This is a genomic window from Paenibacillus sp. FSL L8-0494, from assembly GCF_038003695.1.
In the GTDB taxonomy this organism is placed as follows: domain Bacteria; phylum Bacillota; class Bacilli; order Paenibacillales; family Paenibacillaceae; genus Paenibacillus_AQ; species Paenibacillus_AQ odorifer.
Genome location: NZ_JBBOPQ010000001.1, coordinates 2823078 through 3284450, shown reverse-complemented (window position 1 = coordinate 3284450; position 461373 = coordinate 2823078). Strand labels below are relative to the sequence as shown.

Annotated in this window: 492 protein-coding genes, 2 pseudogenes, 1 riboswitch and 1 other annotated feature (2 of these 496 running past the window's edge); of the genes and pseudogenes, 97 read left to right on the top strand and 397 right to left on the bottom strand. The window is 42.9% G+C overall.

The genetic code is table 11. The features are described 5' to 3' along the window. The 15 genes from NYE35_RS15075 to NYE35_RS15005 all read right to left on the bottom strand — a co-directional run. On the bottom strand, nucleotides 1–116 hold the 5' end (the start) of the coding sequence (locus NYE35_RS15075) for a GNAT family N-acetyltransferase (protein ID WP_076099317.1). Its footprint begins 400 nt before the window's first position; only the first 116 of its 516 coding nucleotides appear in the window; the start codon lies at nucleotides 114–116; its stop codon lies beyond the left edge, outside the window. Nucleotides 117–266: 150 nt separating this feature from the next. Next, nucleotides 267–923: a CatB-related O-acetyltransferase gene (locus tag NYE35_RS15070; RefSeq protein ID WP_038570785.1), complete on the bottom strand. Its 657-nt coding sequence runs from the start codon at nucleotides 921–923 to the stop codon at nucleotides 267–269. 184 nt (nucleotides 924–1107) lie between these two features. Further along, nucleotides 1108–1884, bottom strand: coding sequence for a DUF817 domain-containing protein (locus tag NYE35_RS15065; RefSeq protein WP_038570784.1), 777 nt, complete (start codon nucleotides 1882–1884; stop codon nucleotides 1108–1110). A gap of 2 nt (nucleotides 1885–1886) precedes the next feature. Further along, nucleotides 1887–2102 (bottom strand): helix-turn-helix domain-containing protein, encoded by a 216-nt coding sequence (locus tag NYE35_RS15060; protein ID WP_036678155.1) that lies wholly within the window; start codon nucleotides 2100–2102, stop codon nucleotides 1887–1889. A gap of 10 nt (nucleotides 2103–2112) precedes the next feature. Further along, complete coding sequence (locus tag NYE35_RS15055) at nucleotides 2113–2595, bottom strand: DUF2975 domain-containing protein (protein WP_076272502.1); 483 nt, start codon at nucleotides 2593–2595, stop codon at nucleotides 2113–2115. Nucleotides 2596–2803: 208 nt separating this feature from the next. Beyond that, nucleotides 2804–4003, bottom strand: coding sequence for a hypothetical protein (locus NYE35_RS15050; protein ID WP_341121504.1), 1200 nt, complete (start codon nucleotides 4001–4003; stop codon nucleotides 2804–2806). Nucleotides 4004–4027: 24 nt separating this feature from the next. After that, nucleotides 4028–4873, bottom strand: a complete 846-nt coding sequence (locus tag NYE35_RS15045) for a hypothetical protein (RefSeq protein ID WP_038570781.1) — start codon at nucleotides 4871–4873, stop codon at nucleotides 4028–4030. Continuing rightward, a complete protein-coding gene (locus NYE35_RS15040) occupies nucleotides 4870–5556 on the bottom strand; it encodes an ATP-binding cassette domain-containing protein (RefSeq protein WP_036678167.1) in 687 nt (228 codons plus the stop codon). Before NYE35_RS15040 ends, NYE35_RS15045 begins: the two co-directional genes overlap by 4 nt. Beyond that, nucleotides 5553–5969, bottom strand: coding sequence for a GntR family transcriptional regulator (locus NYE35_RS15035; protein ID WP_036678170.1), 417 nt, complete (start codon nucleotides 5967–5969; stop codon nucleotides 5553–5555). Before NYE35_RS15035 ends, NYE35_RS15040 begins: the two co-directional genes overlap by 4 nt. 139 nt (nucleotides 5970–6108) lie before the next feature. Further along, on the bottom strand, nucleotides 6109–7617 hold the full coding sequence (locus NYE35_RS15030; RefSeq protein ID WP_341121502.1) for a malate:quinone oxidoreductase: 1509 nt from the start codon (nucleotides 7615–7617) through the stop codon (nucleotides 6109–6111). A gap of 215 nt (nucleotides 7618–7832) precedes the next feature. Further along, the gene (locus NYE35_RS15025) at nucleotides 7833–8873 is read right to left on the bottom strand and encodes a hypothetical protein (protein WP_341121500.1); all 1041 of its coding nucleotides are present in this window, start codon (nucleotides 8871–8873) and stop codon (nucleotides 7833–7835) included. 237 nt (nucleotides 8874–9110) lie between these two features. After that, entirely contained in the window at nucleotides 9111–10112 is a 1002-nt protein-coding gene (locus NYE35_RS15020) for a Gfo/Idh/MocA family protein (protein ID WP_038570769.1), read from the bottom strand. 30 nt (nucleotides 10113–10142) lie between these two features. After that, nucleotides 10143–11231, bottom strand: coding sequence for a Gfo/Idh/MocA family protein (locus NYE35_RS15015; protein WP_036678180.1), 1089 nt, complete (start codon nucleotides 11229–11231; stop codon nucleotides 10143–10145). A gap of 30 nt (nucleotides 11232–11261) precedes the next feature. Then, complete coding sequence (locus NYE35_RS15010; RefSeq protein ID WP_341121499.1) at nucleotides 11262–12023, bottom strand: sugar phosphate isomerase/epimerase family protein; 762 nt, start codon at nucleotides 12021–12023, stop codon at nucleotides 11262–11264. Nucleotides 12024–12048: 25 nt separating this feature from the next. Then, entirely contained in the window at nucleotides 12049–13212 is a 1164-nt protein-coding gene (locus tag NYE35_RS15005) for a Gfo/Idh/MocA family protein (RefSeq protein WP_076272495.1), read from the bottom strand. Between the two features lie 154 nt (nucleotides 13213–13366). Here NYE35_RS15005 and NYE35_RS15000 point away from each other — a divergent pair, with 154 nt between their 5' ends. From NYE35_RS15000 to NYE35_RS14985, 4 genes are read left to right on the top strand one after another with little or no spacing between them, the layout of a single operon-like run. Then, nucleotides 13367–14203, top strand: a complete 837-nt coding sequence (locus NYE35_RS15000; RefSeq protein ID WP_341121497.1) for an AraC family transcriptional regulator — start codon at nucleotides 13367–13369, stop codon at nucleotides 14201–14203. Nucleotides 14204–14229: 26 nt separating this feature from the next. Continuing rightward, nucleotides 14230–14514 (top strand): GNAT family N-acetyltransferase, encoded by a 285-nt coding sequence (locus NYE35_RS14995; protein ID WP_076105606.1) that lies wholly within the window; start codon nucleotides 14230–14232, stop codon nucleotides 14512–14514. Between the two features lie 15 nt (nucleotides 14515–14529). Further along, nucleotides 14530–15384 (top strand): SDR family oxidoreductase, encoded by an 855-nt coding sequence (locus NYE35_RS14990; RefSeq protein ID WP_076099325.1) that lies wholly within the window; start codon nucleotides 14530–14532, stop codon nucleotides 15382–15384. A gap of 22 nt (nucleotides 15385–15406) precedes the next feature. After that, complete coding sequence (locus NYE35_RS14985; protein ID WP_036678189.1) at nucleotides 15407–16297, top strand: LysR family transcriptional regulator; 891 nt, start codon at nucleotides 15407–15409, stop codon at nucleotides 16295–16297. 24 nt (nucleotides 16298–16321) lie between these two features. On the opposite strand, the gene NYE35_RS14980 is transcribed toward NYE35_RS14985, so the two are convergent. The 9 genes from NYE35_RS14980 to NYE35_RS14940 form a co-directional block, all read right to left on the bottom strand. Further along, nucleotides 16322–17005 (bottom strand): ABC transporter ATP-binding protein, encoded by a 684-nt coding sequence (locus NYE35_RS14980; protein ID WP_036678191.1) that lies wholly within the window; start codon nucleotides 17003–17005, stop codon nucleotides 16322–16324. Continuing rightward, nucleotides 17002–18120, bottom strand: a complete 1119-nt coding sequence (locus tag NYE35_RS14975; protein ID WP_076272493.1) for an ABC transporter permease — start codon at nucleotides 18118–18120, stop codon at nucleotides 17002–17004. Before NYE35_RS14975 ends, NYE35_RS14980 begins: the two co-directional genes overlap by 4 nt. Before the next feature lie 69 nt (nucleotides 18121–18189). Further along, entirely contained in the window at nucleotides 18190–19566 is a 1377-nt protein-coding gene (locus NYE35_RS14970; protein WP_076272492.1) for a sensor histidine kinase, read from the bottom strand. Then, nucleotides 19563–20240: a response regulator transcription factor gene (locus NYE35_RS14965; RefSeq protein ID WP_036678199.1), complete on the bottom strand. Its 678-nt coding sequence runs from the start codon at nucleotides 20238–20240 to the stop codon at nucleotides 19563–19565. The genes NYE35_RS14970 and NYE35_RS14965 overlap by 4 nt, the downstream gene beginning before the upstream one ends. A 71-nt stretch (nucleotides 20241–20311) precedes the next feature. Then, nucleotides 20312–21118 (bottom strand): NAD(P)H-binding protein, encoded by an 807-nt coding sequence (locus tag NYE35_RS14960; RefSeq protein WP_076099327.1) that lies wholly within the window; start codon nucleotides 21116–21118, stop codon nucleotides 20312–20314. Between the two features lie 17 nt (nucleotides 21119–21135). Next, nucleotides 21136–21585 (bottom strand): MarR family winged helix-turn-helix transcriptional regulator, encoded by a 450-nt coding sequence (locus tag NYE35_RS14955; protein ID WP_076099328.1) that lies wholly within the window; start codon nucleotides 21583–21585, stop codon nucleotides 21136–21138. 144 nt (nucleotides 21586–21729) lie between these two features. Continuing rightward, complete coding sequence (locus tag NYE35_RS14950; RefSeq protein ID WP_076274429.1) at nucleotides 21730–22923, bottom strand: metallophosphoesterase; 1194 nt, start codon at nucleotides 22921–22923, stop codon at nucleotides 21730–21732. A 152-nt stretch (nucleotides 22924–23075) separates the two neighbouring features. After that, nucleotides 23076–23486: a bacteriohemerythrin gene (locus tag NYE35_RS14945; protein WP_051491008.1), complete on the bottom strand. Its 411-nt coding sequence runs from the start codon at nucleotides 23484–23486 to the stop codon at nucleotides 23076–23078. 150 nt (nucleotides 23487–23636) lie between these two features. After that, a complete protein-coding gene (locus NYE35_RS14940) occupies nucleotides 23637–24506 on the bottom strand; it encodes a cation diffusion facilitator family transporter (protein ID WP_036678210.1) in 870 nt (289 codons plus the stop codon). A 249-nt stretch (nucleotides 24507–24755) separates the two neighbouring features. On the opposite strand from NYE35_RS14940, the gene NYE35_RS14935 reads away from it, so the two are divergent. Beyond that, nucleotides 24756–26114: an outer membrane protein assembly factor BamB family protein gene (locus tag NYE35_RS14935; RefSeq protein ID WP_340890796.1), complete on the top strand. Its 1359-nt coding sequence runs from the start codon at nucleotides 24756–24758 to the stop codon at nucleotides 26112–26114. 37 nt (nucleotides 26115–26151) lie between these two features. Here the strand turns inward: NYE35_RS14935 and NYE35_RS14930 are convergent, their stop codons facing one another. Continuing rightward, nucleotides 26152–26655, bottom strand: a complete 504-nt coding sequence (locus tag NYE35_RS14930) for a ferritin (protein ID WP_036678216.1) — start codon at nucleotides 26653–26655, stop codon at nucleotides 26152–26154. A 127-nt stretch (nucleotides 26656–26782) separates the two neighbouring features. Here NYE35_RS14930 and nagZ point away from each other — a divergent pair, with 127 nt between their 5' ends. Then, on the top strand, nucleotides 26783–28081 hold the full coding sequence (gene nagZ, locus NYE35_RS14925; protein WP_052097014.1) for a beta-N-acetylhexosaminidase: 1299 nt from the start codon (nucleotides 26783–26785) through the stop codon (nucleotides 28079–28081). 19 nt (nucleotides 28082–28100) lie between these two features. On the opposite strand, the gene NYE35_RS14920 is transcribed toward nagZ, so the two are convergent. The 12 genes from NYE35_RS14920 to NYE35_RS14865 all read right to left on the bottom strand — a co-directional run bounded on the left by NYE35_RS14920 (nucleotide 28101) and on the right by NYE35_RS14865 (nucleotide 44455). Then, the gene (locus tag NYE35_RS14920) at nucleotides 28101–29189 is read right to left on the bottom strand and encodes an efflux RND transporter periplasmic adaptor subunit (protein ID WP_038570750.1); all 1089 of its coding nucleotides are present in this window, start codon (nucleotides 29187–29189) and stop codon (nucleotides 28101–28103) included. A 30-nt stretch (nucleotides 29190–29219) separates the two neighbouring features. Further along, nucleotides 29220–30608, bottom strand: a complete 1389-nt coding sequence (locus NYE35_RS14915; RefSeq protein WP_170914247.1) for an ABC transporter permease — start codon at nucleotides 30606–30608, stop codon at nucleotides 29220–29222. Beyond that, entirely contained in the window at nucleotides 30598–31317 is a 720-nt protein-coding gene (locus tag NYE35_RS14910; RefSeq protein ID WP_036678220.1) for an ABC transporter ATP-binding protein, read from the bottom strand. Before NYE35_RS14910 ends, NYE35_RS14915 begins: the two co-directional genes overlap by 11 nt. Before the next feature lie 39 nt (nucleotides 31318–31356). Continuing rightward, nucleotides 31357–33954, bottom strand: coding sequence for a hypothetical protein (locus NYE35_RS14905; RefSeq protein WP_341121491.1), 2598 nt, complete (start codon nucleotides 33952–33954; stop codon nucleotides 31357–31359). 132 nt (nucleotides 33955–34086) lie between these two features. Then, a complete protein-coding gene (locus NYE35_RS14900) occupies nucleotides 34087–35415 on the bottom strand; it encodes a hypothetical protein (RefSeq protein ID WP_341121489.1) in 1329 nt (442 codons plus the stop codon). Next, nucleotides 35412–36500, bottom strand: coding sequence for a DUF58 domain-containing protein (locus NYE35_RS14895; RefSeq protein ID WP_036678226.1), 1089 nt, complete (start codon nucleotides 36498–36500; stop codon nucleotides 35412–35414). Before NYE35_RS14895 ends, NYE35_RS14900 begins: the two co-directional genes overlap by 4 nt. Before the next feature lie 3 nt (nucleotides 36501–36503). After that, complete coding sequence (locus NYE35_RS14890; protein ID WP_036678228.1) at nucleotides 36504–37481, bottom strand: AAA family ATPase; 978 nt, start codon at nucleotides 37479–37481, stop codon at nucleotides 36504–36506. 133 nt (nucleotides 37482–37614) lie between these two features. Then, nucleotides 37615–38703 (bottom strand): GerAB/ArcD/ProY family transporter, encoded by a 1089-nt coding sequence (locus NYE35_RS14885; RefSeq protein WP_076296751.1) that lies wholly within the window; start codon nucleotides 38701–38703, stop codon nucleotides 37615–37617. A 21-nt stretch (nucleotides 38704–38724) separates the two neighbouring features. Continuing rightward, nucleotides 38725–39876, bottom strand: coding sequence for a Ger(x)C family spore germination protein (locus NYE35_RS14880; protein ID WP_036678233.1), 1152 nt, complete (start codon nucleotides 39874–39876; stop codon nucleotides 38725–38727). Continuing rightward, nucleotides 39873–41315 carry a spore germination protein gene (locus NYE35_RS14875; protein WP_411830555.1) on the bottom strand — a complete coding sequence of 481 codons (1443 nt, stop codon included), beginning with the start codon at nucleotides 41313–41315 and terminating at the stop codon, nucleotides 39873–39875. Before NYE35_RS14875 ends, NYE35_RS14880 begins: the two co-directional genes overlap by 4 nt. A gap of 142 nt (nucleotides 41316–41457) precedes the next feature. Then, a complete protein-coding gene (locus NYE35_RS14870) occupies nucleotides 41458–42723 on the bottom strand; it encodes a right-handed parallel beta-helix repeat-containing protein (protein WP_370510602.1) in 1266 nt (421 codons plus the stop codon). Nucleotides 42724–43594: 871 nt separating this feature from the next. Beyond that, the gene (locus tag NYE35_RS14865; protein ID WP_341121486.1) at nucleotides 43595–44455 is read right to left on the bottom strand and encodes a DUF421 domain-containing protein; all 861 of its coding nucleotides are present in this window, start codon (nucleotides 44453–44455) and stop codon (nucleotides 43595–43597) included. A gap of 208 nt (nucleotides 44456–44663) precedes the next feature. Between NYE35_RS14865 and NYE35_RS14860 the strand changes: the two genes are divergently transcribed. Further along, nucleotides 44664–44870, top strand: coding sequence for a DUF1657 domain-containing protein (locus NYE35_RS14860; protein ID WP_036678243.1), 207 nt, complete (start codon nucleotides 44664–44666; stop codon nucleotides 44868–44870). 37 nt (nucleotides 44871–44907) lie between these two features. On the opposite strand, the gene NYE35_RS14855 is transcribed toward NYE35_RS14860, so the two are convergent. From NYE35_RS14855 to NYE35_RS14815, 9 genes are all read right to left on the bottom strand, one after another. Next, the gene (locus NYE35_RS14855) at nucleotides 44908–46701 is read right to left on the bottom strand and encodes a sensor histidine kinase (protein WP_036678245.1); all 1794 of its coding nucleotides are present in this window, start codon (nucleotides 46699–46701) and stop codon (nucleotides 44908–44910) included. A gap of 16 nt (nucleotides 46702–46717) precedes the next feature. Next, nucleotides 46718–48298: a response regulator gene (locus NYE35_RS14850; RefSeq protein ID WP_341121483.1), complete on the bottom strand. Its 1581-nt coding sequence runs from the start codon at nucleotides 48296–48298 to the stop codon at nucleotides 46718–46720. Between the two features lie 172 nt (nucleotides 48299–48470). Further along, the gene (locus tag NYE35_RS14845) at nucleotides 48471–50156 is read right to left on the bottom strand and encodes an extracellular solute-binding protein (protein WP_341121481.1); all 1686 of its coding nucleotides are present in this window, start codon (nucleotides 50154–50156) and stop codon (nucleotides 48471–48473) included. 72 nt (nucleotides 50157–50228) lie between these two features. Continuing rightward, nucleotides 50229–51125 carry a carbohydrate ABC transporter permease gene (locus NYE35_RS14840; protein ID WP_036678249.1) on the bottom strand — a complete coding sequence of 299 codons (897 nt, stop codon included), beginning with the start codon at nucleotides 51123–51125 and terminating at the stop codon, nucleotides 50229–50231. 29 nt (nucleotides 51126–51154) lie between these two features. Next, nucleotides 51155–52123, bottom strand: a complete 969-nt coding sequence (locus tag NYE35_RS14835; RefSeq protein WP_076129315.1) for an ABC transporter permease — start codon at nucleotides 52121–52123, stop codon at nucleotides 51155–51157. A 244-nt stretch (nucleotides 52124–52367) separates the two neighbouring features. After that, nucleotides 52368–53588, bottom strand: a complete 1221-nt coding sequence (locus tag NYE35_RS14830) for an FAD-dependent oxidoreductase (protein ID WP_076105589.1) — start codon at nucleotides 53586–53588, stop codon at nucleotides 52368–52370. Between the two features lie 84 nt (nucleotides 53589–53672). Continuing rightward, nucleotides 53673–54233: a YeeE/YedE thiosulfate transporter family protein gene (locus NYE35_RS14825; RefSeq protein ID WP_232061338.1), complete on the bottom strand. Its 561-nt coding sequence runs from the start codon at nucleotides 54231–54233 to the stop codon at nucleotides 53673–53675. A 22-nt stretch (nucleotides 54234–54255) separates the two neighbouring features. After that, the gene (locus NYE35_RS14820) at nucleotides 54256–54483 is read right to left on the bottom strand and encodes a sulfurtransferase TusA family protein (RefSeq protein WP_036678256.1); all 228 of its coding nucleotides are present in this window, start codon (nucleotides 54481–54483) and stop codon (nucleotides 54256–54258) included. Between the two features lie 65 nt (nucleotides 54484–54548). Further along, a complete protein-coding gene (locus tag NYE35_RS14815) occupies nucleotides 54549–55238 on the bottom strand; it encodes a YeeE/YedE thiosulfate transporter family protein (RefSeq protein WP_036678259.1) in 690 nt (229 codons plus the stop codon). Between the two features lie 173 nt (nucleotides 55239–55411). On the opposite strand from NYE35_RS14815, the gene NYE35_RS14810 reads away from it, so the two are divergent. Beyond that, complete coding sequence (locus tag NYE35_RS14810; protein WP_036678261.1) at nucleotides 55412–56296, top strand: LysR family transcriptional regulator; 885 nt, start codon at nucleotides 55412–55414, stop codon at nucleotides 56294–56296. Nucleotides 56297–56298: 2 nt separating this feature from the next. On the opposite strand, the gene NYE35_RS14805 is transcribed toward NYE35_RS14810, so the two are convergent. From NYE35_RS14805 to NYE35_RS14770, 8 genes are all read right to left on the bottom strand, one after another. Then, the gene (locus NYE35_RS14805) at nucleotides 56299–56514 is read right to left on the bottom strand and encodes a sulfurtransferase TusA family protein (RefSeq protein ID WP_036678264.1); all 216 of its coding nucleotides are present in this window, start codon (nucleotides 56512–56514) and stop codon (nucleotides 56299–56301) included. A gap of 360 nt (nucleotides 56515–56874) precedes the next feature. Further along, nucleotides 56875–57606 carry a DUF5071 domain-containing protein gene (locus NYE35_RS14800; protein ID WP_076105586.1) on the bottom strand — a complete coding sequence of 244 codons (732 nt, stop codon included), beginning with the start codon at nucleotides 57604–57606 and terminating at the stop codon, nucleotides 56875–56877. A gap of 5 nt (nucleotides 57607–57611) precedes the next feature. Next, complete coding sequence (locus tag NYE35_RS14795) at nucleotides 57612–58091, bottom strand: hypothetical protein (RefSeq protein WP_179090023.1); 480 nt, start codon at nucleotides 58089–58091, stop codon at nucleotides 57612–57614. A 166-nt stretch (nucleotides 58092–58257) separates the two neighbouring features. Further along, nucleotides 58258–58773, bottom strand: a complete 516-nt coding sequence (locus tag NYE35_RS14790; protein ID WP_051491011.1) for a TlpA family protein disulfide reductase — start codon at nucleotides 58771–58773, stop codon at nucleotides 58258–58260. Nucleotides 58774–58909: 136 nt separating this feature from the next. Further along, nucleotides 58910–59437: a ClbS/DfsB family four-helix bundle protein gene (locus tag NYE35_RS14785; protein ID WP_341121476.1), complete on the bottom strand. Its 528-nt coding sequence runs from the start codon at nucleotides 59435–59437 to the stop codon at nucleotides 58910–58912. Nucleotides 59438–59464: 27 nt separating this feature from the next. Then, the gene (locus tag NYE35_RS14780; RefSeq protein ID WP_036678279.1) at nucleotides 59465–59971 is read right to left on the bottom strand and encodes a DUF2569 domain-containing protein; all 507 of its coding nucleotides are present in this window, start codon (nucleotides 59969–59971) and stop codon (nucleotides 59465–59467) included. Nucleotides 59972–60002: 31 nt separating this feature from the next. Next, a complete protein-coding gene (locus NYE35_RS14775; RefSeq protein WP_036678282.1) occupies nucleotides 60003–60575 on the bottom strand; it encodes a DJ-1/PfpI family protein in 573 nt (190 codons plus the stop codon). 17 nt (nucleotides 60576–60592) lie between these two features. After that, complete coding sequence (locus NYE35_RS14770) at nucleotides 60593–61459, bottom strand: S66 family peptidase (protein ID WP_076274421.1); 867 nt, start codon at nucleotides 61457–61459, stop codon at nucleotides 60593–60595. Nucleotides 61460–61629: 170 nt separating this feature from the next. Here NYE35_RS14770 and NYE35_RS14765 point away from each other — a divergent pair, with 170 nt between their 5' ends. Then, nucleotides 61630–62124 (top strand): hypothetical protein, encoded by a 495-nt coding sequence (locus NYE35_RS14765; protein WP_076105582.1) that lies wholly within the window; start codon nucleotides 61630–61632, stop codon nucleotides 62122–62124. A gap of 62 nt (nucleotides 62125–62186) precedes the next feature. Here the strand turns inward: NYE35_RS14765 and NYE35_RS14760 are convergent, their stop codons facing one another. From NYE35_RS14760 to NYE35_RS14750, 3 genes are read right to left on the bottom strand one after another with little or no spacing between them, the layout of a single operon-like run. Beyond that, a complete protein-coding gene (locus NYE35_RS14760) occupies nucleotides 62187–62660 on the bottom strand; it encodes a GNAT family N-acetyltransferase (protein WP_076105794.1) in 474 nt (157 codons plus the stop codon). Nucleotides 62661–62701: 41 nt separating this feature from the next. Next, nucleotides 62702–63733 carry a Gfo/Idh/MocA family protein gene (locus tag NYE35_RS14755; protein ID WP_341121473.1) on the bottom strand — a complete coding sequence of 344 codons (1032 nt, stop codon included), beginning with the start codon at nucleotides 63731–63733 and terminating at the stop codon, nucleotides 62702–62704. Nucleotides 63734–63751: 18 nt separating this feature from the next. Next, nucleotides 63752–64639, bottom strand: coding sequence for a sugar phosphate isomerase/epimerase family protein (locus NYE35_RS14750; RefSeq protein ID WP_038570709.1), 888 nt, complete (start codon nucleotides 64637–64639; stop codon nucleotides 63752–63754). Nucleotides 64640–64763: 124 nt separating this feature from the next. On the opposite strand from NYE35_RS14750, the gene NYE35_RS14745 reads away from it, so the two are divergent. Together NYE35_RS14745 and NYE35_RS14740 are read left to right on the top strand one after the other, a co-directional pair. Next, nucleotides 64764–65648, top strand: a complete 885-nt coding sequence (locus NYE35_RS14745; protein ID WP_076272479.1) for a helix-turn-helix domain-containing protein — start codon at nucleotides 64764–64766, stop codon at nucleotides 65646–65648. A gap of 28 nt (nucleotides 65649–65676) precedes the next feature. Further along, complete coding sequence (locus tag NYE35_RS14740; protein ID WP_341121471.1) at nucleotides 65677–66498, top strand: DUF2785 domain-containing protein; 822 nt, start codon at nucleotides 65677–65679, stop codon at nucleotides 66496–66498. Between the two features lie 90 nt (nucleotides 66499–66588). Here NYE35_RS14740 and NYE35_RS14735 read toward each other — a convergent pair whose 3' ends face one another. The 7 genes from NYE35_RS14735 to NYE35_RS14705 all read right to left on the bottom strand — a co-directional run bounded on the left by NYE35_RS14735 (nucleotide 66589) and on the right by NYE35_RS14705 (nucleotide 73713). After that, nucleotides 66589–67383 carry a hypothetical protein gene (locus tag NYE35_RS14735; RefSeq protein WP_076105577.1) on the bottom strand — a complete coding sequence of 265 codons (795 nt, stop codon included), beginning with the start codon at nucleotides 67381–67383 and terminating at the stop codon, nucleotides 66589–66591. A gap of 75 nt (nucleotides 67384–67458) precedes the next feature. Further along, entirely contained in the window at nucleotides 67459–68562 is a 1104-nt protein-coding gene (locus NYE35_RS14730; RefSeq protein WP_341121467.1) for a Gfo/Idh/MocA family protein, read from the bottom strand. A 20-nt stretch (nucleotides 68563–68582) separates the two neighbouring features. Further along, a complete protein-coding gene (locus tag NYE35_RS14725) occupies nucleotides 68583–69305 on the bottom strand; it encodes a ThuA domain-containing protein (RefSeq protein ID WP_076272475.1) in 723 nt (240 codons plus the stop codon). 25 nt (nucleotides 69306–69330) lie between these two features. Continuing rightward, nucleotides 69331–70491: a Gfo/Idh/MocA family protein gene (locus tag NYE35_RS14720; RefSeq protein WP_341121465.1), complete on the bottom strand. Its 1161-nt coding sequence runs from the start codon at nucleotides 70489–70491 to the stop codon at nucleotides 69331–69333. A gap of 10 nt (nucleotides 70492–70501) precedes the next feature. Beyond that, the gene (locus NYE35_RS14715; RefSeq protein WP_370510936.1) at nucleotides 70502–71503 is read right to left on the bottom strand and encodes a LacI family DNA-binding transcriptional regulator; all 1002 of its coding nucleotides are present in this window, start codon (nucleotides 71501–71503) and stop codon (nucleotides 70502–70504) included. 230 nt (nucleotides 71504–71733) lie between these two features. Continuing rightward, nucleotides 71734–72483, bottom strand: a complete 750-nt coding sequence (locus NYE35_RS14710) for a sulfite exporter TauE/SafE family protein (protein WP_076146140.1) — start codon at nucleotides 72481–72483, stop codon at nucleotides 71734–71736. Nucleotides 72484–72837: 354 nt separating this feature from the next. After that, complete coding sequence (locus NYE35_RS14705) at nucleotides 72838–73713, bottom strand: LysR family transcriptional regulator (RefSeq protein ID WP_076146146.1); 876 nt, start codon at nucleotides 73711–73713, stop codon at nucleotides 72838–72840. Nucleotides 73714–73841: 128 nt separating this feature from the next. On the opposite strand from NYE35_RS14705, the gene NYE35_RS14700 reads away from it, so the two are divergent. Then, nucleotides 73842–74735: a DMT family transporter gene (locus tag NYE35_RS14700; RefSeq protein WP_341121462.1), complete on the top strand. Its 894-nt coding sequence runs from the start codon at nucleotides 73842–73844 to the stop codon at nucleotides 74733–74735. 62 nt (nucleotides 74736–74797) lie between these two features. On the opposite strand, the gene NYE35_RS14695 is transcribed toward NYE35_RS14700, so the two are convergent. The 6 genes from NYE35_RS14695 to NYE35_RS14670 all read right to left on the bottom strand — a co-directional run bounded on the left by NYE35_RS14695 (nucleotide 74798) and on the right by NYE35_RS14670 (nucleotide 80823). Further along, nucleotides 74798–76297: a DHA2 family efflux MFS transporter permease subunit gene (locus NYE35_RS14695; protein ID WP_081389255.1), complete on the bottom strand. Its 1500-nt coding sequence runs from the start codon at nucleotides 76295–76297 to the stop codon at nucleotides 74798–74800. A 247-nt stretch (nucleotides 76298–76544) separates the two neighbouring features. Further along, nucleotides 76545–77285, bottom strand: a complete 741-nt coding sequence (locus NYE35_RS14690; protein WP_341121458.1) for a copper amine oxidase N-terminal domain-containing protein — start codon at nucleotides 77283–77285, stop codon at nucleotides 76545–76547. A gap of 133 nt (nucleotides 77286–77418) precedes the next feature. After that, on the bottom strand, nucleotides 77419–78183 hold the full coding sequence (locus tag NYE35_RS14685) for a M15 family metallopeptidase (RefSeq protein ID WP_341121455.1): 765 nt from the start codon (nucleotides 78181–78183) through the stop codon (nucleotides 77419–77421). A 14-nt stretch (nucleotides 78184–78197) separates the two neighbouring features. Further along, nucleotides 78198–79109: a hypothetical protein gene (locus NYE35_RS14680; protein WP_052097010.1), complete on the bottom strand. Its 912-nt coding sequence runs from the start codon at nucleotides 79107–79109 to the stop codon at nucleotides 78198–78200. A gap of 59 nt (nucleotides 79110–79168) precedes the next feature. After that, nucleotides 79169–80494: an FtsW/RodA/SpoVE family cell cycle protein gene (locus NYE35_RS14675; protein WP_076141696.1), complete on the bottom strand. Its 1326-nt coding sequence runs from the start codon at nucleotides 80492–80494 to the stop codon at nucleotides 79169–79171. Continuing rightward, nucleotides 80491–80823, bottom strand: coding sequence for a PadR family transcriptional regulator (locus tag NYE35_RS14670; RefSeq protein ID WP_036678319.1), 333 nt, complete (start codon nucleotides 80821–80823; stop codon nucleotides 80491–80493). The genes NYE35_RS14675 and NYE35_RS14670 overlap by 4 nt, the downstream gene beginning before the upstream one ends. A gap of 139 nt (nucleotides 80824–80962) precedes the next feature. Between NYE35_RS14670 and NYE35_RS14665 the strand changes: the two genes are divergently transcribed. Beyond that, nucleotides 80963–81253 carry a hypothetical protein gene (locus tag NYE35_RS14665; protein WP_341121449.1) on the top strand — a complete coding sequence of 97 codons (291 nt, stop codon included), beginning with the start codon at nucleotides 80963–80965 and terminating at the stop codon, nucleotides 81251–81253. Nucleotides 81254–81939: 686 nt separating this feature from the next. Then, on the top strand, nucleotides 81940–82233 hold the full coding sequence (locus NYE35_RS14660; RefSeq protein ID WP_341121447.1) for a hypothetical protein: 294 nt from the start codon (nucleotides 81940–81942) through the stop codon (nucleotides 82231–82233). A gap of 119 nt (nucleotides 82234–82352) precedes the next feature. On the opposite strand, the gene NYE35_RS14655 is transcribed toward NYE35_RS14660, so the two are convergent. The 3 genes from NYE35_RS14655 to NYE35_RS14645 form a co-directional block, all read right to left on the bottom strand. Further along, nucleotides 82353–83807, bottom strand: a complete 1455-nt coding sequence (locus NYE35_RS14655; protein ID WP_036685000.1) for a DHA2 family efflux MFS transporter permease subunit — start codon at nucleotides 83805–83807, stop codon at nucleotides 82353–82355. A 50-nt stretch (nucleotides 83808–83857) separates the two neighbouring features. Beyond that, the gene (locus NYE35_RS14650; RefSeq protein ID WP_076107125.1) at nucleotides 83858–84427 is read right to left on the bottom strand and encodes a TetR/AcrR family transcriptional regulator; all 570 of its coding nucleotides are present in this window, start codon (nucleotides 84425–84427) and stop codon (nucleotides 83858–83860) included. 889 nt (nucleotides 84428–85316) lie between these two features. Continuing rightward, nucleotides 85317–85448 carry a hypothetical protein gene (locus NYE35_RS14645; RefSeq protein ID WP_341121443.1) on the bottom strand — a complete coding sequence of 44 codons (132 nt, stop codon included), beginning with the start codon at nucleotides 85446–85448 and terminating at the stop codon, nucleotides 85317–85319. Between the two features lie 96 nt (nucleotides 85449–85544). On the opposite strand from NYE35_RS14645, the gene NYE35_RS14640 reads away from it, so the two are divergent. Next, complete coding sequence (locus tag NYE35_RS14640; RefSeq protein WP_036686729.1) at nucleotides 85545–85979, top strand: DUF4395 domain-containing protein; 435 nt, start codon at nucleotides 85545–85547, stop codon at nucleotides 85977–85979. An 11-nt stretch (nucleotides 85980–85990) separates the two neighbouring features. On the opposite strand, the gene NYE35_RS14635 is transcribed toward NYE35_RS14640, so the two are convergent. From NYE35_RS14635 to mraY, 14 genes are all read right to left on the bottom strand, one after another. Then, entirely contained in the window at nucleotides 85991–86524 is a 534-nt protein-coding gene (locus NYE35_RS14635; protein WP_341121441.1) for a hypothetical protein, read from the bottom strand. A 64-nt stretch (nucleotides 86525–86588) separates the two neighbouring features. Continuing rightward, nucleotides 86589–87008, bottom strand: coding sequence for an NUDIX hydrolase (locus NYE35_RS14630; protein WP_147614436.1), 420 nt, complete (start codon nucleotides 87006–87008; stop codon nucleotides 86589–86591). A 47-nt stretch (nucleotides 87009–87055) separates the two neighbouring features. Then, a complete protein-coding gene (locus tag NYE35_RS14625; protein WP_341121437.1) occupies nucleotides 87056–87931 on the bottom strand; it encodes a serine/threonine protein kinase in 876 nt (291 codons plus the stop codon). A 46-nt stretch (nucleotides 87932–87977) separates the two neighbouring features. Next, nucleotides 87978–88247 carry a PQ-loop domain-containing transporter gene (locus NYE35_RS14620; protein ID WP_036686720.1) on the bottom strand — a complete coding sequence of 90 codons (270 nt, stop codon included), beginning with the start codon at nucleotides 88245–88247 and terminating at the stop codon, nucleotides 87978–87980. 81 nt (nucleotides 88248–88328) lie between these two features. Continuing rightward, on the bottom strand, nucleotides 88329–89318 hold the full coding sequence (locus NYE35_RS14615; RefSeq protein ID WP_341121433.1) for an ROK family protein: 990 nt from the start codon (nucleotides 89316–89318) through the stop codon (nucleotides 88329–88331). Between the two features lie 36 nt (nucleotides 89319–89354). Next, nucleotides 89355–90854: a MocR-like pyridoxine biosynthesis transcription factor PdxR gene (gene pdxR, locus NYE35_RS14610; protein WP_341121431.1), complete on the bottom strand. Its 1500-nt coding sequence runs from the start codon at nucleotides 90852–90854 to the stop codon at nucleotides 89355–89357. Between the two features lie 31 nt (nucleotides 90855–90885). Next, a complete protein-coding gene (locus NYE35_RS14605; protein ID WP_036686713.1) occupies nucleotides 90886–91197 on the bottom strand; it encodes an AzlD domain-containing protein in 312 nt (103 codons plus the stop codon). After that, a complete protein-coding gene (locus NYE35_RS14600; RefSeq protein ID WP_038570649.1) occupies nucleotides 91194–91910 on the bottom strand; it encodes an AzlC family ABC transporter permease in 717 nt (238 codons plus the stop codon). Before NYE35_RS14600 ends, NYE35_RS14605 begins: the two co-directional genes overlap by 4 nt. A 148-nt stretch (nucleotides 91911–92058) precedes the next feature. Beyond that, the gene (locus NYE35_RS14595) at nucleotides 92059–93162 is read right to left on the bottom strand and encodes a PRK06851 family protein (RefSeq protein WP_076100927.1); all 1104 of its coding nucleotides are present in this window, start codon (nucleotides 93160–93162) and stop codon (nucleotides 92059–92061) included. Nucleotides 93163–93265: 103 nt separating this feature from the next. Beyond that, nucleotides 93266–93709 carry an NUDIX hydrolase gene (locus NYE35_RS14590; RefSeq protein WP_038574424.1) on the bottom strand — a complete coding sequence of 148 codons (444 nt, stop codon included), beginning with the start codon at nucleotides 93707–93709 and terminating at the stop codon, nucleotides 93266–93268. A gap of 67 nt (nucleotides 93710–93776) precedes the next feature. Then, entirely contained in the window at nucleotides 93777–94397 is a 621-nt protein-coding gene (locus NYE35_RS14585; RefSeq protein ID WP_076100928.1) for a thermonuclease family protein, read from the bottom strand. Between the two features lie 152 nt (nucleotides 94398–94549). After that, nucleotides 94550–95719, bottom strand: a complete 1170-nt coding sequence (locus NYE35_RS14580) for an MFS transporter (RefSeq protein WP_036686708.1) — start codon at nucleotides 95717–95719, stop codon at nucleotides 94550–94552. 81 nt (nucleotides 95720–95800) lie between these two features. Next, nucleotides 95801–96112 (bottom strand): ArsR/SmtB family transcription factor, encoded by a 312-nt coding sequence (locus tag NYE35_RS14575; protein WP_051491476.1) that lies wholly within the window; start codon nucleotides 96110–96112, stop codon nucleotides 95801–95803. A 106-nt stretch (nucleotides 96113–96218) separates the two neighbouring features. Then, nucleotides 96219–97172: a phospho-N-acetylmuramoyl-pentapeptide-transferase gene (gene mraY, locus NYE35_RS14570; RefSeq protein WP_076106509.1), complete on the bottom strand. Its 954-nt coding sequence runs from the start codon at nucleotides 97170–97172 to the stop codon at nucleotides 96219–96221. Between the two features lie 296 nt (nucleotides 97173–97468). Here mraY and NYE35_RS14565 point away from each other — a divergent pair, with 296 nt between their 5' ends. After that, nucleotides 97469–98089: a TetR/AcrR family transcriptional regulator gene (locus NYE35_RS14565; RefSeq protein ID WP_036686703.1), complete on the top strand. Its 621-nt coding sequence runs from the start codon at nucleotides 97469–97471 to the stop codon at nucleotides 98087–98089. A 47-nt stretch (nucleotides 98090–98136) separates the two neighbouring features. Further along, on the top strand, nucleotides 98137–100440 hold the full coding sequence (locus NYE35_RS14560; RefSeq protein ID WP_341121428.1) for an MMPL family transporter: 2304 nt from the start codon (nucleotides 98137–98139) through the stop codon (nucleotides 100438–100440). A gap of 101 nt (nucleotides 100441–100541) precedes the next feature. Here the strand turns inward: NYE35_RS14560 and NYE35_RS14555 are convergent, their stop codons facing one another. The 6 genes from NYE35_RS14555 to NYE35_RS14530 all read right to left on the bottom strand — a co-directional run bounded on the left by NYE35_RS14555 (nucleotide 100542) and on the right by NYE35_RS14530 (nucleotide 106037). Further along, entirely contained in the window at nucleotides 100542–101672 is a 1131-nt protein-coding gene (locus NYE35_RS14555; protein WP_341121426.1) for a GNAT family N-acetyltransferase, read from the bottom strand. Between the two features lie 36 nt (nucleotides 101673–101708). Further along, nucleotides 101709–102338, bottom strand: a complete 630-nt coding sequence (locus NYE35_RS14550; protein WP_076143969.1) for a hypothetical protein — start codon at nucleotides 102336–102338, stop codon at nucleotides 101709–101711. A 113-nt stretch (nucleotides 102339–102451) separates the two neighbouring features. Continuing rightward, a complete protein-coding gene (locus NYE35_RS14545; RefSeq protein ID WP_036686696.1) occupies nucleotides 102452–103237 on the bottom strand; it encodes an ABC transporter permease in 786 nt (261 codons plus the stop codon). Between the two features lie 6 nt (nucleotides 103238–103243). Next, entirely contained in the window at nucleotides 103244–103993 is a 750-nt protein-coding gene (locus tag NYE35_RS14540; RefSeq protein ID WP_051491475.1) for an ABC transporter permease, read from the bottom strand. 127 nt (nucleotides 103994–104120) lie between these two features. Continuing rightward, a complete protein-coding gene (locus NYE35_RS14535) occupies nucleotides 104121–105176 on the bottom strand; it encodes an ABC transporter ATP-binding protein (RefSeq protein ID WP_038570639.1) in 1056 nt (351 codons plus the stop codon). A gap of 78 nt (nucleotides 105177–105254) precedes the next feature. Next, complete coding sequence (locus NYE35_RS14530; RefSeq protein ID WP_036686690.1) at nucleotides 105255–106037, bottom strand: GTP cyclohydrolase II; 783 nt, start codon at nucleotides 106035–106037, stop codon at nucleotides 105255–105257. A gap of 194 nt (nucleotides 106038–106231) precedes the next feature. On the opposite strand from NYE35_RS14530, the gene NYE35_RS14525 reads away from it, so the two are divergent. Further along, nucleotides 106232–106558 (top strand): winged helix-turn-helix transcriptional regulator, encoded by a 327-nt coding sequence (locus NYE35_RS14525; RefSeq protein ID WP_036686688.1) that lies wholly within the window; start codon nucleotides 106232–106234, stop codon nucleotides 106556–106558. 77 nt (nucleotides 106559–106635) lie between these two features. Here the strand turns inward: NYE35_RS14525 and NYE35_RS14520 are convergent, their stop codons facing one another. The 12 genes from NYE35_RS14520 to NYE35_RS14465 form a co-directional block, all read right to left on the bottom strand. Then, nucleotides 106636–107520, bottom strand: a complete 885-nt coding sequence (locus NYE35_RS14520; RefSeq protein ID WP_341121422.1) for an ABC transporter permease — start codon at nucleotides 107518–107520, stop codon at nucleotides 106636–106638. Then, on the bottom strand, nucleotides 107517–108509 hold the full coding sequence (locus tag NYE35_RS14515; RefSeq protein ID WP_094902834.1) for an ABC transporter ATP-binding protein: 993 nt from the start codon (nucleotides 108507–108509) through the stop codon (nucleotides 107517–107519). Before NYE35_RS14515 ends, NYE35_RS14520 begins: the two co-directional genes overlap by 4 nt. Further along, a complete protein-coding gene (locus NYE35_RS14510; protein ID WP_341121419.1) occupies nucleotides 108509–109594 on the bottom strand; it encodes a DUF4179 domain-containing protein in 1086 nt (361 codons plus the stop codon). Before NYE35_RS14510 ends, NYE35_RS14515 begins: the two co-directional genes overlap by 1 nt. A 46-nt stretch (nucleotides 109595–109640) precedes the next feature. After that, nucleotides 109641–110159, bottom strand: coding sequence for a sigma-70 family RNA polymerase sigma factor (locus NYE35_RS14505; protein WP_036686680.1), 519 nt, complete (start codon nucleotides 110157–110159; stop codon nucleotides 109641–109643). Nucleotides 110160–110278: 119 nt separating this feature from the next. Then, the gene (locus NYE35_RS14500) at nucleotides 110279–110596 is read right to left on the bottom strand and encodes a hypothetical protein (RefSeq protein ID WP_036686678.1); all 318 of its coding nucleotides are present in this window, start codon (nucleotides 110594–110596) and stop codon (nucleotides 110279–110281) included. 143 nt (nucleotides 110597–110739) lie between these two features. Further along, on the bottom strand, nucleotides 110740–112194 hold the full coding sequence (gene nagE, locus NYE35_RS14495) for an N-acetylglucosamine-specific PTS transporter subunit IIBC (RefSeq protein WP_076135196.1): 1455 nt from the start codon (nucleotides 112192–112194) through the stop codon (nucleotides 110740–110742). 47 nt (nucleotides 112195–112241) lie between these two features. Further along, entirely contained in the window at nucleotides 112242–112748 is a 507-nt protein-coding gene (locus NYE35_RS14490) for a PTS sugar transporter subunit IIA (RefSeq protein ID WP_036686673.1), read from the bottom strand. A 22-nt stretch (nucleotides 112749–112770) separates the two neighbouring features. Then, nucleotides 112771–113643: a PRD domain-containing protein gene (locus tag NYE35_RS14485; protein WP_036686671.1), complete on the bottom strand. Its 873-nt coding sequence runs from the start codon at nucleotides 113641–113643 to the stop codon at nucleotides 112771–112773. A gap of 213 nt (nucleotides 113644–113856) precedes the next feature. Beyond that, on the bottom strand, nucleotides 113857–114240 hold the full coding sequence (locus NYE35_RS14480; protein WP_036686669.1) for a DivIVA domain-containing protein: 384 nt from the start codon (nucleotides 114238–114240) through the stop codon (nucleotides 113857–113859). A gap of 93 nt (nucleotides 114241–114333) precedes the next feature. Next, nucleotides 114334–114693 carry a helix-turn-helix transcriptional regulator gene (locus NYE35_RS14475; protein WP_036686667.1) on the bottom strand — a complete coding sequence of 120 codons (360 nt, stop codon included), beginning with the start codon at nucleotides 114691–114693 and terminating at the stop codon, nucleotides 114334–114336. 541 nt (nucleotides 114694–115234) lie between these two features. Further along, nucleotides 115235–115387 carry a hypothetical protein gene (locus tag NYE35_RS14470; RefSeq protein WP_178420436.1) on the bottom strand — a complete coding sequence of 51 codons (153 nt, stop codon included), beginning with the start codon at nucleotides 115385–115387 and terminating at the stop codon, nucleotides 115235–115237. A gap of 654 nt (nucleotides 115388–116041) precedes the next feature. Further along, nucleotides 116042–116611, bottom strand: coding sequence for a GNAT family N-acetyltransferase (locus tag NYE35_RS14465; RefSeq protein WP_076273400.1), 570 nt, complete (start codon nucleotides 116609–116611; stop codon nucleotides 116042–116044). Nucleotides 116612–116769: 158 nt separating this feature from the next. Between NYE35_RS14465 and NYE35_RS14460 the strand changes: the two genes are divergently transcribed. After that, a complete protein-coding gene (locus tag NYE35_RS14460; RefSeq protein ID WP_340960296.1) occupies nucleotides 116770–117660 on the top strand; it encodes a GNAT family N-acetyltransferase in 891 nt (296 codons plus the stop codon). A gap of 36 nt (nucleotides 117661–117696) precedes the next feature. On the opposite strand, the gene NYE35_RS14455 is transcribed toward NYE35_RS14460, so the two are convergent. The 5 genes from NYE35_RS14455 to aroC form a co-directional block, all read right to left on the bottom strand. Then, nucleotides 117697–118635: a GNAT family N-acetyltransferase gene (locus NYE35_RS14455; RefSeq protein ID WP_341121417.1), complete on the bottom strand. Its 939-nt coding sequence runs from the start codon at nucleotides 118633–118635 to the stop codon at nucleotides 117697–117699. 102 nt (nucleotides 118636–118737) lie between these two features. Continuing rightward, nucleotides 118738–121383: a LuxR C-terminal-related transcriptional regulator gene (locus NYE35_RS14450; RefSeq protein ID WP_341121414.1), complete on the bottom strand. Its 2646-nt coding sequence runs from the start codon at nucleotides 121381–121383 to the stop codon at nucleotides 118738–118740. Nucleotides 121384–121445: 62 nt separating this feature from the next. Then, nucleotides 121446–121640: a hypothetical protein gene (locus tag NYE35_RS14445; protein ID WP_036686658.1), complete on the bottom strand. Its 195-nt coding sequence runs from the start codon at nucleotides 121638–121640 to the stop codon at nucleotides 121446–121448. 35 nt (nucleotides 121641–121675) lie between these two features. Beyond that, nucleotides 121676–122533 carry an NAD-dependent epimerase/dehydratase family protein gene (locus NYE35_RS14440; RefSeq protein ID WP_038570616.1) on the bottom strand — a complete coding sequence of 286 codons (858 nt, stop codon included), beginning with the start codon at nucleotides 122531–122533 and terminating at the stop codon, nucleotides 121676–121678. A 160-nt stretch (nucleotides 122534–122693) separates the two neighbouring features. Next, nucleotides 122694–123749: a chorismate synthase gene (aroC, locus tag NYE35_RS14435; RefSeq protein ID WP_036686655.1), complete on the bottom strand. Its 1056-nt coding sequence runs from the start codon at nucleotides 123747–123749 to the stop codon at nucleotides 122694–122696. Nucleotides 123750–123862: 113 nt separating this feature from the next. Here aroC and NYE35_RS14430 point away from each other — a divergent pair, with 113 nt between their 5' ends. After that, nucleotides 123863–124753: a LysR family transcriptional regulator gene (locus NYE35_RS14430; protein WP_076101816.1), complete on the top strand. Its 891-nt coding sequence runs from the start codon at nucleotides 123863–123865 to the stop codon at nucleotides 124751–124753. 734 nt (nucleotides 124754–125487) lie between these two features. Here the strand turns inward: NYE35_RS14430 and NYE35_RS14425 are convergent. Both NYE35_RS14425 and hrpB read right to left on the bottom strand, forming a co-directional pair. After that, nucleotides 125488–126072 (bottom strand): general stress protein, encoded by a 585-nt coding sequence (locus NYE35_RS14425; protein ID WP_051491471.1) that lies wholly within the window; start codon nucleotides 126070–126072, stop codon nucleotides 125488–125490. Nucleotides 126073–126169: 97 nt separating this feature from the next. Further along, a complete protein-coding gene (gene hrpB, locus NYE35_RS14420) occupies nucleotides 126170–128662 on the bottom strand; it encodes an ATP-dependent helicase HrpB (RefSeq protein WP_341121411.1) in 2493 nt (830 codons plus the stop codon). Nucleotides 128663–128799: 137 nt separating this feature from the next. Here hrpB and NYE35_RS14415 point away from each other — a divergent pair, with 137 nt between their 5' ends. Continuing rightward, on the top strand, nucleotides 128800–129222 hold the full coding sequence (locus NYE35_RS14415; protein WP_036686651.1) for a GNAT family N-acetyltransferase: 423 nt from the start codon (nucleotides 128800–128802) through the stop codon (nucleotides 129220–129222). Nucleotides 129223–129360: 138 nt separating this feature from the next. Here the strand turns inward: NYE35_RS14415 and NYE35_RS14410 are convergent, their stop codons facing one another. Both NYE35_RS14410 and NYE35_RS14405 read right to left on the bottom strand, forming a co-directional pair. Then, complete coding sequence (locus tag NYE35_RS14410) at nucleotides 129361–129759, bottom strand: DnaJ family domain-containing protein (protein WP_038570613.1); 399 nt, start codon at nucleotides 129757–129759, stop codon at nucleotides 129361–129363. A 1161-nt stretch (nucleotides 129760–130920) separates the two neighbouring features. Continuing rightward, entirely contained in the window at nucleotides 130921–131064 is a 144-nt protein-coding gene (locus NYE35_RS14405) for a hypothetical protein (RefSeq protein WP_341121409.1), read from the bottom strand. Nucleotides 131065–131377: 313 nt separating this feature from the next. Here NYE35_RS14405 and NYE35_RS14400 point away from each other — a divergent pair, with 313 nt between their 5' ends. Further along, nucleotides 131378–131854 (top strand): SRPBCC family protein, encoded by a 477-nt coding sequence (locus tag NYE35_RS14400; RefSeq protein WP_038570612.1) that lies wholly within the window; start codon nucleotides 131378–131380, stop codon nucleotides 131852–131854. On the opposite strand, the gene NYE35_RS14395 is transcribed toward NYE35_RS14400, so the two are convergent. From NYE35_RS14395 to NYE35_RS14380, 4 genes are all read right to left on the bottom strand, one after another. Next, nucleotides 131846–132655 (bottom strand): SDR family oxidoreductase, encoded by an 810-nt coding sequence (locus NYE35_RS14395; protein WP_036686506.1) that lies wholly within the window; start codon nucleotides 132653–132655, stop codon nucleotides 131846–131848. The genes NYE35_RS14400 and NYE35_RS14395 overlap by 9 nt on opposite strands. Before the next feature lie 219 nt (nucleotides 132656–132874). Next, nucleotides 132875–133741: a transglutaminase family protein gene (locus NYE35_RS14390; protein ID WP_036686503.1), complete on the bottom strand. Its 867-nt coding sequence runs from the start codon at nucleotides 133739–133741 to the stop codon at nucleotides 132875–132877. Beyond that, entirely contained in the window at nucleotides 133738–134691 is a 954-nt protein-coding gene (locus NYE35_RS14385; RefSeq protein WP_036686637.1) for an alpha-E domain-containing protein, read from the bottom strand. The genes NYE35_RS14390 and NYE35_RS14385 overlap by 4 nt, the downstream gene beginning before the upstream one ends. Before the next feature lie 75 nt (nucleotides 134692–134766). Beyond that, the gene (locus NYE35_RS14380; protein ID WP_036686502.1) at nucleotides 134767–136230 is read right to left on the bottom strand and encodes a circularly permuted type 2 ATP-grasp protein; all 1464 of its coding nucleotides are present in this window, start codon (nucleotides 136228–136230) and stop codon (nucleotides 134767–134769) included. Between the two features lie 354 nt (nucleotides 136231–136584). Between NYE35_RS14380 and NYE35_RS14375 the strand changes: the two genes are divergently transcribed. After that, on the top strand, nucleotides 136585–137463 hold the full coding sequence (locus tag NYE35_RS14375; protein ID WP_076213221.1) for a DUF1835 domain-containing protein: 879 nt from the start codon (nucleotides 136585–136587) through the stop codon (nucleotides 137461–137463). Between the two features lie 125 nt (nucleotides 137464–137588). Here the strand turns inward: NYE35_RS14375 and ftsY are convergent, their stop codons facing one another. The 12 genes from ftsY to NYE35_RS14315 all read right to left on the bottom strand — a co-directional run bounded on the left by ftsY (nucleotide 137589) and on the right by NYE35_RS14315 (nucleotide 150440). After that, nucleotides 137589–138596, bottom strand: coding sequence for a signal recognition particle-docking protein FtsY (gene ftsY, locus NYE35_RS14370; protein WP_036686498.1), 1008 nt, complete (start codon nucleotides 138594–138596; stop codon nucleotides 137589–137591). 36 nt (nucleotides 138597–138632) lie between these two features. Next, nucleotides 138633–142202 (bottom strand): chromosome segregation protein SMC, encoded by a 3570-nt coding sequence (smc, locus tag NYE35_RS14365; protein ID WP_094901809.1) that lies wholly within the window; start codon nucleotides 142200–142202, stop codon nucleotides 138633–138635. Between the two features lie 275 nt (nucleotides 142203–142477). Further along, nucleotides 142478–143182: a ribonuclease III gene (gene rnc / locus NYE35_RS14360; protein ID WP_038570606.1), complete on the bottom strand. Its 705-nt coding sequence runs from the start codon at nucleotides 143180–143182 to the stop codon at nucleotides 142478–142480. A gap of 15 nt (nucleotides 143183–143197) precedes the next feature. Next, complete coding sequence (fabF, locus tag NYE35_RS14355; RefSeq protein WP_076101782.1) at nucleotides 143198–144433, bottom strand: beta-ketoacyl-ACP synthase II; 1236 nt, start codon at nucleotides 144431–144433, stop codon at nucleotides 143198–143200. A 218-nt stretch (nucleotides 144434–144651) separates the two neighbouring features. Then, complete coding sequence (locus NYE35_RS14350; RefSeq protein ID WP_036686493.1) at nucleotides 144652–144885, bottom strand: acyl carrier protein; 234 nt, start codon at nucleotides 144883–144885, stop codon at nucleotides 144652–144654. A gap of 125 nt (nucleotides 144886–145010) precedes the next feature. Then, nucleotides 145011–145760 (bottom strand): 3-oxoacyl-[acyl-carrier-protein] reductase, encoded by a 750-nt coding sequence (gene fabG, locus NYE35_RS14345; protein WP_036686492.1) that lies wholly within the window; start codon nucleotides 145758–145760, stop codon nucleotides 145011–145013. Between the two features lie 54 nt (nucleotides 145761–145814). Then, on the bottom strand, nucleotides 145815–146738 hold the full coding sequence (gene fabD, locus NYE35_RS14340) for an ACP S-malonyltransferase (RefSeq protein ID WP_036686490.1): 924 nt from the start codon (nucleotides 146736–146738) through the stop codon (nucleotides 145815–145817). Nucleotides 146739–146759: 21 nt separating this feature from the next. Next, complete coding sequence (locus NYE35_RS14335; RefSeq protein WP_139329841.1) at nucleotides 146760–147749, bottom strand: beta-ketoacyl-ACP synthase III; 990 nt, start codon at nucleotides 147747–147749, stop codon at nucleotides 146760–146762. 8 nt (nucleotides 147750–147757) lie between these two features. Continuing rightward, nucleotides 147758–148747 (bottom strand): phosphate acyltransferase PlsX, encoded by a 990-nt coding sequence (gene plsX / locus NYE35_RS14330; protein WP_038570599.1) that lies wholly within the window; start codon nucleotides 148745–148747, stop codon nucleotides 147758–147760. Beyond that, entirely contained in the window at nucleotides 148731–149327 is a 597-nt protein-coding gene (gene fapR, locus NYE35_RS14325) for a transcription factor FapR (RefSeq protein WP_036686484.1), read from the bottom strand. The genes plsX and fapR overlap by 17 nt, the downstream gene beginning before the upstream one ends. A gap of 357 nt (nucleotides 149328–149684) precedes the next feature. Beyond that, on the bottom strand, nucleotides 149685–149858 hold the full coding sequence (gene rpmF, locus NYE35_RS14320) for a 50S ribosomal protein L32 (protein ID WP_019911234.1): 174 nt from the start codon (nucleotides 149856–149858) through the stop codon (nucleotides 149685–149687). A gap of 69 nt (nucleotides 149859–149927) precedes the next feature. Next, a complete protein-coding gene (locus NYE35_RS14315) occupies nucleotides 149928–150440 on the bottom strand; it encodes a YceD family protein (protein ID WP_036686482.1) in 513 nt (170 codons plus the stop codon). A gap of 209 nt (nucleotides 150441–150649) precedes the next feature. Here NYE35_RS14315 and NYE35_RS14310 point away from each other — a divergent pair, with 209 nt between their 5' ends. Then, entirely contained in the window at nucleotides 150650–151888 is a 1239-nt protein-coding gene (locus NYE35_RS14310) for a nucleotidyltransferase (RefSeq protein WP_341121407.1), read from the top strand. On the opposite strand, the gene NYE35_RS14305 is transcribed toward NYE35_RS14310, so the two are convergent. Beyond that, nucleotides 151878–152915 carry a SepM family pheromone-processing serine protease gene (locus NYE35_RS14305; RefSeq protein ID WP_076273826.1) on the bottom strand — a complete coding sequence of 346 codons (1038 nt, stop codon included), beginning with the start codon at nucleotides 152913–152915 and terminating at the stop codon, nucleotides 151878–151880. The genes NYE35_RS14310 and NYE35_RS14305 overlap by 11 nt on opposite strands. Nucleotides 152916–153067: 152 nt before the next feature. Here NYE35_RS14305 and NYE35_RS14300 point away from each other — a divergent pair, with 152 nt between their 5' ends. Then, nucleotides 153068–154294, top strand: coding sequence for a nucleoside recognition domain-containing protein (locus NYE35_RS14300; protein ID WP_051491461.1), 1227 nt, complete (start codon nucleotides 153068–153070; stop codon nucleotides 154292–154294). Here the strand turns inward: NYE35_RS14300 and coaD are convergent. The 3 genes from coaD to NYE35_RS14285 all read right to left on the bottom strand — a co-directional run bounded on the left by coaD (nucleotide 154272) and on the right by NYE35_RS14285 (nucleotide 156027). Further along, the gene (gene coaD / locus NYE35_RS14295; protein ID WP_036686476.1) at nucleotides 154272–154784 is read right to left on the bottom strand and encodes a pantetheine-phosphate adenylyltransferase; all 513 of its coding nucleotides are present in this window, start codon (nucleotides 154782–154784) and stop codon (nucleotides 154272–154274) included. The two genes, NYE35_RS14300 and coaD, sit on opposite strands and share 23 nt — an antisense overlap. Continuing rightward, nucleotides 154768–155376, bottom strand: a complete 609-nt coding sequence (rsmD, locus tag NYE35_RS14290; protein ID WP_036686473.1) for a 16S rRNA (guanine(966)-N(2))-methyltransferase RsmD — start codon at nucleotides 155374–155376, stop codon at nucleotides 154768–154770. The genes coaD and rsmD overlap by 17 nt, the downstream gene beginning before the upstream one ends. 411 nt (nucleotides 155377–155787) lie before the next feature. Next, nucleotides 155788–156027 (bottom strand): hypothetical protein, encoded by a 240-nt coding sequence (locus NYE35_RS14285; protein ID WP_341121405.1) that lies wholly within the window; start codon nucleotides 156025–156027, stop codon nucleotides 155788–155790. A 240-nt stretch (nucleotides 156028–156267) separates the two neighbouring features. Between NYE35_RS14285 and NYE35_RS31430 the strand changes: the two genes are divergently transcribed. Next, nucleotides 156268–156501: a helix-turn-helix domain-containing protein gene (locus tag NYE35_RS31430; protein ID WP_076138641.1), complete on the top strand. Its 234-nt coding sequence runs from the start codon at nucleotides 156268–156270 to the stop codon at nucleotides 156499–156501. A 211-nt stretch (nucleotides 156502–156712) separates the two neighbouring features. On the opposite strand, the gene NYE35_RS14280 is transcribed toward NYE35_RS31430, so the two are convergent. From NYE35_RS14280 to NYE35_RS14260, 6 genes are all read right to left on the bottom strand, one after another. Next, nucleotides 156713–157111: a LytTR family transcriptional regulator DNA-binding domain-containing protein gene (locus tag NYE35_RS14280; RefSeq protein WP_076138651.1), complete on the bottom strand. Its 399-nt coding sequence runs from the start codon at nucleotides 157109–157111 to the stop codon at nucleotides 156713–156715. A 17-nt stretch (nucleotides 157112–157128) separates the two neighbouring features. Next, complete coding sequence (locus NYE35_RS14275) at nucleotides 157129–157272, bottom strand: cyclic lactone autoinducer peptide (protein ID WP_081389185.1); 144 nt, start codon at nucleotides 157270–157272, stop codon at nucleotides 157129–157131. Continuing rightward, complete coding sequence (locus NYE35_RS14270) at nucleotides 157269–157796, bottom strand: accessory gene regulator ArgB-like protein (protein WP_076208543.1); 528 nt, start codon at nucleotides 157794–157796, stop codon at nucleotides 157269–157271. Before NYE35_RS14270 ends, NYE35_RS14275 begins: the two co-directional genes overlap by 4 nt. Beyond that, entirely contained in the window at nucleotides 157793–158422 is a 630-nt protein-coding gene (locus NYE35_RS14265) for a hypothetical protein (protein ID WP_341121402.1), read from the bottom strand. The genes NYE35_RS14270 and NYE35_RS14265 overlap by 4 nt, the downstream gene beginning before the upstream one ends. Nucleotides 158423–158534: 112 nt before the next feature. Beyond that, entirely contained in the window at nucleotides 158535–158780 is a 246-nt protein-coding gene (locus tag NYE35_RS31425; RefSeq protein WP_076138644.1) for a DUF7667 family protein, read from the bottom strand. A gap of 345 nt (nucleotides 158781–159125) precedes the next feature. Continuing rightward, nucleotides 159126–159350, bottom strand: coding sequence for a hypothetical protein (locus NYE35_RS14260; protein WP_341121400.1), 225 nt, complete (start codon nucleotides 159348–159350; stop codon nucleotides 159126–159128). A 153-nt stretch (nucleotides 159351–159503) separates the two neighbouring features. Here NYE35_RS14260 and NYE35_RS14255 point away from each other — a divergent pair, with 153 nt between their 5' ends. The 3 genes from NYE35_RS14255 (at nucleotide 159504) to NYE35_RS14245 (ending at nucleotide 160675) form a co-directional block, all read left to right on the top strand. Next, entirely contained in the window at nucleotides 159504–159728 is a 225-nt protein-coding gene (locus tag NYE35_RS14255) for a helix-turn-helix domain-containing protein (RefSeq protein WP_076190027.1), read from the top strand. Nucleotides 159729–159859: 131 nt separating this feature from the next. Further along, nucleotides 159860–160042 (top strand): hypothetical protein, encoded by a 183-nt coding sequence (locus tag NYE35_RS14250; protein ID WP_341121397.1) that lies wholly within the window; start codon nucleotides 159860–159862, stop codon nucleotides 160040–160042. Between the two features lie 222 nt (nucleotides 160043–160264). Then, the gene (locus tag NYE35_RS14245; RefSeq protein WP_341121395.1) at nucleotides 160265–160675 is read left to right on the top strand and encodes a hypothetical protein; all 411 of its coding nucleotides are present in this window, start codon (nucleotides 160265–160267) and stop codon (nucleotides 160673–160675) included. 660 nt (nucleotides 160676–161335) lie between these two features. On the opposite strand, the gene NYE35_RS14240 is transcribed toward NYE35_RS14245, so the two are convergent. Continuing rightward, the gene (locus NYE35_RS14240; protein ID WP_341121393.1) at nucleotides 161336–162172 is read right to left on the bottom strand and encodes a hypothetical protein; all 837 of its coding nucleotides are present in this window, start codon (nucleotides 162170–162172) and stop codon (nucleotides 161336–161338) included. Between the two features lie 719 nt (nucleotides 162173–162891). Here NYE35_RS14240 and NYE35_RS14235 point away from each other — a divergent pair. Further along, entirely contained in the window at nucleotides 162892–163077 is a 186-nt protein-coding gene (locus NYE35_RS14235; protein WP_341121391.1) for a hypothetical protein, read from the top strand. Between the two features lie 175 nt (nucleotides 163078–163252). On the opposite strand, the gene NYE35_RS14230 is transcribed toward NYE35_RS14235, so the two are convergent. From NYE35_RS14230 to NYE35_RS13915, 64 genes are all read right to left on the bottom strand, one after another. Beyond that, a complete protein-coding gene (locus NYE35_RS14230) occupies nucleotides 163253–163471 on the bottom strand; it encodes a hypothetical protein (protein ID WP_341121389.1) in 219 nt (72 codons plus the stop codon). Nucleotides 163472–163511: 40 nt separating this feature from the next. After that, nucleotides 163512–164138, bottom strand: a complete 627-nt coding sequence (locus NYE35_RS14225) for a restriction endonuclease (protein ID WP_341121387.1) — start codon at nucleotides 164136–164138, stop codon at nucleotides 163512–163514. 216 nt (nucleotides 164139–164354) lie between these two features. Beyond that, nucleotides 164355–164705, bottom strand: a complete 351-nt coding sequence (locus tag NYE35_RS14220) for a hypothetical protein (RefSeq protein WP_341121384.1) — start codon at nucleotides 164703–164705, stop codon at nucleotides 164355–164357. Between the two features lie 116 nt (nucleotides 164706–164821). Continuing rightward, complete coding sequence (locus NYE35_RS14215) at nucleotides 164822–165211, bottom strand: hypothetical protein (RefSeq protein ID WP_341121382.1); 390 nt, start codon at nucleotides 165209–165211, stop codon at nucleotides 164822–164824. Between the two features lie 30 nt (nucleotides 165212–165241). Further along, nucleotides 165242–166321: a hypothetical protein gene (locus tag NYE35_RS14210; RefSeq protein WP_341121379.1), complete on the bottom strand. Its 1080-nt coding sequence runs from the start codon at nucleotides 166319–166321 to the stop codon at nucleotides 165242–165244. A 247-nt stretch (nucleotides 166322–166568) separates the two neighbouring features. Beyond that, on the bottom strand, nucleotides 166569–166991 hold the full coding sequence (locus NYE35_RS14205) for a hypothetical protein (protein ID WP_341121377.1): 423 nt from the start codon (nucleotides 166989–166991) through the stop codon (nucleotides 166569–166571). A 501-nt stretch (nucleotides 166992–167492) separates the two neighbouring features. Further along, complete coding sequence (locus tag NYE35_RS14200) at nucleotides 167493–167771, bottom strand: holin (protein ID WP_341121375.1); 279 nt, start codon at nucleotides 167769–167771, stop codon at nucleotides 167493–167495. Nucleotides 167772–167774: 3 nt separating this feature from the next. After that, nucleotides 167775–168635, bottom strand: a complete 861-nt coding sequence (locus NYE35_RS14195) for a M15 family metallopeptidase (protein WP_341121374.1) — start codon at nucleotides 168633–168635, stop codon at nucleotides 167775–167777. Further along, a complete protein-coding gene (locus NYE35_RS14190; protein WP_341121372.1) occupies nucleotides 168635–169093 on the bottom strand; it encodes a phage holin family protein in 459 nt (152 codons plus the stop codon). The genes NYE35_RS14195 and NYE35_RS14190 overlap by 1 nt, the downstream gene beginning before the upstream one ends. A 26-nt stretch (nucleotides 169094–169119) precedes the next feature. Next, nucleotides 169120–169323, bottom strand: a complete 204-nt coding sequence (locus NYE35_RS14185) for a hypothetical protein (protein ID WP_341121370.1) — start codon at nucleotides 169321–169323, stop codon at nucleotides 169120–169122. A gap of 94 nt (nucleotides 169324–169417) precedes the next feature. Next, complete coding sequence (locus tag NYE35_RS14180) at nucleotides 169418–169861, bottom strand: hypothetical protein (protein ID WP_076138789.1); 444 nt, start codon at nucleotides 169859–169861, stop codon at nucleotides 169418–169420. Continuing rightward, complete coding sequence (locus NYE35_RS14175; RefSeq protein ID WP_076138790.1) at nucleotides 169858–170436, bottom strand: hypothetical protein; 579 nt, start codon at nucleotides 170434–170436, stop codon at nucleotides 169858–169860. Before NYE35_RS14175 ends, NYE35_RS14180 begins: the two co-directional genes overlap by 4 nt. A gap of 73 nt (nucleotides 170437–170509) precedes the next feature. Next, entirely contained in the window at nucleotides 170510–172717 is a 2208-nt protein-coding gene (locus NYE35_RS14170; protein WP_341121367.1) for a phage tail protein, read from the bottom strand. Nucleotides 172718–172802: 85 nt separating this feature from the next. Next, a complete protein-coding gene (locus NYE35_RS14165) occupies nucleotides 172803–172910 on the bottom strand; it encodes a CD1375 family protein (protein WP_341121365.1) in 108 nt (35 codons plus the stop codon). A 1-nt stretch (nucleotide 172911) separates the two neighbouring features. Further along, nucleotides 172912–173505 (bottom strand): hypothetical protein, encoded by a 594-nt coding sequence (locus NYE35_RS14160; protein WP_341121364.1) that lies wholly within the window; start codon nucleotides 173503–173505, stop codon nucleotides 172912–172914. Between the two features lie 12 nt (nucleotides 173506–173517). Continuing rightward, the gene (locus NYE35_RS14155) at nucleotides 173518–176697 is read right to left on the bottom strand and encodes a hypothetical protein (RefSeq protein ID WP_341121362.1); all 3180 of its coding nucleotides are present in this window, start codon (nucleotides 176695–176697) and stop codon (nucleotides 173518–173520) included. Between the two features lie 16 nt (nucleotides 176698–176713). Continuing rightward, nucleotides 176714–177517 (bottom strand): phage tail domain-containing protein, encoded by an 804-nt coding sequence (locus NYE35_RS14150; protein ID WP_341121360.1) that lies wholly within the window; start codon nucleotides 177515–177517, stop codon nucleotides 176714–176716. Beyond that, entirely contained in the window at nucleotides 177518–182725 is a 5208-nt protein-coding gene (locus tag NYE35_RS14145; RefSeq protein WP_341121358.1) for a phage tail tape measure protein, read from the bottom strand. Nucleotides 182726–182822: 97 nt separating this feature from the next. Then, the gene (locus tag NYE35_RS14140; RefSeq protein WP_341121356.1) at nucleotides 182823–183170 is read right to left on the bottom strand and encodes a hypothetical protein; all 348 of its coding nucleotides are present in this window, start codon (nucleotides 183168–183170) and stop codon (nucleotides 182823–182825) included. Continuing rightward, the gene (locus tag NYE35_RS14135; RefSeq protein WP_341121353.1) at nucleotides 183100–183432 is read right to left on the bottom strand and encodes a hypothetical protein; all 333 of its coding nucleotides are present in this window, start codon (nucleotides 183430–183432) and stop codon (nucleotides 183100–183102) included. Before NYE35_RS14135 ends, NYE35_RS14140 begins: the two co-directional genes overlap by 71 nt. A gap of 70 nt (nucleotides 183433–183502) precedes the next feature. After that, nucleotides 183503–184285, bottom strand: a complete 783-nt coding sequence (locus NYE35_RS14130; protein WP_076138798.1) for a hypothetical protein — start codon at nucleotides 184283–184285, stop codon at nucleotides 183503–183505. 42 nt (nucleotides 184286–184327) lie between these two features. After that, complete coding sequence (locus NYE35_RS14125) at nucleotides 184328–184516, bottom strand: hypothetical protein (RefSeq protein WP_076138799.1); 189 nt, start codon at nucleotides 184514–184516, stop codon at nucleotides 184328–184330. Nucleotides 184517–184589: 73 nt separating this feature from the next. Then, nucleotides 184590–185024, bottom strand: coding sequence for a hypothetical protein (locus tag NYE35_RS14120; RefSeq protein ID WP_076138800.1), 435 nt, complete (start codon nucleotides 185022–185024; stop codon nucleotides 184590–184592). Continuing rightward, nucleotides 185021–185599 (bottom strand): hypothetical protein, encoded by a 579-nt coding sequence (locus NYE35_RS14115; RefSeq protein ID WP_076138801.1) that lies wholly within the window; start codon nucleotides 185597–185599, stop codon nucleotides 185021–185023. The genes NYE35_RS14120 and NYE35_RS14115 overlap by 4 nt, the downstream gene beginning before the upstream one ends. After that, nucleotides 185596–186165, bottom strand: coding sequence for a hypothetical protein (locus NYE35_RS14110; protein ID WP_076138802.1), 570 nt, complete (start codon nucleotides 186163–186165; stop codon nucleotides 185596–185598). The genes NYE35_RS14115 and NYE35_RS14110 overlap by 4 nt, the downstream gene beginning before the upstream one ends. Further along, entirely contained in the window at nucleotides 186165–186599 is a 435-nt protein-coding gene (locus tag NYE35_RS14105) for a hypothetical protein (RefSeq protein ID WP_076138803.1), read from the bottom strand. Before NYE35_RS14105 ends, NYE35_RS14110 begins: the two co-directional genes overlap by 1 nt. After that, on the bottom strand, nucleotides 186589–186978 hold the full coding sequence (locus NYE35_RS14100; RefSeq protein ID WP_341121350.1) for a hypothetical protein: 390 nt from the start codon (nucleotides 186976–186978) through the stop codon (nucleotides 186589–186591). Before NYE35_RS14100 ends, NYE35_RS14105 begins: the two co-directional genes overlap by 11 nt. Nucleotides 186979–186992: 14 nt before the next feature. Then, the gene (locus NYE35_RS14095) at nucleotides 186993–188006 is read right to left on the bottom strand and encodes a major capsid protein (RefSeq protein WP_341121348.1); all 1014 of its coding nucleotides are present in this window, start codon (nucleotides 188004–188006) and stop codon (nucleotides 186993–186995) included. Between the two features lie 15 nt (nucleotides 188007–188021). Further along, nucleotides 188022–188402 (bottom strand): head decoration protein, encoded by a 381-nt coding sequence (locus NYE35_RS14090; protein ID WP_076138806.1) that lies wholly within the window; start codon nucleotides 188400–188402, stop codon nucleotides 188022–188024. Nucleotide 188403: 1 nt separating this feature from the next. Continuing rightward, complete coding sequence (locus NYE35_RS14085; protein WP_076138807.1) at nucleotides 188404–189693, bottom strand: hypothetical protein; 1290 nt, start codon at nucleotides 189691–189693, stop codon at nucleotides 188404–188406. Between the two features lie 75 nt (nucleotides 189694–189768). Further along, nucleotides 189769–189981, bottom strand: coding sequence for a hypothetical protein (locus tag NYE35_RS14080; protein ID WP_341121345.1), 213 nt, complete (start codon nucleotides 189979–189981; stop codon nucleotides 189769–189771). Between the two features lie 5 nt (nucleotides 189982–189986). Continuing rightward, nucleotides 189987–191447: a hypothetical protein gene (locus NYE35_RS14075; protein WP_341121341.1), complete on the bottom strand. Its 1461-nt coding sequence runs from the start codon at nucleotides 191445–191447 to the stop codon at nucleotides 189987–189989. Between the two features lie 131 nt (nucleotides 191448–191578). Next, entirely contained in the window at nucleotides 191579–191782 is a 204-nt protein-coding gene (locus NYE35_RS14070) for a hypothetical protein (protein ID WP_341121339.1), read from the bottom strand. A 20-nt stretch (nucleotides 191783–191802) separates the two neighbouring features. Next, nucleotides 191803–192339 carry a hypothetical protein gene (locus tag NYE35_RS14065; protein WP_341121338.1) on the bottom strand — a complete coding sequence of 179 codons (537 nt, stop codon included), beginning with the start codon at nucleotides 192337–192339 and terminating at the stop codon, nucleotides 191803–191805. A 128-nt stretch (nucleotides 192340–192467) separates the two neighbouring features. After that, nucleotides 192468–193202: a hypothetical protein gene (locus NYE35_RS14060; RefSeq protein ID WP_341121336.1), complete on the bottom strand. Its 735-nt coding sequence runs from the start codon at nucleotides 193200–193202 to the stop codon at nucleotides 192468–192470. Nucleotides 193203–193277: 75 nt separating this feature from the next. Next, nucleotides 193278–195089, bottom strand: coding sequence for a DNA packaging protein (locus tag NYE35_RS14055; protein ID WP_341121334.1), 1812 nt, complete (start codon nucleotides 195087–195089; stop codon nucleotides 193278–193280). A gap of 2 nt (nucleotides 195090–195091) precedes the next feature. Continuing rightward, a complete protein-coding gene (locus NYE35_RS14050; protein ID WP_341121332.1) occupies nucleotides 195092–195766 on the bottom strand; it encodes a hypothetical protein in 675 nt (224 codons plus the stop codon). Between the two features lie 356 nt (nucleotides 195767–196122). Next, entirely contained in the window at nucleotides 196123–196320 is a 198-nt protein-coding gene (locus tag NYE35_RS14045) for a hypothetical protein (protein WP_341121330.1), read from the bottom strand. A 96-nt stretch (nucleotides 196321–196416) separates the two neighbouring features. Next, nucleotides 196417–196662: a sporulation protein Cse60 gene (locus tag NYE35_RS14040; protein ID WP_341121328.1), complete on the bottom strand. Its 246-nt coding sequence runs from the start codon at nucleotides 196660–196662 to the stop codon at nucleotides 196417–196419. A 621-nt stretch (nucleotides 196663–197283) separates the two neighbouring features. Beyond that, a complete protein-coding gene (locus NYE35_RS14035; protein WP_341121325.1) occupies nucleotides 197284–197565 on the bottom strand; it encodes a hypothetical protein in 282 nt (93 codons plus the stop codon). Nucleotides 197566–197577: 12 nt separating this feature from the next. Further along, the gene (locus tag NYE35_RS14030) at nucleotides 197578–198234 is read right to left on the bottom strand and encodes a hypothetical protein (RefSeq protein WP_341121323.1); all 657 of its coding nucleotides are present in this window, start codon (nucleotides 198232–198234) and stop codon (nucleotides 197578–197580) included. 24 nt (nucleotides 198235–198258) lie between these two features. Then, the gene (locus NYE35_RS14025) at nucleotides 198259–198414 is read right to left on the bottom strand and encodes a hypothetical protein (RefSeq protein WP_341121321.1); all 156 of its coding nucleotides are present in this window, start codon (nucleotides 198412–198414) and stop codon (nucleotides 198259–198261) included. Between the two features lie 6 nt (nucleotides 198415–198420). Next, complete coding sequence (locus NYE35_RS14020) at nucleotides 198421–198771, bottom strand: hypothetical protein (protein WP_341121318.1); 351 nt, start codon at nucleotides 198769–198771, stop codon at nucleotides 198421–198423. A 296-nt stretch (nucleotides 198772–199067) separates the two neighbouring features. After that, nucleotides 199068–199532: a hypothetical protein gene (locus tag NYE35_RS14015; protein WP_341121316.1), complete on the bottom strand. Its 465-nt coding sequence runs from the start codon at nucleotides 199530–199532 to the stop codon at nucleotides 199068–199070. A 15-nt stretch (nucleotides 199533–199547) separates the two neighbouring features. Further along, nucleotides 199548–199739 carry a hypothetical protein gene (locus NYE35_RS14010; protein WP_341121314.1) on the bottom strand — a complete coding sequence of 64 codons (192 nt, stop codon included), beginning with the start codon at nucleotides 199737–199739 and terminating at the stop codon, nucleotides 199548–199550. 45 nt (nucleotides 199740–199784) lie between these two features. After that, complete coding sequence (locus tag NYE35_RS14005) at nucleotides 199785–199925, bottom strand: hypothetical protein (RefSeq protein ID WP_341121313.1); 141 nt, start codon at nucleotides 199923–199925, stop codon at nucleotides 199785–199787. A 47-nt stretch (nucleotides 199926–199972) separates the two neighbouring features. Continuing rightward, nucleotides 199973–200350 (bottom strand): BC1872 family protein, encoded by a 378-nt coding sequence (locus tag NYE35_RS14000; protein WP_341121311.1) that lies wholly within the window; start codon nucleotides 200348–200350, stop codon nucleotides 199973–199975. Further along, entirely contained in the window at nucleotides 200347–200526 is a 180-nt protein-coding gene (locus tag NYE35_RS13995) for a DUF3797 domain-containing protein (RefSeq protein ID WP_076139102.1), read from the bottom strand. Before NYE35_RS13995 ends, NYE35_RS14000 begins: the two co-directional genes overlap by 4 nt. Beyond that, on the bottom strand, nucleotides 200523–200684 hold the full coding sequence (locus NYE35_RS13990; RefSeq protein ID WP_341121309.1) for a hypothetical protein: 162 nt from the start codon (nucleotides 200682–200684) through the stop codon (nucleotides 200523–200525). Before NYE35_RS13990 ends, NYE35_RS13995 begins: the two co-directional genes overlap by 4 nt. After that, nucleotides 200681–200890 (bottom strand): hypothetical protein, encoded by a 210-nt coding sequence (locus tag NYE35_RS13985; protein WP_076139103.1) that lies wholly within the window; start codon nucleotides 200888–200890, stop codon nucleotides 200681–200683. The genes NYE35_RS13990 and NYE35_RS13985 overlap by 4 nt, the downstream gene beginning before the upstream one ends. A gap of 3 nt (nucleotides 200891–200893) precedes the next feature. Then, a complete protein-coding gene (locus NYE35_RS13980) occupies nucleotides 200894–201280 on the bottom strand; it encodes a hypothetical protein (protein ID WP_341121306.1) in 387 nt (128 codons plus the stop codon). Continuing rightward, a complete protein-coding gene (locus NYE35_RS13975) occupies nucleotides 201277–201522 on the bottom strand; it encodes a hypothetical protein (protein ID WP_339317943.1) in 246 nt (81 codons plus the stop codon). Before NYE35_RS13975 ends, NYE35_RS13980 begins: the two co-directional genes overlap by 4 nt. Nucleotides 201523–201583: 61 nt before the next feature. Beyond that, nucleotides 201584–201814 carry a hypothetical protein gene (locus tag NYE35_RS13970; RefSeq protein ID WP_341121303.1) on the bottom strand — a complete coding sequence of 77 codons (231 nt, stop codon included), beginning with the start codon at nucleotides 201812–201814 and terminating at the stop codon, nucleotides 201584–201586. 298 nt (nucleotides 201815–202112) lie between these two features. Continuing rightward, nucleotides 202113–202499, bottom strand: a complete 387-nt coding sequence (locus NYE35_RS13965) for a hypothetical protein (RefSeq protein ID WP_076275501.1) — start codon at nucleotides 202497–202499, stop codon at nucleotides 202113–202115. Nucleotides 202500–202645: 146 nt separating this feature from the next. Continuing rightward, a complete protein-coding gene (locus NYE35_RS13960; protein WP_341121301.1) occupies nucleotides 202646–203503 on the bottom strand; it encodes a DNA cytosine methyltransferase in 858 nt (285 codons plus the stop codon). Continuing rightward, nucleotides 203490–203900, bottom strand: coding sequence for a hypothetical protein (locus NYE35_RS13955; RefSeq protein WP_341121297.1), 411 nt, complete (start codon nucleotides 203898–203900; stop codon nucleotides 203490–203492). Before NYE35_RS13955 ends, NYE35_RS13960 begins: the two co-directional genes overlap by 14 nt. Continuing rightward, complete coding sequence (locus NYE35_RS13950) at nucleotides 203897–204085, bottom strand: hypothetical protein (protein ID WP_341121295.1); 189 nt, start codon at nucleotides 204083–204085, stop codon at nucleotides 203897–203899. Before NYE35_RS13950 ends, NYE35_RS13955 begins: the two co-directional genes overlap by 4 nt. Beyond that, nucleotides 204082–204477 carry a hypothetical protein gene (locus NYE35_RS13945; RefSeq protein ID WP_341121293.1) on the bottom strand — a complete coding sequence of 132 codons (396 nt, stop codon included), beginning with the start codon at nucleotides 204475–204477 and terminating at the stop codon, nucleotides 204082–204084. Before NYE35_RS13945 ends, NYE35_RS13950 begins: the two co-directional genes overlap by 4 nt. Then, the gene (locus NYE35_RS13940) at nucleotides 204474–204908 is read right to left on the bottom strand and encodes an ASCH domain-containing protein (protein WP_341122465.1); all 435 of its coding nucleotides are present in this window, start codon (nucleotides 204906–204908) and stop codon (nucleotides 204474–204476) included. Before NYE35_RS13940 ends, NYE35_RS13945 begins: the two co-directional genes overlap by 4 nt. A gap of 194 nt (nucleotides 204909–205102) precedes the next feature. Continuing rightward, on the bottom strand, nucleotides 205103–206278 hold the full coding sequence (locus NYE35_RS13935; RefSeq protein WP_341121291.1) for a hypothetical protein: 1176 nt from the start codon (nucleotides 206276–206278) through the stop codon (nucleotides 205103–205105). 40 nt (nucleotides 206279–206318) lie between these two features. After that, nucleotides 206319–206585: a hypothetical protein gene (locus tag NYE35_RS13930; RefSeq protein WP_036684298.1), complete on the bottom strand. Its 267-nt coding sequence runs from the start codon at nucleotides 206583–206585 to the stop codon at nucleotides 206319–206321. 41 nt (nucleotides 206586–206626) lie between these two features. Continuing rightward, nucleotides 206627–206896, bottom strand: coding sequence for a hypothetical protein (locus NYE35_RS13925; protein ID WP_341121288.1), 270 nt, complete (start codon nucleotides 206894–206896; stop codon nucleotides 206627–206629). 11 nt (nucleotides 206897–206907) lie between these two features. Further along, nucleotides 206908–207588, bottom strand: coding sequence for an HNH endonuclease (locus NYE35_RS13920; protein WP_341121286.1), 681 nt, complete (start codon nucleotides 207586–207588; stop codon nucleotides 206908–206910). A 72-nt stretch (nucleotides 207589–207660) separates the two neighbouring features. After that, nucleotides 207661–207828: a hypothetical protein gene (locus NYE35_RS13915; protein WP_341121284.1), complete on the bottom strand. Its 168-nt coding sequence runs from the start codon at nucleotides 207826–207828 to the stop codon at nucleotides 207661–207663. Between the two features lie 166 nt (nucleotides 207829–207994). Here NYE35_RS13915 and NYE35_RS13910 point away from each other — a divergent pair, with 166 nt between their 5' ends. Further along, entirely contained in the window at nucleotides 207995–208150 is a 156-nt protein-coding gene (locus tag NYE35_RS13910; protein ID WP_076135737.1) for a ribbon-helix-helix domain-containing protein, read from the top strand. 21 nt (nucleotides 208151–208171) lie between these two features. Here the strand turns inward: NYE35_RS13910 and NYE35_RS13905 are convergent, their stop codons facing one another. The 20 genes from NYE35_RS13905 to NYE35_RS13810 all read right to left on the bottom strand — a co-directional run bounded on the left by NYE35_RS13905 (nucleotide 208172) and on the right by NYE35_RS13810 (nucleotide 223238). Further along, a complete protein-coding gene (locus NYE35_RS13905; RefSeq protein WP_341121281.1) occupies nucleotides 208172–208549 on the bottom strand; it encodes a hypothetical protein in 378 nt (125 codons plus the stop codon). Continuing rightward, nucleotides 208546–209118: a C-terminal helicase domain-containing protein gene (locus tag NYE35_RS13900; RefSeq protein WP_341121278.1), complete on the bottom strand. Its 573-nt coding sequence runs from the start codon at nucleotides 209116–209118 to the stop codon at nucleotides 208546–208548. Before NYE35_RS13900 ends, NYE35_RS13905 begins: the two co-directional genes overlap by 4 nt. Nucleotides 209119–209186: 68 nt before the next feature. Continuing rightward, nucleotides 209187–210311, bottom strand: a complete 1125-nt coding sequence (locus NYE35_RS13895) for an SNF2-related protein (protein WP_341121277.1) — start codon at nucleotides 210309–210311, stop codon at nucleotides 209187–209189. A gap of 11 nt (nucleotides 210312–210322) precedes the next feature. Further along, nucleotides 210323–210682, bottom strand: coding sequence for a hypothetical protein (locus NYE35_RS13890; protein WP_341121275.1), 360 nt, complete (start codon nucleotides 210680–210682; stop codon nucleotides 210323–210325). Between the two features lie 143 nt (nucleotides 210683–210825). Then, nucleotides 210826–211347: a DUF1064 domain-containing protein gene (locus NYE35_RS13885; protein WP_341121273.1), complete on the bottom strand. Its 522-nt coding sequence runs from the start codon at nucleotides 211345–211347 to the stop codon at nucleotides 210826–210828. Further along, complete coding sequence (locus tag NYE35_RS13880; RefSeq protein ID WP_341121271.1) at nucleotides 211344–212012, bottom strand: dUTP diphosphatase; 669 nt, start codon at nucleotides 212010–212012, stop codon at nucleotides 211344–211346. The genes NYE35_RS13885 and NYE35_RS13880 overlap by 4 nt, the downstream gene beginning before the upstream one ends. Before the next feature lie 3 nt (nucleotides 212013–212015). Then, entirely contained in the window at nucleotides 212016–213122 is a 1107-nt protein-coding gene (gene dnaN, locus NYE35_RS13875) for a DNA polymerase III subunit beta (RefSeq protein WP_076189962.1), read from the bottom strand. Further along, nucleotides 213119–213976 carry an ATP-binding protein gene (locus tag NYE35_RS13870; RefSeq protein WP_341122464.1) on the bottom strand — a complete coding sequence of 286 codons (858 nt, stop codon included), beginning with the start codon at nucleotides 213974–213976 and terminating at the stop codon, nucleotides 213119–213121. The genes dnaN and NYE35_RS13870 overlap by 4 nt, the downstream gene beginning before the upstream one ends. Before the next feature lie 129 nt (nucleotides 213977–214105). After that, nucleotides 214106–215167, bottom strand: coding sequence for a replication protein (locus NYE35_RS13865; protein ID WP_341121269.1), 1062 nt, complete (start codon nucleotides 215165–215167; stop codon nucleotides 214106–214108). Nucleotides 215168–215172: 5 nt separating this feature from the next. Then, a complete protein-coding gene (locus tag NYE35_RS13860; protein WP_339248107.1) occupies nucleotides 215173–215595 on the bottom strand; it encodes a hypothetical protein in 423 nt (140 codons plus the stop codon). A 16-nt stretch (nucleotides 215596–215611) separates the two neighbouring features. Beyond that, nucleotides 215612–216088: a single-stranded DNA-binding protein gene (gene ssb, locus NYE35_RS13855; RefSeq protein ID WP_341121267.1), complete on the bottom strand. Its 477-nt coding sequence runs from the start codon at nucleotides 216086–216088 to the stop codon at nucleotides 215612–215614. Between the two features lie 10 nt (nucleotides 216089–216098). Then, on the bottom strand, nucleotides 216099–217916 hold the full coding sequence (locus NYE35_RS13850) for an ATP-dependent helicase (RefSeq protein WP_341121266.1): 1818 nt from the start codon (nucleotides 217914–217916) through the stop codon (nucleotides 216099–216101). Beyond that, a complete protein-coding gene (locus tag NYE35_RS13845; RefSeq protein ID WP_341121264.1) occupies nucleotides 217909–218817 on the bottom strand; it encodes a hypothetical protein in 909 nt (302 codons plus the stop codon). Before NYE35_RS13845 ends, NYE35_RS13850 begins: the two co-directional genes overlap by 8 nt. 60 nt (nucleotides 218818–218877) lie before the next feature. Beyond that, entirely contained in the window at nucleotides 218878–220041 is a 1164-nt protein-coding gene (locus NYE35_RS13840; protein ID WP_341121262.1) for a hypothetical protein, read from the bottom strand. After that, nucleotides 220041–220901, bottom strand: coding sequence for a hypothetical protein (locus tag NYE35_RS13835; RefSeq protein ID WP_076135708.1), 861 nt, complete (start codon nucleotides 220899–220901; stop codon nucleotides 220041–220043). Before NYE35_RS13835 ends, NYE35_RS13840 begins: the two co-directional genes overlap by 1 nt. Nucleotides 220902–220975: 74 nt before the next feature. After that, nucleotides 220976–221182, bottom strand: a complete 207-nt coding sequence (locus NYE35_RS13830; RefSeq protein ID WP_076135707.1) for a hypothetical protein — start codon at nucleotides 221180–221182, stop codon at nucleotides 220976–220978. After that, nucleotides 221145–221387, bottom strand: a complete 243-nt coding sequence (locus tag NYE35_RS13825; protein WP_179088908.1) for a hypothetical protein — start codon at nucleotides 221385–221387, stop codon at nucleotides 221145–221147. The genes NYE35_RS13830 and NYE35_RS13825 overlap by 38 nt, the downstream gene beginning before the upstream one ends. An 87-nt stretch (nucleotides 221388–221474) precedes the next feature. Further along, nucleotides 221475–221708, bottom strand: coding sequence for a KTSC domain-containing protein (locus NYE35_RS13820; RefSeq protein WP_076135705.1), 234 nt, complete (start codon nucleotides 221706–221708; stop codon nucleotides 221475–221477). After that, nucleotides 221705–222121, bottom strand: coding sequence for an ORF6C domain-containing protein (locus tag NYE35_RS13815; protein ID WP_143766707.1), 417 nt, complete (start codon nucleotides 222119–222121; stop codon nucleotides 221705–221707). The genes NYE35_RS13820 and NYE35_RS13815 overlap by 4 nt, the downstream gene beginning before the upstream one ends. A gap of 1 nt (nucleotide 222122) precedes the next feature. Next, nucleotides 222123–223238, bottom strand: coding sequence for a ParB N-terminal domain-containing protein (locus NYE35_RS13810; RefSeq protein WP_076135701.1), 1116 nt, complete (start codon nucleotides 223236–223238; stop codon nucleotides 222123–222125). Nucleotides 223239–223329: 91 nt separating this feature from the next. Here NYE35_RS13810 and NYE35_RS13805 point away from each other — a divergent pair, with 91 nt between their 5' ends. Beyond that, the gene (locus NYE35_RS13805) at nucleotides 223330–223680 is read left to right on the top strand and encodes a hypothetical protein (RefSeq protein ID WP_076135699.1); all 351 of its coding nucleotides are present in this window, start codon (nucleotides 223330–223332) and stop codon (nucleotides 223678–223680) included. Here the strand turns inward: NYE35_RS13805 and NYE35_RS13800 are convergent. Together NYE35_RS13800 and NYE35_RS13795 are read right to left on the bottom strand one after the other, a co-directional pair. Then, complete coding sequence (locus tag NYE35_RS13800; RefSeq protein WP_076135696.1) at nucleotides 223677–223928, bottom strand: hypothetical protein; 252 nt, start codon at nucleotides 223926–223928, stop codon at nucleotides 223677–223679. The two genes, NYE35_RS13805 and NYE35_RS13800, sit on opposite strands and share 4 nt — an antisense overlap. 16 nt (nucleotides 223929–223944) lie before the next feature. Further along, nucleotides 223945–224151: a hypothetical protein gene (locus NYE35_RS13795; RefSeq protein WP_076135694.1), complete on the bottom strand. Its 207-nt coding sequence runs from the start codon at nucleotides 224149–224151 to the stop codon at nucleotides 223945–223947. A gap of 93 nt (nucleotides 224152–224244) precedes the next feature. On the opposite strand from NYE35_RS13795, the gene NYE35_RS13790 reads away from it, so the two are divergent. Beyond that, nucleotides 224245–224460, top strand: a complete 216-nt coding sequence (locus NYE35_RS13790) for a hypothetical protein (protein ID WP_076135692.1) — start codon at nucleotides 224245–224247, stop codon at nucleotides 224458–224460. On the opposite strand, the gene NYE35_RS13785 is transcribed toward NYE35_RS13790, so the two are convergent. Genes NYE35_RS13785 through NYE35_RS13775 form a run of 3 tightly spaced genes read right to left on the bottom strand, consistent with a single transcriptional unit; the run spans nucleotide 224432 to nucleotide 225588 of the window. Beyond that, nucleotides 224432–224962 (bottom strand): hypothetical protein, encoded by a 531-nt coding sequence (locus NYE35_RS13785; RefSeq protein ID WP_341121253.1) that lies wholly within the window; start codon nucleotides 224960–224962, stop codon nucleotides 224432–224434. The two genes, NYE35_RS13790 and NYE35_RS13785, sit on opposite strands and share 29 nt — an antisense overlap. Before the next feature lie 38 nt (nucleotides 224963–225000). Continuing rightward, nucleotides 225001–225327, bottom strand: coding sequence for a helix-turn-helix domain-containing protein (locus tag NYE35_RS13780; RefSeq protein ID WP_076135688.1), 327 nt, complete (start codon nucleotides 225325–225327; stop codon nucleotides 225001–225003). Between the two features lie 15 nt (nucleotides 225328–225342). Further along, nucleotides 225343–225588, bottom strand: coding sequence for a helix-turn-helix domain-containing protein (locus tag NYE35_RS13775; protein WP_256715129.1), 246 nt, complete (start codon nucleotides 225586–225588; stop codon nucleotides 225343–225345). 181 nt (nucleotides 225589–225769) lie between these two features. On the opposite strand from NYE35_RS13775, the gene NYE35_RS13770 reads away from it, so the two are divergent. Next, nucleotides 225770–226381, top strand: coding sequence for a LexA family protein (locus tag NYE35_RS13770; RefSeq protein WP_143766310.1), 612 nt, complete (start codon nucleotides 225770–225772; stop codon nucleotides 226379–226381). 38 nt (nucleotides 226382–226419) lie between these two features. Then, the gene (locus NYE35_RS13765) at nucleotides 226420–227610 is read left to right on the top strand and encodes a site-specific integrase (protein ID WP_076135684.1); all 1191 of its coding nucleotides are present in this window, start codon (nucleotides 226420–226422) and stop codon (nucleotides 227608–227610) included. Between the two features lie 245 nt (nucleotides 227611–227855). On the opposite strand, the gene NYE35_RS13760 is transcribed toward NYE35_RS13765, so the two are convergent. The 9 genes from NYE35_RS13760 to nirB form a co-directional block, all read right to left on the bottom strand. After that, nucleotides 227856–228812 (bottom strand): alpha/beta hydrolase, encoded by a 957-nt coding sequence (locus NYE35_RS13760; protein WP_036686471.1) that lies wholly within the window; start codon nucleotides 228810–228812, stop codon nucleotides 227856–227858. A gap of 229 nt (nucleotides 228813–229041) precedes the next feature. Continuing rightward, nucleotides 229042–229146, bottom strand: coding sequence for a sporulation protein YjcZ (locus tag NYE35_RS13755; protein ID WP_080742482.1), 105 nt, complete (start codon nucleotides 229144–229146; stop codon nucleotides 229042–229044). A 123-nt stretch (nucleotides 229147–229269) separates the two neighbouring features. Next, a complete protein-coding gene (locus NYE35_RS13750) occupies nucleotides 229270–229692 on the bottom strand; it encodes a hypothetical protein (RefSeq protein WP_036686469.1) in 423 nt (140 codons plus the stop codon). A gap of 112 nt (nucleotides 229693–229804) precedes the next feature. After that, nucleotides 229805–230089 carry a holin gene (locus NYE35_RS13745; protein ID WP_036686468.1) on the bottom strand — a complete coding sequence of 95 codons (285 nt, stop codon included), beginning with the start codon at nucleotides 230087–230089 and terminating at the stop codon, nucleotides 229805–229807. 20 nt (nucleotides 230090–230109) lie between these two features. After that, nucleotides 230110–230919, bottom strand: coding sequence for a glycoside hydrolase family 73 protein (locus NYE35_RS13740; protein WP_341121250.1), 810 nt, complete (start codon nucleotides 230917–230919; stop codon nucleotides 230110–230112). A 437-nt stretch (nucleotides 230920–231356) separates the two neighbouring features. Next, nucleotides 231357–232124 (bottom strand): uroporphyrinogen-III C-methyltransferase, encoded by a 768-nt coding sequence (gene cobA / locus NYE35_RS13735; RefSeq protein ID WP_076101773.1) that lies wholly within the window; start codon nucleotides 232122–232124, stop codon nucleotides 231357–231359. Beyond that, entirely contained in the window at nucleotides 232121–232996 is an 876-nt protein-coding gene (locus tag NYE35_RS13730; RefSeq protein ID WP_094901807.1) for a formate/nitrite transporter family protein, read from the bottom strand. Before NYE35_RS13730 ends, cobA begins: the two co-directional genes overlap by 4 nt. A 28-nt stretch (nucleotides 232997–233024) precedes the next feature. Further along, on the bottom strand, nucleotides 233025–233342 hold the full coding sequence (gene nirD, locus NYE35_RS13725) for a nitrite reductase small subunit NirD (RefSeq protein ID WP_170914222.1): 318 nt from the start codon (nucleotides 233340–233342) through the stop codon (nucleotides 233025–233027). A gap of 13 nt (nucleotides 233343–233355) precedes the next feature. Then, nucleotides 233356–235785, bottom strand: coding sequence for a nitrite reductase large subunit NirB (gene nirB, locus NYE35_RS13720; RefSeq protein ID WP_076213122.1), 2430 nt, complete (start codon nucleotides 235783–235785; stop codon nucleotides 233356–233358). A gap of 280 nt (nucleotides 235786–236065) precedes the next feature. Between nirB and NYE35_RS13715 the strand changes: the two genes are divergently transcribed. Both NYE35_RS13715 and NYE35_RS13710 read left to right on the top strand, forming a co-directional pair. Further along, the gene (locus NYE35_RS13715; RefSeq protein ID WP_036686455.1) at nucleotides 236066–236662 is read left to right on the top strand and encodes an ANTAR domain-containing response regulator; all 597 of its coding nucleotides are present in this window, start codon (nucleotides 236066–236068) and stop codon (nucleotides 236660–236662) included. Nucleotides 236663–236671: 9 nt separating this feature from the next. Further along, a complete protein-coding gene (locus NYE35_RS13710; RefSeq protein WP_341122463.1) occupies nucleotides 236672–237727 on the top strand; it encodes an anthranilate phosphoribosyltransferase in 1056 nt (351 codons plus the stop codon). Nucleotides 237728–238168: 441 nt separating this feature from the next. On the opposite strand, the gene NYE35_RS13705 is transcribed toward NYE35_RS13710, so the two are convergent. Continuing rightward, nucleotides 238169–238777, bottom strand: coding sequence for a pentapeptide repeat-containing protein (locus NYE35_RS13705; RefSeq protein WP_036686451.1), 609 nt, complete (start codon nucleotides 238775–238777; stop codon nucleotides 238169–238171). A 123-nt stretch (nucleotides 238778–238900) separates the two neighbouring features. Between NYE35_RS13705 and NYE35_RS13700 the strand changes: the two genes are divergently transcribed. Continuing rightward, nucleotides 238901–239281, top strand: coding sequence for a PilZ domain-containing protein (locus tag NYE35_RS13700; RefSeq protein WP_036686449.1), 381 nt, complete (start codon nucleotides 238901–238903; stop codon nucleotides 239279–239281). A gap of 110 nt (nucleotides 239282–239391) precedes the next feature. Here NYE35_RS13700 and NYE35_RS13695 read toward each other — a convergent pair whose 3' ends face one another. From NYE35_RS13695 to NYE35_RS13675, 5 genes are read right to left on the bottom strand one after another with little or no spacing between them, the layout of a single operon-like run. After that, a complete protein-coding gene (locus NYE35_RS13695) occupies nucleotides 239392–240120 on the bottom strand; it encodes a hypothetical protein (RefSeq protein ID WP_076104270.1) in 729 nt (242 codons plus the stop codon). Next, entirely contained in the window at nucleotides 240114–240815 is a 702-nt protein-coding gene (locus NYE35_RS13690) for an ABC transporter ATP-binding protein (protein ID WP_176462572.1), read from the bottom strand. The genes NYE35_RS13695 and NYE35_RS13690 overlap by 7 nt, the downstream gene beginning before the upstream one ends. A gap of 13 nt (nucleotides 240816–240828) precedes the next feature. Then, entirely contained in the window at nucleotides 240829–241203 is a 375-nt protein-coding gene (locus NYE35_RS13685) for a GntR family transcriptional regulator (RefSeq protein ID WP_036686443.1), read from the bottom strand. 2 nt (nucleotides 241204–241205) lie between these two features. Further along, nucleotides 241206–241952, bottom strand: coding sequence for an ABC transporter permease (locus NYE35_RS13680; RefSeq protein ID WP_094901802.1), 747 nt, complete (start codon nucleotides 241950–241952; stop codon nucleotides 241206–241208). Next, nucleotides 241945–242901 (bottom strand): ABC transporter ATP-binding protein, encoded by a 957-nt coding sequence (locus NYE35_RS13675; RefSeq protein WP_235219535.1) that lies wholly within the window; start codon nucleotides 242899–242901, stop codon nucleotides 241945–241947. Before NYE35_RS13675 ends, NYE35_RS13680 begins: the two co-directional genes overlap by 8 nt. 195 nt (nucleotides 242902–243096) lie before the next feature. Here NYE35_RS13675 and NYE35_RS13670 point away from each other — a divergent pair, with 195 nt between their 5' ends. The 3 genes from NYE35_RS13670 to NYE35_RS13660 all read left to right on the top strand — a co-directional run bounded on the left by NYE35_RS13670 (nucleotide 243097) and on the right by NYE35_RS13660 (nucleotide 244898). Further along, the gene (locus tag NYE35_RS13670; RefSeq protein ID WP_036686439.1) at nucleotides 243097–243468 is read left to right on the top strand and encodes a hypothetical protein; all 372 of its coding nucleotides are present in this window, start codon (nucleotides 243097–243099) and stop codon (nucleotides 243466–243468) included. A 101-nt stretch (nucleotides 243469–243569) separates the two neighbouring features. After that, entirely contained in the window at nucleotides 243570–244406 is an 837-nt protein-coding gene (locus NYE35_RS13665; protein ID WP_076104273.1) for a sulfurtransferase, read from the top strand. Between the two features lie 48 nt (nucleotides 244407–244454). After that, on the top strand, nucleotides 244455–244898 hold the full coding sequence (locus tag NYE35_RS13660; RefSeq protein ID WP_235219534.1) for a DoxX family protein: 444 nt from the start codon (nucleotides 244455–244457) through the stop codon (nucleotides 244896–244898). A gap of 269 nt (nucleotides 244899–245167) precedes the next feature. Here NYE35_RS13660 and NYE35_RS13655 read toward each other — a convergent pair whose 3' ends face one another. Next, complete coding sequence (locus NYE35_RS13655; protein WP_076104274.1) at nucleotides 245168–245860, bottom strand: Crp/Fnr family transcriptional regulator; 693 nt, start codon at nucleotides 245858–245860, stop codon at nucleotides 245168–245170. Between the two features lie 171 nt (nucleotides 245861–246031). On the opposite strand from NYE35_RS13655, the gene NYE35_RS13650 reads away from it, so the two are divergent. From NYE35_RS13650 to NYE35_RS13640, 3 genes are read left to right on the top strand one after another with little or no spacing between them, the layout of a single operon-like run. Next, nucleotides 246032–246370: a cupin domain-containing protein gene (locus tag NYE35_RS13650; protein ID WP_036686432.1), complete on the top strand. Its 339-nt coding sequence runs from the start codon at nucleotides 246032–246034 to the stop codon at nucleotides 246368–246370. A 16-nt stretch (nucleotides 246371–246386) separates the two neighbouring features. Further along, nucleotides 246387–246734 (top strand): cupin domain-containing protein, encoded by a 348-nt coding sequence (locus tag NYE35_RS13645; RefSeq protein WP_036686430.1) that lies wholly within the window; start codon nucleotides 246387–246389, stop codon nucleotides 246732–246734. A 13-nt stretch (nucleotides 246735–246747) separates the two neighbouring features. Continuing rightward, a complete protein-coding gene (locus NYE35_RS13640; RefSeq protein WP_076104276.1) occupies nucleotides 246748–247503 on the top strand; it encodes a class I SAM-dependent methyltransferase in 756 nt (251 codons plus the stop codon). Between the two features lie 375 nt (nucleotides 247504–247878). Here NYE35_RS13640 and NYE35_RS13635 read toward each other — a convergent pair whose 3' ends face one another. Further along, a complete protein-coding gene (locus tag NYE35_RS13635) occupies nucleotides 247879–248346 on the bottom strand; it encodes a hypothetical protein (protein WP_076104277.1) in 468 nt (155 codons plus the stop codon). Nucleotides 248347–248430: 84 nt separating this feature from the next. Here NYE35_RS13635 and NYE35_RS13630 point away from each other — a divergent pair, with 84 nt between their 5' ends. Beyond that, complete coding sequence (locus NYE35_RS13630; RefSeq protein WP_036686425.1) at nucleotides 248431–248811, top strand: hypothetical protein; 381 nt, start codon at nucleotides 248431–248433, stop codon at nucleotides 248809–248811. On the opposite strand, the gene NYE35_RS13625 is transcribed toward NYE35_RS13630, so the two are convergent. The 3 genes from NYE35_RS13625 to NYE35_RS13615 form a co-directional block, all read right to left on the bottom strand. Next, entirely contained in the window at nucleotides 248812–249270 is a 459-nt protein-coding gene (locus NYE35_RS13625) for a hypothetical protein (RefSeq protein WP_076101754.1), read from the bottom strand. It lies immediately after the preceding gene. A 208-nt stretch (nucleotides 249271–249478) separates the two neighbouring features. Continuing rightward, the gene (locus tag NYE35_RS13620; protein ID WP_036686420.1) at nucleotides 249479–249664 is read right to left on the bottom strand and encodes a hypothetical protein; all 186 of its coding nucleotides are present in this window, start codon (nucleotides 249662–249664) and stop codon (nucleotides 249479–249481) included. Nucleotides 249665–249921: 257 nt separating this feature from the next. Continuing rightward, nucleotides 249922–251877, bottom strand: coding sequence for an AraC family transcriptional regulator (locus NYE35_RS13615; protein WP_341121238.1), 1956 nt, complete (start codon nucleotides 251875–251877; stop codon nucleotides 249922–249924). Between the two features lie 375 nt (nucleotides 251878–252252). On the opposite strand from NYE35_RS13615, the gene NYE35_RS13610 reads away from it, so the two are divergent. After that, the gene (locus tag NYE35_RS13610; RefSeq protein ID WP_036686418.1) at nucleotides 252253–254316 is read left to right on the top strand and encodes a methyl-accepting chemotaxis protein; all 2064 of its coding nucleotides are present in this window, start codon (nucleotides 252253–252255) and stop codon (nucleotides 254314–254316) included. 166 nt (nucleotides 254317–254482) lie between these two features. Here the strand turns inward: NYE35_RS13610 and NYE35_RS13605 are convergent, their stop codons facing one another. Together NYE35_RS13605 and NYE35_RS13600 are read right to left on the bottom strand one after the other, a co-directional pair. After that, nucleotides 254483–256723, bottom strand: a complete 2241-nt coding sequence (locus NYE35_RS13605) for a M56 family metallopeptidase (RefSeq protein WP_341121236.1) — start codon at nucleotides 256721–256723, stop codon at nucleotides 254483–254485. Between the two features lie 5 nt (nucleotides 256724–256728). Beyond that, nucleotides 256729–257106: a BlaI/MecI/CopY family transcriptional regulator gene (locus tag NYE35_RS13600; protein WP_036686415.1), complete on the bottom strand. Its 378-nt coding sequence runs from the start codon at nucleotides 257104–257106 to the stop codon at nucleotides 256729–256731. Nucleotides 257107–257308: 202 nt separating this feature from the next. On the opposite strand from NYE35_RS13600, the gene NYE35_RS13595 reads away from it, so the two are divergent. From NYE35_RS13595 to NYE35_RS13575, 5 genes are all read left to right on the top strand, one after another. After that, nucleotides 257309–258799, top strand: coding sequence for a 4-hydroxyphenylacetate 3-hydroxylase family protein (locus tag NYE35_RS13595; protein WP_076104282.1), 1491 nt, complete (start codon nucleotides 257309–257311; stop codon nucleotides 258797–258799). A 212-nt stretch (nucleotides 258800–259011) separates the two neighbouring features. Continuing rightward, nucleotides 259012–259671: a response regulator transcription factor gene (locus NYE35_RS13590; RefSeq protein ID WP_036686413.1), complete on the top strand. Its 660-nt coding sequence runs from the start codon at nucleotides 259012–259014 to the stop codon at nucleotides 259669–259671. Between the two features lie 73 nt (nucleotides 259672–259744). Next, the gene (locus NYE35_RS13585; RefSeq protein ID WP_256715451.1) at nucleotides 259745–261046 is read left to right on the top strand and encodes a sensor histidine kinase; all 1302 of its coding nucleotides are present in this window, start codon (nucleotides 259745–259747) and stop codon (nucleotides 261044–261046) included. 60 nt (nucleotides 261047–261106) lie between these two features. Next, nucleotides 261107–261916 carry a hypothetical protein gene (locus NYE35_RS13580; RefSeq protein WP_076297743.1) on the top strand — a complete coding sequence of 270 codons (810 nt, stop codon included), beginning with the start codon at nucleotides 261107–261109 and terminating at the stop codon, nucleotides 261914–261916. Between the two features lie 80 nt (nucleotides 261917–261996). After that, entirely contained in the window at nucleotides 261997–262374 is a 378-nt protein-coding gene (locus tag NYE35_RS13575) for a PilZ domain-containing protein (RefSeq protein WP_036686410.1), read from the top strand. A gap of 134 nt (nucleotides 262375–262508) precedes the next feature. Here NYE35_RS13575 and mnhG read toward each other — a convergent pair whose 3' ends face one another. The 7 genes from mnhG to NYE35_RS13540 form a co-directional block, all read right to left on the bottom strand. Continuing rightward, a complete protein-coding gene (gene mnhG, locus NYE35_RS13570) occupies nucleotides 262509–262907 on the bottom strand; it encodes a monovalent cation/H(+) antiporter subunit G (protein WP_036686408.1) in 399 nt (132 codons plus the stop codon). After that, nucleotides 262882–263175 carry a Na(+)/H(+) antiporter subunit F1 gene (locus NYE35_RS13565; protein WP_036686407.1) on the bottom strand — a complete coding sequence of 98 codons (294 nt, stop codon included), beginning with the start codon at nucleotides 263173–263175 and terminating at the stop codon, nucleotides 262882–262884. Before NYE35_RS13565 ends, mnhG begins: the two co-directional genes overlap by 26 nt. Beyond that, nucleotides 263175–263648, bottom strand: coding sequence for a Na+/H+ antiporter subunit E (locus NYE35_RS13560; protein WP_076101747.1), 474 nt, complete (start codon nucleotides 263646–263648; stop codon nucleotides 263175–263177). Before NYE35_RS13560 ends, NYE35_RS13565 begins: the two co-directional genes overlap by 1 nt. Before the next feature lie 4 nt (nucleotides 263649–263652). Continuing rightward, the gene (locus NYE35_RS13555; RefSeq protein WP_076101745.1) at nucleotides 263653–265131 is read right to left on the bottom strand and encodes a Na+/H+ antiporter subunit D; all 1479 of its coding nucleotides are present in this window, start codon (nucleotides 265129–265131) and stop codon (nucleotides 263653–263655) included. After that, a complete protein-coding gene (locus tag NYE35_RS13550) occupies nucleotides 265128–265463 on the bottom strand; it encodes a Na(+)/H(+) antiporter subunit C (RefSeq protein WP_036686402.1) in 336 nt (111 codons plus the stop codon). The genes NYE35_RS13555 and NYE35_RS13550 overlap by 4 nt, the downstream gene beginning before the upstream one ends. Beyond that, the gene (locus NYE35_RS13545) at nucleotides 265463–268327 is read right to left on the bottom strand and encodes a Na+/H+ antiporter subunit A (protein WP_341122461.1); all 2865 of its coding nucleotides are present in this window, start codon (nucleotides 268325–268327) and stop codon (nucleotides 265463–265465) included. The genes NYE35_RS13550 and NYE35_RS13545 overlap by 1 nt, the downstream gene beginning before the upstream one ends. A 127-nt stretch (nucleotides 268328–268454) precedes the next feature. After that, on the bottom strand, nucleotides 268455–269093 hold the full coding sequence (locus NYE35_RS13540; protein WP_232061321.1) for a universal stress protein: 639 nt from the start codon (nucleotides 269091–269093) through the stop codon (nucleotides 268455–268457). A 348-nt stretch (nucleotides 269094–269441) separates the two neighbouring features. On the opposite strand from NYE35_RS13540, the gene NYE35_RS13535 reads away from it, so the two are divergent. Then, on the top strand, nucleotides 269442–269774 hold the full coding sequence (locus NYE35_RS13535; RefSeq protein ID WP_036686399.1) for an ArsR/SmtB family transcription factor: 333 nt from the start codon (nucleotides 269442–269444) through the stop codon (nucleotides 269772–269774). A 51-nt stretch (nucleotides 269775–269825) separates the two neighbouring features. Next, a complete protein-coding gene (locus tag NYE35_RS13530; RefSeq protein WP_038570543.1) occupies nucleotides 269826–270362 on the top strand; it encodes an SRPBCC domain-containing protein in 537 nt (178 codons plus the stop codon). An 82-nt stretch (nucleotides 270363–270444) separates the two neighbouring features. On the opposite strand, the gene NYE35_RS13525 is transcribed toward NYE35_RS13530, so the two are convergent. The 7 genes from NYE35_RS13525 to NYE35_RS13495 all read right to left on the bottom strand — a co-directional run bounded on the left by NYE35_RS13525 (nucleotide 270445) and on the right by NYE35_RS13495 (nucleotide 276141). Beyond that, entirely contained in the window at nucleotides 270445–271197 is a 753-nt protein-coding gene (locus NYE35_RS13525) for an alpha/beta hydrolase (RefSeq protein WP_341121232.1), read from the bottom strand. A gap of 11 nt (nucleotides 271198–271208) precedes the next feature. Continuing rightward, nucleotides 271209–272009, bottom strand: a complete 801-nt coding sequence (locus NYE35_RS13520) for an alpha/beta hydrolase (RefSeq protein WP_076297741.1) — start codon at nucleotides 272007–272009, stop codon at nucleotides 271209–271211. A 19-nt stretch (nucleotides 272010–272028) separates the two neighbouring features. Beyond that, on the bottom strand, nucleotides 272029–273033 hold the full coding sequence (locus NYE35_RS13515) for a FecCD family ABC transporter permease (protein ID WP_076104305.1): 1005 nt from the start codon (nucleotides 273031–273033) through the stop codon (nucleotides 272029–272031). 25 nt (nucleotides 273034–273058) lie between these two features. Beyond that, nucleotides 273059–274075: a FecCD family ABC transporter permease gene (locus NYE35_RS13510; RefSeq protein WP_076273844.1), complete on the bottom strand. Its 1017-nt coding sequence runs from the start codon at nucleotides 274073–274075 to the stop codon at nucleotides 273059–273061. Nucleotides 274076–274088: 13 nt separating this feature from the next. Further along, entirely contained in the window at nucleotides 274089–275105 is a 1017-nt protein-coding gene (locus tag NYE35_RS13505; protein WP_076213058.1) for an ABC transporter substrate-binding protein, read from the bottom strand. A gap of 217 nt (nucleotides 275106–275322) precedes the next feature. Beyond that, nucleotides 275323–275775, bottom strand: coding sequence for a hypothetical protein (locus NYE35_RS13500; RefSeq protein ID WP_051491456.1), 453 nt, complete (start codon nucleotides 275773–275775; stop codon nucleotides 275323–275325). 27 nt (nucleotides 275776–275802) lie between these two features. Beyond that, nucleotides 275803–276141, bottom strand: a complete 339-nt coding sequence (locus NYE35_RS13495) for a winged helix-turn-helix transcriptional regulator (protein ID WP_036686390.1) — start codon at nucleotides 276139–276141, stop codon at nucleotides 275803–275805. 165 nt (nucleotides 276142–276306) lie between these two features. Between NYE35_RS13495 and NYE35_RS13490 the strand changes: the two genes are divergently transcribed. Beyond that, nucleotides 276307–277035 (top strand): SDR family oxidoreductase, encoded by a 729-nt coding sequence (locus NYE35_RS13490; protein ID WP_341121229.1) that lies wholly within the window; start codon nucleotides 276307–276309, stop codon nucleotides 277033–277035. 172 nt (nucleotides 277036–277207) lie between these two features. Here NYE35_RS13490 and NYE35_RS13485 read toward each other — a convergent pair whose 3' ends face one another. The 7 genes from NYE35_RS13485 to NYE35_RS13455 all read right to left on the bottom strand — a co-directional run bounded on the left by NYE35_RS13485 (nucleotide 277208) and on the right by NYE35_RS13455 (nucleotide 286252). Beyond that, a complete protein-coding gene (locus NYE35_RS13485; RefSeq protein ID WP_341121227.1) occupies nucleotides 277208–278599 on the bottom strand; it encodes an alpha/beta hydrolase in 1392 nt (463 codons plus the stop codon). Between the two features lie 842 nt (nucleotides 278600–279441). Further along, entirely contained in the window at nucleotides 279442–280164 is a 723-nt protein-coding gene (locus NYE35_RS13480; RefSeq protein ID WP_051491455.1) for a sensor domain-containing protein, read from the bottom strand. Nucleotides 280165–280319: 155 nt separating this feature from the next. Beyond that, nucleotides 280320–281459, bottom strand: coding sequence for a toxic anion resistance protein (locus NYE35_RS13475; protein WP_038570533.1), 1140 nt, complete (start codon nucleotides 281457–281459; stop codon nucleotides 280320–280322). 24 nt (nucleotides 281460–281483) lie between these two features. After that, nucleotides 281484–283172, bottom strand: a complete 1689-nt coding sequence (locus NYE35_RS13470; protein ID WP_341121224.1) for a VWA domain-containing protein — start codon at nucleotides 283170–283172, stop codon at nucleotides 281484–281486. 13 nt (nucleotides 283173–283185) lie between these two features. After that, nucleotides 283186–283929, bottom strand: a complete 744-nt coding sequence (locus tag NYE35_RS13465) for a hypothetical protein (RefSeq protein ID WP_341121222.1) — start codon at nucleotides 283927–283929, stop codon at nucleotides 283186–283188. A gap of 151 nt (nucleotides 283930–284080) precedes the next feature. Further along, entirely contained in the window at nucleotides 284081–285322 is a 1242-nt protein-coding gene (locus NYE35_RS13460) for a molybdopterin-dependent oxidoreductase (protein WP_076273849.1), read from the bottom strand. A 51-nt stretch (nucleotides 285323–285373) separates the two neighbouring features. Beyond that, the gene (locus tag NYE35_RS13455; RefSeq protein WP_036686616.1) at nucleotides 285374–286252 is read right to left on the bottom strand and encodes a LysR family transcriptional regulator; all 879 of its coding nucleotides are present in this window, start codon (nucleotides 286250–286252) and stop codon (nucleotides 285374–285376) included. Between the two features lie 115 nt (nucleotides 286253–286367). On the opposite strand from NYE35_RS13455, the gene NYE35_RS13450 reads away from it, so the two are divergent. Continuing rightward, nucleotides 286368–287657: an adenylosuccinate synthase gene (locus NYE35_RS13450; RefSeq protein WP_076104291.1), complete on the top strand. Its 1290-nt coding sequence runs from the start codon at nucleotides 286368–286370 to the stop codon at nucleotides 287655–287657. 143 nt (nucleotides 287658–287800) lie between these two features. On the opposite strand, the gene NYE35_RS13445 is transcribed toward NYE35_RS13450, so the two are convergent. Continuing rightward, a complete protein-coding gene (locus NYE35_RS13445; RefSeq protein ID WP_036686376.1) occupies nucleotides 287801–287989 on the bottom strand; it encodes a hypothetical protein in 189 nt (62 codons plus the stop codon). Nucleotides 287990–288108: 119 nt separating this feature from the next. Next, complete coding sequence (locus NYE35_RS13440; RefSeq protein WP_036686374.1) at nucleotides 288109–289350, bottom strand: stalk domain-containing protein; 1242 nt, start codon at nucleotides 289348–289350, stop codon at nucleotides 288109–288111. Between the two features lie 167 nt (nucleotides 289351–289517). Between NYE35_RS13440 and NYE35_RS13435 the strand changes: the two genes are divergently transcribed. Together NYE35_RS13435 and thyX are read left to right on the top strand one after the other, a co-directional pair. Next, nucleotides 289518–290054 (top strand): GNAT family N-acetyltransferase, encoded by a 537-nt coding sequence (locus NYE35_RS13435; protein ID WP_326046582.1) that lies wholly within the window; start codon nucleotides 289518–289520, stop codon nucleotides 290052–290054. Further along, nucleotides 290051–290767 carry an FAD-dependent thymidylate synthase gene (gene thyX / locus NYE35_RS13430; RefSeq protein WP_326046584.1) on the top strand — a complete coding sequence of 239 codons (717 nt, stop codon included), beginning with the start codon at nucleotides 290051–290053 and terminating at the stop codon, nucleotides 290765–290767. The genes NYE35_RS13435 and thyX overlap by 4 nt, the downstream gene beginning before the upstream one ends. 55 nt (nucleotides 290768–290822) lie before the next feature. Here the strand turns inward: thyX and NYE35_RS13425 are convergent, their stop codons facing one another. The 11 genes from NYE35_RS13425 to NYE35_RS13375 all read right to left on the bottom strand — a co-directional run bounded on the left by NYE35_RS13425 (nucleotide 290823) and on the right by NYE35_RS13375 (nucleotide 301262). Continuing rightward, complete coding sequence (locus NYE35_RS13425; RefSeq protein WP_081383574.1) at nucleotides 290823–292229, bottom strand: GNAT family N-acetyltransferase; 1407 nt, start codon at nucleotides 292227–292229, stop codon at nucleotides 290823–290825. A gap of 103 nt (nucleotides 292230–292332) precedes the next feature. Further along, nucleotides 292333–293061 carry a DUF4163 domain-containing protein gene (locus NYE35_RS13420; RefSeq protein WP_341121218.1) on the bottom strand — a complete coding sequence of 243 codons (729 nt, stop codon included), beginning with the start codon at nucleotides 293059–293061 and terminating at the stop codon, nucleotides 292333–292335. Nucleotides 293062–293394: 333 nt separating this feature from the next. Then, nucleotides 293395–293922, bottom strand: coding sequence for a hypothetical protein (locus NYE35_RS13415; protein ID WP_341121216.1), 528 nt, complete (start codon nucleotides 293920–293922; stop codon nucleotides 293395–293397). Between the two features lie 11 nt (nucleotides 293923–293933). Further along, entirely contained in the window at nucleotides 293934–294392 is a 459-nt protein-coding gene (locus NYE35_RS13410; RefSeq protein WP_341121215.1) for an outer membrane protein assembly factor BamB family protein, read from the bottom strand. Beyond that, nucleotides 294337–294624 (bottom strand): hypothetical protein, encoded by a 288-nt coding sequence (locus tag NYE35_RS13405; protein ID WP_326046592.1) that lies wholly within the window; start codon nucleotides 294622–294624, stop codon nucleotides 294337–294339. Before NYE35_RS13405 ends, NYE35_RS13410 begins: the two co-directional genes overlap by 56 nt. Before the next feature lie 697 nt (nucleotides 294625–295321). Beyond that, nucleotides 295322–296305: an ROK family protein gene (locus NYE35_RS13400; protein ID WP_341121214.1), complete on the bottom strand. Its 984-nt coding sequence runs from the start codon at nucleotides 296303–296305 to the stop codon at nucleotides 295322–295324. Between the two features lie 16 nt (nucleotides 296306–296321). Then, nucleotides 296322–297008, bottom strand: a complete 687-nt coding sequence (locus NYE35_RS13395) for an N-acetylmannosamine-6-phosphate 2-epimerase (protein ID WP_341121213.1) — start codon at nucleotides 297006–297008, stop codon at nucleotides 296322–296324. Between the two features lie 8 nt (nucleotides 297009–297016). After that, nucleotides 297017–297934: a dihydrodipicolinate synthase family protein gene (locus NYE35_RS13390; protein ID WP_341121211.1), complete on the bottom strand. Its 918-nt coding sequence runs from the start codon at nucleotides 297932–297934 to the stop codon at nucleotides 297017–297019. 58 nt (nucleotides 297935–297992) lie between these two features. Continuing rightward, complete coding sequence (locus NYE35_RS13385) at nucleotides 297993–298880, bottom strand: carbohydrate ABC transporter permease (RefSeq protein WP_076273856.1); 888 nt, start codon at nucleotides 298878–298880, stop codon at nucleotides 297993–297995. Between the two features lie 12 nt (nucleotides 298881–298892). Then, nucleotides 298893–299789, bottom strand: coding sequence for a carbohydrate ABC transporter permease (locus tag NYE35_RS13380; protein WP_445321954.1), 897 nt, complete (start codon nucleotides 299787–299789; stop codon nucleotides 298893–298895). 81 nt (nucleotides 299790–299870) lie between these two features. Beyond that, on the bottom strand, nucleotides 299871–301262 hold the full coding sequence (locus NYE35_RS13375) for an ABC transporter substrate-binding protein (protein ID WP_076104299.1): 1392 nt from the start codon (nucleotides 301260–301262) through the stop codon (nucleotides 299871–299873). 262 nt (nucleotides 301263–301524) lie between these two features. Here NYE35_RS13375 and NYE35_RS13370 point away from each other — a divergent pair, with 262 nt between their 5' ends. Further along, the gene (locus NYE35_RS13370; protein WP_341121209.1) at nucleotides 301525–303153 is read left to right on the top strand and encodes a response regulator transcription factor; all 1629 of its coding nucleotides are present in this window, start codon (nucleotides 301525–301527) and stop codon (nucleotides 303151–303153) included. 5 nt (nucleotides 303154–303158) lie between these two features. Continuing rightward, nucleotides 303159–304964 carry a cache domain-containing sensor histidine kinase gene (locus NYE35_RS13365; protein WP_341121206.1) on the top strand — a complete coding sequence of 602 codons (1806 nt, stop codon included), beginning with the start codon at nucleotides 303159–303161 and terminating at the stop codon, nucleotides 304962–304964. Nucleotides 304965–304966: 2 nt separating this feature from the next. Here NYE35_RS13365 and NYE35_RS13360 read toward each other — a convergent pair whose 3' ends face one another. After that, the gene (locus NYE35_RS13360) at nucleotides 304967–306538 is read right to left on the bottom strand and encodes an ABC-F family ATP-binding cassette domain-containing protein (protein ID WP_038570486.1); all 1572 of its coding nucleotides are present in this window, start codon (nucleotides 306536–306538) and stop codon (nucleotides 304967–304969) included. 167 nt (nucleotides 306539–306705) lie between these two features. Here NYE35_RS13360 and NYE35_RS13355 point away from each other — a divergent pair, with 167 nt between their 5' ends. Continuing rightward, nucleotides 306706–308901: a pectate lyase family protein gene (locus NYE35_RS13355; RefSeq protein ID WP_341121204.1), complete on the top strand. Its 2196-nt coding sequence runs from the start codon at nucleotides 306706–306708 to the stop codon at nucleotides 308899–308901. Between the two features lie 745 nt (nucleotides 308902–309646). On the opposite strand, the gene NYE35_RS13350 is transcribed toward NYE35_RS13355, so the two are convergent. Together NYE35_RS13350 and NYE35_RS13345 are read right to left on the bottom strand one after the other, a co-directional pair. Beyond that, nucleotides 309647–310768, bottom strand: coding sequence for a DUF4179 domain-containing protein (locus tag NYE35_RS13350; protein WP_094902730.1), 1122 nt, complete (start codon nucleotides 310766–310768; stop codon nucleotides 309647–309649). After that, entirely contained in the window at nucleotides 310761–311297 is a 537-nt protein-coding gene (locus NYE35_RS13345) for a sigma-70 family RNA polymerase sigma factor (protein WP_094902732.1), read from the bottom strand. Before NYE35_RS13345 ends, NYE35_RS13350 begins: the two co-directional genes overlap by 8 nt. Before the next feature lie 224 nt (nucleotides 311298–311521). On the opposite strand from NYE35_RS13345, the gene NYE35_RS13340 reads away from it, so the two are divergent. After that, complete coding sequence (locus NYE35_RS13340; protein ID WP_036686351.1) at nucleotides 311522–311905, top strand: winged helix-turn-helix transcriptional regulator; 384 nt, start codon at nucleotides 311522–311524, stop codon at nucleotides 311903–311905. A 150-nt stretch (nucleotides 311906–312055) separates the two neighbouring features. On the opposite strand, the gene NYE35_RS13335 is transcribed toward NYE35_RS13340, so the two are convergent. Beyond that, nucleotides 312056–312481, bottom strand: a complete 426-nt coding sequence (locus NYE35_RS13335; protein WP_036686349.1) for a hypothetical protein — start codon at nucleotides 312479–312481, stop codon at nucleotides 312056–312058. Nucleotides 312482–312678: 197 nt separating this feature from the next. Further along, nucleotides 312679–312961, top strand: a binding site (T-box leader). Between the two features lie 102 nt (nucleotides 312962–313063). On the opposite strand from NYE35_RS13335, the gene trpS reads away from it, so the two are divergent. Continuing rightward, on the top strand, nucleotides 313064–314059 hold the full coding sequence (gene trpS, locus NYE35_RS13330) for a tryptophan--tRNA ligase (RefSeq protein ID WP_254924608.1): 996 nt from the start codon (nucleotides 313064–313066) through the stop codon (nucleotides 314057–314059). A gap of 69 nt (nucleotides 314060–314128) precedes the next feature. Here trpS and NYE35_RS13325 read toward each other — a convergent pair whose 3' ends face one another. The 3 genes from NYE35_RS13325 to NYE35_RS13315 form a co-directional block, all read right to left on the bottom strand. Then, nucleotides 314129–315361, bottom strand: a complete 1233-nt coding sequence (locus tag NYE35_RS13325) for an aminopeptidase (RefSeq protein WP_036686346.1) — start codon at nucleotides 315359–315361, stop codon at nucleotides 314129–314131. Nucleotides 315362–315465: 104 nt separating this feature from the next. Then, nucleotides 315466–315924 carry a hypothetical protein gene (locus NYE35_RS13320; RefSeq protein WP_339211833.1) on the bottom strand — a complete coding sequence of 153 codons (459 nt, stop codon included), beginning with the start codon at nucleotides 315922–315924 and terminating at the stop codon, nucleotides 315466–315468. 103 nt (nucleotides 315925–316027) lie between these two features. Continuing rightward, the gene (locus NYE35_RS13315) at nucleotides 316028–316375 is read right to left on the bottom strand and encodes a hypothetical protein (RefSeq protein WP_341121200.1); all 348 of its coding nucleotides are present in this window, start codon (nucleotides 316373–316375) and stop codon (nucleotides 316028–316030) included. A gap of 152 nt (nucleotides 316376–316527) precedes the next feature. Between NYE35_RS13315 and NYE35_RS13310 the strand changes: the two genes are divergently transcribed. Together NYE35_RS13310 and NYE35_RS13305 are read left to right on the top strand one after the other, a co-directional pair. Further along, nucleotides 316528–317664 carry a VanZ family protein gene (locus NYE35_RS13310; RefSeq protein ID WP_094902736.1) on the top strand — a complete coding sequence of 379 codons (1137 nt, stop codon included), beginning with the start codon at nucleotides 316528–316530 and terminating at the stop codon, nucleotides 317662–317664. A gap of 87 nt (nucleotides 317665–317751) precedes the next feature. Beyond that, nucleotides 317752–319191 carry a serine hydrolase domain-containing protein gene (locus tag NYE35_RS13305; protein ID WP_341121197.1) on the top strand — a complete coding sequence of 480 codons (1440 nt, stop codon included), beginning with the start codon at nucleotides 317752–317754 and terminating at the stop codon, nucleotides 319189–319191. 67 nt (nucleotides 319192–319258) lie between these two features. Here the strand turns inward: NYE35_RS13305 and NYE35_RS13300 are convergent, their stop codons facing one another. Beyond that, nucleotides 319259–320023 carry an exodeoxyribonuclease III gene (locus NYE35_RS13300; RefSeq protein WP_341122458.1) on the bottom strand — a complete coding sequence of 255 codons (765 nt, stop codon included), beginning with the start codon at nucleotides 320021–320023 and terminating at the stop codon, nucleotides 319259–319261. Between the two features lie 191 nt (nucleotides 320024–320214). On the opposite strand from NYE35_RS13300, the gene NYE35_RS13295 reads away from it, so the two are divergent. Then, complete coding sequence (locus tag NYE35_RS13295; RefSeq protein ID WP_076179028.1) at nucleotides 320215–321360, top strand: MFS transporter; 1146 nt, start codon at nucleotides 320215–320217, stop codon at nucleotides 321358–321360. 162 nt (nucleotides 321361–321522) lie between these two features. Continuing rightward, a complete protein-coding gene (locus NYE35_RS13290; protein WP_341121195.1) occupies nucleotides 321523–321810 on the top strand; it encodes a hypothetical protein in 288 nt (95 codons plus the stop codon). A gap of 60 nt (nucleotides 321811–321870) precedes the next feature. On the opposite strand, the gene NYE35_RS13285 is transcribed toward NYE35_RS13290, so the two are convergent. Further along, nucleotides 321871–322731, bottom strand: coding sequence for a helix-turn-helix transcriptional regulator (locus tag NYE35_RS13285; RefSeq protein ID WP_036686336.1), 861 nt, complete (start codon nucleotides 322729–322731; stop codon nucleotides 321871–321873). Between the two features lie 127 nt (nucleotides 322732–322858). Between NYE35_RS13285 and fabF (NYE35_RS13280) the strand changes: the two genes are divergently transcribed. Continuing rightward, nucleotides 322859–324097 (top strand): beta-ketoacyl-ACP synthase II, encoded by a 1239-nt coding sequence (fabF, locus tag NYE35_RS13280; RefSeq protein WP_341121193.1) that lies wholly within the window; start codon nucleotides 322859–322861, stop codon nucleotides 324095–324097. An 83-nt stretch (nucleotides 324098–324180) separates the two neighbouring features. On the opposite strand, the gene NYE35_RS13275 is transcribed toward fabF (NYE35_RS13280), so the two are convergent. The 4 genes from NYE35_RS13275 to NYE35_RS13260 all read right to left on the bottom strand — a co-directional run bounded on the left by NYE35_RS13275 (nucleotide 324181) and on the right by NYE35_RS13260 (nucleotide 328613). Beyond that, complete coding sequence (locus NYE35_RS13275) at nucleotides 324181–325647, bottom strand: family 43 glycosylhydrolase (protein ID WP_341121191.1); 1467 nt, start codon at nucleotides 325645–325647, stop codon at nucleotides 324181–324183. A gap of 189 nt (nucleotides 325648–325836) precedes the next feature. After that, nucleotides 325837–326904 carry an ABC transporter ATP-binding protein gene (locus NYE35_RS13270; protein WP_036686331.1) on the bottom strand — a complete coding sequence of 356 codons (1068 nt, stop codon included), beginning with the start codon at nucleotides 326902–326904 and terminating at the stop codon, nucleotides 325837–325839. A 139-nt stretch (nucleotides 326905–327043) separates the two neighbouring features. After that, nucleotides 327044–327583, bottom strand: coding sequence for an HXXEE domain-containing protein (locus tag NYE35_RS13265; protein ID WP_076179024.1), 540 nt, complete (start codon nucleotides 327581–327583; stop codon nucleotides 327044–327046). A gap of 67 nt (nucleotides 327584–327650) precedes the next feature. Further along, entirely contained in the window at nucleotides 327651–328613 is a 963-nt protein-coding gene (locus NYE35_RS13260; RefSeq protein ID WP_052096993.1) for a phosphotransferase family protein, read from the bottom strand. A gap of 178 nt (nucleotides 328614–328791) precedes the next feature. On the opposite strand from NYE35_RS13260, the gene fabV reads away from it, so the two are divergent. Next, a complete protein-coding gene (gene fabV, locus NYE35_RS13255; protein WP_036686328.1) occupies nucleotides 328792–329982 on the top strand; it encodes an enoyl-ACP reductase FabV in 1191 nt (396 codons plus the stop codon). A 19-nt stretch (nucleotides 329983–330001) separates the two neighbouring features. Here fabV and NYE35_RS13250 read toward each other — a convergent pair whose 3' ends face one another. The 6 genes from NYE35_RS13250 to NYE35_RS13225 form a co-directional block, all read right to left on the bottom strand. Continuing rightward, nucleotides 330002–330259, bottom strand: a complete 258-nt coding sequence (locus NYE35_RS13250) for a DUF2164 domain-containing protein (RefSeq protein WP_341121189.1) — start codon at nucleotides 330257–330259, stop codon at nucleotides 330002–330004. A gap of 72 nt (nucleotides 330260–330331) precedes the next feature. Next, on the bottom strand, nucleotides 330332–331321 hold the full coding sequence (locus NYE35_RS13245; protein WP_341121188.1) for a phosphotransferase family protein: 990 nt from the start codon (nucleotides 331319–331321) through the stop codon (nucleotides 330332–330334). Further along, the gene (locus NYE35_RS13240; RefSeq protein WP_076101695.1) at nucleotides 331309–332277 is read right to left on the bottom strand and encodes a sugar phosphate isomerase/epimerase family protein; all 969 of its coding nucleotides are present in this window, start codon (nucleotides 332275–332277) and stop codon (nucleotides 331309–331311) included. Before NYE35_RS13240 ends, NYE35_RS13245 begins: the two co-directional genes overlap by 13 nt. Before the next feature lie 34 nt (nucleotides 332278–332311). After that, entirely contained in the window at nucleotides 332312–333382 is a 1071-nt protein-coding gene (locus NYE35_RS13235) for a Gfo/Idh/MocA family protein (protein WP_038570443.1), read from the bottom strand. A gap of 22 nt (nucleotides 333383–333404) precedes the next feature. Beyond that, on the bottom strand, nucleotides 333405–334502 hold the full coding sequence (locus NYE35_RS13230; RefSeq protein ID WP_036686323.1) for a Gfo/Idh/MocA family protein: 1098 nt from the start codon (nucleotides 334500–334502) through the stop codon (nucleotides 333405–333407). Further along, on the bottom strand, nucleotides 334495–335262 hold the full coding sequence (locus tag NYE35_RS13225; protein ID WP_036686321.1) for a sugar phosphate isomerase/epimerase family protein: 768 nt from the start codon (nucleotides 335260–335262) through the stop codon (nucleotides 334495–334497). The genes NYE35_RS13230 and NYE35_RS13225 overlap by 8 nt, the downstream gene beginning before the upstream one ends. 277 nt (nucleotides 335263–335539) lie before the next feature. Between NYE35_RS13225 and NYE35_RS13220 the strand changes: the two genes are divergently transcribed. Next, nucleotides 335540–336358, top strand: coding sequence for an AraC family transcriptional regulator (locus NYE35_RS13220; RefSeq protein ID WP_341121186.1), 819 nt, complete (start codon nucleotides 335540–335542; stop codon nucleotides 336356–336358). 22 nt (nucleotides 336359–336380) lie between these two features. Here the strand turns inward: NYE35_RS13220 and NYE35_RS13215 are convergent, their stop codons facing one another. Together NYE35_RS13215 and NYE35_RS13210 are read right to left on the bottom strand one after the other, a co-directional pair. Further along, nucleotides 336381–337112 (bottom strand): class I SAM-dependent methyltransferase, encoded by a 732-nt coding sequence (locus NYE35_RS13215; protein ID WP_076275543.1) that lies wholly within the window; start codon nucleotides 337110–337112, stop codon nucleotides 336381–336383. A 61-nt stretch (nucleotides 337113–337173) separates the two neighbouring features. Then, nucleotides 337174–337380, bottom strand: coding sequence for a hypothetical protein (locus tag NYE35_RS13210; RefSeq protein WP_036686317.1), 207 nt, complete (start codon nucleotides 337378–337380; stop codon nucleotides 337174–337176). Between the two features lie 162 nt (nucleotides 337381–337542). Between NYE35_RS13210 and NYE35_RS13205 the strand changes: the two genes are divergently transcribed. Further along, a complete protein-coding gene (locus NYE35_RS13205) occupies nucleotides 337543–338223 on the top strand; it encodes a TIGR00266 family protein (RefSeq protein WP_036686316.1) in 681 nt (226 codons plus the stop codon). 73 nt (nucleotides 338224–338296) lie between these two features. Here NYE35_RS13205 and NYE35_RS13200 read toward each other — a convergent pair whose 3' ends face one another. Beyond that, nucleotides 338297–338776, bottom strand: coding sequence for a Fur family transcriptional regulator (locus tag NYE35_RS13200; RefSeq protein ID WP_036686314.1), 480 nt, complete (start codon nucleotides 338774–338776; stop codon nucleotides 338297–338299). A gap of 318 nt (nucleotides 338777–339094) precedes the next feature. On the opposite strand from NYE35_RS13200, the gene NYE35_RS13195 reads away from it, so the two are divergent. Then, complete coding sequence (locus tag NYE35_RS13195; RefSeq protein WP_038570438.1) at nucleotides 339095–339751, top strand: S-layer homology domain-containing protein; 657 nt, start codon at nucleotides 339095–339097, stop codon at nucleotides 339749–339751. 95 nt (nucleotides 339752–339846) lie between these two features. Here the strand turns inward: NYE35_RS13195 and NYE35_RS13190 are convergent, their stop codons facing one another. The 3 genes from NYE35_RS13190 to NYE35_RS13180 are packed head-to-tail and all read right to left on the bottom strand — an operon-like array spanning nucleotide 339847 to nucleotide 342171. After that, the gene (locus NYE35_RS13190; RefSeq protein WP_036686311.1) at nucleotides 339847–340599 is read right to left on the bottom strand and encodes an amino acid ABC transporter ATP-binding protein; all 753 of its coding nucleotides are present in this window, start codon (nucleotides 340597–340599) and stop codon (nucleotides 339847–339849) included. Between the two features lie 13 nt (nucleotides 340600–340612). Then, nucleotides 340613–341281: an amino acid ABC transporter permease gene (locus NYE35_RS13185; protein ID WP_036686309.1), complete on the bottom strand. Its 669-nt coding sequence runs from the start codon at nucleotides 341279–341281 to the stop codon at nucleotides 340613–340615. Between the two features lie 53 nt (nucleotides 341282–341334). Then, a complete protein-coding gene (locus tag NYE35_RS13180; RefSeq protein ID WP_038570435.1) occupies nucleotides 341335–342171 on the bottom strand; it encodes an amino acid ABC transporter substrate-binding protein in 837 nt (278 codons plus the stop codon). Nucleotides 342172–342393: 222 nt separating this feature from the next. Continuing rightward, a riboswitch (TPP riboswitch) is annotated at nucleotides 342394–342497 on the top strand. A 198-nt stretch (nucleotides 342498–342695) separates the two neighbouring features. Here NYE35_RS13180 and NYE35_RS13175 point away from each other — a divergent pair. From NYE35_RS13175 to thiE, 6 genes are read left to right on the top strand one after another with little or no spacing between them, the layout of a single operon-like run. Then, a complete protein-coding gene (locus NYE35_RS13175; protein WP_341121182.1) occupies nucleotides 342696–343391 on the top strand; it encodes an ABC transporter ATP-binding protein in 696 nt (231 codons plus the stop codon). Beyond that, entirely contained in the window at nucleotides 343372–344148 is a 777-nt protein-coding gene (locus NYE35_RS13170; RefSeq protein ID WP_341121181.1) for an ABC transporter permease, read from the top strand. The genes NYE35_RS13175 and NYE35_RS13170 overlap by 20 nt, the downstream gene beginning before the upstream one ends. After that, nucleotides 344145–345182, top strand: coding sequence for an ABC transporter substrate-binding protein (locus tag NYE35_RS13165; protein ID WP_341121179.1), 1038 nt, complete (start codon nucleotides 344145–344147; stop codon nucleotides 345180–345182). The genes NYE35_RS13170 and NYE35_RS13165 overlap by 4 nt, the downstream gene beginning before the upstream one ends. 41 nt (nucleotides 345183–345223) lie before the next feature. Further along, a complete protein-coding gene (thiM, locus tag NYE35_RS13160; protein WP_076183472.1) occupies nucleotides 345224–346018 on the top strand; it encodes a hydroxyethylthiazole kinase in 795 nt (264 codons plus the stop codon). Nucleotides 346019–346041: 23 nt separating this feature from the next. After that, nucleotides 346042–346872, top strand: coding sequence for a bifunctional hydroxymethylpyrimidine kinase/phosphomethylpyrimidine kinase (thiD, locus tag NYE35_RS13155; RefSeq protein WP_341121177.1), 831 nt, complete (start codon nucleotides 346042–346044; stop codon nucleotides 346870–346872). Then, nucleotides 346862–347518: a thiamine phosphate synthase gene (gene thiE / locus NYE35_RS13150; RefSeq protein WP_341122457.1), complete on the top strand. Its 657-nt coding sequence runs from the start codon at nucleotides 346862–346864 to the stop codon at nucleotides 347516–347518. Before thiD ends, thiE begins: the two co-directional genes overlap by 11 nt. Here thiE and NYE35_RS13145 read toward each other — a convergent pair. From NYE35_RS13145 to NYE35_RS13080, 14 genes are all read right to left on the bottom strand, one after another. Then, nucleotides 347499–348191: a pseudouridine synthase gene (locus tag NYE35_RS13145; RefSeq protein ID WP_076101683.1), complete on the bottom strand. Its 693-nt coding sequence runs from the start codon at nucleotides 348189–348191 to the stop codon at nucleotides 347499–347501. The genes thiE and NYE35_RS13145 overlap by 20 nt on opposite strands. Nucleotides 348192–348300: 109 nt before the next feature. Further along, nucleotides 348301–348483: a DUF3934 family protein gene (locus NYE35_RS13140; RefSeq protein WP_038570418.1), complete on the bottom strand. Its 183-nt coding sequence runs from the start codon at nucleotides 348481–348483 to the stop codon at nucleotides 348301–348303. A gap of 116 nt (nucleotides 348484–348599) precedes the next feature. Further along, a complete protein-coding gene (locus NYE35_RS13135) occupies nucleotides 348600–348998 on the bottom strand; it encodes a hypothetical protein (protein WP_341121174.1) in 399 nt (132 codons plus the stop codon). A gap of 121 nt (nucleotides 348999–349119) precedes the next feature. After that, entirely contained in the window at nucleotides 349120–350205 is a 1086-nt protein-coding gene (asd, locus tag NYE35_RS13130; protein ID WP_038570412.1) for an aspartate-semialdehyde dehydrogenase, read from the bottom strand. Between the two features lie 437 nt (nucleotides 350206–350642). Continuing rightward, nucleotides 350643–351245 carry a response regulator transcription factor gene (locus tag NYE35_RS13125; RefSeq protein ID WP_036686291.1) on the bottom strand — a complete coding sequence of 201 codons (603 nt, stop codon included), beginning with the start codon at nucleotides 351243–351245 and terminating at the stop codon, nucleotides 350643–350645. After that, nucleotides 351245–352381 (bottom strand): sensor histidine kinase, encoded by a 1137-nt coding sequence (locus tag NYE35_RS13120; protein ID WP_036686290.1) that lies wholly within the window; start codon nucleotides 352379–352381, stop codon nucleotides 351245–351247. The genes NYE35_RS13125 and NYE35_RS13120 overlap by 1 nt, the downstream gene beginning before the upstream one ends. Before the next feature lie 159 nt (nucleotides 352382–352540). Beyond that, nucleotides 352541–353605, bottom strand: a complete 1065-nt coding sequence (locus tag NYE35_RS13115; RefSeq protein WP_036686288.1) for a fatty acid desaturase — start codon at nucleotides 353603–353605, stop codon at nucleotides 352541–352543. Between the two features lie 142 nt (nucleotides 353606–353747). Then, a complete protein-coding gene (locus tag NYE35_RS13110; protein ID WP_341042668.1) occupies nucleotides 353748–354944 on the bottom strand; it encodes a hypothetical protein in 1197 nt (398 codons plus the stop codon). Nucleotides 354945–354958: 14 nt separating this feature from the next. Next, a complete protein-coding gene (locus NYE35_RS13105) occupies nucleotides 354959–356557 on the bottom strand; it encodes a response regulator (protein WP_036686284.1) in 1599 nt (532 codons plus the stop codon). A 17-nt stretch (nucleotides 356558–356574) separates the two neighbouring features. After that, nucleotides 356575–357894 (bottom strand): ABC transporter substrate-binding protein, encoded by a 1320-nt coding sequence (locus NYE35_RS13100; RefSeq protein WP_341121172.1) that lies wholly within the window; start codon nucleotides 357892–357894, stop codon nucleotides 356575–356577. A 62-nt stretch (nucleotides 357895–357956) separates the two neighbouring features. Beyond that, nucleotides 357957–359681 (bottom strand): cache domain-containing sensor histidine kinase, encoded by a 1725-nt coding sequence (locus NYE35_RS13095; protein ID WP_341121169.1) that lies wholly within the window; start codon nucleotides 359679–359681, stop codon nucleotides 357957–357959. Between the two features lie 83 nt (nucleotides 359682–359764). Then, a complete protein-coding gene (locus NYE35_RS13090; RefSeq protein WP_038570403.1) occupies nucleotides 359765–360628 on the bottom strand; it encodes a carbohydrate ABC transporter permease in 864 nt (287 codons plus the stop codon). Continuing rightward, nucleotides 360625–361578 (bottom strand): carbohydrate ABC transporter permease, encoded by a 954-nt coding sequence (locus NYE35_RS13085; RefSeq protein WP_036686279.1) that lies wholly within the window; start codon nucleotides 361576–361578, stop codon nucleotides 360625–360627. The genes NYE35_RS13090 and NYE35_RS13085 overlap by 4 nt, the downstream gene beginning before the upstream one ends. Before the next feature lie 103 nt (nucleotides 361579–361681). After that, nucleotides 361682–363040 carry an ABC transporter substrate-binding protein gene (locus NYE35_RS13080; RefSeq protein ID WP_036686277.1) on the bottom strand — a complete coding sequence of 453 codons (1359 nt, stop codon included), beginning with the start codon at nucleotides 363038–363040 and terminating at the stop codon, nucleotides 361682–361684. Between the two features lie 292 nt (nucleotides 363041–363332). On the opposite strand from NYE35_RS13080, the gene NYE35_RS13075 reads away from it, so the two are divergent. Next, on the top strand, nucleotides 363333–363545 hold the full coding sequence (locus tag NYE35_RS13075; protein ID WP_036686275.1) for a hypothetical protein: 213 nt from the start codon (nucleotides 363333–363335) through the stop codon (nucleotides 363543–363545). A gap of 78 nt (nucleotides 363546–363623) precedes the next feature. On the opposite strand, the gene NYE35_RS13070 is transcribed toward NYE35_RS13075, so the two are convergent. From NYE35_RS13070 to NYE35_RS13055, 4 genes are all read right to left on the bottom strand, one after another. Then, a complete protein-coding gene (locus NYE35_RS13070) occupies nucleotides 363624–363785 on the bottom strand; it encodes a hypothetical protein (protein WP_169744764.1) in 162 nt (53 codons plus the stop codon). Between the two features lie 144 nt (nucleotides 363786–363929). After that, nucleotides 363930–364823 (bottom strand): polysaccharide deacetylase family protein, encoded by an 894-nt coding sequence (locus NYE35_RS13065; RefSeq protein ID WP_076297714.1) that lies wholly within the window; start codon nucleotides 364821–364823, stop codon nucleotides 363930–363932. 141 nt (nucleotides 364824–364964) lie between these two features. Further along, nucleotides 364965–365558: an LOG family protein gene (locus tag NYE35_RS13060; RefSeq protein WP_036686273.1), complete on the bottom strand. Its 594-nt coding sequence runs from the start codon at nucleotides 365556–365558 to the stop codon at nucleotides 364965–364967. Nucleotides 365559–365647: 89 nt separating this feature from the next. Then, on the bottom strand, nucleotides 365648–367207 hold the full coding sequence (locus NYE35_RS13055) for a hypothetical protein (protein WP_076101678.1): 1560 nt from the start codon (nucleotides 367205–367207) through the stop codon (nucleotides 365648–365650). A 194-nt stretch (nucleotides 367208–367401) separates the two neighbouring features. Here NYE35_RS13055 and NYE35_RS13050 point away from each other — a divergent pair, with 194 nt between their 5' ends. Beyond that, entirely contained in the window at nucleotides 367402–368073 is a 672-nt protein-coding gene (locus tag NYE35_RS13050; RefSeq protein WP_038570388.1) for a tetratricopeptide repeat protein, read from the top strand. An 86-nt stretch (nucleotides 368074–368159) separates the two neighbouring features. Here NYE35_RS13050 and NYE35_RS13045 read toward each other — a convergent pair whose 3' ends face one another. The 5 genes from NYE35_RS13045 to rpiA form a co-directional block, all read right to left on the bottom strand. Continuing rightward, nucleotides 368160–371321: an MMPL family transporter gene (locus NYE35_RS13045; RefSeq protein ID WP_341121166.1), complete on the bottom strand. Its 3162-nt coding sequence runs from the start codon at nucleotides 371319–371321 to the stop codon at nucleotides 368160–368162. Next, entirely contained in the window at nucleotides 371318–371773 is a 456-nt protein-coding gene (locus tag NYE35_RS13040; protein WP_341121164.1) for a MarR family winged helix-turn-helix transcriptional regulator, read from the bottom strand. Before NYE35_RS13040 ends, NYE35_RS13045 begins: the two co-directional genes overlap by 4 nt. 171 nt (nucleotides 371774–371944) lie before the next feature. Then, a complete protein-coding gene (locus NYE35_RS13035) occupies nucleotides 371945–372385 on the bottom strand; it encodes a GNAT family N-acetyltransferase (protein WP_076273872.1) in 441 nt (146 codons plus the stop codon). 3 nt (nucleotides 372386–372388) lie between these two features. Then, entirely contained in the window at nucleotides 372389–372814 is a 426-nt protein-coding gene (locus NYE35_RS13030) for a VanZ family protein (RefSeq protein WP_081386763.1), read from the bottom strand. 47 nt (nucleotides 372815–372861) lie between these two features. Next, entirely contained in the window at nucleotides 372862–373542 is a 681-nt protein-coding gene (rpiA, locus tag NYE35_RS13025) for a ribose-5-phosphate isomerase RpiA (RefSeq protein ID WP_143761392.1), read from the bottom strand. Nucleotides 373543–373623: 81 nt separating this feature from the next. On the opposite strand from rpiA, the gene NYE35_RS13020 reads away from it, so the two are divergent. After that, on the top strand, nucleotides 373624–373821 hold the full coding sequence (locus NYE35_RS13020) for a hypothetical protein (protein ID WP_036686261.1): 198 nt from the start codon (nucleotides 373624–373626) through the stop codon (nucleotides 373819–373821). 137 nt (nucleotides 373822–373958) lie between these two features. On the opposite strand, the gene NYE35_RS13015 is transcribed toward NYE35_RS13020, so the two are convergent. Next, nucleotides 373959–374414 (bottom strand): hypothetical protein, encoded by a 456-nt coding sequence (locus tag NYE35_RS13015; protein WP_076101672.1) that lies wholly within the window; start codon nucleotides 374412–374414, stop codon nucleotides 373959–373961. A 231-nt stretch (nucleotides 374415–374645) separates the two neighbouring features. Here NYE35_RS13015 and fsa point away from each other — a divergent pair, with 231 nt between their 5' ends. After that, nucleotides 374646–375293, top strand: a complete 648-nt coding sequence (gene fsa / locus NYE35_RS13010; protein WP_036686257.1) for a fructose-6-phosphate aldolase — start codon at nucleotides 374646–374648, stop codon at nucleotides 375291–375293. Between the two features lie 56 nt (nucleotides 375294–375349). Here fsa and NYE35_RS13005 read toward each other — a convergent pair whose 3' ends face one another. From NYE35_RS13005 to NYE35_RS12995, 3 genes are all read right to left on the bottom strand, one after another. Further along, entirely contained in the window at nucleotides 375350–376663 is a 1314-nt protein-coding gene (locus NYE35_RS13005; RefSeq protein WP_081382640.1) for an MFS transporter, read from the bottom strand. 132 nt (nucleotides 376664–376795) lie between these two features. Next, nucleotides 376796–379147, bottom strand: a complete 2352-nt coding sequence (helD, locus tag NYE35_RS13000; RefSeq protein ID WP_038570373.1) for an RNA polymerase recycling motor HelD — start codon at nucleotides 379145–379147, stop codon at nucleotides 376796–376798. A 220-nt stretch (nucleotides 379148–379367) separates the two neighbouring features. Then, the gene (locus NYE35_RS12995) at nucleotides 379368–380411 is read right to left on the bottom strand and encodes an FUSC family protein (protein ID WP_038570371.1); all 1044 of its coding nucleotides are present in this window, start codon (nucleotides 380409–380411) and stop codon (nucleotides 379368–379370) included. A gap of 184 nt (nucleotides 380412–380595) precedes the next feature. Here NYE35_RS12995 and NYE35_RS12990 point away from each other — a divergent pair, with 184 nt between their 5' ends. Next, entirely contained in the window at nucleotides 380596–381099 is a 504-nt protein-coding gene (locus NYE35_RS12990; RefSeq protein ID WP_036686251.1) for a hypothetical protein, read from the top strand. 68 nt (nucleotides 381100–381167) lie between these two features. Here NYE35_RS12990 and NYE35_RS12985 read toward each other — a convergent pair whose 3' ends face one another. Then, a complete protein-coding gene (locus tag NYE35_RS12985; protein ID WP_341121162.1) occupies nucleotides 381168–381809 on the bottom strand; it encodes a phosphatase PAP2 family protein in 642 nt (213 codons plus the stop codon). Nucleotides 381810–381920: 111 nt separating this feature from the next. On the opposite strand from NYE35_RS12985, the gene hfq reads away from it, so the two are divergent. Next, nucleotides 381921–382142, top strand: coding sequence for an RNA chaperone Hfq (gene hfq / locus NYE35_RS12980; protein ID WP_036686247.1), 222 nt, complete (start codon nucleotides 381921–381923; stop codon nucleotides 382140–382142). Between the two features lie 136 nt (nucleotides 382143–382278). Here the strand turns inward: hfq and NYE35_RS12975 are convergent, their stop codons facing one another. After that, nucleotides 382279–383385 (bottom strand): lactonase family protein, encoded by a 1107-nt coding sequence (locus tag NYE35_RS12975; protein ID WP_038570362.1) that lies wholly within the window; start codon nucleotides 383383–383385, stop codon nucleotides 382279–382281. Nucleotides 383386–383591: 206 nt separating this feature from the next. On the opposite strand from NYE35_RS12975, the gene NYE35_RS12970 reads away from it, so the two are divergent. Then, a complete protein-coding gene (locus NYE35_RS12970) occupies nucleotides 383592–383927 on the top strand; it encodes a LytTR family transcriptional regulator DNA-binding domain-containing protein (RefSeq protein WP_036686243.1) in 336 nt (111 codons plus the stop codon). Nucleotides 383928–384112: 185 nt separating this feature from the next. After that, nucleotides 384113–385270, top strand: a complete 1158-nt coding sequence (locus tag NYE35_RS12965) for a peptidylprolyl isomerase (protein ID WP_038570359.1) — start codon at nucleotides 384113–384115, stop codon at nucleotides 385268–385270. Nucleotides 385271–385353: 83 nt separating this feature from the next. Here the strand turns inward: NYE35_RS12965 and NYE35_RS12960 are convergent, their stop codons facing one another. Then, a complete protein-coding gene (locus tag NYE35_RS12960) occupies nucleotides 385354–385548 on the bottom strand; it encodes a hypothetical protein (RefSeq protein WP_036686240.1) in 195 nt (64 codons plus the stop codon). A gap of 71 nt (nucleotides 385549–385619) precedes the next feature. After that, nucleotides 385620–386219 carry a nitroreductase family protein gene (locus NYE35_RS12955; RefSeq protein ID WP_038570356.1) on the bottom strand — a complete coding sequence of 200 codons (600 nt, stop codon included), beginning with the start codon at nucleotides 386217–386219 and terminating at the stop codon, nucleotides 385620–385622. Between the two features lie 272 nt (nucleotides 386220–386491). On the opposite strand from NYE35_RS12955, the gene NYE35_RS12950 reads away from it, so the two are divergent. Continuing rightward, nucleotides 386492–387889, top strand: a complete 1398-nt coding sequence (locus NYE35_RS12950; protein WP_341121160.1) for a metallophosphoesterase — start codon at nucleotides 386492–386494, stop codon at nucleotides 387887–387889. Between the two features lie 98 nt (nucleotides 387890–387987). On the opposite strand, the gene NYE35_RS12945 is transcribed toward NYE35_RS12950, so the two are convergent. After that, a complete protein-coding gene (locus tag NYE35_RS12945) occupies nucleotides 387988–389505 on the bottom strand; it encodes a copper amine oxidase N-terminal domain-containing protein (RefSeq protein WP_051491446.1) in 1518 nt (505 codons plus the stop codon). A 92-nt stretch (nucleotides 389506–389597) separates the two neighbouring features. Further along, complete coding sequence (locus NYE35_RS12940; protein ID WP_076101665.1) at nucleotides 389598–390266, bottom strand: TraX family protein; 669 nt, start codon at nucleotides 390264–390266, stop codon at nucleotides 389598–389600. A 472-nt stretch (nucleotides 390267–390738) separates the two neighbouring features. On the opposite strand from NYE35_RS12940, the gene thrS reads away from it, so the two are divergent. Further along, nucleotides 390739–392652 (top strand): threonine--tRNA ligase, encoded by a 1914-nt coding sequence (gene thrS, locus NYE35_RS12935; protein WP_038570353.1) that lies wholly within the window; start codon nucleotides 390739–390741, stop codon nucleotides 392650–392652. A gap of 80 nt (nucleotides 392653–392732) precedes the next feature. Here thrS and NYE35_RS12930 read toward each other — a convergent pair whose 3' ends face one another. From NYE35_RS12930 to NYE35_RS12875, 12 genes are all read right to left on the bottom strand, one after another. Continuing rightward, nucleotides 392733–393722 carry an aldose 1-epimerase gene (locus NYE35_RS12930; protein ID WP_036686233.1) on the bottom strand — a complete coding sequence of 330 codons (990 nt, stop codon included), beginning with the start codon at nucleotides 393720–393722 and terminating at the stop codon, nucleotides 392733–392735. Between the two features lie 84 nt (nucleotides 393723–393806). After that, nucleotides 393807–394523, bottom strand: coding sequence for an MgtC/SapB family protein (locus NYE35_RS12925; RefSeq protein ID WP_036686231.1), 717 nt, complete (start codon nucleotides 394521–394523; stop codon nucleotides 393807–393809). A 181-nt stretch (nucleotides 394524–394704) separates the two neighbouring features. After that, nucleotides 394705–395496 carry an SDR family oxidoreductase gene (locus tag NYE35_RS12920; RefSeq protein WP_076105002.1) on the bottom strand — a complete coding sequence of 264 codons (792 nt, stop codon included), beginning with the start codon at nucleotides 395494–395496 and terminating at the stop codon, nucleotides 394705–394707. A gap of 112 nt (nucleotides 395497–395608) precedes the next feature. Next, the gene (locus tag NYE35_RS12915) at nucleotides 395609–396721 is read right to left on the bottom strand and encodes a rhamnogalacturonan acetylesterase (RefSeq protein ID WP_076105001.1); all 1113 of its coding nucleotides are present in this window, start codon (nucleotides 396719–396721) and stop codon (nucleotides 395609–395611) included. 57 nt (nucleotides 396722–396778) lie between these two features. After that, the gene (locus NYE35_RS12910; protein WP_038570347.1) at nucleotides 396779–397618 is read right to left on the bottom strand and encodes a carbohydrate ABC transporter permease; all 840 of its coding nucleotides are present in this window, start codon (nucleotides 397616–397618) and stop codon (nucleotides 396779–396781) included. Between the two features lie 3 nt (nucleotides 397619–397621). Further along, nucleotides 397622–398542: a carbohydrate ABC transporter permease gene (locus NYE35_RS12905; RefSeq protein ID WP_076105030.1), complete on the bottom strand. Its 921-nt coding sequence runs from the start codon at nucleotides 398540–398542 to the stop codon at nucleotides 397622–397624. 143 nt (nucleotides 398543–398685) lie between these two features. Continuing rightward, nucleotides 398686–400023, bottom strand: coding sequence for an extracellular solute-binding protein (locus tag NYE35_RS12900; RefSeq protein WP_036686225.1), 1338 nt, complete (start codon nucleotides 400021–400023; stop codon nucleotides 398686–398688). Between the two features lie 121 nt (nucleotides 400024–400144). Beyond that, complete coding sequence (locus NYE35_RS12895) at nucleotides 400145–401713, bottom strand: response regulator transcription factor (RefSeq protein WP_341121157.1); 1569 nt, start codon at nucleotides 401711–401713, stop codon at nucleotides 400145–400147. Then, nucleotides 401706–403472, bottom strand: coding sequence for a sensor histidine kinase (locus NYE35_RS12890; RefSeq protein WP_038574396.1), 1767 nt, complete (start codon nucleotides 403470–403472; stop codon nucleotides 401706–401708). Before NYE35_RS12890 ends, NYE35_RS12895 begins: the two co-directional genes overlap by 8 nt. 223 nt (nucleotides 403473–403695) lie before the next feature. After that, the gene (locus NYE35_RS12885) at nucleotides 403696–404490 is read right to left on the bottom strand and encodes an ABC transporter ATP-binding protein (RefSeq protein ID WP_076101657.1); all 795 of its coding nucleotides are present in this window, start codon (nucleotides 404488–404490) and stop codon (nucleotides 403696–403698) included. After that, entirely contained in the window at nucleotides 404483–405406 is a 924-nt protein-coding gene (locus NYE35_RS12880) for an ABC transporter permease (protein WP_036686219.1), read from the bottom strand. Before NYE35_RS12880 ends, NYE35_RS12885 begins: the two co-directional genes overlap by 8 nt. 61 nt (nucleotides 405407–405467) lie before the next feature. After that, a complete protein-coding gene (locus tag NYE35_RS12875; protein ID WP_076101654.1) occupies nucleotides 405468–406538 on the bottom strand; it encodes an ABC transporter substrate-binding protein in 1071 nt (356 codons plus the stop codon). A gap of 324 nt (nucleotides 406539–406862) precedes the next feature. Between NYE35_RS12875 and NYE35_RS12870 the strand changes: the two genes are divergently transcribed. Next, entirely contained in the window at nucleotides 406863–407798 is a 936-nt protein-coding gene (locus NYE35_RS12870; RefSeq protein ID WP_076101653.1) for a C40 family peptidase, read from the top strand. Between the two features lie 90 nt (nucleotides 407799–407888). On the opposite strand, the gene NYE35_RS12865 is transcribed toward NYE35_RS12870, so the two are convergent. Together NYE35_RS12865 and NYE35_RS12860 are read right to left on the bottom strand one after the other, a co-directional pair. Continuing rightward, entirely contained in the window at nucleotides 407889–410585 is a 2697-nt protein-coding gene (locus NYE35_RS12865; protein ID WP_076101801.1) for a calcium-translocating P-type ATPase, SERCA-type, read from the bottom strand. Between the two features lie 125 nt (nucleotides 410586–410710). After that, nucleotides 410711–411124, bottom strand: coding sequence for a DUF2500 domain-containing protein (locus tag NYE35_RS12860; protein ID WP_249267720.1), 414 nt, complete (start codon nucleotides 411122–411124; stop codon nucleotides 410711–410713). 184 nt (nucleotides 411125–411308) lie between these two features. On the opposite strand from NYE35_RS12860, the gene NYE35_RS12855 reads away from it, so the two are divergent. The 3 genes and pseudogenes from NYE35_RS12855 to NYE35_RS12845 all read left to right on the top strand — a co-directional run bounded on the left by NYE35_RS12855 (nucleotide 411309) and on the right by NYE35_RS12845 (nucleotide 413382). Beyond that, a complete protein-coding gene (locus tag NYE35_RS12855; protein WP_038570328.1) occupies nucleotides 411309–411671 on the top strand; it encodes a hypothetical protein in 363 nt (120 codons plus the stop codon). 160 nt (nucleotides 411672–411831) lie between these two features. Next, nucleotides 411832–412395: pseudogene (locus NYE35_RS12850) on the top strand (cation/H(+) antiporter); the annotation flags it as partial. A gap of 126 nt (nucleotides 412396–412521) precedes the next feature. Further along, a complete protein-coding gene (locus NYE35_RS12845) occupies nucleotides 412522–413382 on the top strand; it encodes a YitT family protein (RefSeq protein WP_051491444.1) in 861 nt (286 codons plus the stop codon). A gap of 927 nt (nucleotides 413383–414309) precedes the next feature. Here NYE35_RS12845 and NYE35_RS12840 read toward each other — a convergent pair. From NYE35_RS12840 to NYE35_RS12820, 5 genes are all read right to left on the bottom strand, one after another. Beyond that, nucleotides 414310–414495: a hypothetical protein gene (locus NYE35_RS12840; protein WP_141118525.1), complete on the bottom strand. Its 186-nt coding sequence runs from the start codon at nucleotides 414493–414495 to the stop codon at nucleotides 414310–414312. A gap of 52 nt (nucleotides 414496–414547) precedes the next feature. Beyond that, nucleotides 414548–414835: a stage VI sporulation protein F gene (locus tag NYE35_RS12835; RefSeq protein WP_036686212.1), complete on the bottom strand. Its 288-nt coding sequence runs from the start codon at nucleotides 414833–414835 to the stop codon at nucleotides 414548–414550. Nucleotides 414836–414901: 66 nt separating this feature from the next. Continuing rightward, the gene (gene recG, locus NYE35_RS12830; protein ID WP_036686210.1) at nucleotides 414902–416953 is read right to left on the bottom strand and encodes an ATP-dependent DNA helicase RecG; all 2052 of its coding nucleotides are present in this window, start codon (nucleotides 416951–416953) and stop codon (nucleotides 414902–414904) included. Between the two features lie 9 nt (nucleotides 416954–416962). Further along, nucleotides 416963–417826 carry a DegV family protein gene (locus NYE35_RS12825; protein ID WP_036686209.1) on the bottom strand — a complete coding sequence of 288 codons (864 nt, stop codon included), beginning with the start codon at nucleotides 417824–417826 and terminating at the stop codon, nucleotides 416963–416965. 83 nt (nucleotides 417827–417909) lie between these two features. Continuing rightward, entirely contained in the window at nucleotides 417910–419697 is a 1788-nt protein-coding gene (locus NYE35_RS12820; protein WP_076212670.1) for a DAK2 domain-containing protein, read from the bottom strand. A gap of 190 nt (nucleotides 419698–419887) precedes the next feature. On the opposite strand from NYE35_RS12820, the gene rpmB reads away from it, so the two are divergent. Further along, nucleotides 419888–420076 carry a 50S ribosomal protein L28 gene (gene rpmB, locus NYE35_RS12815; RefSeq protein WP_036686205.1) on the top strand — a complete coding sequence of 63 codons (189 nt, stop codon included), beginning with the start codon at nucleotides 419888–419890 and terminating at the stop codon, nucleotides 420074–420076. A gap of 101 nt (nucleotides 420077–420177) precedes the next feature. Here rpmB and spoVM read toward each other — a convergent pair whose 3' ends face one another. From spoVM to NYE35_RS12735, 16 genes are all read right to left on the bottom strand, one after another. Then, complete coding sequence (spoVM, locus tag NYE35_RS12810; RefSeq protein ID WP_020431362.1) at nucleotides 420178–420258, bottom strand: stage V sporulation protein SpoVM; 81 nt, start codon at nucleotides 420256–420258, stop codon at nucleotides 420178–420180. A gap of 177 nt (nucleotides 420259–420435) precedes the next feature. After that, nucleotides 420436–421101 (bottom strand): ribulose-phosphate 3-epimerase, encoded by a 666-nt coding sequence (gene rpe / locus NYE35_RS12805; RefSeq protein WP_036686202.1) that lies wholly within the window; start codon nucleotides 421099–421101, stop codon nucleotides 420436–420438. Nucleotides 421102–421105: 4 nt separating this feature from the next. Then, nucleotides 421106–422011: a ribosome small subunit-dependent GTPase A gene (gene rsgA / locus NYE35_RS12800; protein ID WP_036686201.1), complete on the bottom strand. Its 906-nt coding sequence runs from the start codon at nucleotides 422009–422011 to the stop codon at nucleotides 421106–421108. Nucleotides 422012–422107: 96 nt separating this feature from the next. After that, entirely contained in the window at nucleotides 422108–424354 is a 2247-nt protein-coding gene (gene pknB, locus NYE35_RS12795; protein ID WP_341121155.1) for a Stk1 family PASTA domain-containing Ser/Thr kinase, read from the bottom strand. Continuing rightward, nucleotides 424354–425127, bottom strand: a complete 774-nt coding sequence (locus NYE35_RS12790; protein WP_076099575.1) for a Stp1/IreP family PP2C-type Ser/Thr phosphatase — start codon at nucleotides 425125–425127, stop codon at nucleotides 424354–424356. The genes pknB and NYE35_RS12790 overlap by 1 nt, the downstream gene beginning before the upstream one ends. Nucleotides 425128–425133: 6 nt before the next feature. After that, entirely contained in the window at nucleotides 425134–426174 is a 1041-nt protein-coding gene (gene rlmN / locus NYE35_RS12785) for a 23S rRNA (adenine(2503)-C(2))-methyltransferase RlmN (protein ID WP_036686196.1), read from the bottom strand. A gap of 151 nt (nucleotides 426175–426325) precedes the next feature. Further along, nucleotides 426326–427642 (bottom strand): 16S rRNA (cytosine(967)-C(5))-methyltransferase RsmB, encoded by a 1317-nt coding sequence (rsmB, locus tag NYE35_RS12780; RefSeq protein WP_445321970.1) that lies wholly within the window; start codon nucleotides 427640–427642, stop codon nucleotides 426326–426328. 152 nt (nucleotides 427643–427794) lie between these two features. After that, nucleotides 427795–428730 carry a methionyl-tRNA formyltransferase gene (fmt, locus tag NYE35_RS12775; RefSeq protein WP_076212679.1) on the bottom strand — a complete coding sequence of 312 codons (936 nt, stop codon included), beginning with the start codon at nucleotides 428728–428730 and terminating at the stop codon, nucleotides 427795–427797. A gap of 5 nt (nucleotides 428731–428735) precedes the next feature. After that, a complete protein-coding gene (def, locus tag NYE35_RS12770; RefSeq protein WP_036686193.1) occupies nucleotides 428736–429215 on the bottom strand; it encodes a peptide deformylase in 480 nt (159 codons plus the stop codon). Nucleotides 429216–429300: 85 nt separating this feature from the next. After that, a complete protein-coding gene (gene priA / locus NYE35_RS12765) occupies nucleotides 429301–431832 on the bottom strand; it encodes a primosomal protein N' (RefSeq protein WP_341121153.1) in 2532 nt (843 codons plus the stop codon). Then, entirely contained in the window at nucleotides 431832–433067 is a 1236-nt protein-coding gene (gene coaBC, locus NYE35_RS12760; RefSeq protein WP_076099572.1) for a bifunctional phosphopantothenoylcysteine decarboxylase/phosphopantothenate--cysteine ligase CoaBC, read from the bottom strand. Before coaBC ends, priA begins: the two co-directional genes overlap by 1 nt. 216 nt (nucleotides 433068–433283) lie before the next feature. Continuing rightward, on the bottom strand, nucleotides 433284–433484 hold the full coding sequence (rpoZ, locus tag NYE35_RS12755) for a DNA-directed RNA polymerase subunit omega (RefSeq protein WP_036686188.1): 201 nt from the start codon (nucleotides 433482–433484) through the stop codon (nucleotides 433284–433286). 52 nt (nucleotides 433485–433536) lie between these two features. Beyond that, nucleotides 433537–434106 carry a guanylate kinase gene (gmk, locus tag NYE35_RS12750; protein WP_036686186.1) on the bottom strand — a complete coding sequence of 190 codons (570 nt, stop codon included), beginning with the start codon at nucleotides 434104–434106 and terminating at the stop codon, nucleotides 433537–433539. Between the two features lie 19 nt (nucleotides 434107–434125). Further along, complete coding sequence (gene remA / locus NYE35_RS12745; protein WP_006209218.1) at nucleotides 434126–434386, bottom strand: extracellular matrix/biofilm regulator RemA; 261 nt, start codon at nucleotides 434384–434386, stop codon at nucleotides 434126–434128. Nucleotides 434387–434434: 48 nt separating this feature from the next. Beyond that, on the bottom strand, nucleotides 434435–435328 hold the full coding sequence (locus tag NYE35_RS12740) for a YicC/YloC family endoribonuclease (RefSeq protein WP_036686185.1): 894 nt from the start codon (nucleotides 435326–435328) through the stop codon (nucleotides 434435–434437). A gap of 38 nt (nucleotides 435329–435366) precedes the next feature. After that, nucleotides 435367–437235, bottom strand: coding sequence for a bifunctional homocysteine S-methyltransferase/methylenetetrahydrofolate reductase (locus NYE35_RS12735; protein WP_076099571.1), 1869 nt, complete (start codon nucleotides 437233–437235; stop codon nucleotides 435367–435369). 184 nt (nucleotides 437236–437419) lie between these two features. On the opposite strand from NYE35_RS12735, the gene NYE35_RS12730 reads away from it, so the two are divergent. Continuing rightward, a complete protein-coding gene (locus NYE35_RS12730; RefSeq protein WP_036686181.1) occupies nucleotides 437420–437677 on the top strand; it encodes a hypothetical protein in 258 nt (85 codons plus the stop codon). Here NYE35_RS12730 and NYE35_RS12725 read toward each other — a convergent pair. From NYE35_RS12725 to NYE35_RS12705, 5 genes are all read right to left on the bottom strand, one after another. Continuing rightward, nucleotides 437650–438750 (bottom strand): GerAB/ArcD/ProY family transporter, encoded by a 1101-nt coding sequence (locus tag NYE35_RS12725; RefSeq protein ID WP_036686178.1) that lies wholly within the window; start codon nucleotides 438748–438750, stop codon nucleotides 437650–437652. The genes NYE35_RS12730 and NYE35_RS12725 overlap by 28 nt on opposite strands. 23 nt (nucleotides 438751–438773) lie before the next feature. Further along, nucleotides 438774–440060 carry a Ger(x)C family spore germination protein gene (locus NYE35_RS12720; RefSeq protein WP_080742471.1) on the bottom strand — a complete coding sequence of 429 codons (1287 nt, stop codon included), beginning with the start codon at nucleotides 440058–440060 and terminating at the stop codon, nucleotides 438774–438776. Next, nucleotides 439978–441642: a spore germination protein gene (locus NYE35_RS12715; RefSeq protein ID WP_254924572.1), complete on the bottom strand. Its 1665-nt coding sequence runs from the start codon at nucleotides 441640–441642 to the stop codon at nucleotides 439978–439980. Before NYE35_RS12715 ends, NYE35_RS12720 begins: the two co-directional genes overlap by 83 nt. A gap of 146 nt (nucleotides 441643–441788) precedes the next feature. Continuing rightward, nucleotides 441789–442625 carry a diaminopimelate epimerase gene (dapF, locus tag NYE35_RS12710; protein ID WP_094902135.1) on the bottom strand — a complete coding sequence of 279 codons (837 nt, stop codon included), beginning with the start codon at nucleotides 442623–442625 and terminating at the stop codon, nucleotides 441789–441791. A 137-nt stretch (nucleotides 442626–442762) separates the two neighbouring features. Continuing rightward, nucleotides 442763–445582: a calcium-translocating P-type ATPase, SERCA-type gene (locus tag NYE35_RS12705; RefSeq protein WP_036686174.1), complete on the bottom strand. Its 2820-nt coding sequence runs from the start codon at nucleotides 445580–445582 to the stop codon at nucleotides 442763–442765. A gap of 290 nt (nucleotides 445583–445872) precedes the next feature. On the opposite strand from NYE35_RS12705, the gene NYE35_RS12700 reads away from it, so the two are divergent. After that, nucleotides 445873–447762, top strand: a complete 1890-nt coding sequence (locus NYE35_RS12700; protein WP_076274917.1) for an Rqc2 family fibronectin-binding protein — start codon at nucleotides 445873–445875, stop codon at nucleotides 447760–447762. Nucleotides 447763–447844: 82 nt separating this feature from the next. Here the strand turns inward: NYE35_RS12700 and NYE35_RS12695 are convergent, their stop codons facing one another. From NYE35_RS12695 to NYE35_RS12650, 10 genes and pseudogenes are all read right to left on the bottom strand, one after another. Next, nucleotides 447845–448732 (bottom strand): PHP domain-containing protein, encoded by an 888-nt coding sequence (locus NYE35_RS12695; RefSeq protein ID WP_076297752.1) that lies wholly within the window; start codon nucleotides 448730–448732, stop codon nucleotides 447845–447847. 72 nt (nucleotides 448733–448804) lie between these two features. Further along, nucleotides 448805–449257, bottom strand: a pseudogene (locus NYE35_RS12690) (GNAT family N-acetyltransferase); the annotation flags it as partial. A gap of 23 nt (nucleotides 449258–449280) precedes the next feature. Further along, nucleotides 449281–450180 (bottom strand): selenium metabolism-associated LysR family transcriptional regulator, encoded by a 900-nt coding sequence (locus NYE35_RS12685; RefSeq protein ID WP_038570298.1) that lies wholly within the window; start codon nucleotides 450178–450180, stop codon nucleotides 449281–449283. A 170-nt stretch (nucleotides 450181–450350) separates the two neighbouring features. Beyond that, nucleotides 450351–450788 (bottom strand): hypothetical protein, encoded by a 438-nt coding sequence (locus NYE35_RS12680; protein WP_036686574.1) that lies wholly within the window; start codon nucleotides 450786–450788, stop codon nucleotides 450351–450353. A gap of 162 nt (nucleotides 450789–450950) precedes the next feature. After that, entirely contained in the window at nucleotides 450951–451214 is a 264-nt protein-coding gene (locus NYE35_RS12675; protein WP_036686170.1) for a YlbG family protein, read from the bottom strand. 38 nt (nucleotides 451215–451252) lie between these two features. After that, on the bottom strand, nucleotides 451253–451690 hold the full coding sequence (locus NYE35_RS12670; RefSeq protein WP_036686168.1) for a YlbF family regulator: 438 nt from the start codon (nucleotides 451688–451690) through the stop codon (nucleotides 451253–451255). A 20-nt stretch (nucleotides 451691–451710) separates the two neighbouring features. Then, the gene (locus NYE35_RS12665; RefSeq protein ID WP_076212698.1) at nucleotides 451711–453636 is read right to left on the bottom strand and encodes a helicase-associated domain-containing protein; all 1926 of its coding nucleotides are present in this window, start codon (nucleotides 453634–453636) and stop codon (nucleotides 451711–451713) included. Further along, the gene (locus NYE35_RS12660) at nucleotides 453633–455345 is read right to left on the bottom strand and encodes a DNA repair helicase XPB (RefSeq protein WP_076104790.1); all 1713 of its coding nucleotides are present in this window, start codon (nucleotides 455343–455345) and stop codon (nucleotides 453633–453635) included. The genes NYE35_RS12665 and NYE35_RS12660 overlap by 4 nt, the downstream gene beginning before the upstream one ends. Before the next feature lie 119 nt (nucleotides 455346–455464). Then, nucleotides 455465–455896: a CBS domain-containing protein gene (locus NYE35_RS12655; protein ID WP_036686162.1), complete on the bottom strand. Its 432-nt coding sequence runs from the start codon at nucleotides 455894–455896 to the stop codon at nucleotides 455465–455467. 63 nt (nucleotides 455897–455959) lie between these two features. Continuing rightward, the gene (locus NYE35_RS12650; protein ID WP_341121145.1) at nucleotides 455960–457141 is read right to left on the bottom strand and encodes an amidohydrolase; all 1182 of its coding nucleotides are present in this window, start codon (nucleotides 457139–457141) and stop codon (nucleotides 455960–455962) included. A gap of 239 nt (nucleotides 457142–457380) precedes the next feature. Here NYE35_RS12650 and NYE35_RS12645 point away from each other — a divergent pair, with 239 nt between their 5' ends. Beyond that, nucleotides 457381–457728 carry a YugN family protein gene (locus tag NYE35_RS12645; RefSeq protein WP_036686159.1) on the top strand — a complete coding sequence of 116 codons (348 nt, stop codon included), beginning with the start codon at nucleotides 457381–457383 and terminating at the stop codon, nucleotides 457726–457728. Continuing rightward, on the top strand, nucleotides 457725–458966 hold the full coding sequence (gene ftsW / locus NYE35_RS12640) for a putative lipid II flippase FtsW (protein WP_080742469.1): 1242 nt from the start codon (nucleotides 457725–457727) through the stop codon (nucleotides 458964–458966). The genes NYE35_RS12645 and ftsW overlap by 4 nt, the downstream gene beginning before the upstream one ends. Nucleotides 458967–459054: 88 nt before the next feature. Here the strand turns inward: ftsW and NYE35_RS12635 are convergent, their stop codons facing one another. After that, on the bottom strand, nucleotides 459055–459420 hold the full coding sequence (locus NYE35_RS12635) for an Asp23/Gls24 family envelope stress response protein (protein WP_019911482.1): 366 nt from the start codon (nucleotides 459418–459420) through the stop codon (nucleotides 459055–459057). Nucleotides 459421–459574: 154 nt separating this feature from the next. Between NYE35_RS12635 and cax the strand changes: the two genes are divergently transcribed. Further along, a complete protein-coding gene (gene cax, locus NYE35_RS12630) occupies nucleotides 459575–460645 on the top strand; it encodes a calcium/proton exchanger (RefSeq protein ID WP_038570286.1) in 1071 nt (356 codons plus the stop codon). A gap of 87 nt (nucleotides 460646–460732) precedes the next feature. Here the strand turns inward: cax and NYE35_RS12625 are convergent, their stop codons facing one another. Both NYE35_RS12625 and NYE35_RS12620 read right to left on the bottom strand, forming a co-directional pair. Continuing rightward, nucleotides 460733–461029: a YlaN family protein gene (locus NYE35_RS12625; protein WP_036686156.1), complete on the bottom strand. Its 297-nt coding sequence runs from the start codon at nucleotides 461027–461029 to the stop codon at nucleotides 460733–460735. A gap of 202 nt (nucleotides 461030–461231) precedes the next feature. Further along, nucleotides 461232–461373, bottom strand: the 3' portion of a protein-coding gene (locus NYE35_RS12620) for an HPr family phosphocarrier protein (protein WP_036686154.1). It continues 104 nt past the right edge of the window; only the last 142 of its 246 coding nucleotides appear in the window; its start codon lies beyond the right edge, outside the window; it ends in the stop codon at nucleotides 461232–461234.

The window sequence follows — 461373 nt, the reverse complement described above, 5'->3', positions numbered from 1 at the left end:
TGCCAACAACGTTGGACATAATCAAGAGGTTGGCTTACGTCATGCTCAGATAACCCCGTATGTATAATAGCAATATCGTTTTGTGTCATTCGACGGATTTGTAAAGGTAAGGCCATAATATAATTTCCTCCTAACTTATTAAATGAGTCCATTCCTATATTAACATACTAATTAGGATTAATCTGGTAAAAAACAATTATTGTTAAACTACCCTGTCAGATAAAAGAACAGGCTGCAGAATATACCGGCAGCCTGTTCTGATTTTGTTATTTTTTTATTTCTTTAAGGTAAAAGTCATATAATTGATCAATAGATGAACTTGAAAAGATAGACGTGGCTTGTTCAATTTTCTCACGTTTCCAATCGAACCAGCACATTTCCTTTAACTTTTCGATTTCTTGATCTGTAAACCGTTGCTTGATCACTTTAGCAGGATTGCCGCCTACTATCGTATACGGTGGGACATCCTTTACAACAACTGATCCTGCCGCAACAATAGCACCTTCGCCTATTTTCACACCGGGCATAATCATTGCATTCATCCCAATCCAGGCATCACTTGCAATGATTGTATCCCCTTTGGATTCGTAAGAGTTTGCAATCTGATCTACAAAAGGATACACGGTGATCCATTCAGGATGATGATTGTGATTCCCACCCATGAGAATAATTACACCACTAGCAATACAAACATAATTTCCTATAATCAATTTATCTAAATGCCAACCATAATCTTCACTGGGATTAAACAACTTTCTTGATTGTTCATCACCCCAAAGGTATCTAACACACCCATCTTCAAAATCAAGATTATCGTAATAACCAGAGTAGTAAGAGTACTCTCCTACCTCAATCATTGGGTTGGTGACAATATCCTTTAAATACTTAATTTCAGACCAGTGGCTGAACTGATGTTGTTTCATTTTCTTTCCCTCGCTTCTAAGTAATGTAATTCATTTATACTTAGAAGCTTGATGCAGTAGCGACATTCTTAAACCTTTTCAAACGACGAACCATCGTCCTCATCCTTTTCCTAATTGATGCCGTCATTGTAACAAACGAATGATTTATTCGTCAAATCAACCGTATTGTCCGAACTCAGCTCAATTATGAATTTATCGGATTACGGCTAGCCTTAACATGTTTAAGCTGGGCAACTATAATGACGCTAATGATCACTAGAAGGAACCACGAACTGATCTTACTGAAACTAACCAGTTGCCACGTTTGATATTGATCAGGATATTTCCATGCATTAAAAAATGTAGCGATATTTTCAGCTAACCAGATAAAAAATCCTACAATAAAAAAGGCCAGTGTCAAGGGCATTCGATAGGTAACCGTCCGTACCCTATAAATGATCCATGTTTTCCAGAAGACAACAACCACAAGCGCTGTCAGCCACCAGCGAAAATCAGGAATGAAATGATGTGTGAAAAAATTTAAATAGATGGCTCCTCCCAACAATCCCGCTGAAGCAAGCCCCGGCCAACCGGTCATATCCATTTTCAATCTTCGCCATATCTGGCACATAAAGCTTGCGACACTTGCATACATAAATCCACTATAGAGGGGTACACCAAACACCTTCGTAAACCCTGGCTCAGGGTATGCCCATGAACCCATCTTTACCTTATAGATTTCCAGCAATAAACCAATAACGTGGAACACACAGATTACTTTTATTTCATCCAGTGTTTCTAATCCAGTACGGTACATGAGGTACTGCACTGTAAGCAGTATTAGAAGAATGGCATCATAACGGTAAAGAAAAGGCATTTCTATTATGTTAGAAAGAGCTAAAGTCCCAAAAATCGCAATAGGAAATATGCAACTCATCGCCTGATGATATCCAAAATGCAGCAATTGTGTTATTGACTTCATTCTTAACTTTCCTCATCATTTTTGTATTCTAATAGATCTCCAGGCTGACATTCCAAAGCCTTACAAATTGCCTCTAACGTTGATAATCGCACCGCTTTTGCTTTTCCATTTTTCAATATAGAAAGGTTAGCCATTGTTATTCCAACTCTCTCCGAAAGCTCAGTAACACTCATTTTTCTTTTAGCCAGCATCACGTCGATATTAATTATAATCGCCATTGTTTTCACCTCAGACAGTTAAGTCATTTTCTGATTTTATATCAATAGCTTCTTTTAAAAGCCTTTGTAGAACTGCAGCAAAAACGGCAATCACCATGGAGGCAAAAATGATAATCAAACCGATGACTATAATCCCGGGGGCATCATCTTTCTCCGCCATGAGGTAAAAGAGTGGCATACCAACTACATACAAGCAACTGATGATGATTGCACAATATTTTATTTTCTTTAAAACCTGTACAGACATTTCCGAGAAAGCATTGTTCTTGTCAATATAGCCTAACAGTTTAAAAGCTTGATACAGTGCAAAGTAAAAAGGTATCGCCGAGGCATACAAATCAATGGCAAGGAGATATTTCAATAAACTATAATCCGGATACAGTTCTGCTGCGAAACTCGCTATCTCCGGCACCACAAATATGCACAAAGCAAGCACCGGGATACCTATAAGAATAACCGCTGCCCTTAAAAAAAGTGTTGATCCTCTTTCCATAAAAAACACACCTCACAGATTTATTGTGAATTGAATTTATCACATTATTTATCGTATTACAATATATTTTAATCGAAATACAGTTATTATTGGCTGTTTTATAATTTTCGACTAAAAGGCCGAGCTAATTGACTATTAGAAGTCATTAGCTCGGCCTTGGTACCTTTTCATATCTCTTTATCTCTATTTTTCTATTCTACAAGTAATTCTAATACTGACCGAGATCGATAAAATTCAAATCCATGTTAGTTTCATCTTCAGCCTGATTTGCAGCCTCCGTTGATACTACTTTTCCTTCGTATTCAAGGTTACCGCTTGTCAAATTGAATACATATAGACGATTACCTTTGAAATTCTTATAACCCACAATATAGAGATAGTTTTGTTTAAAATCATAGGTAATGTTTTCACTTAAATCTATATTTGTATTCTTCAAAGTAGTCTCATATTCTTTACTCACGAGATCGTAAGAAATAACAGTAAATCCTATATTCTCCTTACCCGATACAGCTTTTTGCAGGAAATAAATTTTCTGTCCATACGCATTCATAATATTATTCAATAACATTTCATGCCCTTGGAACGCGAGCGGCGAGATTTGTCCTGTTGCAACATCTACTTGATATGCCTTTTTATGATTATCTTTACTAACCGTTAAAATCCATTGATCCGTGTGATCCAGATTTTGATTGGCTAACCTAACGAATTGATTATCCCCATTTGCTGCTTCAGATTTAGCTCCTGGTAACACGAGCGGCTCATTTATAATCTCCTTTGTTGTTAGATTAACACGGATAATCTGCGGTTCAGATACATAACCTTTGGCGCTGTGATTCAAAAACACCATTGCAACAAGCTCTTGATCAACAAGCTGTACATTTTGTACATACATATCTGAAACATCATGATCTACATTGATATCGGATGTGATTTCCAGCGTATTGTTCTTCTGCTTGTTAAGCACAGAAATACTGAGCTTAGCATTTTTCTTCGCTGAAGGATCATTGGATTGCTGCTTATCTACGGTCCAATTCACGTAAGCAAGCATATCCTGATTTTCATAAAACCCAGCTAAGTTCTTCTTTCCACGCATGAACTGACGATGCTGATCCCTCCATTTATCCAATTGTGTGTTCACTGGTCTTCGGTTTAAGCTTTGGCTGATCGTTAACTTTTCATCTGGATAATCTGTACCATTTGTAGTGATATTAGCTCGTTTGATGCCAAAAACACTATCCTTAGTCAGATAATTTCCGTATAAAGCTATATCTTCAACGAGAGAAGCATCCCCTTGAACCATCGTCAGCTTATAATTAGGTGGTGTCTCTTGTGAAGCCTGTACATAATACGTCCCGATTGTAACAACCGCGAACACTACAAGAACGGCGGTAACCATATATTTTCTCATTCCTTAACCTCCATTCCCCTTCAATTATACCGATATTTTCTTACGCAATAGATACAAGCTGTACCAAAGCGAACCTCCAGCAATAATCACTATTAATCCGAGACAAGCACCTAAGATTTCTCCGGGATAGAAGTAGCTATCGTATCTGCTATAACCCATAAGATAGGGTATTGAGGCTAATCCAGCTAGAACCGCTAAGTATAATACGATAAAGCCGATCCCTTTCAGTCTGTAGCTCCGCTCCATTAGAATCGCTGTGAACAAGACGATCAAGCCCGTAATGCCCAGTCCATAATATAGAACAAACTCAGAAAAGTAGGGCGGAACCAGTACTCTAAGCACAGTAGGATACTTCAAATAATCAAATACCGAGATGTTCCGATATAGTTCAGCAGGAAGAATCGACTGTGCTATCAAACGCTCCAGTGGCACAAGCACAATTTGCAGGGCAACAAGTCCAAATGCGAATAGCAAGATCGTAACCAGCTTGGCAAAATACAAATTCGCCCGATTGGATGGCAAGGTGAGCAGGCGATATACTATCGTATTTTTACCTCTCCAGTCACGGTACCAGATGAAGCAGCTATATATTAGTAACACTGTTATGCTCAAGAATATGGGTCCGAAATATAGAAGTCCATTATAGCGAGCATACATCATACTGTTTAGCTGAATATATCCAGTCACATTGTGATATTGCTCAAGCGTCCATTGATTCACTCTCATTGCCTCATTCGCAGAATCCAGCCAATGATTAGCACCGATGGTGACTGCTGCAAGCTGCAAGGCAACTGTCAGCACCATGAGTCCAATATATATTTTGGCAAATCGGTTCATTTCAAAATTCAATAGCTTCACAAAAGCTCTCATTTCATGTACACCTCTCTCATTACGTCCGTAATGGACTTACCTTCCTGCTCGCGAACTTCTTCACAGTAGAATTCACGCTCTACCTTCCCGTGCTGTAGCAAGACCGCTTTATCAATTAAATGCTCAATATCGTTAATTTCATGAGTTGTAATAATCACACCACGGTCCTCGATCAATTCACTCGTGAACACATCAGTAATTTGCTCGCGGCTGAACATATCAATCCCCGAGAACGGTTCGTCCATTAGGATGTAATCACAATCCAAGGCTAGTCCCAGCAACAAATTTACCTTCGCAGCCATCCCCTTCGACAATGAGGATACGCGATCCGAAGAGCTCAGTTGGAAGAACTTAAGCAATTCCTTTGCACGTTCAGCGTTCCAATTCCGATAAAAGTCAGCCATAAAGATCAAGCAATCAGCAATTCGCATATTGGAGGGCATCGTTAACGAATCTGGAATAAAAGTGATTTTCTCATACATCACAGGTGTTAGTGATACATTATCGATTAAGACTTCACCTTTGTATGGTGTCAGTCCCATGATGGACTTCAGCACCGTTGACTTCCCGGCACCATTGATTCCGATCAGGCAGGTAATCTCTCCTTTGGCAGCAGTGAAGCTAACGCCATTAAGTACCTTCTTGAATCCATAATTCTTCACCATCTGATTCACTTGGATCATCTTGTGTCACCATCCTCTGGAGATAACTTTCGCTCGGATGTATATTTTGTCTTTATGATATCTACCAGTTCTTCAACTGGAATTTGAATATTCTGAATGGAGCTGATGAATATATCCACTGCACTTTCGATTAATTCAGCTCGAATCGAGTTAAGTATTTGCTGATCCTGTGTAATTCGGCTCGGGGAATTCCCTTCTGTTACGATCAAACCCTGTTCCTCCATTTCCTTATATGCCTTCTGCGCCGTGTTCGCATTAATCTTCATTACTGATGCAAGTTCACGCCGTGAAGGAATTTTGTCTCCCGCTCCGATTTGCCCTGTGGCGATCTGTTCCTTGAAATGACGCACAACTTGAATATATACCGGCTCACGAATATTAAAGCTGACGCCTGATTTCTGTTCTTCTGTCATACAACCAACTCCATATACTAAGTGTGTGTACTAAGTGGTTCATACATCTTATTTATGTACTATACGTGTAATACACTTTTGTGTCAATAGTTCAGGTTTGAGCAGAAAAAAAAGCTGCCTTTCGGCAGCCCTTTTATTACTAAAACACCTTTTGATTAAAAACATGTTCTTTTCCACCTAAACCCAGTGCAGCTGCTGTTGTAGTGTGAATTTTCTGCAGAAGCACGGGATTATCCATTAGTGACAAGCCATAAGAAGGAATCATTTCTTTTATTTTGGGTTCCCATTCTTTTATATATTGAGGGAAACATTTGTTAAGCACTTCAAGCATCACGTGAACAGCCGTAGAAGCTCCAGGGGAAGCCCCTAACAGTGCTGCGACCGAACCATCAGCGGCACTAATAACCTCGGTACCAAATTGAAGTGTGCCTTTGCCAGCTTCTGTATCTTTGATAACTTGCACACGCTGACCAGCTACAACAAGATCCCAATCTTCAATTTTGGCATTGGGGATAAACTCTTTCAGTTCTTCCAGACGTTTTTCTTTCGATAACAGCACTTGTTCGATCAGGTATTTTGTTAATGACATGTTTTTAGCACCTGCCGACAGCATTGTTATGAGGTTATCCGGTTTCACAGAAGTTATTAAATCAAACATTGAGCCCGTTTTTAAGAATTTAGGTGAGAAGCCGGCAAATGGCCCAAATAACAGTGATTTTTTATTGTCGATAAATCTTGTGTCTAAGTGCGGTACGGACATTGGAGGGGCTCCAACTTTAGCTTTGCCGTATACTTTGGCATGATGCTGCGCAATAACTTCCGGATTATTACACACCATAAAAATACCGCTTACTGGGAATCCTCCAATATGTTTTCCTTCAGGAATACCGGATTTCTGCAGTAAGTGCAGGCTTCCTCCCCCGCCACCAATAAATACAAATTTCGCTGTATGTTGTTCAATGTTACCGCTGGCATTTCTGATTTTTAGATCCCATGAGCCAGCACTGTTACGCTTCATACTATTGACACTATGCTTGTAGTGGAGATCGACGTTTTTACTCTTTAAATGCTCAAATAAGATACGCGTTAAAGCACCAAAGTTAACATCCGTTCCAGAGTCAATTTTTGTAGCCGCAATGGATTCGTTCGCTGGACGATTTTGTATAATAAGCGGAATCCATTCCATCAGTTTTTTAAAGTCAGCAGAAAATTCCATACCTTGGAATAATGGATTTTTTGAGAGCGCTTCAAATCTTTTCTTTAAAAAAGCTATATCCTTCTCCCCTTGCACCAAACTCATATGAGGTAACGGCATAATAAAGTCCTGGGGATTATGTATCAGCTTACGATTTACAAGATAAGACCAAAACTGCATCGAAAGCTGAAACTGTTCATTAATCTGAATAGCTTTGCTAATATCTATAGATCCGTCTGGCTTTTCAACAGTATAATTAAGCTCACAGAGCGCCGCATGCCCGGTTCCTGCATTATTCCATTCATTAGAGCTTTCTTCCCCTGCTTTTTCAAGCTTTTCAAATACATTGATTTTCCATTCCGGTACTAATTCCTTCAAAAGTGTTCCTAAAGTCGCACTCATGATTCCGGCACCAATTAAAATGACGTCTGTATCAGTTGCACTTTTGCCCATTATTACCATCCTTATCCCCTGAATTTTGCAGAAAGGATGTGGGCGCTCCTTCTTAGGCGTCACACCTTTTCTGTATCAATTATAACCTTATCATGGTGTATTACAATTATTTATAAATTTAATATCTACTATTATATGAAAAAAATAAAATATTTAAAAGCTTGTAAAAAAGATAGAAATAAGTCCTCAAGATTTATGGAATAAAAAAAGCTGTATCATCCCCTGTTCTCATTGTAGACAATTCCGTTTTGATATCCCAACCCTACTATTGTTTTTTGAATTTCCTGATCTACTTTTCTTTTAAAAGTTGCAAACTCTAATGTAGTTAAGCCAATTGGAAGCTCTTGTTCTATAAATGAATCAAAATCGATCGCCGTTTTGAAAATACGAAGCTTGTGCAGAAAAGGTAATTGCTCCATTCCCGTCAAATGAGCCAATGTTTTACAATTCATAATCGTTAGCTCTTCCAATGCCTTCATCTGCTGATCAAAGTTAATCTCACGTAGCTGGATTTGATCTTCAATCACAAGCTTTTTTAACGCACGAAAAACCGAAATATTACTCAGATCATGAAAGCCACGGACTCTACAAATTTCCAGGCTCTCGATCTCATTCTCTTCGATGTCCTGAATATGTTCTCTGCCTCCAAGTAAAATGCGAAGTTCTTTCAATTTCTTTAGCCGATTAATAAAATGTAAGGGTTTGTTGCTGATGGAGTGCAGCGCGAGATAGGTAAGATCCTCCAGATCTCCAATAGCATTAAGGTTTTTAACCTTTCCTATTACATGCAACTGTTCTAGACGAGAGAATTCTTTTAAGTATTCCAGATTTAGCGTCTTTTTCTCCGAACTAATATTTAAAATGCTTAAAGACCGCAACGTATCTATACTCAGAATCTCCGAATTCTCAAGCTCATAAATACCCACGCTCAGACTATACAGGTTATTCAGCTTAGCCAATACGTTCGTGTTATGTGCCTGGCGAAGACAATTCAGCAGCAGCATTTTAACATTTGGAATCTGCAGGAGTGTCTCACAATCAAAGGATACAGAATAATGGCCATAAAAACGCACTCCAAAATTTTCATCAAAACGCGCGCAAAGCTCATTTACTTCATCCAGAATCGAGCCATAGGTCGATGGATCAGAGAACTGAACAATCACTTGGTTGCCGCTGTACAAGTCTTGCTGAATCTGAACTGGATCTAGTGAAATAGGATCATTGATCAGAATCCTTCTTTTCCATGTAACACTCATTCCTAACCCCTCCTACCTGCCGTTAATCATCATTTTATATTTATTGTAAATCTACGAATTACTTACCCAAGAACATAATTACATAAATCAACCCCATGGACAAGCTAAAAAGGTAGGTTATAGAATATTTAGAGTTCCGTTGATTTATGAGGATTGAGAATAAGTGATTCACATTAAAAATACAATAAGCTGTATCATTCGTAGAGTAATCTACTTTTGATACAGCTTATTTATTATTTATTCAGCCTTTTGCGATGAACTATAAATCCCCGCCACCAACTCCAGCGCTTTTATCCCTTCAGCACCATCCAACCAAAACTTTTGACCCCTGGCGACATGCTCATAGAAGTCCTCAATCAGTCTCTTATGCCCGGTACCCCAATAGGATTTACCTTCCGTAGCACTAAATCTAGGCTCACACAGCAAGGTTTCCTTTCCATCCTTCCAAAGATATAAATGATCTCTGCGGAGGTTGATAGTACCTTCTTCAAAAACTAGCTCCAGCTCCACTGGAGAATTCTCCAGATAGGTATTTGTACCATAAAAGAGCCCTCTGACATTACTAGTGAAATCGATGCAGGCATGGGCGGTATCTTCTACCTCTATGACCCCATTTAGCACATCCGTGGTAATACTGCCTTTCACCGATGCCACCTCTCCACCAAACCACTGAAGTAAATCCAGTGTATGAATGGTTTGGTTAATTAGCAGACCTCCACCTTCCGTAGACCAGCGTCCTCTCCAGTCACTATCGCTATAATAACTTTCGCTGCGGTGCCAGGTCACGATTCCTTTCATGCAGAGCAGCTTCCCATATATTCCTGAATCAATGACCTGCTTAATATATATGGAGGCATCATTATAACGGTTCTGAAACACCACACCAAGCTGACCTGTGCTTTGCTGTGCGGCTTCAAGTATTCGTCTGGCTGAAGGAAGATCTGCCGCCATAGGCTTTTCGGTAAGGACATGTTTTCCTGCTTGTAACAACTCCGTAGCCATTTCTGCATGTAAATAATGAGGCGTACAGAGATGTACAACATGAATACGGTCATCCTTTAAAATTTCTCTATAATCATTAGTAGCTTGGCAGTCATATTCTTTAGCCGCATGTAATGCTTTGTCAGCATCAATATCTGCAACTGCAAGTAGGCTCACACCATCGATGCCTGTTAATGTTTTTGCATGTAGAGGGAAAATGGCTCCGCATCCAATAATGGCTGCTCCAAGTTCTTTCATCTATATTACCCTCCGTTCATCATTCAATCGTTATCTGAGTATTGCCGGGGTTAGATTGATCGCTTGTTCTTGAGCCTTCAGACATAGCTCGGCAGCTTTGAACACATGGCTCTGTGTCATCGCCAGCTCTGTCCGATTCAGACAGTCAAGGATTAGCTCACCAAAGAAAGGAAAACCAACCTTCCCAGCTACATGCTCATAATGTTCCCCTTCCCCATTGACCCAGTACACATGATCCGGTGTATTTGAACGACCCATATCAGTATATTTACGCAGTTCAATATATCCTTCAGTACCCATAATCATCGTGCGCCCGTCTCCCCATGTGCCCAGCCCATCAGGCGTAAACCAATCCACGCGAAAATATTGTGTTGCCCCATTGTCACCTACAAGAGTAGCATCACCAAAATCCTCTAATTCGGGATAAGTCGGATGGTTGTAATTGGCCACTTTACTATGAATAACCGAAGCATCCTGACAATCTGCATAATACAAAAATTGTTCTATTTGATGACTGCCTATGTCACACAAAATCCCACCATATTTCTCCCTTTGGAAAAACCATTCCGGCCGGTTAGGAGCATTTAGACGATGTGGCCCTAATCCAATGACTTGCAGGACACGGCCGATAGCTCCTTGCTGAATCAGCCGCCCAGCATAGATAGCGCTTTCAACGTGAAGGCGTTCACTGTAGTAGACCATATATTTCTTATTAGTTGCTGCTGCCACTGCTCTAGCGGATTCAAGCTGTTCCAGGGTTGTAAAGGGTGCTTTATCCGTAAAATAGTCCTTCCCGTGAGCCATTACTCGATTGCCTAAAGGTCCGCGTTCAGATGGAATTGCTGCCGCTGCTATTAATCGCACTTCGGGATCTTCCAGAACTTCTTCCACAGATCCTGCAGCTTTGACACCGGGATATTTACTAATAAAATTTCTGACCTTTTCCTCATCCGGATCATATACCCATTTCAGCTCTGCCCCTGCTTCAACCAGTCCGTTACACATCCCGTAAATATGACCGTGATCTAGGGCAATAGCGGCAATGATGAATTCACCCGGCTTCACTACAGGTTTGGATTCATATGTTGGTGCATAGGTCATCCCATTTTTCCGATTCATAAAACCCCTCCTAATCAGTATTACTCCATTCTATAACGTATTAAGAAGATAACGCAGACTGATCTCCAAGCTTTCAAAAGGATCACGACGGCAAATATCCTGCTCCACTACGAACCAATCAACACCCGTTTCGCGACAAACATTGATAATTTCTTTATAGTTCATATTCCCTTCACCGATTTCAGCAAAGATCTGTTTTCTATTAACAATCGCCATATCTTTTAAATGCACTACCTGCATTCTGCCTGCAACTTTGCGTATCCAATCAGCCGGACTCCCTCCGCCTGCTTGAACCCAATATAAGTCCAACTCAAAACCAACGGCAGGATCAGACTCAGTGAGCAGAATTTCCATGCCAGTCATTCCATCAAAGCGTTCAAATTCAAAATCGTGATTATGATAAACAAATTGCAGATCATGTTGATCTTTTAAAGTAACTGCAATGTCCGACATCAGCTTTGCGAATTCACGGTAACCTTCTTGTCCCGTACGGAATTTTTCCGGTAAACTTCCTAGTCCAATATTTTTGCAGTTCCACAGCTTATGTTCAGCGGCTAAAGCATCCAAATCGTTCGTTAGGCGATCCCATGACACATGGGTTGCACATATTGCCAGACCTGATTCATCCGCATACTCTTTTACGAGTTTCGGATCGATCGGCCCGATGGCTGAAATCTGAATAGCTTCATAACCCATAGCAGATACCTTTTGAAAAGTGGATCTTAAATCCTCCGCAGTTTTAGTAAAATCACGTAATGTGTACATTTGAGCAGCAATGGTTGAACGATTCATAGGATCTTTCCTCTCTGATTAGAATTTAATGAGTTCCCTTAACATCAAAGGTTTGGGCGACTGTGGTTTCTTTGTTGAAGTTAGAATTCTCTACCTTTTCCATGAGCTTCTCATAAAATAAATCTTCATCAATCGGTAACTCCACCCAATCGTCGGTCCAAGCCGATAAATACATTCCATTAGATAACGTTAGACCGTGAATACCTTCCTCACCCGGAGCTAACAATTTCTCATCGTGTAGAATGGCATTCGTAAAGTTCCGCAAAATTCCTTTATGCTGTTCACCGCCACCTTCTTCTACAGGAATCTCACATTTCCAACACTCTGGGCTGCCGAATCCTCCCGTAAACTCTGCATTGAATTGCGGCTCCGGCGTGCGTAGACGCCAAAAGGTTAGCTTCCCGTCTTCCACTACGATTTTTCCATGATCACCAGTAATTTCGAAACGGTTAGTTCCCGGTGCTTCACCTGTTGTGGTGATAAAAAGCCCTGTCGCACCATTTTCATATTCCACATAAGCGGTTACATCATCTTCAACCTCAATATTGCGGTATTTACCAAAATGACAAAACGCTCTGATCCGCTTAGGCATCATACCTGTCGTCCACTGCCATAAATCTAGTTGATGAGGATCTTGATTCAGCAGCACCCCACCACCTTCGCCTGCCCATGTAGCCCGCCAACCACCGGAATTATAGTAACTTTGTGATCTGTACCAGTTGGTGATGATCCAATTTGTGCGGCGGATTTCGCCTAGTTCACCAGACTTTATGAGATCCCTAAGCTTTTGATATAAAGGATTCGTCCGCTGGTTATACATGATTCCGAATTTGCGATCAGACTTTGCTGCAGCTTCGTTCATCTGCTTAACAGCTTTGGTATAGACCCCAGCCGGTTTCTCTACCAATACATGATAACCATATTGAAAAGCCTCGATAGCTAAAGTTGGATGATCATAATGTGGAGTACAGATTAATACTGCATCTATGAGATGAGACTCATATAACTCTTGGGGTGTTGCAAATTTCTGTACACTTTCCGGTAAATGCTCTTCTGCCCATTTCAAACGTTCTTCCCTTACATCACATACAGCTGCAAGCTCAGCATCTTTAATAAGATTCAACAGACTTTGTGCATGTGCACTCCCCATATTCCCAATTCCAATAATGCCATACCGTACTTTATTCAATCAGATCACTTCCCTATTTGAGGTTATGTTATGAGAATATACTTAATTAATAGACATGAACATGATCGAAACTAAGCATTATTTGCATAATAATAAGATGATTTAGTTAAATAAATTCGTTATAATAAGGATAATCAAGTCATAGAGGAGCTAGATGATGAATAATCCAGGTAACCTTACCGGCAGATTCCTCCAGAATCTTACCGTAAAAGTGACCCATGCCCAACTTAGAAGCGGATATAGCGGGTGGAATCGTACGCTGGAAACCCCAACATTTAATCGGCTGTATTTTATTGACCGCGGTGAGGGAAAAGTTATCATTAACGGTGTTACTTATTATCCGAGAGCAGGTCAGCTAATGATCATGCCCGCAGGAAGCACTCAAACTACAGAAACGTCAATGAATGATCCCTATACACGCTATTTCTGCCATTTTGATGCTGATATTGGGGAGTGGCCCTTATTCCATTCGGCAAACAAACTGTTTATCTGTGATGCGCCCGACCCAGATTCCGTACGGGTTATTTTCACAGAAATGATCGAACAGTTTCAAAAAGAGGATGTATTGTCCATTCTGCGTACTCAGGCGAACGTCCTCAATCTAATTGCTACTTGCCTTGAATCGAACGAGAATATCAAAACAGACTTTATGCAAGAATTTATACATACGGGGGATCAAGGAAAGCTCGCCTATGTTCTTCAATATATCGATGAGCGGCTGGATAAACCCATAGAAATAGAAGAGTTAGCAGAAATTGTCCACTTACATCCGAACTATTTCATCCCCTACTTCAAGAAATTTATAGGGGTTCCCCCCATGCATTATGTGCAATTGAAAAGAATGGAGCATGCTAAAAGACAGCTTTCTTATAGCAATTTCAGCATTTCAGATATCGCGGAGCAAGTAAGTATGGAATTAGCCCATTTCTCTAAATATTTCAAAAAGACAATAGGAATCTCCCCTTCTGCCTATCGTAACAGCACTAAGTAAATTTATTAGGGAATGTCCGGATCTATGTGTTGGAACAATTAGGAGAACGACTACAAGAAATCGGAACCCATAGAGATCATGCTGTATATGTAGCTGAATCAGATCACCGATTGGTAGGATGGATACATGCGACCGTTCGAATTTTGCTTGAGTCTCCTTCATTTGTTGAAATCGGAGGTCTTGTTGTTGATCAGACTTGCCGCGGAGAAGGAATTGGCAGACAGCTTGTAGAAACCTGTGAACGATGGGCAATCCAAACAGGGATTAGTTCGTACTTGATAAGGAACTTTAATCACACTCAGGACTTTTAGGGAGGCTCAATGGTTATGCTAGAATTAACTTTGCATCCAACATTAGAAGGAAAAATCGCTGTGATTACCGGAGGAGCCGGTGTATTATGCCGGGTTATGGCGCTAGAGTTAGGTCGACAAGGAGCTAAAGTCGCGATTCTAAATCGTACCGCAGCTAAGGGAGATTTGGTTGCCGCTGAAATTACTGCCGCAGGCGGTCAAGCAATTTCACTCTCCTGTGATGTTACAGATCAACAGAGTGTTATGAAAGCCGCAGAAGCTGTTAAGAATCACTGGGGTCCTTGCGATCTATTAATTAACGGTGCTGGCGGAAATGATTCCTCAGCAAATACGACCCAAGAGATTTTCAAAAATGATGACCTGGAGAACCCGGACATATTCACTTTTTTTGATCTTAGTGTAGATGGATTTCGCAACGTGATGGACCTTAATCTGATTGGAACATTGATCCCAACCCAAGTTTTTGCCAAGCAGATGCTCGGCAGAACGGGCACATCTGTTATTAATATTTCATCCATGAGCGCACCTTCTCCAATGACCAAAGTACCTGCCTACAGCGCTGCCAAAGCAGGAATTAATAATCTCACCCAGTGGCTCTCCGTTCATTTCGCTGAGTCTGGTATACGTGTGAATGCCATTGCCCCTGGCTTTTTCCTTACTAAACAAAATGAGAAGCTGTTGGTTCGTGAAGATGGCGAGCTTACAGACCGTTCCCAAAAAATCATCTCTCATACTCCAATGCGCCGCTTTGGACAGCCGGAGGATCTGCTTGGCACACTACTCTGGTTAGCAGATGAAGCAATGTCCAGCTTTGTGACCGGAGTTACCGTCCCCGTTGACGGTGGATTTTTGGCTTATTCGGGAGTATAGACTAATCTAATGAGGGATTAAAATGATTGTAGATCCATTACGCGTATTCGTTACTGTAGCTGAACTGAGTCATTTTTCCAAAGCAGGAGAAGCGCTGAATTTATCTCAACCCGGTGTCAGTCTGCATATCCGGAATCTTGAGAATGAGCTCGGTGCTAAACTCCTGCATCGTTCTTCTAAACAGGTTAGATTAACAGAAGCCGGTAGTATTCTTTATAAACACGCCAAACAAATATTGGCTCATTTCGATGAAGCAAGTCAGGAAATCCATATGCTTCAGGACGAAGTCACTGGGAGTATACATATCGGCGCTAGTTTTACTATTGGTGAATATATTTTGCCGGCAAGACTTGCTGATTTTGCCAATCAATATCCGCAGGTCAAGCTGCAAGTGACGATAGGCAATACTGAGGAGATTATTGGAGGCGTTAAATCCAACGAACTGGACATAGGGTTTATTGAAGGCGAGGTCCATGAGAATGATCTCAACGTCACTCCTTATATGAAAGACGAGATGATTATGGTCGCCCCTGCTACCCACCCTCTGTCAAAAGCGATTTCTGTGGAGCAGAGCATGTTGCAGGATCAGGTTTGGGTGCTTCGCGAGCATGGCTCGGGCACACGAGCTTTCAGCGATCATTTCCTACAGGAGGAAGATATTTCTGTTAAAAGATCCTATGTCTTCAACAGCTCTCAAGGTGTTAAAGAAGCTGTGGCCTCCGGTCTCGGAATCGCCATGCTCTCCAGATGGATTGTACGGAAGGAACTGGAAAGTGGTGAGATCAAGGAGCTGCCAATCAGGCAACATCATCTGGAAAGGCAATTCTCGATCATCCGACATCAAGAATGTTCTTCTTCCTTAGCTACCGATGTCTTTATAAAAAAGCTACTTGTCTTTAGAAAAGACAAGTAGCTTTTTTTCTTCCACACTATGAAATTATACTTGATGTTCAACCAAATGCCCGTCTTCCAGATGCAGAACGCGGTCACACCATTCGAGCATCCGTTCATCATGAGTGACCATTACCGCTGCTTTCCCCTCACTCTTCACCTCATCAGCGATCATGCGTACAACTTCTCTTCCGCGTTTGAAGTCCAGACTGGCTGTCGGTTCATCTGCAAAGAGAATCGCTGGTTTATTCATCCATGCTCTAGCGATAGCTACACGCTGCTTCTCCCCACCGGATAGCTGCTCCGGATAGTGATTACGCCGTTTCCAGATATCCAATCGTTTCATCAAATCGGCAGCCCGTTCCTTCGCTTCCTTAGCACTCATTTTCCCCTGCTTAGCTACAAAAAGGAGTTGCTCCTCTACCTTCAAATAAGGCAATAGTTGAGCGCTTTGGAACATAAAGCCTATCTTCTCTAAACGGAGCTCTGTCAGCTCACTTTTACTTTTATCTGTAAGTGATTCTCCATCTATAAAAATCTCACCGCTAGTAGGTGTTAGAAGCGCACCAGCCGCTGAAAGGAATGTACTTTTCCCTGTACCCGAAGGTCCTAGGACGGCAACGAACTCCCCTTCATTCACGATTAGATTCAAATTGTTCAGCACAGACACCGTTGTATCGCCATCACCGTAGTTTTTGGTTACTTGCTTCATAATTAGTTTTGCACTCATGCTCCAGCCCTCCCAATAGCTTCTAATGCATCTACTTTTGCCACTTTAGCGACAGAAATTAGTGATCCTAAAAGAGACATCCCAACGAATAAACAGCTGGTTAAAAGAATGGTGGAAGGCTCCAGTTGGAATGGCATCGAATCTGGCAGGACCTTATTCATCCCAAAGGTAAGCAGTAAGCTAATGCAAAGACTTGATATAGCTAAAATCATGACCTGCCCTACCACGCTCCAAGCCAAGTAAGACATTTTGGTACCCATCGCCTTCAGAATACCAAACTGACTTGTTTTCTGAATCGTAATGACATAGAAGAATACCGCCAGAACAAACGCTGCGATCACAAACAGGAAAACAATCATCATTAGCAGTGAACCCTGCTCTGCCGAGTAGCCCGGAATATTGGATATAGCTACTTTTTGCGTAATGACCTCTACATCTTTTACATTCGTTGAAATCTTATCTACTTGATCAGCATTCGCATTCAGGGCAATCACATTAAACGGTACCGACGAAGAGGTTTCTTCTCCTTGGTTAACCCCCTGCTTCATAGCTTGCCAATCCTGATTGTTGATATAAACTACTGGGGTATGGCTGTATGAGCTATCCTCAACAAAACCTGCAACAGTAAATTCCATCCCGGTTGCCTGATCACGAATAATACTGCCAAGTTTGATTCCTGACTGTTCGAGGTCACGATCAACAAGGACTTTACCGTTTGTCTCATTAGTAATCTTGTCACCTTCAACTACTTTAGGGGCTAATAACCCATTCATATCTACTGCAAAAAAAGTAATATCTGCTTTAACGTCTGCATCATTAGCAGTGACAGTGCTCATCTGCATTGCAAGTGAAGACGCATTATTGTCTCCAACTACTGCACGTACATTCTGGAGCTCCGTATCTGTTAACTGAGAACGTCTAAAGGTCTGATCCGCATCACCTTGTACTACAAAATAATTCGCCGGCATGTTCTCTACTGCAGAGATATTTGCATACGCTAATCCTCTGGCTAGTCCCGTGACGAAAAGTACAAGAAAGGAAACCAATAACATGATAACCATAATTAATAGGTATCTGGCTTTAGAATGTCGCATTTCCCTTAAGGCTAAAAACATATTACCACTCCTTCTAATCTGTATAGTCACAGTTTAGAAGATGAAAATGAACGGAGTATGAATAATGAATTACAAAAGCGGAAGTGTAACTGTAAAGGTAGTCCCTTCACCCAAAGTACTGGTTACTTCAATGTTTCCGTTATGCGCTTCTACGATTTTTTGAGAAATCGCAAGTCCAAGTCCGCTGCTATGTGTTTCATGCGTTCGTGCTCGATCTACTTTATAGAAACGATCAAAGATTAACGGTAACTCCTCGGCTGAAATGCCTTCACCAGTATCCGACACAGAAACAATACAGTTCTGTTCCACTAGCTTCGCGGAAATCATAATGGAACCTTCAGCAGGTGTGTATTTTATGGCGTTGGAGAGCAGGTTCATCCATACCTGGAACAATAGATTTGAATCACCTAGAACGCTGATGTCAGCAAGATTCAAACGCACGGCCAGTTGTTTCTCCGTTAATCTCCATTCCATGATTTGTACGACCTGTCTTAGTTGTGCACGCAAGTCTGTCGACTTTTTCTGTATGGAATTAGGATCATAATCAAGTGAAGACAAGGTAAGCAGCTGTTTGCTAAGCAATGAAAGACGATGGCTTTCTTGGTCAATAATATTGAGATACTGTAACCGTTCATCCTCAGGTAAGGTAGAATCTTTTAAAGCTTGGGCAAATCCCTGAATAGATGTTAATGGCGACTCAATTTCATGCGATACATTAGCGACAAATTCCTGACGTGCCCGATTTGTTCGTTCCAGCTCCCGGCTCATAATCATAAAATGGGAAGCTAGCTGACCAATCTCATCACGCCGCCACGTATTCAATTTGATATCGTATCTGCCTTTTGAGATCCGTTTAGTGGCCGTCGTCAAACGTGTAATAGGTCTAACTACATGTAGTACGCTAATCATTACAAAGCCTAAGCTAAACAACACGGTGAACCCAATGATCACAGCGAAAAAGACGCGCAGCTCACCGAACTGTACTTCAGCATCCGGACGCATAAACAAAGCATACGTCTCATTGTTTACTTTTACAGGAACACCAATTGAATTACGCAGTTGATTATCAAAAAATCCGGTAATAAATGCACTGTCCGGGAAATCCGCGACCCCATGATAAATTTGCCCATTCAGAACCTTCTCTAGTTGCTGCTCATCCAAATCTTCTTTTCTAAAGGGCTTACCGTAGAATCTTGATTCCCCTTCAGCATCAGTTAAATAGATTTTATAACCCAGCTTGGCTATACTCCGCAAATAATCCTCCATCGTTTCCGGATGTGATTCTGCGAATTGTTGAACCTCGATAGCCATTCCGGTAAGTTTGGCATCGTTCTGAGATTTAATCTGGGCTTGATAGTAAATATTAGACACCAAAAATCCAAGAAGGCTACTCACCACAATTACTGAACAGAAGACAATACACATCCGGACATACAAGGATCTCATACGTTAACCATCTCCAATTTATAGCCAATACCTCGAACTGTTCGGATCACAAAATCTTCCTGATAATCTACGAAGCGCTGACGCAAACGTTTGATATGTACATCGACTGTTCGCTCATCACCTTCATAATCCATGCCCCATACCAGTTCAATTAACTCACTACGTGTATATAACCTGCCTGGATATTGCGCCAATTGAGCCAGAAGCTCAAACTCTTTTACCGGCAGCAGCAGAACCTCATCACCATCGGTTATTTCATAATTTTTGCGATCAATAACTAGAGAATTTAATCGAATCCGATCATCTGAAGCAATGGAATAGCGGCGGAATAAAGCTTTGATCCGAAATAGCAACTCTTCAGGCTCAAAAGGCTTTGTTACATAATCATCCGTCCCCCGCAAATAACCTTGCTCTTTATCACTCAGCTGCTGGCGTGCTGTCAATAAAATGATCGGAATATCATACGTTTCTCTAATATGCTGACATAGCTCTAACCCATCTACATGTGGCATCATTACATCTACGACCGCTAAATCCGCAATACTGTCCTGCAATTTATGTATCGCATCTCGGCCATCACTGGCCTCCATCACCTGATATCCTTCCCTTGTTAGTACATGTTTTAATAATGTTCGAATATTCACATCGTCATCTGCTACTAAAATCTTCTTCATCATTTACACTCCCTGAATAATGGATGAACTCATAGTAACAACTTTATAACGATAGAACAACTAAAGTCAGATCAAACAAAAGGCTTGATACTCTCTCTAAGTGTGGTAACCGGCCGCTCCATCAGTCTCTCCAGATCTTTTGATGTAGAAGCAGTGTCTATCTTCGCAAGAAACGAATATATCCAATGTTGAACGCTTGAATCCTCGCGAAACGTAATTCTTTTCCCTGATAACTCTGATAATACATCAACTAATTCGTTAAAGTCCCAAACGCTAGGTGCGGCTAGTTCGTAGATTTGGTTCTCATGTCCACTCGTTGTAAGAACTTTTGCCGTAGCTAAAGCGAGATCCTCACGAGTGACTGAGTTAAACTGCCAGTTCCCTGGATAAGTGGTTAGCTCGCCGCTTTCCATGGCTTCCTTCAACCCAAGCACACCCACAAAATCTATATACAAAGCGTTACGCAGAAACGTATAATCTATCCCTGATTCAAGAATCATCTGCTCAGTTAGTAAATGAACATGATAAGAAGGAATCGGACCTTTGGGGGGAAAGGCAAATCCAGTATAAAGCAGATGTTTCACATCGGCTTTTTTTGCTGCATGAATGACCTGAGCATGCTGATTTAATCTGATCTTATCATCGGTATGAGAGCTGGAGATTAGAAGTAATGTTGTGACCCCTGTAAAAGCTTCAATCAGCGAATCCAACTGGTCATAATCGCCAAAACGGACTTCGAACCCTTTTTCTAAATAATTAGCAGCTTTCTCTCGCTGACGAACACAAGCAATAACTTGACTAGCCGGAACATACTTCTCAAGGTTCTCCATAATTAAGCTGCCTAATTGGCCTGTGGCTCCTGTAACCATAATCGACATACATAACACCCTTTCTGTTATTCGAATGTACTCAGTTTTTGTAATAAAAAAATAAGTTGGTGCAGCTCCTGATCATTCAGATTCTGCATTCTCTCTGCGACAGCCTGACGATTCTCTGGAAGATGCTCTAAAAGTAATTGCTTGCCTTCACTTGTAATCGAAATGACGCTTTTTCTGCCATCCTTGGTATCATTCGAACGGGTTATTAATCCATCTCGTTCCAATGGTATTAACAGCATGCTTATATTAGCTTTGGTAACTCCAATAATTTGAGCCAATGTAGAAGGTAAAATCGCACCTCCTTGTTTAGAGATCTCCACCAAGATACGAATTCTTGCTCCGTTCAATCCTTTCGACTGCCAATATTTCTCAGAGACAGAAACCAAATTTGCAGTAGCTTCAACTAATGTAAAAAATGCTTTGGTATGCAATGGCTGATTCAGCACAACTTGTTGTAAATGATCCATATTCTATAATTCAGCTCCAATATAGTTAAGTCCTTAACTTTTTTTCAAACATACTACAATCCCCATGCGTTGTCAAAAAAAAGAAGCTGCCTCACCTAGCAGAATAAATCTGCTGATGAAACAGCCTCTAAATATAAACTCACCTTAGATTAACACCGTTTTTGTGGAAACAGGCTCTTCACTGTATTTTTTAGAACCCTCCAGCATAACCTCCAGCTTAATGATCTCCGACCGGCTTGCTAAACGAATTGGGGGTCCCCATGTTCCATAACCTGACGACACGACTACATGCAAATTGTCCTTACGAAGATATCCCCAGTCCAGCTCGAACAAACGTTTAGTGATCCAGTGATTTGGAGCAATCTGTCCTCGGTGTGTATGACCAGAGAGTAGAACGTCTACCCCAGCTTGAGCGGCTACGTCGAAGCCTGTAGGCTGATGATCCATCATAATCACAGGACGTGTAAGATCAAGTCCTTCGAGCAAGGAGCTTACACTTTGTCTGCCACCGGCTTCCATCGCCTCGGCTGTCTTATCTTTTCGGCCTACAATATAGGTTCCTGCGACTTCTTCAACCTCATCTTGCAGGACCTTGATCCCAATACTACTCATCAAATCGGTATATTCCTTAATTGATCCACCATAATATTCGTGATTGCCCAGTACTGCGTAGACACCATAACGAGCTTTTAACTGTTTAATCTGTTCACTCATACTATTGCGGATAAAAGGTTCAATGCTGTCATCCAAGACATCTCCAGCCAGCAAAATCACATCGGGTTGCATAGCGTTCATTTGTGACACCATTTTTTTGAGATGACGATTGCCCACGATATTCCCTAAGTGCAGGTCTGAAGCAACCGCGATCGTTAATGGCGTACTGGTGCCAATGGATTTATCAATAGGAATGGAATGTGTGCGGATCACGGTACTCCAGGCGTTGATTGAACCCCAGATCAGAAAAACTGCCAATAATATCAGAATTGTCCCGCCCGCTTCTGCGATGTAATAGGTACGATCGATTCCCGACCATCCCAGTATCACGTATAATAGGTCTGCCAAAGGTAACGTAATGATAGCAAATTCCATACAGGCTAGATAATACGATCCAATCACTTTAAAGAATCTGGCGATCGGTTTAACCGATTTTGGCCATGGAATCATTCCAATGACATACGCAAAAGCGATGAGCATAAATAATGTCCAGAATACTGCTGACGAAACACCTGAAAACCATTCATGAATAAGTAACCAGCCGTGATAGCCAATGTAGAAATTAACAAGACCCAGAATGAGCAGCATAGCAAATCCTGAAGCTAACATTCGTAATGTTTTCATCGTTTCTCTCCCCTTTACCTTACTACTTCTCTACTTCTTATCTCAAATCATAACACAAACCGTTAACCCAGTATAAACTGCAATGCGGTGTTCGGAAAACATCGGAACTAAAAAAAGAAAATGCCCATCGGCATCTTCTTTGGAGGTTTATCTTATATCGCTTTATCACGTGTGGCCATACATTGACCAATCAGCTTATCGCATTTATTGATGTGATTTATCAGCCAGTCTGTTAACGTTCGATTAAGCTTGATGGTTGAGAGTACGGATACTCCCTTTGTTTTGACCGTTTCTTCCAATTCGAGAACTGCCTTCACGAAATCAGCATGCGTCTGACGATGTTCAGCTAGTTCAGGGAAGTTGATCTCCTCCATCAGCTGCTCTTCATTACTGAAATGTTCAATCGTGTATTCTTTCAAGAATTTCAGCGTTTCCTCAATCTTTTCTTTTCCTTGCTGATTACTGCATGCTTCAAAGAACTCGTTCAATTTCGCTAACAACTGTCTGTGCTGGCAGTCAATTTTTTCTACACCGATATCATATGAATCTTTCCAAGCGATCATGAAATCACCATTCCGTTTCTTGAAAATTACATTTCAATTTTATTTTCCACCTTTCTCCACAAAAGAACTATTAACAACATCACAGGCGTCTATATTCAACCTTTAGCTGTACATATAGCACCTACTGATTTGGTACCTATTTAATAATCTCTACTTCATCACGGGTTCGATATGTACAAGTACATTGGAAACTTGGTGCCGGTCTTTTAACTGTTCTTCAATTTCTTCCGTAATATCATGGCTCTGCACCACACTTAGCTGAGAATCCACTAGTACAGTTGTGTCTACTAATACGTTATTCCCATGGATACGGGCTTTGATATCTTTTATGGATTGTACGCCATCAATTTCTGCCACAGTTTCTTTCATCTGTTCAAGCTCTTCCGCATCAAATCCGTCCGTTAGATCATGCGTAGCCTTGCTAAAGATATCCCATGCCGTCTTACAGATGATTAGTCCGACAATGATAGCTGTAAGCGGGTCAAGCCAAGGAACGCCTAAGGAGGAAGCCACAATTCCGATAAAAGCGCCCACGCTAACTATAGCATCTGATCGATTATCCAGTGCTACTGCCCGCATTGCGTTACTGTTAATGGCGCGAGCCAGCCTAATATTATACATATAGACAGCCATCATAACTACAGCACAACCCACTGCCGTCCACGCCGCTATAAGATCAGGACTTTCCAGTGCTGGTTGAATAAACTTGTTCACAGCTTGATACAAAACTTGAAGCCCTACCGCAATCATAATGAATGAAGCAATTAATGAAGCCACGGTCTCCGCTCTAAAATGCCCGTAGCTGTGGTTCGAATCCGGCGGTCTTCTGGAAATCTTCAGGCCAATTAGTACCGCGATAGAAGCAATAATATCGGTACTGTTATTCAATCCATCTGCAAGCAACGCTTGAGATCCTGAGACTGTACCTATGAACAGCTTGATAGCTGATAAAAAGATATAAGCAACGATGCTTAGCCAAGCTCCTTTTTCGCCTTGTTTAATGTCGTTATAAGTTTCCAAAAAAAGAACCCCCAAAGAATAGTATTGTTCTATACTACACTTTGAGATTCGGGTGGGTCTAGAGAAACAGTGTTGCTACGGGGCGTAATAGTTCCCTCTGTCAAATAGAGTTGCAAGGTCGTAACTGTTTTGCGGAACGTAACATAGTTTGCCCCCGTTCAACTTTGCTTCCATTCTTCTGGAATAGTAACTTTTTGCTATTTTTATTGTCTAATTATAGTAATGACAAATTTAAAGGAGCGTGGAGTGATGATTCAGTCTTTGCCGAAGAAAATTGTTACATGTTTAGCTATAGGGAGTATTTTAATTCCAATAACAAACAGTGGATCAACGTCAGTCATTTCCGCAGAAAAAGCAGTTGTAAGCCTAAGTAACACTTATTACAGTGAAGTCACAGCCCCGATCCTAAAACCTGTTTGGTCAGCACAACTCGCCATTTTAAAAAAAGACAGAATCACCGGACAGGACATTACAGCACTCGCGGAAAACGGGAAGATCTTTGCGTTGCAGCGCAATGAAAAATTAACCGCAATGAATGCGGCAACAGGCAAAAAATTATGGGAGTTCGGAAGTGGATTAGCGCCGCTATTCACATACAATAATGGATTTATCTACGGTCTGACCCAAAGCGGCTCCCTATATGCCGTTAGTGAGGCAGGTAAAAAAGCATGGTCGGCTTCCATAACACTCCCCAAAGCTACAAATATACAGCGTTTAGGATCTACTATTTATGTTACACAAGAGGAACAATTAGCAGCAGTTGACGCCGTAACCGGAAAGATCAAATGGAAGGCTGTAGAAAAAAGTAATAACTTTACAGGCTTATCAGATCTCATGGAAACAGATGGGGTCGTTATTCGCAGCTATCTGTCTCAAGGGGCCTTAACAACTGCTGGACTAGCCGCCTATGACAGTCTGACAGGAAAAAAACTATGGGACCAGACCCGGCAATGGATGCCGTTAGCAGTGAAGGATGGACTTCTCTACTCCATTACGAATACATTTATGATGGATGATGACCCGGTAAATCGTAAAGTCAAAGTATCCGTGTTCAACATAAAGACGGGAGAATTAAAAGGAGAACGTTTATATAAATGGACAGATACCGAGAATAAGGATGGTGTGTACACTTATAATGGGATGAATGGAAACGCGTTTTTGGATGGAAAAGACTTTTATATCTTTCAGGGTAGTAAGTTTGTGAAATATGATTTCTGGAATTATTCTGCAGAGGGTAAACCGGTGCAAACCTGGACCTCGATGGTTAAAGAAAAAGACTCTCCACTGAACCAAGTTTATCAACAAAGAATGTTATTTCAAAATCAAGATAAAGGTACTTTATCCGCACTTAAGCTAGGAACTGGACAGCTTGTCGACCTCAATATTGGAGAGAATCCAGTGGTACAGACGGATCTGTTCGGAAACGTGGTTTATAGTGGACAATCTGATGGCCTATTTCACGCTTATGACATGTTAACTCTGAAGCCTATTTTCACTGTGAACACAGGCTCTCGTAACTTTGCCCCTTCCCTTAAAACTGGAGGGATGCTGATGATTCGAACGGATAATAAGCTGCTCGCGATTAAACTTCCTGCATCTATAAAATAAAAAAGCCTGATTTCTCAGGCTTTTGGGCTTCAATAACTTATTCAGCCGGAGCTGTAAAAGTACGTGCAGCAAACTCGGCATCCAGCATGTAGAAGGCGTTGCTATCTTTATCAATTCGTTTCAGTTTACTGATGATGTTGCTAAAGAGTGCTTCTTCTTCTACTTGCTCGTCTATAAACCATTTCAAGAAATAAATCGTCGCATGTTCACGCTCATCCAGAGCAAGATCAGCCAAATGATAGAACCGTTTAGTGTTCTGTTGTTCATGCGCGAAGGCATGTTCAAAAGCATCTAACATCGAGTTATATTCGTTCTTCGGCTCTGGTAGTGCTTCTAGCGTAGCACGGTTATCCCGATCGTTAAGGAACTTATAAATCTTCATGGCATGGAACCGTTCTTCTTCGGCTTGAATTAGAAAAAAGTTTGCAAATCCATCCAGACTTTCGCCGGAACAATAAGCAGCCATCGCTAGATAAACATGAGCGGAATAAAACTCGAAATTCATCTGTTCATTAAGTGCTTGTACTAATCCATCTTTCATTGGACCGTCACCTCATTATTCAAATTTAATATGTAAATATTTAAGTTTATCTTATCACCGTGCTTCTAAGTCAGCAAGGATTCCTCTCCCAATATCTAATTTAGCTAACGAAAGGACGACTATTCAGATGATTAGATTGACCCGTCACAGCCTAAAGCCTAAGATTTCCGGTACACTCTTCATTATTGCAGCTATGGTGTCACTGTTCCTCATAGCTGGCTGTTCCAATAGCAGCAATAATTCACAATCTGAAGCTACCGCTACACCGACCTCCCAATCCACACCTTCACCAACCGCTAGCTTGGCTCCCACCCCCTCAGCAATCAGCGATCCAATTGCTCTTCAGGTTGCTGGGATGACTTTGGAAGAAAAAATCGGACAAATGCTCCTAGTTGGAATTGATGGAACTGTCCTTGATGAGCAAGCTAAAAAGATGATTACCGAAGACAAAATCGGTGGAATCATCCTCTATAAGGACAATATTAAAAGCCTGAAAGGGATGATCAGTCTTATCAATTCTATGAAAAAGAGTAACACTGGCAACCCCGCCCCACTATTCATGAGTGTGGATCAAGAGGGTGGAAAAGTCAGCCGGATGCCTAAAGAATATGCTACATTCCCTTCTAACGGAACAGTGGGTGCAAGTAATGACGCTGCTGCTGCCGAGAAAATGGGAAAGCTGCTCGCAAGAGAAGTACGTTCAGCCGGATTTAATATGAACTTTGCTCCCGTTCTCGATATCAATAGCAATCCAGATAATCCAGTCATCGGAGATCGTTCGTTCGGTAATGCTGCTGGCCAAGTCATTCAACTAGGGATTGCCGAAATGAAGGGAATTGAGAGTGAAGGCGTCGTTCCTGTTGTCAAACATTTCCCAGGACACGGAGATACCTCTGTCGACTCCCATCTGGCTCTGCCGATTGTGAATAAAACAGCCGGTCAGCTAGCCGAATTAGAATGGCTCCCCTTCCAAGCAGCCATTAAAGAGGGGACGGACGCCGTAATGGTCGCTCATATTTTGTTTCCAAAATTAGATCCAGACAAACCCGCATCCTTATCGCGTACCATTATTGGTGAACAGCTTCGAGATGAAATGGGCTACCAAGGAATCGTAATTACAGATGATCTAACCATGGGAGCCATCATGAAGAACTACGATCTGGCTGCTGCAGCTGTAGATACTGTGAATGCAGGTAGTGATATTCTCCTTGTCGCTCATGGCTATGATAATGAAAAACGGGTCATGGACTCCCTCCTGCAAAACGTAAAAAACGGTAAGATTCAAGAAACACGGATTGATGAAAGCGTCTATCGGATCTTAGCCTTAAAAGCCAAATATAACCTTTCCGATGAGCAAATCCCGGTTCCTGATCTTACCGATCTTAATAAAGATATTAACGTTTGGCGTCAAACGATTGAGAAGTAAATCTAAGCGTTAGTCATTTTTACTGAAGAACAACAACATCTCCAACCTTCAACCCAGAGAGAACCTCTGTTTTGTCCGTTGTTTCCAGACCCACTTCGATATCTTTTCGTTCATATTGCCCGTCCCCTTTATCCAGCATAACGTAGGAGAGGTCTCCTTCATGCATTACAGCTATGCTGGATACAACGGTGGCATTTTCTTTGCGAACTGTTTCAATTTCTCCGTTTAAGCTTAAGCCACCGATCAAATGCTCGTCAGGCTGCAGCGTGATCACCACTTCGAATTGAGGAACTGAACTGGTAGTGGCATTCTGACCTGAAGCAGTCTTTGCAAATTTCGCTACCTTCGTAACTTCTCCAGATAACTTCAAATCTTTTATAGCTGTCATTTTTACGTCGACCTTCATGCCTGTCTTTATACGGAAGACGTCTTGTTCACCTACAAGAGCAATGAATTCAAGCTTGTTCATATCTACTATTTTTCCGATATATTGATTATCTGTCACTGTTTGCGGAATTTCACTTGCACTGTCAAATAAGAAAATGCCGGTTGCCGGAGCATAATAAAGTGCTGTTTTAAGTTTGGCTTTTTTCTCTGTTAATTCGCGTGCCTGTATTTCGGCATTGACCTGATTAAGCTCGTCCCCTAGCCGTGTTGCTTCTTGGGCTGTGAGTGCTTTAATCCGTTCTGCTTCAGTCGCACCAAGGGCTGCATTCTCCTCGTCTTGCTGGCTCACAAATTCATTCAGCTCTGCTTCCAGCTTTGCTTTTCGGATAGTCGCCTCTTGTGTAGCAATCTCATTCTTTAAGGCTTCCTGATCGAGAGTAAACAGTAAATCGCCTTTTTTGACTTGTCCACCGTTCTCAACCTTCCACTTTGTCACCTTTGAAGCATATGGAGCATAAACAAGCGTTTCTTTCTCATAATTAGAATTTCCTTTAACCTGTATGGAATTGGTAATGGTCTCCTGTGTGACCTCAAAAGTTATTGCTTGTGGGGGTTCAACAGGCTCTAACTGCGCTTCAGGCTTATACATCTTATTGTATAGAAAATAACCTGCTGCAATTATAATCAGTACCAATACAATCCACTTGATTCTCCTCTTCATCACTTTGGCTTCCTTTCAACTTAAAAATAGCTAATCCCGTTTAATCGCCGTGAGTGCATTCGTTCTGGATGCACTGATCGCCGGATAAATACCTGATAATACCCCTGTCATTACCGCAAATGCGATCCCTACCGGGAGAGTCATCAGAGGAATATAAATCACCAAAGGCTCGCCTCCACCCATTCCTGAAGAGGTACCGATGAGCTTATTAATTCCTAATACAATCAAGTATGAAAAGACTATACCAAGCAATCCGCCCAACATCCCGAGCAATGCCGCTTCTGTAATGAACATATTGCGGATCTGGCCCATATTGGCGCCCAGCACTTTCATGATACCGATCTGCCGCCGTCGTTGATGAGTGGACATAGTCATCGCAACGATAATGGAGATCGAAGCAATAATTAGAATAAATACACCTACACCGAGAGCCGCTTTCTTGACCATGCTGAAGGTATCAGCGAGTGCCTCTTTTTGATACAAATTCGTGCTTGTCGTTAGTGTAAGTTTCTGAATAAGCTTCTCTAGTTCCACGATATTCTCAGTGCTGTCTACCTTTACAATCGCTGAGTTATAGACACCCTTTTGCCCAGCGGTTCCACTCGATAGCTTCATTTGTTCTACAAGCCGCTCGCCAGTCTCTAGTGACACATAGATCTTCTTGTCGTACATAGCCATATTCTCGTTCGTTCCACTCGGGTTGTCGAGGATCCCCACCACTTGAATCGGTGAGCTAACTAACATCCCTCCGGTTTGAGAGGCGGGATCAAAAGATTGTAATTGAACCTGTTGCTTGTACATATCTGTTGGAAGCATACTTAAGCTGTTGTACTGTTCCATCAACTTATTGTTATATGGATCTGTACTCAGTTGTTCAAAAAGCCGCTGCCGAGTTTCGTTATCAATCAGTCCAACGGTTGCACCATAGTTCAGTACAGCCATTCCCACTAAATCAGAAGCCCCGCCTTGTTTGAATTTCTTATCATATTTCGTTAACAGGCGTAGATCGGTTCCAATAAGCTGTACATCTGTTATTTTATTATCGATAGTCAACATCTGTATGTACCCTAGCTCTTGAAAGGGAGCTGCTGCAGTTACATGCCGCAAGCCTTTAATAATCTCCAGCTTTTGCGCCGTCAGCCTGCCGGGATCAAGCTTTTCATTGGCCGCAGACGATCCGCTGCCACCGCTGCCTCCTCCTTGGGAGGGTATACCTCCGTTGGGCGACACCGTAATTTCATCCATTTTGAAATTGCGGTTGATTTCCCGCTCCGTGTAGCTCTGTGCGGAGTCTCCTATACTTAATGCAACTATGATTGCAGCACATCCAATGGATATGCCAGCCATACAAAGACCTGTGACAACTTTCCGCCGTTTGACCTGTTCCCAAGCCAAGCGGGAAATATCACTAATCCTCAATGAGTATACCCCCTTCGAGTTCAGTATCCGAAGAAGTTTGGTTTTCAGTAATCATATATCCGTCACGAAGCGTGAATATCCGCTGCATTTGCTCCGCGACTTTTAGCTCGTGAGTTACAACTATGAAGGTGGTCTTCATCTTCTTGTTCAGGTTAAGCAGGATATTGATAATTTCTTCTTCTGTCTTCGAATCTAGGTTTCCGGTTGGTTCATCTGCAAAAATAACAGACGGTTCCGTAATTAAGGAGCGCGCAATACTGACACGCTGCTGCTGTCCGCCAGACAGCTGGGAAGGGAACAAGTCGGCTTTATCAGGAATGCCGACCCCTTCCAACAATTCTAAAGCTTTTTGTTTACGTATAGAGGGTGCAACGGATTGAAAAACCAGCGGCAGCTCTACATTTTCACGGACTGTCATGCTAGTAATCAGCTCATACGCTTGAAAGATAAACCCGATATTTTTTCTGCGAAATTCCGATAGCTTATTCTCACTCATCTTCACGATATCTTGATCGGCTATATAAATATGGCCTTCAGTAGGTTTCATTAGTCCTGCCATCAGATTCAGCATCGTTGACTTACCGGAACCCGAGCTCCCCAGCAGTGCTACCATCTCCCCCTCTTTCACAGAAAAGTCAATTTGATGAAGCACTGCTGTAGTTTCATTACCGTTTTTATAAGAATGCGTTACATTTTCCACTCGCAACATTGGAGCTGCTCCTCTTCGTACAATAATAGATATGAAATGCTATTTCTCAGTTACAACTGCTCTATCAATCTTGATGTTATAAGCTTGACTAGCCAGCTCGATCCGTTCGCCTTGGAATTCATCGTACAGCGTGATCCGGTAGGTACCTCCTGACAAATTCTTATACATATTATTGCTAAAGCTTGCTGTATACGAGTTGTTGGTCCCTTCAAGAATATCAGTACCGATGTTCAAGCTTCGTTCCTGAGAAAGACCATATGGGTCCGTCATTTTCAGGACCAGTTTATGCGTGAAGGTACCCATATCATAGCTGCTATCACGAAGAAGATTGTAATTCATAACTATATTTATAGAGTCACTGCCTTGTAATGAGCGCCCTTCTGAACTTAGAACGGACATGGTATACGGATAAATTGCCACCTTCGTCAAGTTTTTCTCTGGTGGAGTGGTAACCGGATTTAATGACAGTGAAGCCATATTAATAAATCCAGTGGATTCCTGACCCGGTTCCGTCAGCTTATTCCCAGTAATCCCTGGCCCTAGGAACAGGCTAACATCAGAAGTATTAACGGCCTTCGGAACCTTCGCCCAGAAGGTGATTAATTGCTTACCGCCCGGAGTAGCAGAAGTATCCGGTTGATTGGCTGTTGCTTCGAATAGCTGACCGTCTCCCGTTTTGTAATAAGCTTGGAGGCGAGCCATTTTGCTTTGTCTTTTCTCTTCACTGCTCAAAAGGAGCTCTGTGTATACGAGATTGGAGTTAAGTCCTTCATAAATAATGGTTTTGTTCTCTTGCACTTTAGCGTTCTTACCTTTACCAGAGATAACATAACTTCCTCCAGTTTCAATAGAAGCTACAGCGTTCATCATGCTGTTAGTAGTAACTGATAGGAACGAGCTCTTCTCTTCTTTTACCATAGAATAAAGATTTAATTTTAGTTTATCGAACTCTTGTGTATAAGGAATTTTGGCAAACACATAGATTTCAGCGTTTTTACCTGGTCCAATCGTTGAAGTTTCCTTATCCATAAACAGTTCCGTTGAAGATGACATGTCCTCATTGTCTACCTGAACAGCTCCCTTTAATTCCGGCAGAGACAAGGCAACCGATTGGGTATTCGTAATATTTAATCTGGCAACTACGATATCGTCGTCTTTCCATGGAAAACGCTGTAAGGAAACTAAACTGTAAGTAAACGTCCCATATTCATTTGTTGCTCTATATTCGAGCCCTTTCTGTATCTCTGGACGCAAGGTATAGGAGATTGTAAAGTAAGCAACCGGAACAGTTAGTTTAGCTGTGTTGCCCGTAACGACATTGGTTCCACCAGTGCTTCCAGTTCCTGCTCCGTCTCCGGTAGTTCCCGTCTCACTATTATCTGGAGCAGAAACAGCCTCAATCATCTGCAATTGCAGTGAATTCTGTTCTACTTCAAGGGGGACTTGTGCGGTAAGAGGGATGATTTTTTCCTCCAGAGGTTTTATGGTTAATCCGCTCAAGCCCTTAGAATTGATCGGAAAGGTTGTCCCAGTTGAGGATTTGACGGCAAGCTCATAAGAAGGTAACGTAACGGCTGTCTTCCCTGTATTCTTCACTCGCAGCTGAAAAGTCCAGAATCCCTTATTGTTCTCTGCGTATACGGTTGCGTTATTTAATTGTGTTTCAATCGTATTGTTATTGATGGTAATTTTCTTGATTACACCTTTGCCAACTACCAAATTTGGTGTTGTAGCCGCAGGCAGCTTGTACGAAGATTTGGCAATCTCCAGCTTCAGCGCCTCATCCTTTTGGGTGAATTGCAGTTTCATATTATCCGTCTTCATATACGAAGGAATTTCTGTAAGATAATAAATGGTCTTTTTCTCTTGTGGCTGAATTTTATAACTAAGCTGAGAACGGTCAAGGGCTAATTCATACGAGCTTCCCCCTGCCGAGACCAAATATGCTGCGTAACCAGGATCACTTAATACTTTGCTGCCTTTATTGGTCAAGCTTATGCCCACCTTGGCATAAACCTTTCCGCTGTATTTGTAGAGCTCCAAGGATTCGCTTTTAGCAACAACCGGAATGTCATTCATTGTAGTGCTTACAGTTTTACCGTTTACAGCGGTTGGCGAATAGTTGGCGGGTATATTAAAAGTTCCTACTTGCTTGAGATACCCCTTGGTTTTGGAATCCCAAACGTACATTGGAATCTTGATACCTTTTAACGAATTTACCTGGCCGACATTAACATAATATGTAACGCGCAAGCTTTCATTAGAACCCACTTTTTTCTTAGTAGAATCAGCACTTAGTGGATTCCCTGGAATGACAGAGCCGCCAGAGGTCATAACTCTCGAAAAATAATACAGTAGGCTAGCACTTTTGTTGCTGCCATTCGAATAGTTAATTGTATAAGTTAAAATATTGCCTCCAGGCTGTGACCAAATATTCACATCTTCCAGTGTAGCTTTGATATTAGCTCCTAAAGAAACGGAACCCAGATTACTAGGAGCTGTTACAGTTGCAGCAGCTACCGCAGATTTTGGCTGAACAGAACTAACTGCTGCAGCCGAAGCGGTATGCCCTGTCAACTGGCTTATGACAAAGGTGCTTAAGAGTAAAACAACATATGTACTGCTATGCTTTCTCATTGACTTCCCTCCACGAGTATTTTACTAGAATTATTATAGTGGTTAGCGCAGTTCCAATTGTATCCATGTTGTAACTCTTACAGGTCTTTTGTAACCTATTTGTTCCAATTTGCATGTATTCTGAAAATGATTCTATAATTTCAGTTGATTTTTCAAAGCTGTAATATCAGAAGCGGCAGGCTGGTCTTCTCCGTATCTAACTTTTTCATATACTTCAATCAATTGGTCTGCTGCTAAAGAATCTGCATCACCCTTACGTTTATGCTTGCTACGATCTCCCCATAGCAAAACATCCCTTTTTGTTTCCTGCGGCGTAAGATAACTTTTCATTTCATAACCGTTTTCGCGCTTTATATTAAGCCACCGCCGATAAAGCCATCGGACACGTTCCTGCTCGCCATTCATCTGATCCCAGCGATCCTTACGATGTTTTGAAGGAAGATGGGAGCTCCAGAAATCCTTTAACCCTCGAACGGTTTGTTCCCAAGTAAAGACGCTTTTCTCCTCGTCAAGATATGCTGTATTATTCTTAGGGGTATGTTCCCTACGTAACATCGATAACACTGCATCTATGGCTTTCCGCCATTTTTCTCCTGCATTTCTGTACAACCAGCGAAGTGCATAATAGGCTACAAATCCCAATAATACCGCCGCCAAAATATAAAACCCGTATTCTAGTATAATAGCTAGCCAGCCACGCTTTTGCTCGCCAACAGGTGGTAACATCGGCGTTGCTGGCGGCAATTCTGCTGGCGGAGGCTCTGGTTCTTTTGTGCCAGAAAATAACTGATTAATAAAATTGAAAAATGAGCGTAAGAGTCTCCATACCAGTGTTCCTATAGTTTTGCCGACACCTGCTGCTAGTACAGCTGCAATAACTCCAATCACAATGACATATATACGATTATTCCGTTGTATCCCTTTGGGCAGCGTTTCATTCTCTTCAGTAAGTGCGCTGTATCGTATATAGCTGCTATTAGAAATAAGTAAAGTCAGTATTAAATACAGACTGCCACACCAGGTCAATAACGGCACACTTGGCTCCAATTCAGGAACTCTATGAAACGCTATAGTAGCTACAAAATAGATTATTATACCTATCCAAAACATTCTGAATCTATTATTTCTAGAGTCTACCGTCATCCCTAAAAATGTACATATAAATCCAGCCACACCTAAGGGAAGGCTTTCGATGGATAAACTCCCTGAAACCGCACCTAATAATACCCCGAGGATTAAGGCGGCAAGCAATTGCTTCCATCTTACATTGCAAAAATTGCGCAAAAGAATGCCCGCTAAAGCTAGTATAGGCAGCGCAATCAACCATATTTGTTCATCTTGTTGGGGCAACAAATAAATCTGAAATAGAACCCAAACCGGTAGAAATAGCAACAATTCAATAACAGACCACAACCAGAGTTTGACTGTTTCCCTTACATAGCCAGACAACGTAAGCTTCATGCGCTCTCTCTCCCTTGTTCCGGAATATCCAGCCATTCCACACCATTGCCTTGCTGCATTAGGAGATCCGTCGCCTTTTGCAATTCTGCTCCTCTATGGCAGCTTATGATTAGAAAGTCTGTGTCACTAATTCCACTCTCAACCTGCAATTCCAATAGTCGACTCATAGGAAGTGTTCTATCCAGCTTCAGCCTTGCCAGCAGCTCTAACATATCTTCGAGCTGAGCCATCGGCTCTGCTTCAATTGGATCTCTTTCGCCAGCATCGTCCAATCTGCCATTACAGATTAATCCGGTCTCAATTCCATGCTGCATTGCGTATTCAGCTATAGTCGCTGCATATCTTATTCCTTGCTCGATTCGTTCCACATCAGTCACCGTTCTCCACATGGAATCACTGTCCTCTATATTCAGACAGATGACGAGTCGGGAGTCAGCAGTATAATCTTTTTTATGAACCTGCATAACACCAGTACGTGCTGTAGCCTTCCAGTTTACCAATCCCATAGAATCTCCTGAGCTATACTCACGAATGCCAGCAGTCAGAAAAGGGTCTTCAACGATCCATCTTTTCACAGGAAGCTCACCCAGCCAGCTATGAATGGGCAATGGAAGCTCGTCTAGATTCAGCAGAACGGGATAGATCAATAACTCTAACTCGAGTGGATACGTTTTGTTTTTTCGAGTCAAACCAAATGGATCTCCCGTTGTCATTGTCACGGATTCCAAACGATATAAACCACGACGCTCACATGTCACCTGATGCCGTCTTTTAATATGACGATAAGATTTTAAATAGAATAAACTAATATGATTCTGAGAGATTTCTCCTGTACTAATCCCAAGATTATCCTGACTTCCAAATTCCAGACCTCTCGCAATACTAGACTCCAATCGGAGCCACGGCAAAGGAAGAAGTTTCGCATTAACGATCTCCTCGATCATCTCAATACGTTCTCCTTCATAAGCAGTCTTGCGTGAAAAATAGCGAGAATAACTAAGCGCTTTCAGGCCATTCCGTTTATAAATGTCAGCAAGAAGTAACACCAACGCCACAGTAATGAAAATGAACCAAGGCAAAGCCATAGGTCATTCCACCTTTCCGCCTCTTAAGGACGTCACGGGTTCAGCAGGCACCTCAACTTCACGTAGCACTTGCAATACAATATCCGCGGCTTGTCCCTCTCTTGAGCCTAATCCCCGATGAAGCAGCAGACGATGTGCAAGCACGGAAACAGCTACGGCTTTGATATCATCCGGTGTTACATAAGATCTGCCTTGAATAAGTGCATATCCCTGAGCTGATCTAAGCAACGCGCCACTAGCACGTGGACTCGCCCCCAGTTTTACTGCCGTAGATTTGCGGGTAGCTTCCGTTATCCGTACGATATAACCTAATAAATCATCACTGATACTTACCGATGCGGCTAAACGCTGTGCGGCTTGAATATCTTGTGCCGTTGCTACAGGAAAAGACTCTTCGAGCGGATTATTCTCACGAAAACGCTGTAAAATATGTATCCCTTCATCGAAGGTAGGATAACCCGTAGTAATCCGCATCAAAAATCGATCTAACTGAGCCTCAGGCAGTGGGAAGGTCCCTTGGTTGTCTATCGGATTCTGAGTAGCAATGACAAGAAATGGTGCTTCTAATCCGTGCGTTACGCCATCGATAGTAATTTGCCGTTCCTCCATACACTCTAATAGGCTGGATTGAGTTCTAGGTGTTGCACGATTAATTTCGTCAGCCAGCAGTATATTAGCAAATACCGGACCCGGTCTGAACTGAAACTCTCCCGTCTTCTGATTGTAATAGTTGATCCCGCTTAAATCAGAAGGCAATAAATCCGGTGTAAATTGAATGCGCTTAAATGAACAATCTAATGATTTGGCAAGAACCTTTGCGAGCAAGGTTTTACCCGTTCCTGGTACATCTTCCAGCAGAACATGTCCATTCGCAAGTAATGCGGTCAGCAGCAGGTCTACTCCATCCTCTTTTCCTACAATGACTTTGGCAAGATTGGCCCTAATAGATTTGATAAGTTCAGTAACTTCTTGAAGATTCATGTGAATGCACCATCCAATCTGAGGATAATTATGTAATAAGTGCTTTAATCATAACAGAAAGCGTACCCAATTTATAATTCACACAAAAAAGGCACTGTCCATAATTAGACAGCCCCCGTCATCCTTTCGATTTTCATTTCACAGTCTTATGCCGATATCGAATGAAAGCTACAATCCCATAAAAGATAGGTATGCTTTCTACGATTAGCCAAATGATCACAATTGCAAAGCTTTTATAGTGTTCGTAATATCTGCCGACGTTTCGTGAATATAAGTATGCTATTGTCACTGAAGTCAGTGTTAAAAGAGGAACGTAAATTTTTTTACCATTAGTATTGAACAAACTCGATAGACATTTTGAAGCTATGTAGATAAGGAAAGAGCTGTGAATAAACATAGATGACGACCATATTCCAATCAAAAGCGGGTCAGTATTCCCTAATAAATTCTCTTCTTTCGAACTACGCACCATCTCAAGAAAAGGATATTGGAGCTGCTGACCAAGATGTGGACCAAAACTCAGCATCGTCAATATCCATCCAATTAAGACAGTGATTGATACATAGAGCTGTGCAAATACCAATCTTTTTAACATCTTTGCTTCAATTTTTAAATCAGGTGCAACGAACAAGAGAACAATCCATTCTCCAAACCATGACATGACCACAATAGAGTCTTTCATGGCGATTCCAGGATCATGATAATGAATAAAAGCTGGTAACATATTAAAATCCGCGTTCGAAAGGAACAAATTAAATAAAATGATCGTGGTTATTAGAAAAATAATAAATAATCCGTCGGCCATATATGTAATCGTTACAAAACCTAGACTTGCTGTGTACATAATCACCAAACCAATTACAAGCTGAATAAACAGCGGCGGAGTTCCTCTTAAATAATTTGAACCAAAGAATAGTACAAAGTTCTCTATATCGTAAGAAACATAATAAACACACCAGCATAGTAGGACCAGTAGCATAAATTTATGTGGCCATTTGCCAATGATCTCTTTTCCAAAGTGAACCCAAGCTTGATTAGGTCGCAGCTTACCAACATAGATTGTAAACCATAATAAAATCAAGCCTAATAAAGAGCCAACTATTAATGCAATCCAGCCTTGATAGGAGGAACTAGCAATAATAGTTGGAATCAAAAAAATGGTGGTTTGTGAGCTGAAAAAAATAGTGATAAACCGGAACAGCTGCCACTTTGTTGTACGCATAACTTTTCATTCCTCAGTTCTTTATTTTGCTGTTCCAAAATCTACAATGCGAAAGTCCGTTGCCACCTTAATATCTGCCTCGTGAGTGTAGTAATTATCCCAACGTTCTCTTACTTCCTTCCAAAGTTTCGGATCATTCCATTCCAGTAACATGCCGAGTTGTAGAACATCCGCACCTGCTTCTTGGGATAAACGTATAGCTTCGGTCAGATTAGCAGTAATTTTATCGCTTAGTTTCTCTGTAATGATATTACTGATCTCTTCTAGATTTCTTTTCTTAGGGTCCCTTAAATAAATCACACTAGCTTTTCCTTTTAATTTCACTGTGAACACTGGGCCTTTATCCGTTAGTTTTACTTTCTTTGAAGCTTTGGTGCTAACAAATACAACACTTGCCGCACTTTCTCCTCCATCCCAGGTAACAGAATAAACCGACAGCTTAAGCTTGCCTGCGGCCCATGCCAATGCCCTACCTTCTTTAAGCTTTAGTATTCCCTTCATTTTCTCATTCTGAAACAACATGGCCCCTTGAATGCCTGCCCAATATTGTGGTTTACCTTCTTTTGTAGTTTCCTCTTTTTTACCAAATGAAAGATTATTTATAGCAAACCCAACTCCAGATGCCTCGGCGAACAAGCAGTCCTTGATTGTAGTTGAAAACATATATTTTTCTGTTCCAAAGCTCATTAGTACATCAGAAGGCAATTGTTCGTAGATAGGTGTTAATGTATTCATCTCTTTGGCACTGCCGGGACTCGCCATGACATAGGTTCCAAGGGGAAGGGCTGGCTCTCGTCTAATCCATAACAGAAGTTCACCGATTCCTTGTTCTGCATAAGCTTTCCCTAAGACGATTATTTTTAATTGGGAAAGACTAAGCTGACGTGTTAGGTCTTTTTGGACTAGTAACATGGCATCTGCTATCGTATCTGCGGTCTTGGAAACTGTAGAATAACTATTTCCATCGCCGCCACCACTAGCGGGTTGGCTTGATGAGTTAAGACGATTGGGCAAAGGAGAGTTAATCGTAATTTCAACGGTGCCTGCTTCTTTGCCTACATCTATAAACAAGCCGTATACAAAGGTTAATTCGTCCAGTTCCACCTTGGACGACCAGCAGCCTGTTACATTTAGGAGTAGAAGTATAACAACTCCAATTTTTAGAGTTCTCATTTTTGTTTCTGTCTCCTTAGATTCCTGTTGCTATAAATGTTGCTTCGTTTCTTCATATAGTTAGAGGGAAAACGAGATAATGTGTCCTTCCAGTCTTGTAACACCAAAGGAGCAACGGGTTGTAAATACGGTGAACCTAACGGCCTAAGATTAGCCAGATGCCCGTAAATCAAAAAGGCTGTAATATATACCCCGAGTAATCCCATCGTCCCCCCCATAATCAATAAAGGGAAACGAAGTAAACGAAAAGTCAAACCCAGCTCATAATGGGGAATGATGTAGGTGGCAATTCCGGTAATAGAAACCACAATGACCATTGGAGCAGATACAATTCCTGCTTGTACCGCAGCTTGACCGATGACTATACCCCCAATAATAGAAACGGTCTGGCCCACAGGCTTTGGTATTCGGGTTCCAGCTTCTCTAAGGGCCTCGAAGGTAAGCTCCATGATTAAAGCCTCAGTCAAGGCTGAGAAAGGAATATTCTCTCTGGCAGATGCTATCGTAATTAACAGGTTTGAGGGAATGATCTGAGGATGAAAGGTTGTAATCGCAACATAAAGCGATGGAAGAATCATGGATATGATGGAGAACACAAATCGAACGATTCGAATCCAGCTTGCTGCATAGAAGCTTTGATAATAATCCTCAGAGGATTGTAGCATTGTAAAAAAAGATGTAGGTGCAATCATTGCAGTGGGTGTGCCATCCTGTAATATTCCAATCCGGCCTTCCATTAAAGAAGCTGCCACCGAGTCGGGGCGTTCTGTATATTGAAATACCGGAAATGGTGTCAAGTTCCCCTTCCGCAATTGTTCCGATATATAACTAATGCCCAATATTCCGTCAATTTCTATTTCATTTATTTGCTTTTCAATTTCAGCAAGAACTTCTTTTTTATAAAGACCTTCAATGTATACAACATACACATCGGTTTTTGTATATTTACCAATCGTATAATGAATAGTCTTTAGATCCGGATGTTTAATTTTGTGTCGGAGCAGGGACAGATTCGTTTCAATATCTTCAATAAATGCCTCTTGAGGTCCAATCACCACAAGTTCATTTTGTGATTCCGTGACCGATCTTTTCTGATATTGCGTGATCTCAAAATAATAAACATAAGGAAGCTCTTCAAAACAAAGCACTACTTTTCCAGCGACGATCAGATCTACAGCCTTGTTTAAGTCAAACTCCTTAAGATACGGGATTGGAAAAACAGCTCCTCGATCCAGTCGTTCTAAAAAATCAGACCATTTGTGCTCTGAATTTGCTTCATTTCTTAGCGGCAATGCAATATCCTTATGAAGACTCAGGGAATTCACAATGAATGGGATATAGATCAAGTGGCAGGAATGCCCGTGAAGGCGAATGGATTGAAAAACTGCATCACTAGATCCCTCTAGTTGTTCTTTAATTGTTTCAATAATTCCAGACATCTGCGGCATACCTCCAAGATTGTGACTTGTTAATCTGGCTTAGTTTGCCAATGAAATGGAAGGTTTATTCTTATATCAGAGCAAAAAGGCATGAGTCCGGTATAGTACCGAACTCATGCCCATCAAACCCCTAGATTTCAAATCAAGGAAATGTAGCACCAATATTAGTTCCGCTAGGTGTTCCAGATCCGATTAGGTCGCTACCCCCAGTTAATTTGAGGAAACTGCCCAGACTAAAAGATCCATCAGCATTTCGCACCACTGAAGGCGTAAGACTTACAAAATCAGCGGCACTGGCTACCAAACCCTTGGCATTGGTACTTGCATTACTCTTCCACCACACATTAGTACTTAGAATATCGGTGCCACTTGTTTTATCGCTCGATCCTCCTGCAAAAGACAAGTTGTTCGTAAATTGGTGAGTACCGGTATCAAAAGCAAAGTTACTCTGTCCGTTACTCCAAGAAGTATTATTTGTTAACTGGATGGAACCTGGATTACTGTTGTAAGTGAATCCGTGTTTTTTATTTTGAAATGCGATGCTATTCAGTACAATGTGGTTTACTGCAATCTTTTCACCACCTAGTTTGAATCCATTCCCATCGCTGTTTGCCGTTGAATTTCCATCTGAGGTCTGTCCGTTCTTATAGGAGATACTATTCTTGATCGTCACCACTCCGATGGGGCCTGTTTCTGATTTACTGTAAAGATCCCAGCCGTCATCTGTATTCCATGCAGCTATACATTTATCAAATACGTTACCAGGACCTATAGTCAGCTTAGCAGCAAAACCATCAGCGTCTTCTCCATTATCTGGATCATAATTATCATGAGAGTATACTCCAATGATTTGATTATAGCTCGGCCATTGACTCATGCTGGTCAGAGATGAAGCATAACGGCTGATTTGCAGTCCCGAATCCCGATTATGATGGGTTTCAACATTCTCAATAATGTTATAGTTCCCGCCAATAAAGAGCCCATTGTCTCCTGAGCCTCTTATCTCTAATCCTTTTACCTTCCAGTAGTTTCCGTATATCTGCAAACCACGTTGAGCTGGGTCAAATGGCTGGGCGTAAAAATCCAGTATAGGCTTCTCAGTCCCATATGCAGCGATGTTCTTTCGTAAGTTAGAGCTTCCGCTATTATCTTGTCCAACAATTATTGTTGAAGAATACGTGTAAACCCCTCCACGCATATAGATGGTTTCCCCGGGGGCTACCTTCGTAATCGCTGAGGCCAGTGTGGTTGGACTACCAATTGTTCCTGCGTTGCTGTCCAGACCATTAGGGGCTACATAAATCGAGCCTGCAATTGGTGTTGCAGTTGGAGTGGCGGTTGGAGCTACTGTCGCAGTGGGGGTTGCGCTTGCTGTTGGAGTAGCCGTAGGAGCTACCGTTGGTGCAATTGTTGGTGCTACGGTAGGCGTAGATGTCGGAGTGCCCGTTGTGATATCGGAGACATTGATATTGTCGAACTTCGCTGCTGTCTTATAAGCTACAAGTCCAATACCTCCTGCCGTCAAATTGTTATCGTGTGCATTTAACTGCAAAACATCATTTACATACATTTTAAGCGAATCTCCACTAAGCTCCAGCCTAACTGTATAGGCAGTTCCAGTGGTTATAGGAAAATCAGTTTTACTAGCCAGTGTTGAACTTGAACCATTCACCTTTTTTCGTATTTCAAGCGTCCCACCATTACTGTTAGATAGAGATGCAGCATAATAGTTATTTCCGTCAACATAGCGCCCGCACACATAAGTTCGATTAGTTCCATTGAAATTATCAATCTTCACATCGGCTTGAACACTGTAATCTGTCCACGTGTTGCTACCGGAGAACGAACGTCCTTCGTTTTGACTGGATTGATAATACATATGATTGCCACTCTCTTCAACTACAGACCAAGTTCCTGTTGTACTCGTCCAATTGTCGGCATTTCCATTCTCAAAATCATTGCTAAAAATATTTGCTGCCTGTGCGGTAGGGTTACTCCATACCAAATTACCTAGAACCAGCGAAGTTGTAAGCGTAACCATAATTACGAATGAAAATTGTCCTTTTAGTTTCACGTGAACATCTTCCTCCTTGTTTTTGTGATTTAAATAAAAAGCGAGGACATTCCTCCAATCCTGTGTCATCTATAACTCCAGCCTAATCTCAACTATAATTAATATTTTGAAGTTGTACAGCTACTTTGTGCCCATATTATTACATTTATTTAAATTAATATAAAAAACACCCTCGATCTCACTCGAGAGTGCCTTATCTATACCCTTAGTTTTGAATTAACGGTTTCAAAACCTTCAGTGAAGCTTGCAATTGCTCCGAACATTGTTCATACATTTTTTTAGCTTTTTCGTTATCTGTTGATAAACTGAACATCTCTAAATCAGCTTCACACTTTTTCAGCAAAGCATATAATTGTGGCTTATCCTGCGGCTGTGGGACTTTAAAGTTATCGGCATACAAATCGACTGTCAGCTCACCATAAGAATCAACTTGTCCAAGAAACACATTTTCAACAGTCAGACCCATTTTTTCAAGGGCACCATCAAGCCAGCTTCGCGTTAGATTTAGAGTATCTAATGGTTTGTCGAGCACTTTACCATCCATAATGACAACTTGTGACTCTTTCTCTGGAGCAACCTTTATACCCAATTGCTTAGGGGTTAGCGGCTGATTTTCACTCTTAAGTAAAACATTTATGGCTCCATCAGATTCCATAATCGCAAATTCCACTTCCGATATATTGAAAACGTCTTTTTTGCGTAACTCCTCCAGCAGTTCATCTGTGGTTAAACGTTCTTTTTTCATGTGATCTTCGAGAATTTTTCCGTCCTTAATTAGTACGGTAGACCTGAAATCAATAAAGTCTCTTGCTTTTTTACTCTTCATCTGAAGGTATTCGATCCCTAAAGAACAAGCTACCCATACAATCAGTGCAATGAGCCCTAAATGCCATAACTTATCCGTATCCAAAGAAATGTAAGCGGCTAAGCTGCCGACAGTTATCCCCGTAATATACTCGAAGAACGAGAGCTGCGATACTTGTCTCTTTCCCAGTAATTTTGTTAAAAAGAAAAGTACAACCACAGCAAAGAGCGTTCGAACTATAACCTCCAACCACTCAGGCATTACAAATACCCTCCTTTTTGAATCAAAGCTTGTTTACTAACACTCATTATTTGTCAATAAAGCCGCATTCACTCCGGAATTTCACTACTTATTTATGGAAAATCCTCTATTACTACAAACATGAATTTTTTTCCTGCATAACGATAGATGCATTTGAGGACAATAGCAATCGTCATGCTAATAATCCAACACAGAGGAGAGAAACTCAATGACAGTAGCCTCACAAGTAAAAACATGTTTATCTTCTTTAAAAGGTGCTCAAGCCAGTCTTGAACAATTTGCACTAGAAACACAAAACGAGAGTGCAAAAACCTTGTTCACAAACGCAGCTGAGCAAACACAACAAATCGTAACTCAAGTAGAGAACCGGGTAACCGAATTAGAGTCCGAAGAGCCTCAATATAAAGGGTTCTAATTAAAGCTAAAGGGGTCTTAGGCTAGAAAAACTAGCTTTAAGACCCCTTTTCATCATGTACAATATTCGAACGAATGCCACGCTTGCCCTTATTAGCCGGAATAAGTATCTGAACAGAAGTGCCAATTCCGACACGACTAAAAATGGTTACGCCATACTCAGATCCATATTGCAGTTTAATCCGCTGATCCACATTACGAACCCCATAACCTGTATTCGTATGGCCCTTTGGATCAAAAATTTGATCAATACGTTCCTGTCTCATGCCGATTCCATCATCAATGATGCGGAACAGAATATCATTGCCCTCTTTACGCCCAACAATGCGTAAATGAATGTGGTCACCACACCAGGCGTGCTTCAGCACGTTCTCGATAAATGGTTGTAGAATCAGTTTTATGGTCTCATAAGGCCAGATTTCTGTATCAAAATCAAACATAACTTCCAGACGATCACCGTATTTAATTTTCTGAATTTCTAAATAAGCGTTTGCTTGTTCAATTTCAGTGGGGACCGGAATCATGGTACGTCCTTCATTAAGCGTCAGGCGATAAAACTTCGCTAATTCCAGCACCATCTGCTGCAGCTTTTCATTTTGACCAAACTTGGCTAATTGAATAATAGATGACAACGTATTATATAGGAAATGAGGATTGATTTGTGATTGTAGAATTTCAAGCTCTGCTTCCTTCTTCTGGAGCTGCGTCAAATATACTTCTTTAATCAACATATCGATATTCTCGCCCATATCATTTAACGCGGTTGCAATCTGAGAGAATTCATCCTTGCCTCGATAGGAAATACGCTTGTGAAGATCACCTTCCCGATAGGCATTCAGCACGTACACGAACTTATTAATCCGAATTGAAAAATATCGGGATATAAATATGCCGACAAAACTAAAGACAACACAACAGATGAGACACATTAAAATAATAAACAGTCGTACCTTCACTGCATCCTGTTCAAGTATCGTAATTGGAACTAGCGCGTTTAATTGCCAAGCTTGGTTAGAAACCGTAACTGTTTCACTAATCGTCAGGTAATCCTTATTAAGTTCGGCTTCATTGGTATAGTGCTCTGGTAGTTCTCCCGATTGGTACATCGTTCTTCCGAACTCGTTTTTTAAAATTAGAATACTTCCTTTTCCTATCTTCGTATAATTCACACTATTAAACAGATCTGGAATGCCTACATTAATCCGCAAGAAGCCAATCTCCTTAGGCACGAGAGGGTCGTATGTATCTATTAATCTACGGAGCAACGAGATCCGATTATTTTCTACATCGCGCTCGATCTGCCACCATTTCATAGTCTCCGCGTATTTCTCGGTTGGAAAATCATAATACCAGGATTTCCCTTCAATCCGTTTCATATGGTAAAGATGATAGAAGCTACTATTATCCAGATAGCCCTCAAGTGAATTCGAATAGATCTCAGGAATGGATTCATTCTTTAAAAATAGCGACATCCCAATCCTCATACCCGTTGATTGAATAGCTACGTCCAGCTTTGGAAGTACCTTCATAGACATCCTATCATAATTTTCCCAGCCTTCTTCATAACTTCGCAAATTCCGATAGAAATCATAATCACTATATAATTGCGTTGATATCCGAATAACTTCCCCCATTTTATAATCAATATTATCGCGAATCTGCAACAACGTACCTTTAATATTCGAACTTGTATGCTCGCGTAATGAATCATTGTACATAGAGTGAGAGACAAAACCGATCACGGATACAGGGATAATAATGAAAAAAATATAGGTCAGCATTAATTTATACCCTATCGGCACATACTTATGTTTTCTTCTTGGTTGTTTCATGCAACATCATCCCCCATCACTTCTCCCGCTTACGATACTCCATAGGTGTCATACCATAGGCTTCTTTGAACTGTCTGCTGAAGTAAGGAAGATAACGGTAACCTACCTGGCTCGCGATTTCATAGATTTTATACTTCGGATCTTTCAAAAGCTTGCCTGCTTGTTCCATTCGCAGCTGAATGAGTACTTCGCTGAACGTTTTCCCAGTTTCCTCTTTAAATAGATATCCCAAATAGTTGGGTGAGAAAGAGAACTGCTGTGCAATATCCTTTAACGTAAAATTCTCGCTCATCTTATCCTTCATCATTTGCATAATTTCTCTAATCAGTTTATTGTTCACTGACTCTGTTTTGCTTCGTAGGTACTCGGATATTTCAAACGTTTTGAGTACAAGCCAAGAGCGTATATCACTGATCGTATCGAATTGAAGCAAAATATCTAAACTATGTAACTCCATACCTAAGATTTCAAATAAATCCTCGCTAACCTCCTTCAACTGCTGATCCAGCTTCCATATAATATACATGGCTAGATTATGAATCGTAAATTTAGATCTTAGACTACTCACGGATCTGAACAGCTTATCGATCTCATCATAAATAAGGACTAACTCATATTCTTTCATCGCTTTAAAAAGCGTATCCATACGGGTATCCAACGTACGGGCATCAATCATTCCAGGTTCGCTGCTAACCGTTTCATACATAATAAGTTTGCCTTTGCCAAGAAACATCTTTCCGTCAACGGCTTCCATAGCTTGCCGATAGGAGGTGTGGACCTGTTCCATAGCAAATGTAGGCTTCCCTACACCTACGGTCATAGTGACAGGAAATTTTGTACGAATCGAGTCATAAATTTCTTCAATAAACCTCTCCATCTCCTGTTCGTTAATCAACAACGCGATTCGATAAGACGATACCTTATAGCAATGAGGCATCCCGTGCTTCTGAGCAATTGTATTCACTTCATATAGAAAGTCCTTGGACATTAGATGTTTAGTTAGATTATCCTGTTCTTGAAACCAGTTGAAATAGTCCAGCTCCAAGACCGCCACACGTATAGGCCATTCCAGCTTATCCAGACCGTAGGATTTCATAAGCTTCAACATTCCAGCTTGAGTATCCCCCTCCCATTCCCCTTCAAACAAGCGGATCAACAAATCATTTTTGGCCATAGGAATCATATGCTGATAAGCTTCTTCAACGTCACGCCGTTTACTTTCATCATCTAAATCCTGCTTAACTTTCTGAAGTGCAGCAATAAGTTCCTTGTCATCCATTGGTTTAAGGACATAGCTATACGCTTTTAGCGAAAGCGCCTGTTTCACATAACTGAAATCCTGGTAACCGCTTACAAAAATCACACGTATATCGTTTTTTTTCTCTATGGCAATCCGAGCCAGCTCTAGACCCGACATATTCGGCATATTCACATCACTAACAATAATATCAATAACATGCTGTTCTAAAATATCGCATGCGGTAAACGCGTTATTCGCTGCCTCCACGACCTGCATACCCAGTTCATTCCAAGGAATGAATTGTCTCATGCCTTCAAGATCAAGCATCTCATCGTCTACTAATAATACGTTGTACATCAACACAATCCTCCTTTGAAATGTTTTTAAACCAACCTGCTGAATTCTACTAACCAATCTTTTTCAGTATACCATTCATTCTCTTACCTAACAGCTTATAAAGCAATGAGCACTAGAAATGGGACGTAAAAACGAAGGCTCGCTAAATAGCAAACCTTCGTATTACAAATTATTATTTACCTAAAGCTTTCTTATTTTCTGTCCATACTTTTGTTACATAATCGAGGAATTTCTCATAGCCAACCTTGATAGAATCTTCATGTGCTTTATCAAGAATTGCTAATGCTTCTGCATCAGTCTTCGCATACATAGATTTTGCTCTTGCTGTTAACCAGATATCTCTGACACTTTGTCTAATAATACCTTCTTCACTGTCTGGAGCCGGATCCCAATTCAGGAACTCCGTAAAGTCACCTTGTGAAGCCCAAGTAACTTCCATCTGCCAACGGTTACTAAAATCAATCTTGTCAGCTGGAAGGGTTTGCAACATCATTTTCTTTGTATTATCCAAGAAAACTGTATTACCTACCCATACCAAGTCACCGGCTTTTCCGCTAATTTCGGACAGAGCTTCTGGCTCATTCAGATACTTATCTTTATTAAATTTAGGAGTAAGTCCATCTGCTTCAAATCCATCCCAATAACCATCTGGTCCTGGAGGACCCCAGTTAAGAACCATAGAACCTTCTGGTCCTGTCATCCAGTCAAGCATAGCGAATACAGCCTCTGGATTTTCAGCGTTTTTAGTGATTGTAGCAACGTTCCAACCTAACTGATTGTACGTTCCTGGAGTAATCTTACTTTGATCCAAACCAGCTTTGTAAATCGGTTTAATAAACATATAACCAGCTTCTGGATCCGTCTTCTTCATCTCTTCATCAGCAGTGGCGAGCAATTTCATTGGATCAAAAGTCGCAATAACAGCAAACTTGCCATTCATCGCTTTCTCTCTAATTTGATCTTCTGTTTGTGTATTCGCATCCTGCGTCATTAGCTTCTCACGCATTAATTTAGCAGCAAATACAACAGACTCACGGAATCCTTCATCCTTGTATATCGAACCCATTTTGTCGCCATCAGGTACGGCGTATATTCTAGTATACGACAGATTATTCTCTTTGAAAGAGGAAAATAACTGGTCAATTCCGTTACCATCTCTCGCTAAGCCTGTCTCGAACGGAATAACGTCAGGGAACTTCGCCTTAACAGCATTTAAATATGCATACAAATCATCTGTCGTTTCTAGCTTAGGAGAACCAAGCTCTTTGTAAATCTTCTTATTAATAGCATAACCGGCATTTCCGTTTGGTTGAGTTGTATAATAATTCGGCAGCTGATAAATCTTCCCATCAGGGGAACGAAGTAATTCCAAATGTCCAGCTGTTAGGTATTTCTTAAAGTTTGGATATTTATCAATATATTCATCTAAAGGAACTAGCATATCCGCTTGGCGAAGACGTTCTACGTCAGCACCTTTCTCGGTCCACACAATATCCGGCAGCTCGTTACCAACGATCATCGTTTGCAGCTTTTGAGCGTTATTACCACCAGAGCTAATTCCTGTGACATTAATCTTCAGATTATCTAAAATCCATTTAGAAGCAGCATCTTTGCCCCATTTCGGCATTTGATACCAGCCGTAATTTCCGTAGAATGAGACTTCAAGCGGTTCTTTCCCTAATTCATACAAATCAGCCGCAGGAGCTTCAGTTGCTGTGTTGACCGCTGTTCCTCCTTCTTTCTCTGGTTCAGCAGTTGCCGCTGGAGCGCTTGAATTGTTGCCACTACAACCCGCCACCAAAGTCGTTAATAGCAAGGTAGACATCATACCGAGAAGCATCTTTCTCTTAGTCTTCAATGTATTTTCCCCTTTCAATTTGTAATCTATGTTCAAAGCAATACGCTCTAAACCCAATCTCATTCTATCATCCTACTCTTTCAATGATCCGACCAAGACCCCTTTAACGAAGAATCTTTGTAGGAATGGATACACACATACAATCGGAATGGTTGCAACCATGATCGTAGCCATCGTTAATGACTTCGAGGTTATTTTCTTAGCCGAGTTAATATGAGCAATGGAGCTTGCATCTACATTTGACAGCTGTTCTGAAGCAATATTAGAGAACAATATCTGTCTTAAAATGGTCTGAATCGGCATTAACTCCTCTTTCGTAATGTAAATACTCGCTACGAACCACTCATTCCAGTGATTTACTGCTGTGAACAAAGATAATGTTGCTATAACTGGTCCCGACAAAGGAAGTACGATGCGGACAAAAGTCCCCCAATATCCGCAACCGTCAATCTTTGCTGACTCCTCTAAACCTTGTGGAAGACCTTGAAAGAAGGTCCGGAATATGATCATATTCCATACGCTGACCAGTGCAGGAATAATAAACACCCAAAATGAGTTGAAGAGACCTAAACTTCTGATAAGCATGTATGACGGAATCAGTCCCCCACCGAAATACATAGTAATGATACACATAATCATGTAGTATTTGCGACCCATCAGTTCACGCTTCGACATTCCATAAGCGAATATCGAAGTGGCCAGTATCGCTGTTACTGTACCGATTACCGTCCGCAATGTAGCAATGACGAATCCACCCATTAGACGAGAATCTTCAAAAACGATCTTATAATTCTCAAGCGTGAACTCACGGACCCAGAAAGTAACTCCACCTTTCGAAGTATCCATCCCCTCATTAAAGGAAATAACAAGTGAGTTCCAAAATGGATAAAAGGCGGAAAATGCCAGTAAGGTCAAAAATACATATATGAATCCTATAAATATTCGATCTCCTATATTAATACGTTTCATAGTTTGGTCCCCCTATATTGAGTAATTCATTACCACAAGCTGTTCCCTGCTCTTCTGGCAATGAAGTTGGCAAAGGTAAGTAATGTCACGCTGATCACGGCCTTGAACAATCCGATAGCAGTCGCATAGGAGTACCTGAAATTGTCTATACCGACACGTACAACATATACATCAACTGAATCTGACACTTCTCGTAGTGCTGGATTAGAAGCTAGGATCAAAATATCTTCGAATCCTGCATTCACCAGATTTCCGATTGCCAAAATCATAAAGATGATTACAACTGGCATAATTGAAGGCAACGTAATCAAATATATCTGTTTAAACCGACTTGCACCATCCATCGAAGCCGCTTCATATAAATGCGGGTCAATACCAGCAATGGCAGCTAAATAGACGATTGAAGCAAATCCAATTTCTTTCCATACATTGGTTGTAACTAGAATGCCCCAGAAATATTCTGTCATGGAAAGGAAGTTGATCGGTTCATCAATAAATTTCAATTTCTCAAGCAGCATATTTATACTGCCGTTATCTACAGATAACATCGAGGTAACCATTGAGCCGATAACTACCCAAGATAAGAAGTGAGGCAAATATGTAACGGTCTGAATAACCCGTTTAAAGAACATCTTACGAACTTCGTTCAGCATTAACGCCAAAATAATCGGTGCAGGAAATCCAAAACAAAACTTCAGTAAGCTGATGATGATTGTATTTTTCATAACCACTTCAAATTCAGGAGCATTAAAGAAGTAAATAAAGTGCTTTAAGCCAACCCAGTCACTGCTAATAAAGCTATTCCCTAACTTGTAATCCTGGAATGCAATTAGAATCCCGTACATGGGGATATAGGCAAAAATAAAAACTAGAACAAGTGCTGGTAATACCATAAGCTGTAGATCTATTTGCTTAAAAAAGCGTCTGATCCCGCTAGTTCGTTGCTTGTTGAGATTCGGTCCGGATCTCTTGTCTGGTGCGACGCTTGCGTTCGCCATAGGTGAATCCTCCTTGTGATGATTTTGAAGATATGTACAGATAATTGATGTCCTTTCTCCCTCCGCTATAGTTGCCACATTTATAAAATAATCATAAGGTTTAAGCGCTTTCAAAAATATATGACAAAACAACTATTATTGATACTTTGACACTCTCTTGCATTAGCTCGTCTCATATTCCTTAAGCTTGAATAAAAAAAGACACATACAGAGATAACATCTGCATGTGTCTTTGACTTTCTCCTTAATTAGCAAGAGTACTCAGTATTTCTTCATTTATCTTTTCAGTAATTACTTTTTGGACCTTCCCATTATCCAGATAAACAATAGAAGGAACTGAATCTATTCCTAGCTTGGCGGCAAGTCCGGGTGACTTATATACATCTACCTTTGTGACCCTGACATCCGAATGGGATTGCTCAAATCCTTCAATTAGAGGCAATAACTCCCGACAGGAAGGATCTGTGGCATTCCATAAATAAACAACAGATGCTTTGCCTTGATTCAGAATTTGATGCTCATACACCTCACATTCAGATATATACTTCTCTGCACCATACCCTGCAATGGCACCATCGCCAACAGCGGTAGCAACTTGTTTTAGAAACTTATCGCACACATCTCCTGCTGCAAAGACCCCAGGGATATTCGTTTCCATTTTCTCATTAATAAGTATATATCCATTACGATTCAAATCTACTACCCCTGATAAAACTTCTGTGTTCGGGGTGTATCCAATAAATAAGAAACATGAATCGACCTTTACGTTTTGCAGTTCATTAGATTTTAAATTTTTCAGGACGACGGAATTTAAACGTTCCTCACCTTCGAAAGAATTTACCACCGTATTCCACATGAATTCCATTTTAGGGTTTTCTAGTGCCTGCGTTTTGGCAATTTCATTGCAATCCATTTTCCCATGATCATGCATGACAGATACGATCACTTTATCAGCAAACTTAGTCAGAAACATCCCTTCCTCAATAGCTGCATCACCACTGCCAACGACCATAACTGTTTTCCCCGTATTTGCCGCAGCGTCACAGGTTGCACAGAAGGAAATCCCTTTATCATATAAGAACATATCTTCATTAGCTGCACCTGTAATTCTTGGTTTTCCTCCACTGGCTATGATAATGACTTTACACTCATATCGTACCCGAAAGGTCTCCACTACTTTAATGTCTTCTGCTACCGAGACAGATTTGACATCTGTCATTTTGAAATCAACACCAAATTTTTTGGCTTGTTTATGAAATAATCCCATAAGGTCTGTTCCGGTCGTTCCTTCAGGAAAACCAGGATAATTTTCTATTTCATTAGTATAAGTCGCAAGACCGCCTACCAGCGATTTTTCCAAAAGGAGTGTCTTCAATTTTGCTCGTCCACAATAGATCCCTGCTGTTAATCCAGCAGCCCCGCCACCGATAATGACGACATCATACTGTTCTGTCTTCTTTTCCATTTCAATTGTCCCTCCTGTGTAGATTTTGATTTCAATAAAATAGGCTGACTCTCGTCAGCACTATAAGCTCAGCCTATTTCACTTTTACATAAAGAATTTGGCTAATAATTTACTGCCTATAAATGCACCAACCAGCAGGAACAATCCAAAAATCCAGCCTGAAAGCGATAAAGAAGCTATAGCCGTAAATAATGCACCTATATTACATCCATTAGCCAGTCTAGCTCCGTACCCCATGAGCAACCCACCAAGTACAGCCGCCACTACCTGCTTTTTGGACTTAATTTTCTTAAGCTTGAACTCGGAAGCAAACAATGTCGCTGCTAATGCACCTAAGATAATCCCTACATTTCGAATGGACCCACCATCATTTAAAAATCCGGAAGATAATGTTTTTTGAGCTTTCTCCGTACTAAAGTAAGCCCAGTTATCTACATTTCCTCCTACCAGTCGATACGCCCAAGCTCCCCAGTCCGCGAAGGCGCTGGTTACTCCCCATCCTTTTGAGAAAACAGCCAGATGTGCTGTAGCGAACACAGCCAGAAGTACAGCTCCAGTTACATAAGTAAACGGTTCTTTGAGCAATTGCTTGTAAAAGCGGTTAGACGATATCTTCAACCAGAATTCGTTCACCGTTTCATTCACCGTCCTTTCCTACTCAGCGATCCTATTTTACCTTCTCAATAACAACTTCCCACTCGCCATCATCGACCTCTTCGATTTCCACATTATGTCCCTGTTTTCTCGCCCATTCTGGTACGTTTTTCATTGCGCAACTATGATCAATAGCAACAACTAAAACGTCTCCAACATTTAGTTCAGTCATCTTCTTTTCTGTTCTCATTAACGGTACCGGACAAGCTTCTCCCATGCAATCAAGTGTAAATTCAGCCATCTTAAAAACCACCTTTATATTTTTTTGAAATACCAATAGTGAAAATATTCACGTAATAACTTATACTAATCTGCGCTTCCCATCTTTTTCTCTTGCCATTTAACTGCAGCGATGTACAACAGAAGAATGATCAGGAACTGAACAACTAGTGCTCCAAGCCAACCAAAGACGTCTGGTAAAAATACTGTTGGTGCATCCTTTATAACGTTAGCTCTCCACCAACCCATATCATGTGATCCCCAAAGTGAACCAATGATAAAAAATACAAGCGACAGCATCTGCATTGTGAACCCTTCACCTACACGCATCAATGTACCCGAAGCGCAACCACCTGCAATAACCATGCCAATTCCAAATAATACAGCGCCAATTATCAAAGCAAAACTGATTTGACCCACATTGTCCATCCCAGGAATCGGTTTACCTTCCAGGAACGCTGGATACTTAATGGCTGTAAATCCGATCGTAGCGAGAGAAAATGCTATCAGTACAGCTCTTGTTACCGATGTGCTGCCTGTAATACATGGATCTCTAAGTGATGCAGTAAAGCAGAATCGTGATCTTTGCAAAATAACGCCAAACGAAATACCGAAAAGCAGGTAGACAACCATTTTATCGTGGGAATGGTCTAGGAAAAAACCAAACCCAATAATGAGAACTGTAACCAGCAACGCGATGGGCAACTGACTCTTTTTAGGTTTTCTAGGAGCTCTGGTTCGGGTTGATTTCGTTTCGGGACTTACGGTTTGCCCCATATTCTAACACCTCCATCGTTTTATGTAATTGACTATGTGAAAATAGTAACATACTTATTCGAGCTGTGGTTATCTGCTTTCTTTATGCTGTATAAGTGTTACTAATGGCACAGATGGAGCGTAATCAAGTATGCTATAGTGTGCACTAACAGCGGGCAACAGGAGGAATAAGTATGAATATGGAAACGCTTAAATTATTTTTAGATATTGCTTCGTTAAAAAGTATATCTAAAGCCGCTCAGAAATCTCATATCACCCAATCCGCACTTAGTCAGCAGTTGAAATCCTGGGAGAATACCCTGGGTTCTGAGCTTTTTGTGAGAAGTAATAAAGGGGCCAGCCTTACAGAAGCAGGGATTATAGCGGAGAAGTATGCGGAGCAAATCTGTAAATTATATGATGATATGGTCACAGAAATCAATCATTTACAGCCAACACAACATGAGCTGTCTATTTATGCGATTCCAGAAGTCTGTAATTATGCCCTGCCCTGTACCTTATATGAGGTAAAAAAACATTTTCCCAATTGCCATATCACTCTAAACGAAGGGGCATCGTCACTAGTAGAGGAACGTTTACTTCTTGAAGAAGGTGATGTTGGCTTTATTTCCGGGCCTTCCCCGAAATCTGAATTATGCTCCAATATGGTGTTTTCTGATCAAGTTATGTTAGTGGCAAGCAGTACGACTGTATGTCCTGATAAAATCACACTGAATGAGCTCCCTAAATATCCTTTAATCTGGTCCTCACAGCTTCATTGTGTGCAAAGGGCTTTGAACAACATATCTGCAGGGGAGCTTAAATTAAATATACTGTTTAATCTGGACTCCATTGAGGCGGTAAAGCTTGCTGCCATTAGAGGACATGGTGTCGCCTTTCTCCCTTATATGTCCATAAAAAAAGAGTTGTATAGTAAACAACTCAAGATCATTCATATTGATCAGTTCCAGGTAAATAACGATGTCTACATGGTAAAAAAACACAATCAGCGTTGTGACAATGATACGAAACAATTAATTCGTTATATAGAAAAGACATTGATTGATACATTATGTTGAACTTATAGCTCAATCGTAATCTCCCATACCCCATTAATGACTTCTTGAATGGAACATTTTAGATTTGAACCACGACAGTAATCCGTGATAGAAACTTTCGCGCAGCTATGATCAGTAACCAGCATCACTTTTTCGCCATTTTGAATGGCTTTTTGATGTTTTTTTAACATCATTACTGGTACTGGGCAGATTTCTCCCAGACAATCAATTTCAATCATGAGGTTACCTCCATTCCATAGATCATTAAAGTTCTAATAATGACCCAGCATTATTTTCTTCACAAAAGGAGTTGATCTAACCTCTTCTAACTGGGTATCACTAAGACTCCGTACACTCCAAGTGAGTATATTTTATCATTTCCCTAAATCTACCTCCCCCACAAACACCGCAGTTCCATCCATTCTATCAGAATCTAGTCGGTACACTTCTACATTTACTTTCCCATCTCTACCGAATCTAATACTACACCAGCTGGATTTCCTTTGTTCGGATAGGGCGAAAAAGCATCATAATGAAGCACTTTGATGTTGTTCACTGGTACGTCTCCTTTCAATTTATTTCAGTAAAGCTTGATAACTTCATGAAGTGAGAAACTCAGCTGTAAAAATTTCTATTTCTCTTAAAACTTCTTGGCGGTTAGATATCGCATTACATATATAAAACCGGTCTTTATTGTGCTCATGAAACTGTTTAATTAAATTAGGCTGCTGATTTAAGAATTCTTTATGAAGAGCTTCGCAATCAATTTCAGGATGAGTATCATGAAGTTCCTTGAGTTCAAATACAAGGACATCTTTTTTTCGCTGGATTATTTCATAGACCACATCTTTTGCGTATATACCGTGAGTTAATAAGATTCTTAATGCCGATAGGTCATTGGCTTTTTCCTGTGAAATCTTAATTAATTCTGCTTGTATCTGTAGGACTTGTACCGTATTCCAATGATTAATTAATACTTCAAAAATCCAGTACACCCATTCTTGATCATCGCTGTATTGATTTAGTACATCTTTAACATATGGAATCATCGGATCACCTATTTCAAGTAAAAAATCAGCTATTTCCCGCGCACCTGGCCAATTTAAATCTTGTATCCATTCAAGCAAACCCGGCAATATGCTTTTCACACGTGGATATCCTAAACGTATGACTGTTTCAGCCGCTCCATCCCAATAGTCTTTTGATATAGGTTGTACTAATAAATGCAAAGCTTCATCCTTTATATATTGTAGCTTATGAATTGCTTCTTCCTTTTCCTCTTCGCGTGTGTGCCATGATAATTTTTTGATTAGACTAGATGTTTCTTCCACTAGATTCACCCTTTGAACTTGAATTTTTCACCACGCCGTTCTAGCGACAACACTGCTTTCCTCCGCTTCATTATCCAAATAATTAATAAGACAATAACCGATGTTCCCAATAAGAAATACATCCAAATCGTTTTTTCAACCAATTCATCATTGGGATAATGGCCTTTATTATAAGCTTTTACAAAGATACCCTCTTGGGTCTTAATAGCAATAAAATCTTTTGGATCGGTATTGATAATTGAATAGTAGGGCGTACCTTTAGGATAAATATTCGAGAAATTCCCCCTGTACGTTCCTTCCTCATCGGAATATTTAGTTACATGCCCTATCTTCTTATCGATTTCTTCCGAGGGGATGAGTTCATCATCTGATATTTCGTAGATGTCACCTGAATAAACAACAAACGAACCGGCCCAATCCGCGGAGACCGCATGTAATGACGATAAAGCAATTATAGCTAGAATTACAATAATGAATTTCTTCATCTCAACCTCCTAGCTTGGATTCGATTGGTCTTTTAAATCTTCGAAGAACTCAGTAACTCTCTCCCTCGATTGTTCGAAATCGTTCAAAAGTATCGTTGTTGTGAGAAGCAAAAATGAAAGAAATGCGAAGATGATTATGGGTTTCTTTGATTTCATATATCTCACACTAATCATAGTTTTTAATGAAAATCTTAAACGAGCTCTCAATTGCGTCAAAATCAGTCGAGCCAATAATTTGATCCATAACCTTGCCATCAGAGTTTATAAAAAACAACGCAGGAAAAGCTTGTTCACCAAATTGTTTATGGAGATCACCTGTTTCATCTAGGAGAACGGGATACTTAATGTTGTAATTCGCCACGTATTGTTCTACATCAGAAAGATCATCTTGATAAAGCAAATTGATTCCGTATATGTTCACTCTATTTTTATATTTCTCATACAATGAGACAATCTTAGGAGCATCGTCATTACAATATGGACACCATGAGGTGAAAAATACGAATACAGTGGGTTTCTTCGAGAAGTCCACTTGTATTTTGTTTCCATTCGCCAACTCTTTTAGTTCAATGTTCTCAGGACTTTTAATGGGTTTTGCAGAGTTGTTTACCACGACAAATATAATCGAGCTTAATGCAATCAAAAATATAAATGTACTTACAATAATAGATATTTTCTTCAAAAATAATCCGTCCTTTACTAATCTATTCACCTACCGCTATACATTCTCTTCCACTAATCTTATATCCTTCATACTGATCATTGAACAGCCTAAAACAGCCCCTGCTTCAGAGATTTCTCTTAGGCGGGGGCTTGATTTATAATACCTTAGTTACATTAAGCTTTTTCCATTTGCGAATCTTAGAACGAAAAGTCTTAAACGGTGCTACTGAATTAATATGAATCCATTTGACCATAGGCCATCTTGGATTGTTTCCTGTCCATTTCCGCACGCCTTGCGTAAAAAGTTCTTCATCACTTAAAGAATCAATCCAGTTCTGCCACTGATGTTCTGTCTCTTGAAATAAAGATCTTAACTCGTCTAATGAGTAGGCAGCATATGTATGATAAAACGATTGATATAATCCGCCAAGTTGATTCCATTTATAATCCGGTGAAGGTGTAATAACGGTTAACCCTGCTTTTTCATCCTTATCCCATTTCATAACAAGATTCAACCAGCCCAATTGATAAGCAATGATTTCTGCTGGGGTTCGATCAACCCCTTCCATACGATTGTCTCTTTGGGAGTTCTCAATGCCATCAAATTCTTGATCAAGAGACTGATAGGCAATATGAATCGCATCTTTCAATTCTTCTTTTGATAGATAATCGGTTGACATCATACCCCTCCTTTAAATCACTTTATTAAATTACTTTACAAATGTATTATGTACTCGCTCTGATTTCAATAAATATGCAGTCCAAATTGCACAAGTAAACGCTGACCTAATGATCCTTTTGAGTGAATCTCCATTTCCAAGTTCTCTGGCAAGAGGAATTTGATAAAGAAGTACAACATCAATGATTCCTACTACAGGGATTGCAATATAGAAAATAATCAATAACCGTGGTAAAAATGCTTTTTTTCTGTAGAAATTAATTAGAATATATACACTAAACGCTAATATAGCTATATTGAAAGTGGTTTCAAAAACAATTATAAATCCCCACAAGGGATGATAGAAATCCGAACCTTTAGAAGTAAAAGCAGTCCAGATATCGGCATCAAATGCTGTAAAAGAATCCTGAAAAAGCTGCATCAACTGAATGATAATCGTCCCATAAAGACCGATTTGTACAAGAATCAACCATCCCCCAAGTCCTGATATCCCTAATGGTTTATAATCATTTTTCTTTTCGTTTAAATTAGTTTCCACGTCAACTCTCCCTGTTTATCATCTATCACTGCTATTTATCCATAATATCCCTAAACAATTGTTCTTTTTCTTCATCTAGATCCTGATAAATCCCTAAATAATCAAAGATTTCAAATGAAAAATCAACAAAAGCACGGCCTTTAGCAGTAATGATATGTTCATCTCTAACTACTCTCTTATCAACATAATTGTCTCTTGGAAATGGATCCTCTACATTAAGTTTACTGATTCTTTCTACTGAACACGAAGTAGTGAATTTACAATGGTCTAAAATGCCCGCTCGTCCTAAATACTGTGGTCCATGACATATGGCTGCCAGCATCTTCTCTTCTCGATCAAGATGGTTTATCAGATCAGTTAAATCCTGTTTTTGATTTACAATCGGACCTCCGGGAATAATTAGCCCTTCAATATCATTAAGCTTAACTGCTTCTTTGAGGACCAAATCAGGTTGATAAGTCAGACCAGATTCGCTAACTACAGATTCATAACTGTATCCTACGGATAACACTTCTTTTTTTCCAACATTTCTAATCTTATGTAGTGCCAAGGTAATCTCAAAATCCGCAAAATCATCAGATATGAAGCAAAGAATTTTGCCCATCGCACACTCCACCTTTTTTACAAAGTGATTTTATCGCCCACAACAATAAACTTACTGTTACTGCCATGCCCAATCTCAGCTGTCTTTATGATAGGAATGGAGGTGGAATGGCTAATTTCCTTCACATACGCTTCTACTATCGGAAATTCATTAAAGTTCTCTAGTTCTGAAAATGACCCTAGAATCAATCCAGCACAAGCATCAAAATATTTCAATTGCTGGAGCTGAGCAAAAAAGGAGACTATTTTGTTAGCTCTGCCACTTAAACTCTCCAACAATAAAATTTTGTCCGAAGGATCCGGAAAATAGCTTGTCCCTGCCAGCTTCAAAAAGCAGCGAATATTCCCCCCGATTACTATCCCGCTCATCTGGTTACCACGAACCCAATGATACCGGAAATCGTAAAGATCGTTTTGCCCCTCGAAGAATGTTCGATAAAAAGCCCTCTGCTGCTCTGCCCCATCAGAAGACACTAAATTCATCAACTGATAATGATAGGATTTCGAATTATTTTGCGTAAATAAAGCGTTCAAAATAACTGACAAATCACTCATTCCAAAAAAGGGTTTGGGGTTCATACGGATACTTTCGTAGTCTATGTACTCTAAGATTTGGTTGGCAGAATCCCCACCTGAAATATCGAATATCGCGCTAATTTCAGTATTTTTAAATAGTTGATTCAGCTCCGCTGCCCTTTCCTTTGGATTTCCACTGAAATAACCATCTTTTCTAAACAAAGTATTAGCCACCACTACATGGAGTCCAAATGAATGCAAAACTTTTTTTAATTCCTCTACTTTAGGTAGGTTCTCTACTCTCACACCATCTGAACAAGCAATCAGTCCGACTTTATTCCCGTGTGTGAATTTTAAGGATGTGTTCATTTTAATAATCCTTTCGATTCTACTTTTTAGTTTAATCACCGCAAATTTACGATCATATTTACACCATACCATATTTAGGGAGTTGAATCATTTTCTTCTTGAAATTATGAAACCACAACATGGTAATATAAGTATAATAATGCAAGATTAAATACATTGGGGGTGTACTAATGCGTAAATCACCGTTGATATTGAGTATGATATTATTATCTCTTGCGTTAATTATCGGATGTAGTTCAGAGGTAGATGATGCCACTAAAGCCGCAGAGAAATATAAAAATGTAGAATATACCGTCAAGGCTTCTGAGGATTTAATGTCTGATGAATCCATTCTTGCGCGAAATGAAGAGATGAAACCGTATTTTACAGAATACTTTACTGAAAAGGCTATAGCGAGCCGAATTACAACTATCCCAATTAAAATCGCTGATAAACAAAAGCTTTCTTTAAAACCGGAAAACCTAAAATTTAACCTTTCCGAACAAAAAAAAGATATTATCGAGTTAAAATATACGGTGGATCTTGTCCTATTGGATAAGGATGACAAAGAAAGTAAACGTGTGCCTTTGGAAGGTATATTGACTCTCTTTGATGTGGACGGTAAATGGTTAGTGCAAGGGGATCGATTTGATACTGTAGCATTAATGAACTTGATTGATGGGTGAATTTGAATATCCTTCTTATCACAAAAAGCAGACTGCTCTAATGAGCAACCTGCTTTTTTGAATTACATTATTTTTTTACTCATCCTATAATTGACCAACAGAACACCTTTTCGTTCTACACTTTGTTTCGCAATAAGCTGGTATCCCCGTCGTTCAAAAAAAGGATTAGCAGTGATGCTTGCTTCGGCATCCATTTCATAAAGACCCAGTTCTTTCGCTTTCAATTCAAGCTTACTCACCAATGCAGAGGCTATACCTAGTCCTTGGTAATCTTTGTGAACATATAATCGATCCAAATGTCCCTCTGCTGTCATATCAGAAAAGCCCACAATAATATTATCAATTTCGGCTACATAAGTGATATTTTGACGCAAAGAAGCTCTCCAAGTATTATGCTTAAGTACCTCTTCCTCTTTAGGTGCCCAAGCATCTAGCTGTTCCTGTGAATAGTCTTGTTTGTTTACGGAATGAACTGTTTCGTAGAACAATGAGACAATTTGACTAATATCCGATTCTCGGTAAGCTCTAATATCCATTTTGATCTCCTTGCTGGCGATTGTAGTAACAGAAGTCAATCTCAGAACTCCACTAGATCGATTTTCCGGCCAGATTCAGCACTTTCCAGCGCTCCGAACACCATTGCCATACTATACCGATTATCTCTACAATTCGTCTCTGCAGGACGTTGCTCTGCCAACGACAAGAACATCTCATCCAAACACCCGTGATGGAATGTTTTATTCATCTCAACATTATCTCCATTTATACGCTTTACGTCACGAATGAACTTATCGCTCTGATCTCCTGCAGTAACTACCTCAGCATATGGCAGCTCATGACCATCCCAGATTGCTGTTCCTTTCTCCCCGTTAACCCGCCAAGAAGCTTCCCATGACGTGGATGCACCTTCTGCACACCAAGATCCCTGATAGGTAAATATTGAACCGTCGGACATCTCGAAAATGCACACTGCCGACGCATTCCCCTCATACCATGAACCGGGAGGATTAAACTCCTGACAGTATACGGACACAGGGTTCGCGCCACTAATAAACCGGGCCTGGTCGAAGGTATGAATTGCCATATCCAACAGCAGCGGACTTTTCATAACATCACGGAATCCCCCGAAATGAGCCCCAAGGAAAAAGCTTGCACCGATAAATCCTGTTCTTCCGATGGTTCCTGATTCTATGATTTTTCTTAAAGAACGAATTCGAGGATCATAACGGCGGTTCTGCATCACAGCATGAGCATTTCCAGTCCGTTCCGAGATCTCAACAATCTTATTACATTCCTCCGTAGTCTCAGCTAACGGTTTCTCACTAAACACATTACACCCAAGTTCCAATGCAGTACTAGAAATATTGAAATGACTTCCGGGAACGGTAACGTCAAAGACGAGATTTGCTGCGGTCTCCTGAATTGCCTGCTTAATATCCGTAAACGTCAGACATGAAATCCCATGCTTCGCAGCCATCGCCTCAGCCGACTCCAACCTTATATCTACTAGAGCAACGATCTTAGTATCTGGACGCAATAAAGCGTATTCAATCCATGCGTTAGCCATTCCTCCGCAACCTGCAACCGCTACATGGTACTGTGCTGTCATATTTCTCCCCCTGACTTATTAAAGCGGATTAGGCACAAAGCTGCCCCCGCGGCATTGTTTTAAATAATTCAAGGCATGTACTTGACCCATCATTTCCAGCTCATCCCGATAGACAGGATCATGCCAACCTTCAATATCAATGGTACCTTTATAACCAGCCTGACGCAAAATGGAAATAACATCCGTCCAGTTCGTATCACCAAAACCCGGAGTACGGTGCCATACATAAGGTTTTGGGCCGTGGATTCCATATTCTTTTACAATATCCCAAGCGATGGTGGCATCCTTGCCGTGTACATGGAAGATCTTATCTGTCCATTTGCGCAGCTGTGGAATCGGATCAATCAGCTGCACCATCTGATGGCAGGGCTCCCATTCAAGTCCCATATTGTCAGCAGGTACAGCGTTAAACATCTTTTCCCAGGCTATTGGATGATGAGCGATATTCCAGTCCCCTGAAGTCCAATTGCCATCCATGGAACAGTTCTCGAAGGCAATTCGTACCCCGCGATCTGCTGCTCTTTTTGTCAGCTCACCAAATACCTCGGTAAACTTCGGAATCGATTCATCAATGGACACTCCTGGTAGTCGTCCCGTGAACCCTGATACCATATCAGTACCAAATACATGAGCATGATCAATAAGCCGTTCCCAGCTCGCTAATGCATCGGAATTGTCACCAGTATTCGTCAAAGGATTGCCAAAGATGCCAACCGATGAAATCACAAAATCATGTTTTGCCGCAAGTTCTTGCACACGCTTACCAGTTTCCACAAGATCTGTTTCACCTGTAGTCTGCCAGAAGGTTAAGCTAAAAGATTCGAAGCCATGACCTACGATTTGCGGAATCACTCTAACAGCATCTCCGCCACCAACTAATGTGCCTATACGCATTGTATCCTTCATCTTGTGTACCACTCCAATATTGGTTTATAGTAAGTTCTATAACCCGAGTATATACTGCATTTAAGCTTAAAACTCTTATTATATTGTGTTTATATAGTCGTATATTGTGGGAGTTGAATAAATATTGAGCTATCCTAATGATCTTAAAGAATACCCTCAATTAGAAGGAAGCACCTATCCGTTTCGATTGTTTTTTAATGAATGCAGACATGCGAAAATCGGCCAGAACATCCTTTTTCTACACTGGCATGAGCATTTCGAAATCATTATCATGCAAGCAGGCAACGCCATTTTCCACATTGACAGCAAGCCCTACGAACTGCATCCCGGAGAGGTTTTGTTTGTTCCTTCTGGAGGTTTGCACGTTGGATATAGTCTGCGGGATGATCATGTCCGATTTATATCCGTCGTATTTCATAGTTCTTTATTTAAAGATTGGAAGCAAGATCCTCAACATGAGCAGTTCGTAGCTCCCTATTTGGAAAATCGATATCAGCTACCAGTTAAACCAGCAGCACTTGTTCCAACCTGTTCTACTTATTACTCTCTTCTAGACACTATCGTGGATGAAGTGCATCAGAAAGGTCCTGCATTTCAGCTAATCATCAAAAATCAACTTCATCTGCTTTTTGTATTGCTCTCCCGTACCTTTTTGCCTGAGCGGGTTTCTGGCAGAACAAATGAACGTCATTCCTTCAATCGTGAGCGTTTTAAGCCACTGCTGGAGTATATGGAGAACCACTTTGATGAGAAAATGACTATTGAAAGCGCCGCGAGATCCGTTAATCTAAATCCATACCATTTCTGCAAAACCTTTAAGAAGCTCACCGGCCGAACCTTCATCGATTATGTTAATCTTTGCCGCGTAAATGAAGCAGAACGACTGCTGCTGGAGACAGATTTTACTGTAACGGAGATTGCTGGACGAGTGGGCTGCGACAATCCTAATTATTTTACCAAGCTGTTTAAGCAATATAAAGGAACTACACCATCCGGTATTAGAAAATAATTCACACTGGAAAATAGGAGCATGTAAAATGAATTTAAAAGAAACGCTGATATGCATAAAAGAAAATGATTACCAAGCACCTCCCGATACAATCCAGTTGGTACAAGAAATGATAAATAACATTGGTTCTTTAGATGCCCAACTACGGGATGAGCTAATTTATACAACCTTATCACATTGGATCCCAGGTAATGCTCTAACTACAAACGAACTGGAGCAACTTATACCCGTTATCTTGGATAAAAACCATTTGCATTTTAAGCTTGGCGAAACCAATGCAGACTCTGTCTTTACCAGATCTTTCTCTATGCTAGTCATCCCACTCCTCTTCATGAGGCATAAAGAATCACCATTTCTCTCAAGAGAGCAAATTCATCAGATAAAGGAGAAGGTATTTTGCAGTGTGCAAAATGAGCGCGATTACCGGGGGTATGACGAAGAAAAAGGCTGGGCTCATGCCATAGCCCATGCAGCAGATACTTTAGATGAATTGGCTCAATGTTCCGAACTGGATAAAAATGACCTTATAACTATCCTCGATTTGGTTCACGAAAAGATGACCATAACAGATCGAATATACTCCGATGGGGAAGATGAGCGAATGGTAAGACCCATAATTAGTGTTTTAGATAGAAAAATGCTTAGTCAGACTTATGTAGAGCAATGGATTCGAAGTTTTGGTGATGTGGAGAAAAATCCAGAATTTCTTCCTGCTTTTAAACAAAAAAATAATATAAAGAATTTCTTGAAAAGTTTATATTTTCGAGTTAAATATTACAAAGTAGATGCCAATCTCTGTCCAACAATCGAGCATACATTATATAAAGTAGAACAAGTATACTATTCCTAATTAAGAAAAAGTGAGGGTTAGAGCACCCTCACTTTCCATCTACTGTTCAAATGAATGGAGCACTTGCTACCTGTTGACGGGTCTATTAGATTATTCAGTAACTGCTAGCTCCATTCTCCGCACACTCGCAAGCGCGGGAAAAGATTCCAGCACCATCCCTGTATTCCATAACTTAACCTGCTGTCCAACCTGCAAATCCTTAAAGCTGATGGTCTCTCCAGCTTCATTAAACATTTCAGATTTCGCATTGATTGTGAACCAGTAAGATGGATCTTCGTTTCCAGGTTCAAGGATTAGTATCCGCTTTGCCTGTTTAGTGTCGATCTCAACGATTGTACCCACTACATGTGGATCACCTATTTCTGAAATATCATAGGTCAACATCTCTGGATCGATCCACTTTTCAATTTCAAGCTTGGCTGCTTCCGCATCATCAGACGGAATGGTAATAGTTACTTTATTACCAATCGTATCTACACCAGAGCCGTAGAGATTCAGCTTCTGGTAGAGTTCTTGTTCATGCAACAATTCTTGAGCAGCTAATAACTCTTGCATTGTATATTTCACATCATGAAGCTCATAAGTACCTGCAGTGAAAGCCTGAGCAAAGCTCTGCTCAATCTCCGAGTTCAAACCTACAATATTAATATGAACCTTGTTATCTTGCAGATAAATATCTCCGTTAGGAATCTTCTGAGCAGATAAGAAAGTCTTAACCTCGCCTGGATCATCCATTGCAGGGTTCTTAGAAGCTAGAATTTGTGGTTCTGAACTAATTACAGGAGTAGGAACCGGCTCCTTATTCGCTTGTTGAGCCTCTGAACAGCCACTGATTAACAAAATAACAACGGGAATCCATATCCAACCAATAATTATCTTACGCATCCTATTAACACCTCCACTCTTCATCTTCTCAAACGAAGACCGGAAGTGATAGGTTGCAGATTCAGGAAGAATTCTCTAATCCAAAGTGTAAGGAGCAAGACCGATTGGAAGTGCCGCAGGACGAGTGCAGGTGCTTTCCATTTCGTAGAATGAATGAGCATCAGAAGAATCATGGAAAGCCCACATTGCTTCTAATACGTGATAAGCCAGTTCTCCACTGGCACGATGCCCTCTACCCGTTCGAATGGCGTAAGCCATATCTGCTGGTCCAATCCCGCGGGTATTCTGATCATACCCTGACAACAACGGCTGTTCCGTCCACTCATTCTCACCCATAAGCCGGAGTTTCACGGGACCCCCAAAGTTATTCGGGTCTGGAACTTGAATCGTTCCTAGCGTTCCGTAGATTTCTATATGCGGCAGGTTGCTCCCGCCAAAGATATCAAAGCTTGTAATCAACGTTGCAATGGCACCATTTTCAAATAGCAAGGTTCCGGCTACGTGAGTTGGAATTTGAACAGGAATTTTATTCCCAAATTTCTTCTCGCTTGTAATCGTACGTTCTTCCAGCGCTTTCCCAGTCATTCCGCTAACCGTATGAATAGGACCCAGCAGCTGCACCAAAGCCGTCAAATAGTAAGGACCCATATCGAACATTGGACCTCCACCAGCGGCATAATAAAATTCCGGATCTGGATGCCAATGCTCATGTCCACGGCCCAGCATAAACGAAGTAGCTGCAACAGGTTCGCCAATTACTCCTTCATCTATCAGCTTCAAAACCGTTTGAATTCCCGCTCCGAAGAACGTCTCCGGTGCACTGCCCACAAGTACTCCCTTTTCCCGCGCCGCAGTCAGAACTTTGCGTCCTTCTTCTCTCGTCACAGCTAGAGGTTTCTCAACGTATACATGTTTACCCGCTTCAATAGCTTTCAGGCATACTTCCGCATGAACAGCTGGTATCGTTAAGTTGATTACGATTTCTATCTCTGGATCATTCAGTAATTGTTCTGTGGTATAGACGTTTGGAATATTGTATTTATCCGCTTGTTCTTGTGCTCTCACCAAATCTAAATCCGCACATGCAACTAGATCAAGGATCTCGAACTTTTGACAGTTCTCCATATAGATACTACTGATTTTACCGCATCCAATAATACCAACTTTGACTTTATCCATTCGCTGATCGCTCCCAGAATTTATTGACTGTCTGCCATTCCACTATAGCTATTACTAACCCCCGAAACATTGGATAATGCTTGCGCTTTACCTTCAGCTGCCCATATTAATCCTCTGCGCATCATTTCACGCACTTGCGGCTGATCTACAATGTCCGCATGATGCCCGAGTGAATTATAATAAACTCTGCCCAAGCCCCAACGTTTTGTCCAAGCTACTGGCATATCAACAGCCTTATTATACGAATGAGGCCCTTCAACTACTGGAAAACGAGTCGTAGCAAGAACTTCAACAGCTGGATCTACATGCAGATAATATTGCTCTGAGCAAATGCTGAAATCTTCTAATCCTTCTACCAGAGGACTTGAGCTTTGACAAATCTCTACGGTATAGTTAACGCCGTCATTACCAGGATGAGCTACCCATTGTCCACCCGTCATAAACTGCCAATCTACATTATTACGAAAAGAATCACACATCCCGCCATGGCAACCGGCAAGACCTGTTCCATGTTGTACAGCTGCGGAGACATTATTCACAAGTTCCTGCTCGATTGTGCCCATTGTCCATACCGGCACGATCAAATCTAGTCCAAGAAGCTTATCTGCATCAGCAAAAGCCTCCAGTGTATTCGATACTTCAACTTCAAACTGTTCCTCTTGCAACATTTTAGCGATTATATCAGCTACCTGCTCAGGCTCATGACCATCCCAACCGCCCCATACAATCAATGCTTTTCTCATCTTCAGCACTCCTTCTAAGGTTAGATTACATTTCGGATAAATCGACCCAACGGCGTTCATCAATAGAGCGTTCTACAGCCTCTAACACCGCTTGGCATTTCACTCCATCATTGAAGTTTGGTTCTGGCTGACGACCTTCTTCAATTGCGTTAGAAAGCTCCAGCATTTCGTGAATAAACGTATGTTCAAAACCAATCGTATGACCAGGCGGCCACCAAGCCTCTGCATACTCATGAGCAGGATCGGTCGCCAGCACACGACGAAAACCTTGTACATCCTCGGCATCCGAGGTCAAAAAAACTTCTAATTCATTCATACGTTCGAAGTCGAATTTCACACTACCAAGACTCCCATTGATCTCAAAAGAATTGGTAGAGCGATGACCCGCTGCGAATCTTGTAGCTTCAAAGCTGCCCAGAGCACCATTATCAAAACGGGCTAAAAACAAGGTGGCATCGTCGACGGTAACCTTACCCTTGGGTGCATCTTTATCTCCTTTAGCGCTTAAACCAGTCATTTCAGCGGCAAGCGGACGCTCTTTTATGAAGGTCTCGCTCATACCGATTACTTCCTTCATATCGCCTACTAAGAAATGAGCCAAATCTATAAGATGCGCCCCCAAATCTCCATGCGAACCTGAACCGGCGATATCCTTCTGCAGTCTCCATACTAAAGGGAAATCCGGATCTATTATCCAATCTTGTAGAAACCAAGCCCGAAAATGATAAATCTTTCCCAGACGCCCACTCTCTATGAGCTTCTTAGCCAGTCGAACTGCCGGAGAAAAGCGATAATTAAAACCAACCATATGTGTAACTCCCGCGTCTTCAGCAGCTTGCAGCATTTCACGGGAATCTGCCAAGGTCAGCGCAAGTGGTTTTTCACAAAAAATATGTTTACCTGCTTTGGCTGCTGCCAAAGCTATCTCCTTGTGCGCGTTGCTGGGAGCATTAATATCTATAAGATCAATATCCTCTCGAGCGATCAGATCCTTCCAATCCGTAACACAATCCGCCCAGCCTAACTGCGATGCAGCTTCTTCAAGCGCTTCACTATTACGTCCACAGATTACAGACATTTCCGGTTTAAGCGCTTTCGGGAAAAACATAGGCAAACTGCGATAAGCATTACTGTGGGCTTTACCCATAAATTTATAACCGATCATTCCAATGCGAAGCTGTTTCATCTTATTCCTCCTAAGTGTTGATAGATTTAGATGAAGCTCGTATAACTAGTTCTGTCGGTAATTTGATCTGTACGGCTGGTGCGGGTATTTCTGCCAGATTGTTTCCCAGCAATTCAATGATTTGGGCTGCGGCAAGTTCACCTAGTTCGTAAAAGGGAACCCGCACACTGCTTAATGCAGGTGTGGTAAGCTCCGCAGCTTCCGAATCATCATAACCCACAATAGCTGGCAGGCGATCCCTTGGTATTCCTAGCTCCTGCAGCCCTTGCTGCAAACCAATGGCCATCCGATCATTGGCGACCATAATCGCATCAATCTCATCCAGCAGAGGCAACATTTCTTTGGCAGCTATAATCCCGCTTTTCCGGCTGAAGTTACCTTCGAACAAAAGTGAAGAATCTACAGAAAGATTCACCTCTGCCAAAGCGCGGGCATACCCCGTTAGACGATCTCGGCTGTTGGAATAAGATTCAGGCCCATTTAGAAAAGCAATCCTCGTAAAACCTTGTTCCAGTAAGTGTTTAGCCGCTTGCCAGCTTCCTTCGACATGATCGGCATCCACCTCGTGAAAAGCTTCCCCTGCAAAATGCTGATTAATCAGACAAAAAGGATGGTTTTCTTCCTTCAAACGGCGGAGTGAGGCTAGCTCACCTGGCTCTTCTTTAGCGCCAAGCACAATGCAAGCATCGATCTTCCGCATCTTAAACAACCCGCTATAATCCATTGGCTCTTCGGCATTCCGAAACAGCATTAACAGATCATAACCCTCTTCTCGCGCCTTGCTCCCTATTCCACTTAATATTTCCGAAAAATAATAAGTGGAGAACAAGCGGGCTTTCGGCAAATAAGGCATCACTACACCCAAGTTCCCGCTCCGTCTACGTGCAAAGCTCTGAGCGAGTGAACTAGGGGTATAGCCTAGCTTCAGAGCAGCTGCCAACACACGTTCCTTCGTTTCTTCCTTAATCGGACCAACGTTATTTAACACGCGAGATACTGTGGCTTCTGACACACCTGCAAGCTCGGCAACCTCTTTACGGCTGGCGATATAAATTCCTCCTTCTCATAGGTTATGAACAGTGACATTTAGCCTCGTTCAATACACTATTCGAAAACGCATTCATTTAATGTACGCGCGTACATTTTCTCATGAACAAGGCTCTTCGTCAACCCTAAGATTGGATAAATTTAAAAGACGTTCATATACACTAAGGAGAAGAACGTCTTTCTATTTCTTTTCAACTATCCGCGAGGTACTAGCAATAGGACACCAAGTAAAATGATAATCAGAAATAAGTAACTCTCAAATTTCTTAGCAGGAATACGTTTATTCACATATACACCGAGCACTGTAGCTAAGATAATTGCTGGAATAGAATATCCATAAAGAACAAGAGCATCCGTAGTCCACAATCCCCCGATAGCATGACCAGTTACAACAAGTACACCAGAAATAAGAAAATGAGCTTGCAACGTACCCCGAAAGCGATCAGGATTCCACTGTCGTAAAGTACCATAGATCACGACCGGGACACCATTAAAGTTATAAGCACCGCCAAGTACACCCGAAGCGAATCCGAAGGGATACACCCAGCCTTTTGCCTTAAGCAAGGGATGATCGATCGTCTTAACTATTCTCTTCTTAATCACTGAATAAACTCCATAAACAATCAAAAATATACCAAGTCCAGTCATAATTACACTTGCAGGTGCTAAATAAAGCATAACTAGTCCTACAGGAATTCCTATCACTGTTGAGAGTGCTAATCGAATCAGAATAGGTCGTTCTATATGCCGCCACCCACTCACAACTGTAAGTGAGGCAACCGTGAGGCCTGCCAATCCAATCAAAGAAACTGAGGTATGTATAGGAATCGGGAGCAGTGCAAGCAGTGGCATGCTCACAATCGCTTCACCAAAACCAAACATGGTTCTCATCAAGGCACCTATAAATACTGCTAATACGACTAGTGTAATAATTGTAACGGACAATCGTTTATCCCCCTCCTAATCTCATCCATCCGTAATTGTGTATAAAATCATCACATAGACAGATCATCTGGAATACATTTCTTTTTCCCACTCTTCTAATTATAACATATCATTCGCTAAAAAACAGATATCGATAGAGAACAAACGCGCATTTTAACATCCCTAAAATCCATCACATTGCCGTTATAACTACACAATAATGGAGATATACATATAATTAACGAAAACCCCTTAAAATCGATTACAGAGGCCCGTATGTATTACCCTTTTTCTAAAAAACAACTAAGTATCTAAAAAAAACTGATTCCCCTAACGTTGAAGAGGTATCAGTTTCTTATTTTTTGACGTGTTTATTTAGGCGTTATCTTTCAGCCACACTTGCACATGCTTTAGAAATTTTTTGGTGACGGGAGAAGCGTATTTCATAGAGTGGACAGCAATTCCTAACGATCTGAAACTTCGTTCCTCTAATTCTAACATGGCTACATTATAATTTTGCCGGGTTAAGACAAGCTCTGGCAAAATACTAATCCCAAGCCCCTTCTCCACCATAGACATAATGGCATAGTCATCACCCGCAGAGAATTTAACATTTGGTTTAATCCCCGCCTTATCCAGCACACGTCTAACATCATAATCCGAACCTGCTTTCGGGATAATGAAATCCTCCTTAGCAATTTGCGATAAGGAAAGAAAGGGCTCCGTGCTTAGCGGATTCTCTTTAGATACAATCCCTAACATCCGGTCTTTTTTTAAAGGAATTACATCAAACTTCTCACGTGTAGGCAGTGAAATAAAACCGCAGTCTACGACTCCAGCCTCTATCCATTGCTCAACCTCCAAATAACCGCCTTCCATCAGCTTGATTTCTATATAAGGGTATTCACTGCGAAATTGCTTAATCATCCCTGGCAGCCAATGCACAGACACACTGGTGAACGTACCGATGGTAATCGTGCCAATCTCTAGCCCGTGGATGTCCGCTACCTCCTGCTTCAATTTCTCGTTCCACTTCAAGATTTCACGGATAGGCTGCAGAACTTGTTCTCCGTTTACTGTCAATTTCACACCGGATCTATTTCTAATTAATAACGCGAACCCAAACTCCATCTCCAAGCTGCTAATGGTGTGACTAATTCCGGATTGCGTAAAACCCAGTACATCTGCTGCTTTTGTTAAGCTGCCTAGCTCCACAACTTTCAGTAAAATCTCATATTTATTAATGCTCAACCTCTGTTCCCACCCTTATAAATTGCATAAGTTTTACTCATGTATTCTATGATAAACATTCAGTTACCTTATGTATAGAGCCGTATTATACTATATTGAGTTGAAAATGAAGAAGGATGGATGAAGAGATGAAACCGCTCAAAGCTGAGCTGCTGCTGTTAGTTGTAACATTATTTTGGGGCTCCTCCTACATATTTATGAAAATGGGGTTAGGTACGTTAGGCGAATTCAATCTGATTGCACTGCGCTTCGGACTTGCTTTTATATTAGCCGTTATGATATTCCACAAACGATTAAGACGAGTAGACATCAAAACATTAAAATATGGCGCCCTACTCGGATTCCTCCTGCTCGGCGTATTCACATGTATAACCTTCGGACTTCAAACAACCACCACCTCAAACGCAGGATTTCTAGTTGCGTTGACGGTTATTTTTGTACCGATCTTGGATCGAGTTATTTTCAAAAAAAGAGTTGCACCTCCACAAGTGTTCGGCTCCATCCTCGCCATAGCCGGGATTGGACTCCTTACCTTAAATGCAACCTTAACTATTCAGCCGGGTGATTTCCTGTGTATCCTTTCGGCAGTGTTCTACGCGGTACAGATCTTATTTACAGGCAAGGCGGTAAAAGAATGTGATTCCCTGAATATTGGAATCTTGCAGTTAGGATTTGCCGGAGGGTTGGCCTTAGTGTTGTCCGCAATCTTCGAGACACCTTCGCTACCCTCTACTTTGCCAGATTGGACAGCAATTCTAGCGCTTGGTATCCTATGCAGTGCCTGTGGCTTCATCCTGCAACCTATTGCTCAAAAATATACTTCACCAACCCGCACCGGACTAATCTTCTCCCTTGAGCCGGTCTTCGCTGCGATGTTTGGTTATTGGTTCGCTGCTGAGAAGTTATCGATGCAGGGTTATGCTGGCGCAGCGCTTGTTCTGCTCGGAATCGTGGCTTCTGAATTGCTTGGTAAAGCAACACTCCCCGCATCGTGGGCTCAGAAGAAACCAGAGCATTTATAACAATAAAGGCGTCGTTTAACTATACAAGCTGAACGACGCCTTTTCTATGTTTATTGGTTCAATTAATGCCCCATCATCATCGCCGCATCTGCCTTCTGTCCCTCTCCAGAGGAAGGATCGCCAGCGGAAAGCTTAGGCTTGCGCAAAATAATACTCATTAATACACCTACCACACCTATGCAGCCAGACAGGAAGAACACATCATCAAAACCACTAACTGCGGCTGTCAAAGGATTACTTCCCGCTTTCAGTGCTCCCATATGAACAGCGATCTGACTAGTCAGGTAACCTGTCATTCCAGCTATAGCAAATGAAACAACGACTTGTTGAGCAGCAGCAGTAAGTGAAGTTACACTTCCCACCCATTCACGTGGAGCAGCATTCAAGACATGAGTATTCAAAGGCATCATCGTTAGACCCATACCAAAACCTAAGAAACCCAGGTATGTCATAATTAACGATAAATTTGTTGTAACACTAATTCCGGATAACAGGAACAAGGTGACCGTAATGATACTAAGTCCAACAAACGCCAGCGGACGAGCCCCGATCTTATCAAACAACCTACCGCCAATCGGCATTCCGATTGCTGAAGCTAAAGCCTGCGGAAGTAGAATCAGACCGGTTTCCAGCGGGGTATAGCTTCGAATCTGCTGCAGGTAAAGGGGCACAAATAACATGGACCCAAACAAAGCAGCTTGCATAACCCAAGTTAAAATAATACCCCTAGTGAAATCCGACGAACGGAAAACTCGCAGTTGTAAAAGCGGATTTTTGTGAAGCAGCTCCACAATGACAAGAAGGATCAATGCAACCCCTCCAACAGATAAGCCAACAATAGCGGGAGTAGACGACCAGCTTGTTCCACCGCCTTCATTCACCCCATAAGCCAACATAGAGAAGGCAATTGGGGCAAGAATAATGCCTAGGATATCGAGTTTGCCTTTGCTCTTTTTTTCAGAATTCGGCAAATATTTAACACCAAGAATAATGCCAACGATTCCAATAGGTACATTAATCAGAAAGATCCAGTGCCAGCTTACGTACTCCACCAGCCAACCGGATAAGACTGGGCCGAGTGCCGGAGCTAAGAGCATTGGAATACCAAGCATCCCCATAATAGAACCTCGACGTTCTACTGGAGCTAATTTAAAAACCATCGCCATCCCAATGGGAGCAACCATCCCCCCGCCAAGACCTTGAATGACTCGAAAAATAATGAGCTGAGATGAGCTTTGTGCAACCGAACATAACATAGAGCCAAGAATAAACATCGTAAGAGTTGCCAGAAAAACTTGTTTCGATCCAAAACGATCGGTCATCCAGCCCGCGAGTGGGATTACAGCCGCTAAAGCTAAAGTATAACCCGTAATCGCCCACTGAATCGTTTTGAGATCGGAAGCAAAATAATCAACCAGCTTGGGAACGGCCACATTCACAACAGTACCATCCAGAATAACCATAATCATGCCGACAATAATAGCAAGAAGCGGGGGGATGATTGCTTTTAACGAAAATGGTTGATCTTCTGCAGTACTCATTCCAGTCATAGTTTTTGTCATCCAGTACTCCACTCATTTCTCTAATTTAATTAAATGCTTTATTGATTATTTCAAATTTTAATTTACATTCGATGAATCTGGAAGTCAACAAATAAAACCATTTTTTTCATTAAAAACACATCGGGTTTACGATACCCTTCAGAAATTATCTTGAAATGTATATTAGAACAGCAAAAAGACTATGCATAATCCCCTTAAATCTTCTCGCTTGGGAAATGTGCATAGTCATCATGGAATCATTTTCCGATTAGAGCGTCTCTCTTAATTCTATAATTTTGCCCGATGTGTTCAATATAATTTCAAGTGGAATCTCTATCTCTGCAAAATCCAATACACAGCGAATAGAAAATTGATCCTCGTTATAGCTACTTTTTGTAGATTTAATCCCATGATAATTCCCGGCTTTTACCGTAATTTGCTTCCAGTCTTCCAGTAATCCATTTAAGCTCGGCTTATTTACGACCACATCATAATGATATCGCTCCGATAATTCATTATATTTACCGCCGACCAGTAACCCCGCTATAACACTTGCTGTCACTTCAGGGGTATACACTTCAACTTGATTGGACTCCCCATCATATGAGGTTACTAAACCAATTGTCTTAAAAAAGGAGATTGGAACATAGATATGATCCTGTCTGAATTCGATATCATCTTTAAAAAACAATTCTTGTGCATCATTGATGCTAACCAAATGTTCGTTAAGCTTCCATTTAATTATTTCATTTATCCTTGTTAGTGTTATAGTTTCTGAACTTTTTTGATAAGTTGTTGTATATTTAAGTGCATTGGAAGCCTCTCTGAGCGGAATCATGACCGTGGAGCCCTTATTGTAGGCTGAATGGGGATTAGTTTCCAGTAGTTTACCATTCAAAATTACGCTAACCTTGCCGGAGTCTGCCCATACTGTTGGAGCGGCAAATCCACCAAATCCATTAGTTAAAAATAGAACACCTAACACAACAACCGCTGCCATTTTGATCATCCGTTCGAAACCTCCCTTTTATCTATTACAAGTATTATGTGCGTTTCCAGCATGTGCTAATCCTAATGATAATCAAGACAAGCAAAAAAAAAGAAGCCGTTCAACATTATGTTGGGCCGCTTCTTTTAAATAACTATTCCACTTTGAAGTCAAAATACTGCTTAGGAAAAGGTTCTTTTATCAGCGTAAAATGCCACCATTCCTTACTATAAGGTTTAAAGCCTTGCTTCACCATAACCTCTTTGAGAATTGCGCGATTTGCTTTCTGAGTCTTGGTGATTAACGATGTATCATAAAAAGAGATATCTCCGAAAAAATCAAACGGGCTGCCCATATCTACATCTACACCGGTCTCTTTATTGACGATCGTTAAATCGATGGTACTGCCACGGGAATGTCCTGATTTTTTCGCTATAAATCCGAGTTTGAATAAATTACGTTTATCCAGTAGCGGGTAATATTGCTGCTTCATCTTAGTATCCGCGGAATTCTGTGACCATCTTACAAAATGATTCACCGCGGTCTGCGGACGATAAGCATCATAGATTTTTAGGATATATCCTTTTTTGGCTAAATCCTCACTTACTGCCTTCAAGGCTGTAGCCGCAGTCCTTGAAAAGATCGCTAAAGGCGCTTTATATCCATCAATCCGCTTCCCTACAAAATTATTGTCTCCGTAATAACGAATTTCAAAATGGGCAGTAGGAATCACTTCATCCAAATAGATAAATCCTTGCGGCAGACGGTGTTTCTTCTCCAGCTGCATTTGCTGCAGTACATTGTCTGTAGATGATCCAACGTAAGCTGCATCTGCGCTGCCCATAACAATAGTGTTTGTCCATAACAACAGCACAAATGCGAAAACTATGATTTTTGTTCCTCTAAATCCGGTTCTCAATAGATCCCGCCTCTTCATTTCGAATTAACCGTTTGATTCAGAAATTTCTCCACTTCAGGTGTGAGTTTATTATTTGTGGAATCAAGTAACTGTAGTAGTTTTTCTAAAATCATTAGGATTCTGGTGTCGCCTTTGTTTCCTTTTAATGCATTCTCATACGCCTTTTTCACTTCAGGTTTGATTACTTGCTCATCATAGTCATAAGCTGGTGTGTTGCTTGATCCATATAATAAGCGTGAAGTTGCATTGAGCAGCTCTTTTTGAAGAACGGTTGACCGATTGGAAGCTGGATATTTCGTCACAAAATCCTCCAGTGCAAGCGCCCTGTTCGTTAACTCTGTCCAACTAATCACAATAGCTGCATCAAAAACACTTGGTTGATTCGATTCAGTGGCCATGATGTCAATGTAAGCTGCGATGTCCTTCGTGACATATGGCTTAAAGCTTTTGAAGCCCTCATAATGCATCACTGGATAGTACATGCCCTCACTAGTCTCCAGCTTATATCCCTTATCCCGTCCTTCAATTAACATATTGCGCACATTAGCATCTTTGATCGCATTAAGGAGTGTGCTGTAGGTTAGATTTTTGCTTTTGGAAAAAGCATTATTTATCTCTTTCTGAACATTCTCCGGAAAAACCTTCTCAGAGTACACAGGTAAATATGCCTTCTGTGCATTTTCGAGCTGGAGTGTCATCTGAGTTGCTGTCCAGGTATCCACTTCTTTGATATGGTTAATCAAATAATTCCGGGCGTTAGCCAGAGATGCCGGCTTCTGTACATATTGTTGGAATTGATTATAGACTTTTGCAGATTCTTTCACAGTTGCGGCAGCTACAGTATCTGTTGTATGTATACTCCCAAACCCTCCCATAGAGCCTAGGGCAAAGGCAACACTTAACAAGCCTGTTTTTTTCCATCCCATTAAAAGACCTCCCTTAAGTATTCATACTTAATAATTAGACATACGAGAGGATCCTGAATCTAACTTAGTACAGTATTATCCTGGACGCCTCCAATGTCCTTCCTACGATAAATACCCATCAGAAGTCCAATAGCCGCATATTCAAACCACACATGACTCCCATAGCTCAGGAAAGGGAACGGGATAGAAGTCAGCATCATTCCACCGCTCAAAATAGCAAGACCATAGGTTAGTCTTATCGCTAGCAAAAATGCCAAACCCAACACTAGAGCTTGTCCATAGGGCTCACGAATCGCTCGTATCGTAGATAGAAGCTTGATGAAGAACCAGGAGATAACTGCCAGCAAAAGCAGTGCCCCCGCCCAACCAAAACAATGAATAAGATAGACAGGCAACATATCTGAGTAGACATACGGCAGCTTTTGTTCTACTGCTCCGAATCCGTGCCCCCACCAACCCGCTGAACTAATAACTTCACGCATTACTTGGTATATATAGCCATAACCGTCTGGATCTAAAGAGGGATTTATAGCACTAATGATTCTGACCATCAGGTAGTCGCTATTGAAGATGAACATTAGTCCAACTATTACAAAGAATCCTAATAATACTACACTCTTAATCCAATCGCGAGTAATCCATACATATAATACTAATGAAGAAATTAGATACACCACAAGCTCTGGAAGAGAGTTTAAAGAGATTAGAAGCAAGGCAGGTGCTAACAGAATGCTTATGTTGAACAAACCACTCCGCCAAGTTTTCTTTTTAGCCGATTCCTTGCGATTCACTAAAATCCCTGCTAACGCGACTATCAAAACATAAGGACGATAGGATGTCATATCAGGTAAGATCAAAAAAATCCTAGGACCATAATTCACTCCATTTATTGTTATCCCCCAGAATATACTCGACAGAATTCCGGCTATTGATGTTCCGTATAATACCCACGAGAAACTTTTCAGCTTTCTGAAATCGATAAAATACAATCCAAACATCAATACAATTCCAATGAGTATATTTATCGCTTGGCGTCTAAACGCATTATCCAAAAAAGAACCCTTAACGATATCACTGTAGCCTACATCCACAGAACTCATTCCGATCAGACTGATCGCGGATAACAAAGCTACAACTCCAAACAATCCCCAAGGTACATGTGGTTTATGTATTAGATGAAGTTCCTTCCCTAACGTTTGCGGGCTCCCCATTTGTTCGATCGCCCAAGCTATGGCTTCTTCCCGTGATACACCGTCGGCTTCTTTTTCACAAATTAAATCTTCTAGATGACTAGCTAATTCTTGACGTATCTCTGGGTGAGTTTTTTTCGCTTTAATCTCTGCACACACTACATCCAAAAATTGCTGCTGCCTCTCTTTCATCATACACCACCCTCTCCCAGAACGGAGTCAACTGCACCTTTGAACATAACCCATTCTGCTTTTTTCTCCTTGAGTTTCTCTTTACCTTCATCCAGGATTCTATAGTACTTACGCTTCCTTCCTTCTACCTCCATCCAGTAAGCCTCCACCCAGCGCTCACTTTCCATCGCATGCAGAATCGGATACAAGGTTCCTTCTTTTAATGAAAAAACACCCTGAGATCTCAGCTCCAGCTCTTTGATTAACTCATAACCATATAATGGCTTCTCCAGTAAAAGAGTCAGAATCAACGTACCCGTACTGCCCTTCAGCATCTCTTTACTTACTTTCAACAGCTAACACCTCCTAAATTCTAAACTTTACAATTGACGTGGATGTATCTGATCCACTAAACAAATTTCACTCATCATAGTAGTTGATCTGCATCCTTGGACCGGATTCGGCTCATTCTACGGGATTTATACCGTTGATTTGCACCCCCGGGCCGGCGTGGGCTTAATCTACGGGATTTATACCGTTGATTTGCACCCCTGGGCCGGCGTGGGCTTAATCTACGGGATTTATACCGTTGATTTGCTTCCTTGGTCCGGACTGGGCTCATTCTACGGGATTTATACCGTTGATTTGCTTCCTCGGTCCGGACTGGGCTCATTCTACGGGATTTATACCGTTGATTTGCCTCCTCGGTCCGGACTGGGCTCATTCTACGGGATTTATACCGTTGATTGGTCCGGACTTCATTCTACGGATTTATACCGTTGATTTGCCTCCTCGGTCCGGACTCATTCTACGGGATTTATACCGTTGATTTGCTTCCTCGGTCCGGATTCGGCTCATTCTACGGGATTTATACCGTTGATTTGCACCCCCGGGCCGGCGTGGACTTAATCTACGGGATTTATACCGTTGATTTGCTTCCTCGGTCCGGATTCGGCTCATTCTACGGGATTTATACCGTTGATTTGCACCCCCAGGCCGGCGTGGGCTTAATCTACGGGATTTATACCGTTTGCTTCCTTGGCCCGGATTCGGCTCATTCTACGGGATTTATACCGTTGATTTGCCTCCTCGGTCCGGACTGGGCTCATTCTACGGGATTTATACCGTTGATTTGCCTCCTCGTCAAATGACTAATATCTGTATACATGAATATTATTTATCCTTTTATACCTAGGACAACTATACATCGTAAATCTATGTATGTAAAGTTCCTCTTATTCCCCCCCTTATTCCCTCCCTATTCCCCACTCTCCCATGTATAATAATGGTAATACAAGCAACATTTTGAGGAGATCTACCATGCAAAAAACAACAATAGCCATCTGGAGTTTTTCGTTCTTTTCATAGTTATTTTCGTTGGATATATGCTCCATAACAATTCTTTGACCTATTATGAGGCGTAGAAGATAAATTGGGGAATAGCGATCTCTAAACCTACAGAGTCAAAAGTGATATTTGAAAGTCCACCCAGTTTCCATGGGGATGGCGAAAGCTATTACGTATTAAATTACAACGAAAAGCAATTCATAGAAATCAAAGACGCAGCATTTTGTCATCTCCTCAATGTTGAGTCTATTGACACCTTAAAAGAGAGAGTATCAAGCTTCAAAGATTCCGTGATGGCCATTTATCCAAATGAAAAAGAAAAATACGAAAAATTATTTTGGGCGAACCTTATAGAACTCGAAGAAAGTGGATTGTATTACTATAAGAAAAAGATGATGATAGCTACTGTATCGTGATCCTTAACGTGGAATTAAAACGAGTATATATGATGGAATGGACACAATGATTGACGACAAAAAAGGAGTGCTAGAACTGTTGCCAGTTAGCACTCCTTTTAATCGAATTCCTCTAATTATTAATGCATTGGAGTATTCATTTTATGATTAACAACTACTCTTTTTATGAAGAAAGCAAGAATTAGTCCTACAATCGCCATACTCATTCCGAAAATAAAAGCATTTTGTACACCGTTCGTGAACGCAGGTAACATATTAGCTGGATCTGCTGGGTTCTCTACAGTTTTCATATAGCTTTTTGAACCCGCGGACATAATGCTGACTGCTAATGCAGTACCAATTGCACCAGCAACCTGCTGCAGTGTATTCATGATAGCTGTACCATCTGGATATAGCTCTAGCGGTAACTGGTTAATACCATTTGTTTGTGCCGGCATAAATACCATCGAAATACCAATCATAAGCGTACTGTGAAGTACGATTACGAACACAACCGTAGAAGCTACACTAATACTGGAGAAGAACCACAAGGCTACCGCTGCAATAATCAGACCTGGAATAACGAGCCATTTCGGACCGTATTTATCAAACATACGACCCATAATTGGGGACATCAATCCGTTTATAATTCCGCCTGGAAGCAGCAATAGACCCGCTTTGAAAGCTGTATAACCTTGTCCTTGTTGAAGGTACATCGGAAGAATCAGCATGGAGGACAGAATAACCATCATACAGATAAATACCATAGCTACACCAATAGCGAACATTGGATATTTAAAAGCACGCAGATTAATCATTGGCTCCTTCATCTTCATTTGACGAAGTCCAAACAATAACAATGCTACTACACCTACGATGATCGCAATGATCACTTTCGGACTTCCCCAGCCCGCTTCTTCACCCGCGCTGCTGAAACCAAACACGATACCGCCAAACCCGAGTGAAGATAACACAATGGAGAGGATATCAATTTTCGGTTTCGTCACCTTTGTTACATTCTGCATGAACAGAATCCCAAATATCAATGCAATCACCAAGAATGGCAATGACAACCAGAAAATCCAGTGCCAGCTGAGGCTTTCAATAAGAAGTCCAGCAATGGTAGGTCCAATCGCCGGAGCAACCATGATAACCAGTCCGATCATCCCCATTGCAGCCCCCCGTTTTTCAGGAGCAATGATGATAAGGATTGTATTAAACATCAGTGGCAACAGAAGCGCTGTTCCCATAGCTTGAACCACTCTTGCTGTAAGTAAGAACTCAAAGTTAGGTGAGACTGCTGCTAGGAATGTTCCTAGGATTGAAAAACATAAAGCCGCTATAAACAGCTGTCTCGTCGAGAACCATTGAAGCAGCATCCCCGAAATTGGTACTAATATACCCAGTGTAAGCAGATAAGCTGTTGTCAACCATTGTGCTGTTGCTGGGGTAATTTGTAAGACATTCATTAGATCGCTTAAAGCAACATTTAATGCCGTTTCACTGAACATTCCGATAAAACCTGCTAGTAATAAAGAGACAAGAATCGGAATAGTCTTAAACTTCTTGACCTCTTTTTGTTGATTCCCTTGCATAGTTGCTTCCACCCTTAATCCTCCTGATAATCTTGTCTATTTGTCTGTATCTAACCAAGTATTGCTGGGATAATCTTTGCCGCCGCGAGAAGCGGTTGTTCATCCCGAAAAGTCAGCGTCTGGAGAAGCGCCCCTTCAAATAAAGAGATTACCACTGAAGCCATATCGGCCGCGGGCTTGTTCTCTACGCCTTCATCCAAAAGACGTTTCTTGATCACATCCTGCAAGTCCATAAACACAGATTTACATGCTGTCCGCAGCTCTTCACTAATACAGGATGTTTCCGCCGCTAACCAAAAACTAAACGGAACTATCCCCTCGTATGAGGATTCCACTGCATCTTTAGCCATTCCTAGAATGAAATCCTCCATTGCCTCAGACGCACTCTTGCTGTTCTCCATATGATGTCTAAGCTTCTGTGCGACAACTTCACTAGTCCGGTTAATACATGTTAAAGCCAGTTCTTCTTTACCGTGAGGAAAGTAGTAATAAAGAGATCCCTTCGGCGAGTCGCTGTCTTTAATAATCTGATTCAGTCCTGTTGCATGATATCCCTGAGAAAAAAACAATTTCGAAGCGGTGTCCAAAATCGCCTCACGCGTATTCGGCTTGTTCGACAAGCTGACACTTCCTTTGCATTATAACAATTGGTCTACATAATAAAACCATATTCCAAAGAGATATGTCAACACATAAATTACTTAAATTCAAAGTAATTTTGGTGGAAGATCGTGGAGGTTGGGTTGGGTTGGGTTGGTTTAGCTCCATCCTCCCTATCGGACTCAGATGCAGCTATTTGTGCTAAAACGGGCTTTTGGACACATTTTCGGACCTGAGCGACGCTATTCCGCTCATAGGGAGCTGATTTCCTCCCTTTTTGTGCTCATAGTTGCATTGGGGTCCGTTAATCTTTCAAAAGGTTACATTTCGAGCAAATAAGGACTCTGGGGTCCGATGGCTCCTAACTTCGAGCATCCTTCTACATCACATTTACTTCTCATCGAGCTATTAGCTTCGTTAGTTCTTACACTTGTCCCACACTATTTCCGCGCATGCATTTGTCCGTGTACTCCCTTGCTTCGCACTTACTCCCACACTTTTGTTTTCCATGTACTACACTTTGCTCTCAAGCTAACATTTCTATCGGACTCAGATGCAGCTATTTGCGCTAAATCCGGCTTTTGGACACATTTTCGGACCTCACCGTCGCTATTCCACTCAAACCGGGCTGTTTTCATCCCTTTTTGTGCTCATAGCTGCATTGGGGTCCGTTAATCTTTCAAAAGGTTACTTTTCGAGCAAATAAGGACTCTGGAGTCCGATGGAGTGAAGGAGATAGAGTGGATCAGTTGGACTGAAGGAAATGGAGTGAACCAGATGCGGTAAAGGAGAGAAGGCCCAATGTGCTGTCGAGAGGAGATGAGGACGTAACATGCTAGGTGGGTGGGATGCTATTAATGTCCATCTGTATTTTCTCAATAAATTAGCACCTGCCTCCATCCAGCCCATTTACTCCATCTGCTCCATCTGCTCCATCTGCTCCATCAGCTCCATCTGCCACCATTCGCTCCATCTGCTCCACCCACCTCCATCCGCCCCATCTTCCCCATCCGCTTCCAGCCATCTCCATACCTTCTCCATCCCTCACTAATCCACACTCGCACGAAATTATCTACTTCCCATTCCCACAATCCCAGCGTATACTATAATTATTCCAATGAGAAAGGTGTGAATAAAATGCAAAATGTGCCCAAAGGAATCGCCCGGCCATTAGTAAAAACTAATCAGGCGTTTATCGTCATTTCTGTAATATTAACATGGCTAACAGGACAACACTGGATACTAGCGCTGCCCTTGTTTGCCGGATTGCTCGGTCTTTTGTTCGGTTATAATCCCATCATTAAGCTGGCTGCCAGGTTTCTGACAAAAGAGCGTTCCCACTATGTACTCGAAGACTGGTCACAACAACAGTTTAATCAAAGCATAGCTGTCTTCTGCCTCGCAGGGGGTCTGATCAGCTTCATCGTTGGCTGGACGATCGCAGCTTACATTTTCACAGCGCTCGTTGCGGTGGCCGCCACTGTGGCAATCCTAGGTTTTTGTATCGGATGTTTTATCCATTATCAATGGAGAATGTACAATTACAGACGTAAACAAAGCAGCCCAAATTAAATTTGTTAATCTTAATCTCTCTCTTCTCCAACAACATCCCAGCGATGGCGAAATTTTAGTAACCGTGGATGTAGTGATGAAGGTGCAGCTGGCAACAATAACCGAATCTTTACAATCCACTCTTCAAAAGAAGAATAAGTCGCAAACTGATTCGCCACCTCAGGCGTTAAATACAGAAAAATCGGCGAAGGATAGATCTCCAAAAGATGCCGCAGCGCAGAATCAAGCGGAGTATACTTTTTTCGCTTCCCTTCCAAACTCTCTACCGTGATAAAGCTACGTCCTTGCTCTCTTTTCCATTCATGCAGCCGGTCCTCTCGCTTATAATAAGCACTCACCGGCTCTTTGGTCATCCGTCGCACCGTTTCCTCATGAAGTGGATATAACACCAGTTTAGTGAAACGCCGGTCTGCTGCAGTTTTTGCCGCCACTTCAAGCTCTTGATCTGTTATATGTTCAAAAGAATCGTAAAACACTAAAGTCCCTTTACGTTGCTCAACTGGTTGCTCATAGCCATAGGGTACATGCTGAATGTCTCTTTTCAATGAAATCCCTCCTGCTTGTTCTATTTATTAATCATATCATGTGACAACAGCAGGGCTATCATTCTTATCTTACAGCTGAAGATGAATGGTTAATGAAATCCTGAACTTTTGATATCAAAGCTGGGTAAATCAAGGGATACGTCAGCTCTTTTGGTATCTCAGTAAATCCTCTGATCTCAGCCATCTCATAAGGAGGAAGTTCAGCGAACTGTTCCACATTTGCAAAATATAACTTACCATAATTTTCTGGAGCGTCGATACTAGTGACCCTATAAATAGCTATTGGAAAAAGTGAGAATTGTTCCGCACCCGTTTCTTCATATAATTCTCTGGCAGCAGCCTGCTCCGGGATTTCGCCAACCTCTATATGTCCTCCGGCAAACTCCCACGTCGAACGGTCCTGGTGCCTCGCTAAGATCCATTCTTCACCGTGTTTAACCATAATAACAACGTACTTCAGCTCAACTTCTTTTTCCTTATCCAACTCAAAAAAGTTTACCTGCAATTATATCCCTCGCCTTCCCACCAGCCTCAAACATTTTTTGCCGCATCCCAAGCCAATTTAAATTCTGCTACATTCCGATACCGCTGCTCCCTCACCGCACTGACGGCCCGTAAAGCTACCTCGTAGAGGGCTTGACTGGTTTCCCATTTTACAAACGATCGATCGGATGCTCCTCCTAATAAAACAAATGCTGTGGCGCCCATATTAAATACATTCGTAACTTCATCAATCGGCGCATCCAAGCTAAACTCTTCCGGTGACTTGAATCTGGATGAACCCCAGAAGTTCTCTCCCAGATCATTTACAGTAGGCTTTAGTCTATAATAATCAATATCACAAATTTTAGTTCCATCGTTTACAAAATCATATAAAATACTTCCGTCATAAAAATCCACAGCTACATACCCTCGATACTCAACATGTTCATGAAACAAAAAGATTACATCTAATGAAGACAGACGTTTTTCAACGGATAATTGCTTATAACGAAAAAAAGGCGACTCCGGATGACTCAGCTTCGCTTCTCCCGCAAATAGCCAATGCGAATGTAAACATTCACCTGCAAACCAATCAAAGACTGCTACATACCCTGACTCAACCTCATAATGCGACAGTAGCGTGATCAGTGCATCAGATCTAAGTTCGTTATATAACGGAATAGCTTCAATTAAACGGTTAACAGCATCCTGAGGATTGCCGGCATAAGTCAAAGGTCTCGCTCCAGCAAATTTCACAAAAAACTTCTTTCCATCCTGCTCCACACCAAAAGAAAGATTTCCGGAGTCTTGCTGATCGAACACTTTAAACACTTTTCCCAGCTTAGTTAACCAAGCAAAATCACAGGCTTCCTGCAATTGAAAAGTTACCGCATGGATTTCATATGTATAATTTTTTTCGCGCAAATTAACCTCCTGCATTCACTATCTAGATTAAATTTATAAGCTTCATTCATTGTCTTGTTCGATATTTAATCACTAGAATAATAACCAGCAATACAACACATAAAGACATCGTATTTGTAATCAAAAAAGCTAATCCAACCCCCGTAACCGCCAAACTAATCGCATAAGCTTCCATTAGACTAATCCCGAGCAGCATAAGTAAATACGATTTTAGATTTAAATCGGCTACGGATTTTGATTTGAGGATTTGAACAATCTGCGGGATCCATCCCAAAGAAAGAATCACTCCACCTATTAATTGCATGATTGCAAACATAAGAGCACCTCCACGGATTTTATACAGTTGTATTCCGGGCGGCTCGATCTGGTTCCATTTCATGTAAAAAAACAAATAACACTAAGCAAAGTTTAATTTCCCTGCATCTTGCAGCTTACTATACGCATAAGAGGCCGCACCTATAGTTCCTGCCCGACTCCCAAGCTCTGCTTGAACAATTTCACACTTCCTGCTTGATAGCTTCAACGCATGCTGATGCACAGTCTCTCTTACAGGTTGGAGCAATTTATCGCCCGCAGCTGCCATTCCCCCACCTACAATAATAAGATCCGGGTTGAGGATATTCACAACATTCGCTAATCCAAATCCAAGTATAGCTCCAGTCTCCTGCATTACTTCCATAGAGAGAGCGTCTCCAAGTTCGTAAGCTTCAGATATCATTAACGCGGTAATTTGCTCTTCTTGGTCATTAGTCCAAGTCTGAATAATACTTGTTCGTCCTTCTTTCAGCTTCTCTTTAAAAGTATTCACCATGCCAATCGCGGACACATATCGCCCTAAACAACCGGAGCTTCCACATTTGCAGGGACGTCCGTTCCTGTACATATTCATATGCCCAATTTCACCAGCGCTATAAGACGTACCGTAGATCACTTTTCCGTCATTCACGATACCTGACCCTAATCCCGTTCCCAATGTAATCAGAACCAGATTGTTATACCCTCTTCCTGCACCTTGTTGCCATTCACCATAAAGATTAACCCTAACATCATTATCAATAAAAGTAGGAAAGTCATAGAATTTTTTCATCTCATCTACAACATGTACATGCTCCCAATCCGGAAAATTCGGTGAAAAAAAAGAAATTCCCGCTACCGGATCAAGTAATCCTGGCACTCCGATTCCCATTCCTTCTACCAAATCTAATGGAATATTCGCTTCATCCGTGATTAAACGTACGGCTTCTCTAATCCGTCCCAACACATGGGCTGGGCCCTTAGCAGCCTCTGTTGGTATAGATCTTTCTTTAACAGCTATAAAATCAGTATCGTAAATCCCTGCTTTAATATTGGTTCCGCCAAGATCAATGCCTAACATATACCGTTTCATAAAAACCTCCAGAATTAGATAATCTATCGCTTTCGATTAAGTTCTAGTACTAACTGCCGCTTCCGTTTCAGCTAACATCAAGCGGTTCACACCCACCTTAATCTGATTCTCGGTGAGATTAGAATAACCAAGTAGAAAGACAGGACCTTGAGGTTTACTGCCCACAAAATAAGAAGACGCAGGATAGACCCGAACTCCATATCGTAACGCCAATTCAGCTATACGATGCTCTTCGGCACCAGATTCCAGCTCAATTAATAAATGAAGACCCGCCTCTTCCCCATAATAGCGAACACGACTGCCAAATTCAGCATCCAAACTTTTTACTAGACAAGCCCTGCGGGCAGCATAAAGTTTCCCCATCTGCGTAACATGCCTCGCATAATGTCCATTCTGAATAAATTCCGCCAACGCTTCCTGATCCAAAGCAGAAGACATACGATCTGTTATCCATTTGACCGCCAAAAAAGGTTGAATCAAAGTCGGAGGCAATACAACATAACCTATGCGCAGAGAAGGAAATAACACTTTACTAAAACTGCCTACATAAATTACTCTACCGTCAACATCTAGTCCAGCAAGCGATGATAGCTTCGGACCCTCGTACCTGTATTCACTGTCATAATCATCTTCAATAATAAAAGCTTGATTGGCTTTGGCCCATTCCAGTAACTGCACTCTTCGTTTCATCGACAGGGTCACCCCGAAAGGAAACTGATGCGAAGGAGTGACATAAGCTAGTTTTGGTTTTTTATGAGGACCTTCTTTGATGTGATCACAGCTTGCTTGGAGCTCATCTACACAGATTCCCTCTAGGTCAACCCTGATGGGTGTAACCACCGCTCCAGCGAACGAAAAAATCTCCCGCACAACGTTATGTGATGGATCTTCAACAATAACATCATCACCTTTTGAAACAAAAATTCTCGATAATATATCCAATGCCTGCGTTGCCCCGGATGTAATCACAATTTGCTCCGGAACCACGGGCATCGAACGTGTGGACCGTAATAAACGTGCAATCTCTTGGCGTAGTCCCAAAGAGCCCTCGACCGGGCCGTAACCCAAAGTATCAGGAGATGCACGACGACAGGCATTCATTAATGCTTTTTGCCACTGATCCATTGGAAAAGCGTCCCATGCAGGTACACCGTGCCGAAAATTACATAATACTGTGTTCAAGTCGTTTTCTATAATAGAAGAAGGATTGAGTGTAAGGAAATCAGGACCCTTCGTTATAAAATTGTAAGGATTCTCAGAATCCTGGGGGTCTTTCTCCTCCACTGGCAGCCCCGCTATATAGGTTCCTGCCCCTTTTCTCATCTCCAGATAACCCTCTGCTTGAAGTAGCTCGTAGGATTGAAGAATTACACTTCTGGATACTTCCAGTTGATTAGCCAAAGTCCTTGATGGAGGCAGTGAATCCCCCCCACTTAAAGCTCCTGAATGGATAGCATTACGAACCTGCTCATAAATTTGACGGCTTAATGGAATGGGTCTTTGTTTATCGAGAGTAATCAGCAATTCATGCTTCATAAGATTTCCTACCCTTCTAATCCGGGTTTTCTTAATGGTTCATAGTAAGGATTTTTACAATTAGTGCTGCAGAAACAGCACCTAAGATCACGAGTAACAGCGGAATTTTCCTAATTAATACCAGTATAACAGCGACTATACCCGAAGCGATACCTACAAGATTGTCATCTGCGTCCACCTGAAATATCCCAGGAACCGTTAAAGCACTAAGAACCGCGATAGGCAAATATTCCAACAAAGCTTGGACTTTGGAAGAGCCATTCGTATGCTTTGTCAGCAGCAATGGTACAAAACGAAATGAAAAAGTAAGGATTGCCATCCCGATAATGATCAGAATAGTCATACGGATACCTCCTTTTCTACTTCAGCTTGCTCTGGAAATAAGGAGCCTACTGCCATACCAATTAACATAGCTGCAAGTATCGAGGAGTTTCCAAGTACGGGATGTAGAAGCCATGAAGAACCCGCCGCTGCTAAACATATGGCCAAATTCCGAATGCTTCCCTTTAGTTGTGGCACTATTAGTGCTATCAGTAAGGCATATAATGAGGTGTTCAAAGCAGGTAAGTATATAGCCGGAATGTAGGATGCCAGCGATATTCCCGCAGCTGTTGCCAGCAAATTTGCTATATACGGAGGAATTTGTAGACCCAGCAAATATGGAAGAGTTATATTTTCTTTTGAATGATTGCGGGGGATCATACTAACAGCGTACACTTCTTCTGTTAAACTAAACCCAATCCAGACTTTGGCCAGAGGATTGATTGTACGGTCAAGCTGACCCCCAAAAGATAGGCTGATAAACAAATATCTTAAATTAATGATCAACGTAAGCAGCAGGATCATTGGAGCGGCGGCCCCAGCAGCAAGCATTTTCACGCCAATAAATTGGCTGGCTCCCGCAAATACGAGCGCTGACAATAAGAACACTTCCAGACTCCCTAGGCCTAATCCCTTACCGACCAATCCAAACGTAAAACAAGCAGGAATAAATCCTGCAACAATAGCTACAGAATCCTTAAGACCCTTTCTAAACATCACTTTCTGATCACTCATAAGTTTCTCTCTCCCTTATCGTTGTCCCTAGAGAGAGCATACTTGGGTACAATTCTTGTGGAAATAACCGCATGGGTGCGTATGTACCATACCAATTTCTTGACATAGAAAAAAGACCGCCCGCTAAGAGAGCGATCTTTAATGAAGGTTAAACCTCCTGAGGACTTTCCACAATCCCGCTGATTTCTTGTTGAATTTGGGATTTAATCTGATCTACATGGTCAAAATCTGTAGCGGCGGCATAGATTGTCTTTAACTCATCCAAAAATACTTTGGCATCTGTCAGATGTTGAATGGATCGTTTCATGGTGCTGGAATATCGCTCTTTAATACCTGCGATGGCTTCGGCAAAAGCTTCATCCGTACCTGACTGTATGCACCGTGAATACATATCAACAATCTCGTCGGTGGCACGGTCAGGGAAATACTCATGCGGAGCTGTGCTGTCAAAAATAGCAAACCCAAGCTCGCGTACGATAATCATATCAAGACTGTTCGGATCGAAACCACAGTGGTAAATCTCAACATTGACACCACGTTTTATTCCTTCAGCTGCCAATTTTTTTAAAAGTGTAGATTTACCGGATCCCGCGCGACCTTTTACAAGATATCTTTTTAGTCCTGCGGTTAAATTAGGTACAAAATCCACTGCACCCTTAGGCGTAGCTGCACCTAAAAAACGGTGATCCACCCGGCTTACTTTTTCGAAGTTCTGATCACCATACAGAAGTTGAATATACTCCTGAGTCAGCTCATCAGCGGCTTGGAAATTCATTGTCGCAATATAAATCGCTTCCCACTCGTCATGAATGCGGAGTGCTTCAGCAAAGCCTGAATAAGCGAGTTCATGCTCTTCCGTGTACTGATCAACTAAGCTGTCGATCTCAACACAACGCTGGCTTAACTGGAGCGTATCGACGGCCTGCTCCAAATTCACATGTACGATGGCCTCTTCAGGCAATTCTGGCTTAATGACCCGTGGAGCAGTACCATCTATAATTCCTACTTTTAATTCAGGAATAACCACTCCGTCGAGTGAATCATTATCTGACGCTGCGTGAATTAACCAGATCTCATAACCTTGTTGAGCCAGAAGATCTCCGATTTCTCGAATGATTCTAGTTTTCCCCGTACCGGGGCCTCCTTTTAAAACAAACAAACGCGTTAAATCTTGCAATGACGACTCATAGAGGTTAGAGAAGCCGTGAGCTGTGTTGCCGCCAGCAAAGAAATTCAGGATTGTTCCGTCCATAATCGCACACCTTTCCGGGCTGATGTCATGTTTCATTGTTCATCTTATTAATGTACCCAGGGAAAGGTGACGCTTTGAGTGAGATGTGGTTTCGTTAGCCGGTTCAGTTACAAACAAAACGATCCATAAACCTCTTAATGACGGGAACATCTGGAGGAGACAGCTCGCTTGGCAATTCTTCATAACTAAAAAAACGCAATTCTTGCACCTCAATTCCATCTACTTTTAGCGCCCCATCAAAGTCCGTGCATAGATATGCAGCCACAACATTATATACTTCATCACCGTGCGGGTATTTATAATAAAGATCTTTTCCAGAGAACATGTCGAACAAATCAAGAACTTTGGCTGTTAAGCCTGTTTCCTCAAAAAGCTCCCTCTTAGCGACCTCTTCTAAAGTCTCCCCAAGCTCCATTGAACCACCTGGCAAACCCCAGCACCCGTTGTCCGTCCTACGTTGCAATAATAATTGATGATTGCTGCACAATAAAACACAGGCTCCTGCCATTATAAGCGGTCTGGTACCTACCAGCTTTCTTAACTCCATAATATAATCGCTCAATAAACTATCCCCTGTCTTCTAATAGGCTCAAATACCCTACGTTAATAGAAGTTCATTTCTTTTTCTGCACATGAAAACCTTTGTCTTGCGCGTAATTTTCAATGCTCCAAATACCTATTCCCCGCTCTCGCGCCTTATCCTGAATCGCTCTAAATTGATCAACATATTTTGTGTTAGGTGCAAATACATAGGCTACACGTGCATAACCCTGCTCTAGCAGAATCTCATTGAACATTTTCCCATCTATATAGAGGTAACAAAGTAGGCGGCCATATTTGTCCCGCTCCGATACATCTAGTTCAATTTGTACATCTTTATCCGTAAGCATCTTTTTGGCGAAATCAGAAGCTTCTAGCGAAAATGGCTGTGGTTCGGGGATATTCGGATTCACTGACTCTGGAGTATCGACCAGCAATAAACGAATGGTTTCCTTTTTGCCGCCTATAGTCAGCTTCATGGTGTCACCATCGACTACTCGTGTTACCTTTGCATCTATTAAACGTTTGTTGTCCTCTGTTGTATTGTCTGGCGTAGAATCTAATCCAGAACTGGAATCGGCCGTAATCGTTGGAACTGGTTCTAAAGTAATCTGCTCGGCTAAGTTGCAGGCAGTTGTTGTTCCAAGTAAGAGTGTGATAGCTAGAAAGCTTTTTAATAGATAAATCTTATTCATTGATAACCTCTTTCTTATACACGTATGTAATTTCATGGGGTCTAATAAAAATAAATTAAAACACTTAAAAACACAAGACTGTAATACTAATCATAGAAAACAGCGATAGCCATGTACCAGAAAAAAGATACTTGGTTATCGCTGTTTCGCCTTTACTCTACTTCCACCACGTTTAATTTGGAAATCTTTATTTTGATTATGATCGATAAGAAAGCAAGCAGGGAAAACATAATTCCGATCCAGATGAGTTGATGTATTCCTGCATGAGAAATAAACCAACCACCGATAGCAGTCCCTATAGTAATTCCAAGGTTAGAAAATGAGATAAACAAGCTGTTACCGAATTCGGGAGCTTCTTTCGCTTCGGTCGTTAACCATGCTTGACTGACAATCAGTCCGCCGGAATGCACTGCCCCCCAAATGATTATGATAACAACCATCGGAAGGAAATAAGAACCTAGATAATATACGAATAAGTAAGTTACCGCATATAACAATGGAAACATGATAACGGTCTTTGTAATGCCTTTATGCAAAAGGCTTCCAAATAAAAAATTCCCAAAAATCATGATTATCCCAAAGGCCATCAACATGATACTAATCCATGACCCGTTCATATGTGTTACCTGCCCAAGATATTCAGCAAAGTAACTGTACACAGAAAACATAGCTGCAAAGATAAAAATAACTGCCACAATATTTAACCACAATAGGGGTTTGCGTAAAATACCAAGTTGTTTACCATAAGACATTTTTTCTTTAACTGGCATGGAAGGAAGCCAAGCTAGTATTCCTAAAAAGGCAATTATACTTACGACAGCTCCAAAGAGAAAAGCGACTTCTAAAGAAATTTTGTCCGCGAGATAAGAAGTCAAAGGCACACCAAAAGCAAACCCGACCGTTATTCCGGCGAAAACCTTTGTAACTGCTTTGGTGCTCTTTTCCGGAGGGACAAGTTGGGCAGCGGTAACAAGTGCAACTGAAAAAAATACGGGATGAAAAATAGCAGGGATAATACGAAAAATCAGCATTACTTCAAACATGGTCGTATACGCATAAACAATATTTGAAATTGCAAAAATAAGTACAGCAGTTAATAGAATTACTTTACGATTAATTCCAGAAGCCAATAAGGTCAGAAATGGACCTGAAATAGCAACAACTAAAGCAAATATACTTACAAGCCATCCAGACTGAGAAGTTGATATATTAAATTTTTGAGTTACCTGTGGCAGAACACCTATAATCCCCATTTCCGTTGTAATAATGCCAAATACGCCTAAAGCCAAAATAATAATAAGTAAAGGGTTAACCTTTTTCATTTTAAAATAATCCTCCATTTATATTTACATATTTAGATTTGTAGATATGTATTATCAAAAAAAAGCCCTTCCTCCTCTCTCCTATAGTTTCTCTTTAATATAATCGGAAAATTCTTGAATTATCTTTTCGTTTCGACGATAATACGTCCACTTCCCAATTCGCTCAGATTCCAGCAAACCAGCTTTTTGCATGGTCAATAGATAGCTCGAAATAACCGACTGTGCAAGCCCCGCTTTAGCTTGAATATCGCCCACGCAAATCCCGATTTGAAAATTTAGGCCTTGTTGTAAATAAGGCTTTTCATCAAAAAACTCCTCGGGAGTTTTTAGCCACATCATAATTTGACTACGAGTCTCGTTAGACAACGCTTTGAATATCATTAAAGGTTCCATGTGTTCCATTATATCTATTTTTATAGATTTGTAAATACAAAAGATGCCGATGTCTCGTTGTTGCAATAACACTATGTAGATTCATGTTTCGTATCGAATTGTTCGTTTAGTGAATTAAATATTTCCAAATCAACCAGCAAAGCAGTACGGATACCCACGAAATGAAACCGAAAATCATCACGATTTTGTTCTCACTCCATCCGTATTTTAAGCTGAAGTGGTAATGAATCGGAGCCATCCGGAATAGCCGCAGCTTCGTCCGTTTGTAGTACCAAACTTGTAAAATGACCGACAACTGCTCCGCAAAATAAACGAAAAACAAAATTGGAAGTAAAAGCTCAACCTTCTCAATGACAGCCAGAACGGAAAGGGAGCCCCCGATCGCCAGTGATCCAGTATCGCCCATAAACGCTCTTGCTGGATAAATATTGTAAAGCAAAAGCCCTAGCAGACAACCGATCATAACAAGTGAAAATGTCTGCACTTCAGGTTTGTCCGAAATCATAAAAAAGAAAAAATACGACGGTATGGCAACATTGATCAGTAGCCCATCGAGACCATCTGTAAAATTGATGGCATTCGCGGAGCCGACCACAAACAGCAAAATGATGGCCACATAAAGGTACACAGGCAAATGCAGATTTTGCCCTTTAAATAACTCGATATCACTCGTCAGGCCGAACGAATGGAACAACACATATAATATAATTCCAGTAAAAAGAAATTGAAGCACTAGTTTTGAGCGGCCGCTGATGCCGGATGGATTTTGCCAAAAAGCCTTTTTGAAATCATCCAAAAATCCGACTGAACTAAACAACAAAAACGTAACGCATAAGAGTAACATTAGAGGCCCGGGTTGAAACTGCAGCGAAATCGCTATCCCGATAAGCAGGATCAACCCTGCCATTAGTGGTGTACCCCGTTTGGCCTGATGATCTGCTGGAAGCTCGGCACGAATCGGCTGCGTTAACCTCAGTCTATGCAGCGTCCAGATTAATAGAGGTGTAAATACCGCCACCAGAAGAAAAGACAGGCCGGAAACAGCCAGAATTCCATACATACAACGAACTCCCCTCTTTGGAAAAGATCATTTATAATACTCACAAAATATTTCTAGAGTTAATGAGGTCGTCTGTAATTATGTACTCTTTTCATCTGTTGATAAAGAGAAATTATTCTATTTTTATTTCCTGTTTTCTGCTGTGTAACAGCTGAGAGTTTTCTATAAGCAGATCCCAAAGCATAAACTTGCCCAATGAGAAAGTTTGCACTTTGGGCAAGTTTACATTAGTATATAGTCAGTAATCCTAATCTTCACCACAAAAACAGCCGTATGGGAGGTGTATACATAAAGTTATGATTAAACAAACTTTGAGAGATTTCAAAAAAGAAGCCACTGAAAAAGCGCTAGCTGAAGCGGCATTCGAACTTGCACTTGAACATGGGTTGGACGGTTTTGTTGTTGAAGATATCGTGCAAAAAGCCGGCTACTCCAGAAGAACTTTCGCAAACTATTTCACATGCAAGGAAGAGGCAGTTGCGATGGGAGCAGTTACCGTACGGAACACGAATGAGTATGAAGAATTGCTCACCAAAATCCCTGAAAATGCCTCCCTGCTGGATACCTTATATCAACTAATTAAGATGCAACTTACAGCTGAGCTTATAGGGAGGTTGCGTGAGCTTTCATTACTTTCCCGAAAATTCCCAGCCCTCGAGCCCCATTATTTAAGAGCAATACACCTTACGCAAACTGGAGCACAAAAAACATTGTTGCACTTGTCAAATGGTAAGTATGACGAGGTTTATACTTATCTGCTTATAAATTCGGTTTACGGAACTGTACTTCCCTTAATTGACGGAAAACTTAATGTGCTGCTTCCGGGACAAACGACGAGCGACGATCCAAGTCCTGAAACTCTTACGTTCGATCAATTTTTGGAAACTATTTACGGATATTTACGCAACGGATTCTAATAGGCTAACAATCAGTTTTCATCATCGAGGGAGTGTAAAATAGATACATGTCAACATTATTATACAGAGTGGGAAAAACCGCTTATCGTAAACCTGGGTACTTCATTTTAGGTTGGATTTTAATTTTAGGAATTGTCATCTCTATGATCAGCATGAATGGTATTCATATCAGTTCGGAAATGAAGATTGAAGGCACGGAATCGCAAAAGATTTTGGATCAATTAGCAACAGAACTTCCGGCTGCATCTGGTGGACAAGGAAGTGTCGTGTTCAAAGCACCTCAAAGCGAGCGATTGGATACGCCAGAACGTTTGGCAGCGATCACTAAGGGTATTAATGAGGTTTACGGTTTAAACGAAGTGATTAATCCTGCGGATTATGCAGCGGAAGCAAGTAGTTCAACTACTGAAGCAACTCAGGCTGCCAGTATGGATCAGTCTGCAACAGCCACAGTACCCCCTTCCTATGGTCCTCTGATGGCAGATGGTGTTCCGGTGCCTGGTGTTATTCTTTCCGCAGACGGTAGAATTGCATTGTTCCAATTCCAGTTTACCATTGAGCAATCAGCTATCTCTCAAGATATTTTTGATTCTGTAATTGATACCGTCATGAATGTCGAGAAAGATACCAACATTACTGTACTGCCGGGTGAGACACTCAAATCAGTATCTATCGGTGTAGGATCAGCTGAGATTGTCGGACTTGTCATTGCTGCAATTGTTTTGCTGGTGACGCTTGGCTCTGTCGTTGCAGCAGGGCTGCCACTTATAACTGCACTGCTTGGAGTCGGCATCGGTGTGGGTGGAGCATTTTCTATTTCCAAATTCATTGAAATGCCTAGTGTCACTTCCGTCTTGGCGCTTATGATTGGATTAGCCGTCGGAATCGATTATGCTCTTTTCATTGTAAATCGCCAACGCCGAATGATTATTGATCAAGGATTAAGCGCACAAGAAGCTGCGGCTAGAGCAATTGGCACATCCGGCAGCGCCGTATTTTTCGCCGGTTTGACGGTTATTATCGCTCTCTGCGGTATGCTTGTAATCGGGCTTACTTTCTTATCTACGATGGCGTTAGTAGCAGCAGCTACCGTCCTCATCAACGTATTTGTTGCCTTAACCCTATTGCCGGCATTGCTCGGATTGGTGGGTGAACGCATCTGTTCGCCTAAAGCTCGCAAGAAAAACAAGGATCATCATAAAACGGGTAACCGCGGTATAGCTGATAGATGGGTTAAATTCGTCATCAAGTATCGTTGGGTCACTATTGTTGCCATCGTCGTGATACTTGGCGTAGCAGCAACCCCTATAGCGAAAATGGAAATGGGCATTCCCGGAGCTGCCTCGGCGAACTTGGACACGGTAGCAAGACAAAGTTATGATGCTATATCCGAGGGTTTTGGAGAGGGATTTAACGGACCGCTTATTCTGGTTGCAGAACCAAAGAACTCTTCCACTCCAGTCACTCCGGAGCTCCTAGGAAATCTTGTAAAAGAGCTCCAAGCTCAAAAGAATGTCGCGCAGGTCACTCCTCTGGGCATGACTAAGGATTTAGCTATCTTCAGTCTGATTCCAGAAACGGGTCCTAGCGATATAACAACCAAAAATCTGGTGAATGATTTACGGGCTACGGAATCTAGTATCGCTCAAAGTAATGATGTTAAACTCGGGGTTACCGGCTTTACCGCCGTTAACATCGATATGTCGGCCAAGCTGGCAGATGTATTTCCCATTTATGTAGGAATCATCATTCTCCTATCGCTCATTATTCTTCTGTTGGTATTTCGTTCGATTATCGTTCCTATCAAAGCTACGATCGGTTTTCTGCTTAGCATTCTCGCTACATTCGGGATCACCACAGCCGTGTTCCAATGGGGCTGGCTCCATACTCTCTTCGGTTTCGACACCGGTGGCCCATTGCTAAGCTTTATGCCAATCATCGTTACGGGTATCCTATATGGGCTCGCGATGGACTATCAGGTTTTCCTTGTCAGTTCCATGCGTGAATCGTACGTTCATGGTCATGAGGGATCAGAGTCCGTTGTTCATGGATACAACCAGGTGAGTCGTGTCGTAGTAGGCGCTGCTATAATTATGATCTCCGTTTTTGCAGGGTTTATTTTTACGGATGATGTCATGATTAAACAAATCGGCTTTACACTGGCCGTAGGGATCTTAATCGATGCTTTCATTATTCGAATGGGATTAGTTCCTGCTGTAATGTCTATTTTCGGCAACAAAGCTTGGGCACTTCCAAAATGGCTCGACCGTATTCTGCCAAACCTGGATGTCGAAGGCGAGAAACTGATTGCTACACTCAATGTTAAAGACAAATCTAATTCCATGAAATAGAAACAATAATAAACAGCCTGAGCCCTGTATTCCTAGGGGTTCAGGCTGTTTTGTTTCTGTGGTAAGATTCGCTTCCCATGCAACGATGTTGGAGAAAGAGCTTAATAATTAAGGATTATAGCGGGGCGCACACCGTAACAAGCTAAGTTTACATGTCCGTAACTGCGAATACTGCTACGGGTACCTACAAAATACGCACGTGAAGAAATCGCAGGTTGAGTTCTCAGCCACCACCATGAGCAGCCAAACTCTTCATCCTTCTCAAGGATATAATCAGCTTTGACTTTTTTATCATACACATACAATTTACATCCATCGTTCTTTTTCACTTTGGAGAATCCCGTTCCTATCGCCCTACGCTTCGCACGTAAAGTATCTTCACCAAGTTTAAAGGTCAATTCATTCGCCTCCGAAACACTGAGCAGAAAAATCTTATCTTCCGTGTTTATACTTCCCTCTCCGTTATCTGTGCATTGTGTAGTCTTGATGAGCCTGTGCTCGGAGTCATTAAAAGCGGCATTATAAAAATCATCGTTCAACCACTTTCGCAAATCGGAGTCATGCCATGTAACATCAACATATTCACCGTGATACCGCCTGCAGTCCAAAATGTACTCGCTTAAAATGAACAGCTCTCTACCTGAATTTTGCAGCACCCGCCACTTTATCGGCATTTTTTCTGCTCCGTCCGCCATTTGCGGATAAGAGCCAAAAGTAATTATTTCGCCGGGTATTGCCCGCTCATACATGGGAGTAAGATTATCATTTTCATTACAAATCATAATAATAAATTCTGTAGTTCCTTTAACGATTTCAGCTTCCCGGCTAAATCCTAGTTTTTCATACAAGCGTATCGCTCTATCGTTGAACTTCGCCACTGTCAGCCGCTTTGGTTTTTCCTCGAATCTCTCATTAATATAGTTAAGGACTGTTGTGAAAAATAGAGTCCCATTCCCCTGTCCGGTTAACTCAGGCTTCATTCCTAAACCCACATCTATAAAATCCTGAGAATATGTATATTTATCATTTGGAACCTGTGCCGGACTTCCTACACAGAAGAATCCGATCAATTGTTTATTTGCATCAAGTACAGAAAAAAATGCTTCCTCTAGCATTTCACTTATAGCTTCAGGAGTTGTTTCATTATTGTAAAAATCATAGGGTGGATCATATTGCCAGCTTAAAATATCCCTAGCAGCATCAGCATTCAGCTTTTCCACGTAAAGTTCCATTTCGCATCCCCCTTTGTTTTCAAAATCGATAAGTCCCTAAGAGTCTAGCTCTGCTAACTCCTGAAGAATTGTCTCTACATCACCATCAGGATTTAACGCTTTGATCATCTCTTTGGTAATGACTGCACCCTCATAAACTTGTGCAACGACCTCTAAAGGGAGTGTGAGTTCAAAATAACCTTCGGCAAATTCCACAAAATCCTCAGCTGTGCGGAAAATAGTCCCTAGCAAAAAGTCCGAACCATCTTCTACCTCCGCTGGAATTTCTACCTTCCCCTTCTGCCACGTCAAGTCGTTATTTTCACGCCAAAAACAAAAAGTAACATCATCCTTAGCTATCGCCTCATCTTCAATAAAAGACAATAGTGAGATTGGGACTTCTTCATAGATTCCCGGCCAAACTTCATGTTCGTCGCGCGCATATGGACTTACTTCGGATTCATGATCAAAACCTTTAATTATCGTTCCTTGAGGTGTAAAAATAATAAACAAATTATCGCCTGAGCCATTATCGATCGATGCTAGAGAAACATTCTTATCAAATTTAGAATCAAAATTATGATAGCGAAGCCATTCCTCAGGACATAGGACAATATTTAGAGAAGCAAGTATTTTCATAAGTTTTTTTAAGTTGTCGGGTGCTGGTAAAATATCTAACACATTCATCTATGATTCCTCCCCAATGTAGATATTAATGATTTTAGCATATTCATGAATTCCGGGTGAAAAAAAGACTACCCGAAGGTAGCCTTTCCAACATAACAAGACACTAGCTTAACTTAAGACCCCGCACCTTTGTATCTGCGAACGCCATAACTCCAGGCTAACAAACCAATCCCCAGAAATATAGCACCTACTACAGGTGTCATCAGAGCAAGGCTGGTCATCTCCTCCCGCTGCAGAAAAAGCGCGGCTGGATACACTCCGACGAATGCAAATGGAATGATCCAAGTAAGCAATACCTGTATAGCACGATTGTAAATCGTTACCGGATAACGGCCATAAGTCTGAATGTTGTACATTAACGGAAGAATGCCAGTAGGAGCATCCGAATAGAAAGACAATGAAGTCAACGTTGTGTAAATCCCCGTATAGATAGCGACCGCACTTAACGTTAGAATGATCAGAGCCGGTATCGTCCACCATTCAAAGGGAAGACCCAAATTGCTGCCACTGATGGCCATAATAATAATACCTATGAATGAGCCCATAAGTGCTGGCGGATCAACATTTTCCAAAAAGATCTGGAACAAATTATGAGCTGGGCGTGTCAAAATACGGTCCATCTCACCTTTAACGATGTAACGTTCACTAAATCCCCATAGATTCACAAAACAACTAAACACCCCAAAAGGCACCATAAAGAATCCATAAACGAACACTACTTCATTCTGATTCCAACCGCCCAGGCTATCTGTATGCATAAAAATTACGAGAATAAAGATAAAGTTGGTAGCTTGAAAAAGTAAGTCTGAAATGACCTCTACCCAAAAGTCAGCGCGATAGGTGAGCCGGCTCTTCATATAGTTTTTGATATATTCAATTAATAATCCCAGGTAATACATGTTTCCTCAACCTCCCTGCACGAAGAGACGCTGCCGCGCCGCATGATATAACCAGACAATTGGAATCAGCAATACCAGGAACCAAATAATTTGTATCCCTAATACATTCCATATTCCAACCCCTTGCACCCGTCCCGTAAACACTGAACCTGGCAAGTAGGTAATCGCCTGAAACGGCAGCACCTCAAGTACGGAAGATAACCAGTTAGGAAACAGACTGATCGGTACGATTAAGCCGGAGAATAAGTCTACAATCACCCGCTTCATTCGCATCATGCCTTCATTATTTTCCACGAAAAATGCCGAGAGCCCTGTGATGATATTGATCTGTGAATTAATTAAAAAGCTGAAAAAGAGCATCACCAGGAACCCTGCCCAAGCAGATGGCGCTGTTGGCAATTGAACCGGGAACAGCAGCATCGCTATGGCCATGCCGGGAATCATAAATAAGAGGAAGCGGAACATTCCCTCTCCAAGACCTTGCATCATTTTGACTAAGACATAGTTATAGGGCCTTATAAACTGGATAGCGATACTTCCATCACGGATATCCGTAGAAATCTCGCGGTCTAGGTTATTAAAATAAAAGGCTCGAGCCATCCACGACACAGCAACATATGATGTCATTTGCGTTGCAGTAAATCCACCCAATGAATCCCCATTACCATAGATGGCCATCCAAGTGAAATAGTTAACCCCAATATTCAGTGAATAGATAAGAATACCTGAGTAGTAGTTAATCCGATAAGCAAGCATGGTAAGGAAACGGATGCGTATAAAATCTAAGTAAGCCCCGAATAGTAATTTACGGCTATTCTCCTGAGGACCACCAGAAGACGCGCCTCCTGAGGAGGAGGACATAGCCGTTGCAGGATTAAGCTTATCAGACATGTAAAGCCTCTCTTTCATCCTTCAGAGCGGCAGCCATTTCATCAGGCTTGTCTGCAGACCCGGATTGATAAATACTGCGAACAATATCGTCCGTATTGGTCTCTATGATTTTGATATCAGTAATGTCTGCTTTTCCCACTACTCTGCTTAATACATCCGATACATTTATATCTAGCGGTATCCAGACAGATGCCCCTAGATCGTTCTCCGCAGACCAAGTAACAGGCAACCCCTCAGTCCATAACTCAAGTTGCTGACGTTTCGTTGCATTTCCAAATTGAAATTGAACCTCACGTCCGGTTCCCCAACGCTGCTTCAGGTCTTCCAGTCCTCCGTCATAAATGATACGGCCATCATCAAGCATTATCACTCGGGAGCAAAGCGCCTCAATATCTTGCAGGTCATGTGTAGTCAGCAGTATGGTTGTCCCATGCTCGCGGTTCATATCTTTTAGGAATTCACGGATCTCTGACTTCACCACAATATCTAAGCCAATGGTCGGTTCATCCAGAAATACAATCGACGGATTATGAAGCAATGCTGCTACTAATTCACAACGCATCCGCTGACCTAGACTAAGCTTACGAACCGGACGATTCAGCAGTTCTTGCAGCTGCAGTCGTTCGACCAATTCATCCAGCCGTTTCTTGAAATCTTGTTCAGACACCCGGTAAACCTTGCGCAGGAGCTGGAACGACTCAATCACGCCAATGTCCCACCATAGCTGACTGCGTTGCCCGAATACCACACCGATATTTTTCACGAATTTCTCGCGCTCCAAATACGGAACATACCCACCTACTGTCAGGTTTCCGGAAGTCGGCACGAGAATACCTGTGAGCATTTTGATCGTGGTCGATTTCCCAGCACCGTTCTCGCCGATATAACCACAGATCTCCCCTTCAGGAATGGAAAAGGAAATGTCCTTCACTGCAGTCACTTCCGTATATTCCCTTTTAAACAAATCAGCGAAGGCCCCTTTGAGACCCTCGCGGTTTTTTTGTACTTTGAATGTTTTGCGTAAGTCTTGTACTTGAATAGCAGTCATATTGTACCTCACTAAGCTTAGAGTTGGTTCCCAGTACCCCATTATAATAGAAGAAGCGCAAAAGCACTACTTCAATCTTTACTTAGCCAGTCTTTCATTTAGCGAATGGGTGTCCTTCACAGCTTCTAAATGCCCTGAGCGAGCGACTTTAGTCCGCAAATATTTCTCGTTAAAAGAAGATACATCTCCCCATAACGCTACTCTTTTCACGGCATTCATCCCTGCAGCCTTGAGCGCATCCAATTTCTTCGGATTATTCGTGATCAGCGTCACTGGTTTGTGACGTAAAGTTTGCAGAACACTGATTGCTTCTTCGTAGTTTCTTGAATCATCAGCAAATCCCAACTCTAAATTAGCCTCAACTGTATCGTATCCTTCTTCCTGTAAAAGATACGCTAAAGATTTGCTGAACAGGCCAATGCCTCTTCCTTCATGATTCGCGAGATAAAATAATGCCCCAGAGCCATGCTCAACAATCATTTTCATGGATTGATGCAGCTGGAATCCGCAATCGCAACGTTTACTGCCAAAAATATCGCCAGTATGGCAGATGCTATGCATCCGGATCAATGCATCCTCAGACCCTTCGAAATCGCCATATACCAACACACTTGATTGTTGTCCTTCTGCTAAGTTCATGGATGGCAAACGTGAAATTAAAGCTGCCGTTGCTTTACTGCTATCCTCTTGAAGAAGCTCTGCATCCGTTGTATTCAGCCAGTTGTACCATTTAAAAACAACGGTCTCGCCGTCTAAATTCACCGGTAACGTGATGGGTCCAACCAATATATTTGTGGAATTTGCTAAAGGAATTCGCGTGATTTTATTCTGTAAAATAGAAGTGATTTCTGGTTTAATCATAATTACACCTTCCTCATTGTTCATCAATGCTTAGATAGAGCTAAGCATAAGGATAAAATATTAGTTAAATTATAAGTAACTATTTGTAAGTAAGTTTATCATTGTAATATAACTTCGTCAAGTTATAATATATCTTTAAATATTTATAATTACTTTATGTAAGTTTATGATATAATGAATGTCGAGGTGATATTATGAATGATTTCAACATGTGTCCTCGCTTTGAAAAAGCGGTAGACTTGCTAAGTAAACGTTGGGTCGCGCTGATCGTTTTCGTGCTTATGCCAGGGCCACGCCGTTTTGGTGAAATTGAGAGCTGTCTGTCCAATCTCAGTGGCAAGGTGTTATCTGACCGATTGAAGGAAATGGAAACCGAAGGCATTATAGAGCGAACTGTATATCCTGAAATGCCAGTACGTATTGAGTACTCTCTGACTCCAAAAGGCACAGCGCTTGCTCCTATACTTGGTGAAATTGGAAACTGGTCTACCGAATGGATTGAGCTTGGTATTAAGAAATGATTCCCGCTACACAACACAAAGAGCCCTAATTGTCCCGATTATAAGACAAGAGGGCTCTTTTTGGATTAACATACCCTTTATAAGTCTTTTCGCTCGAAGCGAAGTAGACCTATAACAAAAGCTAACAGGGTATATCCTAGCGCATAAATAATAAACATGTTTGACGGAACCGTATTAAAATTCAGCAATCCATTCATGCTGCCGAACAATCCCATCATTCCACTCATTTCATTAGCGCTGAACAGGACGGCGGTCATTTTCCGCTGTAAACCATCCACTGGCATAAGCAGTGCCATCATTCCTGACAGATTATTTAATGTGTCAAGAACATCGGGTTCTAATCTCAGCGATCCTCCGATCTTATCAATCATCCCACCTAACCAGCCCGCTCCATATAACATTGTCATAAAGACGCCATTCCCCACTGCTGAGAAGAATCCAGAACCCAGCATAGAAATCGTAATTAGCAAAGGCACTATAGTGGAGAATAACAAAAATGATTTCAATAGGACTACGGCATCTCTAGGAACGGTTGCATGGATCTCAGTAATCCATAAAATAGAAATAAATAAAATCAGGGCATAACCAATCCCAAGCGTCACATATCCAAGCCAGCGACCTATGTACCATTTCCACCGCGGCAGCGGTCTTGGCAGTAAAGCCTGCATAACCCCTTGTTCCGCTTCACCTGCAATAGCTGAGAAGGAACTGAAGATCGCCAAAAAGGCGATTACAAAAGCGCCAAAAAAGAATCCAAGTGATAATATAAAAGCACCATTTGTAAAATTAGCTAAGAGATGCTCGCCACTGCTAATATCTGTTCTATTCGGTATTCCACTTTGTCCAATCGTATTTGCCACAAACCAAAATCCTATAAGAAAGACAATGGTCATAAGCAGTGTTAATATCATCACTCGTTTTCGCAGCAATTCCTTCCAGGTCATTCCCATGATTATTCTCATTCGTGTTCACCTCTGTGACTTAGGCCGGATACAGCACTCATAAACCAGTCTTCCAGACGTTCTTGCTTTCGTGAGACTTCATATAAGGTCATTCCTTGTTCAATAATTAACGTGTTCAGCCAGCCTACTTGCTCCTCATTCTCCAGTTCCGCTTCCAGCCAAACTGTGCTACTTTCCAATGTAGCTGGGATTGAAGCTCCTTTTTCAGATTGAGATCCAATATCCGCTGAAACTTTGATCTTAAGATCAGTACTATCCTGTAGCCAAGACAACAAAATAGGCGTAAAACCGCCCACTTTAAAATGCCAGCTTGTTCGCTTATTTAAGATCTCAGATACTTTCCCATGCCGCAGTATAACTCCGTTATTCAGCAGTGCCATACGGTCGCAGATGAGTTCAACATCCTCCAGTAGATGAGAGTTAAGAAATATCGTAACTCCCTTCTCTTTTAGCCTCTGCAAAATATTCCGAACTTCCTGACGTCCAATCGGGTCTAGCGCCGATGAGGGCTCATCCAGAAAAACGATGGCCGGATTGTTTACAAGAGCACAAGCAAGCCCTAATCTCTGCTGCATCCCTTTGGAATAATGTTTCACACGATCCCGTCCACGGTTTCCAATTCCAACTTCCGCTAGAAGCTCTGGAATTCTTTTATCGGCTACAGATCGCTCTACACGGCACAGCTTGGCATGCAGTCTTACTACTTCTTCCCCGGTAAGCCATTCTTGATAGCGATATAATTCCGGTAAATATCCGATTTGAGACTTGGCTTTAAGTGAACCGATCTTATGGCCTAATAGAGTAGCACTACCACTCGATGGACGAATGAGACCTACTAACATTTTGACAAAGGTACTTTTCCCCGCACCATTAGGGCCGAGGAAGCCAAAGGCTTCCCCTTTCCCAACAGTAATCGTTACATCACGGCAACCACGTCCGTTATCATATTCTTTGGTCAAAGACTTCGCTTCTATTGCAGCAGCCGTCATTATTCAATCAACTCCTCTAGCTTCTCTAAGAATACAGCTTTATCTGTATACACGCTTCCCCCGTTGAAATCGAACAATTGCCCGTTCTGTACCCAAATGGCCGAGTATACAATCCCTTGACTATATTCATTCTGATTCAGTAGAACCGTAGTATCTTTAATCTTTATTTGATCGGTATTCAGGCCTTTTACCAGTGGCAGAGGAATTTCACCTGATAAAATGCGGCTCTGCTTTAAGCTGGATTTCAGATAATCTGGCAGCAATGGAAAATCGATTATAGCTTCCAAAGCTTCATCAACCTTTATAGTTGGATCTACAGTAATTAAAGGAGTCTTCGTCTGTGTAAGATTAGCCCATTTATCATTATCCATCGAAAGATCATAATTCACGATCTCCGAAAGATCTAATTTAATTTCTTTCCCATCTATGGCTTCTGGAAGAAGCTGTTTTGCACCCAATCTTTTCATTGCTTTATTAACCGCTTCAATATTAAGCTTCAAGGTTATTTCTTGTGAATTGGTTATATATGCGCTCTTCACATTCTTGAGCAAAGTTCCGCTAGGAAGTGTAAAACCTAGAGTCTCTTCCACCTGATCTAACGGAATAATCCCTTTATTTGAACCAAAGGTACTTGTAAACACACCAAATTTGTTCATAGCTTCATTCATGGATTGACTTTCATTTACCTGATAAAAAATATCCCGAATATCATTTTCATTCACAACTGTAACTTCTTCCATCCGAAACTGATTCAGCAGCGATGCCATAGCCGTATTTCCTACTGGAGTTCCAAGTATAACCGCAAAGATCGCGGCACTTGCCACTGCTACTCCCCACTTACGCCGACGATTCATGCGAGGTCGCTTGGATCGGCGATTAGTTATCGGATTGTCATCTGTAGATTGAGGCTGGCCCATTTCTGGGTGTGGTTTATCATCATCTTTCATAACATCCACTGCCAACTGCTGACTCCACACAGCCCATTTAGGACTTGCATGCTCAGACGCTAACTTGTTTTGCAATTTGGCCCAGGCTTCATCTGTATATTGTTTATTATGATCTTGATTTAGCGGTTGTTTAGTCATTAGTAAACCCTCCTAAATAATTTGGAGCTTCGTTTATCTCGGTTTGTTAATCTGACTGAGATAGTGATTTTGCTGCATTTTGTCTTAACCTCAGGGTCGCACGGTGCAGTAATGTCCCTACTACGGGAGGTCTTAGACCAAGCTCGCCTGCTATTTCCGCATAACTGTAACCAGAGTATCTAAGCAGAAGCGCTTGTCTATCCCTGTCAGGCAGCTCGTTCAACCATTCATGAACATCCTCCTGATCCAGCTTACTGATTAAGACTTCCTCTCCTGAAGGAGGTGATTCCCCCACTTCGTATAACTGTTCTTGTTTATTTTGCAGCCGCCGTTCCCTTGCTTTTTTGTCTAGATAATCATATCCAATACGAGTAAGGACTCTATGAAGCCAGGCACCCAGCGCTGCTGGATCATCTGGGGGGTTACGATACAATCTCAGAAAAACTTCTTGTGCCAAATCATCTGCTGCCGACTCATCACGAACCAAAGCGGTCAGCTTACGTCTGACAATAGGATAATGTTCATAGAATATTGCTTTAAAAATTTCAGATTCCGGAATTTCCATCTTGTAAATCCTCCTTATCAGCTGCAGCTATAAGTAAGACGACTATCAATGCATTTTTGTATCAAGATTACGTAAAAAAAGACAGCCCCTAAATTAATAAGGAAACTGTCTTTTAGTGTTTACCTAATTCGAATGTAACGATTAAGAATCTTTTTTGATAAAATACTTCGTTCCAGCCTAAGCTCCCAGAGCTGCTCTTTCCACTGAAACTGTTGCTCTGAATGTTCATTCTCACGTAGCTTCTCAAACAGCTTCATGATCATTATGTTAATGGCATCAAATCTTGACCATAATTCTATTACACTTTCTTCTTGAATCTGAGGACTTTCCGCTGCTGCACTAAGATTCTTTAAGCGCTCAATGATGTCAGCCTGCCACTGTCCATCTTTAATCGCCTTGGCGTAATTTAAAAGATCCAAATAATCATCGACTGACATGTGTACCGACTCCTTTGCCTACTTATACCAAGTATTATACTAGGCATTATCTATAAAGCAACCCTTTATCTCTGGACACAGCAAAAAAACAGGACTGGTATAAGAACCGGCCCTGTTTAATGAATTTAACATGATCAATTTAGTTATAACAGCTTTTGAATATCATCTTTAATTTGCTCTGATTTTGGACCAAATACGATCTGCACAGCCCCTTGACCCAGTCTCATAACACCGGAAGCTCCGAGCTGTTTCAATGCGGAATCTTTAACGGCTTTTTCGTCATTAACAATCAACCGAAGACGTGTAATACATGCATCGATATTGCGGATGTTCGATGGACCGCCGATGTTCTCAAGAATTTGAGCAGCTTTAGAAGACGATGAAGGCGTTCCATTACCTCCAGGTGGTGCTAACAGACTTTCTTCCTCATCATCTTCACGTCCAGGTGTTTTTAGCTTGAACAATGAGATAATAAAGCGGAATAGTACATAATACAAGACGAAGAATCCAAGACCCACAGGAATAAGTATCCATGCATTAGTAGACAGTTTCAGGTTTACAAGATAATCGATCAAACCTGCGGAGAAACCAAAACCAAGCTTAACATCTAAAATGTACATCAAGGCCATGGAGAATCCTGTTAATAAAGCATGAACTCCGTACAAGAGTGGTGCTACGAACATAAAGGAGAACTCAAGTGGTTCAGTGATCCCTGTTAAGAAAGAAGCAATGGCAGAACCGATGAAGATGGAAGCAACCATTTTACGTTTTTCCGGTTTAGCTGTATGAATAAATGCAAGTGCTGCCCCTGGAAGCGCAAACATCATAATTGGGAAGAATCCAGTCATAAACATCCCAGCAGTTTTATCTCCAGCGAAGAAGCGGTACAAGTCACCATGCACCAGTTCACCAGCTGCATTCGTAAAATCACCAATTTGGAACCAAGCAATCGTATTAAGCACGTGGTGAAGACCGAACGGAATCAGCAAGCGGTTAGCTGTACCGAAGATGAATGCTCCAACAGCCCCCAGTGACACAACCCAGTTCCCGAAGTCACTAATAACATCTTGTATCGGACTCCAGATCATACCCACAAATACAGCAAGAACCATCATAGAAGCTGCCGTAATGATTGGGACAAAACGTTTACCTGCAAAAAATCCGAGCCAATCAGGCATTTTTATATTGTGATATCTCTTGTATAAGAACGCTGCCCAAGCACCGGCAAAAATACCACCAAGCACACCCATGTTCAATACAACATCATCATTGATGAAAGAGAATTGAAGCGGTACGATAAGCAGAATCTTAGTCAGTACCATGTAAGAGATTACTGCTGACAAAGCTGCTACGGCGTCACCGGCAAATCCAATGGCAACCCCTACCGCGAAGATTAAGGCTAGGTTACCGAAGATCGCATTCGCTCCGGCGTTTAGAAATGGAGCAAAGTATTGATTCAGAAATCCACCAATGGTCGCTCCTAGCGGAATATCTTTTTCGTAGTTAAGCAAACCAAACCCTTGAAGAATAGCTGCCGCCGGCATGGTTGCAACAGGAAGCATTAACGACTTACCTAGTTTTTGTAGAAAAGCCAACATTTAAAATCATCCTTTCGGTTCAATAGTAGTAGTGCTCTATAAACCAATTACTTTGAAGCCACGGTAAGAATCAGATCCTGTCCTGCTGTAACCTGACCATAATGTCCGCTTACTTGAGGTGGATTCTCCTCTGTACTGGTCACGATTACAGGCGAAATTGTGTCACAACCTGCCGCGCGAATTACGTCCAGATCAAATTCGATTAGGGTTTGACCTGCTTTTACTTGATCTCCAGAGGTTATATGACTGACAAAACCGTTGCCCTTGAGGCTGACAGTATCGATTCCGATATGTAATAGCAATTGCATACCGGAGGAATGTTCCAGAATGACTGCATGACTCGATTTCACGATATGAGCAACCTTACCGTCAAAAGGCGCTTTCAAAATTCCCTCAGATGGTTTTATTGCAATTCCGTTACCCATATGACCGCCAGCAAAGGTTTCATCCGGAACCTGTGCTAGTGGAACTGACTCCCCGCTGATTGGTGCCATGATTTCGATGGTATGTTCAGTATGTTTCTCTTCTTTTTTTGATTTCCATTTGGAAAACATATGCTCCACTCCTCTTAAGATGTTAATTTGATTTCACTAAGGTCTGAAATAACCGGTGCAAATGCATGGCTAGAAAACATAGTTCTTCTTCCGGGATTTCGACTTCAAGCGACCTTTGCATTACTTTACCGAGCTTTTGAGCCAGCTTGTATTCCTCTTTGTATTCTTTCTTAATATGTTTCACAAAGGGATTATCTATTAGTGATCCTTTTAAAATACGTTCCAGCGAAAAACGCAAGTGGATCATTAATCGGATATGATTCATACTGCCATGCTCAAAAGTTATCTTTCGTTCTTGCTGAATCATGTCTAGAAGCTCATTGACAATATTAGAGGCCTTGACTAACTGACCAACCGATACATTATTGACTGCTGAATACACATGATAAGTAAGAAATCCAATCTCATCTTCGGGGATTTGCACTTGAAATTCAGCATTGATTTTCTCCGATGCCTTGTAAGCGATCTCAAATTCCTTCGGAAATGACATTTTGGTTTCTTGCAAAAACGGATTAATAATATCCATCCCGTTGCGCAGACGGTAGATGGTGAACTGTATGTGGCTCGGGAGTGCCAGATAAATCTTGTCGTTTAACTTGTCAGGAAATTGACTTTGGATATCTGCAATTATCTCATCAGTTATTTTCATAACCTTGGGATCTATGTCTTCCAGCAAAACTTGATATTGGCTCCAGGCTTCGCGATCTTCTAGACGAAACAATTTCTCAATCCGAGCATCATTTCCTTCGATCACACCAGAACCCTTCACTGCAAATCCAATACCTTTGCCAATGATGACATATTCCTTCCCGTTTTTGCTTCCCTGAACCATTACAACGTTATTCCCTATTACACGCTGTACTTGAAATTGCTCGATCTCTCGCGACAAGCTCATCACTCCTCTCCCTAATTATCGTCAAATTGGAACAAAAAAAGCCAAGAATTGTCTAATGGAAATAAAGACAATTCTTGGCTCATGCCCTTAACGGTAACACGCCACTAAAATATAAATGATCATTTATGAACATATCATAATTCATGAACTGCTAACTCGTCAATGGTAAATTTAGAAATGTCAAGCGGAGCTCCCTTTACACCAAACAACTCCTTATAAAAACTCTTCCACGCGAGGAAGCTTATCTTTAAGCTGGCGGACGTTAGTCTCAAGCCTCAGAATAACCTCTTCCAATTCTTTTGGATCAATGCCTCGGGAAACAGGTACCTGGATTACCTCTGTTTTGGTTTCTGCCTTTAATTCCCGCATTTCCAGCTGCTGCTCTTGCCATTTATCCATCAGATCAGCGATCGTCGCATAGAAACGTTCGTAATCCTTGATTACGCTGTCCAGAAATGTATCTACTTCCTCCGCATCGTAGCCACGCAGCTTCATGCTGAATTCTTTTTCATGTATGGTTAGAGCGTCTAATGTGATGCCTAGTTGACTGAACAGCTTCCGCTGTTTGTCTAACCGACGTTTCATATGTTCATCCATCTTTTGCTACCTCCAAGTATATACTGCAATCATCCGGCAGTAACCATTATAACAGGGTGAGAGCATCCTGAAAATATTACTATAGTTGCAGTTCTAATAGTTGTCCACAACAGCTTTATTCAAAATGCCTAAGCAGCGGTCAAGATCTGTCTTTACCTGCTTTTTATATAACTTTGCTTTCTCTTCTCCATCTGAAGTGAAATGGTAAAGTACGATTTCTTGAAAATCCACTTTAGGGTCATTGCCTTTCAGCTGCTTGGTACGATATAAAATCCCTTGCTGCACCAGCTCATGCAGGGCGCGATAGATTTCACTCTGTGGAGGGGAATAACCATGGGCTTTGAAATCCCGACGTAAATCCTCCAGCATTTGATATCCGTAACCGCGGTGTTGTTCTACCATTGTTATAAGATACACCTTGATAAACGCTCGTTGAGCAATCATAAACGCCATATAAACCCTCCTCATGTTGTAAATGTTGTTGGCTAATCTTTCCTTCTATTACTCTAGTATAAGCACTATTTTCCAACTTTCACAACCTGAAATTTGATAGAGGGTTCACTTATTCCGTTGTTTATAGAGATTTGGTGGGATACAGGATGATTTATATGGATGTGAGTAGGGAGAGTTTAGTTTTTTGTGGTTTTCTATTGTGAATTTTTCATATGATGAAAGTACGGAATAAATGGTTGTACATCGTTGATTTCGTAGAATGATCCTCGAAGAAGTAGGTCCACAGCTTCGGCACGATACAAACTCCATCTGAACCCGCATGCTTCTGCACACCCCTCCCATTCTTTGTTTAGTTTGATCAGTTTAGTTTGTTCAAGTTTGCTCGTTCGCCACTATCGGACCCAGTTGACTCTATTCGCCGCTTTTCCCCACTTTTGGTGTGCTATCGGACCCCATGGGCTCTATTGGCATAAAAAGTAACATTTATACAGCTATTCTTGGGGAATAGCTGCACTGGAGTCCGAAACTACTCTGAAAAAGCTTAATATTTGCAAATAGCGTCTTCTGAGTCCGAATGTTTCTGCGCAAACCAAACTCTATCTGGAACCACAAACTTCAGCACAAAATAAACTCCATCTGAGCCCACATACTTCTGCACGAAACAAACTCCATCTGAATCCACATGCTTCTGCACTCTCCCCTCCCATTCTTTGTTTAGTTTGATCCGTTTGGTTTGATCAGTTGCTCGTTCGAGCTACTATCGGACCCCATTGACTCTATTTGCTGCTTTTCCCCACTTTTGGTGTGCTATCGGACCCCATGGACGCTATTGGCATAAAAAGTAACATATATACAGCTATTCTTGGGGAATAGCTGCACTGGTGTCCGATACTACTCTGAAAAAGCTTAATATTTGCAAATAGCGTCTTCTGGGTCCGAAAGCTTCAGCGAGAACCAAACTCTATTTAGATCGGCAAGCTTCTCCGCGAACCAAACTCTATCTGAATCCACATGCTTCAGCACGCTCCCCTCCTATTCAATGTTTGATTTGGTCAGTTTTGCTCGTTCGAGCTACTATCGGACCAGTTGACCCTATTCGCTGCTTTTCCCCACTTTTGGTGTGTTATCGGACCACATGGGCGCTATTGGCATAAAAGTAACTTTTATACAGCTATTCTTGAGGAATAGCTGCACTGGAGTCCGATACTACTCTGAAAAAGCTTAATATTTGCAAATAGCGTCTTCTGAGTCCGCAAGCTTCAATAGAACATCGATCCACAAAACGAAACGCAAAAAAGCGATCCTCCAGTTATTGAAGAATCGCATTCCAAGTAGCCTCTCCTAATCACTATTTCATAGCGTTTTTCTCCATAAATTCATCCTTCGTCAATCCAAACAACAGTAAGTCTAAATACTGTCCATTTGTATAAATTACTTTCCGGCGCACGCCTTCTTGGACACAGCCCACTTTTCTGAGCATAGCTGCTGAGGGTTCGTTACCTTCGAGCGCACATTCGTTAAACTTGTTGAGTCTTAGCTCCAAAAAAGCATACTTCAACAGGATGTTGATAGCTCTTGTCCCATACCCCTTACCTCGATGATCTCTATCCACTTGCACGCCTATACTGAACGTACCATTTTTCTCGTCTATGCTATTAAGATTTACTCCACCCACATATTCGCCATTTAGATTCTCGATCGTAAACATCAGCCGCTGTGATGAGAATTCTGCAAATGTATCTACAAATTTTCGGGATTCAGCTATGGTAGGTGGTAGTTCAACAGTACACTCTAAAAGTCGCCGCGCTGGTGTATCGAAACGGTTGATGTAATGACCTTCCCAATCCTCTTCCTGAACGGATCTTAGTCTTATTTTCTCATCCTGCCAAAAATAATGAGTGTAATCTACCTCTCTCATCTTGTACCTCCGAGTTTAATAATTTAGAGATTATGATAACACATCTACAGGATTATATTGGTATAGTATTTTTAAAATCAACTTTACGGTTAAAAAGCATAGTATTATATATTCATAAAACGCGATTCCCGAAATCATCTGAAATAGAGGTATACACTATGAATGAATATCAATTGATTAGCGATTATAAACACATCGATAAATATAAGCTTAGCTTCAATTCTTTAGCCCAATCAATCTTTGGTATTGATTTTAAACCTTGGTATGAACAAGGGGGCTGGAATGACAAATATATTTGTTATTCCTTTATCGATGAAGATCACGTCATTGCGAATGCATCTATTAATAAAATGACTATTCTCATCAACAAAAAAGAATACAACGCCATCCAAATTGGGACGGTGATGACACATCCTGATTATCGTATGCAAGGTTTATCCAGAAAATTAATAGACCACATTATCGCTAAGTACGAACATGAATACGACTTCCTCTACTTATTTGCTAATGAGCGCGCTTTGGATTTTTATCCTAAATTCGGGTTTGAACGCATGCAAGAAAGCAGCTTTTCACTTAACGTTGCTCATCTTAGCAATCAGCCAACTACAACCTACTCTGTGCGGCCTTTATCTATAGGTAACCCCGTTGATTTTAGCATGATCAAAAATTTTGCAGTCAAAAGAACACCGGTATCCTCCGCGCTAAGTGTGATAAATAATGAACATCAGCTGCTGTTTTATTTTATTCTTCCTTTTCATGATTCCTTTTATTATATTGAAGAGGCTGACGTTATTGTGATCTTTAAACATGAGGATCATCAGCTTCATATTTTTGATATTATCAGTACAACAAGTTTTGATATCAACACAGTATTGAAAAGCATTATTTCTCCGGAAACTGAGGTTATACATTTTTATTTCACACCAGATTATCCAATCGATCAAGTTAAGGCAGAATTAATTCCCCAGAGTGAAGATACCTTATTTATACGTCCGCTATTAAAAGAACTCCCTCAACATTTCATGTTTCCTATCACCTCTCATGCCTAGTAAACGAAAAGAAAGGCTGCCACATGGCAGCCTTTCTTAATCGTGCATAGGAATATACATACTCTGTATCTCTTGTACTCCAGGGACAAATCCCAGATTTAAATAAACAGACTCCGCGTCATTACCTTCCATGACATATAACCTTAGGATCGGATACCTATCTGTCAGGAGATTAAGTCCTCTTTTCAACATCCGTGTAGCAATCCCTTTTCCTCTGTAAGCAGGTATTACACCAATACTGTAAACTGCTGCGTAATCATCTTGTAAACCCAAGAGACAATTCGCAATTAGCTGTCCCGATTTCTTATCATACACAAGCGTGGACGCTGTAAGTAATACTTCATTTGTATAATTAGGTTCTTCACTTGGGATAAAATCTTCATAAGAGAATTTCTTTCTTCTTGTTGCCTCAAGACTTCCATCAAAGCTCGCATAGTTACATTCGGCGATCTGCTCTTCAAGAATAAATCGTTTAGCGCCCATACCATTATCTTCGATCTGAGGACTTTCAATCCTTAACTCTTCGTTCCATTCGACCTCAAAATGATCTGTAGGACGGTGCATCCAACGGCATCTGAACTCATCAGGCCAAAACCCTGCCCGCGCAAATAATTGAACCTGGTCTGGCAGAACCTCGAAGGTTTTTATAGGTTTTGTGCTATCTGACCAATAAATCAAAAGCTTTTTTAATAGCTTCAGCACCACAAATGTATCGTTAAAAGGTGGAATAACAAATAAATGATATATCCGATTAGGCGACATCCTTACTCCACCTATTTTTGACTCACCTCTATAGATCCAAAAAGCGTTTCTTTGGGCAGAATTGAACCCTTCTTCTTTAAAAAAACCATTATATTGCATATTATAATAAATGGAACAGTACAGTCCCCATTCTTCCGAGTCTGCCATACGAATAGAATAATCATTATTTAAGTCATATGAAATCTCGTATTCAGACCATGCCATTAATTGCATTTACATTTCCTCCTCGCTAGTCCTATCACCTTCTGTATTCCATAGTATCACTTCTTAAAGTAAATGTTTGGTAATAAACTGTTATATTAATCTTTTGCCGATTTAAAGCAAATGCTTTTCTTTTATCATAGAAACGGCTTGTACCCGGTTTTTAACCTCTAACTTTTGATAAATATGGTGAATATATCTTTTAACAGTTCCCGGAGAAAGGAATAATTGACGAGCAATCTGATCATTTGAAAGTCCATCAACGATATGATGCATGAGTTCTAGTTCTCTTTTTGTAAAATGAATATTTATAGTATTGACGTTATCTATCTGCTCGCTCTGATAAGACTGAATCAATTGACTTACATAATCATGTCCGGAAGCTGCTCTCTTGGCAGTTAACCAGTGTTGTAGTAATCGTATAAGTGGCAGTCCTTCATCAAGAAAAATACGGATATAACCCTCTGGCTCAGCGAGTTCAAGGGCCTGTTCTAAAACCTCGTAGGCTTGATTATCTTTACTGAGACTTTCATAAGATATAGCAAGTAGCAACAGAATCTCAATCTGGCTGCCGATTCGATCCGTTCGTCTAGCCTCACTCAGAAGTTTGTTCAACCAAGGTATTACCTCTCTAAAGGCTTGACGTGCCATCAGCATACGCGCGAGCGTGATTTGTTCGTATTCCCGGGCAACATTAGGTTTATCGTTTGCACTAATATGCCTTTTCTTTAGCCATTCTTCACCACTACTTAACAGTCCTTGCGAGAGCTGAATTCGAATATATGCGGCTTCCAGCAATCTTTCCCAGCGGGGAGAATGATATTGCTTAAGTTCCGCAATAGCTGTCTGCAAAACCTCCGCTGCATCTTCCCCACGACCCAATGCTTTTAACATTTTGGATTGCAAAATAATCCCTGGCACCCACACGCTCACATGCTTCGAAGAATTACACATGACAAGCGCCTTATCCAGTTGAACACTTGCATCATTAAGATGATTCCATTCATAAAAAAGATCTGCCAAAAATACAAAACCATGTCCCTGTAACGCAAAATGAAGCAACGTTCTTCTTTCTTCTGAGGTTGATACTTTAGCTGATAAATAAGCCATTTTGTTCAATCTGCCACCAAAACCAATTGGGCCACGAAGTAAAAGGGCTTCTCCTACATTCACTACTTTTACGATAGATGCAAATCTCTCTATGCCTTCCCTGTTTTGGTCCAATAACTCAACGAACGTATCCACGTCCCCCTGATAAAAAGCAACCGAAGCACGATACAGATCCAACCGCATTTGAATTAGGGCTTGCTCTTTTTCCGGAATAAGAAATTCCTCTTCCATGAAAAGTTCTACCTTTTGTAAAAAGCGTTTGGCATCATCTGATCGTCCAGCGACAGCCATCGAACCCGCTTGAAAATAAAACAAATCAGGGTGCACAATCATATTTTTGATCGGCAACTTATCTAGTAAATCTAGCAATGTAGATTCATCGCCATTTTTGATAATCGAATTGAAGTGCCTATCCATACATGATGCAGAAAACGCATAATCCTCTGCCTCAAAGGCATGCTGGATTGCTTCCAAGGCCAGCCCTTCCTTGTCGTACCAGATTGCTGCCCTTCTATGTAGCTTTACTTTATCTGCTATATTCATTTTTTTATTTAATCTTGTTTTTAACATTTCTACAAATAAATGATGATATCGGAACCAGTTCCTAGTGTCATCCAGCGGTATGATAAAAAGACGTGCTTCTTCAACTTCTTGTAATAGAGCCTCCGCATTCGATTGCTCCAGTACCGCTGCTGCTAGAGAAGGAGCAAAAGAATTCAGAATAGACGTCGCGAGTAAAAACTCTTGTACTTCGGCTGACTGCCTAGAGAGGACTTCATCCAATAAATAATCGAAGATATTGCGCGTGTTCCCTGAAAAAGCATTCATATAAGCCGTACGATCTTGTTTCTCTGAAAAAGAGAGGAAGGCAAGAATCAAACCCGCCACCCATCCTTCTGTTTTTTGCTCGAGCAAAAATAACTCTTCTTGCGAAAGATGCTCGCTCAAGGATTGCGATTGCAGCTCATCTATTTCGTCAAACGTAAACCTCAAATCATCGTTACTTAATTCTAGTAGTTCCTGTTGTGCTCTTAGGCGGGATAAGGCGAGTGGCGGGAGGGTTCTACTCAATATTACAAGCTTCACATTAGCCGGAAGATGTCCGAGGAAAAAGCCCATACTCTCATGAATCGATGGATTTGTAATCACATGATAATCATCCACTATAAGTGTATTTGAACCCGGAAGAGTATGCAAATCGTTTAGTAAAATTGAAATCGCAGTTTCTACTGAACCGTCACGAACAGACTGGATAAACAATCCCCAGCGATTTAAATAGGGCTGAAAGATTCTCTCAATTGCGCTATGCAAACTTAACCAGAACCGTACAAGATGGTTATCTGCAAGTTCCAGTGACAACCATGCAACCTCATCGGAATGAGTGCGAGCCCATTCAGCCGCAAGTGTCGTTTTTCCAAATCCAGCTGAGGCGGCAATAAGCGTTACTTTAGCACGGTTTTCATCCATGAGTTTGGACATTAATCTTATGCGCTGAACATAATAAGGAGCCTGCTTTGGAATGGTGACTCGTGAGGCAATTATAGATTGTTGAGAATAAGTGAGCGCACGTTGGTTCGGTGTAGGAGAATTCATTGGAACCTTCCTCTTTTTAAAAAATTCAATTTTTAACCATCTATTAAATACTAACATAACATTGTAGCTTTCTGACGTCCAATATCTAAAAAAAAGACCGCCAATTGGCAGTCTTTTTTCTAATATATTCTCGAGCATAACCAAAAAGCAGAACCCACTGCGAGAATGCCTGCCATAGTTACAAACAGGACATACCCTTTCTTTGTTCTAGTAACGGCGTGCTTATCATAAAACTCTGGTTTTCGAACAATTCCAAACCATAGATCAGCAATTAAATTCACGACTACTAAAGAAAAATTCTTTAATTTACTCATGTCATCTCTCCTTCTACATGTAAGGATTCATCTCTCTAACCCTTCAAGCTCTGAGCAAAACCTGACCTCCATGACGGGTAAGATGGGCTCCATCCGTAATCCATTCGAGCTTTTGTATTGGACGCCCCCCGTTCCCAGCCTTCTCTGCCCATTTGCGAAGCAGGTCCAGGAGCTCCCAAGAGTTCTGAAAAAACAGGCATCCAATCTATTCCTCGCGCAGGTTCATTGTCCACAATATTGACTGGACCAGAAGGCCAGTTCAGAGCAAGCGCCGCCGCGTTAGCTGCATCCTCCACATGAAGGAATGACGTAACTGCTTCTGTTGCTGTCAGTCTTCCATGCCGAATTTCTTCTGTCATTAATCCTGCAGAATCATACCAAGTCCCTTGGCCGTACAACATTCCGTACCGCAAAATCACATGATTAGGAATCTCAGCGACTGCTTTTTCAAGGGAGCGGATACCCTCAATGGTTCTCATCCGTGATTCAGAAGCATTAGTATCTAATGGAGTATTCTCCGTGGCAGGTCCCTCACCAGCTTCATATGCCCAAGAGATACTTTGGGCAATGATCTGTTCAACCCCGGATGCCAATGAAGCATCGACAATATTTCGTGTTCCTTCTATTCTTATCCTTGAATTATCTGCAAAATTCCGCTGACTTAGTGAAGTCAGCTGATGAATCACCACTTCAGGTTGAGCTGCGCGAATAGCCGCAAATATAGACTCACGCTCATACACATCCGCGATTACCGCTTGTGCCCCAATGCTCTCAAGGATTGTTTTGTTTTCTTCTTTATGGGTCAGACCGATAACCTCATGCCCCGCTTGAAGTAACTTAGGAAGCAATAGCCGTCCAATCACACCTGCAGCACCTGCAACAAAGATTTTCATCTATTCCCTCCTTTTTGCTGTACCGTATCTTATGGCATAGCTAGAGTTAAAGCATAATTTGAATGATTATCCATATGATACCACATATGCAAAAAAGACTGCACCTCACAGCATGCTAAGAGGTGCAATCTTTGAGTTGAATCATTATCATAAAGTGTTTTTATCCAAAAATAGCAGCTTGTCTTTTATAAAGATCTTCCAATACCAAGCAAGCCATTGCTTCAACAACCGGCACGATTCTCGGACAGATACATGGATCATGTCTGCCCTCCGTTTTAATCTCTACTTCTTCACCATTCGTGTTTATGGTCTGTTGAGTAACAGAAATCGATGATGTAGGTTTTACACTTATTCGAAAAATAATTTCTTCTCCTGTGCTAATTCCGCCTATAATCCCACCGGAATGGTTACTAAGAAATCCATCCTTATTCATCGCGTCATTATGTTCACTTCCAAGCATAGAGGCCGCTTCGAATCCTGCTCCAAACTCTATTCCCTTTACAGCACCGATAGATAACATCGCTTTAGCTAACTCTGCATCCAATTTATCAAATACGGGTTCTCCAAGACCCGGAATAACCCCTCTAATCCGACACTCCACGATACCTCCACAGCTGTCTCCAATCGAAGCTAAGTGTTCAATTTTTTTAATCATTTCAGCTCCTGCCTTAGCATCACAGGCGCGGACTGCATTTTGTTCAATGACATCTTCATCAAAGGTTTGGCACTTAATCCCTCCGACCTCTTGCGTGTAGGCCAGTACCTCAACTCCTCTTCTTTCAAGCAGTTTCCGAGCGATCGCTCCGCCAGCTACTCTTGCCGCTGTTTCCCTGCCTGATGCCCGCCCACTGCCTCTATGATCGCGAATTCCGTATTTCTGCAAAAAAGTATAATCCGCATGGCCGGGTCTAAATGAATGCTGAATATCGTTATAGGCCTCCGGTTTCATATCTTTGTTGTACAGGACCACAAAGAGTGGAGTTCCGGTTGTTTTCCCTTCGAATACTCCTGATTGTATTTGCACAACATCATATTCCTTACGCGGTGAAGTTACTGAGGACTGGCCTGGTTTCCTTCTATCCATCTGTTTCTGGATATATGCTTCATCAATTTCAACATTAGGTGTAACTCCATCCACTATGACCCCAACCGCTGCACCATGTGACTCTCCAAAGGTAGTAATCTTAAATACTTCCCCAAATGTGTTACCTGCCATAATATTCAAACCTCCATTGCCGACTCTTTTATTATTTATCTATCCAAATTATAATAAGATTGTTGCAATTAATGAAATCACATTTTCAATAGACTGTCATAGAGGTGATCTATATCAAATTCTTTAATCTTGAATGGTATCGCATTTTTTTATATACGGCTCGTTACAAAAATCTAACAAAGGCTGCAAATGAATTGCATATTACACAGCCATCCGTAAGTTATGCCATTAAACAAATGGAGGATTCTTTAGGACTCAAATTATTTCATCGTTTATCTAAAGGTGTAGAGCTAACTGAGGAAGGACTGGCGTTATTGGAATATGTTGAGCCCTCTTTAGTCATGCTGGATTCTGCACAAAAGCATCTTCACAATCTAAAGCAGTTAAACGAAGGAGAAGTTCGGATTGGAGCGAGTGATTCCCTTATTAAAAATCTTTTGCTTCCGCAATTGAACGCATTCCACAAACAATATCCCGGTATACGAATTCGGCTATCACACGGAAAAACGCATGAGATCACCAAACGTTTGAAAGAAGGCGAAATAGACTGTGCGCTCGTCCATATGCCTATTGACGATCCACAATTAAATATTCAGACGCTTGCCACCCTTGAAGATTGTTTTGTAGTGGGACGAGCCTTTCAGCAACTGGCAAACCGTTCGCTTACGGCGAAAGAACTTGCAGAGTTACCTTTTATTTTATTATCCCCAGAAAGCAGCACCAGACTGTTTGTTGATCATTGGTTTGCTGGTAAGGGTTTGTCCGTTAAACCAGATATAGAGCTGGGCAGCATCGATTTACTCTCTGAATTCGCAAGACTTGGTTACGGGGTAGCGTTTATTAGCCGTTCTTTTGTAAATGAGGAGATTCAAAAAGAAGAACTTTTCGAGCTGCAATTAGATGATCCGCCTCCACCCCGGAATATAGGATTCGCAATCCGTCGCGATATGAGGTTATCCGTAGCAGCTGATTCTTTCGTCCGCATGCTTCGTATCCTTGATTAAGATCGTGCACGTAGCAGCACATACGGACACTGCGGAACGGGGCATATGCTTAGCAACCATAAGGACGCTGCGGAACGGGGGATTTCGTAGCTGCAAACTAGGGGCGTATGCCCAGTAGGATAAGGGCACAGAGTCCGGGTGCGCTTACGTAGCAATATAAGGACACAGTGGAACGATGCACGTATGTATAGCAAAAGACACAGTGATCGGGTGCGCATACATAGCAGTACAAAGACAACACGTGCGTAGCAGCATAAGGACTCTAGGGAACCCTGCATGTACGTAACAGCATTAGGACACAGCGGAACGATGCACCTCCAGCATAAGGACACAGTGATCGGGCGTGTACGTAGCAGTACAAAGACAGCACGTGGCGTAGCAGCATAGGGACACTCCGAAACGATGCAGGTACAGTAGCAAAGGACACAGTGGACCTTAAATGCAATATTATCCGATGTTTGGAGCCCTATCGGACCCCATTGCAGCTATTGGCATAAAAAACAGCAAATATGAGCCTCATTCTATAGAATAGCGTCCATGGAGTCCGAAATCCTGCTGCAAAGGCTAAAGATTAGCCAATAGCGTCCTCTGGGTCCCTATGCCTCAAAAGTGGATGAGTTATGGGAGATTCCGGGTGGCGCGATGGACTAATAACACAAAGGAGCGATTCTCCATTAATCGGAGAATCGCTCCTTGTAACCTTTTACCGCTTTTATAGCAGGTTATTATAATGTTTATATTTTATCGCGGTTGTAGACTTCAGCCGTCCGATCCGCTCTGTTAGCCATCGAATTTCCTAGTCTAGTGTCTTCGTTATAGACGCCTTCGTAACGCTGAGTATTCAGCGAACGGTTGCCGCGGAACACATCATGCGCTTGATAGCCGCGTCCATTATCATCGACTAGTACAAGGATTTTGCCGCTTTCCACATAACCTTCGTACTCTTTAGCCTCATCCTCAGGAATACCGAGTCCGATCAAGCCGCCGACTAATCCACCTGCGCCTGCACCAACTGCTGCACCTGTAAGGGTAGCAACTATAGGCCCTGCCGCCAGGATCGGTCCAATCCCCGGAATCGCCAATGCTCCGATCCCTGCTAATAATCCGGCAACGCCGCCAACTACACCACCTGTAGCAGCGCCTGTCGCCACTCCTTCTGGAGCTTTTGTGCCTGTATCCTCTGAGATGTTTCTAAGCTCATCACGATCACGTGTGATTACTGATATTTCATCATTACTAAATCCTTGATTGTGAAGTCCTTCAATTGCTCTGGTTGCTTCTTGTTCTGTGTCGAAAATACCTACGATTTTTTTAGTCACTTGAAGCCCTCCTTAGTAATTGTCTTCGCTAGTAATTACCCTTTAAACGGGAGACCAAACATCTAAGGAAAAATTTCAAGAGCATATGTACCATAAATTATTTTACGGGACGTGTACGATTAGTCGGAATAGCCTGTAATGGGTCATCTGGCCAATATTGCTTCGGATACCGTCCTTTCAGATCTTTTTTGACCTCAAAATAGGTCCCCCGCCAAAAACTTGCTAGATCAGAGGTTACCTGCACAGGTCGTCTAGCTGGTGACAAAAGATGCAGCAATACCGGCACCTTTCCCCCTCCAATTCGAGGTGTGTCCAGCTGTCCAAACATCTCTTGCAATCTTACTGCCAATACCGGGGCAGCAGGATTAGTATAATCTACGGGCACACGCGAGCCACTAGGAACAGATATATGTGTAGGTGCTTCCTTTTCCAGCATCTGCCTCTGATTCCAGTCCAACATCCCCTCAAGCACCCGTGCTAACGGTACACGCTGAAGGTCGCGGAGGTTCCTCATACCCTGAAGATATGGCAAAAGCCATTCATCCAACGTAGCAATTAAAGCAACATCTGAGACATCCGGCCAATCTGAACGTAAGGTATGCATAAACATCAAACGTTCGCGAAGCTGTAAGGTTCCCTTCTCCCACGGTAGGATTTCAATGCCATCAGTAGCGATGACACTTAACAGTACATTTGCCGTTTCTTCCGCGGAGGGTCTTTCATGTGAAGTTTCTTTTAAGACCAACGCGCCGAGCATTGTGCGACGACGTTTCTTCACACTCCCACTTTCTTTATCCCAATACACATCCGCTTCCTCGGTGATGCGGTCTGCATGATAGGTAAGCAGTTGTCCTTCTTCTATCTCAGCTGCCAGCATAATTGCGCCCAGTGTAGCGCGATCATCGATCGAAGCAGCTACGATATAAGGTGACCGGGCCAGCGGTTGTCCTTCCCGCATGGCCGCCCCCCGACCGGAGGAGAGCAGAAACGCGCCATCGCCGCGTTTCTGCCCGATCCGGTCGGGATAGGCGAACGACAGAAGCAGCCCGCAGCGGCTGATGTCGTTCACGTTCTCGCCCGGCGCGGCTTGCAGCTGCGCCAGGAAAAGGCGGCTCTCGCGCTGCACAGCGCGCAGAGCCGCCGGGTCCGCTCCGCCGCTATCAGCGGAGCGCTCGAACCGGAGCAGCGCCTCAACGCGGAGCGTGAGGTCGCAACCTAGGGCCGCGGGACCCTTGAAAAGGTCCCGCTCTTGCAGCAGCGCCGCCAGCCGGCAGGCGAGCGGTGCTGCGCCAAGCTCTGCCGCGCGCAGCAGCATATGCGCGGCTCGCGGGTGCGCGCCAAGCGCGGCCATGCTGTGGCCGTGCGGCGTAATGGCGCCGCCGGCGTCCAGCGCGCCGAGCTGGCGCAGCAGCGCGGTGCCCTGCGCATAAGGCGCAGCGGGCGGCGCGTCAAGCCAAGATAGCGCGGCAGGATCGCGCACGCCCCACAGCGCCAGCTCCAAAGCAAGCTGCGCAAGGTCCGTCTGCATAATCTCCGGCACATTGTCATCCGGAAGTCGATTATGCTCCTCCTGACTCCACAGCCTGTAGCACACGCCTGGGGCTGTCCGTCCGGCACGTCCCCGCCGTTGATCCGCGGAGGCTTTTGATACCGGGACCGTCGTAAGACTCGGCATTCCTGTGCGTGGTGAGAATACCTGTGTACGGCGTTGCCCTGTATCAATCACCGTTCGCACGCCTTCAATCGTTAGACTTGTCTCAGCTATAGAAGTCGCAAGCACTACTTTTCGTTCACCTTGAACAGATGCAGCCACGGCTGCATCTTGGATATTTTGTGGCAGCTGACCATATAAAGGGCGAATAATTGCCGGAACTGGCAAGCTCCCATTTTCCAACTCACTTTGAGTTCTGCGTATTTCTCTTTCCCCCGGTAAAAAGACGAGAATATCTCCGGGTTGTTCAGCAAGCGCATGTCTCACAGCAGCTGCAGCAGTTTTTTCCAGTGGAAGAATCCCAGTAGTTGGCACATAGATTGTTTCTACAGGATAGGTTCTGCCCGGACAATTTACTACAGGCGCATCCCCTAGTAAAGCAGACACCCGCTCACTGTCCAAGGTAGCTGACATGATAAGAATCCTTAGATCCTCCCGCAGCACAGCCTGTGCTTCCAGTGCAAGGGCAAGTCCCAAATCCGCATGAAGGCTGCGCTCATGGAACTCATCAAAAATAACTAAACCCACATCACCCAAAGAAGGATCGCTTTGCAGCATTCTCGTTAATACTCCTTCAGTGACTACAACAATCCGCGTATTTTTGCCTACTTTAGTGTCATTCCGCATCCGATAACCTACCGTCTGTCCAACACTTTCTCCAAGGCAGGATGCCATGTAAGTGGCGGCAGATCTAGCAGCAAGCCTTCTAGGCTCTAACATTAAAATGCTTTTACCCGCCATCCAGGGTTCGTCCAAAAACGCCGGAGGCGTTCCAGTTGTTTTGCCTGCACCCGGTTCAGCGATAAGTACTGCTGCCTGCGCAGTGTTAAGTATGTTTTTCAGGTCAGGAAGCACCTGTATAATCGGAAGTTGTTTCATTCTATCTCTCCATCGTCTATAATCATATGTTATAATTTTCCTAGAAGTTATCTTAGATCATCTTCATCATGTGAAAAAACCTTAAAGATCAAGACTTACCATCCATACCCTCTATAATATTAATAAGGAGACTTACTATGATATTCGTAACAAAAGCTACAATTTCAGATCTACCCATGCTCACCAAAGTAGACAGCAAGATCATTGGCAATGAAAGCCGCAAATCGAAGATTGAAAAATATATCAATCATGAGCAGTGTTACGTAGCATCGCATAATGGAACGCTTGTCGGATTTGCTTGCTACGATACCACCTTTTTCGAATGTTGTTTTATTCAGCTGGTCATTGTGGATCCTGAGTTCAGACGCCTAGGCATAGCCAAAACACTCCTTAGCTACATCGAGGAACAATGCCCAACCCCCAAGCTTTTCACCTCCACCAATGAATCCAATACGATCATGCAGCAACTATGTCTTTCTCAAGGGTTTGTTAAAAGCGGAGTCATTGAGAATTTAGATGATGGCGACCCGGAATGGGTTTATTTCAAACAAATTAGATGAGCATACATGATTAGTTACACACAACAAGCAAAAAGGCAGCTCTTCTGTCTAAAACGACCAAGAGATGCCTTTTTATTTTACACTATTTATTCTGATGTCCAAATGACCGTAGGTATTTAGGCAGTAACCTAACCAGCATTAATCCTCTTCCTTTATCATCTGTCCGTGTATTTGAGCACTGTATTGCATAAAAGCAGGGTTACTATCCAAGCCGCGTTCACGTAATAGCTCCTGTAGACGCAGTCTTTTCATAGACAGTTTTGACCGCAGAGCCTTGCCCTCACTGGTTTCTGCACCTCCGCTATTATGACACGCCGCTAGCAATCCTTCCAACGTAACACATTCAGCTCGCAGAGAGATTTCCTCAGGCACAAGTCCGGAGTTCTTCATGATTTTAAAAGACATCCGTAATTCTTCTGGCACACCTGATAAATCCTCAAGCTCCAGCGGCTTGCCATGCCCAGGTAAATCTCGAAATTCCCCGTTACGCATAGACTCCTGAATCCGCTGCTCAGCTAACCAAGACATCATCCCCATATACGCAGCCTCCTTCACCAATGCCACACTATTATCAACCCTGCCTAATCAAAAGTATATTTTACGGAATTGCGTTAATTTTAGCATAAAAGACTTAGGATTTGCATCAAGCTACCGGAATGCTTTCTCAGATTTTGCCTATACGTTAACTATAGGTGTGGCGAGCTATTCACTCAAATGCTCCTTGCCCCTCGTCGCACAGTTGAGCAGCTCGGACTCTGTAACTATCGTATGCTAAGTATATTCTAAGTCCATAACCGTAACGTTAGAGCACACTCGCCTCAGGGAAACGTTCGGACTCAGATGACCTTATTTCACAAATTCAGTCCATTTCGCTGTACTATCGGACCTAGTTGCAGCTATTCGCTCATATGTGCCCTACTTTTAATCAAAATCACAGCGATAAGAGCTATGCAGTCCGATACTGCTAATAAACACACGAAAAACACCAAATAGCTGCAATACAGTCCGATACATTAGCGCACACTCGCCACCGTAAAACGTTCGGACCCTGGAGCTCTTGCTCGTATACTACATCCTTTATTATACATTCATTACATCTTCGTCTCCATTGATCGTTCGGACCCAGTAGCCCTTATTTCGCAAATTCATGCCTTTTTGCTCTACTTTCGGACTCAGATGCAGCTACTCGCTCTAACACACCCTACTTTTGTTCAAAGTCGCAACGATAAGAGCTATGCAGTCCGATACTGCTAATAAACACACGAAAAACACCAAATAGCTGCAATACAGTCCCATTCATTAGCACACACTCGCCACCGTGAATCGTTCGGACTCAGATGACCTTATTTCACAAATTCAGTCCATTTCGCTGTACTATCGGACCTAGTTGCAGCTATTCGCTCATATGTGCCCTACTTTTAATCAAAATCACAGCGATAAGAGCTATGTAGTCCGATACTGCTAATAAACACACGAAAAACACCAAATAGCTGCAATACAGTCCGATACATTAGCGCACACTCGCCACCGTAAAACGTTCGGACCCTGGAGCTCTTGCTCGTATACTACATCCTTTATTATACATTCATTACATCTTCGTCTCCATTGATCGTTCGGACCCAGAAGCCCTTATTTCGCAAATTCATGCCTTTTTGCTCTACTTTCGGACTCAGATGCAGCTATTCGCTCTAACACACCCTACTTTTGTTCAAAGTCGCGGCGATAAGAGCTATACAGTCCGATACTGCTAATAAAAACACGAAAAACACCAAATAGCTGCAATACGGTCCGCAACGCCGATGCATCCTCGCCACCGAAAATGCTACTGTTTACTTCCGCCATTCATCACTCACTTATCACCTTCATCACTCACTTATCCCTGTCTTCACTCCCTTTCCCCCGTCTTGCACACTTATCACCTTCATCACTCCCTTATCTCCGCCAACACTAACTCCGCGCCGTACGCAAATCGAGCTCGGGGACTTGCTTGTGACCTTATTTCTTCCGCTATTTTATTGCCCTCTATTCCCTATAAGATAGTCTTCAAACTCACAGCCGGATCGTGCAATTAACACAGGCGATTGCTATACTCTTTCTAATGAGCCTCAACTCAATAAAAAAAGGACTACCGCAGTAGTCCAAAGGAGAAATATAAATGTTAGCTAACATCCAAAAAGAAGATCAACATTATGTCGCTCGTTTCGAACGCCAGTTAAAGCATTCCGCAACTGAGATTTGGTCCTATTTGACCGAAAATGAGAAGCTTGCCTTATGGTTCTCTGAATTAAAAATCGAGGACCTGCGTGAAGGCGGACTTATAAAGTTTGATATGCAAAACGGAACGTTTTTGGATATGGAAATTACCGCGCTACAGCATCAATCTATTTTTGAGTTTACATGGGCTGAGGATCTTGTTCGTTTTGAGTTATACCCTAATTCAGAAGGCTGTTTACTCATCTTGAACGAAACACTACAAACGCTTACCCCGCATACACCACGTGATCTCGCTGGCTGGCATGTTTGTCTAGAAGTGATCCAGCATCTTTTGGAAGGCACGACGCTGGAGTCACGGAAAGACGAATGGAATAAATGGTACGAGCAATACCGGGAAGCGATCTCGAAATTAGGATAACAAGGACTCCGCGCCGTCAATCACGATTTGCGCACCTGTAATATGGATAGATTCATCCGAAGCCAGAAAAGCAACGAGATCAGCGACATTATCCGGCTTGCCCGGTCCATCCGCCAAGGGTTGCGCTCCATCAGGGAATTCAATTGGAATGACGATTGCTTCAACATCCTCGCTCATTTCAGTGGTTTCATCTATATTCGTAGCAATAGCCCCAGGGCAGATCACATTCACACGAATCTTAAACTTAGCAAGCTCGAGAGCTGCCATTTTGGCAAAAGCCACCTGTCCAGCTTTGGTAGTGCTATAAGTAGACCACCCAAAGCTGGCAAATCTAGTGTTCCCATTAATGGAACTAGTAATAATAATACTGCCCTTCCCTTTATCTTTCAGATGAGGAATAGTATATTTTAGAGTCAAAAAAGTCCCCGTCAAGTTCACCGACATCGTACGCTCCCAGTCGCTCAAGCTTAGTTCTTCTATCGGACCCACAGCGCCATTAATTCCCGCGTTAGCGAATACTACATCCACGCCTCCGAATTGTTCCACCGTACAACGTACGGCTTCCTCCATCTTTTTCTCATCCGAAGTATCTACCTCTATGGCCAGCGCGCAATCTTTTCGAAGCTTATTAAGCTTTTCTGCCAAGGAAGAGGTTCTTTCAAGATTTAAATCAAACAATGCTACATTTGCACCTTCCCGCGCCAGCTTAATAGCGGTAGCACGGCCAATTCCCGAGCCCGCTCCGGTTATAATCGCTGTTTTTCCAATAAATCTTTGTTTCTTAGATATGTTTGGGCTCATATGTAATCTCTCCTCTAATGTCTGTAAGATAAGTACTATGGATCAAGATTACCCAAATAAACCTGTAATGGAATCATCTCGTTCATAAATCTTCATAATTTAAGCACGCCGCACAAAAAAATCTCCCCATTCAATAAGATGAGCGGAGAGTTTGTTTCGAATATTTTGATTTTTTTGATTGATTCGATGTTCGATGTTCGATGTTTCGATTATTTCAATTCAATTGTCCAGCTTGCGTACGTCCACTTTTACAGTCAGTGTGCCTGCTCCGCCGCGATATACCCCTTTTACAGGTACTATATCTTTATAATCCCGTCCATGACCCAGCTTGATATAACGCCAGTTCACTTCAACATTATTCGTCGGATCAAAACCAAGCCAGCCCGTACCCGGAATATGGGTCTCCACCCAAGCATGTGAAGCCTGCTCGAAATTGGCATTGCTGCTCTGTAGATCACCGACAAAATGATATCCACTAACATATCTTGAAGGCAGACCCACACTGCGGCAGACAGCGATCATAAGATGAGCATAATCCTGACAGACACCCCGCTTGAGCTTCAGGGCTTTTTTTACCGTTGTATTTACGCTTGTTGCCTCAGGATCATAGGTGAACTGTTCATAAATCGTCGAAGATAACCTCAGAATCCATTGATACATATCTTCAGCTTCACTAAAAGGGTACTGTGAGGCGAACTCTACCAATTCAGGAGTCACCTCGGTATAACGGGTCGGCAAAATAAACTCAATGTATCGGTTCTGAAACTTCTCATCATTTAGCAGTTTAACTTGCTCTTCAAGGCTGGTTCGCGGAAGATCGGTACCTTGAGATTTATCCAGTGTTACTACAGTAGCTTTCGTATGGATTACCATTTCCGTATGTGGCTTATTAACCGAATAGGCATGCACCCGATTACCAAAGAAATCCTCATACGTTAATAGATTAGCTGCCGGATATACTTCAACCTCGTGGTGATAACAGGATTGCCGATAGTTGGTGCGAGGGGTGAGTCTGATTTCATTGACACTGTCCGTAACTGGCTCTGGATAACTGTATGTGGTGGTGTGATTGATTTGAATCTTCATACAGATACTCCTTCTCGCCGAAAAAAGGCGCCCTCCATCGTTTTGCCCAGTCTCTGGCAAGATATTACGAGTGATTGCAGTACATCTTCCACCAGCTCACCAGACATTTCTTCTTTCTCCATATAATCCAGCTCTGCCTTCAGCTTTCCTGCTTGACGGATGACCTTCTCATGACCTGAGCCTTTTTCTGAGGAATCCAGTTCAAGCCTAGCTAAATGTTCTTCCAGCTGGTGAAAAGAAAAGCGGATCGAACGTGGGAATTTGGGATTCGCGATCAAAAAATCTAAAATGCTCTCCGGTGACATGGCATCTGCATAATAACGGCGAAACGCCTGATACCCACTTACGGATTTAAGCACAGCCTGTAACTGAATATAGATTGCATTAAGCTCTTTGAAACGGCAAGAGGCTATAACTGCCTGCAAAATACGCGTCGTATTCTCGGCCCGTTCCAAAAAACGGCCGCTCTCTATAAAGTGCCATTCATTCCCTCTAAGCATTACGGATTGTTCTGCTCCTAGAAACATAGCTGCACGTTCCTTCACCTGCTGGTAGAAATGATGTGGACCACTCATAATATCAGCAACTGACCGCTCACCAAGCCATAGATTAAAGCTGTTGACGACATCCCATAGCTCACTTGGAAGATGCTGGCGCAGTGTGCGAAGATTATTTCTGGCATGATGTACGCAAGAGAATAATGAATTCGAATTGCCTAAATCAAGTGTAATAAAGGATAACACGTCCTGTTCAGAAAAGGTTTCGAACTGCTGTAAATATTCACTTCGAACCCCTAATGCATCGATAAGCCTCGACCATTTATGTCCTTCTTCCTGAAAATCCTCTTCCTGCTGGATATGATAATGTACATTGATTAGCCGCGCATGATTCTCTGCCCTTTCAATATATCGGCCGATCCAGAATAAAGCCTCCGCATTTCGATTCAGCATCTTTAGCCACTCCTTTATCCTCCAAATTGATGCTGCATATTTTTGATTCACAATCAAGGCTTACAAGATAATAGATCACGCCATAACCCAAGTATCCTTTACGCCACCACCTTGCGAGGAATTCACAACCAATGAACCTTCTTTCATAGCCACTCGTGTTAATCCGCCAGGTATGACATGTGGCTTCCGGTCTGCGCCCATTAATACAAAAGCCCGAAGGTCGATATGCCGGGGTGCCATAGTGCCTCCCGACAATACGGGTGCTCTGGACAAGGACATAATTGGCTGTGCCACATAACGGTCCGGATCGGCAATAATTTTCATTCGGAACTCGGCTAATTCTTCTTTGGTTGCCTCGCTTCCGATCAACATCCCATATCCTCCGGATAATGAGGTTTCCTTAACAACCATTTCGGATAGGTTCTCAAGAACATACAGGCGTTCATCGGGTCTGGACAACAAATACGTCGGCACATTGCCAAGGATCGGCTCTTCATTCAGATAATAACGAATCATATCCGGTACATAGACATACATCGCTTTATCATCTGCAACACCGGTTCCCGGAGCATTAGCAATCGCTATGTTGCCTGCCCTATAAGCATTCATAAGTCCTGCTACACCCAGTAAAGAATCAGGTTGAAAGGCTAGCGGGTCAATGTAATCATCGTCCAACCGACGATACAGCACATCCACTCGACGTAATCCGTTCATTTCTTTCAGATATATTTTGTGATCCTTTGTTACCAAATCTCGTCCTTCGACCAAATGTATACCCATCTGCTGTGCCAAAAAAGCATGTTCATAATATGCAGAATTGTATTCTCCAGGCGTTAGGAGTGCTATAACCGGATCTGACCTCCTTGATGGAGATAGACTACGAAGCACGGATAAGAAGCGATTTAAGCTATGATCTACATCTCGGATGGAGCTGGCAAAGGACAATTCAGGAAACAATTGATTCATAAGTGTTCTGCCTTTAAAAAGATAGGAAAAGCCGGAGGGTGTTCGCAGGTTGTCTTCAAGTACATAATAATGCCCATCGTGATGGCGGATCAGATCGATTCCTGAGGTGGTGATGTAAGCTCCACCGGGCACTCGCAGACCTGACATTTCTGGCCGGAAGTAACAGTTGGAAATAATCATACGCCTAGGGACGATGCCATCTTTAACAATGTATTGCTCATGGTAGATGTCATGAATGAACAAATTCAAAGCTGTGATACGCTGAATTATTCCAGCTTCTAGCCTCTCCCACTCATTCTTAGGGATTATACGTGGAATCATATCGAAGGGGATCGTTCGCTCCATAGGATGATCTTGAGCTGGATTGTAAAGCGTAAAGGTAATTCCTTCTTCCATCATCCTACGCTGCATTAAATTTTGCTTCCCTTGCAGCTCTTCGGAGCTCATTCCGGAAAACATGCGGTTCACATGTCTGTAGTGCGGCCGGACATTCCTCTTATCAGCATACATTTCATCGAAAAAATGCTGTAATGGATACGGAGACAGACCTGGCAGAGGATCTAATTTGGACATGAGCCCGACTCCTTTCGATAGATGTAATCTTTGTTAACAACTTATACTTTAATTTCAGAAAACATCCATGAAAATATTGGTTTATATTCTCATAATACGTAAACCCACTTGTTCATGTCAACATATATAACAGAGAAATGTGATTCCAGAGGTATTTGTATTTTTTGGAATCGCTTCCTTTCTCTCTTATATAGGTTGCCGGAGATGAAATGTACATTCATCATTGAATTGTATGCAGGAAGTGTGACAAGCATTACTATTATGAATTTTTCATATAATGTATTTTTTATATAGTTGCCTGAGGATGTGGATTCATTGAGTATGGTATAATTTGTTGCGATGGGAGAGTGACCTATGGAGCACAAATATACTATGTCAATTGAGCAGGAAGAGCTTAGGCGGAATCACATTTATCTGTTATTTGGTCTATCGGAAGCGGGGTCAATGAAGGTAGCCCTTAGTCATTTGGGTTATCGCCATTTAATACGAGTACTTTCATTTAATGAGACATTCTCTGCTGGACCGTTGCGTGAATTACATAATAATGAAGGCTATCATACCCGTGAGTTATGGTTTCAGGAACGATTTCCGGATCATGGTTATCATCTCAATCCCCAGCACAAACTGGAAGCCGTGATACAGACCTTAAAAGAAATTCCCGAGGACAAAAAAATCACTATTTGGTGCGGAGACAACTCCCATGATCAGACAGGTTTACGATTTGCGCTTTCTATTCTTAATGAGAGGACGCAACCTATTCATGTTATTGATCCCGTCAAGGCTTATAGGGAGATTGCCGCTCCATTTGAAATCGGATTATATCCCAGAGCACTTAGTCAGCTCCCAAACGAAGCTGTGCATAAAATTATAAAAATCACCGAAAACATATCCCCTGTCACCTCCGCTCAAAGAAAACAGTATGAACTAGAGTGGCAAAAAATAAGCAACACCGAGGATATGCTTAGAGTTTGGGTTGATGGCCAGCTTATGAATGTTCCCGAGAGTTACTATGACGAAGAAATTCTTTCTTTAATTCTGCAACTTCAACAGTGTGAGGAAAGAGAAGGCTACGTAAATGCAGGTCTGATTGTAGGCGCAATTATAGGGCAATGGAATTTGTATATCAGTACCTCATTCATAGAATATCGCTTCTGGAGGCTAGTTAGTGAGGGAAAGCTGTTATTTAAAGGGATCCCTTACGCGATGCATTTATACTTTCTAAGAGTCGCTTAGCAGTTGCTACAAAATGACGGACAAACCCTTTATAAAAAAGAAAAGGAATGCCCTCCTAAACTAAATATAGCTTCGAGGACATTCCTTGTAAATATGACTTCTTTATGATTATATTGTGCTGTTGATTACACTTGCTCTTCCGATTCTTCTGACTCTTCTTCCTCGGCAATTAATCCAGCAAAAAGAGCATGTACGAACTGCTGCGAATCAAATGGCTGCAAGTCTTCCATTTTTTCTCCAAGACCTACAAACTTCACCGGCAAATTCATTTCCTGACGAATCGCTACAACGATTCCGCCTTTAGCCGTACCGTCCAGCTTCGTCAAGACCAAGCCAGTGACGCCACTCTTTTCACCAAATAACTTGGCTTGTGTAAGTGCATTTTGACCTGTCGTAGCATCTAGCACCATCAGTACCTCATGTGGAGCACTTGGGATTTCTCTTTGAATAACGCGGAAGATTTTGTTGAGCTCTTCCATCAGATTGCTTTTATTCTGCAGTCTGCCAGCAGTATCGCAGATTAAGATATCCACATTGCGCTGTTTAGCCGCTTGCACCGCATCGTACATTACAGCCGCCGGGTCAGAGCCTGCTTGTTGTTTAATGACATCTACGCCTGCGCGTTGGCCCCAAACCTCAAGCTGCTCAATCGCTCCGGCACGGAACGTATCCCCTGCAGCCAAAAGAACTTTTTTACCTTCTTGTTTGTAACGATGAGCCAGCTTGCCGATGGTAGTCGTCTTGCCCACGCCATTAACCCCAACGAACAAAATAACTGTAATTCCATTCGGATTTTCCTTCAGGCTGTTATCATCATCTCCGCGCAGCAGCTCCATAAGCTTACGGGACAAAATCGGCTTCAGCTCGGCAGCATCTTCAATCCGATTTTGCTTCACTTCGGCACGCAAATCCTCGACAAGGGTCATAACAGTGTTTACACCCACGTCTGCACCAATCAAAATCTCTTCCAGCTCTTCGTAGAACTCTTCATCTATCTTTTTGCGGCGGATGATAAGGTCGGAGACCTTCTCTACAAAACCTTTACGGGTTTTCTCTAATCCGTCGCGGAATTGTTTCGTTACACTTTCCGTTTTGCCGGAAATGCTTTCTTTTAATTTTCTAAAAAAGCTCATTTGGTTCCTCCTAAAAGTTTCTCTTCTTTGATGAATTTAAGCAATCTCAGCTTCTTCATCCTCTAAACGTACTGAGACGAGCTTGGAGACGCCGCCCTCTTCCATCGTTACTCCGTATAACACGTCCGCCTCTTCCATCGTTCCTTTGCGGTGGGTAACGACGATGAACTGAGTTTGTTCAGAGAACTCGCGTAAGTACTGTGCAAAACGAACAACGTTTGCTTCGTCGAGTGCAGCCTCAACCTCATCCAATACGCAGAACGGAACTGGCTTCACTTGCAGGATAGCAAACAATAACGCCATCGCAGTTAGAGCGCGTTCGCCGCCGGATAAGAGCTGCAGATTTTGCAATTTTTTACCCGGTGGTTGGGCTACGATATCTATACCTGTTTCCAGCATATGTTCCGGATCCAGCAGCATAAGATCAGCTCGCCCGCCTCCGAACAGCTTTGAGAACACGGTCCCGAACTGTTTACGGATCGCATCAAAGGTCTGTTTGAAACGCTTGGACATTTCATCTTCCATCTCACGGATTACCTGATACAGAGTAGTCTTAGCTTCGACTAGATCATCTTTTTGTCCACTGAGGAACGTATACCGTTCATGGACCCGCTGATATTCTTCGATCGCCCCTAAGTTAACCTCACCTAGCGCAGAAATACTGCGTTTCAAACGTTGTACATCGGCTTGTGCGGCAGGTACATCTTCAGGCACCGGATATCTCTGTTTCGCTAATTCATAACTTAGCTCGTAGTCATCACTCAGCTTGCGGAGAATATTATCCAGCTCCACATCGAGTCGACCAACAGAAACTTCAGTGGCACGCAGCTTGTCCTCCACTACTTTAAGGGCCTGACGTTGGTCTTTAGTCTTGCCTTCCTCAAGTTCCAGCTTACGGGTTAACGCTGTACGCTCAGCCCGGGCAAAATCCAAAGTTCCTGTCGTCTCTTCCTTCTTCAACCGGTAACTGTTCAAATCTTCCTTCTGCTTCACAGCTTCCAAAGCATTGTTAGCCAGATCTTGTTCTATCGTATGTAACAGATTTCGATTCTGGCGCAGCTCCTTGTCCTGTGAACCCACATCTTGTCTAAGGCGACGTAACTGCTCCTCCAAGGAGAATATCTCCTGATCAAGCTTGCCTTCCGAGACTTTCATACTGGTCAACTTGCCTTGCAGCTCTTCCTTAGCTGATTCATTCGCTTTACGCGCAGATTCAGCGTTACGGATACCCTCATGGGCTTCCTTTTCTTCCTTTTCAAGGCGTTCAAGCTCAGCAGTGGCTTGTTTCCGCGTCTCTTCAAGCGCACGTACTTCACTCTCAAAGCCGCTGCGTTCCGCACCTGTGCTCTCCACTTGCTCCTGCACATGCCGAAGCTCATGCTCGAGCTGCTTCAAATCACCGGAGACTCTTTGCTCTTCCAGTCTCTTCTCGTCACCATCACGGCGCAGGTCCTCCAGCTTCACGCTAGCGTTCTCCTGCTCCTCACGAAGTCTGGCAATGCCTTGCTTCAGCTTCACTATTTGACGTTCGCTTTCTTCAATTTCACTGCTTAATTGATCCAGCTGACGTTTGCGGCTAAGCAAGCTATTGTTCTTCTTATGCTGGCTACCCCCGGTCATCGAACCGCCGGCATTAACTACATCGCCTTCCAGTGTAACTACCCGATAACGATATTGGCATCTAGCGGCAATGCGGTTCGCTTGCTCCAAGCTCTCCGCAATAACCACATTGCCGAGCAAACTGCCGATAATGCTAGTATATTTATCATCGTAACCAACGAGTTCGGAACCAATTCCAACAAATCCGTCAGCATCACCCACCATACCACGGTCACTGCCAGAAATCTGGCGCGGCCGGATAACATCTAGCGGAAGAAAGGTAGCTCGTCCCAGCTGACGTTGCTTTAGAAATGATATCGCTTGGCGGGACACAGTCTCATTATCCATGACTACATGCTGAAGTGATGCACCTAGAGCAGTCTCAATCGCCATTTCCAGCTTCTCCGGAACGGAGATCAGCTCTGCAACCGCACCATGCACTCCGTTGAGCTGTCCTTTGCGGGCGCCCTTGAGCACTTCTTTAACCCCAAGCATGAAGCCATCGAAATCATCCTGCATCTCTTTCATGGTCTCATGACGAGAGACTTGCGCTTCCCGCTTCTGTTCCCACTTCCGAAGACCGGACTGTGTTTCTTCAATCAGCTTCTGACGTTTACTGAGCTGTTCACTTTCAGTGATGTAAGTCCCGCGAAGATTGCTAAGTTCCTTCCCTAGCTGGGCAATCTTGTCCTTCAGCCCTTTCTGGTTGGCAGCCAACTCTTCATGCCGGGCTGTCCATTTGCCGCTTTCTTCTTCACTGCGGCTCATACGACGTTCCAGATTCTCCTTCTGTTGATCCGCGTAACGAATTTCGTTACGTGCATTCGCCATAAGGTTCATTAACTCCAAAAGAGCACTTTTGAGCTTTTCTTCCTGGCTCTGGCTAATCCCGTCTGCCACACCTTCAAGCCTTGTCTCTTCATCTTCGATCTGTTTCCGAAGATCCACAAGCTTAAGCCGCGATTGTTCAAGCTTAAGCTCCAGATCCACGACTTCACGCTGACGATCTGCAGAACGCTCGCCAACCGAACCTAACGTGAGCATTAACTGCTCACGATTGCTTTCCAGATTTCGCTTGCGTTCCCTCAGCACTTCACCGTAACCTTCGCTCTTCTCAAATGCTTCGCTATAACGCAGCAATTGCTCTTGCTGCTTCTCGATCTGTGCTTCGAGTGTGCGCAGTTCAGAGCGTCCGCTCTCCAGCTTGGCATCATGCGCCGAAACAACGGTAGACAGCTCCAGCTGCTCGTCCTTCAACGTTTCAAGCTTTGCGTTACCTTCCTGCCAAGCGGTATGAATGCCTTCAATCTGGTGTACGTATACTGAAATTTCCTGATGTTTTAATTGTTCGCGAAGTTCCTTAAAGCGGATAGCTTTCTCGGACTGATCCTTAAGTGGCCCAATCTGATCCTCAAGCTCACTGATCAAATCATGAATACGAAGCAGGTTTTGCTCGGTATCATCCAGCTTTCGACTTGCGTCTTTCTTGCGCGATTTATATTTTACAATACCTGATGCTTCTTCAAAGATGCCTCGCCGATCTTCGGAACGAGTACTTAGAATTTCTTCAATCCTACCCTGCCCGATAATCGAATAGGCTTCACGTCCGATACCGGTATCCATAAACAGCTCTGTGATATCCTTCAAACGGCAGGATTGCTTATTAATTAAATATTCACTATCTCCACTGCGATGAACTCTCCGAGTCACTGTAACTTCGCTAAAATCCAGCGGAAGTGTGTGATCTTCATTATCAAGCGTAAGTGATACTTCGCCATAATTCACGGCTTTACGCGCATCACTTCCAGCAAAAATGATATCCTCCATCTTGCCGCCACGCAGTGATTTAGCACTCTGTTCGCCGAGTACCCAGCGTATGCCGTCAGAAATATTGCTTTTGCCGCTTCCGTTCGGGCCAACTACAGCCGTTATACCGCGCACAAATTCCATTTCTGTTTTGTCGGCAAATGATTTAAAACCAGCTAATTCTATCCGTTTCAAAAACATACTTGCCAATCACCTCTGACCCATTATACCATAGCGTTTGTACCCTAAAAAACCATTAAGATGCAGCTTATTCTATCCTTCAAGCATAAACGCCTTCCGCTTACCTTCCCTATAAGGACAGCAAGTGTCTAAGCGAGAAATAGAAGGCTACTTTATAACGTGGAACATATAAGTTCTTATATTGTCGAAAAAGAGCAGCAACGGTCTGAGCTCCGCCTAAACGCCGGTATTCAGACCTTTGCTGCTCTCCTCCGCTTGTCCCCTTGATGCAAAACTCAGGCACCGTCCTCTTTCAGATGCAAGAGTGCAGCTGCCGCTGCCTGCTGCTCTGCTTCCTTCTTGGACCGGCCGCTTCCTTTACCAAGTGAACGGTTAGCCATATACACCTCTGAGACGAATTCACGCTCATGTGCGGGTCCCCGTTCTTCTATAATTCGATATTCCAATGTACCCATATTGTGCTGCTGAATTAGCTCTTGCAGTTCCGTCTTATAATCGGTCATCTGCATTTGCAATTTCCCATCCGTCTCCACCAGAGGAAATACGTGATTATCAAGAAAACTTCGCACCGTTTCCAGTCCTTGGTCGAGATAAAGCGCTCCCACGAAGGATTCGAATACATCAGCCAGCAGGGCCGGGCGAGTACGTCCGCCCGTAAGTTCTTCCCCTTTGCCCAACAGTACATAACGGCCAAAACCTAAACTCTCCGCAAATTTGACCAGTGAAGGCTCGCATACAATAGCGGCCCGCAGCTTGGTCAACTCTCCCTCAGGTCGGTCTGGCAATAGATTGTACAAATATTCAGAAACCGTTAACTCCAGAACTGCATCCCCAAGAAATTCGAGACGCTCATTGTCCTGATGCTGATTGAAACGGTGTTCATTCACATAGGATGCATGGGTAAAGGCCTGCTTCAGAAGCACAGAATCGTGAAATTGGATTTGAAGTTGCTGTTGTAACTGCTTCAGTTCTCCTTTCACCGCACTGTCCCCTTACTAATTATATTTTTTTAGAATAACTGTTGCGTTATGTCCCCCGAAGCCGAACGAATTCGACATTACAATATCAAGATCAGCTTTACGTGGCACATTTGGTACATAATCCAGATCACATTCCGGGTCTTGGTTGTCCAAATTAATCGTTGGCGCAATCATCCCTTTTTGCAAGGAAAGGCCACAAATAATAGCTTCTACTCCACCAGCCGCACCCAGAAGGTGACCTGTCATGGATTTCGTTGAACTGATTGCCACTTTATATGCATGATCACCCAATGCTTTCTTAACAGCAGCAGTTTCTGATCTATCTCCTACAGGCGTTGAAGTACCATGAGCATTGATATAATCAATATCTTCAGGAGAGATACCAGCATCCCGGATTGCCATCTTCATGCAGCGAGCTGCACCATCTGGATCAGGCTCAGTCATATGATGAGCATCTGCGCTTAGACCATAACCGATAACCTCAGCATAGATCTTCGCTCCGCGTTTCTCAGCATGTTCGAGTGATTCCAGAATAAGAATCCCGGCGCCTTCACCCATAACAAAACCATCGCGATCCACATCAAACGGACGACTTGCCTTCTCAGGCTCATCATTGCGAGTGGACATTGCTCTCATTGCACAAAAACCAGCCATACCTGTTGGACGAATGGTCGCTTCGGAACCACCGCAGATCATTGCATCTGCGTCTCCACGTTGAATCAAGCGGAAGGATTCCCCAATGGAGTGACTTCCTGTAGCACAAGCAGTTACTGTCGTCGTATTAGGACCCTTTGCACCAAGGTTAATGGACAACTGTCCAGAACCCATGTTAGCGATCATCATCGGAATGAAGAACGGACTAACCCGCTTCGGTCCTTTTTCAAGCAACAAGTTATGATTGTCTTCCCAAGTTCCAAGACCACCAATACCTGATCCTACAGATACACCTATTCTTTCGGCATCAATATCTTCACCGATCTTAAGTCCGCTATCTCGCAACGCGTCCTCACCGGCAGCCACTGCAAATTGTACAAAACGGTCCATTTTGCGGGCTTCCTTACGACCAAAAAGTGCCTCTGGATCAAAATCTTTAACAGAGGATGCTATTTGCGTAGTATACTCACTGACATCAAAGGTCTCAACCTGTGATACACCGGATTTGCCGCTCATAAGATTATCCCAGAACGTCTCCAAATCTTTGCCCAATGATGTAACTACGCCCATCCCGGTAACAACCACTCTATGACTCAAACACAATCACCCCATCTATAGGTTGTATACATTATATTCAGAACTTATATACTTTCTGTTGCTACTATATGAACAGCGATAACCGCATCAATAACCATCCTGCGGTTCTGTTATATCCCTTATATAGTTGCTCAAGGCAACCTTTGATTCCTCTTTAATGCTCTATAAATGAGGAGAAGTCCCGCCCTAGCAGGAACGGGACTCTCAATCATATGACTCTAGGTATGAGATTGTATGTACTTCACAACTTCACCCACGGTCGTAATCGTCTCTGCATCTTCATCAGAGATTTCCATATCGAATTCATCTTCCAATTCCATAACCAATTCTACTACATCAAGAGAATCAGCACCTAAATCATCTTTGAAAGACGCTTCTAATGTTACCTCAGCTTCATCGGCACCTAAGCGGTCGATGACAATGCGTTTTACACGCTCTAATACATCGGACATCCGGTTCACCTCCTCTTTTGGTATTATACGAGATATGAGTTCAAAATACCATAGAGCGTCAAAAACGCTTTCTTTATCCCTCACATTTCAGCATTAAAACAGTGTAATTTCTCCTTGACGGAGAGTTACATATACATCCCGCCATCCACGTGTAGTGTCTGGCCGGTCATATACGCAGCGCCTTCAGAGGCCAGGAAGACTACAGCCATAGCAATCTCTTCAGGGCGCCCCAGACGAGCAAGTGGAATGCCCTTCTCAAGCTCACTGCGCACTTCCTCAGAGAGCTCACGCGTCATATCTGTATCAATGAAGCCAGGAGCGATACAGTTCACCGTGATCCCCCGTGAGGAAAGCTCACGAGCCGATGCCTTCGTTAAACCGATGACACCTGCCTTAGCTGCGGAGTAATTAGCTTGTCCAGGATTTCCTGTTACACCTACTACGGAAGAAATATTGATAATTCGCCCGTAGCGTTGCTTCATCATAGGGCGTGTAGCTGCCTTTAGGCAGTTAAACACCCCTTTTAGGTTCGTTTCGATCACTTGATCGAACTCTTCTTCTTTCATGCGCATAATCAGGTTGTCTCTGGTAATGCCGGCATTATTGACAACAATGTCAATACGTCCCCAGGTATTCAGAACCTCTTTGACAAGGTTCTCGGCCTGTTCACTATTGCCGACATCGCCACGAAGGGCAATACCCTCCGAGCCAAGCTCGACAATCCGAGCTACGGTCTCTTGTGCGGCTGCTTCACTGCCCGCATAGTTCACGGCCACCTTCACGCCATGTTCCGCGAGAGCAAGTGCAATACTGCGGCCGATGCCGCGAGAGCCACCAGTTACAAGGGCCGTTTGACCCCGCAATGCTGAGAACATCATTTATTCCCCCTTCGATCATATTGCTATTGATAAACAATGTTTGAACGTATCTTACAAGACAGCTTGCACACTTTCTAGCGTGTTAATGTTGATTACTTTGACCGTTTTGTCTATTTTGCGGATCAGACCTGCCAGAACACTGCCAGAACCAATTTCCACAAAAGTATCCACACCATCAGCAATCAGCCATTCAATACTGTCTTGCCAGAGCACAGGGGAGTACACCTGGCGGACAAGCAGTTCACGGATTTCTTCAGGATCCGTTACAGGTGCTGCGGTAACATTGACAATAACAGGTACAGCCGGAGCATTAAAAGTAACACTCTTCAGCTCGTCTGCCAAGCGGTCTGCCGCAGCCTTCATCATCGAAGAGTGAAAAGGTCCACTTACTTCCAGCGGAATAGCCCGCTTTCCGCCTGCTTCCTTAACACGCTGCACAACACCGTTAACCCCGGCTTGTGAACCAGAAACAACAATCTGTCCCGGGCAGTTCACATTCGCCAGTTCTACCACGCCGCTCTCCTCGGATACGCTCCGGCATAATTCTGCCAGAGCATCCCGCTCCGCACCAAGCACTGCAGCCATAGCTCCCTGTCCACCTGGAACAGCTTCCTCCATAAAACGACCGCGTAAACGCACAAGTCTTACAGCATCTTCATAGGACAATACGCCTGCCGCAACCAGTGCGCTGTATTCTCCTAGGCTATGACCAGCTACATAATCCGGCTTCATCCCTTGATCACGTAATGCTTCCAGATAAGCTACACTTGCTGTTAGCAGAGCTGGTTGCGTATTTACGGTCTGTTTCAAATCACTGTCAGGTCCTTCAAAAATCAGCTGGCTCAGTGAAAATCCGAGCACCTCATCACCTTTTTCGAATACCGCGCGGCTGTGCGGAAGAGCTTCATATACATCTCTACCCATTCCAACTGCCTGTGCACCCTGACCGGGAAAGACAAATGCGATTTTACTCATAAGTAAGAACTCCTTCCTCTATTACCAGATCAATACGGACGCGCCCCAAGTCAAGCCACCGCCGAATCCAACCATCAGAACCGTGTCGCCTTCCTTCATGCGTCCTTCTTCCGCCGCTTCCACTAGAGCTAGAGGAATAGAAGCTGCTGATGTATTAGCATATTTATCAACATTGATTACACATTTCTCCGGTGGCAGGTCAAGCCGCTGCATAGCGGATTGAATGATACGAATATTCGCTTGATGCGGCACGAACAAATCAATATCTTCTTTACCTAATCCTGCTTTGGTAAGCACACGTTCTGTAGCTGAGCCCATAACACGAACGGCAAACTTAAACACTTCACGGCCATTCATATAGATGAAATGTTTCTTGTCTTCAACCGTCTGCTGAGATGCAGGCAAGCGCGAGCCCCCAGCTTCCAGCTTAAGCAAGTTTCCTCCAGAACCTTCAGCACCCAGATCGAAGGATTGGAAACCGCGTCCCTCTGGAACCTCACCGATGATTACTGCTCCTGCACCATCGCCAAACAGTACACAGGTGTTACGATCCGTATAATCAGTGATGCGGGATAAAGTGTCCGCACCAATTATGAGTGCATTATTGTACATTCCGTTCTGAATAAAGCCAACCGCAGTAGCTAGGCTGTATACAAAACCAGAGCAGGCTGCTGACAAGTCAAATGCCGCAGCACCTTTAGCTCCAAGTTTATCCTGCAAAATGCAGGCTGTGGAAGGAAAGGAGCTATCAGGGGTTACCGTTGCAATAATAATAAGATCCAGATCTTCAGCTTTCATGCCTGCAGAATCCAAAGCTTTAAGTGCAGCTTCATAGGCTAAATCAGAAGTTGCCTCATGTGGTGCAGCGATATGTCTTTCACGGATCCCTGTCCGACTGACGATCCATTCATCGTTAGTCTCCACTATTTTTTCTAGATCACTGTTTGTTAAAATTTTCTCAGGTACATATTTACCCGTACCGATAATCCCAACCGGCCGCAACTGTTTCATTTCGTCACTCACTTCCCGCTAATTTCCTTGGATATACTTGGCACAAGATCGGCTTGCAGAGCAATCCGCGCTTGTCTTACCGCATTTTTAACCGCATTTCCGTCTGAAGATCCGTGCCCCTTAACTACCAATCCGCTAAGACCAAGCAGCGGTGCACCACCATGCTCTTTGTAATCCATCTTGCCCTTCAGGGCTCTAAGCTCCGGCATCAGCATAGCCGCTCCAAGCTTAGTTTTCAGAGAACGACTGAATTGCTCCTTCAGCAAAGAGAACAATGCACCTGCTGTACCCTCAAGCGACTTCAATAGGATATTACCAGCAAATCCATCGCAGACAAGCACATCGCAGTTTCCTGTCAGTACGTCGCGTGCCTCAACATTACCGATAAAATGAATGCCTGGCAAGTTCTCCAGCAGTGGATAGGCTTCTTTGGTCAGCTCGTTGCCTTTTCCAGGCTCCGTTCCTACATTTAGAAGTCCAACCCGCGGCTTAGCAATACCGTGCACTTTATTCCGATAAATGCTGCCCATCAGCGCATATTGCACCAGATGTTCAGGTTTCGCATCCATGTTAGCACCAAGATCAAGCGCAAGCACGCCAACATCATCAAGTGTCGGAATCATAGGTGCCAGCGCAGGACGTTCAATCCCCTGCATACGGCCCACTACGAGTAACCCTGTAGTCATAAGCGCCCCTGTGTTACCTGATGAAATCATAGCATCTGCTTCGCCCTCACGCACCATACGTCCAGCTACAACCATGGATGAATCTTTTTTGCGGCGAACCGCCTTAACCGGCTCTTCATCAGAACCAATAACATCTCCTGCATGCCGCACACTAAGGTTGGACGGCTTGTCCTTCAGCAGCGGCTCTAGTCTGGCTTCGTCACCTACGAGCACAATCTGCGTATCTTTCCATTCCGCGGCCGCGGACAACGCCCCCTCGACATTACATTCAGGAGCGTTGTCCCCGCCCATGGCATCAATGGCGATCAGCACTACGGTTACCCCCTTCACTATACTCTTCATTAGCGGAACGATACACTATAAAGTGGCCTTGAAATACCAATTCTTCTCCGACATAGGTGAATACGTCCACCTCTGCTTTGCCGCCTCTGCCTGCAAGTGACCGCACTTGAGCTTTAGCAATGCACTTCTCACCAAGCAGAACCATACGAACAAAGCGTATGTCGGCTGAAGCAGTCAAGGCAATTTCATCGTTAATCACAGCAACCGCAAGCGAGTTGGCTTGAGCAAACACGTAGTGGCCACGGGCGATCCCATTTCTGGAAAAGACATGATCCTCACGAATTTCAAAGATCGAAATCCCGCTCTTATCGAGCTGTAAATCCACAATATCTCCGATCACTTCATCCGCAGGCAAAGAGCGCACCTGATCATAGGAATGCTCTGCCATTTGTTTCATTCTTTCACGCAGTTCTGGTATTCCCAGCTCCATCCGGTCTAACCGAATCGTCTGAATGCTCACCTTCAGCTGACGAGTCAACTCCCGATCAGTCACAAAAGGATTGCCTGCAATTATATGTAGCAGCTGTTGCTGACGTTCTTTCTTGGACATCCGCTCGATAGCGGCTCACCTCCTGGCACATGCCAAGCGTAAACGCCTTCGGCGTCCTAATAAGGACGGTAAGCGTTTAAGCGAGAAATATAAGACATAAAGTATAGGTGCATAACTTATACTTCCTTATATTTTAAAGAAAGCATCCGGCCTCTTGAATGGCCGCTGTTATATTAGGTCAAACAATCATAAATATTATTTAGAACCAGGTACTAATATGTAGTATAAAGCATGCCGCACCAAAAATAAAGCATTGACTTCTGAGCGGAACATAAAGTACAGGTGCAAACCCTATCTTTATTATATTTAAGCAAAAAAATAGTACCTCACCGAAGTGAAGTACTACTTATTCTGAAACTATTGTTTGATGATTTCTCTTGCTTTGTAAGTTCCGCAAACTTTGCATACGTGGTGAGCTAGTTTCAACTCTCCGCATTGTTCACATTTCACCATGCCCGGCACAACCAACTTAAAGTGGGTGCGACGTTTGTCACGGCGTGTTTTAGACGTTCTACGTTGTGGTACTGCCATGTGTTCCACCTCCTCGTGATATTTCTGTCAGCCTGCTCCTCAGAGCAGGATGTGTTTTGTTGTAATGTTTCATTTGAAAAAGTCTTTCAACCCAGCGAGTCGAGGATCGATCACTGTGTTGTCGCAACTGCAGGTGCCTTCGTTCAAGTTCTGTCCGCATTTCTGACAAAGACCAAGACAGTCTGCCTTGCACAATACCGAATCCGGTAAGTGCAGTACGAAATTTTCTTCCACATACGGGATAAGATCCACAACCTCATCCTTGACGTAAATGAGATCCTCATCTTCGTCATCATCTGGAAGAACTGGCTGCTTAAGCCACTTGAAAGTCTCAGCAAAAGGAATGTTCAAATCACTTTTGACCTCCGTGAGACAACGTGAACATAACATGTCCACATCTCCACTCAGTTTCCCCACCACGTTCACACAATCGGTTCCCGCGGGCAGCGCTTTAAGGTCTACTGAGAGCGGAGCAACAGTTAGAATATCCTTGCGCCCTTTGACTACCTCGCTGACATCCACAACATCGTGAATATGTAACGGTTCGTCGGCATTCGCTAATTTGCGAAAGTGAATCTGCATACTTATCACTCCCAAACAAACAAAATTTATTATACCTAGTATTCTATACCTTTGTCAACCATTTTCCCTTTATATTGTTTCAGAAAATGCGGTGAATTATGATATAACTATTAGTGTAAATCAAAAGATCAGCTTGTGCTAACAGTATCTCTAGAAATCTACCCTACTAAACTCAATAAATATACCTTACTTATCGGAGGGAAGCCACAGTGACAACGGTTGGAATCATCGCAGAATACAATCCTTTACATAACGGACACGTGCATCACTTCACAGAAGCCAAAAGACTCTCCGGCGCAGAGCGCACCATCGTCGTCATGAGTGGTCCCTTTACCCAGCGCGGCGAGCCGGCGGCGGTTAGCAAGCAGGCCCGGACAGAGATGGCGCTGCATATGGGCGCCGACCTCGTCATTGAGCTGCCGGTGGCCTATGCCGTCCAGCCAGCCGAGTGGTTCGCGTTCGGAGCAGTTGCACTGCTGGAAGCGACCGGGGTCGTGGACAGCTTGTGCTTCGGCTCCGAAGCCGGCACTTTGGGCTCGCTGCTCCCGCTGGCCAGATATCTGGCTGAGGAAAGTAGCGAGCTTCAGAGCGAGATCCGCCGCCGCATGGCGCTCGGAGCAAGCTTTCCCGCCGCCTACAGCGCAGCGGCGGCGGTGGCCTTTGAAGGGACTCTCCCGGAAACGGAGAGTCCCGGAGATGCAGGCAAGCTGCTGCGCCAGCCGAATAACAGCCTTGGCCTGCATTATCTTATCGCCTTGCAGCGGCTGCACAGCAAGATAATGCCACTAACCGTTCCGCGCACGGCAGCAGGCTTCCATGATCCATTACAAGCCGACTCTTCTATTGCAAGTGCGACGGCCATCCGCAAGCTGCTGCAAGAAGGCGGATCTCCTGCTGCTTATATGCCGGATTATAGCGTGTCCATTTTGGAAAGAGAGCATGCAGCCGGAAGGGGTCCTCTGAGCTTAGAGAGCTTCAATATCCCGCTCCGCCATCTGCTGTCTACCCATACCGCTGCCGAGTTACAAGCAATCCACGATATGAATGAAGGCTTGGAGAACCGGATACTGCGGCTTTTACCTGAGTTGGAGCAATTCTCACTTTCAGGCCTGCTTCACACCCTTAAGAGTAAGCGCTACACGCATACACGGCTCCAACGGCTGCTGCTACATGTTCTGTTAAATCATTCTAAAAAAGAAATGACCCCTTCCATACTAGCAGAGGGGCCCGGATATATTCGCATTCTTGGTTTTAGAGAAAGCGGACGAGCACTGCTTAAAGAGATGAAACAAAAAGCAACGTTGCCCATCGTCATGCGCCCGTCCCTTTGTTCCCATCCGCAGCTTGAGCGAGATCTTCAAGCCGCTTCCGCTTTCGCGGGAGCTTTTAAGGAACCCCGCAGAATCGATATGTACCGCGATTATTTGGAACCTCCGGTCATGGTTTGACCGGCAGTTCCTCCATATACTTCAGCGCCTCATCCAGCGTAGATACAGGCACCAGCTTCATAGATGTGCCGATTTTATCAGCTTTTGCTTTGGCTTCGTCATAATTCTTAACAGGCACGAAAAAAATCTCCGCCCCTTCTCGGTCCGCAGCCACGATCTTGTGTTTCACTCCACCGATAGCACCTACCACACCCTCAGCGTTAATCGTACCCGTCCCTGCAACCCTATGGCCTTTAGTTAAATCACCAGAAGTAAGGCGATTGTAAATTTCCATAGTGAACATTAGCCCTGCCGAAGGTCCACCAACATTTGTATCTACAAAACTGACAGCTTTCCCTGCTTCTTTTGGTTTTACTTTTTGAACGGCGGCAATAGTGACTCCAAATCCAGGCCGAACGGCAACGCCCTCTTTATCCTTTATTTCCACCAGCGTCACTTGTTCTTTTACTTCCTTGCCATTTCTTTGCAAAACAACAGCCACTTGATCTCCGATTTTTTTAGAGGAGAGCAGTTTAGACAGTGCTTCAGGATCGGGCACTTTTTGTCCTTCTACGCTAATGATTTTATCACCCGGCAGAAATTGTCCTTTATTACTTTCTACAGGAACCGAAAAGACGTAGAGATAATCCACTACATCCTCATATGGAATTCCCGCTGCATGATAAGCGGCCTGAACAGAATAAGACTGTGAGCTATTCATGTAAAAAACCTGCTCCGCAGCATATTCGTCTTCTGACTTATCCCCTAGCCGGGTTTCTTTTCGCACAACCTCTGAATTGGAATTAAAAGCAGAGGCGACCAATAAGGCCACATTAGCATAACTAGCAGACACCGTAGTCATCATAAACGTTCCTTCTTCAGCCGGATCGGCATTCTCCACCTTAATCATAGGGGCAACTTCAGATGCACTGCCTGGCTGATATACGATGTACGGGGTGTTCATAAAGACAAATACATACACGATAACTACAAACGTAAACAGATAAGCTGTGGCGCGGAAACCCGGCCGATGCTTCAGTTGCTTCACTGCTCTTCCCTTCTTTCCCGCGGCACATTTAGGATATGAATGATTGAACTTCATTACCGCTTCGACTAGTGGTTTGGCATGATGGTTGTCTACTCTGCATAAATTGATAACACATCGTCCATGCCTTAAGTTATGAAGAGGTGATCTGAGAAATGAAAAATATTCAAATACGCCGACTAGCTACACGCTCCACACCATTTATACCCGGGATTATGGCAATCCTGATAGCCATTGCAATTATTATCTCACCGGAGAGCTCCTTTGAGGCTTCACTCCAAGGATTGAAGCTTTGGTGGACACTCGTATTCCCTGCCCTGCTCCCCTTCCTGATGCTGTCAGAGATGCTTACCGCTTCGGGTTTCGTGCATGGTTTTGGAGTGCTTCTGGAGCCATTGATGAAAAAGGTCTTTCGTCTGCCCGGTGCCAGCGGCTGGACCTTGGCACTCGGAATCACAGCCGGATTCCCCGGTGGAGCTGGAGGGGTCATGCAGCTACACAAGCAGAACAGCATCTCTGACAAGGAAGCCGCTCGACTTGCAGCACTTACACACTTCGCCAGCCCAGTAACCATGCTTATAGTAATTGGCATAGCTTTTCTACACAGTAATTCAGCAGGTTATTTCCTGCTGGCCATCCATTGGATCTCTGGACTTCTAGCCAGCTATACCGATGCTCTGTTAAAGGGACGGTCAGCGAACACGAAACCAGTTGATAAGATTTCTGCGGACACCAAACGTCCTTCTTTATATAGTCGTGTTCAGCTTGCAGCAACAGATGCCAGAGCAAAAGACGGTCGCAGCTTCGGCAAGCTTCTCGGTGAGTCCGTAGCTAATGCCGTGCAAAGTCTGATGGTCGTGGGCGGTTACATGATTATGTTCGCTGTAGTCATCAATATCATCACTACTGTACTTCCCGCATTGCCAGCTGCTCTGCCAGCAAGCCTACTGGAAATTCATTTAGGCGCCGACGCAATCAGCAAAGGGCTGGAAAGCATTGGAACAGGTCCCTCTAGTATGCTCGGGATAGCTTTGCTGTCTGCTGCACTGGGCTGGAGCGGACTATGTGCACAACTACAGGTGCTGACCATGCTCAAACAAGCCAGAGTCAGATTTCTACCCTACGCTACGGTTCGTCTGATGCATGGACTTTATGCTTTTCTGTTAACTTTATTGCTCTGGAAACCATTGCTGGCTATCCGTAAAGCTGCTTTACCAGCACTTGCAGACTCACGCCCGACTCCAACCGGCACCATGAATGTTACGGACATATGGAGCTCTTTTCCACAGCTGCTAAGTCTGCAAGCACTTCTGCTCATCATACTGTTGGGATTATCTGCTGGAACTTATCTGGTAAGTACTATTCGCCATCGACTCGGTTAAATTTACGCTTCATCGCTTGTTCAACCTCAGGCGTCACAAAATCAGTCACATTCCCGCCGAAATGGGCGATCTCTTTAACAACACTGGAACTTAAGTAGGAATATTTCGGATTAGTCATCATAAAAATCGTTTCCGCATCGGGATCCAGGCTATGGTTGATCGATGCGTTTTGCAGCTCATATTCAAAGTCAGTAACGGTACGGATACCCCGAACTATGACCTGAGCATCTTTTTGACGAACATAATTCACTAACAGATCACGGAAGCTGTCAATTTCCACATTGGGAATATCAGCGGTCGCCTGTCTTAATAGCTCTGTCCGTTCATCTACAGTAAACAGCGGGTTTTTACTCAAATTATTAAGCACCGTTACAATCAAACGGTCGAATTGCTTGGATGCGCGCCGAATAATATCCATATGTCCCATAGTCACGGGATCAAAGGTACCTGGATAAATGGCAACACGTTCTTTTCTAATTTGCTGACTCATTCTCTACCTCCTCACCAGCTTCACTTTCCTCTGTAGGATTAGCTTCATACTGGTAAATAGAAATTGTCGTTTCTCCGTATACGGCCTGACGCAGCCTATAAAATCCTGGAATATCTTCAGGATAGGCATAACTTGATTCATGCTCCAGAACAATAATCGCGTCCTCTTGCAGCATTCCTTTTTCGACCATCATAAGCATAAGTTCATCCCCGTGCTTCAAGCGATAGGGAGGGTCCAAAAAGACCAAATCAAAAACTTTTCCCCGCTTCTCCAGCGCACCTAGCGCCCTTCCAGCTTCATTACGGTACACCTGCGCTTGTTCTTCCAGCTTGGTAGCCTTCAGATTGGCGCGGATCGTGTCGATACTTTTAGGATCCATATCAACAAATACACCGCTTTCCATCCCTCTGCTTAAGGCTTCGATCCCCAAACCACCAGTACCGGCGAATAAATCCAGCACCGCTCCACCTTCGAAATATGGGCCTACCATGCTAAATACAGCTTCCTTCACCTTATCGGTCGTAGGCCTTGTCCCACTTCCCGGAACACTCTTCAGTGGCCTTCCTTTTGCACTTCCCGATACCACTCTCACTGTTATTCACCCGCTCTATATCTCTGTTTGTTATGCCCAAAAGGGCATAAGTCCACGCCTATCGTAACACATTTGCGCGATGAAATAAAAAATTTGTCTAGATATGAAATAAGAAGGCGAAACAGCTTATTCAGAGAAATAAGTCATCTTAATGTATAAGATTGGACTTCCAGGGACATCATGTAATTATCGACACCACAAATGTCGTAGACAACCGCGGAGCAGGCTTACGTTTCCCCATAAGCTCTTCGTCCGGTTTCTCCTCTCCCATGAAAGGGGCTCTCGAAAGAGGGCCCCGAATTTATATTCATGAATCCTTATAGATAAAGGATTTCCTGATTGATATCATTCTTATTAACTACTTAAAAAGATCTACTGTTGACGAATTGTTGACGTTTTTTTATTTCTACTTCATAATAACTGTCTTAAAGCCGATGCTTCAGTTACTCCACTTCTATAAGAAGTTTTTACTGCTTCCAGTACACTATTTAAAAAGTAGTTTTCCAATTCATTACGTAGGACTGGTTCTACTGATTGAAGAAGCATAACAAACTGTTGATAGTCATCATTCGTTTCACCTTTTAAAACTACCTCCACGATCTCTTCGGTTCTCTTTTCAATAACTGGCTCTAAAAATTCTATGATATCCATTAAGTTCATCCTCTCAGATTTACATGCTGCATTTCTGGTGTTTTATCTTTGTCAATAACTTTTCGAAAAGAGAATCAAGTATAATAATTGTTATTTAATTGTGCTATGCTATTAGTGAAAATTGATTTTTTAAGATTAGGGGGTGTCTGCCAGGACGCGCCCTTTATCTTTTTTATGTAACTGTGATATAATTCCAACGATATTCATCACCTCTCTTTGATAACAAAATAGGAGGTTGTTATGGCGCTTCTGATTCAAGGGAAGTGCCTACTGCGTACGCTCCGAGAATCTGCTCGACTAACACAAGCGGATTTGTCTAAAAATCTCAGAACGTTTTACGGAGTATCCATTTCAGTTAGTCACTTATCGCGTATCGAACGAAGCGAACGGCCAATGAACACAATACAAATGCGTGCCGTTTGCTTAGCTCTTAAATGTGAAGAAGCTGAACTCTATGAATGGATATTGCAGTAGGTCGGAGTGATTCACGCTCCTCCCGAACGAAGAAATAGCCCATAGCACGCAACCAAGTAAAAGGTCAATACTGTTTCATAGCGCGAATATACTTATATTAAAAACCAAATTGTGTATTTTGTATATTGCAAATGGCTGGACAGATTGCATATACGAACATGAGTTTTTAACTTTACATTTTATGAATATTGTGGTAATAAAAAAAGAGCCTTTAATAAAGACTCTCACTTGCCGTAATAATTATATTAGGATTGACTAACATCAAACTTTCTGCAACCTCTTTAAAGCGGTATCTTGCAATCATACAGCGTTTTGATTTACTCGTGAAATCTTTTTCGAAATACGCTATTTTTAAAGTTTTATCTAGCACTTCTATTTTTTCCAAATTCACACAATTACTTCTGTCAGCAATTCCAAATCTGTACCCACTGTTATTTAAAGTTTTATTCCAATATTTTAGAGTTCCTACTGTAAAATAAATTTCCTCTGCAGTATGGACAGCGACTTTATCTGAACTCATAGCAAAATCCAACATTAGTATACTATCAACATCTATATTGTTTAATCCAGATTCTCCCTCTGGATCACGAGTTACGGATAGTTTCAGCACACCTATCACCTACTTCTCTATTTTAGCAACTCCTCCGGCACTTCTCCATTATACACGTACCAAGCACTTGCGGTGCTTACTGAAGATAAAGCTACAATTCCAAGAAGAGCAGCCACGTTTACCAGCGCCTTACGTTTAACACTTGCCATTATTTTTTTCATTTGTTATCACCTCCTTTCATGCGAATTAAAGAGATACTTTGCGCGAGGAATGCAGCGCCGATTACTGGTGAAGCTATTAAAAAATTAGACGATACGATCATCAATGATACAATCTTTAAAGCAGGATAGTAATTTTTAGGGATTCGGGATTGTTTCTCGATATTCGACGGCGCAAATAACCCCACAAGAATAAAGCTTACAATACCCAATGTCATGATCGTCCAATATTCAAAGTCAGCAAGGGAAATTGAAGTAATCAATACAGTCGAAAACAGAACACATTTCATTCCGGACCGCATGTGATACCCACCAGACGCCTGTCGTAAGAAAGGAAAAACAGTAAGTGCTATCGTTACCTCTAGTGTTCTTCCCGTTAATGTTGATATCAGTAACGATAGGACGATTATCATTAACGCATTTATAATGATTGAAAGTGCATATTTCATCACAGTAATTGTAATAGGGCTATCGGGGACACTCTTCTTTATTCCTTGAGCGATTCTCAAGGAGAGAAAATCAATCATCTATCCTTCTCCTTTTTAACTGCGTAATAAGCGAAGAAGATAAATGCGATGGATACAGAGATAACATCAATTAATGTGTTGCCTCTGTATAGAAGCCAGATCGTTAGTAATAGTGCACAGCCGATAAGTGTGTATACATAGATCGCCTCACGTTTTAGTCTTAACTTTTCAAAGTCAAAAGTGAACCCTCCACCTAGCATATAAAAAACACGAGCTCCACCTATGCCTAATACACTGCTGATTGTTTGCAACAAATACCCTTTTTCGGGATGTAATGTCAATTCATTTACGGATAAATATCCAAATGATACTTGGACTAGAGCGACTTGCAGGAGTACGTAAGCAAAATAACCCATTACAGATATAACAGCAGACCAGACCAGTGGGATTCGCATCACAACTGTAAATAGCAAGACAAACAGTAGAATATTGATAAAGGGTACAATTGCGGTTAACTGTAGGTCTTCTCTAAAAAAGAAACTCTGTAAATCCATTAACAAGATTATGAATAATGCTGGGAATATGATTTCCGTTGGTTTCAATCTAAATAAAGCACAAATAATAAAATAGATAGCTATAAACTCTAATGTTGAGAAAAATACAAACCCCACTGGCTCCCACGACAAAACACAACACCGCCTGTCATAATTTTCATTCATTAGGTTAATTATATAACCCTACCAAGTATTGAGTATACTACTTATTTACTACGTAATAGGTCTATCAGGCGCCATTAACTTAATACCCTTTCACCAACCTTCCTGAGCGTCTAAGCCAATCCATCTTAACTAGAAGATCCATTTCCCAATTAGTATCATGAGTAGATCTAGCTTGGATAAGTTGATTATTAAGAGTATTATAATCCCAACAATACTTTGCATTCTCATGAAGGCAATGTTGCAACTCTATAGCTAGTTCCTCACTTAATGGTCCTTTCAAATTCTCGTGGAATATCTCAGCTAATCTTTGGTGAGCTGCCAACATATCTATCACTCCTATACATGTGAGGACGCGCGCTGCCCTCTTATGACGGATACCGCGACCATCCCGGCATAATTGATCGGTAGGTTTCGACCAGTCCCGTAGCTGGTCCAAGGCGCTCTCAGCGCTCATCAGGCGGATTAATCAAACGAATTTTCTTAAATACGTTTTGCCTCTTCTATCGTCTTAAAATCAAATTCGTAATACACTGCCCCGACTACTTCTCTGATCCGCTCATTACTCCAGCCCTTGCGCTCCAACGCCGCTCGGATGTACCCCCAGGCAGGCGTTATTACTCCATTGTTCCATAACCTTCATTTCCTCCTGTAGAGGGGCTGTAGCCCTGTGTTATTCGATATTCGTTGCAGCTACCATGTACTCAGCATGTGAAATCCCAGCAGCTTGACGTATGATCCTCATTGATCTGTCAATGCCACTCATTCCCCCGGAAACCTGACCGTCCATATATTTGTCTGCACTTTCTTCGAAGAAGCACGACTCCCGAATTTCTTTCAGTCTTAGATACTCAACGTGTAGCAGCATAACCATTTTCAATGCTTCCTTTTTTTCCATTCCCTCATCCCTCCCGAGTATGCACGCCAGCTAAGTTAATTTGACTTATTTAATAGGTCGATAAATCAAGAATATCACGACTTATTTAGTAAGTCAACATCAAATTGACTTGTTTTATAAGTCGTGTTATTTTTAATGCAGGAGGGCTGTCCGATGTTGAAATCTAAGCTAAAGGTTATTGTGGACGAACGCGGTTTATCTATTAGAGAAGTTGCGCGCGGAACGGGGATAAACTTTGAGGTTGTAAGACGGGTCTACAATGACACAATGGAACGTTATCCCCGGGATGTGTTGGACAAGCTTTGCAAATACTTGAATGTAACTGTACAAGATATCCTTGAATTTACACCTGAAGACGAAGAAACCCCACCAGTATAATCGCTGACGGGGTTTTTTATACTTTAATTTTTATGCTTTACTGATGTTCAGAAAATGATCAGTAGTTTGGGGTTTGATAAGAATAGTATATTAATATCCAGGGGCTTCAGCCCCACTAAAGGAGGAACAACATGACACTCAAATTAGACTTCGTCCTCAAATCACTTCGGGATTCTGACGGTTCTCCTTACGAGACGGCAATCAGGATCATTAAAAGTGAAATTCGCGGAAATAAATCACCTTTTGCGAAGGTAAGAAGCGTCAAGATTGTCTTGAATGCACTCGACTCACTTAACGATGAAATTATTAATTGAATTAAACGCTTGATGAGCGCACTAAGCGCCTTGGACCCGCTACGGAATTCCGCTAAGAGTTGACCATGCATGGCTGACCTTTACATAGAATACTCTTCGAAAAATTGATATGATAAAATTGACCTGCTTAACTTTCATCTTGGAGTGATGGTAATGATAAATTCTTTAGAGATAAATAAACCGTTAAAGTCGTATTTTTCTATACCTTAACATCTTTATTTTATGGATATCGCTTGTATAAAAGCCGTGGCTCAAGAAGAAGAACGGGGACCCGATTTAACGGGGCTTATTAATGCTCTATACATCCAAGGTTATTTAGATCTTGAACGTTTATTAGACTGCACATGGAAAGAAATATATCAGGTGCCAAGGATTGGTATTAAAAGGCAAAGGCTTCTACTCAGTTTACTAGAACGAATTTCTGCAGATCCCAAGACAATAGAAAATCACAAAATCGCCCCAACGGTTGCAATGCACAATGAAAAAGATATCGGAGACTTGACCTTAAAGAAAATTATTAGAAAATATAAAGATACACAGGTGGATTTATTGAAGGTACGGGAAGTAGCCGAAAAAGAAGCTCGTTTAAAGAAGATAAAAGATAGGTTACGTGAAATGGGGATGATATATTGACAATCCCCATTAGTTAAACTTACGGGTTTCCCCATATTCCAGGGGAGTCAACCTCTTTATATAGTTACATATATAATTCCATCTAGTTTTATCCGCTCCCAAACCTCATCTGAGGTCCTCAACTTAAATTGCTGTAGTTGCTGATTTACACACATCACCATACCACAGATATCCTTATTCTCAACTAAGTCAAATAGCGTAGGCATAACTGCGTTATTGTTTATTAATAATTGCAAAGAACTTGATCCCTAACTGATTATCTTCCTTAATATTGATTAAAAATAGGCCTATATTGGGGTACAGATTGGTATCACCAATCATGTCCTCAAATATAGGCCTCCACGTATTTAAGTGTTTTTGTCATTTTATTTAGATCGATTTAAAGTTTAAACAGAATATAAACCGATACTAATAAACAAATAACGCCGGCGATTCCTAGAAGCAAAGTTGAAGCAGGTGAATATTTTTTTTCATAATGTGACTCTCCCAATTGTAAAAACAATGACGCACTCATACTTAAAACCATAAAAAATAGGTAGATTGAGCGATGAGGATCTAGGAAAATCAGGACGACAAATATTACTGTTACAATGTTGAAAAAATATCGTGCAAATCTGATTAGAGATGTGTTCTGCAATTGATACACCTCACAAACATTTATTAATACTCGTTCACCACTTGTCCTCCATTATTATACAACACACTATAGGCATTTTTTATAGCAGCCCGACCACTATTCCCATTTTCATAGATTGCATAAGCACTTGCAGAAGACCCTATAAGCCCCAGCACAAATCCTGGTGTCAATATGCCTGCACCGGACGCTATGAGAGCTGCAGACGCAGTTGAAATATTTGAACGAGCACTGGCTACATTATTAGCATACATTTTAAAATCTGATACAACAGAACCTTGGTTAGCCAACAAGACTACTTTAGGCCATTTTTCGCCTCCAGGATCAAGAAAAAAGTTAGTATTGTCTGAATAGGAAAAACATTGAAAGCGAGTAGCATTCGAAGTTGTAGCGTTTGTATAATATGCACCGTAGTAGTATCCGCCAGCTTCAGTAAGATATCTAGGCATCATCCCTAATTCTTCATTCAAAGATATTTCTGAGTTCAGCACTTCATCACTAAGTTGCTGTCCATCAATAAAATAATCGCCAGCAGATGTGATTACTATTTCCGTGTGTTTAATTTCATCTTGAAATAGCCTAGCATAATCACTTGATGGCTCATTAAAAGTGTAACGAATGTCTTCTTTAAGATCAAGTTTTGTTTCTGTGTCTGTGATTATCTTTTCTATAATTGTATCTACTGTTTTTGTACCTACTACCTCATTGTTATCATCTAAAACATCAGTAGTGAGATTATAGGGTATAATTTCGCTTGAGTTTTCTGTAGTTCTATCTGCTGAATTGGCATAAGTTGAACCTGAGAAAACAATCACGATACACAAAGTCAATATAAAACTGGTGATTTTCTTAAAATTATTCATTATTATTCTCCCTCAAATTTTATTTTTATGTTTAAATCCCTATCCTCCTCCCTGTTAAATTTGTGTTCAACAAAACAATATCACACATCATTTGAGAATAATGTCGTTTTATGTATTTTAAACAACATCATCCTTAAAAGTTAATATTTAGTGAATTTTTAATGAGATATAACTACATGCAGTTGCTCCGTTATCACTTAGCTGCCAAGCAAATATATTTTCCATTAGAAACACTCTTGGCGCTCCTGTATTTAATCATGTTGCGCGTACTTGCCGACTTTATCTATGTTTTGACCAATTTGCATTTCCATGCTAATAGCTTTCCAGTAGCAAGAACGTTCGTTTGCTTTATAATCAAATGTGTATTCGTTAATCAACATAAAAAAACCCGCCAACCACTTTAGGTTGACGAGGTATTTGTTATTCCTCTCTTTGAAAAGTTTGCAACTCGCACAACTTCATAATTCCAGCATAGAATAAAACCGGACATTCATACAAAACTCAACCCTCAGGTGACCTGAACTCACTGGGGGTCTTTTTAGTATTTAGATACAAAAAAACCGCCGACCAATTAAGGTTGACGGGTATCTATTATACACACTTATGCCAATATCACGCTTAAAATATTACAACATTGTCAATTGTCCATTATTTTGCGTCATTAACAATGAAGTGGGTATTTTAATGAATATAAACATCTTATGAAAGGAGTCTATAATGTGAATCTTACACTGATTTATCACGCAATTGAAACAGAATTACAACTACAAATACATTTAGTCAGTGGAGAGACATATGTTGGTTTTTGTCAGGAGAGCGACTCTTCAGGTTACTTCACAATAAGAACTATGAGCGGTTTATTTTCTTTTCCTTCTTGGGCGATCAAACGTATTAAAGAAGTATGATATCCGATAAAAAAACCAAAGGGTGTCGTACGGGGTATGTATATATCCTCTAAATTCTTATCTTCCCGAGTTCCAGCGTCTTAATGGAATTCGGTGTATACCCCCCCTACGATTCTTAAGAATCCGTTAAAAAACTCCGACGACTTCAGGTTGACGAGGTAATTTCTATATACACTTATGCCAAAACCATCCTAAATTCAAACTCACTTCTCATGTAATAAGCATCCGCGACTTTAACACTAACTGGACTCCATTTCTGAATCGGACCTCTACAATCAATTATACAGCCAGCCAGATCACCACGGCGTTCTAGTATATCCACTTGAGACTGTTTTAAGGCAGCTGTTAGAAATTCAGAGTCTGTCTTGAGGACTTTGTATATATTGCTCAACATGATCACTCCTATGTATTATAAATAATTTTTTCTGGCTACACTATTTCTTTGCAACCAGTCGTTTTTCTGCTCTAAAATCCTTCTTAATAACTTTGTTGCAGTTCATGTAATTATCCCATGAATCTAGTATAATTCTGGGTTCCGACTCAATGATATCTTTTGCTTTATTTATCTCTCCTGACTTAAATAAGTCCATGATATTAATGAGATCACTGCGATTATGTAATTTCACTGCGTTATAACCAGCAAGTTCTTCACACGCTGAGGTATATTGATTTGAGGATATTACCATGGACTTCTTTGCCCTGTAATATCTCATGGAACTATAGACCTCTTGAACAGCTCCTACCCCTACTGGATAGGAATAACGCTTTGCCTGAACGACAATTCGATATCCTTCCCGATCAGTAAAAACTAAATCAGATCCGAAATCTCTGCTCCCTCTGGTTTTATATGCATCATTGTACCCCAGCGCTAAAAATAGCCGATACAGATATTCTTCAAAGTCAGTTCCGTCTTCCATTCGGTCTATGTCCTGGATCGTAATCTTAAGTGGATCAATTACTATACTTCGGGGAGGGTAACTCTTCTTTCTTGATAAAACTTTGAATACAAAAGCAGCAGTAATGATAACAAGAATAACCATAAAAATTATAATTTTTGTCAACCAGCAACCCCCATTAATATAAGAACCTCGCCAATGCCGACGAGGTTCTTCCAAATTGCAATGCCATTATTTCCAAACCCTAAAATCCTAATATAAATGATTTGTAACATTATGTAAATATACTCTATATCACTAGTAAGGAAGACCTTCTGAAAACAAAAAAATCTTGCTATCCCATTTTTTTCGGATAGCAAGACGTAAATTATGTATACCTTATTAAAATAATGGTTCAATAAAACCTTTCCACTTTTCAAAAACTGATATTAGTTCAGGAGTCTTTACAGCAAGAGAAATCATTTTATCAGCTGCAGAAAATAATGACTTAAGTATAGTCTTATTAGGCTTTTCCAATTCAGCTTGATCTGAAATTGTGTTTATAGTTTCAGTAAGTTCATCTTTAGTATCTTGAGGTAAATCTTTGTTTTCATCTAAGAGTTTAATAAGTTCCTTGGCTATAATAGCAATATTCTCAGCCTGTCCCTGTTGGACATAAGTGGAACTACTGGAATCCCCTATCGATACTGAACCTTGATTATTCTCAACTTTGTCTATCTTAAATTCAGACATTGTAACATCTCCTTGAATTAAATTTATGACAATTGACGGACTTATCTCTTTTAAGATTTCAATATTCCTAGCAGATATTAATTGGGATAATGACGAACCTTCGTTCGTTACATCTTTCAGTATACTAGCGACATTCTTAGAGATCTCTGGTTTTCTGTTTTTTTTTTAGCAATCGATCGTTTTTTGAATGATGGTTCAATTTCAAAGACAGGAAAAATCATATCTGCCGAAAGTTGAAATTCTCCATGTAAGGGACAGAGCCCCGATATTGATTCAAAATCGTTATCTTCCACTACCTTAATTGTACGAAGGCAATCATAATCAGGGCATCTGATTTCATAAAGTATTCTCAAGATATTGCCCTCAACAAGGAAAAGCAGCCTGTTAAATACTTTCTCTATAGGGAGGCCAGTTGCAGCAGCTACAGCAGAAGGATAAAATCGTTTGATTGGTAGGGTTGCTACTGTGTCTACCCAATCATCTACTTCATAAATATCACCTTCCATAAGCCAGCCCCCCTTTTTTGTATTAATTTTCTACATTATAACATGCGTACGTACAAAATCGATTGCGGATTCTGTAGATTGAGACATAAAGTACACGCTGTTTGATTGCATCCCAATTCGTATAGTGTGTGTTGTTCTTACTCCATCCTCATCAACAGGAAATTGAATAAAGCATCCTTGATGTTCAATGCTTGTTTTTAGATAATCATACAAAGGAGTCCCTCTAAGATCACGCTCTTTAACCCCCATACCAACCTTTTCCATTCCATTTAGTATTAGAGACGTAAATGGGATAGCCGAAAAATCTTCGCCTAATGACAGACGAGCTTCTTGAAGATTCGTTTGCAGTTCTGCAATGTCCTCATTTTCGAAATATGAGTCAAGAGCCGAAAGAATCGTAACAACTGATGCCGCTTGTACCTCAGTAAAATCTTCTAAAGTTAAGTTAGGTTTACCTACTGTATCAATTAATTCTCCTCCGAGTGCATCAGCAAGTTCTTCAGCGCTATTTCCAAAAGGAGCCATAACTCTCACTGGTTCCATTATTACTTGCTCTCTTATTAATTGAGCAAAATGTTTAGCAATTTTCTCTGCATGCTTTGGGTCAGTTCTTACTTCAATGAAACCATTATTTTCATTAACAAACAAAGTTGTTGTTGTTGTTCTAGGTCTTACTTCGATGTTATCAAGTATTATTTCTGTAGTTACACCAACTTTATACATATATCTTAAATAATACTCGTTTTCATTTGGGCCCTCAGCAGCTCCGATTAGTACAGGTTCACTAGTTATTTCGTCTCGACGCGGAATAATTACAGACTCAAATGGATTGAAAGCACTATTTTCTTCAATGAGTCTTCGAATGCCTCTAAGGCCTTCAGTAAATCTATACCACGATACTGAGGTCTTACCACCGAAAATTCTTTCTTTTGAATTTGCATAGAACCGAGTTCGTACAACCGGTTGTGTCATAAGTGGCCATATTCTTGTTACTAGATCTCTCGCTGCTCCGTCATTTGGTAAATTTAAATCTGTACATATTTCTTTTAGTGTATCCTTTGGTAAATGCATGATGTCATCAAGTAAGACTAGTTCAGATATTATTAACAAGACCCCACCTCAGTCCTCTTTTTTATATCTAATAATTTAGCACTTAAGGAAAGTTATGTATATAAAAAGTGTAAAGTTCTCTAAATAAAGCCAATCGGCAAAAAGTGACCCCACCAACATCCGGCGGGGTCTAGGTCTATATTATAAGGGGTTTATGTGATTACTATAATCCTCTTAGCTTAAAACAGTATGAAGTTTGACTAAAGGTTTACTTATCACCATCCGAAACCAGTGGTACACTTTTGTTTTAGTCAGAAACTAGAATAGCATCAAAGCTTTCTGGACCTACACGAACTGTTCCAAGCAAGTTAGACGAAACAAAAGCTGTGTAAGTTAATTGTGGTGTTACTGGGGGATTAAAATCATCAGCAGAGAAGGTAATTACTTGTGGCGCTGCTACACTCAGGTTAAAGGTGGAAGTCGCTGAGTATACAAGTGGATCGGTAGGTAATGTTCCTCTTACAATGGTGATTGTAATTCCCAGAAGCGCCAGAGGAAGTTGCAATGAAACCGTTCCTTTCAAAATAACCCGCGGATTCGCTCCTACACCTTGAGTTATCAGACCAACCTGACCAAAGAGTTGTGGAGTATTAATGACTGTGATCGGAATGGAAATGGAGTTTGCAAAGCTCGCATTTTGTGATGTTCTTCCATCAACATAAGTTCCCAAATGAAAAACCTCCTTTCAATAAGATACAGTATTGTATGTCCTAAGAGGTTTTACAGTTTGGACAATTCATCTGAGAACAACGTTTGATTTCAACCATTTATTTGTCGAAGAAGAATTAAACCCCGCTGACCACTTCAATTTAACTACAGACTTTCCCTTCTATTTTATTTAATCAAATAATTTTAGAATAAGGTTATTTGAACAATCTATACCAGATAAAATGCATAAACTGACTGTAGGAGAATTATTTAGAACGAGGTGTGTAAAGATGGATATGATTCTAATCGATATTTTCTGCCCAGTTTGCAAACAAATAAGGGCAAAAGTAAAGGAATATTCGACAAGGGATATGCAATATCTACTACCTAATAATCAAATGTATCCTATGTTAATTTGTAGTAATTGTGAAGAACAAATATTAAAAAGCCTTAAAAACCATATTGAAAAAAAGGATTTGTAGATTGGAAAATCCCACCAGTCGAAGCCGGTGGGTAAATTGCTTTAATCTTTTGTAGTCCCATCCCTCTTACTAAACGCTAGTTCAAATAATCCAGTTGCGGATAGTCCAGCTAGACCACCCGCCCATAATCGGAGCACTAAGCCTAACTCTGTAAACGGATAAGCAGCTGCACCGATCAACAGACCGATAACTAATCCAATCAAGGGCAATATATTTTTAGGCACGTTAAACGAAGTCTTTACGAACTGCACTCCTGCCAACACAAAAACAGCGATCACCGAAGCGAACGCCAATACATCCGTTAAATTTTGATTGTCCATACTTTACTTGTCCCCCTTTTGTTGTGCTGCCAGCCCAAGCCGATACAGAATTGTAATTATCCGTGCTTCCGAATATGTTGCTGATCCCGGTGTATCAATCACTGGCTTGCCATTGAGGACTGACGGCGTATGTGCAAACGCCTGTAAAGCCTCCTTAGACCATACAGGAGGGTTGATATTCGTCAATTCCAATAGTATTGTGCTCAGTTCCTTAATCTCCGCAGCCTGCTTAAGAGACTGTTCTTTAAGCACATCTTTGCTATTGGTCAAGCCTGTTACGACTTTCGATAGTTCCTTCACTTGTTCTTCAAGTTTTGCAATTCTACTCATATCTTCTTCTGACTCCCCTTTTAGTCGATCTATATTAGCCGTTGCTTTTGCCATTGCTGTTTCAGATGGTTTGCTACCAGCTCTCAGTTGAGTAAGTGTTAAGCCAAAGACCATTTGGAAATGAGGGTAATCCTTAAATGATGTCCAGTCACCGCCCCAATCAAAGCCGAGCTTCTTAGCCTCTTCCACTACTTCAATCCAGTCTTTGATGTTGTTTCCGTTGTAGTCTCGGTTCATATCCCATGACACACTGGACCCGTTCGGCAGTAATAAGGCAAAATCTACAGCGAGTCCAAAATTGTGATAGCTATATCCACCTCGGGCATTGGTGACGATTACTCCTGGCTTTGAGCGCCCTTGCTCGTATAAAGCGTTTTGCTCAGCTATTGTCCGCAACCCCTGAGTTATCAAGATAGGAACTCCCCGAGTGTAACACCGTTCAATTAAAACTGTTGCAGCAGCCAATACAACCGGATGCAACCCTATCAATCTCGCAGATGATTTACTCTTTACTTGATCTAGCGTCAGAGACATTACTCATCGTCCCCCTTTCTGTTGGCAGCGCGTTTAACCTTCTTATCCAGCTCACTACCCACCCACTTAAGTACTACATCCAAGATTGGCAATGGGAGTGAATCCCCCCAACCTGCCCGAATTGAGTTTGCCGTCATACTCTGTAAAACGTGGTACAAGGTTCCAATGGATAATGCACCAAATATCGCTCCAGGCAACCCAAACACCATATCAAGCAGATGTCCACCTGCGGGTAGTAGCAACATGAAGAACGTACGAAAGACTCCATCAATTCCATATTTACTGGCATATGTGTTATCCTTTTTGGCGGCTCGAATACCAGATAACCAATCCATGATAATAAAAAATAAAAGTGCGATCATGATGGTTACGACAGCGTCCGCCTCCCCGTATAAAAAATCAAATGTTGGAATAAGTACTGCGCCTACTGTTGACGCAGCAATTTGAGATTTTGTCATTACAATTCGCCCCCTTTCTATTGTTTTTACGAATTTACTGCTGGTTCTAATTTTGAATTTTCTTTTGGTTGCAATGCACCTAACATTTCACCAACTTTATGATCAACTTGCTGCAATATCTCAAGTTGTCGCCCGGGGTAAAATTCTAATACTGTTATAATCGCTTCAATCAACTCTTCAGCTGGTCTCGTTAGATCAAGTGCTAATTCAAGTTTTTTTATAATTACCAATTCTGTTCCTCCTTCCGGACAAAAGTAAAAGCCCCTCCAAAATATTGGAGAGGCTTTCTTAGTTATAGAATATATTTGTTTATATACTGTAGTACTACGGTTTATTTGTCTTCAAACCTTCAAGATAACTAAAGAATGATGTGATTGCTTCATTAGCTGTTTTTATATCTTCTTTTTCTTTACTGTCTTTAGAACTGATGAATAAATAGTAACTTGTCTCTAATACAACAATCTTTGAATATATACTTTCTTGTTCACCACTCAACCTAGGATTCCTTGAGTAATTGTTATAGTAGTCATTTAATATGGTTTCTTCATCCTCGGTTAATGGAAGAAGATCTTTTGACTTTTCATCGTAAATCCGGACAATTTCGAACGTCTCCTTTTCGAAAAGCTCCACTGAAGATGTTGGGACTGGTTTACTCATTGCTCTTTCATATGCACTTTTCTTAGGATCATTTGTTAAATGGTCTATCACTAAAAATGCGATAAGCAACGCAATTACAGTAGAAGTTAGAATTATGATCTTTTTCTTCATTTCTTACTTGTGCCTTCGAGATCTTTTATTTGAGTTTGTAGTTTCTCTATATCTGCTTTCGCTTGATCAATTAGTTTTTGCTGTTCTGCAATGTGTGCTTTACTTTCCTTAATTCGTTGTTCAATACTAGATATTACCAAAGCGCTTTCTGGTGTTCCGTTGTCGGAAATCTTTGCCTTAACTAAATTTTCCTCTGCAGGTTTTATTTCATTTTCTTGTGTTCCTTTGATATTGAATTCATACCACGCAATATTCTCTTTTAATGTATTAATTTCGCCTGTAATTTTAATTTTAAGATCATACTCCACTCCATCAATCATAACTGAGGAACTTAAATTACCCATGATTATTTTCTTCCCTTCAACAGTCAACTTTGTACCTGTTGCCTCTGCCAACGCTCTAACTGGAGCATAAGCCGATCCGTTAATAACGACAGCTTCGGCTATTTTATTCCCACTCTTCTCGATCGAAAATATACCTTGGACTTTTTGACCCACCAAACCACTTGAAGCAAGTGCAGGCACTGCACCGAATATCAATCCTCCGATAATTATTCCTGAGATGAACTTTTTCAACTAAAACACCCCTTATTAGTAAATATTTCTTATCTGTATTATCGCAATAAAGGGTTAGAAGTTTCAATATAGTTTATGAGGGAATGTTTACTTGTGCAAGAAGAGCTCCTGTGTTGCTAAACATCTTTAAGTTACGACTTGTATTGTCAAATGCAAGATTATATCCCGCTTGACTCTTTTCAGCCTTACTGCCTAACGCAATTTGTAATCCATCTAAAGTTGACTGGAGGTTTTCTATACTGGGAATTTTAAGCCCATATACATTGGCACTTGAAAAATCAACTGAACCAGCAAAGAATACCCGATCTCCAAATGAAAGAATTTGAAGTGGTCCTTGGGCATATAGAAATGAAAGATATTCTTCAGCATACATTCCAGCTCTCTCTATTCCACTGGGCGACCAAAAACCAATACCTGAATATTTGTGCATACCATCATTCGAGATCGTTACACGCTTAACTCCATTGGAGTCATAGGATCTTAATCCTCCTGAACTCATCTCTACTCTTTCTCCGATCGCACTTGTTCTCAGAAGAGCACCTGTAATAATCCCCCCAACGATTTCTCCACCTGCATAGATTGTCCCTTCAAAACTTCCACCTTTAGCATTAATGGTTCCTTGGAAGGTTCCATCAGCTGCATAAACACTGCCCGAGGAATTAACTACAAATTTGCCATTGCCTACATTGATGGATGACCCTACAATAGCCCCACCAGAAAAGTTAGAATTCGCTATTGAGGCATAGTTTGCTGTCAATTTATTAGCTACCAAGTTACCAGCCATATCTACTCGAAAAGGCGCTTCATTAAAGTTTGAGTGTCCCGCTGCTATGCCATTTGTATTGATTTGAGTGACTGCATTCCCTGTGCCGATAAGCATAGAGACAAAGCTACCAAATTGACCAATAACAGTCTCGGCTAAAACTCCGCGTGCTGTCACTGCTGATCGTACCGAATTCCATCCATCAGTTGAGATACCTAAACCTTTGGAAGTGAGTCTGACTTGTTCAAGGTGATTTGTCTTCTCTAGCGCCAATATTCCCCCGTCAGGTGGATATATCAATTCTGTTTTTGAGTTATTAATATCTGTAATGACTTGTTTGGCTACAGCTTCAAAAAGCTCTGTTCGGATACGTCCGTTAGAATATAAGTTGTCCACTAGCTTTTTGCTCTTATCCAAATCAGCAATAATATCATCCATGTCTTTAACTTCAACATTAGATAATACTGCCTGAGCATGCTTTTCCTTTGTATATGGGTATTCCGTCAATTCCATGATCCGAGATTTAAGGTTGACTAGCCCGATATCTGGATCATAGCAATAGGCGGTATCCCCGAGGTCTGGTTTCACCGCATTGCTTCTAATTTTGTACAAGTCTGCGCTATCCGCAGTGACTTCAAAGCTAGGAATCTCCTTCTCCCTCAATGTCTTTCTACCAGCCTCCAGCAGATCCGAAACTTCTTCAATATCTTGCTCTATTATTTCCCCATCGAAATACGGAACCGAATTACTCCCCCAGCTCGCAGCATATGGAGAGATAAGATAATTAACTTGCAGAATGCCGTTAATAATTGCATCTGGCACAGCCTCCAGCAGTGTCCTCTCTTCGTTGGTGAGGATCGATGCAGATTGGCCTATCCAAGTTCTACCGTCCTTCATTTGGCAAAATAGGCGTGTCACAAGCGAAGAAGCATCATCTTTAAATTGATCTGAAACAATGTTTTTCTGTATACGATATTGCATGCCTTCATCTTTACCAATTTGCTTCTTGAGGCGAATGACAAAGTTATCCGCCTCTATCTCGCATCCATACATTTCAATGACCTTGTTTAGTGCCTGAAGGCAGTTCCCTTGGCCGAAATCTTTAACATCGCAAAGATCAAATGCATCATCAATGGCAAATGTAAAACGTCCGCCGGTTGCGGCAGAGATGAGATTTGTAAGTTGCGAAATATGCACACCATACGCTTCAGCGATATAGGAAACGTATGGGAACTTGAAATCGGTTAGCTTGAACATTACGTGTGTGCACATTATAGACGCTGTGAGCTTTCGATCTTCTCGAACCCTAGACCTGCTATTAATCACATAGAACTGACCGCGCTCATCTTTGACATGACCTTTGATCAATATTTTCTCTAAGTAGTCTCGTGAATTCATCGGTACCAAAAAAGACAACTCGTAATCTGAGTTTATACGGCGTTTTCTGGTAACATCATAGGATTTTACTAAAGACCCTATTGCCACCATATTCTTATCGTAAGATTCCAAGAAATCCAACTCTAAACCTCCTTATTAGCCAAGGAAAATTTTCCTTAACAAAAAATAGCCCCCGAAGCAGCTCCGAGGGCAAAATAAACGCCTACTATGTGGCACTATCTAATAACTCTTGTACACCACTCTTCCATCGCAGTGGAACGTCATCGATTGTCTTTAAATCCTTTTGGATCAAATCAAAATATACTTTGGCCACTTCACTCACCTCCGATCAAGCCAGCGATTTCAGCGAGTGCTAGTTGCATCTCTGTTTTATCAGCTTCTTGAGCTTCAGCAAGTTCCGTCAGAGCAAGCTTTAGTTCTGTGTTCTCTGCACGTAGCTGTTCGAGCTCCGTCTGTTCTCCAGACTTCGTTCTTTCTGCAACTTCTTCTGGTGTTAAGCCTTCTACCCAAAGGTTATCAGGTTGTACTGGAGGTGTGTAAACTGGCTCAGGACCTTGTTTCTCGCCCTCCGCCCATTGCTCCCGCCAATCATGTAGCTCGTCGGCATAATCGCTCTGTGCCTCTAGTACAACGTCCTGATATGCATCCCATGCTAACAGATCGAAACGCGGATGATACAACCCGGTCGGCAACGGAATGCCTACGAGATAACCGATGATCTCTCTTGGCTGTTCTGGTTCTTCTGGTACGTCCAGTTCATCTTTGATCTCTTCGTCTTCCAGCAGCTCAGGCGCTTCTTCTGGCTCTGGCTGGGCATAAATAGGGACTACCCCAGTAAAGGAATCGTCCTGTATTATGTCCTCTATATACAGGCCATCCAACCCGATTGTAGGTACTGCTTTGCTCATGATATCCCTCCTTTATTCGACTCTGAACGTTGGCAGTCCATCCAGAAAAATAGCATCGCCACCCATACCGCTTAATACGTATACTTCGCCCGTTGGCATAATCTCCAACCCGCCAAATACACGATTCGCGCCACTTCCTGATAAAACACCAAAGTCCAGTTGATCCTTTGGTCTGTACCCTTCCGGCAACCGAAATATAACAAGGTTAGCGTTAACAGTTGAAGAGGTGAATTTTAGCGCTCCTGTAAACTCAACAACTCCGTTAACTTTACGATAGGATGGGACTCGCGAACTGAATAGCGCAGTAAATCCGTTAAGTAACGTTGGTGCAATCCATCCTGGCGCGTCCTTCTCCGATTTCCTTGCTGCTAACGTGCTGACCGCTGAACCTATCTCTATCACTGCGTCTGTTAAATCATGCAACTGTGCCTTCTCAGTGGCAGCGTAGAATCCTGTAACTGAAGGTACTTGTGATTTATCCAATTTAATGTAAGAGACGCTGTAAGGCTGCGATGAATCATAATCTGCTTGTGCAATGTTAAATCTCTCGCCGTATAACGTATCTGCTAGTCCGAATGTTATTCTCCGCCACTTCTGGAATAGGCGTGATGACTCGTAAACGGACATTATGCTAAAAACTTTGTACTTGAGCTTTGCTGACTCCATGCCTACGATACTAATGTTAGACTCGTAGTAGCTATTCCAAAGGTACGGTGTTATCCGCTCCCTCGATACATACCCACTACCTACCTCTATAAAGTTATCTCCTTCTAATAGAGAAAGAGCGCCATCTTCCTGAACTGTTTCGGTGATCGGAGATGCTAGACGGTATAGGAGTTGATAAGGTTTCCATCCTACATATCCGTAGTTTTGGTCAGTAGGCAAGGTGCTCGTTCCTGTAGAGGTATCTCCCATTACAAAGCGCCATGCTTTTGTACCACTGATATACGGAGTAGTAAACGTCGCACCTGACACACTACCCATTTGGTAACCATTAAAATAAGCCTTTATCTCGTCAGTACTCGGTGTATAGGAGTCTCCCCAACCGGAGTCAGCAGAGGAAACAGTGACAGTTGTATTTCCGGATGCTGAGGTACGATAAACGTCTGCTGCCGCCGAAGATGGAACATCACTGAATGTTTGAGTTAACACCTTTCCATCAAATTTCACTAACGCCGATATAGAAGAATCCGAAAGTGTTGGCGCTATCCCCAATGCTCTTAGTCGTTTATAACCTGTATGTGTGCTGAGCACTGTCCAATCTTGCAATCCTGATAGCGAGATCTCCCGCCATAACCTCGTTACCTCATACCGTCCGTTAACCTCACGCAGTATATCCGGTTCTGATCCATCTGTTGGGTTAGCGTGTAACTCTACTCCACCAAAGGCGATAAGGCTGTCTTCGCGTGGCTGAAACGGTGTGGCTGTGCTGCCGATTTCGAGTTGAATATTGTCGTAGCGCTTCGTTTGGACTGTTGCCGAATCTGTCGACGCATAAATGTAAAAAATAATCTCTGTTTCTGTGCCCGTATTAAACGTCAGAGATTTAAACCCTATTCCTATGGCAGCATTGATTGCCCCGTTATCGCTTCCCTTTCGCACCCAAATCCTTGGCGCGTCTACTCCCCCAGATACGTTGATACCTTCGAAGCTTAAGGTATAGACAGTGTTAGGCAGTACAGGATACTTTTTTGTTGTTGCATAACGAGCTAACGCAGCACTTGAAGTTACCGTTATACTATTCTGATTGTTCTCTACGTAAGTCATACCGGGAGATGAGGAGGCAATCCCTCCGTCATACAAATTTCGTCCATACCGTCTTACCCATAACCCATCTACTCCATTAATACCTGGAGGTACATAAGGTAAGAGACGATCAATAGCTTCGCCTGTGATTGTGGTTCCTATGGCGGCGTAATCTGCTGCGGATACCGCGTATAGGCGGACCTCATCAATATAAACTGTCATGTTTGCGGCTGCTGTCGCAGGTCCGAATAGTAAACGAAATCCTGACGTAGGAAACACTGAGCCTAAAGGAACTTTTGCGTGTACAAACTGCCAGCTTCCAATTTTGGACGTATCCATTACTGTACTCTCAGCAACTACGATCATAGTACCCTTCTGTCTCAATCCGTAGGAGATATAACCAGCAGTAAATGACTCTAGGAATACCCAAGCCCCAAGAATATATTGCTTTGAACTATCTATTGGATAGTCATAATCCTTGTGAAGATATTTGTTTCCAGCGGTAGCCACAAATTTAAAAGAAGAGTTTCCTGATTTTTTTTGAGTTGTTGATATTTCCGCAGCTCCACCGCCTTGTGTAAAACCCGTTAAACTCTCTCCACTCCCAGCCCCACCAAGTAAATCTATTAACGTCCTACCCTGTACCTTTAATCCTTGTAGTCTAGCGTTCTTTGTTGCGTTTAGAATTTGCTGCCCAGCTACTAAATTGATAGAAGTGAGAGATTCAGTGTCCCATCTCGACTTGTCAGCCGCACTCATAAGCCCCGGTGTTGTAATAGTGGCTACAGGGATAGGATCTGATCCACCAGTTAAATGACTGGATGCATGAGCGCCAGGAGCAGCAGTTCCTGTTGCTGTTACAATCATAGTCTTTGTAGCTGGGTTATTCGTTACTGTGATCCCTGTACCACCAGTAACTGTGAGCGTGTCTGACTTATCTCCAGCAGGGATATTATTGACCTGAGCGAATGCTTTCTGATTGACTTCTGCGCCCGCCTGAATACCCGCCAGTTTGGTATGCTCCGCAACACTTGTATGCAGATCGCTGTTGTTCATGTGTGTATTAGCTGCTTCCAGCGTAGTAGCCGGGGCTGTACGCCAGGTTGACTTGCCGGTGATTGCTTTGATCATGTTGGCCAGCCAGCCCAGCAAGGTTGTAATAGTTCCTGTGTCTCCTGTCGGAGCTGTGGTATCCGCAATAGTTCGGTTACCTATTACTGCATCTGTAGCAGATCCAGCCCCGCCAGCTCCAGCCGTGATCCCTGCCAGCTTGGTTTTTTCGGCTAAGGTGGTATGAAGATTCCCATTGGCGATATGCGCATTAAAGTCGCCCACAGCAACATCATGTGCATCCAAGGTCGCTTCAATATCAGCATAATTATCGTTGTGCTTGTTCAAATTTGCCATATCAAGTTCTTTAGTTATCGTTCTACGGTTAAATGACATATTTATAGTCCCCCTCTCAATAGAGATATTTGTACCTAAAAATAAATGCGAGATTCAGCGATAACGAACTGCCACTTACTGTAAATAATGTATTCCCTGGTTTTAGTTTAAAGAAAACTGAATTGCTTCTTGAATAAGCGTTTTGTCCATTGAGGAAAACTGTGCATTCATCTGGATCACAATTAATCTCCCACACATCTGAAGCACTGCTCGTGCCGTATAGTATGAGTGTGGATAGTCCATCGGAAAGACTAAAATTTGAGAACGCCCCGCTAATTCGAATGATCGGGAAAGCCTTAACGGTGCCCTCATTCCGAACGACGACGTTCTGACCATTTGTACTGATCCACATTGCATAATCGCTGTACGAATACCCTTGCCCATATTCCAATCCTTGTCCATATTCACGAACGGTTGTATCCTGGATTGATTCAGGATATGGATTGTTCATCTTGATGGGGATTGAAACCTCTCCATCAAAAATCAGCTTTGTGATATCCATCGTCCCTGCGTATCTACCTATAAATCTTTTTCCCGGGTGATCTTCAAAGGTAAATACAATATCTCCTTTTTGGATGTTAAAAAGAGCCGCTACAAGAGCGACTCTTCTTTGGTAATCTAATGTAGGATCATCGGCCATTATTATGCACTCAAGGTTGAATGGTCTGGGACCGTAGGTACTGCCAAAATCTAGTGCTCCGTCACGATCAGCCAGTTCAACTGTATTATCCTTAGTTGGCGGCAAGACGGGGATGTTATGAGATTTCAGCCCCAGCCCGATACTCGCAAACGAAACTCCATCCGCTGTTGCTGCAATCAATTATTTTGCCCCCATTCTTGATTGTGACCTACGTACAAAGTTATCTTTCTCAGTCCAAAACACCCTCGCTGTAGAATCATCCGCAATATAAATATCTCCCATATTGACTGCTACGTCGCTACGGATATCATGCCCGAGTCCAGATCCTCCTGACGCTGCTGGCATTGAAAATTGAGGTAAGGAGTAGTTTATTGAAGGCATTTTGAATTCCGGCATTTTAAAAAGATTGTCATGCTGCTGTTCAGTGTAAAATCTCTCACCAACCTTAGCTTTTACAATAACTTCTTGCCCTTTGAAATCACCTTTGACTTCACCACCGGTATGGAATGATTGCAATTTCCCGGTATCCTTTGTTATTCCATACAATTTACGTAATTCTTCATTTCTTGCCGTTAGCTTAGACGCCTCCGTTGTATTTCCTGACGACTGCGCAGCTGTCCAAGCATCCTTATTGGCGTTGTACTCAATTAAATCTAAATCCTTCTTAGATGTACCCACTACTGATAAAGAGGCTGTGGATCCGCTCACAGTAGGTGTTAGTGCAGTAATAGAGCTCATCTTTGATTGATAGTCAGCAATAAACTGATCCAACTGAGCTAATATCTCGGCATTCTTCTCGGATTCCTTCAGTACTTGGATGTTTTTCATCAATTCCGCTCGATTGGCAGTATCGGAAGAAAAGTCCTCAAGTGCTTGGAGCAACTCATCGTAATGTGTTTTAGTAGCTTCGATGTCCTTGTCATAGGCTTCCTTCTTAGCGTCCTTTTCATCTTGAAGGGCTTGCTTCTGCTCTTCCAGGCTTCTCTTAGCTAAGGTGCGCTCATGATCGAGTTGCAACTTTTCAATGTCTTTTTGAACCTGTTTCCGTTCTGCGATTCCATCCGGTCCTACGGCTGAGGCAAGCAAAGCTAATCTAGCTTGCTTTTCTGATAGTGCACTCTCGTAGTCTTGGTCTTCATTTAATTCCTGTTGCTTACTAAGTAAATCATCAATAGCTTGGATCTCAGCATCCTTCGCAGCAACATAAGCATCCCGTTCTTCCTCTATTGCTTTAATAGCTGCGTTTTTAGAAGCTTCGATGCTCGTTTTATAATTTTTCGCCAACGTCTCAACGGCCTTAGTTTCGTCTTCAATCAGCTTCTGACGTAGTGCATAGACTTGTTCGTCCGCTTCCATCCGTTGATCTGTACCAACACGATAAATAGCCTGAATTTTCAACCAGTCCTGCAATTCACTTTCGGTAGTAGTCTGACCCATAGCCTTTCTATGGTTCAAATCCTTTTGAAAGTCAGAATATTGTTGCTCAAGCAAGCTTTTCTTTTGCTCGTAAATCAGCTTTTCTAACGCAAAGCTCTGCTCGGCAGTTCGATTTTTATCTTTTGCCATGCGTTCATAGGCTTGTAGTTCCATGGTGATGATATTAATCTTACTTTTTCCAGCCATCTCCATCTTAGTGGCTTCTTTATCAATCCATGTCTGGGAATTTTGGTAACGAAGCTCATTGTATTTCACCGTCAGATCAAATACTTGTTTTTGAGCTTCCGCTTTTTGTTCTGTAGTTAAATAAGACTTCGACAACTCTTTATTATAAAAATTAAGTGATGTCTTCACCATTTCGATTTCTTGGAGATTTGCCTGTCTCATTTTTTCGATTTTTTTCTCAAGAATCGAGACATCTTCGTTGTACCTACTATCATTAAGTGCCTGAATGTCTCTAGTCCATTCTTTTGAGGCATCTTTATCTTCGGCAAGGTATTGCTTATGACGATTCTTAAGCCGCTCGTAACCCGAAATCTGTTGTTCTATGGACCAACCTTGCCGTTCTGCTACATACTGGAAGTTATCCATTTCCTCATCATATGCTTCCTTGCGTGCAGCAGCCGCTTCTTTTGCTGCCTTTTCTGCCTTTTCTGCATTTGATGATTTTGATTTATCCTTACTACCACTTTTATCTTTAGAATTTTTACTAGAAGATACACCAAAGGATGGATCTTGATACATACTGCTAAGTGCAGCTATCTTATCATCGTAAACTTTAGCCGCTGCATCGTAATCATCAATAATGCTCTGAATTTCCGCTTCTGTTGCTGCTTGAGCAATACCCGCTTCTCTAAACTGTGATTTAAAGTATTTGAGATCATCTCCAGTTTGAGTAACGTTATCTCCTGTGATAGCCTTACTACCATTTAACTGAGCCTTTAGGTGTGCCAAGCTCTTAATAGCATCTGCTTCAATTTGATAGGCAGATAATCTTTCGTCGGTAGCTACTTTTGTATTAAATGCTGACGATTTCTCTGAATTTAAGTCATCAATAGCTTTCTGGATTTTCATTTTCCGTAGATTGTTAACCGCATCCGTCTCAAATGCCCATCCATCTGCAGTTTTATAAATCGCTGATGCAAGTTCAGGATATTTGTTAATTAGATCTGTAGCGTTTGAAGCATTTAAGGACTGACCTTTTGCCAGTTCATCTAGTACTCCGTTTAGTTCCGAAACCGTTTGACTATTTCCTTTGACTGTTGATGCCCATTCTTCTTGCGCTTTTATGAGGGCTTTAACTTCATCAGATAGTTCTTCTGTTGATGAGGAGGCAGCGTCCGTTGAATCTGAGTAACTCTCCATTGAATCCGCTGAATCTGCTGCAGCTGTGGCCAATCTACTATTCGCCGCTACACTTGCCTCTGTGACACCATTAAGGGCATCAATGGCTGATTTACTTGCAAGGATTTTTTGCTCTTCTTGGGACAGTTCTGTTCCCAAAGAAATCATCTCATTGCCCCACATTTCCCGTAGGGTTTGAACTGTTTTTCCTAATACCTTATCAACTAAACTCAGGTCGCTCTCTGAAGCGTTTTTAATAGCAAGGTCAGTATAGGCAATCTCCTGCTCTAACTCTGCTTTTCGCTTCGTGGCAGCATCCAGATTCGCTTGTTCGACGATTTTGATACTCTCAGAATATCGCGTCTTCCATTCTTCAATTTTTTGAATATCCAGCTCTTTCGCATTACCAAGTTCATCCCATTGTGATACAAGACCAGGCATCGTGGCACTGAGTCGATCCATTACATTCGCCAGTTCTGATTTCGCAGCAGAAACTTCTTTGTCCGATTTAGTGTTATCGTCAACGATAGATTTCAGTTCGTCGTATCTAGCAACTAGTTCAGCTGTTTTTCGATTCTGTTGCATAGTCTCATCACTCACTTGACTTTGTGTACCTTTATAATAGGCCCATGCTGTTGTAGCAGCACCTATGACAACTGCTAGTCCTGCTAAAGCAGCACCTATTGGCGTGGCAATAAAAGCCTTTTGTGATACGTTAGCTGCATCGGTTGCAACCTTCATCCCGAGCATAGCTTTAGCCGCTCCTGCAACACCTGTAGCTAAAGAGACAAGGGTTTGTCCGGTTAGAATCCTTGTACCTGCATTTAAAACAGAAATTGCGCCTCCTAACAAAAGGATCGCCGTAACGGTATTTTTAATTGGACTTGGTAAATGGTTAAATCCATCCAGCAAGATAGTAGCTTGACCAACGATTAACTTTAATCCGCCAAGTAATCCGCTATCACCAATAGAGACGATAAGCTCATCCCAAGATGCACGTAATTGCTCGGACTGCTTCGTTAAGGTGGACATAGTCAAAGTATTTTCTCTCTGTGCAGATCCAAATGATTCCTCTGAAACCTTAGCTACATCCATAACCTTACTGTAGTTATTCATTAATGCGATAAACCTTGATGCTTGATCTCCCCGAGCGATCGCTTGCGTAATTTCGTTACGTTCAACATCTGAGAGGTTATCCCACTGAGCTGCGATCTTACTAAGTAATTCTGGGAACTTCATCATATCGCCATTGGCTTGTTTCATCACTCCAACATACTTTTCTAGCTTGTCTACTGCTATAGGTCTACTGGAGAAACTAATAAAGGATTTTATAGCATTACCAGCTACAGAACCAGAAAAACCAGCTTGATTCAGTGTAGTCAAGTATCCGATGAGTTCGTCAATGTCCACTCCAGCGTTTTTAGCTGTAGCACCCACTCGGTTTATACCTTCTAAGAGCTTCTTAGATGTTGTTGGAAAGTTGTTGGAAACTTCATTGAGTTTATCAAGCAACTTTTCGGAGTCTTCAGCAGCCATCCCGTAGTTGAGAATTGCTCCTGTCATTAATTCTTGAGCCTGGGAAGCACTTTGAAAGGATTGTTCAACGTTTTTAGCCATCAGTGCTGTTCTGGCCAGTTGTTCAGTTTGCTTCTCGTCAAAGCCATTCTGAGCGATGAGCGTATAAACGCTCGCGACTTCTCGAAGTGCATACCCATATTCCTTGGCGCTGGATATCATGGAATCTTTGACATACCCAACGTCCGCGGATTCGCCCATGACCCGCTGAACGTTAACTAGTTCATACTCAAAGTCTTTAAGGAGACTGATTGCCTCAGTGGCTCCTCTCGTAAAGGCATAGTACAAAGTTCCCGTCATAGCAAACTGTGCGGCTGTACCCGTAATTCCGTTGATCTGAGTCTGTGTCTGAGTCAACGAACGGCGAATACGTTGTTCTTCTTGTAATGCCTTTTCGCGAACCTGTGTTTCTTTACGTTCTCTAGCCTGCAATGCATTTAACCAAAACTTCTCGTAGTTCGCTGCATATTTCTGAGATTGTTGACTTTCTCTCTCAGCTAATTGCGCTATTTTTTTCCGGATCGCTTGTTCCTGCATTAATACACGTTCTCGTGTGCTATCTGTTCCTGTAGATGACGAACTTCCTGTTGTTAATTTGAGAGCACTAGCGGTGGCTTTATTCTGTAACGTTTCCATCCGTTTTTGATGTTCTCGCTCTTGTTGCTCAATAGCATCATATCTTTTTCTAATGATAGCTTCTTGTGCAGCCATTTTAGCATCAACTAATTTATTAGCTTGTTCCATCTGGCTCTTCTTTGTCTGTATCAGCTCGGTTTGAGCTGTTCGTTGTTTAACAAGAGCTTCCGACTCAGCCATGATCTTCTTTCGCCGCTCTTCAGAAGTGAGGGCAAGTTTATTAGAAGCCGTTGCTAACGCTGTATAGTTTTTAGTGGTTACCGTAATTTCCTGATTTAGCACTTTAAAGGTTTCTGCGTTCCCTTTTACTCCTTGGTCAATCGCCTTAAATGCTGGGATCATTTTAGATGTATCTAAACTTATTCGAGCACCAACTACATCTTTGTTGTCTGCCATTGCCATCACCCCTTGATTGTTAAGGAAAATTTTCCTTTGCTACTGACACGTCTACATACAGAAAAAGAGGTCCCCGGCATCATGCGGAGACCTCTTTTTATTTTGGAAAGATACCTAAATCAGATAGATACTTTGCTTTCTTCGGCTTTTTGGTGATTTCTCCACCGTGAAGAGCAATTTGGAACTCTTGATTCCTCTTTCTAATTCTTTTGAGAGCGTATATCTTAGGGAAAGTAATGTTTTCCCATTCGCTATCTGGAATGCCTAGAGTTACACATAAGGCCCATGCATCAAGTAGTGTTTGTTCTCTTCCCTCTTCCGTCCCTTCGCTCTCGCTTTCTTCCTCAGCGTCCGGATCAGGAGGGAACGATTCCTCATAGAAATCGGGTAATGAGTTTTTCCAACTCCTCGATACCTTCGAAATCGACCTGATCATATTCTTCATCTGGCAGACCGTCTTCAAAAATAAGATTGAAAGATTCGCGATAGGCAGCTTCTATCTTAGGCCAGTCCACAGCTTTTCCTAGATCGTTTTCGATCCATGGTTCCCGGCCGATAGATACAGAAAATTGATAAGGTATCTCCTTCATGATTCTTCGAACCTGTCGTATAGTTCCAATAGTTCCGATTTTCACATTCTTAACAAGTCCTTCAGCCAGTCTGACTTCTGAACCTATATTTAACGTTTCATCGATTTGCTTTTGCATTGTTATTCCTCCTCAAAATAGATAATCCCCCGCTATAACAGCGAGGGACCGTCATTGTTAATTGTTGCTTCTAGTCTACGAAGATAATCGTTGCTGCAATACCTTCTGGATTATCTGGAGTGACATCTGGTTCCAAAACCTCCAGATTAAGAGTGCTTGTGCTAGGAGTCTTACGTGCAGCTCCAACATTCAGCGTACCGCCACCCACAGCTTTGTATACCGTCAACTGCACCTGCACCGGTTGACCTGTTCGGTCATTTATCAATTCAAAACGGTGAACAAACTTAAATGGTTTAGGACGCCGTGTTCCTTTGAAGTTGCTGGATGTTCCTTGTTTGGACCATTTATAGGTCACAATCACATTTTTGTTCAAATTCCCTGTTGCAGATGTAATAACACCGTCCGCCGTAATTGCATATTGCCCAATGGTTGGTGTTGAAGCCACTCTTTCAAGCTTGCTTAGCGTTCCATCTACCGCTTTAAGATAGACCTCGTCGCTATCCTTAACAAACGTACCACCAAAAGCTTCAATTCCTTCGATGGCATATCCAGTAGCACCGAGAATGCCCTCTTCGTTCTCATCGATTTCAACAGGACCTGTTTTTGTCTCTGCCCCTTGAGAAATCTCAGCAATTACAGCAGAATAACGCGGCAGCTCAATTGTAAGCACATCTTGCAAATCTTGTGCGGTCAAGTGAAATGCATAACCGGACTGTCCACCAAATACCTTCGTCCAGGAGAACTGCGGTGCGAACATAACACTGTTAATTTTTTCATCAATGTATCTTAGAGTCCCATCGTAATCTCTCATCCATATCTTACCGACTCCATCAAATACTAATGGTTCCTGCATTCGTATATCCCTCCTTGGGTAATAAAAAAGGAACTGATCAGTTTATTTGATCAGTTCCCATAGTTTTAAATCAATTTCTTGAATTCGTTTGTAATCGTTCGTTTCTTTATATCCTTCAATCGGTTGTGTACCTTGCTCCATTAGTCCGAGCCTTTTAGCCAGCTTAACTTTTTCTTTCACAAGTTCCTCAAGCTCTGTCGGCTCTTTCTTAAGTTCGGGTTTCTCTGTCACCGTATCACCCCTTTTCCTTATTTCTATATTACTTCAATTACACTTTACAATCACGTTCATGCTTTAACCCTGCTTAATTAATACGGATATAGTCGATATCGTAGATACCTTTATAACTCTTAACACCGCTGATCCCTGTTGCAAAGTCGCCATCGTAGGCTAACACGCACAAAAATGAGTGGAACTTAGGCTGAACGATCCGCTTATCATGCAAAAGTTCAAATGACCGCTCGAATAATAGCTTCGCCTCATAGCCAGTCTTACCGTAAAAGTCTATACAAAACTTACCTTGAAAAACGAGTGGGTTTCGTCCGTATTGCCCCGGCATAATGTACTGGCAGATATGTGGTACGGTTTCTTTTGTCACTACTATTTCAGGCTCTACACCTTTTGTGAAGCGAGTTGCCATTTGTTCGCCATTTGCAGTTGGCGTAAGCTTTAGCATAGTCATAAGCGCCGTGTCAGCCTTATGCGTGTTCTGAATAGCATCAATCAGATGAAGGCTCATGTCTTATCCTCCAAAAAGTACTTGTGGTATGGAAAGTTTTCAATTACCTCCGTAATCCCTTGTAGGATTCGATTACGATTGGACTGGATTGCGATACGTAGAAAATAGGTCGGTGGTGTTGGCTTGAACTTCGGGTCAATATCTCCGCGTTCTGCTAGCTCCTCCAGGTCCACTCCAGCATAGCCACCGCCTGAGAAACGCATCGTACCATCTATGCTTTTGTAATTCCCTTGTCCACGCCCTACAACCACCTTACTGCTGCGTGATCTTAGTCGATTCCACGCATCAGAATTCATGTAAGTAACTAAACCGGGGTTTTGTGAGGCATCCGCCATTAAAGATCCCTTACCAAACTGTTCAAGCCATGCCTGCCAGTAATCTGCTGTAATATCTCCTGAAATCATCTGATTAGCGAGTACGAACATTTCCATTTGAAGTTTATCTCGTACTGCTGGATAGTAGCGAATGCCACCTTTAGCAGTCAGTAGGACAATCTTTGTTAACCCGGTAATTTGGAGAGACAGCTTGTGTTCTAAATCCTTAGACGCCCTTGTAGCATCATATCCAGTGATCATCGCACACTGTCCGATAACTGCACATGCAGTAGATTTGGGTATTTGACTACATCAACGGCATCCACCTGATAAGCCTTACCGTGGAGAATGACCTGATCTGGATGGATGGCGTCCTGCGGGTCTTTTATATTAACCGTTGTTTGTAATTGCAACGTGTAAGTTGTGGAGGGTAGTAACCCAGGATCGTCTTGGCGTAGTCGCGCAGTGACGTATTGAGCAAAAGCGATAACATTCTCTGCAACTGGCTTGTACTCTTCGTCACCGATAGCATTATCATTTTCGTCATACTTTTGCGAGTAACGTTCGACTGTTATTGTTGCATTGGTTTTGATCAATGAACAGTATTTATCCTTCTCAGTGGTTGGACGCAAGGTTTGAACAAAGAAAGTATCACCGTTTTCGATTAAGTCTCCCGGTTTCACAAGCGATGTTGGAGCAAATAAACCATTGTACATGTATTCTTTGCCGACAATCGTTGTTGCTCGGGTATCCCTAGAAAGTATAACTACATCCGGATCGCCGTTTACAGAACACGGAGAGTGGCGGTGAGCGAATTGTTTGAACATCAGTAACGCCGCCTTTCCTTGTATCGTGTTGGTCCAGCAACGCCAAATATCGGGGCATCTGTTCCTGGTGTCACAGTGGATATCAAATCAATTAGCGCATATGCATCGTCAATTAATTGAATTCCAAATGCACGCCAATCCACAACTTGATTTTCAATGGAGTAATCGAAGTCTTTCTTGGACTTGGCAATTCTTGCAGTCATAGATGGAGCCAGTATGGCAGCGACCATGCTTACAGCCGCTGCATATACATAGTTCCTATCATCATCAATCAGTTCAGCATAATCCGGAACTGCTGTAATAACCTTCGCTTCAGCTATGGGTAAAACAGAAAGAGCGTCTATGTCAGCATCGGATAATACATCCTCACCGACTCCTAGACGCCCTCTTATTTCCTCATGATATGTTTCCGTGGTAAGGATTTTATTTGCCATCACCGTCACCACCAGCAGCGCTGATAGCCTCTTTCAGCTCATCAGCATCCATTTTGGTGTAACCAGGAATCTTCAATTCCTTAGCAGCAGCTTTAAGTTCTTTGAACTCTCCATCTGCTTGGATCATTGCAATTTGTTCTTGTAGCTCCGCTTCTCGTGCTTTAGATTCTTCAAGTTGAACTTGGAGTTCTAGTTCGCGTTCGGAAGGATTATCACTGACAATTTCATTGCTATTTACGAAAATAGCCAGCAACTCACCCGTAGCTGCGTTCCGAACTTGTCTCTTTACAATATCAACAAGACCTTCGGGGGCATCTGTTACGATGTCCCCAGCATTATATTCCCCTACAGCATCAACCAACACTTTTACGATTGTCATGGTATGCCCCTCCCTTACGCCACTGTAGCAAAGATATGCCAGTTGACGTATTTCAGACGCGGTAGAACCGTTGCACCGTTAATTGCTTGCCATTGGTCAGGATCGCCTTTAATCAATTTTGCCATTGCGAACTTACCTGTATGACCAGTGAAGATATCTTCATAGTTGTTCGGGCTGGTTACTAGATCCATAATAGAACCAGTCATACCTTGTCCTACAATGATGCAGGCGTTATCAGGGATGAAAGGATAGAATGTTCCGTTATCGTCAATGTATCCGCCATCGTAAACTTCATACTGAAGACCGTTCAGGTTCTGACTGATGATTTCAGCAAGAGATCCGGATGTAACTACATCCTTGCCATAGGTGTACTTGATTAACTCACGAATTTTGGCATTCTGTTTCAAATAAATATCTACCTGCTTGTTAACGACAATTCTCACTGGCCGAGCACCACTACCGCGGAATCTGAGAATCCAAAGATCGAGGTCTGCCAGAGGATCAGCCGTCGCTACATTACTCCAAAGCACTGATGCAGTTGGTTTGTTGTTGGATGGTACGCCATAATCAATTGTTCGAGCCGGCTTATTTGCTGTAGCTGGAACTATAAGACTGCCCGTAAGTGACTGCCAACGCATCCACTCAAACCGTGTTTCCAATCGTTGGTTGAGGTTAACCATTTGGTCAATCATGTATTCTTCGCCCCATGTTTGTTCAAGGGTTGTTCCTGGCTTGCGGAGGATTGCAATCTTCTCACGGTCGATAATGACTTTTTCACGCCATTCTTGGTTAGTGAAGTTCATGTGCTTCACAACAGGCGCTGAGTGGATCGGCGAAGGATCATTTAAGCCGGTAGGTGGTGTCATACCAGTATCGTCATACTTAATATCGTATTCGATGGTCAGTCCAAGTTCCGGTTTGAAATCAACGCCGTTGGTCAAAATTTGAGCGCCACGGAAACTGTTGACGTCTGTTCTGATATTCTCGACAACTTCAGTTAGAAAATATGGATCAAGTACATTTGGCATTTATGTTTTTCCCCCTTATACAAAGTAGCAAAGCTTAAGCGCTGTCCTAGCCGCTGCATCAATGCCTGTCAATTTAGATTCAGTGAATATGCCGGCAATCCACGCTGAGGCGCCGATATCAGCATTAGTTGTATCATGATCATTATCAAGAATGCACAAGGCAACTTCAGATCCATCGCTCGCTGAAGCTTTGTAAGCTACCGCCTTGTCTTTATCTGCACCTGCTGTTGTTATTTTTCCAATAACTGTTCCTTTTTTTAGGACTCCTTGTCCTTTTTTGAGCATGATTCCTCCGGGCAGTTTGGCCTGTAGATCCGTCGAGGCAAGAACTTCTGTGAATTCTTGAGTGTAAATTGGACCAGGGCCCGGAGCGCCATTGTATTGTGAACCATTCATACTACTTGTCCTCCTTCAGCAGATTTCCTCTGCCAGTGTTTTTGAGGGCTGCAATTGCAGCCGTCTTAGCTGCTTCCTTCTCAGCTGCCTGAAGTTGCTCTGGTGTCTTTTGAGCCGCTGCTTGCGCATTGGCAGGTGGTGTTCCGTTGGCTGCACCGGCAGGAAGTTCAGGGTTATCACCTTCGGTATGTCGTCCACCACCGCCCAGTGCAGCCTGAGCCTGTGCTTCATAGGTTGCATTGATCTTTTCGATTTCAGATACCGGCAAGTGAGACAGCATAGCTTTCATGGTTTCAGTATTAAATGCTTCGCCCAGCGCCCGGACACCAGCGCCACAGGCTTGTTCTGTTACTTTAACTTTGTACGCCGCGCCATCAGCAGCTTGAGCACTCAAAGCCGTCAGTTTCGCCGGGATATCAGCGTCATGTTCAACACCCAATGCTGCTCGGACTTGTCCGAGTACACCATTTGCAGCCGCTAGTGCAGTTGCTTGTGTTTGTGATGCTGCTAAAGCAGCTTTTTGTTCATCTGTCACAGTGTCATCTCCTTTGGCCTGTGTTTCAGGCTCATTGTTTTTTTCTTGCTTGATTACAAATCCATCAAGCCCAGATTTTCCGCTAAAAGAATAAAAGACGCGTCCGCCACTTGGTAGTGACTTCGCATCTTCAGATAAAGACTCCCATTTGGCACTTGCTTGAGTTTCCGTGGTATTACTCATCCCTACTACCCCAGCACCGGGATAAGCTCCGTCAAAGACAAGTGAATTCTCCATGAGATCTCCGTCATTGATATCAACAGTACAAAGTTTAGTATCATACTCTCTACCGCGAATGTGAGGACAATTCCCACCGAAATACTCCTGACCACAGATCGAACACGTCTGGCTGCTTACCGTGAAGCCAATTGAAGTATCAAAGATAGTTCCGGCATCAATGCCATCTGCTATTTGGTCAATCTTGATATCTCCGACTTCTTGGCCAAGTTTCATGTAATGATCTGCATACAGTGCCAGTTCATCACCATCCATTTGTAATCGACTTTCAAAGGTTCTTCCTATTGGAACTGTTAGAATACCAAGGTTAGCCCATGAGTGATCCAACAATAGTGATACGCCTGCTTTAGCTTGGACTGCCATTTTCCGCAAAAAGTTAGGAGTAAGGCGATAGAAACGATTAGGGATCATTTGATCACCTACAAGTTTTGCGGGAAAGACATACGTTTCATCTTCCGTGAGTGGAACACGGGCAAGTTGATTGATTAATGCTAATTGCTCAGTTGTTGGTTTAGCCATTTACTAATTCTCACCTCCCTCTCGTAATGAACAATTAGATATTAGATCACCTCCGCACTCATTAGCGCATCAGAATTATACTCTTTGTGGCCAATCCCATTTACCTCCATCTTGTCCTTGAACAACGTTTTGGTTGAAGAGCATTCCCGTTGGATTAAGCACACACAAATCAACGCACGTTGCGTTATGAACCTGAGTAATGATCGCCGCTCTTGGTTCGCTTTTGTACTCACCACCTGGCGTACCATAACTAAAATAGTGAACCATACGTCCTACTGTTGGTTGCATATTGGTTATTCACCTCCATTCGGCGGAATCTGTTGATTCGGATCAGGCTTATACTTCTTTTCAAGGTCAGCAATCAGTTCAGGTGGAATTTTAGGATTAAGACCCATTATCCAACGAGCTTCCGTTGCTGCCTCTATAGTGGTGATGTAACGCTCTTTTTCAGCCAGCACGTAGTTATTAAGCTTCGCTCTCAGATCTCGCTCTCGCTCCATATCAGAACGCAAATCAATTGGAGCATAATCAGCTTCAACCTGTGTTTGCACTCCACGCACTCTTACAGCCATAGAAAAAGCCCGCTTCCAGAAACGTTTAGTTACGCTCCGGGCGGACTCTACAGACTTGATATATATCTGGGTATCCACTGAGCTGTATGTCTCCGTGGACCCTTGATGCCGGGATAACAGGGTGAGCAGCGTTTTAAGGCCTGTTGCCATTTGGGTATCAATGATGTCTATTAACTTCTTAATGTCGATCATCGGACCACTGTTTCCGCCCTTGAGGTATTCAATCTTTACACTATCCCAGTGAACTAAGGCGTCATCTGGATTGAGTGAGTTGAAATGGGTAAGCATCTCGTCCATTCGTTCCTTAAGCCACGCCTGTTGCGCTTTTGGGTCGTTCTTGATGCTTAAAGGTATATTCTTCAACATGATTTCCTCAAGCATTGAAATATCCAAGCGTGGATATCCTTGATTGTGAACGACTGCCTTGAGGTCTTGTAGTACCTGAAGGTGGAAGAATACAACTTGGAGTACCGGCAGGAATGGCGTTCGACCATATGGATCATCAACCATCGGGTCAAACTCTTCATAGATGAATGTTGGGGTGTCGATCTTCTTGTACTGACCGAACCATTCTTCACCCGTTTGCCTGCTGCCAGGGTTCTTGACGTATTGCCATGGCACCAGTCTGTTTGTGACTGGCTCCCTACGGAACCAGATCAACGCCGGATCTACTGGCACGATGTCGATCACGTCATTGCATCGTTCATTCAGGACTACTTCACCAGCGCACGCCCCGCGAACCATGATCATCATGCGTTGAATAGTGTCTAGCTTATCCAGGGACCGTCCGTGCTGGTAGCCAGGTGACGGCAATGGCGTTTCAAGCATTTCCTTAATTTCATCCAACGCCCTTTGTCCGGTCTTATCGTCGCTCCCCGACTTCTTCTTAGCTGTGAAGGTTAGCTCAGTGTCACCCATTCTGAGATAGGTGTATAACGCATGTGAAATGTCCGGGTGGACGGATATAAGCAGCTCAAGCAATTCTTCTGCCGTATAGCTTTGCAGCTTTGTCAGGTCGATGTTGTGTGCACTCTGGTACTTCTTTGGTAGCCAGTTGAATATGCCCCATGCATTGTTATTGCTGGGTATTGTCGATCTACCTACACCCATCATCTGACGCTTTACTGCTACCGGCAGGATTGCATTAGCAGCCGAGTAAATGAATTTATGATACCATTTCAAGTTTTCACCTCCTCCAGACATAAAAATAGAAGGCAGGAAAAGTTTCCTGACCTTCTGTATTCGTTCATACTTCTATGGATTAATAATATCATTGGTTTTATTCGGTGTTACTACGGTTTTTTTGTTCAATCCTAGATTTTCTTAGTCAGGAGAGCGTACTCCTTCAGATCATATCGATTGTTATTAACAAATACGGTATCTCTTAAAGGGAACCATTCTGTTATTAACCCCACAGCCACAGGAGGACTATTTATGTCAGCAATAGAATAAACATAAATCTCAACTGCCTTCTCTATGCATTCTTGAAATTCCTCAGGTTTAGATAATTGACTCATCTTTCGCACTCCTCCATCCTCTAATGAATGTAAACATGGTCAAAATAATAATCATCATTTCTATTTTGGAAAGATATATCGATCAAGACATTCGCTTCATCGCTGTTCTTGCCCACTTTTACTAAAACATGTTCAAATTTATTCAATGGGAATTTAGATAAGAAATCATCAGCCAAGATTAGACCATCAGATATTGCAGCATCTTCTTTTTTAGTTCCGCTTGGCACATTATCGTAGAAATGTTTTGCGACGATAAAGCTGATAATTTCTTCTTTTCTTGACCTTTTAATTTTATCGGTAGTTTGATAAGCTACACTGTATTTATCACTAATTACAGGTCTTAGGTATTCTCTGAAGGCTACATAATGCATAATCTCATTTGGATCATCACCATATAAACTCATGTATTCTTTAGGTGTTTGAAGAATTGAGTTCTCAAGCGAATAGTAGTTTTCGTCTAAAAAGTTAATTGGGTATTTTTCTTTCGGAGTTACAATTAACAAGATATGACGTTTGCTATTTCCTTCAAGTCTATCAAGGTAGTCATGGATGCTCACAAAAATCCCCCTTTAATTTTACTTACACAATGCATCACGAACTTAATTCCTCTTTATTGTAACACCTCCAATACTAGGAAGCATGGACAAAAAAACAAGGTGTTTATTGTCTCGTGCTAATATGAAAATTAATGATTTTCACTTGTTGGTGCTATTAAATCTACTACAGCGTCAGGAATGTGCTCCCTCACGCCTTCCGGAAGCATCTCTCTAGTTAAATTTACTAAAGTATTCATTGCTTGCGGATTCCGCTTGCGCCAGTTTATTGATTTAACCAGTAATGATTTCACCCAGTTTTGCTTGGTTAAAAGCTGTATTTGTGACTTGAGAAATTCTATTTCGTTCCCTATATTGTTGATTTCATTTCTTAATTTCTGTTTGTCTTGAATTTCTTCTTCTAGCCTAGATTCAAACTCTTCTTGGAATTTGTTCAATTTCTCGATCAAGCTTGATATCTCTTCTCTAGTAAAGTCATCTTGACCTATATCTTTAATTGAATTTTCTAATTCAGATATTTGTAAATCAACCTCTACTTTATGCTCCATAATTTCTCTTAAAATTGGGGCAGCTTTGGTTTCTGCCTCAATATTCAATAACCACTTGTAAATAGCCGATAATATACCGTCTTTTCCAGTGACGACAAGACTTTCGTTTTCAGCCATTTCTCCAGGTCTTCTAATGATATTTATTTGATCTCCTGACTTAAAATAGAACTCATATTGTGGATTGTACAAATAAGTAATTGTAACACTTAAGCCGCCTTTTTGTTCTTTTTTTGTTGAAACTTCAAAGTCTTCACTCGAAAGATATTTTGAATTAAGAGAAGATTGAATTTCCTTATTAAATGCTCTGCTAATTACCATAGTATGTTCTCCATTCATTAGAATTTGATCCAATTCTATCAAATGTTTTAGCGTTGTTAAAGAATAATTTGGTAATTATAAACGTTTGATAGTTATGCCACCAATAGAAGGTAACATTATGTGTTTAACGCTCGGCGGACGTCGCAATCTCATTTGGTGGGCTATGCCGTATCCTAAGACTCTATCATCCTTGCAACCGCCTAATGTTCCTTTACCCATAGCCTGCGGCTTACCAGCCCTATTGCGGACAAATGTCTTCATTTCACTGATCAGATTGGCATCGTTGATTCGCCATACTCCTTCCCGGATACCTTCTATAAGTGCATCTACGAGAATTGGGCGGGTAACCGTTGTTGTTGGCCATCCTGGCCTGTTCTCATTCGTTCCGGCTTCCGCATTATAAGAGTCATGGTGGTACAGGTTCGGGTAAAACGTCACGTTCAGTAGCGTGTTAATGACACTGTGGCCCACGTTATTGGTTTCCACGCCAAGCAGCGCATCGCCATACATGCGGCCGACATAGTCCAATTGTTTTGCGTAGATATCTAGATCCATTTGTCCGTAGACTGCCGCAACATCCTCGCCGGTATCTGCATCAATGATATAGGCTGCCGAAGCATCGCCGCCTTCTAGCCCTTCGGCAACGTCAGCTCCTATGCAGTATTCTTTGTCTGGATCATATTCGCTAAAGATTTCAAACTCTCCACGCTCATCCTCAATGAACTTAACAGTTGTCCAATCGTAACCTGTGCCTTCAATAGCAGGAGGAATAACGATTGAATACTTCGTTCCTTTTTTGGTGTGCTTCGACATAGCATCTAATTTATCTTGATTGAATACTGTTCTACCGGTGACGAGGAACGCTTCTTCCGGTGTGGACGGATACTCTTGACGAAACAGCTTTTCGTCACCCTCGAAATCGTTTCGAATCGTATAGCGCCGCCATTCAAGTTGTTCATCTGCCAGATCAAACTTTGTCTTAAGTTCGATCTCTTCTTTTGTGAGTATAAAGTCAGCCGGAATCTTCATTCGATAATCCGGCATATCGAACCACGGGAAGAACAACGGTATATAGTCATTCTTAGCAGCTACAGCGTTATCCCACATTTCTTTATATATCTCAATGCCGTTTGCAGTTGATTCAATAATACCGACTGTACGCGGTTCCTTGGATAGTGCGGCGAACAGGGAAGCTAAATGTTTCTTCTTACGGTTCTCTGGCCAGAACGCCAACTCTGATATGTGGAGGTAATGAATGGTCTCTGAACGTGCAAGGACACGGTTCTCTGCGGATTGGACTGTGATCTTGGATTTAAGCCCCGGCTCCTTTTTACGATCAACATCCTTCATCGCTGGGCTTTCAAACGTCAGACGGCGGCTATTGTTCCGCTTGCGCATAGGCTTGATATGCTCGGGAATGTAGTCGTAGTAAAGACGGAACATGTCGTAAAGGTTTTCTGATGCACTGGAGTCCTGAGCTACGATGAATGCATTCTTGGCTTCCTGTAGCGAGGACAGATAGTAAATGATGGCCTCTGTTGTCGTGGAGAATCCCATCTGACGCGCCTTCAGGATGATGATACGCACCGGCTTACTTGATTTGATCTGTTCGAATACAGTCTTGGCTAGTTTTTTCTGAGCCTTATTCAGCGTGAGTGGTACAATATCCCCGGTTTTTGTCTTGATCCGCAGGAATTCAAAACAAAAGGCCTCAAAGTCGTCAAGGTTTCCCTTGAGTTCTTTAAGGCCTATTGGATTATCTCTATATTCACTTTCGATCTTTCTGTTTATTTCTCCAGCCAGATCAACGAACTTTAGCTTCGGACCTTTTGCCCCTCCAATTGATTCAGCTGCTTTACGTATCTGTTCATGCAGTTTAGCCAGCACATTTATTCACCGCCGCCTGTATAGAGCTTCTGCTGATCAATCAGTTGCTTCATACGTGGGTTGGCGGATATACGGATGATCGAACGGTCATACGCTCCGTCTGTGGACTCCTCTTGAAATATCTCCATGAAAATGTTGATGTACTCTTGAACCAACTCAAATTGGAATGCCTTCTCCCTTAATGCAACAAGGAACTTCATGTTCTCGCGTACCTCACGGTTAAGCGACACAATTTCAACTACCTTTCGGCGCAGTTCTACCTCAAAGGAGTTCTGCCAGCCTTCAATGAAGCTTACATAGTTAAATTCTTCACCAGTCTCCATGAGCTTATTTATGAGTTCATCCATCTCTTCTCTGAACAACTTCGGCAGATCATCCACCAGTTCGAACCGATCAATGAGCCGTTTCGTCGCATCAAGGTTGGTTTGGATGATATCGATCTCTTGGTGGACGGTTTTAATCACTCGCCGCCGATCAGCTACGATTGCATCCTTCTTCTTCGCTTGTTCCGCTGTCCCCTTCTCTTTGACATACTTTGCTACTGCTGTATGCGACACTTGCTCATTCGCCCACTCAGAACATTCTTCAGCGATCGCTCGTACAGTCTTCCCGTTCCGCACGCCAGCCCACACAATTTCCTGACACCCTAATGTTTCAATCTTCGATGGTTTTGCCACTTAACATACCCCTTTTCTTTTCTTGTAACGTTTGTAACGCGTTGTAACGCTTGTAATGGCATTTTGTAACGTTTGTGGCGTTACAGGTTTGAACGCATATAATGAAGCGCCTTATTCTATAAGGATTTATCTTGTAATTCTTGTAACGTTACAGAGGGCTTACAAGCATACAATCCGTTAAGGAAAGTTTTCCTGAGCAAATAAAAAACGCCCTTCATCGGCGCTGTCGGTTGTTGCCTATACGGTTTTCTGTTCTTCGTTAATCAGGAAGTTATCCAACGTTATTCTGTCATCATGTCTCCTAGCCCATGCTAAGGCCCTCGGTACATCGAAATTACTGTTCCCATAGCAGGTGATCAGCACAATCTTTTCATCCCGAACGGTGAATATCCACCAGGCATCGTATATCTTGATGAATTACGCCTGAAGTCTCCTGCTGCCAATTGTTCACGGCAAGCATCCCTGATCTCTTCGAACGAAGATGTCCCTACCCTCTCCGTATATTGCTGGTGGGCGTGGTCTGTCAACTCCAGCCGCATTTCATTTAGCATCATTCTTATCGCTCCTTTGAGTTTATTGCTTTGCGTAGAAATAGAAAAAACCACCCGGGTTAATGGATGGCTACTTCATAAGGTTATTATTTTGATAAATTAAGCGAAAAAATCACTCACTGCAGTAGCGTTCTTTTCATCGCCTTTTGGTTTCTTGACTTCATAATGAACTAACGCTGAGAAATTGCAATAAGCTTCTGCTCTACCGTACCCATCCGGAATAGCAGCAGCACTTGTACTGTAATTAATATCAATGACCTGCTCAACTTCAGACTCCAGAAAATAATTAATATTTTCTTCTAGAGTTTCCACGCTGTCCGCCACGAACAACTTTACCTTTGTCATGAAATCACCTCCCATAACCATAATTCGACAGATGGAAGATAAACCCTGCAATAGTTAATAGATGTGGGCCGGGGCCACTCTCCCTGGCACGACAGTTCGAATATATGATTGGATAGTTTGATGTGTTGCCTCCTAATCACTGGTTCCTTACGGCCTACTCCACTATTGGCTGCTGCCTCATGAGTTTCCAGCAAGACCCGCTCGGATCGTCATATGTTGTGCTCATTTATCCGTGAGTACAAACGGTTTATTGTTGGGCGGTAATTTATAACATGCGGCTACCGCTAATCCGCCATGCCCCGGCTTGGGCAACAATGTGCACCTTTAATGCTTCGGGGTATTCCCCTCTGTGCACTGTTCTCATAGGTTTGTCCGGTATTTATTGACGTATCCGGTTCACGTTCTCGATCCATATCTTTAGCCGCTGAGATCACGGTTGCCCAGGAGGTGTTCGGGTATGAGCTGCGGTGTGATGTCCCGTCACAGATTGCCGCAACCAGAAATGGAGTCGTACGGAAGCTCTCGCCTCGGTATCTTTATTATATTTGGGGTGTTGTGCTACTACGCTACGGAAATTACGCCTCATAATGTTAATAGGCAAAAAAATACCGCTCCAGGTATCTACCCTTCGCGGTTGATGAATTGTCCTAATCCTTCTTTTTTATTCTTTTGTTCCCATAATTGATTATTAAAACGTCGAACTGCACTATTAAGCGACTCTTCGCTGTATATCATACCAATTAATGAAGAACGCATCTTCGCCCTAAAGTCGAGCAGTTTCTTTGCATGGTCGAATCCACCCATCAAACAATATCTCCATGCTTCTTCGATTGTGATGGTGTATAACTTCACAAGTTCCTCTACTTCTTTTCTCATATAAGATGGTATATCAATTAATTCCATACCATTACCTCCCTACACATCCCGATTATTGAGTTGCCTTAATCCAATTTCACCTTCTTTATTTCGTCCACGCCCGTAATCTATTGTCACATAATCCAGCGTCCCATTAAACAACAACGTGTTAGCAAGGGAGGCGATGACCTTACGGCGCTTCTCAGCGAACGTAGTAGCCTCTATGCTATAGATCCCCTTTTTCCTTTCATGTCTCATATACTCTACGGCGTCTTTGTATCTGAACTTCCTTTCACCGGTGAACAGTAATTCTACGATCTTATACTCATGTGGATCAATGATATTATTAGCCGCGTGCATCACAGCCTCTGTAACTCGTTTATACAGCATGTAATTATGATGGCGTGTCTCTTTTGCTATGAGTACGTTAGCTGGCAAATTAGAGACGTGGTCGCTTGTGCTGAGGCGTTTGACTGCTCCTTCGACTCCGGCCATGTCAAAATCATTTAACCCATTCTCTTGGGGCTGCTTGAGAACAAATTCGTAACTGTCCACCAATCCCTTGATGGTTCGGTAACTGTTTAGCAACCACAAGGCTTTCCGTATATCCTCTTCATCGGCGTTAGTGAAGAACTGAACCTGATAGGCTCTCGTTATATCTGCCAAATCATTCTTCGGAGTGAAGTCTTTATGCGATGCTGGAATTAACTCGATCATTGGCATAACCTCCTTGCGTTTGTCTTACATATTTACGATTAGTATAGAGTGAATTTCATCCATGTTTACTACGGATTCTCGTCCTTCTGGTATGCCGTAGGATTCAAACCCTTGGCGCAGGAACTCTTCGAAATCTTTATCGAATAGATCGTAATCGTGAATTCTAGGTTCTGTCTTCAAGTCAGTTCATCTCCTCAAGTACATTTCAAGAACATATTCTTCTGCCATGAGTAATTGCTTCGTATGTTCCATTTCATTTTCTGACGGACGTACAATGTACTCTTCAACATAAATTGGAACGATATTGTTTCGGCATCTATTATAAGTAACCTTGTAATTTGGTCTTGGTTCAGTTGTAAGATCAAACTCGCCTTTCTCAAACTTTCGGATGTATAGTTCTAAAATATCCTGTTGTGCATCATTGCGCTGAAAGCGAATTTCATCGTCGATAGGTAGTTGACCTTCTAACTTTTTGAGATGTTGTTTCATATCTCCCAACAGTTTATCTGCGTCAATTAACCTTGGCTGTTTAGACATTGTCTGGTTCCTCCCATTCGACTGTAGGGTAACGTTTAGTCAAATTGACTACAGCTTTGCATTTATTGCATTCGTGAGGATACTGCGGAGGAATGCTCATAAGTATGTGACTTGATGGTTTCATTTCTCCGCCGCATTCACATCTGTAACGAACTCCGTAAGGCTTAACCTCAAATTTTTCTTCGCTCATAGTGTCTCGTTCCTCTCTTTATGGGGAGCAGATTATGTAAACCTTATCTGGCCCCCGTTATCACTGGGATTATTCGGTCTGACTCGATTTCCTGACGGCCAAGGATTTACTTTTTGTGTTCTCTAAGCTTTTCTTGCAGTGTGTGAATTACTATGCCTACCTGACGGATTTCTTCTCTCAAATCCTTTGGTACGTCCGTATGTTCTAACACAGTTAGTCCCCACGATAGATGGTGTGACGCATTGCCCATATGAGCCAAAGACTGGTATACGTAATCGTCCAGTTTTCCAAGCTTTTTGAACCCTTCATAGTTAGGTTGATGGGCAGCATAGCTCCCGAATGGCGGATATACAACTAATTCAAATGATTCTTCCAAAACAAGTTCGCCTATATCATCAAGATCACCCACGAACATTTCTCTGCCCTTAGAATCTTCAGCAAAATATTCTCCGGATTCTTCATGAAGGGTCGCAACAAATTCCTCGCCTTCCAGAGCTTCGCAGGAAACTTTTCCTTCCAAGTATTCTACAAATTCATCTTTGCACTTAACCAAAATATGTTTGTCGCTCATATCCTCTTCTCCCCCTTATACCTCTGCTAAATAATCAATCTCAATTTCATCCATCCATCCGCTACGCAATGCATCCTTCCAGTCAATAGATGTATCAAGCAGTTCATTTTGTTTTTTCTCAGATAATCTATCAAATTCCTCTTCAGTCATAGGAAGCACAACTTCATAATCACATCTCACTTTTGCGGTTCCTTTTACTCTTATCATTTCATCGTCTCCTTTGATTTGGGTCTCAGCCCCCTAAATTGTCCGTTATTGCGCTTCTGCAAAGCATCCTTCCCGATATAGTACACCTTCGATTAATAACCAGCCCGGCTTATATCGCGTTGCTTTATAGGTCTCGCCTATCAGTAAATCGTAGTTATTATGCCATTTGAAATAAGTGACCTTCATGTCTCAGCCCCCTTATAAGTTCATCCAGCCCTGCGGCCTTACTTTCTTTAGACATCAGTTGCCCATTCTATGGCGTCTAGGTTGGCAATGAGGGCAGATTTGCAAATCGCCTCAGCTACACTCTTGCTAACTGTTTGCCCCCGTCCAATACGCACCTCGACTTCATTCGCCAGATTGTTCATCTTCATATCCCATGACCAACCTGATCCCTGCATGCGTTCCAGCACAGCCCATGCTGCGGATATGTCCGAACTGTACAACGGAACGTCCCGGTGGATCGTCTTTTCGTAATCCGCTAGGTAGTATCTCGGCAACTGCGGCAGTTGACCTTCTACCATATCCAAACCCATTACCAGTTCAGCGACTTTAGCATCCAATTGCCGTCCTGACTCCATCTTCAGTATCTCTTCCCTTGTGAGTGTCATTGGTCCACCTCTGCCTCAGTGGCATCCGTTTCTACTTTCCAGCCGCATTTACATGTGCGTCGAAAGTTGTCACCTTCAATTTGTAGCGTACCTTCACCATTTCCGATATTTTCATTACCACATTCTTGGCAAGCTCCATACTTTTTCATCAGTATCATTGATAAATTGAGATTCATTGGGTACCACCCTCCTGTTCAACGTGCTTCACGACTTCTTCAAACGTGAATTTCTCCGTGATCGCTGGATGCATATATTTCTTCCATGCTTCTTCATAAGAGCAGTTGAACATTCGGCATATTCCTCTAAGCGCTTTTGATGCAGATTCTGGTGTCAATGGTTATCTCCTTCCCTAATCTCCATTTTCCGGTTCCACTCCATGATGATGAAATGCCTCAACAACCTTTTTGTTGTTTTTTCATCAAGCCCATTTACGTATTCTTTTAAATCTCTCAGGTGCCACCCTTCTCCATCCGTATCTGTGAATCGTGTTCGGATTTCTTCGACCTGTTCCATATACTCACGCATCATAGATTCAAGCACGATCTACTCCCCCTCCTTGGGTGCTGGGGTATCTGGGTAAAGGGTGGATAAAATAGCGTTACATTCTTCGTGAATTTCTCCGTAGTAGAAATCATGAGCGCTGTTTTCTTCTCGAAGTTTTTCCACGAATGCTTTCAGTTGTTGTTCCCGGTCATGTATCTGTAGCGCATGCCTGCATTCGGCTATTTCATGCTGCAGAGTTTCTACCTGCTTTTTAGTTAAAAGATACTGAGGCTTGAAGTATTCAGCCCTTGCCGGATCTTCGTCTTCAGACCATTTTTTCTGGTATTCCATTCTTTCAATAAGGATGGATAGATAGTCTTCTTTTTCAGCAATCCAATCTGTCAGCAGCCGAAACGGTTTTGTTAACTCTTGCGGTGTTTGTGTCATTGGGCTTCCTCCCCATCTTTGAAATATCCCTTGATTTCAGCGAATTGTTCAGGGGTAAATCCGACTCCGATTCTCTCTCTTAACTCCGCCATAAACTCCTGACTTTGCTCAATCGGGAACATGTTGTTATATTGATTGGCTGAATCCAAGAGGAACAGCATTTCATCCAGCGTCATGATCGGTGTTTCGTCCCTCATAATCTCGCCTGTTTCAAAATTCAATGACAATTCTTCTTTTTCCATTTGTATATCCTCCTTGTGGGATAGGAGGGCTATTTACCCTCTCTGTCCCTGAATTTTCAGGCTAGTCAGTAAGCATTTCAGCCAAAGAGTTATAACTACTCCCTACAAAAAATAATTTCCCATCCCTATAAGCAGACCAGACGTGATCCGGATGCCGCCAATTAAATATTCTTTTTTCACCTTCATATACAACTTCTATGTCACCAAATATTCTCTTTTCATTTGGTATCATTTCAAGCAATTGCTGCTGATAACTTACTTCAAAGAGATCAAGTTGCATATCAATCAACACCTTCTTTTCTTTGCTCCTTCACAATCTGTGTCTTACTGCCTCATATCTTCGTACTGTACTGTGCACTATTCTAAGGTTGGTTTTCCACAGTTGGGGCAGTACGTAATTTGTGGCTCACCTTCTGTTATAAGGTGATCCTTTATTGTAATTTCAAACTCAGCTTCGCAATTAGTGCATTCAAGTTCGTATCCCACTTTTCAAGCTCCTTTCCTACGCTATATGCGTCTACTCTTCCTTTGGGAGAGGAGGGCTATTAACCCTCTCTGTCCCTTAATGTCATGTGTCTTCGGAATGTGCATTAGATATCAACTGACTCGATGTTAACCACTTTGAAAAATGTCGGCTGGTAACTATGTTTTTCAATCCATTTTATAATCACGTTTGATAGTTCTTCTTCTAACTCAGCGTCATGTTCTTGTTTCGTATAAAGTAGGTAATCATCAGCTGCTTCCCCAACTTCATCACACATACTTTGATTGATATGTTCAAGAATGCTATCCGTATCAACGCACACACCTAATCCCACGCTTTCAACTTGCCCTACATGAAATTTTTTCACAGTCTCATATGCGGCATATTCAATTAATCCAAAAGCGATTGCTTCCTCTTTAGATTCATAGTAATCACCGCTATTAAAAAATTCTGGTGAAGTGCTTACCACCCATTTACCTTCGTTATTTTCCATGATTTATCAACTCTCTTTCATAGTTTGCGTCATAGCCTTTGGGAGAGGAGGGATACTCCTACTTCCTTAATGATCTGGTTAGGCCCCCGCGTTGCTGGGCTTATGCTGTCGGACGATGGCCTTCGTCCAATCAATTAACTATGAATTTATGATGCAAAGTATTTCTGAATAGCTTCTCCAGCCCATCTACCCATTGGTACAGCAACGGCGTTACCGATTTGCCTATAAGCGTCGTTTTCAGTTCCTGCAAATTCGAACCAATCAGGGAATCCTTGCAATCTAGCATATTCACGGACTGAATACGGTCTGATAGATACTCCATCATTAACAAGCCTTGTTGACCTATCCTTTGCATAGTGCGCTACACACGTAGGAGCTTTACCATCTAAATTCGTTATGATTGGCAAGTCTCTATATTCACCGTTTAAGCGTTTTTGAACGTAATCGGGAGTGTAAACTTCTATGCCGATATCAATAATTTCTTTCATCTTCACTGGTTTATCATCAGGATAATGTAGTGAATCAAAGGGTTTCTTCGTACCGATTACAACTAGCCTTTTCCTCTCTTGTGGCAACCACATATTAGCGTTAACCGGGCATTCAACACGTACATAATAGTTAGGCAATTTAGTGAGACATTCCATCACGACTTGAAATTTCTTCATTCCAGGAACATTCTCCACGATATATACTTCCGGTTGCGCTAAGGCCACGTGTCTGAAGAAGTGTAAAAATAAATCGTCTCCTGTTCTTGTTCCATGAATATCAGCAATAGTGCTGTATTTTGTACATGGGAATGTCCCAATATAAACGTCTGCATCTTGCTGATCTAAGACTGTAACCTTTGTTATATCGCCCTCATTTACAACATGATTGAAGTTATTTCTAAGTGTGTCGCAAGCCGTTTTATCAATTTCAAAGGATTCAATTATTTCTATCCCTGCTTCGATCATTCCCAAATCCATTCCACCAGCACCACTAAAATAACTCTTAGCTGTTATCATCTTTCGCCCCCTGTAGCGTGATATATGCCGCCTCTGCCCTCTCTCGGGGGCTGGCGGTGAGCAATAGCGTTATACCTTCATAATCTAGTGCTCCACTATCCCAATATCCGTCAGCGCCTACAACCTTAGATAGCGCCTGAATGTACCAGTAGAAGCGCTCATTGCACGCTGCTGTCTGTACCTCTAGAGAGGCAGCAGGGTCAGTACATGGAGACCAAACGTTTGTGTAGTCCGGTGTGAAGTTAATATGGCTCGGTTCGACCCACTTCCCACTGCAAAATCCACCATCATCATAAAATTCTCGTTCACCATCGGTTGTTGTTTTTATTATCCATCCCATCAACTCCGCCAAAACCCGGTTAAGCTGCTGGTCTGTCTTATCCTTTACTTGTGTCATGACTTACCCTCCTCGATCCAATTCGTTACAGCCTCATACACATCGTAAGGTAGGTTATTTCCCATTTGAGCACTGACCATTTGTACACGAGTGCAATTCAATTTGGCTGCCAATTCAGAAAAATTCAGCCGTTCTATCTGTCTCTTTCGATACAATGCTTCTTTTTGCTCTACGGTCAATTTCATGCCTTGTCGCTCCCTTCCTCCAACAATTCACGTGCTTTACTTCCTCTGTCGCTTGTAACCTTTGAATGACCTCTACCGAAGCTTGGCAGTTCCCAATGTTCTTTATTAGCATAGAACTCCAGTACCTCCCGTTGTCGGGCTATGGTCTGCTGTGCCTCTCCCAATTCGTCGTTCTTACTAACAAATTCGTCTCGCCATTGCTTCGCTTCTTCTTGCCACTCATTGATTTGTTGTTGTGACTCTTCTAGAGCAGCCAGCAAATCTGCGTACCGAATTCTCATTATGTTTAATGCGTGAGTTGTGACTTGAGCAAATCCAGTTTCGTGCGATTCCCGAATCATTCCGTCAATAACCGCTAATTGGACAGCATTCTTATCTAGCGTAACGCTCATGCCCCCACCCCTTCCCAATTCCAGAGACCTTGCTGTCCCTTGGCTGGTATAGGCTCGGGCAGTTGGTTAACGTCTGCTAGTTCCCAAGCAAATCTCCCCGGAGTAAAATCACCAAATTCGTATTCAGGGGAGTAAATAAGCTTCCTGCCCTCAAGTTCATATCCGTCTGTCCAGGTGTCTAATGATTTCAAACATTCGGACAATTTGCATATTGCCACCACTGCACCAGTAGGAAGGTTATCTTCCGTATATCCATGTCGCTCCAGCGCTTTGCGGATTTCAGGCTCCCGACAGGCTTCCTTATCAATCTTCTTACCAGCGTGTATTGCCAATTCGCCTCTATGCTTTGTAGCCCAGCTACGTGTTTCAAATTGTTTCTCGCCAAGAGCTATAAGCGTTGCCCAGGGCTGGATTATTGTAATGACCTTCATCCTCATACTGGTTATGCCTCCCTATGGTATAATTATGAAAATTTCAAGAGGTGATAATTTATGAATCGCAAGGTATTAATCTGGCTTGGCATAGTGACAGCTGCTCTATTAATTCTCTTTTTCATTGGACTCAACTATATGTTTTATTATTCGGGAAAGTAGAGGGTGGTTAATCCTCAATTCTCTTTGGTCATTTAAGATGCTAATGCTCCTATTTCCCAGGCTATCTTCCGAACTTCCGGCCAATAATGTGCGTCTGGTCCCTGCCCGTTGCTATCCTTACAAAACCATTCTGTAATCGTTCGTTTGCCATGAACCACGTATTCTCTCAGAGCCTTTACCCAATAGCTTTCTGTACCGGACATTGGTAACGTCCGTCCATATAAACTAAGCCTTATTGGATTCTCATGTACCTTATGGGTTCCCCATGCTTTGCTTTCGATTTCAACAAGTCCTAAACGTCCGCTCTCTTTGATCTCGAAGACAAAATGTCTTGAAGTCCAATCAAATTTGTAAAGCTTCTCAAGCATTTGGTTCGCTTTCAAGAGACGCCCCTTTTTACCGATTTCCTTACATTCTTTGCTAATCTGATCTGTAGCAGGACCACTAAACTTAATGCGAGCTGCTGGTTTGTGATGTCCTGATTTCTTAATTAATTTTGGTTGGCGGTTTTCCTCACTGTCTAAATCGAAGAATTCAAAACTAGCAATGTTTCTATATCTGTATTCGTGCAAGATCACCCACCACATGTTGTTGATATTGTGATAAACGATACCGCGCTGTAAACATCCTTTACGATCTCTGAAATACTTAACTTCTCCATTCCGGATGCGTTTCCCATCTTTATCTTTGCTGTTGTAACTTGGTACCTCGTACTCCGGTAATTCTTTACCTTCTTTGTAATGGCATGAGCTTTTAATGTGGTCCATCACTTTATCAAAAGCCCTGACTGTAACCGGCTTGGATTGATCCAGATACCCATCTGCCTTGCACGTTTCTTTGATGTGTTTTAATTCAGTTAGAAATGACAAGCGAAGCAAGTATGGCATGAGCTTTAATTTATCGAAATCATAGTAACCGCCGCTTCTATTGACTGTGTTTATTTCTTGGAAAAATTCAATTTTGAATCCCATTCGGTATTTTTCAGCCTTAATCTTAAGATCGCCCTTCTGCCCCTCAAAGTGGTCTTTTGCCAAACAAGCGTAATCTCTTAAAATACGCTGGTCTGTCTGAATGAGCCATCCTCGTTCTTTCATCTTTTCAAATATAAGACCCATAACAGCCGAGGCATTATCTGATTCATCTCTTAGATAAAAACTTGTTCCCTGCGAAGCAAGATTGTCTTCGAAATACATTTCTTTATTGATCATTTCTCGCTCTCTCCCCTTATGGGCCATGCCCGAATTTGTTTTAAACTCCCAACTCCCGCATTTCTGCATCTTCTGTAGCATCTAACGTGATTGATGGCATGCCATCCCATAACTCTCGAATCTCATTAGCCTTAGCAATTACTGCTGCTTTCTGCTTTGGTGTTAATACGATATCCATAGCCTCTTGATAATGGTTTTCAGCTTTGGTGTACGCCCTCGTATGCAGTACATTCATGTATCGCCAAAACTTATCGTTACTCAGGGATTTAATCCGTTGGAAGTGTCTGCGCTGTTCTGTTTCAGTCATTTAACTAATCACCTCACGTTGTTATATGAACTACAAAGGATTCATTTGACCTTGCGAGACCTGCCCCTCCATTCCTTCTCCCGTTTTTCAGCTATCTGATCAATCATGTCAGTTACATTCGTGCGGATATAATCCCTACAATGCTCCGCTTTTACACCACATGTAACTGCTTCGCTAGAAACGAGAGCAAGTAAGTGATCGACTTCCTCTAATTTTCGATATATTTGCAATTCATAAGATTCAAAAATAGGTATTAATTCACGTTTGTTTACAAGGCGCTGCATATACATTGCATCTCTGACCTTAGCCATTTTAACAACTCCTAATCTTCAAAACGTTCACCATAGTTGTAAACCTTTGGCTCTTCCAATGGTCTTCCGAATACGTCAGCCATAAGGGTCGCGAATACTGCCATATCTTTATCTTCAAAGGACTGAAGCAACCGTAATTCTTTAGCCTTGAGACTGCGTCCAGCAGCCGAACTGAGAAGATCTACAACCGGTTTAATCTGATTCTCCCGTTCTTGCTTCTCGCGTTCTTTCTGTTGTTGAATATTTTGTTTATGATGAAATTCCTCCCAGTCCTTTTCATCGAACCAAAAGTAATCTCCATATTTCTCTCGGTATACTGAAATCCAATATTGGAGTAATTCATCAGTCGTTTGGATTTTGTCGTGACAAGGCCAACAAACTCTAAGCCCGTTCGTTTTTACGCCCCGACCTTTCCGCCCCCGAGGCCATACATGGTGAGTAGTATTTGATGCTGCGGTCTTGCAGCACGGGCATACTTCGCCTTGTTCTGCAATAAGCTCAGCAATTACTTCATCACTGAAGTCACACCGATCCTTGGAGCTCTGTCCTGGTTTGTGATGAGCAAGGAGGTTTTTCTTCCACTCTGGAACTTCCCTTCTGGACTTGGCTTTACTTTGCTTTTGAAGGCTGTTGTAGGTCTTCTTTTCTTTGACTTCCTTGACAGGCTTCCAGAATGTTTTGTGCTCTCCCATGCTCTTTTGCACCTCCTATATTTCTATTTTAGGGCTATAATATTACGTTTCTACTGCTGTGTTGCTGCGGTTTTAAGAGATTTTTTCCAAGTAACCCGCATTTTCGAGTGTCACATAATGCCGTTCACGTTCGGCTGCGGTGAAGTGAATTGGCAACACGGTATGTGCGGCATAAAATGCGATAGCTTCTCTGATCTCATGTGGCTCATTGTCCAATTCTGTTAAAATAAGTGCCTTCATAATTCTGGTTCCCTTCTCTCTTGTTAAGGAAAGATTTCCTTGATCTTGAATCGCTATCTGTATAGCCTCATAGTACATCATAGTGATTCACTTATCAACACTTTTCAACATCACCTTGCATCTAAGTGATTCACCATGATAAGATTGCACCAAAGGAGGTTGTATGATGGCAGTATCCAAAGGTAATTCGCGAATCATGGTAACTCTTCCGCAGGATCTAAAAAATGAACTTGAACGCCGTGCTGAGATTGAGAATCGTTCTATTAGCAATCTAATATTGACGTTGTTACAGAAGCAAATCAGGTCGGAGCAAGAGGAATAAATCCTCTATGCTCCTTTTGTTTTATTTGAACAGTGTTGTGTTTCTCTTCAGATCCTCTATGAACTTACCTTGCATTTCCGGGAACAATACCCAAGGATGAAAGTCTCCGTAAAAGTCACGTACAGCCAATGCTACTACTTTCGTGATCGCCTCAGCCCCAGTTTCAGTCCATACAAGCACTTTCTTTCCGTCATTATCCCAAGAGCAATGTTCTGGAAATTCATCACAATATCTAACGAGTTCAAATCCACCACCAAATTGATCTATGAAATGACCTCTTAATATCCAAGCATCATTCATATTTGTTGAAGGAGAGAATCCATCCTTTAAGCCTCCTGTTATAGCAAGATCATCCAGTTCCTTACCTGGATTCATCCTAATAATTTCTTCAGCTGTCATTTTTGTTGCCCACCTCTCAGTTTTATTTTCTCAATGACCTTATCCAGGTGCTTGCCGATCTCAGTCTGAGCAAGCGCCTTGTCTTCTTCAGACTCTGTCTTCTCGCCCATGATCCCCGCAAATTGTGCTGTCTTGAAACCTAGGGCCTCCATCATCTGTTCATCGCTACCTTCGCCGCATACCAGATAATAGCTGAGTACAGAATCCTTTTGACCCATACGATGTGTCCGGTCCTCACACTGAGAATGGATACCTGGTGACCAATCCAATTCACCAAAAACATTTATGTTCGCTCTTTCTTGCAGTCCATCGATACCAGCTGCCGCCCGGAGTGAAATTATGATGAGGTTAGATGCCCCTTTGATGAATTGCTCTTTAGCGTATTCCTTTTGAACGTTTGATTCTGAGCCTGTAACTCGAACAGGCTTGAAAGCCTTAAGTTCTTCCATCCAGATTTCATAGACAGCATGATGGTAACCGTATAGCACGACCGCCTCTCCAGCTTCCAGCAACATCCGAACAAATGCCGCTACATATGGGGCCTTAGATATACCGGTTGCTTGCCGCATCTTTTCGCCGATCTCGCGCTTGGCTCTTCCCTTTTCAAAGTTATTAGCAATGGTATCGTAGCGCTCAATTAGATCAAATATAATGATTTCATTTCTCTGGTGAATGTCTTCTCATCAGAGTCAATCTCCTGGACAATCCGCCGCTTGGCCGGAAGTTCGGTAAGGACTTGATCCTTTGTTCTCCTGAGCATCAACCCCTCACGGCGCAAGTGCTGTCCGAGTGCATCGGGATCAGAGACAACCATTTCTCCGTATCCATAACACCACTCCCGCGTAAAGCTCCCCCAATCGCCCAAGCACTGATGTTCAAGAATGTTCATGATGTTCCAAATTTCACCCCCGGCGTTATATACCGGGGTTCCTGATAAGCCAACTACATTCCCTACACTTTCAGATAGCAACGAGGCAGCACTGTATTTCTCGGTTCCAGTTCTCCGAAGTTCCTGGATTTCATCGAACACAGCAAATTCGAATTTGTAAGTCGGCAAGACTGACTTCCATCCCCTGAGCAATCCGTAATGGATGATGTAGAAGTTAGCTTCCGGCAGTTCATAAGGAGTCAATCCTTTGATGATATGCACAGATTTGTTTGGATCAGGGAATAAGGCCATCTCTCCAACTACCGGTTGCGGAACAATGAACTTGAGTATCTGTTTCTTCCATTGCGTTTGTACGCTCGTAGGGACCACTATAATACCCGGATAACGCTTTTGGTGGGCAATCCATGCCAATGCCTCCACTGTCTTGCCTAGCCCCATATCGTCTGCCAGAAGCGTAGGGGCATTGTTATTCAGGTAAGCTACTCCTTCCTTCTGGAACTCGGTGAGTGTCCCGTTGAATACTGCCGTTGAGGGTTCTATTTTTTGAGGTCCTTTGCGAATCTGATTTCGCTTCAACACATATCCCACTGCCTGATTGAACTGCTCATCCCATTTTTCCTTGTTGATGATTTTTAAGGGATAGCGCATCATTAGCCAATTAAGATCCCCGTTGGATCTCTTGTTGCTCTTAAACTTAGCCATCCCCTTATAGCGACCTTCTGCCCCCGGGAAGATACGTTTGGCTGCCTGGCACACGGCCGGCTCTCCTTCGATAACCCAACTATCCGTTTTCTCTTCATAGCTCAGCGTACCGTAAAAGTAATCTGATTCCCCGGGATTCTTAAGGTATGAAGGTAACTCCACAGCATCCATTCTGATTCACCTCATTTACTTGATATGCCCCAAAGCTTGCGCAGTCCAATAGAAACTACAGGTTTGCCGTTAATCATCTCAGGGAGGTCCATATAGCGTTCTATGACAAGGATTAATCTCTCCTTATCAAAGGCAGCATATCGTTCTAATTGCCGAAGAACTTGTTGTTCATTCGGCTTTCCTTTCTTTGCTTCAATCCCAATTCCATCACCAGCTATGAAGTCGATGCGATTGTGGGGTGCAAGGAGGACTTCGTTTTTAAACGAAATCTCCGCTGCATTCAATTGATCAGCTATGAGTCCGTGAAGCTTGTATTCATCAATGAGAACATGGCAGCGAATTCTTTTTATGGCGGAAATGACCTTGTCCATAGATTTACTCGGCAACTATGAAAAGTGAGTTTTCCGAGAAAGTAGCCGTTAATTGATTCGGATCGTTCTCGGCAGACTTTAGCTTTTCTATTTTCCAAATGATCCGAGACAGTTCACTTTTATCATTTTCATCCAGGTATCTATCAATATCTTGAATTTCGAGTACTACGTCCTTTTGGGTAGCCGATGCGCTCATATTTCATCTTCCCTTCTGCCTTCTTCATTAATTTGTTAGCAGCCCGTTTCTGGGCTGCTTTCTCTTTCTTTACTTGATCCAGTGGAACAAACTCACCACGCTTTTTAGTCAGTATTTCAATGCGCATAGTTGGATATTTTGCTTGGAAGAGCTTCAACTTCGTACGAAATACTGCTGTTTCAGCACCTTTTATGTCCACTACCCGTTCCGATCCGTCCATATCGGTGATTAGGAAATCAGCGATATACGTGATCTTAGGCTTCTCTTGAAGTATATATTTGGGCTGAAGAGTAAAATCCTTTATGAGTCCAATCTTCTTCAACTGCAGCAGATGCCGGTAATATTCACCTTCCATCATGCTGTCGAATCTGTTCCCGGTGATTTTGATATTGTATTTCTTCAGTTGTGCATCCTCGAACATTGTTCCGTCTGAGGTCACTATGACCTTCTTGGCATTGTATTTGTTCAATATCCATTCACCTGACGCTCATGATTGACTTTGTTCTTGGCTGCGTAAGCATCGGCTATCTGTTCAAATGTGAAGTTAAATCCCACAAGGCCAATAGCAAAAAATACATACCAAGCATTCCTGAAGCACATCTCACGTTTTGTCTTTCCGAGTTTTTGCTCAATTTTCTCATCGCGGTCTCTTTCCATATGGAATTTCATGAGCCAGTACATCGATTCCAAGAATGCACCTGTTACTTCCCCATCTAAACCTTCGTCTCTTGTTTCTTCAATGGCATCTTCAGAAATATACAGAGCGTCCAACCAGCCGTATTGACCTGCGATACTCAGAAAGAAATGAACGCAATCTACGAATTCTTCCAGTAGAGGATTAGTAATCTTCCCTTTTTCTTCACAACGACCACAGATAACGCGTTCTCCACTAAACCAAAATCCCTTTCCACTGCATTTCGGACATTCAATCAGGGCATCGTATCCATGCTTCGGTTTGCTGCGATCACTCCAAAACTTAAATCCCCTGTACTCATTTGCACACTCTGCCAACTCGACTTGGAGAGCCAGTGTTCGCTTGTAAAGCAGATCCTGACCTTCCAGTCCTTTTTCAGCAACAATCTTTGCATCTAGTTCTTTTTGCATGTTGTACATTTCTTCAAGAGTAAGAGTCATTATTTATACCTCCGTTGTTCGATATGGTAGAACAATCCTATAATTTCGCTCGTCATCAGCGTCTTTGATTAAGATGGGGTTCGTCATACCCGAGTACCCTATGATGAGTTCCTTGGAATTAATGGAATCAGCAGCTTCAAGGAAGTACTCCCCGTTAAATGCAACTTTAAATCCTTCTCCTTGAAGTGAGATGATATCTACAAATTCATTTACTTTTCCTACGCCTTCAGCAGCAGCTTTGAGTTCAATAACCTCTCCTACGTGCATACGGGTAACTTTGGACTTTTGATCTTTGATGATAATCTTCACACTCTGGAGGGCATCGATCAATAATTCCCGATTTACCCGAAGTGTCGATTGATAGTTTATTGGTACCATTCGGTCTACGTCTGGATATGTCCCCTCTAAGACCCGAGAACAAAATATGAAATTCTTCGTCGCGACTACAAGTTTCGATTGAACTAATTTAATTACTAACTTCTCCTCTGGTCCGATCAGATTCATAAGATCGGACATTGTCTTGGCTCCCACGATGATCTGCATTTCGATCAAGTTATCTGCCACTTGTACCGAAGATGACAATCTATGCCGGTCTGTACTGGTGACATTAATCATGTTGTCTTGAAACCTAACGCGAAGTCCGGTTAAAATCGGTGTCGCCTCGCTTTCTGATGCTGCATAGGCCGTCTCTTTGACTAAAACTTTTAACGCTCGTCCCTCTAGTTCTACCGAAGCACCATCGGGATCTTCGATGAATTGAGGATATTCTTCTGGATCTAAGCCAGGAAGGTCATATTTCTTTCTTCCACTCTTAATCACAGTCTCGAATCCGACTGTCTCGATATCGATTACACCTTTCATTACTTTCACGATCTCAGCGATTCTTTTCCCTGGTATAGTCGCTGAACCAGGCTTGATCAACTCATAATCATCCGAATCAATTTTTGATTGTAGAAACTGAGTTCCGTTTCCACCGGTGATGTATAGTCCGTCATGTTTTGCTTCAAAAAGAAATTCAGCCAATATCGGAATAACATTTTTTGATGGTAGGAACTTAGCCGCTTGTTCTAACGGCTTGATAAGAATATGCTTATCGATTGATATCTTCATAACTTTCCTCCTGTGTTATGCGAATTATCCCTACGTCGATTCCGCCCACCTACATGCAGCACTTCAGCAAATGGCTCTATCCTTTCTAAGATTCTCTCAGCCTTCTTTTCATGTTGACGCTGATCCATGGTCTTGGCGGCATCTTTGACGTTTATCAAGTGTTGCCGCAATTCCTTGATCGTTAGGTTCGACGTGTAAATTGTGACTAATCGCTCCATTCGGCGTTGTAGAATAGGTCCCAGTATTTCATCCCGCGTCCATGTAGTCAGGTACTCAGCTCCGATATCATCTAAGATGAGCACAGTAACGTTCTGTAAGGCCTCTAGTTTAGACAAAACCGTTTCTGTCTTAGATCCAATAGCATCCTTCGCCTCAGACATAAAGTCTGGGACATAGACCATTGCAACGTCTACCCCTTGAGAAGCTAACTCTTGAGCAATCGCACCGGAGATCAAGCTTTTGCCCACACCCATTTGACCGTATAAGTAAAGTCCTTTTTTACTCTTTCCAACTTCGAAGTTCTCACATAGGTCCATAGCCTTTATGATTGCAGCAGATCTATGGAGGTCAAGATCAATGCTCTCAAAAGTCGCATTCACAATGTGATCAGGAATAAAATGACTTTTAATCTTTCCCATTACCCTTTGCTGTTTCTCGTGAGAAAGGAGCAAAGGGCATTTTTGGAGCCTATAAATCAATCCCTTATCGTCATCCGGATTTTCCTCTACAACGCTACAGTGACCTTTGTGGTCGTTCTGACAACCAACTAAGTCTTTGCAGCCTCTACAGTTATCAAAACTAACAAGGTGTCGTGATAACGAACCGTAATTTGTCGGATGCGTCAAGTTGTCCACTCGATCAGGAAAAGTTCCCTTGATTCTTTTCGTTTCAGGGTGTTCTTCTAGCCGTGTTATTACTGCTGCTTTTCGCTCGGCAAATCCCTTTGGAATAAGTTTTTTCAGTTCATCACCTAAGTTTCCCAATCACACCACAGCCTCACGCTTGGCTTTCAGCCGCTCAAGCTTTTTTTGATATTCTTCTTGATCATAATCCGGTTCAGGCTTAGTTTTAGAATCTATGACAGTACTAATCTTCTGTTCGTCTATTTTTCCGTCTTGCTCGGATAATAAATTATAAATGCGTCCTTCGCAGTACTTGATGCTTTTGATCTCGTCTCGTTTATGTTTAGGTTTAAATTTGTCAAAGGATTGATTGATGCCGTCAATGGCAACGGAGATCGGAACTACGTCTGCAATGAGTTGATCTAAAAACAACTCGTCATTAACCGTAAGATCAAGTCCCTTTGCTCTGCGTTTGAGATAAAGGTCTGTGACTTGTTTACGATAATCAAATTCATCAGCTTTCCGGTTGGAGTCGGCATCCCCGGCAGGAACGGCATCCTGGCTATCTGATTTGATTTTGTTTGAAAGTCCTTTGTCCATTTCAGTGTCCTCCTCTAAACAACAACTACTATTGTTTTTAATAATGTTTTTAATAATGTTTTTAGAGACGCGTTTCGCCTTACAGCCGCAAGGGTTTGAGGCACCTTCAACTTCTCGTTTTGAGAAGCCCGAGCTTCTTGTTTTGAGAAGTAACAACTTCTTGTTTTGAGAAGCCATGATGATAATTCCATGTACCTTCGATTTCTCGGGCTTCTTGTTTTGAGAAGTTCCGCCACTTTTAAAGTTGATGTTTTTACTAACTAAATCCTTGAATATTTCTTCATTCCATCCCTTTACCGGACTAATCTGCCACTGCTCATAATCTTTGTTCACCGCAAAAATATTGTTATTTTTATTCCAAACTATCACTCGACAATTGGATAGATGATCAAGTTCCTTTCGAATATTTTGGTATCCAACGCCACATAACTCGAAGTATTTGAGCAAAGGTATCGATGCTGTTTTCTTCTGACACCCATACGACAACCGCCATATGAAGAGAATGATGTCTTTCTGACGCTTGGAAAAATCACGACGTATGATTTCATTCCATATCTCGTTGGCAAGCTTTACAAAGCCATTCTCTGGTTGTGGATTCGCCAATCACCTCACCTCTGATAACTATTGCTGTACATCGTCCCATCAGCAAAATTAACTTTCATTTTCAGCTTGAGGGTGTGAATGTTCTCCTGAAGACTTTTAAACTCGTTACGCCATTTCATTGAGCGACCATAGGATTCTGCTTCAAGCACTCTAATTTCTCTTGTAGCCAACTCTGCACGCTCCTTCTTAGGTGCCTTGGCAGAAATATATGCCTCTGCATAGTCCATGTCACGCTGGACGTGAATGCGCTTGTAGAGCCGGTCGCATTCACTTGAAATTTCTCCAGCCAGTTCATGACACTGTGTAAGTAACTCAATCTTTTCTTGCAATGATGCTGGGTTGTTCTCAGGCAAAACATTAGCCTGTTTCTTCATTAAATCTACTTGCTCTATGTAAGCCGCAAGGTCGAACTCGTTTTCTTCCTCCATGCTTACAACTCCGTTCTCAGAATGGAAGATCGTCATCGCTTATGTCTATGGGTTTGCCATCGCCAGAGAATGGATCACCATAACCTCCGTTTTGACCGCTAGAGTTTCTATTTTGACTGCTACTACCATTTTCATTACTACTTGATGAATTGCTGCCACCGTGTTCATTGCTTCTGTTGGACTCCAGGAATCGCACGTTATCCGCAATGACCTCAGTGATGTAAATACGCTTCCCTTCGTTATTCTCGTAGTTGTGGACCTGAATACGTCCCTCTACCGCTGTCAGCCGGCCTTTGCGCAAATAGTTCGCGCATGTCTCAGCCAACTGCCGCCAGGTAACTACTGGAATGAAGTCCGCTTCCTTCTCTCCGTTTTGACCGGTAAAGTTGCGGTCTACGGCAAGAGTGAACTGCGTCACAGCAACACCAGCAGGAGTATAACGAAGTTCAGGATCACGGGTCAGTCTACCAATCAAAATAATTCTATTGAGCATTTATAGCACCTCATCCATTTAGAAATTTCATCTCATCAATAAATCTGCTTGGTTCAGATGGAATGACTTTGCCCCAACTGCTATGTGATTGTGTCGTGGTAATAATAAGTTCATTCTCAGCACGGGTTACAGCCACATATGCCAGCCTGCGTTCCTCTTCAATATCTCTGGTGTTTTGGCTTGGAAATAGCCCTTCGTTCATGCCCACAAGGAAAACTGTCGGAAACTCAAGCCCCTTGCTGCCGTGAACGGTCATAAGTTTAACCGCGTCTCGGTCTTCCATTAGTTTTTCTTGAATATCTCTGATTTTGATCCATTTTAGGAACGCAGTAGGACTATGGTCTTCACCAGCCTTCAACTGCCGCTCAACCCAATACATGATGTAGGTCTGAGCTTGATCCAGATCCTCATGACGATTATTAAGATACCGCTCTATATAGCGTTCTCTCAGCTTTAATCTACGGGACAATACATCTAATGCATCATAAGCAGATACGCACTCTCTGACTGATTCAGCAACGCCCTGTAGGATGGCAGCATATTGGACAACCCTTTCTTCGTTCGAATCTACTAATGCCTCCCACAATGAAATTGACTTATCTATGGCTATCTGCTCTGCAATCTGAAGTTGCATATCAGTCAGTGACCGTTCTGGAAACTTAATGACTCTTTTAAAATTCGTTTCGTCCTGCGGGTTAAATATCCATGCAAGGTAGTTCAATAGCGACTTTACATCAGGCTTTTTAAGAGGATCATCCGAAGCGCTCAATACAGTACATGGAATGTTCTCCCGCCGCAACGCTTGATAAAAGATATCAATTTGCGCATTCGTCCGTGTCAATATCGCAAAATCTGAATACATGGCGCTCTGCACTCTCTCTTTGATCTGGCTGACTACATAATCCATTTCAGTATCATCGTCAACCAAAGAGACTACGTCAACGCTGGTACCTTCCTTGTAAGCTACTAGTCCTCCACCAATTTCAACTCCACTATGAGAGATTAAGTTATTGGCAGCTTCGACTATTGAAACTGTTGAACGGTAATTGCGGTTAAGCTCAATTACTTCTGTATTTGGATAAGAACCTGTAAATTCAAGAATGTTCCTAACTCGCGCTCCACGCCATCCATAGATAGATTGTCTCCAATCACCTATGCAGAAAAGGTGTTCCGGATTCAGCAACCGGATAAATTCCATCTGCTGCTGATCCGTATCCTGAAACTCATCCACGAACAGGTACTTCCACTGCTTCCGATAGTACTCAGTGACATCAGGATGATTGCTGAACAATGTGTTCACGTTCGAAATCAAGGCATCCAGATCCACTGCATTGTAACGGCGTAACTGATAGTTGTATTCGTCCCAAACCGCCTGTTCTTCAAGACCCTTGATTCTCAAATCTACTGCCTTGAGGACTTTACTCACGCTGGTTCTGTAACCCATTGTATTGATAATGACCTTCATGACTTCTTCCCGGTCTTCTTGGGAATAGATTGTAAACTGTCGATCAAGATTTAACCGATGGCCCCATTCCTGAAGGATTCTTACCGCTAAGGCATGAAATGTGCAGCAAGTAATCCGTTTGGATTCATATTCACCGATCAACGGAATCAGCCGGTCTTTCATTTCCTTGGCCGCCGCCCGAGTGAAGGTTATGGCCACAATGCTTGAAGCTCCAACACGACGGTTTAGATTGAGATGTGCGATTCGATGAGTCAGGGTACGGGTTTTACCCGTCCCTGCTCCAGCTCTCATTAGGATCTCTTCCGACTCAGATAAAACAGCTGATGCCTGTTCCTCATTCAGCCCAGCAGTGAAATTAACCACGTACCGCAGCCCCCTCTGGAGTCAGATCCCAAATGGTCCAGCCCTCTGCTTCCGAGATTTCCACAACACCAGCAATCAGGATATTATCCAGTTTGTGAGAAAGCGCATTTAAGCCCCTCAAGACGCCGCCAAGGTTCTTCTTATCCAAGTTATTGATATCGTCCAAGGCCAATATTTTCAGCGGCGGATTCGATCTTTCAAGCAGTGTGACAAGGAATGCGGATAAGAACATCAACTTCTCGCCGGTGGACAGTACATCAAAGTTTGTCTTGCGGTCATTCTTGATCCAGCCAAATTGAAATACTTCCTTACCCGTTTCTGATTCAGTAGAGAAGAACATTGGAAAATGAATGCCCATTAGTTGCAGATTTTCATTGATGGAGTCTTCAATAGGTCCAAGCACACCTTTAACCAGTTCTCCTTGAATACCCTTGGCTCCCAACGCCTCTGCTAAGCTTTTGCAGGCTGTGAAGTAATACTGTGCCTTGCTTGCTGAGATCATGGCTGTCTGGGCGTTAGAGAGCGTGATTTTAGCCTTCTCCTTTTCCTCAATCACGCGCTCAAGCTCTTCAATCTGCTGCGCCAGTGCCGACAACTGCGGCTCCAGTATTTCGAGTGGAGCAAAGGTTGGCTGCTTATCGTTCAGGAGGCGCTCTTGCTCCTGCTGCAAGTTGATGATTTTGTTCTGTGTATCCTGGTGACGGCGATTTTCTTCTTGTTCGTCCTTACGGATTATTTCAATCCGTGAACGGATGCGGTCATTAGCAGTGTTTTCATCGTTCGCAGATTTATAAAGCGCCTGCTTCGATTGTTCCAGAGAACTTTCTTCAGCCCGTAACTCCTTAATTTCGTTTCGTAAGTCTATTTGTTGTTGTTCCAGAGAATTTAGTTGTTCTTTCAAGGACGGGCCTTTCTGCCCAACAAATGAAGTGAATTTTGAAAAATCCTTATCACATCCAATTTAATGGTGGATTACGCAGACACCAGCGCCCTTTTCCTCAATATTTTTCAGAACCTCGTTCATGGTATTGAGTTCAAGGCTGAGTTTGTCGGAATTCTGTCTAGCATCCACGCCCTCTGCGGTCTTGGATTCTCTCAAAGCAACCAGCGCATCGATCTGATCTTGGATAGTTTGCGCTTCACCACTAACATCTGTTTGCTTAATTGACTGCTGGAGCACCGCAATTTCCGCCGCATAGTCACGATCGGAATTAACATCTAGAATTGATGTCAGCTGTTCAATCTCGCCTTTTAGGTCCTCTAAACGTCCGCGCTTCTGCTCCCATTGCCGTTTAATTTCATGACCCGCCTTAATCTGCCCATGAACGTCGGTATGCTGCTGCCGGAAGTCTTTCAGTTCTTCTTTTTTGGTTGTGATATCCCGATCAGTCTCTTCAAGCTTATTTTTCATGTCAGCCAGCTCGCGCACCGCGCCAGTAGCATCATTCTGTTTTTTGTTCCAATGCTTCTGTTGCGATTCAACCCATGAGGTCATAGCTTGAAGACCGGAAGATAGATCATAATCACTAGGCCATTCATCTAAGCAATCATTAATCAACTCTTTGGATGCTTCATAAAGATCAGGATTTGCTTCCTGAAATCCTTGGGTCAACAACTTTTGGATAAGATGAGCAGATACCTTTTTCTTATCCCATTCTTCGCTGGATATAGGAGACAAGCTATAGATAAATTCACGTCGTTTAGCATCCGACATATCAAGAAACTGCTGGAAGTCAAAGACCATCGGGAAGTTTCCAATCTCAGCTGAGATTCGCGCATTCATTTGCGTGGAGTTTTTCTCGCCTTTATTCGGTGAAACTGTGATCGATTCGCTGTATTTTACCTCTTTTGATCCAGTGCCCTTCAACTTTTCGGCACGAATGACCGAGCGATCAAAGGAGAATGAATCCATTTGCAAACCAGCCGTCATCTCATCTCCAGAACTGAGTTTGAACGTTTCGGCGTTAGTCTTCTTGCCGGGAATATACCCCAGCATTGCTAGTTGTACGGCTTGGAGCCGTGTAGACTTACCGGAACCATTAGGACCTACGAAGATATCCTTCCCAGTCAACTCTTGGTCGAAAGTATTACCCTTTATGTTTTTGGTGCGAATAGTTTTGATCATTAAAAACGCGGACCTCCTTTGGTTGAAAGAAAGCTTTCTTCTATTTCGATAGACTCTTCTGAGGCGTTGATCGTTTCTTCGATCACTTCAGCCCCAGCAACCGAACTGGTTTGTTGAAATTCAGCAGCGATTTCATTCAGTTTCGTTTCATCAAACGTGTCTTTGTATCCAATCACTAGAACGTCTACTACGCCGTTGTAAGCCTTTAACTTTGCTAATGGCATACTTGGCTGCTGTTTAATAGAAGCCTTCCACGCAAGTGTCTGAACGATCTTGTCACCGTGTTCTTTGTTATTTATGAGGTTTTGAATAACGCGGATTACATCAATGTTGTCATGTCTGCCATAGACCCCCAATTCCCCTTGGAAGGCCATGAAAATACCGGATCTGAGTTCCTCATCAGTTAACGTCCCTTCCATGCAAAGCTTGCCGGCATCCCGGTTCTCTTCGATCTTCTGCATAAGTTCCTTGACAAAACGAACACGGATATCAAAGAGGACAGTGGCGGAACTAACAATTGGCTTACCAGAAGGAGACATGCCTACTGTGATTTTTTGTGACCAGAACTTATCTGCCGTACCGGTCTCTGGATCAAATTCAATATATGGATTACTCACCTCGCGCCCATCGGCAAGGTGGATTGTATCAGGTGTAATTGTGGAGATCCCTGCAACCAAATTACATGCACGGTACCCCTCGGCACTAATGCCCCATTCACCATCATCGAATTGAATCAGGTGTCCATCGGCATTCGTCAGGCGAACAACGCCTACAGTGTTTTCCGCACTGGTAAAGAGGTTTCCGGCGCGGGAATTTACAGTTTTCCATTGCTCGGGATAGTTAATTGATATTTCTTGCATTTGCAAATCCTCCAATTCATGTTAATATGGAGGCGAAAACATGTTTTCGAGGACAATGTTTTCGCCCAAATGTTTCATCTACCCAAATGGCTCTGCTCCCCAGCAGGGTCATTTTTCTGTTCTGCCAACGCTAAGGCGGTATCCAAGTCATCCAAAACCGATTGAAATTCATGTCCGAAGAACCATCCAGCTCGTTCCAACGCTGCCCCGATTGAGACATTCGTTGTCTCTTCCTGCATTTTCTTAAGCTTGTGAATGGCGTGCTTGAGATGATGTTCCACATGTGCAGCCCCCTTTGCAATTCGACACTGGATAAGCATCATTTAACAAATCACGGATCGCTAGTATGTTCTTCAATCCAGTTACCTTTAGAGAAGGATCTTCTCCATCTAATTTGTAGACCAATAGAGCGTGAAGCTCATTTTCTACGAACACGACATCTTCAGATTCTAACTTGATAGTCATAGCTGGTATGCCATTAATCATGATTTTTCACCACCAAAGGAAAATTCCTCAAAATGATTTCGTACTGAAGTTTGTTACTTTTCCAACGTTCTGCCAACTCTTGTATAGTCATGACTGATCACCTACAACTACAGTGCCAGGATAAGTCTTCTTGATGTTTCGTGCATAATAGCTTCCGATCGATTCAGCAGCCATCATGATCTCATAAGTCAAACGTGGCACCCCGGGATGTTCATACACGGTATCACGGCCCTTGAACTGGACGAATAGCGCTTGACTCTCTTTGTCATATCCAACAGCGGCAATATTTGAAGATATTACCGGCTCAAGTTCAGGTCTCATAGGTAATCCTCCGGTCTGAATGTTTTGATGAACTCTACTGCATCATCATAGTCGATGCGGCGAATGTGGCTGTATTTAGCAACACTGAAGTTGTCTTTGAGCTTGCTCCATATGAGACGGCGGTACTTGCCTACCAGAGCGTTAAAAGAAACATCAGATTCTTTGTAGCGATCCTTTGTAAGTGCGTTCGATCTGCTCTTGACCGCTTGTTGTAAATTCCATTGCTCTACATCATCCAGGGTAATGCGGTCTCTCACCTCCTGGAGGGCCATAAGAACTTCTTCTTTTTGAACAATCATTTCATCCTTGATTGCTCCGAGACCTTCAAAGACCGATCTGACTACAGCGCCTTGCTGTTCCGTCAACTGCAAATGCTGTCCCATAGCTAACAAAATATCTTTTGTATCTGGCATCTCATTGAACCACCTTTCTGCCATTCACGGCGGGCCTGACCTGCTCAATAAATGCTTCCAGCATATCCAAGCTTTCACCCAGCCGTTTTTTCTCGCTGTTGCTTGCGCTGGCGATTGATCCTAACATAAAAGCCGTTAATCCAGCATTTTTAAGGAATGTTTTGACGTTAATGCTAAATTGAACTGTATTAATGTCCGCATCGGAACGCAGCCTCTTGAGTTGTAGTTGAGCCTGTTGCTCGTCAAAATCATTTGGTTGCTGGAGTTTGAGGGCTTCATTCTCCTCTTTGATGCGTTGGTATCCAGACTTTAATTGCTCAATCTTCAATCTCTCTGATTCGATCTCATCCTTCATCTTGTCTTTCCAGTAATCATCGCGCTGCTTGAGTTGCGCTTCGGTCTCCTTATCCTTCTGTTTTAGGTAAATTGTCTGTTCTTCATCATGCTGTTCAAGAGCCGCCGAGACAGCCTCTTGTACTTGATAAGCCGGTACAACGTCTTTGTATTTCTTTTGAAGTTCTTCCTTCTCATACTCCGCTTGTTCAGCTCGATCTTCGGCTTCGCGAACAGCAGCTTCGAGACGTTCCTTGGTTTCAGTAAAAGCTTTATGAGTGCTGATAATATTGGCGTCTAACTGCTGGATAATTTCCGGCGTGGCATTCTCCTTAATGAATTTCATCTTGTCGAACTGACGGCCTGACACTCCAAGTTGTTCTCCTACAATGTCGCGGACCTGACCAGATTCATGCTCAGGTAAATTTTCCTTACCTGCTTGCATTCGTTCTTTGGCTCTGATCCGTTCCAGTTCCTCAATTTTCTTCCCGTAAGCGACCCGTTCAGAGAATGTAAAGTCTTTCCGGTGTTCGTTCTCGCTTATCTCTAGTTGTAGTTGATGAGCATAATCGCGAACCTCAGTAACTCTTACTTCTACCTGTTCTCTCCCCAAATGCATGTGTGCTCTCAACCGTCGTTCTCCAGCGATCAATTGATAATCGGGTGTTACAACGATTGGATTGATTAAGCCGTTCTCAGCGATGTCCTGAGCCAATTCTTCGATGCCCGAAAAATCTTGGCGAATACGATCCGTTACTTTGATTTTGCTAATATCAATGAGCAATGTGATTCTCCTTCCTAAAATCATTTCCTCTCTGTGATAAGATGGGGATTGTCCAGATCCACCAAAACATCCAAGGAGGGAGGTGTAAAAAATGGTTATTATTAATTTCCTTGATGGAACACATTTAGAAATACTGGCCGACACCGTGCTTAATGGTTACAAAAATGATTCGACAGAAGATATTTTTTACTTAAAGAATGTCTTTGAAGACTCTATTGATGGTCGAAATAATACTGAAGGCAAGGCATCGAAACTGTTTGCTGGTGACTACAAAGTCGGTGTAATGGGGTTTATTTTATCAGTTGATTGTTTCTCGGTTGGCTTAGATACGATCAACAATGCTGTTTATTTATCTACAGCGGTCAAATCGGTCGAAAACCAACAAGAAAAACATGTAATGCAGCCGACTATCGGTTCTGTAAGTGTTCCAAGAGCTAATTAAGGCGTATATTCATCTTGCAGAAGTGTGCATTTTCTCAGAGCTTCTTTTGAACGTTCGAGAATATATAAGGCTGCTTCATAAGTCACGCTTTTTTTACCAATAAGGCTGAGTACTTCCGAAACAATTTCTGCATACACCGGATCGATATTTCCTAAAGCCTCTCTCACTGAGACGAGGCTTTTCCATTCGGGAGTGTCCTTTACTTCACTCTGGACCTTTTGATTCACTGCCCCTACACTTTCTCCCATTATCTTTCCTCCTCCCTCACAAACTTGGTAAGCAATAATTCTCAACACGGTTAAGCGTTACTCTTAGGGGCTTTACCTCACGCTGCTGAAGCATTGTCTTTAACTCCAAGGTTTTAGCCCGAGCAAGACCTGCTTCTCTTAAAGCGATTTTGTCTCCAGTAGCTAATGCAGTTACTGTTACTCTTGATAGAGCCTCATAAGCTGTTTGTAAATCTTCTTTCATTGAGATAACTCCTTCACTTCGACATTCGTTCTCTTGTAATAAAATGGATATTGTTCGGATTAACAACCCCACTAAGAAAAGAGGTAATTACATGTGTCTAAACCAAATGTTGATGAAATCGCCGCAGCACTATTTGAAAAACTTCAGCCACTTTATATTAAAGATGGATTGGAACTTACCCAGGAACTTCAAAATGACGGGAAACCAATTCAAGAAGCTATTCGGCAAGCTGATTTAGCAGCATTGAAACTCCACAACGAGAGATTTACGATTGAACTTATCAAAGGCGTCCTTGATGCTTTAGAATAAGTTTTGAACGTTCTTCCCAATATTCTCTTGCAAGATCAGTTGTAATGGATTCTGATCTAACAAGAATTTTCGCATTTGTTACGTCCTTTTCATGTTCGGTATCAGTAGCCGCCGTTCCAGCGGTGGTTTCTTTGCTTTCCAACGCATTAAAAAGTTTGCTGGTCAACTCTGCTAGTTTGTCTAATTCAAAGCCGATTCCAGAGTCTTTGAAAACCCCCAGTTCAACCGCTTTGCAATCAAGGCTGGATACCACTGTAACTAATTCATTTCCAATCAAGGCTAGTTTCTTCTTCAGTTCGTGTACTCCATCTTCAATTGGTGTTTTGGTGACTGTTCCTCCGCCGAACCTTTTAACCAATTCAGAGTCATTCCAAAATGCTTCTGCGTCTGTTGGAGTAGCAATTGTTACTGTAGCTCCATTGATAAATACATCGCCTTTAGGGGTGATCTGGAACGCTTCTGCAATCATTCCTAGTACTTCCTGTTTGTCTTCTTCTTTCATTGATTTATATCTCCTTTTTGAGTCAATCTTTAAGGATTTTAAGCTCGACTATCCCATGTTGGGCAATTTAAACGTTCTTGTTGCCGTATCCATTCTTCCAAAGAACGTATACTGAACATCATTTTCGGTCTACGTGAACCAGGCATTCCTGTTTTCACATGTGGGATTTGTTTTTGACTACAGAGACGATAAATCAAATCTTTAGAGACGCCTAATATTTCAGCAGCTTTTTCAGCTTCAACCATTTTATCCTCACTTATGGGAATGCTCTCTTCAATTTTCTTTAAAACAGTTGGTAAAATCTTGGATGCGACTTTTTCAGCAATAGCATCCAAAAAATCAGATGCAACATGTTCTTCTTTCATTTAACCTCCTCCTAATTACGATATAATCGCATAAACTTTGATATTTCCGATTAAATCGGATTCCCTGCCAAAAAAAATTATTTCCGCTGGCACTTTGTAGAGTTTTAGTAACTCATTTGTTAAGGCCCAGGGTATATCAGTCGAATCTTTCTCATACCTCCGGATGAGATCCATATTTTTTTTGGTTATTTCGGAGACTTCTTTTAAAGTGTAACCTGCATTTACTCTGGCGGCTCTCCAAGTAATTTTGTAATCGTCCATTGCCTCACCTCCCAAACCAATATTATTCCGATTAAATCGGATTGTCAACATCAAAACTCCAAATTTAACTTTTAATATCTGATTAAATCGGATATAATAAATATTATTTCTATATAACCGGAAAAAAACGGAGGTTTTCAAAGTGGCGCGGAAAAAGTTCACTGATTACGAGGTTAATCTTATGAAAGAAATATCTATTAACTTAAAAAAAGTCTTAATGCTAAAAGGAATTACTCAACTAGAATTAAGTGAACGAACAGGAGTAGCCTCGAGCACTATTTCTGATTATGTTAATGGTAGAACACTAATGTCTATGGGAAATCTACAAATAATCTCAGATACCTTGAAAATTGCAAAGTCAGATATTTTTCCCGACCTATTTGAGCAACATCCGCGATTTAGAGAAATACCATTACTCGGAACAATCTGTGCTGGAAATGGTCTTCTTGCTGATCAAAATATTGAGGAATACATCCATTATCCTTTTCCCAACAAAAAACAACCGGATTATGCATTACGCGTCAAAGGTGACTCAATGATAAATATTGGAATTACGGATGGAGATATTGTTTATATGCGTCATGCTCAATGGGCAGAACATAATGGTCAATTAGTTGCCGCACTTGTAAATGACAGTGAGGAAGGATTCCTGAAACGCATACATTGGTCTGAAAATGATTCCCAAATCAAATTATCCCCAGAGAATGATGATTATGAAGCAAAATTTTATGTCCCGAATCAAATACAGATTTGTGGAATATATATGGGTCATTTCAAAATTTCTGATATTTGAAAATACATAAACCATAGTAAATTTTCGAGGTGATCTGAATGGCGAGTATTCAAAAGAGAGGTAAAAGTTCTTGGTTATTTACAGTTGAAACGGGGTCGGGAACAAAGCGCGGTCGAGAAACGATGACTTATCGAGTTGAAGATACTGCATTACTAAAAACAACAAAAAAACTCAAAGATCACTTAGAATCAGAATGGAATAAATTCAAAATAGAAGTTGAATCCGGAAATTATTTCAGACCTGAAAAAATGACATTTAGAGAATTCACTGGTTTATGGAGCGATAAATTTGTAGATAAAAATTTAGCTGAAACAAGTGCTTTCAATTACAAATACCACTCTACGACAAAACTCACTCCTATTTTAGGTGATATACAAATGGATAAAATTAAGACTTTAGATATTGTCACCCTGTTGGACGAGCTATCAAAAAAAACTGGTGAAGCCTCAGTGGTTTATTGCTTCAGAGTACTTCGAAGTATATTCAGCAAAGCGGTGTCTTGGAAAGTTATCAAAGTAAATCCAATGGATGGGATTGATAAACCCAAAGAGGCCCCAAAGGAGATGAGTTTTTATAACGAACAAGAAGTAGCTGAGCTTCTAAAGTCCCTCCAAAAAGAAACTATTAAATTCAAAACATTTGTTACTTTAGCTCTCACTACAGGAATGCGCCGCGGAGAACTTTTGGGTCTTGAATGGAGACATATTAATTTAGAAAAAGGTAGTATCCTTATACATCAAACTATTCCAATGTTTAAAGATGGTATGCCTGTAATCAAGGGTCCTAAACGTGGTACAGGAAGAACAATAACGTTGCCTTCTTCCGTAGTAAAAGAACTTGTAGAATATCAAAAGCATATGATGAGGGTTCGCACTGAGCTTAAAGTTCCATGGGAAGGTGGAGAATACTCATTTTTATTCGCTCACGACAATGGACGTCCTAAATTCCCAAAAAATTGGGGAGACTACTGGCGCGAATTCCACGCTAGAAATCCACAATTAAGATACATTAGATTTCATGATCTACGTCATACTTCTGCCACTCTTTTAATCAGCAGTGGTGTTCATGCTAAAATCATCTCTAGTAGACTAGGGCACACTAAGATATCAACTACAATGAATATCTATGGTCATATTATTGAAGCTGCAGATCAATCAGCAGCTGACGTTTTCAATGCCTTTCTCCAACCTTCAAAGATTGTTAAACGAGCTAGGAAAACAAAGGCATAGTTGTTGTCGCGTTGTTGACAACTTGTTGACGAACTCTATTTAAAACTAACATTTACAACTTGTTGTAGCGATTAATTAAACAAATACAGCCTATTGTATCAACTAAATCGGAAATAACAATAAAATATAATACTGTGATTCTATCATCTCCCATGAAAGGGGCCCTAGAGATAGGGCCCCGAATTTATGTTTAACGGTTTTATAAACACAAAAAGACTACCTTTCGGCAGCCTTTTCAGCAACAACTATTTCACAAATCTTCCGATAAACTCAGAAACTACGCTCTCATACTTAACCGGATCCATGCGGAAAGCTTCTCCGTGACCCGCATTAGGAACGATGTAAAGCTCCTTCTCGACCGGACTATTCTCATATACCGTATGAACCATTTCCGTAGGAACAAAAGTATCATTATCGCCATGAATAAACAGGGTTGGCGTTTTAGATTTCTTCACCTGTTCTAAGGCTGAGGCTTCACCAAAGGAATAACCTGCCCGAATCTTTGTTAGCATACTGGTCGTATCTACAATTGGAAAGGCGGGGAGATGGTACATTCTTTTTAATTGAAAGGTAAGCTCGTCCTTCACTGAGGTATAACCGCAATCTTCCACAATTGCTTTAACATTAGCTGGTAAATCCTCTCCGCTTGTCATCATAACGGTAGCTCCCCCCATGGAAACACCGTGCAGGATGATCTGTGTATCCTCACCATTTGCTTTTAGGGCACTCTGAATCCACTTCAGGTAATCCTTACGTTCAGGCCATCCAAATCCGATATAGTCACCGCCACTTTCACCATGTCCTCTGGCATCCGGCAGCAAAATATTATATCCAAGTCTCTCATAATACATTCTGGCATATCCACTCATTTGAGTTGCATTTCCAGCATACCCATGAGCAACAATAACTGTCTTATCGGAATGTTCAGGGGCAGCTAAATAGTACGCTTTAAGCTGTATTCCGTCATCAGAATCTATCTCCCATCTATCAAAGCTCTGGGTATCCCACCACTCTTGGTCTGCCTTCGAGGTATCTTTAGATTGTTCTACCTCTGGACTGGACTGCAGGTCAGGGCTTTCATTTAAGAAATCCTTTGAAGCACGTGCAATAGCAACATGATAGAAATAAAAACTTCCCACAGTCACAACAATGATTAAAAGTACAATAACAGAAGAAATTCCGATCATCATTTTTTTCTTCAAACTAGCTCTCTCCTAAATAAAATTTAACAGTATTAATCTATGTTATCAGACTAAGATACCATGTATATTTGAATATTCAAAATCACAGTATTGTAAACTCATGTTATTCACTACGTGATTAGTATTCTTTTAATTTATTAATTTATATAGCTTTAATGGACACAACATTTTACAAAAAAAAGCCCCAAGTCGGCAAAATGCCAACATGGAGCCCTGCTATTTTAGAAATTTAGAACATACATGCACTTGTAATAATTACTAATAAGATGAACAATACTAAGATTGCGCCTGTAGAAGTAAAAGCGCCACCAACCTGACCATATTCAGCACCCATGAGAAGACCTCCTCCGTATTTAGAATACAATATATAATATGTATTTATCCCCCTAGAAGATTGGGCGTACGGTTAAAAAAAAAGACCTCCACTGGGCTACCAGCGAGGTTATGAGCTCAACATCTAATCAGAAACTAAAATACCATCAAAGCTTTCCGGACCCACACGTACTGTACCGAGAAGATTAGAAGATACAAATGCTGTATAAGTGAGCTGAGGTGTAATGGCTGGTAAGAAATCCGCTGCTGAAAAGGTTATTACTTGCGGAGCCAGAAGACTAAGAGAAAAAGTAGAAGTAGCAGAATACACTTTTGGATCAGTAGCCAAAGTTCCTCTTACAATCGTAATTGTGATACCTACTAAAGCTAACGGAAGCGTTACAGATATCGTTCCTTTAAGAAGAACGCGTGGATTGGTAGTCACTCCAGCCGTTAACAACCCAATCTGTCCAAAGAGCTGCGGCGTGTTAAGTACCGTAATAGGAATAGATATAGAGTTGGCGAGGCTGGCATTTTGAGATGTTCTTGCATCAAGGTAAGTTCCCATCGTTGCACCCCCTTTATATATTGGCATACCATAATATATTAGTGTTCTCGATAGAATGCATAGCCACATTACCAGTGTAAAACGATTGTTTTATAAAACTCATAGGCAAAATCTATTTATCATCTTTTTTCGTCCCATCCCTTTTATTAAACGCCAGTTCAAACAACCCGGTCGCTGATAGTCCCGCAAGCCCCCCCGCCCAGAGTCGCAGAATCAGATTCATATCAGTGAACGGATAGGCAACTGCTCCAACCAGCAAGCCAATACCCAACCCCACAACTGGCACAATGTTCCGCGGAAGTTCAATGCTATTCTTCACAAGTTGTACTAGTGCCATTACAAAAACAGCTAGGACTGAAGCAAAGGCAAGCACACTGTTGAGAGCATCGTTATACATGTTTTTTAATCCTCCTTATTTCATTTTTTACTTTCTGTTACAAGTAAACCCGCACGGTTCAGCACCGTTAATATGCGATAGAAATCGTAACTGCCACCCGATGGAGTATCGAGAAGTCCTGCCGCAGTCGCTGTTTTCACAGCCGCCTCAGCCCATGCAGGGACATTCATGACTGCTCGATTTTCAATTAATGCCACCCGATCTGTAAGCTTAGTGATCGACTGCCCCTGTTCTTGCACACCTGTTTTCAACGTATCCCTGCTAGCTGTAAGAACTGCAATAAGGGCACGCAGTTCCTTTACTTCCGATTCTAGACTAACAAGCTTTTGCTTATCCTCTGCGGACATCTCATCATCTCCTCCCATGGATTTGTCATCATATTTATACAGATTATAGGTATTCATAATTTGAATCAGCTTAGCTGCATAGTTCGGATCAGTAGCGTAGCCAGCTGCGGCAATCTCTTGTGCGGCCACCTTGCCACTCGCACCGAGAACCTTGCTGTAAAGGTTGCGATTCCATGAGACTCCATTCACAATCAAGTCGGAGTGATCCGCGATAGATTCTCCCCAGTTGTTGTAGGCTCGAAAAGGGGCATTAACTTTAACAGCTTTACCGTTAATATATTCAGTAGTTTGTACAGTAATGCTGCCAGCAGGTCCACTTCCTTTGATCCCAAACAAATTATTCGCTTTCACAGTCAATCCACTGCTGCCCCAACCTGACTCCAGAGCCGCTTGAGCAATGGTTAACGAAGCGGGAACCTTAGTGAGCTGCATGTCCTTTACAGCAAAATTTGCAATCTTCGCTATAAACTCGCCTTCTGTCATCTCATCACATCCTCTCCATTTATTAAATGCGAGGCATCATAAAATGACTGTGCTTATCCCCTACTAACATTGTGTTTTTACTAGATTCGTTTCCGCTATAGGACTCAGCTGACCCTATACGCAGCATTAGCTCACATTTGGAATGTTAACGGACTCCATAGCCGCAATTGGCACCAAAATCACTCAATATCATGCTCTTCATATGGAATAGTGTCACTGGGGTCCGAAACCATGCTCAAATGGTTAAATACATGCTAATAACGTCATCCGGGTCCTTAAGCTTAAGCAGACTGAATATGACTCGGCGGTGTAAAAGCAGCCAAACAACGCTCCAAAAAAGGAGCAGCGGTTCTCCTATTATTGGAGAACCGCTGCTCCTTTATCTTTTCATGACATCGACATCTGCTATCCACTGTGATCAAGCACTTTTCCCGTGTTTAGCTAATTTCCGATCTCACTAATCCCTGTAAATGTATCAGCTGCTCTCTCACCTTCACAACTTCCCCTACTATAATAAGAGCAGGATTTTTAATCTTTGTGGCCACTGCCAGCTTATCGATATTCTCCAGCGTGCCTGTCACTGTTCGTTGGCAAGCAAATGTACCATTCTCAATCAACGCAATCGGTGTTTGGGCATCTTTTCCGTGTATTAAGAGTTGTTCACGAATATGGCTTAATTGACTAACTCCCATATAAATAACAAGAGTATCTACACTATGCGCTAACCGGTTCCATTGTATAGGAGCAACATGCTCAGGGCAGCGACTACCCGTGACGACGGCAAAAGACGCTGCAATACCACGATGTGTCAGGGGAATTCCAGCGGAAGCGGCTATACCGATTGCGGAAGTTATACCCGGAATGACTTCATAAGGAATACCAGCTTGCACGACAGCCAGTGCTTCTTCCCCGCCTCTGCCGAATACGAAGGGGTCTCCACCCTTGAGTCGGACCACTCTATGGCCTTCGCTAGCATATTGAATGAGCAGCCCGTTAATTTTCTCCTGTGACATTGAATGCTGGCCTGGAGATTTACCACAATAGATTACTACTACTCCGGCTTTGGCATAGTTAAGCAATTCTTCATTTACCAAGCGATCATATAAAATAACGTCTGCTTCTTGGATTCGCCGCATTGCTTTTATCGTTATAAGTTCTGGATCTCCCGGTCCCGCTCCAACTATAGCTACGCATCCCGGCTTCATATCGTTTTCTCCAACACAACCTGTTCCAGCACAACAGAATCTCCGCGACCCGTCGATACATCAGACGCAGGAGTTAAGCGACTGCCCTTGAATTTTTTTTGAGAGAGATAGAATAGAATTCCAGTAAACAGAACACCTCCAATAAAATTTCCAAGGAGAACAGGAATGCCGTTCCATAACCACCAGTCACCAAAGCTAACACTCGCTCCCAGCATCATCCCTGCAGGGATCACGAACATATTTACGACGGTGTGCTCAAACCCCTGTCCAAAAAAAGTTAGGATTGGCAGCCACATGGCAATGATTTTACCGGAGGTAGAGCTCGAAGTCATAGCCATAACAGCCCCTAAGGTAACCATCCAGTTACAGAGCATGGCTTTAATAATAACTAACAGCATTCCGTCTCCACCCATATTTTTATAGGCAATGGTCTTGGCCTCACTTGTATTAATGAGGGTTTGAATCATTGGATGACTCATATCTGTGCCCATTTTTGTAATCGTAAGGCCATAAAGAACAGCGTATACCGCACAACCGAGCAGATGTCCGAATATAACCCATAAATAGTTGTTCAACATCCGCTTCGTTGTTGTCTTCTTTTCCAGAACCGCCAGAGGGATCAGCGCAAAACTGCCTGTCACTAGCTCTAGACCAAGTAGAATAATCATTACGAACCCTACCGGAAAAATAATAGCTCCTACCATAGGAATCCCGGTCTGCGCCGCAGCTGTAAATGCAAGTGTAGTAGCACAAGCCAGAATCGCTCCACCCAGACTGCCTCTCACCAATAACTGCAGGATAGATAACTCTGCTTTGTTCTTGCCGCTTTCAATCATAGCGTTCAGCACTTCACGTGGTTTGATATAATCCATGATTAATCCCCCTTCAACGGTCTTTTCTTTAAATGGTTACATAGATCGAACCACTATTAGGATCAATTTCTACATCAAATGTAACAACACAGCCTTTATCTGGCTCCATAGCAACTCCACTATGCAGGTCAATCTTCCAGTCGTGCAGAGGACAGTGAACCTTCGTACCACATACCATCCCTTCGGATAATGCGCCACCTTTATGAGGACATTTATTCTCTACCGCAAGAACCTCACCATCTGAAAGTCGAAATAACGCGATCTCCATGTCATTGACCCTAAAAGTTCGTGAACCCCTTGTATCAATATCAGTTACTTTACCAACGAGCATTTTGGTTATAGTCATCATTAGCCCCCCTTTAAACACTCTCTATTTGTGCAATAGCTTCGAAATTCTTACGTAGTTCTGGCTCATTCACAATTTGTTTCCAAGGATCAGTAGTGAGCCCCAGCACTGTCTCAATTCGTTCTTTGAGCGCCAAGCGCTCCTCCTGACTTTCAAGAGCTTTCTTTATATTGTCTACCCCTACTCGTTCGACCCAGTGTGCAGTTCTCTCATTCCAGCCGGCCTGCTCACGGTAATATTGTAAGAACGCACTTGCCCATTCGACTACCTCTTCTTCAGTCTTCACCACACATAGAAGATCCGTGGCCCGCACATGTACCCCTCCATTCCCACCAATATGCAGTTCCCATCCACCATCTATCGCCACAACACCAAAATCTTTAATCGTCGCTTCCGCACAATTACGAGGGCATCCGGAAACTGCAAGTTTCACTTTACCCGGCGTATTCAGGCGTTCGAATTGTTTTTCCAGTGTAATCCCCATACTGATCGCATCCTGAGTGCCAAATCGGCAGAAGGTAGACCCCACACAGGTCTTCACTGTACGTAACGTTTTGCCATAAGCATGCCCGGAAGGCATATCAAGCTCCTCCCACATCTTAGGCAAGTCTTCCTTCTTAACGCCAAGCAAATCTAGTCTTTGTCCTCCAGTAAACTTCACCATAGGAACAGCAAATTTCTCGGCAACCTCTGCAATCTTCTTCAATTCTGCAGGTGAAGTTACCCCCCCATAGATTCGCGGAACCACAGAGTAAGTCCCGTCCTTCTGAATGTTGGCGTGATATCGCTCGTTTGTATAACGAGACTCTTTCTCGTCTATATATTCCTCAGGCCACAACATGCCCAGATAATAGTTCAGCGACGGGCGGCATTTCGCACAACCTTCCTCCTGACTCCACTCCAGAACATTCATCACTTCTTTAACTGTCATTAGCTTCATTCTTTTTATCTCAGAAACAATTTCATCACGGTTCAGCGTTGTACAGCCACATATTCCTTCTTTAACTACGGTGACCGCATCACCTGCATAGAGTTGCAATAACCCTTCTACAAGTGGTTTACAGCCCCCACAGGAAGCGGATGCTTTGGTGCACGCCTTAATTTGCCCTACGCTGGTACAGCCTCCAGACTCAATCGCTTCAGCAATAGTCCCCTTCGAAACACCATTACATCCACAAATGATTTCATCTTCCGGCATAACTTCCAACCGATTCCCTTGCGTCGATGAGAACACATCCGCTGAGATTCCTAATAACAGTTCCTTTTCTCTTCCACTAATATTTTCTTTATTCTTAATTATCGAGAACAAGTGAGCACCGTCGCTGGTATCACCAAATAGTACTGCCCCGATTAACATGTCATCTTGTATAACTAGCTTTTTGTAGACTCCTTCTATTTCATCCTGATATCGCAGCGCCCTGGATCCGTCCGGCTCGGTGAATTGTCCTGCTGAGAATACATCAACACCAGATACTTTCAGCTTGGTAGAAGTTACAGAACCCATGTATCCTTCAACCTTAACTCCAGCCAGCCTTTTTGCTAATACGGCACCTTGTTCATATAAAGGAGCTACCAGACCATAAGCGATTCCTCGGTGCTCGGCACATTCCCCCAGAGCAAAGATACCGGGGATATTCGTCTCCATATAATCATTTACGATAATTCCGCGGTTGATCTGCACACCACTTTTCTTTGCCAATTCAACATTTGGTTTAATCCCAACTGCCATGACAATAAGATCCGCATCGGCTGTGCTACCATCTGTGAATAGTAAACCTCTTACTCTCTTCTTACCTAAAATCGCCTCGGACTGCTTATGGAGCAGAAATCTCATTCCTTGCGCTTCCAGCTCTCTTCTGAGCATTACTGATGCAGCTTCGTCCAGCTGGCGCTCCATAATATAATCGTGGATATGCACTACAGTGACTTCCATTCCCAGATGTAACAGACCTCTAGCCGCTTCCAGCCCTAGCAGGCCTGCACCGATGACAATCGCCTTTTTATAAGATCCTGCAGTCTCCTGCATGATCTGGCAATCCTTAATATCACGAAAAGCAATGACCCCTTCTTTATCCGCACCCGGTATAGGCAACATAAAGGGATTCGATCCTGTAGCTAGGATTAACTCATCGTATTCGGCAGTGATCCCCTTATCGGAATATACCTTTCGACTCTCACTGTCTATTGAAGTCACCGTATGTCCCATATACAACTTAATACCTTGGCTGTGATACCACTCCAGATCATTGATGATGATCTCACTCATATTCGCTCCACCAGCAAGAACGGAAGATAACATGATCCGGTTATAGTTAGGATAAGGTTCCGAACCAAAGATGGTAATCTCATACCCCTCAGGATTTAATTTGAGCAAATGTTCAATCGTACGAACCCCCGCCATTCCATTGCCGACTAACACCAGTTTCTTGCGCGCAGCTATCATCTATATCTCTCCTCTCCGTTTGGAAAACCCAAAAAGCCCGCTCCACTCCACACGGAAACTTACATTTCCATTGCGATAAGTGAAAGCAGGCACCATTGCCGCTTCAGTCGAATACACCGTTGTATTCGTGAATGATTAATTTGTTAAACCGACTATACAACAGGAATCAGAGAACGTCAACAATTATGACATATAAAATTTAAAAATCTTAAATTCGTCGACAACCCATCGTTTCTGTGTTATATAAAATAACATAACGATTAAGAAAGGGCGTCGAACTATGCATTCCCTGTTGATTATTCAGAATAGCACGACAGAGAAGGACACAGCCGAGCGCTCAAATAGTAAAACGGATGCCATACTCCGTTCCTCCGGATATATTGTCACAGTAGCCGTTACACAAGAAGAAGCTGTGGCACGGATCAAAGACGCTGATGCTTCCATACTCCATTTACCCATCACAGAGATCAATAGCTGGGGTACTTTACTAATGAGTCATAAGATTGCACCAATCCTTTGGTGGTGTACTGACGAAACAGCCACACTTTCACTTGCTGCATGTGAAGATAATATCATGGTGGATGGTGTATTATCGCCTTCCATGCTCTCACAGGAGATCCATTGGATCCTTCATTTCAGTGCCAAGCAATGTTTCGAAAGACAACAATGGCGTAAAGAGCGAGAACAGCTGCATGCTCGAATCGAAGAACGGAAATGGATTGATATGGCTAAAGGTATCCTGTCCAAGGTCAAGAATATTTCCGAATCTGAAGCTTATGATCTTCTCCGTAAACAAGCAATGAATGAACGTAAACGTATGGTTGATGTAGCTACTTCAATCGTTAGAGTCTATCAATTACTGCAAGATCAAACCTAAGGGGGGAATATACCTATGATCAACATTTTAAAAGAAGTCGCCCGAGGCAAAAGAGGCGCCCGAGATTTAAATTATGAAGAGTCTACATATGCCGCAGAATCTATACTCGGACGAACAGCATCTCCTGCTCAGATTGGAGCCTTTCTGGCTGCTGAGCGGATTAAGCTAGAAAGCGTAGAAGAACTTGAAGCTTTCGTCTACGTTTTACGTAAATATGCGCATCGCGAACCCCTTTTTGCGGAAGGTCTTGATTGCGCCGGACCCTATGATGGTAGAAAATCCTCATTCATCGCAACTTTTCCCACTGCATTTCTATTGTCCGCGGCCGGACTGCCAGTCACACTACACGGTACTGCTTCTCTGCCTCCTAAATGGGGAATCACTTTACAAGATATCATCTATCAATCTGGGATTGAGAAAACTGCGCTAGAACGTACAAAAGCCATTGCAGCTGCTAACAAGAGTAATGTACTATTTGCCGATGCTGAAGAATGGTGCCCTCCTCTAGGCGACCTTCGCAGCATCCGTGAGGAAATTGGTATGAGAACCTTATTCAACACCGCCGAGAAGCTGATTGACTACGCCTGCTCTCCTTTTATTGTCTTCGGGATATACCATAATACAGTCTTTGACCGATTATCTAGATTACTCATAAAGCTTAGTTATCAAAAGGCGTTAATTGTCCAAGGGGCGGAAGGCTCCGAGGATCTTTTCATCGACCGACCTACCCGCGTTTACACTGTCGAGAACGGTGTGGCGGCTCTTGATATTATTGATCCGGAAGAATTTGGTTTGGATACAATTGTTCCTGAAGTCCATTGGACACCACATCAACAGCTAATGACAGCTGAGGCAGTTCTACAGGGCGGCGGTCACATGGCTTTCTATAATCAAACTCTACTGAACGGTGCAGCAAGATTACATCTAGCTGGAAAGGTCAACTCTATCGAGGAAGGGCTGTATACCTGCAAAAGCTTATTGGATAATGGTGAAGCTTGGAGCGTATATGTGAAATGGAGGGGTGCACTTCTCGGTAGCACAAGCGGTGCCTTAGGTCCTGCATAATGCATTATCACCTCATTTTACCCGGACAATATGTAATTATTAGTAAATCTAGCTTGTGAATCCCGTAGAATTAGCGTAATATATAGTAATAATTTACTATATAGGAGGGTCTAACAGACTATGCCTTCATATTATTTTAAAGAAGTATGGACACCCTTACGCTGGGTAGGTATAAAGTTTTTTCGTGATGATGATGGATTCTTATGGATCAAATGGTGGGCAAAACCCAGAAAACGGTTACGTTAACGCATAATATTTCATATGCAATAATACATAGGTTCAGCAGTGAGTTAATTATAATAATCTGCGTTTGCCACCACCTCCGCTCTAAGCATTGGTTTGCTAGCGGAGGTCTTTAGGCATCTTTCCTGATGAAATCCTTCAAATTCAATTAAAAAGAGCACCCATCGCTAAAGTACTAGCAACTGATGCCCCTATTTACTAATTCCCTACTTTTGCCCCAAATGAACGTGCCAAGAGTACCGCCTGTTCCATATCCATCCGCACTCCCTGTAGATCCAGACTCTTTAAATCAATGCCTTCAACAATCGCTTCCCGCATATCCGCTCCCTTAAGCTTGCATTGAGACAATTGTACACGGCTCAAATCCGCTCCACGCAAGTCACTTTTTTGCAAATTACAGCCCATTAAATCCGCTTCTGTAAATCGAATCCCCCGCAGATCCTGTCTGCTTAGATTGGTATGTCTAAGGTTCGTGTACGACCAGTCCCCTCCAAGCAGCGAGATTCCGTCCAAATAAGCGTTTGAGAAATCCGATCCTACCATCTTGCAATCTTCAAATTTAGATACAAACAGGTTCGCTCCCGTAAATTTACAATTGGTAAAAGCTGAACCTTTATGGTGAGACGCATTAAGCATGGCTCCTGTAAAATCACAATCAATAAATCGACAGCCAATAGAGTTCATCTCTTCCATAGAAGTGCCTTTGAAGGAGCATTGCTCGAATGTGCAGTTGTTTAACTCACCATCCTGCAAGCTTCCTTGGTCAAAATTGTGATTACGGAACGTTTCATTAAGGTATTGGTACATATAAGTCTCATCACCTTCATCAGTATTAAAAAAATTAATTCTTAATTAAAAATAGCACTTTAGTAGATTGTTCTCAACATTCCCTTTCGATATAATAGCAAATAAACAATGGGGAGGTAAATTATGGATGTGTCCAGCAGGAAAGAACCATTCCGTTATGTTATGAACCATCCGCTTGAATGCTGGATTGAAGTTCCGCTTAACAATTCCGGTCCAGGTGCTGGAAAGTTAACAGAGGCTGTATTACTCGATCTTAGCCGTTCGGGTTGTAAAGTACGCACCCCTTTGAATCTTCGATTCACGGCAAGAGATACCAGGCTTATTATTCATCTTCGATTAAATGAAGAGAAGCTTCAGCTCTTATGCAGCGCCCGTTGGGGTTGGATGTTTGGACTTGGCCAATATCAATATGGAGTTAAATTCCGCTTGGACGAAAATGAGGAAGACCGCCTAATAAGAGAGCTTGAGACATGGACCGCCACCCTTCGGGTTGAAGGTCTGTAGAACTTACCATAACAGATGCCCTTCACTTAGAAGGACGTCTTTTTTTTGCACAAAACGAAGACAAAGCTAAATCGCTCTGCCTCCGTTCTAAAAACTATTCCGCCATGTGGTTAGGCGTCCACTCTTTTTTTAACGAGCTTGATGATGACTGCTATAAGGAGAACTGCTATCACCGCTTCAAATAGAAGAGGAGCTAGATTCAAGTGACCCTGTGTAAGCTGTATCCCACTTCGGGTATCCGTCTCAGCTATGACCTCGAACTGGAATACACTTTCCCAAGCAGTGAAGTTACTTTTGAAAATCAAATATTCCAAATAGGATATTCCATTCTGTAACAAATACGCAGTGGCCAGCCCAATCCATACTCGCCCCTTAAATTTCACACTTCGCGCAACCGTAATGGAGACCATCAAGGTAAGCATGATATAACCGGCAAACCAATATGCCTGCAAAAGAACTAACAATCCCACTGTCCAGAAATTCTCTGGAAGAACTAATGTGGAATACATCGAGAGATACACGCCTAAATGCATCAAAGCTATTAAAATAATACCCAGCAGCAGAGCTAAAAAAAGTACTAACGGAGAAAGGACTGTGTTCAGGGTTCTTACGGGCAATAGGCGACGATTGTAGGAATTTATATTGTTAAAAAAGGTTCGTGCTGCCATGACAAGAAAGATCAGCCCTGCGATGACATAAGTTAATCCGTTCAAAATAAACCTTTCATAGTCATGTAATTTAGTGAACCCCAACCCGATCTGCGCCAGAATTATGATTACAAAAACAGCAAGGAACTTATCCCTATCTCGTCTAAAATCGTACTTCACTAGCTTTAGCATTCTGCGTACACCTCTCTGAACAGTTCATCTATGCTTTTGCCTTGGCGAAGCCGGATATCCTCTACCGCCGTATGCATCACAATTTCTCCCTCTTTTATAAAAATCACATCATCAAAGATCCGCTCAATATCCGATACTAAATGGGTTGATAAGAGAATGGTACTGTCCTCTTCATAAAACTCTACCAATGCATTAAGAATTTTTGTTCTAGCTACCGGATCTACACCACCAATGGGTTCATCAAGCAAATAAAGGCTAGCTCGGCGTGATAGAGCAAGTGTAAGCTGTAAACGTTCATTCATCCCTTTGGACAGCTCCTTTACCTTATCTTGCGGACTTAGCTTCATAAACTCCAACATTCGCGAGGCTTTAGTCAGATCAAAATCAGGATAGAAGTCAGTTTGAAACTTTAGAGCATCAGAAACACTCATCCAAGATTCTGTAAGCGGCTTATCAGGCATAAACGATACCAACGCTTTACTCTCTGTTCCTACAGAACCCCCAATGACCGATACACGACCGGTCGTAGGCTGTGACAGCCCGGCGATGATTTTCATAAGTGTACTTTTGCCGCTGCCGTTACTGCCTAACAGTCCCGTGATCTTACCCGCACTCAGATTAAAAGATACCTCGCGGAGGGCATGCTTGGAACTATATTTTTTTGTAACTTCATGAACCTCAAGTATATTTTCCAACTTGCGTATCCCCCTATTCTCCATCCTTATTGCGGATATTCTCCGCCACCGCCGCTAAAATATCTTCGCCTTGAAAGCCAAGATCCTGCATACCACGAATGAAACGATCCAGCACATCTTTTGCCATTTCTTTTTTGATGGTCAGGATAGTACCTTCATTACTTGTGACGTATCTTCCCATTCCACGCCGGGTTTCCACGATTTCTTCACGCTCCAGTTCCTGAAAAGTTCTTTGCACCGTATTCGGATTAATCTGCAGTTCACTGGCAAGTTCTCGTACCGATAGAATTTTATCACCCGGTTTCAGCTTACCTGTGACGATTTCACCTTTGATGTAATTCATGATCTGGATATAAATCGGCAGGTTGTTATCGAATTCGATTGTCATGATTAAGCAACATCCCTTCGTCTAAAGACGGAGAAACCTATGAGAAGAAAGACAACTGTGTATACGGCAAGCATCACGATGGAAAAGGTCAGTGTCATTCCAGGCATAGGTGCTCCTCCACCTTCATAAGCAGCTAAATTTAAGTTAGGAAACAGAACATATTTGTAAAAATCACGAGAAATAATCAATTTGTCTATCATTAGCGCAAACATAGTAGCCCCAATGGTTACCCCAGTTGAAGTGGTTAATACCCCCAGCATAAAAGCAAGTGTTCCATACACAACCGTACTAACGAGATTATACAATAGGTTTGTAAGCATCTCACTCATACCCGCTTCTCCACCACTTAGTCCAAACCACAAAGCTCCTGTTCCAAAAACGGCTATACCTCCGATGACGGTCAAAGTCAAAGCATACAACAGTACAACCACATATTTGGATGCGAGGATTGCTGTACGGCTTCTGGCGCGGATAAGCAAGAACTTGATGGTTCCTTGACTATACTCTTTTGAGACAATACCTGCTGTTCCGATGATCGCAAGAATTGTAATCACTTGGCCAATCCCTTGGGAAAGCAGCATCATTGCTGAAAAATCATAAGCTGATTCAAACATGTCAGGTGAAACAGAATGAACAATATAACCTAATAGCAGGGATAATAGAATTAATATCACATATGGCACAATAAATGTGCGTTTCTTTGAGATCTTGAGCCATTCATTAACAATAAGATTATTGAAGTTACGCAATGCGGTTTCCTCCTGTCCATTTCAAGAAATCTTCCTCAAGACTCTGTTTATTCTCCGTAATCCGGAAAATTCCCACACCTTCATCACTAAAAGCAGATACAAGCTCCGGTACTCTGCTATCAAGCAGACTTACTATCACTTCAGAACGAGCGCTGTCCATGGAGGCCAATTCCGCATAATCTAAACGCTCCAAGAGGTTTATCGCCGCTTCAACCGATCCTACACGGATGGTTAGCTTTACTTGTGCGGTTGCTTCCTGCTCTTCACCAATCGCAGTTACGGTTACCAGCTTACCATTCTGGATTACGATAGCCCGATGGCATATTTGTTCAATTTCAGTGAGCAAGTGGCTGGAAATTAGAATAGAGATGCCTTCCACTTCGGCGATGGTACGCATATAATCACGCATTTCCCGTATTCCAGCCGGATCAAGTCCGTTCGTAGGCTCATCTAAAATCAATAACTTTGGCCGATTGAGTAGCGCCTGAGCAATCCCTAGACGTTGGCGCATGCCCAGCGAATAAGCCTTTACTTTTTTATTCATCGCTTCTTGAAGTCCTACCAGTTCTACAACCTCATCTATTCTGCCAGCCTCAATATTATCTGTCATTCTTTGGTACTGCTTCAGATTATCAAGTCCAGTCATATACGGATAAAACTCTGGATTCTCAATTATCGCACCGATATGGCCAATCGCCTGCTTAAAATCATTCCTTACACTGTGACCTTGGATAATCACATCGCCTTCACTCATCCGTATTAAACCCGTCATCATTCGAATCGTTGTGGTCTTACCTGCACCGTTTGGACCTAACAACCCAACAATTTCACCCTTACGGATATCAAATGTCAGCTTATCCACAATCGGTCTTCCTTTGATAATCTTACTTACCTCATTCATTTGCAGAACGACTGAATCTTTCATCTCTACACCACTCCCCTGTTTCATGCGGATCCTCCCTGCCAACTAATGTATTGTTCATTCGTTTTATTGTGTCAGTGTTATAGTTGAATAGTACACTAATATGTTATTGAAGTAAAGCCCAAAATGATAAGTTAATGCAAATAAGGGCTTTCTATTAGACTATTAGCCAAGCAAAAAATTTATATGAACATAGATTAGATAACAAAGGAGGAATTACAAATGAAAAAAGAAGTTCATGTATCGCAGACTTACCCTCGCTTGACCGTGTACGATGAAGAAAACTTCAATGGACGCCGTAGAATATATACTGGCAACCTGGGTATTCGTAATACGGACAACATCCTCGATGGTATTGAGAGCCTTCGGTTCTTCTCTACTAGCAGCAATGCTACACTGGTACTTTTCACTAGAACACGGTTTAGAGGGAACTTCCGTGTACTTCGCGGGAACCGCAACATTAGGGATCTGGATGATTTCATTTCAGGTAATGACGTGGAGTCCATTATTTCTACTAACCAACGCTTAACCCTCGAACAAATCCGTAATATCCGCAGCAGCGGTAACTTGCCTTCGGGATATCGTTTGATCTAATTTTTAGAGGACGCAGTTTAAGCCATAAGCTTAAGGTGCGCCCTCTTTTATTTTCCGCTATAATGACTCCATACATATTAAACAGGAAAGAAGGCTACTTTATGGAACCGATCGTTTCTACTCGATGGCTGCTTGCTCGGTTATACGAGCCTGAACTTGTTATAGTTGATTGCCGTTTTTTACTTACTGACCCGGAAGCTGGACGTAAAGCCTATACAGAAGATCATATTCCCGGCGCAGTTTATCTACATCTGGAAGAACAACTCTCCGCTCCTGTAAGCTCACACGGGGGACGCCACCCACTGCCAGAAATTTCAAAGCTAACTGCCGCACTTAGTAAGGTTGGTATTAACAGAGATAGTATTGTTGTTGCTTATGATGATCAAGGTGGTGCCTACGCTTCCCGTCTGTGGTGGATGCTTAAATATTTGGGGCATGAACGTGTGTTTGTAATGGATGAAGGCTACTCTGCTTGGAAAAAAGCATCCTTCCCCGTCAGTGATCATCAAGCGGTTCGGATTCCTAGCCAGTATGAAGCAGATGTTCAGAAGAAGATGCTTGCTAGCATGGAAGATGTGCAAAATGTAGTTAACGCCGGTGGCGCACTATTGATTGATTCCCGCGAGTCCCGTCGCTATGAAGGTTTGGAAGAACCGATTGATCCGAAGGCAGGTCATATTCCTGGTGCGATCAATAAGTTCTGGAAGGATGTTCTCGATGAGCAAGGGCGCTGGAAATCAACTGAGGTGCTGAAAGAGCATTATGAAGGAATTGATCCTGAGCAAGAGATTATTGTGTACTGCGGTTCAGGTGTAAGTGCCTGCCCTAATGTGCTCGCGCTAGGCAAAGCCGGGTACAAGAATGTTAAGCTGTATGCGGGAAGCTGGAGTGATTGGATTTCATATGAGGAGAATCCGGTGGCTACGGGAGAGGGTTAAGCGTTCGTTTTTATTTGTATATTTAAGAAAAGGAAAAGCCCGCAATCTTTGCGGGCTTTTTTAGCTTGCGCTATATACCGAAACGTTTACGGCAAGAAATCGATTTTCCGAAGGTCGGATACGTTTGCCTCTGCTTCGTCTTCTTCACCGTACAGCATCGTACATATCGTATTGGCGGCAGGCTTCGTATATTCGGGATGGATGAAAACCGTTCGTATTGAGTCGTCAAAAAAGACATGGGCCTGGGTAAATGATGTGCCGAAAAGACTAGTTGTTCTGATCGGAATCGCGGAGCTACTCGGAGCGCTGGGCCTTGTTTTGCCGTGGGCATTGAACATAGCTCCGTTGCTAACGCTGATCGCCGCGATCGCTTTGGCTGCGGTTGCACTGCTCGGGATGCTGTTTCATATTGGGCGAAAAGAGTACCGGGAGCTCGGCGTAAATATCTTTTTTGTAGTTCTGGCGTTGATCGTGGCAATTGGAAGACTATAAAGGAAGTTGTATGCGGGTAGTCGGAGTAATTGGATTTCATATGAGGAGAACCCGGTGGCTACTGGAGGAGAGTAACATACAAAAGCCCGCGTCCGACGCGGGCTCTTGTATTTATGAGTAACTCCGAAAGATAGCTAAAATCAACAAATCAAAACTCAAGTCAACAGTTAACTAACTTCACTACCTCTTTTATGCTGTTTAGATCGGTCAAATACTTTTCTAGTGCATTTTCTAGCTGCGTACTCTTTTCAAGGTTTGGAGGAATTATTCTAAAAATCGCTGATCCGCAGCTGATTCTCCGCGTCCAACAGCTCAAATTGATTTCGATTAAACCGGATCAGCCCGTCCTGCGCCATCCGCTGCAGCTCTCTGGACAAGGCGCTGCGGTCAACAGTCAAATAATCAGCCAGGTCGCTGCGGGTAAACGGAATTTCAAAACAGGCGGAATTGTTTTTTTTGGTCTGGAGGGCTAAATAATGCAGAATACGGTCCCGCAGCGATTTGTGGGAGACCAGATCCAGCTTTTGATAGATGGACCGGTTGTTCTCAAGCAGCAGGGTCAGCATATTCTCAATGATCCGGCCCCTTAAATGGCAAGTGTCCTGGCCGGGCCGGACAATTTTATTTATTTTGACAAACAGAATCCGGCATTCCGAACCCGCCACCGCTTCATAGCCGCTGTGTTCTTGGACAAGGCGAAGCGCCGTTTCGCCAAAGATTTCCCCATCCCCGAGCTCCGAGAAAATAAATCTCATGCCTGAGATATTATCTTTGCACAGCAGAACATTGCCATGGATAATAATGCCCGCCGAATCCAGAATATCGTCTTTTCTAAAAATAACCTCCTTCCGCGCAAAATCCTTGATTGTGCCCTGCAAACAGCTCAGCGCTTGCTGCACCTCCCGCTCCGCGAACCCCTTAAACAAAATAGTGCTCTGTATCCTGCTCAGATATTTCTGCAATTTTCTCAGCCTCCTGTTGCCATGGCAACAGAGTCATGATAAATACTCTGCTACAATAAAATAAATGAGAATAATTCTCATTGGTCATTCTCATTATATCAAATTGCAGGAATCATTCAATCAAGCAATTTGGAAATAAACAAAATGCTGTACTTTGAACAGGGGGATCGTATGAGTGGAATTACAGCAGGCAAGGTATTTTTTTTAACAGATATGATCAGCGTTAAGCCACACCGTATTGCGAGCCGAGTGCTGGCATTGCCCGTATCTGCAGCCGAAACAGCGGCACAACCGGAATGGGTATTGTATGCCATGGATCAGGAGGAGACCATCAGTTCAGAGACCTCCCCCAAATCTAAAATCATCCATGTGCTGGAAGGCGAGCTTCATCTGCTGGTGGCGGAAGAGCCCTATCAATTGACAGCCGGCGCATCCGTTATCGTCCCAGCGGGCACTTGGCATGATTATTCCGCCCGCAGCAGCTGCAAATTTCTGCAAATCAGTATATAAAACGGAGGTAATCAAAATGGAAACAGGTTTATTCATTAAAAAACTGCCGCAATCCGCAGTCATTGATTTGAAGGACATCATCACAATAGAGGAACAGCAGGTTTCCAGTCTGACCCTTGTACAGCGGCCAAATCTGGCAATGACCCTTCTTTCGCTGGACAAAGGCTCGTCGATTGGGGGACATTCTTCCCCGGGAGATGCCATGGTCAACATTTTGTCCGGGCAAGCGGAAATTACAATTGGAGAAGACAAGTACACTGTTCATGCCGGGGAGACCCTCGTTATGCCGGCCAATATTCCGCATGCCCTACACGCAACAGAGGCGTTTCAGATGCTTCTGGTTGTAGTCAAGCCGGATAAGTAATAGGGTGAATGCGATGAAAAAGGAAGTAGGCCATAATTTTTTGGCGCGGCTGGGAAAAAAACGTTTGCGGCCCGGCGGCGTTGCAGCAACCAACTGGCTGATCCAGCAAGCCAATCTGAGTACGGACAACCAGGTATTGGAGGTAGCCTGCAATATGTGCACCACCTCCATTCAACTGGCCGGGAAATATCACTGTCAAATTACCGGCATCGATATGGACCCGCGGGCGCTGGAAAAAGCAAACCGAAATATCAAAAATGCCAACTTGGAAAACTATATCCGTGTCCGGCAAGGAAATGCACTGAAGCTACCTTTTGAGAATGAGAGCTTTGACGTTGTCATTAATGAAGCCATGCTCACGATGCTTAACCAGCCTGCGAAGGAAAAGGCAGTCGCCGAATACTATCGGGTACTGAAACCTGGCGGCATTCTGCTTACCCATGATATTACCTTTGCCAAGGAAAATATGGAAGAACATCTGGCCGAGCTGCGCCGCACCATTCACATCAATGTCGAGCCACTGTCTGTTGGGCATTGGGCGGGATTATTCCACTCCGCAGGCTTTAAGCAAGTAGACAATGCTACCGGTCCCATGTCCTTGATGAGTATCAATGGACTCATTCGTGATGAAGGGGTTATCGGGGCGCTACGTATTGTGAAAAACGGGCTCAAGAAAGAGAACCGGGAACAGTTCAAAAAGATGTATACCTTTTTTAATACGACGGGTAAAGATCTGAATTATATTGCCGTTTGCAGCAGCAAACAATAGTTGTGCGCAGGCCTATCATGTCTTATGATAGGTTTTTATTTCCACTGACGTTGAGAATGATTATCAACAAAATTCATCAATATTACCGTCTGGAAGTCAAAATAACCGCTTGAAAGGAACTCACGATGAAAGCTAAATCTGTTTATGCCTTGTGCCTCAGTTTGCTGTGTTAAGTGCCTGTTCGCAACAAAAAAATGAAAGTTCGCCCAAATCCGCTGCTCCCTCCGAAATTCTGGAGCAGCTGCTGACGGCGCAGTAATTGCCTGAATGAAGCAGAACATTTTAAAATCAAATATATAGAAAACGCGAGTCCGGGTAGCACTGCCCTGAACTCGCGTTTTTTTGCTAAGTTATTCGGTTATGTATTTCTATCGCCTATTTTGCCGGGTATCGCTTCAACTGCTGCTCAAACACGGTATTGTAGTAAAATTTTCGCGGATAGGTATCCTCCTTCAACAACTTGTAAAGTACGGATTGACCTTCTTCATAACGGACCGCAAATTCACATTCATCATAAAAACGCCGGGACAGCTCGCGGATCAAGTCTATCTCGGACGAACAGCGCCATCCGAAATAAATCATATCTAGCTGGTCCAGCGGATCACGGTAAGTGTCGAGGACAATACAAGCGTTTGGCTGCACTGGATTGCTGTAAACAAGCACATGTCCGTTGTGAACAGGGTTGGCAAAAAAATGTTCATAAATCTCCGCAACGGGTACTGTAATGCCCAATTGATCCATGATGATCTGAAAATTCGGGTGCGCAATGTAGGCATCATTCTGCTCATCCGGGTACTCCACCAATTCTGTAATGGATGCCATGATCCCAAATTCATACTTCATATGAACATCCTCCCTGTTGATTGCTTGAAAAATATCCCTATGCTTGCTATGATAACAAAATTATTGGGATGAGAGGCGATTATTATGAAAAAAAAGCTGCGTTCTATCACGCTCAGGGGACTGGAATACAGCTACATACTGGGCATGCGAATCCATGACAAACGGAGTCTGCTTGAATTAAAGGTTTATCATAAAAATGTAAAGCTCCATCCGCTACGCATCCAAATCCTAACATGGGATGATCCGATTGCCGGATGTCCGCTGAATACAGGCTATCTGCTGCAAAACCATAAAAAAGGGTTTGATGTTGTCTATAATCTAAACCATCCACAGCGTATCCGCGAATGGATCGAATATGGAACGGCTAAAGGCTGGGACGGCACCCGGACAATAGAAATCATATATGGATTGGATGCTATGCAGGAAATGGGCTACGATATTACTTCATTGCGCACTTCTATATAATCAGTCAAAAACCTGTTCCAGTGCTTGCGGATTATAAGGACTGATAATTTTATATGCATTCAAGTGAGGATTGCTTAAATCATTGTCATAGATGATCATATGCTGTCTGCTTTTTAAAATAATATCAAATCGTTGCTTGCGATCAGCCTGAACTATCGTAATATAATAGCTGAAATTTTTGTCAGAACTGACATTTCGGGCCGATTTCATTAATTGAACATGAGAGAAATCAGTAAAGATCCGCTCAATAACAGCAGGATCAGTAATAATGATGTCTTTCTTTTCACCGGGAACTGAAGACAATCGCGAGATTTCTAGAGAGGCGATTTCTTCCAATCGGATGGTATTGGCTACGATTCGTTTAAACGAAGTATAGCGGCTTGCTGTATAGGCCATCAAAGAGACACCTACCCCTGTCAGAAGCGCACCGACAAGCATGTATTTTCTATTTTTATCCATTTCCCATTCCTCCCAGTAATACGATTCTGTAAGCTACAATTATAAAACTATAAAGACATCGGTGCAAATCTGCTTATTTTAACTTCTACATAGCACACGAGCCAGGGGTCAGAAGGAAATACTTAAGTCAAGTCAGCCCCCAAGCTGTTTTGTTCCTAAACTAGCGCAGAAAAGCCACTCTATGGGCGGTACGATGGACGGCTTGCCCCTAATCCTCTAGCTCGTCCAGCTTCGCTTCCAGTTCAGCCAGCTTACGATTTGATTGTTCCAATATTTCCTGAAGCTCTGCAGCTTCTGCTCGTTTTATTTCTTTTTTAACGGTTTCAATCTGCTGTTCCAAATAGAGAATATCGGCTTCATTTCCTGAGTTGTTCCAAATCTGTGAGTAAGTCATAGTCAGCCTCCGTTTATCTGTGTCCACGATTCAATCATAACCCGCATTCCACTTCTTCAGATTAATCGATGCTACTCTTAGCGTCTAGCTAATCAACAAAAATCAATGAGCCGATTACTTTCCTATATTCAACACCCTCTACTTTATAAGCAAAACAAAGAAGCAGCGAGTTACTTCACTGCTTCTTTGTTGAATCTTACTTCTCTCATTCAAAACGGTCATTAAACTTCACGTCAAGGGTTAACCTGAGATCTCATTTATTTAGCCAGCAGTTTAGGGAACTCATCCAGCAGCATGCTGCTGGTCAGCATATCGTCATAATTCCATTTGGTCTCCACAAAAGTAACTTTTCCGCTCTTTACAGCAGGGAGCGAGCTCCACAACGCAGTTTTCATTAACTCATTAAAGGAATTTTCCGCATCAGCATTGGCCGGATAAATGACAAACAAATGGTCACCAATAAGCATCTTATGCATTAGCTCAGGGGAGACCTCAATATAGGGCGCGCCTTCTGCCGGCTCGATTTCCTTCACTGCCTCGGACATTTTGTAGCCCTGCGGCTGATACAGCAGTGCAGGAATGCCACCAGTTTTCATCAAATACATTGTCTTGTTCCAATAATAAATCAGCACTACCGCTGTTTCTCCTTCGGCAAGTTTGCCTTCCTGACGCAATCCGCTCCACATATTCTCGACCTTGCGATTATATTCGGACAACAGTTGCTCTGCTTCAGCCTTTTTACCCACTATCTCACCAATGACAGGCAGACGCTCAGACAAGGGTTTACTCTGGTCAAATACAACAGTAGGTGATATTTTGGACACTTCTTCATATTGTTTGTCCATCACATAACCTAGCATAGTTAAATCCGGTTCCAGATCCAAAACAAGTTCCAGATTTGTAGGAAATCCGATATCCTGTGCCGGGGTTGTCTCCTTGTCCAAATAGACTGATTCTTCAATAAACCGGCGGTCGACACCGACCGGCTGAATCCCGAGTGCCAGCAGGTCTCCGATCGAATTACCCTGCAGCACAATCCGCTGTGGACGCTCTGGAATATCAACCTCATGCCCCTGACTGTCTTTATATACTCTTGTAGATTTTGAATTGGTGGCTGAGTCCGGTGGACTTGTCTCTGTTTGCACAGAGGATACCGGACTAGGGCCAGCATTCGCAGAATTAACAGGACTGTTCCCTGAAGAGCAAGCACTAAGCATTAAAACCAGACATAACAGCATCGCTGCTCCCATTGACATTTTTGTATTTCTAACCATCAGTAAATCCCCTTTTCCTCTATATTGATAATGATTATCATGATCATTAACAATATAACTTGGCTCAGCCCATCCTGCATTAGACAATCTTAGCCTGATTTTAGGACGATCTGATCCTTTGGCAGAGTCTTGGGCCAATGACTTAAAATTACCCGGAGTCACACCGGTTGTTTTCTTGAAAATACGGATGAAATAGGACAGGTCCGTGTACCCCACTCCGGCGGCAACCTCCTGCAATGATGCATCGGTATTTAGCAGCAGTTCCTGCGCCTTATCTATTCGCGTCCGAATAAGAAAATCAATCAGACTGGTACCCGTCTTGCTTTTGAACTGCTTCGCCACATAGGTCACACTATAATTAAGCTGCTCTGCAATAGAGGATAAGGTAATAGGCTGACTGTAATATTCCCGTATGTATCGAACGGCTTGCTCCACCAGATCCGGCTTGACGGGATAGACTCCATATGCCTGTCTCTGCCGCTCAACTTCGTAGACAAATTGATAAAGCATTGCTTTGATCTGAATCCGTTCAAGTGAACTTGAGTCCAGCCATTTTCGGTGCATCTCCTTTACTTGAGACAGTAAAACCACTGGAGCATCCGGAGCAAATTCATATTGTTTTTGAAAAGGACTGTTTCTTTCAAAAAGTCTACGTACACCTGATCCGGACGTTAGCGAAAGCGAAGCTTTATAGAAAATAAAATAAAACTCCATTTCCTCCCTGACCCAATCAATATCCAGTTGCCCTCCCTTTCCGCTGTGTAGGATATGAAAACGTTCTGCAGCATGTTTATTTCCATTGAGCCGAAAACCTGCGTTGCCGCGAACCATATATAAAAAACCTGCAGCGGGGAACCTATAGGAGGTCAGCTTGTCGCCGGCCTTAAACCACATATGGCGAATATCAACCAGCCGGATATGTGCATAATCCCAGAGCATCAAATTATCATCAGTATTTAAAATCTTTACTCGCCTCCTTCCTATCGGAAGTATAATTGATAATCATTATCAACCGCAAGAGCTGGAAGCAATATACAAACAAGAAGTCCGAAAAAAGCAGTTAAGCATCATCTAAAAAAATAACAATTCGCCTCTAATCGGTAACTTCAATGTGCCAAGTCAACAGACTAATTGTTAAGATCTCCCTCGCCCCCCACCATCTTGAAATCCCGCACCAGTCAAGGGTTTATCCTGTGCGTTATCCATTTTAATTTAATTTTTTTATTCTCAAAATTACTATTTCGAAAATCTCACTATCTTCCGATATGTTCTTATGAGCTATTTGCTCAGAGACAACTTGGGGGAGATGGTAGCATGTTAAAACAACTAAAAAAAAGGCGGTTCGGTTCATCAAGCATAGCAAATACTTTGTCCATTGTACTTTTAGTTATTATTGTTGTCGTCTTCTCAATCTTGGGAACCTTTATGTTTTCCAGCACTCGCAGCATACTTGTGAAACAACAAGAATCTATGCTTCAGACCAAAACACAGGCACTTGTCAGTCAATTTGATGCACTATTTAAGGAAAAGGGTTCACTGGTCAAGCAAATGTCAACGAATAACTTATTCAAACAATACATCGAAACCACCAAATCTCCAGAAATGGCCAAGACTTCACCGCATGCCGCTGAAGTAGCAAAGACACTAGCTGCCATTGTAAAGGTGGAACCCACTTTTGCAGATGCATGGATTGCTAGTACTGCCGGCAAAGGTTTTTACATCCTCAACAATGGGACGACATCAGATGCTGCTTTTAACATTAAAGAACGGCCGTATTATAAGCCAGCAATCGAAGCAGACGGCCTATACTACTCCGATCCTTATATTGACATCACTACAGGCGATATGCTGATGGGTATTTTTTATCCGATAAAAAATGACAACAATACATTAATCGGTTTTGTCGCGGTTGATATAGCGTCTAAAAATATCCCTGAGATAATGGAAAGCTATAAGCTAGGCAGCACTGGTTATTCCATTCTCGCCTCCAAAACAGGTGATATTCTGTATCACCCAGACCAGTCTAAGGTCACAAAGGAAAAGATTAATGAGCTGCCAGGTGATCTTGGGGGGATCGGCAAGAAAATGATCGCTGGTGAATCCGGCGTACATCTGATTAATGACAACGGAGAACGCCGTTACATCGGCTATGCCACAAGTAAAGATACCGGCTGGTCCGTAGGTTTAACTATTTCAGAGCGTGAAGTGCTCTCCGAATTAAAAAAGTTCACCTGGATTACTATTGGCGGGTTTGTTGCAGCGGCGATTCTGCTCGTTCTATTTTCGTATATCACACTCCGTTATCTACTCAGATCCATACCGAAGCTGCTCACCAAAATCAAACGGGTGGAAAATGGGGATTTGACTGTTCAATTTGATGCCTATTCCAACAACGAAATTGGACAGATCTCCAACGGAATATTCAACATGGTCCAGAAAATTCAAGGGATGCTTCAAATAGTGGGTACCTCCGCTCAGGTATTAAACCAGTCCTCAAAAGATCTTCAATCCATTTCTTCCCGTACAGCTATAACGATGAACGATACAGCAACGGCCATTAATGAGATTGCGAATGCGACCAACTACCAGTCGATTGAAACGGATACGATTTTGCAAAAAACCGGATCATTATCTGGTCAAATTGACGAAATCGCAAATGATGCCATAGCCATAGAGACGATGGTGCAGGCTTCTGCCGACCAGAGCGAACTGGGGTTAGGTGTATTGAATCAGTTATCGAAATGGGCAGAAGAAAATCACAACTCCACTCATTCGATATCGTCTGCCATTCATGATATTGATCAAAGCCGTCATGAAATTTCAAGTATCGTGGACACGGTACATCAAATCGCTACGCAAACCAATCTGCTGGCGCTAAATGCTTCCATTGAAGCAGCACGTGCGGGAGAACAGGGGCGCGGATTTGCCGTTGTTGCCGGAGAGGTTCGCAAGTTGGCGGAGCAGACCGCACAGGCCACACAGGAGATTGGCAGAAAGGTTCATGAAATCGAGGAAAAAACTAGAGCATCCGTGGAATACACAGCCCAAGGACTTGAAATTGCCGAAGAAAATGCAAAATCCGTGGAGGCTACGAAACAGGTATTCTTTAGCATCAACAGCGATTTGGAGGCTTTGAGATTACGTATGATTCAAATCAGCAGCAACACCTCCAAAGTCCATAAGCACAAAGATGAAATCCTACAGGCACTCGAAATCATTTCTTCAACTACAGAAGAGAATTCCGCTTCGACGGAAGAAGTTAGCGCAAGCACGCAGGAACAATTGGACAGCATTGAACAGGTTGCCGAGCTATCCCAGCAGCTCAACCAGTTGTCCAAAAAGCTTCAGGACGAATTAAACCAGTTCCAGGTCGAATAGCCCTCTAGTCATCCGTAAGTTACGCAGTCATGAGACTATCCTCCCTTCTAGAAAAATTAAGCAGCCAGTGCATGCCGATAATCCATCGGCGCGCACTGGCTGCTTTTAGTTTCAATTCGCTAGTAATGGTCTCTTCAATCGTACGGTACAGACCTATGATAATTAACTATTTATACGGGTCAGGAATTTCCTCCCACTGACCAGTAAAGACATCTACTTTAATCGTGAATTCCCTGCTTCCTTGCCTAACATCACTGAACAAATAACCATCCCCGATAAACCCTGAAATCCAGTCCGTACCTGTTGGCTTGAAACCCTCTGTATCAAAGATAGGTTGGAGTAACTTATACAGTTCCTTCTGGTATTCTGTACCGTTAGAGATATCCCACAGATCTATCGCTTCTCGGTTTACAAGACTTCTCAGTGGACTGCCAGAAGTTACGTCATGAACCGTTCCGGTAAGCGGATTAATTTTGTAGCTGTTGCCTTCCCCTTCGCCATTCAGTGGATCTATATCCACCCTATATTGATCTCCGTCTTTGCTAAAGGTCCAACCGCTTGCCGGAAGCTGTTTTTCCATCATGGACTTGATGTCCTGTTCACTGAGCGGTGGAGATATAAACGAACCATAGTACATCTGTGCGCTCTCAATGGTCAGATTCTTCCCGTAAACGGCAATAACTTCGAGCGGAAACTCAGACATAGAGGCTGCACCAGCCAAGTGGGCTATAATTTGGTCATCTATCAGCTCGTATGAAACTATTGAGCCAAATCCGACCTTCTCTCCCCAAGCTCCCTCAGTGTAATCATATACTTTGGTCAAATGCTTTCCGTCCAGTTCAGCAGATACATAGGTATGGTTATTTCGGTGTGTAATGGAGGATTTCAGCCTCTGATTCAACGTTTCGATCGGATCTTCGACCACAAGCTCTTCCAAGGTAACAGGCTGGAGCACATGAATCTCACTCATAGAAAGTCCGGTACCTGTGCCGGTCGTAATGCGTATGAAGATTTCTTTAGTCCCATCCCCGTTCACATCTGCTTCTTCAATCAATGGAGGCCGAGTTTCATCTTCCCCGGCATTCCACAAGAACGTACGGCTTACTTCACCACGCACATCTACCGTGACTTTATGCAAAAGTGCATTCTCCCCAGTGGGATTAGCAGATACCGTGATTCCGTTTTTTTCCGCCAATAGAGTGCCTTTAACGCTGGAAGCCGTGCTCTCTTTATCCTGCGCTTCTGCCCGAAAAGTAGCAGGAGCGCTCTTTGCCGGGGCTGATGCAGAATTCAGCTTTGCCCCTGTCAGGGTACAGCCACTTAAGACCATAATTACAGCTAGGCCCAGCAGTGAGTTTTTTGCCGTAAATTTTTTGTGTCTGGTAATCATGATAATCCTTCTTTCCATTTCCTTTTTACTGCTCGAAATGCCAGCTGTACCTGCCAACCGGATCGGGTCGGGTAAGGTTTCTAACAATTTGAGAAGTGTCAGGGCATAACTTCTGTGGCACGCTGGTTCAAGATGCTTCAAGGCCAGAGCATCACAGGCAACCTCTTGATCCTCTTTCATTTGGCGTACGGCATACCACAACAGAGGATTAAACCAATGCATGGCCAGCAGCAGACCTGTCAGCAGATTTAGCAAAATATCACGGCGCTTCACATGCGCCAGCTCATGAAGGAATATATGACGGAGCCCGTTCGTCTCCAGAGTGTGTAAAGTAGAGGTGGGCAGCAGCAACTTGGGCCGTATAACGCCAAGTAGTGTCGGTACGGCAATCTGCTTCGTCTCGATCAGCTTGACTGGGCGCCGTACCTGCATCTCCTGCTGACAGGTTCGGAACAACCGTTGGATTTCTAAGGAATGAATCTCTGGTTCCCTTCGAACCCGTGCGGTAAATCGCAGTTGTGCTCGAACCGACAAGCCCAGTACCACCGCGGCTCCGCCAAGCCACGCCAAAACCAGTAAATGTAGAGGCTCCCACCCTGAATCGGTCGCCCTGGTAGAACTGTCTATTTGCGGATTGACTTGTGCCACATCATCCGATGCCGATGCTCCCGGCAAAGGTCCAGTTTCTGCAATTCCAGTAACTGACGCTGCTTCCTCTTCCTCTCCGGTCAACCCGGGCATATAAGTAAAGCCGATTTCCGACTGTACTGACGGAAAAATGGTACTCTGCGCCGCTTCTTTCTCCAGCGGCAACAGATTAAAAATACTAAATGTGCTTTCTGGTGCCCAAGGTATTGCCAGCCTCACGATCAGTGGTATCCACAGAAGATACGTCCAGGTAGGTTTTAGACGATCCTTGAACAGGAACCGGGTCAATAAGATCAGCAGAGCCAGCACGCTCGCCATGGCAGACAGCGACAATACCTTGACGAACAGATTGTATGCAGCTTCCAGCAAGCGGCTCAGTCCTTTCGTTCATCCAAAATTCTCTTCAATTCTTCAATATCTTCCCGGGACAACTTTTCATCCTGCAAAAAATTGACCAACATCGGGCGCAGAGTTCCACCGTAGATCCGCTTCAGAAAGGATCGTGTCTCCGATTGGACACATTCCTCTTCCCTCACCAGCGGATAATATGAATACACCCTACCTGTCTGGTTATAACCAATAGCCTGCTTCTCTGTCAGACGCTTAATCAACGTCCGTACCGTCTTTGGGTTCCAGTCCCTGCTGCCTTCTAGTGCTTCAACAATCTCACCTGCAGTGCGCGGGGCACTTGCCCACAGCACCTTCATCACTTCCCACTCGGCATCCGAAATCCTTGGAGTTTCCTTAGACATAATACTATCCACCATTCTTTCCTGGCATGACTACATTTGTAATCCAATATCCAAAATATACAAGTCAGCTTCGTTTATGTCAACCCCAAACTCCCTGTTCACACACGGTATATGGACAATGTACACGTAGATTCATGGTCACGTACATTAATAGCAATAATACGGCTTATTAGTCAAAGATGACTTCAATGAGGTGGAACCTATGCCTATAAAAACAGGTAATCAATACATCGAACGAATCGACCGGCAAAAGATCAATATCTGGTACAGAGGAACACGTATTGAAGGTCCTTTATCCAAACACCCTGCCTTTCAGGGTCTCATACAAACACAAGCTGAAATGTATAACATGCAGTGTGATGAACGTTATTTGGCGCAGATGACCTATCCTTCACCTGATACTGGAGATCCTGTTGGTTTATCTTTTCTTCCACCCAAAAATGCTGAAGATTTAGAACGCCGGAGAAAAATGATTGAACTCTGGTCCAATAGACATCATGGATTTTTAGGACGCTCCCCCGATTATATGAATACAGCCATTATGTCTCTCTTCACAGCTGCTGATATCCTTGAGGACCTTAATCCGAAATATGCTGAGAACCTCAGAAAATACTATGCCTACTGTCGTGATTATGACATTACCTTATCCCATGCCTTCATCCAGCCTCAAGCCAGCAAAATATCCGGCCAGATTGATGCTACAGAGGATTCTATCGCTGCTAAAGTCGTAGAAATCAATGATGAGGGGATGATTGTTACCGGTGCTTTTATGATGGCAACACAGGGAGCTACCTGCGATGAAATGCTTGTATTCCCGACTCCCTCACCCTCACTTGTGGATGATGATAATCCCTTTGCGTTTGCCTTTGCGGTGCCTAATGATCTGCCTGGAATGACTTTTTTTTGCCGTGAAAGCTACGCTGCCTCATCTACTTACGACCATCCGTTAAGTTCAAGATATGAAGAAATGGATACCCTTGTTATCTTTGACCGTGTACTTATCCCTCATGATCGTATATTTTATTATGGCGATGAGATGTACTGTTCCCGATTATTCGGCGAGAGTAACTTTCATACGCATATGGCCCACCAAATTGTCACCCGCTATATTGCAAAAACCGAGTTTTTTCTTGGTATGCTAGAGTCTTTGGCTGAAGAACAAAACGCTGTCCTTGAATCCTACACGATTTTGCCTATTTCCAGAATATTAACCTATTTAGAAACTTTCAAAGCCTTAAGACTTGCAGCGGAAATAGGGGCTTCGCTCGACAAATTTGGATATCTCGTTCCAGACAAGGGACCACTATTGGCTTCAACCATTCACTTTTCAGAGTTTTATCCAGAAATGGTTGAAATGGTTCAAAACCTCAGTTCAAGCGGTCTCATCATGATCCCCTCTGAAGCCGACTTTACATCAAGCGCTGGTTCTTATCTTTATGAATATTTGAAGGGGAATGTCTCGGATGCATGGTATCGAAATGCCTTATTCCGGCTGGCGTGGGAACTAGGAGCGGGTGCATTCGGAGGTCGTCAAACCCAGTTCGAGCGGTTATTTTTCGGCAACTCCCAAACGGTGGCCTGGCGTATGTACAACAGCTATGATAATCACGAATATTTCCGTCAAATCGTTCACGATTTTATTGCCCCCGATACCCCCTTGCCTAAGTCAACAACGGATGGAATTTCCAATTAATAAAGAGTTGCAAAGGCTTATAATGATGTGTTTTAGGATTGATTAAGAGACTGCTTTCGTTCTCTTTCAGTCCTTTTTGAGCTCTATTCACAATCAAAATTATGAAGAACTAGATGCTTTTTCATACCTTCACTGGACAATTCTGTAATAAGTTGTTTATAGTTTATTAGCATTAGGAAGTGATTTGCTAGCTTAGGAGGGAACAATGAACTATGGGCCATATCATAGTCGTAGAAGATGAACGTGCAATCAGTGACTTAATTACTATGAATCTAAAATTAGTCGGACATACCTATAGCAAGGCTTATCGCGGGCTGGAGGTTATTGAACTGCTGGAACGTGAAAAGGCCGATTTAATTCTGCTCGATATAATGCTGCCCGAACTGGATGGTTTTGAGATCATGCAGCGGATTGCTCACTTACAAATTCCGGTGATTCTAATCACCGCTAAAGATTCACTGGCTGATCGCATCAAGGGCTTTGAGCTGGGCGCCGATGATTATATCATTAAACCTTTTGAAATCCTTGAATTGTTGGCAAGAATCAATGTGGTGTTACGCAGGAGCGAAAAAGGCACTTCCAATTTTCTTTGTGAAAACGTTGAGGTACGTTATCTTGAGAGGCTTGTCATGGTGGATCAACTACCCGTAGATTTAACCGCTAGGGAATTTGAGCTTCTTGAAGTCCTTATCCGCAACAGAAACATTGCTTTATCAAGGGAAAAGTTGCTGGAATTAGCCTGGGGCTATGATTTTGAAGGAGATACCCGTACCGTAGATGTCCACATCAGGCAGCTGCGCAAAAAACTAGGCTGGGAAGAACGAATTAAAACCGTATTTAAGCTTGGTTACCGCTTGGAAGTTCAGGTCTAGTATGAGATTCTGGCATAAAATTCTGCTGTCAGTCCTCGCCTTCTTCATCGTCGCCCTAGATGTGAGTGTAATAATGATTATGAAAAAAAGCTGGCAGCTGAACATGGACAGCGAAATGCAGCGTGCTTCAAGCGAACAGCTATTAATTGCAAACAACATTTATGAAAATCTTGAATCGATTCAGACCCGTGGGGCCACACTTACCTCTACTTTAATCTCCAGCGTGGCTCAATCCTATGGTGAATTTTATCATAAGCAGGGAATCGGACTACAGCTCTGGGAGAATGACCAGCTGGTTTATCCGAATGCCGGAGTCCCATCCGTCTCAACGCCGGAATCACATTCTATTCAACTCTCTACTGAGCTCCCTGCTCCCTATCAAGCTTTGACGATCGTTTATCAACGTGATATCAGTGACCTGTATGCTAAGCAGCATGAGCTGAACCGTTTTTTTGTAATGATTAACTGGATTATCGGTCCAATTCTGCTCCTATTACTCTACTTGCTGATCCGGCAGTTGACCAAACCACTTAAACAGCTTTCAAAGACTACAAAAACGATCGCTGAAGGCAAATATACTGAGCGTGTGCAGTTGCGCAGTAAAGATGAATTTGGTGAGTTAGCCCTGAACTTTAACCGAATGGCAAACGCAGTGGAACAGCACGTGATCGAACTGTCTAATATGGCCGATGAAAAGCAGAGAATGGTCGATAACCTCGCCCACGAACTGCGCACACCTTTAACCAGTATGCAGGGATTTGCTGAATTTCTGACTTCCGCAAATATAGGCCAGGAAGAACAGCAGATGGCAGGTCAATATATCCTTAGTGAAACCTTACGCCTGAAGAATTTAGCCTTCAAACTGCTGGATTTGTCCGTCCTACGGCATCATCCTCTGACTCTGAAACAAGTAGACATATCAGATTTGTTCAAATCGGTTAAACAGATTGTGCAGCTTAAATTGGACGAAGCAGGCATCAAACTAGAAATGGATTATTCGATCCCTGCGGTTTGGGGTGATCATGATCTGCTAGCTTCCTTCTTGGTTAACCTTGTCGAAAATTCCATTCATGCATCTCCGCAAGGGAGCACCATCCGCTTGCTTGCCTATGCATTGCAAAATGAAGCCATATTGGAAGTATGTGATTCGGGATTTGGGATGACCCCGGAACAGAGCGCGCGTGTTTTTGAACCCTTTTATCGAGGTGAAAAATCGCGCACACGCGAATACGGGGGTGCGGGTCTTGGTTTATCTTTATGCAAGCAAATCGCAGATGCACATCAAGCCAGAATTTCACTGAATTCTACTTTAGGTCAAGGAACAAGTATCCGCATCTTTTTACAACTCCATAACATCTGTTCACCTACTCTATAACATCTATAGTTTAAGGTTAGGATGATTCAGCATCATCCGAAGCAAATGGAGGTTATTCAAGTGAATAACAAAAAATTCCCCACTGCTTTAGCTGTACTCCTGTTCTCGGGGAGTCTGCTAATCGTCAGTGCAGTCATTCAAAACACCACCCATTTAGCTTTAACCAGCATCAAAACCCCAGGGGTGAAGTTGGAAGCACCCACGCGGGTGTCCACAGAGAATGACGATCTACAACCGCAGACGAGCCCTAAAGAAATACAACAAATTAACAATTTCATAGACATGGCTGGTAATGAGACTTCTGTATCCAAACGGAACACTGTTACACCGCCTGCTGTAGGGCATTTGAGTCAAAGCGATACCGTTGCTCTCGCTGCTTCAAGCGTTCGCAAATTATTCGAAGTGGACATGGGAAAGCTGCAGATGCGGGTTATTCTGAGTGATACCCGAACCTCGCTGCCGTGGACATGGGCTGTACATTTCAGTCCATATAACGCCAAGACCCTAGAAGGGCAAGGTAAGGAATTCTGGGAATACGATGTACTAATTGATCCCATAAACGGTATGGTAGTGAATACGACCGCGATTAATAATTCTCTGAAAAGAACACCAATTAGCCCTTCTGCTGCCAGCGCCATCTATAAAGATGCTAGTTGGATCAATACGGCCATTACTATCCTTACAGATAAACAAAAAGAAAGCCGAAAAATTGTTACAGCAACACTAATCAACACTGAAACCAATGATAAACGCGGCATGGTCGCTGTTCAGATGATGCTGGAAGATGGCAGCAGCTACACGGCAGAAATGCGTTATCCTGATCAAAGTCTGCGCTGCCTTACCTACGAGACTGCTCAAGTAGTGAAATAAATCAAAAATAGAATCAGCTCTTCACTAATCCTACTTTTATGTCGATAATTTATAATACATGGAAAAGTATGGAGGAGCATATGAACACTAATCGCAGAACCGAACCTTTTCGATATACCCTTAAAGAACCTGTAACATTTGATCTTCATATTCTTACTATTAACGGCATCCAGGTTCCTTCCAAGCCTGTAAGGGCTGTATTGTTCGACATCAGTCGATCGGGTTGCCACTTATCGTTACCCCTCAATATCAACCCAGAAAATAACCTAGTACGCATTGGCATGGAAATGAATCTTACGGATGAATCTATGTACATAGAAGGAATATTGAAATGGAACAAAGAACAACAAGGCAGTTTCCACTACGGCATTCAGTTGGACATCCCTGAGAATGACGGTGAACGACTCCCAAGGGTACTTCGCATACTTGCTGGAGAAGGCAAAATATTAGTTCGTTAAGATAACAAAAAAAGAGTAGTTTTAATCTAAAAAAGCAACAACCCCGCGTTTTCATGCAGGGTTGTTGCTTTTTAGCTATTGCGATCCAAACTTATTGTTGTAATCCGAAATTACAGACTAACATTTCCTGAATTTTATTCTTGAGGCACATCCCGTTCAGGGGATGCTGCTACAGCTTTTTCTTTCTCCAGTACCTCTCTTAAATCATCCTGAATTCTGCGATTCCATAAGGGAACCCCTGAGCGATAAGCAGCTCTACCTGTCAAATGCGCAGATAAAGGTGAGGTCATAAATACAAAGACAATCCCCAGTAGCAGCTTAGCACTTATATGATCTAGAAAAAATGCAAAATATAGAAAGGCCCCGCTCAGAACACATAAAACACCAAGGGTTGCACTTTTAGCAGCGGCATGCGATCTCAGATAAACATCAGGCAGCCGAATCAGTCCATAAGCACTTACAGCACTAAGCAATGCCCCCATCAGAATTAACAAAGCAAACAGCAATTCACCGACTGTCTTGATCGTTTCCATGTTCTAGCACCACTCCCCTTTCGATGTATCTGGCAAATGCCGTCGTGCCGATAAAGGAAAGAATGCCTATTAACAAAATAATTTCGATAAAAGCCTGCGTTCGGAGTAAAACAGAAAGAACGGCTACCATGGCTAACAGATTAATTCCAATCGTATCCAGTGCTGCTACCCGGTCAGGCAAAGAAGGTCCCTTCAACAAACGCCAGGCGCATACACCAATCGCCAGCGCCATAATCGTAAGCGAGAGCATAAGAATAAAATGGATCATTAACGGGTCACCTCCAATATCGCACGCTCAAAGGTGTCACGGATATTCGCTCTGAACTGTGCGGGATCATCAACATCCATGGCATGAATATACAAAGTCCGGTTATCATCCGATACTTCAAGTACCACAGATCCGGGAGTAAGGCAGAGCAATGTGATCAAAGTAGCCACTTCCCAATCCGATTTCAGCTCTGTAGTATATTTCAAGATTGCTGGACGTATATTAAGCTCCGGTCTCAGAACGGCTTTTACCACTACATAACTTGAAACGACCAGTTCCCGCAGCAGCAAAAGGATTAGCTTAATAATTGCCCACACTTTTCCTAGATATAATCTGGGCCAAAAACGTCGCATTCCGAGCAAAATGAGGATACCGATCAAGAAACCAATGACGAAACGTGGCCCAGTCCAGTCATTGTGCAGGAACATCCACAGGAATGCTATCATGAAATTCAATAATAGTTGAAAAGCCATAGTATCACTCCTTCATGACAGCGTTAATGTATAGTGCTGGATCAGCCAGTACGGCTCCGGCTTGACTCACAAAACCGTTTACCGTCTCCGCACCTACACCCATCAGAATTACAATCACGAACAGAACAGCCGCCGGTGCCATCATGGCTTTATAATGAAGCGGTTTGACTTGTTCTTCCCTTTTCTCGCCACCCCAGAATACTTGCTGGAATACCTTGATCAAGGAATATAACACTACAAAGCTGGATGCAAGTGCAATCAGCGCCAGAGCCACGTGATTCTCTCCAAATCCACTACGCACCATCATCACTTTTCCAGCGAAACCACTAAGGGGTGGAACACCAACCAATGCCAAAGTCAGTACAAAAAACATCCAGCCGGTCCACGGATAACGTCGGATCAAACCACCCATTTCTTTTAATCGGTCGGTGCCCGAAGCTGAGATAATCATCCCACCCAGGAAAAATAATAATGCTTTGGCAACCATGTCATGCATTAAATAAAACACTACACCATTTAACGAATCCTGAGTCGCGACAGAGATCCCAAAAGCAATAAATCCTACACTGATGATGATATTATAATTAAATATTCGGCCCAGATCGTTGTAAGCCAATGCCCCGATTGCCCCAAGTATCATTGTCGCCCCCGCCATCCAGGCAATCAATGTATGGGTGAGTCCCGGTTCTTGAATAAAAATCAAAGTAAAGGTACGTGTAATTGCATACAATCCGACCTTGGTTAACAAAGCCCCAAACAGGGCTCTAACAGCCAATGGCGGTGCACTATAGGAATCGGGAAGCCAGAAAAAGAGCAGCAAACCTGCCTTAATCGAAAATACAATTAGCAGCAGGACCGCAATGACGTTCATTACACCGCCTTGTCCCGCCTCTGCTACACGCATAGATAAATGCGCCATATTCAGTGTGCCTGTCGCAGCATATAAATAAGCAATCGTCGCCACAAACAAGGAAGAGGAAATCACATTAATTAATACATACTTTAATGTCTCTCGCAGTTGACCCTTGGACCCACCAAGTACGATCAAAGCGTAAGAAGCAACTAACAGCACCTCAAAGCAGACAAACAAGTTAAACAGGTCCCCGGTGAGGAAAGAGCCAAAAACCCCGGTTAATAAAAAATGGAAAAACGGGTAGTAATAAAACCGTTCTCTGTCTTCCCCAATGCTAGCGAAGGAAAAAAACAGACAAGCTGCACCAACAATGGCCGCTGTCAACACGAGCAATGCCGAAAACATATCGGCAACAAACACAATGCCATAAGGTGGACGCCATCCCCCCATATATAAGGTCTGGATACCGTTTGTATTTACCTGATACACAATGAATCCTGCAACAAAGATATTTAAAAACACACTGACGGCACTTATGATTCGTTGCAGACGTACTCGTTCTTTCAGAAAAATGAGTATAACTGCCGTAATGGCCGGAATCAGCAGAGGCAGCACTAACAAGTTGTTCATCGTCTCTCCTCCTTGGTTCCTTCCACATCATCGGTACCCGTCGAGCGGTAAGTCCGGTATGCCAAAACAATAAAAAATGCTGTTACTCCAAAGCTAATTACAATAGAGGTCAAAATGAGCGCCTGCGGCAAAGGATCGACATAAGCTTCCGCTTCCTCACCCAGCAATGGTGCAGCACCTGTCTTGAGGCCAGACATTGTCAGTAACAACAAATGAACGCCGTGCGTTATTAAAGTGGTTCCCAGAAGGATACGCAGCAAGCTTTTGGAAAGAACTAGATAAACACCTACGGAAAACAGTACACCGATCGCCAGGGCAATAATAAGCTCCATTAGCTATCCCTCCCGATCGTAAATATGATATTCATAGTGACACCAATAACAGCTAAGAAAACACCGAGATCAAAGAACATTGCTGTGGTCAGTTCTGTTTTGCCCATAAGTGGCAGTTGGAAATAGCCAAACGCTTGGCTCAGAAAAGGTACATCGAATAAAAACGAACCTATTCCTGTAAGAAAAGCTACAGATACCCCTATCGCGATTAACTTACGGTAGTCGATAGGCAATACCTTCTCAACCATATCAATCCCAAAAGTAATGGCGAGCAGTACCAATGCGGCTGATGCCATCAATGCTCCAATAAATCCGCCTCCCGGATTATTATGTCCGGCGAAAAACAGATAAAGCGAAAATATTAGTATCATAACGAAGGCTACTTTAGCTACCGCTTGTAGTAACACATCATCACTTACAGAAGAACGTGGTTTATTATCCTTCACAGCCCGCTTCAGTGGGGCAATAGTTCCATCCGTATCCAACTGCAGTTTGATCATGGAATAAATAGCAAGTGAGGCAAGGCCAAGCACTGTAATTTCAAACATGGTATCAAAGCCGCGGAAATCAACGAGCAGAACATTAACAATATTTTTACCGCCACCCAAGGTATAGCTATTCTCCACATAATATTTCGAGATGGATTCGAACGGACTACTGCCTAAAGCAGCAAGTGCAACCAATGTCATGGTTATTCCCATCCCGATGGAAATAATTAGCTTAGGCAAGCGGGACCGAAGTTTGAACGGTTCTTTCTCCAGCTTAGGCAAATGCCGAAAACATAGCAGGAACAATGTAACGGATACTACTTCGACAATCATCTGCGTAAGCGCCAGATCAGGTGCCCGGAACAGAACAAAGAGTAAAGTAACCATATAACCAACCATTCCTGTTAACAAAATGGCTGTGATTCTGGAACGTACAAATGGGATAGCCAAAGCGCCCACAAGCATAACCATAACAACAATAACTTCAAACAACGAAAACGGAGCATATTCAGTTGTCCCAAGCGTAATTCCATCGGTATACCACACGGCTCCACCAATGGCTACGATCAGGAAAGCGAAGATATACATCAAGTAATGGCGCATGGAACCTGTCATATAGGTGCCAGTCAACGCCCTAGACGATTTCTCGACCAGCCGGATTACTCCGTCATAGACTTGATTTAAAGTGTAGCCACTGCCCCATTCTTTATCGACCAGACTCCAGCGGCCATAGATTCGGTATACAATAATACCAAGAATCACAACACCAAGTGTCATCCATATTTCTGGTGTAAAGCCGTGCCAGAAATGAATATTCACAACAAAGGGTTCTCCGGTCTGCAAGATTGGGTGAATAGCATTCATTGCAGGGATAATAAGTGTATTGGATAATATATTCGGGAAAAAACCGATAAATATAGACAGCACTGCTAGCAGGCACGGGGCAAGCAGAAGTCCAAATGGGGCTTCATGCGGTTTTTTGTCCAGCTTCTCAGGCTGATATTTTCCGAAAAAGGTGTGAAAAACCAAAATCATACTGTATGCAAAAGTAAACACGCTGGCAATCCAGGCCAAAACCGGGAAGAGCGTAAACAACGAGGGAACAGACAATATATCCAGGTTTCGGATATTCAGAACAGCTGTAAAAAACATTTCTTTACTTAAAAACCCGGAAAATGGCGGCAAACCAGCCATCGAGAAACTGCCGATCATCGCTACCGTAAAGGTAACCGGCATAATGGAAATCAGTCCGCCCAACTTCCGCAGGTCGCGGGTACCCGTCTCATGGTCAACTATACCGACCATCATAAACAAAGAGCCTTTAAAGATGGCATGGTTAATAAGGTGAAAGATAGCCGCTGTTGTTGCAGCAGTGTAAAAGACTGAATCTCCCCCTACATAAAATGCCGCTGCCGATCCCATTCCCAGCAATCCCATAATCAGTCCAAGTTGACTAATCGTTGAATAGGCTAATAGAGCCTTCAGGTCCGTCTGCTTCATCGCCTGGATAGAGCCATAAATCAAGGTGATCAAACCGACGCCTGACACAACCCAGAACCACTCATATTGCCCCGCAAAAACAGGGCTGAAACGGGCGACAAGATACAATCCAGCTTTAACCATCGTTGCCGAGTGAAGATAGGCGCTAACGGGTGTAGGTGCCTCCATGGCATCTGGCAGCCAGATATGAAACGGGAACTGCGCTGATTTGGTGAAGGCGCCTAAAAGAATTAGTAGCATCGCCGGAATAAATAAAGCATGCCCGCTAATATCGCCAACCTCACTCCAAATTTCCCGGATACTAAAGGTGCCTGTCATTACATAAAGCATTAAAAAGCCGGCAAACATCGCTAAACCACCAAATACGGTAATCAACATAGATTTGAGAGCACCATACCGCGATTTTTGCCGCCGATGCCAAAAGGCAATTAACAGAAATGACGAAACACTTGTTAATTCCCAAAAGCCGTATAACACCATCAAGTTATCCGAGAGCACAACGCCAAGCATCGCCCCCATAAACAACATTAGATAAATATAAAAAGAGGTTAACGCTTCTTTTCGCCGGTCAAGATAATAAATTGAATAGATAATTACAAGACTACCCATCCCAGTGATTAGCAAAGCAAACAACAAACTTAATCCATCCAGATGGAAAACCAAATCAATTCCTAGTGAAGGAATCCATGAAATGGTTTCATATCCCAAATCTCCACCCTTAATAACGGGAATCCGGGTTAAGAAATAAACAAACAAAACGAGTGAACCAGGGAAAACAAGCCATCCTCTATGAAGGTTGGGTGCTCTCTTGGACAAAAGTGCGATTACTAAGGCCATTAGAAACGGAACAAGTATGATTACATGCAGCAAAGGCAGTCCTCCTTTTCCACTTGAGCTTATCAAGTTGTGAACTTTAGTACTTACTTTTTCACCAAAAGCCAAAGATCATATGATTGGTAGGGCCTTATATACAAGGCCCCAATGTTGATAAGGGCAAGCCCGATTATAAAGAATCGGTCAATGTGCCATCACAAATATGCAGATATCTAGCCTTTCCATCTTCCTGCTCAATTCTGAATAAACCGTTCTCAAATTCTGTGTGTAGTTCGTGAAAGAACTTTCCCTTAAGCGAATACTCTCCCTGAGGTTCATCACTGAGCTGATATTCAGCCCCGTTTTTGACCAGGTAGGCGATAACGCCTTCCTCATGGGTTTCTTCCAACCCGGCGCGCATCCGCTGCACAGCCACGACATGCAGATCCATCATTTTCATTTTACCAATGAGTTCATTGATGAAATTACGTTTGGTAAGCTCCTGCCACCGAGTTTGAGCAGATTGTCCAATGACGATCTGTGTAACCTCATTCTCTTCAGCAACTTCTACAATAATATCTGTTGTTTTTCGGCCTTCACGTTTCCGAATGATAAACTCTGCGCCAGCTTCATCGGCAAGACGTTTCCAGACCGTCATATACATTTCTTTGCTCTGATTATATTCATCAATATCCGAACTATCGACATTTAATACAAACAATGGCGCCCCTATAATTTCAGATAGTTGGACACCACGCCGGATTAAACGCTCCCCATGCGGACCATAATGAACACAAACCATAATCTTTTCATTGTGTATGACCTTCACCCTCCTGTAACATGGCCAAGAAATACAAAAGGAGCCCACTGGCGTTAGGCCCCTTGCGTATTACTAAAACCCGATAAGTTATACTTAATTATATCTATTCCTATGTTTTTTGTAAAGTTTGATGGTTATCATGGAACATATTTCTTTTTAATGCTTGTATCATGCCCTTCTTTTGCAGGTGTCATTCAATGCATTTTATACATTCCTTTACAGGAATATTCCTGTCATGGTATATTAAAATTAATATTACAAACAGGAAATAACAAAAAGGAGGCGCTATAGAGCCGTTTAACCATGGTGCGTCATAATAGAGCGAATGAATTTAATGAATCGAAGTGATCCTCGTTTATGAATACTAACGTTATGAGTGCCTTAGCTGAGCCCCACCGCATGCAGATCGTTGAACTATTACGGGTTAATCCCTTAACCGTTGGGGAGATTGCAGAAAGTCTTCAGCTACGGCAGCCTCAAGCGTCCAAGCATTTGCGCGTCCTTAGTGAAGCGGGCTTAATTGAAGTTCAAGCTGTTGCTAACAAGCGCATTTGCAAGCTACGTCCTGATCCATTTAAGGAAATAGACGATTGGTTAGACTCCTACCGCCATATATGGGAAGAACGATATGATCGACTGGATGATTATTTGCAAAAGCTACAGAGCAATGAAAACAATAAAAAATCATAGTCTCAGGCTGAAATTGGCAGGAAGCAAACAAATTTGAGGAGGATCTATCCCATGACAAATTCTAACCCGTCCAACCAAGTGGTATCCAAAATTGTTGATGGCAACACATTAGTATTAGAGCGCGTATTCCAAGCTCCACGTGAACTTGTATTCAAAGCTTTTTCTGAGGCGGAGCATTTGAAGCACTGGTGGGGTCCAAAAGGTTGGACGCTTCCCGTATGTAATGTCGATTTCCGTCCAGGGGGTACTTGGCATTATTGCATGAAGTGCGAGGATAAGAATCAAGGTGATTTCTACGGTATGGAGTCTTGGGGCAAGGCATTGTATAAGGAAATTACAGTCCCAGAACAAGTCATTTATACAGATGGGTTCTCGGATGCAGAGGGGAATATTTCAAAAGATTTGCCTGAGACGCTTGTCCAACTAGATTTTATCGACCTGGATGGTCAAACGAAGCTGGTGAATACCGGTAAATACTCTTCTCCGGAAGCCTTGCAACAAGTTATTGATATGGGGATGTTAGAGGGGATTTCCCAAACCTTCGACAATTTGGATGCCCATCTCGAGAATTTACAGAAGAATAACTAGAGCAGCTATGTGCTAGCCATGACCCTTTTCATCGATAAATAGGACGAAGCAAGGCTACTCTCTCCCGCTCGTCCTATTATGTTTATTTTGCAGGAAATAAGAACCTGATACTATTCGGAAAATATTGCAGGAAAAACATGTCATTATGCGTGCCCAGCGGATCCGTCTCAAACTTCACACGCTGATCAGCTTCATCAATCTTCTCTTTTAAAATATCATAAGCACGTTTGCTGTTAGGCACCATGTCCTTCTGGACATTTGTCTTGTGGATACCTTCCTGTTCACCAACATACATATAAATTCTGCATTCCCTATCTAGTCTTGAATTCTCCATGAAATGAATGAAATCTTTAAACCATACAGACGCAGATATGAATATAAAATTTCCAAAAATAGCTTCAGTCTTGTACATTGCGTACAGACTTATTAATCCACCTAGTGAAACACCACCCAAAGCCAATTTCTTCGGCTCGTTAGAGATGCGATAGGAGCTTTTGATATAGGGTACAAGATCCTGATAGACGTAATTCAAATAATCATCGCCCTTGCCCCCAAAGGACCAATCCTTAAAAAGAGCAGGCATTTCCCAAGGTGTATATTCATCATTCCGCAGTTGAGAATCAATCCCGATAAAAATAACCGGCTCTGTTACTCCCTCTTCCACATCTTTCTCTATAGCTATAATCGCCTCTTTGAACAAAAAATCTCCATCCTGTAAGAAAACCGCTGGAAATATCCGCTCCGGAAATAGATGATATTCTTTCGGTAAATACACGGTAATCTGACGATCTATATGTTCAAAAAGCACAAGCTCGCCTGCCCTCATTTGCGTCATATCCCCACTCCTTAACAGTTCAGCACTCGAAACGCTCTACTCATAATCGTTGGCACTACAGAAGCGTGATTTTCATTGGGTGCGACATAGTGCTCAACCTCTAAATTAGGCAGAGCATATTCATTCATTTTTGAAAATAATAATGCTGCGTCATCGACCATAAACGACTCTTCACTCCCTACGGTAATCAATAACTTTTGTTTATCGGTCATCTTCACTTGTCCATTGTTATAGAACCGCTCCGCATACGTCAGGATTTCATGATCATTCCACCAAATGGATGGACTAGAGGCCAAATAATACTGGAATAGCTTCGCACGAGTGAATAACGTCCAGAGGACAAATAAACCGCTGAGAGAGTGACCAAACAAGGCTTGTTTATGCTGATCCACATTATATTTCTTGTTGATTGCTGGCATTAACTCTAATTCTAAAAAAGCCAAAAACTTCTCAGCCCCACCATGTGGACCTATGTCAGCATTTTTCAATCGATCCGGATATACATACTGCTTCGCAGGAGGTGTAAAATCATAAAATCTTCTTTTAGAGACCTCTTCATCTGAACCATAATGTCCAATTCCAATCACAATTGCTGGTGCAATAAAAGTTTTTGGGGCATTTCTTGACTGCAGTTTTACGACATCCCGACCTAATTGAAAATATGAATTACCATCGAGCATGTAATATACTGGAAAGCCCTTTTCTGGTGCTGCTTCTCTGGGAAGAGAAACCTTTATATCGTACGTGTAACCCATATACTGAGATTCAAGTTTCCATGATTCTGTGTGTTCGAGCTCTACTTGTGTTGTCATTTTTTCTGTACTCTCTCCCCTACACTCTTGACTTGGCTAATAAATATAAGAAATATGGAATACCAATAATCGAAACGACTATACCCACGGGTAACTCTGCCGGCTGAAATATTGTTTTGGCAAAATAATCTGAGATCACCAGCAAAAACATCCCAACCACTGCACTGGATAACATAATATAGCGGTGATTAATTCCTACTAATCGTCTGGCGATATGAGGAGCCATCAAGCCTATAAAACTTATAGAACCGGATACAGATACACAAACACTTACAATCCCCACACTGCATAATAGAAAGATCAGCTTTTCTTTTTCTACCGAGATCCCCAAGCTTTTTGTACTGGAATCCTCCAATTGAAAATAATTGAGTAAATAGCTTTTTCGATACATTACAAATCCTAAAATAAGCACCCAAGGTGCGATCATAATGATATAAGTCCAGTTCGCGCTATAAATACTTCCGACACTCCAAACCGCGGCCATTTCATAATCACTTGCATTCATTTTCAGAGAAATATACAACGACAACGCACCAAAACCACTACTAATCGCGATCCCTGTCAAAATCAAGCGTTGCATATCGAGTGCACCATTCCGCCAAGAGAAAATAAAGATAATCACAACTGCGGCAAGCCCACCTACAAAACCAAACAGCGGCATGGCTAGTATCGAGAACCAGCTTTCTTTGAAAAAAGTAACTCCCGACATCTGAAAGAAAAACATAAACGCGACGATGGCAGCTCCAGCGCCTGCATTAATCCCAAGGATCCCTGGATCAGCCAGCCCGTTACGGGTAATTCCTTGAATGACAGTTCCCGCCATCCCCAGACCTATTCCTACTAATGAGGCAATAATGATCCGTGGTAACCGAAACTGAAAAATAACCAGGTCAAATTTAGGGTTAGGATCTATTCGCAGCAGCGTTTTTATCACATCCATTACAGACATATCAAACACGCCATTCGTAAGATGAAAATACCCCGCCACAAGGGTTAACAGGATAAAAACTAATAGTGTCAGCATATAGCGGCTAAACTGTATTTTACTTCTATCCACGCTGCTCTCCCCCTTTAACCCGAATTAAATAAAGGAAGAACGGGATTCCAATAAAGGCTGTTACAACACCGATTGGCGTCTCAAACGGAAAGTTAATATAACGGCTTAAGACATCGCATAACGCTAAAAAAACAGCTCCAATCACCGCTGAGCAAGGAATGATAAAGCGATAGTCTATACCTACGATAAAACGTGTAATATGAGGAATGATTAGGCCCACAAAGGCTATCTTGCCAACTAAAGCTACTGCTGTCCCGGTCAGACATACAACAGATATAATACTGACAATTTTCACCCATTTTGTTCGTTGACCCAAGCTAATCGCCGTTTCATCCCCCAGAGAAGCAACCATTACTGATTTAGAAATACTAACCGCCAAGAGCAGTCCAACGATTATAAAAGGAATTGATAATATTAGCATATCTGGATTAACGGTATGTATTTTCGAGCTATACCAGACGCTAACATTTTGTGAGACTTGAAAAAACATCGCAACTGCTGAGGCGATACTACTTAAAAAAGTACCAATTACAGTCCCAATAATAGCTAACCTGACTGGTGATAAACCGTTTTTGACCAATGAACCAAATCCGAAAACCAAACCCGCTCCGATGGCTGAACCCACCATGGATAAAATAATCATCTGAACATTCGATAATCCCGGATAAAACACCATAGCCAACGTAATAACAAATGCCGATCCGTCATTTACTCCCATAATCGATGGTGATGCAAGATAGTTACGTGTAACCCCCTGCATTAACGCCCCTGAAACAGCCAGAGCCGCTCCAACTAATAAAGCGGCGATTACACGCGGAAATCTAGATGTCATAATAATGTTGTGGTCCACATTATTAGCATCGAAGTGTGTAATCGCCTGCCATATTGTCAATATTCCAATATCTTTAACACCATATAAGACGGATACAACAATTGCTAATACGATGAATAATGGAGAAGTTGATAGGATCAATATAACTTTCCAATTTTTTGTATTCATTTTATTCATCGCACCTTTGGTTTTACTTCAACAGGTTTTCAATTGCTGCATCCAGGAATCTTACTTTAGACCAAGCCGTTCCACCTTGTGCCAACGGATCAATTGCATTTACAAACACATGATTATTTTTGACAGCAGTAACGCTTTTGAAGATCGGATTCTTGAGCAAATCATCAAGTGCTGTTGCATTATCAGTATTCTCACTAGTCTCAAACTGCAAGAAAATATAGTCCGGATTAATATCCGCCAAAGCTTCTAATGAAAGCTCTGCTTGTGCCTCTGTAGAGGAGATCACCTCAGGAATGGCAGCGCCCAGATCTTCATAAATAACCGGATTCAAATAAACGCCAGCAGGATATACACACATACTGCCTTGACGAATACGAATGACTAGAATGGATTGATCTTTCAGCTTTTCTCCGATTTCAGCCTTAGCATCAGCGGCTTTAGATTCATAATCGCTAATAATCTTTTCCGCATCTGCCGTCTTACCGGATAATTGACCTAATAAGAGCAAGTTATCTTTCCAGTTCGTTGAAATATGTGAATAAGGAATCATCGTTTGAATTTTATTAAGTGCGCCGGCCACATCTTCTCCAAACTTGGAAGACCCTAAGATAACATCTGGATCCAGCTGCAGGATCGCTTCATTACTTGGAGCAAATTTATCCCCCACTAAGGATGCACCCGCTAGCTCTGTTGACAGATAACCTGGAATAGCATCAGCTATCGCAAGTACACCTACAGGTTTCACTCCCAGTATGGCGGCATCCTCCATAGATTCGAGACTTGCTGCTACAATATTATTAATCTCTGCAGGCACGACATAATCCTTGCCCAAATATGTAACGGTTTGTTCAGTGGCAACTGCCTCCTGAGCCGCATTTCCTTTGTTATTTGCTGTTCCTTCTGCTGCTACTGCAGCATTATTTGTGCTTTTTTCTGAAGCTGTCTTATCCTTCTCATTGTTACCGCAAGCTGCCAAACTCAAAGCTAAAACTGCTGATACCCCAGCTAATAAATATTTTTTCTGATTCATATTCAATCTCCCCATCTATATTTTATTTATCATTCTTCAAACCAAAGCGATGATAATGAGAATCGTTATCATATTAAATCATATGAGAATAATTATCAATACTTTTCTTTGAATATATGAAATCTTGTAGTTTAACAGATGCGTAGAAATATTAATGAGCATGCAGAAGAACCCGCACCAAATGCGGGTTCTTCTGCACTAAATATGAGTTAAATTTTTAATCAACGTTATAAAACTCAGATAAGTCACGGAACAACAATCCGCACTCCTCTAGTCTATTAAGTTCCTCATTCACATCAGTGATCAAATTGCTTTCTCTCTCATGGGCTGTATTGATTAGCCACGGTTGTCCTTGTTTTAGAAAACAAAGATCATCAGGCAGCCTGGTCTGTACCCACGAGTACAAGCTGGTGGAATAGGATAAAAGAATATCGACCGCTTCAGGTGAACAATGAAAAAAATAAACATCTGCATAATGCCCCATAAGCCGAGTCCCCGGCCAATAGTCATCTTTTATGACCTTTTTGAGAAATGGTTGCAGCTGTTCAAGCAGTTCAACTCCTTCTGGCTCCAACTCCATCTGATCACGTTTTACTAGAATAAATTCATCACATACTTCCATAGCTACCTGTACCAGCGTCTTGTAGGTCTGACCCGTTGGTTCCTGCAAAATAGTATGAATAATAATGTCCCCCCTCTACTTATTTGTATTATTCAAATATTCTTTATGCATCCTACCCCAGCCACACATGCTATCCAACACTGTAATTAGCGATTTTCCATGTTCTGAAATACTATATTCTACCCTCAAAGGAAGCTCATGATAACTCACCCGGTCGATAAGCTGATCCTCTTCAAGCTCCCGTAATTGTTTAGCTAACGTACCTTGGGAAACATCAGGGATGATCCGTCTAAGTTCCCCAAATCTTTTTGTGCCATCTATCAATAAAATAAATAAAATGAGCGGCTTCCACTTTCCACCGATCTTTTCAAGTGTTGTAAGAACCCCAGTCAATCTCGGCTCCAGCAAATCCATGTGATCCCCTCTTTCGATAGTTATATAACTATATGTTCGAACCAGCTAGTACGAAAAATCGTACCTAGTACGAAAAAAGTGCGTACTGTGCAGGTTATATTTTATAGCTAATAATAAAAAACAGAACTTAATAAGTCCAATTAACTATGAACGGAGAAGATAAATATGTCCACTATTTCATTAAAAAACCAGCGTATCGTCATTATCGGAGGAAGCTCCGGAATAGGGCTTGCGACTGCCAAACAAGCGGTTGAACAAGGCGCAGCTGTCATAATCGCTGGACGTTCACATGATAAATTAGAGAAAGCTCAACAGTTTTTAGATTTCGATTCTGTTGAAATATATTCACTAGATAATCAAAATGAACAGGACTTGAAAGCTTTCTTTGAAAAAATCGGCGCATTTGACCATTTGTTCACTCCGGGAGCCTCCTATGTTAGAGGACCGATAACTTCGAGCTTAGAGGTTGCTCACAATTGCTTTAATGCAAAGTTCTGGCCGCAATATAATGCTGTAAAGCATGCTATCCCTTTTATCAACCCTACAGGCTCCATTGTTCTTATGTCCGGCGCATTCAGCCAACGTCCACTTGCAGACGGTGCCTCCTATGCAGCTTGTAACGGCGCAATTGAAAGTCTGGGAAAAGCATTAGCAGTAGAATTGGCTCCGATTCGGGTAAATGTTATTTCCCCTGGAACCATCCATACCAACTTTAATTGGGAAGGCGCAGAACAGGAAACTAGAGACAAGGCTTACGACGAATATACGAATATCAATCTCCTTGGCAGGGTTGGCCATGCCGACGAAGCAGCACATACAACGATTTATTTGATGACCAATGGCTATACAACAGGAAGTACTTTATTTCCGGATGGGGGATATATTTTGCGATAAAAAACAGCTGGCTCAATAAGTAAGAATTTCTACTTATTGAGTCAGCTTCTTTTAGTTTAAAGAATTAGGGAAGAATTCCTTGATTATCAGCCAGGGGATCCGTTTCCCTTAGTTAAGATCATAGTAAATTCAAATAAGGAGCATAACCTCATTTGATTATGAACTCCAATGACTACTTCGTAGTAAAAATTATACGAATTACATCCTCCTGAGTCTCCTTAATTTTATATATACCGATTTTTTCAGCAGCGCTCACTAGCGCTGAGATATACTCAGGAGTTGAATTTAATTTCCGAGCAGAGGGCTTCAGATTAATGGAGAACTCCTCCCCATGCTCGTCAACATCAAGAGATTTCACATAAACTTTAAATACCTTTACATAATGCTCATAGTTAACTAAATGTTCTTCAGTAACACCTTGAAATGAAACATTTACTTTCAAGGATTCCGGCTTCAGGAAGCTCACCTTACCTGCCTTGTCTAACTGCCCTACTTCAGGATTCAACACTTGATATTCAACTCCGTCAAGGATTGTAAAATCCATCCCATTATCCATAGTAACTAGTAAATTAAGACGCACATCGATAGCTTCTGGTCCGATTAATGTCAGATAGTCGCTAACTTCATGCTTGATCGTTTGTCCAGCCTCTTTCCCGGCGAACATAATCAATGGACTATGTACACGTCTATTCCATGACTTCTCTTCATGTGTACCCAAAGGGTCCATCTGAAAGAATAGGTCCTTCCCTAATACAAATCCCTTCGACTTTAGTACCGTCACAAGCGGATCAATTGGCATTCCTTCGGTTACACCCATGTCGAGCCAAATCTTCAATGCAGGCTTCCCGGACTCTTTCGCCAACTCCTCCAACATGCGCCCATTGCCTACCCAAGTAGCAGGGGATAAAGCTCCTATCGACGAAAAAGTCTCCGGATGTTGATATCCCATCCATAATGCCTGAACAGCACCGAATGACGATCCCATGATCATCCGGTGATCCCGATCGGGAATGGTCCGGTAAGCGCCATCCACATAGGGAATAACTGTATTGATAAAATATTGGGTAAATTCGGCTGCACTCGCTCCATCCGAAGGAATAGACTGATCCGGAAATGGAACATACTCCATTCCCCGTTCTGATCCATCACTTGAAGCGACTCCTATCACGATAACCTTCTCCATGGTTCCATCAGCAACAAGCTGATCAATGATCTCCTCAACTCTCCATTCTTTGCCTAAAGAGCTGGTATTTGTGTTAAAAATATTCTGCCCATCGTGCATATACACAACAGGATAACGCTCACTGTCAGCTTCATACCCTGCAGGTAAATAAACAAATATTCTCCGCTCACCTAGATTCTCTATGTGCACAGTACCTTTTGCCGCCCCCACATTGGTTGGGTTCTCCGATGCATTAGAAGTATTGCTTATCGTTGGATTGGGGGTTGGTGATGTAGCAACTTTTTCATTTACATTTCCGTTACTGGAACATCCCGAAAGCGCTAACAAAACTAATACTGCAAATCCCCAAAACCTCCATCTAAATAATCCATTTGAATGCATAGAACCCCTCCTGATTTTTGTTCAAACGTTTTCACAGCTCTCATTATACAGGATTTATATGGGATAATGAACATTTTTTCACATGTTGGAGGAGCATTATAGTAAGCTCTAAACCAAGTACATCCTGGGACATACAAACCAACTCCGACAACGTCCAAACAACCCGAAGAACGGTTTACGGATCGCTCCGTGAGGGCTACAATTTGTAGCATTGCCATAGCAGGCAGGAATAGGGCATATTTTTATAACATCATTCAAAGGCATAAAGGAATAGGAAAAGCCTGCTTGGAGTTCCCAAAGAGATGATTGTTGAAGACTAACTGATCTCTAACCTGATACACGCGCCTATGAATGAACATATAAATCTATATAATTTGTGCGATTACACTCCAGCGACAAGTGATGCATGGAGAGTTGAGTTGACGGGGGGGCAATGTGTAAAAGCGTTCGAGTTTAATTGTATTTCATACAACTATAATCAAACAGAACGCTCGATCACTGGATATAAGTGTATTTCGTGCAGCTATTTTCTGAAATTACTCCCTTATAAGTGGATTCTCTAGTTTTTAGTTGTATAAAGTGCAGTTAAAGTCAGGATTATTCTTTTGGCACTCGAAACAACTGCACAAAGTACAGTTATTTCGCAGATTCCTTCTACTTCCGACGCAAAAAAATCAAAGAAGCAATCAGACAACCTCCACTAGCTCATCATTTGCAAAAGCAAACCTCCCCGCAGACCAAAAACACCAGACAGTGATTCTCCACGAACTGAAGGATCACTGTCTGGTGTTTTATTCAGATTCAGAAAGGGTTGTTGTTTTGAGATAATCTCTTCTTTCCAATTAGTACTGTTGTCTTTCCTCGTAGGATACAAACAGCATTCTACGTTGCACATCCATAAGCATACGAATCACCCAACTTGCTAACAAGGCAACAACAAATCCAGCTACTACATAGGAGATATATTGTTGAGATAATGTCCAGTCGATCTGGAACAAAGCAAACACACTATTCTCTAAAATGTTCAAATCCATGGTTTGCAAGAAAATCTGGTGCAGCACAGGTAGTGTAATCAGGCCCAGTGCAGCCGCTACTACAGTTACTGTTATTGAAAAGAATATAATGCTGGATACGAATCGACCCATAATCAGCATAACGTTACGGGCAAACTTCGCTCCATGAAAACCTAACTTCATTCGTTGCAGGAAGCCCGCTCCCTCCAGCTGCATTTCCGATCTGGCCTCTTCACTAGGTCTAGGAATATCTAACAATGATCTGACCAGCTCTTGCTCAAATTGTACGATGTAATCCAATCCCTTAGCTACTGCAAAAAACAAAGGAATTCCGATGAATATTGGGGTTAACGCAATGGATAACGTCAGCCCTGTCACCATAAACACGAAATATACAATCGTAAGCGGCAAAGAGATTAAGAAGTATAAAATACTCCGATATGTCTTTGGACTTGCTCCACGTTTGCGCGTTTTAGATTGGGGTTGGGATTCTGCTGGAATATGCATGGAATCAAGAGCTCCCATCGGCATAGAGTATAACTTATCATTCATTTCTATTGTCCTTCCTCTCACGTTTTTCAATTAATCTCATTATACGTGGGAAAGAGAAGGCTCAAAACAGTCTTGGGGCTGGAGTCATACCAGACTAAAGGCTAGGATTTATCGCTTCAAGGCGCATAATTGACCGGTTTTATGATTTTGCTAGGCTACAGTCCCAACTTATTTCCCTTTTCCAGCCGCACAATCTGCTGTTCGCCATTATCTGCCAGCTCTCTGAACTGATTAATGGTTTCACGCATTTTGGGGAGAGCTTCCTGCTTATAAGTACTGATGGAATCGAGAGCGGATAGCACATCTGTAAAAGCTTGCTTTAATGTATCCACTGAAATACTTGATTCTAACGACTGTTTATGGATTTCCGCCCCTTGGTTTTTCAACATTTTTGAGGTACCGCTGATCAGGCTATCGGTGGTTTGATTTAAAAGTTCGATCTTTTTCAAAACAATTCGTTGATTATACAGCGCACTAGCTACCGTAACCGATATTTTCAAGGCAGACACGGTAACATTTCTAGCTCTGTCCACCCCTCTGATCAGCTCTTTATTATTTCGAATAACCACTTCTATGGCCATAATTCCTTGTTGATTCACTACAAGCATCTGTTGCAAATCCATAACACGCTGCCGCAACGGAAAAAGCACTTCTTCTGTAATGAACCGAACTTTCTCCTCATCCTCATCACGCAGCTTAGCCGCTTCCAGTTGCGTCTCTATCTCCTGATCCATCAACATGCCGAGCTGAATCTCTTTTTGTAGCTTTTTTGTGAGTTCCCGAAGGGCCTGTTGCTCGAATTCCAGCGTAGTATTGTCGTTCTTCAAAACGGTCTTACCCTTATCTAAAGAAATTATAATATCTGAAATCACAGCATCCGCCTTTTGATATTTAGCAAAATAACTACGTAATGGATTAAAGAACTTACCTAGAAAACCCGTCTTGGCAAAATCTACTGCACTGGGGTCCAAATCCTTCAGCTGGAGATTAAGCTCCGTCAAACCTTTTGCTACTTGGCCGCCTTCATCTCCTGTTTTTGATAAATTCCCCACAGAAATCTGCAACAAGGAGTTTTTGTCCGAAGAGGATCTCATCGTTTCCATACCGAAGCTATCAATGGATTGCAGCACCCCTTTTCGCTTATCCAGTGACTCTAAATTCAGATCCAGAATGGCGGAGACATTGTTTACTGCCAGTGCTTTGAGTTGTGATACTTCCTCGGGCTCAGGTTTGACCTGCTCCTCAATTACTGATTTCAGCTTTTCCTGACTTACGACTTCCATAGTAAACGACATAGAACCCCTCCTAAAAAATATAGCTTACATTTGAACATTGAGCAGGTTGCCGATTTTATAGACTACATCCTCTGTATCTGCATTGATGTTGGCCGCTTCATTTATACTCGAAATACTCTCAAGCGCCTTGATATTCGCATTGTAGCCAATCGTGTAAATCGGGATTTTGTAGGTTTCAATCAGACCTCTGATATCATTCAAGGAATGCCCTGCATTGGTCTCCCCATCACTTAATACAAAGATCAACGGCTTCAGATCCGGATTTAACTGTAATTCTGTTTGAAGCATATGAATGGCTACCGCGATTCCGTCAAAAGTAGCCGTCCCCCCATTTGCTTGGAGGCTGTCAATCGCACCAACAAACATGGACTGCTGGTTCGTGTCATATTTTCCAATCGGAAGATTGATTGTAACGTTATCAGAGTAAGAGACAAAACCAATGCTGTTATCCTTGCCCAAGTACTTCTGGCCTGTTAATAAAGATTGCTTTAAGCGGTTCAAGGGTTCCCCGTTCATACTTCCTGAGACATCTGCTACAAATACTGCGGCGATAGGTTTATTGCCATTTTTCTTCTCTTTCCACAGCTTCTGAGCTGAGGATATGAGACTGCCATCCACTGTACTAAGCTCTGATTGGTAATCATTAAGACCATTGAAGCCTTTTTTCTCACCCAGCTCCTGGTATTTATCCTGTTCAACAAACTCAGCAAACTTCTTAATAATATCGAGTTTTTCCTGAGGAAGATCACCCAAAGCGTAAAGCGGGCTGTCATGTCTTACACCAAAAGGAGTGAATACATACCCCCCCTTCAAATCTGTTGCATTCACAAAGATCTGGTATTCTAAGACAAAAGCATCAAGCTTACCGGTTTTTGCAGCCTCTCGCATCTGTAAAGTGGTTGAGGCAATAAAGGGAACATTTGCTTGGAATTTCTCAAAGCCCTGCACTGCTTGCTCACCAAGTAAATCTGCACCGCCAAACGTCCCAAGCGCTGTTACCAGAAAATTCAAACCCGTAGAACTGGCAAAAGGATCGGTATAACCCATTGATAATTCATTATTTGCTATGGCGTCTGTAACCGTCTTTACGTTTAAAGAACCGTATTTCTCTATTAGTTCATCATATTTCGCCTTACTGGTAACAATACCAGCTACATTACCTATAAGGCGTTTAGTGATTAGCTGCGTGTTCATCCCGTTTGCTTTTACCATTTCGCCCCACAACTCATTTGAAGGGGTAAAGGCATCTGGCACATACTTCCCAGATCTTATGTAATCTGTCGCTGTACCTGAAGCAATATTACGGATTTTCACAGAAACGTGACTCCCGTTCACCTCAATATTAGAGTTGTTAAAATCTGTAGCAACTTCATTCAGCCACCCGTCATTACCTGTTCCTGATTTTTCAGTAGAAGAGAATATCTCTACAAAGCTATCTGTTGTATTGTCTACGGATACAGGAAACTTTGAGATATCTGGTAATGAATCCCCAATCGCAACAGGATCCAGGTCAATCTGGCCTTTGATTTGCTCAGCCGTAGTCACGTTTATGTTCTTGTATAGCTTCTCTAGCTGCTTCCCCGCATCTTCGGAAGAAATCTGGGTTTCGGTTTTTCCTATATTAGAGGTTAAGGTGATTCCAAAATACACGAGAGCAAAAACTACCACCGTAATGGTCCCTAAAACTGCTACTGTTTTTCCTTTATTAGCCATACACATCTCCCCTTCATTGCTTATAAAATTTCGTCTGCTTGATCAACTCATCGATTTCCTTCATACAAGGCATCTCTTCAACATCTGTATAATCTGTACTGTCGAGTAGCGATATTTCCAGCAGCAGCTTATCCAGCTTCAGCAGAATCTCTTCATTTGCCCCAAGATACCCTGTTACGTAGGCCAAATATTCATTGTACAAAGCTGTCTTTTTCTGCACCAATTTATCTGAGAACTGTGAGGGTCTATGCCGGCTGGAGAAAAGGGTGAACTCTGAGGCATCAAATACACTGAGTTTATTCAGAATCCCTCGAATGTTCAGGTAAAAAAGCTTCGCTACTTCATAACTGACTGCATTAAATTTTTTGAAGCTAAGTTCAGTGGATTCGAATCTCTGACCTAAAACATCTAACAAGGTACTTCTCTTCTTTTCCATCCGGGATATCTGATCTAGAGCAAGCGCAATGTCTTTTTTCAGTACTTTGACATTTTTGTATTGAGTAAGCGCGGCTATATAATCCTCATAAGATTTCAGTGTTTTCACAGCAGGGATAGATGAAGGTTTAAACAATAAAATATAACTTCGATAAAGAACAACAAGTAGACTAACAAACAACAATGTCACACCCAAAGCGGTTTCAAATACACTGGTTCCTCCGATTTCCACCCCTAATAAACCTGGTGACAACACGATAATGTTCAGTAGTACCACACCGAGAATAAGTCCCAACAGCTTTATGGCTCTAACCCCGTTCATCACAACCACCTCCTGCATCCAGTCACTTCTATTGTATGGAGCAATTTCTGTTATTACGTCTCTTCATTTGCTATATGTTAAAAAAATAAGGAATTAATCAACAAAAAAACCTTAACAGGCAATAAGCCCATTAAGGTTAACAATCACTATTTTATACCCACGCATCATTTGAATACCCGCGTTGCTCCCAATATCCCGTATGATCGCCTTCGATCAGCTCAATCCGGTTCAGCCACTTCACAGACTTGTATGCGAACATCTTCGGAACGATTAACCGTACAGGACCGCCGAGATCGCTAGGAATCGGCTTTCCATCATGCATTACTGCGACCAGCACATCATCCATGTCAGCTTGTTCCAATGTGAGTGTATCCGTGTATACACCATCACCCGAATAGAATTTCACAGTCTTAGCTGTGGGCTTCACACCGGCCTGACTCAAAAGATCTTTTAGCTTGATGCCTTCCCAGGTATTCTTATAGACTGACCAGCCTGTCACACAGTGAAAATCACTCACCTGAACGGTCCGCTTCAGCTTTACGAACTGTTCCCAGTTCCACTTGAAATTCTGCTCCACAAGCCCATCTATCGTAAAAGACCAATTGTTGTTCGTAAACTCCGGAATCGGAGTGACTGTGTAAACACGGAATTGTCCTTGCGCCCCTCCTCCGAGAGGGGGTGAGGATGCCGCCAGTGGCTGGGGTGCAGGCAACAACTGATTGCGATCACTTTCGATCAGCTTATCAATCGTTTCGCTGCCCCCGATATTTCCAATTGAACTGCCGAGCCATTTTATAAACGATGGGCCTATAGTTACCGCAAGCCCAACACCAATCGATCCGCGTATGAAAGCTCTACGTGTATAAACCGGCTGCGGGGTTTCCCGATGATTCGAAGGGCTACCTGTCTCAATGCCGCTTTTCACTACCCGCCGATTCGGTTCTTTAAGCCATTTTACCCGAGTCAAAGAATGATAAATAATATAAGGAAGGCCTATCCAGGTCAATAAGTCATGGACGACCAGAGCAACGTTCGATACATGTGGACCCACCACGCGGAATTGCCAAAGTAGCACTCCTGAAACGAACCAGCCTAGCAGCAATGAAAGTACAACGATTACATTAAAACGTTGCCAAGGCCGCTCCTTCAATTGTTTCCAATGTTTCCCTGCCAGCAGCAAATAATAAATAACCGGAATAATCGAAACAACACCGACCACGATATGAAGCCCTTTGATCCATACTCTGCCTTCCCCTAAGAAGCCACGCCAGAAGCCACCTACAAGTACAAGTCCTGTGAGTGTGAGCAACACAATCAGCCAGCCATTCCAGGTATGAAGCGCCCGAAGCTTTTTCCCGTATCCCTTGCGCAGTCGAGCCAGTAAAGAATTCATTACCTTTCCTCCTCTTCACTATGTATGCTCAAATAGCTCTTTATCCTGATTCTACTCTAATAATGTTAGAAAAGACTTTGAAGCAGCTGTAAGAGGAACTCCACGCAGGGTAGCAATTCCTATGTTACGTTCTGGCAAAGGTGGGTCCAGAGGAATCTCGACAAGCTCACCTTTCTTCAATTCTTCGGTTACGTAATCACGAATAACAAAAGCAAGGCCAAAACCACGTTTCGCAAACTGAACAAGCAAATCCACACTGCCCAGTTCAAATTCAGGTGTAATCGTCAAATGATTAGAAGCTAAAAACTGATCCATATACTTTCTGGTGCTCCCACCCGCTTCTAAGCATAACAACGGATACTGCTGAATGTCTGCAAGCGGCATGGTCTTGTCCGCCAAATGACGAAAACCTTTGCCTCCTACAAGGCAATCTTGAAGCTGAGTACTTTTGCGAAAATCAATCTGTTTATCAGATGTCGGCAAGCTGACGATACCAAAATCAATTTTTCCTTCTTTTAAAAGCGTAAGTGTTTCTGGTGTCGTACGATTCGTAATATGAATGCGGATATTGGGAAATTGTTCGTGAAATTGCTCCAAAAAAGGCAACAGATAATATTTGCATAAGGTGTCACTTGCTCCGATATGAATCTCGCCGCTGTTCAGATTGTTCATATCTGCGATCGCTCTTTCGCCCATGTCTACATGATGAAAGGCTTGTTCAATAAAGCTAAGCAGTACTTTTCCTTCTGTTGTTAGATCAACCCCGCGAGAAGTGCGAAAAAATAACGGGCCGCCCATTTTCTCTTCCAATTGTTTAATCGTGTGACTTACTGCCGGTTGTGTAATATTGAGTCGTTCTGCCGCAGCAGTTAAGCTCCCTGTATTCGCTACCCAATAAAAAGAGCGATACCACTCCAAATTAATGTCCATCCCCACGTCATTACTCCACCTTATAATAGATATAACTTATATCAATTTTTCTAATGATTTAACTAGCATTATACTTAGTCCTGTAGCCAAAAACAAGCTTGGGAGGCGAAAACGCGTGACCGTAATTGCAATTGTAGGAGCAAACTGGGGCGACGAAGGAAAAGGAAAAATGACGGATGTGCTAGCTGCACAATCTTCCTTTGTCGTTCGTTTTCAAGGTGGTAGTAATGCTGGGCATACCATCATAAACCAATATGGAAAATTTTCATTGCATATGCTGCCATCTGGGGTATTTTATCCTTCCGTTACAAACATTATCGGACCAGGAACAGCACTTGATACAGAAGTATTAATAAAAGAACTGAAAGCTTTAACGGATAGAGGCGTGCCAAAACCTAGATTATTCGTATCCGAACGGGCGCAAATCGTGCTTCCAATCCATCGTTTGTTTGATGAACTAGAAGAGGAACGTCTGGGATCTCAAGGATTCGGTTCAACAAAACGAGGAATCGCACCATTTTACGCAGATAAATATGCAAAGCTAGGCATACAGGTAGCGGATTTATTTGATCCTGCTCGACTTGAGAAACGTCTTGAACAATTACTCGCTTCCAAAAATATATTACTTGAGCATTTATATAAGAAAACGCCTATCCAAATCTCGGAATTAATGGCTCAGCTGCAAGAAGAAGCTGCACAGCTAGCGCCTTATGTAGCCAATACAACAGACTTACTTCAAGAGGCTTATGCCAAGGGAGAGACTATTTTACTTGAAGGTCAGCTTGGGGCTCTGCGTGATCCTGATCACGGTATTTATCCTTACTCCACCTCCTCTTCAACACTTGCCGGGTTTGCACCTGTCGGTGCTGGTCTTCCTGCAGCAGCTATCACGAATGTCATCGCTGTAACCAAGGCCTATTCCAGTTGTGTCGGCGCTGGACCTTTTGTTACGGAATTAGAAGGACCCGTAGCGGATGAACTTCGTACAAGAGGTGGCGATGCCGGGGAATTCGGGGCTACGACTGGCCGTCCTAGACGTATGGGCTGGTTTGATGCTGTAGCTACTCGTTACGGTTGCCAAATGCAGGGTGCCACTGAAGTCGTGTTGACTAATCTTGACGTGCTTGGTTATTTGGATGAGATTCCGGTTTGTGTGGCTTATGAGCTTGAAAATGGAGAGATCACCGACAAGTTCCCGGCTACGAATAAACTGAACTCTGCAAAACCGATATTCACGCATTTATCTGGCTGGAACAGCGATATCTCTCAGATCACCGACTTCGAAGATCTGCCAGAACAAGCTAAGCTTTACATTGATTTTATTGAAACCTCTATTGGCACGCGTATTACTACGATTTCCGTGGGTCCTAGACGCGAACAGGTCATTAATCGGATAACGAAATAATCATATACGTACTAAATCTCTGTAGAATTTAAAAGAAGCGCCTCTCTTATTAGAGAAGCGCTTCTTTGTTTTATTCATGAGAAGGGCTGCCTCATACGTAGAAAAATCCACTTTTGAGACAGCCTCTTTTTTGTGTACTCTTTTTAAATCAACACGGCATCTACTTTTGTCTGCGGAGCCTTGTCACAGCGTTTACAGACCTTAACGACTGCTCCATCCGTTTTTTTCTTGGGATAAAGCAGCTTAATACGGGTGTTCTGACAGATTGGACAAGTCCCTCTGCCCCTTGATGGTAAATTCCAAAGTGCATGTCCACGTTTTGACTTTGCCATGAATAAACCCCTCATTTCGAACAACAATAGTCAACACTTTAATTCTGAAAGTGCTTCTCCAAAATGATATGTCGCAAAGACAGGCTCTATGACTAAAGTAACGCAGAAATAAGGAAGAATTAATTCGTATAGATCATGGAGACAACACCGTTCGTAAAGGTAACATAGTTATAATTACCATACTGCCAGGTCTCCACTTGAATGCCACTACCTGATAGTGTAGATTTACTTATTGGCTTACCCCAACTAAACTCCACTTGCTGCTTGGTCATCCCAGTAGCAACTATGCTCTTTTTAATCTTAGTCCAAATCGCATCCGACCACTTATAGGTCTTAAATGGATCCGTTGTTAAGAAATATTCTTTATTTCCTAATGTACGGATCAACTCATCTCCCGACATTTTATAAGAGTTAAGAATTTGCCCCGTCGATAAAACCTTAAATGAAATGGCGAATTCACCTTCATAATCAGGTAGAATATCTACAATAGTGACTTTTTGGAACTTATAATCGGAGTCGAATTGATTGAGCCAATATGTTTTTCCAATGAACTTAACGAGGTTTCCTTGTTCTTCCTTCTTAAAAATCTGCGCGGTTTGTTTCGTATAGGCGAACAACTCTGCTTTGCCGAAGTAGATCTCCATCGTCTGATAATTTCCATCCCAAATTAACTCTGCTGACAGTGCAGTCTTTAAAAGCGTGGCAGGAAAAACTGTAGATCCGTCGATCTTTTGCACTTTACCACTCATTTTGACCTTCGCACCATTCACCATTGCAATATCGCTTCCGAGTTGAAGCTGTATTGGCAAATCACCTAGACGAATGCTAAAGGTTTTAGTTGCTGTATTAACTTGGACTGTTGCTCCCAACGTTTGAAAAACCGATTGAACCGGCAAATACATTGTTCCATTAACAAAGGCACCTTGATCAATATCATGGTCCGCACTGATCGAAACTTTTATTGTTTTGGTATCTGATCCTGAAATGACCGTTACGTTCGTTTCTCCTACCGCTAAGGCTTTCATTGTGCCATCGGCTTGCTTTTGCAGCAAATAAGGTTTTTCAATTACGACATTTGCTTGAGCTAACGGGACGCGTTCGGATATGCCATCGGCATCTTTAGCATAGATTTGTACCGGAACATTATCCCCAACAGTGATTTCCGTAGCATCCATCTGAAATATCAAATCTTCAACCTGCTGATTGCCTTCATTGTATGATGAAGAAACTGAACTGGCACTCCGTAAAATACTACCTTGATCGTAATCGACGTTACGCGTATCTGCCGCCTTCACTGTATGTATTGGACCCAACATAGATACTGCTAACGCTGCAGTGATGCTCCATTTAATAGCTTTCATTTTCCTTACATCCCCCTCTAAATATATAAACCTTAATTACTGTATCACAATTCCACAATTTTACTAGAGAAAAATTTACAGAAATATTTTTTTGTATTTCTAGTGAATTTACTCCGTGATAATTACAGAGTCTTCCATTATAATCATGGATTAGGAGGTGTTAGCCCGTGGAGATAATAGCCGACAGATTGATATTAAGAGATTATACAAGCGATGATTTTTCTTTTTATGAAGAACTGGAACTTAATCCTTTGTCTCACAAATATGAAAATACCGCACCAGATGCAAAACAAATTAGAGAGAACTTCCTTTCGATTCTGACTCATACTACCAGCGATCCCCGTGAGCATTATGATTTAGCAGTATGTACTAAGCAAAATAGAACACCCATAGGTAACGTAAGTATAAAGTTAAATTGGGAAGAGATCAGAGAGTGGGAGATTGGCTGGGTCCTACTGCCGGAATACTGGAAAATGGGCTATGCGACAGAAGCCGTCAAAACACTGATAGGTTACGCCTTTAGCTCTCTTAATGCCCATAGAGTCGTTGCATATGCCAATGCAGAGAATCTTCAATCTGAAAAAGTTATGATTAGAGCAGGAATGATTAGGGATGGAATCCTCAGAGAGACTAGATTTTGCAATCAACAATGGTGTGACGAGTTCATTTACTCTGCTTTGGAAAAGGAGGCTACATTAAATTGACAACAATCAAAGTTTTAAATGAAGGTTATGTAAGATTAGTAGATCATATGGGCTCAGATTTAACGGTTGCTAACGCTGCGCGTGTATCTTATGCTAAACAATCTTTTGAGCTTAGTGATCGGGATATTAAACTAATAAAATTCCTTGCCCGTGAAGGACATACCTCTCCTTTCCGCCATGCCATCACTCAATTTGAGGTTTATGCCCCATTAATGGTTGCGAGACAGTGGTGGAAATACGTAGTCGGTTCTGCTCATTACGAAGGTACTGGGGATAGCTTGGAAGCCTGGAACGAATCCAGCAGAAGATACATTACAGAAGAACCCGTCTTTTATCAACCTGCTGCGGGAGAATGGAGATCCAAACCAGAGAATTCCAAACAAGGCAGTGGCGACATCATTGCATGGGAGCTTGGTGAAAAATACACCCGCGAGCTTCAAGAATACACCGAGTTAGGATTATCTAAGTATGAAGCAGCTTTAGCAGATGGCATATGTGCTGAACAAGCAAGACTGTTTCTACCTGCTTATGGATTATTCGTTCGTTGGTACTGGACAGCTTCAGTTCAATCTGTAGCTCATTTTTTAAATCAAAGACTGGAGCATGACGCTCAGAAAGAAATTCAGGAGTATGCAAAAGCAATTTTATCGCTAATTGAGTCACTATTCCCTGTCTCTTTTGATCAGCTACTGACTACCGGCTCTGTAGATTAATTTTATTTCCTTATATAAAAAAAGAGCCGCCAAACCTTTGGCGGCTTCTCCCTTTCTACACTACCAACCCTCGTATAACTTCAACCTCGTCTCTACTGACTTCAACGAACCCGAGTGATGTATATAAATTCGAAGCACGTTCGTTCTCGATCCGATGGCCAATAACGATTTTGTCGCAATGATGTTCTGCTTTAATATAACGAATTAAGGTATCCATACCCGTTCTGCCTAAACCTCTGTTTTGGTACTTCTGGTCAATCATAAAAGCCATAATCCAATAACTTCCATCCTCAGGATCTACGCTATACACAGAGAAACCTACCAATTCCTCATCAGCATATAAAGCGAGCGGGGTCATACCACAATAAGCTGCTTCTGCTAACCAATAGACCACCGGTACGGGGAAAATAGACTTTTGCGCATCCGATACTTCTAATTGAGTACAAGCGTACCAATTTTTTTCCGTGATATCCTTCAGCACTATATGTGCTTGAAAGCCGGTTCGTAATCGGTCACAAATTCTTTCTAATTTCAGTTTAAGCTGTTGCGCCCAATCCGGGAAAATAGAATCATCCGAATTCTCCATACACCGAAGTAATCTAGCAAAACTGTATAAGTCTGCAAATCTTTGAAATTCAGGTATCATCTTAATATACTCATCATCTAGCTGCTTAACCGATCTATATCCACTAATAAAAACATCAATGTTTCTTCTACTTTCATCATCATCCGATTCCGTCAGGTCTCTTAACGCCGATGTAATATCCATCGCAAACCAGTGATACATAGAGTCATCAAAATCGATGGCACTGTAGCGGGATTCTTCTTGCATATAAAAGATATTATCCATCTCAAAATCATAATGTACGAGCCCAGTATGCCCCACTCCAAAAGGGAGCTCTGATAACCAAGCTTCAATCCGCTCATATTCCTTAAGCGCCTTATGCTCCTCAGGATGCCTGCTCAATACGGAATAAATAAAATTCAATGAATCGACCCAGCTTTTGCGATAAGGCGTGCTCGGTGCATAGGTTTCCGAAAAATTATGCAGACGTGCAAGCGATTGGCCCCATTGATAAAAATGAGGTTCCTTCATCTCATCAAGTGAAACATATTCACCCTGGGCCTGTTCAAAAACTACCCCGTGGTATCGCCCGTGATTCGTTAACAACGTTTCAATCCAATTGCCAGACTTAGAACGCACAGGAGCGACGGTCTCATAACCTTGCTCTAATAAATACATCATAAAATCCAGCTCTGCCTGGATATTGTCTGCAGAATTATCCTCTTCATGAGTAAACCTTAAATAAAAGCGTTTACCATTCCACTGAAAGGTATAAATAAAATTGCTACTGGCCCTTACCATCTTTAAAGTTCCAGGCTCATGATTCCAATACTTAATCATTTCTTTAGCAGGAAGATCGTTCTCCGTTCCCCGCACCATGTTCATTAAAGTCATCATTGTCCGATAGTGCCTCCTGCTTCATGACGGATTTGATTCTGGGTTCCCCATTTACATTATCGGTAAATTATTCTATTAAATCAAGGGAATTTAATAGGCTCTATTATTTCTGGAAGAAAAAAGTATTCAGCTTAGGCTTCAGTTTGTCATACTTGATTTCAAACTCAGCATGATCTCCGATAGCATGAGAAATCTGCACACTTATCCCCAGCGTATTCTCCGTCAAGTACCATCTTATATCCGCTTCACTAGTATCTGCGTGCTGAAGTGAAGTCAGCCATTCCTCATCTGATCTTTCAGTAAGAATATTCTTTTGCTCAATAATATCGGATTGAAGTTCACTTTCCTTTAGCTCCTTCAAAAATTCCGCATCGATGGTCACGATATCAGTTAATTGTAGGGGTTCAAATTTCTTCATATCAATATTTATAGTATCAAAAATATCTACAGGATGAGCAGCACCTTCAACATAACTGTATCCTGAAAACTGAATACTTAGTAAGCCCTCATTTTCTAATGATACAGAATAATCCATATCTAAACTAAAGGTCTCTTTTTCCTCCGGAGAGTAATTATCCAAATAACTATAAGCACGTTCCTTGATCATTTCATTTAACTTCTCTTGTTCATTCGGTTTTCCAAAAATAGATATTTGCGGATAGTTAATATTAATTTGTTCATTGTAAGTATATAACTCCGGAGATAATTCATAAGAAATGCTGTGTTGATTTTCGATTAGCTTAGTTTCGTTTATGTGGTTTTCAAGTGTCGGCTCCTTGTTTTCACAAGCTGTTACAGCACACATTACTACAGCAAGAATTATGGATAACATGGTGGTTTTCTTAATATTAATGCTCCTTCCATCAAAATTGAATTATGATTTGAGCTACAGCGCTTTTGTTCTCCCACCATCTCTAATGTATTGCCCCTTTTTAATAATTGAAGTTGGTGATAGATCTAACCTTTTACTTATTTCCTCAAAATCTATATTTTCATCACGAACTATAAAAGAAAAACTCCCTTTCATTTAGCTTTCCCTATCATATCTATAGCATTTTATAAAAAAAACACTTTTCTAATTAGGACTATATAATTCACTGTGCCGGAGCAAATCCCCTTAGGATTTGATAGTTTGAAGGTCTCTGCGGACACTTAACACCGCATCTCAAAAAATTGATCTGCGAACGTGAACAAATTCCCGACAAAGCGACTCATCGTCCTCTACCCAGTCATATTTCAGAATAAGCGGAGCAGGCACAACAGTCTCCAGTTGTTCTACAATCTCCCGGACATCATCATTCTGGAACATGACACCCAAAGAATCGGGCGAAACGGTCAACCCCAGACGTTCGACGACTGCAGCGTAGTCAAAAGTCTCCGGCTCCATTTCATATTCTTCTAGAACACCACCTCCAGCATATCTGTCCAGCATTACCCCATTCTGATAAATGAATATTTCCAACACTTCATCATCAAAGTATCCTATAGCAAGTACAAGGGAAGAGATCAAGTTAGACAAAGATCTGGCGCTTTCACCAATCGTTTCCCAGTTGAATTTCTCCCCCAGTACTGTTGTCCAGCCTTGGGACTGCCCGATGTAGTAGCTTCCTTTAGGTCTTAGCCGTTTCAAGCTCTTCAGCACGGCTTCCTTATCGTTGGTAAACACGTGGAGATTAGCAAATGAAGTTCCCATTATTCAACCACCTAACAAATGAATTCCCCGCCGGTCAAATTTACGTATAAATTACCGTCTGCGCCCAGGGAAGGGCTGGTATCAACGTAACTTTCCTCCGGTTGGTATATCCATTTCACTTCGCCATCCGGAGCAATGGCATATAACTGGCTAGAAAGACACCAATACATAACCCCATCCTGATCTATGACAGGGGGACGGTGCCCTTCTCCTTGACCCATCCGTTTCTCCCACAACAACTCTCCATCAGGACTAAAATCATAAAGTTTGGAATTCACATTTTGACCAACATATATGATTCCTTCACGGGAAATAACCGGATCGCACCAAAATATGGACGAGCACTTGTAAACCCATCTTATGGTTCCATCCGCGTCAAAAGCATAGAGTCTCCCAATAATTTGTGACTCATCTTCATATGTACACAGGTAAATATGGTTTGCCGTATTGATGATTAAGCTCGAAATCACCCTGCCCCACAGCTAAAATGGCTCTCCCTTGTTCATCCACTGTAAACGAGCTTAATCCATATGAAAAATCCGGCCGCCCCGAGTCAACAACTCGCTTCAAAACTGAAAGCGATGTTGGAGCTCTGAATCGGGATTGTCTGGTCCAATTCGCATCAATGGGATGAATGGCTAATGGACGACAGCTACCTTGTTGAAAACCGCCTATTCCTTCGTTGTTATTATAATCGACCATAGTTTGCCCATCCTTTGTTATATAAGTTAAGGGATACAAATTGGATATCTTGTATTTCTTAAGCCTAATTAAAATCTTAGCTAGGCTGGTTTGGTCAAACAAGTTTATCCGAGCCGGACCAGTTAAGGTCGAATTTCCCCGAGTCTTTGGACACATTGAATTCGTCATAGCGATATCGTGTGATATACTCACATTAATGAATCACCATCATAAATTCAACGTAAAAAGCGAAAAACTGCTCTCTATAACATAGGTTAGTTGTGTTGATGGTTGAACGAAGGGTTCATTCGGCATTGGGTACTGGGGTGGGCTATAACTAATAAAAGAAACCACATGGAGTATTATTCACATGGGGTTCTAACTTAATTATTTAAAAAATTAATCAATCCCAAAACACTAATCAATCTTCAATGGCTCAATTACACCGGATCTCAGGGGAATCTGAGGAATGGAATAAATGTATTCTATACAGTTATTTCGTAGGCAAATGCAATCATTTTGACTTTAGTTGCATTTTATACAACTAAAAACACTAGAAGCCACCACTAAGGCTGTAAATCAAGAAAATAGCTGTACAAAATACACTTATATCCATCGGCTTGAGGGATTCGAGAAATATAGTTGTACGAATTACAATTAAATGCTTCTACATATTGCTCCCCATGACTTTCTATACAGATAGATTGTGCATAGATCCTTATAGCTCTGCTCTCTTTACTTTATTGGGGCTATACTCCCACACCTGCAGCCCCGCTCCGATCATTCCACATAAATTACCATGATAGGCCGCTTCAATACGAACATTTTCCAGGATCGATGGCATTACTCTGCTCCTTACTTCTCTTCTAATGCCTTCAAATAAAAGTTCGCCTGCTTCAGCCACTCCACCGCCAATGACGATGACTTTAGGGTTAAAAATATGGATTAATGAAGCGAGCGCGGATCCGAGCGCAGCAATCGTGTCTTCCATTAACTCTGTAGCCAGAGAGTCACCCGCCCTCCATCTCGCTAACACTTCCCGTGAGTCTACGTTCTCTGGAGACTGGTTATGTAATAAAAGCTTGTCGCGCATGCGACGTGCGATGCTTGTGCCTGAAGCATACTGCTCCAAACAGCCTGTTCCACCACAAACGCATGCTGGTCCTTTGAAATCTACGGACATATGGCCTAACTCTCCAGCCCCACCCCAAGAACCATGAACAAGATGGCCGTCTACGACTATCGCTCCACCCACGCCCGTACCAAGGGCAAGACAGATAAAGTCTTTTACCCCTTTGCCTGAGCCTAAATATTTCTCTGTTAATGCTAATACATTCACGTCATTATCAACGATTACCGGAAGTTGAAACTGTGTCTGAAGCAAATCCTTCAAAGCTGTGCCAGCATAGCCAGGGATAAGCTCCGAAGCGGAGCGGACACGCCCCGCCTCCCAATCCATTTGCCCTGCCGATCCTACGCCAATTCCTTGAAGCTGAATTCCCGCTTGTTGTGCTGTTATTTCATCCATTAATGTCCGAATAGCTAGTATAATGCGATCCATTGTATTCGTCTGTCCAGCCAATGTGCTTAGGCTTACAGTATGTAAAACTTCCCCTTGTGAAGAGACGAGTCCGGCATTAATTTTCGTGCCGCCAATATCTACTCCGATCGCATATTCTATATGAGGATCATATCCTTCCATCGCGGACTCACCTCCGTCAGTCATCGACATTGCTCACGGCCTTAACATATCTCGAAGTGATCAATTGTGGCCTAGTAATTGCACTTCCTACAACAACATATGATGCCCCTGCATTCTTAGCTTTTGCTGCGTCTTCGGGTGTCCATATACGTCCTTCCGCAACAACAGGAATGTTCACAGATCCGCTTAATTGTTGAATTAAGACAAGGTCCGGTCCTTCCTGCTGTGTACTGTATGGGGTGTAGCCTGAAAGCGTGGTACCGATGAAATCCACACCTAATTTCTCAGCGGCAAGCCCTTCCTCAAATGTTGAAATATCCGCCATAACAAGCACACCTCTCAGATGTGCATATTCTATTAATGGCTTTACTGACTCTAAGCGTTCTTCCCGATTCGTTACATCAAGCGCAACAATCTCTGCTTTTGCAGAAACAATGGCCATCACTTCATCTAAGGTTGGTGTTATAAATATGGCTGATCCGGGAATCTCCCGTTTAATAAGTCCAATGACCGGTACATTTACTTCTTTTTTGATAGCTACAATATCTGGAACACCATTTGTCCGGATTCCTATAGCTCCTGATTGAACCGCTGCTCTTGCCATTTTAGCCATTGTATCCCCACCATGAAGCGGCTCATGCTCAAGTGCCTGACAGGAAACAATCAGACCTTTCACCGGAAAGATATCACTTATTCGAGTCATTATTAACCCTATCCCTTCACTTCAAGAATATAGTCTAATATTCTATTGTTCAGAGCTTCTACCCGCTCCTGATCGGAATCCTTAATCGGTAAAAGTGGCATTCTTGGCTGACCTGTTTCAAATCCGCGCACACTAAGGATCGCTTTACACGCACCATATAATGAAGGAAAGGATAGCAATTCAACAATGAGCTCATTGATGATGAACTGCCATTTCTGCGCCTCAGCCATCTCTCCTTGCACATAACATTGTTCCACTTTTTGGAATAACTCGGGCATCACCCCATAAGTTCCACCAATCCCGCCATCTGCCCCAATACTGCGGCCCGCCAAATACTGCTCATCTGGTCCATTTAAGACTAGAAAATCCTTCCCGCCCGCGGCTTTAAATTGCTGAAGCTCAAACGTGCTCTCCGCCGAAATTTTCACCCCGATTACTTTATCCTGAGCTGCCATCTTAATCAGCAAGCTTTTCGATAATTGAAAGCCTGTAGTTTGCGGGATGTGATAGATAATAAATGGAAGCGCCGTACTATCAATAATCGCCTGCCAATGACTTTCAACACTGTCCGGAGACAGACGATAATAGATCGCAGGAACAGCCGATACGGCATGTGCGCCAACTTTCTCAGCATGGATAGCTAGTTCAACACTGTCTCTTGTAGATGGAGCACCCACGTGAGCAATGATTGTAAGCTCTTTTCCAACCTCTGCTATAACTGCCTCGAGCATTTGTTTGCGTTCTTCTACAGATTGCAGCATACCTTCGCCAGAGCTTCCGCCAACATAAAGACCTTTAACTCCTGTAGAAGCATAATGACGAGCTAATTTCCGGGCTGCTTCTTTATCGATTTCCCCCTCAGCATCATAACTGGAGTACATAGCAATAATAATGCCTTTAAAGGATTGAAGATCATATGATTTCATAAATTATAGCCTCCGTCGTTTAATTCATTGCTATTAATTTTCGTTGTTATAAGAATAATTAGCCTTTTACAGCCCCCATAGTAATCCCTTGGGTAAAGGCTTTTTGGAACATTAGAAAAATTGCAATCATAGGAATAGAGGCTAACGCAGCACCCGCCATAAGCAGTCCATAGTTTGTTGTGAATTCACCCCGAAGAGTCGCTACCCCAAGTGGCAATGTCATCATTGAAGTCGATCTGGTCATGATCAGCTGACTGAAATAATCATTCCAAGAAGTGATGAAAGTAAAGATTGCCAGTGCCCCTATTGCAGGTTTTAACAAAGGTAAAATGATGGTGCCGAACAAACGAATCTCAGAGCTGCCATCTATTTTGGCTGCTTCAATCAATTCTCCTGGAATGGTCTGCGCGAACTGCTTCATTAGGAAGACTCCAAATGGCCAGCCAATCGCCGGTAAAATAAGCCCTTTATACGTATTGACCCAACCAAAATCTGCAAGCATCGTAAACAGCGGGACAAGAATAACTTGCTTAGGCAATGCCATTGCGGCAACAAACATCGTAAAAATAATCCCTCGGCCAGGAAAAGACTTTTTGGCAAGCACATATCCAGCACAGGAAGAAACGATACAAATCGCTGCCATTTCACAAAAAGCAATGATGAAACTGTTAAACATCCAGCGCTCAACGGGATTCTTAAATAACTCGGTCCAGTTCTGCAGAGTCGGCTTAGCCGGAAACCATTCCGGGGGGATCGTTGTTGCTACAGTCTGAAGCTTAAATGCCCCTGAAACCACCCAATAAAAAGGGAAGATAAAAAACAACGTTGCCAGAATCAACAGGATGGTGGCTAATATTTTTGGAATCGTCAATTCTTTTTTCCATCTGTTTACTTTCTTAGATTGGCCAATAGGTGCTCTCAGTTCTAACGGATTCGTAGAATTCATGATGTCCCCTCCTTAATACTCAATATCACTGCCAAAGTATTTGAATTGAATGATAGAAATGATCCCGATCACAATCGCAAGGATGACACCCATCGCCGAGGCATATCCAAAATGACCGAGCATAAAGGCTTGTTCGTAAACGCCATACATTACAGTCGATGTGCTATACACAGGTCCACCCGAGGTGAGCAGCTGAATTAGCGCAAAACATTGAAAGGTGTTGATCGTGGTAATCACGATAATATATAAGTTCGTTGGCATTAGCATTGGCCATAATATTTTTCGGAAAATCTGCCAAGGCGTCGCTCGATCAATCTCAGCTGCTTCTATGTAAGAAGTAGGAATGTTCCCAATAGATGCCACATATAAAATGATCGGCTGCCCTACAGAGGTCGTTATCAGAACCACGATAATTGCAAGCAGTGCAGTCCTCGTATCTCCTAACCAGGATATAGGCTCCATTCCCAAAAAGCTGGTTAAATAATTTAGAATCCCATAGTTCGGATGATAGATCCAGCCCCAAACGACTGTGATACTTACGACCGAGGATACAGCCGGCAAATAGAACACTCCGCGGAAAAACGATCTGGCAAACTCTTTTTTCTTATAAATATTCATAGAGATAAATAACGAGAAAATAATAACGATAGGTACGGTTATGAGTACAAGCAATAATGTATTTCCCATCGACTTCCTGAAATTATCATCTTTTATTAAGGAGATATAATTATCGAGGCCAATAAAGCTGAAATCTCTCAACGAATAATCGAAGAAACTAATATAGACCCCTTTCACCATCGGATAAGCTACAAAAAGCAGGAAAAACCCAAATGCCGGCACTAAAAAGAGATAACTCATCATCCAGTCGCGAATCACATAACCTTTTATTTTGCGAACCGTTGTCCCCACAGTCCTTCCCCATTTCTTCGATGATTTAAAAAGAAAAGAGTGCTTCCCGCACTCTATTCTTTTGGACACCATTCACTTTTTTTATTTCATTGCAGCCTTTGCTTTTGTAATCGCTTCGTTTGCTTTTGCAGCAAAGCTGTCCAAAGCTTCTTTACCGGTTGCGCCTCCAGTTAAAGCACGTTGTAATTCAGGGAACCAGAAAGTACGAATATCAGCATATCCATCGGCAATGGTAGGTGCATCTGTTGTGAATTTACGAGCATACTCAGCGTATTTGTACTCTGCATCATCATAGAGGCCTGTAATCGAATTACGAACAGACAGACCACCTGTTTGAATCAAGTTTTTCTTACCCCATACAGGGTCATTAGCGATAAAATCAATCAGCTTCTTAGAAGCTGCAATCTTGGCATCATCACCATTATTGAATACAGCCATACCGCCGAGGTAAGGTTCAAGCTTAGGTTCCGATCCATCTAAAGTAGGGAAAGGAAGCAGAACATCTTCGAATTCAACCATTTTTTTAGATACGTTCTGAGCTTTAAGTACTGCAGAATAGTTAAGTGTAAAGGCTAATTTTCCTTGCAAAAATAAGTCATTCACGTCAGCAGCCGCAAGGGAAGCCGCACCAGAAACGCTAAGTTTATCTTTTGTAGCTTGAACGATCCAATCCAACGCTTTCGCAGCATTATCAGTATTGATCGCGACTGCGGAATTATCTTCATTTAGAAATCTGGATACACCTAAGTTAGCAAGATATGCGCGAGTTCCTTGATCTCCAGCTTGGCTCTTCGCGAAGAATCCGGTAGGGATAACATCAGGTGCTTTTTCTTTAACAGCTTCCAGCGCTTTCTTATATTCTTCAAACGTCCAAGTTCGATCTTCCTTATCCAGAGGAAGCAAATCTAACGCGCCAATCTTCTCAAAAACGGTCTTGTTTACCGCCATCATAAAAGGAGCTGTATTGATCGGGTACATAAAGATCTCATCGCCAACACTAGACTGCTTCCAAAAGGCTTCCGAAATATCATTTTTCACTTCATCGGTCACCATATCATTAAGAGGTGCTAATAAGTCCTTTTTACCCCAGTCAATAATCCGTCCAGGAGCATCATAAATTACATCAGGTGCGGTATTCGAAGCAATCGCCACATTCAGTTTTTCAGGGCCGCCTTCAAAGGTGATCATCTCAAGGTTGACTTTAATTTCCGGATTCTTCTCATTAAAAGCTGCAATGATTTCCTTCTCATATTTGCCAACTTCACCATCTAAAGCTTGAAAGCTCGGAAAATTCCACCATGTTATTTCTACTGGTTTAGCAGCAGTCTCAGTGGCCGCGGGCTCACTCTTATCAGTATTTTTACTTGGTTCATTGGCGGAATTCGCTGTATTCGTATTTCCGCATGCAACTAACTGTGTACCTAAAAGTGCGACACCAACAATGCTCATTAGCCCTTTTTTCATTGCTCTCATGTGCTACCCCCTATTATTTTTGTGGAATAAAATGCTTTATCATTCCTTGCGCTAATCATAAATCAATTATAAATTTAGGAGAATCCCACTCCTTTTACATTTAGGGTCGTATTCTGACCTATACCTTCTTTCAGTCCCTCTTCAATGTTATAATACATTACATATTTCACCTATAATTATTTTAATTTTTAGCTTATAACTTACATTCGATGGTATCGATGTTGAATAATCCACTATAAATCTAGTCTTCCGGAGGGATTTCATGTACAAGCTTATGATTGTAGAGGATGAACCGTTAATACGGACGGGATTAAAACATTACTTTTCGTGGCAGGAGCTTGGTGTTCAGAGTATTGTTGAAGCGGAGAATGGAAAAGAAGGCTTCGTTACCGCACTGCGTGAGCAGCCAGATTTAGTGATCACTGATATTCGCATGCCCGAAATGGATGGTCTTCAGATGATCGAAGAGCTTCGCCAATTCCTTCCTGATACTTTGTTTATCATTTTGACGGGATTTAATGATTTCGAATACGCTCAACGAGCCATCAAACTTGGGAGTGTACATGCTTTTTTGCTCAAACCTTTGGAATATGAAGAAAGTCTAACCGTGATTCAAGAATGCATGAACAAGCTGCAACTTAAACGACAAGAACAAAGAAAACGTTCTACTCTGGAAGGCTCACAACTTATAAAGCTACTACTGGAAGAAGAACAACCTGCAATGGACACTAATTTAATCGCTGAATTATGTAGTTTCAAAAGTAAACATTATTTGTATCTCCCTTTTGTTTTGGCAGGTTTCCCTATCAGAGAAACACCTTCACCATCCACCTTGTGGATGAGAGAACAGGCTACTAAGTTTATACATCTTGCTACGGAGGCCTATCTCCCGGCAGATCTGCCACGATCTACTTTTACATATTCTGCTAAATCCAAACTATACGGGCTAATAGTCATGGGATCACAGACTGCAACGAGCACTATCCCTTTTGAGACACAAGTACTTACTGAACTCGATCAGCATTTGAACAAGCTTACACTAGAACATCATTTTGCCCTTTATCTTGCTATAGGCACAGTAACGAACGAACTATCTCAAATCACTTCATTACTTCACGAGTCTGAAAAGCTGTTATATCAGCGCTTCTATCAGAAAGAGCGCAATATATTCCATATCTCATCCATAAAGGCTGGCGCCACAGCTACTAAACCAACACTTATTCAACTAGATGACAACGATAAGAAACGAATAATCTCCTGCATCGAAAACGCCAATAAACAAGAGATATTGCAATTAACGCAACGATTGGCACAAGATATTTTGCATAAAACAGATGGCTCTTCTACTGATCTATGGCTTGCGTATTTACAAGAAATTATAAGTGTCATTATCCGCTTCGCTAATAAAAATCAGATTCATATGGATGGTGTGTACAGCGATAAACTCTTAAACCTTACTTTTGTAGAGGATTTCCACTCCCTTGAGGTCATGTTCGAGTGGCTGGGGAATTGGATGGTTCATTTGGGAAACATTTATACCGAAGGTCTGACGGATAACCATCAGCAGGATGTAATTATCTTTGAACATATTAAATCCTTCATTAGAGCTAATATTGATCAAGATATTACTCTACAAATGGTAGCGGATCGATTCTTCTATAACCCTTCTTATTTAAGTCGTCTGTTCAAAAGAAAACTCGATAAGAACTATATGCGATTTGTAACCGAAATCCGTATGGAATACGCGCAGGAATGCTTAAAAAAACCGGAGATTCTGGTGACCGATGTCTGCACAATGTGTGGTTACAAAAGCTATAAGCATTTCGTTAAAACGTTCCGGATTTTTACCAACATGACCCCTTCAGACTATAGAAAACAATCGGGGTGGTAAGCAAAATGATGCAAATAAACCAGCCAAAAAAGCGTTATCGGATGCGGCATGTCAATCGGCAGATTTTTGTGCTGATGATCCTGACCATTACCATTCCTTTGCTGATTATATCCGCGATTATCTATATTTTTTCAAATCAAGCCGTCAAAAATGAATATCAAAGCAGCTCTAATCTCATCCTTAATAATCTTTCTTTCAACATCGACCAGTATCTGCAAAGTATTGAAAAAGGGACCCTTAATGCCCAAGTAGATAGTCAATTACAAACCGCCCTCGAGCATTGGACTATCAACAAAGATAATATCGGGAATGATCTAAGTATTCAGTATGGAAACACGATTGAACAGTTCATCAGCGGGATTGAAATGACGATTAAAAATGTCGACAGTGTGCAGATTTTCGCGGGGTCACGTGTATTCTACTCCGCCAATTTCAATCGTGCGGATTATGATGTGAAGGACTACACCCAAGAGGATTGGTATTTACAGACGCAACAAAAAAAGGGTGGTGTAATCCTATTTGGAAGTCATCTCCCCTTCTATCGCACCAATTCCAAACAATCCGTTATCTCCATCGCCAGAGTCATTAATAAAAAAGGAAGCAAGCAGCCCTTAGGTGTCATGTTAATTGATATCCGGCTGGATTCATTACGGGAAATCTTAAAGCTGTCCGAGAATAGCAAGCGGAAATTCATTATTTTAGACGATAAAGGAGGCAACGTTTATAGCTCAGATTCATTGGAGACGAGTCCTTTAGAGCCTATCCCCATCGACAAACAGGTGCTTAATACTTTTATGAAAAACGACGCCGGAAGCTTATATGGTACTTTTGATGACAAGGATTCGTATATTAATTTTGTTACTTCTCCTTACTCCAACTGGAAGGTCATTCAATATATTGATGAAAAAGAGATGACTAAGCAGGCTTCTTTTCTTGGCAAAATCATTTTAACCTTAGCGCTCTTATCGCTTGTCACTGCACTCTTATTTATGTATATCCTCTCGGAACGCGTAACCAAACCTATTATTCTGTTAAGCCGGAAGGTGAAGCTGGTGGGGATGGGTAATTTCGATGTGGATTTGTACAGTAACCGCCAAGATGAATTTGGGGTTCTATATAATGGAATTCGTAAAATGGTAAAAGATTTGCAAAACTATATTGAGCGATCATCGATGGCCAAGGCTCAACAAAAGGTAGCCCAGTATGGTGCGCTCAAAAGCCAAATCAATCCTCATTTTCTGGCAAATGTCCTTGAATCAATTCAAATGAAAGCCATCATCAATGGGCAAAGAGAGATTGGCGAGATGGTGGGAATCGTGGGCAGATTGTTTCGGATTCATATTCAGACTGGGAAAATCACCGTTACCTTGCGCGAAGAACTTGAGCATGTCCGGCTATATGTGAAAATTCAGCAGTTACGTTTTGGGGATAAATTACAGTATATGGAACAGCTAGATCCGCAATGCGAGATCGTTAAGGTCATGCACTTCTCCTTGCAGCCCATCGTAGAGAATGCTATCGTACACGGCCTAGAAAGTCGCAGTGAACCAGGTCTGCTTGAGGTATCCTCGGTGATATCGGGGGATGATATGCTGATTATCGTTAAAGATAACGGCATTGGCATCGAGGAAGAGAAACTTAAACAGCTTCGTTTCCGTCTCTCTCAACCCTCAGATACCTTAGATGAGGAACATATTGGCATTAAAAATGTTCATGATCGTATTCAATTTCATTTTGGCGAAAAATATGGAATTGAAATTTCCAGTCACGTAGGTGAAGGAACGACAGTGATCATCCGTCTTCCCGCGTAATCCTAGACATTTTGCTCAGTAATGCCTAATTTAGGATCAAAGGTGAGCATTTTCGTCGCTATTTTATCAATAAAAAACCGATCATGACTAACTGTTACTACAGCGCCAGGAAAATGAATCAACGCCTGCTCCATCACCTGAATACTAGTTAAATCCAAATGGTTAGTGGGCTCATCTAAAATAATGACAGCAGCTCCGGAGAGAAGGCATTTCGCTAAAGCCACTCTGGCCTGCTGTCCACCTGAAAGGCTGCCAATCGTTTTACTCAGATCCATTTCCGAGAATTGCAGCATCGATAGAAATTTATTCACCTTTTTCCGCGGTGCGTCCAGTCCCAGTCCATAAACATTTACGGCATGGCTGACAGTATCTTTATGATCCAGCTCATCCCACATCTGATTAAAGTACGCATAGCTGACCCCGCGTTCCCAAGTCACTTCCCCCGATTCCGGTGCTTCTTGTCCAGTCAGTACTTTGATGAGTGTCGACTTTCCGCTGCCGTTCGGACCCACGATTGCTATCCGGTCTTCCTTTTGAATATCGAAGCTAATGTTCTGGAAGATGGAGCGGCCATCATAACTTTGTCCAATCCGCTTCACTTCCCCCAGCTTGTCAGGAAAACGTAAATTACTATAAATATCAGTGATTAATACGTTAACTGGATGAGGTTCCACTCGTTTTTTCATATCCGTTAGCTTACGCGAAAGACGATCCTTAGAGGACTTCTTACTACCGCGGTTTTCAATGGCCTCAGACTCCATAAGGAGAAGTTCTTCTTCCCACTCAAATTGCCGATCGAGCACTTTTTTGCGCATCTTCTTTTTACGAACGTAATCGGTATAATTCCCTTCATATTCCTGGAAATGATAGTTCTCGATTTCTATCGTCCGCGTGACCACTCTGTCAATAAATTGCCGATCATGAGAGACCAGAAGCATCGCCCCATTGAAACGGTGCAGCCACTGCTCCAACCATACGATCCCTTCCATATCCAAAAAGTTAGTAGGCTCATCGAGCAATACAACATCAGGCCCTTCAATTAAGACTTTAGCCAGTGCCGCGCGGTTCCTCCAGCCTCCGGATAACTCCTCTACAGGTTGATGCCGCGATCTCTCATCGAATCCTAATTTAGTCAGCACCGTATTGATTTCCACAGATACATTCCAGCCATCCAAATGCTCCATTTGTCCAAAAAGCTCAGCTTGGCGCTCTAAAAGTACATTCATCTGGACATCATCCGACACCTGCCCAAGCTGTTCTCCTATTTGGTTAAGCTCCTGTTCAATGCGTGCTACCTCTTCGAAGCAAAGTTCTAACTCTTGTTGTACAGACAAAGACCCGGAAAGCTCCGAAAATTGAGAGAAGTAGCTGATCTTCACATTGGGATCTAATTCTACTTTTCCTGCCGTTGGCTCCTCTTTTCCCATTATTAGCTTAAAAACAGTAGATTTACCTGCTCCATTTCGTCCGATTAAGCCAATACGTTCACCCTTGCTCACACGAAAATAAATATCTCGAAAGATCAATGTATTCTCATATTTCTTAGTTACGTTCTCCATTCGGATTACGCTCAAGTCTATCACTCCTAGTTCGTATAGATCAGAATTCATCGTTGAATACCCAAAAAGCTATTATAGCACTAATTAAAAAAAGGACTTTATAATCATATTATTACTTATATTTATTTCCGATATATGTATTTATATTAATATAAATTTATAAATACATAAGGAGGATTACAATGAGTTTGCTAAAATCAATCAAGAAAAATGTGAGTGTTACTATGTGCATAACCCTGCTCTTTTCTCTTTTTATTGTGTATCCGGCAAGTGCTTCTACCTTCTTCCAAGACCGCTTTGAAGAGGGCGGTAATCTATGGACATCCACTAGTGGGAATTGGACTATTGTTGAGGACGAAGGCAACAGCGTATATTACCAGTCTGCCACAAAAGAAGGACGTACTTCTGCAGGTGATTCAGCCTGGAGCGATTACACTGTGGAAGCGGATGTAAAAGTAGTTGATTTTAATGGCTCAAACAGAACTTATGTTGCAGGCAGATACATAGATGGAAATAATTTTTATGCAGCTTCTTTGTATAATAATAATGATGGCATGCTGGAAATCAGAAAAAAGGTTTCTGGATCTACTACAACTTTGACCAGCAAACCCTACACTCTGCAAACAGGAGTTTGGTATAATGTAAAACTTGAAATGAGCGGAAATACCATCAACATGTATGTAAATGATACGCTGGAGCTCTCAGCTTCCGATTCCAAATTAAAAAAAGGTACAGCAGGGCTCGTTACCTTTAAGACAATTACGATGTTCGACAACGTGACCGTTTCTGACACCAATGGCACTACACCGACACCGACTGTCACGCCGTCACCAACTGCTATACCGACTCCGACTGCTGCACCGATACCGACTGCAATACCGACTCCGACTGCTACACCAACACCTACTGCTACGCCGACACCTACTGCTACACCAACACCTACTGCTGCACCGATACCGACTGCAATACCGACTCCGACTGTCACACCAACACCTACTGCTACGCCGATACCAACTGTTTCACCAACGCCTACACCGGTACAGGTTAGTGAATATGATTTGGCTGGGTTTGCCACAGGAACAACAGGTGGTGGAAATATCCAAGAAACCAGTCCACTCTATAAAAAGGTATATAGCGCAGAAGATCTTGCCACTACACTGAGAAAAGGATCCAAAATAAAGGTTATTGAAATTATGAACGACTTGGATCTGGGATGGAATGAAATTTCTGATGCGGCAAAGATCTCCCCATTTAGCGCTCATAACAGTGCTTTAACACATCCCGTATTAATAGAGACTGGTGTCAGCAAAGTGTCTATAGACAACTTCGACGGTTTGACCATTTTCTCTGCTAAGGGTGCAACCATTAAACATGCCGCTTTTACTTTTAAAAGAAGCTCTAACGTCATCATCCGCAACCTTGAATTTGATGAGCTGTGGGAATGGGATGAAGCAACCAAAGGAAATTACGATAAAAACGACTGGGACTACATCACCATTGAGAATAGCAACAACGTATGGATCGACCACTGCACCTTCAATAAATCTTATGACGGAGTTGTCGATGTTAAAAAAGGCAGCAACGGCGTCACCATTTCATGGTCTTCCTTCTTAGGGGATGATAGAAACGCAAACAGCTGGGTTACTCAGCAAATTAATGCTATGGAAGCCAACAAGGCTGCTTATCCCATGTACGCTTATTTAAGAAGCAGCTCAGTTGGCCTAAGTAAAGACGACATCATTGCGATTGCCGCTAGTCAAAAAAAGGGCCATTTAATAGGCGCAACAGAATTTGCAGCTGATAATGCGCTTCTTTCTGTGACGCTCCATCACAACTACTATAAAGATATACAAGACCGCATGCCCCGCCTTCGTAGTGGTAATGCGCATGCCTATAACATTGTAATGGACAACGAAGATACCAGATTGGCTAAAAAACGTCTAAACTCCGCTATGGAAAAAGCGATCTCAAGCAAGGGGTATCATTTCGGGGTTACAAGTAACGGAGCAATCTCGACAGAAGGAGGAGCTGTATTACTTGAAAGTTCTGTAATCATTGATGTAGTGAATCCACTTCGCAACAATCAAGCGGATGCGAGTAATAGCAAATATACGGGTGCAATCGCAGCTTTAGATACGATCTATTCACTAGATGGAGCAACATTCAGAGGAGACAGTACATCTAAGAACAGCCCTCTCTCCCCTGCACCCGCTGCCGTTAAAGCATTTGCATGGAACGGATTCACAACACTACCTTATAGCTACACTTCAGATGACCCAGTTAGTCTAAAATCTAGACTTACCGCTGTTGACGGTTCAGGGGCTGGCAAATTGTCCTGGTCAAACGAGGAATGGTTGAAAACAAGTTACAGTAACTAATTCGACTAATGCGACTAACTAATCACTGAACACATACTCCCATAACTACAACGAGAAAAGTTACTAACTTAGTTGCCACATTAGCGCCACCTTTGCACCATATTAGCGCCATATTAGCGCCAGATTAGCAAACTTTTGTACCGCACTAACGCCACTTTTGTTCTGCCGAAATAGCTAAGACGCTCAGACGGTGATTTACTGTTTACTGTGCAGTATTTACGAGGCCAGTTGGTTCGGACTCAGGAGCCCTTATTTCGAAGAATCCGGGCATTTCGCAGTGCTATCGGACTCAGATGCAGCTATTCAACCCAATATGCTTAATTTTGGTGTGGATTTAGACCAATAAGAGCTATGCAGTCCGAAAACTCAGCAAAATGGTCAAAAAAGCCAAAATAGTTGCAATACAGTCCGTTAGGAGTGTTACGCGCGTGAGAAACATGAGGAACATGAGAAACCTGAGAAACGTGAGGAGCCTGAGAACATGAGGAGCCTGTGAAACATGAGGAGCCTGTGAAACGTGAGAAGCCTGAGGAACATTAAGAGCCTGTAGCCCGTGAGGAGCATTATGCACATACAGTCCCGATAGGAGCATTAGGAGTTTGTTCTCATTAACAAGTGATGCGTTTGGTGTTAATGGTAACTCACAAAATTAGTATAATGTCCCAACAATAACAAAAAGGCCGCAACCAGCGGCCTTTTTCTATATTACGACTTCCAACGCATATTCACTAATATCGCTTACCGCTCATTTTTTCAGAATATCAATATACTCTTCTTTCTCTCGATCTGCCCCCGCACTAAGCTTCAAACGCAGTGACTTCGGGTGGTCCAACACATTGCTGCTGAAGTAACTTATAAATCCATCATCAGCTCCACTACCAGAATTCGGATTAATTTTAATGTCGTGCTTCCCAACCTGCGCAGTTAATTCATAGGGGAGCTTTTGAAACAGTTCATTTCGGACGATCCAATCCGTTTGCAATTCCTCATTTATCGTAAATTTGAGCGCTATGCTTAACGGAGAAAGCTCGACTTCGGCTAGTTTTACTTCCTGTCCGTCAATTTTGAAAGGGTGGTCCACAACTAACGTCTCCGTCTTCAGCTCCCAAAACTTAGGATCAATAGAGAAGTTTACTTTTAAACGATCAGAATACCGCATGTCAGATAAAACCGTTCCTGTTTTCGGTTTACTTAACATTCCCGGGTCTACAGAGGCAATCTGAAAATCCGCCACTACGTCTGTTGGCTTTGGTTTATTTCGGTCCAGTGAAAATACAGTTTTGCCGAGCCAAGTATATATGGTTCCCTCTGCGTGTGCTCCCATTCCGCCTCTATTCCCATTCTCCTCCATTACATCTCGTCCAGTTTCAGCATCTGTCAGCTTCACACTATTTACACTGTACACTTCCTGACCATCACTTGTTGTTCCTGTATACAGCAGCATGATTTTGTTTTCATCAGCAAGCACAGCATTCAGAGTAATTTTATATCCATTTGATTCAGCACTCTTATTAACGATTTGTACATAATCATTCCGGATTGCAGACTCTAAAGTAAGAGCATCAATATCAGCTGCAGCCAATGTTTTAAAAGGCTCCAATACGCCCCAATCGAACGTTTCAGCACTCGAAGTCCCTTGCTGTGGCATCAGCTGGGTTGGATTGAAGAACAGCAGGCCCGCTATCATCACTGCAGTCGCCAGCACAGACATCGCGCTTTTTGTGAACATTAACCTTCTGCCACGTTTCTTGCCTAATTCCAAGCCTGCTTGGATCGCATAGATTTGAGCGGCTGCATTCTCTATTTTTTGTTCTTGTGGGATACGTTCGGCATCGCTTAACATGGCAAGCTCCTCTTGACTACTCATGGTTCCATTCACCCCGATTCTTTATGATGGTTCGCAACTGCTTGAGCCCTTTATGCTGCCAAGTCTTAACCGTTCCCTCGGGTTTATTCATAATGTTAGCGATCTCAGTCAAGGTCATATCGTTGTAGTATTTTAGCAGCAGCACATGGCGATACTTGGGCTTAACCTGCTCAAGTGCCCACAACATTTCCATCCGATGATGGCCAATATGTGTGACCTGTTCTCCTATTCTTTCATCTACCAGCGGCATGGAACGTTTTCTTCGTCTTTGTTCATCTATACAGACATAAATTAGAATTCGAATAATCCATGATTTGAATGCTTTGGGGTCCTTTAATGTTTTTCTTTTAATCCAGGCCCGGCAAGTCATTTCCTGCATCGCTTCCAGCGCATCGTTTCGGTTCCGCAAGTAACTATAAGCAATACTGTACAGTTGTTCTCTATGTACCAATATCGAATCGTAAAAATCCGTCTCGCTCCGAGTATCAAGAATCGTTACTTTTTTCATTTCTGCATTAGTCATCGTCATGTCCTTCCTTAGCCTCCCCTCTTCAACCTTTCATAGATTAAGACGGGGGAGGTATAGAAACGGTTTTTGTTTCGTTTAACTTTTTTTGCCCAAAGCTCTCTAAATTATAGCATTCTATAAAAATTGAACGAAAAATGTTATGATAGGTTAAATTGGACATAATCAATAGTACGCACTTAAAAGTGCCATAGGTACTAAAAAGTACCCATACCATGGAGGTTATCATGACAACAACACCAACAACAACTGTCAAGAAAAAATACAATATTTCTGTTGAAGCCACACTAGAGGTCATCGGAGGGAAATGGAAATGCGTAATTCTATGTCATTTAACTCATGGCAAAAAACGCACCTCCGAGTTAAAACAGTTGATGCCCGGCATTACTCAAAAAATGTTAACCCAGCAGCTACGCGAGCTTGAGGCAGATGGAATCATCAACCGAATTGTTTATAATCAGGTTCCACCAAAAGTAGAATACGAGCTTAGTGAATATGGTGATAGTTTAAGCGATATTTTGACTGCATTATGTAATTGGGGAGAACAACATATCATTAAGCAATTCGGCGATAAATACGCTGTTTTAGAGGATAACATTTTAAATAAATAAACCGCTCTATCAAGGGTATGGTTGGATATTTATGCTGCGAGAGTTGTACTTCAATTATACGTTCATGAAAAAAGGACAGCTGAATCAGATCGATTCAACTGTCCAAAGCTTTGATTCACCCGTCCCTTGAATGGCGCATAGGAACATAACTTAAATTACGCCCTCTCCTCCAATAGCAGTTGCTGTGAATGATATGGGTCCAAATAGATTTATAGGCAAGTTGCTATCATTCTGAATTACCAATTCATAGTTGTGGACTCCAATATAAGCACCATCAACCCACTGAGCACTTAATTGAATATCAGTAATAGTAGTAAAACGATAAAAGGATCTATAAATATCGACTCCAGCTCGTCGGATGATAACAAGAAATTGGCTATTAGCAAGTGCAGTAAGACTAAAACTACCATTTAACTCGACTCTACTGGAGAAAGAAGCCGGATTAGCCGGACTAATATTTACTTGCGCTGTGGCTAGACCCGCTCCAGCTCCAGGAATCCCTGCAACCGTTATAGCTGTAGTAAACGGATCTAACGGGATTTTTGCCTGTGACCCATAACTTATTATTGTCGCCATTTATCATCACTCCATTTCAAGGTTATAGAGTAGTATATTGTGAATCCGCAATGATAGATTGGACTAAATTCCTGATGATTATATACATTTAAGGTATACTTTGCTAGATCATATAAACCTAGATACCTCATCAATCACCATACGATTTCCACTCATTGACAACACCCCTGTTCAGAATTACAATAATTCACATATCATGAACAACGATGACAAAGGGTAAGTAGGCAGACGAACATGGTCTTCAGAGAGCCGGTGGTAGGTGCGAACCGGTGACCAGCGTATGCTCGAATGGCCTTTATAGTTGTTTTTCCGAACTATCTTAATGGATGCAGTAGGGAAAACCGGGGTTCCCGCCGTTATCAAGGGACCTGTATCGAGAATTAATTCAACCTCTCCGTACAGGTAAGAGAAGATCGAAAGCCAAGAATCGTAAGGTGACACGATCATTTAAGGTGGTACCACGACAACTTCGTCCTTATTGGATGAGGTTTTTTTGTCATTTAAAGGAGGTGATGGCCATGGATGATGGCTGGTGGTGGCGACTCGAGTGTAACCAAATGCTAAATATCAGGAGGAATTTATATGATGAACGAACGTGTCTTAACAGGAGATCGAGTGACTGGAAAGCTTCACCTTGGCCATTACGCCGGCAGCTTGCAGACCCGAGTAGCCCTTCAGGAGCAATATGAAACTTTTGTGTTTTTAGCGGATATTCAAGCCCTAACGACCCATTTTGATCGTCCGCAGCTGCTGGGTCAACATCTGCATGAGATCACACTGGACTATTTATCTGCGGGTATAAATCCGGAGAAAACAACTATATTTATTCAATCGATGATCCCTGAAATCGCAGAGCTGACCATCTTGTTCTCTATGTTTGTTACTGTGAATTCTTTACGGCATAATCCCACGATTAAAGCCGAATCAAAAAATTCCAGCTTAGATGAATTGTATTACGGTTTTCTAGGTTATCCAGTTAGTCAGACTGCTGACATAACTTTTTGTAAAGCAACGATCATTCCTGTAGGAGAAGACCAGCTCCCCCATCTGGAATTAACCCGCAAAATCGTCCGCAGATTCAACGAGCTGTACAGCCCGATACTGGTGGAACCCAAAGCGCTGATCAGTGAGACGCCGAGACTTGTGGGTACGGATGGCAACGCTAAAATGAGTAAAAGCCTTGGCAATGCCATCGAGCTGGACTCCACTAAGGAAGAAATCACCTTCAAGATAAGAAAAGCCACAACCGATCCAGCGCGTGTGCATAAAAATGATCCTGGACATCCAGATATCTGTCCTATTTTTGCTTATCATGGTGCTTTTCGCTCAGCGGGGGTAACCGAAATTCGTGAAGGCTGTGAGCGGGGTACCATGGGTTGTTCTGCTTGCAAACAGTTGATTTCGACAGCTCTAGATCAGCTTATAGAACCGATGCGAGAGAGTCGTTCCTATTATGCTACTAAGCCCAAGCTTGTGCAGGAAATCTTAATCTCTGGAACACAGCATGCCCGCAGCATTGCTCAGGAAACAATGGCCGAAGTACGTGAGGCTATGAGTCTTAACTATTTTTCAATCTAAAAATGTCCAGTATAGGCACTCAAAAAAAGCCGGAAGCTCATTGGAAGAGATCCGGCTTTTTTCTTCTCCTTACAACACCCAATTTCCCTTGCGGAATACGGGTTCAATCGTGCCGTCCGCCAGCTCTCCGTCAATATCCAGCTCTGCTGAACCGATCATAAAATCGACATGAGTTAAGCTGACATTAGCTCCTCTAGCCACAAGCTCTTCGTTCGTAAGCTTTGTGCCGCCTTCAATATTTACAGGATAAGCACTTCCTAGCGCGAAATGGCAGGAGGCATTCTCATCAATCCCTGTATTGTAAAAAATGCGGTTCAAGCGAGAGATTGGAGAATCATGCTGCACTAAGGCTACTTCTCCTAGATAAGATGCACCTTCATCCGTTGCCAGCAGTGAGGTTAAATGCTCGCGTCCGGATTCAGCTTCATAAGCTACGACTTTCCCCTTTTCAAAAGTGAATGAAAGTCCTTCAACTAAACGTCCATTCAAATTAAGAGGGAGCGTGCTTCTAACTGTGCCATTCACTCCAGTACGATGGGGCATGGAATAAATCTCTTCTGTTGGCATATTAGCAACAAAATAAACACCTTTATCATTCTCACCGCCACCCCCGCGCCATAAATGGCCTTCCGGAAGCTCTACATGCAGATCCGTTCCCGGAGCACGGTAATGCAGGCTTTTATAACGTTTAGCGTTCATTCTATCCTGACTTTCTTTCAACTGACCAATATGCTCTCTCCAAGCAGCTACCGGATCATCGCTGCCCACACGATTCATCTGGAATACAGCTTCCCACATCGCCTCTACCCGCTCTTCTTCAGGAAGATCGGCAAAAACCTTGTTCGCCCAAGCACGTGTTGGCGCTTTGACCAGAGACCAGCTGATTTTGCTGTTCCGAGTATATTTGGAGTAGTTCTTGCGAGCAATAGCTGCTGCTTTGACTGCTCTAGATACCTTAGAAGAATCAATGCCATTAAACAGTTCCGGATCAGGTACTTTAATATGTAAGATGGCACCATTTTCTTCCGCGAATTTCTCCATCATCTCAGCCTGCCACTGTGGATAGTAATCGAAAGAATCCTCTGGGGCTTTTTCATAACGGATCCGTGTGGTTGCTTCATCGTCCCAGTCAACAATTACATATTTAGCTCCCGCTTCATAGGCTTTCGCTACAATCAAGCGAGTAAGTTCTGCGGTTTCTATCGGTGCATGTACCATAAGGACTTGTCCAGGCTGTACATTTACTCCTACTTTTACAACTAGGTTCGCGTATTTCTCCAGCATTACTTCAAAATCTTTCATGAATTCTCTTCCTCCATCTCTAGGGTTGCTATAAGCACTCGGTCAGCTTCACTTCTTATTTTAACGCAAAACGAGGATAGTTGCGATTCGATTTAGATTCTCAGTTACTTCACTTCAGGTATTTCCCCTGTATAGACACCTAGATCATTCTTATGAATCTCTACAATGGACGTTCCGATTTGCTTATCATTATGGTAAGCAATCACTATGATCTTGGTATCCTGAGGCTCATCTATTTGTTTATTCTTTCCATCCATTGGACTCCAATAAATTTGATCTCCAGATTTGATTTTCAGCTCAAGACCTTTGTTATGCACCTTGTAGTCAGGGGGGTTCCATAACAATAAATTGCCGGACGTAGCCTGTATCTTAATAACATTCGCCCCTTCAGCAGTTATAAGCATAGGTAATCCTGGAGCACTACTATCAGTCACCCTGTATTCCGCTGTTGGGAACAGAACTTCCGGTTTCACCTCAAGTGATTGATTATTATGCTGCAAAATAAAGAAGAAAAAAAGTAAAATCGTTAAGCCCATGACGCCTCCGATGATTATTTTTTTCACTATTCAACCTCCCTTCTACCCTAATACTGTAACATATTTCCTTAATCTGGACAGTTATCAGCCAAATAAAGCGGCTCCCACAAGGAACCGCTCACTTGAATCACTATTTTTTATCCACCTGTAGCAGTGTTACGGTCTTCAAAGCATAAGTATGCATGATTTTATCCTCTGAAATTACATTCAACTTGGTCAAGCTTGCCACCTTTGCCGGATCTGATTTGGAGAGCAAACGCCACACTTCAGGGTCCGATAAGGTCTCATATAACTTTGCATCATCATATTCTTTGCGGTTTTGCACGACCAGCTTCACCTTATAGCTGCCAATTTCAGTCTCGGTAGTTTCCTGCTCACTACAATAATTTAAAATATCCTGACGAAGCTCGGCCAATTCTTTTTCAATATCTTTTTGCTTTTGCTTGAGCCGATAATACTGCTGAAGCTTTTTCTCCATCCACTTCACGCTCCTTCATAGACATATGTATGCCGGAAACGTTGGATAAATTAGTTGAGTTCCCTATCATAAAAACTTATAATGAGCCGGGGATAGCTTATTTCCAAGTAGAGTCAAATTTCTTATAAAAACAATACCACGGCAGGTGACCTATGTTTCATTCGTACTTATTTCCAATTTCGTATGCGTTCATGATGTTTCCAATAGCAGCGCTGGTCTTCACACTTCCTTTTCTTATCGTACAATACCGTAGACATGGCTATATACATAAGCTTAGAGCTTTAATCCTATATCTGCTGCTGCTCTATCTGATGAACGCTTATTTTCTAGTCTTGCTTCCTTTTCCATCCTCCCGGCACAATGCTGCACCTTCTGGGAGTATCGTCCAATTCATTCCCCTTCAATTTATTCAGGATATTGTGGATGGATCGACGATCATCCCTGATCAAATCTCGACCTACTGGTCATTACTGCGTGAGCCTGCATTTTTACAGGTCATTTTTAACGTTGCATTGACCGTACCGTTTGGAATGTTTCTGGGCTATTATTTTCGTACACGCTGGGTCGTGTGCATTCTACTATCCTTTGCCTTTTCCCTGTCCTTTGAGATCACGCAGATTACAGGGATTTACGGTTTCTTCGATCATCCTTACCGTCTTTTTGATGTCGATGATCTCATTACCAACACAATCGGAGGAATCTTTGGATTTCGAATTTCCATTTGGATCTCCGGGCTATTGCCACGTATAGAACAACTGGATACAAACATTGACCGCTCTGCCAAAAGAGTCTCCTATACCCGCAGAGGAATAGCTTTTCTAATCGATAGTATGGTGTGGAGCATCGGGTTTGGGGTACTCTTCGGATTCGATATAAAAGCTGCCTTCTGGATTGTAACTGGTATTTACTTCATGCTTGTTCCGGCTCTCACGGGCGGACGGACCTTAGGGAAATGGATGGTGCGGATTCGGGTGAAGAGCAGCGGGAATCATGCTTTTTTCTGGGCTCTGATGCTCAGATATGGCCTGCTATATTGGTTGCTGCTTGGGATTCACTCTCTTTTGCTTGATTCCGCCCTTCTAGGGCATCTTTCCTCCGTATGGAATATGCTTATTCATCTGTTTGTTCTATTGATAGACTTGGCTTTCTTTATTCATTTAGTCATTAGTATATTCAAAAAAGAAACTCAGCTAATATATGAGAAACTAAGTCAAACTTCTCATGTTATTTCTTGGCCAGAGAAACGGCTCCAATCTGATGTATCCCGCAACAGCCCTGTAGAAAGCTAAACTAGTTATTTTTTAAAGGGTATTTTAACATTGGAAATTATTATAGAATTAGGAGGTGAGCATTCTCAAAATTTAGGAGATGAGCGTATGGAAACTACAAGCAGCTTGCGGTTATCTAGAAGTCTTCCAGAAGAACAGGGCATTTCATCAACCGCAATATCCAGCTTTATTAGTGCAGTAGAGGAACAAAATTTAGGCCTGCACAGCTTTATGCTACTTCGACATGGTTATGTGGTCTCTGAAGGCTGGTGGGCCCCTTACAGGTCCGATCTTCCGCATATGTTATTTTCACTTAGCAAAAGTTTCACCTCAACCGCAATCGGGTTTGCTGTTACAGAGAAACTCGTCACCCTTGATGATTCTGTCCTATCCTTTTTCCCTGAAGATGCTCCTGATCCAATCACAGACAATCTAACCAATATGACAATCAGACATCTATTGATGATGGGTACCGGGCATGTCGTGGATACTATGGACACACTTCGCAAAAGTGCAGACGGGAATTGGGTGAAGGCTTTCTTCTCCGTCCCGGTCGAGAAACAACCAGGTACACATTTCCTATATAATACCGGTGCTACTTACATGCTGGCCGCGATCCTTCAACGGGTTACTGGCCAAACACTGCTAGAATATTTAGAACCACGCCTCTTCGTTCCTCTGGGCATTCACGGCGCAACGTGGGAGTCTTGTCCACGCGGAATTAACACAGGGGGATTTGGCTTAAACATTACAACCGAGGATATCGCTAAATTCGGCCAGCTATACTTACAAAAAGGAATCTGGAATAATCAACGGGTTCTGCCTGAAAAGTGGATTAATGAGGCTACTTCCAAACATATTTCCAATGGCGAAGGCGATCATGACTGGGCAATGGGATATGGGTATCAGTTCTGGCAATGCCAGCACGGTGCCTACCGGGCAGATGGCGCCTTCGGTCAACTCTGTGTCGTGCTTCCGGAGCAAGATGCCGTAATTATTACTACTGCTGCATCAGACAGTATACAAGGAATGTTGAATGCTGTGTGGGAACATCTGCTTCCCGCGATGGAGCAAGCACCCTTGCCATTAGAGCCTGCTGCTTCTGCCCACTTGGTTGAACAATTAAAATATTTATCTATCCAACCGCCACAACTGCAGCCATCTTCATCACAAGAAGATCGAATAAACAGCTTAACCTATAAGCTCGATGACAACCAATTTGCCTTGGACACCTTCTCTATCTCTTTCAATAACAACGAAGCTGCAGTTACTTTACAATTTAAGACTGGAGAGGATTCTGTGATCTGTCTTGGTCGAGGGGAATGGCTCGAAAGCTTCGCACAGGTCATTGATGCTTCCTTGAACCGAATCATGTCCAGCTTTACTTGGGTTGCTGATGATCAGCTACAGCTCACTTTATTGTTTATTGAAATGCCTTTTTGCATAACTCTTGAAATAATCTTACTAGAGAATCAGCTAATTCTTAAACAAAAGTTTAATGTGAATATGGGACCGACTGAATTCCCTGAGATCATTGGCAGACTATAATTCTTAATGAATAAAAAAGGCCGCTTCGTCCTTTAAAGAGACTTAGCGGCCTTTTAAATATTCGATTCTAGTCTGTGAAATCAGCAAGCTTGAGGATGACCGGGCAATGATCGCTCCCCATAATGTGGCAATCGATTTGGGCCTCCAACAGATTAGGTGCAAGTCTAGAAGAAGCTAGGAAATAATCAATCCGCCAGCCTACATTCCGTTCTCTCACCTTCGGCATATAAGACCACCATGAATAAACGCCTTCAAGCTCTGGATGAAAATATCTAAAGGTATCTATGAAGCCGGACTCCAGCAGCGTACTCATTTTCCCTCTTTCTTCATCGGTAAAGCCAGAGTTTCCGCGGTTAGCTTTAGCATTTTTGATATCAATATCCTGATGGGCTACGTTCATATCGCCGCATACAACGACTGGTTTTAGCTTGTCCAGTTCCAGAAGGTTATTGCGGAAGCGGTCCTCCCATTCCATTCTGTAATCCAATCTAGCCAGATCTCGTTTGGCATTTGGTGTATACACATTCACTAGATAAAAATGTTCGAACTCCAGCGTAATAATCCGGCCTTCCGCTTCTTCATCCTCTTCCATTCCGTATCTCGCAGAGATCGGCTTGATTTTGGTGAATATAGCTGTGCCTGAATACCCTTTTTTCACTGCATAATTCCAATATTGATTGTATTCTTCACTCTGTTCCAGAACAATCTGCCCTTCTTGCAGCTTTGTCTCCTGAACACAGAAAATATCTGCTTCTACTTCCTTAAAATATTCATCAAACCCTTTTTTCACACAGGCCCGAAGGCCATTCACATTCCATGATACCAACTTTATCATTAACGTTTCTCCTTGCATTTTGCTTTGATAGTAACCAGTTTATCATATAACGACCAGAAATTTATAGAGGATTAGGGTCATCTTGAGCAATTCCGCGAATAGATTTATATCCTAATCATTTACTATCCATGATACAATAGCAAAATTGACTCTATACAAATTTTCTAACACGTGAGGTAAAAAAACTTATGAATGCACCAAATCTTTTACGAGGGTTTAACTTTTTGTATTTTGCTCTGCTGGCCATGTTTATTCCCTTTCTGCCAGTCTATCTAAGTGAACAAGGTCTAAGCCCATCGCAAATCGGCTTCATTATTGGAACTGGTGGTTTTGTTACCATCATTGCTCAACCTTTATGGGGGATGATTAGTGATAAAACAAAAACCATCCGCAAAGTGCTGTTAGCTCTGCTGTTATGCTCAGCGGTGACCGGATACTTTTTGTTCGATTCCAGCAGTTATGCTGTTCTCATTCTTTTTGCTATGCTGCTGTATTTCTTCTTGATGCCCATTGATCCGCTGACAGAAAGCTTGAATTTCCGAGTCTCTGAGGCGGCTGGAATTAGCTATGGTTCTATCCGTACATATGGTGCGCTAGGTTATGGTGTAATGGCTTTGATTACTGGCTATGTGCTCGGCTTTTTCGGCTCTCATGGTATAGCTCTTCTGTTTGTTGCCATTTGCCTTATAAGCTTTATAGTAAGCTGGAACATGCCAGATGCCCCCGTCACAGGTAAACCGGTCACGCTGGATAGTCTCAAGCACTTTTTTGGCAACAAAAAGACATTGATGTTTCTGGTGCTCATATTTATTAGCTCTGTACCCGCACGAATGAACGATACATTTATTGGAGTTTATATTCGTGAGCTTGGTGGCAGTCCTCAATTGGTAGGCCAATCGTTTTTCCTCGCGGCAATAAGTGAAATCATTGTCTTTGCATTAAGCTTCTGGTGGTTGCGTAAAGGAAAAGAACTGATCATCATATCGATTTCCGGAGGCTTCTATTTCCTTCGTTTCTTTATTTCAGCTTGGATCACTGATCCACACTTATTAGCCTATTTGCAGATTCTACAAATTCTTACCTTCCCTGTGTTCTACTCGGCTGCTATTCAATACCTGTACAGTATTGTACCCGAGGAATGGCGTGCTACAGGCCAGACCGTACTTGCACTGTTGTTCTTCGGTGTATCAGGTATCCTGGCTTCTTATGCTGGCGGGGCATTATATGATGCCTTTGGGGGTAAAGCTCTTTACTTAACGATCTCCGCGATGTCGTTTGTCGGCATGCTGTTCGGATTGATACTGTATCTGATTTATCGAAAAAAAACGAATTAAGTGTACCAAAATAAACCGGGGTTGTCCCAGCCACTTTCTAAATGGCTATAGGACATCCCCGGTTTTTTCTATCAAAAAGTGCTAATTCACCATGGCATTCGCTCTAGCATTAATAGATTTTCAACATAGAATATCCTATCAAACGAAAAGGAGGTCGTTACTATGGCCATCGTATTACCGATTCAATATTTCAATTTAGCCCCTGTCATTGGTAAATCTTATTATGAAAACCTTTCAGGTGGTATTAACGCTGCTGTTACTGTGAACAATAACTCCAACTTCCCAGTAGATTTAGTAATCACTCGTGTGAATGCTCCAGTTATCACATACACGATTCCAGCGTTCAATAGCCTTACGCTTGCAGTTCATGCCCTTTTGGTAGCTGCACTCTTAAGCACTCCTGCTGGCACCACATTCGGAACTATTGAAATTTCAACATCAGATTTCTAATAGTGTAGTATTAAGCATCTCTAGCTGAAAGTTCAGCTAGGGATGCTTCTCTATGTGAATCTAGCTTAATCCTTCTATTGTATGCTGCTCCATAAGCTGCTTTAGCTTGGTTTCAGTATTCGAATCTCCCGCAGGAGTATAGATGCTGCATCGTAAATCGGCACTGCCATGAACCTGCAAAGAGGTAAGATGAAATAACATTTTCCCCGCCTTGGCATGTCTGAATTCTAGTAACACATCCGGGGCCGAACTAACCCGACTTTGCTCCCACATCTCATTAAAAGCCGGATGCAATTCTTTCAATTCCTCTATAAATTCATCATACCAATGATCCTCTACATACTGTCCGTAATACGCTCTGAAGATAGAAAGATAACCGCTGACGAACTGTTCCCAATTCACCGCTAAGCGTCTGAACTCCTTACGAACAAATAACAATCGGATCATATTCCGCTCTTCGATGGGCAGCTTTGAGAAATCAAGAAAAACATGCGCGGCAGCATCATTCCAACCGACGATCCCGCAACGTCTATCAGAAATTATCGTAGGACAATATTTGAGTTCCTGTAAAATTTTCTGCAGCGAAGGACTAATTACAGAAGATTCATCTTGCGGATAGGGTGTGGTGCCGGTTCCAGTTTCTAAAGCCAGTGCAAAAAGATACTTCCGCTCGTCTTTAGTCAGCCTAAGTGCAGTGGCAATACAGTCCAAAACAGATGACGAGACTTTTATATCTCTGCCTTGTTCAAGCCACGTATACCAGGTGCTGCTTACCCCTGCAAGCTGTGCAACCTCTTCCCTGCGGAGTCCTGGCGTCCTTCTGCGTGTGCCTTCCGGCAAGCCTACAGAGCTTGGTGAAATGGCCGCACGACGTGCTTTCAAAAAATCGGATAATGCTTGTAATCTTGTTTGATTAGCCATAAGCTACCTCCACTTTGGGATTCCTGTTCCTTTAGTATAGTACAAATTATACTAGGATAAACGATAACTTGTAATAGGATAAGTAAAATGAAAAAATACTAGTATACACTAGCTGAGGAGGTTCATTATGGAACGCGTAGTGATTACAGGCATGGGCTTAATCTCACCACTTGGGAATACAATCGGGCAATTTTGGGATCGGCTAATTTCTGGTGAGTCGGGTATATCCCCGATCACTTCATTTGATACAACAGGTTTTAAGACGAGGATTGCTGGCGAAGTACGTGATTTCGATGCCGAGGGCAGATTTGGCCGTAAAGAGGCACGCCGAATGGACAGATTCAGTCAGTTTGCCCTCGCAGCTACTGAAGAGGCTTGGAAACATTCTGGTCTCCAGCTTGATAAGATTGACAAGGAGAGACTTGGCGTTTATGTAGGATCTGGCGTTGGAGGAATTCAGACCTTGATGGATCAAGGTACGGTCCTGAAGGATCGTGGTCCTGATCGAGTTAGCCCTACCTTAATTCCCATGATGATCTCCAATATGGCTGCGGCAATGATCAGCATTAAATTTGGAGCTCTCGGCCCGACCATGTCTCCAGTAACAGCTTGTTCTATTGGCAATACTGCGATTGGCGAGGCTTTCCGTTTAATTCGTTATGGCGGTGCGGATATCGTTATAGCCGGGGGTTCTGAAGCTGCTATTACTGGCATCTCGCTGGCCAGCTTTGGGAATGCCACCTCTTTATCTACACGAAATGAGGAGCCTACGAAAGCGAGTCGTCCTTTCGATGGAGAACGGGATGGCTTTGTAATCGGTGAAGGCGGCGGCATAGTCATTCTAGAGTCACTCTCCCATGCTCAGCGTAGAAACGCCAAGATTCACGGCGAAGTGATCGGGTATGGTGCTAGCTCTGATGCTTATCATATGGTTGCCACTCATCCAGAGGGAATTGGTGCCTATCAAGCTATGAAGTTAGCGCTAAATGAAGCTAATCTCCAGCCTCACAATGTAGATGTAATCAGCGCACACGCGACAAGTACAGTAGTAGGAGACCACTCTGAAACACTAGCGATTAAAAAATTATTTGGCGAGCATGCGTACCACATCCCCGTAACCGCTAATAAGTCCATGACTGGACATGCTTTGGGGGCCGCTGGCGGCTTAGAAGCCATTGCGTTAGTTAAGAGTATCCAAGAAGGGATCATTCCTCCTACCATCAATCAGGACACGCCTGATTCCATCTGTGATTTGGATTACGTACCTAACATTGCACGAAAAGCTAATCTCGAAATAGGCATCTCCAATTCATTTGGTTTCGGTGGCCATAATGCTGTTATTGTAATCCGTAAGTTTGAAGACTGATCTTACATTATAACAGGGGTTTCAACTTAGCCATTTAACACGACTAGTTGAAACCCCTTCTGCTGTTAATCCTTTACAAAAGCTTATTCCGAAGGTGATACATGACTTCCCCAGATAGAGATTCCTTCATTAGAAACCGCAGTAAACGTCATAACATTACTGGCTGTAGCTTCATTCCACTCTTTCAGGAACACACCCTTATAAGTAGAACCACCTATTGTTAACTCCGCAGTATGATCGTCGATAAGCTTCCACTTGCCCTTAACCGCGCCTTTGATTTTACCACTCTTCGTCAATTGAATTAGCTCTGATTGCACGATATCAGCCGTAATCTCTTTATTATGATTTACATATTTGTATTCGCCTGCGATTTGCTCTTTCGTATATTTATCAATGGTCTCGCCGCCATAACGGTGTGGTGCGACCACCGGCCAGCCATCAGCGTTCATGAACATTTGATGTACTCTAACCTCATGCTTTTCACCACGATTCGGGAACCGTGTATGGAAGATCAAATAATACTTGCCAGTCTCTTCATCGTAAAATGCGGAGTTATGTCCTGGTGATACATATCCTTCCCCACTTACTGGGAGCTCATCGTCATTATTCAGGAATTCGAAATTCCCCATGAGTTTAACTCCGTAAGGAGCATAAGCAGGATCATCAAACAATACGCCAGCTGTGCCCTGTGAATGGATCATATCCTGGCCCTCAGAATCTTCAAAAGGTCCATCAGGTGTCTTCGAGCGAGCTACACGGATGTTATATCCGCCATCTGCAGCCAGACCTCCGTAGGATAAGAACAGATAGTAGTAATCCGTCTCAGGACTGTACAGCATATAGGGAGCTTCTATCCGCGCATGATTTGCGCCTAGAAGCTTTTTGCCATAACCTTGGTCTGGCAGTGGGAATCCTGTGCTTGTATCCAGTTCCATAATAAAAATACCACCAGAATAAGAACCATACACCATCCACAATCTGCCTTCTTTATCAAAGAACACATCCGGATCTACAACATTCGGCTTTTGTGTGGCATCATAAGTTTCTCCGTCATCCCCTGCGCCCACCATACCGGACTTCAGAAAGATCCCTTTGTTCTTATAAGGTCCTTCAATATGGTCTGACACGGCTATACCGAGTGCTGATAATGGGGAATCGCCTTTACAAGCGTTGTAATACATATAATATTTGCCATCCGCCAATTGAATGACATCCGGAGCCCATAAGGTGTCCGTCTTTCCCCAGGTTAAGGCCTCTTTTAATTCCTCTTTGACATTCGGGATGAGTACGTTTCCATCAACAACTCCAGAGGACAATTGAGTCCAGGACATCAGGTCGTCGGATTTAGCAGAAGCCAAATGAGAGCCAAACACATAGTACTTATTATCAGCCAAAATAATGGATGGATCATGTACAGAAACATTTTTAAAGACAGGCTGAACAGGCTCAGGTCCGCTGTTTGTGTTGCCAGAGTTAGCCGACTCGTTGTTGCATGCGGTTACAGCTAATAATGAAACACTAAGTAAAGTAGTAATAATTATCTTCTTCATCGTTATACCCCCTATGTATGCCTTTTCATTTTGAGATGAAAACGATAAATAGTCAACCCTTTTATTTAATTAAGTTCGTATTAATTCACACTTATTTAAATAATAGTGAACATTTTAGAAAATAAAAAAAACGCTAAGCCAACTAAATGGCCTAACGTTTCCTCTTATTATTTAGTTAAAACAAGTTGCTTACTTAGCGCCTTCTTGCACTAAAACAGGCTCTGGATAAGCGTTCTTAAGCACACGTTGTCTATTCTTAACAACTGTTGGTGGTTCCACCTTAGGAGCCATCGGATGCATTAGCCAAGATTTCACCATATGGGTATCCGAAACCTTATACATTGGAGGCTCTTTCTCCATATCGATTTGCATAGCATAGGTGCTGCGAAGTGCGAAGGCATCACCCTTAGGCGGTTTGATCAAATCTGGAGGTGTACCAGGTATCGCGGTAAGCAAAGAACCTTTGCTCTCAAGACTTGGCATGGATGCAAGTAATCCCCAAGTGTAAGGATGTCTTGGATCGTAGAAGATCTCTTCTGCAGTTCCCATTTCAACAATTTGTCCGGCATACATTACCGCTACACGATCCGCCATTCTTGCTACAACACCAAGATCATGGGTGATAAAAATAATCGCCGTATCAATCTTCTTCTGTAATTCCTTCATCAGGTCAAGAATCTGTGCCTGAATGGTTACGTCGAGCGCTGTAGTTGGCTCATCCGCAATCAGAAGCTTTGGGTTTGCTGCAAGTGCCATTGCGATAACGACACGTTGACGCATACCGCCACTGAACTCATGTGGATATTGATTGAAGCGGCGCTCTGGTGAAGGAATACCTACTAGCGTAAGCAGCTCAATCCCACGTTTATTTGCAGCTTCTTTGGAGATTTTCTCATGTTTGTGCAGTACTTCAGTAATTTGTCTGCCGACCTTCATCATCGGGTTCAAGGAAGTCATCGGATCCTGAAAAATCATACCGATCTCTTTACCACGAATCTTCTGCATTTGCTTTTCAGTCTTACCGATCAAATCTTGTCCATCAAATAAAATTTGTCCACGTTTATATTCTCCTGGCGGCGTTGGAACTAGCTTCATTACCGCTTGTGAAGTTACACTTTTACCGGAACCGGATTCTCCAACAATCGCTAGAGTTTCACCTTTATCTACATGGAAGCTAACACCACGGATCGCTTGTACTTCTCCACCGTGTGTTTTGAATGATATCGCTAGATCTTTTACCTCTAAAAGGCGCTCCATCTTGTCACCCTCTCATTTCCTCGTCAATTATGATAATGATTCTCACCAAGTTGTAAGCAATAAGTATTATTTTATCTAGTTCTAAGGGTTCTAGTCAAGATTTTTCTGAAAAAGATATGGCCAGCAGCAGCCTTATGTACTAGTTCTGTTTAATGCGAGCTCTATTCTTCACTAACAACCACAATATTGGCGGAAGCAGCAAAAGAACTAACAGTAGAGACCATCCGATATCTCCAAGGGATACCAAGTTGTCATTCAATAGTCGATAATACGCATAAAGAGAATAGGGAAGAACTACTAGTACTGCTGTAACTACCCCTGGTGCATATACCTTTAAATATATCGTCTGTCCTAGATGAGTAAATACATGTAAGAAAAATACCGCAAGCACTGCCAGGTACAATAAATAATTAGAAAAGAAAACTGCAATACAAGTTACCGTCACTATCAAAATATACACGAATAATACGTCCATTGCAAAATTACGTGTAGTCATTTGTAACATCGAATGATATGTCTTGCGCATAAACGAAGGAATTGCAGCCTCTAACCTGGTTCTATACTTTGCACCCCATGCTTCAATCGTTAATATTTCTTCAAAATCATGAAACATAAATAGGATCGGCAACAGCCACAGCAAACTTACGATATCTATATGTACACTTAGCCACTCAAACATGTGAATCCTCTCCCTTCTCCTACTCAGCCTCCTTACCTTCTTATGTTGTGATCTTGCTGAAAATGTCCTAACCCATGAAACGGTCCCAACCTTCCAGCAGATTATCATGTGCCCACTGGAAATGGCCTTGGCTATCGTATTTACGCGAATAACACTCAATGAAATAAATTAAATCGATATATAAGTCGTAGAGCTTTTTGCGTGCACATTCATTAGGGCTATCAAAGCTGTCCCCATAACCTCTACAGAAATACTCAGAATTCTCAATATAGCGAAAATAATATTCCATAAGGTGATCGCCCCATAACGCCCGTTCCCAATCGATTAAAGCAACAATGCTTCCCTCTCGTACAAACACATTCCCATCCCATAGATCCCAGTGAACTAAACGTGGCTCAGTCACCACATCCATCACATGTATACGGCTGTTGATCTCCGCCTCAATCGTTTCTAAAGGAATGGGCATCTTTGCATCTAATCGCCGAGCATCATCAAGGAGGTTGCCAATTAAATTTTGAAAGGTTTCCCGCCAAGAAGTCCCCTTTATCTTCGAGGATACATTAAATAATCCAAAATGATCCCCTTGAATTTCATTAATAATCCGGCTATAACGACCTAATTCTTCCTCAATACAACTTCTTTGCTGCGGACTAAGCTCTTCCTTAATTTCATTATAGGGCTGGCCGATTATTTTCTCCATGAAAAAAAAGTCACTCGATATTAAATTTCTGCTGTTATCATAAGCGTATACCTCAGGCACAGGTACCGTTCCTTTAGACTTCATTAGCTGCATTGCCGCAACCTCTGTAGCCATGATATCGTGCTCGTAACTTAGCGTGTCTGTCTCATCAGATGGCGATATCTTAAGAATCGTAGCCCTGCCATCTGACAATAGGAGGTCATAAGCTGCGTTGAAATAACCTCCCGTCAATTCCGTACTTTGAATGATTTTCACATGGCTTCCAAAAGCAGCACCCACCAGGATGTCCTGCTGCTCAACCGTCAATTTTGTTTTAGTCTGACTTTCCAAGACTTCACCACCATACAGAGTTAAGTAAATGCAAAAATCCAACCTTTTAAAAGCCCAGGATTTATTGTATTAGATACAAGAAATATAAACAATCCTTCTCCATTGGAATGAAAATTGTTAAAATTAGAAATAACACGTATCATTAGCTGCTTTTCATGAAAGAGAGGAAACTATTATTATGATCATAAAACCTAGAACACGTGGCTTTATATGTACAACCGCACATCCGCAAGGCTGCGCTCGTCAAGTCGAGCGGCAAATTGAGTATATTAAGGCACAACCCGAGATCAAAGGACCACAGAAGGTGCTAGTCATTGGCGCATCCACAGGCTACGGCCTCGCCTCACGGATTACAGCCGCCTTTGGGGCTGGAGCCAGCACAGTAGGCGTATATCGGCCGAGCAGCAGCAATGGAACCCGTACAGCCTCTGCTGGGTGGTACAATTCTGCAGCCTTCGAACAACTTGCGGAGTCTGCTGGCCTGCAATCCTACAGCGTTACCGGAGATGCATACTCCAAAGAGACCAAAGAAAAAACTATCCAGCTGATCCGCAGCGAATTAGGACAAGTCGATTTGGTCATCTACAGTGTTGCTTCTGGGCGCCGTACAGATCCGGAGACAGGTGAAGTATATAACTCTGTTCTCAAACCTATTGGCGACACCTTTACCAACAAAACTGTAAATTTTCACACCGGTGAGGTAAGTCAAATCTCCATTGAACCCGCGACCGATAAGGAAGTTCATGATACCGTACGGGTGATGGGCGGTGATGATTGGCAGCTATGGATAGAAGCACTCCAGCAAGCCGGAGTATTAGCAGATCACGCAACCACTATTGCTTATTCGTATATCGGATCAGAGCTTACTCAAGCGGTATATCGCCAGGGAACCATTGGACTTGCTAAAGACCATCTTGAAGCTACGGCGAGAACACTTAACGAAGCGTTATCTGTTACTCACGGTAGAGCTTATGTAGCGGTCACAAAAGGTCTTGTCACACAGTCCAGCTCGGCGATTCCTGTAGTGCCCCTCTATATTTCCGCCCTTTACAAAGTCATGAAAGAGCACAGTCTTCATGAAGGTTGTATTGAGCAGACCTATCGGTTGTTTGCTGAACATCTCTATGCAGCGAAAGGAACTCCTGTGGATGAAGAAGGTCGTATCCGTATAGATGATTGGGAATTGTCTCCGGCAGTCCAGCAAGAAGTTATCGAAATCTGGGACCAGCTTACTTCAGACAATATCTACGACCTAACGGATCTGCATAGCTATAAACAGGAATTCTTCCAGCTATTTGGCTTCGAGACTGAAGGTGTAGATTACGAAGCTGATACTGATCCAGACGTAACTGTTATAAATCTGCGTTAAAATTTATCGTGTTTTTGGATTATCTTCTGCCTGAGGATAAGGGTTGTTCGAGAGCATACATTTCCTCTTCCAGAGATATCATCTTTTGCTCAATCATTTTTCGTGCATCTGCCAACGCTTGATTGTAAATATAAGGCGAAAGTTCTTTGAGCATAAAATCGAGAAGGTTCTCGCTGGCTAATTGCCCAATTTCACTGGACAGCTCTGTATCAAAATATTCATGAATACTGGCTGTAATCTGAAGCTTATGTTCTCTCGGTATTTTTAACGGCTGCATGGTAATCCTCCAATCTAATTAGATATAGGAAAATGACGTGCTTTCGCACGTCATTTTTTACACCTATAACCTTCATTCACTGCTGCCTTTGAAACGGTTCCAACCCTCAGTCAAGTTATCGTGCGTCCAACGGACATAACCTTCGTCTGCATATTTGCGTGAATAACATTCAATAGCAAGAATAAGATCAAGATAAAGATCATAAAGCTTCTTCCGCTGAATCTCGTTTGGACTGTCGTAGGTTGTTCCGTACCCCTTATAGAAACTGGCAGAATTCTCAAAATGCCTAAAATAATACTCCATCAGCACATCGCCCCACAGGGCTCTCTCCCAGTCAATCAGCGATACGATGACTCCATCCTTCACAAATACATTCCCATTCCATAAATCCCAATGCACCAGTCGTGGCTCGGTTACAGCATCTAATGCAGGGAGATACTTGGAAACCTCCTGCATAATCTCTTCATAGGACGCAGGGAGCTGTGCATTCAGCCTCTTGGCATCAGCAAGTACACTTTCCATCAGGCATGAAAAGGTCTCTCTCCACGAGGCTCTTGGCTCCTCTGAATCCGTTCCAAAAATGCCAAAACGTTCTCCGCGTATCTCATTGATTATGCAATTGTAACGCCCCAGCTCAGTTTCGAGAGCATCTCTCTCCGGAAGTGAAAGACTCTCCTTCACATCACTGTAGGGCTGGCCCTCCACCTTCTCCATAAAGAAATACGGAATAGGAATGAGCAGCAGACTTTCATCATAATGATAGACGGCAGGCACGGGCACGACACCCTTATCTGCAACCATTCGGAGAGCTTCCACTTCAGTTCGCATAATGTTCTTCTCGTAACTTAACGTATCTGTCTCTACAGCAGGGGCAACCTTTAGAATGACAGATTTCCCAGTGCTAAGTTCCAAATCATAGGCTGTATTAAAAAAGCCTCCGGTAAGTTCTGAACTAAGGTTAACTGCAGTTTCTGAACCGAAAACCGCTTTCACCAAAATATCCAGCTGTTCATCATTTAATTTAACTTTCGTGAAGCTCTCCATTTCGTTTAAACCCACCACATTTCTGTCAGTGGCTCCTCAATCAATACTTGTTGAAGATTACTTACAGCTTTAGAGAAACCTTCTTCAATAGACATCAGCCCATCTTCATGCTCGATACTAACCACATAGTCATACCCAACCAAACGAAGTGCACTAATAATGTCAGCCCAAGTCTTAAGATCATGTCCAAAACCGACAGAACGGAACTGCCAAGCACGGTCAAGCATCTTGGTATACGACTGCATATCAGTTAATCCGTGCATGTTGACATTCACAGGATCAATAACGGTATCCTTCGCATGGAAGTGATGGATTGCACCTTGGCGTCCCAAAATATGAATCGCTTGCACAGGATCAATTCCTTGCCACCACATGTGACTCGGATCAAGGTTCGCACCGATCACTTCACCTGCTGCTTCTCTCAGCCGCAGCAAAGTACCTGGTGTGTGTACAGAGAATCCGCCATGCAGCTCAAGACCTACCTTTACATCGTGCTGAGCGGCAAAGGCACCCCATTCTTTCCAATAAGGAATAACCTTGTTCTCCCATTGCCAGTCCAGAATTTCTTGATAATCATTTGGCCATGGAGCTACAGGCCAGTTCGGATATTTAGCACCCTCATGATCTCCAGGACATCCAGAGAAGGTATTCACAACCGGAACCCCTAGCTTCTGCGCCAATTTGACCGAGTTTACGAAATCCTCATGATCCTTTTGAGCAAGTTCTTTTTGCGGGTGCAATGGGTTACCGTGGCAGCTCAAAGCACTGATTGTAAGTCCGCGAGATTCCACAGCATGTTTGAATTCTTGTAAGGCTGTTTCATTCTCCAGCAGCATTTTAGGGTCGCAGTGGCTGTTGCCAGGATTGCCTCCCGTACCGATTTCTACCGCCTTTAGCCCTTTGGATACTACATAATCAAGAGCATCCTCCAGCTTACGACCTCCAAACAAGACCATAAATACTCCAAGTTTCATTGTAGGCCACCTCCTCTTGGAAATAGTTTACTTATTATTTACCGTAGATATCAAAATTCTTCACCACTTGATTACTCTCAGCAGCTTCAAAAATAACTTCAATCAAATTCTGTACCCGCATAACCTCAGCGTTCTTAACGATAGGTTCTGCAGTACCCTCAATGACAGCAGCGAAATTATCATAAAAGCTAGAGCTTAACTCCGACGGCTGAGGTAATTCCTCAGTGATCGTTGCCCCCTCCGATGGAGGTGCCATAGTTTTAGTTAGTCCTACACCTGCACGAATCGGCTTCGGTTCGATTTTTTCACCTGCGTTATTTCTTGTCACCAATCTTCCGGTTAATGACCAGTCTTCAATAATTCCAGTGCCTTCGATACCCTTCACATACCATCTTGGCAATGTAATAAAGTTAGTCGTCCCAACCTCTACGATCGCTTTAATTCCATTCTCAAATTGCAGAATAGCTTCAAAGCCGTCATCGACATCGTTTCCTAAAATAAAGCTTAGACTACTGCTCACACTGGTGATTTTGCTATCAATCATGAATAATAGCTGGTCCAATAAGTGAACGCCCCAATCCAGCAGCATCCCTCCGCCTTGTGCCTTAACATGACGCCAGTCTCCAGGAATTCCGTTCGCTCCATGCACGCGGGATTCGATCTGGAATAGGGATCCAATCGTCTCCTCATCGTACATTTTTTTGATGGTTAAAAAATCTTCATCCCAACGTCTGTTCTGATGCACCATAAACACACGTCCAGCTTCATCAGCGGCTGCCAGTATTTCTTGAAATTCAACCTTCGATAGAGTAACTGGCTTCTCACAAATGACATGTTTGCCAGCTTGTAATGCACGAATCGCAATTTCTTTGTGCACATCGTTCGGTGTGGCAATTAGAATAATTTCGACCGAAGAATCTGCCAATACTTCTTCATAACTTTGGTACGCCTTGTAGCCAGCGTCGTTGGAATTGGTACGACGTGCTTCAAGCACATCGTACGTTCCAACTACGATTAAGGTAGAGGTCTCTTTTATCAATCCTGCGTGATAACTTCCCATTCCTCCAAAACCAACAATGACTACAGAATGTCTGTTTGAACTCATGAACTTCACACCTGCTTCTCGTTTAGTTATCTGATGTTCCGTCAAAATACACAGCACGACCTGTACGGGAAGATTCGTAAATAGCCTCCAAAATTTGGGTAACGACAAGGGCTTGTTCAGGTTTAACTACTGGTTCTTTATCTTCCCTAACTGCCTCAAGCCACAAGCGAGCTTCACGATCGGATTCACTCTCTTGTCCTCCGTTAAAGAAAGCTACTCCCCCTGCGGACAAGTCAATTTTAGTCTCGTATAGACGGCCACCACGGTCACCATTTAAGCGTAACCCGTCCTTCATATCTGCGCCACCCTCTGTACCTGCGAGGAGCGTCTTCGCTTCTCCAAATTCCGATACATTAAGAGCCCAGCTTGATTCCAGTACAATTGTAGCACCATTTTCCATGGTAATAAATCCAAATGCTGAATCTTCTACTTTAAATTGTTCAGGGTCCCATGGACCAAAGGCATTTCCGCCGTTTTTACGGTTACCTAACTTATGAAAAGTCGAGCCCATAACACTACGCGGTTTATAATTGTCCATCATCCATAATGTTAGATCAAGCGCATGCGTACCGATATCGATCAGTGGACCCCCACCTTGCTTTTCTTCATCCAGGAATACGCCCCATGTAGGAACCGCACGACGACGTACTGCGATCGCTTTTGCATAATAGATTTCACCAAGCTCACCGTTTTCGCAAACGTCTTTAAGGTATTCACTATCCGCACGATAACGGTTTTGATAAGCTACAGACAATTTCATGCCTGTACGTTTAGCAGCCTCTAACATTTCCTGTGCTTGAGCTGTAGTCTTCGCCATAGGCTTCTCACACATTACATGATTGCCAGCTTCCAATGCTGCGATTGTGATCACGGAGTGACTGTCATTCGGTGTACATACATGCACGATATCGAATCCTCCGGCTTTCAAAAGCTCTTGATAATCTGTATATACAGCCGCGCCTTCAGCACCATAGGTTTTTGCTGCTTCCTGTGCACGTTCTTCGACGATATCACAGAAGGCTACCATTTCAGCATCTGCTTGACGTGACAAACTTGGCATATGTTTTCCATTAGCAATTCCACCGCAACCGACAATAGCAATTCTCAACTTTTTAGACATGAACATTTCCCCCTTGATTAGCGTATGCTTTTACCCATTTCAAACTATCTTCTACACTTTCTAATGGTGAACGGCTGCAATAATCCTGCTCCACTACCGCCCACTCTACCTTTGCCTGTACAGCCGCATCAAGAATTGCTGTAAGGTTTACTTCTCCTTCGCCTAGAACAACCGTTTCCGGTGAACCATCCTCATGTTTCTTCAAATCTTTCAGATGGATGATCGGCAAGCGACCAGCGTATTTGTTGATATATTCTACGGCATCATAACCTGCGTGATGTACCCAGCATGTATCCATTTCAACTTGCAGCAAATCAGCTGGCACCTCTTCAAACAAACCGTCAAACGCTGTACGGTCACCATATCGATCAGTTAACTCAAAGTCATGATTATGGTACAAAAGAACCGCTCCACGCGCCTTGCACTTTTCTCCAATGATCTTCAGATTCGCAGCAACTTCTTCATAGTTACGTTGTTCTTCTGACAGATACGGCACAATCAGATTATGATTTCCAATCTCTAGGTTGTACGCAATCTCTGCCTCTGTATCATTTAACAACGCGTCATAGGGACGGTGTGCGCCCAGCGCAACTAATCCTAGTTCATCAAGCAGTTGTTTGACTTCTGCTGCGCTACGGCCGAAGTAATGGAAAAACTCCACGCCTTTATAACCAAGGGCTGCCACTTTACGCAGTGTCCCTTCAAAATCCTGTTCCAGTTCTTCTCTGAGCGTATACAATTGCAGGCCTATCTTCAGCATTTTCGAATCACTCCAATTGGATTTAAAGTTAGCTTTCTGTAGTGATAATCACTTGAACAATAATGCTGTAACAGAATTGACTAATCTGATTCTCATCAGTTTCCTTAAACTGTCATTCTTGTAAGCACAGCTAATACCGACTGTTTCTAGCGTTGATGGTCGATTTCTTTCTTTATTGCTTAGCTACATAGTAATATGAAAGCGTATATATTAAAATGAAGAATATGATTAAAACATGAACAATCTGCTTATCATTTCAATACACCTAGGAGGACCTATGACTCATTCTGCTACCTGTCACGTATTATCAGCCGGATTTTCTTTTCATCGCAAGCCTTTTCATATGTCTCAAAGTCAAGGGAACCAGAACTTTCTTATACGTCTGCAAACGGAAGGAAGAAGCCGTGCATTGATCGATGGTGTGATGTCACCTGTGGAAAGCGGGGATATTATGTTATTCGCTCCAAATGATCCTTACTATTTGATCATAGATAAAGAAGAGTACCCTGTAGGCAAGCCACGAATTGAAAGCGGAGATTATCATATTTTTTGCGGGGGAACATGGATTGATGAATGGTGGCAACGTTCACAAAGACCCACTCGCCTAAGTGTGCCGCTTAGTGAGAATTTTCTTAGCTTGTTTCGCCAGTTAATTCTGGAGCACCGTCGACTTTCCGACTTCTCTCCAGAAATATCTGCCTGCTATCTGCAAATTCTATGTATGGAAATCGACCGGCTAATTACAGACCAGCCAGCAATTACTCCAAAAGGTTATTTGGCATACCGAATGAAGCAATATGTTGAGGAGCACGCAACCGTACCCTTTCTATTGGAGGATGTAGCAGGTTTTGTGGGTATATCCGTCTCGCGAGCCGTTCATTTATTTAAAGAAGCCTTTGGGACCAGTATTATTAAATATGTAAACGATGTCCGACTGGAAATGGCCAGAGAACGGATAACCTTCAGTCCCATGCCGCTGGAGCAAGTAGCAGAAACTTGTGGTTTTGCGAACTATACCTATTTTCACCGCGTCTTCCGAAGCCGTTTTGGTATGTCACCAAGAGAATATCGTGTGCACAGCAGAGAACAGGTGTAAATGAAGAAACATGAGAATGAAATTATTCTTTTACAGCCGAAATGATCAGGAACATCGGTCTACGCTCCTCATCCTTCATCCATGGATCATTACTCATTTCTTCTGAAGGCTTTGGTTCTTTAACCGCTTTAATAGTAAAGCCAGCTTCAATCAGGTCATTAAAGTAGGTGGAAATCGTGCGATGGTATTTAATCACATTTTCTGTTAAGAATTTAGTTTCACGAAGTCCTTCTGATTGATAATGATCTACGGGCCAATGCAGGCGGTTACCTTGTTCATCGGTATACCAGTCTTGCTCTTCCCGTGAAGTAAAGATAGGATGCTCCACTGAAAAAATAAAACTCCCACCAGGCTTAAGAAACGCATGGACTTTGCGGCAGATGGCTGTAAAAGATTCAATATAGTGGAAAGCCAATGAACTGAGGACCACATCAAATTGCTCGCTCGTAAAATCAATGTCCTCAATCGGCAGCTGGATATAAGTTATAGCAGGATCGTTCGTTTTTTCACGCGCCTGTTGCAGCATTTTTTCAGAGATATCCACACCTATAACTGAACTCGCCTGCTGCTCACGGGCATATAGGCAATGCCAGCCGAAGCCGCAGCCTAGATCAAGCACACTTTTATTATGTAAGTCTGGAAGAAGCGCCTTTAATACATGCCATTCTCCTGCTGCTGCAAGCCCTCCGATAGATCGAGGCATTTGTTGGTAAGCTGAGAAGAAATTCGAATCGTCATATTTATTTTGTTTCATCTGGGATACATCTCCTATATATTATTTCTTCAATTACTATACGCTGAGCGACGTCCTCTTATCAAATAGCCAATAAAAAAGGAGCATCATCTTGGAAGATCTGCCCCTTATATCTATTCTTATTCAATTGTTCCTGCTTGCTTGGTGTTAACCGTACATGCTGTGAAATGGCTCCATAATCACTATTCGATCTACGACTTTGTGCTGCGCACCAGGCTCCGGAGCGCTCTGCCTTACGCAAGGCTTTTTGTGTCTTGGTTCGTGCCATGTGACACCACTCTCCTATTCATGGGTGAATGATTATTGATCTTACATCTATAAGACAACTTCATTTTAACATATTCCAGACTATGAGCGAAGCAAGAATTCCGTTACACTTAGAGCAAAGCTAGTATTCTATCTTATCTAAATAGATGCGGAGGTTTAAAGGATGAATTACCAGGTTTTGTATGAAGGTGCTTTTGCTATGTTAAAGGTCCAACTAAATCCCGGTGAAAGCGTAAAGGCTGAAATGGGCGCAATGGTCGCGATGTCACCTAACGTAGAATTAAAAGGAACCGTGGATGGTGGTTTAATGCGCGGTCTCGGGAGAATGCTGAGCGGTGAGAAATTCTTCTTTCAAGAACTTAGAGCGACCCGTGGTCAAAGTGAGGTATTGCTGTCACCTGGCTCACTCGGCGATATTCAGGCGATAGAATTAGACGGATCGTATAAACTGTTAGTTCAAAAAGACGGATTTCTCGCCGGAACTGAAGGCATTCAAGTAAATACCAAAATGCAGAATTTAACCAGAGGGCTCTTCTCCGGTGAAGGCTTCTTCATTGTAGAAATCAGTGGCAGAGGAACGGTGTTCCTGTCTTCCTTCGGTGCTATCCATGCGATTAATTTAGGACCTGGTGAAGAAATGATTATCGATAACGGACACCTCGTAGCATGGCCAGATTATATGGACTATAAGGTAGAAAAGGCAGCCTCTGGCTGGCTAAACAGCATAACCAGTGGTGAAGCACTTGTCTGCCGCTTCCGTGGAGAAGGTGTAATTCTCGTTCAGAGCCGTAACCCTGGCAGCTTCGGAACGTGGATCAAATCCTTTGTACCTACTCGAAGCTAGACTTCCAAAAACGCAGTAATCAAAAAAGACACAGGCTTGGAGAAAGCCTGTGTCTTTAGGTTAGAAAGCGATCTTAGGAGACTGCTTTATCTGCTTCTGCTTTTGCTTTTTTGCAGCCTGTACGTTTACATGTTCCATAAGTACCCTTGAAATCAAGGCGGTGATCCGTGACGTTAAAGCCATATTCACGTTCCACTCTTCTCTCCAGCTCCACAAGCCAGTCATCCTTAATTTCCTCCAACCGACCGCATACGCTGCATATCAAATGATGATGCATATGCGAATGATCGTTCCCGCGCAAATCGTAACGGGCAACTCCGTCTCCGAAGTTCATCTTCTCTACAATGTGTAGCTCACATAAAAGCTCAAGTGTACGGTATACCGTTGCCAGGCCCAGATGTGGATAGCTGTTCTTAACAAGCATATATACTTCTTCTACGCTTAGATGATCCTTCTCATTGTCGAGCAGAACGTTCACTATAGCTTCACGCTGAGGCGTTAATTTATATTTTTGCGCCGCAAACAATTGACTGATATTTGATATTTGATCCATTTGGTCTCCTACCTTCCCGGAACGATTTAACATCCGTACCCTCTGAGACGCTCCTATTTATGCAGTTTGGACAAACCATAAATAGTAATCGTTACGATATAATCATAACAAAATTAACCACGAATGAAAAGAGCCTGACATCATTATATCATTTCATGCCACTTATCCAAAGTACTACACCCCAATCTGGCCCATATTTCTATTAAAATCTACTTTTTCGTGAAATAATACAGATTAGACCGCAACCTTTCCATAATTTACAACGTTAAAGGAGTGACAAAGGCTAAGGAGCCTATCCATACAACGAGGTGAAAAGACATGAACATGAAAAAAAGCACACTAGCAGCGATCACAACCGTAGCCATTTTCTCCTTTTCTTTGGGTGGTCAGATGTTTGCAGCTGGGAACACCTTTAAGGATATTGATAACATAAACGGCAAAGAAAAAATCATTTCTTTAAAAAATCAAGGGTTAATTAAAGGTGTCAGCGAATCTCAATTTCTCCCTGGCTCTAAGGTAACTACAGCCCAAGGGATTCAGTTTATCTCCGGCGGTCTCCAGCTTAGCCTCGCGGCCATTGATTTTAACAAAGCTCCTGTTGCCAGCGGCTTGTTCACAAAAGTAAAAGACAAAGCCTGGTACGCTGAAGCCTTTATCAATGCTTATTACAATGAAGTTAAGCTTCCTAAAGACATTGATCCTAACCTCATTATGACCAAAGAGCAATTCACTAACTATCTAGTGCAAGCGATCGAAGGCGTTGGCAATCTGCCGATGATCAATATCGTTCCAGTAGATATCGCTGATGAAGCTTCTCTGACTCCTGCGTATCAAGGCAGTATTCAGCGCTCCCTGAAATACAAGATCAATAGCCTGGATGCTAACGGAAAGTTTAATCCAAAAAGCGAACTCACCCGCGCCGAAGCAGCGATTATGCTCTACAACGCTTTGGAATTTCTGAAAACTGGAGTATAAGCCAAATTCCAGATACTCTTCTCATTTGAATAATCTACACATGAAAAAGCAGCTCCGGATGATTCCCGAGCTGCTTTTTCGTGTATATTGTCTTTCTACTCTTCTTCACCATTCAGTCTGTTCAGAAATTGCAGAGCCCGGGGATTCTTCGGATGCTCCAGCACTTCTTGCGGAGTCCCTTGCTCTAAGATATGACCACCATCCATCAAAATGATCCGGTCCGCTACATCGGCGGCAAATTTCATCTCGTGGGTCACAATCACCATAGTCATACCTTCTGCCGCTAATTGTTTGATAACCTTAAGCACTTCCCCTACCAGCTCAGGATCGAGCGCCGAAGTGGGCTCATCAAACAATAACACTTCTGGATCTACTGCCATAGCCCGGGCGATGGCCACTCTCTGCTGCTGTCCACCTGACAGCTGATGTGGATAGTTATCAGCTTTATCTGCCAAACCCACCTTAGCCAGCAGCTGAAGCCCCCGCTTGCGCGCTTCTTCCTTGGATCGTTTCAGGACAGTTACCTGTCCCTCCATCACATTGCCAAGCGCAGTCATATGCGGAAATAAATTATACGATTGAAAGACCATCCCTGTTTTCTGACGAAGGGCCAATACGGAATTCTGAGGAATTTTCTTATGATCTGTAAAATTGATGGTGATATCACTGAGCGACAGGCTGCCTTGATCCGGGATTTCCAACAGATTAAAACAGCGCAGCAGTGTAGTCTTCCCGGAGCCAGATGGCCCAATAATGACAAGTACCTTTCCATGCTCCATTTTCAGATCAATACCCTTTAACACTTGGAGTGCGCCGAAGGATTTATGCAAATTAATGATTTCAATCACAAGTATCTCTCCTTTAGGTCGCAGAGTAACGATCGAGTCGTTTCTCCAAGTAATTTTGCAGCGCCGACAGCACAGAACAGAACACTAAATAAAACAATCCTGCTTCGGAGTATACCAGCAGAGGCTCATAAGTGGTAGAGGCTACCTGCTGTGCGGTTCTAAACATCTCCGTATAGGTGATGATCGCTGCAAGCGAAGTATCTTTAACCAAGCTAATAAAGGAATTGGACAACGGCGGTACAGAAACGCGCGCAGCTTGTGGCAGAATTACGCGGCGCAGAGCCTGCCCACGAGTCATCCCGACTGAGAAGGCAGCTTCCCATTGGCCTTTATGTATCGACAGGATAGCAGCGCGTACGATTTCCGATGAATAAGCCCCTACGCTAAGGGTAAATCCAATGGTGGCGGCAATGAAGGGGTCGAGTACAATACCAACAGCCGGCAAACCATAAAATATAATAAATAGCTGCACTAACAATGGGGTTCCTCGAATAACCCACACATAAAAACGGGCGATTAGCTTCGGAATTACCCACGGTGAAAGACGTGCCAGCGCGGTTAGGATCGCCAAAATCAATCCAAGCACAAAGGAAAGTAGCGCCAACGGAATGGTAAAAGCCACCCCGGCTTTTAGCAGGGGTAGCAGTGTGTCTAAGAAAATTTGTATTTTGCGGTCATCCATTATTCAGACATCCTTTTTAGCTTCCAGGCTTAATTAGCCTTGCTAGCCTTGTATTATTTTGAAACGTCAGCTCCAAAGTATTTCTCGGAAATTTTCAAGTACGTTCCATCACTCTTCATCTCTGTAATCGCATCACTGACCGCTTTCACCAGCTCATCATTACCTTTCAGGAATACCGCGGCACTTTGTGATCCTTCAGGAATCTCATCAACCACTTTAATTTTTGCATCTGGTTTTTGTTTTTTCAGATCCAGATAAGACAAGCCATCATTCACAGTTGCATCAATACGTCCCGAAGTCAGCAGGTCCATCGCTTGATTGAAACCGTCCGTAGCTACGATTTCAGCACCGTTCTCACGAGCGATGTCGGATAAGTTACTTGTCAGGGATTGTCCGGCTTTTTTACCCTTAAGATCGGCAAAGGTCTTAATATCCTCATTGTCTTCGCTCACAATCAATACTGCTTTGGATACGATATAGGGTTCAGAGAAATCATATTTCACTTTGCGATCTTCGTTAATGGAAACTTCATTAAAGATTACATCAAACCGTTTCGCATCCATTCCAGCGAAAATACCATCCCACTGAGTTTCAAAAAATTCAGCTTTAACACCTAAACGCTTTGCTACTTCTTCAGCAATTTCCACGTCAAAACCAGTCAATTTCCCCGCAGTGTCATGATAAGTAAAAGGCGCATAAGTCCCTTCTGTACCTATCCGCAATTTGCCGCTGGCTTTCACAGCCTCCAAACTGTTTTGCGCTGAAGATGCTGCTCCACCATTCGTTCCAGCTGTAGGTTCAGCAGCCGTATTGGTATTCGAATTATTGCCGCAAGCCGCTACAAGGACCACGGTTAACGCCAATATAATAGTTAAACTCCATTTTTTCATTATTAAATCCCCTCTCTCTATCCGGTTTTTTTCCGGTAAATTGAATAGTACACTGCCATCACATGATCGTCAATACTTTTTTCCGATTATATACATCGGAATTATAATATTAACTAGATTCCTACCTATATCTTACCCAATCTTGGATTAATCCTTCACTTCTTTCTCTCTTTACTTCTCAGAAAGATATGGTATATTTATAAACAAATTAATATGGACCTGTTATTTCACTAGGGGAGTCGGCCGACTGAGACGGAGCTTCAAGCTCCGGACCCTTGGAACCTGATCTGGATCATACCAGCGGAGGGAAGTGGAGCAGAATTTTCATCAAGCATGTTAAGTGTTATTATGCAGAATGAACTTTTTGACCCATTCATTTCCTCTGGAAATGGATGGGTCTTTATTTGTTTAGGCGCTCCACAAAAATTTTAGGAGGTTAGATCATCACGACCATTTTATCTATTCAAGGCCTAACCTACTCTTTTCCGGAATCTGAGCACCCCCCTGTATTCGCAGATCTATCTATGGATATCAGGCAAGGGGAATTCGTCTCCGTAGTAGGTGCTAGCGGATGCGGGAAAAGTACATTTTTCAAAACGATTGCCGGTTTACTCGAACCTACTCACGGAAAAATAAAACTCTCTACGCACCCGTCAACCGCTAGTCGTTTAGGTCAGATCGCTTATATGCCTCAGCAGGATTTATTGCTGCCTTGGAGGACAGTGCTCGACAACTGCCTTTTGCCTTGGGAGATCAAGCCCAGATTCAATAAACAAGAAACGATCACTCAGATTCGGGAAATGTTGACCCGCTTCGGCTTAGCAGATGTAGAGAAGGCTTATCCCCATGAACTTTCGGGTGGAATGAAACAGCGAGTCGCATTTCTGCGCACCTTAGTGGCTGGAGGCGGAACTGGTCTGATGCTGCTGGATGAGCCCTTTGGCGCTCTCGATGCCATGACCAAACGCGAGATACACCGTTGGCTGTTGGAGTTATGGGGTGAATTGAATCAGACGATTATGCTCATCACTCATGATCTGGAAGAAGCACTATTGCTCAGTGACCGGATTTATTTATTATCTGGCGGTGCGCACAGCGAATTACAGGAGATCGTTGTGGATCTACCAAGGCCAAGACATTATAAGATGAACTATGAACCCCGGTTTATAGCACTGCGGGCAGAGCTGGAGCGGAGATTACATGCGACCTATACCTTTTAAAAAACATCTAGACAATTATGGTCCCTTCGTTCTTCTGGTACTGCTCATTCTTGTAATCTGGGAGTCAGCTGTTCGCCTTCACATGATTCCAGCCTTTATTCTCCCTGCACCTTCATCTATTGGCTTCGCATTGATCGAGCACAGGCAATTATTATTCGGACAGCATTTATTGGCAACGTTACAGGAGATACTGGTGGGTTTTGTCCTTTCTGTTATTTGTGGTGTATTGCTGGGCACTGGAATGTTCCTGTATCGCCCCATAGAAAAGGCCATCTATCCCTTTCTTATCATTAGCCAGACGATCCCATTAATTGCGCTATCCCCCATTTTTATTATGTGGTTCGGATATTCGCTGTGGAGCAAAGTGGCTGTGGTGTTTTTGACGGCTTTTTTTCCAGTCGTAGTGAGTACATATGATGGACTTCGTACAAGTGGCCAGACTTACAAGGACTTATTATTAACATTTGGTGCAAACCGCTGGCAGCTGCTTGTCAAAACCCAAATTCCACTGGCGTTGCCTGCTTTTTTCTCTGGCTTAAAGCTGTCCATTGTATACTGCGTCATCGGAGCTACTATCGGGGAATGGCTCGGCGGCAGTAAAGGACTCGGTTACTTCAGCCGCAGAATGGCCGGAAATATGCAGAGCGATGAAATGTTCGCGGCTGTATTTCTGCTGTCCGCGCTTGGTGTGGTGCTTTTTCTGGCGATAGCTTTACTCGAACAATTATTTTTAAAGAAAAGAGGATCAAACCAATGAATCATTTAAAATCCCCACAACGAGGACTTATTTCTGTATTTCTAGTATGCACACTTTTGCTCTTAAGCAGCTGCGGGAAGGCAGACAAGATAAATAACAACTCCCAAACCGATCCCTCCAATACCGAAAATAAGCAGTCACACAAGCTGACGATTATGCTTGATTGGTATCCCAATGCCGTTCATTCCTTTCTATACGCTGCGCAACAACAAGGTTTTTTCCAAGAGGAAGGTTTGGATGTCGAGATCAAAATGCCTGCGGACAGCAATGATTCCCTAAAGCTTGTTGCAGCGAATCAAATTGATCTAGCGCTCAGTTATCAGCCTCAGGTACTTATGGCACGCGGCGAGAAAATCCCTGTACGTTCGATTGCAGCAATCGTGCGGCATCCACTGAATCATCTGATGGTTCCTCAGGCTGGCAGTATTCATAGTCCAAAAGAGCTCGCGGGAAAACAAATCGGCTATTCCTCCATTCCGCTCTATGAAGCGATGATTCGGACAATGATCCAGAGTGATGGAGGCGATCCTTCATCCGCCAAGCTGATTGACGTAGGTTTTGACCTCATCCCTGCGATCTCTACTGGACAAGTAGACGCAATAATGGGCGGGTTCATCAACCATGAACAACTAATCCTTGAAAAAGAGGGACATCCGGTCACTTCGCTTAATCCAACGGATTACGGAGTACCTGACTATTATGAGCTTGTGCTGGTGGCCAGCGAACAAGGATTGCAAAATTCTGAAGCCTACTTTAAAAAATTTCTAAATGCCATTACAAAAGGACAGGAATTTGTGGAGCAGAATCCTGAACAAGCCCTGGATTTACTGGTTGCACATGAAGATGCAACTTCACCGCTCGACAAGGAGATTGAGAAAAAAAGTCTTGAGATTCTGCTGCCGCTGATGAATGCTGGCGATCAATCTTTTGGATATCAAGACCCGACATCTTGGGAAAAGGTTCAGCTGTGGTTATCCACCAACAATCTTCTACCAGAGGATATTAAAGCACAGGAAGCTTTTATCAATCTGTAATGTTTAGTTAGTTGTTCATACAAGCTTGAGGAGGAATTATGATGAGTTATTTAGCCAAAGTACGGGAATCCAACCCGTTGATCCACAACATCACTAATATTGTGGTAGCCAATTTCTCAGCCAACGGTCTGTTGGCGCTTGGCGCCTCTCCCTTTATGGCAGATGCCCACGAAGAAGTGATCGACATAGCCGCTATGTCGTCTGCTGTAGTTCTAAATATCGGCACACTCAATGACTACGCTATTCAATCTATGTTGCTCGCTGGTAAATCCGCTAATAAACACGGGGTTCCCCTAGTGCTTGACCCGGTTGGTGCAGGCGCAACTTCTTATCGGACCGCTGTCACTCAAAAGCTAGTGAATGAGATGCAAATCACCGCACTGCGGGGGAATGTGGCTGAAGTCGCTAATGTCATTGGAGAGAGTTGGTCCATTAAAGGGGTGGATGCTGGCGAAGGTGAAGGCGATGTAGTCCTTTTGGCTGAAGCTGCTGCGAGGAAGTTAAGCTGTGTGGTCATCATAACTGGAAAAGACGATGTGATCACGAATGGAAAAAACACCTATATTGCCAGCAACGGTCACCCTATTCTCACGAAGGTTACAGGAACTGGCTGCTTGCTCAGCGCTGTTGTGGGGGCATTTCTCGCGGTAAGTGGCGGTGCCTCGTTGGAGGCCGCAGTGGAAGCCCTCTCCTTCTATGGAGTAGCAGCTGAAATCGCCGCTGAACTAACAACTGGTCAAGGGCCGGGAAGCTTTCAGGTTGAGTTTCTAAATCAACTGACATGGGTCACACCAGAAGTCTTCCTAGAAAGATCCAGCATCAAACAGCTCAGTTAATGACCCTCAAAGGAGTGAATTCGATGATTATATCCAAAGCTCTAACCATTGCCGGCTCCGATAGCGGCGGTGGTGCTGGCATTCAGGCCGATCTAAAAACCTTTCAGGAGCTTTCTGTCTACGGCATGTCCGTCCTCACAGCTGTGACAGCGCAGAATACGCTGGCTGTCCAAGGGGTTTATCCAGTGACTCTGGACGCCATAATTCAGCAGCTTGATTCTATAGGACTTGACCTGCAACCAGATGCCGTAAAGACCGGGATGTTATTTAACAGTGACATCATCCGCATTGTGGCAGATAAAATTAAGTATTACGGCTGGTCTAATCTTGTAATTGATCCTGTGATGGTCGCTAAAGGAGGGTCCACACTGCTGCTGCAGGAGGCGGTTCAATCCTTAATCAGCCATCTGCTGCCCTTAGCATTGGTGACGACACCCAATATTCCCGAAGCCGAAATAATCACAAAGATGACGATCACCACCATCGAAGAACGCAAAAAAGCGGCCAAAATCATTCATGGCATGGGCTCCAAATATGTAGTGCTAAAAGGGGGACATGATACCTCGACCACAGCCGTAACCGATCTTCTATATGATGGTGACGAATATACCTTATTGGAGAGTAGCCGGATTCAGACCAGACATACGCATGGTACAGGCTGCACCTATTCAGCAGCAGTCACCGCCGAGCTAGCCAAAGGCAAATCCGTAGCAGAGGCCATTCAAACTGCCAAAGCATTTATACAAGCGGCGATCGAGGACGAGCTGGGCATAGGGGCTGGGCATGGACCAACCAATCATTTTGCTTATCAGAACAGACTGCGAGGGATAAACAGTGCAACGAATGAACAGTGAACATCTGCGAGATCTATTAAAAGTCTATTTCATTATGGGCAGCGTAAATTGCCGTAAAGCTCCAGTTAAGGTGCTGCAGGAAGCGGTTGCTGGGGGCATAACCATGTTTCAATTCCGTGAAAAGGGTACCGGTTCCTTAAGCGATAAGGCTCGACTTAATCTTGGGAGACGACTTCAAAAGATTTGTCATGCCAATGGCGTGCCCTTTATCGTGAATGACGACATTGATTTAGCGATCGCGCTTGATGCGGACGGAATTCATGTAGGACAGGAGGATACACCTGCATTGGCAATCCGCCAGCTACTTGGAGAGAATAAAATCATTGGTGTATCCGCTCACTCTTTCGTTGAAGCTCAGCAGGCGATTGCCGATGGAGCCGACTATCTGGGCGTGGGTCCCATTTATCCTACGTCATCCAAGGAGGATGCCAAAGCTGTTCAAGGCACTGCGATTATTGAAGAACTAAGAAATAAAGGCATTACCATCCCTTTGGTTGGCATTGGGGGAATCACGCTGCAAAATGTTGCACCTGTATTAGCAGCCGGTGCGGATGGGATCTCTGTTATCTCATCGATTACCGGAGCTGTAGACATTACCCCAACTGCCAGAGGCTTTGTTGACAAAGTTAGTTTAAGCGGGACATAAGCTCATTCAGCTCTTCACTGCTTAAATGCCGCCATTGTCCCAGCTCCAAGCCGTCTAATGTAATATTCATAATTCTTATGCGCTCCAGCTTTAGTACTCTATATCCTAACTCCTTGCTCATTCTGCGTATTTGCAGATTAAGACCTTGAGTTAGGATAATTCTAAACTGACATTCTGTGATCCGATAGACCTCACAAGGTTTCGTTGTGATTCCAAGAATGTTCACGCCGCTAGACATCGCTTGTAAGAATTCTGACGTAACCGGTTTGTCTACATTAACTACATATTCTTTTTCATGCCCATTCTCGGACCGCATCATTTTATTTACGATCTCTCCATCGTTGGTTAACAAAATGAGGCCTTCCGAGTTTTTATCTAATCTGCCGATCGCAAAGATCCTTGAAGGATACCCTACAAAATCAATAATGTTCCCAGCTACATGTGGGGCTGCTGTACAGGTAATGCCTATCGGCTTATTCAAAGCGAGATACACTGGCTCCCCTTTACTGCTTGTTATCGGCTCCCCATCGATCCATACGATATCCTCTGGCTCTATAAGAATGTTCGCATCACAGACGATACCATTCACAGCGATTCGACCTGCAGCAATTAATCGTTTGGTTTCCCTTCTGGAACAAAAGCCTGTTTCGCTTATATATTTATCGATTCTCACTGCTGATCCTACTTTCTCTCTATATACTTACATCTGGTCATAAAAAAACACCTGATTTTAACGATCAAAATCAGATGTTAACCTTCAGGAATAACCCAGTTTATTGGAGCTATTTGGTGCTTCCGCTTTTTTTCACGTTACTGCCCTTGCTTCCACTTGCACCTTTAGCACCTGGACCCGTCGTTGGGTCACCTTTAGCAGGTTTAACTGGTTTTGCTGTTTTGTTCCAGCGTGTCCAGCCTTTACTCCCCGTACCTCTGCCTGTGCCGCCACCTTTACTTTTTGCACCCATTATATCACTCCGTCAGTCATTCAGAATTCGTATAGTTTATACACTTTACCTATCTTACCACACTCTCAACCTTTCTGTTTAAGTAATAACAAATGCTTCATCTAACTAGCCACTGTTTAGAATTTAGCATCTTTATTCATTTCATGAATATCAAAGCTATCCTCATGTATTTCGATGGCGATGACGGTGTCCTTTTTTTCAAAAAATTGCACATGCCCTAACCGCTTGTCCTCCAGCTCTATCCATCCATCATCGCTTAATTTATTAAAATAGCTGTTAGGCCGATAAAGACCTTGTTCTCCCCCTATATTATCCAACTCGTACTTTGCTCCAATTTTTATATTAGGGTTATTTGAATTTGTTATCACTTCGATTTCTTTGGCATTCTTCGGAATTGGAATTTCAGCATTTATAGATGACACTCCATACTCTTGTTCCTCTTGAGCTGACGATGTACAACCGCTTGTAAACAGGATTAATGGTAACCAAATAAAAGCTAATAAATATTTATTCAAAGGTATCCTCTCCTTCCATAACTTATTTTACCAAATGTAAAATTAAAATAAAAACACCCCACCAAAGACTAAGCTTTGATGAGGTGTCTATTCACATCAGCTTTGCAGCTCATGCATGGACTTATTTCGGTTGAATATAACCTTCTGCTTTCAGAAGCTCAGCGATCAACACAGCACCGCCAGCTGCTCCGCGCAGGGTGTTATGGGAGAGACCTACGAATTTGTAATCATAGAGGGCATCTTCGCGAAGTCTGCCCGTCGATACGCCCATTCCGTTCTCAATATCACGATCCAGCTTGGTCTGTGGACGATTGTCCTCTTCAAAATAGGTAATGAACTGTTTAGGTGCGCTAGGCAGTTCAAGCTCCTGAGGACGTCCTTTAAAGCTCTTCCAGAGATTCAGAATCTCTTCTTTGGACGGTTTTTTCTCAAAAGAAACAAATACAGCAGCCATATGTCCATCCGCTACAGGCACACGGATACACTGCGAAGTAATCGTTGGCGCTTCACTCTTTACGATACCCTCTTCTTCAACGCTTCCCCAGATCCGCAAAGGCTCTTGCTCACTCTTCTCTTCTTCGCCACCGATGTAAGGAATCACGTTATCCAGCATTTCTGGCCAGTCCGCAAAAGTCTTTCCTGCACCAGAAATAGCTTGGTAGGTAGTGACCACCACTTTAGATGGATTGAAGTCTTTGAGCGCATGAAGTGCAGGCACATAACTTTGAATGGAGCAGTTAGGTTTAACTGCAATGAACCCTGTCTCTGTTCCCAGACGTTTTCTTTGCTGTGCAATAACCTCAAGATGCTCCGGATTAATCTCAGGAATGACCATAGGCACGTCAGGCGTCCAGCGATGCGCTGAGTTATTGGAGATTACTGGCGTTCCGGTGCGAGCATAAGCCTCTTCGAGCGCTTTAATCTCATCTTTTTTCATGTCTACAGCACAAAAGATCAAATCTACATCCGCAGCTACTTCCTCTACCTTAGAAGCGTCTTGGACCATAATATTCTTTACGTTCTCAGGCATTGGAGTAGATAACTTCCATCTGCCCTTGGCCGATTCTTCATACGTTTTTCCAGCAGATCTAGCACTGGCAGCAATCGCAGTTACTTCAAACCAAGGATGATTCTCTAGAAGGGCAATAAAACGTTGTCCTACCATACCTGTGCCGCCAACTATGCCGGCTCTTAGCTTTCTTGACATCAGAAAATACACTTCCTTTTGATTAACTGTCCTATTGTGAATAATAGGCCGATAATTAATGATATACGGCGCGGGAACATTTGGCGAGTGTTAACATCAAAATAACATTAAAAATTTTATTTTTAGCAGATTATATTGAATTTCATTAATGCGAATAAAAGAAATAGCTGCACTCAGTACAATTATAAGTATATTTTCTGCTTAGACAACTCTTTAACTGCATTCTCTACAACTATTTCCCCGAAAAATAATGGAAATGCCCTCTAAGCGAACTTTTAGATGTAAGAAATGCAACTAAATCGCATCTGCCGAGCATTTTAAAGCATATAGTTGTAGGAAATACATCTATTTGCGATTGGTGAGTATAAACAGCGATCAGCGATTAGCTATTCACGTTTACAAGCTGCTTCTGCCAACTAATCGTTTCTTACCCACGCTCATTTAAACCAACCTTTTTCCTTAAATCGAGTGATTGCCTCGATGCGGTTACCTACATCCAGCTTATCTAGTATAACAGAGATGTAATTCCGGACTGTACCCGTGGTAATGTACAATTGGCTGGCAATCTCTTTTGTATTTTTGCCGTCGGCAATGAGTCCAAGCACTTCCTTCTCCCGCTGAGTCAGAGGATTCACTTCACCGCTGTAGGCTTCATCCATTAGCTCCGGTGCATACATGCGTCGGCCTGCCATCACATTACGTATCGAAAGTGCCAGTTCTTCGCTAGGACTGTCTTTCAGCAAATAAGCATGAACTCCCGCCTTGAGCGCACGTTCGAAATATCCCGCACGGGCAAAGGTGGTTAATATCATCGTTTTGCAGCCGCTATTCTTCAGCGCTTCCGCAGCGTCGAGACCACTCATCGCTGGCATTTCAATATCCATAATACAGATATCCGGCTTATGCTGCTGAACCATCGCTACAGCTTCTTCCCCGTTGCTTGCCCGGCCCACTACCTTCATATCCTCTTCTAAATCCAACAAAGATGCCAGCGCTCCAAGGAGCATCCGCTGATCCTCAGCGATTACAATCTTAATCATTATAAGGTTACCTCCTGTTCCGGATGCTTAAATGCATTAGGGACCTTAATCACGATCGTAGTTCCCCCATCTTGCACGATATCCATACAGCCATTCACAAATTCAAGACGTTCCCGCATGCCTTGCAACCCATGTCCTTTAAAATAAAGATCATTGCCCGGGATGCCGGTTCCATCATCTTTCACTTTAATGATCAGATCTGTACGCGTAGGTTCGATGATAATTGAGCAGGATTGTGCATTACTATGCTTCACAACATTTGTGACAGCTTCCTTAATACACATGCTGAGCACATTCTCCGTAATCAATGAAGTGTTAGAAAGTTTAGGATTGCCTTGCAAAACATAATCGATCTCCGCAGCCGCAAGAAACTGCTGAATATGAACGAGCTCGTCTTCAAGGCGAATGCCACGCATTCGCGTAATCATCTCCCGGACCTCTTTCAGTGCACTTCTCGCCGTCTGGCGTACATCATTGATCTCGGCTTTTGCTTGCGTCGGATTACTGTCGATAAGCTTTCCTGCCAAATCACTTTTCAGACCAATTAACGAAAGCTTCTGACCTAATGTATCGTGTAGATCACGTGAAATCCGCTGGCGTTCCTCGAGCTTAACCAATTCAGAGATTCGCTTATTAGCATCCTCCAATTGGTCTTGCAGCTTCCCTTGATTATTGCGGTTATAGGTACTGATTGGCAGCAGGATCACTGCAATCATACTGACAAGCACAAACGGAAGCTGGCTGATAAATACGGGATTACGCGACAGCAGCTCATAGTTGATCGTAATAATCGTAGTCAGCAAATGAATGGAGTATAGGGTGAAAAACCCTACTCGATTCTGGATATTCCCAATAAAAAAGGCTAAAAAAAGCGCAAAATACATATATCCAAACAACAACGTCATCGTTATAGAGACAAGTATCTGCACGCTCGTCCAAAAATAAACTAACCAACCCTTGGAGACAAAAGAAAGCACATAACAAACAAAAAACACAGCGATCATCAAGATTCCCGAAACTACCTGGTAGGGAGAGGAGGACCGAAAGATGAAATAAAACGGTAGAATATAAAATACGACCCATACATAAGGGCTAAGACCTGTACTTTTATGAAAAATATGATGCCACTTCTGCATGTTCGCTCTCCTTTTTGCCATATGCCACTCACCCTATTCTAGCATAAATCCGGTAAAATCCGGTGAACCACAACGATAAAGAGAAAAAAGATTAGAGCGCGAATGAGTTCTCCGGCTCTAACCTTCCATTTTGCTGCTATTTGATTACAATGTGGACCATTATTCTCCCTGGAGTCTGGGCTTATGAACTTGCAGGACCTCGCCTGCTGTTTTAGGTTTATTTAATATGGACTTCATCTCTTTGAAACTGATGAAACGTTTATTTTCCTCATCCCAAAGACGGAAGTGAAGAGCCTTCAAGCTGGTACCAATCGTAATCGTTGTTGCTTTTTGTAGCGGTGGAGTCGCGTTATGCGCTTTTTCCAAATTATAGTTTGGCACCTTTGGACTTAAATGATGCACATGGTGGAAGCCGATGTTGCCCGTAATCCATTGCAGCACCTTCGGCAGCTTGTAATATGAGCTGCCTTCAACCGCGGCCATCACATAACTCCATTCGGATTCATTCTCGAAATAAGAGTCTTCAAACTGATGTTGGACGTAGAACAACCATATGCCGAGAAACCCTGATACAAATGCTACAGGCAGCTGCACCATAAGAAATGCCTGCCAGCCAATAGCCCATATCAGCAAGCCATAAAGGGCTGCGATTGAAATATTCGTCAAATAGGTATTCATCCGCTCTTTGCGTCTAGCACCTTTAACATTAAAACGATACTGAATCATAAAAACAGCAATCGGTCCAAGACCAAACATCACGATGGGATTGCGGTAAATCCGGTAATATAGACGTTTCCAGAAGGAAGCTGCTGCGTATTCATCGACCGTCATAATCCAAATATCGCCGATCCCTCTTTTATCGAGATTACTGGAGCTGGCGTGGTGAATGGAATGACTATGTTTCCACTGCCGATAAGGAACCAGTGTCAGTACACCTGTGATCGTTCCGATAATATCATTCGCTTTACGATTCTTAAAAAACGATCCATGTGTGCAATCATGAAAAATAATAAAAGTTCGAATTACAAATCCTGCTGCAGGAATAGCTAACAGAAGGGTGAGCCAATAGGAAACGGATAAAGAGAAATAAGCTCCGCCCCATAACAGCACAAGTGGTCCTAAAGTATTGATGAGCTGTCTTATACTTGCGTTGCGGTCATTTTTCTCGTAAGGGGCTACACTCTTTTTAAGGCTGGAGAGCTGTGATGTCTGTTTTGTAGTCATCTATATCGTTTCCTCCTTGATGTGTCCGGCTAAGGATCTTTTCATCTACTCTAAGTATAGGCGATGAAGTATCATCCTATAAGTCATAAACATCAAGTAGAGAGTATGACAAATGTCATACTCTCATTCTAATCAATTTCCGTCAGCATTGCAGCCAACATCCATCTTCCTTCACTTCATATTGACCTTTGATCTCACCAATTCCATTAAGGATTAACGAATCTTTATTAAAAGTTGGAGGTTCATCTAATACTAAGTGCAGTTTATTAATATTTCGAAGGTCAGCTTTATAGTAGCTAATCACTGGCTTTTCCAGAAAATACTCCGCATCATTGATTTGGATTCGTAAATTATTCTTATGAATACATTTCTCATCTCCACCAATAATACCCATAGGATTAAAACCCGTAGATTTTATATCTCCTTCAATATACAGGTGGTACCCTTCAAGGCTGATAAAATCAATGAATTCCTTCTCCCTGATTGTTTTGACCGATTGCATAATTTCTTCCGTTTCTTTGCTGATGGATATCTCCTCGAAGGGAATGATGACTTGATCCACAAATTGCTTAAAAAACGCATATAAACTTAACTCCGACTTCATAAACTCTTCTTTCCAATCGGTGCGAAGCTCATCCAGCAGCAAACATATAAACAGTCCAGAACCATAGCAGCTTCTTCTAATATTTGCCGATGATTCAAGTTCATCTATTAAATACGAACTGAACTTCTGCAATACCTCCTCATTAGGAAGTGTGGATTTCTCGGCATAGGCATTTAATTCAACATACCAAGCGGGTCCTTCCATCGTTTCAATAAGATATTCATTTAGCACGTACTCCCCGAGCAGCTGTTCTCTTTGTTGACGTAAGGCAATAAATCTGTACATTGCTTGATTACGCTCTTCAATAGTAGCTGCCATTACACTAAGATATAAATGATGTCTTTCTTGAATCCGCAATTCCATATTTTCGAGGGATAAAGGGTAGGTAATCATCAATAATTCATCTGCATAACGTTCATTTCCCATTAGGAATTGATAACCGTGAAATAATTCGTGTACACAAATGGCGTACAAGTCTTCGAATTCTTCATGTAATTCCAGATTAACGATGGCTGTAGGGTGATCCTCATATAAAATGATTGTATCTCCTGAGAATTCATTACTCCAAGGAAGCAAATGTGGATGATATCCTACCGTTTTAAATTTGGGATGATTGTACAGATACACGTTATCCTTATTATAAAATGCAAAAGAAACAGCCTCGAATCCTTTCCAATATTTCTGCAGCTTATGGTTCGTTAAACACTTAACAATCATCTCCAAATGAAATTCCATCCCTTACCTCCTTGTTAATGGATCTGCTTAGTATGCTCTTCTCGGTATTCTGTTGGTGTTTGACCACTAGCCTTTTTAAAAACCTGTGTAAAATAACGCGGGTCCTGATAACCGACGAGAGGAGCTATCTGATACACTTTTACGTTGCTGCTCTGCAAAATATACTTCGCCCTCTCCATCCGGCAGTGTGTAACATACTCCAAAAAGGTATAGCCCGTTATTTGTTTATATAAAGTACAGAAATGACTGATACTGAGATCAGCCAGCTCCGCTACTTCCTCAATACTCAAATCTTTATGGTAATTACTCTCAATATAACGTTTCGCTTTCTCGATGGCGCTACGCGTATCCTCGCGATTCACAGGCTTGTTCCCTTGCTCCAATCGCACACCAAACTCTTCTTTCAGAGCAGAGATCACTTCATTTAAAGTGCCAAGATTGTGCATCTTGCTAAGCAATCCATGTAAAGACCAATCTGAATTTATATTCAAATACTCATAATTTCTGTACAAAACAACGATCATTTCAACAAGAAGACGTTCAGCCATATCCTTAGGAACAGCTTGTGACTCAATAAATAAAGCAAGCTCATCAAATAAAGACCACATCCGGTCTCTATTTAAGGTACGTATACTTTCAATCAGCGCGGTTTCCAGCTCTTTTGGGTATTTCACCTCTTTACTGCTAGGGAACGATATCTCTTCATCAATAAAGACCCCGGCAAGACCCGAATAGAACCGTTGATATAAGGCCTTCGCAGCCAGAGGGTAAACCGTACTTAATTGATCAATGCCTTGTGTGGTGCGGCTGATGCCTACGGAACAAGACTGCTTAGAGTATCTCTTGATCCCCGCTATCAAATGTTCACCAAGTTCTCTTCTGCTGGCGCTTAAAGATCCAGGGAACAGTAGTATCCACTCTCCATTATGAAACGGGAAAACCGTCAGCACTCCATGTTCCAGTGACCATTCTTCCACAATATTGCGGATTGCAAACAGCCATAGCCGTTTTTCTTCTACACTCCATTGATTGCTCAGTGTGGAGTAATCATCTAACTGGACAACAGCCATGAAATATCCGCTCTCCAGTTCACTGTTCTCCAGCCATTTCAGATGCTCAAGCGGCCTTGCATTTCCCAAAGTGATTTCTGCAAACAGACGTTCACGTGCAAGCAGTGACAGCATCTGCACAGAATGAATCAGCTGATCATTTTGCTTCTGTTCATCCAGCTTGGTTCTCGCGCGGTTTAACATTTCAACCAGTTCATCATGATCGATCGGCTTCAATAAATAATCAAAAGCGCCTTGACGTAATGCTTCTCTTGCATATTCGAACTCTCCGTACCCGCTTATAAAAATAAACACCAGCTTCGGATTTTTAGACAATACTTCCTTCATCAACGTAATCCCGTCAATTACGGGCATGCGAATATCACTAATCACGATATGTGGTGAAGTGTCTTCTATTAAGCGAAGAGCTAATTCTCCATTTCGTGCCTCTCCCACAATCTCCATCTGAAGATCATTCCATGGAATGGCTGCTTTTAAGCTACGAAGAATAATCGGCTCATCATCCACGATTATTACTTTATATTTCTCTTGTAACTCATCCATTCCCTGCACCTCCAGGATCATTGTACACTTGAGCTTTGGATCAAATTCCAATATTGAATGGAGGATGCCTGCACTTGCTTTAACGCTTGCTCAGCAGACATTTCTCCATTAATCATCTGTTCTATAACACTCAGGAACGTTTTTTTCACTTCTGGTGACAATACATTATCATAAGGGACAAAGCTCTTGCGGTTAACTTCCATCATATTCATGACTTGCGCGAATACGGGTCCTGTCTTCTCAGGATCAAAGGCGATGCGCATGGACGGAATTCTCAACCCTTCATATACAATCCGAGTCTGAACCTCCTGGGTGTAAAAAGCTTTCATGAGATCGAGTGCAGCCTCCCGCTTCGCTCCGCTTAGTTCGGAGGAAAGGCCGATGCCAAATGTATAACCGCCGGCAATCGAAGGTTGTTCCCCCTTCTTCAATGTGGGAAACGGAATAACACCTACCTCATTTTGAAAATCCGAAGGAGCTGCTGTTCCTGCAAATAAATTGATATCCCAGTTTCCGTTTAGATACATCGCAGCCTTGCCGCTCGTAAATAGTCCCACCGCATTTTCTGTGGATAACGCATTCGATTTCGTGCTGAAGGCACCTTCTTTGATCCATTGCTCCAAGTGCTGAAAAGCCTTTAAATAGACCTCATTCTGAAAGCTGGCTTGATCTTCACCCGTAATTAGCTTCTCGATTAAGTCGGCGCCGGCATAACGATCCATTAAATAATGTGCAAAAATCCCTGCGGGCCAACGATCCTCGTTGCCAAGTGCAAATGGAATATATCCTGCCGACTTCAGCTTTAGTATGGCAGCATCAAGCTCTTGCAGCGTTTCTGGCGGCTTCAAACCCAGCTTTTCGAATATGGTTTTATTAAAATATAAAGGTTCGGCATTCCCTTCAATAGGCAAGCCATAAATATGGTTGTCAAAGGTCCAGAGATCCAGATCCTTGAATTGATTGGTTAGCGCATTCTCCCGGACGAAATCCGTCAGATCAATCAGACGCTTAGAGCGTACATAGGGCTCAATCTCCGCTCCACCGAACAAAACAAACATATCTGGCGGGGTGCCAGTAACCATCTCGTTCTTCAGCTTTTGATCACGGTGCAACGTCTGGTCTAAACCTTCAAAGTTAACTTTCACATTTGGATGCTCTAACTGGTATTTGTCCACGATATCTTCATAAATAGTCAACAGTGGCCGATCATGCTCTTTAATCCAGAAATGACGGAAAGTTAATGTGATTTTCTCTGGTGAATCATCTTCAATGGGTTCTTGCTTTCCTAAAGTTATAAATAAAACCGCACCCGAAATCAGCACTAGATATAACCACATCCAGCCCCATTTCAATAACCATTTTTTGATAACATTCTCCCCCTTTCTTTCCGTACGGTCGATTACGGCAGTATTTTTGGTATTCGGATTCGGATGGTTGAACCAAAGCCGGGGGATGAACACACTAGTATGCCGTATGGACTGCCGAACCGAATATTCAAGCGTTCATGCACATTTTTAAGCCCCACGCCGCTATCACTGTATTTCTTCTGAGCACTTCCCTCGTTATCCCAAAGACTCATCATCTTGGCAAGGTCAAAGCCGGGGCCGTTATCTTTTACGATAATGATCATATCCATGCCCATTTCATAGGCCTTAATCTCAATGACCCCTGGGTCCTCCATCTGCTCAATCGCATGATACAGCGCATTCTCAACAATCGGCTGAACGATCAGCTTTTGCGTCATGAACGTCCTAAGACCATCCGAAAGATCTATGATATACGAGAATTTATCTTCAAAACGAAACTTCTGGATATCCAAATAATGACGGACATGCTCGAACTCCATATGCAGCGGAATCAGCTCCTGATTCTGACTGATGCTGATTCGCAGCAGCTTGCCGAGTGAGATGACCATTTTGCTAATATCTTTATTGCCTTGCAACACTGCCATCGAATTAATCGATTCAAGTGAATTATAAATAAAATGAGGGTTAATCTGCGCCATTAGCGCTTGCATTTCTGCTTCCTTCTTACGTCCCTGCTCAGTCTCCACCTGCACAAGCAGCTCATTGATCTGCGTGCTCATCCGATTAAAGCCATCAATCAGCAAATCACTTTCATCATCAGCACGATAGGGTGTAGTGATCGGTGTAAATATCCCCTGCTTCACCCGCTTCATCCCGTTAACCGCACTATTAATACTATGAACGAGCCTCCGTACGAAATAGCGGTCGAACAAAATGGCGGACAACAGCGAAACAGTACTTAAAATAATCGCAATATTTCGGATGGATACAGATTCTGACGAGATTAGATTCATAGGTGTAATGGCTACTAAATACCAGGCTGCATTATGAGAAGGTAGGAAGGTTATAAGTGATTTTTCCCCCTGATAGTTGTCGATGTAATAGTCATGTTCTTTAGCATAATCATTTTGTAAAAAGGGGAAATCTGTGCGTTGTCCAATATGTTCACCGGATTTATTAAAAACAATATTCCCTAGCTTGTTGACCAGCAAAATATCCCCCTTCTTGAGGGTTGCTGCTTCCCAGAAAATCTGATCCAATAAATCAGGTTTTACATTAACAACCAGATATCCGATATCTTCGAGAGAATATGAATCTTTGATTACTCTTGCTTGTACAAGTACCGGATTGCCGGAGATCTCCGAGCCATTTTCTCCCGGTCCTGACCACACGGGCCGCCCTTCGGCGCCTTCCATCGCGTCAAACCAGCTTTGTCTTTTCAAGTCCTCAAAGGACATCGATGCATTGTATTGATAAATTAAACGATCTTTACTATAAAAACTAAATGAAGTAATCATCGGATGATCAATAAGATAACTGCTAAGCTCCTGCTTTCGATCATAAGTGATTACAAAGTTCTTCTGCTTCAGTGATTGCTGAACAACCGGCTGCGTAATTTTTGAATTCGTGATCGAGGTGATTTCACTAAGCGCGAATTTAAGCTTTCGATCCGTTTCAAGCAGTGAAATCCAGTAGAAGTTGCTTGATTTTTTCTCCATTGCATTAGAAAAATTAACGTAAGTGACGATCCCCATCAGAATAACCGGAATAAAGACGAGAAGAATAATAGCGAACAAGATTTTACGGCGGAGTTTCATGATATTCCCCTTCCCCCTGCTGTCTCTGTCCTCTAGTATTCTTCACAAAACCGCCTATTCCCTGTAAAGATCAAAAAGTAAGATCAGCTCTTAATAGCTCCAGAAGTAAGTCCAGCAATCACCCAGCGGCTAAATAACAGGAATACAATCAGCAGTGGCAAGGTTGCCGTAAATGTTGCTGACATGATCATTCCGTAGTCTAGACCATCGCGATTGGAGAACAGCTGCTGGAGCGCAATTTGAATTGTGAAATGCTCTTGATTCTTCAGTACCACTAAAGGCCAGAAGAAGTCATTCCAAACGGTCATAAAATTCAGTATACCTAGTGTTGCCATAGCTGGAGTAATGACCGGGATAGCGATGTTCCAGAAGATCCGGAAATGTCCGCCGCCATCGATCCGACCTGCTTCAATCAATTCCGTATGTACAGCTGTAGTGATATACTGCCGCATCCAGAAGATCCCGAAGGCATTAACCATCGCTGGGACAATAAGTGCCTTGAAAGAGTCAATCCAGTGGAGCTTGGCCATAATTACGTAAGTAGGTAATACACCAAGCTGCTGAGGCACAAATAATGTAGCAATTACAAAGTAGAACAGAAAATTTTTAAACGGAAATTCATATTTGGCAAAGGCATAACCTGCCAGTGTACAGAAAAACACGACCGATATTGTAACCATAGATGAGACAAATAAAGAGTTGCCCAAGGCTTGAAAGAAGTCTGTTTTGTCCAGTACCCGCTGGAAATTCTCAAAAAACTGGTCTCCAACCGTAAGTAAAGGTGGCACATGGAATACTGCGCCTCTGTCATTAGTGCCAACTACAAACATCCAGTAAAAAGGAAAGATGGACACGAGCGCACCAACAATCAGCAATAGATAAAATCCTAACTTGCCGATGATCCCTAGATCATCCGGATCTTTTTTAAATACACGCAGCGTACTCACGCTTTACCCCCTCCCGTATCTCCACCCATGCGATTTGAGACCAGCATATTGAGGACAGAGAAAATAATCGTGACCAGGAACAGCAAGACTGCCGTAGCTGCTGCCGTACCAAAAAATCCGTTACGGAATGCTTCGCTATACAAATAAGTAACCATAGTGATTCCTTCCTGACGTGTAGATCCAGTTCCCGCTTGGCCCAAAAATACATAAGGCTCAGTGAACAGCTGCAAGGCACCTATAGTAGAAAGCAAGGTAACAAATACAATGAATGGCTTCAATAGCGGTAACGTTATAAAGGTTAGCTGTTGTCTTCTGTTCGCACCATCAATACGAGCCGCTTCATAAAGATCCGTAGGGATGCTTTGCAATCCTGATAGAAAAATAATGGCATTATACCCCGTCCAGCGCCACATTACCATCGTAGAAATCGCGATTTTAACGCCCCACCAACCAGAGTTGAAGGCCATACTATCTAATCCCAAGCCGTTTAGAATCCAGTTGATCATTCCGTTGTTGCCAAACAGTGTACTGAACACGAGCGTAACCGCAACGATAGACGTAATATTAGGCATAAAAAATAAAACCCGGAAAGTCTTCTTAAAGCGAGTCATCGCTGAATTCAGCAAAACAGCAATCAATAGAGCTAGTAATATCTGTGGAACAGTACCCATAAGCCCCATAATTAAGGTGTTGCTAAAAGAAATCCAGAAAGTCGGATCACTTGTGACCAGATCATAGTTTTTCCACCCTACAAATTTCATAGGATTCAGGGCATCCCATTTAAAGAACGAGAGATAGATCGTGAAAAAGATCGGATATAGTCCAAATATCGAGAACAGAATAAAAAAGGGCGAAATAAATGTGTACGCAGTGATGCGGCTCCTTCTTTGTTCAGTTAAAAAGCGGCGCTTGCTCTCGGCATGCGGACTTGAAATAACAGGTTGTGCCATGTCACACCTCCAGGTAATCTAACGTGTAAATCCGAATTCACAGAGAATGTTTCACTCTATGAATCCGGACCTTCTAGAAATTAAATTTCATAAGCTTGAAATCTTAGCTGCGTTCAGCCAATGTTTTCGCTTGTTTTACTGCTTCGTTCCATTCTTTGGTCGGATCTGCTTTTTTCTCCAACACATTTTTCAAGGCGTTTTTGAAGAAAGTATCGGTTTGGTCATGAAGCGGACCGTAGTATACAGGTTTTACCCGGTTTGCTGCTTTACCGAATTCTACAGCGGTTTGTTGTCCACCGAAGAAATCATCTTTGAAATCTACGAATGCAGGATCTTCATACAGTGCAGGAATGGAAGGCATAAGTCCTTTAGTTTTGAACGATTCCAGTTGGTTTTCCTTGTTATCCATCCATGCGATAAAGTCATAAGCTTCTTTCGAGTGTTTGCCTTCTTTTGGCAGCGTCAGGAACGAACCACCCCAGTTACCAGCACCTTCAGGGAGCTGAGCAATTTTCCATTTCCCAGAGGAGTCTGGAGCATTACTCTTAACATTTCCTGCCATCCAAGCTGGTCCCATAACTACTGCAAATGAACCGTCGTTCATGCCTTGACCCCATTCAGGAGACCAGAGCATAACATTGCTGATCCAGCCTTCTTGAATACCTTTAACCGTGAAATCATAAGCTTTTTTGACTTGCGGATTGGTATCTCCAATAAAGCTGCCATCAGCTTTGCTGAAATAGATTTCATCAGCAGATTGGTCACGCAAAGCATTAAAGGTAAGATCCGTAAGGTCTACAAATGGTTTGCCTGTTTTTTCTTTGAAAGCTTTGGCAACAGCTGCGAACTTATCCCAAGTATCAATAGCAGCGCCGAATCCTTCGGAATCACTTGGCAGTCCAGCCTCTTCAGCCAAATCTGTGCGGTAATATACGACCGTTGGGCCGATATCTGTTGGAAGACCCAGCTGGAAGCTGCCATCTACGGAAGATGCTTGTTTCCATTTCCAATCCAGATAGTTGGCTTGAATATCTTTGGCACCCAGATCATTCAGGTTATAGAACTTGTCCTGAGCGTTGATGAAACGTTCCATGAAACCGATTTCAAGTTGGAAAATATCAGGTGCACCCGATCCTGCCGACAAAGCAGTGGTCAAATTATTATGGTGAGCGGTTTGGTCACCGGTATTTTGCACTTTGATCGTAATGTTTGGATGTTCCTTAGTGTACTCCTTCGCTAAATCCTCGTAGTTCACGTTGCCCAGCGTCCAGAAAGAAAGTTCGATTTTCTCAGCCGGTTCTGTTCCCTCATCTTTAGTGGGTTCACTAGTGCTTGCTGCGTTGTTACCTGTATTTTTGTTCGATGTGTTGTTGTTCTCGGCGTTGTTGCCTCCGCATGCTGCCAGTGAACCTACGAGCATGATAGCGACTAACGATAGCGCCAAGTGTTTTACTTTATTCATTCCCCTGTACCCCTTTCAAAGGTTTCTCTTACAAGAATTAGTGTACAGGGTTTAAATTCTTTTTTTGAGGAGGTAAACTTCCGATTTATGGTGGAAATAATTACGAAACGCAGAAAAGCTCAAACAAATATTTCGTACAGGCCTATACCTGCTAAGGAGGGAGTATAGAATTTTGTCCAATTATGTTCCTCACAGGATACATGTACTTCATCTTAAATTGGATTTCTTGTGCTTCCGCAGGTATACTATTTTTATTTCTTACTTCATTACATGATCAAAGGAGTTATTCCCCATGCCAATTAATCGCCCGCTGCTAACCGACAGCGATTTCCAAGAAGCCGTTGACCGCAAATTACCTGTTCGTGTATTTCAGGACGATCATTTAGTAAATTCAGGAGCTACCGTTGTCCGCTTCACTGATTTCGATGTTGTTATTCAATCTAGAGTTAGTGATCTGACTTACTACTCTCGCAAGAGCTGCGAATTTTTTGAGGTCAGACCCTAAAGAAAGCCGGAATGCAATGATCTCTAAGATCATCGCGTTCCGGCTTTCTTTAACAAACATAGGTTATAGCTTTCATACTTAATTTTTGTTGTAGGTGCTGTACACTTTCATTTTCTCATTCAGAACTTCCTGGAAACTCATTCTCTTCTTGTCTGCTTTCCCTTGCTTGGGATTGACCACGGGTTGAGGTCTAAAAAACTGATGATTGTAAGCCATAAGATTATGTACGATCACATTCATTGGATTTCAACCTCCTTCCGTGATGTTCCTGAATTTTGCATTTCTGCTTAATTACTTACGGCTTATTTACCCAGCTTCGCCAAAATTTAAACAGTTTTATCAGATTCATATTAAAAAATGAAAAAGTGCACTCTTTACAATATGCTAAATACATCTTTGTAAATCACGTATGTCTTTCCACGAAATAAGTTTAATCTCCTCATTGATAATCAATTGCTTAATTTCAATATCATTTAGAAGACGATATTCCAATTCTCTTTCTGTATAACATTTCGTCATTGCTATTAATTGATCTGTTATTTTAGATGGATGTATAGTTAACTGTGTTATTCCAGGTTTTAAATTCTTTAACAATTCAGTTAATCTCATTTTCATTTTGCTATATTCCGCAGCAGGGTAAAAACAGTAAGGAAGAGAAATTATATCATCGATTAAGAAAATCCCCCTTTCTTTTGCTGAAGAAATTCTTTTTTGAAACAATCTCAACTGATCATTATTAAAAAAGGGTTGTTCTAATATCCTAATAGGTAAATTAAAGGGTAAGCGGTACTTTTCACACAAATCAAATATTATTTCTAAAAAATCTCGCCCAGTGTATAACCCCATAATACTCCCCCCATGACTATCCAGATGAGTTGGATCAATGTCTTGTACGATTGCACTTTGGATTTGCGATTCTAACTCTATTCTAATCTCGTCATCAGCAGCGTTTCTTTCCAGAAGAGTGGCATCTTGATGAAAATACCCTTCATCCGTAATTAAGCTACTCAAGATTTTTTCTTTGAATACTGGTTGATACGGATATTTCTCGCCGCTCGTTAGCGTTAGATGAATTCCAATATTCTTTATTCCTTTCCAATTAATTATCTTCATAGCGTCACTTGATTCTGTGCAAGGCATCATAATAGATGTAGATGTTATAGCTTTTCCTTCAAATAAGTTAACAATAGCTTCATTAGTTCCTTTAGTTATTCCGAAATCGTCGGCATTAATTATTAACAGACGGTCGTCAGCCGCAAAGCCTAATTTTCGAATCATAAACCTTCCCCCTATTACTGAATGATTTAACAAAAAGAAAATAAAAAATAAGGACGTAGACACCGTGAAGTGTTTGCGTCCTTATTGTGAATAGTGTGTTAAACCAATTATTCGCACCTTAGAGCAGTGGAAACCTTGAATCTAGCGTTGTGACGGGAACCTTGCTTTCCCCTTCGTTTCATTACTATGATCAATCCGACCGCGCATCAGTTCAAGCAAATATTCGGGATCTGAGTTCGTATGCAGCATTTGGAGTGCAGTTTTTGGTGCAAAACCTTCAGCCACACTATGTGAAATCAAGGCTTGCAATGGATTAAAATAACCTCGAACATTCAGCAGCCCTATAGGCTTCTGATGAATACCAATCTGCATCCAGCACAGAATTTCAAACAGCTCATCAAAGGTTCCAAGACCTCCCGGCAAAGCAATAAAAGCATCCGCCATACCGCTCATTACCGCCTTACGTTCATGCATACTGGAGACCTCAATCAAATTCGTCAATCCGGAGTGTCTGATTTCATCTTGAAAAAGATCCACTGGCATAATTCCTACAGCTTCGCCGCCATTCGCAAGTACCCCGTCCGCAACCTGTCCCATAAGGCCATTCCGCGAACCTCCATAGACCAACCTACAGCCTTGTGCCGCTATATGATAACCTAATTCCCTAGCCATTTCCGTATATTCAGAGTTAAGACCTGGATTCGATCCGGCAAACACGCATATTGTAAAAGCCATTCCTATCACTCCAGACTGGTTATTATGGTGCAATTGAGATTAATTCACTTATTGTACCTCAGAATATTAATATAGGTGTTAAATGAAAGTCATCTTTTTGTCTGTAATGTTAATTGGTACAGCGTACTATTCCACTCCGCAGAAAGACCTAGAGCTTTAGCCAAAGCTGCTGCTGGAACTAGCGAAGTATAGCTTACTTTTATGGATTCTGCTGACGGTAATGAAATTTTCTTCCCAGCTTTCGTCAACGTCAGTTCCCCCTCCAAAGAGAGGGTATATCCCAGACTTTCTGCTACATCCCTAATCGGTACTTTTACACTACCATCCTTAAAAATAGCGGACTGTACGGAGTCAATTTTTTGACCATCTACAATTACAGTAACAGGCTTTAAAATAGGAGATATAACAAAAGGACGTGAATCAACAGCACTAATTCCGAGTTGACCAAACATATTCGTTCCCCAAGCCACAGCTGTACCATCCTTCAGGACTGCATACTTACTATTCTCACCCTTGGCAAAAGAAACAGGATCACTTAGTCCTTTTATTAACTTAGGCTGCGTAAAAACCAAACGGTTGTCGGTTGTAGGTTGGGTACTCCAAGTCCACACGGTGCCATCTTTTTTAACAGCTACAAAGTTGCCTAAATCCAGCGTAAGTTTCGAGATCGATTTTACGGCTGTAATCTTTTGCAGACCTTGTAGTGAGGTACCAGCTTTCCATACCCAGTATTCTCCTTTTTTATTGGCAACAAGGTTGAAGCCGTTTTTCGTCTGGACAGATACAATATCCGTAAGACCTGGCATCTTGCTCATCGTGACTTCGTTATAATTATTGCTGTCAATTGTTCCCCAGACGCTCCCGCTCTCGGTTAAAGCCAGTATACTGCGATCGCTCATGGAAACAGACTTCACATGGTATAAATCCTTAACTGGGGTCGGTTTCTTCATCACGTTCGTGTTCTCTGTTTGCGGGATAGCACTCCAAATCCACAGGGTACCGTTAGTTCGAATGGCGGCATGATAAATACTGCTTCCGATCCACTTCACTTCGCTTAAACCCTGTACCTTAGTGGCAGCAGGCAGCTCTGTATAGCCCACATCTGAAGCTTCTGGAGGATTCCACTGGAGAAGGCTTCCATCGTTTCTCAAAGCTAATGCACTATGCAATCCTGACGTTATACTAACCACATCTGTCATTCCAGAGATCCCTTGAGGAAGCAGAACCTTGTGTTGTTTAGCACTTGCCCCATTGCCAGCTTCTGCAACACTCTTATCCCGATAATCTCCCCAAGCCTTAACCGTGCCGTCTTCGTTCAGCGCTACATAGTACGCTTCGCCGATCGCCAGCTGTTTCGTATGTTCAAGCCCAGCTATTTTATGGGGAGTAATCGTCCAACCCTCAGGCCCGGCGGCACCATTAGCAAATTGACCAAAAACATTACTCCCCCATGACCAAACAGTTCCATCAGTTCTCACTGCGAAGGAGCTTCCACCCCAGAAACCTGGCGAAGCAACAATCTCCTTAATCCCACTCAACTTCGCAGGTGATGGAGCTGCACTTATAACTTGAGGGACAGACAATGCAGTCACCAGAGTTGAACAAACCAACAAACTAAGCAGCCTTAGCTTCCTTGCAAATAAGTGCATCTTGATTTTCCCTTCTTATGATATTATTGTAATTATTATTTCTATTACACTAAGACGCTATAAAGCTGACAAAAGTTGTACTTTATCTTAAATCCCGGGATTCAGATTGGTTTGAATTATGATATAATTACGCTGCCTTAGATCTGCTCTTATTCAACCGCAATACCGGAACCAAATGATCATGGAGGGAAATCATGCTTAAATTTATAGGTATTATGATGCTTTTCAGATTAGTGGGCAACCCTTTTCTGGCTTTATTCATCCTGCTTGTTATCTTGTATTTCTTAGATCGGCGATACGTGGGGATCTTCCCTAGTATTACAAAGCCCTTCAAACGAGTGCGGCAAATCTCCAAGCTGCGCACAACGGTATCTTTGAATCCAAATGATGTTTCTGCTAAATTTGATTTAGCCCGGAATCTGTCAGAACGTAAAAAGTATAAGGAAGCCAAAGATATTCTGCTACAGATCGAAGACCGTTACGAACAGTCTGCCGAATATTGGGTAGAGCTGGGTCATGTGAATCTTAAGCTGGGCGCTTTTGAAGAAGGCGAAGATCAGATGCTTCGTGGTCTAGAAATCAACCGAAAGGCCCAATATGGTCAGCCATATCTTCGGTTAGCGGAAACCTTTCGCCATACAGATCACGATAAAGCGTTGCATTACGTTACTCAATTTCAAGAGATTCAGTCTTCCTCTAGTGAAGCCTATTATTTAGCCGGCTCCATGTACAAAGCATTGGGCAGAACCGAGGATGCTAAACGTGCTTTCGACGAATCCACCGCCATCTACCGTTCGCTACCCAAATATAAAAAACGGCAAGAACGCGGCTGGGCGTTACGTAGCTTTTTTGCCAAGATGAAATAACCTTTGCACTTATATTTCAACCAAAAAACCTCTAGCCGCCTATTTATTTAGGCGAACACTAGAGGTTTTTTTGCTGTGTAGAGTGATTACATGTTTACATCTTGTTTAGTGGGTTCTCCACTTTGTTTGACCGCAAATGGCCACCAGTTCCCACGGCCGAAGATCCGTACCATAACAGGGACAAAAAATGGCAAGAAGATTAGCGCATACAAGGCCAACCCTACGAGCACCACTGTTGCAATCTGCATCATCGACAATACGCCTGAAGGATACATCGATGCGAAGGTGCCGCCCAAAATAACTACCGCTGAAAGAATGACTGTTCCCATATTGCGCATGGCATGCAGGATCGCTTCTCGAACATCCCATGTTTTATATTCGTTAAAGCGGGCCATTAAGAAAATACTATAATCTACACCAAGCGCAATCAGCATAACAAAGCTGAAGAATGGCGTTGTCCAGGTAATCCCTTCAAAGTGCAGAAGGTGAACGAATATAGCCTCTGTAACACCCAATGCCGAAAAATAAGTAATCAAAAGAGAAATAATAAGGTAAATCGGCATTACGATTGAACGAAGCAGCAACACCAAGATGATGAAGATCCCACCCAGCATTAAGATTACTGTACGTGTGTAGTCTTCGTTGGAAATATTACGCAAATCGTTCTGACTGCTTGTAACCCCGCTGATTGCAGACTCCGCATTTTCCAGTTTCGTTCCTTTCACTGCACGATCTACTGCTGCTTGAATATCATCAACACTGTCGATAGCTTCTGAACTATATGGATTCTCAGTGAATACCACATCCAGCGTCATCACCTTACGGTCATCAGACAAGTAGGTATCGAATACCTGCTCTATGCCTTCAGCTTCAAGAGCCTCAGCCGGTACAAAGAATCCACTCAGCTCATCATCCTTAGCCGCTTGAATCTGATTCAAATAATCTTGTGCGGAACCCAGCCCACTGGTAATTTGTTTCAAGCCGTTTGCACTGTCGCTTAACCCAGTAGTTAAGGCTCCTATCTGCCCTGTTAATTGACCAAAACCATCTGCAAGCTGCTGCTGTCCGCCTTGTAATTGATTTAGGCCACTAGTAATGGATGGAATTTTATCTACGATCTGTCCTTGGCCTGTTGCGGCCTGCTCCAGCCCAGATTGCAGCTGACCGATTCCCGCAACGAGCTTAGCTAAACCTTGTGCGAGTGCGCTTTGCCCTGCCGAAGCTTTGGCATAACCAGCATTCGCCTCGTTTAAGCCTGCTGCTGCTCCTTTAAGCTGCTCTGAGATCTGCCCGAGACCCGCCGCCAGCTGCGCTGCCCCAGTACCACTCTGCGTTACGGTGCCTTTAATCGTCAGGTAATTAACATCCTGCAGAATTTCCGGATAACTGCTCTCAAGACCCGTAAAAGAACCATCCAGTCCCTTCAATGCTTCTGCCACACCTTGCAGCTGCTGCGGAAGCTGCCCAAGCCCTTGATCCAACGCAGTTAAACCGCTGCCGATTTTTTTATAGCCCTCCAGCAGCTTCGTATTGGCATCCGCAAGCTGCTTAGCACTAGCAGCTGCCTGTTGAAGTCCTGCTTTGATCTCTCCTGCACCTGCTGAGCCGGTTTTTATTCCGTTCTCAATACGTGCCAGCCCATCACCTAACGCGACGATACCATCTTTCAGCTCTGCTGTGCCTTCCGTCAGCTTAGCGCTGCCTTGAGCAGCCTCCGTAAGCTTAGGTGCATTTTCACTCAGCTGTTTACTTGCTTCAGACAATCCCGTTTGAATCTTGGTCAGTCCCTCACTGGTCTGATCCAGACCGTCAGATAAAGTCCCCACCTGATTCGGGATTAAGAAATCACTGATCAGCTCTCCCGTTGGACGAGACATGCTGCGCACCGATTTTACGCTGTCCACTTTTTCCAGCTCGCGGCTGATTTTTTCTGCAAGTCCAAGATATTCTGAAGTATCCATCCGGTCATCATTTTTGATTACGATCTTACCAGGCATGGATTCACCCGGCCCGAAACTATCCGAAATGATGTTAAATCCTTTTACCGAGGCATATTCTGAGCCAATTTCCTCCAAGCTGTTGAAGGACAGCTTTCCGCTATAGGTAACAAGGAACGGAGCTACGATTACTGCAACAATTAGCAGCGCGGCCCATGGTCTTTTTAAGGAAAAAGAACCTGCTGCTCCCCAAATACGGCTCTCACTGTGCTCCAGCTTGCCGCGTGAAGGCCAGAAGAGCTTTTTGCCAAGTACCGCCATAAAGAATGGAACAATGGTTACAAGCGCCAGCAGCATAACCGCAATCCCCACGGCAACGGCTACCGCCGAGCGATACAGAATGAATTTGGATAATCCAATCGCTACAAAACCTACGAATACCGCAAGTCCGGAATAGAACACCGTCCCACCAGCCTTACGATAGGTTGCAATAATAGCACTTTTGGTATCTTCTGCTGTCATCATTTCTTCTTTAAAACGACTGATCAACAGGATACAATAATCCGTACCAATCCCGAACATGACCGCAACCATAAAGATTTGAGTAAACGTAGATAATGGAAAATCATAACGGTCTACTAAAAAAGCCACAACAGACTGAGAAACAATATAGCTGAGTCCTACGGTCAGTAGCGGAACAAACGGTGCCACGAACGAACGGAACACCACGAACAGGATAAGTAAAATAAATACTACCGTAATATATTCCGATTTCTTAAGCCCGGCTTCCGAGCTAGCAATCATATCCTCAGTAATCAGACCCTCACTGGTTAAATAATGATCCGCCTTAACATCTGAGAGTAATTCATCCACTTTATCAGGAAGTGCGGTGACAGACTCTCCTCCGCCCTTTATAGACAACGCCACCATTATCGTCTTGCCATCCTTGGCAATCAACGTATCCTTAAGTTCACTTTGTGAAAAAGGATCGGTGATGGAATCGATCTGCAGCGTCTCCTTATTCGCAGCCAACTTCTCAACGCCCTGCTGGATACTGGCTGTTTCATCGGCTCCGATTCCCTCTGGATTATTGAATACAAGAGCTACCTGATGCAGTGTCTCTCCGCCCTTGTCATTCGCCGCTTCCTTTAAGATCTCTGCCGCTCTAGATGAGGAATAGCCATCAGGTACAGTAACCTGCCCCTTCTCACGTACAAGATCAGAGAACGAAGGGGCCGTCATGACCAAAACTACGGCCACAGCGAGCCAGATTGCGATAACCGCCCATCTTGCTTTTAGAATCGTCTTCATGGATTCTTCCCTCCATCATCATTCTGAATTAAATTCGCCAGCTTCTCGAACATCATGACGAACATTTCAATATCCTTCTCTTCAAAATGAAACAAATACGGGGAAATCACTTCATGTACCTGCGTCTCCGCTGCTTCAAAAACTTTTTTTCCGTGCTCAGACATCGACAAATACACCTGGCGGCGATCATTCTCGTCACGAGTTCGCTCGATAATACCCGCATGCACCAATCTGTTGATGATTGCTGTAATGGAGCTTTTACCCACGCAAAAAGATTCAGCAAGATATGTAGACGTACATTGTTCCTGAGCATTAATCAACCGAAGAATTTGATACTGATCATTTGTTGTCTCCGCAGCAATACTATCTTTAATTCTTGCTGCTACTTGTCTGGTCACAATCAAATAAGCATCCATGTAGCGATTGATCCAATGTTGCACTTCGTTATCCAAAGCTTCCTACCTCCAAAATATAGTTCAACTGTCGAACAGTTTCATTGTCAAACTATAATACCTGCCTTTATAAAAGTCAATTGGCTTTTTTCGGGCATTTAAAGGCGAAATGCACAAAAAAACAGGCCGAGATTTCTCTCGACCTGCCATTTTATGACCTCCAAAGACTTTTTAGTCCTCTTCCTCGGTCTCTTCAACTTCGTATACACATCTTAACATTTCAATTCCGGCTGCATTCTCTCCTAAGCTGTACACCATAAAACCTAGACTGCGATAAAAATCTGCGGCGATTTCATCCTCAGTCTCAGCTACCAGATAACGCGGCTGACGAGAAGCGAGCAGCTCCAGAATCATCCCCCGTGCATAACCTTTCCCTCTATTCTCTGGCAAGACGGCAATATGCCGAATGTCCAAAGAACCGTCTTCGGTTTCTTCGAAGCCTACAAGACCAAGCAGGAGTTCTTCTTCTTCCCAGCCATATAACTGCAGCCCGGCTTGTTCGTTGTACTCAGACGAAGTCTGCTCCAAAGCGTTGGGGTCATCAATGACCGCATACGTCAACAGCTCGTTCACCTCAGGCGAACCAATAAGGGATTTAAGATCTACCAACATTGTTCACATTCCTCCTTCTCTGTTGCTTCTGTACCCGATTCGAAACATACCGTAACCTGTCCATATCCCTAACATGTTTAACAATAAATCATCAATATCAAAGCTTCCCACATGCAGCAGCATTTGCAGAGACTCCAAAAGCAGGATGCAAGTAACAGCATATAAAGAGATTCTTATCCAAGAAATTGGCCGTGTCTTTGCAAGTGGAATTAGTATACCAAATGGAATAAACACAACAACATTTCCAAGCAGATTCACAAACCGGCTGATCCGCGATAACCCGTTATTCATGTCGAAATAAAGTGACACCGTACGTAATGGGATCAAATTGTACTGAAGCGGGCCACCTGTATGAATCTCACGCCCAAAACCGATGAACATCCAATAGATAACAGTAGCACTATACAGAGTCAGCCCTATCCGTGTCAATGCTCTCAGCTTCCGTAAACTGCTAGATTCTCTAGATCTACGAACGATCAATTGCCCGGTTTAACTTCTATAATTTCAATGCTTCCATCTTTTTTACCCACAATAGCCATAGCTGCAATTTCGATAAATAGGCCGTGTTCTACAACTCCCGGAATACTTTGGATGGCCAGTGCCAGCTTCGGTGCGGACTCAATCGCTTCGAACCGGCAGTCTGCGATGTAATTGCCGTTATCTGTCTTGTACAGCTCTTCTCCACTACGACGCAATTCAGGATTGCAACCCAGCTTCGCAAGTTCAGCCACAGTCCATTCCCATGCAAAAGGAACAATTTCTACAGGCAGCGGGAATTTGCCGAGTGTATTTACCACTTTACTCTCATCGGCGATAACGATCATACGAGTACTGTTACTCGCAACAATCTTCTCCCGAAGCAGTGCGCCACCGCCGCCTTTAATAAGCTGCAGATTGCTGTCCAGCTCGTCCGCTCCGTCAATGGTCAGGTCCAGACTATCAATATCCCCAAAAGCTACGATTGGAATCCCAAGTTCACGCGCCTGTTCTTCGGAAGCACGGGAGGTTGCTACAGCGGTAATCTTTAGACCTTCACTGACGCGCTCACCAAGCTTGTTGATCGCCCAATAGGCAGTAGATCCAGTGCCAAGGCCGATCTTCATGCCATCTTTTACAAATTCCACTGCTTTTTCCGCGGCTAATTGTTTAACATTGATACTCATTTTATTACCCCCATGTTATCCGTTATAATGATCTATGATGATGTTGAAATCACCTATTGTTCAGGAGGATTCCGGATGAGAACCGAAAACCAAATTCAATCTAAAATCAACGAATTGACACTGCAGCGCAGATCTCTGGAATCAAGATTAGCTTCATTAACAGAAGACAGTCCACAGCAAGATAACCTACAAACTCAGCTCACTAGAGTAGAAGATATGATCATGATGCTGGAATGGGTGCTTAATGCACCCGTAGGGAGATATCATGCCTAAGTGCTGACTGGCATCCATTAATAATCAATCACTGGGCCGGTAGCCGTGTTTAACATACCGGCTGTTTGATTCTTTTTTATATCCAAATTTGTATTATGCTTTGCGCAGAGCAAAAAATCAATATCTTTCACCCTACTCTATGTATATTGTAAATTCACTGCATCCTCTAGATTGAGAACCATCTCTTTTTCTGTGTGATTAGCCGTCCTGTGTAAGTAGGCTTTATGCTCAGAATACGCATTCAAAGGCATTGGCCTACTAATCTTGTCAAGCATATTACGCTCGACATCGGCCAGTAAGTAATCACCTTTACCCGCAGCAACTCTGCACAGAATAATCATAGCTACAGGCTTGTTCACAACAACCGCTCCATTCGACCGCGCAAATACAGTGTATTGAAATAACGGAATGGCCTCAGGTTCTTCAACACCAGCTGCACTAGATTGGTCAAAGATAGAATACATAAGGGAAGGATCACTTGATGCAGTACCGAGTTTCTTCTGATTAGACACCAACTTGCTGTTCTGGTAGGCAAGGAATCCCGCTGCTGCCAGCACAAGCACAAGTAAAATAAGCAATATCGCATACATCATCCCATCCCCACCCCCCACTCCAAAATAACAATTCCGGTTATATATTATCATGGAGGGAGGCCTAAGCCAATCTTATATTATCTGAAATTCAGCGCATACAGGTAATACTGGTTCTATAAAGTTATTTTGAAATATTCAAAATAACAGTTGAAACTTTGATTTGCATGTCTCATAATGTAAATATGAATGTTGCTTGTCAATCCATATGGAAATCAAGGGAGGAAATTTAAAATGAAGTTTTTCTTGGATACCGGAAACATTGAAGAAATCAAACGTATTACTCGCCTGGGACTAGTGGATGGCGTAACGACTAACCCTTCGCTGATCGCTAAAGAAGGAAGATTGTTCAAGGATGTTATCAAAGAAATCGTTGCAATCGTTCCAGGACCTGTAAGCGCAGAAGTAATCGGACTTACAGCAGAAGAAATGCTCAAAGAAGCATACGAAATTGCTGAATGGGCTCCAAACGTTGTAATTAAACTCCCTATGACTGAAGATGGCTTGGAAGCTTGTTATGAGCTTACTAAAAAAGGCATCAAAACTAACGTTACACTAGTATTCTCCGCGGCTCAAGGTTTGATGGCTGCTAAAGCAGGCGCAACTTATATCTCTCCTTTCGTAGGTCGTCTGGATGATATCGGTGTTGATGGAATGAAGCTGATCAAGGATCTGAAGACTATCCTGACTAACTACAACTTGAAATCCGAGATCATTGCAGCAAGTATCCGCAACATTGCACATGTTGAGCAAGCAGCTATTGCTGGTGCTCACATCGCTACAATCCCAGGCTCACTTCTGCCAACCCTCTGGAAGCACCCGCTGACAGATAACGGTATTGAACGTTTCTTGAAGGATTGGGAATCCGTTCCACAAGCCTAAGAATATCTTTTATTCTTTTATCAAGAGGGCTATCCCACAAGCTGCGGCAACGCAGCTTAGGGATAGCCCTTTTTTCCATCCAGAGACATTGCAGAGGTTTGGCGAACACGTTTCGGCCAGATCGGAGGAATTATCTTCTCTGTATCTTTAACGCCTGGTTCTCCCTTTTCCCCCTTACTCGGAGTTACCGCAAATAAGGTCAGCAATCCACCAATTGCCCCTACTGTAGCCATCAACGCGAACAATACCCAATGCCCACTGCTTAACAGCAGCGATACCACCGGCGGTCCCAACGCTACCCCTATAAACCTCATACTACTATAAAGAGCGGTTATCGTGCCGCTGTTCTCCTTCTCAATCCCCTCCGTGATTAAAGCGTCCATACAAGGAAGTACAATCCCGATTCCAACACAGCCTAAACCCATAAATCCTACTAAAAAATAAATGCCTTTGTTGAATCCCGCACAAATCATGGCCGCAGTCAGTAACACCATTCCTCCAAAGCCCAGCCATTTCATTAGCGTTTTATTCTGACCAATGATCTTTCCTGTGCCATAGGAGGACAGACATAAGAGGGCAAGCGGTATCGCCAGCACAAACCCCTTCGTCGCCCCGTGCATTTTATATTTAGTTTCCAGCATTTCTGATAAATAGAATTGGACACCAAAGGTCACAAACATACAAATGCCGCCTATGGCAAAAATAGCATACAGCCAACGCCCTTTTTTACGTAAAACACTCACAATTCCAGATAAAAACGCTCGGATTTCCTGTTTCTCAGGTTCATCCTTCGCTTCGGGCTTTCGGACGAGAAATAAAACTAAAAAAAATGAAATTAGACATAGAATGGGAATTGCAATAAAAGGAGCAAACCAGAGCCATATCCCAAGATAGGCACCAAGAATTGGACTGAGAACTTTACCAAACGTATTGGAGGTCTCAATGATTCCCAGACTTTTGCTCACATCCTCTTCTTCCTTGAACAAATCGCCTACAAAGGGTATTACAATTGGAAAAGCACCCGCTGCACCAATTCCTTGCAACAGACGCCCCGCTAAGATCACCCAATAAGCGCTAACCCCCTTCATAAACCAAGCAGCTACCACGCAGACGGCACCACCAATTGCGGCAATGATTAAACTAGGAAGAATAACCTTCTTTCGCCCAAAACGGTCTGACAGATAACCTGCAATAGGGATCATTACAATTGCCATCAATCCATACACGGTAATCAGCATACTGACTTGAAAAGCACTAATGCCTAGTTCTTTGGAGATCTGCGGCAGAATAGGCAGCAGCATGGAGTTACCGAGGGTCATTATTAGTGGGATTGATGCTAAGGCAAGCAGATCCCATTTTCTTTCCTTCATGAACTGACCACCTTTGTCATTGTGTACAACATTCTTTATTGTGGTTTGTTCGCTCTTCTTTATTCATGAAAACAAAAAAACCGTCCCTCCGCTGCTGCGAAAAGGACGATCTTAAAATGAAGAGATCTATGGTTACAGCGATCCGGCGCTTAAAGATGCCACATTAGCGGACGGAATAAAATGACTAGGTTCACCCAGGCTAAAAATATGCAGTAAGTGCATAGCCCGAGTGCAAGCCGTATAAAACAATTTGCGTTCACTTTCTCTGCCATATTGTTCAGCCGAGCCATCAAAGATGACGACCGCATCAAACTCCACACCTTTTGCTAAATAAGCAGGCAGAACCAGTGTCCCCTTCTGAAAATTCGGCGTTTCCTTTGTAACAAGTCTTACCGGCAGGCTACGATTCAGTTCAGCATGAACCCTTGCGCTTTCCTCCGCTGTTTTGCAGATGACAGCTACATAATGATATCCCTCAGAATGCAGCTTCCGGATATCCTGTTCTACAGCATTCAGAAGCTCCTTCTCGCTGGATACCACACTTAGCTGGGGTTCTTCTCCCCGCCGATTAAACGGTACGATTCGTTCTCCTCCAGGGATCATTGACCGCGTAAACTCCACGATCTCATAAGTTGAACGGTAGCTTTGGGTTAACGAGATCACTTCTGTGTTTTCTTCACCATATATACTTACGAGACTAGACAAATCCCCCAGTACCTCACCTTGTGCATAAATGGCCTGGTTCAGGTCGCCTAATACGGTCATTTTTGCTCTTGGAAACAAACGGCGCATGAACTCTAATTGGAATGGAGAGTAGTCTTGTACTTCATCTACAATCACATGGCGGATCAGTGTGTTGGTCCGGAAGCCTTGGCTTAACTCCTTCAGATAAAGGAATGGCGTAGCGTCTTCATAAGCAAGCTCGTTCACTCCAATAGATTCCAATGTCTGCTCACAGATATCATCCCACACCTCTGGTAAAGGATAATCACCATTGAGGCGCTCCATAAGTTCGCGATCTGTAAATAACGTGCTGTACAAGCCCTTAACGTCCACAAATCGACCCCGTTTAGTCCAACCACGCAGTGGTTTGAGCCGCTGGCTGACTACATAACGAGATAACACTTCTTTTTCGGTATCAAAATCGTCAAAGCTATCCTGCGAAGCTTTCTTCTTCCGGCGCAACATCTGATACGCACGGTGATAATCGCTGGAATCCAGCAGCTCGATCTGATCTTCAACCCACTGTGCATTTCTTTCCTCATGGGTAAAATCTGCGATCTTCTTAAGCAGCCAGCGGATCATCAAATCCACACGATTCGCAAGCTTTATGGCAGGATCGTACGCGTAGAATTGGCGTTCCATTTCTTCTTTACTGACCACTGCTTTCCCTTGAAACATTAAAGGTTTAAAAAGCATGCCCTCCTGTTCCAGCAACGTAGCATATCGCCGAATCACATCTAGGAAAGGTACAGACGATTTATAGGCAATGCCTTCTCTGCGTATAGCCACCTCAGGACCATCAGGAGCATTTAGTAGACTTTCGGTCTGACTAAAGACATCTTCGAGCTGGAATTCATGGCCAAGACGATGTTCCAAATACATTTGAAACGTTGTTTGCTGCATATTTTCTTCGCCTAGCTCCGGGAGCACTGTAGATACATAGCTGTTAAACAGCGGATTCGGTGAGAACAGCAGCATTTGATCTGCTGATAATACTTCACGGTATTTATATAGAAGATAAGCTACCCGCTGCAATGCAGCAGACGTTTTCCCGCTTCCCGCTGCTCCTTGCACAACTAGCATCCTGCTTTTGTCGTTGCGGATAATCGCATTTTGCTCTTTCTGAATTGTAGCAACAATACTTTTCATCCGATCGTCAGCGCTATGACTTAGCACCTGCTGCAGCAGCTCATCCCCGATCGTAACCCCAGTGTCAAACATAACTTCAATTACACCGTCAGCAATAACAAACTGGCGTTTAAGGTTCATTGTTCCGGAGACTAATCCTCCAGGTGTTTCATAAGCAGCGGGACCAGGGGCTCCGTCATAATACAGACTGGAAATAGGCGCACGCCAGTCATAAATCAAAAAGGTACCATCATCCTCCATCAATGATCCAATTCCTAGATAAATCTTTTCCAGCCCGCCAGTTGGTTCCTCGGTGAAATCAATTCGGCCAAAGTAAGGAGAGACAACCAGCTTTTTATATTTTTTCAGCGCTTTGCTTGATTGCAAATGATGACGTTCCCGTTCATTTAGGATTTGGGACTGTTGGCGAAGACTTGTTGAGGTTTCTCCCAAATCATCCGGGCTACTGAAGTTTACGGTTACCTCTTCCCAGAAGTCTTTCCGCATATCCACTACATCACTGCGATGAAGTCCAAGCTCCTCTGATAAATGGCGAATATGGGCTGACAGAAGTTTGGTTACTCCGTCAACCCGTTGCTGTTCCTCTTTCCACTGACTTTCATTGTTATCCACTACATTTCATCCCCTTTTGGAAGGTTGACATTCCATTTGAATCATGATATGATAAATTTGCATATTTATGTTTTTAAATGCATGTTTATTCGATATCTTCTCATTTTAGCAATTACAAGTTGAGATTTCAAGTATTCTCTTAAATAGATGATCCGGTCCCTAAGGAACCGGATTTTTTTACTGTTACAAAGCTTATATGTTGCTCTTCACAAGGTTATGTTTAGGCTTCGTGCACAGATTCTTTCTCCTCTGCTATACGATTCATCTGATCGGCCACTTTATCTAAGCGCTCCAATTGATATCCGTAATCATAAATCGCCGCTGCCACAACATATAAACGCAGCTGACCTATTTTCTCTGCATTATACCCCAAAATCGCGGTATTCAGAAAATCATCATTGTCTTCTCCCAAGGGTTCGGAATCATTGGCATTGGGCTTTAATTTGTCTTCAAACTTAAGTAAGATGTGCTGATGATATTTGATTAAATGTTCCAAATGATTATCAAATAGAGCATCTGTATGTTCGGTCCGATCCGCCTGGAAATAATGCCGATCTACAGCCTCGAGAACATCGTAACCTTTTTGCAAAGAAGCTAACAGGTTCTTATACACAACCATTTGTCTAGTCTGGCTATACTTGGCCCGTTTTAACTGCTTCTGCTCCTCCTCAAACAATGCATACTTATCCGCCAACGATTTTATGGATGAATGTAAGGCATTTTTTTCATCACGAAATACACTTTCCTTCATCTCATGAGAAACCGCTGTTCTCAGCAATAAAGAGAGGCTTGAAAAAACATTCTCAATTTGCTTAATGTATTGCTTACGAGGTTTTGGAGGAACGACAATAATATTGATTAGAAATGCAGAAACAATACCTGTCAAAGTTAATAAAAAGCGATTAAGTGCGAATTGCCATTCACCCGAAGCCTCCATCACTGTTATTACAGTAACTAACGTAAGACTTATCGTATCCGCCCGGTTGATTTTCATACTGATCATAATGACTAGAATACAGACCAAACCGACTGCTATTGGGCTATTGGATAACAGCATCCCTCCGAGTAAAGCCAGAACGGCCCCCATTGTACTAGTCGTGAGCTGGTCAAGAAAATAACGCCAAGAGCGATAAATAGAGGGCTGCATAGCGAAAATCGCTGCAATCCCTGCACCCACGGCAGAAGGAAATTGAAGCATTACAGCTAAATATAGGGCTAGCGTAACGGCCAAACCTGTTTTAAATATGCGAGCTCCTAAAGCCAAACCTATCCCTCCTAAAAATTAGCCCACGCTACAATATGAACATCAGCGAACCCTCGTACTTCTAATTACCCCAGCCTGGAGATGATGAATTTTAAGAACATTTAAGCTCTCACTCATGTTTCTTTCAGCTTTAAGGGAATACTAATCCGAGTAGTGCCTATCACATAACATACGAGGTGAGTGAATGAATAACCATATCAAAAGATTAATGACTTTCACAACCGTTATTTTTCTCAGCCTGTCTCCAGCTCTTGCGCCAATTGGAAGTGCTTCTGCTGAGAAAGTAACCCCCACAGCCACCGCACCTGGTGCCCACCCTTCAGAGAAAGGTCACGGTCACCATCCAGGAAAAGACGGAAAGGTTAGGGCTGGTGGACATTTCATTATTTTTGAAACGGCTAAACTGCTGGAAATGGATCGTACAGAGCTAATCAATAGCCTGAAAGCAGGCAAAACGCTCCCGCAGCTTGCTCTTGAGAAAAAAGGCTGGACGGAAGATCAATATATTCAGAAGCTCTGCGAATCGGCAAACCAACGGCTGGATCAAGCCATCACCGAAGGACGTCTGACAAAAGACGAAGCCCAAAAGCTTAAAGCAGGACTTCCTGCGATGCTGAAGCAAAGAATAAGCAAAATGGGACAATTCCAGGATCGCAAAACATCTGAACAACATGTGACGACCCCTTAACCAATCTTCTTCCACATAAAGACGGATATCTTCATGCGCTATGAAAGATATCCGTTTTTGTATCTATCCTAATTCGTACGCGAGCTCTTGTAGATTTGAAATAAACAAATGGAAAACATCAGCCAAGCGCCACTAGCCATATATCCCCCAATTACGTCACTCGGGTAATGAACACCCAAATAGATACGACTCCAGCCAATCCCCACGGTCATGAATACGGCGAACATTATTAATAAGACCCGTTCATGCCTCCGCCGCAGATGACGCCACAGTATAAAGGCAATAACGCCGTACAAAGAGAAGGCTGCCATTGAGTGCCCGCTCGGAAAACTATAACCAATCTCTTCGACAATACGATGTAAATTCGGACGTTCTCTGTGAAAACATAACTTCATTATTGTATTCAAGAGCTGCGAGCCTAATCCAACCCATAGGAACAAGATTAATTCAAACCGGTGTTTCAGCAAAAAATAGAGCAGTGCCATGGTAACGATAGATATGCCAATAGCGATCTTAGAGGAACCAATTAGAGATAAACCTTTGGCGAATGAGGTCAACCCCGGTGATTCCGCTGATTGTACCCAATCAATAATATAGTTATCAAAGGTTGATACCTTATTCATACTTACAAGGACAGCTATAACGGCGAAACACGCAGCAAAACCTAAAAAAAAGCGAAAAGCTCTAGACCAGTTCTGATAATAAAGCATAAATACCTCCATGTCTATTCTGGTGACTGTTGATCTCATTTCCAGTGAGGGACTAACCCATGTTATAATTATTGAGAGAAAAAAATTCACAGAAGATGGAGTGCTGCCAAAGTGGAGAGTTTAAAATTGCAAGAACGATTGTTGAACCAGTTCATTTCCACAAAGGTGCCTGTGACGATTTTTACGACGAATGGTGTGAAAATGCAAGGGCTCGTAACCTCGTACGATGCTTTCACAATCACTTTACAAGGTCAAGGTGATGGCAGGCAAAATGTGCTATTCAAATCTGCAGTATCCACTATTGTACCTCTTAAGCCCGTTTCGCTCAAATAGTCTTCTCCCTCATTCACCTCATCAACCAGATAATCACAGGCTTTTATTTTCAAAAAAAGGGAACACCGGACTTTATATCCGGTGTTCCCTTTAGCATTTCCCAAGATCACTTATTCACTCTTCAAGCGGAGTAACTTTATGCAGGAACAATTACGGGCTTCACACATACCGGTTTGGATACTTCAGCTGTATTTCCAGTAAATTCGAGTCGGCCACTAGCCGCTTCTATCGAAAATACAACCAGATTATTCGCATCACGATTCGCTACTATAAGATAAGCTCCATCTGGTGTCAATGCGAAGTGACGTGGATGTCCTCCACGAGTAGATACATATTCAAGATGTGTAAGCTTAGCAGAAGCATTATCCACCGCATATACGGCAATATTATCAGCCCCACGGTTTGAAGCGTACAGATATTTCCCATCCTTGGAAATAGCGATTTCAGCGCATGTATTCTCTTCGTCAAAATCATCAGGCAGTGTCGGCACTGTATCTACAGTGTGCAGAGTGCCTGCGGCACTGTCATATGTAAACGATGTAATGGTGGAATCCACCTCGTTAATTACATAAGCAGACTTTCCGTCTGGATGGAAAGTGAAGTGGCGTGGTCCCGCTCCTGGATGCAACGCCGTATCACCATGTACCTCTAGTTTGTTGGTTTCTCTATTGATTCTATAGGCCCGAATTAAATCAAGCCCAAGATCAGATACAAACACATACTGCCCGTCCGGACTGAAAATAGCGGAATGGGGATGAGGGCGGTCCTGCCGTTCAGGATGTTGGCCATGACCTGAATGTACGGCCACATCAACTAATTGATCTGCAGCTTTATCTTCATTTAATTTGATCAAGCCAACACTTCCACCATGATAACTACATACAACCACGTATTCATCATTCAAATCTCTATTGATATGGCAGGTGGTTGTTTGACGATTGCCAGAGGCAGGCATGGAGGGAATGCGTTTCAGTTCACTCAATTTCCCGTCCTTTAGATCAATAGCAAAGGAAATAACCTCACCTTCTTTTCCACCCTCACCATTCGGTTTTTCTCCTATAGCGTATAGACGTTTCTCTGCGGCATCTACATTAACAAAGGTAGGATTAGTTAAGCCCTGCACCGAATCCAGCAGCTTTAGCGTACCACCTGCAGCTCCATCGAATTCAAACACCTGCACTCCGCTTTCTGCGGCACTTGCATAAGAACCTGTAAACAGCAATAACTTATTCTGCTCATTCATCTCTATATTCCTCCTCAAAGTATTGCTACTTCACACTCATTAGATGTGATCATCTATATAATCTACAATTTTTAAACGTTAATTACAAACGATAAAGTTAGAAATGTACGAAACAATTCAAAAATGGGTCTTTCCAACGATTAACTGTTGTGATATAATGAAAGCGCTAACATTAGTCTTTTATTCCGTATAAAGGGGGAACATGAATGAGTAGCATCCTGCTGGAAGCCAGAAATGTGTACGAGGACTTCGAGGTGGAGACAGACATTCTGTTCTTTAAGGTCGGGGACCATGATTTGGTCATTTTTCACGGCAGAAACTATAACATAAAAAAGAGAATGACTGCCGAGCAATTAAATCGATTGTTGTCCAATTCAAGTTATTATCATGTGTACGGTGGCTGTTATGTCAACCTGAACAAGATCAGCTCTATCGCAGATGACTGCATTTATTTCGGTGAAATGGGCCTGTATGCTAAAAACGTACGTGTCCCAAGACGAAAACAAGAAAGCATTCGTCATCTTCTGAAAGGACTGAAGTAGACATCTTATTCCCATTAGCCGGAAGGGCATGTTACTGATGCCATTTCCGGCTTTTTGCTTTTTATTAATAGAAACTTAAAAAGATCCTGCCTTTTTTTATACTTTCTTAAGGTTTAGGATTAGGATTTCTGTTAAAGTTGTAAATAGACAAGCAACACCTATATTGAAGGGAGTCATTACTAATAATGGACAAAAAAGATCTGAATGGAAATGAGAACTTAGAAAACAACGGAACCACGGAAGAAGATTTGAACACTTCCGAGATTATCAATGAAGAGGTTGAAGTAGCGCAAGCAGCTGCTGAGGAACCTGTGAATACAACAAAAGCAGACAGTATTCCAGTAATGAACAAAGTCGGTGCGAACAACGCTACGCCTCCTACACCTCCGACTGCTCCTAGAAGCAATAAAGCTTGGATGATTGCCTCTATCGTATTAGCTGCAGCACTAATCATTGTTCTGGTCGTCCAAAAAGACGACAGCAAAAAAGCTGTTGCAACAGTAAACGGAACAAAAATTACAAAAGAACAACTTTATGATAAATTGATCGAAGCAGGCGGAGAAAGCACGCTGCAATCTATGATTACTACTGAGCTTGTTGATCAAGAGGCTAAAAAAGCCAACGTAACTGTTACAGATGAAGACATCAACACTGAACTTGAAGATCTTAAAGCACAATTCGGCGGAGAGGCTGCCTTTAATGCTGCTTTGTCCCAAAGCTCAATGACTGTAGACGACTTGAAAAAGCAAATGCCGCTGCAAGTAAAGCTGCGTAAAATCCTTGAGCCACAAGTCACTGTAACGGATGATGAAATCAAAGAATACTATGACACAAATAAAGCTACTTTCAGTGAAGAAGAACAAGTTCGCGCTTCCCACATTCTCGTTGAGACTAAAGAAGAAGCAGATGCAATTCTGAAACAATTGAAAGAAGGTGCAGATTTCGCTACTCTTGCCAAGGAAAAATCCTCTGATACGGGTTCCAAGGATAATGGCGGAGATCTAGACTTCTTCAAACGTGGCGATATGGTAGCTGAATTCTCTGATGTAGCCTTTAAGCTAAAAGTTGGTGAAACCAGTGATGCTGTGAAATCCGATTATGGTTATCACATCATTAAAGTAACCGACCATAAAGATGCTAAAGACTATACACTGGAAGAAAAGAAAGATGAAATTCGTAAAACTCTAGTTTCGCAAAAGGTTTCCACTCTGTCCTCCACTTGGTTGTCAGAAACAACTGAAAAAGCAAAAATTACGAACACACTTACTGACGCTAAAGAAGATGCAGCTGCAACAGCTGAGCCAACTGCAAGCGCAGCAGCAGGAAATGAATCTACTAAATAATTGTGCCCGTCAAAAAGCAGGACAAGCGTTAATAAACGCTGTCCTGCTTTTTTTATTTCTATGCTCAGGCCTTTGATTAAGCCTTAATGGCCTTTTTTACGGATTTGTTTATCGTGGTTCTCCCCCCACTCTTTCGCCTGCGCTGTGGCAATTGAAATCGCCCGCCCCTCCTCATAACCATCTTCGAGGAGCGCATTCGCAATATCGATTGCCTTATTGCGAACAGGTGCTGTGAAGTTCTTTAATGATTCTGGATAATCCTCTTTGTTCCATGGCATACAAAAAACCTCCTTAACCAGTCTATATACATACTTAGCCTGGTTAAGGAGGTTTCAAACGCTTATCTCACTTATTTAAAGACTTTAACACGATCTTCAACCGGTTGGAATTGTTTCTCACCAGCAGGAGTAACGGTTTTACCAAATGGCAATTGAGCAATCAATTTCCATTCTTGCGGGATCCCCCATGCTTCTTTTACTTCATCATCAATCAGTGGATTATAATGCTGCAAGGATGCACCTACACCTGCTTCAGAAAGTGCTGTCCATACTACAAATTGCAGAATACCAGAGGATTGGTTAGCCCAAATTGGGAAGTTCTCAGCATATAGAGCGAAGTTCTCTTGCAGGCTCTTCACTACCGTTTGATCTTCGAAGAATAGTACGGAACCGTAACCTGCTTTGAAAGACGCTAATTTTTGCGCTGTTCCTTCAAATTGTTCGGCAGGAACGATTTTACGCAATGTTTCTGTAGTGATATCCCATAGCTTATCATGTTGTTCACCAAGAAGAACAACGGCTCTTGAGCTTTGAGAGTTGAATGAAGTTGGGCTATGTAGCACCGCTTGTTCAACGATTTCTACAATTTGTGCATCCGAAATCGTAGTTTCTTTACTGATGGCATATATGGAACGTCTTCCTTTTACTGCTTCAAAGAAATTGTTAGACATAAAATAACTACCTCCATTAATTTTAGTAACTTACTTTTGTATATCTTAGCACCTTTTTTCTGAAAACACAACAGTTATTCACAACTTATTTTGTCGGATATATTCGTTGCCAACTCTTATTGTCGCATTTATGGGCTTAATTATGCACCTGATCTATTAATCATTAATCAATTCATGCGGGCTAGAAACTGCCCTCTTCCTTTTCCGATATACACTACGAGCTAAAATGCGCTACAATAGTGCAGCAAATGTATAGAAGGAAGGTTATAATCATGAATTTTCTGAGCAAGAAAGCCCTTGTTCGACATAAAAAATCAGTCTTTACCTCTTTGTTGCTGCTCCTTTTCCTGAGCTTGGCTCTAACTAGCTGTAAAGACACAAATTCGTCTAATTTGACCTTTACAGAACTAGATCCGACTGATCTTCACCCCCTCACTTTCTGGGTGGCAACGGATACTCACTTCTTAGATAAGAAGCTTCAGGATGGCGGTACAGCTTTTCAGAAATATGTAACTGGCGGTGATGGAAAAATGCTGCCTTACAGTGATGAAATCCTTGAAACCTTGGTTTATGATACTGAGCAGCAGAAGCCTGATTTTCTCATCCTCAGTGGAGATTTAACAAATAACGGAGAACGCAGCAGCCATCAGGAGCTAACCCAAAAACTAAAGCGAATTGAAGCGCAGGGAACCTCTGTTTATGTCATTCCAGGCAACCATGATTTATTTAATCCTTGGGCCAGATCCTTCAGCGGGGATAAGCAGCTCGTTACGGATTCTATTACAGACAGAGACTTTACCAAGATGTATGAGAATTTCGGCTACAAAGAGGCTGTATCACATGATAAAGAATCGCTAAGTTACATCGTTAAAGCAGCTCCAAATTTATGGCTCCTTATGATTGACAGCAGCCAATATCATAACAATCAGAAATACGGTTTCCCCCAAACGGACGGACGCCTGACCGCCTCTACCCTATCATGGATAGATAATTCAGTTAAACTGGCAGCCAAGGAGCATGCTTCTGTCCTCACGGTTATGCACCACAACCTACTAAGCCACACCTCTATGTCTGTTTCAGGCTTTAAACTTAACAACAGTCAGGAAACAATAAAGTTACTTCGTGAAAATGAACTTAATTTAGTCTTGTCAGGCCATATCCATATGCAGGACATCCGGGTAGACCCGGCAACTTCTTCGGAAGTAATGCCAATTTATGATATCGCAACAAGTGCAATGGCTGTTTATCCACATCAATATGGAGCGATGACCTTCGATCCTCTGAACAGAACCGTCAATTATGAAGCAATGCCCTTAAATGTAGAAGGATGGGCTAAAGCTAATGGCATTACAGATCAGAATCTTTTAAACTTTAAGACCTATGCTGAGGATATTTTTGCTACAAACTCTTATAACAAAGCTATGGATGGTCTAAAGGAGAGTTCCTTTACGCAGTCTGAAAAGGCATCGATGGCAGAGGTAATGGCCAAGCTAAATGTAAGATACTTCGCGGGGACAGCCGGCAGCTCCTCAGAAGATATTAAAGCGATGTCAGGTTACAAGCTTTGGGAAGGCCTACAAGAAGGTTTCTTAGGTGGATACATCCAAAGTATGACAGAGGATAAAGAGCTTAGTAATATAGCTTTAGAGGTGGTATTAACGAAGCAATAACTGGTTTATGTATTTCATATAAAAAACCCAGCCTCCACTCGCATTTATGCGTCAGATGGAAGCTGGGTTTATTGTGTTAATTGATCGTTAAGATGCAACTAGTTCCGTACAATAGTAATCCAACCATCTTCATCTACCGACACAGTAGCATGAAGCGCTTCAGCAAGCAGACGCAAGGATACATATGCATCGCCATACTCGTCAACAAATACAGGTTGGGCAAGCTTTACAGCCGTGCCGTTAATCAAGGCTTCGGAAGAACCGATTTTGAACACCAGTTTATCTCCGTACACACCATCAGTAACGTTAATTGCACGATTGACAGTATCCCATTCTACAGTAGCATCTAAATCTTCTGCCAAATAACGCAGTGGGATATAAGTAGTGTTCTTGTCTACAATCGGGTAATAATATTCGTCATCAGGTTCGATAACAATGGTTCTCTTCGTAATGCCCAGATCATCCTTCAATATACGATATACATCAGAATCTGGGGCAAAGTTTCTCAAAGTCTCTCCAGGTGTAAGCCCGGAAGAAATATCAAGTGCACCTTCAGTGCTGATTGGATCAGCAGTTACAGCACCGCCAATGTTCCAAACCTGACTGGAAGCTTTAAGCGAGAGACTCTTCAGTGGGAAATCCTCGGTACCCGGAAGCGCCACTTTCAGATCAACATTCTGTTTACGCACATGCAGAGCACTATCAACGAAAATATCAACAGATAACTTCGTATCCTTACTCAACACAGTCTTAATCTCAGGAGTTGATTTGTAAAGACTGTCCACTTGATTGTCATATACTAGCAGCAATGCATCAACAGCCAATTTGGCAGCATCATGCAATACAGTTACGACAGCTTCTTTATCATCCAGTGGAATATCTCCGAATCCAAGATTGAAAATATCGCCAGAACCGTCTTCATCCATAGCTTTGATCACAGGGTACAGATAGTCGTAAAGACCACCTACCAATTCAGTAAAACCTTCTGTGTCTTTGGAGACAGACTTCAGGAAGCCTTTTAACAGTGCAGGAAGCTCATCACCCGTCACTTCTGCATGCAGCTTCGTCATGTTCAACTGCTCGCCATACACAGCATCACTAACCGGTGTAATGTTGATTACGCCAGGATTAGGAAGATTCTTAACAACGAATTTCGTCAACAGCTTACTGACATCTTCAGCTTTTGCCGTATCCAAGCCTACTTCACCTAAGATTTCATCATATCCTTGTACAGGGAAGTAGAACGGTTGTTTTGCTCCTTCAACTGTAAAAGCAAGTGTTTGTTTGTCCATAAACAAGGTGAATGGAATATCCAATTGTTTATAACCAACAGTTCCTTGGGCCGATAAACTCCCATTATCTTGTAACTTAGCTTTACTAATATTCAAGGAAAAAGAATTAATAAGATCAACCATTTCCTTATCTTCCGCGCTAATTCCCTCTATGGGCTCAGCATTCATGGAAAAAGTCATACTGGATTCTGATGATTTAACATCAACATCCCCAATCAACGCCTTATTAACATCGAACCCCCCTACCGACTGACAGCCGGCAAGAACTAGCATCAGTGCGACAAAAGGCAAAAACCACTTCATTTTTGCTTTAACTCTACTCATAGCATGTCTCCTTCATCTTATTTTGTGAAATCAATCCATTATCTCAGCTAAGGTAAGTTTTGTAAATCAAAGTTCCTTTTATTGTAAAATGTTTAAATATTCAACAAACTTCGCCATTCGATCTGAGCCCATTCCTTGTAAATTACAGCCTTAACTATTGCCAACATCAGTAAATGTGCAGGATAAAATGACCACCACACCCAGCGCGGAACCCGATGCCGCTCCAAGCGATTCCAAATCAAAGGCGTAAAAGCAATCAGCAAGGTAGGTAAAATACTTAGCATCTGTACAACCCAATAATTATAAAACATATAGAATAGATTCAGTGCCAAATGGGCTCCAACAAGCCAGTACGATTTCGTATAACGAAAAATCAATACTAAGAGCAAACCGTACGCGTTATAATCTATAGGGTAATAATCCATTAACACTATAGCAGCAATTACCACAGGTATACCTAGCCATAGTGAAGGCAGTTTGTCCAAAATAACCAGTACGATTGCCGACAGCAATAACGTAAACACCACGTTCCAGCCACCAGAATTTAGCGCTAAATTATAGGGAATCTGAGCAACAATCGCTATCAAGAGCAACCGTAATAAATATTTAGGTCTGGATGAAGTATGGATATGTCCCTGCACAAGCCCATAACAATAAATCGGAAAAGCTATTCTCCCTACATATCTCCAAGCAAGATTCTCCGGGAAAAAGATATAGCCAATATGGTCGATTAGCATCGTCAGCATGGCAATAATCTGCATTACAATCCTCCTTAAGCATGTTGAAATATAAATTCGCCAAGCCCTTCCTCATTTCCTTTACCAATAAGCAAATGAAGAACGCGGAGAAACGATCATCCGCTTTCTGTGCACCTCCCCCCTTGACTTTATCGAATACTATTGAGTAATATTAACTAGCAACAGAATATGGCAATGATCAAAGACATGATTTCCTACACGAACTGTCCAGAGAGAGAAGTCCGGGCTGCAAGCTTCTCCAGTTACCGGTTGTGAAGTTACCCCTTTGTAGCCGTGACGCTGAATCCGTAGAACTTTGTTTTTCGGTAGTATGCGGCACCGATTTATCCCCGATATCGGATACCAATGAGGTCCTGTCCATGTGACAGGTCGAATTAGGGTGGAACCACGAGCTGAACGCACTCGTCCCTTTCTGGGAGAGATGCGTTTTTTTGCGTTCACAACTAACAATATTTGAGAAACGGAGGCTAAAATCATGAAGATCAAGGTAACACTGCAAGATGGAACAATTAGAGAGGTACTGCAAGGAACAACGATTAAAGAAGCAGCAGGTGCCATAAGTACCAGTCTGAAAAAAAATGCTGTAGCTGGAAAAATTGATGGAAAATCTGTTGATCTAAACCAAGCGATCGAACATGATTGCCGGCTCGATATTGTTACGTTGGATAGCAAAGACGGTCTTGAGGTTTATAGACACAGTACTGCACATATCATGGCGCAGGCCATAAAACGTATATATGGAGATAAAGCTGTCCAGCTAGGCATAGGTCCTGTTATCGAAGACGGCTTCTATTATGACATTGATATTGAGAAACCTCTATCCACTGATGATCTTGCTGCAATCGAACAAGAAATGGCGAAAATCATCCAAGAGAATCACCAGATTGTCCGCCGTGTGGTGAGCCGCGCAGAGGCCATTAAACTTTTTGAAGAGTTGAATGAGCCTTTAAAGCTGGAGCTTATTCATGATCTGCCGGCAGACACAGTATTAACTATTTATGATCAAGGTGAATTCTCCGATCTTTGCCGTGGACCACATCTTCCCTCAACTGGCTTGGTCAAAGCCTTTAAGCTGTTGAATGTAGCGGGTGCCTACTGGCGTGGAGATTCCAATAACAAAATGCTGCAACGTATTTATGGAACTGCCTTTCCTAAAAAAGCGCAGTTAGAGGAACATTTACTGTTTCTTGAAGAAGCTAAAAAACGTGACCACCGTAAGCTCGGCAAAGAACTTGAGTTGTTCATGTTCTCTGAAGAAGCGCCAGGCATGCCCTTCTATCTTCCCAAGGGAATGACAATCCGTACAGAGCTTGAGAACTTTGCCCGGGAATTACAAAGACAGAGAGATTACGATGAAGTTCGTACACCGCTGATGATGAACAATCGGCTTTGGGAGCAGTCGGGGCACTGGGATCACTACAAGGACAATATGTATTTCACAAATGTAGATGAAACAAAATTTGCCCTTAAGCCGATGAACTGCCCTGGGCATATGCTAATTTTCAAAAACAATCTGCATTCCTACCGGGAACTGCCTATCCGTATCTCGGAATTCGGTCAAGTGCATCGCCATGAATATTCTGGAGCACTTAACGGGATGATGAGAGTCCGCACTTTCTGCCAGGATGATGCTCACCTCTTCGTTTTGCCAGAGCAAATCGAGGATGAAATAAGACGGGTAATCTCACTGATTGACCATATTTATCAAGTGTTCGGCTTTGAGTATAAGATTGAATTATCTACTCGGCCGGCAGATTATATGGGATCTGAAGAATTATGGGATCAGGCTGAACAATCTTTACAAAATGTATTAGACAATCTCGGGATCGAATATCGAGTGAATGAAGGGGATGGCGCGTTCTATGGACCTAAGATTGATTTCCATATCTTAGATGCGCTAAAACGAAGCTGGCAATGTGGAACAATCCAACTAGATTGGCAAATGCCAGAGAAATTCGATCTTACTTACATCGGGGAAGATAATCTTAAACATCGCCCGGTCGTAATCCATCGCGCTGTGTATGGATCGATCGATCGTTTTATGGGGATTATTACTGAGCATTTCGCTGGAGCTTTCCCACTGTGGCTCGCACCTGTTCATGCGAAGTTATTGCCAGTCTCTGAGAACTATGTTGACTATGCACTGCAAGTGAAGCATCAAATGGAGAAGGCTGGCATTCGTGTCGAAGTAGATATTCGAAATGAGAAGTTAGGCTACAAAATTCGTGAAGCTCAGCTTGAAAAAGCACCTTACATGCTCGTACTGGGGGAGAACGAAAAAAATTCCGACACTGTCTCTGTAAGAAAACGTGGTGAAGGTGATCTTGGTTCGAAGAGTATCCAAGACATCATTAAACAGATTAATGAAGAGATTATTAGTAAGAGATAAATTTAAGGGGCTGTCTAATCGTAGAAAAACTACGTTTGAGACAGCCCCTTCTTTATAACCTATTCATATTCACATGAACTCTATTTTACGTACAGGCGGCTGCTTTCTTCCCAATATTCGCCTGGTTTCAGGCTGAACAAGCCGATATCATCAGCAGGAAGGTCTACCATTGGCGCATTCACCAAGTTAATTTGTGGCTCAGGGCAGAAGAACTGTTCTGTAGCACCGTTATTCCAGATCATCCATTGTTTGTACGAAGTCCCTACATCGTACACCAAGGTTACTCCAGCTTTGCTATCGGTAAGCTCCATCCGGTTGCGTCCGTTCTGAGGTACAGCCGTGTAGTGATTGTCCATCGATGCAAAATATGGATTCACACCTTCTTCACGAAGCTGAACTTCTCCTGGCTCCAACGCCTGGAATTTGCCTGTTGGCAGCATGCGGTCGTTAAGCTCCCAGCGCTCGCCAATAGTAGCTTTTACGCGGTAATCTTGTGCCGAGCTTCCTGGTGCGAATGGTGCGTTAATGGCAGTGTGGAATGCCAGCAAGCAAGGCATCACGTCATCTCCATCATTGTGTACCAGCACCTGTTGAGATAATCCTCCTTCGCCGAGGGTATAACGCAATTTGATCGTATACTTATGTGGCAAATATTGATAAGAAGGATGATTCTCATCCACCTTGATGAATACGGTTACGAAGCTTTCAGTCTTACCGCTGCCAAATTCTTCGACTTCCCAAGCTGCAGTATGTAAAAATCCGTGTAAATGGTTGCCCGTTGCAACTTCATTTACGGGGAATTGATAAGTTTGACCATTCCATGGAAATTTACCATCCTCATAACGATTTGGAGGAAATAATACAGGAATTCCGTGAATCCCCGGACTTGCCTTGAAGGCTTCCATTTCTTCAGCTCCAGGCTCATGCAGGAAGCGATATCCGTTTTCGGTATCACGGAAACAGATCAGGTTGCCGCCAATGCCTGGCAGAATAGCTGCCTCATAACGACCGGCTTTCAACCAGATAGCTGCTTCTCCTTCATATTGTCCTTCATACGCTGTGATTGACATAATATATTGTTCTCCCTTCCAGTGTCTGATAATTGTCTCCACTTGATAGATTACCACATCTAGTCATGAGGTGACATGCTCTTTTTACAATTGCTCCACTTCTACGCTCATTACATGTTCAATTTTCTTCACATCGTAATAAATTTCTGTTGCGTAATCTCGATCCGGGGCTGAGATCACCATATCGATCATTTGTCTGCCATCTTCCAAATCTTTAATTTTCATTCTTCGAATCGCTCGGGATGGACCTCTAGTACTACGCTGCGAGCTGACCTGAGGCCGCTCGATTTTTTGGATCACTTCTGTAAGCACGAAATTAGCTTCCATAATGATCCTCACTGAAACTTCATGTTTATTCAGTACTTCTGGTCCTAGCGAGCGGATTAAATGAGGAACTAAATTCACAGCAAACATCAGCAGAATAACCGCATATGCTGCTTCAATATAGAATCCCGCACCCACAGCTATACCAATTCCAGAAGCTGTCCAGATGAGTGCTGCCGAAGTAAGGCCCGAAATGGCATCTCCGCCTCTACGCAGAATAACACCCGCACCCAAAAAACCAATCCCGCTGACAATCTGAGCCGCAAGCCTCATTGGGTCCATGTTTGGATGCTCTGGCCCTGCGAACTTGTCAAAGGCATGGATAGACACCACTGTGACAAGACAGCTCGCAATGCTTATGACCATACTGGTCCGTATCCCCAGCGGTTTCTGCTTGATCTGTCGGTCAATCCCGATGAACAGCCCGAACAGCATGGCCACTAGTAACTTCATTAATGATTCCAATTGAAAATCCATATCGCAATCTCCTTTCTCCAGAGATACTCCATTATAACGGAAATTGGAGATAATGATTAGCTTTATTTTACAACAAAAAACGGTATATCCATCCTCAGCGCATATGCTCTTTCGACCCGTGTGGTCCGGCATAGCGACGAGGATGGAATCCGTTATGAGAGGTCAAGATTATGTTGGAAAATTAACCATGCAGAAGCGACTCTGCACCGTCACAATAAATTTCCGTCCCCGTAATATGATCTGAATCTTCCGACGCCAGAAACAGAGCCAGCTTAGCTACTTGATCAGGTCGCCCCGGACCTTCTTCCAGCGGTTGATCTCCCTCAGGAAATTCTACTGGGATTTTCACTTCTTTCAGATCCTCTGATGGAAAAGTGTTGTCATCTATATTGGTCTTTATAGCCCCAGGACAGATCGCATTTACGCGGATTTGAAATTGAGCCAGTTCCAGTGCCGCCATTTTCATAAAAGCAACCTGTCCTGCCTTAGTCGTGCTGTAAGCAGAAAAACCAACATTGGAAAACACACGATTTCCGTTAATGGAGCTGTTGATCAGGATGCTGCCTCCGCTTTCTTTTAGATGCGGTATCGCATATTTTACAGTCGCGAAGGTTCCACGCAGGTTAATATGAATGGTCTGATCCCAAGCTTCAATATCCATCGTTTCAATAGGCGTCATCGCCCCATTAATCCCTGCGTTGGCAAAAACAACATCAAGACGACCCCATTTCGCGGCCGCCTTGTTTATCGCCGCTTCCACTTGTGGTGGTTCAGCAACATCACATTCGATAACTAGGGCTTCTCCGCCCTCTTTCTCCACTTGCTGTCTAACCTTTTCAGCGTTCTCCACAGTTCTGTCCAATAATACAACTTTGGCTCCGTTACGTGCGAACTCAAGCACGGTTGCCCGGCCAATTCCTGAGCCGCCTCCGGTTACAACTGCAACCTTACCTACAAGCTTTTTATCTGCCATATCGTGATATCCTCCTTCTTATCATGCAAGTCTTCCAGTTAAGTTCTTTCCTTAACCTTAACCTTGCATACAGAAGTTGAACCGACAGATATTTACTTTTCCTTTAGGATTATTATTCTCCCTGACGAAGATGAATGATGAGATCGTTTAATCCGGCTTCCCGGATCCCTTCCACTATAAGCTCAGCTAGAAGACGAGCCCCTAAAATCTGAAAATGTGTATTATCCTGCACGCCACCTGGATGCGCAATAAATTCTCCTGGATAGCTCCACATGAATAAATCTTTTGAGCCCTCTGAGCCATAAGCTTCAAAGAGCTTGCGGCTCTTCTCGGCTAAATCAATCAGTGAAACCTGCTCGGTATCTGCGAGTTCCCGTATGGCGATTAAATAATCTCCATGCGTGTCTACAATTGCTTCTTCACTATCAAATCTTCGCCGATGTACAGAGCTCACAAGAACCGGATAGGCCCCCGCTTCTCGGGCGACTGTAATCAACCGGAGCAAATGTTCTTTATATGTAGTAAAGGGCTCGGTATGTCTTAAATCATCAGTTTTGGAATCATTATGTCCAAACTGGATGAACAGATAATCTCTGGGTCTGATATCTGCGGCAATGCCCTCCAAATGCCCTTCCTCAATAAAACTCTTGGAACTGCGCCCAGAAAGTGCTCGGTTATCAACAACTATTCCCGCTTTGAAGCAGCGTGGCAGCAGTTGACCCCACCCCGCATAGGGATAACCTTCTTCCCCTTGATCGGTCACCGTGGAATCTCCCGCCAGAAACAAGACTAGCGCTTCATTGTCCATCTGAATGTCCAAGGCGTTAATACGCGGTGCCGCACCCGAGAACGATAGCTTTAGCTGCCCATCCTTTATTCTAATTGCAAAGGATTCGCGTAAATATTGGCCCGCAGGCACATTTAGAGTGTCCAATACGAACTTGCCTTCTCCAGCTTTGATAAATGTGCTGGTCTCTGCCAGAGCATCACCCAACAGCAGCGTAACACGGTAGACCCCATTCGGGAGATCCAGAAGAAAAACTGCTTTCTGTGGGATGCAGCAATCGCTTCGCAGTATATCTGTTCCCCCTCTGAAACGACCAAAGACAGAGGAATCAGAAGTGAAACCATACCCTATTTCCTTAGAATAAGATGTGTCCGGCCGAATTTTGGTGTAGCCAGGCTCAGCTTCCTTAATCCCAAAATCAAAACGATAGCTATCCAAATTCAGCCGCACCTTTCTTAATTAGAGATTTAAAACATTTATATTCATTTGCTGAAATCAACCTTTCAAACCACTGGTGCTGATTCCTTCTACAATCTGCTTTTGGAAGATAAAGAAGATAATCATGACTGGTGCCAAACTTAGAACAGACATGGCGAACATTGGACCCCAGTTGGATACGGACTCACTGTCCAGGAACATTTTCAGCCCCATCGAAACTGTATATTTAGAAGGTGAGTTCAAGTACAATACCGGTCCAAGCAAGTCTTCCCAACGCCAATAGAAGGAGAAGATTGCCGCAGTAGCCATAGAAGGACGGATAAGCGGAAGTATAATTCTGAAATAAAGTCCAAATTTCCCACAACCATCGATGGTAGCCGCTTCATCAAGTTCAACAGGAATGGTCCGAATAAACTGCAGCATTAGGAAAATGAAAAACGGGACACCGAAGAACTGTGGTACAACGATCGGTTTGATACTGTCGAGCCATTCCAATTTGGCATAGATAATGTATTGAGGGACGAGCACCACATCGGAAGGAAGCATCAGGGTCATCATCATGATTCCGAACCATAAGCCATGGCCTACAAATTTATTGCGGGCAAAACCAAAGGCAACCAGTGAAGATGAAATGACTGCGCCCAGTGTTGCGACAATGACAATTACGAAAGAGTTCTTGATGAAGACACCAAAGGAGTAACCTGCAATACCTTCCCAGCCTTTAGCATAGTTCCCCCATTCCCATGGATCAGGTATAAGGTGTTGAGCTGTAACAAACACAAGCCGGCTCTCTTTAAAAGAACTCATAATCATCCACAGAATCGGATACAGCATAACGATAGCGAGGCCACCTATAAGGATGTGATAAAGCGGCCATTTCAGTTTAATTTTCGCCATGGATTATTTTCCTCCTTCCGACTCGTAGAAGACCCACGATTTGGATGTCTTGAACAAGATTCCGGTCATGATGCCGACAAGCAACAACATCACCCAAGCCATAGCCGAAGCATAACCCATATTATTAAACATAAAAGCCTGACGGAATAAATAGAGAGAATACAACATAGTGCCGTCCATAGGTCCGCCTTCACCTTTAGAGATAATATAAGCTGGAACAAAGGTCATAAATGCGCTGATCGTCTGCATAACGAGGTTAAACAGAATTACAGAACTTAAGAGTGGCATAGTAATCTTAAAGAACTTTCTGAAGAATCCGGCTCCATCTACACTAGCTGCCTCATACATTTCACCAGGAATATTTTTGAGACCTGCCAGAAAGATTAACATGGATGAGCCAAACTGCCACACAGATAAAGTTATCAACATAATAAGCGCAGCGTTCGGATTGCCAAACCAACTTACCGGACCAATCCCGAAAAAGCCAAGCATGCCGTTAATAATTCCAGTATCACTAAAAATATTACGCCACATGATGGAGACCGCCACACTGCCACCTATAATAGAAGGTAAATAATAAGTTGTCCGATAAGCTCCTACCATACGCGATTTCGTATTTAGAATCATGGCCACAAATAATGCGAAGGTTAGACGTAAAGGCACACCGATAAATACGTAAAGCAGCGTTACCTTTAGTGAATGCAAATATTTCGGGTCATTTGAGAACATTTTGATGTAATTATCAAATCCAATCCACTTAGGTGGAGCGAATAAATTGTATTTTGTAAAAGAGAGATACAGCGAAATGATCATTGGGATCAGTGTGAAGCAAAGGAAGCCAATGACGAACGGACTGATGAAGGCATATCCTGTAAGGTTGCTTCGTAACCGCCGGCCGGTGAGGTTCTTTTTCTTAACAGCCAATGGATTCGAAGGTAGGGGATTCGTTAATGCCAAGGGTCTCCAACTCCTTTTTATGTGAATAATATGGGAAACGGGATGCCGCCTAGCGAAATGGCATGCCGTTTCCCATGTGAGACGCAGTATAGTTATCTGTTACCCTACGATTAACGGCTGGAGAGAATAGAGTTCGCTTCTTTTCGGAACTGTGCCGCTGCTGCTGCTGGGTCGATTTTTCCGAAGTTCATTTGTTCAGCAAGGTCTGTAAGCAGGGCTACAACCTCTGGGGAACCTACCGGTGGACTCATAGGTGAAGTAGTAGGCTCCATGTCAGCAACAAACTTAAATACTTGCTTACCGGAATCAGTTAATTGTGTAGCTACAGATTCTTTGATTTTGCTTGAAATCGGTACTCCGCGTTCGCCTTTGATCAGGTTGTTAGCTTCCACATCATTAATCCAGAAATCAACGAACTTCGCTGCTTCTTCCTTCACTTTAGAGTTAGAAGTAATTGACCAGTACATACTTGGCTGCATGTAAAGCCCTTTATCCATATCTGGACCAGGCATTTGTGCCAGCTCCATAGGACGATTTACAGCGATTTGCAAAGCAACGTATTGGTTCGACCATTGCCATACACCGATACCTGTCCCTTTAACAATATCCGACTCTTCAATAACCCCTTTATTTTGGCTCAGTTTGTCTTGTGATGGGACCGCTCCATCTTTAATCAGACCAGACAACATTCCGAAAAAGTCAGTGAACAACGCATCGTCCTCATAACCAAGAGCGGAACCATCATTGTTATAGAGTGCCAGCCCTTTTGTACGCAGATAATAGTTGAAGAATACGTCTGCTGCCATGGAACCATCCATGTACAGTCCAGCCGACTTAGCTTTTGCGGCGATTTCCTTGTATTGATCCCAAGTCCAGTTCTCTGGGATAGAATCAACGCCTGCCTTTTTCAGCAATTCTGGATCATATTGAAAACCAAGTACGTTAACCCCTAACGGAATTCCGTATTGCTTCTCACCGATCACTCCAGTACTCAGCACGTTCTCATTCACATCGCCGACTTGAATCTGAGAGTTCAAATAAGGTTTCAAGTCTTCGAGCTGTCCGTTAGATCCATATTGATTGATATAAGAAATATCCATTTGAACGATATCAGGAAGCCTATTTGCAGCGGCTTGCGGAGCAAGCTTTTTCCAGTAATCATCAAAGGATGCATATTCAGGCTCAATGGTTACATTCGGGTATTTGGCTTCATACATATCGATAACTTGTTGTGTATAAGAATGTCTTGTATCTCCACCCCACCATGCGATTCGCAAGGTTACTGGTTCTGCTGAGGTCGTAGCCGCAGGTTTCGTTTCCGAAGGAGTATTTGTAGCGGAATCCGTAGCGGCAGCATTGTTATTGTTGTTACCTCCACCGCAACCAGCTAACATCGACGACAGCAATAATGGTACGGCTAGTAAAGCGAATCTCTTTTTCAATTTCATGTCCCCTTTTCCTATGATAGTGTAAAGGCTCTGATCCCTTTAGGTAGCGCTTTCATTGGTTAAATTTTCTCAAATATTCCGTGATTATTGAATACAAAAAACCGTCTTGTTTGTTCAATAATCAGTTCGCTTGAGGGGGTTTCATGAAATCTGTAGGGGTCTGGCCGGTTACTTTTTTAAAAACCTGACTGAAATATTGTGCATTTCCACCGAAGCCGAACATTTCAGCCAGCTCAAATACTCTCACATCCCCACTTCTCAAAATATGCTCCGATGCTTTAGCAATCCGGTAATTGGTTACATAATTCGAGAATTTCTCCCCGGTAATTTTTTTGAATATTTTGCCGAGATAGTCGGGATTCATATATAACATTTCAGCAGCGACCGAGCTAAGCGACAGCTCTGCATTCTTGTAATCCTCTGCGATAATTTTGAACATTTTGTCTACAATAAGTGATTGCCGGGAACTAAAATGTCGGTCATACATCGCTGTTAAGCGAACCGCTGCCTCTTTGACGTATGCTTTTAAACCTCCCAAGGTTCTAATTTCGGCAAGCTCCGCCAAGCCCGATGTGAAGCTATTTCTTTCATCAGGGACTGCTAAACGAATCATAGCGGAATATAACTGTAAAACATAAGAACGCGTCACGTTAATATCTAACCGCTCATCTGCGAGCAAGTTGAATAATCGTTCCAATTCCAGCTCAACCGTATTTTGATCGCCTGCTTTTATAAGTAGACAAATATGCTCTTCATCTAGCTCGATATCATTTCTTCCACTTAGCTCATCACTTGGGATATCACTCCCGGTAATCAAACCGCCCGCCTCCAAATAAAAACGATGGTTCAGGCACTGCAAGGTCTGACGATACAATCTCCGGGAATGAATCATAAGGTCAGCATCACTAATCGCGATTGTCACATCCATTTTATAAAACTTGCAGAATACCTCACTAACTTCAGCGATACGTTTAAGCAGGGGGCTATTCTGCACCGTATTTCCTTCGTCTTCCAGTAATATTAATAAATGACCACCTATCGTCGCACTCAGGAGTGTTTCCTGAAGTACGTCCTGGGCAATATTTTGCAGAGCGAACAATTGCTCATATTCGTAAGAACCTTCTAGTCGGAACAGGAGCAAGCGCACCGTTTTGTCATTAAGTTCAATGCCGAATAGTTCCTGATAATACTCTAGATCCTGACTTCCATAAGTTTTATTAGAGATCCATTCCTTCAAAAATTGTTCTTTCACATGGGGCAATACCTTCTGAAGACGTTGTTTCATACGATTTACGAATTCGCCTCTGCTCTTCTGCTCATCGAGTTCCGCTACCAGCTCAATCAGTGCTTCATGGATCTGATTCTCATTGCACGGCTTTAAAAGATAATGTTTGACCCCGTTCTGCATAGCAATACAAGCATAATCAAAATCCTTATAACCAGTCAGCATAACGAATTTCACGTTTGGAAATCGTACACTGCATTTTTGCACCAGTCCCAGGCCATCTAGACCAGGCATAGAAATATCCGTGATCACAATTTCAGGGTTAAGCTCCTCAATTTTCACCAAAGCTTCAATCCCGTTCCGCGCCGTGCCTACAAGCTCTGTTCCCGCTCTTCCCCAGTCCACAACCTGCGATATCCCTTCCAGAATCAAGCGTTCATCATCCACCAGCAGCAGTTTATACATTCTCTAGCACTCCTTTTAAGTAAGGTATACGCACATGTATAGTTGTTCCTTGACCCGGCTCACTTTCTATGACTGTGCCCCATTCAGGGCCGAAGACGATTTGAATACGCTCCGCGATGTTAGCTAAGCCGATGCCTTCTCCACGTGTCTTAACTCTCCCCATCTGTAAATCTTTGATAAATTCAGCGCTCATCCCCGGTCCATTATCACTGACTTTGATATCGAGGCCCTGATCTTCTTCACTAACTGTTATAGAAATGGTGCACGGCTCAATATTAGGCTCTAGCGCATAGCGAATAGCATTTTCGATTAAAGGCTGCAAGGTCAGCTTCGGAATTAATGCATCATGCAGATTTTCAGGTACATCCATCCGGAAATCAAGCCTCTCATCAAACCGTGTTTTCTGGATAATGACATAATTTCGCACGATAGTGATCTCTTTTTCAAGTGTAATTAGCGGATCCTTGAGACCAATAGAGCTGCGGAACAAGTAACCGAGCGCTTCTACCATTTCTGAGATTTTGGCTTGTTTGTTCATTTTGGCTAACCAATTGATCGATTCCAGTGTATTGTACAAAAAATGCGGATTAATCTGTGCCTGTAATGCTTTCAGCTCGGTCTCTCTAATAATCAGCTGCTTCGCATAGTTCTCATCAATAAGCTCTCTGATCCTGCGGATCATCATTTTAAAAGTCCGATTTAGCTGACTAACCTCGTCCTGCGCAGTCTGTGAAACCACACCTAATGACTGTTCCTCCAGATTGTCCAGATCGCCCTTCTCGATTTGCTTCATTTTTTTGGTCAGCTTAGAGATCGGACGTACAATACTACGAGCAAGTCTGTAGCCTAAAAGGAGACCAATTAATAAGATTAGTGCGAATATGATGACGACCAGTTTTTTGACAAAAGTAATATGTTTGAACATCTCATTAAATGGAGTTGCATTGATGTAGATCCAATCTATATAAGATGATTTCGTCTTGGTTATAAAATAAGTACCTTCTTGATATTTGGCCGTGCGATATAGCTCCGGACGTTCTGTCTCTTCTTTAAGCTCTTCTGGCAAAAGAATCGGTGCTTCAGGATAGATCGCCTGTCCCGTCGTGGCATCAACAGCTATTAATTGGTCGGTATCGCTCGTACTATCCGCAATGATTAGATCGATCCGAATACGGATCACGAGTGTTCCCAGATCATCCAGCGTAAACGTTGACCCTGTATAAGATTTAATCTGCCGAACCGCCAAAAGTGAATTTCTGTTTCCTTGCGGATACCACACTATACTCCCGCTAGCTTCCGCAGCTAACGGCTTTAACTGATCCTGCAGATCCTGTGATACCCCTTCACGATTGCCCGCAGTCATTACTCCGCCACTCGTATCCATCAGCATCATGGAATAAACGTATTTCTCTGCCCCTGCAAAAGCAACCAGCCTGTTTATGATCTTGTTATGTAGAACTTGTCTTTCATAAGGCTGTGGATCATTCTGCAATTGGCGCAGGCATTCTTGGATTTGCTCATCAGACACCACTGTAAAAGAAAGCTGATCCAATTCTCTTAGGGCATTTTCGATGCTTATAGAGGACATCCCCAGTACCTCAGAGGCCTTTTCATAAATTTGCTTGTCATAGATACGATACACATATTGCAAAACGGTCAACGAAAATAAAAAGGAAAGTAGAAGCAAAAAGGAAATAATCAGTATCATTTTGTTGAAAATGCCCGAACTTCTGTAAGCGCTAACATTTTTCCAAATCATCTGTTTTCTCCGCTCCCTAAATATGATAATTTTCATTTATTATCACTATAATTCCATTATAAACCATAATGTTCCATTTGGGTAAATTTACGTGAACTGAAAGATAAGGATAGTATAATGGCTCGGCGAAAAAAATCCTATGTAAAAAAGGGCTCGAAATGAAATCCAGAATCAGAGTTCACTTCAAGCCCTTATATTGAGCTACCTTCACACCTACAACAGACTAACCAAGCATCATTCGGTCATCTGCCAATTTATGTCCGCTGATTGTCTCGAATTCTCCGAGCAGCCGTTCTACGGTAAGATCTTTTTTACGAACCTCGTCGATATCCAAAATAATACGGCCCTTATCCATCATGATTAGACGATTGCCAAGACGAATGGCCTGCTCCATGTTATGGGTAACCATTAGGGTGGTTAACTTCATCTCACGGACAATGGACTCTGTCAGTTTAGTAATCAGCTCCGCACGAGAAGGGTCAAGGGCTGCTGTATGTTCATCTAAAAGCAAAATTTGCGGTTGAGTAAATGTCGCCATTAGCAGACTTAGCGCTTGTCTCTCTCCACCTGACAACAACCCTACTTTTGCCCGCAGGCGATCCTCCAGCCCAATCCCCAGACGGCTTAGCTCATCGCGAAACAAGGCTCTTTTTGCTTTATTTACGCCAAAGACTAACCCTCTGCTTTTGCCTCTTTTATAAGCCATAGCTAAATTTTCTTCAATCGTCATATGTGGAGCCGTACCCGCCATTGGGTCCTGAAAGACCCGGCCGATCCAGCGACTCCGTTGAAATTCCGCCAAATGGCTGATTGAATTTCCTTCAATGCTGGCTGTACCCAGATCCGGCTTCATGACACCGGAAATAATGTTCATCAACGTAGATTTACCAGCTCCATTACTTCCAATGATGGTGACAAAATCACCGGGAAGAAGCTCCAAGTCAATGCCGAGCAGCGCTATTTTCTCATCTGGTGTTCCGGGATTGAACAGCTTAGATACGTTCTCCAGTTTAAGCATCGATGGTACCTCCTCTCTTGCTGCTTAGCGCTTGCTCAGCTAATTCAACGGAACGCCTCCGCGCCATATTCTTCTGCTTCAGGAAACGCTGAATCGACGGGAATACAAGAGCGAAAATAACGATAATTGCTGTGATCAGCTTAAGATCCGAAGCTTTCAGCCACGGTACCCGCAAGGCAAGTGCAACTACGATCCGGTAAACTATGGATCCGAGCACAACAGCCAATGTGGCCCGAAATACATTTTTGGCACCAAATATGGCTTCACCGATGATGACCGAAGCTAAACCGATTACAATCATCCCAATACCCATCGAGGAATCCGCAAAAGTAGAATACTGAGTAATTAACGCTCCCGAGAGCGCCACCATTCCATTGGATAAACTGACACCAAGAATAGTGGTATTATCCGTGTTTACACCCAGACTACGGATCATTCTTGCATTATCTCCGGTAGCCCGCAGCGCAAGTCCAAGATCCGTACGCAGGAATAAATCCATTACTATTTTCACAAAAATAACTACAAACGGCAGTACGAGCAGAGGATCAATGGAAGTGAACAAGGTAGTGTCGCCCATTAAAGACCAGTTGGGTTTGCCACCAAATATCCGCAGATTAATGGAATAAAGTGCAATCATCATCAAAATACCGGATAACAGTCCATTAATCTTGCCTTTCGTATGTAATAGGCCCGTGCACATTCCTGCCAGCATTCCACCAGCAATAGCGGCCAAGGTAGCAAGCCATGGTGCATAACCGTTAGTAATCATAACAGCGGCAATGGCACCACCAGTGGTAAAGCTCCCATCTACAGTCAAATCAGGGAAATCAAGAATACGAAAGGTAATGTATACACCTAAAGCCATAAATGCGTAAAGCAAACCCATTTCAACGGCCCCGAGCATCGAATTTAACATAGATGACTTCCTCCTTCGAGCGGAAAGGGGCGTTCTCACGAAATCGCCCCTATATAATGTCTTATTGAATGATATTGTTGGCTTGATCGGCAACTTCTGCCTTCATTGCATCAGTCACTTCTATGCCTTGCGCTGCTGCAGATTTCAGGTTAAGAATGAGATCAAGTTTTTCTTGCATGGTTACTTTCATATCAGCTGGCTTTTTACCATTTTTCAAGATATCCACGGCCATTTGACCCACTTGATAACCATGATCGAAATATTTAAAACCAACGGTGGCAAAAGCGCCCTTTTCAACCGTATCACGGTCACTGGAGAAGAACGGGATTTTCTTGTCATTAGCCGTTTGAATAATGGTATCCACTGCACTTACGACTGTGTTATCCAAAGTAATGTAGAATGCATCTACACGACCCACAAGTGATTCCGCAGCTTGTTTGACTTCAGAGGTATTCGTGATGGCAGCCTTCACTAGCTCGATTCCATGCTTATCCAATTCTTTTTTAGCAATCTCAGCCATAATTACTGCATTGGGTTCACCTTCATTAATAACGATGCCCAGCTTTTTCACGTTAGGAAATTGGGTAGCTATAAATTGCATTAATCTGTTAATCGCTTCGGGATTGGTGTCCGATACACCTGATACATTTCCACCTGGATGCTCCAGATCCGTGACAATCTTTGCGTCGAGTGGGTCAGTTACTGCTGCGAACAAAATCGGTGTATCCTTACTTGCTTTGCTGAGTGCTTGAACAATTGATTGAGCGGAAGGCGTTGCAATTGCCAATACCAAATCATTTGAGTCAGCGGCAATCTTTTGAGCAATGGACAAGTTATTCGCTTGGTCAGCCTGAGCATTTTCAAGGTCAACCTTCAGGTTCTCGCCTTCAACGATTCCCGCATCCTTCAAAGCAGCGAGAATTCCTTCGCGTGTAGCATCGAGTGAGGGGTGTTCCACATATTGTGAGATCGCAATTTTGTACGTTTTTGAATCTGCTGCTCCTGCATTCGTAGGGGAATTACCGGAATTCGCTGCATTTCCTGAGTTTTCAGCGGTGTTATTGTTGCCACAACCAGCTGCTACGAGCATGAAGCATAAGCTTAATCCCGCCAAAATGTTTCTCTTTTTCATCAAAGTACCCCATTTCATTAGTTTATTAACGCATACATCAAGGTGAGCGACTCAGCATTATCACTTTTATCGATAAAAGCATTAAAGCATAAGCTTACACGTACCTCACATTAATGATAGAAATCTATTAAACCTATATTATATGGAGGTTGTTTATCCGTCAATCACTTATCATATTTCCATAGATTTCAAATTCTGAAGAATATATGACATCAAAAGAGGTAATGCTTGGTTGTCTCTTACAGCGATTGCCTTCGTTTCTTTTACATAAAAAAAATCGCCCTGCACAAACTTAATTTACAGTTTGAAGATGGAGCGTGTTAAATGGCTAATAATCACAAAAGACTACTAACCACCGCTACTGTATTGCTTGCTGTCGCTTTAACGAGTTCATCCTGCGGTTATTCTTCTCAATCGCAAAAACCTAAGGTTAACGCGCTAACTCCTGCTGGTAAAAATGCCTCCAGTTATTATGAACAATCTGCAATTACTGACGCTCAGGGAAAGTACTGGATTCCACTCAAGCCTGCGGTTACTTCGCTCGGATATCGGATGAAGGATGATGGTTCTAGTGATGGATACACTAAAATCGGTTATAGCGATGTTATGTATATGCTGCGCCCTGGCTCTCCACAGGTATTCTCACTTGGGGAAAAAATCACACTGCCACAAGCCCCTAGACGGCAAGAAGGGCAAATCTATATCACCCCTTTAGCCTTGTCCAAATTTTTGCAAACAGAAGTAGGCTGGAATCCCCAGTCGGGTGAGATAAACATTGCTACACCGTCCGAACGTAAGACTATCGAAAAATTATCGACGGTCGAATCCACGAGTGAATCTAAATCTTTACGCATTCAAAGTATTTCTGAAGCGGATAAAAAGGAGTTAATCTCTTTTGCCAAAAATTTCTTGGGTGTTCCCTACGACTTTGGCGCTGGATCTTATGAAGAAACCAAAAAATTTGATTGCTCTTCTTTTACAAGGCATGTATTCAAAAAATTCGGAGTCAGCTTACCTCGTTTAGCTAAAGATCAGGACAATTTAGGTACCCGTGTAAGTCGAGACGAACTGGATGTAGGAGATCTTATCTTCTTTACCGTTCCCGGTCGATTTGAAAGTGATGCTATACCTGGTCATGTCGGTATTTACATTGGAGACGGAAAGTTTATCCACACCTGGGGTGAACCCGGAGTTCAGATCAGTGACCTCGACTCAGGTTATTGGAGTAATGTAATCCTCCATATGCAACGTGTTTTATAAGCTTCCCATACTTTAAAAGAAATCATTCAAAAAGCCTGAATCCCTATTGAAGGGGTTCAGGCTTTTTGACTATAACTTTTATCCAGTTTCTTAATCCCAGCTCTTGCCCCTTCCGCTCATCCGGACAAACAGCTTTACAAGTTCAACTATAACAATAATCGCTACGGCCGCTGCACATACTATTCCCCACTGTAATCCACTTAAATGTGAAACACCAAACCAGTCGTTTAAGCCCGGGATGATGATCACAAGCACAAGCATTAGTATAGAGATCAGCGAAGCCCATAACATATAGCGATTGCTGAACCAACCGATCTGGAATAGCGATTTTTTATTGGATCTGACGTTAAAAGCATGAGCGATTTGCAGTAATCCTAATGTACCAAAGGCCATTGTAACCGCTATACCTTCATTGTAATGCGTATGCGCCCATTGATACACGATCAACGTAAGCGCCGCTTCTATAATCCCTTGATATATAATCCCGATCCCCACGCCGCCCGCAAAGATGCTACTGCTTGCTTTACGCGGCTTCTTCGCCATTACATCCTCGCCGGCTTTCTCAAGTCCGAGGGCAAGTGCAGGTAAGGTATCCGTAACGAGATTAATCCACAGAATATGGATCGGCTCTAGAATACGCCAGCCAATCATAGTGGCAATAAATAATGTCAGCACTTCCCCAAGATTAGCGGAGAGAAGGAACTGGATAGCCTTGCGGATATTGCTGTAAACCTTCCGTCCTTCTTCTACGGCAACAACTATAGTCGTAAAGTTATCGTCGGCAAGCACCATATCTGATACACCCTTGGCAACATCCGTTCCGGTTATTCCCATGCCCACGCCGATATCGGATGATTTAAGTGCAGGAGCATCATTTACACCATCTCCGGTCATCGCCACAATTTTTCCTTTTTGTCGCCAAGCCTTAACGATACGAACCTTGTGTTCAGGAGAGACGCGTGCATAAACCGAATAATCGGTAACCTTCTCCGCAAATTCCTCTTCGCTGAATTTATCCAGCTCACTACCCGTTAATACACCTGATTCATCTTCAATAATCCCTAATCTTTTTGCAATAGCCGCTGCTGTATCACGATGATCGCCTGTAATCATTACAGGTCTAATTCCCGCTTTACGGCAGATAGCTACCGCATCCCGTACTTCCTCACGCGGCGGGTCAATCATACCGACCAAACCAATAAATACTAACTCTTTCTCCGTGGTATCTGGTGAGAGATCGGTCGGCAGCTGCTCCTCATCTCGGAAAGCAAATGCCAAGACTCGAAGTGCATCATTCGCAAGTAATTTATTACTTTCCATGATATTCCGCTTATGTTCGTCTTGTAGAGTTACAATTTCTCCATCCACATAGATATGGCTGCATTTGGACAAAAGTACATCTGGTGCACCCTTTGTCAGCACACGATAACGTCCAGCTTCGACCTCATGAACCGTTGTCATCAGCTTGCGATCGGAGTCAAAAGGCAGCTCATTTTTACGTGGGTATTTCTTTTCCAGCTCCCTTTTGTCAGTGCCTATACTAAGCGCATAATCGACTAACGCAGTCTCCGTCGGATCGCCGATGATTGCTTTTCCGCTCTTGGTTTGTGGGTCCTTAGCTCCAGCTTTTGCTTCAGGTTCACTAGGAGTCTTTCCTTCGTCAATACTGGAGTCATTACAAAGCGTCATAGCTTGAAGCAATAACTCGCCACCAGGAATCCCTTCAAGCCCTGCACTGGAATCAGTGGTCTTTCCGTTGACATGCACTTTTTCGACAGTCATTTTATTTAATGTTAAAGTACCTGTCTTATCGGAGCATATAATCTCTGTACTTCCAAGTGTTTCCACGGCGGGAAGCTTGCGAATAATCGCTTTTCGTCCCGCCATTCGCTGCACACCAAGCGCGAGAATGATCGTAACAATTGCTGGCAGCCCTTCCGGGATAGCCGCTACCGCGAGTGAGATCGAGGTAAGTAGCATATCCAGCAGCTCTCTTCCTTCGAAGATCCCAACGGCAAAGATAATCACGCAGACGCCAAGAATAATAAAGGTAAAATATTTACCTAGCTCATCCAGCTTTTTTTGCAGCGGTGTTACATCTGTATCTTCTTCCGAGATATAACCGGCAATTCTACCGACCTCCGTCTGCATTCCTGTAGCTGTAACTACACCAATTGCTCGGCCATAAGTTACACTGCTGCTCATATAAGCCATATTGGTGCGGTCGCCGATTACAATGTCGCTACCCTCAAGCACACCGGCCCGCTTTTCAGAGGGCAATGATTCTCCGGTAAGCGCGGCTTCCTCCGTCTTCAACGAAGCGGCTTCCAAAAGTCTTATATCCGCCGGAACTACATTTCCAGCTTCCAGCAATACGATATCCCCGGGCACAAGGTCTTCACTTTTTATCTCAGTAACCTGGCCGGAACGTCTTACTCTGGCGTGTGGAGAGGACATACTTTTTAGCGCATCGAGTGCTTGCTCAGCCTTATTTTCCTGAATAACTCCAAGCACCGCGTTCAAAATGACTACAAGCAAAATAATGATCGTATCCGTCCATTCCCCCAAGACTCCTGACAATACAGCTGCTACTAGCAAAATAAAGATCATTACATTTTTAAATTGTTCGATAAACTTTCCTAATAGCGATTTGGTCTTCGCTTCTTGAAGTACGTTCTTCCCATATCGCTCCACAAGTTTGGACGCTTCATCGGAAGATAAACCCTCTTTCCGAGTTTCCAGCCTATTCAGCACTTCTTCCTCGATCAGTGTATGGAAGGGTACCAGCCCTTGCGATTGTGGATTATTTGAATTCAAACCATAGCCTCCTTCCAGAATTGAGATCTGGTAAAACCTCTCATATGAGTTTTACCCAAAATAGGCATGGTGATTCTTGAATGGTATGTACTTTTTTAGAAATTTAGATGTTCTTTCTTCAAATCGCGATTGAAGCTTTTAAACCTGGTCCCTTGATACAGGAGTTCGCCTCGATCCCCTTCCACAATCAGACCAAAATCCTGATCTCTTACCTGCAACTCCAATCGAGAGCCATCGGCAAACTCAAACGTAACAAAATAGCTAGTATTTGCTCTCGATTCACCGGATCCCCCCCATACCTCGGTTCGTTTGGTGACCGCTGTGCAGTTTGCTTTTATCAAAGGACTTGCGTTATTGGATATCCAGATTCTCACTGATTTAACAATTATAAAAACAAAAAGGCCAAGAAAAAGCAAAGCAAATAATTTAAAAAACAGTGGCATCTCATGAATGAAACTTCCGAAAAAGCTGCGCTCATCAAAACCGTTAAAATCCTGCCATTCGCTCAAATTTATCCCTCCTGACTGAAACAAGATAATAAAAGTTATCTATGCTGCGAAATACGTCATTTTTCCCGTTCGGTTTCATGTTTTCATCATCTATATATGAATTTTTTTCACAAAACAATTTGGATTCAAAGGAAAAGGTATGGTATGCTTTTTATACTACATGCAGTTGGGAGGTGTTATTTCGGTGCAATATATAGCGCGTTTGTCACTACTTTGGTTTCTTCGTATAGTCCTAATTCTGGGGATGATATTTTCTTTTCCACCTGCCTGGTCTGGAGGATCATTCACTACGGAGCAAGAATCAACGACATCCGAAAATGAACGCTACGAGCGAAAGTTTACACCTCCCGTAAGGATTGCACCTCAAATAACCCCTCAGGTAGGAGCCATCAAAATAGCTGAACAGTGGGGAACGAAGTCTATTGCGGTAGCTGCAATACTCCCTGTACTTTCTTTACTGTTCCGTCCAGTGATTTATAAATTCCTGCTTCGACTTCGGCTGTACCTGTTAAAATTCACTTCTCATTTTCTAATATCACTCCCCTAGCGAAGTTCACCTCTGCCCTAATTGAATGTCTGCTGAAGGGATTTTAGAACTTCGATTGATAAATAATCTTATGATTCATGAATTATAGAGAAGCGGATTTACCGGTTGGTATACATGCTCGCATTGCTCATCCTCCACCGGAAGAAAGCAAGTATTTTGGCTGAAACGTGTCCTGAATATCTCTTCCGGTGAGCTTTTTGCATTAGTAATATTCGCAGCACTATTCCTGATTGCTGGATTCTCCGAGACCATTCATCTAGCAGACAGAAGTTATTGGCGCACTACTAGTGGACTTGTCCTCGCTGAAACCGAACATGTGAAACGGATTGATAAATCTGGTGATCCTGTTTCGTGATTTCTTCAGTGTCATCTTCTGCTTCAGCTTCGGACTGACATAGATCCACTCACCTTAGGCAGTGAGGCGCTCTGGTACTCCCTTGCAGCAGTTATCGTTACGCTAAATGGCAACTTTATTGCAGGCTTGCTGGCCGGACGTAGCGTTGGTCACAGCCTTCATGCTTCATCATCCAACATTGGATGCCCATAGTCGCGCGGGATGAATTTTCAATAATTATGGCCAATTTGGGTAAAGCATTGCGGAGTGCTGGCTATTCTTCACTATTTGTAGCCATTCGCAGCCTCTTGCAACCATTTGCAGCCATTCGCAGCCATTTACGTGCTGATCCTTGTTCTCCTTGGACATTGTCTGACGAAGGAATCTAAATAGATTTATAAATAATGGATAAAGTATTCAACTTTGAGAAACGACATGATGCACGAATATCCAAAAAATCTGCCATAGCCACTGAAAATGAGTAAGGTCGTTTCCCCTGTTGAAGGAGGAAAAACTATGCAGAACAAAATAAATCAACGTCAACAGCTACAAAGAAGCTCTACCTTCCGAGTTCTTACCGTCATTGCCGGCGCATTGCTTGCTGCTGTAGGATTGGAATTATTTTTAATGCCACATGGCCTTGTTGTCGGCGGGATTACAGGCTTATCCGCATTATTCGCTCATACTACTGAAATGCAGCTTGGATTGTTTCTATTTCTATTCAATCTGCCCTTTATATTTATGTCGCGAAAACAAGTAAATCTCCGCTTTGCTCTTTACACTGTTTTGGGATTAACCTGCCTAACCATCGCGTCTCTTGCGCTGCATCGTTTTCCTGCTGTGATTAGCGATCCTTTACCTGCCGCAATGGCAGGAGGCATCTGTCTTGGAGTAGGTATTGGAATATCTGTGAGATTCGGCGGTGTAAATAAACAAGCCAGTGACCAGGGGTATTCTCTGCTGAGCGGCGGACCTCCAAAATCAACGGAAGTCGTCATTATGATCCTGAACTGTGCAATTCTGCTTTTTGCAGGTACATTGTTCGGTTGGGAGCAAGCAATGTATTCTATTATTGCCTACCTGCTGGCTTTCGAAGGTGTTCGTATCTCACTACGGGGATTATCCCACTCCCGCACTGCTTGGATTACCAGCAGCCGATGTTTGGACATTCAGCAAGCAATCGCAACCTCTCTAAACCGAGAAGCTGCGATTGCCGAAGGTTCAGGGCAAGATGGAGAGGTTAGCACGTTGTTTTGTCTGACAAACAGAATGGAAGAAGATCATCTTCGGGCAATCGTTCTACAGTGTGATTCAGAGAGCCAAATCGTGTTCAGATCAGCCACTAAAGATCATAGACAAACACGCTTACACGAATAAAAAAAGGGAGCGCCCTTAAGCCATGAAAATGGCTGGAGCGCTCCCTTCTTTTTGAATTTAGCCTTTGATCGCAACCAATTTTTCTGAGCGAGGCCTCAAACTTCTTGTTCGAGACCCCAAACTTCTTGCGAGAACTCAAATTTCGCATTATTCGAAGACGTTTACGCGCATGAGACAGCTATCGGACACAGCGGACCTTAAATGCGGAATTATCCCGAATTTTGGATGACATCGGACCGCATAGCCCCTATTGGCACAAAAAACGCCAACTACGAGCCTATTTCTTATGAATAGCTGCACTGGGGTCCGAAACCTTGCTCCAAAGGCGATATATTTGCGAATAACGTCATTGGAGTCCGAATACCTCAGCGGATGATCATATTTCGGCGTCATCGGACGGCGGATGAATGTGATTCGGTGACATCGGACGATGGATGAAAGTGATTCAGCGGTATCGGATAAGCGGAGAGCTATGATTCGGTGGCATCAGACGGCGGTTGACTATGATTCGGTGGTATCGGACACAGCGGACCTTAAATGCGGAATTTCCCGGAATTCTGAATGCATTCGGACCGCATAGCCCCTATTGGCACAAAAAACGCCAACTACGAGCCTATTTCTTATGAATAGCTGCACTGGGGTCCGAAACCTTGCTCCAAAGGCGATATATTTGCGAATAACGTCATTGGAGTCCGAAAGCTTCAGCGGATGTACATGATTCGGTGGGATCGGACGATGGGTAAATGTGATTCGGCGGTATCGGACAGTGGATGAACATGATTCCGTGGTATCGGACGATGGAGCGATGTAATTCGGGGGCATCGACGATGGATGGATGTGATTCGCCGGGATCGGACGACAGATGACCATGATTCGGTAGCGTCCGAAGATGGTTGAATGTGATTCAGCGGTATCGGATAAGCGGAGCTATGATTCAGTGACATCAGACGGCGGTTGACTATGATTAGGCGTTACCGGACGACGAATGACTATGTTCGGTGGCATCGGTTTATCCGGATTAGAGACATATTGCAGCATGCCGTAACTACGGCCAAAAACGCAAAGCAGCGATCCTCCAGTAATAGGAGGATCGCTGCTTGCAGACTGTCTCATACGATGAAAAAAACACCCATGGACAACCCCTACTTTTCATTTAATCCGCTACTTAACGGAACATTCCCCACAAGCGGATTAAATGAAAGGTGTTGTTCGGATCGATTTTCTGCGCGATGATAAACTTTACAATTTGTTCTTCCTGTGTCGAGGTCAGTTTCTCGTTCAATACACCTGACGCTTTCCGTACCAATCTGCGAACAACCGCAGGATCCTGCAGCTCCTGTTTCGAGATGCCCTCAATCATACTTTTGATACGATCCTTCACAGTCGAGTTTTTCATCTTCAGCTTGATGCGATCCACCAACTGAGGGCTAATTCCGAATTGTTGATAACCCAAGTGTAGCACCTCCCGTCATATCCAATCTTTCACAGTATATGAGCCTTCGGTGCTACATGTGCCTAGTTAGTCAATTAATTCTCCTTGGAAGATCTGTTCACTCTGTAAATAATGCCGAAGAGATGCATATTCAGGTGATGTCCAAAAAGCTTCATCCTTAAGCAGCTCTGCGACATCATCCCGCGCCTGCTCCAGAATTTCAAAGTCAGCCGTCATATCTGCCAGCCGAAACTCCGGTAATCCACTCTGCTTTGTCCCAAAAAAATCCCCCGGTCCACGCAGCTCCAAATCCCTTCGGGAAATCTCAAATCCGTCATCCGTATCGGTCATGGCAGTCATTCGCTCACGTCCGATTTCAGATTTTGGATCAGCTACCAACACACAAAAAGAGGCATGCTGCCCTCTTCCTACCCGTCCACGTAACTGATGCAGCTGTGACAGACCAAAACGATCCGCATCCATAATGATCATCAATGTAGCATTAGGAACGTCTACACCAACCTCCACCACCGTAGTGGACACAAGCAGCTGCAGCTCATTGTTATAAAACGCCCGCATCACTTCATCTTTTTCAGCGGGAGTCATTTTCCCATGCAAAAGCCCAACTTTATAGCTAGGGAAAGCTTGGCTCATCTGAATATGCAAATCAATAGCATTCTGCACATCCAGCTTCTCTGACTCTTCAATGAGCGGACAGATCAAATAAGCCTGACGACCCAGATCAATTTCACGCTTAATCAGATTCAGCACACGATCCATGAGATCATGTTTTACCCAATAACTAGTTATAGGAACTCGGCCTTTCGGCCTTTCAGATAAAGTAGATACATCCATATCGCCAAAAACAGAGATCGCAAGTGTACGTGGAATAGGCGTCGCAGTCATCGTCAGTACATCCGGATTATATCCTTTTCGCCGCAATACACCACGCTGATTCACACCAAAACGATGCTGCTCATCAGTTACCACAAGACCCAGATCACGGAAAAATACATCCTCCTGAATCAAAGCATGTGTTCCTACCACGATATCAAGCATCCCCATTTGCAACGAGGCCAATAACTCTTTACGTTTTCGGCCAGTCACACTGCCCGTCAGGAGTCCTACAGTAATCCCAAACGGCTCAAACATCCTGGTAAGTGAACGCATATGCTGTTCTGCTAAAATCTCTGTGGGCACCATTAGTGCGCCCTGAAAACCAGATCTTACCGTAGCAAAAAGCGCCACAGCCGCAAGCACTGTTTTACCCGAGCCAACATCTCCTTGCAGCAGACGATTCATGCAATATGGTGAACGCAGATCATGTAAAATCTCCAGCTCTACACGTTTCTGTGCATCTGTAAGCTCAAAGGGCAGACTGCGCACGAACTGGCGTACCGTCGCGTTATCCACTGTGTGGACTACCCCATCCATCCGCCCGCGGTTCAGAACCCTGAACGCTTGCATCTTCAACTGGAACAGGAATAGTTCCTCATATACCATCCTACGGCGCCCCTGCTGCCCCTCACGAGTGTCCTCAGGCCTATGGATAGTGGCAATGGCCCGTTTACGCGGCATGAAGTCATATTCCCTCATAATAGAATGCGGTAAAATCTCTGGAATCAGATCCCCATACTGCTGAAGTCCCTGATTAATAACCTTCCTGATCCAGGACTGAGTGATCTTACCACCTACCGAATAGACTGGCTGCAGTGTTCCCGTCTTCCCTTCACCACGATCCGGAAATTCATAATCAGTCACTGTAATCTGATTGCGCTTCTGATCCCATTTTCCGGTCAGCACAATTTCCCGTCCCACAGTGAGTTGCTCTCTTACGTAATGGCGGTTAAACCAGGTTGCTGTGAACATCCATGGCTCTGCAACCATCTTACAGCTAAGACGTGACTTGCCGCCAAAACGCTGCAGTACAGGGATACCGATTACTTTTGCCTCAACGGTCACTTTATCCCCGTGTTTAGTCTCACTCAGCGAGCGGGGCCGATAATCCTCGTAGCGGAACGGATAATACTCTAATAAATCCTTTACTGTAAAGACGCCAAAGGCGTGAAGCTCGCTTTGCTTTTGAGCACTCACGCCAGTTATGTTTTTTACTTCAATTTGATTTAATGCCAGTGTCATATTTATCCCTCATTTTGCAGGCCAAATGAACACAGCTAATGTACCGTTACCGACATGGCTGCCCACGACAGGGCCGACGTTCGTCAGCACTTTTTCTTCCAAGGTGAAGTGTCCTGCAAGCTCATTCAGGAACTCCTCGCCGGAAGCCGGTTCAGCCGTATGACCTACGGCCACATTGATTTTGTTTACACCCTGCAGATCCCGCTTGAACAGTTCAATCATACGGGCGACAGCCTTCTTACGGCCTCTAACTTTCTCCACCGCATAAATAATACCTTCTGCATCAATGGACAATATCGGCTTAATATTCAGAAGTGTCCCCAGAATAGCGGAGGCTTTTCCAATTCTCCCGCCTTTTTGTAAATATTCAAGTGTATCTACTAAGAAGTAAAGCTTACGCGATTGACGTAGGCTTTCTACAGCCTCAAGTATCTCTTCAGGTCCTTTGCCTTCAGCAGACATTCTGGCAGCTTCCACTACCATAAATCCAAAACCATAAGAAGCGGAGAGAGAATCCACAACAGTGATCCCTTCTCCCTCTTCCTCCAGCATCGATTTAGCCAGCAATGCAGATTGATAAGTCCCGCTCAGTCCAGAAGAAATATGAAAGGAAAGGATAGAACAGCCCGGGTTACGCTCCAGAATACTGCGGTACACATTCATATATTCAACCGGTGAGGGTTGAGAAGTAGTCGGCAGCTGTGAGGTACGGGGAAGACGCTCATAGAACTGCTCCGGAGTCATATCCAGATTGTCCCTAAAAGCCTCTTCGCCGAACATTAAGGTCAACGGTACTACCTCAATTCCGTACGTTTCCGCCATTGCTGGCGGGATATCTGAAGTGCTGTCGGTGACGATAATGGTACGATTCATGGATTTTCTCCCCCAAGCTATAATTTTGCCAACTACGCAATAACAAATTTCTACTCCATTGTTAAAGAACCATTAATTCCTACCTATGGCTCTACAGAGAACAGATAATAATACAGGGGTTGGCCACCCTCATGAATCTCAACTTCCACATTCGGATAAGTCTCTTCCAGCCACTCACTCAAAGAATCAGTAGCCTCGAATTCTGTTTCTGCACCAATAAGGATCGTAACGATTTCGTCGCCATTCTCCAGCATATTGGATAACAGCGCCTGACTTGCAGCCAAAAGATCATCTGCAGCAGCAACAATTTTGGAATTAGAAATCCCAATAAATTGGCCCGATTTAATCTCCAGCTCATCAAAGCTTGTATCACGCACAGCGTTCGTTACTTGTCCGGACTTCACATGAGAGATTGCTTCCAGCATATTCTCAGAATTAGTCTCCACTGCATCTTCCTCTTGGAATGCAAAAGCTGCTGCTATTCCCTGCGGAATACTTTTACTTGGAATCACCGTAATCTCACGTTCGCCCTCTAGAAGATCTTTAGCTTGTTGAGCGGCAAGAACAATGTTCGAGTTATTTGGCAAAATATAAACATGCTTCGCAGATATGGAAGAAATCGCGTTCACGAAATCCTCAGTGCTAGGATTCATTGTCTGACCGCCAGCTAGGACTACGTCCACTCCAAGGCTTTTGAAAATGTCAGCAATACCTGCGCCAGATGATACCGCGATGAAGCCGTAAGGCGCCAAATCATCGGCCGGTGGTTCAGCAGGAGACATTTGCACTGCGCTCTTCTCATTCGGCATATCAGCGAATACATCAGGCATTGGTGCAATATCCATGCCCGCAGTCAGCAGGTCACGATGCTGCTCTCGCATATTAAGAATGTGAATCTGCGTGATCTCCCCATAAAGAAGAGCCAAGTTCATCACTTCACCTGGAGCCTTAGAGTGCACATGCACTTTAATCGTCTCATCATCCGAAATAACAATAATGGAGTCGCCATTAACTGACAACGCTTTCCTAAAAGCTTCCTCATCAAAATTGGTTCTCACGTTAACGCCTAACTGGCGATTAATGAAAAACTCCATATCATATAGAAATTCTATATCTTCAGTAGATAGCTGTGACTGCGCAGAAGACTGTACAGAAAACAGTTCACTTTCAGGTTTCGTTAATACGGGTTTAGGCGCTGGTGCAACTGGTGTGTGGGTTTGTCCTTGCACAGATTCAGACAGACCGGTAGTACTTCCATTCGTCAGATGCTGGTGAAACCCTTCATAAATGTAGACCAAACCTTGGCCGCCAGAATCTACAACACCGACTTGCTTCAATACAGGCAATTGCTCAGGCGTATAAGCTAAGGCTTCTTTTGCTTTGGCTAATACCTCTGTCATCAGCTCCACAACGTCAGTAGTACGGCGGGCATAATAAACAGCATGTCTTGCAGCCTCTTTAGCTACAGTAAGAATAGTTCCCTCTACAGGCTTTACAACTGCTTTATACGCAGCGTCCACTCCGGTTTGCAGCGCAGCAGCGAACTGCTGTGTATTAAGCTCATCATGTTGAGCCGCATACCTGCTAAACCCTCTGAATAACTGGGACAAAATAACGCCGGAATTCCCGCGAGCTCCCATTAATAAGCCCTTGGAGAGTACACCTGCACATTGGCCCACAGAAGTGGTGTTATTTTTCTTTAATTCATTCGCACCTGCGGTCATCGTCAAATTCATGTTTGTGCCGGTATCTCCATCTGGGACCGGAAAAACATTTAGGGAATTGACGTGTTCTGCATGCTGTTGCAGCTTATCCGCTCCAGCCAATACCATAGCGGTAAAATCTGTTCCGTTTATAGAACGCTTACTCAATTGAGAATTCCCCTTCCTAACTTCATGCCTAATCATTCTATGATTAACAGGACATAATGCACTAATTTACATTGTACTATAAGTATTAAAAGAAATAAATGTTTTTGAATCGGTTGACGTAGCAAAATTTGCTGTGATATTATAGATAAGTATTGTTTATGCAGGTGTTAGGAATAAGGAGGTGTAATCTATGTCCCGCAAATGTGCAGTAACAGGCAAGAAACCGAGCAGCGGCAACCACGTGTCTCACGCTAATAACCGCAACCGTCGTTCTTGGGGAGTTAACGTTCAGAAGGTCCGTATCCTCGTGAACGGTAAACCAAAACGCGTGTACGTCAGCACCCGTGCTTTGAAAGCCGGTAAAGTTGAACGCGTTTAGTCTTTAGCAATTTTAAGACCGAACGATAACTTATATGAAGCAAAAAGCACCCTTTACATTTGTAAGGTGCTTTTTTTCATGTTTTCTTTTCTTTTAGCGGCTTAACTCTTCTGAAATGTGTTCAATATTGCTTTAACAAAACCTCCCAAAAACCTTGGCAGCTTAAACGTGTAAAATTTCATGATTTACCCTCCCATCAATTCATGCCGTACGCAGGAGACTTTCCTCTTGTCAATAACGGAAACGAACTGCAGTCCTCCCTGCCAAAACAAAAAAGGCTACATGAGATTTCTGCTCATGTAACCATATTTATGCACCGAGGACTTGGCCTATACCTCTAGTCTCAATAGCCTATTTTTTTAACGCAGTGCAGATTCGGCTGCTTCTCGAATTCCGCGGATCGCCGCAGCACGATCACTCCGGCCAAAAACTGCATTCCCCGCTACCAAAACATCGGCTCCAGCTGCCACAACTAAGGGTGCTGTCTCTTCCGAGACTCCACCATCTACTTCGATCAATAAATCTGGATTCACTTCATTCGCCCATTCTCGAATTTGAATGATTTTGCGCAAAGTGTTAGGAATGAATGCTTGACCACCAAAGCCTGGATTAACGGTCATCACCAGAATCATATCCACATCCTCCAGCACCTCACGCACCGCTGAAGCCGGAGTACCCGGATTAATTGCTACACTTGCCTTCAGCCCCAGCTCCTTGATCTGATGAACCACACGATGCAAATGAACGCATGCCTCAGCGTGAACGGTGATCACACTTGCACCTGCTGCAGCAAAATCAGGGATATAACGTTCTGGTGACTCAATCATCAAGTGAACATCAAGTGGCAGCTTGGTATGTAACGATACAGCTTTTACAATAGGTGGACCCAATGTGATATTCGGCACAAAATGACCGTCCATTACATCCACATGTATCCAATCTCCACCACTGGCTTCCGCCTCTGCTACTTCTGGACCTAAACGCGCGAAATCCGCCGACAATAAAGATGGTGCTATTCGTATCATGATGTTAGTACCTCCGCTTTTTATCTTTCATTTCATTAAAAAACAGTTTGTAATGATCATAGCGACTATCCGCAATTTTCCCTGCTTTCCAAGCCTCTATTACACGGCAGCCTGGTTCATGCTGATGACTGCAGCCCCGGAACTTACAATCGGATGCATATTGAGCAAATTCACGAAAACAAGTGGACAGCTCTTCTACACCAAGCTCTAAGAAATCAAGCTGACTAAAACCTGGGGTATCTGCAACAAAACCTCCACCACCAATATCCATCAGCTCCACATGACGGGTCGTATGGCGACCACGTCCCAATCGTAAACTGATCTCTCCAGTCTCCAGTTTAAGCCCTGGAACAATACGATTCAATAAGGTGGACTTACCAACCCCCGATTGACCCGCAAAAACGCTAATACCACCAGTAAGCCGTTGTCTTAGCTCATCGCTTCCGGCACCAGTAAGTGAACTTGTGACCATCACTTCATATCCGATATCCTCATAAAGTTCTTTAACATAACGAGTAGCTTCACCATCATCATCCGCCAAATCCTGTTTAGTCAGAACAATTAGGGGTTCCAGACCCGAATGCTCAATATGAACTAGAAACTTGTCCAACAGATTCAGGTTCATATCGGGCTCTCGAACGGAGAATAAAAGGACTGCGAGCTTAACATTCGCTACAGGTGGACGAATCAGTTCAGATTCTCTAGGTAGAAGTTCATCCACCATTCCTTCTCCATGCTCAGTAAGTATATAAATAACCCGATCTCCAACTAGCGGAGCGATCCCTTTTTTCTTGAGAATTCCTCGGCCTCTGCATTGAACAGAATGCTCTTCAGTCGCAATTAATCCTTCGCGGAGCGGTTTCACATAATAATAACCGCTTAACGCCTTAACAATTATTCCTTCAGGCATACATAGTGAGCCTTCCTCTCCTGATTTTGCGAAAATGACCCAAGTCTGATATCCCCGGGTCATTTCGCTATGCCAACCGTTCAGGTTAAACCCTGTTTAGTTGTTGTTTTTATCTTTAGATTTATCCTTGCCTTTATTGTTGTGCTTATTATTGCCATTATTAGTCGATTCACTATTTATAGAACTATTGTTTACGAACCCTGTCTGATTCACCGCCCCGTTATTCCCTCCGTCATTCTCTGAACCTGAACCTGGCAAGATCTCCGGTTCAATCGTAGGTTCAATTGTAGGCGTAGGTTCAGTAGAAGGTGTTGGAGTTGGCTGTGGTGTTGCTATAACTGGTGGTTCAGGCTCCTGAACGGTTCCGTTCTTAGCATCGATATAAGGAATGACATAAGTATCCAAAAGTACACCGTCACGGGTAACAATAACTGAACCATCTTTATTAGGAGCCAATACTAGATTCACAGATAACACTTGGCTCTTTCCAATGGTACGTGTTCCCCAATCCTGCTTCTCTCCATTATTGCGCGCATCCACGAATTCGATACGAATCTTGCTCTTTTTTCCATCCTGAGCAGGAGCGACTGGCACATTAAAGGTATAATTCAGGGCTTCAGGTGGATAACCTGTACTTAAGTAAATCGTAATCGCTGTTCCAGGTGGAACAGAAGTACCTGTCCCCTTATCAAATGCCCAAGTCTTTGTTACTTTACCTTCTTCAATGCTGAAGCTGGATTCTTGTTTAACTTCTCCAAGAACAAGCTTGGCACCTTCCAGCAGCGCCTTTGCCTCACTCTCCGTCTTACCGATGAGATCTGGCAACAGTACACTTTCTTCTCCTTTACTAACGTAAAGGGTGATTTGAACCGTCTCAGGATCGAATTCTGTATTTAATGCAGGGTCAGATTTTACAATGAGACCTTCATCTGTATTTTCGTCATAGAGAGGTTTATTATCAATCCGGTCCTGGGCTACACCCAGCGCCATCAATGCTTTAACCGCATCATCAAAGCTCTTGTTAACTACATCTGGCATCTTGGGTAGTGGCTTAGCCGTATTCACAGTGAGTATTAGGGACGCTCCTTTTTTCACTTTGGCATCCTTTTCCCTACTTTGCTTAATGACCACATTCTCTTCAAAATTCGGACTGTAGTCATACAGAATAGGATCAGCAACCTCAAGCCCCAAATCCTCAAGCTCAGTTTGTGCTTGTTCTATCTGTTTACCTACTACATAAGGAACGGAAACCTCAGGAACAACTAGCTGTGATTTAACGTACCATACGAGACTGGCCATAGCCAACAGCAACAGCAAGGTAAGCCCAATCCATAATGTGGGTTTTGCCCATTGTTTTTTACCTTTGCTTGAAGGCACCGGTTCATCATCTTCATCACGAACCATCCGTTCCTCACGATGATTACGATTACCATTGCTTCTTTGAATCGGTTTTATCGCCGGGATAACCCGCGTACGATCCTCATCTTCTTCATCGTTGAACAGAATCTTCGCCTCACTGCGGCGCTCCGGCAATAAGCATGTTTCCAAATCCTGCAACATTTCTTTGGCAGAGTCGTACCGCTCTTCCGGATTTTTACGCATTGATCTCAGAATTACATTCTCAACGCTTTGCGGAATGAGTGGATTCAGAAGTTTTGGCTCTTCAAACTCTTCTTGCAGATGTTTTAAAGCTACACTAATCGGACTCTCTCCCAAGAAGGGCAGGCTTCCAGTAAGCATTTGATAAAGTACAATACCTAATGAATACAAGTCAGACTTTTCTCCTGTAGAGACACCTTTGGCATGCTCTGGCGAGAAATAATGTACTGAACCAACTACAGAACCAGTCTGTGTAATGGTTGTTGACGTAACTGCGCGGGCAATCCCAAAGTCGGTTACTTTCACCCGGCCGTTGCGTCCGATCAGGATATTATGTGGTTTTATATCACGATGAATAATTTGATTCTGATGCGCATGATCTAGGGCATCACAGATTTGTGAAGCGATCCGTACGGATTCATCAACCTGTAATGGCGCTCGTTCTTTTATAATTTCATTAAGATTCTGACCCTCAATATACTCCATGACAATGTAATGAATTTCGTCTTCTTGTCCTACATCGTATATGCTGACGACATTCGGATGAGACAAAGATGCGGCAGATTGCGCCTCACGCCTAAAACGGCGAATAAATTCCTCGTCATGCACAAACTGATTGCGCAATACTTTGATGGCGACATTTCGGTTTAAAAGAATGTCATGTGCTCTATAGACGAGCGCCATTCCACCTCCGCCGATCCGTTCGATGACTTGGTAACGGCCGCCCAATTCGTGACCGATCATCAATCCCACTCCTTTGTTTCGGGCACAGCGGCCTCTCCATGATGTTCTAACAAAGCGACGCTAATATTATCGCCACCGCCGGCGAGCAGTGCCAGCTGAAGTAAACGGTCCGCTCTTTCCTCTAACGATATCTCATGTATACCTGCTACTTTGCCTAAATGCTCATTTGTGACAAAGTTGCTTAAACCATCGCTGCATAGAAGCAAAATTTCCCCAGGTAGCAGAGCTATAGGCGCCATATCAACTTCAACCTCAGCATCTGTTCCAAGTGCCCTCGTCAGCACATTACGACGCGGATGATTATCCAATTCCTCCACACTGATCTGACCGTTCTTGAACAGCTCATTGACTAGCGTATGATCCTCGGTTAGTTGAACTGCCGCACTGTCTTTTATTAAATAGGCTCTGCTGTCTCCGATATGGCCAATATATCCGTTTGATCCATTCAAAAGAACAGCAACGACAGTAGTACCCATATTATGATACTTATCGTCACCGGAAGCCTCCCTGAACACAGTGCTGTTAGCTTCCAAAATAGCAGCTGACAACGCATCACGCAGAGCTTCGTCTTGAAGTCCAGACTCTAACCCGTCTAGGTTATTCCTCATTGTCTCCAAAGCGAGCCTGCTTGCGGTTTCACCAGCCTGATGTCCACCCATCCCATCGGCAATAATACCGAGTGTATAACCGTGGCGCGTCGCGCCGATCCAGACCGAATCCTCATTGACAGAGCGCACTCGGCCAATATCGCTGGCATGAACTGTTCTGATCAAATATCCTCACCCCAACTCCATATGTTTGGCACGCAGCTGTCCGCATGCGGCCGCGATATCATGGCCTTGCTCACGGCGAATAGTAACATTCACCCCGTTATCAGCCAAAATACGTTGAAACTCAAAGATATCATTGCGTGAAGTACGTACATATTTTCGCTCAGGCACATGGTTTACCGGAATCAAATTGACGTGGCACAGCATGCTCTTAAGCACCCCAGCCAATTCCTCAGCATGCTCCGGTTGGTCATTTACCCCGCCGATCAAGGCATATTCAAAGCTGACACGTCGTCCCGTCTTAGCTTGATAATAACGCAATGATTCAATTACATCATCAAACGGAAAACGGCGGTTAACAGGCATTAGCTTTGAACGCAAGGCGTCGTTAGGCGCATGAATCGAAATCGCCAGATTAATCTGGGTATCTTCTTCTGCAAATTTATAAATGCTCGGTACAATACCGCTGGTGGAAACAGTAATATGCCGTTGTCCGATATTTAAGCCCTTCTCATGAATCATAAGACGCAGGAATCTCATTGTTGCATCATAGTTCTCAAACGGTTCACCAGTACCCATGATAACAATGCTGCTGACACGTTCGCCGCGCGCATCCAGGATTTGTTGGGAACGTACAACCTGAGCTACAATTTCTCCCGCTGTCAAATCCCGTTTTAATCCACCGAGTGTGGAAGCACAGAAAGTACAGCCGATTCGGCATCCTACTTGGGTTGTTACGCAAACGCTATTGCCATAATTATGTTTCATGATAACTGTTTCGATAGCATGATCGTCATGCAATCCAAACAGGAATTTTACAGTTCCATCTTTAGATTCCATTTTAGTAATTTCAGTTAATGCTGCAATAGAGAATTGTTCATTCAGCTTCTGGCGAAGCCCTTTGGACAAATTGCTCATTGCTTCGAAGTCATTCACACGTTTTACATACAGCCAATCAAAAATTTGTCCACCACGAAAAGCAGGCTCACCATTGTCTTTCGCCCACTGTTGTAACTCTTCTAAAGAAAAATCATATATTAAAGGTTTCATTATTATCTACACCTGTTCTTTCATAAGGATATGCGTATTATTTCTCATTCTTCCTATTTTAACACAAATTTCAGAGACGGTAAAAGAAAACGCCCGCCGTACGGTAGCCCGGCGGGCGGAGGATACTACAATTGTCAGAAAATTTGCTATATTACAAGACTCTCTGGAGCTTAGAAATATAGAACCCGTCGCTCCCATAATGATGGGGCAGCAGTTGAATTCCATCACCCTCAGCCAGCGCGGTACCCTCCAGCCTGTCCCACAATGGTGAAGCAAAGGTCACTGCGGTGAAATAAGGATTCTGCTTCAAAAAGTCAGCTACTACTTCACTATTTTCCGCTTGTTCAGTCGTACAGGTACTATATACCAGAATGCCACCCGGTTTCAACAGTTTAGAGACCGACTGCAGCAACTCCCGCTGCAATGATGCTACACTAGCCACATCTTCCGGCTGCTTACGCCATTTGAGGTCTGGCTTACGGCGAATTACGCCGAGTCCAGAGCAAGGTGCGTCGAGAAGAATTCTATCAAAGGATTGATGCTCTAACGTGTGCTCCAGCTCCAGCGCGTCTGCACTGCCTGTAGATACACAATCAAGACCTAAACGTTCTGCTTGATCTGAGATCAATTTCGCTTTATGCAAATGCAGATCATTAGCATAAATCGATCCTTCATCTTTCATGAGCTCGCCCATATGTGCTGTTTTGCCCCCAGGAGCAGCGCAACAGTCAAGCACTCTCATGCCAGGCTCCGGAGCTACCGCTTCAGCTACAAGCATAGAACTCTCATCCTGAACGGAGATATATCCATCACGATACCAGGAGGTGAGTGCCAGGTTTCCGCCGCCTTTCACAACAATGCCATAGGGACTAACATCAGATGCTGAAGCTTGCAGACCTTGTTCAATCATCTGGTTCAGCAGAGCTTCACGACTGATCATCGTTGTATTCACGCGTACACTGACCGCAGGCGGCTCATTGTTTGATGCACAAATAGCTTCCGCCGTGTCGGCACCGTACTCGGTAATCCAACGTTCCACTAACCACAACGGATGTGAATATAATATCGATATCCGCTGCGCTTGACTTAGTCCCTCAGGCAGAACTGGCAGATCACCAGCACGCAATACACTGCGCAGCACGCCGTTAACCATCCCTGAGATTCCCTGGTGGCCTTTTTTCTTCGCTATATTAACAGCCTCATTTACAGCTGCATGGGACGGTATACGATCGAGATACATAATTTGATATAAACTAAACCGCAGTAAATTACGGACCCATGGCTGCAGTTTGGCTATCCCTTTACTAACAAATCCTTCAAGCACATAATCCAGGGTGTTCATCCGCGAAATAGAGCCATAGACAAGTTCTGTGACCAATCCGGCATCTTCTCTGCTAAGCGTTGCCTTCTGTAGACTGCTGTTGAGCAGCAAATTGCTATAAGCACCTTGCTGCTCAACTTTAACCATTATATCAAGCGCGATTTCCCGGGCAGAAGCAGGGGTAACCTTACCCTTGTTGCCAGCTCTGCCGTTGTTGCCAACTGCTTTAGAGTTATTCCCCTGTCTCTTACCAGCGCTAGGATTTACTGCTGATCGGCCAACACCATTTCCACCGCCGCTCAACCTAACACCGTCCCTGGCTTCATAACAGCACCACGGCTAAAATCGGCCGCACTCATTGCTTTTTTGCCAGCAGGTTGAACCGTTGTCAGCAGCAGACTTCCGTCACCTGTTTTCACTTCGACACCTCGTTCAGTTACAGAAAGCACCGTTCCTGGAGCACTATCACTTGCTTTCTGCGCTTCAGGCAGCTTAGAAGCCCAAGCTTTAAAGGTCTCACCATTCCAGAGCGTAAATGCGCCGGAAAAAGGAACTAATCCACGAATTCGATTATAGTTGTCACGTGAGCTAGCGTTCCAATCCAAGCGTTCATCCTCGCGATTAAGGTTAGGGGCATAAGTTGCCTCACTATCGTCTTGCTGAACAGCTTGAACTTTTCCGCTTACTAAACGTGGCATTTCAGACTTTAACAGATCTCGTCCAGCCAGGCTCAGCTTCTCAAAAAGAGTTCCAGAGGTATCCTCATCCTCAATAGCCACTTCGACACGAGAGATCATGTCACCGGTATCCAGCCCCTCAGCCATATACATCAAAGTAACGCCGGTCACTTTCTCACCATTGATGATACTGCGCTGAATCGGAGCACCTCCCCGATATTTAGGAAGCAACGAACCGTGTACATTCACACAACCATTCCGCGGTAAGTCCAACACAGCTTTAGGCAAAATTTGACCATAAGCAGCCGTGACGATCAAATCCGGCTCATAAGCTGCCAGCTCGGCGACTGCCTCAGGACGACGCATGCGTTCTGGCTGAAGCACAGGTAATCCGAGAGCTAATGCGGCTTCCTTAACTGGTGAAGGAGCCAAGATCTTTTTTCTCCCCTGCGGACGATCTGGTTGGGTGATGACAGCTACAACTTCATAGCCTTCATCTACCAGCATTTGCAAGCTTGGCACCGCAAAAGCTGGAGTTCCCATGAATACAATCTTCATATTCCTCACTCCTCAGTCTCGTTAGCAGTCATCTCGTATACTTTTTCAGCGATATCTGTAAATAGAACTCCATTCAAATGGTCAATCTCATGCTGAAAAGCCCGGGCAAGTAAACCACTGCCGGTTATCGTAATCTCTTTTCCCTCACGGTTAAGGCCACGTACAGTTACAGTCTCCGCACGGCGAACATCACCATTCAAGCCAGGAATACTAAGACATCCTTCTGGTCCTAGCTGTTCACCTTCCATGCTGATGATTTCAGGGTTAATCATTTTGATCAATCCATGCTCTTCATCCGCATCCACCACAATTAGACGTTTCAAAATTCCGACTTGGGGTGCCGCCAGCCCTACTCCTTCAGCGTCATACATCGTATGTGCCATATCATCCAGCAATTTTTTAACATTAGGAGTAACTACAGCTACTTCTTTAGCTTTTTTGTGCAATACTTCATCCGGTTCTTTAACGATCAAACGTATAGCCATTACAAAACACCTTCCCGTTCTGAACATTTCTATATTTAAAGTCAATTGATAAAGCTCTTTTTTTACATTGTAACATGATACGGATTTACATCAACATCTGCGGATCCACATCAATGCTGATCTGAAGACCGGTATCCCGCACAGAATCCTCTAACTCTTCAGCCACTTGGCGGACAAGTCCAATCACATCGATGGCGCCGCGCCATTTTATCATACACTGGAATCTATATCTACCCTTTAATCGAGGGATAGGTGATGCCACAGGACCCAACAGATCTAACACATCGCTGGTTAGCTTATCGAGACTTCCAAACCACCTTAGCTGTCTGGCCTTTCCCTGAAGATTCAGAGCATAATTCTCTGCCATCCGCAGTAGAAGCGGCAGCTGTTCATGAGACAATGTGACCAGAATGAGTCTGCAATATGGCGGATAATGGAGGCCTCTGCGATGCTTCAGCTCTTCACGTACAAAAGAGAGATAGTCATGTCCGCTGGCATGAATAATAGAATAATGCTCTGGCGTATAGGACTGAACGACCACTTCGCCTGGAAGCTGGTGCCGGCCTGCTCTGCCTGCAACTTGTGTAAGCAATTGGAATGTCTTCTCTGCTGCGCGAAAATCGGGCAGGTTCAAAGCTGAATCTGCTGTGATTACACCAACAAGAGTGACATCTGGAAAATCCAGTCCCTTTGCTACCATCTGAGTGCCCAGGAGAACATCCGCTTTTTTGTCTCGGAATTGGTTCAGCAGCTTCTCATGTGAGCCCTTTTCTGTTGTTGTGTCCACATCCATACGAATCACTCGTATGCCTGGGAACAGCTTACCAAGCTCTTCCTCCACCCGCTGTGTACCCGTTCCGAAAAACCGGATATGCTCACTCCCACACTCCGGACAAAGCTTAGGTGCTGGTTCAGCATGTCCGCAATAATGACAACGCAAATTGTCACTACGGCTATGATACGTTAGTGAGATATCACATTCTGGACAACCGGCTACGTAACCACAGCTACGACACATGACAAAGGTTGAGAAACCTCTACGGTTAAGCAGCAGCACCGTCTGTTCTCCGCGTTCCAGCCTCTCTTCCAGTGCTGAATGAAGCTTTCGGCTGAACATCGAACGGTTGCCTTCTTTAAGCTCTTCCCGCATGTCTACTACGTTCACCTTTGGAAGTTCATTTCCAAGCGCACGGGTAGGCATTTCTAGCAGTACCGGTGAAAAGTGAATATCACTCTGCGATCTTGCAGCATGATAGCTTTCCAGCGAAGGCGTAGCAGAACCTAGAATCACAGCTGCCCCACACTGTTCCGCTCTACGAATAGCAGCATCACGGGCATGATATTTCGGATTCTCCTCCTGTTTATAAGAGGTCTCATGTTCTTCATCCATAATAATCAACCCTAGGTTGGAGAAAGGAGCAAACACGGCCGATCTTGCGCCTACAGCGACTGTGGCCTTTCCTTCACGGATTTTACGCCACTCATCGTATCGCTCACCAACAGACAGCCGGCTATGCATAACCGCGACCCCGCTGCCGAACCGCCCCTTAAACCGCTCCACCATTTGTGGTGTTAAAGCAATCTCTGGCACAAGAACAACAGCCTGTCTGCCCTGATCTAAACAGCGTTTAATACATTGCAAATAGATCTCTGTCTTACCACTACCCGTAACTCCATGAAGCAGAAATACTTCGTGAAGCTGCTCCTCTAAGGTTCGAGAAATTCTTGTATATACGACCTCTTGTTCCGCAGTAAGCGGTAGAGGTGTGGTAGGTTTAAAATCTCGCCCTTGATAAGGATCGCGATAGACTTCAATTTCACTGATCTCGATAAAACCTTTTTCCTCCAAGGCCTTTACAGTACTTGCCGTTACTTGGAGTGCAGACAAAACTTCTTTAAGAGCCATGGGGAGTGTAGCTTCCATATCAACTAAAAAGCTCAGAACTTCCTTCTGGCGTGCGGATTTTTTTGGGAATTTGTTCAAAGCCTCACGGGCAGCAGTGACACCTATCGCCAGATCGACTGCCTTGAGCTTTTTCTTGCCCATTTTATCCTTAATGGATTGACTCTCTATAAGTACTCCACGCCGCAGCATGAACTTCACCGTCTCAGCAGCCTCAGGAAATGCACGAGTAAGCTGCTTCATGGAAACTTCGCCACTACGTCCAATAAATTCTGTGATTAGTCGTTCCTCATCCCCTGTGTCGGCAAACATTGGGAACAATTCATCCTCTGGAAATGCTGTCTCTTCCTGCACATCTCCAAGTGAAATCAGCCGTTCTGCCTTCCCTTTTAGAGCGGTGGGCAACATCGCTTGCAGTGCTGAAATTCGTCTACATGCATATCTTTTACTCATCCAGTCCGCAAGCTCAACTAATTCAGGAGATAAAGGCGGAAGCAAATCCAACACTTCTTGAATAGGCTTCAGGCTAGGACTCACTAGGGTCTCGCCTGATTCTAGAGATACTACAAAACCTTGGACTGTCCGGTGCCCAAACGGAACGGCTACCCGACTGCCCACTTCAATCCATAACTTCAGGGATTCTGGAATACTATAATCAAATGGCCGGTCAGTGCTGCGTACAGGCACATCCACAATGACCTTGGCGATATCCATTATAATGAAGCTCCAGTAATCCGCTCTGCCACGAGCGTCAGCAAATGACGAGCAACCTCATCCTTCGACAATTGTGGCAATTCAAGCACCAATCCATTCACATCATATATCGAAACGATATTCGTATCCGCTCCAAATCCGGCTCCTGCAGCCGCTACATTGTTAGCAACGATGAGATCGCAGTTTTTGCGGACCAGCTTGTCCTTAGCATAAAATTCCGTATTGCCCGTTTCCGCAGCAAAGCCGACCAAAAACTGCTTGTTTTTGGTCTTACCGAGTGTTTCCAGAATATCCGTTGTCTTCACAAGCTCAAGCGTCATCGTCTCTCCGCTTTTTTTAATCTTGGAAGGCTCACTATGCTTCGGACGGTAATCCGATACAGCAGCCGCCTTGATCATAATGTCGCAGCTGTCCCACAGTGCGGTAACTGCTTCATACATTTCCTGTGCAGATTGAACACGAATGACTGAAATCTCTGGTTCCTGTGGAGGAGCCTCATCTGTACGCGCAGCAATCAACGTTACCTCAGCACCCATAGCACGTGCAGCACGTGCTAGCGCGAAGCCCATTTTACCGGATGAATCATTGGAGATATAACGCACTGGATCAATCCGTTCTACCGTTCCACCCGCTGTGATGACGATTTTTTTACCCGCAAGAGGTTTGGATGCGACGCTTGCTTGGTGTGCAAAAAAATTCTCAACCACACTCACAATAGCCTCTGGCTCTTCTAGCCGACCTTTGCCAACGTATCCACATGCCAGCAGTCCTTCACCAGGCTCAATAAACTGAATGCCCCGGCTAGCGAGAATATTCAAATTATTAAGTACAGCTGGATGCTGATACATATGAACATTCATAGCTGGTGCAACCATAATAGGAGCCGTAGTAGCAAGCAGTGTAGTAGATAACATATCATCGGCGATCCCGTGTGCCATTTTGGCAATTATATTTGCGGTTGCGGGTGCTACCAGCACAAGATCCGCAGCATCTGCCAGATCAATATGTGAAATGGAGGATGGATCTCTCTCCTGGAATGTATCGCTATATACTCGTTGCTTCGATAGTGACTGTAGAGTTAATTCTGTAATGAACTGCTTCGCCGAAGCTGTCATAATGACATGAACCTCGGCTCCTTTTTGGACAAGCTTACTGGTCAAGGACGCCGCTTTATAAGCAGCAATTCCTCCTGTGATCCCAAGTAAAATAGTCTTCCCCTTCAAGCTCTTCAACATGATCTCCCCCCTGTTCCCTACTCTTACAACGAATGGCTATCTTTACGACGAGAAAAAAATAACAACCTTCCGGTTGTCATAAAGAGCCCGGTTCTGGGCTTTCATCATAAATTTAAGACCCGTAATTGCTCCATAACCCAAGAAGAAACGGCAGCGCCTCAAAACAAATAGGCGGCATCCGTTTCTACAATAGGTCATTATTACTTATACTTGAGACTACTCTTCACCGCGGGTTAGAGTAATGCGATCTTCGTAAATTTCCTCAAGAGCAACACCAACAAATTTATGCGATCTAGGATTCTTCACATCTGTCTTGCCACCCTCACGCAATTGTCTAGCACGACGTGCAGCAGCGACAACGAGCGAATACTTACTGTCAACCTTAGTCATCATTTCATCAATGGATGGATATAGCACTGGGACACCTCTTCATAGTTTACTGTTAATACCATTTGACCTTCAGCATAAATTATCTGACTTTACAATGTTCGGCGATAATAATGCTTTCTATTCTCTTACAAGCCAGATCAATCTCATCATTCACAACAGCATAATCATAATGCTGCATTAAGTTGATCTCATCTTCCGCAACAGTCATGCGGTGATCGATCACATCTGGATGCTCAGTACCCCGTCCGCGAATGCGGTCCTTCAACTCGTCCATGGATGGAGGAAGAAGGAACACAAAAATCCCTTCAGGAAATTTCTCTTTGACTTTGAGAGCTCCTTGAACCTCAATTTCGAGAATAATGTCTTTGCCGCTATTGAGAGTTCTCTCCACAAAATCACGGGGAGTACCGTAATAATTACCTACGTACTCCGCGTATTCAAGCAATTGATCGGCTTCGATCATTGTCATAAATTCCTCTTTGCTTTTGAAAAAATAGTTGACGCCATCTTCCTCACCCGCACGCGGACTGCGAGTAGTAGCAGAAACTGAGTAGACAAGTTCGGGCATCTTCGGACGTAGTGCAGTACAAACAGTACCTTTACCCACGCCGGAAGGTCCGGATAATATGATGAGCAATCCTTTTGACATAATACACTCCATTTAGTTGTTATTCGTCGTTGTCGTCATCTTTACTGGATAAGCGATGCGCCACAGTCTCCGGCTGTACAGCCGATAGGATGACATGATCACTATCTGTAATGATTACGGCACGAGTCCGTCGGCCATAGGTGGCGTCGATCAACATATGCCGATCACGTGCCTCCTGGATAATACGTTTGATTGGTGCAGATTCCGGACTGACGATAGAAATAATGCGGTTGGCAGACACAATATTTCCAAAGCCAATGTTAATAAGTTTGATTGCCATGTTCCGGTAGTTCCCCCCATAAAGTTCTATGCTATTACCTATTCCCGATTACTCTATGTTCGCAGCTTGTTCTCGAATCTTCTCCAGTTCTGCTTTCATATCTAGCACAAGACCCACGAGAGTTAGATGATTGCATTTCGATCCGATTGTATTCGTCTCACGGTTCATCTCCTGAATGAGAAAATCCAGTTTGCGTCCTACCGGTCCTTTCCCCTTCAGGAGGGCTCTGCATTGCTCGAAATGACTATACAACCGGGTCAACTCTTCATCAATATTACAGCGATCTGCAAAAATAGCGATCTCCATCCCGAATTTATGCTCATCAAAAGCGAACGTCCCATCATTTAGTTCATTCAATCGATGTCGAAGTTTCTCACGATATTCAATGATTACGACAGGTGCAAGTTCAACCATTTCAGCATGCATGTTCTCAAGATGGTTCAGGCGCTGTTCAATATCTGCGGCTAGATAACTGCCTTCACGGGCGCGCATCTCCAGCAGAGACTGCAAACACTGCTCAAGTCCCGCCTCCAATACTTCGGAGTAGTCTTCTAATGTCGCAGACACGGCACCCGCAGCCTCGTCTTTGCTGTCCATAATACCGGGTATAGAAAGTATATCACGTAAAGTCAACTCACCAGTCAAACCATATTCGTTCTTAAGCTGCTCTGCTGCCTTTAGATAGGTCATTACAGCAGAGTGATTCAGAACCGGTCTAACTGTCGACTCATCGTGCTCTCTATTGATGGTAACATCTATTCTTCCCCGTTTGATGTGCTGTTGAACCTTTCTTCTCAACACATCCTCATAACCCGTCCAATCCCGGGGCATCCGCAGTACAACTTCGCAGTACCGGTGATTCACCGATTTCACTTCGAACATAATCTTGTAGCCGCCGAATTGCAGGGACGATTGACCGTATCCGGTCATGCTAAATGACAACGGAATCACATCCATTACACTATTGTAATTGATTATTACTAGCGAAACAAGGGGGACAATTTGCGTCCTGATTTCTCCCACACATACTCCATTAGCTGTGCGCTCATATCATAGAACATGAACGGAGTCATCAGATAGATTCCATTAAAATGGGCAGTAGCAACATCTAACAGTTCCTTAGCGATAGCGACACCTTCTGCTCTTCCAGCTTCCCCTTCAAGTCCCTTCATGCGGTTGCGGACATCGTCCGTAAGCTGAATACCGGGAACCTCATTATGTAGAAACTCTGCATTACGTCCGCTTGCCAGTGGCATAACACCAATGAATACGGGGATTTCCAGATGTGCTGTTGCCTCAGCTATCTTCACGATAAGTTCCTGATCATAGACAGGCTGGGTCATAATATAGTCGGCACCAGAGGCAATTTTCTTCTCCAGACGTTGCACTGCCTTATCCAAATGTTTAACATTCGGGTTAAATGCAGCTCCGATTACAAAATTCGCTTTCTGTTTCAAAGGTTTACCTGAGAAGGAAATCCCGTCATTCAGCTGCTTGATCATTCTAATAATCTCAAAAGAGGTTAAATCATAAACCGAGCTTGAGCCGGGAAGATCTCCAAATTTCGCAGGATCACCTGTTACAGCCAGCACATGATCAATTCCAAGCGCATCAAAACCCATCAAATGGGATTGAGTACCAATCAAATTACGATCCCGGCAAGCAATATGCACTAGCGGACGAAGTCCAGTTTTAGCGTGCACCAAATGTCCCAAAGCCATGTTGCTCATCCGTGTGACAGCCAGGGAGTTGTCGGCGAGTGTCAGCGCATCCGCGCCTGCTCTTCTCAAAACTTCTGCGCCCTGCATAAACTTTGCAATATCCAATTCACGAGGTGGATCAAGCTCAACAATAACCGTATGTCGTTCCTTTACCAGATCAACCAGGTTCGGCTCTCTACCATCTCTATCCTCATCGCCAAAATTCTCTTGCAGCGATACACGCTCCACTGCAGGTGGCAACGGTTTAGGAAGCGGTTGCGGTACATAATTCTTCAGTGCAGAGGAGATTTCTGCGATATGCTGCGGAGTTGTACCACAGCAACCACCGATTATCCGGCAGCCCATCTCCGCGAAAGTCTGTGCCATTTGGCCAAAATATTCTGGTGAAGCCCCGTACCGGTATTCTCCGTCTACATAATCCGCCACACCCGCATTTGGATACACAGAGGCTGGCAGAACCAGATTCCCTTGTACAGCTTTGAGCGCTCGCTTCATTCCGTTCGGGCCTGTGTTACAGTTAAATCCGATAACATCAGCGCCATCGCCTTCCAGAATACGAAAGGCTTCTGGCAAAGTTAATCCATCTAATGTGCGTGCCGTTTCATCGACAGCTAATTGGCAAACTACAGGAAGCGAGCTGATCTTGCGGAGCGTTCTTAGAGCTAAATGCAGTTCCTCAACATCGTAAAAGGTTTCCAGCATAATGCCATCTACGTCCTCTTCTAGCAATGCAGCAATCTGCTGTGTAAAATATTTTTTCAGCTCTGTGGAAGAGAGATTCGCACGTTTGCCCGCACGAATAGATCCTACAGCTCCTAATACATACCCATGATCTCCAGCAGCCTGGCGAGCGATTCTAACCCCGGCTCGATTTATTTCCTCAACCTTGGATTCTAGACCATATTTGGACAGCCTGTCATAGTTCGCCGAGAAGGTGTTGCTTTCCAGCAGCACTGCCCCTGCCTCAATATAGCTGCGATGAACATCTTCGATTACCCCCGGAGAGGTCAAATTTAATTCTTCATAGGAAATGCCGACCGGGAAACCCTTCTGATATAAGTAGGTCCCCATCGCTCCGTCTCCGACTAATACTTTATTTCCCCATGCGGAACGTAAATCCGGCTTCACAACAAGATCCTCCCCTGCCACATTAGTTTCTAACTTTAGTTTCATACTAATGTAACATAAATCGGTATGGATGATAAGCTTTACAAAAGAAAAGCATTTAGACCAAAATATCACCATGCATGTTCATATGTAAAAAGCTTCATACTAACGTTAATGCCGTTATTTCCATAAAGGAGAGAATACTTTGAAGAAAAAAACAAGAAAGTTTCTGATCCGAAAATACGCTGTAACTTTACTGCTAGCCACTCTCTGCTTGCTGTATATTTATTTGCTAGATTGGCTGTATGGCTATGGGCTGGGTAACGTCGGGTATATCCTTAACTATCTATTCTATACCGCCTCTGAGAAAGCTACTGCTTGTATTTTGCTGCTCTGCTTGTTCATCCCCGATATCTATTACTGGAAAACAGGACATCAACCAGAACGTGGCGGGGAAAGATGACTTCTTATCGCCGCAACGATGATAAGAATTACAGGGATCAACACCATAAAGAAGGGGAAAATCGTATATAACAATCTCCCCCCCTCATTAATATGTTCAGTAAAGCTCCGCGCATTCAACATCGAGCTGAACAGAATGATCAGAGCACAGGGATAGACCATTCTCCGGTAAGGAATCTTGAACAATTCCGAAATTCCTATAAGTGCGGCCGCAAAAAACACAGACATTTTGAAAAAAACGCCGATAATCAGCACCATAACAATTAGAATATCCACACGTTGAATAAAATCGGAGATTGAAATCTTGCTAATCGTGGGCATCAGAGGGAGGGGTGACCGTTTCACTATATCTGTGCCAAGCACGGAAATATTCAGCATCATAGTCAGACTTAAGAGCAAACCTGAAACAAATATCCCCGCGGCGATGACCCAAGGACCTTTTTTAACATTGTTCAGATAGGGCATTAGCATGGTAAAACAAATCATTTCACCAAAAGGGAACATATAGTTCTGGCGAATAACAGAATCAATCACAGGCTGGAACCCATTCTCAAAAATAGGAAGTAATCGATTTAAATTAATTGAGCCCGATAACATCAGCATGATCGAGCAAAATATTCCTATCAGCATTACAAGAGTTGCGAATACCAATGAAGTTCGGGATAATACCTCTACTCCTTTATGCAAAACATACGCAGAAGATAAGATCATCAACGTTGAAATAATAAACAAAGGTGTGCGGTGCATAGTAGCCATAACCAGCATGGAACTGCCATCCCGTAAATCACGACCCGCTAAATTGAGGAATAGGGTAATGTAGAGAACGGAAATCACCGTACCTAAGGATTTTCCCAATAGCTTGCGGGTATAAGCCGTTAAGGGGAGATCCGGAAACTTTCTGTACAAATAAGTGTACCCCGAAAATACAATCAAACCGATCAAATTTCCGAGGAGTATGGAAATCCACGCATCTTTACCAGACTCCATCCCAAGATTCACTACCAGCGCTGTTCCCAGCTCAAACAACAAAGTCAACGTGAAAAATTGGAGTAGTCCTATTTTTATCTTTCCCATAGCTGTCTCCTCCTTTATTGTCATTACTTATTCTTGGATTGAAAGGAATCACTTCGCATATCCGTATGCCTGATCACAGCATCAGCCTCGATATTAATCTGGCAGGTTTCAAATATACTCTCCCAATGATCTTTCACTTGTTTCCAGCCACGTGGATTAGCTCTTTCTACTGCTTCACCGAAACCTAGATAATCACTTTTTAATGAACGGGCAGTTGCTATGGCAGCGCGGATCTGTTCTTGAATATTCTTTTCCAAAAGCTTCGAAAGATCGTTTAACACTGTTGGATCTGTTAGATCCAAGCCATTGGGCGATTCCTTTAATCCAGCCTGCTGAGTGACATTAACCGTGAAGATAGGATGCTCTATATCTTTCGCATCCGCGTGGATATGTACCTGTGATAAATACACATTAAACGATATATAGTCCTTCTCCCCTATCGAGACCAATACCGGCATCTGAGATATTTTATTCTTAAGTAGAACGGTACCGATCGCCTCTTCGCCGAGCAGCCATCCTTTAAGCTTGTCTTCTTTAAAAGCTGCAAGACCGGTAACCTTTATTATGGTCTTCGGACTTATGTTCTTTAAATTATCGTTGCTCTCCCTCTGGTCCAAATCTCCAGTCACTAGCACGCCATTGATCACAGGCCCCCCACCCGGAACCTGAATCCCCCGGATAATATCATCCACTTCCATCCGATAGTTATATCCGAATTGTTTAGAGGTTGTCTGCAGCTTCTCCACCAAATCATTGGCTGGAATCCTTCCGAACACGGTCATAGTTGTCATACATTCACTTGCAGGCTGTCCCTTGGAAATAAAAATCAGGCTTGTCAGCCGGGTTTCGCTTTCCCTTTCCAGCACATCCATGATATCCTTGATGCCTTCTTGAGCGAACTTCTCGGAAATGATGACCACCCTAATATGTCCTAAAGACAAAAAACGTGCAGTCTGACGCGAGGCATTAGCTAATGCTTCAAACATAGTGCGGCCGCTACCTTTATAAACCGAAACAGGTGAAGTTCCTCTAGCGTTCTTCCCAGAGATTTCGTCAGCAACGATAACCTGAAAGGATAATACATATTTCTCTTCTTCTGTAGGTCCTCTATCTATGGACACACCGGAAACGATGGCTCTTCTGTTTAATTCCACACTATCCCAGCAGCCTGTGAGACTAAGACAGATCAATACGCAAGGTAAAAGTCCTGCTAAGAAAAAATTGCATTTACTCAGAATCTTGCTTTCCTTTCTTATGCGGCTGTGTCCCTTTAGTCTTATCAAGAATTTTTGGAGATAGGTTCTGTTCATGTCCGGCTGTGATCTCCTTCCCTTCTGAAATGTTCCCTTGCTGCGCAGTAGCAGGAGCTGGTTCTGCTGTGCCAAGCGCCCACAAAGGCAGCCTTAAGACGGCATCCTTCTGACCTCTGGATGACAAAGGCACGATTGGAGACAAATAAGGAACGCCAAAAGTCCGCAGACTGTTCATATGTGCAACCAGTACGATTAAACCCAGTGTAATCCCGTAAAAACCAAACATACCAGCCAATATCAAAAAACCAAAGCGGATAATTCTGCCCGCAATCGCCATGTTATACGCTGGAATGGCAAAGCTCGCAATCCCGGTCAACGCGACCACAATCACCATAACGGGCGTAATAATTCCAGCCTCTACCACAGCCTGACCAAGAATCAGAGCACCTACTACAGATACGGTCTGCCCAACTGCACGCGGCATTCTTACTCCCGCTTCCCGGATGATCTCAAACGCACCTTCCATTAGAATAGCTTCGACAAAAGCGGGGAAAGGCACATTTTCCCGTTGCGATAAAAGGTTGATCAGCAAAGTCGTAGGGATCATCTCATAATGAAACGTCGTCAAAGCTATATACACGGAAGGCCCTAGAATAAGCACGATAAAACTGATATACCGAATAATTCGCATCAGAATTGCAATATCGAACCTTTGCGCATAATCCGAAGCTGACTGAAAAAAAAGAGTGAAAACTGCAGGCAAAATCAATACAAAGGGGGTACCATCAACGACAATCACTACCCTCCCTTCTAACAGATTCGTTGCAGCAACGTCTGGCCGCTCGCTGTTATTGATGGTCGGAAAAGGGGTAAAGGTCTTATCCTGAATCAGCTCTTCGATATAACCGGATTCCATGATGGCATCTACATTAATCTGCTGCAGCCGTTTTCTAACTTCTTCAACCAGCTTCTCGTCCGCAGTATCCTTGATGTACATAAAAACCACATCGGTCTGAGTTACCGCCCCGATCTTCACATGCTCGAGTCTTAGTTTGGGTGATCTTATTCTTCTGCGTATTAATGAGACATTCGTAGCCAAAGATTCAACAAAGCTATCCTTTGGACCACGCACAACTAGCTGAGTGGAGGGTTCAGTGACAGAACGAGCTTCCCCTCCTTCAGTCTCACACATGATGCCACTGTCATAACCTTCAATGAGAATCAGTGTCTTCCCAGAAAGAATTCCGAGCAGCACCTCGTTCCAATCCTCCTGCAGCTGCGCTTCACCTATTTCCAGGGCACGGTTTAAAATGAGGTCATTCAGATTATTATTTGCTGCAGTATTACTTTCCTTAAGCATCTCATCTGTTATGGAGAGCAATGAACCCATTACAAATTGATTCACGGTTTCTGTCTTAGCTAGACCATTAAGATGTACCGCAGCAGCCTCAACAACGGATTCCTCACCAAGCTTTACCTGGCGGATTCTAAGATCCGGACTATCTCCCAGCTCGGTTATGATATTGTTTAGCGTCTGCTCCAGATGAATGGTTAATCTCACTCCAGAACCTGGACCTGCCGGGTCAGCTTGCTGTCCCTTACCGGATTTATTTTTTTTAGTTAACCCGTTGATGTTCAACAAGCTCCCCTCCTTTTTTTCATAAACATTGTAGTATTATTCTCGGTTACTCCTTCCATTATTCGGCTGCTTAAAGTCACCTCAGGTTAGAAACACAAAAAAGGCAGTCCAAGAATGTGCTCTTGGACTGCCTTTTTATTATTTTTCTATATTGCTACACTGCCCGTGAATACGACCTCAGCAGGTCCAGTCATATACACATGATTATCCTCTTCATTCCATTCAATATAGAGATCGCCGCCCTTTAGACTAATCCAAGCTGCCCGGTCTGTAAATTCATTCAGTACAGAGGAGACAAGGGTTGCACAGGCTCCAGTGCCACAGGCAAGCGTAGGTCCTGCCCCACGTTCCCAGACACGCATATCCACTCTGCCCCGATCCAGTACCGTTGCGAATTCAACGTTTACTTTTCTCGGGAACAAAGGATGTACCTCAAGCTTAGGTCCCCATGTGGCAAGATCAAAATTCACTGCATCTTCTACGTAAATCACGCAATGAGGATTTCCCATGGATACCGCTGTGAACTTAAATTCGGTTCCGTCCGCTTCAATCGGCTGAGCGAGCACTGGCTCTGCATCAATAGATACTGGAATTTGCAGACCGGACAATACAGGTTCGCCCATATCTACGGTTACAGTCTCCACAACACCGTCTTTCACGTTTAAAGTAACCTTTTGTTCTCCGGCACCAATCGTTTCTATTACAATCTGCTCTGAGCTTACCAGTCCGTGGTCATATACATATTTAGAGACACAGCGAATGGCATTTCCGCACTGCTCCGCCTCCGAACCATCAGAATTCATAATACGCATCTTGAAATCGCCACGCTCAGAAGGCAGGATATATACCAGTCCGTCAGCACCGATTCCAAAGAACCGGTTGCATAGGGTTACAGCAAGCTCCGCTGCATTACTTGGCAGCTCTTGCTCGCCGAAAACAACGATGAAGTCATTACCGAGGCCGTGCATTTTTGTGAATTCCATTAAAAGTCCACTCCTAAAGGTTATGTTATGTTAGCATTCGCTTAAGCTTAAAGTTCTGTGTAATTGAGCATTTCGCAAGCATATGAGCGGTTAACTGCAACAAGTATACCTTTAGGAATGGAGCATTAGTATTGACTTTATGCTGAAATTTTTGTACTTTTTATCATCGGATTACTGCCGCTGCGTCCACGATTACGTTTGCCACCCCAAACACTGCCGGCACCCATCAAGAAGGTCGGGATCCCCGCTGTTACAAACACCAGACACCATTCGCGGAAATTGAGCGGCACTGTTTTGAAGACAGGCTGGAGCACAGGCACGTACATTACGGCCAGCATCAGTAAGACTGATGACAACACGGCAAGCACTAGATACTTATTCTGGAACGGATTGCGGTGGAACACTGAACGCGAACTGCGGCAATCGAACACATGGATCAACTGTGCCATAACTAGTGTTGCAAAAGCAACGGACTGTGCCCGAATCAATTGTGCAGGATTCTCTGGTGCTATACGTAAAGTTAGCCAAAATGCTCCTAGCGTACATAAACCAATCAAGAATCCACGGCTTATAATTTTCCAGCCTAAGCGGCGGGCAAAAATATTTTCTTTCGCACCACGAGGTTTATGCTCCATCAAATCCTTCTCGGGCTGATCCACTCCAAGTGCCATCGCTGGCAGTCCGTCTGTCACTAGATTGACCCAAAGAATTTGGATCGGAACGAGTGGTAAAGGCAGACCCAGCATCATGGCAAAAAACATAGTCAGAATCTCTCCCACATTGGATGCCAACAGATAACGAATGAATTTACGAATATTCTCATAGATATTTCTGCCTTCTTCGATGGCAGCAACAATCGTTGAGAAGTTATCATCCCCGAGAACAAGTGACGATGCTTCCTTGGTCACATCTGTACCTGTGATCCCCATGGATATCCCGATATCTGCAGCCTTAATGGCTGGAGCGTCGTTCACTCCATCTCCGGTCATAGCCACTACGTGACCGTGACGTTGTAGAGATTTAACGATCCGAAGCTTATGCTCTGGAGATACGCGGGCGAATACAAACACATTGTCCGATATCTTATCCAGCTCATCATCATCCATCCGGGTTAACTGAGCGCCTGTCAGCACCGTTCCACCACGCTGCAGAATTCCCAGCTGGTGAGCAATTGCCTCGGCAGTTGTTCCATGATCACCAGTAATCATAACCGTCTTAATCCCTGCCCGGCGTGTGACACTGATGGCATCGCGGACTTCACGACGTGGCGGATCGATCATTCCTGCCAAGCCAATAAAGACTAATTGATTCTCCGCATCCTTTTCACTATTCACATGTTCATTTGGACGCATATCCCGGTAAGCCATACCTAGCACACGAAGGGCTCCTGAAGCCATTTGCTCATTGGCATCAAGCACCTTCTGCCGCAAAGTTGGCGTACAAGGCACAACACCGCCCTCCCAAAGCATATATGCGCAGCGATTCAGCAATACATCGGGCGCACCTTTGGTACATACCATCCGTCCTCCCGGATGGCCTACGATCACAGACATCAGCTTCCGCTCAGAATCAAACGGAAATTCCTGTTCACGAGTGTAGGTTACGGCAAGCGTCTGAGCGGTCAGTCCCATCTTTCCTGACAGTGCCACGAGCGCTCCTTCTGTCGGGTCGCCCTTCAGTTCCCAAACGGAAGTGTTGTCTGCAGACTTTTCAAGAACAGCATCCTTATCCTTCCCTTTTCGTTTGCCTCGCACTTCAGACTGGAAGGTCTCAATAATTTCCGCGTTGCTGCATAATGCGCCAACCTGCAACATCCGCCGTAAGCTTTGATCATGTTTTAGATCCACTGCTTTGCCTTTCTCCAGAACCTGTCCATTTGGAGCATACCCTTCACCTGTTACCTCAAGACCACGTCCACCCGTCCATAATCGGGTCACCGTCATTTTATTTTGCGTTAATGTTCCTGTCTTGTCTGAACAGATTACCGAGGCACAGCCCAACGTTTCCACTGACGGCAATTTACGAACGATAGCCTTGCGTTTGATCATCCGCTGCACGCCTAGCGCAAGCGCAATAGTTACAATAGCGGGGAGACCTTCCGGAATCGCGGCAACTGCCAAGCTCACACCAGCTAAGAACATGGAGGTGGCAGGCTGTCCATGCAGAATACCTGCTACCACAACTACAATTGTCAATCCCAGAGATACGTAGATCAGAATCTTTCCTAGCTGCTCAAGCCGATGCTGTAAAGGTGTTTCCTGAGAATCCGTATTTTGGATTAGATCCGCTATCTTACCCATTTCCGTGTTCATACCGGTACGGATTACAACAGCTCGCCCTGTTCCTCTGGTCACCATAGTGCCCATGAAGCCTAAATTCTTCTGATCACCAAGCGGAATCTCTTCTGCACGGATCGCTTCCGAATGCTTCGAGACAGGCAATGATTCCCCAGTAAGTGCGGATTCTTCCACATATAGAGCACTGCATTCCAACCAACGTACATCGGCAGGAATCCGATCTCCACTCTCCAGCAAGACAATATCACCTGGCACCAACATCTTGGCTGGGATAATCTCGCTATTCCCTCCACGTAGCACTTTGGCAGAAGGTGCGGAGAGTTGCTTTAAAGCTCTTAGCGAACGTTCGGCGCGAAACTCCTGAACAAATCCAAGCGCTCCATTCAGTAGGATAATCGCGATGATCGTGATGGCATCCAAGTATTCGCCTAGCAACCCGGATACAAGCGTTGCACCCATGAGCACAAGCACCATGAAATCCTTGAACTGGTTCAACAGCAGGGTAAACGGAGATACTGTCTTTCCTTCCGACAGCTCGTTGTACCCGTTCTCCTTTCGTCTCTCCGCGGCTTCCTCATCACTGAGGCCCGTCCTTGGCTGGACATTGAACATTTTCTGCAGCTCTTCTGCACCGAGACGGTGCCAACTGTTTTGTTCCATGACTTTTCTTTCCCTCCCGGTCGTTTCTTTACTTCCGGCGGCGCACAGCTTTTCCACCTGTTCATGACAAATGTATTCAAGGTCGTCCAATAATATCACCCCTATCCAATTCCCCTTTTGCGCGAATGTCCTAAAGTATGGCATCATAGAGAGGTGAGCATAGACGTCTTCGGCGTCCTTATAAGGACAGGTAAGCGTTTGAGCGAGAAATATAAGGTATAAGTATTGTGTGAAACTTTTACTTTCTTATATTTAAGAAATTCATTTCACGGCGACAGGAGAGCTTTATCATGGCATTAGACGGCATTGTTACCCGAGCTATCGTGCACGAATTGCAATCATTCATAGGTGCACGTATAGGAAAAATATATCAACCGAACAATCACGATTTAATTTTTAACCTGCGCGGCGCAGGTGGCGGCGGCAAGCTGCTGCTCTCTGCTAATCCAACGTATCCTCGGGTGCATTTTACCGAAAGAAACAGCATTAATCCTTCGGAAGCACCCATGTTCTGCATGCTTATGCGGAAGCATTGTGAGGGAGGGACCATTGAAAGTATTACGCAGGTAGGTATGGAACGAATTATTCACATAAACGTCAAGACTAGAGATGAGCTTGGTGACGTCTTTGCCAAAAAGATCATCATAGAACTCATGGGTCGACACAGTAACATCATTCTTACTGATCTCAGCTCTGGAACGATCATAGACGGCATTCATCATGTAACTCCATCGATCAGCAGCTATCGGATTGTGATGCCCGGCATCGCCTATACAGAGCCGCCACAGCAACATAAGCTGAACCCTTTGGAGATTGGTCAGGAGCAATTTCTCAATTTAATCTCGGCTGCTGAAGAAGCTGCACTGATAGAGGATGTTGAGGAGGAGACTGAGCCAGAAGAAATCATTGAGGGTGAGCTTGCTAATCTGATCACAAAAGAAGCAGTAGAGCAAAAACCTGACGGCTCTGGCGGTCCTTCTCCCTCAGCTGACCCCGTGGGCTGGATGGTACATGCTTTCAGCGGAATGAGCCCACTGATTGCTGGTGAAATTGCTCTTCGTCTGAGAAACACCCTGGATAAAGGCGAAGTTACAGAATCCGAAGCAGCATTTCCGACACAATTATGGGTTGCCTTCCATTCTGTAATGGGATCCGTACGCGATAACGAATTTTCTCCTGTTGCAGGTGCAAACGCAAAAGGTAAGATGATTTTTTCTGCGATCCCCTTAACACTTCTGGGTGAGAGTGCGAAACATTACAACTCCATCAGTGAATGTATGGAGGATTATTACGGGGATAAAGCCGAGCGCGATACTGTAAAGCAACGGGTGAGTGATTTGATCCGCTTCCTCAGCAATGAACGGAGCAAAAACGTTAAGAAACTCGCTAATTTGCAGAAGGATCTCGACGAAGCTCAGGATGCGGATCGTTACCGCATTTGGGGTGAGTTGCTTTTCGCTTCATTACACGCGGTATCCAAAGGGGATAAAGAAGCCTCCTTGGTCAATTATTATGATGAAAATCAGGCGGAAATGGTGGTTCCGCTCGATCCGTTATTAAATCCTTCGGACAATGCACAACGTTATTTCAAAAAATACAACAAATATAAAAACAGCCTGCTTGTCATTAATGAACAGCTTTTGAAGACGCATGAGGAAATTCTGTATATGGAGAGTCTGCTGCAGCAACTTGCCCACGCTTCCCTCAACGATATTGAGGAGATCCGCGACGAGCTTGTAAGCCAAGGTTATCTGCGAGACCGGAGCAAAAAGGGCAAAAAGAAGAAAAAGGCCACCAGACCCACATTACAGGTCTTCACCTCTTCAGAAGGAATCGATATTTATGTCGGCAAAAATAATTTGCAGAACGAATACGTCACCAATCGACTGGCTTCTCCGAATGATACTTGGCTGCATACCAAGGACATCCCCGGATCACACGTGGTCATCCGAAGTGAGCAATTTGGAGATGCAACGCTGGAAGAAGCCGCTCAGCTTGCCGCTTATTTCAGCCAAGCCAAACAGTCCAGCAGTGTGCCTGTGGACTGTACATTGATCCGCTATGTACGTAAACCAAGCGGTTCCAAGCCGGGATTTGTAATCTATGATCATCAAAAGACACTGTTCGTCACACCCAATGAGGAAAGAATTAAGAGTCTTCCAAATACTTTGAGAAGCTAAATACTAGATATAAAGAAACCTCCAGCTGCAGATGTTGAACATCTATAGCTGGAGGTTTTTTATAATTCGCTCCGCACTAATTTCATGCCTTTTTGTTTAAAAACTTCAGTACTTCTGTAGAAACCGTAACACTGCCGATATCCCCGTGAAAAATCACGCCTTGACGGGCACCATGAAAGTCAGAACCTCCGGTTATTAACAGATTATAATCCTCAGCCATAACTTGGTAACGTTCTTCTTCCGCAGGTCCATGATCAGAGTGATAGACCTCAATCCCTTTAAAAGCGCCTTGCTCCAGAATATCTCGCACCAGAAGGTCATCCCCGTACAAACCCGGATGGGCTAATACTGGAGACCCTCCTGCCTCAATGATCCACTCGCAAGCTTCCTCCGGTGTGATTCTAGGAGGTGACACATAGGCCGCTGCACCCTCGGCCAAATACTTGTTGAAGGCATCTCTCATATCGGTAGCTGCCCCAAGCCGAACCAGCTCGTCGGCAATATGTGGCCGGCCGATGCTTTCATCAGGCTTCAATTCCCGCCCGATCCCCGCTATAACCTGTTCCAAGGTAATCGCAATACCAAGGTCTTGCAGCTTGGTAATTATCGCTTCATTCCTAAGTGCCCGGGTATCTCTTAGCCCTTCCAAACGTGAGAGAAATTGTTCATTCTCAGGATCAACATAATAGCCCAGCACATGAATGTCTTTGCCACCAGCACGCGTACTGATCTCTACACCAGGCACAACGGTTATTCCGTACTTCGCTCCTGCTTCACAGGCTTCCTTCACGCCAGCTACTGTATCATGATCCGTAATGGCAACAGCGCTTAGCCCCTTCTCCTTAGCAAGCCGTACATTCTCCGCTGGCGGCTGCATGCCGTCAGATGCTAGAGTATGGGTATGGAGGTCGCATACATCCTTCGCAGGTAGGTTGCCTGCATTCTCCCACTCTTCCCGCAGAATCCCCATTTTTATGGCATCGTAGTATTCTCCTCGCACGATTCGTGCTTTACGGACGCGAGCTTCCTCCACCATGCCACATTTCGCTGCCAACCCGATCATTCTTTTATTCCCTGACCAGGTGCCTATTCCAAGACGGACTGTATCAAGAGAATTAAATAAATAATCTATCCACATCTTAAACGCTTCCGTACCGTAACCACCTGACCAATAACTAGAATCAAAGATTACTATACCAATCTCCATCCAGTTGGTTTCTTGCGATATCCAGTAGCGTCCTACTTTCCCCTTTACCTTGCCGTCTATTTCTATGATCAACAGGTTACGCGGGGTTTCCGTCTCAACTAACGCCAAATGACCTATGTAGTCCTCGGTAAACTTTTCGAATCTTTGATGTGCCAAAGATTTATAAGGACCATCCCATTTCAAGTGTTCACGGTCTTCAGCTTCATGATAGTGATAATAAAGCTTCTGAAAATCAGCCTCTGTAATATCGCGCAATACTAGCTTTTCTCCACGTAGAACAATTGACATTGTGATATCCCCCGCTTTAACTATCAGATTTCATTCGAATGCTCACGCAAATAAGTCAGGAAGGTTACTGCAGAAATTGGCAGCAGTGTTGATTTTAAATGAATGGCGTAGAATTGTCTTTTAAAAGAGGCATCAGAGATATTCACAATTTTCAACAGTCCAAGCGCAACTTCATGCTTAACCGAAGAGGTCGATATGATCGTTATGCCAAGACCTGCTTCCACCGCAGATTTCACAGCTCCCGTACTTCCAAGCTCCATCACGATCTTCATTGTTCCCGGATCAAGTCCCTTGGAGAACAGCTGCTCTTCCATCACACGCCGCGTTCCTGAGCCCTGCTCACGCAATACAAAAGGATGCTGAAGCACTTGCTCCAAGGTAACCTCTTGCTGCTCCGCAAGTGGATGATCATATGGCACGATCAACTTCAGCTCATCCCCCATCACGGGCTCGATCTCCATGTCCGGATGTGTGACCGGGGCTTCAATTAAACCAAAATTCAGTTGATGCTTGAGGATTTCCTCCATAATTTGCGAGGTGTTCATCACTTTCATCATAATTGAAATATTAGGATATTGCTTTCCGAAAGGGCCTAACAGCCGTGGCAGCACGTATTCTCCTATCGTAAGACTCGCCCCAAGCTGCAATCTCCCTTCCAGCATATGTGTGAATGCTGACATGGCTTGATCCGTCTCTCGCATCAGCTGAATACTGCGTAGCGCGTATGGCATTAGAGTGTGCCCTGCCTCAGAGAGTACGATTTTTTTGGTGGAACGATTAAACAATTTGGTGCCAAAATAATCCTCCAGCGCCTGTACCTGCATGGTCACAGCTGGTTGAGTCATATGTAAAGTCTGCGCCGCCGCCGAGAAGCTTCCCCGCTCGGAGACCGTATAAAAAATATGCAGCTGGTGAAAGTTCATGCTTCGCAACTCCTTATATTACAAGAAGAAACGTCGTTGCCGTCCTTTAAAGACGACAATCGTTTCCCGTAGAAATCTAAGAATATTATAATTGTGCAGTATATAAATTCTTATATTTTCAAAAAGGACATGCAGACTCGCCGCATGCCTCTTGCCCGTTTCTTTATAGACTATTTGCGTCTTCGCTTCTTCTTCGACAGCTTTGTACGGTGAGAATTACGCAGCAGTGAAAAATAGGTCTTTAAATCTCTCAGCTGTGGCATCACCGAGATTCTACCAAGAAACGAAACGATGATCATAGAATATAATGGCTGGCCTGAGAGATCTCTCTCACCTGTCAATTCCGTAAACTCAGCGATTACTACAGAGTCATCGTCAATTAAATATGCGTTATAATCACTGCTTGAAAAGGGCTTGATCCGATTCTGCATTAGGCACTGCCACATCCATGCAGCGACCTCTTCGGCATTGCTTGCACCATTGCTGATGCGGTCCATATAACGGCTCTTCGCATGATTTGTTATAACGATGTCGGCGACCCTGTAATCGTTCAGCATGATGTGGAAGGGCTCATAAGTGCTGGGCCAATCCATCCCCTTGTTGCGCATCATCATCACACTCCACCATAAGGGTCTTAGTATGCACTTAATGTTGTCATCTTACCTCATTGCCGAAAGTTGTACAAGTTTCTCCCCTTGAGAGTAATGGCTTTTTTTGTAAATAAGCATAAAAAAACAGGCGCTGTTTAAGCGCCTGTTTATCTCCTGGAATCACATACTGTAATTACGGGACTTGTCCGGTCCATTACTAGTATACTCTGTCTTAATTTCGTTACGATAAGATCTTTCAATCTTTCGTACATAGGAGAGTCTGCGGACATTCTTCATAACTTCCTCGGCCCGTTCTGCATTTACATACATAACTGCATAATGCATTTTCCGAGAAACATAATGTAATGTTCCGTATTTCTCAAGGTTACGTGCCGCTTTAACGTCACTTACCCAAATGATGTATCCTGTCCGTTCCGCAAACATAAGCTAAACCGCCTTTCTCTCTAAATCCTAAGGGAAGCTTATCCGCAGGAGCATTTTCCCCCGCTGCCGCATCCACCTTTAGGGGAAGGATCATTACTTGGTACTTTAATGCTATCTGATACTGAAAAAGCAATCGCTTCCGACATGGAATGCAGAATGTCGTCAAGGGTCTTCTCTGCCAGCTTGAAACGAACAACTTCTTCGAACTGCTCCAGTTCCGCTTCTACTGCCGAAACCTCATCCTTTGCTGAATGATAATTCGGGTGGAAATGTCCGAAACGCTGTGTTTCTTCAAACAGCTCCTTCTTAGTCTGAAGTCGTTTGACCATGGCCTGAATTTCGGGGTTCGTATCAACCCGCCCTTTCCAGTATAAGTAATCCGACACCTCGGCGGATTGATTAATCATATCGCCTAATTCATAGGCGTATGTCAGTACTTCAGCCATATCGACCGTATTTATTTCAGCTACGCTCATGAACTCAGCTCTTTTCTTCGTTAATGATCTACCGATCCAGTAGACTTTTCTATCATACCATAATCACTCGCTTGAGCAGAAGAGGAATTTCTTCGTCCTTTGGGAATAACTAACTTCATTTCCTTCCAGTCTTCCGGAGTGAGCTCTATATCTTCAACCGTTTCACCATCATGAAAGAGCAGTTGTCCGGAAACTCTCCATGGATTCCCACTTATGCGTGAAGGGATAAAATCTAACATCTGATCCTTTAGTGCAAAACGCACCTTGACTCCCCATCTTAACCCTTGCTCCATCACCTTTTGTGCAGTCGAGCTATGATAATGCCGCCATTCTTTGCTCCAGATCTGCGGTACATTTTCTCCACCGAAGAGAATCTCTTCCTCCTGTTCAGGAGCAATAACCGGCAGGTTAAGAAAAGGATTCCCTTTGGACAGCAATCCTAGTTCTACATTCAGCTCTGGAAGAACATACATTGCTTCGGGGTTTCCTGTTTCATGAGGAAACAAACACCACCCTAGGTTTGTTTCCTCTACCTGTCCTCCAATGATTCTGGAAGGCGCTAACCCCGCGGAGTACAGCTCTTTTCGTATCTGTTCCATACATTGCGGGTCTACTATGAAATGTAAAGGACCGATACGTTCAAGGTTCTCCTGTAAACGCGGGTGAGCTGCGATAGCAGCTCCATCTGCTTCCGTCTGACAGGTCAAAATAATTACTTGGGAGAGTGAGGTACGGCCAATGCTTTTTGCCCATTGCTCAAGAGACATTTGAACCACCGAAGGAAGTCCTCCTAGTGCATGCTCACTTATCCATGAGATGATGTCATTCGGTGACATTCCACGCTCAGCTGCAAGTTCCAACCTCTCTTTCGTCAGAAGGAAGCTCCATATCGTATCACTTTGCTGGAGCTCAGCGCAGCCAGCCAGTGTCCATCGTACAGAATAGGGGACCTCCGGTGGAACCAGCACCTCGAAATCCGGCTGTACAATAAACTGTTCCTGTGTATCTCCAGACCCAACAGCAGCGAATGATCCCCTCTCAGCAGATAGCATTGGCTTAGCAGCGGTCCAGCAAAAACACAACATACCCTCAGCGGTTTCTCCCAGCTCGCACCAGCCAAAGCCTGTTAAACAACGTAACCAGTTCAAGCTTGATTGTTCAAGCTCATTACGGGCAACGGTACCTGTGAGATTAGCATCCATCATCCAGTCTAATAGCGCGGGCAGCATTATCCATTTCCCGGGGATAAAATCTGCATTTGAGATTATATAACGAAAATGTTGATCGGCAGGTCCCACGCATCCGCAGCGATTAATTATAATTCCATAGAGAATGTCACTCATCGTCGCTTCAGGAAGCTGCAGCCAACGATCCAATAGCTCCATATCAAGCGTGTACCCGGCGCTCTGCCTGCGAATAAGTCCAAGACACAGCAGGATATCCACCGTCGCAATGACAGAAAGAGTTTTCTGTTCCTCTAAAAGAGAACCCACGGAGAGCCATTGCAAATGCTCCTCGCCAAAAGAGAGCTGCGCCGCTAAGCGGTTTAGATGCTTTTTATGAATAATCCCCTTGGCTGTCAGCGGCAATCCTTCCCAAGCGGTGAACAGCAAAGCCCGAAACAGATCTATCGCCAGTCCGGCCCCCGCCTCCATGGTAAGACTCACTAAATGCCCGGCAATGAATTGCGGCTGATACGGGAAAAATTCTTGTTCAATTGCCGGTAGTTGATCAACCGGAATCTGATACAGCTTTTCGCCCAAAATTTTATGCCTTGCAGTTAACAGCCCCTCGCGGCGCAATTCGTTCATTGCAAGCTTTTGCTCAGCACGACAAAGCGCCACAGGGCGCAATCGTTCTTCTTTCCCTTCTTCAAACGGCTGGGCAGCATAAGCTGCACATAACCGCTTTAATACCTCTAATGCTTCTGTTGATAGCTGGTTCAATGAATGGTTCGCTCCTCTCCACTCGGCATCTTTTTAACGACATATTCATAACCCTGCTCAGTCAAAAACATCCGGCGGCGCAAAGCGAAATCCTGTTCCCGGCTATCTTCAGATACCAGTGTATAAAAATAGGCTTTATTCTCCCCCGCTTTTGGACGGAGGATTCGACCTAGTCGCTGAGCTTCCTCCTGCCGGGATCCATAAGCTCCCGAGACTTCAATAGCAATCGACGCGTCAGGTAAATTCACCGCGAAATTCGCTACTTTTGACACCACCAGTACCTGTATATCTCCCTCGTTAAAAGCCGCATATAGCTCGTCTCTTTCACGCTGCTTCGTTTTGCCGGTAATTAAAGGTGCCCCGATCCTGTTAGCCAGTTCACTTAACTGGTCGAGATATTGTCCAATAACCAGTACCGAAGAGCCTGCATGGACCTTTAGAAGCTTGGCTACAATCTCAGCTTTGGCAGGATTGCATGAAGCCATACGAAATTTTTCTTTTGCCGCCGCGTACATATATTCTTGTTTAAGCTCCGGATTCATGGGCACAATGATCTCTACACATTCCACTTCAGCGATCCAGCCCTGCTGCTCCAGCTCCTTCCAAGGCAGATCGTAGCGTTTCGGTCCGATTAAAGAGAACACATCCCCTTCCTTCCCGTCTTCTCTAACCAAAGTGGCTGTAAGCCCCAGTCGACGTGTAGCCTGAATGTCTGCTGTAGCCCGAAATACAGGCGCTGGAAGCAGGTGAACCTCATCATATATAATCAAGCCCCAATTGCGTTCGTTAAACAGCTTCATATGGAGAAACGGACCGTCTTTGGACGAACGATGGGTTAATATTTGATAGGTGGCAATGGTAACTGGCCGCACTTCTCTTTTTTCACCGGAATATTCTCCCACTGCCTCCCCGGCCAAATCTGTTCGCTCCAGCAGTTCATCCATCCATTGCCTTACGGATGTTGTATTTGAAGTTAAAATTAAGGTTTCACATTGGAGACTTTCAAGTACTGCTACTCCTACAATTGTCTTTCCTGCGCCACAAGGCAGCACCACCACACCGCTTCCCCCTTGTCCTTCTGTCCCTTGAAACAGCTGAACGGCCTCCTGCTGGTATTCACGTAAGCCAAATGAATCGTTTGCCGTATCAGCCTTGCAGGCATCGAGATTCTCCTTCCAGGTCAAGCTAAGCGCTTGTCCTTCATGATATCCGGCGTAGTCGAGAACTGGATAACCCAATCTCATCAGCTCTTGTTTCAAAAGCCCTCTATTCTCCGCAGGACACGAGCATTCCAGAGGATTTATTCTCAGTAGACCCAACGCTTTTAGACCTTGTTCATCACTCAATTCATCCAAAAGCTCAGGAGCATCCGCTCTTAACATAACGACCTCATTCCGAGTCTCTTGGCCATGAAGAGTCAGCTTTCCATATCTGGACAAAAGAGTTTCGATTTCCTCCTCCAGTCCTGTGGGAACACCCCAGCGTGCAAGGTGATGCAGGCTAGTGATAATCTCCTCAGCAGTATAATTAAGCGCAGCCGCATTCCAAAGAGATAACGGGGTAATTCGGTAGGTATGGTAAGCAGGAGGACTTTTTATCAGCTCCGCGAAAGTCCCTAGCTTTTTCCTTGACACCTCAAAATCCGGATGAGCACATTCCAGTAAAATTGTCCGGTCCCTGCGCACGATGCAAGCTCCTGATCCATTCATAGCTTTTCCTCCCTAGTGTTCATGTAATTTAAGTTTGCGCTATGTAATTTTGTTTATTTTCATATAACAGGAAAAAGCCCATCCCCGCATAACGGTCATGAGCTTCCCTATCTGACTATTTAATGTAAATGCTGCTGCGAAATATCATGAAGTGCTTCACCAGCTTCATCCGCAAAAATGTCGCGCACAGCCAGATCTCCAATCGACACTACGCCCACCAGCTTCTGGTCACGTGTCACCGCCAGCCTGCGGATTTGCCAGCCAGCCATTAACTCTGCAGCCTCATCTACTGAAGTATTCTCCGAGACGGTCTGAATCTCTTTACTCATTACAGTTTCCACTGAGGTTGAACCAGGATGTTTAGCCGCATAACCTCTAATCACGAGATCGCGGTCAGTAATTACGCCGATCAGTGTCTTATGTTCTTCATTATCAACAACAGGTATAAATCCAGTGTCATAATCTCGCATTTTCACGGCAACTTCATACACATTATCTTGCAGCGTAACCGTTGCAGGCTCCTTCGTCATAACCTCTTTCACTGTCTTCAAGAATGAACCCTCCTAATCATGGTCTCCATGTTATGGGAATAGGTTCTCCTCTATGAAACGAAATTATACGATTGTGTTCTCACGCATACAGGAATTCGCCATAGCAATGAGCAGCTTCATTCCGTGCAGCATGGCATCTTCGTCAAAATCAAATTTGCTATGATGATGTGGATAGTCAGCCTCTTTATCCGGATTTCCAGCACCCACAAACATAAAACAGCCTGGAATCTCCTTAACATAATAGGCAAAATCCTCAGCTGGCATCAGCTTTTCCATCCGAATCACCTCAACAGATTCTCCTAAAGCCGCTGGGGCCACCTCGAAAAACCGCTGAACTTCACCATCGTGATTTACGAGGGGAGGATATCCCATTACGTAATCTATCTTAGCTTCTGCCCCGTAAGCGCTGGTAATAGAAACGGTCATTTCTTCGATTCGCTGGCGTATCAAATGCCGTGTCTCCTCGTCGAATGCCCGCACTGTCCCTGTGATCCGGCATTGCTCGGCAATGACATTCTGGGCGAATCCCCCTTGAATGGTTCCTACACTGAGTACAGCAGGCTCCAGCGGGTTTACAGAGCGGCTTACAATGCTCTGGAGCTGGGTCACCAGCGCCGCTCCCGCCACGATGCTATCAATGGTACGGTTCGGCATGCCGCCGTGTCCGCCTTTGCCAATGATATCTATAAAAAACTCGTCCGCAGACGCCATCAACGGTCCCGGAGCACTCCCTACAGTTCCCATAGGCAATGGAGTCCACAGATGCAGACCATACACCGCATCCGCTCCTTCTAACATGCCTTCGGCGATCATCCCCTGCGCCCCTCCTGGGCATACTTCCTCTGCGGGCTGAAAAAGAAAACGCAGCTCCCCTTCCAGCTCCTCAAGCCGACTGCTGTAGTAAGAGGCTACACCGAGCAGTATGGAAGTGTGGCCATCATGTCCACAGGCATGCATTACCCCTTCATTTTGCGAAACGTAATCCTTCTTGTTCTCCTCTTTAATAGGTAGGGCGTCCATATCCGCGCGAAGAACAACGGTTTTCCCCGGCCGCTTCCCCCGTAATATGCCAAGCACACCATACCCTGTCCCGCTTTTTCTGACTTCAATTCCGAATTTGGCTAACTTATCTACTATAAATGCTGACGTTTCCTTTTCATGAAAAGACAACTCCGGATGACGATGCAAATGGCGTCTCCATTCCACGATCTCCGGCATGAGCGAATCAACCGCTAAGCTCTTCATAAGTTCTCCATCCCCTTCTCGATAAACCCGCATCCATAGCAAGCGATAGCAGTCCTGTTCACTTTGTTCCAGCCGCGAACGACTATAATTCTTTTATTGTAGCAGAAACGCAAAAAACTGGGTATTGTTAGGCACTGCCTACTCTTGCACAACCTTTAGAAACATACTATCATGAGGTAGAACATCAGCAATCGGATCAGAAATTCATCATTATACTTCATAAGGGGGATATGCGTGCTATGATTTTTGAGAACACGGGCCTCGTAGGATTGAAGAGTGATCTTCTCTATCTGGACGAGAGTGCCACAAAAGCTGGCTTCATCCGCTGGCAATGGGAATACTATCGTGCCACTTACGACTGCAAAATTGAAGACCCACAGGATGGTGGCGAATACTTCCTACGCATTAACACTCGCGCTGTCGAGGGAAAGCTAGAGAAGTCTGATGCCGTACTTGCAATTGAAGCCGTATACTTAGGAAAAGCAACCTTCCCTCATGGCCTGGAATATGAATCTCCGGTGCCAAAACCAGTATTGGACACTGCTGCTAAGCGGATTCTTGAATTAAAGCAGCTGTTAGAGGCTTGAGTAACAGAAAGGGAACGACGAAACAAAATGTCAGCCTGCCCAAAAGAGGAACACCCGATTTCCAACTACTTATCTTAACACTACTACTTGTGGGTTTCGGTCTAGTCATGGTCTTCAGTGCTAGCTCAAGCTTAACATTAGCAAGCTCGAAGTTCGGTAATGACCCTCTATATTTCATTAAACGCCAAGTGATCTGGATCGTACTCGGAACCGTTGTTATGTTTATAGCTATGAACATTCACTACAGTAAGTTTAAGAAGTGGTATGTACCTATTTTTATCATCACCGTTATTCTTCTGCTCGTGGTAGCCTTCTCTGAAAAAATTAATGGTGCCAAGAGCTGGCTTAGTATCGGGAAACTTGGAATTCAACCCACCGAATTAGCCAAAATATCGATTATCCTGTATATCTCAGCACTCATCACCAAAAAAGGTGAACGGTTTAGAGATTTCCGTACAGGATATATCCCTGTAATGGTTATCGTGGGTATTGTTGCCGGACTTATAATGATGCAGCCGGATTTAGGTTCTTGCCTCATTCTCGTAGCTACCAGCGGACTTGTTATTTATGCCGGTGGTGCCAGCATGAAGCATATTCTGGGCTCTATAGCACTGCTAGTGCTGGGTGTAGGACTAGTTATAGGCGCCAAAGCAGCGATTGATTCCTTATCTCCATCCGATAAAGCCACTGACACTCAGGATTATAGAAAAGGTCGTATCGTTGCCTTTTTAGATCCTTATCAGGTTGCTGAGGGTGATGGTTATAACATTATTCAATCCTTAACCGCTCTTGGCCAAGGTGGAGTAAGTGGTTCCGGCTTCGGCAAAAGCATTCAAAAGCTGGACTATCTAAAATACCCTTATACGGACTTTATCTTCCCCGTAATTGGTGAAGAGTTCGGCTTCCTAGGGACCTCCATATTTTTGATGTTATATCTGTATTTTATCTGGCGAGGTATTCTAATCGCTTTAAGGTGTAAGGATCCCTTTGGTACGCTCGTCGGAATTGGGATTATGGGCCTCATAGCCATTCAGGCCTTTGTCAATATCGGCGGTGTAACCAATACAATCCCTCTTACCGGCGTTACCTTGCCGTTTATCAGCTACGGGGGCTCTTCACTCCTTGTCAGCATGCTGTGCATGGGAATTATGCTAAGCATCTCAAGAGAAACCAACCTTCCTGCCAAAGAGGAAGTAACGAAATCTGTAACAACGGTTAGACAGGTTCGTTCCCGGTAAGCTTTATAAAGCCGGAGGTTAGGGGATATACACATAAAAAAGCAGCCCAGGGAATTAACCTTGGACTGCTTTTTTGTGTACAAGTTTTTTAAGAGATTTCATCATTCTTGAAAGCTACGCCTTCAACTTTGACATTTACCTCAACAATATGAAGTCCAGTCATGCTCTCCACAGCTTCACGTACGTTCTGCTGAAGCATCCGGCACACTTCGTGGATCGGTGTTTCATAGAGAACGATAATTCGTAGATCTACTGCTGCTTCCAGCTGTCCTACTTCAACGGTAACGCCCTTCTGAACGTTCTTACCGCTTAGACGTTTCGCCCAGCCTTCTGACAGGCCACCAGACATGGCTGCAATTCCCGGAGTCTCCAAGGCAGCCAAACCGGCAATTTTTGAGACGACGTCATTTGAAATTCGTATATTTCCCATTTCCAGTTGAAGTTGTTCTGCCATGCCATATCCCCCCTACACTCATTATCAATTATTGTAATTCCAAAACAGGCTAAAAAGCAAATCACTTTATCGCTTTCTCGTTTACACCTAGGAACAATTTGGGTATATTGATTATGAATTCAATCTAAATACATAGATAGGAGTGTCCTTTACATTGAAAAAATGGATTTCACCATCACTGATGGGTATCACCTTTATCCTTAGTGCAATCGGCCATTATGCCGATTGGGATCATACCCTGCAGTTCATTCTCTCAGCAATCGCTGTGGTGTTTGTGGCTGGATTTCTCGGCCGGGCTACTGAAAGTGTAGCTCATTATGCCGGACAGCGACTGGGCGGCTTCCTTAACGCCACCTTCGGCAATGCTGCTGAGCTAATCATTGCCTTCTTCCTGGTCAAGGAAGGATTGTTCGACATGGTCAAAGCCAGTCTTACCGGTTCTATTATCGGCAACCTGTTGCTTGTTCTAGGATTGAGTATTTTCGCCGGCGGGATGAAGTTCAAAGTTCAGAACTTTAACGTAACCCTTGCCGGAATGAATGGCTCCTTGATGATCGTTGCCGTCATTGCCTTATTTGTTCCCGCTATGTTCTTTACCACCCACTCTATTACGGAGAAAGATACAGATGTGCTCAGTTTAATCGTTGCCGGGCTGCTCATCGCTTCGTACATTGCTTGGCTAATCTTCTCCATGATCACGCATAAGAAACATCTAGAGGACGTTACAGAAGAGGGTAAAGAAGAGTTAGCCCATGAACATGCCCCTGCATGGTCCAGAAACAAATCCATCCTTTATCTCGTGCTTGCCACCGTAATGGTAGCCTTCGTGAGTGAGTGGCTGGTAGGTACGTTAGAGACTTTAACAGAACGTTTCGGATTCAGCGAGCTGTTTGTAGGTGCGTTCCTCGTAGCCATCATCGGTAATGCCGCAGAGCACAGTGCAGCCATTATGCTGGCCATGAAGAACAAAATCGGTGCAGCAGTAGAAATTGCAGTTGGAAGCAGTCTCCAAATCGCCCTGTTCGTAGCACCTGTCCTAATCTTCGCCAGTTATTTCATGGGTGATACAATGGACATTGTTTTTACGACCATTGAGATTGTCGCCATCGGTGTAGCCGTCTTTATTGCCAAATCAATTACCCAGGACGGCTCGACTAACTGGTATGAGGGCCTCTTGTTATTAACTGTTTACCTGATTTTAGGAGTCTCCTTCTATCTCGTATAATTATTATTAACCATTGTACACAACAAAAAGCGCACATGAGCGATTCGTCCTCATGTGCGCTTCTATAAATACTTAAGAAACCGATATTTATTCTTCTTTCGCTTTGTTGTTCAAAGCCTCGTAGAGTACTGCTAAGTTACGCTCCAACTTACTTAGTACCATTTTACCAGTAATTTCTGGGACCAAACCTGCTCTAACCGCAAAATCCACTTCTCTGGAGAAACCGTACATCTGGGTATCCAGCACTTCCTCATAGAGAGGGCAGTAGCGTGTTGCCAGATTCTCCATCTGCACTTCTATAAGTTGCTGAATTTTATCGGCATCTTCTTGTAGAAGATTGATTGCTTTAAGATTATACTGTTCCTGTAATTCCGATGAAGTCATGCCTCTATCCCCCCCATGTCCAAAAGTTAAGCTGCTTTTACTATTTTACTTAATATTAGACGAAATCCGGTATCAATACAACAATTCAGTTTATACTAACCATATATTTAAAAGAACCTGCTGCGTTATCCTATCAAGTTTCATATCTACTTCTAGAAAAAACGCCCCACCGAAAACCGGTAGGACGTTTTTAGCACGACTATTACTCAGCAACAACTGTGAATTTCAAACCGTGTTTTGCAAACACTTCAGTCATTGCCTTCTTAGCTTCTTCAGCATCTGCCCCATGAACATGAAGCTCATAGCTTTGGCTGGATACCAAAGTAGTGAACAAACCAAGGATA

Bases quoted from the DNA above. Each gene is read 5' to 3' on its own strand.
- NYE35_RS12675 (WP_036686170.1), bottom strand. From the start codon at position 451,214: ATGTTTGCGGAACGGACAGGATACATCATTTGGGTAAGTGACGTTAAA.
- NYE35_RS12720 (WP_080742471.1), bottom strand. From the start codon at position 440,060: ATGAACAGAACCTATCTCCAAAAATTCTTGATAAGACTAAAGGGACAC.
- NYE35_RS14985 (WP_036678189.1), top strand. From the start codon at position 15,407: ATGATTGTAGATCCATTACGCGTATTCGTTACTGTAGCTGAACTGAGT.
- NYE35_RS13180 (WP_038570435.1), bottom strand. From the start codon at position 342,171: ATGAAAAAATGGAGTTTAACTATTATATTGGCGTTAACCGTGGTCCTT.
- NYE35_RS13635 (WP_076104277.1), bottom strand. From the start codon at position 248,346: ATGAAGTATGAATTTGGGATCATGGCATCCATTACAGAATTGGTGGAG.
- NYE35_RS13045 (WP_341121166.1), bottom strand. From the start codon at position 371,321: ATGAAGACGATTCTAAAAGCAAGATGGGCGGTTATCGCAATCTGGCTC.
- NYE35_RS14035 (WP_341121325.1), bottom strand. From the start codon at position 197,565: ATGGAATTAATTGATATACCATCTTATATGAGAAAAGAAGTAGAGGAA.
- NYE35_RS13650 (WP_036686432.1), top strand. From the start codon at position 246,032: ATGAGTGGAATTACAGCAGGCAAGGTATTTTTTTTAACAGATATGATC.
- NYE35_RS14975 (WP_076272493.1), bottom strand. From the start codon at position 18,120: ATGTTTTTAGCCTTAAGGGAAATGCGACATTCTAAAGCCAGATACCTA.
- NYE35_RS14505 (WP_036686680.1), bottom strand. From the start codon at position 110,159: ATGGAAATTCCGGAATCTGAAATTTTTAAAGCAATATTCTATGAACAT.
- rsmB (WP_445321970.1), bottom strand. From the start codon at position 427,642: ATGGTTAAAGTTGAGCAGCAAGGTGCTTATAGCAATTTGCTGCTCAAC.
- NYE35_RS14535 (WP_038570639.1), bottom strand. From the start codon at position 105,176: ATGACTGCTATTCAAGTACAAGACTTACGCAAAACATTCAAAGTACAA.
- NYE35_RS13895 (WP_341121277.1), bottom strand. From the start codon at position 210,311: ATGGATGCTGTGGAGTTACCTTCATACCTTAAGAATCCCGGGGAATCA.
- NYE35_RS14415 (WP_036686651.1), top strand. From the start codon at position 128,800: ATGATATTCGTAACAAAAGCTACAATTTCAGATCTACCCATGCTCACC.
- NYE35_RS15050 (WP_341121504.1), bottom strand. From the start codon at position 4,003: ATGAGAAAATATATGGTTACCGCCGTTCTTGTAGTGTTCGCGGTTGTT.
- NYE35_RS14750 (WP_038570709.1), bottom strand. From the start codon at position 64,639: ATGAAGGATACAATGCGTATAGGCACATTAGTTGGTGGCGGAGATGCT.
- NYE35_RS14695 (WP_081389255.1), bottom strand. From the start codon at position 76,297: ATGACAAAAACTATGACTGGAATGAGTACTGCAGAAGATCAACCATTT.
- NYE35_RS13715 (WP_036686455.1), top strand. From the start codon at position 236,066: ATGCATTCCCTGTTGATTATTCAGAATAGCACGACAGAGAAGGACACA.
- NYE35_RS13315 (WP_341121200.1), bottom strand. From the start codon at position 316,375: ATGGAGAAAAAGCTTCAGCAGTATTATCGGCTCAAGCAAAAGCAAAAA.
- NYE35_RS14955 (WP_076099328.1), bottom strand. From the start codon at position 21,585: ATGGATCATTTACAACAAGTTGTGCTGAATCAGCCATTGCATACCAAA.
- NYE35_RS12625 (WP_036686156.1), bottom strand. From the start codon at position 461,029: ATGACTTCATCGGAATTACAGGAACAGTATAATCTTAAAGCAATCAAT.
- NYE35_RS14540 (WP_051491475.1), bottom strand. From the start codon at position 103,993: ATGCTTGCTTATCGGATTAACTACTACTCAGGTATTCTTATCTATTCA.
- NYE35_RS14605 (WP_036686713.1), bottom strand. From the start codon at position 91,197: ATGACTATTCTGATCATTATCGGGATGGCAATCCTTACTTTTTCATTT.
- NYE35_RS14875 (WP_411830555.1), bottom strand. From the start codon at position 41,315: ATGTCTGGAATTATTGAAACAATTAAAGAACAACTAGAGGGATCTAGT.
- NYE35_RS12670 (WP_036686168.1), bottom strand. From the start codon at position 451,690: ATGAGCGTAGCTGAAATAAATACGGTCGATATGGCTGAAGTACTGACA.
- NYE35_RS14520 (WP_341121422.1), bottom strand. From the start codon at position 107,520: ATGAGAATAATCATGGGAATGACCTGGAAGGAATTGCTGCGAAAACGA.
- NYE35_RS13225 (WP_036686321.1), bottom strand. From the start codon at position 335,262: ATGCTGAAGATAGGCCTGCAATTGTATACGCTCAGAGAAGAACTGGAA.
- NYE35_RS14030 (WP_341121323.1), bottom strand. From the start codon at position 198,234: ATGATCGAGTTAATTCCAGCATCGCATAAAGACTTCACTCCGAAGAAT.
- NYE35_RS13075 (WP_036686275.1), top strand. From the start codon at position 363,333: ATGCCAATTAATCGCCCGCTGCTAACCGACAGCGATTTCCAAGAAGCC.
- NYE35_RS14555 (WP_341121426.1), bottom strand. From the start codon at position 101,672: ATGGAACTTTACGTGGAAAAGCTGAATGCTGATGCTGCTAGGGATATT.
- NYE35_RS13340 (WP_036686351.1), top strand. From the start codon at position 311,522: ATGACAACAACACCAACAACAACTGTCAAGAAAAAATACAATATTTCT.
- NYE35_RS14090 (WP_076138806.1), bottom strand. From the start codon at position 188,402: ATGAATGGTTCACAATACAATGGCGCTCCGGGCCCTGGTCCAATTTAC.
- fabD (WP_036686490.1), bottom strand. From the start codon at position 146,738: ATGAGTAAAATCGCATTTGTCTTTCCCGGTCAGGGTGCACAGGCAGTT.
- NYE35_RS13805 (WP_076135699.1), top strand. From the start codon at position 223,330: ATGGTTATTATTAATTTCCTTGATGGAACACATTTAGAAATACTGGCC.
- NYE35_RS13685 (WP_036686443.1), bottom strand. From the start codon at position 241,203: ATGACAATCGAATTCGATAACAACCTGCCGATTTATATCCAGATCATG.
- hrpB (WP_341121411.1), bottom strand. From the start codon at position 128,662: ATGAAACAACTTCCGATTATACAGGTGCTTCCTGACCTGAAAAACATA.
- NYE35_RS12700 (WP_076274917.1), top strand. From the start codon at position 445,873: ATGGCATTAGACGGCATTGTTACCCGAGCTATCGTGCACGAATTGCAA.
- NYE35_RS14680 (WP_052097010.1), bottom strand. From the start codon at position 79,109: ATGGGATGGAAAAAAACAGGCTTGTTAAGTGTTGCCTTTGCCCTAGGC.
- NYE35_RS14080 (WP_341121345.1), bottom strand. From the start codon at position 189,981: ATGCAACCAACAGTAGGACGTATGGTTCACTATTTTAGTTATGGTACG.
- NYE35_RS13730 (WP_094901807.1), bottom strand. From the start codon at position 232,996: ATGGATTATATCAAACCACGTGAAGTGCTGAACGCTATGATTGAAAGC.
- NYE35_RS13425 (WP_081383574.1), bottom strand. From the start codon at position 292,229: ATGATGACTTTAATGAACATGGTGCGGGGAACGGAGAACGATCTTCCT.
- NYE35_RS14755 (WP_341121473.1), bottom strand. From the start codon at position 63,733: ATGACAGCACAGTACCATGTAGCGGTTGCAGGTTGCGGAGGAATGGCT.
- NYE35_RS12960 (WP_036686240.1), bottom strand. From the start codon at position 385,548: ATGCCATGGAACAAAGAGGATTATCCAGAATCATTAAAGAACTTCACA.
- NYE35_RS14515 (WP_094902834.1), bottom strand. From the start codon at position 108,509: ATGACGGCTGCTGCAATAGAAGCGAAGTCTTTGACCAAAGAATATGAT.
- NYE35_RS14960 (WP_076099327.1), bottom strand. From the start codon at position 21,118: ATGTCGATTATGGTTACAGGAGCCACAGGCCAATTAGGCAGCTTAATT.
- NYE35_RS13170 (WP_341121181.1), top strand. From the start codon at position 343,372: ATGCGACCTATACCTTTTAAAAAACATCTAGACAATTATGGTCCCTTC.
- NYE35_RS13705 (WP_036686451.1), bottom strand. From the start codon at position 238,777: ATGTACCAATACCTTAATGAAACGTTCCGTAATCACAATTTTGACCAA.
- NYE35_RS14525 (WP_036686688.1), top strand. From the start codon at position 106,232: ATGAATGATTTCAACATGTGTCCTCGCTTTGAAAAAGCGGTAGACTTG.
- NYE35_RS13310 (WP_094902736.1), top strand. From the start codon at position 316,528: ATGTTTCATTCGTACTTATTTCCAATTTCGTATGCGTTCATGATGTTT.
- NYE35_RS12705 (WP_036686174.1), bottom strand. From the start codon at position 445,582: ATGGAACAAAACAGTTGGCACCGTCTCGGTGCAGAAGAGCTGCAGAAA.
- NYE35_RS13195 (WP_038570438.1), top strand. From the start codon at position 339,095: ATGAACATGAAAAAAAGCACACTAGCAGCGATCACAACCGTAGCCATT.
- NYE35_RS14070 (WP_341121339.1), bottom strand. From the start codon at position 191,782: ATGAGTCAATTATCTAAACCTGAGGAATTTCAAGAATGCATAGAGAAG.
- NYE35_RS13120 (WP_036686290.1), bottom strand. From the start codon at position 352,381: ATGCAGAAGTGGCATCATATTTTTCATAAAAGTACAGGTCTTAGCCCT.
- NYE35_RS14900 (WP_341121489.1), bottom strand. From the start codon at position 35,415: ATGAAGCTTACGTTGTCTGGCTATGTAAGGGAAACAGTCAAACTCTGG.
- NYE35_RS12975 (WP_038570362.1), bottom strand. From the start codon at position 383,385: ATGAATGAGCAGAATAAGTTATTGCTGTTTACAGGTTCTTATGCAAGT.
- NYE35_RS15035 (WP_036678170.1), bottom strand. From the start codon at position 5,969: ATGACAGAAGAACAGAAATCAGGCGTCAGCTTTAATATTCGTGAGCCG.
- NYE35_RS14850 (WP_341121483.1), bottom strand. From the start codon at position 48,298: ATGTACAACGTATTATTAGTAGACGATGAGATGCTTGATCTTGAAGGC.
- NYE35_RS13980 (WP_341121306.1), bottom strand. From the start codon at position 201,280: ATGACACAAACACCGCAAGAGTTAACAAAACCGTTTCGGCTGCTGACA.
- NYE35_RS13055 (WP_076101678.1), bottom strand. From the start codon at position 367,207: ATGCACTTATTTGCAAGGAAGCTAAGGCTGCTTAGTTTGTTGGTTTGT.
- NYE35_RS31430 (WP_076138641.1), top strand. From the start codon at position 156,268: ATGGCGCTTCTGATTCAAGGGAAGTGCCTACTGCGTACGCTCCGAGAA.
- NYE35_RS14465 (WP_076273400.1), bottom strand. From the start codon at position 116,611: ATGAGAGAGGTAGATTACACTCATTATTTTTGGCAGGATGAGAAAATA.
- NYE35_RS14390 (WP_036686503.1), bottom strand. From the start codon at position 133,741: ATGAAGATTCAAATCAATCACACCACCACATACAGTTATCCAGAGCCA.
- NYE35_RS14585 (WP_076100928.1), bottom strand. From the start codon at position 94,397: ATGAATAAGATTTATCTATTAAAAAGCTTTCTAGCTATCACACTCTTA.
- NYE35_RS12725 (WP_036686178.1), bottom strand. From the start codon at position 438,750: ATGGGAAAGATAAAAATAGGACTACTCCAATTTTTCACGTTGACTTTG.
- NYE35_RS14180 (WP_076138789.1), bottom strand. From the start codon at position 169,861: ATGAAGAAAAAGATCATAATTCTAACTTCTACTGTAATTGCGTTGCTT.
- NYE35_RS13825 (WP_179088908.1), bottom strand. From the start codon at position 221,387: ATGATTAATGGCATACCAGCTATGACTATCAAGTTAGAATCTGAAGAT.
- NYE35_RS12645 (WP_036686159.1), top strand. From the start codon at position 457,381: ATGATTTTTGAGAACACGGGCCTCGTAGGATTGAAGAGTGATCTTCTC.
- NYE35_RS12660 (WP_076104790.1), bottom strand. From the start codon at position 455,345: ATGAATGGATCAGGAGCTTGCATCGTGCGCAGGGACCGGACAATTTTA.
- NYE35_RS14405 (WP_341121409.1), bottom strand. From the start codon at position 131,064: ATGGCGGAAGTAAACAGTAGCATTTTCGGTGGCGAGGATGCATCGGCG.
- NYE35_RS13860 (WP_339248107.1), bottom strand. From the start codon at position 215,595: ATGGAGGAAGAAAACGAGTTCGACCTTGCGGCTTACATAGAGCAAGTA.
- NYE35_RS13505 (WP_076213058.1), bottom strand. From the start codon at position 275,105: ATGAATCAGAAAAAATATTTATTAGCTGGGGTATCAGCAGTTTTAGCT.
- NYE35_RS14965 (WP_036678199.1), bottom strand. From the start codon at position 20,240: ATGAAGAAGATTTTAGTAGCAGATGACGATGTGAATATTCGAACATTA.
- NYE35_RS14040 (WP_341121328.1), bottom strand. From the start codon at position 196,662: ATGACAAAGGTAAAGTTGTTCGTGGCGGACAGCGTGGAAACTCTAGAA.
- NYE35_RS14100 (WP_341121350.1), bottom strand. From the start codon at position 186,978: ATGACAATCGTAAAAGTGTTGGTTGATGCTGTAGGGGAATATAATGCT.
- NYE35_RS13105 (WP_036686284.1), bottom strand. From the start codon at position 356,557: ATGGATGAGTTACAAGAGAAATATAAAGTAATAATCGTGGATGATGAG.
- NYE35_RS14485 (WP_036686671.1), bottom strand. From the start codon at position 113,643: ATGAGCTTGTCGCGAGAGATCGAGCAATTTCAAGTACAGCGTGTAATA.
- NYE35_RS14990 (WP_076099325.1), top strand. From the start codon at position 14,530: ATGCTAGAATTAACTTTGCATCCAACATTAGAAGGAAAAATCGCTGTG.
- NYE35_RS14595 (WP_076100927.1), bottom strand. From the start codon at position 93,162: ATGGACGGAACAATCCTGAATTTCTTTGCTGGCGGCAACACAGCTCAC.
- NYE35_RS15040 (WP_036678167.1), bottom strand. From the start codon at position 5,556: ATGATCCAAGTGAATCAGATGGTGAAGAATTATGGATTCAAGAAGGTA.
- nagE (WP_076135196.1), bottom strand. From the start codon at position 112,194: ATGTTGGCTTTTCTACAAAAACTAGGTAAGTCGTTAATGCTTCCTGTT.
- NYE35_RS14545 (WP_036686696.1), bottom strand. From the start codon at position 103,237: ATGTATTACCTGGGATTATTAATTGAATATATCAAAAACTATATGAAG.
- NYE35_RS12840 (WP_141118525.1), bottom strand. From the start codon at position 414,495: ATGAGACAGTCTGCAAGCAGCGATCCTCCTATTACTGGAGGATCGCTG.
- NYE35_RS13750 (WP_036686469.1), bottom strand. From the start codon at position 229,692: ATGGGAACTTACCTTGATGCAAGAACATCTCAAAATGCCAGCCTCGCC.
- NYE35_RS15025 (WP_341121500.1), bottom strand. From the start codon at position 8,873: ATGAGTGTTACATGGAAAAGAAGGATTCTGATCAATGATCCTATTTCA.
- NYE35_RS14220 (WP_341121384.1), bottom strand. From the start codon at position 164,705: ATGTCTGAATTTAAGATAGACAAAGTTGAGAATAATCAAGGTTCAGTA.
- NYE35_RS12920 (WP_076105002.1), bottom strand. From the start codon at position 395,496: ATGGCAGATAAAAAGCTTGTAGGTAAGGTTGCAGTTGTAACCGGAGGC.
- NYE35_RS13920 (WP_341121286.1), bottom strand. From the start codon at position 207,588: ATGGGAGAGCACAAAACATTCTGGAAGCCTGTCAAGGAAGTCAAAGAA.
- NYE35_RS13285 (WP_036686336.1), bottom strand. From the start codon at position 322,731: ATGGCTAATCAAACAAGATTACAAGCATTATCCGATTTTTTGAAAGCA.
- NYE35_RS13265 (WP_076179024.1), bottom strand. From the start codon at position 327,583: ATGTTTGAGTGGCTAAGTGTACATATAGATATCGTAAGTTTGCTGTGG.
- NYE35_RS14855 (WP_036678245.1), bottom strand. From the start codon at position 46,701: ATGAAACAACCAAGAAGAAAACATAAGTATGTGCCGATAGGGTATAAA.
- NYE35_RS13620 (WP_036686420.1), bottom strand. From the start codon at position 249,664: ATGACTTACTCACAGATTTGGAACAACTCAGGAAATGAAGCCGATATT.
- NYE35_RS13165 (WP_341121179.1), top strand. From the start codon at position 344,145: ATGAATCATTTAAAATCCCCACAACGAGGACTTATTTCTGTATTTCTA.
- NYE35_RS13535 (WP_036686399.1), top strand. From the start codon at position 269,442: ATGAATACTAACGTTATGAGTGCCTTAGCTGAGCCCCACCGCATGCAG.
- NYE35_RS13665 (WP_076104273.1), top strand. From the start codon at position 243,570: ATGGAACCGATCGTTTCTACTCGATGGCTGCTTGCTCGGTTATACGAG.
- NYE35_RS14580 (WP_036686708.1), bottom strand. From the start codon at position 95,719: ATGAAAAAGGTTAACCCTTTACTTATTATTATTTTGGCTTTAGGCGTA.
- NYE35_RS14045 (WP_341121330.1), bottom strand. From the start codon at position 196,320: ATGATGCTAAATGAAATGCGGCTGGAGTTGACAGACCACGCCCACCAG.
- NYE35_RS13960 (WP_341121301.1), bottom strand. From the start codon at position 203,503: ATGATAACAGCTAAGAGTTATTTTAGTGGTGCTGGTGGAATGGATTTG.
- NYE35_RS15000 (WP_341121497.1), top strand. From the start codon at position 13,367: ATGATGAATAATCCAGGTAACCTTACCGGCAGATTCCTCCAGAATCTT.
- NYE35_RS14760 (WP_076105794.1), bottom strand. From the start codon at position 62,660: ATGGATATTAGAGCTTACCGAGAATCGGATATTAGTCAAATTGTCTCA.
- NYE35_RS14410 (WP_038570613.1), bottom strand. From the start codon at position 129,759: ATGGGGATGATGTCTTGGTTAGCTGAGCAGCGGATTCAGGAGTCTATG.
- NYE35_RS14240 (WP_341121393.1), bottom strand. From the start codon at position 162,172: ATGAATAATTTTAAGAAAATCACCAGTTTTATATTGACTTTGTGTATC.
- asd (WP_038570412.1), bottom strand. From the start codon at position 350,205: ATGTCAAGAAAGCTAAGAGCCGGCATAGTTGGCGGCACAGGTATGGTA.
- NYE35_RS12955 (WP_038570356.1), bottom strand. From the start codon at position 386,219: ATGTCTAACAATTTCTTTGAAGCAGTAAAAGGAAGACGTTCCATATAT.
- NYE35_RS14190 (WP_341121372.1), bottom strand. From the start codon at position 169,093: ATGACAAAATCTCAAATTGCTGCGTCAACAGTAGGCGCAGTACTTATT.
- NYE35_RS13800 (WP_076135696.1), bottom strand. From the start codon at position 223,928: ATGGGAGAAAGTGTAGGGGCAGTGAATCAAAAGGTCCAGAGTGAAGTA.
- thrS (WP_038570353.1), top strand. From the start codon at position 390,739: ATGAAGATCAAGGTAACACTGCAAGATGGAACAATTAGAGAGGTACTG.
- NYE35_RS13900 (WP_341121278.1), bottom strand. From the start codon at position 209,118: ATGCGGCAAGCAACCGGTATATCTAAGGCCCCATATGTAGCGGCATTT.
- NYE35_RS12685 (WP_038570298.1), bottom strand. From the start codon at position 450,180: ATGAACTTTCACCAGCTGCATATTTTTTATACGGTCTCCGAGCGGGGA.
- def (WP_036686193.1), bottom strand. From the start codon at position 429,215: ATGGCTATACGTTTGATCGTTAAAGAACCGGATGAAGTATTGCACAAA.
- ftsY (WP_036686498.1), bottom strand. From the start codon at position 138,596: ATGAGCTTTTTTAGAAAATTAAAAGAAAGCATTTCCGGCAAAACGGAA.
- NYE35_RS13095 (WP_341121169.1), bottom strand. From the start codon at position 359,681: ATGAAACTCCGCCGTAAAATCTTGTTCGCTATTATTCTTCTCGTCTTT.
- NYE35_RS13490 (WP_341121229.1), top strand. From the start codon at position 276,307: ATGTCCACTATTTCATTAAAAAACCAGCGTATCGTCATTATCGGAGGA.
- NYE35_RS13345 (WP_094902732.1), bottom strand. From the start codon at position 311,297: ATGACGATGACTAATGCAGAAATGAAAAAAGTAACGATTCTTGATACT.
- mnhG (WP_036686408.1), bottom strand. From the start codon at position 262,907: ATGGAAACGATCAAGACAGTCGGTGAATTGCTGTTTGCTTTGTTAATT.
- NYE35_RS12825 (WP_036686209.1), bottom strand. From the start codon at position 417,826: ATGAATCGTACCATTATCGTCACCGACAGCACTTCAGATATCCCGCCA.
- NYE35_RS15055 (WP_076272502.1), bottom strand. From the start codon at position 2,595: ATGGAAAGAGGATCAACACTTTTTTTAAGGGCAGCGGTTATTCTTATA.
- NYE35_RS13175 (WP_341121182.1), top strand. From the start codon at position 342,696: ATGGATATCAGGCAAGGGGAATTCGTCTCCGTAGTAGGTGCTAGCGGA.
- NYE35_RS14740 (WP_341121471.1), top strand. From the start codon at position 65,677: ATGAATTTAAAAGAAACGCTGATATGCATAAAAGAAAATGATTACCAA.
- NYE35_RS12845 (WP_051491444.1), top strand. From the start codon at position 412,522: ATGCAGAACAAAATAAATCAACGTCAACAGCTACAAAGAAGCTCTACC.
- NYE35_RS13215 (WP_076275543.1), bottom strand. From the start codon at position 337,112: ATGAAACAAAATAAATATGACGATTCGAATTTCTTCTCAGCTTACCAA.
- NYE35_RS13975 (WP_339317943.1), bottom strand. From the start codon at position 201,522: ATGGAAAAAGAAGAATTGTCATTGAATTTTGAAACAGGCGAGATTATG.
- NYE35_RS14160 (WP_341121364.1), bottom strand. From the start codon at position 173,505: ATGAGCAAAGCAGTACCTACAATCGGGTTGGATGGCCTGTATATAGAG.
- nagZ (WP_052097014.1), top strand. From the start codon at position 26,783: ATGATTAGATTGACCCGTCACAGCCTAAAGCCTAAGATTTCCGGTACA.
- NYE35_RS14245 (WP_341121395.1), top strand. From the start codon at position 160,265: ATGGATATCGCTTGTATAAAAGCCGTGGCTCAAGAAGAAGAACGGGGA.
- NYE35_RS14500 (WP_036686678.1), bottom strand. From the start codon at position 110,596: ATGTCAGTCGATGATTATTTGGATCTTTTAAATTACGCCAAGGCGATT.
- dnaN (WP_076189962.1), bottom strand. From the start codon at position 213,122: ATGAAGATATCAATCGATAAGCATATTCTTATCAAGCCGTTAGAACAA.
- fabF (WP_341121193.1), top strand. From the start codon at position 322,859: ATGGAACGCGTAGTGATTACAGGCATGGGCTTAATCTCACCACTTGGG.
- NYE35_RS14840 (WP_036678249.1), bottom strand. From the start codon at position 51,125: ATGAAACGTATTAATATAGGAGATCGAATATTTATAGGATTCATATAT.
- NYE35_RS14735 (WP_076105577.1), bottom strand. From the start codon at position 67,383: ATGCGTAAGATAATTATTGGTTGGATATGGATTCCCGTTGTTATTTTG.
- NYE35_RS13020 (WP_036686261.1), top strand. From the start codon at position 373,624: ATGAGAACCGAAAACCAAATTCAATCTAAAATCAACGAATTGACACTG.
- NYE35_RS13615 (WP_341121238.1), bottom strand. From the start codon at position 251,877: ATGCTCTGGGATTATGCACATATCCGGCTGGTTGATATTCGCCATATG.
- coaD (WP_036686476.1), bottom strand. From the start codon at position 154,784: ATGAGTCAGCAAATTAGAAAAGAACGTGTTGCCATTTATCCAGGTACC.
- NYE35_RS14895 (WP_036678226.1), bottom strand. From the start codon at position 36,500: ATGGCTTTGCCTTGGTTCATTTTCATTACTGTGGCGTTGGTGTTACTT.
- NYE35_RS14450 (WP_341121414.1), bottom strand. From the start codon at position 121,383: ATGTTAGTATTTAATAGATGGTTAAAAATTGAATTTTTTAAAAAGAGG.
- NYE35_RS13950 (WP_341121295.1), bottom strand. From the start codon at position 204,085: ATGAAATTGACCGTAGAGCAAAAAGAAGCATTGTATCGAAAGAGACAG.
- NYE35_RS13235 (WP_038570443.1), bottom strand. From the start codon at position 333,382: ATGAGTTCAAACAGACATTCTGTAGTCATTGTTGGTTTTGGAGGAATG.
- priA (WP_341121153.1), bottom strand. From the start codon at position 431,832: ATGGATATCGCCAAGGTCATTGTGGATGTGCCTGTACGCAGCACTGAC.
- gmk (WP_036686186.1), bottom strand. From the start codon at position 434,106: ATGTCAAAAGGATTGCTCATCATATTATCCGGACCTTCCGGCGTGGGT.
- NYE35_RS13460 (WP_076273849.1), bottom strand. From the start codon at position 285,322: ATGAATTCTTTACTGGCTCGACTGCGCAAGGGATACGGGAAAAAGCTT.
- NYE35_RS14815 (WP_036678259.1), bottom strand. From the start codon at position 55,238: ATGGGGCAAACCGTAAGTCCCGAAACGAAATCAACCCGAACCAGAGCT.
- NYE35_RS13945 (WP_341121293.1), bottom strand. From the start codon at position 204,477: ATGAGCGTTACGCTAGATAAGAATGCTGTCCAATTAGCGGTTATTGAC.
- NYE35_RS14460 (WP_340960296.1), top strand. From the start codon at position 116,770: ATGAATGAATATCAATTGATTAGCGATTATAAACACATCGATAAATAT.
- NYE35_RS14970 (WP_076272492.1), bottom strand. From the start codon at position 19,566: ATGAGATCCTTGTATGTCCGGATGTGTATTGTCTTCTGTTCAGTAATT.
- NYE35_RS14830 (WP_076105589.1), bottom strand. From the start codon at position 53,588: ATGGAAAAGAAGACAGAACAGTATGATGTCGTCATTATCGGTGGCGGG.
- NYE35_RS13445 (WP_036686376.1), bottom strand. From the start codon at position 287,989: ATGGCAAAGTCAAAACGTGGACATGCACTTTGGAATTTACCATCAAGG.
- NYE35_RS14285 (WP_341121405.1), bottom strand. From the start codon at position 156,027: ATGGATATCATAGAATTTTTAGAGCCAGTTATTGAAAAGAGAACCGAA.
- NYE35_RS13610 (WP_036686418.1), top strand. From the start codon at position 252,253: ATGTTAAAACAACTAAAAAAAAGGCGGTTCGGTTCATCAAGCATAGCA.
- NYE35_RS14375 (WP_076213221.1), top strand. From the start codon at position 136,585: ATGGAGCACAAATATACTATGTCAATTGAGCAGGAAGAGCTTAGGCGG.
- NYE35_RS14475 (WP_036686667.1), bottom strand. From the start codon at position 114,693: ATGGCGTTTATGATTGCTCAACGAGCGTTTATCAAGGTGTATCTTATA.
- NYE35_RS14250 (WP_341121397.1), top strand. From the start codon at position 159,860: ATGACACTCAAATTAGACTTCGTCCTCAAATCACTTCGGGATTCTGAC.
- recG (WP_036686210.1), bottom strand. From the start codon at position 416,953: ATGACACTGGCATTAAATCAAATTGAAGTAAAAAACATAACTGGCGTG.
- NYE35_RS14115 (WP_076138801.1), bottom strand. From the start codon at position 185,599: ATGATCACTGGATATGATGCTACAAGGGCGTCTAAGGATTTAGAACAC.
- NYE35_RS13035 (WP_076273872.1), bottom strand. From the start codon at position 372,385: ATGTTGGTAGATCTTAAATCCCTTATTGGTTCGCCTGAGGTGAACGAG.
- NYE35_RS13065 (WP_076297714.1), bottom strand. From the start codon at position 364,823: ATGATTCGAAAATTAGGCTTTGCGGCTGACGACCGTCTGTTAATAATT.
- NYE35_RS14615 (WP_341121433.1), bottom strand. From the start codon at position 89,318: ATGAAACGGTATATGTTAGGCATTGATCTTGGCGGAACCAATATTAAA.
- NYE35_RS13375 (WP_076104299.1), bottom strand. From the start codon at position 301,262: ATGAGAGCAATGAAAAAAGGGCTAATGAGCATTGTTGGTGTCGCACTT.
- spoVM (WP_020431362.1), bottom strand. From the start codon at position 420,258: ATGAAATTTTACACGTTTAAGCTGCCAAGGTTTTTGGGAGGTTTTGTT.
- NYE35_RS14315 (WP_036686482.1), bottom strand. From the start codon at position 150,440: ATGCAGATTCACTTTCGCAAATTAGCGAATGCCGACGAACCGTTACAT.
- NYE35_RS14550 (WP_076143969.1), bottom strand. From the start codon at position 102,338: ATGAATGTGTTAGATATTTTACCAGCACCCGACAACTTAAAAAAACTT.
- NYE35_RS13815 (WP_143766707.1), bottom strand. From the start codon at position 222,121: ATGCCAGATACAAAAGATATTTTGTTAGCTATGGGACAGCATTTGCAG.
- NYE35_RS14255 (WP_076190027.1), top strand. From the start codon at position 159,504: ATGTTGAAATCTAAGCTAAAGGTTATTGTGGACGAACGCGGTTTATCT.
- NYE35_RS13915 (WP_341121284.1), bottom strand. From the start codon at position 207,828: ATGAAGGCACTTATTTTAACAGAATTGGACAATGAGCCACATGAGATC.
- NYE35_RS13420 (WP_341121218.1), bottom strand. From the start codon at position 293,061: ATGTTATCCATAATTCTTGCTGTAGTAATGTGTGCTGTAACAGCTTGT.
- NYE35_RS14980 (WP_036678191.1), bottom strand. From the start codon at position 17,005: ATGAGTGCAAAACTAATTATGAAGCAAGTAACCAAAAACTACGGTGAT.
- NYE35_RS14130 (WP_076138798.1), bottom strand. From the start codon at position 184,285: ATGCAGGAACCATTAGTATTTGATGGAGTCGGTAAGATATGGATGAGA.
- NYE35_RS13270 (WP_036686331.1), bottom strand. From the start codon at position 326,904: ATGGAGCGCCTTTTAGAGGTAAAAGATCTAGCGATATCATTCAAAACA.
- NYE35_RS14380 (WP_036686502.1), bottom strand. From the start codon at position 136,230: ATGTCCAAATTAGATCCTCTGCCAGGTCTGTCTCCGTATCCATTACAG.
- NYE35_RS13525 (WP_341121232.1), bottom strand. From the start codon at position 271,197: ATGACGCAAATGAGGGCAGGCGAGCTTGTGCTTTTTGAACATATAGAT.
- NYE35_RS12650 (WP_341121145.1), bottom strand. From the start codon at position 457,141: ATGAAGAGCTTAGCGGTTGATTCGCTCATGCCGGAGATCGTGGAATGG.
- NYE35_RS13355 (WP_341121204.1), top strand. From the start codon at position 306,706: ATGAGTTTGCTAAAATCAATCAAGAAAAATGTGAGTGTTACTATGTGC.
- NYE35_RS14440 (WP_038570616.1), bottom strand. From the start codon at position 122,533: ATGAAAATCTTTGTTGCAGGTGCTGCAGGTGTGATTGGACGGCTATTG.
- NYE35_RS13110 (WP_341042668.1), bottom strand. From the start codon at position 354,944: ATGGAATTTCATTTGGAGATGATTGTTAAGTGTTTAACGAACCATAAG.
- NYE35_RS12990 (WP_036686251.1), top strand. From the start codon at position 380,596: ATGAATAACCATATCAAAAGATTAATGACTTTCACAACCGTTATTTTT.
- nirB (WP_076213122.1), bottom strand. From the start codon at position 235,785: ATGATAGCTGCGCGCAAGAAACTGGTGTTAGTCGGCAATGGAATGGCG.
- NYE35_RS13795 (WP_076135694.1), bottom strand. From the start codon at position 224,151: ATGAAAGAAGATTTACAAACAGCTTATGAGGCTCTATCAAGAGTAACA.
- NYE35_RS14110 (WP_076138802.1), bottom strand. From the start codon at position 186,165: ATGTTCAAACAATTCGCTCACCGCCACTCTCCGTGTTCTGTAAACGGC.
- dapF (WP_094902135.1), bottom strand. From the start codon at position 442,625: ATGGAATTCACAAAAATGCACGGCCTCGGTAATGACTTCATCGTTGTT.
- NYE35_RS14270 (WP_076208543.1), bottom strand. From the start codon at position 157,796: ATGATTGATTTTCTCTCCTTGAGAATCGCTCAAGGAATAAAGAAGAGT.
- NYE35_RS13625 (WP_076101754.1), bottom strand. From the start codon at position 249,270: ATGGATAAAAATAGAAAATACATGCTTGTCGGTGCGCTTCTGACAGGG.
- NYE35_RS13275 (WP_341121191.1), bottom strand. From the start codon at position 325,647: ATGAAGAAGATAATTATTACTACTTTACTTAGTGTTTCATTATTAGCT.
- NYE35_RS14140 (WP_341121356.1), bottom strand. From the start codon at position 183,170: ATGAAGAATATGATCAGGTCGATTTCGAAGGTATCGAGGAGTTGGAAA.
- NYE35_RS14600 (WP_038570649.1), bottom strand. From the start codon at position 91,910: ATGAGTGATCAGAAAGTGATGTTTAGAAAGGGTCTTAAGGATTCTGTA.
- NYE35_RS13250 (WP_341121189.1), bottom strand. From the start codon at position 330,259: ATGCAGCCGTTAAAAATACCGAGAGAACATAAGCTTCAGATTACAGCC.
- NYE35_RS13050 (WP_038570388.1), top strand. From the start codon at position 367,402: ATGCTTAAATTTATAGGTATTATGATGCTTTTCAGATTAGTGGGCAAC.
- NYE35_RS14385 (WP_036686637.1), bottom strand. From the start codon at position 134,691: ATGCTGAATCGAAATGCGGAGGCTTTATTCTGGATCGGCCGATATATT.
- NYE35_RS14005 (WP_341121313.1), bottom strand. From the start codon at position 199,925: ATGAAGGTCACTTATTTCAAATGGCATAATAACTACGATTTACTGATA.
- NYE35_RS14135 (WP_341121353.1), bottom strand. From the start codon at position 183,432: ATGCAAAAGCAAATCGATGAAACGTTAAATATAGGTTCAGAAGTCAGA.
- NYE35_RS13140 (WP_038570418.1), bottom strand. From the start codon at position 348,483: ATGGGTGCAAAAAGTAAAGGTGGCGGCACAGGCAGAGGTACGGGGAGT.
- fapR (WP_036686484.1), bottom strand. From the start codon at position 149,327: ATGTCCAAGAAAGAACGTCAGCAACAGCTGCTACATATAATTGCAGGC.
- NYE35_RS13480 (WP_051491455.1), bottom strand. From the start codon at position 280,164: ATGAATGATAAGTTATACTCTATGCCGATGGGAGCTCTTGATTCCATG.
- NYE35_RS13890 (WP_341121275.1), bottom strand. From the start codon at position 210,682: ATGGACAAGGTCATTTCCGCCATAAAAAGAATTCGCTGCCATGTTCTC.
- NYE35_RS14335 (WP_139329841.1), bottom strand. From the start codon at position 147,749: ATGAAACAGTTGCGGCCGGTTGGGATTATCGGTACGGGTAAATATGTA.
- ssb (WP_341121267.1), bottom strand. From the start codon at position 216,088: ATGCTCAATAGAATTATTTTGATTGGTAGACTGACCCGTGATCCTGAA.
- NYE35_RS12635 (WP_019911482.1), bottom strand. From the start codon at position 459,420: ATGGCAGAACAACTTCAACTGGAAATGGGAAATATACGAATTTCAAAT.
- NYE35_RS13590 (WP_036686413.1), top strand. From the start codon at position 259,012: ATGGGCCATATCATAGTCGTAGAAGATGAACGTGCAATCAGTGACTTA.
- NYE35_RS15060 (WP_036678155.1), bottom strand. From the start codon at position 2,102: ATGGCGATTATAATTAATATCGACGTGATGCTGGCTAAAAGAAAAATG.
- NYE35_RS13495 (WP_036686390.1), bottom strand. From the start codon at position 276,141: ATGGATTTGCTGGAGCCGAGATTGACTGGGGTTCTTACAACACTTGAA.
- NYE35_RS14510 (WP_341121419.1), bottom strand. From the start codon at position 109,594: ATGACTAAACAACCGCTAAATCAAGATCATAATAAACAATATACAGAT.
- NYE35_RS13785 (WP_341121253.1), bottom strand. From the start codon at position 224,962: ATGAAAGAAGAAGACAAACAGGAAGTACTAGGAATGATTGCAGAAGCG.
- NYE35_RS14350 (WP_036686493.1), bottom strand. From the start codon at position 144,885: ATGTCCGATGTATTAGAGCGTGTAAAACGCATTGTCATCGACCGCTTA.
- NYE35_RS13295 (WP_076179028.1), top strand. From the start codon at position 320,215: ATGAATGCACCAAATCTTTTACGAGGGTTTAACTTTTTGTATTTTGCT.
- NYE35_RS13840 (WP_341121262.1), bottom strand. From the start codon at position 220,041: ATGATCAAAACTATTCGCACCAAAAACATAAAGGGTAATACTTTCGAC.
- NYE35_RS12940 (WP_076101665.1), bottom strand. From the start codon at position 390,266: ATGCAGATTATTGCCATGCTGACGATGCTAATCGACCATATTGGCTAT.
- NYE35_RS14885 (WP_076296751.1), bottom strand. From the start codon at position 38,703: ATGCGTACAACAAAGTGGCAGCTGTTCCGGTTTATCACTATTTTTTTC.
- NYE35_RS14400 (WP_038570612.1), top strand. From the start codon at position 131,378: ATGTTAGCTAACATCCAAAAAGAAGATCAACATTATGTCGCTCGTTTC.
- fsa (WP_036686257.1), top strand. From the start codon at position 374,646: ATGAAGTTTTTCTTGGATACCGGAAACATTGAAGAAATCAAACGTATT.
- trpS (WP_254924608.1), top strand. From the start codon at position 313,064: ATGATGAACGAACGTGTCTTAACAGGAGATCGAGTGACTGGAAAGCTT.
- NYE35_RS13485 (WP_341121227.1), bottom strand. From the start codon at position 278,599: ATGCATTCAAATGGATTATTTAGATGGAGGTTTTGGGGATTTGCAGTA.
- NYE35_RS13405 (WP_326046592.1), bottom strand. From the start codon at position 294,624: ATGGTCGATTATAATAACAACGAAGGAATAGGCGGTTTTCAACAAGGT.
- NYE35_RS13640 (WP_076104276.1), top strand. From the start codon at position 246,748: ATGAAAAAGGAAGTAGGCCATAATTTTTTGGCGCGGCTGGGAAAAAAA.
- NYE35_RS14395 (WP_036686506.1), bottom strand. From the start codon at position 132,655: ATGAGCCCAAACATATCTAAGAAACAAAGATTTATTGGAAAAACAGCG.
- NYE35_RS13350 (WP_094902730.1), bottom strand. From the start codon at position 310,768: ATGAGTAGTCAAGAGGAGCTTGCCATGTTAAGCGATGCCGAACGTATC.
- NYE35_RS14950 (WP_076274429.1), bottom strand. From the start codon at position 22,923: ATGAAAACATTACGAATGTTAGCTTCAGGATTTGCTATGCTGCTCATT.
- NYE35_RS14675 (WP_076141696.1), bottom strand. From the start codon at position 80,494: ATGATGAAAGAGAGGCAGCAGCAATTTTTGGATGTAGTGTGTGCAGAG.
- NYE35_RS12910 (WP_038570347.1), bottom strand. From the start codon at position 397,618: ATGGCGAAAATTAAACTGAAATGGCCGCTTTATCACATCCTTATAGGT.
- NYE35_RS13085 (WP_036686279.1), bottom strand. From the start codon at position 361,578: ATGGCACAACCTGTTATTTCAAGTCCGCATGCCGAGAGCAAGCGCCGC.
- NYE35_RS14015 (WP_341121316.1), bottom strand. From the start codon at position 199,532: ATGAGCGACAAACATATTTTGGTTAAGTGCAAAGATGAATTTGTAGAA.
- coaBC (WP_076099572.1), bottom strand. From the start codon at position 433,067: ATGTTGAAGAGCTTGAAGGGGAAGACTATTTTACTTGGGATCACAGGA.
- NYE35_RS14835 (WP_076129315.1), bottom strand. From the start codon at position 52,123: ATGGCGAACGCAAGCGTCGCACCAGACAAGAGATCCGGACCGAATCTC.
- NYE35_RS14490 (WP_036686673.1), bottom strand. From the start codon at position 112,748: ATGTTTTCCAAATGGAAATCAAAAAAAGAAGAGAAACATACTGAACAT.
- NYE35_RS14230 (WP_341121389.1), bottom strand. From the start codon at position 163,471: ATGTTGAGCAATATATACAAAGTCCTCAAGACAGACTCTGAATTTCTA.
- NYE35_RS14105 (WP_076138803.1), bottom strand. From the start codon at position 186,599: ATGGCAAATAAAATCCTTACCACGGAAACATATCATGAGGAAATAAGA.
- NYE35_RS14920 (WP_038570750.1), bottom strand. From the start codon at position 29,189: ATGAAGAGGAGAATCAAGTGGATTGTATTGGTACTGATTATAATTGCA.
- NYE35_RS14455 (WP_341121417.1), bottom strand. From the start codon at position 118,635: ATGCAATTAATGGCATGGTCTGAATACGAGATTTCATATGACTTAAAT.
- rpmF (WP_019911234.1), bottom strand. From the start codon at position 149,858: ATGGCAGTACCACAACGTAGAACGTCTAAAACACGCCGTGACAAACGT.
- NYE35_RS13585 (WP_256715451.1), top strand. From the start codon at position 259,745: ATGATTATGAAAAAAAGCTGGCAGCTGAACATGGACAGCGAAATGCAG.
- NYE35_RS15020 (WP_038570769.1), bottom strand. From the start codon at position 10,112: ATGAAAGAACTTGGAGCAGCCATTATTGGATGCGGAGCCATTTTCCCT.
- NYE35_RS13775 (WP_256715129.1), bottom strand. From the start codon at position 225,588: ATGGACGATTACAAAATTACTTGGAGAGCCGCCAGAGTAAATGCAGGT.
- NYE35_RS13755 (WP_080742482.1), bottom strand. From the start codon at position 229,146: ATGGGTGCTGAATATGGTCAGGTTGGTGGCGCTTTTACTTCTACAGGC.
- NYE35_RS13390 (WP_341121211.1), bottom strand. From the start codon at position 297,934: ATGAAATCATATGATCTTCAATCCTTTAAAGGCATTATTATTGCTATG.
- NYE35_RS14275 (WP_081389185.1), bottom strand. From the start codon at position 157,272: ATGAAAAAAATAATGGCAAGTGTTAAACGTAAGGCGCTGGTAAACGTG.
- NYE35_RS13240 (WP_076101695.1), bottom strand. From the start codon at position 332,277: ATGAAACTTGGAGTATTTATGGTCTTGTTTGGAGGTCGTAAGCTGGAG.
- NYE35_RS14565 (WP_036686703.1), top strand. From the start codon at position 97,469: ATGATTAAACAAACTTTGAGAGATTTCAAAAAAGAAGCCACTGAAAAA.
- NYE35_RS13305 (WP_341121197.1), top strand. From the start codon at position 317,752: ATGGAAACTACAAGCAGCTTGCGGTTATCTAGAAGTCTTCCAGAAGAA.
- NYE35_RS12985 (WP_341121162.1), bottom strand. From the start codon at position 381,809: ATGCTTTATTATCAGAACTGGTCTAGAGCTTTTCGCTTTTTTTTAGGT.
- NYE35_RS13835 (WP_076135708.1), bottom strand. From the start codon at position 220,901: ATGCAAGAAATATCAATTAACTATCCCGAGCAATGGAAAACTGTAAAT.
- NYE35_RS13465 (WP_341121222.1), bottom strand. From the start codon at position 283,929: ATGAACGGGGTTAGAGCCATAAAGCTGTTGGGACTTATTCTCGGTGTG.
- NYE35_RS14590 (WP_038574424.1), bottom strand. From the start codon at position 93,709: ATGGAGTTAAGAAAGCTGGTAGGTACCAGACCGCTTATAATGGCAGGA.
- fabG (WP_036686492.1), bottom strand. From the start codon at position 145,760: ATGTTCTCAGCATTGCGGGGTCAAACGGCCCTTGTAACTGGTGGCTCT.
- NYE35_RS13455 (WP_036686616.1), bottom strand. From the start codon at position 286,252: ATGGACATTAATTTGGAGTGGTATCGCTCTTTTTATTGGGTAGCGAAT.
- NYE35_RS13530 (WP_038570543.1), top strand. From the start codon at position 269,826: ATGACAAATTCTAACCCGTCCAACCAAGTGGTATCCAAAATTGTTGAT.
- NYE35_RS14645 (WP_341121443.1), bottom strand. From the start codon at position 85,448: ATGGAGAAGGTATGGAGATGGCTGGAAGCGGATGGGGAAGATGGGGCG.
- NYE35_RS14085 (WP_076138807.1), bottom strand. From the start codon at position 189,693: ATGGCTAAACCAACAACTGAGCAATTAGCATTAATCAATCAACTTGCC.
- NYE35_RS13925 (WP_341121288.1), bottom strand. From the start codon at position 206,896: ATGGCTAAGGTCAGAGATGCAATGTATATGCAGCGCCTTGTAAACAAA.
- NYE35_RS13210 (WP_036686317.1), bottom strand. From the start codon at position 337,380: ATGGCACGAACCAAGACACAAAAAGCCTTGCGTAAGGCAGAGCGCTCC.
- NYE35_RS12680 (WP_036686574.1), bottom strand. From the start codon at position 450,788: ATGCGCAACAAGGGGATGGATTGGCCCAGCACTTATGAGCCCTTCCAC.
- NYE35_RS15070 (WP_038570785.1), bottom strand. From the start codon at position 923: ATGAAACAACATCAGTTCAGCCACTGGTCTGAAATTAAGTATTTAAAG.
- NYE35_RS13205 (WP_036686316.1), top strand. From the start codon at position 337,543: ATGAATTACCAGGTTTTGTATGAAGGTGCTTTTGCTATGTTAAAGGTC.
- NYE35_RS14795 (WP_179090023.1), bottom strand. From the start codon at position 58,091: ATGAAGAAATTCATTATTGTAATTCTAGCTATAATTGCTTTATCGTCA.
- NYE35_RS13675 (WP_235219535.1), bottom strand. From the start codon at position 242,901: ATGAAACAGGGGAGTGGTGTAGAGATGAAAGATTCAGTCGTTCTGCAA.
- NYE35_RS15010 (WP_341121499.1), bottom strand. From the start codon at position 12,023: ATGAATCGTTCAACCATTGCTGCTCAAATGTACACATTACGTGATTTT.
- fmt (WP_076212679.1), bottom strand. From the start codon at position 428,730: ATGAAGATTGTATTCATGGGAACTCCAGCTTTTGCGGTGCCAAGCTTG.
- NYE35_RS13645 (WP_036686430.1), top strand. From the start codon at position 246,387: ATGGAAACAGGTTTATTCATTAAAAAACTGCCGCAATCCGCAGTCATT.
- NYE35_RS13745 (WP_036686468.1), bottom strand. From the start codon at position 230,089: ATGTATAACGATGCTCTCAACAGTGTGCTTGCCTTTGCTTCAGTCCTA.
- NYE35_RS13910 (WP_076135737.1), top strand. From the start codon at position 207,995: ATGGCAGTATCCAAAGGTAATTCGCGAATCATGGTAACTCTTCCGCAG.
- NYE35_RS14145 (WP_341121358.1), bottom strand. From the start codon at position 182,725: ATGGCAGACAACAAAGATGTAGTTGGTGCTCGAATAAGTTTAGATACA.
- NYE35_RS13475 (WP_038570533.1), bottom strand. From the start codon at position 281,459: ATGTCGTTTACTATGGAAGTCGTAAGTCAGGAAAAGCTGAAATCAGTA.
- NYE35_RS13695 (WP_076104270.1), bottom strand. From the start codon at position 240,120: ATGCTAAAGCTAGTGAAGTACGATTTTAGACGAGATAGGGATAAGTTC.
- NYE35_RS14770 (WP_076274421.1), bottom strand. From the start codon at position 61,459: ATGAACACATCCTTAAAATTCACACACGGGAATAAAGTCGGACTGATT.
- aroC (WP_036686655.1), bottom strand. From the start codon at position 123,749: ATGGCAGGTAACACATTTGGGGAAGTATTTAAGATTACTACCTTTGGA.
- NYE35_RS12945 (WP_051491446.1), bottom strand. From the start codon at position 389,505: ATGAGTAGAGTTAAAGCAAAAATGAAGTGGTTTTTGCCTTTTGTCGCA.
- NYE35_RS13700 (WP_036686449.1), top strand. From the start codon at position 238,901: ATGGATGTGTCCAGCAGGAAAGAACCATTCCGTTATGTTATGAACCAT.
- smc (WP_094901809.1), bottom strand. From the start codon at position 142,202: ATGTTTTTGAAACGGATAGAATTAGCTGGTTTTAAATCATTTGCCGAC.
- NYE35_RS13940 (WP_341122465.1), bottom strand. From the start codon at position 204,908: ATGAAGGTCATTACAATAATCCAGCCCTGGGCAACGCTTATAGCTCTT.
- cobA (WP_076101773.1), bottom strand. From the start codon at position 232,124: ATGAAGCCGGGATGCGTAGCTATAGTTGGAGCGGGACCGGGAGATCCA.
- NYE35_RS12885 (WP_076101657.1), bottom strand. From the start codon at position 404,490: ATGCTTAAACTGGAGAACGTATCTAAGCTGTTCAATCCCGGAACACCA.
- NYE35_RS13935 (WP_341121291.1), bottom strand. From the start codon at position 206,278: ATGATCAATAAAGAAATGTATTTCGAAGACAATCTTGCTTCGCAGGGA.
- NYE35_RS12900 (WP_036686225.1), bottom strand. From the start codon at position 400,023: ATGAAATTGAAAAAGAGATTCGCTTTACTAGCCGTACCATTATTGCTG.
- NYE35_RS13335 (WP_036686349.1), bottom strand. From the start codon at position 312,481: ATGGCGACAATAATAAGTTATGGGTCACAGGCAAAAATCCCGTTAGAT.
- NYE35_RS13905 (WP_341121281.1), bottom strand. From the start codon at position 208,549: ATGACAGCTGAAGAAATTATTAGGATGAATCCAGGTAAGGAACTGGAT.
- NYE35_RS14690 (WP_341121458.1), bottom strand. From the start codon at position 77,285: ATGATCAAAATGGCAGCGGTTGTTGTGTTAGGTGTTCTATTTTTAACT.
- NYE35_RS13415 (WP_341121216.1), bottom strand. From the start codon at position 293,922: ATGGGAACTTCATTTGCTAATCTCCACGTGTTTACCAACGATAAGGAA.
- NYE35_RS14260 (WP_341121400.1), bottom strand. From the start codon at position 159,350: ATGGAAAAAAAGGAAGCATTGAAAATGGTTATGCTGCTACACGTTGAG.
- NYE35_RS14060 (WP_341121336.1), bottom strand. From the start codon at position 193,202: ATGGTAATTAGCAGAGCATTTAATAAGGAAATTCAATCTTCTCTTAAT.
- remA (WP_006209218.1), bottom strand. From the start codon at position 434,386: ATGGCAATCAAACTTATTAACATTGGCTTTGGAAATATTGTGTCTGCC.
- NYE35_RS14215 (WP_341121382.1), bottom strand. From the start codon at position 165,211: ATGGAAGGTGATATTTATGAAGTAGATGATTGGGTAGACACAGTAGCA.
- NYE35_RS13470 (WP_341121224.1), bottom strand. From the start codon at position 283,172: ATGGCTAATAAAGGAAAAACAGTAGCAGTTTTAGGGACCATTACGGTG.
- NYE35_RS13365 (WP_341121206.1), top strand. From the start codon at position 303,159: ATGATGCAAATAAACCAGCCAAAAAAGCGTTATCGGATGCGGCATGTC.
- NYE35_RS13325 (WP_036686346.1), bottom strand. From the start codon at position 315,361: ATGAAAGATTTTGAAGTAATGCTGGAGAAATACGCGAACCTAGTTGTA.
- NYE35_RS14935 (WP_340890796.1), top strand. From the start codon at position 24,756: ATGATTCAGTCTTTGCCGAAGAAAATTGTTACATGTTTAGCTATAGGG.
- pdxR (WP_341121431.1), bottom strand. From the start codon at position 90,854: ATGAAGCATGAATTGCTGATTACTCTCGATAAACAAAGACCCATTCCA.
- NYE35_RS13575 (WP_036686410.1), top strand. From the start codon at position 261,997: ATGAACACTAATCGCAGAACCGAACCTTTTCGATATACCCTTAAAGAA.
- NYE35_RS13080 (WP_036686277.1), bottom strand. From the start codon at position 363,040: ATGAATAAAGTAAAACACTTGGCGCTATCGTTAGTCGCTATCATGCTC.
- NYE35_RS13965 (WP_076275501.1), bottom strand. From the start codon at position 202,499: ATGGAAAATAACGAAGGTAAATGGGTGGTAAGCACTTCACCAGAATTT.
- NYE35_RS13595 (WP_076104282.1), top strand. From the start codon at position 257,309: ATGCCTATAAAAACAGGTAATCAATACATCGAACGAATCGACCGGCAA.
- NYE35_RS14905 (WP_341121491.1), bottom strand. From the start codon at position 33,954: ATGAGAAAGCATAGCAGTACATATGTTGTTTTACTCTTAAGCACCTTT.
- NYE35_RS14000 (WP_341121311.1), bottom strand. From the start codon at position 200,350: ATGACACTCACAAGGGAAGAGATACTGAAGATGGAGTCAGGACGGCAA.
- NYE35_RS12895 (WP_341121157.1), bottom strand. From the start codon at position 401,713: ATGTATAAACTGCTGCTGGTGGATGATGAACGCTTGATTCTGGAAGGG.
- pknB (WP_341121155.1), bottom strand. From the start codon at position 424,354: ATGATCGGTCACGAATTGGGCGGCCGTTACCAAGTCATCGAACGGATC.
- NYE35_RS13515 (WP_076104305.1), bottom strand. From the start codon at position 273,033: ATGCTGACACTATTAGTTTTTATCCTGTTAACCCTTGTGGCGGGGTAT.
- NYE35_RS13060 (WP_036686273.1), bottom strand. From the start codon at position 365,558: ATGGCTTTTACAATATGCGTGTTTGCCGGATCGAATCCAGGTCTTAAC.
- NYE35_RS14700 (WP_341121462.1), top strand. From the start codon at position 73,842: ATGAAACCGCTCAAAGCTGAGCTGCTGCTGTTAGTTGTAACATTATTT.
- NYE35_RS14020 (WP_341121318.1), bottom strand. From the start codon at position 198,771: ATGTCTAAACAGCCAAGGTTAATTGACGCAGATAAACTGTTGGGAGAT.
- NYE35_RS13125 (WP_036686291.1), bottom strand. From the start codon at position 351,245: ATGATTAAGATTGTAATCGCTGAGGATCAGCGGATGCTCCTTGGAGCG.
- NYE35_RS31425 (WP_076138644.1), bottom strand. From the start codon at position 158,780: ATGTTGGCAGCTCACCAAAGATTAGCTGAGATATTCCACGAGAATTTG.
- NYE35_RS13440 (WP_036686374.1), bottom strand. From the start codon at position 289,350: ATGAAAGCTATTAAATGGAGCATCACTGCAGCGTTAGCAGTATCTATG.
- NYE35_RS14730 (WP_341121467.1), bottom strand. From the start codon at position 68,562: ATGGATAAAGTCAAAGTTGGTATTATTGGATGCGGTAAAATCAGTAGT.
- nirD (WP_170914222.1), bottom strand. From the start codon at position 233,342: ATGACTATAACCAAAATGCTCGTTGGTAAAGTAACTGATATTGATACA.
- rpmB (WP_036686205.1), top strand. From the start codon at position 419,888: ATGTCCCGCAAATGTGCAGTAACAGGCAAGAAACCGAGCAGCGGCAAC.
- NYE35_RS14880 (WP_036678233.1), bottom strand. From the start codon at position 39,876: ATGAGAACTCTAAAAATTGGAGTTGTTATACTTCTACTCCTAAATGTA.
- NYE35_RS14890 (WP_036678228.1), bottom strand. From the start codon at position 37,481: ATGAATCTTCAAGAAGTTACTGAACTTATCAAATCTATTAGGGCCAAT.
- NYE35_RS12875 (WP_076101654.1), bottom strand. From the start codon at position 406,538: ATGAAAAAGAGAAACATTTTGGCGGGATTAAGCTTATGCTTCATGCTC.
- NYE35_RS15045 (WP_038570781.1), bottom strand. From the start codon at position 4,873: ATGAGAGCTTTTGTGAAGCTATTGAATTTTGAAATGAACCGATTTGCC.
- NYE35_RS14300 (WP_051491461.1), top strand. From the start codon at position 153,068: ATGAAAAATATTCAAATACGCCGACTAGCTACACGCTCCACACCATTT.
- NYE35_RS14945 (WP_051491008.1), bottom strand. From the start codon at position 23,486: ATGATCGCTTGGAAAGATTCATATGATATCGGTGTAGAAAAAATTGAC.
- NYE35_RS13510 (WP_076273844.1), bottom strand. From the start codon at position 274,075: ATGAATAAAATGAATACAAAAAATTGGAAAGTTATATTGATCCTATCA.
- NYE35_RS13555 (WP_076101745.1), bottom strand. From the start codon at position 265,131: ATGAACAACTTGTTAGTGCTGCCTCTGCTGATTCCGGCCATTACGGCA.
- NYE35_RS14640 (WP_036686729.1), top strand. From the start codon at position 85,545: ATGCAAAATGTGCCCAAAGGAATCGCCCGGCCATTAGTAAAAACTAAT.
- NYE35_RS14120 (WP_076138800.1), bottom strand. From the start codon at position 185,024: ATGAGCCTTCATCTGATTGATGCTATTCAGAACACGCATAAGGCTGAC.
- NYE35_RS13290 (WP_341121195.1), top strand. From the start codon at position 321,523: ATGGCCATCGTATTACCGATTCAATATTTCAATTTAGCCCCTGTCATT.
- NYE35_RS13070 (WP_169744764.1), bottom strand. From the start codon at position 363,785: ATGAATGTGATCGTACATAATCTTATGGCTTACAATCATCAGTTTTTT.
- thiE (WP_341122457.1), top strand. From the start codon at position 346,862: ATGAACAGTGAACATCTGCGAGATCTATTAAAAGTCTATTTCATTATG.
- NYE35_RS13550 (WP_036686402.1), bottom strand. From the start codon at position 265,463: ATGGAGCTTATTATTGCCCTGGCGATCGGTGTACTGTTTTCCGTAGGT.
- NYE35_RS13005 (WP_081382640.1), bottom strand. From the start codon at position 376,663: ATGAAGGAAAGAAAATGGGATCTGCTTGCCTTAGCATCAATCCCACTA.
- NYE35_RS13565 (WP_036686407.1), bottom strand. From the start codon at position 263,175: ATGATCCATTTTATTCTTATGCTCTCGCTTACGATTATGGCGCTGGCG.
- NYE35_RS14720 (WP_341121465.1), bottom strand. From the start codon at position 70,491: ATGAAACAGCTTCGCATTGGAATGATCGGTTATAAATTTATGGGTAAA.
- NYE35_RS14930 (WP_036678216.1), bottom strand. From the start codon at position 26,655: ATGAAAGATGGATTAGTACAAGCACTTAATGAACAGATGAATTTCGAG.
- NYE35_RS14860 (WP_036678243.1), top strand. From the start codon at position 44,664: ATGACAGTAGCCTCACAAGTAAAAACATGTTTATCTTCTTTAAAAGGT.
- NYE35_RS14445 (WP_036686658.1), bottom strand. From the start codon at position 121,640: ATGAGTAAATTAAAGAATTTTTCTTTAGTAGTCGTGAATTTAATTGCT.
- NYE35_RS12930 (WP_036686233.1), bottom strand. From the start codon at position 393,722: ATGTCAATCACAGCGTATGAAGGACAATATGAAGGAGAAGCAGCTATC.
- NYE35_RS14865 (WP_341121486.1), bottom strand. From the start codon at position 44,455: ATGCCTGAGTGGTTGGAGGTTATAGTTCGAACGCTCTTTGCTGTGGTT.
- NYE35_RS13770 (WP_143766310.1), top strand. From the start codon at position 225,770: ATGAAAGAAATATCTATTAACTTAAAAAAAGTCTTAATGCTAAAAGGA.
- rsgA (WP_036686201.1), bottom strand. From the start codon at position 422,011: ATGCCTGAAGGAATAATTGTTAAGGCGTTAAGCGGTTATTATTATGTG.
- NYE35_RS13740 (WP_341121250.1), bottom strand. From the start codon at position 230,919: ATGACAGAAGGCGAGTTTATAGCGAAGATTGCAAATTTTGCTGTAAAG.
- NYE35_RS13520 (WP_076297741.1), bottom strand. From the start codon at position 272,009: ATGACAACACAAGTAGAGCTCGAACACACAGAATCATGGAAACTTGAA.
- NYE35_RS12925 (WP_036686231.1), bottom strand. From the start codon at position 394,523: ATGGATTTTCAATTGGAATCATTAATGAAGTTACTAGTGGCCATGCTG.
- NYE35_RS14775 (WP_036678282.1), bottom strand. From the start codon at position 60,575: ATGGGCAAAATTCTTTGCTTCATATCTGATGATTTTGCGGATTTTGAG.
- NYE35_RS13015 (WP_076101672.1), bottom strand. From the start codon at position 374,414: ATGATGTATGCGATATTGCTTATTTTACTTGTGCTTGTGCTGGCAGCA.
- NYE35_RS13670 (WP_036686439.1), top strand. From the start codon at position 243,097: ATGAAAAAAGAAGTTCATGTATCGCAGACTTACCCTCGCTTGACCGTG.
- NYE35_RS15030 (WP_341121502.1), bottom strand. From the start codon at position 7,617: ATGGGCAAAAGTGCAACTGATACAGACGTCATTTTAATTGGTGCCGGA.
- NYE35_RS14480 (WP_036686669.1), bottom strand. From the start codon at position 114,240: ATGGATGAACATATGAAACGTCGGTTAGACAAACAGCGGAAGCTGTTC.
- NYE35_RS13820 (WP_076135705.1), bottom strand. From the start codon at position 221,708: ATGAGACCTGAACTTGAGCCGGTAATATCTTCAAATATTGCCGCTGTT.
- NYE35_RS13560 (WP_076101747.1), bottom strand. From the start codon at position 263,648: ATGGCTTTTCAACTATTATTGAATTTCATGATAGCATTCCTGTGGATG.
- NYE35_RS12870 (WP_076101653.1), top strand. From the start codon at position 406,863: ATGGCTAATAATCACAAAAGACTACTAACCACCGCTACTGTATTGCTT.
- NYE35_RS14010 (WP_341121314.1), bottom strand. From the start codon at position 199,739: ATGATAAGAGTAAAAGGAACCGCAAAAGTGAGATGTGATTATGAAGTT.
- NYE35_RS14095 (WP_341121348.1), bottom strand. From the start codon at position 188,006: ATGCCAAATGTACTTGATCCATATTTTCTAACTGAAGTTGTCGAGAAT.
- NYE35_RS14820 (WP_036678256.1), bottom strand. From the start codon at position 54,483: ATGGCTGAATTTACACTTGATTGCATGGGAGAAGCTTGTCCGGTACCG.
- NYE35_RS13385 (WP_076273856.1), bottom strand. From the start codon at position 298,880: ATGAATTCTACGAATCCGTTAGAACTGAGAGCACCTATTGGCCAATCT.
- NYE35_RS12890 (WP_038574396.1), bottom strand. From the start codon at position 403,472: ATGATTTGGAAAAATGTTAGCGCTTACAGAAGTTCGGGCATTTTCAAC.
- NYE35_RS12695 (WP_076297752.1), bottom strand. From the start codon at position 448,732: ATGGGGATTCTGCGGGAAGAGTGGGAGAATGCAGGCAACCTACCTGCG.
- NYE35_RS13220 (WP_341121186.1), top strand. From the start codon at position 335,540: ATGACTCATTCTGCTACCTGTCACGTATTATCAGCCGGATTTTCTTTT.
- NYE35_RS13995 (WP_076139102.1), bottom strand. From the start codon at position 200,526: ATGAATCTCAATTTATCAATGATACTGATGAAAAAGTATGGAGCTTGC.
- NYE35_RS14200 (WP_341121375.1), bottom strand. From the start codon at position 167,771: ATGGACAATCAAAATTTAACGGATGTATTGGCGTTCGCTTCGGTGATC.
- NYE35_RS13185 (WP_036686309.1), bottom strand. From the start codon at position 341,281: ATGGATGACCGCAAAATACAAATTTTCTTAGACACACTGCTACCCCTG.
- NYE35_RS14575 (WP_051491476.1), bottom strand. From the start codon at position 96,112: ATGGAACCTTTAATGATATTCAAAGCGTTGTCTAACGAGACTCGTAGT.
- NYE35_RS13880 (WP_341121271.1), bottom strand. From the start codon at position 212,012: ATGACTCTTACTCTTGAAGAAATGTACAACATGCAAAAAGAACTAGAT.
- NYE35_RS12950 (WP_341121160.1), top strand. From the start codon at position 386,492: ATGAATTTTCTGAGCAAGAAAGCCCTTGTTCGACATAAAAAATCAGTC.
- rlmN (WP_036686196.1), bottom strand. From the start codon at position 426,174: ATGAAACCTTTAATATATGATTTTTCTTTAGAAGAGTTACAACAGTGG.
- fabV (WP_036686328.1), top strand. From the start codon at position 328,792: ATGATCATAAAACCTAGAACACGTGGCTTTATATGTACAACCGCACAT.
- NYE35_RS14155 (WP_341121362.1), bottom strand. From the start codon at position 176,697: ATGTCATTTAACCGTAGAACGATAACTAAAGAACTTGATATGGCAAAT.
- NYE35_RS13400 (WP_341121214.1), bottom strand. From the start codon at position 296,305: ATGGAAGGATATGATCCTCATATAGAATATGCGATCGGAGTAGATATT.
- NYE35_RS14805 (WP_036678264.1), bottom strand. From the start codon at position 56,514: ATGATTGAAATTGATTGTCTGGGAGAAATCTGCCCAGTACCAGTAATG.
- NYE35_RS13100 (WP_341121172.1), bottom strand. From the start codon at position 357,894: ATGTGGTTATATCTAGTGCTGATTTCGGGTGCGGTTTTATTTATAACT.
- NYE35_RS14620 (WP_036686720.1), bottom strand. From the start codon at position 88,247: ATGTTTGCAATCATGCAATTAATAGGTGGAGTGATTCTTTCTTTGGGA.
- NYE35_RS14910 (WP_036678220.1), bottom strand. From the start codon at position 31,317: ATGTTGCGAGTGGAAAATGTAACGCATTCTTATAAAAACGGTAATGAA.
- NYE35_RS14765 (WP_076105582.1), top strand. From the start codon at position 61,630: ATGCGTAAATCACCGTTGATATTGAGTATGATATTATTATCTCTTGCG.
- NYE35_RS14810 (WP_036678261.1), top strand. From the start codon at position 55,412: ATGAATATGGAAACGCTTAAATTATTTTTAGATATTGCTTCGTTAAAA.
- NYE35_RS14195 (WP_341121374.1), bottom strand. From the start codon at position 168,635: ATGTCTCTGACGCTAGATCAAGTAAAGAGTAAATCATCTGCGAGATTG.
- NYE35_RS13230 (WP_036686323.1), bottom strand. From the start codon at position 334,502: ATGTCTAAAAAGTTGAGAATTGCTATTGTCGGTTGCGGTGGAATTGCT.
- NYE35_RS12970 (WP_036686243.1), top strand. From the start codon at position 383,592: ATGAGTAGCATCCTGCTGGAAGCCAGAAATGTGTACGAGGACTTCGAG.
- NYE35_RS13765 (WP_076135684.1), top strand. From the start codon at position 226,420: ATGGCGAGTATTCAAAAGAGAGGTAAAAGTTCTTGGTTATTTACAGTT.
- NYE35_RS13370 (WP_341121209.1), top strand. From the start codon at position 301,525: ATGTACAAGCTTATGATTGTAGAGGATGAACCGTTAATACGGACGGGA.
- thiM (WP_076183472.1), top strand. From the start codon at position 345,224: ATGAGTTATTTAGCCAAAGTACGGGAATCCAACCCGTTGATCCACAAC.
- NYE35_RS14725 (WP_076272475.1), bottom strand. From the start codon at position 69,305: ATGAGAAAAGCATTGATTGTATGGGGCGGTTGGGATGGTCATGAGCCT.
- NYE35_RS14655 (WP_036685000.1), bottom strand. From the start codon at position 83,807: ATGCAAGGGAATCAACAAAAAGAGGTCAAGAAGTTTAAGACTATTCCG.
- NYE35_RS13780 (WP_076135688.1), bottom strand. From the start codon at position 225,327: ATGAAAGAAGAACATGTTGCATCTGATTTTTTGGATGCTATTGCTGAA.
- thiD (WP_341121177.1), top strand. From the start codon at position 346,042: ATGATTATATCCAAAGCTCTAACCATTGCCGGCTCCGATAGCGGCGGT.
- NYE35_RS13630 (WP_036686425.1), top strand. From the start codon at position 248,431: ATGAAAAAAAAGCTGCGTTCTATCACGCTCAGGGGACTGGAATACAGC.
- NYE35_RS13115 (WP_036686288.1), bottom strand. From the start codon at position 353,605: ATGACTACAAAACAGACATCACAGCTCTCCAGCCTTAAAAAGAGTGTA.
- NYE35_RS13955 (WP_341121297.1), bottom strand. From the start codon at position 203,900: ATGACACAAGTAAAGGATAAGACAGACCAGCAGCTTAACCGGGTTTTG.
- NYE35_RS14560 (WP_341121428.1), top strand. From the start codon at position 98,137: ATGTCAACATTATTATACAGAGTGGGAAAAACCGCTTATCGTAAACCT.
- rpe (WP_036686202.1), bottom strand. From the start codon at position 421,101: ATGATACGAATAGCACCATCTTTATTGTCGGCGGATTTCGCGCGTTTA.
- NYE35_RS13600 (WP_036686415.1), bottom strand. From the start codon at position 257,106: ATGTCTAAGGAAACTCCAAGGATTTCGGATGCCGAGTGGGAAGTGATG.
- NYE35_RS14530 (WP_036686690.1), bottom strand. From the start codon at position 106,037: ATGATTAAACCAGAAATCACTTCTATTTTACAGAATAAAATCACGCGA.
- NYE35_RS13395 (WP_341121213.1), bottom strand. From the start codon at position 297,008: ATGACTCGAATAAGTGATATCTTTCCGGTGAAAGGTCTGATTGTTTCC.
- mraY (WP_076106509.1), bottom strand. From the start codon at position 97,172: ATGTATGGAATTCTGGCTGTTTCCGGCCTGTCTTTTCTTCTGGTGGCG.
- NYE35_RS12965 (WP_038570359.1), top strand. From the start codon at position 384,113: ATGGACAAAAAAGATCTGAATGGAAATGAGAACTTAGAAAACAACGGA.
- NYE35_RS12880 (WP_036686219.1), bottom strand. From the start codon at position 405,406: ATGTTAAATTCGATGCTCGGGGCCGTTGAAATGGGTTTGCTTTACGCA.
- NYE35_RS15015 (WP_036678180.1), bottom strand. From the start codon at position 11,231: ATGAATCGGAAAAATGGGATGACCTATGCACCAACATATGAATCCAAA.
- NYE35_RS13930 (WP_036684298.1), bottom strand. From the start codon at position 206,585: ATGACTGAAACAGAACAGCGCAGACACTTCCAACGGATTAAATCCCTG.
- NYE35_RS15065 (WP_038570784.1), bottom strand. From the start codon at position 1,884: ATGAAGTCAATAACACAATTGCTGCATTTTGGATATCATCAGGCGATG.
- NYE35_RS13200 (WP_036686314.1), bottom strand. From the start codon at position 338,776: ATGGATCAAATATCAAATATCAGTCAATTGTTTGCGGCGCAAAAATAT.
- NYE35_RS14785 (WP_341121476.1), bottom strand. From the start codon at position 59,437: ATGATGTCAACCGATTATCTATCAAAAGAAGAATTGAAAGATGCGATT.